The organism is Vibrio cidicii, from assembly GCF_009665415.1.
Classification (GTDB): domain Bacteria; phylum Pseudomonadota; class Gammaproteobacteria; order Enterobacterales; family Vibrionaceae; genus Vibrio; species Vibrio cidicii.
Genome location: NZ_CP035922.1, coordinates 518073 through 979445 on the forward strand (window position 1 = coordinate 518073; position 461373 = coordinate 979445).

Here is a 461373-nt window from a genome sequence, read left to right on the forward strand (position 1 = left end):
AGCTCTTCTGGCCATACTTCTTCCATCTTGAAGCGTTTGGAGAATTCCATCACCTGCCAAGAGTCCGATTTAGCCTGACCAACGCTGCTGACTTGTTGATACCAAGCTTGGGTACGACGCTCAGCGTTACCGTAAGCGCCCTCTTTTTCGATCCACATGGCGGTTGGCAGAATCAGATCCGCCGCTTGCGCTGTTGCGGTAGGGTAGGGATCGGATACCACGATGAAGTTTTCAGGATTACGGTATCCCGGCAAACGTTCGCCATTGATATTTGGGCCCGCTTGCATGTTGTTGTTACATTGTACCCAGTAACAGTTGAGTACGCCGTCGTTTAGCATGCGATCTTGCAAGACCGCGTGGAACCCCGGTTTAGGTGGAATGGTGCCTTCAGGCAGTTTCCAGATTTTCTCCGCGATGGCGCGGTGTTTTGGATTCGCGACCACCATATCGGCAGGCAAGCGGTGGGCGAAGGTGCCAACTTCACGCGCGGTGCCACACGCCGACGGTTGACCGGTCAGTGAGAAGGGGCTGTTGCCCGGAGTGGCGATTTTGCCGGTCAGTAAGTGCAGGTTATACACTAAGCTTTGCATCCACACGCCACGCGTATGTTGGTTCATACCCATAGTCCAAAGCGACATCACTTTGGTATTTGGGTCAGCGTACTGCTTCGCTAAAAGAAGCAGCTTCTCTGCGGGAACCCCAGACATCTCGGCCGATTTTTCCAGCGTATACGGTGCAACGGACGCTTTGTACTGCTCAAAATTGATCGACTGCATATCGCCTGAATTGGCGTGTTTGGCTTTTTTCTGTAGCGGATGGTCATCACGCAGGCCATAACCAATATCGGTAGTGGCTTGTTTAAAGTGAGTGTGTTTGTTAACGAAATCCCAGTTAATGGCGTCGTTTTGAATGATGTAGTTGGCAATGTAGTTGGCAATAACTAAATCGGTCTGCGGTTTAAAGATACAACCGGTATCCGCCAGCTCAAAAGAACGGTGGTAATAAGTTGACAGCACGTTCACTTTGACGTGCGGATGGCTGAGACGACGGTCGGTGATGCGAGTCCAAAGCACAGGGTGCATCTCGGCCATGTTCGAGCCCCAAAGCACAAAGGCGTCAGCGTGCTCAAAGTCATCATAGCAGCCCATCGGCTCATCCATGCCAAACGTGCGCATAAAGCCGACCACTGCCGAAGCCATACAGTGGCGCGCGTTCGGGTCGATGTTATTGGAGCGAAAACCCGCTTTCATCATTTTCACGGCGGCGTAGCCTTCCATCACGGTCCACTGGCCCGATCCAAACATCCCAACGCTGGTGGGGCCCTTTTTCGCCAGCGACGCTTTCCACTTCTCCGCCATGACATCAAACGCCATATCCCAAGAAACGGGCGCGAAATCGCCATCTTTGGCAAATTTGCCGTCTTTCATGCGCAGTAAAGGTTGTGTGAGACGATCTTGCCCGTACATGATTTTCGAGAGGAAGTAGCCTTTGATGCAGTTCAAGCCTTTGTTCACTGGCGCTTCAGGATCGCCCTGTGTCGCGACGACTTTGCCGTTTTGTGTGCCGACCAAAACAGAACAACCCGTACCACAGAAACGACAAGGCGCTTTGTCCCAAGTGATAGCGGTTTGATCAGAGCTGGCGATAAGATTAGCTGCCGAAGCGGGCAGGGTAATTCCGGCGACTGCCGCGGCTGAGGCTGCTGCGTTTGCTTTTACAAACGCGCGTCTTGTCATTTTCATACTTCACCCTCGAGTTGGGATTGTTGAGTTCCAGTGTCTTCGTCCTTGTCATCCGTTAAGGATTCAATCTGGTGATAAACCAGAACGGTGCTGAGAACGTTTGGTAAGTGGCTGATGGCTTCGATCGTATCGGTAATGAAACCTTGATTGACGGTTTCAAGTACCACGACAATTTTTCCTTCTGGGCTGTCTCCATAAATCTCGGTGTTGTCCATCGCCTCAATCTGCGCTTTGACGACAGCAAGAGAGTCGGCGACGACATGGACCACTAAGCTTGAGATGTGCACTTCGTTTAGCGCCATAATTTGCTCTCGTTCTAATTAGTTGTGCTCACATGGATGGATGATGCCGGGCAGATGGAGACGCAAGCGCCGCAGCCGTTACATTCATCCAGATTCAATTGCGCTTGTGCGACTTTGCCGATCTGTAGAGAAAAACGGATCGCCTGAGGTTCGCACGCCTCCGCGCAGCTACGACATTCAATATTGCGCTTGGTCAGACAAGCCTCATCAATGCTGGCTTTGGCTGACCAAGGTGGATTTTCTTGGCTGACAAACAAGGCTTCAGGGCACACAGCCGCACATTGATAGCAAAACGTGCATTCGCCTTGGGTGAAATCGACACGCGGAAAACCGCCATCGCCTTTCACTATGATGTCTGTTTCACAGGCCGAAACGCATTTCCCGCAACGAGTACACTCATCGCTAAAGCGCTGCCGATTTGCCAACCAAGGCAGAGCAACCGCCTCTTGATTGGCGGTGTGTCGGGTAAAAAAACGACGGCGGGAAAGATCGGTCACGGTTCACCTTATGGCTGTTCAACAGTCGTCAATGATGCATATCGTTAGTCAACTTCACGGTTTTGTTCATAAATTGTCATTTAACCGTACACAAATTGTAGTTTTTGACATATTTGTATAAATACCTCTTAGGGGGTAATTGCAGGTGAGGCTTGTTTTGGATCAATAAATTCCTCACACTTCCGGCTCATATTGTGCTCCCGCAGAAGAGGGAACTAGTGGCAAATGGCAAAATCAGATCAGAGGTTGTGTTGAAAAAACAAGTGAAGAAGTCCGTCACTAGAACGATTGCCAAGGCGATGGGGTTGATTTTGCTGCTGTCTGTCGTCACCACGGGTTTTGCTATCGTGACCTTAGCGTCGAGCCTCAATGACGCCGAAGCGGTCAACGTCGCGGGCTCGATGCGTATGCAAAGTTACCGATTGGCACATGACATCCAAACGAATGCGGCTGACTACGCCTCGCACATCTTTCTCTTTGAGCGTTCCATCTATTCCCCGTCGATGAAAGCTTTGCAGAACTGGACTGTCCCTCAAGATATCACCGACGATTATTACCGTTTGATCATGCGCTGGCATGAATTGAAATCTGTGCTGCAAAGCGAGGAGCGCGAACGCTATTTGCTATTGGTGGCTGGGTTTGTCGGGCAAATCGACGCGTTTGTTTTTAAATTGCAGCACTTTTCTGAACAAAAGCTGATCAAACTGGCTTGGGTCGGTGGTATGGGGCTTGGTGGAATCTTGCTGGTAAGCGTATTTGTGGTCCATTTTGTGCGCCGTGAAGTGGTTCATCCGCTCAATGCTCTGGTGGTGGCGAGCAAACAAATTCAATCTCGCTCCTTCGATGTGGCTTTGAATGTCTCCAGTGATAACGAGATGGGCATTCTAACCCGCACTTTTAACACCATGGCGGCGGAGCTCGGTAAGCTCTATCACGGTTTGGAAAAGGCGGTGAATGAGAAAACACACCGTTTGCAACACGCCAATCAGTCGTTGCAGGTGTTGTACCAATCCTCACAAGAACTGACGGCATCCCGCATCAGCCAGGAAAATTTTCACGCCATTTTGCGACATTTTGTCAGCATCGAAGGTATTGTCGCCGCTAAACTCGAAATCGTTGAGGTGGGCGAGCGCAGCCTTGTGTTACAGGAAGGTAAAGTGTGTTCCAACCGCTGCAACAAAAAAGCGCTCACCTTGGATGGTCAGCATCTGGGCTATTTGCACTGGTGTGCGGGGCTTCCTTGTCCGGATCAAGCATTGATCGACAACTTTGTGCAGATCCTCTCGAGGGCGGTTTATTACAATCATGCCCAACGACAAGCAGAGCAACTGCTGTTGATGGAAGAGCGCGCCACTATCGCACGGGAACTGCATGATTCATTGGCACAATCGCTCTCTTATCTGAAGATTCAGGTTTCGTTGCTGAAACGCTGCATTAGTAAGATCAATGTGGATGCACAGGTCGAGAAAACCAATTTGGTCATCGCCGAGCTGGACACCGGGTTAAGTGCCGCTTATACCCAACTGCGTGAGTTGCTTACTACCTTTCGCCTGGCGATTAAAGAGGGAACCTTTGGTCAGGCGCTGCAGCAAATGGTCGAACAGCTAGGCGAACAGACGGAGGCTGAACTCACTTTAGACAATGAGCTGCTCTCGGTTGAGTTGGATGCGCATCAGCAAGTGCATTTGTTGCAACTCATTCGGGAGGCGACGCTCAATGCGATCAAGCATGCCAACGCAACGGCGATTCACATTGAGTGTAAAGAAGCAAACAATTGGGTGACTATCGCCATTACAGATGATGGCGAAGGGTTTGACTCAAGCAGCAGCAAACTTAATCATTACGGCATGACGATCATGCAAGAACGTGCAGCGCGGCTAAATGGCGAGTTGAGCGTGAGCGCAGCCGCGGGCCAAGGTTGTAAAGTCGTATTGAAGTACCAAAGAATAAAGGAAGAAAAAGCGTGACAGTGTGCAAAGTAATGTTGGTCGACGACCACCCATTGATGCGTCGTGGCATCAGCCAGTTACTGAGTTTCGAAGATGAATTTTCCGTAATTGCTGAAGTTGGAACTGGAGCCGATGCCGTTGCCAAAGCGCACGAAACCGAACTCGATCTTATCTTGCTCGATCTCAATATGAAAGGCATGTCGGGTTTAGATACCTTAAAAGCTCTGCGCGCCGATGGCTGTGAAGCGAGGATCGTTATTCTCACTGTTTCCGACAGCCCGGCCGATATTGAAGCGATTGTCAAAGCGGGCGCAGACGGTTATCTGTTGAAAGACACCGAACCGGACGAGTTAGTCGAACTGCTTAAACAGGCTCGACTAGGTGATAAAGCGTATAGTCAGGCGGTGGCTCGCTATTTACAGGCTCGTCACGATAACCACGATGCGTTTGACGATCTCACTGACCGAGAGACGCAAATTTTGCAAGAGGTTGCACAAGGATTTCGCAATAAGCAGATCGCCGATCGTCTCTTTATTTCTGAGTCGACCGTCAAAGTGCACATGAAAAGTTTGCTGAAAAAACTCAATGTGCCTTCTCGAACCGCCGCGACTATTCTCTATCTAGAGCGCTACGGCGAGGTGAGATAAGACTTAAGTCCAACAGATCTGCTGCCCGCTTGCCGCTACTATGAATAAAGCAGCGCAATGATAGAAGAGGGATAACATGGAAGTGGGTTTATTCTGGGCCGAAAAAGGCTTTTTGCTGGTGGGTATACTGTTTGTGCTGACTGGCATCATCCAATATGGTAAGCGCAGCCAAGATTGGCGAGGCGTGGTGACCATGTTTTACAAACGCATTCCGATGTCGGTGAGTGAATATAAATGGTACCGTCTTGGCATTGGTTTGTGTCTGTTTGCGGTGATAATGCGCATTGGTTTAATGGTCATTTTTCCCGTTTACACGCTCTAACTTCACCCGCTTTTGAGCGGGTTTTGCTTATTTTGATACATGTCTTTGTGTAACTAATTCTTATTTAAAACATTTTTGTTATCACCTTCATATAAATTTATTTCCACGTCGGATCTAATTTCGTATTCTTGTCAATTCAGTTCATACTTAGAACCGAACAATAACTACAATCACGTCAGTTCCACACGTCATTCTTGAGTTGTCTGTTACACTTAAGAACAGGCGATAATTATTAAAAAGGGTGGTTGAATGTCTTTTCCTGTTCTCATCTGTGATGATTCAGCGCTTGCAAGAAAGCAGATGGCACGCTCCCTGCCTGCTTCACTTAATGCCGACATAACCTTTGCAGTGCATGGACTCAATGCGCTAGAGGAGTTGGGCAAGCAAAAATTTAAATTTATGTTCCTCGATCTCACCATGCCAGAGCTCGATGGATTTGAAACGCTTGAAGCCATGCGCAGCCGAGGTGATGACACCCCGGTAATTGTTGTTTCCGGTGATATCCAGCCCAAAGCGAAAGAAAGGGTGTTTGCCCTTGGGGCGAAAGCGTTTATTCAAAAGCCGATTGCGCCAGACGAACTTAAAGCGACGCTGAGAGAGTTGGTTGAACCTGCCTCAGTGCCGCAAGTGATCACGCCGAAAACGCTTGACTTGCCGGTATTGCGTCGAAGAGATATCTACATGGAAGTGGCCAACGTTTCGATTGGTCGTGCGGCTGATGCATTAGCGCGACATTTTGATGTGTTTGTCCATTTGCCTCTACCGAATGTGAATATTTTTGAACTCAGTGAACTGCACATGGCGCTAAGAGATTTGGCAGAAAGCGCCAACGTTTCGGGCGTGTGCCAAGGTTTTAGCGGTGAAGGGATTGCGGGTGAAGCGCTGGTTCTGCTGAGTGATTCCAGCGTATCGGATCTGAAAAAACTGATGAAGGTACCCGCTGACAGCGAAGAGCTTGAGGAGTTGGAGCTTCTTATGGATGTATCCAATATTCTGGTTGGCTCCTTTCTCAACGGCCTTGGCCAGCAGGCGGAAGTGCGTTTCTTTCAAAGTTCTCCCGTGCTGTTAGGGCAACATATTTCGATCGATTCCGTTATCGAAAGTACCGCAGGTTCTTTTACCAAAACCATGACTTTTGAAGTGAGTTACACCATTGAAGGCACAAGCATACGGTGCGATCTGCTGTTTATGTTCGTGGATGAGTCTTTACCGCTTTTAGACAATAAACTCGCTTACCTGATGGAGGACTTTTAATGCTTAATCTTCCTGCAGAGTTTGAACAATTCCACTGGATGGTGGACATGGTACAAAATGTCGATATGGGCTTGATTGTGCTGGATACCGAGTACAATGTGCAGGTATGGAACGGCTTTATGACCCACCACAGTGGCAAGCAAGCGCATGATGCGATTGGCAAATCGATTTTTGAGCTGTTTCCTGAGATCCCACAAGAGTGGTTTAAGCTGAAAACAAAGCCAGTGTATAACTTAGGTTGTCGCAGTTTTATCACTTGGCGTCAGCGCCCTTATCTGTTTCGTTGCCGCAACGTGCGCCCTGTTACCCAGCAGGCTGACTTCATGTATCAGAACGTGACGCTCAATCCAATGCGCACACCCACTGGGCAAGTGAAATCGCTCTTTCTATCAATTCAAGATGCGACCGCCGAGGCAATCATGGCCCAGCAGCAGAACTCGTAGTAAAAATCGTTAAATGTCAGTATAAGCCAAGGAATTCCTTGGCTTTTTACTTCATCACCAGCCACGGTTCCGGGAGTGCAATGGTATGCCATCACAAAACACTCAATACCTTTATCAAGCTCGTCAAGTGAGAGAGGGAGAAGTTGTGGTCGCCAAAGCGCAGGGCGTCAGCTTATATCAGTTGATGGAACGCGCGGGAGCGGCAGCCTTTGCCCTGCTGATGGAGCAATACCCATCACTACGTGAGCTGTGCGTGGTGTGCGGCAAAGGCAACAACGGTGGCGACGGCTATGTGGTCGCTCGTTTGGCGCAAGAGCACGGAATGGTGGTGCATTTAGTGCAAGTTGGCGAGCCGGAACGATTGCAAGGAGACGCGCGTGAGGCGATGCTGGCATGGCAGCGCGGCGGCGGAACCATCATGAGTGAAAAAGCGTTACCACTTTTGTTGAATCAATGTGATGTGGTGGTGGATGCGCTGCTTGGCACGGGGTTAAGCGGCTCGGTTCGCAGTGAGCTGGTGACGCTGATCGACATGCTCAATCACAGTGATAAACCTGTGTTGGCCATTGATATTCCGTCGGGCTTGTGTGCCGATAGCGGGCAAATACTTGGCGCAGCGGTGCACGCAGCACACACCATCACATTTATTGGTATCAAGCAAGGCCTCATGACCGGACAAGCGAGAGCATGCCGCGGCAAGCTCCATTTTGCTGGATTAGAGGTCGCTGAGCACTTTGCTCGCCAGGTGAAGACGCACATTGAGGCGATAGACAAAAACAGCTTGGCTGATTGGCTACCAAAACGCTCGCCCGTTGCGCACAAAGGCGATCATGGCAAACTGCTTTTGATGGGCGGAAATCGCAGCATGGCGGGGGCAATTCGCCTTGCCGCTGGTGCGGCGGCAAGAAGTGGCGCTGGCTTGTTGGTGGCGTTGACGCACCCTGAGTCCGCTTTGCCACTGCAAGTGAGCTGTCCTGAAGTCATGACCGCCGCTTGGATGCAAAACTCGGCGGAGTTGGAAAAGCGCATCGGTTGGGCTGATGTGCTGGTCGCAGGGCCTGGATTGGGTTTGGATGAGTGGGCGAAGAGTCTTTGGTTGTCGATAAAGGCGTTCCATGGACCGTGTGTACTGGATGCAGACGGGCTCAACTGGCTGGCAAGACACCCGGATCACAACGATCTGCGCGTCATTACCCCCCATCCCGGCGAAGCGGCACGTTTACTTGGTTGCAGTGTAGCGGAAATCGAGGCGGATCGTTTTGCTGCTGTTCAAGTGCTGCAAGCGCAATATGGCGGCGTGGCGGTGTTGAAAGGGGCGGGAACTCTGATTTGTGATGGCAATAAAACCTACGTGTGTGATGCGGGCAATCCCGGCATGGCTAGTGGCGGCATGGGGGATGTGCTAGCTGGAGTGATTGGCGCACTGCTGGCGCAGAAGTTACCACTGCTGTCGGCGGCTAGGCTTGGGGTGTTGCTGCATAGCTGCGCCGCCGATCTTTGCGCGCAGCGCCACGGTGAAATAGGGCTGCTCGCATCCGATTTGCCGGATGAAATTCGTCGCTTACTGAATGGAAAAGCCTGATCAATCGGCGATCAGGCAACAAGGTATAACATTAGAACGAGAAGTTAACGCCCGCACTGATCGAGGTCGCATGCTCATCGTTTGGTAGCATTTGGTATGTGACCGCCGCATCCAGCGTCAAGCGCTGGTCAAACGGCGACGCTAAACTGACCCCGGCGCTGGCATACGGCTTGACACTGCTGTCTTTATCCACTTTCTCCACCGAATTGGTTGCATCCCACGTCGTCAGCTCTGACTCAATGTAGCTCGCCCCCGCTTTACCATATACGCTCAAAATGCCGAGGTGTTGGTCAACACGTAGACCAAGGCCGTAAGAGTTGTATGTTTGCGCGAAATCGTTAGAAGTCGCCGAGACACTTTTGTTCAAGGTTTCAACTTTTTTGTAGCTCAGATCGGCTGAGAGAAAGTCGGTTAGTTGGTGGTTATAACCCGCCTGAATAAAGTAGGCGAGCTCATCATTTGAGTTGTTGGTGACCATGGTCGCTCCGACATTGGTATACAGAGAACCTCGTTGTCCTTTGGCGTGCGCCATCGCTGTCGGTAGGGTAGCCAGCAATGCCAGCGTTACAAGAGTCATCTTTTTCATATTCAACACAGCCTTCGTTGTCCGTTTGCCGAGCGGCAAAAAATAGGTACGTTAAATAATACTTAGCAAGAATCAGTCCTTTTTTCCTATAAATTGCCTATTTTTTCTCGGAGAGAAGTTTGCTACGCACATCGAAACCGCGCTGACTTACTGCGCACTTTGACAAAAACCATCAAGTGATTAGAGATAACGGGGAAAGGATTGCGCAAGCGATTGCTCGGGCATTTAGCGATAACATACTGAAATAAAACAGGAAAAATGGAAGAAGGAAAATTGAAGGTGTTTAAGGTATGAAAACTCGGCAATGGTAGCACAAAAAAAAGTGAAAAATCAGACTTGTCGAAAAAAAATCACAACCTATAATGCTGAAAACCGGAGCGTCTGCCAACGCTCCGGTTTTTTTGTGTCCGAAAAACAGTAACCTCGTCTGCCAACTTGGTTACTACGCACTCTGCGATGACACATACAGTTATGAATCAAGGAATTACACAATGCGTATCGAACAAGAACTTAAGTTAGGTTTTAAAGATGTCCTGTTTCGCCCGAAACGTTCTACCCTGAAAAGCCGTTCTCAAGTAAATTTAACCCGCGAGTTTACATTCAAACATAGTGGTCGTCAATGGTCTGGTGTGCCTGTGATTGCCGCTAATATGGACTCGGTGGGTAGCTTCGAAATGGCGAAAGCCTTGGCTGAACATGGTGTAATGACCGCCGTTCACAAACACTATACCGTGCAAGATTGGGCCGATTTCGTCAAAGGGGCGAACCGTGAAACGCTCAACAAAGTGATGGTTTCAACTGGCACATCAGAAGCGGATTTTCAAAAAACCAAAGATGTGATGGCGCTTTCTGACGAGCTGATTTTCATCTGTATCGATATCGCTAACGGCTACTCTGAGCATTTGGTGGAGTACGTTCAGCAAGTGCGTGCCGCATTCCCAGACAAAGTGATCTCCGCAGGTAACGTCGTCACTGGCGATATGTGTGAAGAGCTGATCCTTGCTGGCGCAGACATTGTTAAAGTGGGCATCGGCCCAGGTTCAGTATGTACCACTCGCGTGAAAACGGGCGTTGGCTACCCACAGCTTTCTGCCATCATTGAGTGTGCGGATGCCGCGCACGGCCTTGGTGGTCGCATCATCGGTGACGGCGGCTGCGCCTGCGCGGGCGATGTAGCCAAAGCTTTCGGCGGCGGCGCAGATTTCGTGATGCTTGGCGGCATGCTGGCAGGCCATGAGGAATCAGGTGGTGAGCTGGTGGTGAAAGATGGCGAAACCTACATGAAGTTCTACGGCATGTCTTCAAAGAGCGCGATGGACAAGCACTCCGGCGGCGTTGCGGGCTACCGCGCTGCGGAAGGAAAAACCGTACTATTGCCATACCGCGGCAGCGTTCACGGCACCATTCAAGACATCCTAGGCGGCGTGCGCTCAACCTGTACCTACGTAGGCGCGGCGGAGCTTCGCGAGCTCACCAAACGCACCACGTTTATCCGCGTTCTTGAGCAAGAGAACAACGTGTTTGGTAAAGAGAAGTAATCCGACACTTCGAAAATTACAAACTATCTAGAGCCGCTTTTGCGGCTCTTTTTGTTTAAAATTTGGCAAGTGGTGAGTTGGCACTAGAGTATGAACTCACTATTACGCAACCAGTGCGAATGAATGAACGTTGTTTGCTCAATTTTAGTCCAAATATTGAGCGGGGAGTGAGTGATATTTGAACGCAATAACCTCTTTATCGGACCGTTGAAAAGCAAATTACTCTATTAGCTCAAATATTAAACACAAGTGCGGTCGTCCTGATCACGCAACAAAGTCTGATATGAGATAAAATAAGCGTAGCCGTTGTCATAGAGATATAGTCTGTCATAGAGATATAGTCGTTTTCTAAAAGATCGCATCGAATTAAAATTCTAGTTGTTGATATTTTTATTAATCACTGAACTTAGTTCACTAAATGAAAGTTAGTTGTTCCTGTGATCTCTGATTGTAATATTACCAGTTCAGCTATGATATACTAGCCTAGCAAAACAAATAAATCACGATGCTTCTCTCCAAGGGAGCTACGGTGGCGGTGATATTTTCTTTGACTGGAACAAAGGGTTAAAAACATGGAAATAAGAGGTAAGAAAGTCCCTAAGCTGGTTATTGTCGCGTTGTTAATACATAGTGTGGCGTTCCCCTACTTTCTCTATCGAATTGCAACCAGATTGCCAGTGGAAGAGGCATTAGTGAATGTGACACAAAACACAAAGTATACTATTTCGTCACGCTATGAGCGTGAGAAATTTGGCTTAGAGGAAAGTGGAGAGCTAGGAATGATGTATGACTGCATCATTCAATCCGATACGAAATGGAAAAATTTTCAGGCAGGAAAAAAATCGGAAATAAAAACTTCAGGAAGACTTTTACTTGAATTGGAAGATATAGATATTACTTTAAATTTTTCGATTACAGATGGAAATGCAACTAAGCTTATTGTTTCTGGAGTCGATGAAAATGGAAATAGACTAAATGTAAGCCCAGCTTATTTGAAGTGTCCAACGAGTTTATTAAATGAGAAAAATCATTAGAGGAATAGTCAAATTTCAAAGAATAAAATGACAAAATTCAGCACGTTAAATGTTGATTTGTGCTGAGGTGTTGGGGGCAATGCTATTAATGTGAGCATCGCTATATTGGCTGTTGTCATCGTTCAATATAAATCAGAGATTCTTGGCAATTATTCTGCATTTACAGGTTCTTATAATCGTGCGGGATTCTCCCTTGTCTACCCGGAAGGGGCTAAATTTAGAGGTTACCAGTTCAGCTATGATGTATGGGGCAAGAGTATATATGACTACAAGCACGATGCTTCTCTCCAAGGGAGCTACGGTGGCGGCAAGATTTTCTTTGACTGGAACAAAGGGTTGAAAACATGGAAATAAGAGGTGAGAAAGTCCCTAAGCTGGTTATTGTCGCCGTATTAATGATTGCTGTGGCGCAAGTCCACTTTATTTATCTTTCCGTAACCAGTTTGTCAATTGAAGAGGCATTAGTGAATGTGACACAAAACACAAAGTATACTATTTCGTCACGCTATGAGCGTGAGAAATTTGGCTTAGAGGAAAGTGGAGAGCTAGGAATGATGTATGACTGCATCATTCAATCCGATACGAAGTGGAAAAGTGTTCAGGCAGGAAAAAATCGAAAATAAAAATTTCAGGAGGAATTGATCTTAAATTGGAAGGTGTCGATATTATTTTGTTAATTTGGATTACAGAAGGAAATATAACTAAGATTAATATTTCTGGAGTCGATGAAAATGGAAATAGATTAAATGTAAGCCCAGCTTATTTGAAGTGCCCATTGAGTTTATTAAATGAGAAAAATCATTAGAGGAATAGTCAAATTTAAAAAATAAAATGACAAAATTCAGCACGTTAAATGTTGATTTGTGCTGAGGTGTTGGGGGCAATGCTATTAATGTGAGCATTGCTATATTGGCTGTTGTCTATCAGTAAGAAGATCTGGATAGCAACAGCCATTCGCTAGCCAATACGTTTACAGTTGAAATCGTATAGTGGGTGGCTTTTTCTGTGTAGACGTTCTGTTTCTTCGGTAACTGGCGCAAATTCTATTAGAATCCTGGCTTGCATGCTCGCTGTAACGTGCAATTGTTCGATAAGGGATTTTGTGACGAAGATGTAAGAGAAGGATTTACAAGTTCACAGAAACATCAACTTATGACTGTTTCAACAAACGAACAAATCAGAGTCGCTTTTGCGGCTCTTTTTATAGTTTTGGCTAAGTAGCGCTTGCCCTGTTAGCTGCAAGTGGGCCCGAAGAACATGGTGGTGTGGCCGAGTACGCTCCTCTGTGCCTATCTTATGGACAACGATTAATCTGCTAGATCACTATATTTATTGGTCCAAAAGGCAACAAAAAACGAGATGTGTCCGGCTAAATCTGACGACAACACCGCTGTCGAATTGAAAAATCGCTGCTCATACGCGAAGGTAATGGTCAGAAATACAACAGCTTGAAAACAAAGGAACGGCAGATGGATAGGGCGATAGCAGAAAAAATCATGGACTTTTTGACTCAAATTGGTGTGCCCTTTGAGCGCGCTTCGATAGAGCGAAAAACGTTTTTACCCGGTTTGCATTTACACCACGGTGTTTTGCAGATTGATCTCGATAAATTGGCGTTTGCGGGGGATATTTTGCATGAAGCCGGGCACATTGCCGTTTGTGAGCCACAAGAGCGTCAGTTCCTACATGGCGACATCTATAAAAATGGTTTACTTAACGGGCGTGAATCGCAACGTATGCATGGAGAAGAGATGGCCGCAACAGCATGGGCGGTCGCGGCCGTAACGCATTTAGGGCTGCCGCTGAATCTCGTTTTCCATGAAGAAGGTTATCGAGGTGGAAGCAACAGTTTAATTGATGCATTCTCACAAGGGAAAGGGTTCGGTTTCCCTTTACTGGTCGCTTGGGAAATGACGGATACAGAAAAAGGCTACCCTTATATGCAAAAATGGATCAGAGAGATGTCGTGGCTTTGATTTATTAGAGCTACCCTAATAAGCGCTTTCTTTGACTCGTAAACGGTTCTTGTTGTCGCGGTTGGCGATGACTTGCGCGTTATCGTCTATCGCACCGAGTGTTTTCGCTAAGCGATCGTACATCACGACGTTGACAGTTGCGGCGAGATTCATGCAGCCGTGAGTAGGCACATAAACAACATGATGTGCTTTGTCGACCACTTCTTGCGGTAATGAGCCATCTTCCGGGCCAAACAGATAAATGGCTTTTTCTGGATGGGTGAAATGCGGCAGGGCAGTGGCACCGACCACCAGTTCGACACAGACGATCGCCACATCGCTGTCGAGGCTGGCGGTGAGGTCGTCCATCTCCAGCAAAGCAATCCGCTCATGGCTATTTTGTGTATCAGTCTGAAATCTTGCCGCGCGGCTATAACGGCTGCCGTTGTATCTTACCTGAGTGGCGTTGTAGCAACCTGCTGCGCGCATCACCGCGCCGACATTGGTGGGGCTTTTAGGATTGTGCAGTCCAATTATCACTGTTGGCTCAGTTGTCATCACTGTCTTTCTACTTCTGTATTACGCTCGTTGAGCGGGGAGCTCACAAAGGGCGGGATTATCGCTCTAACGGGGCAGGAGTGCCAGTGCTGAATTCACGTCAGGGCAGACTCAAGATGAAGCAGTAAAGGCATTATCGCGGATTCGCCTTACTTTCGCTGTAGCGCAGCATGATAGCGCTGGTCGGGGTAAATTCTGCCACGAGTTTATCGAGATAGGCTTGTTGCTGCAATTTGCTATAGCTGTTTCTCAAAGCCTCAACGACGGAAGCGGAAGTGTGATTGCCCGTAACCAGCCATAGATCCTGACACAAAGGGGTGACGTTCATGACTTTGACAAACTCATGCGGATCGTAGCCATACTCTTGCATTCGATAGTGGAAACTGGCCTCAACCATAGGAGCAAAATCGACGCGGTGAGTGTGCAGCAGCCTGATGGCTTCTTTGCCCTTTTCTACCGGAATGACCTGATCTAAGCCATTTGTTGCCAGCAGTTCACTAAACGAGCTGCCGACCTGCGAACCGAAACGATAGCCTTTCAATTCCTCTAAATTTTTGGCGCTGACTTGAGGGCCGCTTGCCAGCCGATATAAGCCGACTTTGTAAGGCGAAACTTGGCCAATCCATTGAAATTTATCTTCACGCTCGGGAGTACGTGACACGGAGAAAAACAGTGTATTTTCTGTCTCTATGGTGGTTTTTATCGCGCGATTCCAAGGCGCGAAATGAATCTGTTTGATCTCAAGTGGTATCGTTTTCGACGCATCTTGCACGAGAGCGGTGACAAACTCGATCACATAACCTTGCGGTTTACCGTCTAGCATAAATTGCAGTGGCGGGAACTCTTGAGTGTAGAGATCCAGTGCAATGGGTTGACTGGCTAAAACTGACGTGTTACTCACGCTACTTAGAACAAGAGCGAGAGTGATATTGGAACTCAATTTGTAATTCATCGATTACGCCTGCTCATACTTTGGGTTAATTGTAGCCCAATCGAACGCGGTGTGAACACCAGTTTACTGCTGATAGAACAATGGCTTGATTGAGATGACATTAAGCAAAAGGTGGCTTGTCTCCCTGGTCAAATCGCGCTGTTATTGTTCTACCTTAATTCGAAGAGCGCTACAAAGAAAATACCCCTTTGGTCAGAGTTTTACGGTGCTCTGTTTTAATTTTCTAATCTAGGGAATTGTAAGCTAGCGAGTGCTATCTTTTTAAAGAACAAAGATGGCATAACCATTGAGAAAACGTGTAGAAAAAGCCAATAACGGCTCATTCGAGTAATGCTGAGGGAAACAACATGCTCAATCTGGGATTAAAGAAAACACTTTTACTTTCTGTCAGTTTACTGGTGGCGATTTCGGTATCGCTGGCCAATTTTGCCTCATATCACGAACAAAAAGACTCGCTGACCAAAAATATTCTCGGTCAGAATCGCTCCTTCGTGAAAGATCAGGCGGAGATGATTGAAGGGTACATCAATGAAAAAGTGAACGGCATCAGGAAGGTTGCAAGCTTACACAAGAATAAAATGATTACCGGAACGCCCGAGGAGATCATTGCGCAGACCAAGTTTCTCGCCAATGCCATGAACGTTGCGAGTGCGGTTATCGCATTTGATTCCGGTGATGCGTACTGGAACATAAGCAGTGAAAGCTGGCCGAATCACAAGCTCAATGGCAATGTTGTCGAACGCCCGTGGTACCAAGCCGCGCAGAGATCAACCGATGTTGCGGTAACCGATCCTTATCTGGGTACAGATGGAATTTATTGGGTAACAATCATCGACAAAGTGAAAAATGGCACGGTATCTGTCGATATGACCCTCTCTTTTCTCAATGATATGGTCAAGACAAGTGAGCCAGGAGCTGTGGTCGTGATTATGAATGAGAGCACAACACTGCTTGCCTCGTCGTCGAGTGCGATTAAAGCCGGTGAAAAAGCCAATAGCTACAGTTGGTTTAGAGCAGCGGCAGAAAATGCCGTTAATAACGAAGAAGCTTTATTTGAGTACCAGTTGAATGGTCAAGATAAGCTGTTGTTTTCAAGAAGTATTCAAGTTGGGGATAAGAAATGGGTTTATGCCGTTGGTCTGGATAAATCCATCGCCTTTGCCGAGTTAGATGATGCGCGGACGAGTGCGATTATTGTGACGGTTATCGCCACCGTTATCAGTGTGATCTTGGCCTTTATTCTGATCAATATTCTCTATCGCCCAATTATTTCTTTGCGCGATATGATCGCCAACTTATCGAGTGGCAATGGCGATCTCACTCAGCGTCTTGCCGTGACGTCAAACGACGATATCGGGCAAATTTCAGCGGGTGTAAACCGTTTTATTGAAGAGCTACAAAAGATGATGCGTGAAGTTCAGAGTATGAGTGAAGCACTGAAAGACAACGTATCTCGCTTAAGAGAGCAATCGAAACACAACACACAAATTTTGCAGAGCCACGTAACGGAAACAGAGCAGATTGTTACTGCGGTAGAAGAAATGGACGCCACTGCAAACTCAATGGCCACTGACGCCGCCAACACAGCCAGCTTGACCCAGCAGGCCAACAAAGTCAGTGGTGAATCGAAGAAAATCGTTGATAAGTCAAAACTGACCATTTCTGCGTTGATTGATGATGTGGAAAAAGCCTCGTCGGATGTGCAAAAAATGAATTCACAAACACAAAGCATCAGCACAGTGCTCACCGTCATTGGCGATATTGCAGAGCAAACCAATTTATTGGCATTGAATGCGGCGATTGAAGCTGCCCGAGCCGGTGAACAGGGACGAGGGTTTGCGGTTGTGGCGGATGAAGTGCGTAAGCTCGCTAGCCGCACCAAAGACAGCACCGGCGAGATAGAGTTCGCACTCAAGGATCTTTTGGATGGTTGTCAAAATGTGGTTGAATCAATGAAATATACCAAGGAGCGCTGTCAAGACACCGCAACTGGATCGGCGGATGTAGAAAGCAGTCTAGAGTCTTTGACGCACTTTGTTGATGAAATCAATGACTTGAGCTCACAGATCGCCACCGCAGCGGAGGAGCAGAGTAGTGTCACCCAAGAGGTGAGCCGCAATATGAATGCGATCAGCGAGATTGTTTCTAACCTAGATAGCAACGGCCAGTTGGTTAACCGAAATGCGGAAGATATCGCGAATGTGAATGATCAACTCATCAGCATCGTTAAACGTTTTAAACTTTAAACTGTAAGTGGCTGATTGTGGGTTTGTCCTTTTTTAACCATAGGTATTTGTCTACGACAAAAGCGGCTTACCTTATCGATCGTTTTTCTAACGACTCTCGTGGCTCACAAGGTCGGTTTAAGCACTAACCTTGGAGGTACGAGAGTTCAATCCCTTGCCGGCTACTGTGATGCTGTACGAGTGACCGTATCAGATTGGTATAATTTCTTGCTCTTAGTGTTAAACCAACCGTTCCCAAGCTACGTATATTCTGCAGATTTGTTAGTAAATAAAGGGGGGGAGCGTGGCTTCGCATAAAAAGGCCTACTTGGCGCAGAAAATGTGTCCTGTCTGTCAGCGGCCTTTTATTTGGCGTAAAAAATGGCAACAGTGCTGGGACGAGGTCAAATATTGCTCAGAACGTTGTCGACGTCATCGTTCATCTCAGCTGCTCGGCGCAGATTAGGGTTGATGCCAATAACTAAACGCCACTCTCGACCAATGCAGCATGATGTAATCGATTAAAGCTTGAGTGCGCTCCGGCAAAAAACGTCGTTGCGGGTGAATTAAGTAGACATCTGCGCCTTCGATTTCCCAGTCGGGCAGCAGTTCCACCAATTGACCGTTGCGTAACAGCGGCTCCATTAATCCTCTGGGGAGGCGGGCAATGCCCATGCCTTGCAAGGTGGCTTGCACTATCGTATCCAATTCATCGGAGCACAAACGCGCAGTCGGAATAAACTGCACTTTTTGCGCGACGCTGTGGTGATGAAAAATCCACGGCAGCTTATGGTTGAGACTGAGTAGGGGATGTTCATTTAACTGCTTGGGTTGCGTTAAGGCAGGCGTTGATGTGCTTAGTTTGGCAGCAAGCTCGGCACTGGCACAGAGTACAGATGGGTTACGCGCCAGTTTACGCGCTACCCAGTCGGACTCCGGCTGAGGGCCAAAACGCAGCGCGATATCCAGATCCCGCTGGTTGAAATAGTCGAGCCCCGAGTTGACGTGCATGCGCAGTGTGACATTCGGATGTTGCTCGGCAAACTCCAGCGCCAAAGGGGTTAATTGGTGACGCAGAGGCAGTACGGGTGCACTTATCGCAATCTCGCCGCGGTAATCTCGCTTCGCTTGCTCGACCTCTTCTTGTTTGCGCTCTATTTGGGCAAACAGCTCGGCGTAGCTGTGGAACAGTTGTTCACCTTCTTTGGTCAATACCAACTCTTTACTGTTGCGGATCAGCAAAATGCTGCCCGTATCTTGTTCAAGTTGCTGAATACGGCGGCTCAGCGTGCTGGTGGACATCGATTTCTGTTTCGCCGCTAGTGCAAAACTGCCGCAACGCACCACGGTTAAAAATAGTGCCAGATCATCAAGTTTCATCCATTATCCCATTTTTGCAATTTCGCATCCCATTATATCCTATTTTCGGATGGCTGTGATTTGGTTATCTTGTGCCACAGAAAACCTATTTCCACATGAATTGATCATAATAAAGAGAGCTCATGCATTCTGACCCACTTCATTCAACCGATGCGCCTAATCCGCGAATTATTTTTGCTAGCGTTGCGCTAGTGATTGCCCTTGGCTCACTAGAAAAAAGCATAGTGACCACACCGCTAGCCTTGATTGGGCAAGATCTATCGGCGGGGAGCGCATTAACTTGGGTGATCACCGCATACTTACTCGCTGCAACAGCGGTATTGCCTGTGTATGGCAAACTGAGCGATCTGTTTGGCCGCGTGCGTATGCTCAATACCAGCATCGGCATTTTTATTCTCGGTTCTGCCCTGTGTACGTTTGCCTTTGACTTGCCAACCCTGATTGGTGCACGAGTGGTGCAGGGAATTGGCGGTGGCGGTTTGATTGCGTTGGCATTTACCGTGATTGCCGATTCTATTCCGGCGCGTGAAGTGGGCAAATACCAAGGCTATATCTCGGCGGTGTATGCCGTTTCCAGTGTCGCAGGCCCTTTACTGGGTGGTTATTTTGCCGACCATCTTAGCTGGCGCTGGGTGTTTGGTATTAATTTGCCGCTTGGACTGGTGGCGTTGTTTATGGTCAACCGCTACCTCAAGCACCTAAACCAAAAACGGCACAGTCGATTTGATTGGTTGGGCGCTGGGCTTTTAATGCTCACCACCACCTTGTTGCTGCTTCAACTTTCCTCACACTCCTTTTTACCTGCGGGATGGGGCGCTTTTGCCCTGTTACTCTGTTTGGTGCTGTTAATCCTTGTGGAAAGACGGGTAAGTGACCCGATTTTGCCAGCACGCTTGGCGCGTTTACCCAGTTTTCTCACCGCGATTGGCCTAATCATGGCCTCACAAATGTTAATGTTCGCGCTTTTAGTCTATATGCCGCTGCAATTGCAGTGGCAGAAAGGCTTTTCACCGTCGCAAAGTGGAAGCGTGATGGTGATCTTCATGTTCAGCATCACCACCGGAGCTTACCTCGGCGGTAAGTGGGTGGCGCGCTCAGGGCGCTACAAGGCGCTGGTGGTGAGCGGTTTTCTACTCGCGGCTTTAGCCGTTTGGCAAATTCATTACGATCTTTGGGTGCAGCTATCACTCGGTATCGCGGGATTTGGCATCGGCCTTACCTTGCCTTCCTTGAGCGTGGTGGTACAGAGTGTGTTGCCTGCGCGTGATCGGGGTATTGGCATGTCGCTGTTTAACTTTGGCCGTGAGCTTGGCGGAGCGCTTGGAGTCGCTTTTTGTTCGGCGCTGTTTTATCTGCGTGTACCGCAAAGTGTCACTGTGAGTGAGCATGGCAGCCAAGCTTCATCGGTGACGCCTGAAGCGCTCGCTCAAGGCTTTAGTTTGGTGTACATCGGCATGAGCGTGCTGGCGGTTGTGGCGATGGTACTGACCGCTTGGCGTCTACGTAAAGATGCGCTGAAAGGAGACTAGAATCCGCCAACTGCGGGATTATGTGGAACACAGCAGCGATCGTTTGCTGCTTTCCTTGCGTAAAAGCGACATCAAAAGCAAGGAAAGAGCATGGAAAAGATCAATCTGGTGTGGCTCAAACGTGACCTAAGGCTGACCGACCACGCGCCATTACAAGCGGCATTAGCTTCGGGGCGACCGACGTTACTGCTCTATCTGTTTGAGCCAATGCTGCTTGGCGATGCGCATTACAGCGAACGACACTGGCGTTTTGTGTGGCAATCGTTGCAAGCTATCAATCGTGATTTGGCGCAGAGCAAAGGGGCGGTGTTGATCGTCACATCCGATTGGCAAACCTGCTTTACGCGTATTGCTGAGCGCTACGCCATCGTGGCGATTTATTCTCATCAAGAAGTCGGTTTAGCCTGCACCTTTCAGCGCGATCTTGCGCTGGCGCAGTGGTGCCAGCAACACCACATCGTCTGGCATGAATTTCCTTATGCTGCCGTGATCCGCGGGGCGCAAACGCGTAAAAATTGGGATGAGCATTGGCAGCAAGTGATGCGCTCCCCTTGCTGCGATCCTGATCTAACACGCGCCAATTGGTTAAAGCTGGATGCCGCAGCGCTGGGTTTGCGCAGCGATATCCCTGCCACATGGCAGAGTAAACAACCTGGCATGCAAACTGGCGGCAGTGATATGGCGTGGGCGACGCTGGAGGATTTTTTCGCGCGTCGAGGGCGAGAGTATTACCGATCCATCTCAAGTCCGAGCTTAGCGCGCCACGCGTGCTCGCGGATGTCGCCTTATCTTGCGTGGGGGAATATCTCACTGCGGGAGATGTATCAAACCTTGCTCAAACACTGGTCGGTAGCGGGATTTCGCCGCAGCCTGATTGCGCTGTCATCGCGTCTGCATTGGCACTGTCACTTTATCCAAAAATTTGAATCAGAATGTGAGATGGAGTTTCGCTGCGTCAACCGCGCTTATGATTCACTCTTGCAGCAATCGAGCGAAGCGCCCGCCGCGCAGTTAGCGGCTTGGCAAACTGGGCACACCGGCATTCCATTGGTGGATGCCTGTATGCGCTGCTTAATTCAAACCGGATACCTCAACTTTCGCATGCGCGCGATGTTGGTGAGTGTGTTAACTCATCATATGAATGTCGATTGGCGAGCGGGCGTGACTTATTTGGCGCAACTGTTTCTCGATTTTGAACCGGGCATTCATTACCCGCAGTTTCAAATGCAAGCAGGGGTAACGGGCACCAATACTATCCGCATTTATAATCCGACCAAGCAAGCGCAAGAGCATGACAGTGAAGGGCGGTTTATTCACAAATGGATCCCTGAGTTGGCACAAGTGCCCGTACCGCTGCTCTTTGAGCCGTGGCTGATGACACCGCTTGAAGCGCAGATGTATCAAGTACCGCTAGAGAGCCCTTACCTCAACCCGGTGGTGGATTTGCAAGCCAGTGCCAAGCAAGCGCGGGATCGCTTATGGCAGTGGCAGAAACTGCCTGCGGTACAAGCTGAAGCGATGCGTATCCTCGCGCGCCATGTGCGGCAAGCTAAACCCCGAACTTCGCCGCGTCAAACCAAGCTAGCCAAGCCCCGCAAGCTTTGCTAGTCTTAGCGGCACATCAGGAAGTGAGGACGACCTCACCGCTCCATCTTTTCTTCGGGGACGACCCCATATATGAGGTGTATATATGGCGTGGTTAATCCTCCTTCTCGCCGGTATTTGTGAAATCGCTTGGGCTATTGGCCTCAAATACAGTGAAGGTTTTAGCAAACCGCTGGCTTCTGTCGCTACCTTATCGGTGCTGGTCGTTAGTTTTGTGTTACTCGGGATCGCGTTGCGCACTCTGCCTCTTAGCGTGGCTTACGGCATTTGGGTGGGGATTGGCGCAGTAGGAACGGCACTGGCTGCCGCATTTTTGTTTGGCGAAACCTTAACCTTGATTAAGCTGATCAGTTTATTTCTGATCGTCGCGGGTATCGCTGGACTCAAAATGAGTGCTTAACGGCAGAAGTTAGTATAAAGCCAGAGCCGTGAGTTTCGGCTCTGGCTAGTTAGGCTAAAACAGCTCAATTTTCGGTAATGGATTTGAAGTGGATAACGTCGATTGCTTTGTGCTGTTCATATCTGAATCGCGATAATTACAGTGTCTTTCAAAGTCGTGTTGATACTCTTGAGATAGTCGTCGTAACGTTTCGGTATATTCCAGCTCTCGGTGACGAAGATCGTTGAGGCGCATACCGTTAAAAACATCACCGACCAACAAGTGTTTTTCCCGCATCAAGGCTTCGATGCTATCCAGCTTTTGACGGACGATGTCTTGGAACTGAGTACAGGCCATACTACCGCTGATGTTTTTCTCAAGATCATTGTTGTACAACATGATTTGGCTGATTTGCCGTTCGCTTAATTCACGAACGGCAGAGAAACTTTGTCTTAGGCTTTGTACGGACTCAATCATCATGTCAGCTTTAACGTTTTGTTCGTTGCTCTCTTTATTGGCCACTTCAAATCGTTGAGTCACTTCTGCACGAAGGCTTTCTATTTCTTCGCTAATTTGTGAGGCTGCCTCACCAGCTCTCTGAGCAAGATGTCGCACTTCATCTGCGACAACGGCAAAACCACGTCCCACTTCACCACTGCGAGCTGCTTCGATAGCAGCATTCAAGGCGAGTAAATTGGTTTCATTAGCAATTTTTGAAATGACTTCGGTGATCTCGTTAAGCCCCATGACACGGTTTAAGACATCATTCACCTGTTTGCGCTCGGTTTGGATATTGTTCATTAGGCTACGAGTACTATCGGCTAGATTCGAGATAACCAAGGTGTGTTCATCTAAACTCGATACCATATTTTGTGAATCGAACTCCATGTCTTTGAGGTAGTGAGTAAAATTAGCGGCTGCGTGATCCAATGAGCAAATGTGATTGAGAATATCCTCAGTGGCTTTTTGTGCATCAGAATTTACGTTCTCAATATGATCCGCGACTAAGCCATTGAGATCGCGATATTCATCGATCCAATCGCAAATGGCAGAAACGGTTTCTTTTTGTTTTATGGTTTCTTGTTCATGGATTTGTTGTAGGAAACGCACAAAAAGATTGCCCTGAGAGAAAACCAAAGCGGTCATCGTTAAGATAAGTGCGGTTATCGCAAACGGTAGATAAAACCATTGCGGAGTCCAGTATCTCACCAGTTCTAAGCCAAGCAGAAGTACTGTGCAGCTCAGAGTGATAGTGAAGAAAAGATAGCGTTTTTTATTATTCTCTAGCCGTTCAAATAGGTATCGAATCATAACGACCTCACGAAATACTACCTGGGAGAACTTGTTGAATCACGGCTTTCAATTGATCTCCCGTTACGGGCTTAACTAAATAACCTGTTGCACCTTTGGCGCGAGCCTCATTGCGTTTGGCTTGTTCTTGTTCTGTAGTGAGCACTAAAATTGGGGTAAAGCGATATGAAGCAATCGCACGAATTTTGCTAATCAACTCAATACCATCCATACGAGGCATATTGATGTCGGTAATGATGAGGTTGACTTTTAGACCACCTTTGAGTCGAGTTTCTGCTTCAACGCCATCTTTTGCTTTCTCGACTTGGAAACCCAGTTTAGAGAGCATGGCATCGACACTCATAAGAACAGTACTAGAGTCATCAACAATCAGAATGCTTTTAGACATTATTATTTTCTCCTTTTCCGATGATGTTGGCCGCCGATAACCAAACTTTAAGTTCGGGATCATTGGGCAACACAGTCACGCGAGGCTTCTCAAACATTAGTGCTTGTAATACCGCTGAGTGCACATGTTTGCAGTGCTTTAAATTAACACTAGACCCTGGTGTCGATTCCATCCATGTTAATAATGTTTCTGCCTCTTCAACTCCGACGTGATCGACTAAATAAGCCACTCGGTTTTTATATTCAACGGGCATGTTTTACTACCTCCTCAGTATCGAGCACTAAAAGGACACGCCCATCTCCCATAATGGCGGCACCACGGTAGATGGAGAATGTGGCCAAAGCACCCTCAAGAGGTTTGATGATGACATCTTGTCCCTCTTGTAATCGATCTACGGCAAGTCCCAATACATCATCACCCACACGGACAACAAGAATAGGTTGGATGTCGGGATAAATTTGGGCAGAGTTCATCTCAAACGCACGCTTGAGATACAAAATAGGCACAGTTTCACCGCGTAAAATGAACGTATCGAGATTTTTTACACGGCGAATGTCTTTGTGTCGGGAAATTTTTAACGTTTGGATAACCGATTCAATGGGAATAGCAAAGGACTGCTGCTCAAGTTCAAACATCATGACGCGTGAAATGGTCATAGAAAGCGGCAGGATCATGGTAATTTCACTGCCTTTCCCCGGCTCAGAGGAGAGTGTGAGAGTGCCGCCGTTGCGTTCAATAGCCGTACGAACTGCATCCATACCCACACCGCGTCCTGAGAGATCACTGACTTGTTCAACCGTTGAAAAGCCGGGTTCAAAGATCAAGTGAATAATCTCTTGTTGGCTCATCCGCTCAAGTTTGCTCGCTTCCACTAACCCGCGTTCCAAAGCTTTGGTTTTGACGCGTTCGACATCAACGCCTTTACCATCATCACTCATCTTGATGATGACAGAATCGTCAAGAGTAAAAGCGCTTAGAGTAATTTTTCCTGTTGGATTCTTCCCTTGTTCGCGACGTATGTCAGGTGATTCTATTCCGTGATCGAGGGCATTACGGATCAGATGCACTAAAGGTTCGGAGAGATCTTCAACAATACTTTTATCTGCCTCAGTGTCTTCACCTTCGATGACCAGATCGACTTGTTTACCCAGTTTGCGTGAGATATCGCGGATCAAGCGTGGGTAGCGTTGAAAAACGGTCGCCAGTGGTACCATGCGAACCTGCATCACTACAGACTGTAGGTCTTCCGCAAGACGCGATATCACACTCTGTTCTGCTTTAATATCTTGCGCAAGTTTACGAACACCAAACTCATTTTCTGCACGATAGGCGAGATATTGCATCGAGTTTTTCGCAACAATCAGCTCACCGACCAAATCCATCAATAAATCGACTTTTTCCTGATCCACCTTCAGTGTTTTTATCTGTTTTTTCCTCACCTTGTCTAATTGCTCGTTAACCGTGATAGAGGAAGGTTGAGCGGGTTCATTTTCGCATTTATCGATAATGGCGGTTCGATGAGCAAAAGAGAGTAAAATGTTATCAAACAAGGTGATAAGTTCATCGGCCGAGACAGATTCTGGCAAGGGAGCAGGGCGATCACTGATTTGTTGGCTCAGGGCACAGTAGAGATTTTTAATCGATAAGAAGGTACCAGCACGTACGGATTCCGAAACTTGTTCTTCGCTAAGCAAAGCGATTTGTTGTTTAACAATTCGCTCGACATATTGCGTGCGCTGATCAATCGGTGCTGTGGGTAGATTGTCCGATTGAATGCGGTAAAGGCGGTATTGACCGTCTATCGGAGCAAGTTGCTGCTCTAGGTCTTTTTTCGCTGATTGAGTCAGCAGCAGAAATTGCATTTGAGCCTGATAGGTATCGAAAGGCTCAGAATCTGGGATGAGCACCACTTTACGCCAAGAGACCTTTTCAACACTACGCATCCAAGCTAATGGGTCGTCCCCAGAGAAAAAGCACTGTTTATCGGGGGTATAAATCAAGAGTAGAGCATCGGGATATTCCAAAAGCGCTTCTACATCGTTGAAACAATCTCGTCCTAATAGCTCCGTTAATTCACTGATGGATAGGGTGGCCGTCTCTTCTTGCGCTGCTACGGCAGGGGTAGGCGTGTGTGTTGGCGCGGCTTGAGTTAAAGGCGCTAACTGAGCAATCATCTGTTTACTGATCGATACCGCCTCTGCTGAGAGCTCTTGGTGTTGTTCTAACTCTTCAATCCATAAGAGAAATTGATCGCAGCAGCCCAACATCAGGTCAAGCATTGTGCTGTTTAAAGCCACATGTCCATCACGCACTTTTTGCATCAAATCTTCCATTCGATGCGCTAATTGGGTGAAAGGCGCGATATTATCGAGAATACCTGAGGCTCCCTTTACGGTATGTATTTCTCGGAATAACTCGTTAATGATGGCTTTGTCATCGGGATTCGCTTCTAACGCAAGTAGACCTCGTGCCGCGGATTCAATTAAATCTCGGCTCTCGATGATGAAGTTTTGCATTATTGGGTTCATTTCAACCCCCCAAGCATCAGGGTAACAGTTTGTTGTAATTCTTCAGGATTCACAGGTTTCACCATATACAAGTTCGCTCCCATATGAATACCTTGTTGTCTATCGCTTTCTTGAGATTCGGTTGAGATCATTATAGTCGGAATGCCTGCCAGCTCAGGGCGACAACGTATTTCCCGAACGAGAGTAAAGCCATCCATCTTGGGCATATTGATATCCACCAGAAATAGGTCAACGGGCATTTCTAGCGCTCGTTCTAAGGCTTCAACACCATTACTGGCTTCTAAAATGAATATTCCGATCTCTTCGAGTAGAGCTTTGTGATACATACGCACCGTAGAAGCGTCATCAACGACCATTACTTTTTTCATCACTTTTTCCCCTTGTGCGGTTTGTAGTATCCCGTTGATTTACGAAAGCGTTTTACATGAAAAATTGAGGATATACGGCTCATCGACTCTGAGTGGCCGAGGAAGAGAACACCACCGGGATTGAGTTGCTCATAAAAAGATTCCACTGCGTTACGGCGCGAAATATCATCAAAATAAATCAACAGATTTCGGCAAAAAATAACGTCCATAGCACCTAATTTTTGAACTTCTGCTCGGTTGTTGAGGTTGGCTTGAGTAAAACGTACCGATTGACGAATATCGTCAATTAATTGGTAGCTGCCATCAGCTCGTAAGCTGAAATATTTGTTGAGAGAACTATTGGGTAAATTTTTAACAGAACGAGCACTGAATATACCTTGTGCTGCTTTTTGTAAAATGCCGGTATCAATATCTGAGGCGATAATTTCAATATCGACCTGTTCTAGCTTTGGCCAATGTTCCAGTAAAAACAGCACAATCGAATAGGGCTCTTCGCCACTAGAACAGGGCATAGACCATATACGTATTAGCTCACCTGGTCTATGGCGTACGATGTCATCTAAAACCTCTTCAACCAAGGACTCCAACTGACTGATCTCGCGGAAAAAATAGGTTTCATTGACGGTGAGTGCGTTGATAACGGCTTGCAGCTCTTCTCCGCTGGCTTGAAAGCGTAGATAAGTAAAATAACCACGAAAACTTTGGTGTTCGGTTAATTCAATGCGCTGTAATAAGCGTTTATCGACAAAATAACGTTTGCTGTTCTCAAAAAAAATGCCTGTTTTTTGATAAAAATAATCACGGAATCGGCAGAAGTCAGTATCGGTAATGACAATCTCATTCATAATGCTGACCTTAGGTATTTAACCGTTTGATAGCCACATCACAGGCAAAAACGAGATAGGGTACATGAGAAAATCGCTGCTTGACCTCCCCCAATATCGTCGAGAAGTTAGGGTCGGAGAGCTGAGCGACTCTGTCGATCGCTGTACCAATTACATTAATGTGTTCTTCATGCTGGAGGACTTGCATTAACCATTCTGGCACCGATTGATGAGGTAAAAGCCCGATAATATCGATAGCAAAGATCCGAACATCAGGATCTTGATGGTTCAGTAAATCCTGAATGTGCCTTTCCAGCTGTTGCGGGCTATGTTGTAAAATCTCAATCGCTTGATTACGTAAATAGGGTGCTTCTGAATCGAGCAGGGGGATCAAACGAGTCGTGATTTCATCATTGTTTCGGATGGCTAACAGTGAGAAAACAGCATCACTGCAAGGGTTTTGTTCTGTATCGCGATCGAGCAAAGTAAATAAAGCCGCTTGATGTTGTTGAAATTCAATTGAGTCCGCAGCTTCCAGCTGATGAATCGCACGTAAAATTTGCTCGAGGTCATCACCTTGTAGAGCTTCCATCAGCGCTTCTGCGCTCAGCACATCGATCTGCTCGGGAGTAGAAGGTATCTCAATATTTGGGTTGTCTGTAGCTGCGCTGCGTTTAATGATTGCCATAGCGAAGCTCCCTACTGGACTGTCTCACCACTTCGGTCATCAGATAAGCTAAGTGCTCTGGAGTTCCTGTTGGAATATGGGGTACACGTTTAAGTAATGCTTCCGGCATACTGGGGACTACGCAGGTTGTGGGTTCTTGGGCAAAAACAATACCGTTTCCTTGAGCAACCTGAGCCATTTCATTGGCACCGTCGTCGCCCATTCCCGTTAGCATGACGCACAATAAGTTATCTTCTCCACAAGTGCGTATGGCGCTGGCAACCAGTTTGGAGACGCTGGGATGCCATGAAAAATGGCTATCATTTGGCGTGGGCATGGCAGCCAATTTACCATCACGTAGCGTGACAATGCAGTCTCGGTCACCTTTGCAAACATAAACGGTACCAGCCTCAAGCACTAAAGCACGGTTAATCTCTTTCACGGGGTGTTGCAGATAGCGATTAAGCCTTTGAGCAAAGGCGGCAGTGAAACTCTCTGGCATGTGTTGGTTAACAATAATAGGTAATGAGAAATCGGTGGGCAGATGGCGCAGTATCGTTTCAACAGTGCCGGGCCCTCCTGTCGAAACACCCATTATCGCAAGCTGGTGGTCTTCATTATTTTCCACCACAGGTGACTCATGTTTGTGCTCTGCTTCTACTGGTGATACCGAAAGTTGCGTGTGAACTTTGACTCTCATTTTCGCTGCCGCGCGAACTTTTTCACGGATCAGTGGTGCGACTTCTTGTAATCGACCGCAGATAGTGCCTCCGGGTTTGGCGACAAAGTCTACCGCACCAAGATAAAGCGCTTCGAGCGTTGTAATGGCACCTTCATGGGTGAGGGATGAGAGCATGACAATCGGCAAGGGACGTTCAACCATGATTTGCGTAAGGCAAGTTAGACCATCCATGTTGGGCATATTGATGTCTAACGTCATCACATCCGGTTGCCATTTCATCACTTTGTCGATGGCATCCATACCATCACGTGCTGTTTTAATCTGGGCATTCGGAATGTTTTGCAATATGTCGCTAATGGTGGTGCGCATTAACGCAGAATCATCGACAACTAAAATCTTCATGTTCCCTCCAGCCTTAAAACTTAGCTATCCATATCGTTTGCAGCCATGTGTAACTTGTACATCTCGGTATTACTGATCAATTGATCGGCGGACAGTACACCTATCATTCGAGGGCTGAGATTGACCATTTGGCGCATTAGTTGTGCTTGCTCTTCGCTCAACACGGGTGCATCTTCCAGCTGGGATTCCGGTATTCTTAATACTTCACTGACGGAATCGACGATAAAACCTGTTGAAATCTTCTCAAAATTCACCACTAAGATACGTTGGCGTTCATGGCGTGCCATCTCGGGTAGATGAAAACGCTTACGCATATCGACGATAGGTAAAACGTTACCGCGTAAATTAATCACTCCTTCGATAAAATCATCGGTTTTAGGAACGCGGCTGATATTTTCTGGAATACGGATAATTTCTTGTACGGTATGAATGGAGATGCCAAATTCTTCTTTATCCAACTTAAAAATCACCAACTGCATGTCGGTATTGTCATCTTCTAGGATACTTACATCGTCGATCGTCGACATATCAGTTCCTTCCTGTGGGTAAGCTTCGGAGAATTGATCTACGATTTGAGCGTCAAAAAGTTGCTCTACAGAAATCACGCTGAGTGTGCGTCGGCCATCATCAAGATTACAAATGGCCGAAATGTCATTGGCTTGTCCCATTTTACTCATGATTTCTGGAACGCTATCCATCACATCTACATGCAGACGTATGACTTCGCGCACGGCATCCACAACAACCCCGACGGGTCGCCGCTCTTTTTCTGAGAGAGAGACATTCACCACTAAGACACGGTGACTATCACTAAAGCTAATGCTAGGTAATCCAAACAGCGTTCTCAGACTGACCAATGGGAGCGTTTTGCCACGTAAGTTGATCACCCCAAGAATGGAGGATTCAGTGAGAGGGACTTTGGTGATAATCTCGGGTATACGCACAATTTCTTGAGTGTCCTCTAGTGGAAAGGCGTATTCTTGCCCATCTACCATGCAGCACACGAGCTGTCGCATGTCTTCATCATCATCTCGTTCTTCATCGATCACATCCCCAAAATGAGACTTAGAAGAGAGGTGGTTAAAACGCTGCGTGCTTAATTCCAATTCTTCTTCGACAGAGTTGTCTAACAAACGATGACAATTCAGTACTTGGATAATCTGATTATCCGAGTGAATGGTGTTGGTAATTAAGGTTGGGTCAATTTTGCCGCCCGCAGTATTGGTCGGCTTTATCATCTCTGGGGCAGGGGTTGCGACATTCACAACACGATCGACGGTGAATCCAATCTTGGTCTTGCCAATTGTAATGACAATCACTCGCGTGGCTTCCGTCGCAGAGGCTCTGTCCATGCACAGTAAAGTCCGTAGACACAGGACGGGAAGAATTTGTCCTCGTAAGTTGGATAATCCAATCAAATAACTCGGAGTGAGCGGCACTAGGAAAGTCGCTGGGAGGCGAATAATTTCTTCTACTTCTTGCATGTGTAAAGCAAAAAGCTCATCGCTCAGCATGAAATTGACATACTGTGTGAGGCTCTCTTCATGTTCAAGTTCGTTGTCTACAATAGCTTCACTGGTCATAGTTCACCTCAATCAGATTGATTGAAGTTCATCGGCAACGGCGGCAATATTTTCAATTGCGGATGCCAGTTCCGAAGTACTTGAGCTTTGCTGACGAGCCGCAGTAGCGGCCTCACCCGTTGCATGAGAGGATTCTTCGGCCGCAGTAGCAATTTGTTGCATTCCCGAACGTGCATCAGCAATCGAACTCTCGATGCCCTCGGCACTTTCAGAAATACGTTGACTACCTAACACCACATCACTCATCCGAGAGCGAACATTATCCAGTTGTTTGATGGTTAGAGCTGCTTTTTGAGCTTCTTCCATCACTGTCGAAAGGATGTCAGCCAAATCTTTACTAACAATGTTGATTTGTTCTTGGATATTTTTAACTTGATCTTTGATTTGTTCAGCGTTTTCAGCTGCATCGTTGGCGAGGTTTTGAATATCGGTAGAAACAACAGCAAAACCTTTTCCATATTCACCCGCGCGCGCTGCCTCGACAGCACCATTCACGGCCAACATGGCGGTTTGAATGGAGACATTGGAAATACCATCGACAATTTTATCGATCTGTCGCGAAATACGTTCAATATTCGCCATTTCATTCAGGTTTTCCGTTGCAGCTTTGGTAGATTCGGTAATGGCTAAGATCATCTCGTCAACAGTAGTTTTGTTTTCTTCTATACTGGTCAACATTTTCTCACAAGCTTTTAGGCTACTTTCTGCTCGTTCTTTGCCAAGGCGAGCTCCTTGTTCTATCTGCGTTAAGCTAGTGATCCCGGTTTCAACCGACTTGGCCATATGTTGTGCACCAGAGCTGATCTGGTTGAGTGCACCCATAATTTCATTCGATGAGCGGTTGATCTCTTCAATGCCAGCAGAGAGCTCTTCGGCAGCGGCAGCGACTTCTTCAGATGATTTAACGATATCGGTGGATGTGCGTAGCTCATCGGTTAATTCATCAAGTGACTGAGCTGCTGTGACAGCACCATCAAGCGCAATTTGTTGTTGATCTAGACTTTTTAAGCTCTCTTCACAGGCGGCAGACTGTTCTTGAGCGGCTTGTGAGACAGATTCGGAACCTTTTAAGGCAATAACTGCTGCAGAAGACATCTCATCCGCAGCTTTCAATAACACTTCTGAATCTTTCACTAAATCAACCATTTCATTGCGAATGAGCGTAAGTTGTTTATTGACGACATGGCCTTTCTGAACTTCACTTTCTGCTTTTTGAGAGCTTGATTTCACTCCGTTTGAAACCATTTCCGCACCGTTAGAAATGTCCTTGATGAGACTTTCAATGTTGGCCGCATTTTTTTCGGCCTTCTCAGCTAAGGTTCTAACCGTATCGGCCACCACCGCAAACCCTTTCCCATGTTTACCTGCACGACCCGCTTCAATCGCCGCATTCAACGCCAATAAGTTAGTTTGATCTGCGATATGTATGACTTGTTTCACTGCATCATTAATTTTGGCTGCTTGTTCGGAAAGTTCGATCATTCGTTTGACCGAATCGTTTTGTCGTTCTGAAGAGGTTTGGACGTTCGATACCATCTCATTGATTTTATTAGCCACATCAACAATATCTTGTTCGAGTTTAGTCAAAATTTGCTTAGATTGAGTGGCATAGGTGGCTTGTTCATTGATGAAGTTATTCATCTGCGATACAGCCGTTTCACTTTGTTTTGTAGCCGATGAAGATTCTTCCGCACCCACCGCAATCTGTTCCATAGAGCTACGTAGTTGAGTCATGGCAGAAGAACTTTCTTCTAATCCAGCCAATAATTCTGCTGTAGCAGAAGCCACTCGTTCGGCAGCTTGTTGTTTTCTGGCTAATGTTCTTGCTTGGCGACGCAAATCATCAGCTTCTTTTTTGGGGGCATTAGCCGAAGTGCTATGGTTGCTCGGACTAAATGATGAGCTAGCACTGGTGGTGATATGTTTCTTGAGCGCCATGGAAAACCTCGTTGTTTGCCATTGATGTAACAGATGTAATCCATCTCCAAAATGAGATATTCATCCAAGATGTTAGATCAGTATAGACAATGATTTAAATTTTCCAGTTTTAAATTAATTAAATTTAAACCTATTAAAAACAATGATTTATTTTATTTCTATTGAGAATAGGGAAGAGGATTTGAGCCAAATCAGCATCGATATTTTTTAGTTGATATTTTTGTAATTGTTTGCTCTTGAATTTCAAGATTTTCCAACTATGTTGCATATGTCTCTATCGATGATTTGCTCTAGATGCAAAGCTTTACATGTTCATTAAACTAAAGTGGTAACTTATTTATATTCTTATTAAACAATGAATTAGATGAATTGTGGTGAACGGGTTTAAGCATTCTTAGTTTCATAATCTAAAATACTTAAGCAAAGGCTTAAATTTAAAACAAACAAAAAGAAAAATTTGTACTAGAGGTCAGAACCTCGCGTCGGCTAGCGGTTTTTTCTATCTACTTAAAGGCTTTGATGCCGAGTAGGTTGAGACACTTTTGGAGCCATATTTTATGGCATGTGACATGGAACGTGAGGCGCACTGTGATGAAATGGTTTAATAATTTATCGATTACCCAAAAAATGATTGCTCTGGTTGGGTGTTTACTTGCTCTAACGTTAATGGTTTCCACTTATTCCATTACTAAGATGAAACGAGTAGTGGTTGAGATAGAGGCGATAGCTCACGATAACTTACCTTTGGCCAAATTGATGACTGACATGACCGTTCATCAACTCGAAGGAGCGATTACTCTTGAACGAGTCTTCCGCGCAGCGGGTATCGAAAGTAGTCAAGGCAAGCAGAAAAATTAGTATCAAGCACAGCTCATGGAGTTAGTTAATAAATTCAAGCAAGAATTTAACCATTCTCGTTAACGGCGTAGTGGTGCCAGCAACACGACATAGGAAGTGAGGACGACCTCACCGCTCCATCTTTTCTTCGGGGACGACCCCATATATGAGTTGTATATATGGCGTGGTTAATCCTCTTTCTCGCTGGTATTTGTGAAATCGCTTGGGCAATTGGCCTTAAGTACAGCGACGGTTTTAGCAAACCGCTGGCTTCTATCGCTACCTTATCAGCGCTGGTCATTAGTTTTGTGTTACTCGGGATCGCGTTGCGCACTCTGCCTCTTGGCGTGGCTTACGGCATTTGGGTGGGAATTGGCGCGGTTGGTACGGCAGTGATGAGCATTGTGCTATTTGGGGAAGCGTTGAGCTTGTTTAAACTCGCAAGCTTGGCGCTGATTGTTATCGGCATTGCAGGCTTAAAACTCGCTTCCTAGCATACTTCTTGTAACAACGAACAAGTTCAATTTAATCTGAGTAATAGCACGGTTACGTCCATAACCGTGCTATTTAATGTAAGAGTCCAACACTTTAAGTACCACTTCCAGATCGGCTTGACGTTGCTCTCTCTCTTCTTCTAGCACCACATGCTCCAGTAAATGACCTTTAATCACTTCTCGCATCAAACCATTGACTGCTCCACGGATGGCCGCGATCTGCTGTAGCACATCATGGCATTCGTGTTCTTCTTCCAGCATTTTTTTCAGGCCATTGACTTGGCCCTGTATCTTGCTGACTCGCGTGTTGAGCTTCTTTTGATCTCTGGTTGTGTGTGACATGGCAGTCTTCTCTAAGTTAGGCGGCTGGGCGATTCTAACCGATAATGTAGCACTTACTTTGTACTGGGGGGTAGTATTTGATACTGGGGGGGGAGTATAGTTTGCGTAAAATGATCAATCGCTAGAGAGAACAGCAATGGATTAAGTCGTATCACCACGACCATAGCACCATACTTATCGGCAATCTTGATCTGCGCTGTCGGTTTGTACATGGGCATACACGGATATACCTCATTACTGGGCTAAGCTCGCGGTAATGGCATATTATTTTCAGAATTATATAGGTAACACTCTCATGTTTTGGATCATGACTAAGTACGCATTGACCGCAGGAATGGTGGTTTTGATATCCGAAGTTGCGAAAAGAAGTGATAAAGTGGGAGCGCTGATTGCGGCGCTGCCTACGGTGACGATTCTGGCTTTGATTTGGATGTACATCGAAGGGCAAGGTCAGGAAAAGCTCGCCAATCATGCCTACTATACCTTCTGGTATGTACTGCCGACGTTGCCGATGTTTCTGATTTTCCCATTCTTATTAAATCGATACTCGTTTTGGCTGTCTTTAGGCATTTGTGCCGTTGTATCTATCCTCTGTTTTTTTGTCGTCGCGGCTATAGTCAGAGGGTTTGGTATAGCGCTTACCTAACAAAGTGATGGTGCATGTATTCTATTTCGCCAAGGGGCAAAGAGCCCCTTTTGTGTTTGATGGATCTATCTAGCCTGACTCGCTTCGTCATAAAAAGTGATGTTTACTGCGCCTGACAACAGAGCTGAGCGAATTGCAGCAGAACCTGTTTGGCGTGCTCGGTTTCGCGGACTTGAGCGCTTTTCACCGAGTACTCATCTTCAAACTCGTGTTTGAGGTTATTCAGTGACATCTGCATGATTGGCGGCGTGAACTCAGGATGAAACTGCACGCCCCAACAGGTGTTGCCGACACGGTAAGCGTGATGGGGTTCAAAGTCGCTATGAGCCAGAAGTACGGCGTTTTCAGGCAGCTTTAGCACCGATTGATAATGGACTGCGTGCGCGTCAAATTGCGCTGGCAGGTGGGCGAAAATGGCGTCGTCGTCCGCCGCAGGTTGCTTGGTGATTGGTACGGTGCCTATCTCCAAACCGTGTGGATGATAGCCGACTGCGCCACCGAGCGCCTGCGCGATCAACTGATGTCCAAAGCAGATCCCGAGCAGCGGAATTTTTCGCTCAACTAACTGGACAATTTCGTCTGACAAACGCAGCATCCATGGCGTTTTCTCGGAAGCCATCGCCAGCGAACCCATAATGATCACCCCCGCCAGTGAGTTGAAATCTGGTAGAGGACAAGAAACTCCGTCATGAAACTCAATGTGGATGTCGCGCTGATGTACACCTTGCTCGCGAATAGTGCGCAGTGCCCACTCTTCAAAATCTCCGAATTTTTCCAATTGAGCTTGTGGTGCCTGACCAACATTAACAATGAGTAGTGTTTTCATACGCTTCCTTACGACTGAGATTTGTGAGAGCTGACCGTATCAGTGCGGGTGTGCCTGCTGCATGGAGTCTTAATCTAGATAAATCCCCCAAGCTGTGCAATGGTTATTTGTTGGCAATTGGCTTATTCAATCGTGACGATTTAGCCGTTATGGCTGGCGTTTTTAGCCTGAAAAAAACAAGCAACAACAAAGCAAATAGAAAGCCAAAGTAAATAGAAAGCCAGCGAAGCGTGGTTCGCTGACTTTCTAGGTGAAGGGCGGCTACATATTACTGTAGTTTGGCCCGCCGCCACCTTCGGGTGGAACCCAAGTAATATTTTGCGATGGGTCTTTAATGTCGCAGGTTTTACAGTGCACGCAGTTTGCGGCGTTGATCTGAAACTGGCTTTCTCCATCCACTTGGACCACTTCATACACCCCGGCAGGGCAGTAGCGTTGGGCAGGCTCGGCAAATTTTTCCAAGTGTACCTGGATCGGAATCGATGCGTCGGCCAAGCGCAAATGGCACGGCTGATTCTCTTCATGTCGGGCACCGGAAAGGTAGACCGAAGAAGGTTTGTCAAAACTCAGCACGCCATCGGGTTTCGGGTAGGCGATGGGCTCACAATGGCTGATATCGAGCAAACGCAGGTGATCATGATGAGGCGCTTCCATCTCCCACGGAGCAGGGCGTTTGAAGAGCGGAACCCAAACATTTTGCTCAAAGCTGTTGATGACCCCGCCAGCCACATTGCCGTAGCGGTGGATGGTGGCGCAGAAGTTTTGCGCATTTTCCAGCTCGTGATACAGCCAAGAGGCGCGAAACAGGCTTTCGTAGTCCGGTTCGCTGTGGCGTTTGCCCGCTTGCACACAGTCAAATACCGCTTGAGCTGCCAACAGGCCTGATTTCATGGCGCTGTGGCAACCTTTGATCTTGGCAAAATTGAGCGTGCCGGCATCGCAACCAATCAGGAGCCCACCGGGGAACTGCTGTTTCGGTAGCGAGTAGAGTCCACCTTTGGCAATGGCCCGCGCACCATATGCAATGCGCTGTCCGCCAAGCAGATATTTGCTGATCGCCGGATGATGTTTGAGGCGCTGAAACTCATCAAACGGGCTTAGGTGCGGGTTGTGATAAGAGAGGTCGGTGATAAGGCCCACCGCAATCTGGTGGTTATCCAAGTGGTACAAAAAGCTGCCGCCAGTGGTATGGGTTTCATTCAACGGCCAGCCAAGCCCGTGTAGGACATTACCGGCTTGATAATGGGGATGATCGTCCGCCAGTTGCCAGATCTCTTTGATGCCGAGCGCGTAGTGCTGTGGCTGCTTATCTTTATCAAGCGCAAAGTGCTCAATTAAATCTTTGCCGAGATGACCGCGAGCGCCTTCGGCAAACAGAGTGTATTTGGCGTTTAGTGCGATGCCGGGTTCAAAATTGGCTTTTGGCTCGCCTTGCTTGTCTCGCCCCATGTCAGACGTGATGACGCCGATGACTGCACCGTTGTCATCGTAGTTGATCGCGGCGGCGGCAAAACCGGGGAAGATTTCCACCCCCAACCGTTCGGCTTGGCTAGCTAGCCAGCGGCAGAGCTCGGCCAAACTAATTACATAATTGCTACTGGCGTTATGCATGGTTTTGGGCGTGAGAAAATGAGGTAGGCGAATGTGATTATGTTCGGTTGCCAGATAGAGGAAATCGTCGCTTTTCACCGTCGTTTTCAGCGGGGCATCCATCTCCTGCCAATGCGGAAACAACTCGTCCAAAGCGGTGGTTTCAAACAGCGCGCCAGAGAGAATATGCGCGCCCACTTGCGATCCTTTCTCCACGACGCAGATACTCATATTGGTTTGATGTTGTTGGCTAAGCTGTGCCAACTTGCACGCAGCCGAGAGCCCGGCGGGGCCAGCACCGACAATCACTACATCAAACTCCATTGTTTCTCTTTCCATGTCGTCAACTCATCGTTACGTTTTCAGTCGTGCTTTAAATATAGTCCAGTTGACGTAAACGTAAACTAAACTAAGCTCAAAAGGTAATACAAACTAGGTGATCAAAACGGCATGGAATGTGTGAATAAACAGTAAGCTACTTATCAAGCTCCCCCAAAGCGCTTGAGTTGAACACACTAACGTGCAAGCAGTCGATTTTGATTCTACCGCATCCCCATTTGGTAAGGAGGCAATGTGAAAGTCTTAGTCGCGGTAAAACGTGTGATTGACGCTTACGTAAAGGTCAGAATTAAAAGTGATGGTTCGGGCGTAGAAACGAACAACGTCAAAATGTCGATGAATCCTTTTTGCGAAATCGCCGTGGAAGAGGCGATACGCCTGCGCGAAGCGGGTGTGGCAGAAGAAGTGGTGGTGGTTTCGTTGGGCGACGTCAGTTGCCAAGAGCAGCTACGTGCGGCCTTAGCGCTGGGAGCCGACCGCGCAATCCACGTTGAAACTGCCTGTGAACTTGAGCCGCTCAATGTGGCGAAGTTACTGCATGCCGTGATGAAAAATGAAGCGCCGGGGTTGGTGCTGCTTGGCAAGCAATCTATTGACAGCGATAACAACCAAGTTGCGCAAATGCTGGCGGCACTTGCGCGCCGACCTCAAGGAACGTTCGCCTCGAAAATCGAAATGCAAGGCGAGAGCGTATTGGTGACACGGGAAATCGATGGCGGTTTAGAAACCTTGAAGCTGCAATTGCCTGCGATTATCAGCACCGATTTACGTTTGAACGAGCCGCGATATGCCTCTTTGCCCAATATTATGAAAGCCAAACGTAAACCGCTGGATGTCACCACGCCGCAAGCACTTGGCGTATCGCTCAAAACACATCACCAAACGTTGCAACTGCAACCGCCACCACAGCGGCAAGCGGGAGTGATCCTGTCCAGCGTCACTGAGCTGGTGGATAAGCTCAAAAATGAAGCCAAAGTGCTGAGTTAAGCCCTGCATTCAAGGAGGAAAAAATGAACGACCAACCAGTATCGACATTAGTGATTGCAGAGCACAACCAGCATACCTTGGCGAGCGATACGCTGCGTACACTAAAGGCGGCGCAATCGCTTGGCGGTGAGGTAAGTGTGCTGGTTATGGGGCACGAATGTGAAGCTGTAGCGAACACGCTGCGTCAGTGTGATGGGGTAACGCAAGTTTTGCTTGCGCAGCACAGTGCTTATCAACATGCATTGGCTGAAAATGGTGCCGAGCTGATTGCAAAATTGGCCGCAGATTATTCTCACATCTTGGCTGCCGCGACCACCTTTGGCAAAAACCTGCTGCCTCGCGTAGCGGCGCTGCTGGATGTCGGACAGCTTTCCGACGTCATCGCCATTGAATCGAGTGATACGGTGATCCGCCCTGTCTATGCGGGCAATGTGCTGGCAAAAGTGCAGTCGCTCGATGCCATCAAAGTGATGACCATTCGCAGCTCGGCGTTCGATGCCGTCTCCGACTGTGGTGGCGATGCGCCTGTGGTTGCAATCAATCAGGTTATCCCCTCCGAGATTTCTGAATTTGTGCGGCAGGAGAAAGCTGAGAGTGTTCGCCCTGAGCTGGCCGCGGCTAAGGTGGTGGTTTCCGGTGGACGCGGTTTAGGCAGCAAAGCGCAGTTTGCGTTGGTTGAACAACTGGCCGATAAACTGGGTGCAGCGGTTGGCGCTTCACGCGCGGCGGTGGACGCTGGCTTTGTGTCGAATGACTTACAAGTCGGGCAAACGGGCAAAATCGTCGCGCCGCAGCTCTATATCGCGGTGGGTATTTCAGGGGCCATCCAACATTTGGCGGGCATGAAAGATTCCAAAGTGATTGTGGCGATCAACAGCGATGCCGATGCGCCCATTTTCCAAGTGGCCGACTATGGCTTAGTCGGGGATCTGTTTACCCTAGTGCCCGAGCTTATTGAGCAGTTGTAGTGCGTCTAATGCTGCTCATCACTGAATAGCCAAAAAGAAAGCCCGGTTGAATGATTTCACCGGGCTTTTTGTTACAGCTTTGCTGGGCAGTAGCAGCGCCTTATACGCTTGGCCGTTGTAGGTGCTGCGCTAACGCTTTGGTAAAGCGTGCCGCCTCACCACCAGTACACGCACGGTGGTCGAAGGTAATCGACAATGGCATCGCTTTGACCTCCACCGCTTTATCTTCCTTAATCACCACTTTTTCAATGATGCGGCCTGCACCGACGATCGCCACTTGTGGCAAAGAGACGACGGGCGTGGCGTAAATCCCCGCGATGGCGCCGAAGTTTGACAAGGTGATCGTGGCGTGTTGCAACTGTTCACGGCCAATTTTGCGCTGACGAATTCCTTTGACGGTGTCGTTGAGCCAAGTGCGGATCTCTCTGGGTTCAATATCGTCAGCATTGCGCAGCACCGGAACGTACAATCCATGTGCGCTGTCTACCGCGATGCCCACATTGACGGTGTGGTGCACGCAACGCGTCATGGTTGAGGCGTCAAACCAAGCATTGAGCGCCGGCTCTTGCTGGCAAGCGTACACCACCGCTTGGATGAGGCGCGTGGTGATGTCTTCATTCGGCCCCCAATCGGCAAGCACCGCTTCTTCAGTAATGGTGACGGCAGCAACATTGTGATGCGATTCCGTCATGGTGCCCACCATAGTGCGCCGCGCCCCTTTGAGCACTTCAGTGCCAGGGCGCTGTTTGCCCGCCTCATCGTAAACATCGGCATCGACAATCAAACCCGCCGGGCCGCTGCCTTGCACTTGGTTGATCTCTACGCCCAATTTTTGCGCCAGCAGACGCGCAGAGGGCATGGCACTGACTCGAGGCTCTGGCGATGCCCCTTGTTCACCACCAATCCAAAAGTCATCGACGTTGACTTGATGGGTAGTGTGGGAAACATGGCCGACGACCGTGGCGGCGTCTTGCTTTTGGCGTTCATTTTGCGCCACTGCCGTGGAGTTGGTTTCATCAATTTCCAGCAGCAAGCTGCCGATATTGACGATTTCCCCCTCTTCGCCGTGGCGACTGACGATGGTGCCTCCCCAAGGGGCGGGCACATCGACTGTGGCTTTAGCGGTTTCCACCGTGAGCACTATCTGATCGACTTTCACTACATCGCCGGGGCGAACGTGCCATTTGATGATTTCGGATTCGGCGAGGCCTTCGCCCAGGTCTGGTAAAATAAAGGATTTCATTTCCACCCCTCCACTAGCTCACGCGCGGCTTGCACGATGTCGGCTTCTTGGACCATAAAGTACTCTTCGTTGCGGTAATACGGCATCACCGTATCTAACCCGGTGACGCGCATCGGTGGCGCTTTGAGCATACACATGGCGCTTTCGGCGACTCGGGCGATGAGCTCTGCGCCCACGCCACCACTGCGACACGCTTCATGCACCACCAGTAGTCGTCCGGTTTTTTCCAACGAGCGCAAGATGGTGTTCATGTCGATTGGTTTGATAGAGGCCAGATCGATCACTTCCGCCTCAATGCCTTGAGCCGATAAGCTTCTTGCCGCTTGCAGTGATTCCACTACGCAAGCGCCCCACGTCACCAGCGTTAAGTCTCGCCCTTTGCGCAGGGTGAAACAGGTATCCAGTGGCAGCGCTTCGCCGTTGTCCACCACCTCGGATTTCACGGTGCGGTAGATGCGTTTGGGTTCGAAGAACATCACCGGATCGTTGCTTCTGATCGCCGCAAGCAGCAGGCCGTAGGCGCGTTGCGGCGAAGAGGGTATCAACACTTTAAAGCCGGGAATGTGCGCAAACAGCGCTTCGATACTTTCAGAATGATGTTCGGGCGCATGAATACCGCCACCAAATGGAGCGCGAAAAACCGCAGGGCAAGCAAGGCGACCCCGGGTGCGATTGCGCATTCTGGCTGCGTGACACATCAGGTGCTCCAGTGCCGGAAAGACAAATCCTTGAAACTGGAATTCGGCAACCGGGCGCAGCCCTTGGGTTGCCATTCCGACCGCCACACCGCCAATCAGAGCTTCCGCGAGAGGCGTGTCAATCACGCGTTTTAAGCCAAACTTCTGTTTAAGGCCGACGGTTGCGCGAAACACGCCACCGTTGTCGCCGACATCTTCCCCCAGTATCACTACTGATGGGTCGTGTTCCATTTCATGGTGCAACGCGAGGTTGACCGCTTCGACCAAGGTTATTTCAGCCATGTCTGCCTCCCTGCATACGCATTGCTTTATTGATTAACTGATCTCGCTGCGCGGTCAGCTCGGTCGGTAGAGACTCGTAGAGGTAGTCAAAGGCACTTTCCGGTGCTTGCGGCGTTAGGCTGAGGTAGCGCTCCACCGCCTGTTCGACAATCGCTTTGCTCTCTTCGAGCCAAGCGGCATCTTGCTCTTCGCTCCAAGCGCCTTGGGCGAGCAAAAAGGTTTTCAAGCGTTTAACTGGCTCATACTGCCAAGCTTGCTGCAAGTCATCGGCATTGCGGTAGCGGCTGGCATCATCGGCGGTGGTGTGATCACTCAAGCGATAGCTGACGGCTTCGATCAAGGTGGCTCCTTTGCCCTTGCGAGCTCTATCCAGAGCTGTTTTAACGGCATCATAAACAGCGACCACATCATTACCGTCGACGGTGATACCGGGAATGCCAGCGCCAATCGCTTTATCGGATAACTGACCTGCCGCGCACTGTAAATGGCGGGGGACAGAGATTGCCCACTGGTTGTTGTTGACCACGAAAACCAGTGGCAAGTGCCAAACCCCCGCGCAGTTGATCGATTCAAGAAAATCGCCTTTTGAGGTCGCACCGTCGCCACAGGTCACCAGAGCGGCGTGGTGTTCACCTGCAATTTTCAATGCAGACGCAACGCCAACCGCATGGGTGCATTGTGTGGCAATCGGCACACAAAATGGCAGATCATGGTTGCGCAGTTGGCTCTCGGTGGGAGTATAGTCGCTGCCGCGCTCATCACCGCCCCAATATTGCAGGTTTTTTTCCATACCGATGCCACGCACCCACATGGCAGGCATGTCGCGATAGTAAGGAATAAACACATCAGAAGGCAGTAAGGCATGGCCAACGGCGACCCCGAATGCTTCCGAGCCTAAGTGGGACGGATATGTCCCGAGCTTTCCGGTTCTTTGCAAGGCCACGGCTTTGTTGTCATAAGCGCGTGTCACCAGCATGTCGCGGTAGAACTGTGTCAAAAGTGGAATATCAGCCCAAGAGGGCAATGGAGCAACCAGCTCACCGGCGTGGTCGATAAATCTGCGCATGGGTAATGCCTGAACATTCATCTCACGTTCCTTTAATGCGTCGTTTCCACAAGAAACAACCAACAGAGTCCCATAACAAGCAACGTCACCGCTAAGTTTCATCTAGAGTTGATTCGCTGACAAAATGGCAAAGCCTGATATTGTGTCCTGCTAATACTCGATGCGTTAATTCATTTCCCTGCAATTAACACATTCTGTAGTGACGAATCTTGATGTTGCTGAGTTATTGTAAGTGTAATAAAAATGTTAAATCTTGCAGGCGATTGTTTTAGATTAAACAGTAAACCCAGCGTTACACCCTAGGCTTTTAGAGGAAAGTTCCAGTTTTTAACCAAGTGAGGCGAAGAAGTTGAATCTATTCACTAGGTTTGACGGTAAATAAGTGACAATCTTTGTGTAAAAAAGCGTGAAGAAGTGACAACAAGCGAAAGGAAAAAGGAGAAAAACAAAGCGCCCTTCCAAGCGAAAGGGCACTGGCTGAATCAAAAGGTTCGATTATTTGGCAAAGCTCATCAGGTGCGCTTTAACCGAATTAGAGGTGAACGCACTCTCCACACTGACTCGGTAAATCTCGAAATACTCTTGCTCAGTGAGGTCGAACGTTTCCATCACTTTACGCACTTCATCGCTCATGGTGGTGTTGGAAACTGTGCGGTTGTCGGTGTTGATCGTCACGGCAATGCCATCTTTATGGAAGGCTTTGATCGGGTGTTCACTCAAACTGTTTACGGCTTTGGTTTGCACGTTGCTGCTTGGGCAAGTTTCCAGTGCCACCGCTTCATCTTTCACCAATTGATAGGCTTGTGGATGGTTATGAATAAAAATGCCGTGGCCAACACGCTCGGCACCCAGTAGCGCGATCGCATCGTGAACGTTTTGCCCAGCGCCTTGTTCACCCGCGTGAATAGTGACGTGGTAACCAAGAGATTTGGCGTATTGTGCGTAGGGGATAAACTCGTGGCAGAAGCCAGGAAGTTCACTGCCGGCTAAGTCAAATGCCACAATACCGCTCTCTTCTTTGCTAATGTGTTTTGCGCCAGCCTCAAGCACTGCCTTGATTTGATCTTTCGGCATGGTACGTAAGATAGAGAGAATATAGTTGCCATGAATGTCGTACTGCGCTTCGGCGCGTTTCATGCCACGAACCACACTTTGCATGATTTCGTCCAGCGACAAACCTTTCACTTGATGCAGCAAGGGGCCAAATCGAACTTCCATGTATTTGACGTTTTCTTTCGCGGCATCTTCAAACAATTCGAACGAGATACGCTCCAAGGCTTGTGCGGTTTGCATTACCATGCCGGGCAGTTCAAAACGTTTCAGATACTCATCTAGGTTAGGGCAGGTTTCTGGGGCAATCATCATCTGCTGAATTTGCGCGATGTCGCGAGTTGGCAGGGTGAGGTTTTGCTCATCGGCCAAGTCGATGATCGTCTGCGGGCGTACGCTTCCGTCCAAGTGGCAGTGTAAATCGATCTTAGGCAGGTCAAAGTAATTCATGAGTCTTCTCTTTATAAAAATCCCGGGTATAAAGTTACAGACTTCATAATCAAGAGTTTAAGGCTCTTGGTAGAAACTCCCAAACCATATCATTAGGATTATATGAAGCATTGATCGAGGCAAAGTCTAGCACTGGATACTTCTATCAGCAATCGGCAACTTGGCCGATTTTGTATGCAAAGTTCTAATTTTTTGAAGGATTTATTCAGCGCTTATCTCTTGGATTTTGTTTGTCGCAAAGTAGAATGTGACGAAAAATTAGCATAGGTGACCAATCATGTTCCACGCACACGTTTACTATCCGTTAAATCGTCGCTCTGAGGCGGCTGAGTTGCACGAGAAAATTCGCCGCGAGCGTAAAGACGTTTTACAAATATTTCCTCTGGTTGATCGCTTAGTCGGACCACACAAGATGCCCATGTTTGAGCTGCACTTTTGTGATAACCAAAAGGGGCTGATTGAGTGGCTGGACACTCAGCGCGGTAGTTTTTCGGTCCTTATTCATCCGGTAAGTGAAGAGGAACTGCTCGATCATACCGAACGCGCACAGTGGCTCGGGACCAACCTTGGCATTTTTGAAGAGATATTCTAAGTGTGATCGCAAAATGCACATCTTTCTGCTTAGTCCCTTTCTAACTTGAGCTTTTGTGCTAAAACTTAATAAGTAGTGTATAAAACAGAGGCTTAGTAAATGGATTTATTTGCTGACCATCGTGCAGAAAATGGTAAAGCTGTCAGTGAGACGATTGATTTACAACGCAGCCATCAACCTTGGAAAGTGTTGCTCGTCGATGACGACCAGCAGATGCACCAGATAACGCGTCTTGCTTTATCTGGTTTTCAGTTTCAGGAGCGCAGTTTAGAACTAATTTCGGCTTATTCTGGCGTCGAAGCTCGGCGAATTTTGCAAGAACAGCAAGATATCGCGGTGGCGTTCGTTGACGTGGTCATGGAAACTGAGCACGCGGGCCTAGAGTTGGTGAGGTTTATCCGAGAAACCTTAGATAACCGCTTGATCCGTTTGGTGTTGCGAACCGGGCAAGCAGGGCAAGCACCGGAAGATGTGGTGATCAAAGAGTATGAAATTGATGACTACAAGGAGAAAACCGAGTTAACCACGCAAAAATTAAAGACAGTGCTCTATTCAATGCTGCGTTCTTATCGCGACTTGTGTTTAATTGAAGAGCAAAAACAAGGGCTTAGTCGTGTAATTCAGGCTTCTGCTTTTGTGCAAAATACCACCACCTTACAAACTTATGCCTCGTCGGTTTTAGCGCAGCTTACTTCATTACTAAAGCTGGAAAAATCGGCGCTCTATTGCATTGTCAAACCCGGTCCTCAAGGGGAAGAGTCGCGTGCTTTAACACTCGCTGCGACGGGATCCTACGTCGATTTCTGCGCTAAGTGTGAGTTTGATATGCTGCCAGACGTGGTAGCGGAGCGTTGCCAACAAGCTTTGCTCAGCAAGCAAACCATGAACTATGGCGATGCATTTGTGCTCTACAGCCATGATGAGCAGGGCGTCGATAGCCTGTTGTATGTCAATCTCAATAAGAACTTAGATGAGTTTGACTTACAGTTACTGGAACTGTACATGCAGAACATCGGGCTGACTTTTGAAAATCTCAACCTGATGCTCGATATTCGCGAAACCTCCAAAGAGTTGGTGTACAACTTGGCCAACGCGGTTGAGGCGAGAAGCCGCGAAACGGGAGCACATGTGCAGCGTGTTTCGCTGTTTGCGGAGAAATTAGCTCAGCTTTACGGCTTAAGCGAGTATGACAGTAGCATGATCAAACACGCTTCGCCGTTACATGACATTGGCAAAGTGGCGATTCCCGATGCGATTTTGCATAAACCAGGCAAGTTGGATGCAGATGAGTGGAGTGAGATGCAGCGTCATGTCGAGTACGGCGTTGAGATATTGAGCAAGTCTAAGCGACGTTTGATTTCTGTCGGCAGAGAAATTGCCGCCTCACACCATGAAAAATGGGATGGGTCGGGTTATCCCAACCGATTGAGTGGAGAGGCGATTCCGATTAGTGGGCGCATCGTCGCTTTGGCGGATGTGTTTGATGCGCTAGGTTCGAAACGCAGTTACAAAGAGCCGTGGAGTGACGACGATATTCTACAAGAGATCATCGCGCAAAAAGGCAAACACTTTGACCCCAAACTGGTTGAGCTTTTTCTTGATAACATCAGTGACTTTATCGCAATACGTAACAGTAATCCTGACTAGTCGCTCAACTATGAATCTCTACGCTTGGGCGATGTTGAGCGGCAGCTCCTTAGGCAAAGTGATGGTGAACTGCACCCCTTCGCCGGGGGCTGACGCAAAATGAAGGTCGCCTTTTAGCTTCTGCTTGATCAAGTTAAACGCCAAGTTTAGGCCCAAACCCGAGCCGCCTTTGCCCCGTTTACTGGTGAAAAAGGGCTCGAAAATCTTTTGATGCAACGATTCATCCACGCCACAGCCGTTGTCGCTGTAATGCAGAATGAGGTTTTCATCTTGCTGTTCCAGTCTGATCACAATGCTGGGTTGCGCTTGCTCGGCAAAGGCGTGATTGACGCTGTTTAAAATCAGATTTGAGACGATTTGGGTTAACACGCCCGGTAGGCTATTCATTTCCAATTGATCGTCACCTTCAAGTATGGGGGTGACGGGTACTTTTCGTGTTTCCGGATGTAAGCTGGCAATCAACGCAGATAACACTTGCTTGACGTTGAACTCGCTACGGCTCTCTGAAATTTGATCCACCGCCGTCTGTTTGAAATCGCGAACTAACTTGGCAGCGCGGTGCAGATTATTTTCCAACATCTCGCTGCTATCGGTCATTTGCTGCATCAATTGAGCAAACTGGGTGCTGGTCAGCGACTGATCAGAGAAGGCTTGATTCAGTTGACGCGTCGCATCGCGAATGATGGAGGAAGCCGTTACGGCGATTCCTAATGGCGTGTTGACTTCATGAGCCACACCAGCAACCAAACCGCCCAAAGCGGCCAGCTTTTCTGATTCCACCAAGTGTTCTTGAGTTTGTTGTAGCTGTTCCATGCTCTGCTTGAGATCTAAGGTGCGCAGCGCGACTTGATGTTCGAGATTCTGGTTGAGCGTTTGTAGCTCAACTTGTGTGCGCTTAAGATCGGTGATGTTGAGCGCAGTGCCACGAAATCCGACAAATTGCTCCTCTTCGTAAAGAGCGATCGCTTGAAAGTGGAAGTACAACGCCATGCTGTTGAGCGTGATGCACTCTTCGCAGCGAGAAAAATCCTGTTTTTTGAGCAAGCAACGCTTTAATTGATTGGCGTGGGAGAACGCTTCCAGCTCACTCAGCAACGGCTTGCGATCTTCGCTTAGGTTGAGTGCATTGAGCATCGCTTCAGAGCAAAAAGTTAAACGGCCGAGGTGATCGGTTTCCCACAGCCAATCGGATGACACATGAGTAAAGTCGGTAAAGCGCTCTTGCTCACGTTTGATGTTGCGATACAGCGTAGTCACGCTAGTCGTGATGCGGTTGGTCTCATCTCCCAGCCAATCGAGTTCATCTTCGCTTTCCATCGCCCAATCGGAGTGGACTAATGCCAAGGGTTCGGCGGGATGACGCGGATTGTAATTGCGCAGGTATTTGGCGATTTCAAAAATACGCCGATTTACACTCGTGTGGAACACCATCAAGATGATGGTGCAAACTAAGGTGGTTTTAATCGCGTTCATAGTCAGCGTCATTAAAAACTGCCGGATCAATTGCTGATGAATTTGCCCAGCATCTGATTCGACGTAAATGCTGCCAATGGTTTGCGACGTGCCATCCAGCGGGTTTTGATAAATAAGCGGAAAGCGGCTGCCAATCGCTCGCTGTTCGACCTTGTGCCCGGCACTAAACACATAATCGTCCGAACGAATCTCTAAGAAATCGATTTTGGGTAAGTTGACTAGGCCATCCAATCGCTCTTGCAGCAACACCATATCGAACGACCACAGCGAAGCCGATAACAAACCTGCGTGCACACTCTGTATTTCGTAATGTCGCTGTTCGACATCATTAAACTCTTTATCGTAATCCCAATAAAGTTGCAGCAATGTGGTAAACAAGGTGATCACGCCGCTGATGATGATCATGATCAGCACAATTCGCCGACCAATGCGGCTGAATAGCGGGTTATGAATGCTCTCTTCGTACTGCTGGACTTTGCTCATATTGATAGGTGGCTCCTGACACTTTGCTTTCAGTATAGATGCAAATGCGTTGAACCAATGTTGCCTACCCAGCAGATTTCATTGTTATTGATAATTTCAACTACACTGCAATAGAAAGAAACACTTTGGGTGAACATAATGAAAGCATTCGGAATACTGCTCATCTTGCTGTTTTCTATTTCATCACGCGCAGAACAAGTGTTGGTGATTGAGAGTTACCACGAGCAATACGAGTGGGATAAGAGTTATTTGCAGGGGCTGCGCAGTGAAGTAGCAGATAAAGCAGATATTGTCACGTTTGAAATGGACACTAAACGTTTGCCGAGAGAGCAATATCCGTTGATGGCGGAGAAAGCGTTTGCCACATATCAACAATTGAAGCCCAAGATCGTCGTGTTGGGTGACGACAACGCACTAAATTATATGCTGCCAAAACTCTACAATGAGCCTATTTCTCTCATCTTTCTTGGTATTAATATTAATCCGAGAAAACTGTTGGCGACTTACCATGGAAACGCACAGGTGACGGGTGTTCTTGAACTGCCATTGTTTGTCAAAAATATTGGTGAAATAAAACGTATGGTAGGAAAGCGCGATTTGAAAGTGTGGATATTATTTGACTCCGGTGTGACCTCTGAAATCGCTGCAAGTTATATTGACAGCCAGTATCAATTAATGAAAAAAAGTTTAGCGGTCGATGTGAAAATTCATCTGATTAGCGATTTTCAAGCTTGGCAGAGGACAGTGGGATCTGCGCAAAGCGAGGGGGTAGATGCCATTATTGTCGGTTTGTATCAAACCATCACCGATGCGACAACTGGCAGAAACACGCCATCCGAAGAGGTACTGGCCTGGACCAATCAACACACCCGCGTACCCTTATTTGGCTTTTGGGATTTTTCTGTCGGCAAAGGTAAAACGTCGGGTGGTGTGGTTCTATTTGGCGATGCGCAAGGCAAGCAGGTAGGACAAATCATCAATCAGATTCTATCCGGCATACCCGCCAATGCTATCCCTATCCAAATCGGCAATCAGGGTAGAGCTCTTTTTAGCGAGAGTGAAATGAAACGTTGGGGCTTGCAAGCGCCGTCGCATGCGGAGTGGGTGGAATGAGTTTGGCACTGATCTTTGAGGTGGTCCTGTTGGCGATCGCTTATTTGCTGACGTTCTTATTCTTGTTACCTAGCCAAATCCCTGATAACCATCCGTTTGACTTTAAAGGCCCACGCTTTCTTCTCACTAAGCCTTGGGAGAAAAGAGCTAATAAAGCGTGGCGCGCCTATTATGCGCAGGTATTGCAACCTTTTCTCGAGCAGAAAACTTTTTATGCGGTGAGTTGTTTTACGCTGTTTATCAGTTGGCACAACAGCATTTCGTGGTCGGTTTCATGGGAAAATGGTTTACCCATTATTTATCTCTTCTCGCAAGACATCAACTTGTATGACGTGAATCAGATTATCATTATTTCCGCGCTATTTTCCTTGCTATTAATGCGGCCATTTTGGAAAGTGTCATTATTGGCGGCTTATTATCTTTCTTCACTATTAATAAAGCGTCTCTCATTTAGCAAGCTCAAATTTACCTTGGTTGCTTTCTGTTTCTTGGCTTTAGCGAATTATGCGTTGACGGTGATTTTGTTTTACTTGCTGAATCACTATTATTCTATCAGTCACGGAATGTTATTGATGCCTGGGTTTATTTTGCTCTTTTCTTTGGTGCTTTGTTTGCCGACATCACGTTTTTCACGCCAATAATCTCGCTTCGATCAACGCGACTGGCTATTTCCGCTTCCCTGAGTTAGCATTGCCGACCTTTTTTATCAGCGACGGGAGGCACTATGTTTATTGGCTTTGATTATGGGACGGCAAATTGCTCGATTGCAGTGATGCAAGAGGGCGAGCCACAACTGCTCCCGCTTGAAGGACAAAGCTACTACATCCCGTCAACGCTATCGGCACCCAGTCGAGAATCGGTATCCGAGCACCTGTTTCGCCATCGCAACATTAAACCGTTTGATGCCATCGGCGAACAACTGCTGCGTCGTTCAATCAAGGAAAACCGCGAAGAGAGTATCGAGCTTCATGCGCAAGATGTCGCCTTCGGTCAAGCAGCGCTGGATCGCTATTTGGCCGATCCGCGTGATCTCTATTACGTAAAGTCACCGAAATCGTTTTTGGGTGCTTCCGGTTTGCATGATATCCAACTGAGTTTTTTCGAAGATTTGGTGTGCGCCATGATGGCCAACATTCGCCAAAACGGCGAGAGAAGTACGCAAACGGCAATTGAAAGTGCGGTCATTGGCCGTCCGGTTAACTTTCATGGCCGTGGCGGTGAAGTGGCGAATCGTCAGGCAGAAAACATCTTGCGCCGCGCAGCACAGCGGGCTGGGTTTAAACAGATAGAATTCCAGTTCGAGCCTGTTGCCGCCGGGTTGGAATATGAAGCGACTTTGACGCAAAATCAAACGGTGTTGGTGGTGGACATCGGCGGCGGGACCACCGATTGCTCATTGCTTGAAATGGGGCCGAAATGGCGAGGCCAGAAAGATCGCAGCGCCAGTTTGCTTGCCCATACCGGGCAGCGAGTGGGCGGAAACGATCTCGATATTCATCTGGCTTTTCGTCAGTTGATGACGCCATTTGGCTTTGGCAGTAAAGCGCTCAGTGGCATTGATATGCCGAGAACGCAGTTCTGGAATCCGATCGCGATTAACAATGTGCAAGCACAAAATGAGTTTTACTCGCGACAGAACTTAGCTGCGTTAAAAACACTGCATAAAGAAGCGCAAGAGCCAGAAAAGCTGGCGAGACTGCTGCAGGTTTACCATGAGACGCTGGGTTATCAAATAACGCGTCGCGCCGAAGAGGCGAAAATTGTGTTGTCGGAACAAGACAAATGTCGCCTGTCGCTCAATCTGCTATCGGAAACGCTTGAAGTGGAGATTGAACGTCAAGAGATGATTGCCGCGATTGAAGCACCGAAACTTAAAATGGTCGAATTGGTGCGTGAGGCGGTCGCGCAAGGTGGCAAACAGCCAGACGTTATCTTTATGACGGGCGGCTCTGCACGCTCTCCGGTGCTGCGAGAGGCCATCGAAAATGAGCTGCCGAATATTCCTTTAGTCAGCGGCAACTATTTCGGCTCGGTCACGGCGGGCCTCGCGCGCTGGGCGCAGGTGTGTTTTGCTTAACCAGCGAGCGCTTTGCCTAACAGGCTGCTGAGTAAATGGTGTAAAGGATCGCCTCTGAAGCCTTAGCGGCGCAGTTGGCGAGTTTGCTACGAAGGCGTACAATCGTTATCTCATTGAGTTGTCTGAGCACATCGTACGGGTTTGGTACCGTTTCATTGGAGAGATAAAATGCCTGAATGTCGCGTTAGCCGCAGTATCCACGTCGAAAAAAGTGTCGAGAAAACCATCGACTACATCAGCGATTTTACCACATGGACGAAATGGTCACCGTGGCTGATATTGGAGCCAAACAGCGAGGTGGTGTTCAGCACTTTTCAGCAGCAGCCGGGTGCTTACTACACTTGGAAAGGTAAACGTATTGGCCAAGGGCGAATGGAGCTGGCGCATCTTTACGACAACCAATTGGTGTACCGTCTCCACTTTCTCAAACCTTTTAAAAGTCATGCTGAAGTGCGTTTTAATGTCACGCCCTCGGGATCAGGTTGTAAAGTGGAATGGCAGTATCGCGGCCACCTGCCGTGGTATCTGTTTTTTCTCAAAAGCTTTATTCGTAACATGCTGCGTATGGACTATGACCGAGGCTTGCGTATGCTAAAAAGTGCGCTAGAAACCGGACGTGTTGACAGTAAAGTTCGAGAGCTGGGCGAACGAGTTCTGCCCGAAACCCACTATATTGGCGTTTGGGGTTCGGCAACGTTGGACGAAATTGCCACGCTGGCACAGCGCCATACGGATAACCTCAATGATTACGCGGCGCTACACAATATCAAAGCATGTGGCGAGCAGTTTACGCTCTATCAATCCATGTCAATGCGTAAACGGCGTTTCGATTTCGTTACCTGTTTGCCTGTTTCTGAACCGCTACCTGCAGCGGAGAAGTTTGTCGCCGGTACGATTCCCGCAGGCGTCACTTTTGCGGTGGAACATCAAGGCGAATATCAATTTCTAGGCAATGCTTGGGCCTTTGCTGCATCACTAACGCGTGCCAAGAAATTTAAAGTCACATCTCGTCCGCTAGGCATTGAAAAGTATCTCGATAATCCAAGTGAAGTCGCTCCAGACCAATTGCGTACGGAAGTGATGCTATTTAAAAAGGGCTAACATGAATACCTTTATGATTGAAACCGTGCTGCTGATTTTACTCGCGATGTTTGTCGTGCTGGTTGCGCTGCAATTGTGGTTTTGGCTTCGGCCCTATCTTTATGATCTGCTGCTGCCAGCCGACTTTCGTTTTACAGTGCGTAATCTGCTGGCGACGCTTAATCAGGTCAAACCAAGGGGGGAGATCCGTGCAGAGTACGCCGCGCAGCTTGGTGAACTCATGCAGCCCAATTTAGCGCAAAGGCAGAAAATCCTTGCCGCAACGCAGCTTTTTACTGAGGTCACGCAAAACCATCCCATTTCGTTGAACAGCCCAAAGGATCAAGCGATTGTTGAACAGAGTGCTCAGCAATTGCAGCATTTAGCACAGCAGATGAGCAAGCAACCTAAGCATCTCTGCCATGCGATTTCAGCCCATTTTTACTGCGCTGCTTGTGTATGGCTGTGCCAGTTGATCTTGGCGCAGACACCAGATAACGAGCAAGACAGGGGTATTTCAGCTTCTGAACAGTAAGTTGGGCGATCTCTTGTCTTAATTTCGAGACTTTATTTTATTAGGGATTGTGGTGCTGAAAAAATGCACTATAATCCCGGCTGATTTTTATAAGATGTCGCAAAAATCAGTTCCACTCTGACTCCCATGCCTACTCTAAGGCCACTTGCACAGGTGCGAACAAGGAAGCCATTTTCAGACGTCTTGATCAACAGATATAACAAGTTTGCTTGTTTGGTATATTTGCCTTGATTGAGGTTTTTCGTGTTATTCGCAGTATCTAATCCGTTTGTTAAAAAAGTGAAGTCATCGGTTTTGTTTGGCTTATTGTCGATGACTTGTGCTCTTCCTGCTGCCCACGCAGCGATTGAAACACTCTCGCTGACACCAGAACAGAACTGGATGCCAACCACCGACCTCAGCCTGCCAAGACAGATGAAAACCGGTACGTTGGAAAACCATATTCGTTACGTACTGATGCCGTCACGTCGCAGTAAAGATGCGGTTGCTATTCGCCTTGGGATGGGAAAAGAGCGCCGCGCGCAACGTTTGTACAGCAAGCAAGCGCTATTGAGTGAGCAACCGCTGGCGGATGCGCTGCGTGAAGTACTAGAACAAGCGGGCAGTAATCAAACCCTAGTAACTGGTGATCAGGAAGAGGTTACGCTGATTCTGGTTGGCGATTTTACAACACGTGACGCTGAAGATGCGATTGATCGTGTTTTTACCGATGTCAAACTGGTGAAGAAATCTCAGCCTTCGGCCACGCAGCTTGCAGCTGCGCAGCCAGAGAGTGTGGAGCAAACACCGCGCATTTTGGTTGCAACGCGTACATCGACCGACGCACTGTTTGATTTGGATGAAGACAGCAAAATGAGCCGTAAGGAATCGCTGTCGCGCCAATTGGCAAATCAGGTACTGGCCAAACGGATTGAAAATGCGCTCGTGACTGATGCCGAGCAAGAAAAGGTTGCGGTGTCAGTCGAGGAAGAAAAAGCGGCGGGGCGTTTATCAACTAAAGCGTTAATTGAGTTTGCTCAGCAACCGGATTGGATGCAAGCCAAAGATATCATCGCGAAAGTGATCGATTACACGAAAAATGGCACCATCAGTGCGCAGGAATTCAGTGACCAAGTGCAGCAAATGCATCAGCGTTTAAAAGCAAACTTGCAGCAGGATATCAGCGAGCAAGCGGATGAGATTGCGCTTGCGGTGCATCGTAAACAGGTTTATCTCCAGCCTTCGGATGAGTTACGTCTGTTTGAATTTCACGTTGCCCACATGAGCGAAGCGGATCTCAACCAGTCGGTGATTCAAATTTGGTCTTCCGACATCGCAACCATGGTGCAACCAGCCGTAAGCAACTGATTGATCACTTTCGCTCATCCAACATCAAACACCGCTCTCTGGCTTTAGACGAGCGGTGTTTTTTCAAGACAGCGGCGACACAAACAGCTCTTGCCTTGTAACTCTGTGGCGATCTCTCTTTCTTCTAAATCGAAACACCAACAGGTCGATTTGCCCGCGCTGATGTCACAATGGCTTGGTTGGCGGCAACTTGGACATTGATGGGGGGCCTCTTGGCCTGCAAGTTGTGACAAAACGTGCTCTCTTTGCTGATCGCTGCTGGATGCCCAATTGACAATCTCCGCCATGGTGCGATGGCAGCCTTGGCAAATCCCGCCATTATTTTTGCATGCTCCGATACACGCTGATTTCATCTTCTGTTTTTCACCTTGGTTACAAAGGGGCACAATGATAGTCTTTGTTGTTTGGCAAAGACAGGATAAAAACGCGATGGTGGAAAAAGAGAACTTACTAAAATTGGCGCGTATGCCGATGCCCTATGGCAAATATGCCGGGCGAATGTTGATCGATCTACCGGAAGCTTATTTGCTCTGGTTTGCGAACAAAGGATTTCCAGAAGGGGAACTAGGCCAACTGCTGCAGCTTTGCTTGGCGTTAAAAATCGAAGGGCTAGACTCGGTGGTAAAGCCGTTGAAGCGGGATAACCGAGCACGATAGCAGTGCCCTAAAGTTTACTAATCTTGTCTTAAGATGTTGCTAACCAACTTGGTTATATAATGGTTTTCTAGAGTTTTACCAATCAAGAGCTGGTGATTCAGCAAGCCAAGTAAAAGAGTAAATAGCATCTCGTCGAGCTCTTTGGAGACATAGTGGCTGAGCATGGCGAGATATTTCTGATTGGCAAGCTTCATACAATCATCGTCGGCAATGTGCTCTTGCCCGATAACATCAATGTAATCGGAGACCAGTTTAAGTTCTTGAAAATATCTTGGCGCGATTTGCTGCATGATTAGCAGGAAGTTTTCGACTCGTTGTGCTGGCGTGGCCTGCTCAGCTGAAGGTCGATGAGCGATGGCATCGCTATCAAAGTTGACAATCGCTTCAGTGGCAGCGCGAAACAGCTCATCCTTACTTTTGTAATAGTAATAGAGCGCGCTTTTGCTCATGCCCAGTTGGTCGCAGAGCTGGCGCATACCGATATTCTTGTAGCCATGAATGAGAAATAGTTCAGCGGATCTTAACGCGATCTCTTCTCTGCGCTGCTCATGGTCAATGATCTTGGGCATCTCTGTTCCTTGCTTGTTTACTTTTCTTCACCATTGCTGTCGAGCAGTATAACACAGCGATTTTTATTTAGACCACATGGTCAAAAATGACTTTACCTTGTATGAAAAACCTTCTAATTTAAAAAAGACCAAGTGGTCTAAAATGGAGGCGGCGATGAAAATTGATTGGAATGTCCCTGACGTGAAACCGGGTTTTTCGGGTGCAATAGACAAATTTATTGGCCCGGGTGCGACCAACGCAGAAAAGCAATTGCAGTACTCTTTGCCCGTGTTGGCTGGGCTTGCCATCGTTGTGTATGCCTATTGGGCACAGTTGGATTGGCGCTGGCCGCAGTATCTGATTGCCGGGTTTCTCAGCGCGGATATTGTCGGAGGCATCATTACCAATGCCACCTCAAGCGCCAAACGTTGGTATCACCGTGAAGGTCAAGGTTTTAAGCAACATCTGCTTTTTGTTACCTCGCACTTTGTACAGTTATCGCTGTTTAGCTGGGCATTTTTCTCTTTCGATCTGCTTTGGATAGCGGCAGTCGGTGGGTACATGTTGCTTGCCTGCATCACTATTTTGCTCACGCCGCTCTATTTGCAGCGACCAGTGGCGCTGGCCTGTTACTCACTAAGTATTTTGCTTTGCCTGTATGTGTTTAGTGTTGCCGAAGGCATGGAGTGGTTTCTTCCCTTGTTTTACCTCAAGTTGCTGGTCAGTCACATACTAAAAGAAGAGCCATACCGCCCAGAGACAGAACTTTCCTCAGGAGACAATGAATGAACAATTCCCCACGTATTCTCGTTGCTGGTTCAACGGGCTATTTAGGTTCACACATCGTAAAGCAACTGCTTGAGCAGCAGATGGATTTCAAAGCGCTGGCTAGGAGCCGAAGCAAATTGCAGCAGTTGGGGGTGGACGACGCGCAGATTGTCCAAGCGCAGGTGACCGACGCGCAGCAATTGCAAGGTATCTGCGATGGCGTGGAGGTGGTGATTTCTTGTTTGGGTATCACCCGTCAGCGTGATGGGCTGAGTTATGCAGATGTTGATTACGGTGCGAATCTCAACTTGCTGCTGGAAGCTGAGCGCGCTGGCGTGAAAAAGTTCATCTATATCTCGGCCTTTAATGCCGCGCAGTTTCCCAAGGTGCGCTTACTCAATGCCAAAGAGCGTTTTGCTCGACGGCTTCTAAGTTCGACCACTGTTACGCCTTGCGTGATTCGTCCCAACGGATTTTTTTCTGATCTGGAGGAGATTTATCATATGGCAAAAAGCGGCCGCGCCTATCTTTTTGGTCAGGGTGAGTTGAAACTCAACCCGATCCATGGAGCGGATCTGGCGCGCTTTTGCTTAGAGGCCATATGGCGCACCGAGCAAGAGCTAGATGTTGGTGGCCCTGATGTGCTAAGCGCCAAGCAGATTGCGCAACTGGCTTTTGATGCCTTAGAGCGCGAAGCCAAGCTGACTCATTTGCCTGATTGGATGCGCCGCACGAGTTTGGTGATTGCGCAACATCTGCCCGAAAAATGGGCTGGACCGTTCGAATTTTTCCTTGCCGCGATGGGCAAAGATGCCATCGCACCGCGCTATGGCTGCTACCATCTAAAGGACCATTATCGCTTGCTAGCAAAGCAAACACACCATGCCGTTCGCTCACAGTAGTTTCACTCTGGATTAGGCGGTATCGACTGTGCAAAGTGCTCAAAGAGAAAATCGATAAACAAGCGAATGCGTTTAGGTTGGTACTGGCGGCTCATGTAAATCACGTTGAGATCGGCGCTCAAACTGGCTGCAGACGTGTTGAAGTTTTTCATGTAGCCATCCAGTACGGTGACAAGGCGCTTTTGCTGAATATCTTCCTGCACATCCAAAATCGATTTGAGCGCAATGCCTGCGCCATCCAGTGCCCAGAGCCGGATCACTTCCCCATCGTCTGAAAATCGCTTTGGCACTATGGTAATGGCATCGCGCTGCTCGCTGGCTTGAAAGTGCCAAGTTTTTAGCTCCTCATTACTGCGTAGCATCGCCAAGCAATCATGATGAGCGAGATCATGTGGCGTGTTTGGCATCCCTTTTTTGGCTAAGTACTCCGGTGAGGCGCACAACACGCGCTGACTGGCCGCTAAGCGGCGGGAGATCAAATTGCTATCGGCCAGTGAGCCATACCTTATCACCACATCGATACCTGATTCGGCAATATTCACCAAGTTATCATTGAGATAGAGATAAGGCACGACGTGAGGATAGCGCTGGCAAAAGGCCGATAAAATCGGGTAGATGTACTGCTTGCCAATGTCTTTCGGCGCGGCGACTTTCAACGTGCCACGCACCTCTTTACTGCCGGTTTGCAGCAGGTTTTCTGTCGCTTTGACCGCCTCAAGGATCTCTAAACATGCTTGGTAATACGTCGCGCCAGAGTCGGTGAGTGAGAGATGGCGGGTACTGCGATTGAGCAGCTTCACGCCATAACGCTCTTCCAGCGCTTGTAAGCGCGCGGTCACGGTGGCGGGGGAGAGCCCGAGTTCTCTGCCTGCGGCGGCAAGCCCTTGGTTTTTGACTATGCTGGCAAACATCGTCATGTCGGCAAATTTATCCAATGGAGTCCCCTGATTGTTTGGAAATTCTAAATAATGAATTTAATAAACGGTAAATTATCAAATTATTTCGAATGAATATACTGGCTCAACTATGGCGCATCGACATCATTGGACCAAACGCTAGGCCAGTGGCTCTGTGCGTGAATTGCCCCAAAAGAGTTAGGAAAGAAACATGAAATTATACATCTATGAACATTGCCCATTTAGTGCCCGCGTCCGCTTCGTTGCTGGCATGCTCGGCCTTAAGCTTGAAGTCGAAACCATCGATTATGATGACGATAAAACCACGACCGAGTTGGTGGGCAGTAAACAAGTGCCTGTGCTGGTTAAAGACAATGGGGTCGCCATCGCAGAGAGTTTAGACATTATCCAATATCTGCTCAACTTGGCTGGTTCAGCAGAAACGAACCAACCAGCGAACGCGGTTTTAGAATGGCAAAGCAGCGCCTTTTTACCGCTGCAAAAAATCGGCTACCCGCGCTGGTCAGCAATGGATCTGCGCGAGTTTCGCACTGACTCAGCCAAACGCGCTTGGCGAGCAAAAAAGGAGACCGAAGCGCTGAATTTTGCAGCCTTGCTGGCCGATACTGCCGAGATTGCCAAGCAGGTGGAGGTGGTGATCCAAAATGCCAGCGAATTGTTGAAACAGCCGCTGACGGTCGTTGATCAGGCGGTGATTTTCTCGATTTTGCGCGGCTTTTTCAGTGCGCCGCAGATCCAATGGGAAAACTCGGTGCAGGCGTGGATGCAGTTTGCCAGTGAAGAAACCACCGTGTCACTGCTGAAATAAGGAGAGAGTAATGAGTAAACTGTTTCAACCAACAGAAATGAAAGGCCAAGCGCTAGCCAATCGAGTCGTCATGGCGCCGATGACACGCGCGCGCAGCACTCAACCCGGCAATATCGCAAACGCCATGATGGCCCAGTACTATCAGCAACGTGCCAGTGCGGGGCTGATCATTTCCGAAGCGACGCAAATTTCAGACGACTCGCAAGGTTATTCTTTCACGCCTGGCGTGTATACCGATGCGCAAGTGCAAGGCTGGCAGCAAGTGACTTCCGCGGTGCATGCCAAAGGAGCGCTGATGTTTTGTCAGCTCTGGCATGTCGGCCGTGTCTCTCATCCTGTGTTTCAAAAAGGTGAGTTGCCCATTGCGCCGTCTGCTTTGGCGCCAGTGGAAACCAAAGTATGGATTGCTGATGAAAACGGCAACGGGCAGATGGTGGACTGCGTCGAGCCGCGTGCGATGACTCAAGCCGATATTGATCGTGTGGTAAATGATTTTGCTTTCGCGGCAAAGCGGGCTATCGAAGCGGGCTTTGATGGGGTAGAAATCCATGGTGGCAATGGTTATCTGATTGACCAATTTTTGCGCACCAACTCGAATAAACGCACCGATCGCTACGGTGGCAGCCGTGAAAATCGGATGCGCTTTTTGCTTGAGGTTGTTGATGCGGTGATCGAAGCGATTGGCGCCGATAAAGTCGGTGTACGGTTAGCGCCATTTATCACTTTCAAAGACATGAACTGCCCTGATATTGTGCCGACCATTTTGCAAGCCTCGCAGCAACTACAAGCACGCGATATCGCTTATTTACATCTGTCGGAGGCCGACTGGGACGATGCGCCGACTATCCCAGAAGTGTTTCGTATCGCACTGCGCGAGTCTTTCAGCAATACCATTATCGTTGCTGGACGTTACTCTCCAGCACGTGCGCAGGAGGTGCTGGAAAAAGGGTACGCCGATCTGGTCGCGTTTGGTCGTCCCTTTGTCGCTAACCCAGATCTGGTTAGCCGTTTGGAGAACGGGCATCCACTGGCCGAGCTCGATGGCGCAACGCTGTTTGGTGGTAATCAGAAGGGTTACACCGACTATCCGAATTTTACAGATTAGTCAGGTTGGTGAATCAGTGACTTGATCTCTTTTCCCCCTTATTTGAGCTGGAAAAACCAGTGTCAATTAAGGGGGTTAAGCCACTTATGGTGCGATTCGCTGGAAAGGTCAATGACGCGTCAAAGCATCACGTTTTGATAGTTTTCAATGATCGTCGACATGGCCTCACCATGGCCGCGCTGCAAGCGTTGATAATGGGCAATGGTCGTTGCCTGATAGCGTTTGGCGATATCCAGCGGCGCGCGAGACCACATTGAATCCCCAACGACAGAAAGCTCTCGATGCGTATCTTGCTGGCGCGATAGGTGCAACACTTCGTAAAAGCGGCGATTCTCTTCAATAAGCTTTTCGTCAATCAGGCCAAACTTAAGGCGACGCAGAGCTTGGCGCAACATGTACAGATGATGCACCGGGCAGAGCAGAAACTCCAACTCGGCTTGCGGGTGTCGCTGGCAAATTTGTTCAATCAGTGCGAGCGTTAAGTCGCCACCGACACCGGCAATGATTACCAAATGTCGGCCTGCAAAACCTTCCAAAGGCAACTGCGCAACGTCAACGCACTCGACATGCCAGCGATGGCGTTGAGCCGTGTGGTTTGCTTCAAGCGTTTGCCTCACTTTTTCTGTTAGCTGCGGCACGATGTCGACAAAATGCACCTTGGCACTTTGTGTCTGTTGCAGCAACGCAAGCCCCAGATAGCCGTGATCGCAGCAACAATCCCAAATATGGTCATACTCGTCGCTCACCATGGATTGCAGAGTTTGCATGCGTTGACTCAGTTTCATTTTCGCTCCGATAAAGGCGGGACTCAAAGCGGGCGATTGTAGTGGTTTTTGCCATCGGTTGCGAAGTGAAATGCGTGGAAAAGAGGTGCAACTTCTTGGATGAAAAGTAAAATAGCCGCCTAAACCTTGTATTTTCTGGAGAAGACTATGGCCAAGCGGGTTCCAACTAACATCATTACTGGCTTTCTCGGTGTCGGCAAAACGACCACGATTCTCAATCTGCTCGAAAACAAACCAGCCAATGAAAAGTGGGCGGTGTTGGTGAATGAGTTCGGTGAAATCGGCATTGATGGCGCGATGATGACAGAAAGCGGCGCTGTGATTAAAGAGGTCCCCGGTGGATGCATGTGTTGTACCGCTGGGGTGCCGATGAGTGTTGGGATCACCGCGTTGCTAAGGCAAAATCCCGATCGTTTGTTGATTGAGCCGACCGGACTGGGCCATCCAAAACAAGTGATTGCAACGCTCACCTCGGCGCAGTATCAAGAATATGTTGATCTTAAAGCGACGATTGCGCTGGTGGACCCTCGCAATCTCAGTGATGAAAAATACACCAGAAATCAGAACTTTAATGATCAGCTTGCCTGCGCTGATGTGGTGATTGGTAGCAAGGTGGATTTGTGCCATGCCCACGATATTGACGTGTTTAATGATTGGCTGACCGATCAAACGCCAGCGAAAGTGTTTAGCAAGTTAATCCACGATGGACAGTTGCCGCTGGAAGTGCTCGACATTGAGCGCGTTCATGGCAGTGCATCAACGCATATTGAAGCGCATCATCACCATCATGCTGATATGGAGCCGCAGTTTCAGTTGCAGCCGGGGCAGGCGTATGTGCGTAAAGAGAATCAAGGGCAGGGCTATTTCAGTTGCGGCTGGCTGATTGGCGCGGAGTATCGTTTTAATTTTGACCAATTGTTTTCCATGTTGACGGACTTAACCGCAGAGCGTGTTAAAGCGGTCATCAACACCGATCAAGGCTGTTACGCCTTTAATCGCGCCAATGGCGTGCTGTCGGTCAACCAGATGTCGTTGGAAGGATTTGAATCGCGTATCGAGGTGATTGACTCGCAACGGATGCCTTGGGACGAACTTGAGGCGATTTTGCTACGTTTATGCGGCGCCCACGCCAAGTAAGCAGAGTCGACACTGAAGTTTTTTCACTGAATTGTCGAATATCGTGAGATATATCACTCGCTTTCAGGTAGAATGCTCGGCCATTTGTTTACGCGATTAACTTTTTGTCTGTTTAAGGAAACGCTCCATGTCATTTGCATCTCAAGGTTTTGCTCCCGAAGTCGTGAAAGCGCTCGAAGAGTGTGGCTATGAAAAGCTAACCCCAATTCAGCAAAAAGCCATTCCTGTCGCCCGCCGTGGCCATGATATTTTTGCCACTGCGCAAACTGGAACTGGCAAAACCGCCGCTTTTTCTCTGCCTTTGATCCAGCAATTGCTCGACAGCAGTAAAACGGCATCGCGTAAATCAGCCAGAGCGCTGATTTTTGCGCCGACGCGTGAACTGGCTGAGCAGATCGCGGACAACATCAAAGCCTACACCAAATACACCAACCTCACGGTAGCGGCGGTCTTTGGTGGTCGTAAAATGTCGAGCCAAGAACGTGCTTTAGAAAATGGCGTCGATATTTTAGTGGCGACGCCGGGACGTTTGGAAGAGCACATCGAAGCGGGCAATGTGACGGTCGCCAATATCGAATTTCTGGTGTTTGATGAAGCGGACCGCATTCTAGATATGGGCTTTATCAGCGCGGTACGCAAGATACTTCTCGACGTGGACACCAATCCGCAGATCATGATGTTTTCTGCCACGACCTCAAGCCAGCTTAACGAGCTGTCGAAAGACATTCTACGTAAGCCAAAACGCATCGCCGTTGAGCGTGAAAATACCACCGCACATACGATTGCACACGTACTGTATCCTGTTGATCAAGAACGCAAAACAGAGTTGTTGTCGGAACTGATTGGCCGCAAAAACTGGCAGCAGGTGCTGGTGTTTGTTAACTACAAAGAGACTGCCAACGAGATTGTGCAAGAGCTCAAGCTAGACGGCATCAAAGCCACGGTTTGCCACGGCGACAAAGCGCAAAGTGCACGTCGTCGCGCGCTTGAAGAGTTCAAAACGGGCAAAGTGCGCGTGATGGTCGCGACCGATGTCGCTGCGCGTGGGTTAGATATCGAAGATTTGCCACACGTGGTCAACTATGACATGCCGTTCTTGGCGGAAGACTATGTGCACCGTATTGGCCGTACTGGCCGTGCGGGCAAACAAGGTCATGCGGTCTCTTTCGTCAATCGCGAAGAAGAGCTGACGGTGATTCAGGTGGAAAACTTAATTAAGCAGCAGATCCGCCGCATCGAACTGGCCGGATACGAGCCGAAAAGCCGTACCGCATACATCGACAAACTCAATAGCAAGCCGTCGTTTAAAAATCGTCAAGGTCGACGTAATAACGCCAACGAGCCGACCGATCAGGCCGCGGCAGAACGTCGCTTAGCGATGGTCAAACGCTTGAAAGCGCGTCGCGGTTAATTTAGAACCTCAATAAAAAATCACCCAAGCGGGTGATTTTTTTATGCTGCGTAGTGAAGCAAATCGGTGAGCTGGTCTAACTCTTCCAGCATGTTTTTGCATTCGCGTGAGTAGATGAGCTTATCGCGATCGCCCACAATTTGGATAAAGGTGGTTTTGCCCGAGAGCAAACATTGGCGCAAAGTGCGCATCACCATCTGCATGTCGAGCGCTTGGCAATCTTCAATGCTGGCTTTAGCGACAATCGACGCCAAATCAATCGAGAGCACCAATCGGTCACAGTGATCGATAAAACTGCCCAAGTGTTCCTTACAATCGTTGCGATGGCGGAAAGTGAACTCTTTCTCTGTCAGCCAATTGCAACCGAGATCTTCGGCGTGTTCCCAAACTGCGCTGCTGGTATGGCTCTCGTTCACGCCAACGAAAAAGGCCCGGGTGTTGTGATAGCGAGTGAGGGCAAAGTGAAAAGCGGTGCCGAGTTTCACGTCCAACGTTGCTTTGAGCCCCATGCTGTGGCTCAAATTAACCAACCCAACTTCTTCACTGCCGCTAAATAGCACAGGCATTGAAGAGAGTACGCTTTCTGCGCAATTGGTAAGAACAATCGGAATGGCACGACGTGAAAGTGCGCGGCTTAACACTTCCTGATAGCTGCCGTTTTCCACATCTTTGCGCGAAAAATTATCGCAGTCGGTCCCTGTTTTACGTTTGTTGAGTTGATATAACCATTCACTGGCGTTTTCTAGGCTCTGTTGCGCTGTTTCAAACTCGACGATTGTCATAGGTTTCACGAACTCACTTAAGGTGAGATAGGTAAAAGGTGAGTGATGATGTTCAATCACACTGGCTTTTTGATGACGTTTGAAAAAGCTTAACATGGCGGCATTACCTTTCTGGTGGGAGCGCTCTCGCTGCCTGTAAAACATGTAAAATGATTCGTTGCTTGTCGGCATCCACCCTGTGAGCTGGAGCCATGACCGTGACTGCGCCAATCAGTTTACTTCCTTTCATGACCGGAGCACTGATACCAGAAACCCCGGGATCAATCTCCGACGTGCTCACTGCGTAGCCGTTACGGCGAATGGTGTCGAGCTCTTCCTGCCATTTCTCTAGTCGCTGTTCTTGGCCGAAATAGCGCAGAATCCGTTCGCATCGTTGTTGCGGCATGAAAGCGAGCATCACTTTGGATGAGGCGCCACGAAGTAGTGGTTGACTTTGACCCTGGACGTAGCTACATCGTAGCGCCTGCATACTCTCTTTCTGACGAACGCACAAAGCGCGATAACCTACAGGCACCATGTAAGCGGCGAGCTCTCCAGTCTGATGCTGTAAACGCGCTAATATCGTTTCCACCGATTCAAGACTGTGCTGACTGGTTTGATAGCTGCGCATCAACAGCAGTGCTGCGGGGCCAACAATCAGCGTTTTTTCATGGGCGCTTTCTTCAATCAGGTTCCACTCTTTGAGTAATTTCAAATGGCGATACAAGCTGCTGAGCGGAACGTTTAATTGTTCGCTTAGAGTTTTGGCTGAAACCGGCTCGTCGTTCACCGCAACCTGCATCAGCAGTTGTAACGTTTTTTCGTTAACCTGATTGGCGTTCATCTTGTTTTCTTTCATGTGATTTTTACGTGTACAAATTCATAACACAACTATAATTCTTATTGATTAAGAAAAGGAATGAAATTTAATTTACTATTTCTCGTTATGTGAGAATTTGATTTAAGCCGTGCTCAGAAAGCAAGAGCGTTAGGCGAGTAAAAGGTATTCACCAAAGATCAGAAAAGGGAACGAATGTTCCCCTAAATGTAAAGTGTGATAAGCACCAAGCAGGTGGCGAGGCGCTACGAAACGAATTCCGTGTGACAAGCTTCGGCAATGCGATTACGACCCGTGCGTTTGGCTTTGTACAACGCTTCGTCTGCTTTTTTCAGTAGTAGGCGGATATTGCCGTCGGCTTGCGGCACCATAGAGCAAATCCCAAGGCTGGCCGTAACATGAGGGTAACTGGCATTTTCACTGTGTTTGATGCGTAGCGCTTCTATTGTAGTGCGAATACGATCCGCCACGTGTTTCGCGCCTTCAAGATCGGTTTCAGGCAAAATCGCGGCAAACTCTTCTCCGCCAATACGCGCGACCTTATCGAGACAACGTAACTTCATATTGCGAATCGCTTCCGCGACCATACGCAAACATTCATCCCCTTGCTGGTGGCCAAAAGAGTCGTTGTACATTTTGAAGTGATCGATGTCGAAGATGATCATCGATACTGAGGTATTTGACCGTAGAGCTCGATTCCATTCGTCGCTGTAGATCTCTTCAAAACGGCGGCGATTGTGCAGGCCAGTAAGGCTGTCGGTGGTCGAGAGCAGCAACAGTTGTTCGTTAGTCTCTTCCAATTGTTGCTGCAACTCCTCTAGCTCAGAGAGCTTTTGGTCAAACTCCATGGTCTTCTTTTTCAGGGCATGGCGCTGTTCAAACAGCTCAATAAAAACGCGCACTTTGCTGTGAAACACCAGTGGATGCAACGGTTTAAACAGATAGTCTACCGCCCCGTGTTCGTAACCACGGAAGATGTTTTCTTCGGATTTCGAGGCCGCAGTGACAAAAATAATCGGAATATGACGGGTTTTGCGGTTACCACGCATCAACTCAGCCACTTCGTAACCATTCATGGTTGGCATCTGTACGTCTAGTAGCACCAGCGCGAAATCGTAGTCTAACGTTAGGGCAAGGGCCTCTTCGCCGGAAGTGGCACGGACCACGTTTACTGAAAAAGCGTCCAGCAGGCCCTCTAGCGTGAGCAGGTTTTCGATTTTGTCATCAACGATGAGTATGGTTGCTTTATCTTGCATGGTTAACAGTCACATAGAGAATTTAAGAAATGACCAATTTCGTCCAAAGGGAGGATATGATCGACATTGGCCGTTTCAATCGCGGCGGCTGGCATGGCCTGCGCCTCGGCACTTTCGACGGATTGAACCACTGCCAGTCCGCCCATTTGTTTGATTTTTTTTAGCCCAAGCGCGCCGTCGGAATTCGCGCCCGTCAACACCACGCCAACCAACGATGGGCCATAATAGTCGGCGGCGGTTTCAAACAACACATCAATCGATGGCCGTGAATAATTCACAGGTGGATCGACTGAAAGGGCAATACAGCCATCGACTTCTACCATCATGTGGTAGTTGGGCGGAGCAATGTACATATTGCCGCGGCGGATGGGCAGTTTGTCTTCAGCTTCTTGTACGCTCAGGTGGCTTTTGCTGTCAAAGTGCGTGGCCATGTAACTTTCTGGCGAGGGACTAATGTGCTGCACCAGTAAGATTGGCAAGCAAAATGAATCCTTCAACTGACGTAATAGCGCTCCAACGGCTGCAAGGCCGCCTGCGGATGCGCCAATAACAACTGCGCTGTATGTGTGGCCACGACAACTCATGTATCACCTAATCCGTTTCTTGCGATAAATCTTTTCTTTTTCTGAGACCAAATCAAACTTGTCCGCGATATCAGAAAAACGCAGCGATTCTTTTGAGCCGAGGCAGAGAAAACCGCCCGGTACTAAGCTATCGTAGAAAAGTTTAAATACGCGGTTCTGCAGCTCTCTGTTGAAATAAATCAATACGTTACGACAAAAAATGACATTCATTTCGCCAAACACACCGTCGGTGGCTAAGTTGTGTGGGGTGAACAACATTTTATCTCGCAGCGCGAGTTTCATGATCACGCTGTCGTAGTCGGCAATGTAGTAGTCAGAGAAAGAAGCGCTGCCTCCCGCGGCTTGGTAGTTTGTCGTGTATTGGCGAACCAAATCCATCGGATAGATGCCTTTTTTGGCCTTTTCCAAAATGGCTTCGTTGAAATCGGTCGCGTAAATTTGCGCGCGATCTTTCATCCCTTCTTCTTCAAGCATGATGCCCATCGAGTAGACTTCTTGACCTGCTGAGCAGCCCGCATGCCAAATTTTGACAAACGGGTAGGTCTGCAAATGAGGAATAATCAGCTCACGAACCTTTTTGTAGAACCAAGGGTCGCGGAACATTTCCGTGACGTTGATGGAGAGATCGAGCAGCATTTGATCAAAAAAACGCGCGTCGTTGATCACTTTGTGCTGCATTTGCGAATAGTTCGACATGCCTTCAATCGCACGTCGATATTCGAGTCGTCGCTTGGTATGAGCGAGCGAATATTCGCGAAAGTCATAACCATATTTGCGATAGATCGCTTCCAACAGCAGTTGAATTTCTAATTGTTCGTTTGAAAGATCAGTCACGCTTTCCATTTCAGTACAACCATACTCGCAACATTGACAATAACTTATCGGTATTGACTGGCTTGGCGAGGTAATCACTCGCACCTGCTTCAATACACTTACTTCTATCGCCCTTCATCGCCTTTGCCGTCAGCGCGATCACTGGCAGCTTTTCGTAAACTTTTTGTTTACGAATCTCTTCCATGGCTTCGTAACCATCCATCCTTGGCATCATGATGTCCATTAATACGACATCAATATCCGGGTTTTCTTTTAACTTATCTAGGCTCTCCAAACCATCTCGGGCAATGACAATATCCATGCCTTTGTCTTCCAAAATGCTCGAGAGAGCGAACACATTACGCATATCGTCGTCAACCAGCAAAACTTTTTTGCCGATCAGAACCGATTCTTTATTGTGCACTGCGCGCAACATACCTTGTTGTTCTCTCGGCAGGTTGGCTTCCACGCGGTGAAGGAAGAGCGCGGATTCATCCAGCAAGCGCTCAGGAGATTTGACCCCCTTGATGATGATGCTCTCGGCGTAGCGGTTTAACTCTTTCTCTTCTTCTTTGCTCAACTCCCGTCCGGTATACACAATGATGGGCACGCGCGCCGCCGTTTCGCTGCGGCGAATACGCTCAAGCAGCTCGAAACCGGTCATATCCTCAAGGCCCAAATCCAGCACCATGCAGTCATAACGTGCCGACTCCAGCTCACTCAACGCTTTCTCGCCCGTTGGCACGGTAACAATATGCACGTCATCTTCGCCAATCAGCTGGCGAATGCTCTCTTGTTGAATGGCATCATCTTCCACCACCAGAAGGCGTTTCACGGGTTTGGAGATAATTTCTTCAATATTGCCAAATGCTTTTTCAAGCTTTTTCATATCAACCGGTTTGGTGAGGTAGCCAATCGCGCCCATACGTAGCGCGTCCAAATTGGCGTCGTTGGCCGACATAAAATGTACTGGAATATGGCGCGTTTCTGGGTTCTCTTTAAGGCGCTCCATCACGGTCCAACCGTCGATGCCGGGCAAGCCAATGTCCAAAATGATGGCGCTCGGGTTGTAGTATTGAGCAAAGTGCAAGCCGCTTTCACCTGTTTCGGCGACAATGCATTTAAAGCCTCGCTCGCGGCCAAAATCACGCATGACACCAGCAAACGCGCGATCGTCTTCAATGATCAACAAGGTGCGATCTTCGGCGACAATCGATTGTCGGTCGTCTTCCACATAACTGTCACTGGCGCTGAGAACGGGTTCTGCTTGCTCGACACGAATAGGCGGTTGCGGCGCGGGTGTGGAGGCTACCGCATGTTCTTGCGCTTCTACTGTCGCTTCGCGTTCGGTGATTTCCAGTGGCGCGAGGCTAATCTGCGGCAAGCTTTCCATCTCGTTACGTGCTTTCTCAGTGTATTTCAGCGGGAACACCACGGTAAAGGTGCTGCCTTTTCCTTCTTCACTCTTAAGATGAATACGACCACCGAGCAAATGGGCCAGTTCTTTGGAGATAGACAAGCCGAGCCCTGTGCCGCCATATTTGCGGCTGGTGCTGCCATCGGCCTGCTGGAAGGCTTGGAAAATCGCCACTTGCTGATCTTGCTTAATGCCGATGCCGTCATCACGAACCGAAAAGGCGATCAACTCTTCACGCGGCTTGTTGAGCAGTTTTGCCAGCTCTTGCGACGGATGAGCCATGTTCAGCGTCACGGCACCTTCATGGGTGAATTTGAACGCGTTGGTGAGCAGATTGCGCAGAATTTGCTGCAGTCGCTGCGAGTCACTTTCAAGGCTCACGGGCAAGTTGCCGGCACAGATGACTTGGAAATCGAGCCCTTTGTCGTCGGCGATCTCTTTGTACAGGCGCAACAAATCCTGCTCTATGCTGGCAAGCGATACATCCTCAATATGCAAGTCGATTTTCCCTGCTTCGACTTTGGAAAGATCGAGAATTTCGTTAATCAAAGAGAGTAGGTCAGAGCCCGATGAGTTGATCGCCTTGGCTGATTCGATCTGTTTGTCGGTTAAGTTGCCATCTTTGTTGTTGGCGAACAACTGCGAGAGGATCAAAATACTGTTGAGCGGTGTGCGCAGTTCGTGCGACATGTTCGCCAAGAACTCAGACTTGTACTTGCTGGCGATTTCCAACTCTTTGGCTTTTTCTTCCACCACTTGCTGCGCCTCTCGCAGCGCCTCATTTTTCTCTTTCATCTCGTTTTGCTGCTGCTCAAGCGCTTTGGTTCGCTCTTCCAACTCTTCGTTGGTGACGCGTAGCTCTTCTTGCTGGGCTTGCAGCTCGGCTTCCGATTCTTTGAGCACTTTGGTTTGCTCTTGCAGCTCTTCATTAGTGACGCGCAGCTCTTCCTGCTGCGCCTGCAACTCCTCTTCCGAGGCGCGCAATGCCTGAGTCTGCTGTTCTAACTCTTCGTTTGCTTTGCTTAGGCTCTCTTTCTGCTGCTGCGTTTCCAGTAGCAGTGAGTTGATCACCAAACGCGCTTTGGTGGCGTTAAACACAATGGCGAGATTGCTGACGATCTCATCGACAAAGCGGCGTTGAATCGAGCTGTAGGCTTGGTTTGAGCCGAGCATCACGACGCCAATTAACTGTTCATCAACCGCTAATGGGATGGCGAGAAAATGACTTGGAATCGTTTCCCCAGCGGCAAAATTGTAGCTCGGCACATTATGTTGCAGATGGTTAAAGGCGATCACTTGGCGCTCCAGTGCCGCTTGACCGACCATGCCTTCGCCGAGTTTGAGTTGGTTGAAATTGCCATGACGATCAGAAAACGCATAGGAGGCACGCAGCTCCAATCGGTCGTTTTCAAACAGATAGAGCGCACCTAACTGGGCATTCATATGTTTGCTGAAAAAGGTAATAAACTTGTCTGACAACAGTTCGAGGCTGAGATCGCCACGGATTTCATTGTCTAACATCTCTTTGCCCGATTTCAGCCAGTCTAAGTCGCGCAGTTGCGAAGCCATATTGTTGAGTGAACGGCTTAATTCGCCGAGCTCGTCTTTGCGGTCAATGGTTAACGCGGACTCTAAGTCACCCTCAGCAATCCGCTGGGCAAACCCCATGCTTTCGAGCAAAGGCTGAGTAACTGACGAGGAAAACTTGATGGCAATAAAGCAGACGATAACAAACAAAGCCACGCCGACTGCCAGGAGGATCTGGTACACGTGATAAACCGAAGTGGTGACTTCGTCTTGATTGATTTTGGAGATCAGATACCAGTCGTGGCCGGGGATATCCAATTTGTGGAAGGTGACCAGAACTGGAAGTCCGAGGCTGTCGAAATATATGCCTTGCCCGCCGCGCTCGCCCGCAGATTGCGCGTCACGCCAGTAATCGGGCTCACCACTGCTGAGCCTATAGCCAACCACATATAGGCCGTTGCCCATCGTAACCAGATCCGAGCGCAACGAGAATGTATCCGTCGCGTTTTCAAGACCAATAATATAGGACTCGCCTGTGTCTCCCATACCGACACGGGAATTGACAATTTCGGTTACTAATTGCGGCATCACTTGTACGGCGACAATGGCAATCAATTTACCTTCTTGATCCAAAATCGGCGCAGAAAAGTAAGCGACGTACTGGTTATCAGCGGCTTTGCTTTTGGCAAAGTCGGTAAAAAGTGCACGCGGGTGGCTCAGTTCTTTGGCCCAAAGTCGGGCGAGGGCCGGATCGCTCGATTCGTAGCTGAGATTAATGGAGCGAATACGGCTCTTGTCTCGCAAGGCGTAGAGGATTTTCCCGTTTTGCGGTGAAAGGATAAACAGATCGCGATAGCCATAAGATTCGACGAAGTGGCGCAATGTTTCTTCGAGTTGACTTTGTGATTCAGTCGTCGCGGACTCACTGAGTTGTTGGCCAAAATCGAGCATTTCCGACGTGGAAGCAAACATGCTGATATCAAGCAATCGCTTGCTAAAAAATGTATCAATGGCGGTAGAACGCAACGATTGAATGGCCTGTAGCTCTTCAAACGATTTGTCGATTAACGCATCACCAGCCATGCGTCCACTGAAAATCGTTACGCATACCATAGGCAAAATGCCAAACGTGATTAAAAGGGCAATTAACTTAGGACGAATACGAATGTCCGCGAACTTTATCATCAAGGTATCACTAATCAGTTGTTTTTATTAAACCAGTTTCTCTTATATTCGATTCTTGTTCAAATGGGCTTAAGCAGACTGTTGACTAGGATCTGATTTTAACATCGCTAAATCACATATTGATTGATAGATGAGTCAATATGTGATTTGGATTTTTAGTGGTGTGTCACTTGCTATCAATGACTATTTGGCGCTTATCTTGCAGGCTTTTTTTGCAAGATAGAGGAAGAAGATATGTGCAAATGGCGACTTCTCTACCTTTAAGGTAAGAGAGCGAGAAAAGGGCTATTTTATGGAGTATTAACTCTATCTCGGTAAAATAAATAAAATGATGTTTTATTGTTAGTGTATTGATATTTAAGGCTTTTATCCTTTTTGGATTACAGTTGTTCGCCCGAAAGTATTTGCAACAATATGTGAAGTGTTTCAAAATTAACTGGTTGAGCCAGTTGGGCAAATCATTAACCAAAGGTTTTTTTATGAAAGTCACAAATCTTTTTAGAGACAAAGTTGATGCATGGTCTGCACATCATACTGAGTTTATGAATTGGATGTCCCCGACGCTGCGCGATTATTGGGGTGACTTTTTGGAAAAAGCACAAGGAAGCTTTCTTTTTTCAAAAGTACGCGACCATCAGCAGCCTGCGGTAAACGAGGAAGTTTCTGTGCCGGAACCGATTGTTTTAAATGCAGAAGCGCAAAGACTCTACGATGAGTTGCAAGAAAAAATTGGTCAGGTGATCCATGTCGGCGACTGGATTCATGTTGATCAACAGCGTATCAATCAATTTGGGTTTGTTACAGAAGACATGCAATGGATTCATACTGATCCTGAACGCGCAGCCATTGAATCGCCATTCAAAACCACCATTGCACACGGATTTTTGACGTTGGCGCTATTGCCCAAGTTAACCGATTCTGTGGATGCGGATAATCCGCTGTTTCCGACAGCGAAAATGGTAGTGAACATTGGCCTCAATCAAGTGCGCTTTCCTTATCCAGTCAAAGTAGGCAACAATCTACGAGCTTCAAGCGTGTTGACTAAAGTGACACCGATTAAAAAAGGTCTCGAAATCGAACGTGAAATTAAAGTCGAGATCGAAGGGATACGCAGACCAGCAGCGGTGGTAGTCTCAGTTATTCAATTGCATTTCTAACTTAGAGACCTGCATCTAAACCATGCCAAAAGGCCAGCTTATTGAGCTGGCCTTTCCGTTTGCCATAAGCCCCACTCGATTGCATAAACCTTAGTAGAAAACTTTGTTGTAAAGCTCATTTTTCTGCTTGTAAGAAAGTTCTCATCAATAAAATCCACAAAATAATGACGGCTATCATGCTGTTGATAAGCAATGTGAATCCCTCTTTGTAATATTATTCATATTTGTGTATAAATTGCGGCGTTCAACTATTCCAACAAAAAAGATGTGCCACTATGTCAGTTAGTCTTTCGAAATCAGCTCATGAGACAGTGTTAAGTGAACAAGATCAGCTTGTTTCTACGACCGATCTTAAAGGGGTCATTACCTACAGTAATGAGGCTTTTGGCCGCATTGCTGAATATCAACAACATGAACTCTTAGGACAAAACCACAACATCGTTCGTCATACGGACATGCCGAAGGCCGCGTTCGGTGATATGTGGAAAAATCTCAAGCAGGGTAAAGCTTGGCGTGGCATCGTTAAAAATCGCACTAAATCAGGTGGTTACTACTGGGTTGACGCCTATGTCACCCCAATTTACGACAATGGCGTTATGTGTGGTTATCAATCGGTGCGTGTTAAGCCAAAACGCGAATGGGTTAATATTGCCGCCAAAGCGTATCAATCGTTGCTCAGTGCGGAAAGAAATGGCCGGACTTGGTCATTGCAACTGAGTGACAGTCTGCGCTACGCGATTCTTTTAGGCTCAGTGTCCGCGCCGATGCTCGCTCAGGTGTTGCATGCTGAAGGCCTATTGACTTGGTTGGCGAACCTGCTTCCGGCAGCAGCGCTAGGGCTACTGTTTCGTCAAGAGTTGATCGACACGCCGAGCCAACTGAAAAAGTTACAATCCAAGTTTGATAGTGTTAGCCGCTTGATCTATTCCGGTAATACGCCGTTTTCTGTCGCCGATTTCCATTTAAAAATGGCCTCTGCGCGAATTCGAACCATTTTGGGCCGAATGACCGACTCCGCTCGCCCGCTGCAAAACTTGGCCGATGAGTTGAGCGCGACGACGGAAGAAGTTTCTCAAGCGCTTGGCCAGCAAGCGACGGACATTCGTCAAGTGCGTGATGCCGCGGATTCGATGGAGCAAGCCGCCAATGCGGTGTTCGATAGCACTCGTAATGCGCACGGTTTGATAGATGAAACAGTGCAAAGTTGCGCGCAAACCAAAACAACCATTGAGCACACGCAGCAAAATTTGAATCGCTTGAGTAGCCAAGCAGAGAAAGCGACCCAAACCACTTACCAACTCAGCGAGCAAGCGGAAAGAGTGAGCAAACTGATGGAAGAGATCGGGGGAATTGCAGAGCAGACCAACTTGTTGGCTTTAAACGCGGCGATTGAGGCGGCGCGGGCGGGTGAGCAGGGACGCGGTTTTGCTGTGGTGGCTGATGAAGTGCGAGCACTATCCGGGCGTACATCGAAAGCGACATTACAGATCAAATCCAGCATTGATGACATACTTGGCACGATTCAGGGCTGGCAAAGCGATATTATTAGCAACCGCGAGCAGACCGAAGCGTGCTCTCAAAGTGCCTCGCAAAGCGCTGTGCGGCTGGCGGAAGTTGAACAAATGATGCAAAGCATGGACAGTTTGATGGAAGATGTGGCCGATTCGGCCAATAAGCAACTCACGCTGTCGCGCGATGTTAATCAGCACATTCACTCTATCGCATCCGCAGCCGAGCAAAACTTGGCGGCCACGCGCATCGTGGAAGAAAATAGCCTGAAACTCAAAGATCAAGTAAACGAGTTTTATCAACTGGCTGAGCGTTTTCAAGAGCGATAGTGGCTCTGAATGGCTGAACACAATAAAACCCAGCGCAGGCTGGGTTTTGTTTTTAGGTCAGTATGACAAAGGTGAGTGCTGGTGCATATCGTTAGATTAAGTATGCTGAGCGCACCACTGGTCACGCCAAGCAACAAACTCCTCCATCGGCATCGGTTTGTTGATGTAATAACCTTGTGCTTCATCACATTGCAGCACTGCTAGTGCATCAAGCAATTCGCGGGTTTCTACCCCTTCTGCGACAACACGCAACCCTAAATTGTGCGCTAATTCAATGGTGGAGCTGACGATAATTCTGTCGTTGTTATTCTCTATCATATTGAGGACAAAAGATTTATCGACTTTAAGTTCATTGACTGGTAGCTGTTTTAGATAGCCGAGTGACGAATATCCTGTACCAAAATCGTCGATGGAAAGGTGAAAGCCCATTTTGGCAAGCTCATTTAAGGTTTGTTGGGCAACCTTCGGATCTTCCATGATGGCGCTTTCGGTAATTTCTAAACAGATACCCTCAGCTGGTACCTTGAATTCGTTCAACTGTGAATCAAGAAAAGCAGGTAGCTGACCTGTCATGAGATCCCAAGTCGACAAGTTAATCGAGATGACCATCTGTCCTTGCAGCGGTTGCACGTTATGCCACTGGCTGACGACCTCTCTAATCACCCATTTAGTAATTTCACGCACGAAGCCAGTCTGTTCGGCGAAGGGAACAAACTGATAGGGTGCGATCATACCTTTACTGGGATGTTGCCAACGAATCAAGGCTTCAGCGGCGGCTACTAGCGAGGATTTTGTCTCCACTTTAGCTTGCAGGAAAACTCGCAGTTCATTTTCTCGCACTGCTCGGCGTAACTCAGAAAGTAGTGATAAGTTTTGTGGCGCCGCCGTCACCAAGGCTTGGCTGTAAACCACGATCTGCTCTTTTTTCGATTTCGCAGCGTACATGGCAATTTGTGAGGCGTGGATAAGCGCATCAGGATCGGTGGCATCTTTTGGCCAAGACGCTATACCGATCGACACACTGAGATCAATGTGCGTTCCTTCGATCTCAAACGCATCATCCAAACAGTGCTTCAGTTGCTGCGCGGCTTCAAAAGGTGTTTGGTGGGAGGTCTCCAGCATCACGGAAAATTCATCGCCACTAACATGAGCCGTTATGGCTGGGCGTGTGTGTGCCGTGTCACTTAAACGCTTGGCAACGGTTTTGAGTACACGATCGCCCACTTCATAGCCGAGCACATCATTTACTTGCTTGAAGCGATCGAGGTTTAGCGTAATAACGGAAATTTGCTTCAACGTATTAGACGCTATTGCCTCGCTGAGTTTTTGTTTAAAATTGAGACGGTTTGGCAAACGGGTCAGGGGATCGAAGTAAGCCAGTTGAGTGATGGTCTCTCTCTGATCTTCGATGCTAGTGCGCATTTTGTCGAAACCCCGGGCGAGTTGGCCGATCTCATCGAGGCGATCCGTCCCCTCAATCTCGGAGGAGAAATTACCTTTCTCAAGTTCAGTCGTGGCTTCAGTCAGGGTAATTAACGGCTTTATGGTCCTGTGAGACAGGGCAAAAATGGCTAAAGTGAAGAAAATAATGCCAACACCACTCACCGTCAGATATTGTGTGGAAAGTTGGTTAAATTTCTCGCTGGCCTTTGGCAAAGATTCCAGGAAGACCACATGAACCCAATGCTGTGTCGAGGTTTGTTCGCTGATTACTCCACTGATGAAAACTTCTTGATTGATCACTATATCCTGAAGTGAGTGATCGTCTTGTGCCATGCTGCTGTTTTGCGAACGAAAATAGTCAGCAATGGCCTCTGAGCTGGCCACGACGTTGATGGTTTTTGCACCTGTTGATGAAGAGAGAAGGGCAATTTCAATCCCCGCCAGTTGGCTAGCTTGTAAAATGCGTTCTTGGTCAATATCGAAACCCAACAAAACGTAGCCGATCACTCGCGGAGCATGCACTGGAGCTAGGACAAACTGGGTCGGTTTGCCGTTGTACATCATCAGTTGAAATGGCTTTTGCTTGTCAAAACGTTGAATAATCTCTTTATAGACTGACGGGTCGTCTAGCAAAACAGCCTCAGAAGAAGCGGCTTTTAGCTGCCAGTTAGCATCAATCAAAATGGCGATGGAAGCGTTGATGCGCTGGGCGTTATTTAACAGCGCGGAGGCAATGGTGCTTTGATCTTGCGTGGCGACGGCAGAGCGAAAACCGAAGTCGGAAGCGAGCACTTCTGCACTCTCTTGTAACATGGAATTAGATTGTGCCAACAATTGATTCCAAACGCGTTTTGATACTTCCAATGACTGTCTGATTTCCTCGCGAACATGCTTGTCCACGGTTATATTAACCAAAGTAAGGCTGATGGCCTGAACAGCAATCAGCAGTAACAAAGTGATAAAAATAAAGCGCCTGGATAGACTCTCTTGGAAAAATGCCCAGTTTAGACTCACAATCTCCCTCCAGAATCTGGCATGGTAATACGAAGTGAAATGGGCTCTGCATCGACGGTCACGCTTGAAGTCACAAACGGTGAACCATATGGTAGGCTGGCATGCCACACATCAATCTCATAGTGCTCTGGAATTTGATCGAGAAAAATAGCCTCACCTTGTTGATTGGTTTGTGTATAGACTGGCGTTTCTGATACCAATATCCAAGCCAGCATGTTGTCATGGATGTTACAACCGAGTTCAACTACGCCTGCTTGGTCGAAGATAACGGGCTGTTCTGGTTTGTCGATGTAGAGCTTAAGTTCAAAAGTTTTCGCCGGCGAAAAAGAGTAAACATGGTGGCGAACCGTATCGCGATTGGGGAAATCAACCGCAGTTCCTTGGGGAATGACAAGCACGCCGGGCACAAACGCACGATTTTTCTGTGCCATTTCTGCGTTGCTCAACGGTTTTAGCTGGCTCTTTAATCGATCTGATTTTAGAAATACCACCGCGTTTTCTAACGGCTCTCCCGTTGCTTTTCGAACTTCCACGCGAATCTCAGCGGCTTGCGTCACGCTAGCGGCGAAGCACAGCAGCGATAACCACCATTGTCTTTTGTACAAGGTACACCTCATAAGAATTAGGGCTCAATTGCTAAGCCAGTGATCGTTTTACCACTCGGGAAGTGACCCAACAGTTTCGCGAGGCCCGTGTCAAGATCAATCACTACCAGCTTTACTGGCAGGCTGGCTGATGTGGTGATGGTTCCAAGCGCGACATTCTTGATATCGCTAATGTCTAATGAAGCATCTTGAATCGGCTCAATACCAAGACCACCTATGGTGTAGAGAACGCCAAGATTGGGAGAAACGGCGGGTGTTGCTCCTTCTTTCGTGCCTTGCATCACCAAGGTTCCGCGCTGCTTATCGATAGCATAATTGGTGGTGAGCTTTTCATTGGTTGGGTTGTAAGTGTAGGCCGCAGCGACAATATCTGGCGTGTAAGCTGCGTTGACATCACCTTGGTCATAAGTGAGCCTTGGATCCATTTGAGTACCAAGCGTTTTACCATCAAAATCGACAATAGCACCAGTGTCAGGGTGCAAGCGCAGATTGAGGTTTTGTTTTCCGACCACACGCATCTTGTCTGCTGCTGGGTTAAAATCGAACCCCCAATGTCCATCGTTGATCGGCTCAGTCGGTTTAGATCCCGGTACTAGCGTTGCGACACCTGATGAGAGATTAATGATAAAAATGCGTCCTTGATTGCTCAGTGCATAGAGATCGCCGCGCGCAACCCTAAAATCGATGCCGACAATCTTTTCCCCCGACGCGAATCCTTGCACTGGCAAAGTCGTTTCTATCGAGTTTGGTGAGCGAGGATTGATTTTTAGGAGTTGCTGATAGTTTTCGACCACCCATACTGTGTCGGGTAAATCGGCTGTTGAGGTTGCCGCAAAGAGAGGAAAACTGAATGATAGACAGAGAGTGATAAGACAGGCTTTCGTGCTGCGCATAACTGAATGTTCCTTATTTGTCATTTTTCTTGCTGCCTACAATTGCAGGTCTGCCTATAACTATAGAAGAGTTATAGAAAAAAAAGTGAAGCATTTATGTAGGAAAATGATGGAAAGTGTATGCCTGTAGCAGGAAATAAAGTAGGTAGACACAAAAAGCCCCGCTAAATAAAGCAGGGCTTTGAGTTTGATTTGGTCTGAAATCGTGATTACGCTAACAGTTCTTTCGCTGTGTTCACCACATTTTCTACCGTGAAACCAAACATTTCGAACAACTGGTCAGCAGGTGCAGATTCACCGAAAGTCGTCATACCGATGATGCGACCGTCGAAACCAACGTACTTGTACCAGAAGTCTGCGATGCCCGCTTCAATAGCGATACGAGCTGTTACGTCTGATGGTAGAACTGCTTCACGGTAAGCTGCGTCTTGTTTGTCGAATGCATCGGTTGATGGCATTGACACTACGCGTACTTTCTTACCTTCTGCGCTTAGCTGCTCAGCGGCTTTCACTGCTAGCTCAACTTCAGAACCTGTCGCGATTAGGATCAGCTCTGGCTTGCCATCGCTGTCTTTGAGGATGTAACCACCTTTGGCGATGTCTGCCACTTGCTCAGCGCTGCGTGGTTGCTGTGCTAGGTTTTGACGAGAAAAAATCAGTGCCGATGGACCATCTTTGCGCTCAATCGCCAGTTTCCATGCGACCGCCGATTCCACTTGGTCACATGGACGCCATGTGCTCATGTTTGGCGTTAGACGCAGCGATGCGATTTGCTCAACCGGTTGGTGAGTTGGGCCATCTTCGCCAAGACCGATAGAATCGTGCGTGTAAACTTGGATGTTCTGAATCTTCATCAGAGCCGCCATGCGCATTGCGTTACGTGCGTATTCCATGAACATTAGGAAGGTTGCACCGTAAGGAACAAAACCGCCGTGTAGCGCGATACCGTTCATGATCGCTGTCATACCAAATTCACGTACACCGTAGTGGATGTAGTTACCCGAGAAGTCGTTTGCTTCTAGCGACTTAGAACCCGACCACATGGTGAGGTTAGAAGGCGCTAGGTCGGCAGAGCCGCCCATGAATTCTGGCAGCATTTTACCAAACGCTTCGAGCGCGTTTTGCGATGCTTTACGTGATGCGATGTTCGCTGGGTTTGCTTGAAGATCAGCAATGATTTGGTTTGCTTTCTCTTCCCACTCAGCTGGAAGTTCACCGTTTACGCGGCGTTTAAACTCTGCGGCAAGCTCAGGGTACTCGGCTGCGTATGCCTCGAACTTCGCGTTCCAAGCGGCTTCTTTTTCAGCGCCTGCGGCTTTGGCATCCCACTGTGCGTAAACGTCAGCAGGGATTTCAAATGCTGGATGTTCCCAACCTAGGAACTCACGTGCTGCGGCAATTTCTTCCGCACCTAGTGGTGCACCGTGACAGTCGTGTGAACCAGATTTGTTTGGTGAACCAAAACCGATGATAGTCTTAGTACAAATTAGAGTAGGGCGAGGATCCGCTTTTGCAGCTTCAATCGCTGCGTTGATTGCGTCAGCATCGTGACCGTCTACTGCTGGGATTACGTGCCAGCCGTAAGCTTCGAAACGCTTAGGTGTATCGTCAGAGAACCAACCTTCAACGTGACCGTCGATAGAGATGCCGTTGTCATCCCAGAATGCGATCAGTTTGCCTAGGCCTAGCGTACCCGCTAGAGAGCAAGCCTCGTGTGAGATACCTTCCATTAGACAGCCGTCGCCCATGAACACGTAAGTGAAGTGGTCAACGATGTCGTGGCCTTCTTTGTTGAATTGCGCTGCTAGCGCTTTCTCAGCCATTGCCATACCAACAGCGTTGGTGATGCCTTGGCCTAGAGGGCCCGTTGTTGTCTCGATACCAGGAGCGTAGCCGTACTCTGGGTGACCTGGAGTCTTAGAGTGAAGCTGACGGAAGTTTTTCAGATCATCGATAGATAGCTCGTAACCGCTCAAGTGCAGTAGTGAGTAAATTAGCATTGAGCCGTGGCCGTTAGACAGTACGAAACGGTCGCGGTCTGCCCATTCAGGGTTTGATGGGTTGTGGTTTAGGTGGCCGCGCCAAAGAACTTCAGCGATATCAGCCATACCCATAGGTGCCCCTGGGTGGCCTGAGTTTGCTTTTTGTACGCCGTCCATGCTGAGTGCGCGGATTGCATTAGCTAGATGCTTTCTTGATAAAGGAGCGTGATCCATAATAAATACCGAATATTATTTGAGTCTAAAGAGGAAATAAGTAGGGGAACGTTTGCGTTCCCCTAGTTTGATTCTGTGTGATTACAGTTTCGCTGCAATCATCGCTTCTAGTTTGCCTTGGTCAACTGCGAAGTTGCGGATGCCTTCTGCCAGTTTCTCAACAGCCATTGGGTCTTGGTTGTGCTCCCATAGGAATTCCGCGTGAGTCATTGGTGCTGGACGTTCAGCCGCGCCTTTAGAATCAACTAGCTTCTCAACCACTTCACCTTCCGCTGCTTCTAGTTCTGCAAGTAGAGCAGGCGCGATAGTTAGACGGTCACAACCAGCAAGTTCTAGGATCTCGCCGATGTTACGGAAGCTTGCGCCCATAACAACCGTTTTGTAGCCGTACTCTTTGTAGTAGTTGTAGATCTTAGTTACAGACAGTACGCCTGGATCTTCTTGAGCTTCAAAGTCGCGGCCTTCTTTGGCTTTGTACCAGTCCATAATACGGCCAACGAATGGAGAGATTAGGAATACGCCCGCTTCTGCACAAGCACGCGCTTGAGCGAATGAGAATAGAAGAGTCAGGTTACAGTTGATGCCTTCTTTCTCTAGGATTTCAGCTGCGCGGATACCTTCCCAAGTAGACGCCAGTTTGATAAGGATGCGGTCGTTAGTGATGCCAGCATCGTTGTACATTTTCACTAGTTGGCGTGCTTTCGCTACGCTGCCTTCCATGTCGTAAGAAAGACGTGCGTCCACTTCTGTAGAAATACGACCTGGGATTGTTTTTAGGATTTCTTTACCGATGTTTACTGCAAGCATGTCGCAAGTGTCTTGGATCTGCTGCGTTTTGTCATCGCTTTGAGTTTTTGCATACTCGATAGAAGCATCGATCAGAGGCGCATACTCAGCGATTTGAGCAGCTTTAAGAATCAGAGAAGGGTTTGTTGTTGCATCTTCTGGTTGGTATTTTTTGATTGCATCAATTTCACCAGTGTCTGCTACCACAGTGGTTAGCTTGCGAAGTTGCTCTAACTTGTTGCTCATAATCGATCATCCTATATAACGGGCTACCGCTCGGCGGTCAGCGCCAGAGCGAATACATTTGTAAACTGACTCGCGAATAGTTTAGTGCGGATTTTCCGTCACACTCTCTATTGGTCAGAAAAAATTTAGCGACCGAACATTTGTTATGAACATTTGCTCGATGGCTGAGTAAATGATGTGTCCATATTTATCCTATCAGCCTAGAAAGTCAATGGCTGAATGGGGGGGAAGGTGACCTCTATCAACGTTTTTCTTTGTGGGTAATCGGAGAAAAAGTAAATAAACGTTTGCCCTTATCTGGTGTGGATTAGCGTCGAACAAACATTAACATTTTCGTTACTGAGAAAATGTCATTTCCATGAGCAAAAGTTGCAGCTAAACTCGGCTATAACATATGCTAAGTCAATGAGCATTTGCTCAGATAAGACGATAATAGCGCTCCTTGATAACGGTGGAATGTAGATGAGCGGTTCAAACCAAGAGATATCGATTGAAAATACAGATTTATTGACTGAAATTTCCGTTGCCTACTATCAAGACGGGGCGACTCAGGAAGAGATCTCCAAGAAATTTTCAGTGTCGCGCGCAAAAGTGGGGCGGATGCTCAAGCAAGCGCGAGACGAGGGGATTGTTGAAATTACCGTCAAATATCATCCAGTGTTTAGCGCCAAAATTGAGCAACGTTTGATCGAGCGTTTTGGCGTAAAGCGTGCATTGGTGGCGTTGGATCAACCCAGCGAGGAAGCACAGCGTCAGCAGGTGGCTGGCTTAGTGTCGAATTACCTGACCAGCACGTTGAAAAATGGCATGGTGGTGTCGGTCGGCCAAGGACGAAATGTGTCGGCTGTCGCCCATCATGTTGGCGTTATTACACCAAGAGACTGTAAGTTTGTCTGTGGCATTGGCGGCATTCACCCACGCGGAGGTATGTTTAACGCGGACCATATTTGTCGCCAGTTGGCAAAAAAATACGGTGGCACTTCAGAAACTCTCTATGCGCCTGCGTACGCCGAAAACCGTGAGCAGAAACGTGCATTTATGCAAAATGCGACAGTAAAACAGACGCTTGATCTGGCGAGAAAAGCGGATATTGCTCTGGTTGGTATTGGTGATATGAGTGAAAACAGCTATATGGTTGATTTAGGATGGTTCACGCCCGATGAAGTGGTGCAATCTCGTTTGCAGCAAGGTGTGGTGGGGGATTTTGCTGGCTACGATTTCTTTGATATTCATGGCAACGTCGCCAACACTGTCATGAGTGATCGCGTGATTGGCTTAGGGATAGAAGAGTTTCGTCCCATCTCTGAAGTGATTGCGATTGCGGCGGAAAACAGTAAGCCATTAGCGCTGCTTGGTGCACTGCGTACTGGCGCTGTCGATGTGATTGCCACCAGTGTGAGTAATGCCCTCACTGTGCTGAACTTAGATGAGCAGATGCAAGGTCGGCAAGCTTGAGTTGAACCCTTTTTTCTGGCACAAAAAATGTGCAACGGGTGCAACCTAACGGCGAGAATTCTTAAATGACTCGCAGCTTGATTAGATTGTCGGGATGAAAACGGTTCCTGAGAGTAGCTTAGTGAGGTTAACTCTGGAGGGAACTATGAAAAAAACGCTTATCTCTGTTGCACTCTTAACCTGTTTTAGCGCTGCATCGTTCGCAGGCGACAAAGTGGTTGCGGGTTACTTTGCCGATTGGCAATACGCCAATCCATCGAACCCCTACACAGTGCAAGATATCCCCGCTGAAAAGCTGACGCACGTTATTTATGCCTTTTTAAGCATGTGTGGACCGCATACTGGGGCCTCTGATACCGTGCAAAAGCTGGTTGCAAAGCAGTGTCAAGGCAAAGCGCCTTTCAGTGCCATTGTGGTGGATACGGAAGCTGCGCTAGAAAAAGATTTTGGCAAAGTATCAGTGAAAGTGCCTTATAAGGGCCATTTTGCGCAGCTCGCTCAATTGAAGCAGCAACATCCACAACTCAAAATTTTGCCTTCTTTTGGTGGATGGACCATGTCTGAGCCGTTCCATGCGATGGTCAAAGATCCTAAAGCGATGGCGCAATTCTCCAAAACTGCCGTTGAACTGATTCATCAATATGATTTCTTTGATGGGATTGATCTTGACTGGGAATATCCCGGCGGCGGCGGTTTAACCACCTCTCCGTGAGACCCTGCAACCAAGTTGTCTGACGAGCAAAAAGCGGTAGAGCGTGAAGCCTTCACTTATTTGGTCAAAACCATGCGTGCAGACCTAGATGCATTGGAAAAACAGACAAAGCGTGAGTATGAGTTATCAACCGCAGTGGGTGTCGGCGCAAAAGCCGCGCAAATCGACTGGAAATCAGCCTCACCCTACCTGACCAACATGTTTGCCATGACCTACGATTTCCTCGGTGGTTGGGGCCAGCAGACCGGACATACCACCAACTTGCATGCCACAGAGCGCAGTTGGTGGGGGATGGGGGCTGACGTCTTTATCAATCAAATGATAGAGCAGGGGATCCCGAGTGAGAAACTGGTAATTGGCGCTGCGTTTTATGGCCGTGGCTGGCAGGGCACTAAGAATTACGACGGCCAAGCGCCAAAAGCAGACTTACTTTCTGAACAAGGGGCGCAGTTCGGTACTGGAGAAAATGGTTACTTTATGTTCTGGGATCTGGTGAAAAACTACGGTGAAAAACAAGGTTATCAATATAACTACGATGAGCAATCTCAAGCGCCGTATCTGTGGAATCCTGAGAAAAAAGTGTTTATCTCTTTTGAGGACCAACGCTCCATCAAAGCGAAAGCGCAGTGGGCGAAACAAGCCAACTTAGCGGGTATTTTTACTTGGGAACTTTCGGGCGATCCAAGTGGTAAGTTGGTCGATGCGATGTACACCGAAATGCAACAAAAATAGCGTATCGCATCTTAGACTACCCCGCCTTGTGCGGGGTATTTTTATCGAGATATTCAGTCAGAGCTTTAATATCCAGAGGTTTTGAGTAGTAATAACCTTGCAATAGATCGCAATGACATTTTGCCAGTAGATCAGCCTGTGCCCGCGTCTCTACCCCTTCTGCCAACACCGCCATACCGAAGTTTTTACCGATTGCGATGATGTTTCTCACCATATTGTAGGATTTTGCGTCATGTTCGATGTGATCGACAAAACTCTTATCTATTTTCAGTTCATCAATCGGCAGTGCTTTGAGCATACTCAGTGAAGAGTAGCCTGTACCAAAGTCATCCAGTGAAATCTTCAGGCCTAATTGGTGGATTTCTTGGCAGATTGGTTTGAACTGCTGCAGATCTTCGATAAACAGATTTTCGGTGATCTCAAGGGTGACGGACTCTCGATCAAAATTAGCTTCTTCGATCACTTTTAGCAGGTGATAGGAGAAGTCTTTCTGCATGAACTGTTTAACTGAAATATTGATCGAAAGGTTGAGCTTACGCCGCTGAGGCTTAACGTAAATAGCCATCTCATTGACGCTGCGCTCAATAATAAATTTGCCTAATGTGACCATTAAGCCGGAGCTTTCGGCGATCGGGATAAAAACGTCTGGTGGAATGAATCCTAACTCATCATCTTGCCAACGCACCAAGGCTTCCACACCATGAAAATGACCATGCACATCCACCTGGGGTTGATAAACCATCGAGAGACTTTTGTTCTCAATCGCCAAACGTAGGCGCTGCTCCACCCGCATTTTGTACAAGTGATCAGCCTGCATCTCGGTGGTAAACAGGCGAAAGGAGTTGCGATCTTGCTTGGCTTGGTACATTGAGATGTCTGCTGCGCGCAGCAGTGCATCAAGATCGGCTCCATGAGTTGGGTAAACCGCGATGCCGATGCTACAACTGAGTAAAAAATGCACGTCATTGACTAAGTAGGTTTGTGACATGCTGGCGATCATCTCTTTGGCAAGAATGCGCAACAAACTTGGATCGGTCTCTCTGACTAACATGATGAACTCGTCACTGGCTTCACGGACGATTAAACGTTCAGGAGTCAGAAAACTGCTGAGCCTTTGAGCAATCTGCTTTAAAACTTGGTCGCCAAAGTCATGTCCGTGAGTGTCATTGACACTCTTGAAGTTGTCGATATCGATGAATAAGAGCGCGAAAGGGGCCGTTTTGTTCTTGGTCCAAAGAGGAATGGTGTTGCGCAAATAAAGTCGATTCGGCAGGTCTGTCAGGGCATCGTGTGTCGCTTGGTAGTTGAGCCGTTCTAATGTCTCTTTCTCATTTTCCGCGATCGATCGAACTAATCCATAAAAGGCCAATTGAACTGCGAAGAAAATCAGCAGATAGAGGCCAAATTGTTGATGAAATGTTTGATTGAGGAAACGCATGTCGGTGGTAGACACCGCCCAGAGTTGATAATCCGCCAAATATTTCACCGTCATTATTTCGGAGTGGTTAAGGCTGTTGGTGATAAAAGTGACGGGTTTCTGTTGCCTTTTTAATTCGGCCTCTGTAAGAGAGATATTGGCTGCTACGGCTGTGATTGCTTGCCGATAGCGAACATCTTCCACGGGAGTCGCATAGGGATCAATACCCATATCTTCGGCTGAAATAAAGGTGCGGTAGAGATCTTCGCGGATCAGACTAACGCGGTTGAATGGGTTGTCGTGGATGTCGTTACGAAAGACCAGTGTTGAGTCCACTTTCAGCCCTGCGGTCATAACCGCAATCACATTCCCTTTGCGATCACGAATCGCTTTACGGATAGGGATCACCAGCGTTTGTAACGCAGGCATGAAGTAGGTCCGTCCGAGCACCATTCGGTTGGAATTTAACGTTTGTAAAAAGCTTTCTCGAGTGACCGGATTGAGTTTTAAGTTGGTCATGTCCGAAAGGTGAATATTAGAACTTACCGCGAGGAAGTTACCTTCGGCATCGGTCAGACCGAATCCGCCTATTGCGGAATGGATGTTCATCAAATCATCCAAGATGGGCCGGATCTGCATCGCAGCGGTGAGGGTAAAATCGTTTTTCAAAATCAGTTGGCGACCAACCACTTCGAGTAGCGACTCCTGACTTTTCAGCAAAGAGTCTACCGAGGAGGAAAACAGTTCCAACTGGAGCAGTTGCTTATCCTGATACTTTTGTATATTTGATTGATAGAGAGAGCGGCTAAAAAGGGCAAAAAGGATGAAGGTCAGCGTGACGACCACCCAATACACCATCCAGATATTCCGTTTAAATCCTGCCATTTTTAGCCTTCTAGTCGTTAGGCAAACTCCTAAACTTCAATCGGAAGTGCAGAGTTACTACCCCATTCAGTCCATGAACCGTCATACACTGAAAGATTACGGTGATTCAGTAGGTAGGCGCCCAGCAACAAAATACAGGCAGTGACACCGGAACCACAACTGAAAATGATGGGCTTATCACTTACTAATGGTAATGGTTCGAACGCAGCTTGCAACCCAGACAAAGGTTTAATAAAACCACGTTCCATTAGATGAGAAAATGGCAAACACACCGAACCTGGGATATGGCCGCTACGGATGCCTTCACGAGGTTCAGCCACTTGGGCATGAAAGCGCTCTTTTGAACGAGCATCAACAATGTTGGCACTACGCGCATTGCTATGAATCAATACATTATCGGCACTAAGAAAGTAAGTTTTATCGAGTGTGCCGTGAAAGTTTCCTTTCTGTGATGCCGCTTCAAAATCAGATTGTGTCGGATAACCTGCTTCAACCCAGGCGCGTAGGCCACCATTTAAAATCTGCACATTGTGATGTCCCATCGCTTTGAGCATCCACCAAGCGCGTGGCGAGGCATAGGTACCGGCATTGTCATACACCACAATATGACTATCTTGGTTCAGACCAAGCTGCTGCGCTTTTTGGTTGAATGTACTTTCGTTGGGCATCATATGTGGCAATGAGCTGCTGGCATCGCAAAACTCGTGGTCATAATCAAAACGTCTCGCTCCAGTAATCACTTTGTGCAAAATTTTCTGTTCGGCATTGGGAATGGTGAAATCAATGCTGGCATCAAGAATGATCACGTTAGCTTGATGTTTGATATTGTGCAGTTCCTGCGCGGTAATCAGAGGGGTCATTACAACTGTTCCTTATTGTTGATCTCAGTCCATTGCCAACAGACGGCTAAGTTAGAGAGTTATCCACGAAGATTTTACTGGCCTTGGCAGACAGGGCAATTGGCTAGTTTCGTCAGTTTCATTTCTCGCCAAGAAAGTGTCATGGCATCAAAAATCAATACCTTGCCCACCATGGGCTGACCGAAATTCGCCAGCACTTTGACCGCTTCCAAGGCTTGCATCGCACCAATAATTCCTACCAAGGGTGCCATCACACCCGCTTCGACACAGCTTAAGGCGCTACGGCCAAACAGTGCACTCAAACACTGGTAGCAAGGTTGTTTGGCATCTTGATACAAGAACACGCTGATTTGTCCTTCCATACGGATTGCCGCACCGGAAACCAACGGTGTTCTTGCCACAAAGCACAGACGATTGAGCTGATTGCGCGTCTCGACATTATCGCTGGCATCAAGCACCAGATCGTGTTGGGCGATAAGTTCGGCCAACGCTTTGTCGTCTAAACGACCATCTATGGTTGAAACGTCAAGATATGGATTAAGTTCACGCAACGATTGAGCTGCCGATTCGACTTTCTTGCGGCCGATATCAGCATCATGATGCAAAACTTGGCGCTGTAGGTTAGACAGCTCTACCACGTCATCGTCGATCAAGGTGAGCTTTCCAACGCCAGCGGTGGCGAGATATTGACTGGACGCACAACCTAAACCACCCGCACCCAGTATCAGCACTGAGCTCTGTTTGAGTGCCTCTTGCCCTGCAAAATCAAACTGGCGCAAGACAATTTGACGGTTATAACGCAGCATTTCTTGGTCGGATAAGATCTCCACTGCGTGCTCCTAGTACATTGTCGAATTAAACGGTTGAATGGTGACGGTCTCTCCCGCTTCGACGCGGCCGCGCTCACGTTCTAAGACGACAAAACAGTTGGCCAAGCTCATAGAACGAAACGCACCTGAACTTTGATTTCCGGTACTTTCTACCACAAATTGGCCATTTTCGATGCGATAGACGCCACGCTGATAGTCGGTTCGACCCGGTGATTTTTTGAAGGCGCTTTGAGTGATGGCGTGAATGGATTCTGGCGCTTTCCATTGTGAGTGACCAGCCAGCTTGGCGAGCATTGGCTGCACCAGCACGTACAAGGTGACGATGGCAGAAACCGGGTTGCCGGGCAGGCCACAAAACCAAGCGGTGCGCAGTTTGCCAAAAGCGAATGGTTTGCCCGGCTTAATCGCCAGCTTCCAAAAACCGATCTCGCCCAACTCTTGCAAAATGTCTTTGGTATAGTCCGCTTCACCGACGCTCACCCCACCTGATGTCACCACGACATCAGCCAAAGATTGCGCCGTGTCAAAGGTTTTCCTCAGGGTTTCGGGGCAATCGGGAATAATGCCAAGATCGATGGCTTCGCAACCGAAATTCTCAATCAGCGGTTTAATGCCGTAGCGATTGCTGTCGTAAATCTCGCCTTCCAACAAAGGCTCACCTAATGATTTCAGCTCATCTCCGGTAGAGAAAAACGCCACTTTCGGTTTGCGCACCACAGTGACATGGCTGATGCCAAGCGAAGCGATCATCGGAATATCACGCGGGGTGAGTCGAGTGCCTTTCGCGAGCACGAGATCGCCACAGCGGATGTCATCACCGATAGGGCGGATGTTCTCGTTGGGTTTAATCTGACACTGCTGAATAACAATACCTGTCTCACTCACTTGGGTGTTTTCTTGCATGATCACCGCGTCGCAGCCTTCAGGGATCTTCGCACCAGTCATGATGCGAATACAACTATTCTCCTGCCATTCCCCTTCAAATGGTTGACCAGCAAAGGACTTTCCCGCAAGAGGAAGCGGTTTGTTTGGTTTAAGATCGGCGAGACGAATTGCATAACCATCCATGGCGGAATTGGCAAATGGTGGAACATGAATAGGGGAAAGAACGTCTTCGGCGAGCACAAACCCCAGCGCTTCAGCGAGAGGAAGTTTCAACGTTGTTTGAATTGGTTTAATACCGGAAAGCATTTTTTCCAGCGCATCTTCAATAGGCATTAAGCCTGGTGCATCACAACAGCCCATAGTGAATTCCTGTTGAATTAAGATATTAGCGCACTGTAGCACAGAACAAAGAGAGGGAAGAATGTCCCTCGGTAAAATATGGATGTAATTATTCAAAAATACGAGTATCCTTGTCAGCCATCCAAAAGGGGTAATCTTCGGTTGGGTGATGCTGTAGCAGTAAGAGGAAGTACAATGTCAGGTCTGAGCGAATCCGCTAAATTAGTCAAAGATGCGCTAGAAAAACGTGGTTTGGAGACACCCATGGTGCCAAACCAATTCAGTCGTGAAGAGAAGAAAGAGAAGATCGAGCATCATATGCGAGAGATTCTAGCTCTGCTTGAACTGGATTTGACCGATGACAGTTTAGAAGAAACGCCTCGCCGCATCGCCAAAATGTACGTTGATGAAGTGTTCTCTGGGCTCGATTATCAAAACTTCCCCAAAATCACCGTGATTGAAAACAAAATGAATGTCAGTGAGATGGTGCGTGTCAAAGACATTACCCTTACCAGCACATGCGAACATCACTTGGTCACGATTGATGGTAAAGCGGCAGTGGCTTACATTCCGCGTGGCAAAATCATTGGTCTATCAAAAATTAACCGCATAGTTCGTTTTTTTGCTCAGCGTCCACAGGTGCAAGAGCGCATGACACAGCAGATTTTAGTCGCGTTGCAAACCTTGCTGGAATCCGATGATGTGGCGGTGACAATTGATGCTACTCACTACTGCGTGAAATCACGTGGGGTGATGGACGCCAACAGTGAAACCACCACCACCGCATTGGGTGGGATTTTCAAAAGCAATCCCGCAACTCGCGCAGAATTCTTACATGGCTTGAGATAACGAGAGCCACAGAGAAAAAAGCGTCAACCTAGGTTGGCGCTTTTTTTATGTCTCTATTGCTGGGCATTCGTTGCCGCGATCTCTGGCCAGTACATTTTGAAGTAACCCACCGAAACCCAAACAACCAACAAAGTCGCGATGCTTAGTTCAAAAAAGCCGAAATTGTGCAACCAGTGCCAATGAGGGTGGGATTCGGCAAAAAATTGTGTCAGTCGATGCATGGCGATGGCACTGATCACCGAAGGGAAGGTGACGGCGGCAATTGATGGCTGGAATTTAAGACGCAGCAGACGAATGTAACAGAGATAAATCAGCAAGGTCATGGTGATAGCGATGCCAGCCAGAGCGCCGGTTAAAATGGGATCAGGCTGTTTGAAATTGACCAAATAAGCGGCCAGTGACAAGTTCACTGGAGCCGCCATGATGGCGAGTGTAGGCCTTGCTCTTTTGGGCAAAGAACCGAAAAACACCAAGCGATAGAGCACTAACGGCAGTAAGAAGAAATAGATGCCGATGCAAACCAGCGCCAAGGTTTCGGAAAAAACGTTGTGGCCAAATTGTGACCCCGCCAGCGAACCACTAATGAGCCCCACCGGATACAAAAACCAACTCGGCACGATATTGGACATTTTAAAGTTCATGATCTGGAAGCTGAAAAACAGCACCATCATGGTGAAATGCAGCAAAATAGCCATAAACCACAAAGGATAAGCAATAGCTGGTGAAACCACTGCCAGATAGTCACACAATATCAAAAGCGCCATGCTCATCGGCGCCATCAAACTGCCACTCAGCGGGTGACGGATATCGTTGAGAAACGTTCTTGCGCTGGTGGCATAACGAACTAACACAGGCAAAAGCAACAATGCGCCGAGAGTGGCTAAAAATGGGCGAATCGGAACGCCAATCTGCGGGAGATACAAAGCCCACGCCTGTCCTAAACCAATCATGCCTAGTGCAAGGGCCGCTTGTGACGGGGGAACGCTTTGCACTTGAACAAGTCTTTTCCAGTTCAACGATAACTCCATTTATTTCGTTTGAATTTTGGGGAAAGGTGCCGTCTGGAGTGTGTTGATGGCGAAGTTGGTGATGACACACCAAATTGTTAACGTCTTTGTAGGTCTGAAAAGGTTATAACAGACAAGCTGATGTTCGTTTCGACTCCGACCAGAAGGCGCAGGAATGTTAACAACTTTAATGAGAAGTTGCGCGAAAAATTTAACACATGGCACAAAAATGCCGGGAAGTGTGATTCCCGGCTGAGAATATGGGACGTTACGCCGCGGGTTGTTCGGGCAGATCTTGCTGGCGAAGCTTTTCGTTTTTGATCGTGCGATGCAAAAGTTGGCTGTAAATCGGTTTACCGCCACACGCCTGCGCGCAGATCACGGCGCCAAGGCTGGTGATAATCAGCGGCAGAATCAGATAGTAGTTGTTGGTCATCTCGATCACCAGCAAAATTCCGGTGATGGGAGCACGTACGGTTGCAGCAAACAGAGCGCCCATGCCCGCGATGGCGAACATACCGGGTTCAATCGGCAGATCTGGCAGTAGCAGTTTCGCCGTCGCGCCGAAGGCGTAACCAAACAAGGTGCCGAGCGCGAGCATTGGGGCAAAAATACCACCAGGTGCACCAGAGCCGAAGCAGATTAAGGTAGTGGCAATACGCCCGACAAACAGCCACACCAAGACAGAGATGCTGTAGTTGCCAGTGGTGATCTCAGGGATCAGATGAATGCCGCCACCAGTTAATTCCGGAATGTAGAGCAGTAACAGACCAAATATTCCGCCAAGGCAGGTACCCGTGAGCAGATAGCGTTTCCGGTCATTCTTATGAATGGCGACAAACGTATCTTGCGCGACGGTAACCAGCTTGTTGAACAGCACGCCAAACACACCAAATAACCCGCCGAGCAGAAGAAACAACCACAGCGCTTGCAGCTCAGGCGGCTGATATTGTGGCATGGTGATGACCGCGCTTTGTCCATTAATGGTGCGAAAAACAATATTCGCCATTACGGCGGAGATGATCACTGCGCGAATGGAGATCAATGAGTAACGAAATTGCGGGCGCATCTCTTCCACGACAAACATGATTCCCGCGAGAGGGGCATTGAATGCCGCCGCTAAACCGCCCGCGGCACCGGATGCGAGTAGAGAGTGGCGAGTATCGTCATCTTTGACGCGGAAAATATCGGTGACCATACGACCAACCGCGCCACCCATCTGCACTGTCGGACCTTCGCGGCCAAGCACCATGCCAGAGCCCAGCGCGCCCATACCACCAAAAAACTTCACAGGCAAAACTCGCCACCAGCGTACCGGACGAATGTTATCCATTGCCCCTTCGATTTCGGGAATGCCGGAGCCAGCGGCTTCCGGGGCGAAACGGTGGACCAGAAAATACCCGACAAAGGCGAGTGCGGCACTAATCAGAATCGCAGCTAACCACAGTGGCAGTACGTGGCCAATTTCGTCGCGCAGCCACTCGGTACGAGTTTCGGAAACGAAGTGCACCGCAATCTCAAAGTAGGTGCCGACTAAACCAGCAACAATGCCGACCAACGCCGAAAGAAAAAGCACAGAAATCGGTGTAGAACCTCGAGAGAGAAACTGGTTAATGGCATCTTTAGGGACTCGCACTAACACAGATTGCACTATTCTCTCACGTTTGGTCATTACCATTCTCCGCCTTGTATGATAGGGATGCCGATTATAAACGGGGCCGGCTATGTGTCTTAATCAACAAAGATGCAAATTAGCTTTGCAAAATTAATAGGTGCTACAAATGTTTACATATTTAAGGTTCTGCAACGAATAAAAAAGATAGAATTTTTCTCTCAGATTCCTTGCAAAGTTGCGTTTATGAGCCACACTTAAATCGTAAAGCAACATGCTGCTCTAAGAAGGAGGGATGTGAGGTTTTACATACAATTTGGATGGATTCAAAACCCTACTGTAGTGCCTCGTATATTGTTTGGGATGCAGCTATAGACATCCCGATTCGCAAACTCACGATTGAGTACGAGGTTAAGGCGCACGCTAGTGCGCCTTTCTGTTTGGTAATTTTTCGCTTATGCTAACTTACCAACTCGTTGAAAAACGATGCTTCTTCAGAATAGATGCCGAATTTATGTCTCGTTATTTGTTTCTTTTTCTCTTTTGCAGCTGTTCGGTATTCGCTAACCCAGCGCTCCTCTCCGGACAACTAACTGGTCAACAATCGGCTCTGTCGGCAACATCAATTGTAGAGAAGGGTGATTTTTACCAGTGCGGCGACGATGAAAGTGCGCGCTACTGTATTGATGATCTCGTTTATTATCAGAGCCATTTTTATGCAGAAGTGACTTTCGAAAAGCGTGCTTACCAGATGTTTATCTTTGCCCCCTACAGCGATTTTATCTGGACGCAAATCCAATTGGGTTTTGCGAAAGATCGCTTGCAGCTGGCAAAGGTGACCGCCGCCGATCAGACGTTTGACGTCAAAGCGCAGTGGCGCAATGTCGGCGATGAGAAGGGTTTTTCTGCACTTGATAAATCCTTGATTCTTTTTCTCAATCAAATCAAAGCAAAGCCTCAACAGCAAACATGGCTGCCGAAAGCTCAATATTTGAGTGATAACCCAGAGCTGAGTGTGGAGTTTAGCCATGATACTCAGTCGATAGAACTGCGCATCACTCGTCGCTTAACTCTTTCGCCGAGCGAGTAAGAAAGGCGATCATCGCCTCTTTGTCCAAGTATCCATCCGCTTTTTTGTGTGCACGAAGATATTGGTACCCGGCGACAATACTTTGATGCGCTGCCATTTCCTCGTCTGTCAAATGTCGTCCGGTGACGTGTTGATAGGCCATGCGATAAGCGGGGGCGTCCACGACCTCGGCTTGGCGGTACAAGTAACCACAGCCTGTGGCCAGCCATTCCAAAGAGCAGTTTGCCCGAACGGCAATTTGATTGGCTTTGGAGAGGCTTGGCTCGCTACCATTGAGATACTTACGGATCAACGCTTCTGAAAGGCCAACACGACGGGCAAAACCACTGATGCTCTCTTCGCCAACTAAAGTGTTTAAACGCTGCGCAAAACTCATTACTTCGTACTCCAGTTCGAACTAATCCAGTTTACGCGTTGAGCCAATGGCAAAACAAGTCTAGGATTGTCGACAGTTAAAGAAAAGGAGAACACCATGATGGCAAAAGTAGTGATTGCACCTCAAGGGCCTGAGTTTTCAGAGCTGATCCAAGGATACTGGCGTTTGGGCGAGTGGAACATGACCCCTCAGCAGCGCTTAACTTTCCTCAAGCAGCATATTGAAATGGGCGTGACGACGGTTGATCACGCCGACATTTATGGTCAGTACGAGTGTGAACGCCTGTTTGGCGAAGCGCTGGCGTTAGATAAGAGCGTACGCCGCGACATCCAAATTGTGAGCAAGTGCGATATCAACTTATGTGGAGAGAAAAACCCACTTCGTAAAGTCAACCATTATGACACCAGCGCGGCGCACATCTATCAATCGGTGAATAATTCGCTAGAGAGATTAGGTGTGGATGAGCTGGATGTCTTGCTTATTCATCGTCCTGATGCCTTGATGGAGGCCGACGAAGTCGCTGAGGCATTTAACGAACTGCACAAAGTGGGCAAAGTGAAACACTTTGGCGTGTCAAACTTTTCGCCACGTCAGTTTGATCTTTTGCAGTCGCGTTTGAGTAAACCTCTAGTGACCAACCAAGTAGAGATTAACCCGCTCAATTTTGACGTGGTTCACGATGGTACGCTTGATCAAATGCAGACGCTCCGCGCAAGACCGATGGCTTGGTCATGCTTGGGTGGTGGCGCTCTGTTTCATGGTGACAGTGACCAGGCGCTAAGAGTACGCAACGAGTTACATGCAATCAAAGAAGAGCTTGGGGCGGGTAGTATCGACGAAGTGGTTTACGCTTGGGTGAGACGTTTACCCTCAAAACCACTACCTATCATTGGTTCAGGTAAAATCGAACGGGTGCAGAGTGCGGTGAATGCACTCAAGTTGGAACTGAGTCGCGAGCAATGGTATCGCGTTTGGGTCGCCTCAAAAGGCCACGGTGTGCCTTAGAACACACTTTTCAAGGCTAGCCTAAACGGGTGAAGAGTGTTCTTCACCCGTTATACTTTGGAATTTGGACTATCTTTGTCAAGCTGGCTAAGATAACACTAATGGGAAAAACAGACACAAGGACGGTGGAATGTTGTCACGCATCTATGTTCGGATGACGACGGGTGGGCGTTTTATCCTAGGACTACTTGGCATGCTGTTGCTGCTGACAGGATGCTCGAACAAAATGGTGTATAACCACCTCGATTGGGTGGTGATGGAGTACATCGATGACTATGTAACGTTGACGGATGAGCAAGAAGAGCTAGTGGAAGAGCGCTTGGATGTGCTGCTGCAATGGCACCGAGAAAGCGAATTGCCTATCTATCTATCCCAGTTGCAATTGCTGTCCACCTTGACTGAAACTCAGCTCTCAAAACCCTTTCTCGCCGCGCAAAGAGAAGCACTCATACAGCACCGCTATCGTATCGCACAAAAACTGGCTCCTGATCTTTACGCTCTGGCACTATCACTAAGTCAGGCGCAGCAAGATGAGCTTTTGAAAAATATGGCAAAGGCTCATCGAAAACGTGATGAGAAATATGCGGATTTAAACGAGAAAGAGATCCGAGAGCGTTATCAAGAGTTTTTTGTCGAAGGTGTGGAAGAGTGGTTAGGAGAGCTCACGCCTGCGCAACAAGCGCTGATAAAACAGTGGTCGCAAGAAGTCACCATCACGACAGCCGATTGGCGCGCATATCGGGCAGCCTTACGTCAAGCGGTCGAAGAGCTATTTAAACACAAGCAAGATCCACACTATTTCCAGCAGCACCTGACTCGTTTGCTGCTTGACCCCGAAAGTTACCATGGCGACGCATTTAAGCAAAAGTTGCAGTCGAACGTCGATCTAGCGGACGGATACATTCTGCAAATTGCGCGTTCCATGAACGCGGCTCAATGGCGTCATTTTCATCGCGAGATTAGCGATTGGCGGGAGCTTGCCAGCGAACTGCACGCGCAGGTAATAGCAAACAGATAGCAGAAAAATAGTCACCTTATGTACGTTAAGTACGGGCAATGCAGTAAAAACTGATTCAAAGCAATTTCTCATCCTTTCAAGGGCGTAAGATAGTTCGGCCGAATATCGCCTTGCAGCTCAAATCTCCTTGTTCTATTCGGCATTAGAAGTAGAGAGCATGCCCAAAAGCAAAAATCCGCTCCTCCTGTTGGCTACCATGATGAGAATTGCTATGAAACATCTAGTACAAAGATTTATTCGCTACGTGACGTTTGACACTCAGTCGAATGCCAAGAAAAAATGCTGCCCAAGTACGCCGGGGCAGTTGAAATTTGCCCAGCACTTAAAGCAAGAGCTCATCGAACTCGGCTTGAGTGACGTACACCTTGATGACAATGGATATTTGATGGCAAAACTGCCGTCAAACGTGAGCTATCCTGTGCCTGCCATCGGATTCATTGCCCATATGGATACCGCGCCGGATGCATCTGGCAAACACGTTAAGCCACAAATTATCGAAGATTATCAAGGTGGCGATATTGCACTTGGTATCGGCGATGAGGTGCTTTCACCGGTCCAATATCCCGATTTGCACTCACTGCATGGCCACAACCTGATTGCAACCGATGGCACCACGCTACTAGGCGCAGACAATAAAGCTGGAATCGCAGAGATTTTATCTGCCATTGAGCTTCTTATGGAAAACCCGCACATCCCACACGGCGATATCTGCATTGGTTTTACTCCGGATGAAGAGATTGGCCGTGGCGCAGACCATTTTGACGTGACCCGTTTTGGCGCTGAGTGGGCGTATACGGTTGATGGTGGCCCGCAAGGTGAGTTGGAGTACGAGAACTTCAATGCGTCCAGTGCTGACGTTATTTTCCATGGCGTCAGTGTTCACCCGGGAACCGCCAAGGGCAAAATGGTCAACGCGATGACGTTGGCGAGCCGTTTTCACTGCATGATGCCAGAAGAAGAGACCCCTGAAGGCACTGAAGGGTATCAAGGTTTTTATCATTTGAAATCGGCGGAGATGGGTGTTGCGCGTTCGGAACTGGGCTATATCCTACGAGATTTTTCACGCGAAGGCATACAACAGCGCAAAGCTTTTATGCAGCAACGGGTCGATGAAATGAACGCGCAATTGAAACACGGTTCGGTGGAGATCTGTTTTACCGATAGTTACTTCAATATGAGGGAGAAAGTCGAGCCTTTCCCCCACATTATTGACATTGCCAAACAAGCGATGGAGCAGTGTGATGTTGAGCCAGTGATTAAGCCGATTCGCGGTGGAACTGACGGCGCGAGATTATCCTTTATGGGACTTCCTTGCCCGAACTTATTTACCGGCGGATATAACTTCCACGGCATTCATGAATTTATTTCTATCGAGCAGATGGAAAAATCCGTCGAAGTGATCGTGAAAATTGCAGAGATGACCGCCAAACGCTACGCCTAATCGTTGTGTTCCAAACAGTCGGCCCGGTAATATCACCGGGCCGATGTTTTTGTTTTGGCAGGTAACAAGAGATTAGCGAACGTCATCGCTGTTTAGGTCGGCCAGCGGTAACCAGTCCACTTCAACCCCCGCTTGATTAAACATATCTTGGCTGACTTGGATCTTATCTCCCCAGCGAGAGAGAAAATCGGCGGATTGCTCAGGGCAATGTACTCGCGCAATCCCTGTTTGGATGATTTTCGCCGCACAGTTTGGGCAAGGGAAATGCGTCACCCAAATATCACAACCATCGAGATCTCGTTTCGAAAACAAAATAGCGTTCTCTTCGGCGTGTAAGGTTTTGAGATATTTCAGCTCTCGTTCATCAGTGTCGACGCTGTCGGAAACACCATGTGGATAACCATTAAAACCCACTGAGACAATACGATTTTGTTTGGTAATCACCGCGCCGACCTGCGTGGAGGGATCTTTACTCCAAGACGCCACCAGTTCTGCCATTTGATAAAAACGCTTAGCCCATTTAGATATCATCTTTGTCCTCTCTACCGAAGGCTGTAATTGCTTGCATGATAACGCATTTTCTTTAAAAAAATAGTCGTTGCGTTATTTAAAGTAGCACCTTGGACCATTGCGCTCTTACTGCAAACCGTGCGTTTTTCTTCTCAGCGATTGCGCGTCTTAAACTGCGCAACCGCTTTATCCATGTCCTTGGCTTGAGAAGAGACCGTGTTCACCTCTGCCAAACACTCTTGGGCTGAGTGCATGTTGTTTTCAGAAATGGTGTTGAGCTCGGCAATCGAATCGCTCACTTGTCCCATCACAATACCCTGTTCTTCAATGGCTGAAGCGATACGTTCTGAGTTCGCTTGAATATTCGACATGTCGGTAATAATGCGCGCCAAACTGGCATCTAACTGCTCAGAGGCATGTAACGTCTCTTGGCCTTGCTGATTGCACTGCTCAATATCACTGACAACCTTCGCCATTTGCGACTGAATGGCCGCCACCACTTTGGTGATCTCTTCGGTTGACTGGTGAGTGCGGCTGGCGAGGGCGCGAACCTCATCGGCAACCACGGCAAAGCCTCGGCCTTGCTCACCTGCACGCGCTGCTTCAATCGCTGCGTTAAGGGCCAGTAGATTGGTCTGCTCTGCGATCCCTTGGATGATGACCACTGCGCCGCCGATTTTGTCCACGTGGTCGTTGAGGGAGTGAATAGATGTTTGGCTATTGGCTAAAATGCTGGTCAGTTGATCGACGTTCTTCACTGTCGATACCACCACGTTACGCCCAGCTTCGGCGTTTTTCGCTGCTTGTTGCACCCCTTCAACCGCCACAGAAGTGCTTTCCGAGATCTCGCTGATGGTGGACACCATTTCCTGAACAGAGATGGTCATGGTGGAGGTGTGATCCGCCTGAACATGGAACTGCTCAATCACGCCCTCCAGTTCATCGTGCATACTGTTGGTACTTGAAGTGAGCTGGGTCGATTTCTCCTGAGAGTGAAAAATGAGCTGCTCAATTTTCTCTAGCAAGGTATTGAAATAATTGCCGATTTCAACCAATTCGTCATTGCCTTTCATCTGGCAGCGTAAACCTACGTTGTTGGTTTCACAGATACGGTGAATCGTATCAGACAGCACTTGAACTTGATGATTGATTGAGCGGGAAATCTGCCAAATAATCCCCACTAGAAGTAAAAGGACGAGAGCGGTGACAGATTGCTTAATAAGGTCCATTTGCTGGGTTTGCTCGTCGTACGCTTCGTTGAGAGCATTGGCAAATGTTTTGAACTGCTCTTCTACGGTGTGGGAGAGAGTGCGCACTTCCCCTAACAGCCCCTTGTTGTACTGTACGCCAATAGCAACATGCTGATTGGCCACTTGCGCGGCGCGGCTAAGCAGGGTGCTGCTTTCTATGCCGCTGAGGAGTTCTTTTTTCACTTCACCTTGCAATACATTTTGATTGAACTCCATCAAGCGTAAAACTTGTTCTGCGCTAGATGCGTCTTTTGCTCGCTTGAGCTCTTGCAGATAATTGCCTAATAATCCTTGCTGCTCGTTCAACCCCAGAGTTTGATACGCGGCGACCAAGGTTTGAAAGCCTTTTTGGTAGGTGAGTAAATCTTGTCGCAACTGAGTGCTTGATGGCAATTGGTTGCTAGTGAGAATGGCGGCGAGCTGTTTTTCCGTTGAAAGAAAAATATCAACGTTTTTATCAAAAGTAGACAAGTATTTAACGTCACTGCGAAGTAAAAAATCCTTTTCGTTACGACGAAGGTTAAGCAGTCGAATTTCCAAATCCGCGACGAGCTTGATGGCTTGCTGAAGTTGTTCCGATTTAGAAACAAAGTGAGAGGTTGAAAACAGTAGGGCAACAATCCCCACAATAGCAACAACCCCCAAAGAGTAGAGCTTCTGCTTGATAGTCATACGGTATCCTTAGATATGTAAGCAGTTTTATAGTCATTCGTACTAATTATACGTTTATAACGAATGGCAATAAAATTATAAAATCTTATAACCCTACCTAGCTCGCATTTCACTACTGAGTTGTAACTAATTGTTTAAAAGGTAATTTTTCCTCTTAGGCCTTTTTTGGCTCCTTGGTGCGTTTTTTGTTCAAGTCGCCTTTTAACCGACCCTTTGGTTGGTTTTGTTGCCACTCTTTTCTTATCTTTTTTTATCGCATTTCGAATGATTTGTGCCAAGCGCTCCACAGCATCAAGCCGATTCTTTTCAAAACTGCGGTGTTGCTGAGCTTTTAACACCAGAACGCCCTCTTTATTGATGCGACTGTCTCCGAGATTTAATAAGCATTGCTTATGGAAATCTGGTAGGGTCGATTGTTTAATATCGAAACGCAAATGAACCGCACTCGATACCTTATTCACGTTCTGCCCACCGCAACCTTGTGCCCGAATAGGTATTATTTCCCATTCGTGGCTGGCAAGAACAACCGAGTGAGAGATTTTTAACTCCTGCAACCTTGACTCCTTAATACTAGCCCTTAATGAGCAAACTGACACTTAATATACTAGAAAATGAAAGCTATGAACAAAAATGACTATTCACGCTATGAAGGTTTGATCTTCGATATGGACGGAACCCTGATCGATACCATGCCCGCACATTTAGAAGCTTGGCGGCAAACGGCTGAATTTTTTGACTTTCCTTTTGAGAGGGCGTGGCTGCATGGGCTGGGTGGTATGCCGAGCTTTAAAATCGCCAGCGAACTCAACCGCCGCTTTGGCCTGCAACTTATTCCCAGTGAAGTGTCTGCGTTTAAGATGGATGCTTTTGTCTCACTGAAAAATTATGGCGATATCATTGATGTCACTCATCGTGTGGTACAAGCTTTCCTAGGAAAGAAAAAACTGGCGGTTGGGACGGGCAGCCAGCGCCAGAGCGCCGAACGTCTGTTAAAAAACAGTGGGCTGCGCTCCTGCTTCGATGTGGTGGTGACTGCGAGTGATGTCACACAACACAAACCAGAACCGGAAACTTTCTTGCGCGCAGCAGAGCTTTTAGGACTTAGCGCGCAACAGTGTGCCGTGTTTGAAGATACCAAACTTGGATTGCAGGCAGCACATGCAGCGGGTATGGACTGCTTTATGGTTGAAGGTGATGCGTTGGTATTCTATCCGGTGGCCGCACCATTAATTGATCGTTAGAGATGTAACGCCTTGCGAGTACCAAGTGCCGCTAATGAGCGGCACTTGGTCGAAGTTTTACTGAATTTCAAGCAGTTCGACGTCAAAAATAAGTACGCTAGCTGGTGGGATCGGGCCAGAACCGCTTTTGCCATAGCCGAGTGAGCTTGGGATAAACAGTCTTACTTTCTCTCCCTCAACCATATATTGCAGGCCCTCTTGCCAGCCTTTAATCACTTGATTCAGGCCAAAGCTAATGGGTTCGCCGCGCTGAACGGAACTGTCAAACACGCTGCCGTCAATTAAAGTGCCATGATAATGGACTTTTACTTTGCTTGATGCGCTTGGGTGTTTATCGCCATGACCTTTTTCAAGCACCTGATACTGCAAGCCACTCTCTGTAGTGACTACCCCTTCCTTTTTACTGTTTTCTTCTAGAAAGGCTTGGCCGATAGCAAAGTTAGCCTCAGACGCTTTGTGGCTTGTCCAAGTACGGTAGATAAAAAAGGCCGCGAGTAGAAATATAACAATAGGAAAAACGAATTTAGACACAAATGACCTCTGCGAGTTTACGGTTGAGTGAGTAGGTAAGTGATCGTGTTAGCGATATCATCAGCGCTTTTATGACCACCGGTGAGTATTTGATATTTACCATTAACAATAAAAGTCGGTACTGCGTTAATTTGTGCTGCTTGAGAGGCTGCGTCCGCTTGCTGAAACAAGGTAAGCATTGCTTGCTGTTGATCTTGTTCCAACTGATAGGGGCTGATTAGCTGACGTTTCTCAAACGCTTTTTCAAGCGCTTGTTGCTTCTCTATACCTGTAAATTCTGGCCCCATTTGTACTGCAGCGAATAGCTCTTGCATAAAAGCGTGGTCCGGTATTTGCTTAAGTTGCATGGCGGCTGTGTAAAAAACAAATGCGCTAATTTGCGCGCTTTCGTTAAAGGTAACATGCAGCTTGCCAAATTTTTGTTTGGTTTGTTCTTCGAGTTGAGGGATCACTTCTTCCATGGTTCGGCAGTGGCCACAAGTTAATGAAAAAACTTCGGTTACCGCAGGCAGTTCAAAAACCTCAAGAGAGGTGGGTAAGGTCTTATATTGCACACCTTCTTTAGGCTGCGTGGTGTCGCTACAGGCAACAAGACTGAAGATGGCAGTAATCGCTATTAGCAGCGAAGTGAAACGTTTATACATAGTCGTGACAACAAAAAAGAAAAGAGCGGTGATTTTACCTACTAAGCACACCAAGGAAAACCGAATGTTGGAGATAAATAGCAATTTGAAACAATAAGCTATGCTTTAACATGAAAAAACCAGTGTGGCGAACTCACACTCGATGGATGACTTACACGTGATAGGTAAATCAAAATAATCTTGCAACTGTTGAATGTTGTCGTAAGAGGCACAGATCGTGATACAGGCACAATTTACTAAAGATTTTCAAATTGGGTCGATATCATATTGAGAAATAACCATTTGTACATTTGGGGTGTCGATGAGAACGAGTATTGCGTTTTGGTGCATGTTGCTATCTGGGTGTAGTAGCTTAATTGCACCACCAAATATGCTTGATACTGCGCCCAAAACTGAGGAAACGTTAATTTATCCCGATTGGGGTGGGGAAGTTGTAGCGGAATCAGAGTCGCCAGTCATTCGTGATGTGACACCGAAAAGAAGCGAAACAAGGGAATCGCTACAAGCGTTTTTACAACGCAACCGGATCGAATATCAATTACTGCCTGGTAATCATATGATGTTTCATTTGACCGAAATCATTCACTTCAAAACCGCTTCCGCCGAAGTATCTGCCGATTCGACAAGGTGGATTGGTTTGCTCGGATCTTATCTCTCTTCTCGTGAGGATATTGATATCGTGATTGATGGTCACGCTGACAGCACAGGGACAAGTGGTTTTAATAACTCGCTGTCAGAGCAGCGTGCTGAAGAAGTAAAAAAGCAACTGTTGATGTCGCAAGTTCCCGAAGGCAGGGTTTACACACGTGGTTACGGTGAGTATCTGCCCGCGTGCTCTAACCGTTCTATTAACGGACGCAAATGCAATCGTCGGGTAGAGTTGATGTTGATCGTCACCCGATAATCAGCAAAAGCGCTATTCAAGCACAAAGGCGCCCACTCGTGCCTTTGTGTTGTTTTTAGGCAAATTCTTTTTTAAGGTAGGCAACAATATCTGAGGATTCGTATAACCAACGAGTCTGGCCATCTTCTTCAATGCGTAAACAGGGCACTTTGACTTTACCTCCACCTTGTTGCAAGGCTTGTCGATGTTCCGCGTTGTTTTTTGCGTCGCGCAGTTCAAAGTGAACCGATTGTCTTTTCATTGCTCTGCGCACTTTCACGCAAAACGGACACGCCTCAAATTGATACAGCGATAGGCTTTTGGCCTTAGCATCGACAACAGCTTGTGCTTCCGGGCTACGCTGTATGCCTTTGGGAACAAAAATAGCATTTGCCAGTAGGATCAATTTGCCTAAAAACCAACGAATAAAGCGCATAGCGTATCTCCACGTTTAATAAATCGCGTCGGAGTGTACCAGTGTTACGCTTGTTACAAAACCATGAAATTTATCAAGCAAATAGATTGCGTATTCGTTGCCAGAAACTATTGGGCGGATTATCGCGTTGATAAAGCACTTTGCCTTGATAAAAACTTTGTATAAATTCGCTGCGAATGGCATCAGGTTCCATTTTTAGAAACGGACTGAGGTGTTGTGCGGCTTCGTGGGCGTGATCATTCGCTAAGCTAAAGTCCATGTTGAGACGGCCTTGTACAAATAACCATAATGTTGTCACTAAGCTGAGATCCTGTAGCGTAACATCGTTAAAACGCTCGGCGAACTCTTCTCCTAGCTCATCCTCGAACACCGAGTGCATCTCCTGACGACTTTTCGCATGTTGCATGAAATCGGCGAGTGTTTCACTTTGGGCTTTGGTCAACAAACCAAGTAGGAGCAACTGCTTGGGTGTTTGCGGCTTATTTTCAACCACTCGCAGATATAAATCGTTCTGCCCAGTGCAAAAGCGGGCGAGAGCTTGAGGGTGGTTTTCTATAAATTCAAGTGTATGGACGCCGATATCACTTAGCCGTTGCTCAAGTTCATTCATGGGTTTGTAAGCCTTGCCAGTCGATTTGCTGGTGGAAGTGGTCACCATCGACAAAAATTGAGTTTCCGGAGATCATCACTGACAATGTGGTGCCTCGTTCGATCTGAGCGGCGAAAGCGTCCACCGCCGTCGCATCAAATTGATAAACGCTGACGGGAAGTGATTGAAATTTCCCCTTATTCTTTTCCCACCACACGGCGCTTTTGCTATTGAAGCTGTAAACGGTGACTTGTTGGGCTTGTCGAGACGCTTTTTTGATTCGCTCGGCTTCGGGTTCGCCGACATCAATCCAAACGCTGATGGAATCGTCGTACTCTTTCTTCCAGATGTCAGGCTCTTCCGTACTCGATAGTCCTTTGGTGAAGGCTAGGTCGGGTTGTGCATGCAAACAGAATGCAAGCAAGCGCGCCGCCAAGCGCTCAAGTTTTTCAGAGGGGTGCAGTGCGGTGGTGATGGAAATCGTATCAAAATAGTCGCGATTCATATCGGTTAGGTTGATACGGAACTTGTAGATTGTCGGTTTGAGTGCCATAAGATTGAATTTCAAGCATAAAAATAGCCAGCACTATGGCTGGCTACCGTAAAAATGTCCAGTCTAATTAAAGCACTGTGATTTCTTCTGCTTGAGGACCTTTTTGGCCTTGAGAGATGACGAAAGACACTTTTTGGCCTTCAGCGAGTGAACGGAAGCCATCACCTTTGATTGCAGAGAAGTGTGCAAAAACGTCCGGGCCGTTTTCTTGCTTGATAAAACCAAAGCCTTTAGTTTCGTTAAACCATTTTACGGTGCCGGTTACTGTGTTAGACATGTGTAAATCCTATCTATATCAAAATTCATTTAGCCGAATTGACGACTGGTATTGCATAAAGAAAAAAATACATTTGTAAGCAACACGGTTCTGGAATTTTGTAAAATTCAATGAAATGTGCAAAACAAAAGACTTCCTTTCTGTTCGACCCAAAGTCTAGGTTAACTTGCGCAAGAGTCAATGGATAAACTTCGGTAAATTAAGATTATTTGCCGTCAATCACTATTTTGTTTTCGACTATTAATCAATCTTACAAATTAATGATGCGTCAAATAAATTTTGCTGATGGACAAGATACAAATAATCTGTCAACGGATATAAGAATTGACAGCTAACGCGCTTTGATCTCAAATAGCGGCTGGCAATAAGGCACCCCGGGAGGGAAAAGAAATGAAAGGCAAAAGTAAGAGCCGCTCTGACGCTCATGAGCATGAGTTAGGCCGAGGAGTGATACAAGATAACGCGCTCAAGGCGTTGGTCACCAGCCAGTTGTTTAAGACTCGGGTAGTAAAAGCGAAAAAGGGGAAAGGCAGTTTCAGCCGTAAAATGAAACACAGAGGCAAAGAGCCCGGTGCAAAGGGGATTAAGAAAATCCATTTTGCACCGGGCTCTTTCGTTACCGATGGTTTTACGCCAGTTTGGGGTTAATGCTCAATTTTTGGTGAGTAGATGGCGTACGCGGTAATTTGACCAGCGACAATCGCCGAAAACATGAACAGAGCGGAGAGTCCAATACTGGGGATCGGCAAAATGGATTGCTCAAACACTGACTGGCCTGCACTCACTAACACGCGGCTTCCCGGAACCAAAATGATGATGCCTTGCACAATATATATTGAGCCTGTCAGCTCCATTTTCTTCGCTATCCATGTGCCGTACAAGGTGATGAGCACCGTTGTGACCCAAGTACCAACCACCCAGCCACTCTCAAAGCCCAAGTATAGTGGCCCCCACATGCCGAGCATCGCCACCGGCAAGCCGAGAACAATGTCTACAGGCCTGGCATTAAACAAGATGCCAAGCGAGATAGACAGCAAGAACAAACCGAAAATGTGCATCCAGAACGGCACCTGATTGGTGTATGAGATGGAGGTTGCTTGCCCCCAGATCGCTTCGCCAATATTGAGCCCCATAACGATGCCCACAAAGAGTTTTATCAACGTCAGAGCACTCTGACCAAAGAGGCTAGTTCCCGAAATCAGATCATTAAAGGCGAGACATTCTAACGAGTTGGCGATGGAAAGCCCCGGAACAAACAAGATGACCGCGGCAATGCACAGAGCCCAAACGGGAATGGGTAAGCCCGTATTAGCAAGAAACGCGACGAAGATACCAGTCACCAAAGCAGAAAAAAACTCCACCGCAATAGCACGACGTGAATGAAATACTTGTTGGCAGAGCCAAATCATCAGTCCAAGTAAAAAGGCGAAGCCGACCGCTTCTAAGGTGCTACCGACCAACATCAGGTACGCCGGAGGAATGCCCATGTTTGCGATGGCAACCACCCATTTTGAGTAACCGACGGGCTCGGGTACCGGTTCATTACTGGGTTGATTAATCCGAATAATGGTGTTTGCCAGTAGACTCAAATTAATTGAGGCTGGCTTTAGGCGTTTCATTACAACCGTATTATTGGTGTCAGTAAACTGGTAATTAATCGCTGTCGGTGTTGCCTGTATCATCACGTCCACGCCATGTTTTTGTGCGTAGTGCAGGGTATATTTTTCAACTTTGTAAGGTGCACAACCACTGCGATGCAGGGTATCGCCAATTTCTACGATTTTCTTAATTCGGTAGTGCGACGGCATAGTAACAATCTGAGCCAGTTTTAAAGTGGCGTAAAGTTATCAGAGCGTTTGCAAATTAGCGAGATGGTCGATAGCTATTTTTTAACATTTTTATCGTTAGCGTCACATATGCTTAAAAGAGCGGATTGTGTAGCGAGTATAAATGCCTCGGTGGCTACTCGAACATGAACCATGCCATCAGAATATTGATGTGATTTTGCTGAGCAAATGACGGGTTATCTGCTGATTGTGAGAAAAATGGCGCGTATGCAAACTGCATTTGAGAAAAGTTAGTGAAATGTATGCTGTGTGTGCGAAAATTGTTATGGTGGAGTCTAAGTGTACTCAGGAGTTGTGGGATGAGTTTTTCAATATCAGGGAAGTTGCAGCTCAGCTTTTTGTTACTTGCAGTGCTGTTTATTGCTTCGTCAGTTTTTACGTATCGCACGACCAATGTGGTTGAGCAGCATACGGCGTCGCTACTCAATCGTGATCTGCCAACTGTTGATAGCAGCCGAGCGATTCAGCAGTCTATTCAAGAAGTTATCTCTACTCTACGCGCGTATATGTTGTTGGGTGGGGACGAAAATAAACGAGAAACCCTGCATCAAGCGCTGACCACCGTTCTTTCTCGTACGGAAGAAGCATGGCCACGGATGCAATCGCTGATCGCCCCTGAAGAATTTGAGGTATTGTCGCAGCAGTGGCAAACGGTGGTCACTTTAGTTAATCGGGTGGTTGAATTGAGCCATACCGATGAAAACTTACCAGCGCACAGTTTGTTCCTCAATGAAGCCGCACCAATCGCCGAAGTGGCTTTGGATCAGATCCAAGGACTGATTAACGATGAGGCGGGCAACCGAGAAGGCGGTGAGCGTAAGCGGCTGTTCAAAGTGTATGCGGACAGTTACACCTCACTTGCCAACGCACTCTCCTCAATGCGTGATTATCTGCAGTATGGAAAGCCAGAGCACCTAGAGAAATATCAAGATTTTATTACGTTTCACAATCAATCCGTCGCCGAAATTGAGGAAAAAAGTGCGCTGATGTCAGAAAGTGATCGCGATTTATGGTCACTGTTTAAGGAGATGCAGCAACTCTACTTCCCACTCGCTGAGCAAGTTATCGCTCTGCGCAATGCGCCTAATTGGAACCAAAGTAATCAGATCATGGCCTCAGAGCTGGTGCCAACAACGAGCAAACTTAATCAACGGCTAGAGCAAGTGGTGCTGAGCCAGCAGCAAAAAGCCGATCGCAGCGGAGAGGGGATCCGTCAGTCGATGAAACAAGTGGTGATTTCGCTGGTGATTGCTGTCGCTCTGACCGTACTCGCCGCTGTTGTGTTGTCGGGATACTTAGGTCGGAATATTGGTCGGCGTGTCGTGTTGGTGTCTGAGCGGGCCAGCCGTATCGCCTCGGGCGATATCTCTCAAGCGCCTTTGAGTGTCGAAGGAACGGACGAACTGGCAACTTTAACCGATTCGGTAAACCGCATGAATCACTCTTTGTCTTCAATTGTCCAAGGAGTGACAGACAAAGCCGCATCGGTCGACGCAAGCATGAGTGAGTTATTGTATTCGAGTGAGAGAACACTCCTGCAAATAAAAAGACAGCAAGCGGATATGGTTGAAGTGGGGAATGAAGTAAATGGCGTGGCTGATGCCGCAACCAATACTTTGCTTCAAGTCGAGTCGTCAGCGCAAAGCCTGGCGTATTCCAAAGAGAAGATTTCTCAGGGGCATAGCGCATTGGAGCAAAACCAAAAAACCATGCAATCACTCAATCAAACCATTCAAAGTGCAGCAAAAATGGTGGCAGAGTTAAGCCAAGCGAGTGAGCAAATCGGCAAGGTGACAGAGGTCATTGAAGGACTGGCCGAGCAAACTAATTTACTGGCGCTGAATGCCGCGATTGAAGCGGCTCGTGCAGGTGAATATGGGAGAGGGTTCGCCGTGGTGGCGGATGAAGTGCGTTTGCTCGCTAGCCGGACTACGGAATCGACCAGCGAGATTAATACCATCGTCAACGCAATTCAAAGTTCAACAAGCTTAGTCGTGAGAGAAATTGAAGCCAGTCAGTCGCTGGCAGTCAGTGGTGAAGAGCATATTGAACAAGCGGTGGTCGAATTGAAAGAGAGCATTGGACAAATTAATAAGCTCAATCAGCATTTCACTGAACTGGCGAATGCTGCGCAAACGCAATCGGATGCGACTCACTCCATTACCCAGTTGATGACTGGTGTGCAGGAGTCGGTATCCGGTGTGGCAGAGAACAGCGACGCTTCCAACCTTTGTGCAAAACAGGCCCAAGAGAAAGTGAACCAATTAAATCGAGAGGTTTCACAGTTCAAAGTTTAATAACATTTTGTCCTTCGGTTTGTTGTTGAAAAATTAGAAAATTGAACGACACTTAGCGGTAAACTACAAAAATATTCAAACGATAAAGGACTTGCTCAATGCATGTCGCGCATTTGATACGCGTTTTATTCACCTTTGTCTTACTTGCTCAAGTTGTGTTTTGTTTTAACACTTTTGCTGCTGAGGAAGATTCGGTAAAAAAGAAGCTCAGGGTGGCGAATTCGACCTCTTGGAAGCCGTTCTCTTATGTAGCCGAAGATGGTTCAAAACGAGGCATCTTGATCGATCTCTGGCAACGTTACGGCGAGAAAAACGGGGTCGAGATAGAGTTTGTCTTGTCGGATTGGAATGACTCTATTCTCGCGGTTCGGCAAGGAAGAGCGGATGTTCATGCAGGTCTGTTGTGGTCCGAGAAGCGCGATCTCTTTTTCGATTTTGCCGATTCCATTATGACCATCAACACTCAGTTGTATCTCAGCCAGAGGATCATTACTTCTGATCTCAATGCTATTCTGAGCGGTTTGGATGCACAGGGAGTTGGTGTGGTTGAGGGCGGGTATGAAGAATATTTTATGGCAAAAACCTATCCGGCGGCGAGGTTGGTCAAGTATCCCAATAATCGTTTGATGATAGAAGCGGCATTTCGCCATGACATCGACGCTTTTGTCGCCGACCTGCAAGTTGCGAACTTTTACTTGTACACTTCGGATCAGTCCACTGCGTTTGTGCCGGCACTTTATCTTTATTCTGGTGATATTCGTCCCGCTGTCGCTGAAGGTCAACAGGACCTGCTCAAAGAGGTTGAACGCGGTTTTGAGCGAGTGGGCGATCGCGAAATGGATAAAGTGATAGCCAGTTGGAGCACGATTCAAACCGTGTATCCTAAGTTTTTGTTTCCAGTCGCATTGACACTGGTTGTCGTTTTGTCCCTTAGTTATATCTTGCTGCTCAAACGTACTGTTAGAGTAAGGACTCAGCAACTACAAACAGCAAATCAAAATTTGCTCGATCTCTCTCGGCGTGATCATTTAACTCAAATTAGTAATCGACGCTTTTTTATCGAGCAGTTAGAGGCGTTACCCGCAAAGAATACTTCCGTTGCAGTGCTGATGTTTGACATTGATGATTTCAAGAAAATTAACGACGAGTTTGGTCACGCCACAGGCGATGTGGTGATTCAGCGAGTCGCAAGGTGTGTGGAACATGAATTACCGGATAACGCGCTATACGCCAGAATCGGTGGCGAAGAATTTGCAATTGTACTGTGTGGCGTATCGTATGTAGAGGCTGAATCGTTGTCACACCACTTGTGCAGCGCGGTGTCTGAACTCACTTTTATCCAAATGCCCAACGAGGTGACGATCAGCCTCGGCTGCGCATATTATCCCTACGTTCGTCAGAAAGTGGACTTAAATGCAGCCGATAAACTGATGTATCAAGCCAAAAGGCAAGGAAAGCATTGTGCCGCAGTCGCTCAGATTGAACTACAAGAGCGCAATATCTGAGCACTTGGAATGTGTTTGAGCATGATTTAACCATTTGAACTAAAAAGGGCTTTTCTTTTTTATTAGATGTGGCATAGTAGCCCCGTCCTCACGATGCGCGGGCATCGTATAATGGCTATTACCTCAGCCTTCCAAGCTGATGATGCGGGTTCGATTCCCGCTGCCCGCTCCAAGTTTTCTTCTTGTTTTTCCCAAAGCTAACTTTTGTTGAACATCTCGTTCGAATCTATGCTTGTGCTGTTTCCTTGGTTTGTCCGTGTACCACACTAAGAGAAGATACGCGCTAAATAGCGGTTCACGGTCTGGTAGCGCTGTGGCAGGTCGCGGTTTCTTTTTTGCACCAAATATAAAGTTTCTCTCACTTCCGTTTTTGGATGGACAACGAATAGGCTTTCGCTATCGACAAAGTTTGTGATGGCACTTTTTGGCAGAACAGTAAATCCCAAACCTCGAGAAACCGGGAGTAAGATTTGGCTCAGTTGGTTGACGTAGCCCGATTTTGGCAGCTTATCTAGGTTGATCTTAGACAGCGACTCCAGCTCACACGCATTGAAATAAATGGATAAGTAATGCTGGGCATCAGGATGATCAATCACCCCAATATCGCATAGCAAGTCTACGTTAATTTCACTCTCTTTATAAAGCTTTGGTAAGACCAAACATAAAGTCTCGCTGCCGAGAACAGTGCTTTGAAATAGCCTTTCGTCGGGCTTTTGGGTGACAATCCCTAAGTCAATCATATCTGTCTGCAGATCATTGAAGATTTTCTGGTTGGGGGCGGCTTCAAGATGGATCTCTAAATCTAAGTGCGCTTGTTGCAACGACAGTAACTGTGGATAGAGTTGCAATGCCAGTGAACCTGAACAGGACAACTTACACACACCAGCAAATGGATTGTCAAACTCTAGGCTAGCAAACAAACGAGCTTCAGCGTCGGCGCTCTTTACGGCGTGTTCATAGACCAATTTTCCTTGCTCTGTAAGTTCAAAGGTTTTATTGATTCGCTTTATGAGCGCATGACCGCAGAGCTCTTCAAGTTTTCGAATGTGCTGGCTGACGCCGGGCTGGGTCATATGCAGTCTTTCTGCCGTGTGAGTAAAGTGCCCCACATCAACTAAGGTTTTGAACGTGTTCAGCCAGATTGGATTGAGCATAAATGTGTCCTTCATACAGCCAAAAATGGATGGAGTGTCCTATTTGTTTTAAGGCTCTGCATAGAAAGCAACATAAAAGAAGCACTGCGCTGATACAAGTAAGGATTAGCTAATGGCTAATCCTTTGAACCGATGGCGACAAATTTACTCGGCTGGTTACTCGTATTCTGATGCGTAAGTTTCTTCGTACGAGTGAGAGTAAAGCTCGAAGAGATTACCAAACGGGTCTTCCAAATAGACCATCTTAGCAGGCCTTGCATCATCTTCTGGGTGGTAACGCATCACATCCATACGCACTTTCCCGCCAAATTCTATCACTTTCTCCATCACACCTGAAAAATCGTCGGTTTGCAGGCAGAAATGGAAAATACCTAGCCGAGAGAAGTCTACGTCATGGCGCTCTTGGCGTTCCTTCATCTCAAACAGTTCGATACCGATACCATCTGTCGTGATGAGGTGCGCAATGTTAAAGCCTTTAAAACCCTCACCAAAAACCGCGATACACATACGACCAATCGCTGTTTCTCGCTCTTCAATCACTTTTGTATTGTTCATGACGATTTTTAGCCCCAAAGCTTGAGTATAGAACTCCACCGCTTGGTCCATATCGCCTACCATGATGCCGACGTGATTCATTTTCATGACTTTCTCCAAATGCTATTTTCTGAGTGGTTACGACCGATAGAGAAAGTCTATGTGAGCATAATTGAAATGTTAAATTATCAAATATTCTGAAAATAATAATGAAAAATTATCATTTCAACCGCTCAAAGATAAAGTGGCGTGAAATCATGCCACTCTTCTGGTAACTGATTGTTAACTAAGCGAAATACTTTTCGTTTGTTTGGCGAAAGATGCTGAACCGCAGTGCCGTAATGCTTTCGGTAGATGTGCTCTAACACTCCGCGTTGCTCGAGTGTTTGTAGCCCCAGTTTTAGGTCTTTTTGCAGTTTGGTTTGGCTCGGATTTACATAAAAGACAATTGGCAAAGGGTAGAAAAGCATCAGGCTGGGCTCTATGACGAGCCGACTGGCCTCTTGTGGATGGTCATCAAGTAAACTTTGTGCTTCGTTGATGCCGAGCGGGATAAAGTCACACAGCCCTTCTTGTAGCAGTAAGAACTGTTGTGCCAGCGTTCCTTGCTCCAATACCTGAAAACCATTTTGCCGCAAGAGCTCTGCGTCTGCCCAAGTGCCGGGAATGCCAGCGATACGCCGTTTCAGTTCTGAGATCGATAGGTGGGCAAATTGATCCTGTTCACCACGGCGTACAATCAAGACTCGACAACCCAATATGCCGCCACAAATGGCGTGAGGCACCATCAAATATGTGCCTTTGGCAAACTTAAGGTTGCCAGCAACTGTGGTGGTGAGATCGGTGCCTAACGCAAAAATGTTGGCCTCATCACTGGCGAGAGGGTAGTCCGTAGTATCATGGAAGATGTTGTAAGGGATTTCTTGAGCTTGTAGGACGGCACGTAGTACATCGATTTCGTGCTGTTGTCTTGTCCATGATTTGTTGCCATTCCAGAAATTGAGCATAGTAAGTGACTCCAACTTGTATTCTAACCTTATCATTTCACAGAACATTTACCAAAGAAAGCGCTTTCTTTGGTGTATATAAAAAATCAACAAAAAGTGAACGGCCAAGCGGATGATTCGCTCTCTTCTCGGACAATAAACGTTTGTTATGTCACAAAATTCATGGCGACGAATATATTTTAACTTATTGATTATATGGGAATATATTTTTTGCCATTAGAGATAGGTGTTATTAAGTTATTGAAAAGTATGGTTTAATTAAATCTGTGATCTCTGGTCGGTTTTATCCATCTCCATTTGAATAGTTGTTGGCAAAGAGGAAGAATGAATCAAAAGAAAGCGCTTTCTTTCTCATCTTGCTACCAATAAAACCGTTATTGTGCGCACAATGAGGAGTGCATCTAAGAATTATAAGAAATCGCTTTCATGGGGTGTAACTAAAACAAGGACAATGTGATGCAAAAGAAAACTCTGCTCGCAACTCTCGCTGCCAGTCTAATGTTAACTGCAACGGCCTCTACAGCGGCTGAGATCAAACAGGGTGGCACCTTAACCGTGCCAATCATCAATACGGGGTTTGTTGACAACTTCAACCCGTACACCACCAAGGATCTGCTGCACGGTGTCATGTTTGAACCTCTGTTGGTGTTTAATAACATGACGGGGAAAACGGATTTTCGTTTGGCGAAATCGGTGTCTTACTCGGATGACTTGAAAACCCTCACGCTAAAGCTTCGTGACGGTTTGAAATGGTCTGATGGCACGCCACTAACCGCAGAGGATGTGGTTTACAGTTTCATGCTAACCAAAGATGCGCCAGCGTTTGACCAAAAAGGTATTTGGTCGGCGAAAAATCTGCAAACCATTACCGCAAAAGATGCGACTACAGTAGTCTTTGCACTCAATGAGGCGGACTCGACGTTCGCGTGGAACCTAGAGCGTTACCACATTGTGCCTAAGCACATTTGGTCAAAAGTGGCGGACTTAACCACCTTTACCAATCCAAATCCGGTGGGTAGCGGCCCAATGACGGTAGTGAAATACGTTAAGCCACAGCAAATGGAACTGTGCCGTAACCCGAACTACTACCTTGAAGGTCGCCCATACCTTGATTGCGTTAACTTCCGCTCTTACAACGACAACTCGCAAATTCAACCTGCGTTGATCAAAGGTGAAATCGACTGGGGTTCAAACTTTATTGCTGATGTGGAATCGACGTTTGTCGCGCAAGACAAAGCCAACAACCACTTCTGGTACCCAGCCAACGACGCGATTCACCTGTACGTCAACACCAAAAAAGCGCCGTTTGATGATCTGCGCGTGCGTCAGGCATTGTCAATGGCTCTGGACCGCCAAGAGATTGTCGATATCGCCGCTTACGGTTATCCGACGCCCAACTACAATGTCGGTGGTATTGGTGAGCTATACAAAACGCACATCGACCCTAAAATTGGGCAAAAATATGGTTATTTAACCCAATATAACCCAGAAAAAGCGAAACAGTTGCTAGAAGAAGCGGGCATTGTGGATCGCAATGGTGACGGTTTACGTGACAACAAAGATGGCTCAACGGTTGAGTTTGATATCGAAGTGGTGAACGGCTGGACTGACTGGATCCAAGTGGTGCAGATGGTCACGGAGTACTTTGACGAAATCGGCATCAAAGCTAATGTGAAAACCGTGGACTGGGCGGTGTATGACGCTAACTTGAAAGAGAGCAAATACACCATGTCGATCAACTGGTCGATGGTCGCCACCAACCCAATTTTGGCCTACCAAGAGTACTTCGCAACCTCGCGTATCGGTAAAACTTGGCACGCGGGCCACGGTGTGCACTCGCCTGAAATCGATCAACTAATCGAGAGTTTCGGCAAAATCGGCGATGCGAAAAAGCAAGAAGCGATCCTTTCTCAATTGCAGGAATACACCGCAGAAAACCTACCGTTTATTCCTCTGTTCTCTAACCCAACTTGGTTCCAATACAGCACCAAGAAGATTGTTGGCTGGCCAAATGCAGAAAACCCATATGTACAGCCAGTGTGGTATGACGGCGGTAAGCGCGTGATCATCCTCAACAACCTGCACCTGAAATAAGGGATTTGTGTTTTCAATTGTTAGGAGTCACCGCCACGGTGGTGGCTCCTAGGTTAAAAGGTGTGTTATGTCGTTTTTAGTTCGCCGTTTTGGCTTTTATTTTACTGCCTTCCTGATTGCGATTTCATTCAACTTTATGTTGCCGCGCTTGATGCCGGGGGATCCGGTGGATGCTCTGTTTGCCGCAGCGCAAGGTCGAATGGACCCCGCTCAGATGGACGCCGTTCGTGAGATGTATGGTTTTGTCGATGGCAATCTGCTCGAGCAGTATCTGGCTTACATGAAGAGCGTGTTTACGCTTGATCTTGGCCCTTCGGTACTGATGTTTCCGGTAAGTGTATCGGATGTGATTGCCATGGCGCTGCCGTGGACCATGTTCCTTGCGCTCGGCTCTTTAATTGTTGCACTGATCATCGGTGTCAGTATTGGTACCTATGCGTCTTATCGTCGTGAAGGACTGTTTGGCCAAGTGGTGCCACCGGTGTTGGCTTTCATCAGTAACTTCCCTTATGTCGTCACTGCGCTGCTGCTGTTCTACTTTTTCGGTTTGAAGTTGGAATTGCTGCCGCTGGCGTACACCTACGACCCTGCATTAGAGCCGGGCTTTAACCTGGAGTTTATCGGCAGCGTAGCGAAACACGCGGTGCTTCCAGTCGGTTCGATGGTGGTGGTCGGTATCGCCACTTGGGTGTTTAACATGCGCAACGCGATGATCAACGTGCTTGGTGAAGATTACGTCACCATGGCGGAAGCGAAAGGACTGAGCAGTTTCCGCGTGATGTACCGCTATGCAGGCCGCAACGCGATTTTGCCAGTGGCGACTGCGATTGCCATGGCGATTGGTTTCTCCTTCGCCGGCTCAATCATGACGGAAGTGGTGTTTAACTACCAAGGGCTGGGCAACATTTTACTCAAAGGCATTGTGGCGCGTGACTACCCATTAATCCAAGCCATCTTGTTAATTCTCGTCACGGCAGTTTTAACGGCGAACTTTATTGCCGATCTGCTCTACGTCTGGCTTGACCCCCGCATTTCGAATTAAGGTGTACCATGGACAAGATCATTAATACTAATAAAGCGTCCGAACCCGTTGAAATGATCGCTCGTGAGCCTCGTTTCTCGTGGAAAAAGACCAAAAAAACACTAGGTAAAATTTACGCATTCTTCTACGGTAACCCGCCAGCCATTATTGGTGGTTTGTTACTGACCATTATCCTGAGCGGAGCACTATTTGCACCGGTATTGGCAACCCACAACCCAGAAAAGCGCGTGGCTCGCCCGCACGTCGCGCCGAATGCAGAATACGTTCTCGGTACCACGCGTAGTGGCCGTGATGTCTACAGCCAAGTGCTGCACGGTGCGCGAAAGTCACTCACCGTAGCAATTGCTGCGGGCGTGATTGCCATGAGCTTGGCAGTGATCATCGGTGTTTCCTCCGGCTACTTCGGCGGAAAAATCGATGAACGCCTTAACTTTCTGACCAACGTGTTTCTGGTTTTTCCCCAGTTGCCCCTTTTGATTGTGCTGGCGGCTTTTCTCGGTCAGGTGGGATCCTTGGTGATCACCGTCTTGCTCGGAATCACGTCGTGGCCTTGGGGCGCACGGGTCATCCGGTCGCAAACCATGGCGATTCGCAATAAAGAGTTCATCATTTCGGCGGAAGTGATGGGCGAGTCAAAAATCCGCATCATCTTGGTCGAAATTCTGCCAAACCTCGTTTCCATCGTATTCGGTGGCTTCTTAGGCACCGTGATTTACGCCATGGGTGCGGAAGCGGGCCTAGGCATTCTTGGCTTAGGTGACGCAACCGAAGTGAGCTGGGGCTCGATGCTCTACTGGGCGCAAACTTCCTCATCGCTCTACACCGGAGCATGGTGGGAGATGTTGGTACCGGCGTCCGCATTGGCGATTACCGGCGGCGCGTTGGCGCTGATCAACATGTCGATCGACCAAGTGAGCAACCCGAAACTGCGCACTGGCCCACACATCAAACTGTGGTATCAATTGAAAAAGCAAGCCGATAAACGTCGAGGTCTACTATGAGTCAGTTACTTGAAATCAATAACTTGTGCGTAGATTACGTCTCACCCAATGGCGTGGCACGCGCAGTGAATAACGTAAGCTTAACCATCGCACCCGGTGAAACCTTAGGGCTTGCAGGGGAGTCTGGCTGTGGTAAAAGTACCTTAGCGTTTGCCATCTCGCGTCTGCATAAAGCGCCTGCGCTCATCTCGGAAGGGGAAATCCTCTATAAAGGGCAAGATGTGTTGAAGATGAACGATCGTCAACTGCGCGATTTTCGCTGGAACGATGTATCGGTGGTGTTCCAAAGTGCGATGAACTCGCTCAACCCAGTCATTACCATTGGTGAGCAGCTGACGGATGTGATTTTGGCGCACCGCAAAGTGCCTTACAAACAAGCTCATGAGCGTGCGGTAGAACTGCTAAAAGTGGTCGGTATTCATGGCGATCGCATGAGCAGCTTCCCGCACCAACTCAGTGGCGGTATGAGGCAGCGCGTGGTGATTGCGGTGGCACTGGCGCTTGAGCCGAAACTGATCATCATGGACGAGCCAACCACGGCGCTGGATGTGGTGGTTGAGCGTGAAATTCTCAACGAGCTGTACGAACTCAAGAGCAAGTTTGGCTTTTCGATTCTGTTCATCAGCCACGATTTGAGTTTGATGGGCGAAATCGCTGACCGCATTGGTGTGATGTACGCTGGCAACTTAATTGAGCTGGGCGAGGCGCAGCAAGTTTTTGGCAATCCGCAGCACCCTTATACCAAAGGATTGATCTCGTCATTCCCGACCATTCACGGGCCAAAAGAGCGTCTTTACGGTATTCCCGGTAACCCGGTCAATCTGCTCAATATCCCAACGGGATGTAATTTCCAAGAACGCTGCGCTATTTGTGCATCCGTGTGTAAGCAGCAAGAGCCACATCTCAAACATGTCGGCAACGGCAGCCTAGTCTCTTGTCATTCAGTGTAGTTGGGGGGAATATGCAACAAGTAAACACACCTGAAGTGATTCTTTCGGTTAAGAATCTGGTGAAAGATTTTCCTCTGGGTCAATCGGTGAAAAGTAATCTGATGCGCGCTGTGAACGATGTGTCGTTTGAACTGCGCAAAGGCGAAGCGCTGGCGATTGTCGGTGAATCGGGCTCGGGCAAAAGTACCGGAGCACGCATTTTAACCCGCATCTACGATAAAACCGCCGGGGAAGTCAGCTTCAAAGGCCAACCGCTGGCTGATTACATCAAAGAAAATGGTGAGTTGGAATACGCACGTCAAGTGCAGATGATTTTTCAAGACCCCTTTGGTTCACTCAATCCGGTGCACACCATCTATCACCACATTGCGCGCCCGTTGCAGATCCACAAACGGGCCGATAACGCTGCTATTCCCAAACTGGTGTTTGAACTGCTTGAGCTGGTGGGCTTGTCGCCAGCCAAAGAGACTGCGGAAAAATACCCGCACGAACTCAGTGGCGGCCAGCGCCAGCGCGTTGCGATTGCACGTGCTATCGCCGTTGACCCGGAAGTGATTTTGGCCGATGAGCCGATCTCGATGTTGGATGTGTCGGTTCGTTTAGGCATTTTGAACTTGATGGCGGATCTGAAAGACAAACACGGCATCTCATTTATGTACATTACTCACGACATTGCGACCGCGCGTTACTTCGCGGAAAAGACCGCAGTGATGTACGTCGGCCATATGGTGGAGTGGGGGGATAGTGACAGTGTGACGCAAAACCCGCAGCATCCGTATTCGCAACTGCTGCTTTCGGCGGTGCCAGAAGTGGGCAAAGCGGGGAGACGGGAGTTGCAAGCGAAAAAAGGTGATATTCCACTGTGGAAACCCAGCAGTATTGGTTGTCCATTCGCGGCTCGCTGTCTGAAAGCGACTGAGCAGTGTACGCAATCGCTGCCAGAACCCACCCAAATTGCAGAAAATCATTTTGCTCGTTGCCATCACCTTGCTGGGTGATGGTTAGCTTATCTATTTAAAAAAGCGCAAAGAGAAAGCGCTTTCTTTTAGTCGGAATGAAATTATGAATCTTACTCAGATTAAAAACCAAACAGTCACGGGTTCTTTTGTTGATTTACTTGGCGAGCGTTACTACAAAATCGCCAACGTAGACAGAATGGCGCCATTTTTCATTAGTGTGGTCTCGTCCAGCGACCATTGGCTGTTTATCTCCTCAACAGGCAGTTTGTCGGCGGGGCGTATTCGCCCTGAAAACGCCCTTTTCCCTTACAAGTCGGTGGATCATATCCATGAAAGTGCGGAAAACACCGGCTCAAAAACCATTATTCGAGTACAGCAAGATGGCCGTTGGGTACTGTGGGAACCGTTCAACCGTTTCCATGATGGCTTGTACCAAGTCGAGCGCAATCTTTATAAAAACAGCATCGGCGACAAAATCGTTTTTGAAGAGCTTAATCACACGTTAAAACTGAAATTCCAATACTCATGGGCCAGCAGCGAAGAGTTTGGCTTTGTGCGTCGCGCGCAAATCAGCGATCTCTCTGGCCAAGAGCGTGAGCTCGACATTCTCGACGGTTTGCAAAACCTATTGCCATCGGGCGCACCTCTGGCGGCGTTGCAAACGCGCAGTGCTTTGGTGGATGCCTACAAGTGGAATGAGCAAGTGGAAGGCACGTCACTGGCGCTCTACACCATGTACGCTAAGTTGAGTGACCGTGCAGAGCCTGCCGAATCACTGTTGGCGACCACGGTGTTTAGCATCGATAACGACTACGGCCAAATTCTGCTCAGCAGCGAACAGTTGGGCGAGTTCCGCTGTGGTGAGCCAATTGCTAACGAGCCACTGACGCGTGGCGTGCGCGGCAGTTACTTGATCAACAAAACCATCAAGCTGACAGCAGGGCAGAGTAAGCACTGGTTGATTGTGGCGGATATCGACAAAAACCATTGTGATGTGCGTGCTTTAGAGCAGCAGTTGGCGACGCCCGCGAATGTAGAACAGCAGATCGAGGTGAGTATTGAACAGAATCAGCAAGAGCTGATTGCCCTGATGTCGGGCGGAGATGCTTGGCAAGTGACCGCAGAAGAGACCACGTTTGTGCACCACTACGCCAACGTACTGTTCAACAGCATGCGCGGCGGCGTGATTGAAAACAACTACCAGCTCGACAAGCAAGATGTGCTGAAAACCATGCGCAAAACCAACCAACAGGTGGTGGCGCGTCAGCAAACCTTCTTCGCTGATCTGCCAGAGAGTTTCACTCACGCAGAACTGGTGCGCCTGGCGAAGCTCACTGGCGATGCGCAGTTGCTGCGTTTGAGTTACGAATATTTGCCACTGACCTTTGGTCGTCGTCATGGTGACCCAAGCCGCCCGTGGAACCACTACGAAATCAAACTCAAAGATGAACACGGCGAACGTCTGCTTTCTTATCAAGGTAACTGGCGTGACATTTTCCAAAACTGGGAAGCGTTGGCGCTGAGCTATCCCGGGTTCATATCTTCGTTTATGGCAAAGTTTGTCAACGCCTCAACCATGGATGGCTACAACCCGTATCGTATTACCAAAGAGGGCATCGACTGGGAATTGCTGGAAGCGGATGACCCTTGGAGCAACATTGGCTACTGGGGCGATCACCAGATCATCTACTTGCTGAAGTTCCTTGAGTTGGCGGAAAAATATCAACGTGAAGAGCTTAGCGAGTTGCTCACTAGCGATTTGTTTAGCTACGCCAATGTACCGTACGAGTTGTGTGGCGTGGACAAGCTGTTCGCCAATCCAAAAGATACGGTGGCATTTAACTATGCTCGACAAAAGCGCATCGAAGAAAAAGTCGCGCAACTGGGCAGTGATGGCCGCTTAGTTCTCGAAGGGGAAGAGAGCGTTTACATGGTGAACTTGTGTGAAAAAGTGCTGGTGCCTCTGCTGTCGAAACTGAGCAATTTGGTACTGGATGGCGGTATTTGGCTTAACACTCAGCGCCCGGAATGGAACGATGCCAATAACGCGATTGTCGGCAATGGCCTCTCTATGGTCACCTTGTACTACATGCGTCGTTATGTCGCTTTCTTGCAGGGATTGATGAGTGAACTGCCGTCATCGGTCTCGATGTCGAAAGAGGTGTTTGATTGGATGCTCGCCATCACCCGTATTTTGCAAGACGCAACCAAAGAGATCCGTCAAGGTACGGTGAACCGTCAGACACGCAAAGCGATTTTGACTCTGCTAGAAAAATCGGCCGATGACTATAGACAGCGCGTTTACCGCATGAATGGTTTCTCGGGCAAAACCAAGGTGGAGAAAAGCGCGCTAGAGAAACTGCTGGAAGCCAGCCTTGTGGTACTTGATTCGAGCATCGAGAACAACTTGCGTGAAGATGGTTTGTACAACGCTTACAACATCCTGACTTACTCGGGTGAAAGCTTAAATATCGAGAATCTCTACCCTATGCTGGAAGGGCAAGTGGCGGTATTGAGCGCAGGCGTGCTGACACCGAAACAAGCCGTTGAGTTGTTGGACAAACTGTTTAGCAGCGACATGTACCGTGACGATCAGCAAAGCTTTATGCTCTATCCAGATCGCCAGTTGCCCGCGTTTGTTGAGCGCAATCGTATCGCGCCTGATCAAGTTGAAGCAACTCGTGTCATTAGCGAGATGCTAGCGAAGGGTGATCAACGCATCGTGCAACGCGACATTCAAGGCGATTGCCATTTCCACGCTGCGTTTGAAAATGTCGATGGGCTACGCAAGGCGGTCGCACAGGTAAAAGCAGACTATCCTGAGCTTGGCAAAGAGCAGTGGGACGAGCTGGATGCGCTTTACGAGCAAGTATTCAACCACCGCGCCTTTACTGGCCGCTCCGGCACCATGTTTGGTTACGAAGGTTTGGGCTGTATCTACTGGCACATGGTCTCCAAACTGCTGCTGGCAGTGCAAGAAAACTACCAGTTTGCGTTGGAACAAGATGCAAACAGCGAAGAAACCAAGCAGTTGGCGCACTACTACTACCGCGTTCGTCAGGGTATTGGTTTTAACAAAACGCCGCAAAATTACGGCGCGTTTCCGACCGACCCATACTCACACACGCCAAAACACGCGGGTGCGCAGCAGCCTGGCATGACAGGCCAAGTGAAAGAAGAAGTGCTGACGCGCTTTGCCGAACTGGGCATCGAGGTCAAAGAAGAGGCGATTCGCATTCAGCCGACATTGCTGAGAAAACAAGAGTTCCTTACCCAATCGACCACGTTTAGCTGTTTGGCGCTGTCGGGTGAAAAGCGCAGTTATGTGCTTGAAGCCGGTCAGCTTGCGTTCACCTATTGTCAGGTACCGTTTATCTACCAGATCAGCGAACAGGCGCAAGGACATATTGAAGTGATGATGAACGATGACAGTGTGCAGCTTTTTGATCAACTGGAACTTGAGCGAAATATCAGCCAAGCGATTTTTGCTCGCACGGGTGAAGTGGAAAAAGTGCTGGTGAGCTTGCCAGAATCCATGCTTTATCGCGATTAAATTCTACAAATAAGCCGATGAAAACAAAATGGCCTCACTAAGATGTGAGGCCCTTTTTTCTTTTACTAACGTGCTTTTACTAACATGCTCTTACTAACAAAAGATCAAGGCGGGGAACTCGCTGCTTTTTGATTGAATCACCGCCCTCTATTGGCAGGCTTTCACCGAATCTCGCACCACCAGCTCTGGCGTCAGTTTGTGCTTCAATGGATAGCTTTGCTTGTTGACTAGCGCCAATACCCCTTTGGCCGCTTCGCAGCCCATTTCCATCACAGGGAAGTTCACCGTGGTTAAGCGTGGGCGAATGTGCTGGCTGTGAGTATCGTTGTCAAAACCGACCACAGAAAGATCGTCGCCAATTGCCAATCCGCGTTCTGCGGCCACATCGTAAACCGCCAGAGCAATGTTGTCGTTTTGGCAGAAAATGGCGGTGATTTGTGGATCGCGATCGAGCAGACGGCGCGCCGCTTCGTGGTTGCCTTGGTGGTCAAAACGTCCTTCAACAATCAAGTTAGCATCATAAGCAATACCAAACTCGGCCAGCGCATTACGATAACCTTGCAAGCGCTCTCGGCTATCGCCTTTGCTCAGTTGACCTGTAATGCACGCCACTTTCTTGTGACCATGTTCAAGAAGGTGTTTGGTGGCTAAATAGCCGCCAAGTTCGTTATCAATAAAAATGCAGTGATCAGCGATTTCAGGAATGTAGCGGTTCAAAACAATTGTCGCGTTTTGACGTTCAACCACCTCAATCAGCTCATCATCAGAGAGCTTGTCGGAATGAACAATCAACCCATCCACTTGCTTTGAGCGCAAAAAGTTAATCGAATCTTGCTCTTTGGTGTGAGACTCCTGACCGCTGGTGACGATCAAGTGAATGTTGTTCTGTCTTACGGTGTTTTCCGCGTGATGCATGAGTGGGCCATAAAATGGGCCGTCTAGCGAGCCGACTAACATGCCGATGCTGTTGGAACGGCTTGAAGCGAGCGCCTGTGCAAAGGCGTTCGGTTTGTAACCAAGCTTTTCAATCGCTTCGAAGACTTTCTTACGGTTGGCTTCTTTTACCGTTGGATGGTTATTAAGTGCTCTTGAAACCGTTGATTGAGAGACATTCGCCAGCTCAGAGACTTCTTTAATGGTGATCAATGGAACTCCCCTTATGTTGCCTTTTGAGTTCAAGTCGACAGTGTAACCTCGTGTTCTCACAGCACCTAGCGCTCTTGACATCGAGATGACAAATATTGGAACTGAACAAGGTTCAGCGTATCTGCGTCAAATTCCATCACAATTAAAACGTGGTAGAAGCGATTATAATGTGATCTATGCATAAAGAAAGCGCTTGCTTGGTGATGAGGGTCGCATTTTATACGATTTATAGCCGCTACAATGGTCAGTAACGGTGTGTTTCATCGATTGCAATATAACGTACCGCGCATTGTAGTAATAAATTGGTTTCAATGTTAGGGGTTTATTAACATTTGGAGCTATTTTTTAAACTTATAAAGAAAGCGCTTTCTTTATGACTTACCAAAGTCAAAAGCATTTAATCCAACCGTGATCGCCTTGTAATCAAGGGCTTAGGGACAAAAGGGAGAACCACAGTGGTCAATCAATTTCACTTCATAAAATCGAAACTTGCGCTCGGCGTTGCTATAGGACTCGCTTTCGCTTCTCAAGCGCATGCCGCGGAGATGAGTAGCATTGAATTTCATGGGTATTTTCGTGCTGGTGTGATTAATAGTGTGGAGAATGATCTAAAACGCTCTAATTTTGCTGGTCAAAAAGAAACATTAGGTCGTTTAGGTATTGAAGCCGACAACGATTACAAAGCCAACCTGGTTAGCAATTGGGACTTTGACGACGGTAGAAATTTCCGTATTAATTTTGGTGTTGGAGCAAAAGGGAAAGAAGCCGGTTTATCCTCTAGCGCGGATGGATTTGATGCCGCGATCACTAATGCATTTGTTGAGTTAAAAGGTGTTTCACCAACGGGCACGTTTTGGGCTGGCAAGCGCGAATATGGTAAGAGTGATAATTATATTTTCATGACCGACTTCTTTTACACAGATATGTCCGGTATCGGAATTGGCTTAACGGATTTAAGCCTTTTTGGTAATGAATTTGATCTTGCCTATATAGCCAGTGACAGATATGACGAAAATACAGACCGATGGGCAGATTCTCCAGCACAAGTTGGTAATAATGGGACTAACTTAAATAATCTTCTCCATGCAATCCATATTGGAACCAGTTTTGATAATCTCTCTGTATCCGCTTTATTAAAGGCGATGCCAGACAACTGGGATGCACAGGGGAAAGAGTGGGCTGAAACCGGTTTTGATTTAACACTGACGTATAAAATGTCGAGTTTCTTTGGCCTATCTGGCAATGGCTTTTCAAATATTATCGCTCAAGCTGGTAAAGGCTTGGGTGCTGGCAATTTGTTAGGTGGCACCATAACGGACTACAACGCTTATGCTCCCGGCTCTTTAGCTCAGGGGCAGCATGACGACTGGGGAGCGGCAGGCGATGCTCGTCAGCTCCTCTCAAAAGTGGAAGATGATGATACCTCTGCAAGAGTGATGCTCTGGGGGGGCTATACTTTTGATAACGGCGTCGGGCTTTTCCCATCCATTCAAGGTCAGTATAACCATATGGCGTCAGGGGATGCTCGTTCACAGAGCGACTACAACTACTGGTTGTCTGCAATGACAAGAATGACAGTGCCTGTTAGTTCTCATTTCTACGTTCAAGGCGAAGTAGGCTACGCATACAACAATTGGGGCGGCAGTTCGTGGAACCAATCTAAGTTGACCATTGCACCAACGTTTATTTTGCCAACTTCCGTTGGAGTGAATCCGGAAATCAGACTATTAGCCTCATATTTACCAAAATCTTGGACTAATTTAAATGAGGTTTCAGGTAAACCTGAGGATGACTTTATTGTTGGCTTCCAAGCTGATCTTTGGTGGTAAGTTAATTACGTTAAATGAAATAGCATAAGAACTTATTTAATTAATTTAACTTAAATTTAATTTATATAAGCAGTAAAGCTAAATAATTAAATTTCGAATTTTTATTCGCTCGTAGTCGCTCTTTATTGAGCGATGAGTGACGATTGATCACAACCAAAATTATCATGGATATATTTTAAGGACATTTGGATGAGCAACGAAATAAAGCATTTCAGACTGACTAATCTTGTGTTGGCCAGTGCGATAGCATTATTGATCAGTGGATGTGGTGAAGAGAGCCTAACGAATCCACCGACAACCCCTGAACCACCAACGACGAATCCGCCAACCACGAACCCGGGTACGGACTTCGTGATTTTTCAAGATCAAGTTAATAGTGCTTGGCCAGCATGGGATTGTTGTGGTGGCACGACACCCACCAACCCCGTGGAGCTGGGGGACTATGGCATTGTGACGGAGTTTACTGTGGGAGCAACACCAGCCGTTTTGGGTTTTGTTCGCTCTCAAACTGCAGGGCCACTCGATATTAGTGCCTATCAAGCCAAAGGGACGGTTGAATTTGATATCAAATTGATGAGTGCGCCGATTGCTGGCCCGACCAACTGGTTTATCAAGTTGGAAAGCAATGGTGGGGCGATTAATGCAGGCGGTGAGGAAGCGGAAGTATCGATCACCGCACCTCAGGTCAACACATGGCAAAAGGTCTCCATCCCGGTGGCGGACTTGGCTAACTTAGGGCTTGATCTGACAAGTGTGGATAACTTCTTGATTTATCCAGCCTGGGGTACAGGAGAAGGGGCGGTATATCGCGTTGATAATATTAAGTTTATCCTCGATGGCGTGACGGAGCCGCAACCAGACCCAGATCCGACACCAAGACCTGATGCAGACAGCGGACTTAAACTGGATCTCACTCAAGCGGTGACGGATTTCGGTGGTTCGGTCTCTCAGTTGGGGGTAGCCGATCCTGCGGTTTTAGCCGCTGCATCGTCGAGCAGTCAAATCATCAAAACCACCAAAACTGACGGCGCTGAAACGTGGGCCGGGACAACCTTGGGCGATCTGACGGCGATTCCGTTTGCCGACGATCGGCAAAAAGTCTCCGTGTGGATCTACTCCGAAGAGAGCAGCATACCTGTATTGCTCAAGCTTGAAGACCAAAATGACGGAGAGAAATTTGTCGAAGCACTTGCGACAACCACGATTGCGGGCGCTTGGGAAAAAGTGACGTTTGATTTCTCGCTTCCTCACGCTGGCACTGTGGATTCCAGTGTTGTTTACGATAAGAAGTCTATTTTCTTCGATTTTGGCCAACCGGGCACAGGGATGGTGTTCTACTGGGATGACATGACTTTCGTTGATGCCGATAGCACAACCAATCCCGATGAACCGGATTTACCCACCGAACCTGATCAAATCACACTATTTAGCGATGCAGCTAATCCCAAATGGGTGGCGTGGGACTGTTGTGGTGGCTCGACACCTAGCGTTATCACAGACTCAGATAGCCAATATGGTGCAGTCACGGAGTTTGTGATTAACGGCCCCACCGTGGTTGGTTTCTCATCGCGCGCAGATGCTGGTGCTGTTGATGGTCAACCAATCGACGTGAGTGCTTGGCAGGACAAAGGAACGGTTTCTTTTGACCTCAAACTGACCAATGATGCGGGCGCGACGGATTGGAAATTTAAAGTGGAGTCTGTGAACGCAGCAACTGCAGTGGAAATGAGCTTCGTTGAAGCACCTGAGCTGAATACCTGGAAGCATTACCAATTTAGTCTCAATGATCTTGCCAGTGCGGGATTAGACCTAGCAAACATTGACTTGCTGATGATCTTCCCTGCATGGGGCTCGGGTATTGGTTCAAGCTATCTGGTAGATAACGTGGTCTTCTCCTCAACCGGTGCAACGTCGCCTACTGTCCCTGACGAACCGACCCTACCACCGGTCGACAACACCGGTAACTTACTGATTAACGGTGACTTTGCGACAGATAAACTCGACCCATGGTTTCAAGTGGGCGGTGGTAGTGTTTCCGTGATTAATGGCTCCGTTCGCACATCTGCGGGTTCCGGCGGAGAAGCTCGAATCAAACAACAGCGTGTTGGTCAAGGGACGTTAGTGGCAAATCAATCTGTTACGGTTACGTTTAACATGAAAGGGCAAGTGACTGATGGTGGCGTGGTCAATGGTGTGGTTCACACAGAGTCACCTGCCGGCGTTTCTGGTACAGAAGTGCTCTCTTTACCTGCGCCAACCAATGAATGGGTAGAGCACAGTTTTACCTTCAATATTGGCAACGATCCTGAGTGGGGTCTGGGCTTTACCCTTGGTGGCGTATGCGGTGCGGTGGCGGGCTGCTCGGTTGCCGTCGACTTCGACAACATCCGCTTAACAGCAAACTAATCAGTCGGTCTGTGCGTGTGATTGCACAGACCAAATTCAACGATCACCATCGATGATGACGTCTCAAAGAGTTAGGAAACAGAGATGAAGAAACAGAATTTGAAACTCCTCGCTTTCGCGGTTAGCACACTGTTGTTAAGCGGCTGTGGCGATGAAGCCTTGAGCAGTAATCCCGGAACAAATGATGGCAATGGAAGCGTCGTGCTCACGCCACAACCTAAACCGACTCAACAACCCACCGCACGTAATGGCGACGCCTTATTGGGCAACCCTCAATACCCGGCTATTTCTTATGGGGCCTGGCGGTCAAATGTACGTGAATCGGGTGATAAAGTTCCGAGCGTTACGCAGCAGATTGAAGATATGAAAATCCTCTCTGCACTCGGTATTAAGGTTATCCGCACTTACAACACCCAAGGGTTTATTGGCACGGACGGTAAGTCCAACACGGAAAACCTGCTGGAGGCGATAAGCCAACTCAAGCAGCAAGACCCCAATTTTGAAATGTATGTCATGCTCGGCATTTGGATTGATGCTTTGAACTCATGGACCAATCTCACCGTTGAACATGACAAAGACAATCCGAAGAATTTTGATGAAATCGCCAAAGCAAAGGAGCTTGCGCTCAAGTATCCCGATATCGTGAAAGTATTGGCGGTAGGTAACGAGGCCATGGTGGATTGGGCGCCGTACCATGTCACACCGCAAATCATCCTTAATCATGTTGAAGATCTGCAGCAGTGGAAGCTTGGCAGCGAATCGACCAAGGACATTTGGGTTACCTCTTCAGATAATTACGCGGTTTGGTCTGGTCAAGATGCCAATGGCAACCAGAGTGAACAGGCGGTGTTGAAAGCCCTGATCAAAGCGGTGGATTATGTGTCACTGCATACCTATGCGTTGCATGATACTCACTATCATCCCGACTTCTCACAGCAGTGGAAAGTGCCGCAAAGTGAGCAGAATCTCTCCAAGCAAGAGCAGATTGACTCGGCCATGGATCGTGCCTATCAACATACATTAGGTCAGATACAAGTAGCGCAGAGTTTCATCAATCGTGTTGATGCAATGAAGCCCATTCACCTAGGTGAAACTGGTTGGTCCTCCATCTCGACTGATGGATTGGGAGCTGGAGGCACACAAGCGGCTGATGAGTATAAACAGAAGCGTTTTTATGACGACATGCGCGCTTGGAGTGATCAATTTGGTGCTTCGCTGTTTTTCTTTCAAGCTTTTGATGAGCCATGGAAAGGGGATGCCAATAACCCATCACATTCGGAAAAGCACTTTGGGCTTATTGATATCAATTGTTCCGTGAAGCATGTGCTTTGGCAGCAAGTTGATGCACTAAACAATCTGGGGTTAACCAGAGATTGCCCGGGAGCAGGCTTTACAGCGAGTTACTCGGGGGATTTCGCAACCCTAATGGACGCGGTTTTAGCACCACCTAAAGCGCCGATTGACACGCCACCCGCCGAGGGAGAGTTTAAAGTGCTGGGCAACAATGTCTATTCGGGCGCCAGTGTCTATGGTTGGGACAACCCCATTACGGCTTGGGCTGGTGTCAATGATGAGACTGGCGTTTTGACTGTGGCGGCCGATCCGGCGTTAGCGGCGGTTTGGGGATGGGGCGCAGGCATTGGCAATAGTGCCAATCCGACCAATCTTTCTTCCTCCAGCAAAATGACCTTCGAGATCCGCGGCCTTGATGGCGGTGAGAGCCAGCTTGCGACATTTGGTTTTTACCTTGGTTTTCAAACCGCGGCGGGCGGCGGCAGTAACCATTGGGTACGTTTTAATGCGGGACAGGGCTACACACTGAGTAAAGATTGGGTAAAGTACACTATTGATCTCAACAAATTTTCTCAGTTTTCCTCTGCTGATCTAACTAAGGTCACGTCGCCATTTACTATCGCTGATATCTATGAAACGTCGGGTGGTAGCGCGCCAACTCGCAGTGATATCGAGGTGAGAAACATCTCTTGGCTTGAATAGTCAATCTTGTTTAATCGGGGATATCGCAAGCTATCCCCACCATAGCCTACTTACACCATTCGTATCCGATCAAAGACGTATCGGAGGGAGATCTATGTTTACTATTACGTGTTTAACCCGTTTAAAGCCAAAGGGTTGTGTTGAGAAAGCGAGAAAGTCACCCCGTATTTTGTGCCTGTTGTCCCTGCTTTTGTCGAATACAGTGTATGCGGGCTGGGAGGTGCAGTGGATTGATACTTTCGAGGGCGAGGGGGTGAATTGGAATAACTGGACGGCGCAAACTCAGGCGAATTACAACAACGAGGTGCAATGCTATACCGCCGATGATCACTCCGATCAAAGAAACTACGACGTTTCCAACGGGACGCTGAAAATCATCGCGAGAAAGGAAAGGGTCAATTGCCCCTCGCTCGGCGGTCAAAGCAAATCTTGGACATCGGGACGCCTTAACTCGAAAGACAAACGCGAGTTTCTGTATGGAAAACTTGAGGCAAGAATTCGTTTTCATAACCTAGAAAAAGGGACTTGGCCTGCATTTTGGATGCTGGAGAACCGCATTGCGGAGCAACCGATAAAAGGGGATGGAGACAGTGCTCACTGGCCTCAACGAGGCGCTGGGGAAATCGATGTTTGGGAATGGTATGCGCACCAGCCCGATCGCTATATCACCAACTTTTTTAATGCCGAGGGCTGTGGTGGAGAATACCGTTATTCTTATCCAAATGGTGTCGCCGATGTACTGGATTGGCATCGTTATTCGATTGAATGGACAAAGGAGAAAATTGATTTTTTTATCGATCAAACGTTGGTGGTTTCAAGAGATATTCGTCAGTGTCAGCAATATCATGAACCGATGTTCGCTTTAATCAATCTCGCGATGGGGGGGATGCTGGGAGGAGCTATTGATCCGAACTTGCAGCAAGCAACGTTGGAAGTGGATTATATCGCACACTGTCAGACGAGTGAGACAAGCCAGTCACTTTATTGTAATGAGGAGGCTCCTCGTAAAGAGCCCACTCAACCAGAACAACCTGCGGTTAATGCCTCATTAAGCATGTATCAAAATGGTGTTGCGACCACAGAGGTCAATCGAGCATCAGGGCAAGTGACGGTGCTGGCCGAGCTCGAGCTTGATCCCGCCGAAGCCGACAACTATAGCCTCTACTGGCAGGTTCAATCGCTACACAACCCAATTATCGACGGTAAGCAATTGCGCTTTGATCCGATCTCGATGGACAAGGGGCAATATCAGGTCGGTTTATCTCTCGTACACATCGATGACGTTGATTCAACCTTCTCAAAACAGCTGTATTTTTCCGTCACTGAATCTGACAGTGCAAGCGGGGAAAGTAATACCTCTTCGGCAGGCGCAACACACTTCTTCTCTTTTGCGGCGCTGCTATTACTGGCGATTTGGCGCCGAAAATCCAACCTCTCTATTGATTAATATAAGGAAATATTCTCATGAGAAAGATGCCTTCAATATTGGGTGCATTGCTTTGCTCTACCTTGCTGGCCGGATGTGGTGGTGATTCAGGTACGAAACCGTCACCAGACACAAATCTGCCGTCTTTAAACCAGTTAACCGTAGCCATTCGTAATGCCAATGATCAACAACCGATCGGCAATGCAGAGGTGATCGTCACATCTGAAACGCAAAAAAACTATCGCCGCACCACCGATGCACAGGGAAGAGCGCAGTTTCAGTTAGAAAGCGGTCGTTATCAAATCGCCTCTGCTCCGACAGGTTTTCAAGCTGGCCAACTGAATGTCACGTTGGCCGATAGCGATCAGTCGGTCAATCTTGATTTGGAAAAAGAGGCCATTGTGGGTGGATCCGATTTGTATCTGTTTCACTCCGACTATGAAGATTCCCACTACATGCAATTTTGGGGTGATACTTGGGGCTCTGGTGCTGCCGTAGAAAATATCAGTAACGATGCAACCTTCACTCGCGCGCTTAAGATATCCAGTGGCACGAACTGGGGATTTGGCGCCGCAATCGCTTGGGGAAATGAGCAAACTAACGCCATTGATGCGCGAGCTTACAACTATGCGCAGTTCTACCTCAAGCCAAGCGGTTTCACTCAGGTGGAAGTGGTGGTTAACGGGTTTAGTATTCCTGAACAGAAAATCACCTATCCAATGAGCGATGGAGAGGCGATCGGCAATGGTTGGCTCAAATTTGAAGTGCCAATTCCCTCAGTAGCGGATTTGAGTTGGTTTGGTCTTGTTTTTCTCTCGGATCAAAACAGCAGCGTGATGCTGAGCAACCTCTCCTTCATTCATAAAGAGGTACAACTCAGCGAACCAACCAGTCCTGCACCCGTGCCTAATGTGACCGACTCACAGGCGTTCTCTATTTTCAGTGATTCACTGCAAGAGGATAAGTTTGTCTCGTTGTGGAATGAGAACTGGTGGAATGCGCCAATTTACTCATCCGGCGTTATCGAGGGCAACCACTATAGTCGTTATGAAATCGCAGGGGCGGGAAGCAATGGCGGTGTTGTAGGCATTCAGTATGGTATTGAGTATGGCAGTGTCGATGTGTCAAAACATGATGTCTGGAATATTGACCTGTATGCCGAATCTGGCATTGATCGTATCTCTTTACAGCTCGTTTCTACCGATGGCTCGGCAAGCTACGAAATTACCAATCCCGTTACTAACCAGTGGGTTAGCTATGCGATTCCGATGTCCAGTATGCTGGCCAATGATCCCAATGCCCTGAACACCAAACAGATGCAAATGGCTGGTATTCAGATGTGGGGGGCGGCAGGAAAAGCGCTCTTTGTCGATAATTTCTATTTCTCTGGCAGCGCAGAGCAACACCAGTTGGCCGTGACTGTCAAAAATGAAAAAGGGCAACCTTTGCAAAACGCAACGGTTTTTGTCGGTCAAGATGGTGAATATGACACCGCATACAAACAGAGCACCAATGCCAGTGGAGTTGCCAGTTTGCAACTGTCAAAAGGCAAGCAAAAGGTCAAAGCCACGGCAGAGGGGTATGGCGTGGCTCAATGGTTGACAACACTAGATAACTCGCTTCAAACAACGATTTCCCTTGAGCCTCTTAAGCTTGGCCCTACAACGCCAGCACCAGTACCAAATGTTGACAGCAAAGCGGTTATCTCGCTGTTTAGTGATGCACTAACGAGTGATTCATGGATAACCTATTGGTCAGATAACTGGTGGAATGCACCCAAGCATGAATTGGTTAATATTTTGGGCAACCAGAGCGCGAAATTTACGCCAACACCTGATGGCGTCAGTGGTGGTGTGACAGGAATACAGTATGGTATCGAACGCCCTGTTGATGCGAGTAACAAATCCGGCATGCATCTTGACCTTTATCTCACCTCTGGTATCAACAAAGTACAGTTTCAGTTGCTCTCATCTGGCGGGCCACTTATCTATACGTTAGATAGTTTAGAGACGGGTAAGTGGCTGTCGGTTGAGCTGCCTTTTACAGCAGCCGATGGTAATAACGTCAGCTTCGATCAAAGTAAGATGCAGCAGTTGGGTATGGCACTTTGGGGATCAACCAGTGATAGCGTCTATTTAGACAATATCTACTTTTACTAGCGCTTAACGCCAAGGCCATTGTAGGACGCGATAAGTGACTATGTTTTATGATTTCGGAGTGTGTTGGTTTGCCTAAGGGATAAAAATCGATAGAACTGTGATTTACTTCAATTGAAAGCGCTTTCTTTTATTGTTGTCATCACAGTTTTGACCATCTCGGAAACAGTAACATAGTGGCTGAGTCTCCTCTTGGGGGCGTTTCTTGTGGGCCGTCACGTGCCCACATTTTTTTCTGCACAAAGAAAGCGCTTTCTTTGTGCGAGGGATAAACGTGCACATTAGACGAATTAGCATGATGAAATACTCTTGAGGGAGAAAACATGAGAAAAAACAAATATTTTCAGTGCCATCAAATCGCCATTGCGATTTCAATCGGTTTGCTAGCGGGTTGTAGCCAAACAGGTTCGAGTGAGAGCGCTTCCGGTACCGATTTTGTTCAAACTAAAAAGCCAGTGATGCTACAAGATCAACCTACGCTACCGAGCGCAAAGTGGCAACTGGTATGGGCGGATGAGTTTGATGGGAGTGAAATCAACAAGCGCAATTGGAGCCTTGAACAAAACTGTTGGGGTGGTGGCAACAACGAGCAGCAGTGTTATACCAAGCGCAGTCGCAATGCTTTTGTTCAAGATGGCTACTTGCACATCGTGGCGCACAAAGAGAGTTTCACTGGCCCGGATGATGCCGATGGTAAACCGGGGATGAACAAAACTTTGCCGTTTACCTCGGCACGTCTGCGCTCTAAAGACAAGCGTGACCACAAATATGGCCGTTTTGAAATTCGCGCCAAATTGCCATCTGGGCAGGGAACGTGGCCAGCGATTTGGATGCTGCCCACAGATGCTAAATATGGCACTTGGGCGGCCTCTGGTGAAATCGACATTATGGAAGCAGTTAACTTAAAAGCACAATCCGATGCGCCGGGAGCGCAAGCGGGTGATGCTGAAAATCGCATTTACGGCAGCCTGCACTATGGCAAAACGTGGCCAGACAATGTCTACAGTGGTCAAGGCGCTTCGCTGCCTAACAACATCAACCCAGCAGATGACTTCCACACCTATGCGATTGAGTGGGAAGAAGGGGAAATTCGTTGGTACGTCGACAACATTCACTACGCCACACAAACGCAAGACGAGTGGTACAGCCAATACAAAGTCGATGGTGCTTTGGTCAACGCCAAAGGCGCAGCACCGTTTGATGAGCGTTTTCATTTGCTGCTCAACCTTGCCGTGGGCGGCTCTTGGGCGGCCAATGCGAATGAGAAAGGCGTAGATAAGTCGGACTTCCCCAAAACCATGCTGGTGGATTACGTGAAGGTGTATCGCTGCTCGGTTGATCGCTGGAAAGGCAAAGGTTGTGCGACAGTCGGTGAGCAGGCGGTGAAGGTCAATGGGCATAAAGCCCCAGCGATTTTGGCGCAAGACGATAGCTACGCCGATGGTCCAAACTTAGATATTTTCTCTGAAAGCCTCAACAGTAACTTGGCCTACGGCAGCTATGATCCAATGGATATCGTGTCTCACCAAGAAGTGGCCGATGGTGAGCATAGTCAAGTGTTGAAGATCACCAAGCAAAACGGTGCGGGCAACCTCTATTTCCGCTCACCCACCACCGATGTGAGCCATTGGTTAGAGAGTGGTGAGTTGATCTTTGATATCAAGGTGGAGTCGATGACCGATGGCAGTGAGTTAATGGTGAAAATCGACAGCGGCTGGCCAAAAACCAGTGACATGACGGTGGCACTGCCACCGATGGGGCAATGGGGTGAAGTGCGCATCAAACTGGCGGATCTGTTAGCTCAGTCCAACCGCTTTGCGGCTGGCAATAAAGCAGATCCGAGTATAATCAATAATTTATTGGTGTTTGAACCGACAGCCGCAATGACGTTCAGTTTAGATAACATTCGTTTCGAAAAGCGCTAATTGGCGTCTATCAAAAAAGCTCGTGGTGAAAATCACGAGCTTTTTTCGTTGTGCGCCGAGCATGGCGTTGATCTAGGAGGTGAAAGTCCTCTACGGGCTCAGTCGAGCGAGAACCGTTAGCCTATGCAAGGGTGTTCACCGTGAGGTGAAACCTGAAGGAAGCAAACGGCAAAACTTGGTTGTGACGAACAGAAACCTGATAGTAGGCCTGTACAACTTGGGTAACCTAGCAATAGATAGAATAGCCCAATGCCTCGACGGGAAGTGTGTATAGGTAAATCAGGCATGACCAAGGGAAAGAGCAACGTCTTACCTCGGGAGATCTCATTGCCTGTCTCAGATGAGACTAATACAGCAGTGATGTTGTGTGATGGGCAATGAGAAGTCAGCAGAAGGCATAGTACTTTGAGGAAGTACAACTCAAAGGAAGGCCTGAACTGAATATATCAAGAAGCAGTCACTAGACACTCAATCATGTGGAGTCATAGCAAGATGAAAATCATCTCTACGTCCCAATGGGCAATACCGCAAGTAAAGCTCATGGTCACGAAGAATGACAAGCATGATCGGCGTAGAAAGGAGGACGAGTCTTGGTGACCCCCACTCCGCTGATGGAACAAATCAGCTCCTCAGCGAATTTGAACCATGCCCTTCGACGCGTGAAGAAGAACAAGGGGTGCGCAGGTGTCGACAGACTCGACATCGCAGCGACCATCTCTAAACTTCGACAAGCTTCAAACGGGCAAGCGCTCCGCCAGAGTCTTCTGGACGGAAGCTACCAACCTCAACCTGTTCTGGGTGTAGAAATCCCTAAAACGACTGGTGGCGTCAGGCAATTAGGCATCCCCACGGTACTGGATAGGATAGTCCAACAGGCGATCACATCAGTACTGTCAGACATCTATGAGCCGAAGTTCTCCAACAGCAGTTATGGGTTCAGGCCAAACCGCAGTGCGCATCATGCGCTTGCGGCAGCAAGCCGCTATATCAGAGAAGGGCGGGGTTATGTAGTGGATATCGATCTAGCCAAATACTTCGACACGGTGAACCATGATAGGCTGATGCACAGATTATCTAAGGACATCAGTGATAAACGAGTATTAAAGCTCATCAGGTCCTATCTACAGGCAGGCTTAATGCGAGATGGGTTAGTAGAGCGAAGACAACGAGGAACACCACAGGGTGGTCCATTATCTCCGTTACTCTCTAATATCGTATTAGATGAACTGGACAAAGAGTTAGCGCGAAGAGGGCATAAGTTCTGTCGATATGCAGATGACTGCCAAATCTACGTTCGTAGTGAGGAGGCCGCCCATCGAGTCAAAGAGTCGATAACGGAGTTCTTGGAGCAGAAGCTAAAGCTCACGGTAAATCGAGAGAAAAGTGCAGCAACAAGAGTGACGGAGCGAGCCTACCTAAGCCATAGCTTCAAGATAGACGGAACTCTCCGGATATCAAAATCGGCACAAGCTCAAATGAAGAAGCGAGTGCGGAAAATAACGAAGCGAAATCGAGGTCGAGAGTTGTCGGTAATCATCACCGAGTTAACCCAATACCTACGAGGTTGGCAGCACTACTTCAAGCTCGCCATAGGTCAAAGTGCGATGCAGCGCTTAGACGAATGGATACGGCGTCGGTTGAGATGCTATCGCCTGAAACAGCGCAAACGCAGATACAGCATAGCGACATGGTTACAACGCCAAGGTGTAACAGAGCGAAATGCGTGGAAGCTGGCGATGTCAGATAAAGGGTGGTGGCACTTAGCCCTCTCGCCCCAGTTGAATCACGCCATGCCAATCAAATGGTTCAAGGAGAGGGGATTGTACTCATTGAGAGATGGGTATGAGTCACTAAAGGTATATTCGGAACCGCCGTATGCGACCCACGCTTGTACGGTGGTGTGAGAGGATGGAGGCCGTGAGGCCTCCTCCTACTCGATTTTCACTATGATAAACCGAGAGAAATCTTTTCTTCATTGATTGATTAGTGAAATAGCAATTTGTGATAAATGCCCGAGAAAACGCTTTCTTTAGTGGGGGCGATCACGGTTTTACGGCAGAGGATCCTTTTATACTTTACCTGCACTGAACAAAGCCTTTGAGGCCTTATTTTATTAGCCTTGCTTGATGAAATAGATGTGGAGTGTTGGTCTGCATCTTTTTATATATGTTCAGTTTTTTTATACATAACAAAGAAAGCGCTTTCTTTAGGGGCTAATGATGGAACATGGAGTTAATATGAAACTTTCTAAGCTTACCCTTGCTTGTCTAGTCGCGACTGCGGGTTTATCCGCAGCGCCAGTTGTTCACGCTGAAAAATCCGATGGTTTTGAGTTCCACGGTTATTTCCGTGCTGGTGCGCTTTACAGCGAAAACGATGATTTCAAACGTGCGAAATTCCCAGCATCGAAAGAGCGTCTAGGTCGCTTGGGTATTGAATCGGACAACCACTTTGAGCTTGCGCTACAGAAAAATTTTGAAAACGATGACGGGCAAAAAATCCGCATCAAAACGCGCGTCGGTGCCGATAACGCACAGTCAGCCGGCAACAACCAACTTGGCACTAACGCCGATGCGGCGAACAGCAGCATCGGTATGGTGGAAACCTTCGTTGAGTTTGATGGTGTGACCGAAACGGGCACGCTTTGGGGCGGTACGCGCTTCTACGGTAAAGACAACTACATCTTTATGACCGACTTCTTCTACACCGATATGTCCGGCACCGGAGCGGGTATCGAAGGTGTTCAACTTGGTGGTTACAAATGGGATTTCGCTTACATCGCTAGTGACAATGCCGAAGGTGAGTGGTGGGCGCTGAATGCGAACAACCCAATGCACTCTGTTCACGTTGGTGTCGATTTAGACGGCGTTGAATTGCATGCCATGGCGAAATATTTACCAGATAACATGGTCGATGGTAAAGAGTACGCGAGTAATGGTATGGAAATGACGGCCATCGTCCATACAGATAGTGTGTTTGGCCTGTCAGACAAAGGCTTTACTAAGTACATCGCGCAAGCAGGTAAAGGTTTGGGTTCTGGTCAGCTACTTGGCGGCACGCTCACCACTTACAACGCATGGAAACCGGGCAATGGCGCGTTGGAAGGTCCGGCCAACATGAAAAAAGTCGAAAGTGGCGATATTTCTGCTCGAGCACTGGTCTGGGGTGGTTACTTCTTTGAAAATGGCGTGAGCATCTTCCATTCGATTCAAGGTCAATATAATGATCTCGATAACGGTGGCAAAGACAGCTGGGCATCGGCGATGATTCGTCCTTCTTTCCCAGTTTCAAAGAACTTCTTCATCGCGACAGAAGCAGGTTATCAGTACAACAAGTGGGAAGACGCAAACGGCGTGGGTGACGATGCGACCAACTACAAACTGACGGTTGCTCCAACCATTATCGTGCCAACTGGCTTTGGCCCTGCGCCGGAGATTCGTTTCCTCGCCACGTACCTTGACGGTTCCGCGCGTGACAAAGCGGACCTTCTAGTGGGTATTCAAGCAGACATGTGGTGGTAAACCACACGAGGTAATGGGAGAGATTACCTAGTAGGGCGTGAGATCGTTGGGGAACGCCACGCCCATTTTGCGACAGGCAAGTCGACGATACGGGGGAACTTGTTTTTGTTGCATGAATGCAAACCACTGCCATTCATCACGCCGCTCAACCGAGCGGCTTTTTTCATTTTTGTTGCGCCACGTATTGGCGTGGGCTTTGACCAAACTTCTGTTTAAAGCATTTGGAAAAATAGTTGCTGTCACTGAACCCACACAGCTCCGATATTTGCTGAATCGACATACCAGGTTCGTTACTCAAGAGATCGCGCCCATAGTTGAGCTGCATTTCACGCAAGTAAAGATTGGGTGAGGTGTTGAGAAACTGCTTAAACAGCCGTTCCAATTGACGCTGGCTGATAAACGCGGCTTGGGCAATATCCCCACTGTGAATGCTGCCATCGGCAAAATGCTGCTCAATAAAAATCAGCGCTCGGCTCAGTGCCAGTGTGGTTTTCGGCAGATCGTGCGTTTGTTGCTGGTACATGCGTGCCAGAGTAATCACCAATTGCTGCATCAAACTGGTGAGCATGGTTTCAAAGCCGTTTTCCCCTTGCTGGTATTCAATTCGAATCGCTTCAATCAACTGGGCAATTTGCGGCAGTTGCTCGTCATCAAGCGTGAGCTTGGCGCGATATTCACCGGTTTGGCGGGCAATCGGCTCGACCTTAAACATCGCCTGATAGCCCGACAACATCCTCAATGAGGGCGTTTCGAAAAAGGGCGTGCCAGCTTCAAACATCAAGTTAATGATTTCCAACTGCTCAACATCTTGAAAGGCGTGCTCAATGTCACCGTTAATCACAAACACATCCCCCGCGCTGAGAGGATAAACATGCGAAGCAACAAGGTGGTTGCCTTTGCCACTGACGACCAAAAACAGCTCAGAAAAGTCGTGTTTGTGCAGGCCAAAATCACTGTGATGGTGGCCATCAACATAAGCAAATTTTACATGCGGATATCGCAGATGCTCCTGCAGTTGATAGGTGATGCTAATGTCGCTATTTTCCTTTTATTGGTCGGTATATTGGTAGAAATGCGCACTTGGCAAGCTTACACTGAAGCTCAATCAATGAGAATGCCAAAGGCAAAAATAAGGCGATAGAGCGATGAGAAACCCAGCGATAGACAAAGCGCAGCAAGCACTGGTGTCGGTGAGCCGTCAAGCGGCGGCAGAAGGCATCGTCTTGCTGAAAAATGACGACCAAGCCCTTCCTATTCAGCCATCAGAGGTGGTTTCTCTTTTTGGCCGCTGTCAAGTGGATACCTATCGCAGTGGCACGGGGTCTGGCGGGGCGGTCAATGTGCCGTATGCCGTTAATGCACTGCAAGGGCTGCAATCTAATGCATCGTTTACGCTGAATCAGGCGCTGATCGCGACCTATCAATCTTGGCTGGCGCATCATCCATTTGATGATGGCGGCGGTGGTTGGGCGGCTGAGCCGTGGTTTCAACATGAAATGCCATTGACCGATGAGCTGGTGGCACAGGCGGCGTTGCAGTCTGACAAAGCGATCGTGTTTATTGGCCGCACTGCTGGTGAAGATAAAGATTACGCCGATGAAGCCGGCAGCTACCGCTTAACCGAGCTGGAAACGGACATACTAACCAAAGTGTGCCGTCATTTTACGTCGGTGGCCGTGGTGATGAATGTGACCAATATTATCGATATGTCGTGGTTAACTGACCTTGAAAACCATCAAGCGATCAAAGCGGTGCTCTACAGCTGGGCGGCGGGGATGGAAGGGGGCCACGCGCTGGCCGATGTGCTCTCTGGCGCTGTTTCACCCAGTGGTCGTTTGACCGACACCATCGCCTATCGTTTGCAAGATTACCCTTCATCTGCCCATTTTGGCCGCAAAGACTTCAATCTCTATGTTGAAGACATTTACGTCGGCTATCGCTACTTTGAAACCTTTGCCCCAGAGGCGGTGCAGTTTGAGTTTGGTGCGGGCTTATCTTATACCCAATTTGAACGCCGTTTGGTGCAGTGCTCTAGTGACGTGGCCGATGCTGGCGGCGATCTCACCAATGCCAACGCGCTGACGTTTGATATTGAGGTTCGTAATGTCGGCCAACAATTTAGCAGCAAAGAAGTGGTGCAACTCTATGTGGAAGCGCCGCAAGGAAAACTCGGCAAACCCGTACGTGTGCTGTGTGGTTTTAATAAAAGCGATGAAATTGCACCGAATGGCCGTGAAAGAGTGCAAATTACCGTGCCGTTGTGGGCTTTGGCTTCCTATGACGACAGCGGCGTGACAGGGCACAAAAACAGTTATGTGTTGGAAGCGGGTGAATACCGTTTCTACCTTGGGGGGAGCGTACGCCAAGCCGAGCTGCTTGATGCCGTGTGGCAACTCGACCAACTGCGGGTGCTAGAAACCCTTGCAGAAGCCTGTGCCCCAACGCGTGAGTTTGAACGCCTAGTGCCCGCCGAGCGCCAAGCCAATGGCGTCTATCAAACTGGCTATCAGCCTGTGCCATTGCGTACGGTGGATTTGGCGCAGCGAATTGAAGCCAACTTGCCGCCAACCTATGCTTTTACGGGCGATCAAGGGATTAAGTTGGCCGATGTTGCCCAAGGCCAAGCCGATTTAGAAGCTTTCATTGCTCAACTGACGCCAGCGCAATTGGCGACTCTTGTCCGTGGAGAAGGAATGTGCAGCTCGAAAGTGACACCGGGTACGGCGGCGGCGTTTGGCGGGGTGTGTGACTCGCTGTTTGAGCTGGGCATTCCGGTGGCCGCGGCGGCCGATGGTCCGTCTGGGATTCGTATGGACAGTGGCCATCAAGCGACGCAAGTGCCGATTGGAACGCTGCTTGCCTGCACGTGGAACTCGGCGCTCAATCAGCAGTTGTATTATCTGGTTGGCCAAGAATTGCAAGCGTACCAAATCGATACGTTACTTGGCCCCGGCATCAATATTCATCGCCACCCACTCAATGGTCGTAATTTCGAATATTTCTCCGAAGACCCGTTATTAACGGGTTGGATCGCGGCGGCGCAAACCACAGGTTTAAAACAAGCGGGCGTTTCTGGCACCATCAAACACTTTGCGGCCAACGATCAAGAAACCGCACGCGTGGATGTGGACAGCGTGATGTCGCAGCGCGCGCTGCGTGAAATCCACATCAAGCCATTTGAAATGGCGGTGAAGTATGGTGAGGCGTCCACCATCATGACTTCCTACAATCCGGTCAACGGTCATTGGGCGGCGTCTAACTACGATCTCAACACCACTATTTTGCGTGGTGAATGGGGATACACCGGCATTGTGATGACCGACTGGTGGGCAAAAATGAATCACCCCGTTGACGGGGGCAAAGAGAGTAAGCGCTTCACTGGCTACATGCTACGAGCGCAAAATGATCTCTACATGGTGGTGGAAAACGACGCCGCCGAGCGCAACCCGATGGACGACGACACATTACAGGCGTTAGCGCAAGGTGAGTTGACGTTAGGCGAGTTGCAACGCAGCGCGATGAACATCTGCCGCTTTATTTTGCAAGCGCCTGTGATGCAAAGACCATTGCAGGCGTATCAAGCGGTGAAACCTTTTGCACCACTTTCGGCACAGGCGCGTCACGCCGTGCCTGAATCGGCCCCCGTCTGTTTTGCGGATCAAACCATCGAACTCAACAGCCAAAGTGCCAGCCAGTGTTTGTTGCAGGTAGAACACAGCGGCACCTACCTTTGTTTTGCTCAGATGGCCTACGATCGAGAAGCGTTGGCGCAATCGTCTTGCAGTTTGAGTATCAATGGTGAGTTTGCTATGTCGCTGCCGACCAATGGTACCAACGGGCAGAGTGTCAAAGTGGAAGGTCGTGCGATCTCTCTGTCATCGGGTGTGTACTGGCTAGAAAGCCAATTTGTGAAAAAAGGCGCAGTGTTGCAAACCTTACGCTTTGAGCGACAAGAGGAATAGGCGCCGCCAGTTTGCACCACATTTAGCCATGAATTTTGTGTGTCTTTTTGCGCAGTTCCTATACAATAAGACGCACATTTTTATTGTTCATTCAGACTGCTCTGCAACCCTTTTGTGGAGCAGTTTTTCGTTTTTCCGACGATCGATTTTTCATATTTAAGGTCAACAAAATGGCTAAAACCCAAAATATCAACCAGCGCATGTCTATCGTGACGCTCGCGTGGCCGATATTAGTGGAGATTTTGCTACGGACAGCGCTCGGCACCAGTGATGTATTCATGCTCTCTGGTTATTCAGACAAAGCGGTTTCCGCGGTGGGCGTGATCACCCAACTGACATTCTTCCTCATCATTGTCTCTACCTTTGTCAGCAGCGGCACCGGGATTCTCATTGCCCAATACAACGGTGCAGGCCGCGATCAAGATGCCACCCACGTTGGGGTGGCAAGTATTGCGCTTTCCAGCGTGATTGGGGTGATCCTCAGCGTGTTGGCGGTGCTCGGTGCAACGCATTTGTTGCCCTATTACGGTTTGGAAGCGCAGGTGGAACAATACGCGCAAGAGTATCTGCTCATCAGCGGTGCGATGACTTTTAACGTCACCATTGGCATCGTGTTTACCACCATTTTGCGCAGCCACGGTTATTCGCGCTCGCCCATGACGGTTAACCTCATCAGTGGCGTACTCAACATCATCGGCAACTACATTGCACTCTATCAGCCGTTTGGTTTGCCTGTGTATGGCGTGCAAGGCGTGGCGATTGCAACGGTGGCCAGCCAAGTGATCGGCACGACGATTTTGGGCGTGCTACTGTGGCGCAGCTCAATTGAGTTGCCGATGCGTTCTCTCGCACAAGTGCCCTGCGCGGTCTATAAGAAAATCCTCAAAATCGGCGGTATGAATGCAGGGGAAGTGCTTTCGTACAACATGGCGCAAATCACCATCGTCTATTTTGTGGTGCAGATGGGTACCTCGTCTCTGGCGGCGTTTACCTATGCGCAAAATATCGCACGCTTCTCTTTTGCGTTTGCTTTAGCCATTGGCCAAGCAACGCAAATTCAAACCGGTTACTACATTGGTAAAGGGTGGATAGAGAACATCACCAAACGGGTGCAAATCTACTTCTTGGTTGGCTTTGTTTCTTCGGTGGCGGTGGCGAGCTGCATCTACTTGATGCGTGATGCGATCTTAACGCTGTTTACTCAGCAGCCGGAGATCCTCATGTTAGCCGGTTCCTTAGTTATGGGCTCTATTGTGTTGGAAGCGGGGCGTGTGTTTAACCTGATTTTCATCTCGGCGCTCAAAGGGGCGGGGGACATCAAATTCCCAGTGCAAATGGGCATTTTGAGCATGTGGGGCTTGGGCGTGGTGTTTTCGTATCTGCTCGGTATTCACTGGGGCTACGGCGTATTCGGCGCATGGATGGCGATTGCCCTCGACGAGTGGTTCCGCGGTCTCATCATGGCAAGGCGTTGGCGCTCGCAAGTTTGGTTGAAACACAAGCTGGTTTGATGCGTTTTACTCACAAAGGCTTAGCTTTTTTGAGCGGGGAAGATGGCAGCGGCGCAGTCTTAGCGAGACTACGCCTCGACGATACTCACTCTCATCGCTAGAGTGAGTATCGTGTTCGTTCACTTTGGCTTGAATTAGGCCGCTTCCAATTCGCTCTGCGCCTTATCAAGCAGGGCAAACTCCTCTTCGGCGGTTTTGGCAATCAGGTTGTTCTGACCGATGATTCAACTGATTTGAGTCATAACGGTTTATTTTTGCTCGGACAAAAAGTGCACGGCTTTGTCTGGAAAATCGGTAAATAGACCGTCTACTTTGACCTTGTTATAGAAAACGTCCAGCATGCCAGCAAAATTTTCTGCGTATGGCGCAATACGGCCAGGGTCTGCGCGGAACGTGTAAGGGTGTACTGCAAGGCCGGCTTGTTTGGCCTCTTGCATGAGCGGTAGAACAATCAGATTATCTTTGGTTGATTTGTCATCCACGAGCATCGGTTTCCAAGGGCCAATCCCTTCTGCGTAGGTTGCCACTTCTTTCATCGCGCCGGGCTTAAAGAACCAGTCGTAATCGTATGGTGTGGCAGTGTTACCTTGGTAAACCATGGTTTCGTTCCAATCCGTGTAGGCAAGAAGCTGCACCAGTTTCAGATCCATTCCCATCGCTGGCATCAACTCGTTATTAATGCGTTTAAGCTCAATCGGGTCGAAACATTGCAGATAGACTTTGCTCTCTTGATTGGTGTAGCCGTATTGCTTCAACACTTTCAATACCGCAGTACTGATGTCTTTGCCTTCATGGCGATGGAACCAAGGTGCTTTGATCTCTGGGTAGATGCCAATATCGTAACCTAACGTTTTGTTAAGCCCTTGGATCAGTTCAATCTCTTCTTGCAGGGTGGGGACGGTGAAATCGCCTTTCCACATCGGGAAACGGTTCGGGAAGCCAGCCACTTTGTTGCCTTTGTCATCGATGTTGAAACCTTCGGTGACTCGCAGCGATTTGATCTCAGCTAACGTAAAGTCGATGGCGTAGTAGCGTTTATCCGCACGGGCACGATCTGGGAACTTCTCCGCGACGTCCGTCACGCGATCAAGATAATGGTCATGCAGTACAACCAACTGATCATCTTTGGTCATCACCACATCTTGCTCGATGTAGTCTGGTTTCATGGCGTAAGCCAACGCTTTGGCTTCCAGTGTATGCTCTGGCAAATAACCAGAAGCGCCGCGGTGTGCAATCACCAAAGGTTTCGCGGTCACACTGCCAGCCGCCAAGGCGGCGAGAGCGAAATAGAGAGGGGAGAGCTTCATGGAATTTTCCTTGTGTTTGTTTTCACTAAATTTTCGAAGGAGTATCCTGACGTTCGAAAATGTAACTATGATGACACTTTCGCGCAGAAAATAGCCCGTTAGCTTACGGCAGTAAAAAACGGGCTTGAGGAAGTTTAATTAAGCAACTGCTTCTTTCTGTTTGTTCTTCGCTTCGTGATGAGCGCGTTCGCCCAGCAGTGCGTAAGTCAAACAAACAATTGAGGTGATGCAAGAGCCGATCAAGATGATAAAGCCACCATCCCAGCCAAAGTGGTCAACGGTGTAACCCAGTACCGCGTTTGCTGCCACCGCGCCGCCCAAGTAGCCAAACAGACCCGTTAGACCAGCAGCAGTACCAGCGGCTTTTTTCGGCGCAAGTTCGAGTGCGTACAGACCAATAAGCATCACAGGGCCGTAGATGAGGAAGCCGATAGCCACCAGCGCTGCCATGTCGACACCAGGGTTGCCTGCTGGGTTAAACCAGTAAACGAGTACCGCAAGCGTTACCAACACCATAAACAGAATGCCCGCTGGCGCACGACGGCCTTTGAACAGTTTGTCTGAGATCCAACCACACAACAGGGTACCCGGAATACCCGCCCATTCGTAAAGGAAGTAAGCCCAAGACGATTTGTCAACGGTGAATTCTTTAGCTTCTCTCAGGTATACCGGAGCCCAGTCGAGAACGCCGTAGCGGATCAAGTAAACAAAGGCATTCGCAATCGCAATAGACCAAAGCAGTTTGTTGTTAAACACGTACTTAAAGAAGATCTCTTTGGCCGTCATCTCTTTTTCGTGTGAGGTGTCGTAATCATCTGGGTAGTCGTTTTTGTACTCTTCAATCGGTGGCAGGCCACAAGATTGAGGCGTATCGCGCATGGTGATCCAAATAAATACCGCAACCAATAGAGCGAAGAAGGCAGGTACGTAGAAAGCGGTGCGCCAGTCGTCATTGAACATCCACAAACCGAAGAGGAAGATAGGACCAATCAAACCACCACCTACGTTGTGCGCCACGTTCCACACTGAGACAATTTCACCACGCTCTTTGCGTGACCACCAGTGCACCATGGTTCGGCCACAGGCAGGCCATCCCATGCCTTGGAACCAGCCGTTCAAAAACAGCAAGATAAACATGGCGGTAATGCTGCCGGTTGCCCAAGGCATAAAGCCAAAGCAGAACATGACTAAGGCAGACATCACCAAGCCTGCGCTGAGGAAGTAGCGCGGATCAGAACGGTCGGAAACACTGCCCATTAAGAATTTAGATAAGCCGTAAGCGATGGATACCGCTGCCAGTGCGACACCGAGATCACCGCGGCTAAAGCCTTGTTCAATCAGGTAGGGCATCGCCAGACTGAAGTTTTTACGTACCAGATAGTAGCCAGCATAGCCAACAAAAATGCCGATAAACAACTGCCAGCGCAGGCGGGAGTATGCACTATCGATTTTCTCGCCGGGTAGGCGATTGATATGTGCTTTGGGTTTGAATATACCAAACATGGTAAGCCTCTTTACTTTGTGTTTTGCGATGGTATAGAAACGGCCCCGAACAAAAGAATGTTGAGTAGAGAGCGGGTGGTTTCTTCTAAAGTGCGAACGAGCAAAATGTTTCGTTCGAAATCGGTTGGATTTTCGTATTGATTGACAAAGTTTTCTGTGAGAAATGTTACATTTCAATTAATAATATTAATAAAACAAGATATTAAGTTGCAAATATGGATGATGTCTCTCATTTTCAACGTGTTACGAAATGGCGTTTTGGAACTTTTATGGTTGGTTTTTGAGCAAACGAGCGTTCTCTGGTTAGAAGTAAAGCGCTCCCGCTGAATGCGAGAGCGCTAGGCTGCTTAAAGTTTGATCTGTTGCAGAGTGGGTTTCCAGCGTGCATGCGTTGCTGAGGATTCAGGGCTGACGCCGACAGTTTGGCCGCTGATGATATCTAGCACGTAGCGAGTGTCGCTGCCATCGACATAACGGCTGATCAACTTGTCGCCTTCCCAGAACCATTTTTGGGCAAGGTTTGCGCCACACTGCTCAACAGTGAGGCGTTGGTCACTACCAACAGTCAGGCAGCGATCTGGCGCAACACGGCTGCGGTAGCGCTCTTCTTTATCAAGGCCCCAAACTTGGTTCCAGTTGCCGTGACAGCTCCAACCGTTGACTTCGCCACCGATGGCTTTTTGATCGCCATCTTTACCATACACATCGAGACACAAATCGTTATTGCTCAAAGATTGCAAGGTAACGTGCGCTTCGGCTTCAAACAACGGATGATTCCAGTCTACACGCACTCGTTGTTTAACGGTTGTACTGTTTGAAGAGTACCCCGCAGGGCCATAAACAGAGAACAGTGCCGAAGGTACCACAGTACCAAAACGAGCACGGTAGTTAAGCTTTACCCCAATCTCAAAGTCTGTGGTGCCACTTTCACTGACAGGCGTCTCGTAAAGTACGTCATAACTGGGTTTAAAGTTAGCGTAGGAGATCGGATTGAACTTGGTTTTATCAAACACCCAGCCGCTACCCCAGTGAGCTGCGGTAAAATAGCAACCCAACTCCTGACGGCGCAGTTCATCACACTCACTGAATTCGCGTTCAAAGGAGATATCGAAATCACTTAGCGAAGAACGGTTGTTGATGCGGTAGTCTTTTGTATCAAATACTAAGGTTTTCGAGTAGTTATAAGTGAACGAACCACTGACTTCACCACCCACTTTAGGGCCGTCCTTATTGACCTCAGCCCCCACTTTACCATTCACGCCAATCGAGTAGCCATGCGTGTCGCGGTGCTGGTAGTTTTTGTTCTCATTTTGTGGGAAATCACGTGCCTTTTTCGGTGTGTAGCCAGAAATCGGCTTAACCCACAAATCGTAGCTGCTAGCAAACGGGCCAATATAGGTGCGACGGTTCGCCCAGCTTTGGAACCAGCTATGCTCTTGCTGCAGCTCGTTCACAAGGTGGATGCCTGTACCGGGTTTGTCTGCATCAACAGTAAAGCGGACAATTTTTGCATCCGGGGTAAAGCCTGCGGCGGTAGCGGATTGCACCGAGCGCATTTGTGCGACGTTAACGCGAACATCAATTGACGCCCCAGCATTACACCAATCACGGGTATTATCAAAATCGCCAGACGTATGCAGGTTACATTTAATTTTTGAGCTGGTGATGTAAATCGGCTTTTCGACAATCGGCACATATTCTTGTGCACTGGCGTTCATCGCCGCGGCGAGTAACGAAAACGTAAATATAACGGGAGTTTTCATCTTAGTTACCTCCGAAGCCAAAACGATCAAGTGCATGTTGCAGAGACTGAGTGATACTCTCCAGTTCTGCGGCCGGGTTATTGAGCGAGTTACCATTTTCATCGGTCACATCGCTGACAATCGCATTGACTAAGGAATCACCTTGATAGGTGCCAGTCACGACCACTGGGGCTGAAATGCCCAGTCCGGTGAGCTTTTGGCTCAGTGAGAATTGCGCTTCTTCGCCAGCAATTGTCGTGAGATCGAGCACAACGGTATCACCATTCGCGATGTGCTGTTGCGCGAGGTTGAGTTCATCTTCAGAAGCGCTGCCTGCGTTAACGTAAAGCAAATCTTGCTGAGATAAATGGCCACTGTAGAGCGTCACAGGTTGGCGATAGCTTTGCGCGATAGCCTGAGAAATTTCACTTTCACTGCCCAAAATTTGGACATCCGCGAAAGCCTGTGCAGCAAACAAGCTTGAAAGAAGGAGTATTCTTCCTGCTACTTTATTGTTGTTTTTTCGCATAGTTTCCTCATTACGAGTTGGTTTTATTATATTAAACTACCGATCACGAAATAATGTTAATAATCGTAAGGGTATTGGTCCTCATCCTTGAATGTTGAAACGTTCTTATTCCATCAAGCGACTAATTTTTAACCGCTATGAATATTAATGGAAAGGTAATAAATTCTTATCCTGGCTGATATTCACAAAAATAAATATTGTATAATTTTATTATTGACAAGTTTTTTGTGATGTAATAACGACCTAAAATATCTTTCCAATTATTGAAATTGTATTTATAACTCATTGTATTTAAAAATTATTTTTACTTATAAATAAGAATTTGCTTAATAAGTGGGTATTTTATTAGCTTTAAATGTACAATCTAATTCTAATTTATTTCATTCTCTAGATTTAGAATGATTATTTTATAGTGATTTTATTTTCAGTTTTGTTTTTTAGTATTGACTAAATTTTACCTTGCTAAATTAGATGTTTTTAAAAGCTTACTTTAATATAAAAAATAAAATGGCCATCATTGAAAATAAACTCAGTCAAAAGCAAAAACGTTTTTGTGCTCAGTGCGCACAAACGAAGCAGAGATCACAAATGTCATGACTTAAGAGCTAGATCATGATTTATTTTTAGCATCGAATTTATAATTGCCGTCCTTCAGCGAGTTTGGCGATAAGCAGAAACCGCTCGAAGGTGTCCATTCATTACACGCAAAGCAGGTTTACAATGCTTAAAAAATTATCACTGAAGAATAAACTCGCTGTTTCTGCGAGCGCTGCCATCATTATCGGGGGACTATTGGTTGAAGCGCTGTCTTTTAGCGACGCTCTGGAGCGTTTGGATGCCGAAGTTCAACAACGCTTAGCCAGTACCTCGGCCTCTTACAACCAATATGTTACAGACTGGCTGGTGTCTAAAGAACGGGCTTTGACCGCGTTGTCGCAAGAAGTTGAAAAAAACGCCATTGTGACGCATCTTAAGCAAGTCAAACATTCTGCGGGCTTTGATAACGTCTTTCTCGCTTATCCCGATGGAGGGCAGGACAACGCAAATGGCGTCATCCTTCCACCCGGCAACAACGATCCGCGCCAATGGGGTTGGTATATTAATGCCATCGCCAACCCAGCCAAAGTGTTTATGGACAACCCGACGGTTGCCGCAGCAACGGGTGCCAATGTGGTTTCGCTGGGCAAAGCGTTGTCGCTGCACGGTCAACAGGTGGTTTTGGGCGCTGACGTTGAAATCACTGATATTCTCACCAGCATGGAGAAGGTGATTTTGCCCGGAGAGGGTTACATGGCTATCGTCAATGACCAAGGCAAGCTCTTTACTCATGCCAATACCAAACTACTCAATCAGCCTGTCAGTGCGCTTGGCTTGAACTTTAATGACATCATGCTGGCGGCTCGCAGCGGAAAAGATATTTACGCTGATGTTAATGGCGAGAAGTCGGTGATCTACGCTCAGTCGATCGACGGTACTCAACTGACCACAGTCAGTGTGATTAATTACCAATCCCTTGTCGCGCCTTTGTTTGACGCGCTTTGGGGGCAATTATTACTAACCGCGATCGTGGTGATCGTTTGTACTGCGCTGTTTAACATGTTGTGTACTTTTCTTTTCCGTCCGCTGAACAATGTGTCACTGGCACTGGAGCAAATTGCTAATGGTAGTGGCGACCTCACCCAACGGATTGAAGTGGAAAGTGCTGATGAAGTTGGACGTTTAGCCAATAACTTTAATACCTTCGTCAGCAGCTTACAGCAGTTGATCGGCCACATTCGCCAGCAGTCGCACCAGTTGACTGACCAAGCCGACACTAGCACTGCACGTGCGGATCGCGCGGTAAATGAGATTCACCACCAGCAACAGGAAATTACTATGGTGGCGACGGCGGTAACGGAGCTGGCAAGCGCGACTCAAGAGATCGCCTCTCACGCGGAGCAAACTGCACGAGCAGCGCAAGATTCGGCCACCAGTACCAACGATGGCCACGCTCTGGTGCTACACACGAAATCTTCCATCAACAGCCTCGCGAGCGAACTGGAGCAAGCCAGTGGTGTCATTGGCGATCTGAGTCGTCATGCGCAGGAGATCTCGACCGTGCTTTCCACTATTCAGGGCATTGCTGAGCAAACGAACTTGCTGGCACTCAACGCGGCAATTGAAGCCGCGCGGGCCGGCGAGCAAGGCCGAGGTTTTGCGGTGGTGGCGGATGAAGTGCGTGTTTTGTCTCAGCGCACACACTCCTCGACCGAAGAGATCAAATCCACTATTGATGCGTTGCAACAGATCACTCAGCGAGCGGTGGCCTTGATGGAGAACAGCGCAACGCTGGCGGGTAACTCGGTAAGCGATGCAGATAAAGCGACCTTGGCCTTAGAAGAGATCAATGCGGCGGTGAACTTAATTAGTGATATGGCGACGCAAATTGCGACGGCGGCGGAAGAGCAGACACACGTTACCAGCGAAATCACTCAGAACATCACTTCAATCAAAGATGTTGCCGATCAACTGGTGATCAATTCGCAAGACAGCTCAAACGAGTCCAATCAATTGAAGCAACAAGCCTCTGAACTTAGTGCCAAAGTGGCGACCTTTAAATTATCCTGACAGCGATGATGTCGCGATCCATCTCTGAACGGCGCTATTGGGCGCCGTTTGTTTTGAAGCAAGATCACAACCTTACTGCAAAGACAAACCGCTTGAATATAAAGTTAGACGCATAGCCAGAATTTCATAAATTAGATTGATAATCTACGCTTTATAGAATTTCTAATAAGCAATGAGAGCCATCTATGCAGTTCAGTTTAAAGAGGAAAATGGTTTCCTCCGTCGTTTTAGCGATTGCGATTACCGCCGCGACACTTCTTTTTGTTGGGTATCAAACTTTTAAAACTCATAGCTGGAAAGCGATTGAAAGTGAAAGCCGCAACACACTCAGTGCTCATGCCAAGGGGATTGCGGACTGGTTTCATGACAAACAGCTCGCCGTTAAAGGTTTGAAAGAAGAAATTGAGCGTAACCCGCAGCTCGATATTGTGCCGCATTTACGCCAAGCGCTTGTCGCGGGGGGATTTGGCCTGAGTTATTACGGGAATGAACAAGGAGAGATGTTTCGTCATGATCCTTCGCTGAACAAGGCGGGCTACGATCCCAGAGAGCGTGGTTGGTATAAAGAGGCCAAAGCCGCTAATAGTGCCATCACCACTGCGCCTTACGTCAGTGTTACCATGCAAACTCTAGTGGTGACGTTAACCGAACCCGTTCGAAACAATGGCAAATTGATTGGCGTTGCTGCTTCAAATTTGGCGCTCAACAAACTGATCAAAGACGTTTTAGCCATTCAGGTACCCGGTAATGGCCGCGCTATCCTTGTTAATCGTAAAGGCAATGTAGTTGCTCATCCGGATAAAGAGGTGTTGCTCAAACCAGTGGCCGAAATAGCGCCAGAACTGAGCATTTCGGAGCTGATTCGCGCCGCTGATAGCAATAGTGCGCTGTACGTTGATGTTGCAGGGGCTGCCAAAGTGATCATGGCACAACCGATCGAATATACCGACTGGTTACTCGTGATGGAGATGGATAAGGCAACGTTGGAAGAGCCGTTATCTGATATGCTGCTTAATCAGACGTTAATCGGTATGCTGGTGCTTGTGGTGATGGCGCTGGCGACGTCTTGGTTCGTGGCAAAACAATTGGTCGAATTGGGTCGCGTCAGTGAAGCCTTGGCTGATATCGCCGAAGGCGACGGCGATTTGACCGTTCGTTTGCAAGTGACTAGTCAAGACGAAGTTGGTCAGTTGGCAGAGAAATTCAATAAGTTTGTCGACCGATTGCATGTGATGGTGAAGAACGTGCGCGATGTTTCTGGTGCGCTCAACCTTGGGGCAAATGAGGCGGCGCGCTCAGCCAGTCAGCGCAGTGAAAGCATTCGTCATCAGCAGGATGAGATCACCATGGTGGCGACCGCCGTGACGGAAATGGCCTCCGCAACAGCTGAAATTGCAGGTAATGCCGATAACACGGCGAAAAATGCTAACCAATCGGTTGAGTTGAGCCAGCATGGCTTTGAGCAGATGAGAAAGAGCCAGCGCTCGATCAATTCTCTTGCGCAAGAGCTCACCAACGCCGTTGATATCATTGGTGAACTGGAAGCGCACGGACAGCAAATTTCGACCATTTTGGCCACGATTCGCGCTATCGCAGAGCAAACGAACTTGTTGGCACTCAACGCGGCGATCGAGGCGGCACGTGCCGGGGAGCAAGGGCGTGGTTTTGCGGTGGTTGCTGATGAGGTCCGCGTGTTGTCGCAGCGTACCCACGCCTCGACCGAAGAAATCCAAGAAAAAATTCAAGGCTTGCAGCGCGCAACCAGCAGCGCTGTTGCAGTGATGAAGCAAAGCCATGAGCTTGCGGCGACCAGTGTCGATGACGTTAACCTCACCGGTGAAAGCTTGACGGCGATTGGTGAAGCGATTCAAACCATCAGTGATATGGCAACGCAGATCGCTTCGGCCGCAGAAGAACAGTCATTAGTAACGGCCGACATCAATGGCAATACCGAATCAGTTCGAGAGGTGAGTGATCGTTTGGCTGTCGATGCGCTGGATGCGGTTGAGCAAGCAAAACGTCTACACGCTTTGGCTGGCGATCTCGACAAAGAGATATCGCGTTTCAGACTGTAAAGACTAACTCGGCACCTTAGGGTGCCGAGCTACTTTTGGGCAAATTATTACCTGAAATCAGGCTCACTTTGGTGCAAGACGATAATTGCGCTATCCTATGTCTCTTCATTTCTATCCATGAAATACCGACATGAATCTACACATCCGCAATGCAAATAGAGAAGACATTCTCGCCATCGCACAGCTCGAACAGCAACTTTTTGCTGAACACGGTTACCCGCTTTTTTTCATCCGCCAAGCGCTCGATTGTTGGCCTGGTGGCGTGTATGTTGCACAGGTTGACAGACAGCTTGCTGGTTATGTCTTGATTGCTCCCACCGATCAACATACAGATGAAGCGTGGATGCTTTCACTCGCCGTATCATCGGACCATCAAGGGCAGGGAATTGCGCGTAAACTGGTACGCCACGCACTCGCTCACACTGGGCAATATCAAAAAATTAAGCTGACGGTGGCACCAGAAAATGGGCCTGCACTGCACCTTTACCAATCGGAAGGCTTTCAACTCATGGATAGAGAAAGTAATTACTTTGGAGAAGGTGAAGAGCGATTGGTGATGCGCTATCAACGCGAGTCAACAGCTTAAGAAAGCGTTAGTTTACTACTGTTCGGGTACGTTATTTTGCAAGTGATATGCCACTTGGTGATTTTCGCCGAGTTAACTATGGTTAATGAACCTAGTGAAAAGAGAACAAGCAAATGGACAAAAATACGCTGCAACAGGAAGTAGACCAAGCGATTCCGCAAGAAGCGTTCGATTGGTATGACGACTATGCCCACGGCCGAATTGATCGCCGTGAGTTTTTAGGCAAATTAGCCGGTTTGGCAGTCCTTGGTTTTAGTGTCAGCTCTATCACGGCGGCGCTTTTACCCGACTATGCCAGAGCGGAGCAAGTGTCGTTTAACGATCCCGATATCAAAGCGACCTATGTTTCCTTCTCATCGCCACTGGGGCATGGGGAAGGACGAGGTTACATGGTCACGCCAGCAAAGATCCTTCAGCCGACGCCCACGGTTTTGGTGGTGCATGAAAATCGGGGACTGAATCCGTACATTGAAGATGTCGCTCGGCGTTTGGCCAAAGTGGGTTTTATTGCTTTTGCTCCGGATGCATTAGCGCCGCTGGGTGGCTACCCCGGCAATGATGATAAGGGGCGAGAGATGCAAAAAAGCCTCGACAGAGAGAAAGTGGAGCAAGATTTTATTGCTGCCGCTCAATATCTCAAGTCACATCCAAATAGTAGCGGTCAGCTGGGTGCCGTTGGTTTTTGCTTCGGCGGTTACGTAGTCAATCTGTTGGCGGCGGTGCTGGGTGAAGAATTGAATGCAGGCGTTCCATTTTATGGCACACCCGCGGCTAAGTCTCTGCGCCGGAGCATCAAAGCGCCGCTGATGCTGCACTTTGCCGAGCTGGATAAACGAGTCAATGATACTTGGCCAGATTACGAGGCGGACCTCAAAGCAATCAATGCCAACTATCAAGCGTTTATCTACGCCAATGTTAATCATGGTTTCCACAACGATTCGACCGCACGCTACGCGAAAGAAGAGGCAGAGTTGGCTTGGCAGCGTACGCTTGGCTTCTTTAACCAGCAGCTACGCTAGCCAAGCAAACGAACATCCCCCACTTTTGCGTTTTAGAGTGCAAAGTGGGGTGGTTAGCGAGAGTTCTAATCGGCAACCAATTCGCTAAATCCAGTCTGCTCGTCAAATGCTCGCTGAAAGACTAAGTCGGGATAGTGATGAATGATGAGCTCAGCGGTGGTGTCTATCAAGCAGCCTTCGAGCAGATGCCCGCCCCAAACGCGGCCTTGTGTATCCGACACCGCAATATGCACATGTTGGTGCTTTGCTGTTAGTGTCCCCATCAATGAAACCAGTTCAAAAGGTGCCTCAAGTGACAACGTTTGCTCATCGCCCGCAAGGCGGATGTTCAGCGTAGAGAGTGAGCCCACACATGAGGCAATACTGCCCGCACGGATAGAGTGCTGGGTGACTATTTCAGCCAGCACTTTTTTCAAATCATCACCGCGCGTAAGACGAGTGACCAGAATATTGATTGCCATGATTGTCCTGTTATTTTTTTTTGAAACGCCATAAAGACATTCGCTTTATGGCGTTTTGCAAAGTTAGCTTTTTAGGTTACCACGGTCGATTTGCTGGAGCAGTTCATTGGCTTTTTTCAAGGCGAAGATACAAACCATCAAAATCACTTTTGTACAGCACACGAGCGGCATCCTGCGGATAGTCCAATTCTTCACCATTTTCTCTCGCCACGAGGTAAGCACTCATTAATGGACGAGAGGTGGTTCTTATTAAACCCTGTTTGCTATAAGACGCTCTAACGTTGTAAATACTTTAAGCTGCGCAGTTCAATACGCTTGAACACGGTAGACAAAGTTAAACAAAGCAGCAGATAGCAAAAACCGACAATCAGCCAAATTTCGAAAATGAAACCAGAAGAGTTGGCGACCTCACTGCCCACAAACGTCAGCTCTTGAATGGAAATCAAAGAAACGATGGAGGTTTCTTTCACCAGCGAGATAGTTTGCCCCGCTAACGCTGGCGTGATGGATGCCAATACTTGTGGACCAATCACAAAACGATACTTGACCCAAGCGGAGAGGCCGAGAGAATCCGCAGCTTCCCACTGACCTTTGGCAATGCTACGCAGTCCTGCGCGCACGATTTCGGCAATGTAAGCCGAAGAGAGCAAACCAAGACACATCACACCGGAGAGCAAGTTTTCCCACAAATTAGCCGGGCCAAACAGCCAAGTTATCGCCGCGGGTGGCGTTGCTGGGTAATTGCGTAAAAGTGTTTCCAGACCAAGTAACGGAATAAGTTGGTTAGAAATAAAGAAATAGAAAATAAAGACAAACACCAATGGCGGAATATTACGGATTAACTGCACAAACGCATTGGCCGGAACGCGCAGTATCGAACGTTCGCTTGTTCTGGCAATGCCAATCAAGGTGCCCAGTATCAAAGCCAGTAGCATCGACCAGAAACTTAGCCGTAGCGTGGCGAGCAGTCCTTGAAAAAAGTACGGCAAACTGCCATCGGCGCGCGGAGTGAAAATGAGTTCAAGCGCCTCTTGCCAATGCCACTGATAATGAATGCCAACCGAAGAGCGGTGATAGAGCCAAGCCAGCAGCCCAATAATTAAGAGGCTCAGCCCGACATCTAGCAGGCTGAGTTTATAGCGAAAAGGTCGATGCGCTTTAACCGTCATGGGTTATTGGCCCGAGGCAATTTGATCTTGCCAATCTAGCGTTGAGAACCAGTACTCGTAACGTTGCTGCAACCAGCCATCGGCCATGCGCGCTTGGATCCAAGTGTCGAAAAAGGCTTTTTTGTCGTCTTCTCCAAGGCGCACCGCAAACGCTTCATTGCCTTTCGCAAGGCGTTCGCTAAACGGCAGGAACAGTTTATCGCTATGTTTAATGGTCTCGTGTTCTGGTTTTGGGCTGGAGGCAATTACGGCGTGAGCGTTACCGTTGATCACTTCTTGGAACGCTTGTGCATCGTCATCAAACTGTAGAATGGTCGCTTTCGGGAAGGTTTCGCGGGCCACTTGCACGGTAAATGCGCCTCGTCTAGCGGCGATTTTCACCCGGCGCGAATTGAATTTTTCCATCGAGGTGAAATCGGCTGCTAGCGTTTTACTGGCTGCAACTTGCACGCCCGAGTGAGAATAGGGCGCAGTAAACAGCACGCTTTTTGAACGCTCTGGGGTGACGGACATACCGCCGATGATGACGTCAAATTTCTTTGCTAAGAGAGCGGGAATAATGCCATCCCAAGCGGTTGGAACAAATTCGACTTTCCAGCCGGAATCAGCCGCTAATCGCTTAGCGACATCAATTTCAAAACCAATCAGTTCTCCTTGCTTGTTACGCATTGCCCATGGAACGAAGGTAGACATACCAACACGCAGCGTACCGCGTTGATTGATACTATCGAGATTGGCAGTTGCGCTTTCGTTAGCCAGTGATGGTGTGCTCAGGCTGAGCGTGAGTAGGCCAGTGAGAAGCGCTGCAATACTTAAGCGAGCGATTCGGTGTTTAAACAGTTTCATGCTTCTTCCCTTAATGTGTTTAATGTGAACGCCAGCGAGCACCGAGGCGATGTTCCAGCCAAGCAGAAAGTGCTGACAGACTTAACGTGAGTAACAGATAGATGGCAGCGACACTAAACCAGATCTCAAAGGGCATTGCCGTTTCAGAGACGATATTCCTGCCTTGGGTGGTGAGATCGAAAATGGCCATCACACTGACGATAGACGAGTTTTTGATCAGAGACACCATTTCATTGGTCAGCGGTGGCAGGGTTCGTTGCAAAAGTTGCGGCAAGATCACATCGTAGAAAGTAAAGAAGGTCGACAAGCCAAGTGATTTTGCTGCTTCGTATTGCCCTTGTGCAATGCCGTTGAGCCCGCCACGCAAAACCTCAGCAGTATAAGCGCCTTGAAACAGCGCTAGCGCGAGCACGGCGGTTGAAAAGCGATCCAGCCCAATCACTGGGCCGAAGACAAAATAGAGCAGATAAATTTGCACCAGCAGCGGTGTGTTTCTGACCACTGCGACATAACCAGTGCCAAGTGCTCGGCCGACAATTGAATGTGACTGACGCAGTAGGGCGGTGGTCAGCCCCAGTAACAAGGTGAAAAGAAGGCTGATGGCAGTGAGCTGCAACGTGACCAGTAGACCTTGCAGCAGTTCAGCGGCCCACCATTCGCCATCTTCAAAAAAGAGAATGTAGTCAGGAACGCGATGCCACTGCCACTGGTAGCCCATTGCTTTGGCTCCTGAATCGAGCAACCAGACTAGTGCGGCAAACATCAGCACTGCTTGAAGCATAGCCAGCAGAATAGGTTTAATTAAGCGCATGGCTTTATGACTAACCATCGCTACCTCGAACCTAAAATTTGTTGGAGAAATTGTTGCGTACGCGAGTGCTGTGCTGCCGAGAAAAGTTGCTCTGGCGGTGCGATCTCTACGATTTCGCCGCCGTCCATGAACGCCACTCGGTGGGCGACCTTGCGTGCAAAGCCCATTTCATGCGTGACACACATCATGGTGATGCCATCATTGGCCAGATCAACCATCACATCCAGCACTTCGTTGATGGTTTCTGGGTCAAGTGCCGATGTTGGCTCGTCAAACAATAAAATCTCCGGTTGCATGCACAGAGAGCGCGCAATCGCCACACGCTGCTGTTGCCCGCCAGAAAGTTGGATCGGGTATTTGTCAGCTTGATCGGCGATTTTTACTCGTTTAAGGAAGTGTTCCGCTCTTTGATTGGCCTCATGTTGACTTAATTTCAAGGTTCTCATTGGCGATAGGGTTAAGTTCTGTCTCACTGTCAGGTGAGGAAAGAGATTGAAGTGCTGAAAAACCATGCCGATTTTGCCACGGCTTTGATGATTTTCCTGCAAATCAGGCAGAACACGGATTTCTCCAGCGTCGATCGACTCCAAGCCGTTAACTGTGCGGATCAGCGTCGATTTCCCCGAACCGGATGGGCCGCAAATCACGAGAATTTCCCCTTTGCGCACGGAAAGTGAGATCGATTTTAACGCTTGGAATTGACCGTACCACTTGCTGACTTGGCAGAACTCTATCACGCTCATTGGCTATTCTTAGTTATTGTTTTGACCATACCTTAGCAAAATCAATAAGCTATTTCATTAGTCGCTTCGCCTCTCAAGGTTTTTGAGAGGCGAGTTACTCAGCGAATCAAACGCACCACTAAAGCGCCCGGTGCGCGCAGTGGTTCAAGATTGTGGCTTAGAACCGTCGCGGCGACAGGCGCGGTGTAGCGAGCAATTTCTTCACCAAAGCTGTCGTACTGAATTGCCAGCAATTGGCCCGGGGAAACGTCTTGCAGCAGCTCAACCTGCGGAATGACAAAGCCGCCTACCTCGGCGCGCAGTGAGATAATCTCTTTGCCTTGCACGCAAGAAAGCGGCGTTGACGGGGCGCCGTCTTTGATCTGCAAGTGCGTCAGAATGTTATTGATTCCTTCGGCTGTGCGTTTAACAAGGTCAGATTGCGTGTATCGCCCCATGCCCACTTCAACCGTGATGCAGGGGACACCATGTTGATTCCAGACCGTTTCTAACACGCCCGCATCTCCCGGGTCATCGAGAATGGCATCTGGGTTTAACCAGCGAGCCATATCAAGCGAAGCTTGCAGGCGAAAATCGGCAAAAACATAAAGAGGATACGCTGCGCCGCTGGTTTGTGTGTGCAGATCGATGGCCAGTTGTGCGTTGGGCTTTAACAGTTTTTGCCACAAGGTATCGAGATAGCGGTTGGCTTCATTCCCTTTGGCATTACCGGGAAAGTGACGGTTGAGATTGACGGCTGACGTGTCTGGGTCAGCGGAATGAAAATCGCGACTGTGATTGAGCAAACCACTTAAGTTGATGGTGGGGACGATAGTCACGACGCCAGTTAAGCTCTGCCCGATCAAATCACGTGCCACTTTTTGCGCGCTGAGTACGCCGTTGTATTCATCACCATGAACGCCAGCGGTGATGAGCAGTTTTTTGCCCGGCTTTTCCCCTTTGAAGACCAGCACAGGCAGATGTTGCCACTGAGATAAAGCGTTGCTGGCAACGCGAAACCAGAATTTGTGCTCGCCGCTGGGTAAATCATCGACATCCAAAGCCTCAATCACGCGCAGACCTTGGAGAGAATCAGCTAAGAATTGTGTTGCCATTGCAGTGGAGACTCCAAATGACGGTTAAACAAATACTCTTGAGTAAAATGGGGCAGAGCATCGTCAGTGACGCGCTCTGCCATGAAAATCATAAATAGGAGCGTAATACGCTGAGCAACCGATCGATGTCTTCGCGACGGATGTCCTTATGGGTGACAAAGCGGATTGGATTTCCCGGGGAGACGATGATCTGCTCTTGCTTTAGCTTTTGCGCTAGGGTTGCGATATCGACGCTATCATCGAGTTTGGCAAACACAATATTGGTTTGCACCCATTGCGGATTGACATCAAACCCGGGCAGTGTTGCAAGCCCGTGTGCCAGCGCTTTTGCGTTGTCGTGGTCCGTTTTAAGTTGGCTCACTTGCTCGGTCAGTGCCAATTTACCTGCGGCGGCTAAAATGCCCGCTTGGCGCATACCGCCGCCAACCATTTTGCGCAAACGACGCGCTTTAGTGATGTACTCTTTGCTTCCCAAAAGCAAAGAACCGACAGGCGCGGCGAGCCCTTTAGACAGGCAGATGGTCATGGAATCGAAATACTGAGCGATTTCACGCACTGGAACATCCAGCGCTACAGCGGCATTATAAACCCGTGCCCCATCAAGATGCATTTTCAGCCCATGTTTGTTGGTAAAAGCGCGCGCTTGTTGAAGATAGCTTAGTGGTAACACTTTACCGTTAATGGTGTTTTCTAAGCTAAGCAGCTTGGTACGGGCGAAATGGCTGTCATCGGGCTTAATCGCAGCGGCGAGTTTATCAAAAGGCAATGTGCCATCAGGATTGTTCTCAATCGGCTGCGGCTGAATCGAGCCTAACACTGCTGCGCCGCCCGCTTCGTAGCGATAGTTGTGCGCTTGTTGGCCACACAAGTATTCATCCCCCCGTTCACAGTGAGACATCAAGCCGAGTAAGTTTGCCTGAGTGCCCGAAGTGGTGAAAAGCGCAGCTTCAAAACCCGTTTCGCTTGCGGCAAACGCTTCTAACTCGTTGACGGTTGGATCATCGCCGTAGACATCATCGCCCACCAGCGCGTTGGCCATCGCCTCACGCATCGCCGGGGTAGGCTGAGTGACGGTATCGGAGCGAAAATCAATTTTATTGCTAGCCATCATTTCTCCTGACTTTACTGTTTTATTGGTGACTTTTTCTCTTTAGAGATAACCGCACAGTTTGGCTTTACTCAAACAAGCAATGGTTTTGCCATCACTGATGCTGCCGTCAATAATTTTCTCTTCTAATTGCGAGACTGGCATGGTGACGACTTGAATCACTTCATCGTCATCACATTGATAGCGGTTGGTTAGACGCAACTTCTTTGCCACGTACAGATATTGGATTTCATCGCAAAATCCAGCCAGCGGCGTGACTTGACCCAGTGAGTAAAAGCACTCTGCACTGTAACCTGTTTCTTCCTCTAACTCTCGTTGAGCACAGGTGAGTGGATCTTCATTGGCCTCTTTGGTGCCCGCCGGAAGTTCCAACAGCCATTTTTTTAACGAAGGGCGATACTGATTGATCAGCACAATTTCGCCTGACGCCGTGACGGGCAAAATGACCGCTGCGCCGGGATGTTGGATGGTGGTATGACAGACAGATTTGCCGTTAGGTAGGGCAATATTTTCTTCAACCAGGGCGATGTTTTTCCATTTATGTATGATTTTTCTCATGTCAAAACGACTTTCCTAGTTAACAGATTTGTAAAAAAATTCTGCAGACAAGATACGCACTAACCAAGCCAAAAAAAAGCAATAATTATGTAAACGCTGCTTTATCGATTGCGCAATCAGTGATTTGCGCCCCATAAATGCAATCTTTGTTTACCCGTTGTCAAGCGAAAGCGACTTCTGATATAAGGGCTTCTCCGCACAAAATACACTTGTAACAAAGTGATAACAAATGTATAAAAGTACGTGTAATCGAATCGATCTGAATCAGGAGTAACGTAATGATTCGCCCCTCTTTTGCGTCAAACGCAGACAAAGCGTTACTTTCCGAAAGAATTAACAAACTCTCTTTAGCGCTGGCTGATGGCGTTTATGAACGTGAATATACCATCAAACTCTGTTTATTGGCCGCTTTGGCTGGTGAAAGCGTGTTTCTTCTTGGCCCTCCGGGTATTGCTAAGAGTTTGATTGCAAAGCGCCTTATCCAAGCATTTGACAACAGCAGCTATTTTGAATACCTGATGACGCGTTTTTCCACGCCAGAAGAAGTGTTTGGTCCGCTGAGCATTCAAGAGCTGAAAGACAATGGTCGCTATGTGCGCTTAACTCAAGGCTATCTGCCGACAGCACAAGTGGTGTTTTTGGATGAAATCTGGAAAGCAGGGCCAGCGATTCTCAACACGCTTCTTACCGTCGTCAATGAAAAGACCTTTAAAAATGGCAGCGATATCGAGCGTGTACCGATGCGTCTGCTGATTTCTGCGTCTAACGAATTACCGGATGAAGACAGTGGTCTTGAAGCCTTGTACGATCGGATGTTGGTGCGTGTTTTCGTCAATCGAATCCAGAACAAGCAAAATTTCAAATCGATGCTGACAGTCGGTACGCCAGAAGAAGCGCGCATTCCTGAGGGTTTGGCGATCACTGATGAAGAGTATCATCATTGGCAGCAGGCGCTCGAGTCACTCAAACTCAACGATAAAGTGTTTGAAAAACTCTATCAGCTCAAATCGATGCTGGAAGAGAAAGTGGAAGCTCAAGGCTATGATGCGGCTGACATGGATCTCTATGTCTCTGACCGTCGCTGGAAAAAGGCGGTGCGCCTTCTCAAAGCGAGCGCCTTTTTCAATGGTCGTGACGAGATCAATCCGCTGGATCTGCTGTTACTGCAAGACTGCTTGTGGAACAGTCCAGACTCTCGTGACGTGGTCACTTCTGTCATCCAAGAATTTGCCCTTAACCACGCGTTTGACCAAAAGAACGTACAGCACCAAATCGACCATTGTCGCGAAGAGCTGGCGGACATTCAGCAGGAGTTGGAAGAGCAGTACGGCATTGTCTTGTCGATGGAATCCTCGGCGGGTCTTTTGCGTAAAGGGAAAGAAGTACACCATTTTGATACTTCAGAAGCGCGCCTTTACAGCGTTGGGCCAACGCGCAATTTGGTCAAACTGGTGCTACTGCAAAGCAACATGTCAGTTTCTGAATCTGAACGAGGCGATAGCCGCTGGGTATATGTGCAAAAAGATGAGTTGGATCGCCTGATCAAAGAAGGTCAAGGTGACCTCTATGGTTTTGTCAATCAAAATACCAACTTGTGTCGTCTCAAGTTCGATTTAGATGCCTCAAATAACTTAGTCGTTCGCGATATTGCCAACCGTGCTGTGTTGGTCAGTTTGGTGACGAAAGAGGGGCTTAACCAAGAACACTACCAAAAATGGGTAGAAAAATGTGACAGCGCTTTTAGCAAACTCACCGAGGCTGAACACCACTTACGCAAAGCGCGCAGCGATTTTCATGGTGCCTTACCACACAACTTCATTGATCCGGAACTGCCTCGTTTAATGGAAGCAACGCTGCAACAGGTCAATCACACGCTGGAAACCACCAAAAGCGAAAGTGAGAAAACCATGTTCCGCATTAAGCATCTCAACGAGTACTTTTCGTAAGGAGCCGCCATGCTGGGAGCCGATAGCCTTAACCTCGCGTTAATGATTGCAGACTCAGGCATTGTTGAGTCTGCGGTGAATGATTTAATGGCCCGATCGCAACTCATGGTGATGGCGGAAAACCAAGGTGTCAAATCCTCGGTAAAAAACCACCTGCTCAAATGGCGCGGTAGCGTTAAGCGACGTATTACCAAAGTGTGCGAAACGGAGCGCTTCCAGCAAGAGTTGTCGCTCTATCAAAGTGTTATTCACCTCAGTGAGCGCGAGTTTTTCGAGCAGATCGACGAGGTAGTGAAGAAACTGGAGTGGCATTCCGCGTTTTACATGCAGGCGCGTAGGCTGCTGGAAAGAAACAAAGGGGTGTTTAACCCTATGTTTCCACACTACTTCTGTGACCAGTGGTATCAGAGTTTAAGCGACGCGGTCAAACAAGCGCAGCTTACTGAGCTGGAAGCGAACAAAGAGAAAATGCTCGCCGACATGTATCAGCGCATGGAAACCATGAAAAGCATGGACAAAGTGACCGACGGTGGCGATGAAGGCAGTGTGGGGCGTCTGTGGGACATGGCGGCAGCTAAGCTGAGCAAGACGGACGTTTCTGTGATGAAACGTTACGCCGAATTTCTTAAAAAGAACAAAGGCTTGCAAGAGATAGCCGAGCAGCTTGGCCGCATGGCGAATGAGGTGGATGATCCAGATCTCTATCGCACACCAGCGGAAGAGCTGCAGATGGTGGAAGAGAAAAGCGATGAAGCCACCGATGACATTGTCGGCATTCACGAGAGTGATGATCTCAACAAACTGCTGCCGAATGAAACCATGTTTCTCGCCTATCCGGAGCTGGAAGTGGTTTTTTACAAGCATTTGGCCGATAAACGTTTAATGAACTATCGAGTCAAAGGCAAATCGCGCACCCTGCGTAAAGTAAAAGCGCATAAACCAGATAACCAGCAAGTTGAGATTGAAAAAGGGCCGTTTGTTATTTGTGTTGACGCATCGGGCTCGATGAGTGGTTTTCCAGAGCAAAGCGCTAAAGCGATGGCCTACGCGCTGATGCAGATTGCATTGGCAGAAGAGCGCGATTGTTATGTGATATTATTCTCCACCGAGCAGATCACCTATGAATTGACACGCCAAGATGGCTTGCGTGAAGCAGCGGACTTCCTCACTTATACCTTTCATGGCGGCACTGCGTTTGAGCCCGTGTTGCTTAAATCGATTGAGCTGATGAGCGGCGAGAAGTATCGCAACGCGGATCTGGTCGTGTTGTCAGATTTTATCGCGCCGAGACAGTCGGATGAGATGCTGGCGAAGGTCGAGCAGCTTAAGTTGCAACAAAACCGTTTTCACGCGGTAAGCTTGTCCAAATATGGCAACCCTGAGTTGATGTCGATGTTTGATCACTGCTGGACTTACCACCCAAGTTTGGTCGGCCGCCTAATGAAAAAATGGTAACGAGAAAAACCAAAAGAGCCGTGAGTGCTCTTTTTTTATGTGCGGCTTCACAACACGCTATTTCTAATGCTTAACTTATCATTAATCAGTGGCATCTTATGATGCAACGGATTTCCTTGGTGGAGAGAGTGATGACGATCAACGAGTTACAGCAATACCTAGACACCTTCAACTGCGCGCAAAGTGATTTTCCTTTTGGTCCAGATGCTCTGGTTTATAAGGTCAAAGAGAAAATGTTTGCTATTTTGGCCACGCGCGAGGGAAAAGAGTACGTCACGCTCAAAGCCAAACCAGAAGATGGCGAAGTGCTCTGTGCACAATTTAGCGCCATCACACCGGGTTACCATACGAATAAACGCCACTGGATCACGGTCTATTTTGCTGGTGACGTCGAGGATGGCTTGATCGAAGATTTGTGTCAGCGCTCGTACGACTTAGTGGTGGCCAAACTGCCCAAGTCACAGCGGCCACTTTAGCGCAATCAGGAGGGGGAAGCGATGCGTACCTTGACTCAGTGGCTTGACGCTTACGGGCAAAGCCATCAACACCCGATCAATCAGCGTATCCACACCATTGCAGTGCCGGGGATTTTTTTCTCTGTGGTGGCGCTGATCTGGTCCATTCCCCCCATTACTTTGTCTGGCATGACACTCAATTGGGTCTGGCTCGCAGCCTTACCGGTGTGGGTATTTTATTTTCGCCTTTCACTGAGTGTCTTCTTGCTGATGCTCGGTTATACCTTGTCTTGCATCGCGCTGGCTTGGAGCTTAGCACTTTTGCAACTGCCCGTTTTTACTCTCGCCTTGGCGCTGTTTGTCTGCTTGTGGCTGTTGCAGTTCATCGGCCATAAAATTGAAGGTAAAAAGCCGTCCTTTTTTGAAGACTTGCAGTTTCTCCTCATCGGGCCGATCTGGGTGTTCAGAAAGCGCTAACGGCTCCTTAGCTAAAAAACAACCAGATGCCGACGCCGACCATCAAGCTGCCTGCAATTCGGTTGAGCGTCCGCACATTTTGTGATTTGCCAAGAATGCGTTTTAGCCCCTTACCGCCGGTGGCGTAGAGCGTCATACAGACAAACTCCGAGATGAGAATAATGCCGACTAACAGCATGAGTTGTGGGGTGAGTGGCGCCGATTGATCGATAAAAGGCGGCAACAGCGAAATCATAAACGCCCAACCTTTGGGGTTCGCAATGGCGGTGATAAAGCCTTGCATCACCAAATTCCAGTTACCACCGACCATGACGGGGTTGCCATCGCCTGATAATGCTAACTTGCCTTTCGAACGCCACATCTGCGCGCCAAGGTAGATCAAATAGAGTGCGCCTAACACCTTGAAACTGACAAACAGCATCGGGTAGTTGAGCATGATAGCCGCAATGCCAATCACCGCCGACACCGAAACCAACGCCACTCCGGCGAGTTCACCGATCATCATCCATAAAGTGCGTTTGTAGCCAATACTCATGCCCAAGCTCAGCGCCAGCGTCATGCACATGCCGGGCGTAATCGAGACAAAGAAGAAAGTTGGGATAAAAGCAGAAAGCAATGCAAGGTTCATAGGGCGAAGATTTCCTGAAACAAAACGTGACCAGAAAGAGCATTTGTTAACAATTTTCTCGACATAGAATACTGGTTTCGTGAATTTTGTCGAAATTTATTTGTGATCGATTGCGCTGTTTTTTTACCACTAGCTGGTCTTTGCAAGATCGTTATCACAGATTGAGTGGGGAGCAATAGCAAATTATACCGCGCGATATACTATCTCATCGAAACGTTTCGATGATGATTTTCCGACGAGGATACTCGGATTTTTCCAACGTACCGAGAGAGACACAATGAAAAAAAGTACCCTGATAAACTCTGACCTTTCTTATCTGGTAGCCACTTTGGGGCACACCGATGAGATCACCATTTGTGATGCGGGTTTGCCCATTCCCGATCAAGTGACACGCATTGATTTGGCGCTGACTCATGGCGTCCCCAGTTTTATTGAAACGGTTGGCGTTATCTTGTCAGAATCGCAGATTGAAGGGGTGGTGATGGCGGAGGAATTTGCTCAAGTTAGCCCAGAGCTTCATCAGGCGCTGCTTGTTCAATTGCAGCAAGAGCAAGAATGCACTGGCAAGAGCATCGCCATTTCCTATGTGTCTCATCAAGAGTTTAAGCAACGTACTCAGCAAAGCAAAGCGGTGGTGAGAACGGGCGAATGTACGCCTTATGCCAACGTTATTTTTCAGGCCGGTGTGGTTTTTTAAGCGGCGAGAACGTGAGGGTAAAGTATGAGTGAGGCGATACTGCAACTGAACAACATTGAGAAAGCATTTCCGGGTGTCAAAGCGCTGGATAAAGCATCACTTAATGTCTATCCCGGCCGAGTGATGGCGCTGATGGGGGAAAATGGCGCGGGCAAGTCCACCTTAATGAAAGTGCTGACGGGGATTTACCACAAAGACGCTGGCAGCATCCTCTATCAAGGCCGTGAAACCACATTTAAAGGTCCGCGAGACTCCCAGCAAGCGGGTATCAGTATTATTCACCAAGAATTGAATCTGATACCGCAATTGACTATTGCGGAAAACATCTTTCTTGGCCGTGAAATAACCACCAAATTTGGTCGCATTGACTGGGCCAAAATGTACCAGATGGCGGATAAATTACTGGCCCGCTTGAAAGTGAAGCACAGCGCGAAAACGCGACTCGGTGAACTGAGTTTGGGCGAGCAGCAGATGGTGGAAATCGCCAAAGCGCTCTCGTTTGAGTCGCGTGTCATCATCATGGATGAGCCAACCGACGCTTTGACGGACACGGAAACGCAAGCCTTGTTTGGCGTGATCAACGAACTGCGCGATCAAGGCTGTGGCATCGTCTATATCTCTCACCGTCTCAAAGAAATCTTCGAGATCTGCGACGACATTACCGTGCTGCGCGACGGAAAATTCATTGCTCAATGTGCTGTAGCGGAGACGGATGAAGAGGGGCTGATCGAGATGATGGTTGGCCGTAAGCTGGAAGAGCAGTACCCACGCATTGACGTCAAACATGGTGAGACCTGTTTGCAAGTGGTGGGGCTCACAGGCTCTGGTGTGCATGATGTCAGCTTTAGCCTAAAACGTGGCGAGATCCTCGGCATTTCCGGTTTGATGGGCGCAGGGCGCACCGAATTGATGAAGGTGATTTACGGTGCGCTGCCGAGTGAGCGCGGAGTGATAAACCTTGAACAGAAAACCATTAATCCGGTGAGCCCGCAAGATGGCTTAGCCAACGGCATCGCCTACATTTCCGAGGATCGCAAAGGTGATGGCTTGGTATTAGGGCTGTCGGTGAAAGAGAATATGACACTCTGCGCGCTGGATAAACTGAGCAAAGGGATGCAAATCCAGCATGGCGATGAAGTGACGGCGGTGGATGACTTTATCCAGCTATTCAATATCAAAACGCCAAGCCGCGAACAAATCATTGGCAATTTATCGGGTGGTAATCAGCAAAAAGTGGCGATTGCCAAAGGGTTGATGACGCGGCCTAAAGTACTGATCCTCGATGAGCCGACACGTGGTGTGGATGTCGGGGCAAAAAAAGAAATTTATCAATTAATCAATAAGTTCAAAGCCGAGGGGATGAGCATCATTTTGGTGTCATCGGAAATGCCTGAGGTGCTTGGTATGAGTGATCGCATCTTAGTCATGCACGAAGGACGCATCACCGGAGAATTTGATGCAAAAGACGCGAATCAGGAAAAACTGATGGCGTGTGCAGTCGGTAAAACGCTATCTGAGGAAGCCGCATGAACAGTAAAACCATGAGTAAGCCGAGCAATACAGGCGGCAAAAAACTGCTGAGTAAAGAGTGGTTGATTGAACAGAAATCACTGATTGCATTGCTGTTTTTGATCGTTGTTGTCTCATTTTTGAATCCAAATTTTTTCACCCTCGACAACATTTTGAACATTTTGCGCCAGACATCCGTTAACGCGATTATTGCGGTGGGCATGACTCTAGTCATTCTTACCGCGGGGATCGATTTGAGTGTTGGCTCGGTGTTGGCCTTGTGTGGCGCTTTTGCGGCCAGTTTGGTCGCAATGGAAGTACCGGTGCTAATTGCCATTCCTACCGCTTTGGTGGCTGGCGCTGCGTTAGGTGCGATCAGCGGCATTATTATTGCCAAAGGTAAAGTACAGGCATTTATCGCCACGCTGGTAACCATGACGCTGCTGCGCGGTGTAACCATGGTTTATACCGATGGTCGTCCTATTTCAACCGGATTTAGTGATGCTTCTGATGCGTTTGCTTGGTTCGGTACTGGCTATGCGTTAGGCATTCCGGTGCCAGTTTGGTTGATGGTGGTGGTGTTTGCCGCGGCATGGTATCTGCTCAATCACACCCGTTTTGGTCGCTACGTCTACGCCTTAGGAGGCAATGAATCGGCAACTCGCCTCTCTGGTATCAATGTTGATCGCGTCAAGATTGGCGTGTACGCCATCTGTGGTCTGTTGGCGGCGCTGGCTGGCATCATCGTTACATCGCGTCTCTCGTCCGCACAGCCCACCGCTGGTATGGGGTACGAATTGGATGCGATTGCGGCCGTGGTGCTCGGCGGAACCAGCTTAATGGGCGGCAAAGGGCGAATCATGGGCACCTTGATTGGTGCACTGATCATCGGTTTCTTGAATAACGCACTGAATCTATTGGATGTTTCCTCTTACTACCAGATGATTGCGAAAGCAGCGGTGATTCTGCTGGCCGTCATGGTGGACAACAAGAATAAGTAACCAACGAGCGGAAGGACCATTCTGCTCCCCCTACACAACAATAAGGACAATAACATGAACAAACTGGCCACTTTAATTTCTGCTGCGCTGCTGAGCTCCACGGTTTCTGTTGCTGCACAGGCGCAAGATACGATGGCAATCGTACTTTCAACGCTAAACAACCCGTTCTTTGTCACTATGAAAGACGGCGCAGAAAGTAAAGCGAAAGAACTGGGTTATGATTTGATCGTACTCGATTCGCAAAACGACCCAAGCAAAGAGCTTTCTAATGTAGAAGACCTGACCATTCGTGGTGTGAAAGCTATTTTGATCAACCCGACGGATTCGGATGCCGTCTCTAACGCTATTCGCATGGCTAATCAGGCGAAGATCCCTGTGTTGACACTCGATCGCGGTGCGAGCCGTGGTGAAGTCGTCAGCCACATCGCCTCTGATAACGTGATCGGCGGTGAAATGGCGGGTAGCTACATCATTGAAAAAGTGGGTGAAAAAGCCAAAGTCATTCAACTTGAAGGCATCGCAGGCACTTCCGCTGCTCGTGAGCGTGGCGAAGGTTTTATGAACGCGGTTAAAGAGAGTGGCATGCAAGTGCTTGCCAGTCAGCCCGCCGATTTTGACCGCACCAAAGGGCTGAATGTAATGGAAAACCTGCTGGCGGCCAATCCTGATGTGCAAGCGGTTTTCGCGCAAAACGATGAGATGGCGCTAGGCGCACTGCGCGCAGTACAAGCATCTGGAAAACAGGTAGTGATCGTCGGCTTTGATGGCACAGAAGACGGTATTGCGGCGGTCAATCGTGGCAAGTTGGCGGCGACTATCGCCCAGCAACCTGATCTGATTGGTGCATTGGGCATCGAAACGGCCGACAAAGTACTTAAAGGTGGTGAAGTTGAAGAGTACATTCCTGTACCACTCAAAGTCGTGACTAAGTAAGTTTAAATCTCTGGCTCCCGGCATTTGATGGCTCAGGTTGGGAGCCAGATTTTTTAGGCATTTGCCTGTCGATGGTTATGCGTTTTTCTCAAGAGCGCAAACCCATCGGTTACATTCAAAAGTAAGCTCATCAGAGCTGAGGATTCCCTATGAATAAGTTAGTGGTATTAGGCAGTGTTAACGCTGACCATGTCCTTCAAGTGCCTTCTTTTCCACGTCCAGGCGAAACCTTACACGGGCGCAATTATCAAGTGATTCCGGGTGGAAAAGGCGCCAATCAGGCCGTCGCCGCGGCTCGTTTGGGCGCGGACACGGGGTTTATTGCCTGTGTTGGGGATGATGCTTTTGGTATCAATATCCGCGAAAGTTTCAAAATGGATGGCATCAACACTATCGGTGTGAAAATGCAGCCGAATTGTCCAACGGGCATTGCCATGATTCAAGTGGCCGACAGTGGTGAAAACAGCATTTGTATCTCTGCAGAAGCAAACGCGAAGTTAAGCGCACAAGCCATAGAATCAGATTTGGACAGGATCCGCGCGGCGCGCTTTTTGTTGATGCAACTGGAAACGCCCATTTGTGGCATTGAACGCGCGGCAAGTGTGGCAAAAGCAGCAAAAACCAATGTAATTTTAAATCCAGCGCCCGCCAGAATGTTGTCGGATGAACTGCTAGCATGCGTGGCGATGATTACCCCGAATGAAACCGAAGCTGAGCTGCTGACAGGTGTCACAGTCACCGACGATGAGAGTGCGCAGCTAGCGGCCAACAAGTTACACGCCAAAGGGGTAGAAATGGTGTTGATTACTCTCGGAGCAAAAGGTGTTTGGCTGAGCGAAAATGGCCGAGGCCAGCTAATTTCGGGGTTCAAAGTGGACGCTGTTGATACAACCGCCGCAGGAGATACGTTTAATGGGGCCTTGGTCACTGGTTTATTGGAAGATATGCCATTAGAATCAGCCATCAAATTTGCTCATGCTGCGGCGGCCATTTCCGTCACCCGCTTTGGGGCACAAACTTCTATCCCAACCCGTAAAGAAGTTGACGCCTTTCTCGCTGAGCACCTCTAGCCGTATATCAAGGAGAACGACATGGCAACCATGAAAGATATCGCCCGACTTGCCGGGGTTTCTACCTCAACGGTTAGCCATGTTATCAACAAAACCCGATTTGTCAGCGAAGAGATTGCTGAGCGCGTCAATAACGCTGCCAAAGAGCTCCACTATTTCGCACCCTCGGCACTCGCTCGTAGCCTAAAAGTCAATCGCACTAACACACTTGGCATGCTTGTGACCACCTCAACCAATCCCTTTTTTGGTGAGGTGGTTAAGGGAGTAGAGCGCAGTTGTTTCCTCCAAGGTTACAACTTGATTCTTTGCAACACTGAAGGCGATAACGAGCGCATGAAGTCTTCGATTAATACGCTATTACAAAAGCGAGTCGATGGATTGATCTTGATGTGCTCCTCGCTCGAAGGGGAAAGGTTAGACGTGTTTGAACAGTATCCTGACATCCCTGTCGTGGTGATGGACTGGGGCCCCATGCTGTTTCAAAGTGACAAGATTCAAGACAATTCTTTACGTGGCGGCTATTTAGCTGCCAAGCATCTTATTGATTCTGGACACACGCAAATAGGCTGCATTACTGGGCCACTAATTAAGCATCAAGCACAAATGCGTTATGAAGGCTATAAGCGAGCTCTGAATGAAGCGGGCTTAGCCTTCAATGCTAACTGGATAATTGAAGCGGATTTTGAGTGCGAAGGTGGCTATCAAGCATTCAAGAAAATGCATTCTTCAGGCTCACTACCCAGTGCCATTTTCGTCTGCAATGACATGATGGCAATGGGAGTGATTAATGCAGCCAATGAGTTAGGGATCGTGATTCCTCAGTCGCTTTCGATTGTCGGTTATGACGATATCCACATTGCCAAGTTTATGACCCCATCACTGACCACCATCCATCAACCAAAATATCGTTTAGGCAAAGCGGCGGTAGAAACGCTACTGAAGAAAATCAAAAAGCAGACTCAGGAAGTGCAAGTTGTCCAATTGGAACCTACACTGGTTGAGAGAAACAGTGTGATTCCTCTATCGTAAGCGGTCACTTAACAGAGCGCATTGAATCCAGGTTATTCAATAAGTTGTTTTTAATTAAGCTCATTTCTGTGCGCTCGTTCATGCTAATGATGCTATAAGATTTGCTTATATTCATGATATAAAAAGTGTTTTATACAGAAGCAAAACGTGTGATTTCTTGCCCAAAAAGCTCAGTAATTAATTGTATCTTTACAAATAGTGTGGTTTTATTGAGCTGTTAAATTATTAATCTAATAAAGAATGAGAAGAGATGATTGGTGCCAAATATGCGGTTTTTTCAGTCAAGCACCCTTGGTTGCATCGACTGAACTTATTGATTGTACTTTCGATATCCTTGGTAAGCGGCTATCAACTGCTCGTTAATGAGCAACTGATTTACAGTATTGGAGCTTTGATTACTCTATTGTCGATTATCGTGTTTGCCTCGGCTTCCGACTTTAAGCGCAAGTATGTGCACATCGAATAGCGCATTAAGGTAAATCCCCAAAGCGTCATGGTCCGGTTTCGAGTGTTTTGCTCAAACCGGATTTTGTCATTGTATCCCGTCATTATTGTTGTTTTTACCAAGATTTTTATTGGTCAATATGCAGTGCAATCTATTGCTTTTTGTGTGGTTTAATTGCAAAACTTCTACAAACTCGGCAAACAGTGACTATTATTGATGTTAGAGTAGCGTCTGCCATAGAAAGTATTCGCTTACGGCACTTTTAGCGAATTATTTGAACTGCTAAGAAGTTTGCCGATTTACAAATAGGGCCTAAGCAGTAAAAATAAACTAATAAATAATAAAGACGACGCAATGTTTGCGGCGCTTTCACTACCTGAAGTATGTAAAGACATGAGCCATCCAAGTAGTACAATTTTGACAGAAAGTGGGACCAATGAACTTGAGATTATTGAGTTTCACTTAGAAAAAACGTTACCCGACGGCAGAACGAAAACCTGCTACTACGGGATTAACGTCGCGAAGGTGCGTGAAGTTATTCAGGTGCCAGAAACCACAGACTATCCGAATGCCCAGCCTCACATGATCGGCGTTTTCTCCTCTCGAGATGTATTAACTCCGCTGGTGGATCTCGCAGGGTGGTTGGGTGTGCCAACCCGCCAAGATCTGGCGCGTAAGTTTGTGATCGTAACTGATTTCAACAAGATGACTAACGGCTTTCTGATCGATAGCATTAGCCGTATCCACCGTATTTCATGGAACGACGTCGAATCGCCCAGCCAGTTTTTGGAAGCGGGTGAGCAAGATTGTGTCGTCGCTGTCGTGCGTAAAGATGGCAACCTCATCATGATCTTAGATTTCGAGAAGATCATCGCCGACATTAACCCTGAACTAAGTATGGAAAAATACGATGTTAAGGTGGATCGCTCGGTCGATCTTAACCAGCGTATGGTCTCTAAGCGCAACGCGAAAACGGTCATGGTGGTCGATGACTCAGCGTTTATCCGTTCACTGATCCAAGATACCCTCAGCTCTGCGGGCTACAACATCATTGCTTGTAAAGATGGTGGCGAAGCGTTTGAGAAGTTAATGAGCCTCATCCAAGTCGCAAAAGAAGAAGGATTGCCAGTCAGCGAATTGATTGATGCGGTGGTAACCGATGTAGAAATGCCTCGTATGGATGGCATGCATTTGGTGAAGCGTCTGCGGGAAACGGCAGAGTACAATTCGATGCCAATTGTGATGTTCTCTTCGTTGATGAGCGAAGACAACCGCGCGAAAGCGTTGGCTTTAGGGGCGAATGACACTATTACTAAACCAGAGATTGGCCGGATGGTGGCAATGATGGACAAGTACGTCCTGAAGATTTAATGCGGCTTGTCGACAAAATCAGGGCTCCAAACGGAGCCCTGATTTTTTATATACTACAGGTTATGCGTACGCTTCGACGAATTGATTCCACAAGCGATAACGCTCAGCGAGGTCGGCTTTAAGCTGTTTATAACGAATGGTGAGTAGTGCGTTTTCATACTTCTGCGCCGCATTTTGGCGCTTACTTTCAAGTAACTGCTTCTTCGCTTCGTAGTACTCCTTCATGAGAGCGGTTAAGCTATCAAATTCCCTCTGCAATTGCTCATGCAATGAAGCCGCTTCTGCTCGCTCTTCCAACTTCATTTTGGCCATTTTAAAAATTTGCGCTGCTTTTGCAGTATCGATTTTCAGTTGCGGAGTTACGCGCAGTCTTTTCGTCAACCCAATCCAAGAACAGCTTTTGATCAGCCATTTAGTCGGATCGTACTGCCACCAATAGATGCCATTGCGATAATCGTTTTCAAAAATATGGTGGAAATTATGATAGCCCTCGCCGAAGGTGAAGATAGCGAGTATCCCATTATCCCGAGCGCTGTTCTTATCGGTAAACGGTTGCGAACCCCAAATGTGGGCGAGTGAGTTAATGAAGAATGTACTGTGATGGCTGACGACTAAACGCAGCGCGCCAACCACGAGCAACATACCAACATAGTCCTGATAAAATGCTCCAAGCATAAGAGGAATACCTAAGTTGGTGGCTATCGCTAAAGGCACGTAGTAGCGATGTTGCCACATCACGATGGGGTCTTTTTGTAAATCACGGCAGTTAGTGTAGTCAGAATAACTCTCTTGGTTGTAGTGACGTAGCATCCAGCCAATATGTGAAAACCAGAATCCGCGTGACGCAGAGTAGGGATCTTTATCAAAATCATCGACATGACGATGATGGCGTCGGTGATCCGACGACCAATGCAAAATGCTGTTTTGCAGTGAAAAAGCACCGCCTATGGCGAAAAGCACTCGAAGCAGCGAATGTGCTTCATAAGTCTTGTGACTCCATAGTCGATGATAGCCCGCAGTAATCGAAAGGTTGGTGAAACTAAAGGCAACAAAAAACCAAAGCGCATGCCAGACGGTCAGTCCATGCTCCCAGGCATACCAAGGAGTCGCTACCAATGCTAACAAAAGTGAAAAGCTGAAAATAAAGATATTCAACCAGATGAGTGGTGGTTTTTGCGTCTCCACAGGACACCTCGTTTTTTGAGCTAACAATTGTTCGCTAGATTATCAGCGTACACGTGTAAGTCAAATTAATTGATAGATAATGTGAACGACATGTTTTGCTTTGCTGATAAGAGGATGTAGTATTAATACTCTATAAATGGATTTCTGGTAGATGGACGGACTGTTAAATGGAATTTATAACGGCAGAATATGTGGATTATGAAAGAGTCGCTTATTTGCATGCGACTAGCTTAAAGCGGCATTACAGCAAGATTCTCAGCAGACGTTATTTGCAAAACGATGTGCAAACGGAAAAGCTGCTTCTTTGGCAAACTCGTTTAACCAACCCGCCTTTTAGCCAACATGTAATTTTGGCTGAAGAAGGTGGTTTGTTGTTGGGCTTTGCCTGCGTTTTTGGTAATCACGATTTTGAACTCGGAACCTTTATTGATTCTCTGCATGTAGACGGTGATTTTCAGCGACGTGGCATTGGTAAGAAATTATTGCAAGAAGTTGCCAACTGGCAGCAGCACTATTTTTCTGATCGCGGACTCTATCTGGAAGTGAATATCAGCAATCGAGACGCGATCGAGTTTTATCAAAGCATTGGCGGCACATTGACTGAGTGTCGAAAGCGACAAGCTTCCGATGGTACCGAGATGATTGAGCAGGTAATCACTTGGCCGTCGGCAGAAAAGCTCTCCTCTGGGCTATTGGCCGCCGTAGTTTTTAGTTGAGCGACAAGCTCCCATAAAGGATAAATGAACAGGCCGTAACAAACGCGGCCTTGTCTTTTGTGCGGTATGTTGTTTTGTATAATCAGAAAAATCTTGCACTTAGCTGCGTTTTGCAGCTTTTCTTTGTTTACCATATCTCATAAGGATATATACTAACCAGTAATCGGGTGACTACCTGAAAAAATACCTATAAATAACAAGGCTTATGCAAGATTGCACTAACGCAATCTATGACATTAACCACTATTGGCTAGTAGTGACATGGAATCGATTCGCAAGGTTTATCAATATGCTAACCCTAACTTGACGCTTGTCGGCTGGATGGGGTTTCTCGGCTTTCCGACCTACTACTGGGTTTGGACGCATCTTTTTCCTCAGTCTTACGAGAATCTTCCGCTCAGGCTACTTTGTTCAGCTTTATTCTTGCTGCTGGTCTTGCGAGAGCGGTTACCCATGCCGATCCGCACGCGTATGCCCATCGTCTATTTGATAGTGATAACAACCTGTTTGCCATTTTTCTTCTTTTTTATGCTGTTGATGAATGAATGGTCGAACGTTTGGGTCATGTCCTTTATGGCAGCGATTTTCTTACACATCTTGTTAGTCCATATGACTAAGGTAATGTTTAGTCAAACATTTATCGGTGTTGGCATGGCGGTACTTGCCGCGTATGTGTGTAATGACTACCATCTAGTGATTTCCGTCGACTGGCGTCATGTGCCGATATTTCTCTTTATCTATCTGTTTGGCAACTTATTCTATTTTCGCAATCAAGTTGAACATGAATCACGGATCTCTATCGCCAAAGCGTTTGGTGCCGGAATCGCCCATGAAATGCGTAATCCGCTAAGTGGCTTGGTTGCTTCTATTGATGTGATTCAATCGGTGATTCCCAACGATAAAGTTGAAAAACGCAGTAACTACGCGCTAAGTGCCAAAGACGTCGCTTTGCTACGAGAAGTAAGTGAAGAAGCGATGAAGATTATCCATTCGGGCAATGAGACGATTGATCTGCTTTTAACCTCGATTGATGAAAATCGTGTATCTCGTTCAACCTTTAAGCGACATTCGGCCAATGAAGTGGTCAAAAATGCCATTGAAAGCTTTAGCTATAAAAAATCGGCGGACAGGCAATGCATTCGCTACCACGAAGAAGGGAACTTTGACTTTTTTGGCAGCCACACGCTACTGAAGTACGTTATCTATAACCTTGTTAAAAATGCGTTTAACTATCGCAATCCTGAGGTGTTCACCATTGATATTACGATAAGTCGCGATGATACGGAGAACATGGTTGTCGTGCGAGACAACGGTCAGGGAATTGCGCCAGCGTCGATGGAACATATTTTTAAGGATTTCTATACCACTGGGAAAAGTAGTAACTATGGTTTGGGACTGCCATTTTGTAAAAAGGTGATGCGATCCTTTGGTGGCAGCATTGCTTGTCAATCGGCGCAAGGGCAATGGACGGAGTTTACGCTGACGTTTCCGTTGGTAAAATCTAAAGTAGTTGGTGAAATCAAGTATGAGCTGATGAAACTCAAGTCGGTCTTTTTTATCAGTGAGCAAGAGATTCTGTGTAAAAAAATGGCGGAATCAGCTCGCTCAAGCGGTTTCGCCCTCACGGTAAAAACGGCCGAGCAAGCGTGCTTAATGGCCGAACATGAGTTTGAATATGATCTTATCTTTCTGGATTTGAGTTCGGTCGACTTAAAAAACAGCCAGCTAGACAGGCTAGAATCTTTACTGCATTTTACCGAAGCGCGCATTGTTTACTTGTATCAAGATGCGATAGTCAATCGCCGCAACCAAAGTACATTGCCGGTATTGTGGGTTGAAACGCAATCTTGGTTACTCAATACAGCGCAGATTATCGACAGACTCATGTTTGACGCAAACTTTGATGCGTACATGCCCGCTCCGGTCAGAAAATCCGACGATGGCAAACGGGTGATAATGGTGGTTGACGATAATGATTCGCTGCGAAAATTCACCTCTTTATTATTGGAGAAACAGGGTTTCGAAGTGATTCAAAGAGAAGATGGTCGGGAAGCGCTTCATGCGTTGGAAAAACATCATGTTGATCTCATTTTGATGGATATTGAAATGCCGATATTAGACGGTATAGAAGCGTCAATTCAGATCCGTCAGTCAAATAAAAAATATGCTCATGTTCCAATTATCGCCCATACTGGTGACAGTACTCCCGTAACACTAGAGAGAATTAATCAGTCAGGAATGTCTGATTATTTAGTTAAACCCGCCGATAAAAATAAACTACTAGATAAAATATCACATTGGATATAAGAAGAGCCCTTAGGGCTCTTCTTTATTTATAGTGGCTTCTAAACAAAAATAAATTGTCCAGACTGATAGGCCGAGCGGCATACCTCTATTGTTTTTTCTATATCTTGTTCGTCAAGTGATGCATTAATAGAAAATCGGATGATATTCTTATTTTTTCCTGTGGCTGGACGACAAAATACAGAGCCAAAAATACCGTTGTCTTCTAAATAGTCTCGTACATGCTCGGTGTTCCGCTCATCGGCCGTTTCAATGGCGACAATTTGAGATTGGCTGCGAACTTGAAAACCGATCTGCTTGAGCCCTAGACGAAGCTGTCTTGCCAAGCGTCCGACTTGGGCTCTTCTTTCATCACTTCCTCGGACAATTTCCAGTGTTTTCTCTAATCTGTCGATTTCAAATGGCAGTAAAGTAGAGCTGAATATCGCCGGGTAGGCAACAAACGGTAGAGTTTGTGAAATGAGATCGTGGCCAAGAATCGCCCCGGCCCGATAAGCAAACGACTTGGCTAGGCTGACAGTAATAAAGTCAACTTTACTAGTCAGTTCTAGCTCTTTGACTAATCCCGCGCCTTGTGGGCCATGTGTCCCCAACGAGTGAGACTCATCGACGATAATCGCGCATCCATATCTTTCTGCGATGTCACACAGATCCTTGAGCGGTGCGACAGTGCCAATTGTGCTGTAGACAGAATCAACGATGATGATCCCTGCACCGTAGCGTTCAACCTGCTTAATCAGGTGATTGAGGTTGTTATGCATAAAAGGATGGATGGCTGCATCTGCGATACGCGCTCCTTCCCAAAGTGACATATGGGTAAAAAAGTCAATGTAGACCGGGGTTGTAGGGGCGCAGATCGTTTGCAAAAGACCAATATTGGCTGCCCAGCCGGATTGTGACAGCAGACAAGATGACATTCCAGTATAGTTGGCGAGCTGCTTTTCAAAATTGGGTTTGCTCTTTTCGCTTTGTAAAAAAATAGCCGACATCACAACACTGGCATCGCATTTATTTATTGCATCAGTATGAACCTGTTTGATTTCAGGATGATTGGCAATTGATAAATAATCATTGCTCTGCATGATAATTGAGTCATTTTCTGGGACTTTTCCCATGACTAAATGTGTTTTGCTCTTGTTACTATGAATCAGGTCTTCTACCTGAAATAATAAGCGATTTGATATAAATTCAGGTAGTTGTTTAGGAAACATGTTATTCATAATTTTATTCTCTATAAAAATACACAGACAAGCGCCAGCTGACGAGTGATTTATCGCTCAGTATTCAACGAATGTCATTGGTGAATAATTATATTTTTGTGAGAAGTAGCAAATATAGTTGTTCCTTATTTGATACTTTTAATCTTTATCTACCCTTAGGGAATATAAAATAAATAGAATTATTAGCTTATTGATTATAAAAGGCTAAAAAAGAGGGACGTAAAATACGTCCCTGAAAAATGAGGTGATGATAGGAAGAACCGGCTTTTTTGGATCAGCGTTTGTTCTTGAGGTAGCGTTTTCTACGTTCCTCTTTTTGCTTGGCTTTTTCTTCCGCGCGGCGTGCGGCTTCGATTTCAACTTCGATCAGTTCTTGAGTGATCATCTCTGGTCTCTCAAGCGTTATCTGCCCTAAAGTACCATTACGTAGCTCATGCAGTAGGATCTCACTGGCTTTATGTAAGTCCACTCGGCCACCAGAGCGCAATGCCCCCCGATTGCGCCCGATTTCTTCCATCAGCTCTACATCGGATTCTGGAAGCTCGTCTATCTGATAGCGATCTTTGAGTTTTTGCGGGTAGTGTTTGGCGAGATACTCGACGGTGTAAAAAGCCACTTCATCGTATTCCATGGCGGTATCTTTAACGGCTCCGGTAGCGGCAAGGCGAAAGCCACTGTGCGGGTTTTCAACTTTAGGCCACAAGATCCCTGGAGTATCAGAGAGCACAATCCCGTTTTGCAGATTGATACGTTGCTGACGGCGAGTCACGGCAGGTTGGTTACCTGTTTGAGCGATGGCTCGTCCAGCCAGCGTGTTGATGATGGTTGATTTGCCAACGTTCGGGATGCCCATAATCATGGTACGAATGTTTTTGCCGATCTCTTCTCGATGCGGGGCCAGCTTGCGGCAGAGCTCCATGATCTTGTGCACTTCCTGCGTTTGAGAGGTGGTGATCGCCATCGCTTTCACGTTTTGCTCTTTTTCAAGATGTTCGATCCACAACTGAGTCAGTTCTGGGTCGGCCAAATCGCGTTTGTTCAGGACCTTAACCACAGGTTTTTCTCCACGAATTTTAGAAATAAGCGGATTTTCACTGCTAAAAGGAATACGTGCATCAAGCACTTCAATAATTACGTCGACTTGTGGAATGGCTTCTTCGATCTCTTTGCGGGCTTTGTGCATGTGCCCAGGAAACCATTGAATTGAGTTGTTCACCATTGGGAATATAAATCCTTAACTTTATCGATTTTTATGTGAAACCTTGCGGTTCACATAAAAAGAAATGCTTTGCGCAAATTGGATATGGGGCATTGTACTTGAGATTGGCTGCGGTATCCATTTTGCTTAGGTTTATTGCACATTTTGCTTAAGCTTATTGCAAAATCCTGCGGAAAAATGGAAGGACGATAGAAAGGCACGGCCAGTGAATTGTTCGAACCATAACGCTTAGAATCTACGGTAAATAATGCAAAAACAGTGAAATAACTGGACGAAAGATTGCGCTGAGACAACAATCAGTCACTTAAAACTTACTTGCCAGCGGGATGCTTGATGGAATCACTTTTAGCTCAGTTACAGTTTTCCTTGTCGGTCACTGGCCCTATCTGTCTGATGTTGCTGCTGGGGGTGTTTTTTAAACGTATCGGATTGATCAACGAGCCTTTTATCGAAGTAGGCTCCAAACTGGTGTTCCAGGTTACTTTGCCCACCATGCTGTTTCTCAGTCTGGTCAGCGCCGAACACGACTTTTCCGCCGCCAGTCATTTTGTCAATTTTGGCATTGTTGCCAACATCGTTTTTTTTGTTTTTACCTTCATCTCCGTCAAACTGTTGTTTAAATCCTCTCCTGATCAAGGCGTGGTGATTCAGGGTGGTTTTCGCGCCAATACGGGCATTATTGGTATCGCTTATGTGGCCAACGCCTATGGCTCTCAGGGGGTCGCGCTGGCTGCAATTTATGTTGCGGTGACTACTTTTATCTACAACGTTCAAGCCGTGATCTGCTTATCACCGAAAGGTAAAAACAGCGGTGACAAAGCGCTCAAAGTGGTGTTTAAAACCCTAACCAAAAATCCGCTGATCATCGCTATCCTCTCTGGCGTCGCATTTTACTTGTTGTCTATTCCCGTTCCGCAAGTCGCAATAGATGCCGGTAATTATCTGTCTAAGATGACACTACCTTTGGCGCTTTTGTGTACGGGCGGCTCACTTAATTTCAGTTTGCTCAAAAATGAAAGCTACCCCACTTGGTTTGCCAGCAGCTACAAATTGGTTTTGGCGCCAGTGCTTGTAACCGGCACCGCCTATCTGCTCGGATTTCGCGGTATAGAACTGGGTATTCTATTTTTTATGAATGCTTCGCCTGTCGCTGCGGCAAGTTATGTGATGGCGCGCTCGATGGGAGGCAATGCCACATTAGCGGCAAACATTATTGCCTTGACCACGGTGCTTTCAACCATCACCTGTACGATTGGGTTGGTGCTTTTAAAAGCCTACCAATTGGTGTAACGAACTTTATGCGAAGAGAAGTATTTGGCGAAACGGTGAGTGTGTATTGGCTTGATTATTTTGCTTGATTCTGGTTTTGTCTCTGAGCATGAGAGTTTTGTCACAAGGTGACGAATTCCATACGCCATACTGCCTGTATAAATCACCACTATATTGTTGTGTCTTAGATGTTAATTTATATTTATATCATAAATATTTTTCGGCGGTTTCGTTGGTTGCCGTTTGGTTTAAACCGCAGTGAAGGAAAATGACGTAAATGAGTAGTATAAACTGGGCACCTCTGTTCTTTCATTCTAGGCGATTGGCGATTTTGATACTGACCGCTTTGTGCTCGACTTCTCTTTTTGCTCAGCCACTACGTCTATCCGATTACTTCTCTGAAACTTGGAGTTCAAATCAGGGGTTACCCCACAATAGCATTAATGCCATTGCTCAGACCCAAGATGGCTACTTGTGGTTTGCCACTTGGGAAGGGGTTGCTCGTTACAATGGTCTCAATTTCAAACGTTTTGATCGGAATCCGCAGACGCATATGCTCGATTCTGGCACGCGCTCGCTGACGGCAGACAGTGCCAATCGTTTGTGGGTGGGCGGTGCACGCGGTAGTTTAGCACTTCGTCAAGGTTATACTTGGCATGAGCAACCCCCGCTTGCCGGGCTGGTCAATTATATTTTTGTCGATTTACAGCAAAACTTATGGTTTGCCATTGAAGGTAAAGGGGTAGTGTTTCGCCCGCATCTTAATGATGGTCGTTATGGCGAAGAGCAATGGCGATTAACCAATATAAGCGCTTATCGCCTTGCTCAGGATGCGAATGGAGCGATTATTGCGGCAACGGATGCCGGGCTCTACCGCCTAACCGAGAACGCGGCACAAAAACTCTCTTCAACGCAATTTGAGCGTGTCTCTTATGTCTCATCAGCACCTAACGGCGATATTCTACTAGGGACAAACCGTGGCGCTTGGCGCTGGGACGGGCAAATCCTCAGCCCTGTAGAGAATGCTCTGTTAAGTACCGTGGTTACGGTGGTTGAGCAAGACAGCGCGGGCAGTATTTGGCTTGGCACTATCAATCGAGGTGTGGCACGCTTGAGTTCGCATGGGCTGGAATGGCTAGACGTTCGTCAAGGGCTGCCGAATAACCGCGTGCTCTCTTGGCTTGAAGATCAGCAAGGTAACATCTGGATCGGCACCAATGGCGGGATTATCCGTTTACGAGAAGCTCCCTTTGTTTCTGTGACTCAAGAACAAGGTTTGATAGGCAACTATGTCCGCACTCTGCTGGAGATCGCTGACGATCATCTACTCATCGGTAGCAGCAATGGCCTGAGTGTGCTGGATAGCTCAGGGGCGCGAGCGGTACCGAGTCACGGTGAGAATCTCTCCGTGCTGAGCTTGGCAAAGCGAAGCGCAGACAGCGCTTGGGTTGGCACCTACCAACATGGCCTGATGGTGTTCCAAGCTGGGCAGCTAAGTTTATTTCTTAGTGAAAATAGTGGTTTACCGACTAATGAAATTCGAGCTTTGCTTCAAGATAGTCAGAATAATTTATGGATAGGAACGCCTGCGGGGTTAGTGGAACGCTCACCAGACGGTACTTTGCGCTATTTTAGTAAAGAAAATGGCGAGCTGGTTGATAACTACGTGATGGCGCTGGCGGAAGATGAGTTCGGTAAAATTTGGGTGGGAACTGGGCTTGGTGTCAGCGTTCTCTCTGGTGAGCATTTTTCTCGCCTCAATTTAGACAAGCTGGAAGCTGCTCAATACGCTTTCGGTTTTTACACCGAACCGGGCTATGTGTGGATCGCCACAGATCGTGGTGTGGTGCGCTATCGGCAACGGGATAAAACCACAGCGCTTGTTGGGCGTCCGCAGGGGTTGCCCATCGACAAATTTTTCCAAGTGGTTAACGATGGCCAAGGTCACTTCTGGTTGTCAAGTAACCGAGGTATTTGGCGCATTGGCTACGAGCAGGCACATCGGGTTGCAGACGGCATGTATGCCAGTTTAGAGTTTGAGCATTACGACGAAAATGATGGTATGGCCAGTAGCCAGGCAAACGGTGGCTCCAATCCGGCCGCGATAATCAGCCGTTCAGGGCGTCTCTATTTCGCCACAGCAAAAGGCGTTGCTTCGATTCATCCCGATAGTTTGACGCACAATGAGGCCCATCTGTTACCCGTTGTGCTCGAATCAGTAAAATTTGACGCCGCCAGCATGAATGTCGACGTGCAAGGCCAAGTTCCTTCGGGCACGACGCGTATCTCTTTCTCTTACGTTGGGCTGGGCTTTGTGATGTCTGAACGTTTGCAATACCGGACCAAACTGGAAGGGTTTGACAACGATTGGTCGTATCGCGGTAATGCGACCACGGTGGAATACACCTATCTGCCGCCTGGGGAATACCGTTTGTGCATCAGCGCACGCTCGCCGTACGGTGAGTGGCATGATGCGCAGCATGTTTACCAATTTACTGTGTACCCCTCTTTTTGGCAGCGTACGGAAGTTCGTATTGCCGTTGCACTGGCAGCACTGATCCTGCTCGTGGCTGCGATTCGCTGGCGGCTAAGCGCGCTTAAACGCAATGAGCTTCAATTGAAAAAACAAGTGGCACTGCAAACGCAAGAGATCCGAGCGCAAGCGGAGAAGTATGAAAGATTGTCAAAAGAAGATGTATTAACTGGCTTGGCGAATCGCCGCGCCTTTGATAACGAGATCAAAGCGACTTTCAATCACGCTAAGGAAAATCAGCAGCGTTTCTTTGTCGCGATCTTGGATATCGATTTCTTTAAGCGAATCAATGATAAATATTCCCATCTGGCTGGCGATAAAGCGATTATCACCATCGCTCACATTTTGCGAGATTATGCGCAATCACCTGAAAAAACGGCAAGGTGGGGTGGGGAAGAGTTCACCCTGTTGTATCAAGGCGATCAGCCGTACGCCTATTTTGAGCAGTTGAGAGAGCGTATCGAGCAGAGCCGTTTTGATGATATCGATCCGGATCTCACTATCACCGCCAGCATTGGTTTTGCCGATAGCGATAATGCGCAGAGCTATGAAGAAGTGCTTAAACGCGCCGATCACGCACTGCTCAAAGCCAAACGTAACGGGCGCAACCGCACTGAGTGCTAACTCCAATGCCGGTCATCAACACAGTATGAGTTTGTGGGCGTTTCGCCCATTTATTGCCCTTTCAATCACTTCGGATGTCAATTTCACCGCTTGATACGATGAAATGGCCGATTTTTCAGGCTATGCTATCGCCTGAAAAACGTGGCATTCCGTCATACGTTCGTTGGTGTAAGTGACAATTCATGAAGTTTATTCATACCTCTGACTGGCATCTAGGCCGCCAGTTTCACAACGTCTCTCTGTTGGAAGACCAAAGCGCCGTTCTTGATCAACTGATTGAATACATCGCGCAGCATCCGGTCGACGCCGTTGTCGTGGCGGGGGATATTTTCGATCGCTCAGTGCCACCGACCGCCGCGGTAGAACTGCTCGACCAAACCGTTACGCGCGTTTGCGGCGAGCTGAACACGCCGATGATCATCATTCCCGGCAATCATGATGGCGCGCAGCGACTCGGTTTTGGTGCTTCGCAAATGAAACAAGCCGGGTTACACATCATCAGTAACTTCAAGCAAATGCTGACTCCTGTGGTAGTGGAAAGTGAGCAGGCGGGTCAGGTGGCTTTTTATGGCATGCCCTATAGCGATCCAGAGCAGGTGCGTTTTGCCTTTGACGCTGATGTGAAAGACTACGACCAAGCGCACAAAGTATTGGTTGAAGAGATTAAGGCCCGTTTGCAACACGTGCAGAAAAACGTGCTGCTGAGCCACTGTTTTGTGGATGGCGGAGAGAGTAGTGATTCGGAGCGGCCGCTCTCCATTGGCGGTTCGGATCGAGTTAGTGCGGACCATTTTCGCTGCTTTGACTACGTTGCGCTTGGCCATCTGCATCAGCCGCAGCAGCGCAGTGAAGCCCACATCCGATACAGTGGCTCGTTGATGAAATACAGCTTTTCCGAGCAGCACCAAAAGAAAGGTTTTACGCTGGTAACGCTCGATGAAAACGGATTTGCTAACGCTGAGCATGTCGCGCTCAAAGCACCGCGAGAAATGCGCGTGCTGGAGGGGGAACTGGATGACATCATTACACGTGGCAAAACAGATCCTAACTCGGACGATTACCTATTGGTGCGCTTGCTGGATAAGCACGCGATCCTTAATCCGATGGACAAGCTTCGTACGGTCTATCCGAACGTTTTGCATTTAGAGAAACCGGGCATGTTGATTGGCGTAGAACAACAAATGGCGCAAGCAAAACTGGCGCGCAGTGAAGCGGATATGTTCCGTGATTTTTTCCGCGAAGCGCAAGAGAGCGAATTGAGCAGCGCGCAAGATCAGGCGCTCAGCGCCATTGTCAAAGATTTGTTGAAACAGTAAGGGCGAGAGAGCATGAAACCCATCAAACTCACCATGCAAGCATTCGGCCCTTTTGCTGGCCGTGAAGAGATCGACTTTACCTTACTCGGATCTAACCCACTGTTTTTGATCAACGGGCCAACGGGATCAGGGAAAACCTCGATATTGGACGCCATCTGCTACGCTTTGTATGGCGAAACCACGGGTAATGAGCGGCAGGGCACGCAGATGCGTTGTGATCTCGCCGATGTGAAAACTCCGACCGAAGTCACTCTCGAATTCGTCTTACACGGCAGACGTTACCTTGTTCAGCGCTCGCCAGAGCAAGAAGCGGCCAAGGCGCGTGGCGAAGGGACGACGGTAAAAAAACACACTGCGTCGCTCTATTTACTCGATGACGAAGAAAAACTGATCACCGCCAAAACCAACGAAGTGAAAGGCAAAGTCGCTGAGTTGATTGGTCTAAGCGAGACTCAGTTTCGCCAAGTGATGGTGCTCCCACAAGGGAAATTTCGCGAACTGTTGCTTGCGAGTTCCAAAGATCGCGAAGAGATATTTGGCCAGTTGTTCCAAACGGAAATATACAAACGCATCGAATTTGCCCTGAAAGAGAAAGCGCAGGCGATCAGCAGCGCCAAAGAGAAGTTTGATGAGCAGATCCGTGGTGCGCTGGATGTGGCTGAGGTCAGTGATGAATCGTCTCTGACAGAGACATTGAAAGAGCAGCAAAGCGTGCTCACTGAGTTGAACCTGCAAGAACAACAGCACTTAGGCCGCTACAACGACGCCAAACAAGCTCTCCTTACGGCCAAATCCTTGCTGGAAGAGTTCAATAAACAGGCGTCAGCGAAAAGTGCGCTCGATACTCATCTGGGCAAAAAGGAGTCGATGCAAGCTTTAGCACTGCAGCTTGAGCATGCCCGCCAAGCGCAGCAACTCGATGGGTCTTACCACCAGTGGAAGAATATCCTTAACGATATTGTTCAACAGCAAAGTAAGATTGATGAGCTTAATGCTTCACTAAGCAGAGCAACACAGCAAGCGAATGAGTTAGAGCAACAGCATACCCAGGCCCAGCAACAAGCTGAACGCATTCCTGAGCTACAGCAAGAAAAGTTTGCCTTAGAAACCGCCAAGGCCAAGCTGATGCAAAAAGCGCAATTTGAACAAGAGATTGTCCATTTAGGCGCAGAAGTTGAAAAGCTGGAGCATCAATTGCAGCGCGTGCAAGCGCACAAAACGGTGATGCAGCAAGAGCTGCAATCGGCCACCAGCGTCTTTGACCAAGGCAAGCAGGCACTGGCGGAGCAGCCACGGCTTGAAGCGCGTGAAGGGGAGTTGAAACGCCAGATCAACGACTACACGCACCACTTGAAACTTCAGCAAGGTTTGCAAGATTTCCACTCGCAGACACAAGCCAAGCAGCAGGCGCAACAACAGGCAAAGCAGCACTGGTTAAACGCTCAGCAAAGTGCCGATCGGGTTGAGCTGAGCTGGCACAATGAACAAGCGGCGATCCTTGCTGAACGTCTTAGCCAAGGCGACCCTTGCCCGGTCTGTGGCAGCCGAGATCATCCGGCTAAAGCGAGCTTTGCGGGAGAGCCGGTCAGTAAAGTGCAAGTCGAGCAGGCGCGCGAGCGGGAGAAAAACGCGCTCGCCGTTTTTAACCAGAGCGAGAATGCGCTGGCGTTACACCTGTCTAAAGTCACTCAACAGCAAGAAGCGTTAGCACAAAGCGAAGCAAATCTGGGCGCTTTGTTGGATACCTCAATTGAAGCGCTGCAAGCCCAGCTGCTGGAGCTGCAAGCCGAGCTCAAAAAAATGCAAGCGATCAACCTCGCTCAGTTGGAGAGTCATGTCCAGCAACTGAGCGAGCGCTGTGGCAAAGGTGATGCTATGGAGAAAGAGCTCACCCAACAACTCATTTCTGCCTCTGCGACGTTAAAAGAAAAGCGTGAACAGCTAAGCAAATTTAGTCTGCAGATCGCCAGCGAATGGAGCGACGTGACTTTGGTTGAGCAGACAATGGCCACGCTCAGCCAACAGATCGAAACATGGCAACAAGCCAAAGAGCTCAGTCAAAAACGCCTTGATGAGATCAAACAAACGCTATCGGCACTGCGGAGTGAACTAAAAGCGCACAGCGACATGTTGTCGCAAATACAGCATCGGAGTGAACAACATCATTTGGCTTGGCGTGAGGCTCTCGACATGTCAGCCTTTAGCGACGAGCAGCACTACTTGGCGCAGCGGGCAGAGCCCAGCCAGTTGGAGCAATGGAAGCAAGAACTGGAGCAATTTCAGCAGCAGACTACCCGTTTGCAGCAGACTTATCAGGATTTCCAGCAGCGATTGCAAGATAAACAGCCGCCGGAATTGGCGCAGCAAGAGCTGACAGTGACAGAGTGTGAGCAGCGTTATCTGCAAGTCAAAAATGAGCGAGATAGTGTGCGCTCTTTGGTCACCAAACTGGAAAGTGTGCAGCGCAAGATCGCCGAGTTACACCAACACAATCAACGCCTTGAAGAGGAATACAAGGTTTACGGTACACTTTACGACGTCGCTAGTGGTAAAACGGGCAGCCGAATCAGCTTACATCGCTTTGTATTGGGCGTGCTGCTGGATGATGTGTTGATCCAAGCGTCGCAACGTTTGAGCTTAATGAGTCGTGGTCGATATATCCTCAGCCGCAAAACCGAAGGCTTTAAAGGCGTGGCGGGGCGAGGCTTAGATCTGGTGGTGGAAGACAGTTACACCGGCAAATCGCGCGATGTTGCCACCTTGTCTGGCGGAGAATCCTTCATGGCGGCACTCTCTTTAGCGCTCGGTTTGTCGGATGTGGTGCAATCTTACAGTGGTGGTATTCGTCTTGATACGCTGTTTATCGATGAAGGATTCGGCAGCTTGGATCCGGAGTCGCTCGATCTGGCGGTGCAAACGCTGGTGGATTTACAACAGAGCGGGCGAATGATCGGGGTGATTTCCCACGTCGCAGAAATGAAAGAGCAAATGGCGCAGTGTATTGATGTTGTGCCGTCACGCAGCGGCTCCGCGATTGTTGTTAAGGGGGCACTGTATTGAGACGGTTGAGAGTCGCGAAAAGATGGGCTCTGCATTCGTGCGGGTAAAGAAGTCGCGCACGTCACGTCAGGTGGGCCAAGATGTCCACTTACAACTTCGGTGTAAATATTAACAACTCAATCATTTAGCGTGTTTAAACTGTTGGGTTGGTGGAGTAAAAAAGGAGTCAGCGTATAATGACGCTAACTCCTGCTAAATGCTTGTTTTTCTGACCGAAGGTGCCTTAAGATGCGATGAAATCACATCACAAAGAGAGCCCTTTTACCGTGCTTGATACCAGATCCGCGTCTGCGGTTATCTCCTCAATTACTTCTTTGATTTGCTCAGCTTGTGTTTCTCCGGAAGAGGCTTTTTCAAACACGGTTTGAATGGTTTTATCAATGTTCTGTGTGATACTGGAGTTTGCATTAATCACCTCTGCTATTTCTGAGGTCGATTGCGATGTTCGTGCCGCTAGCTGCCTCACTTCATCGGCGACCACAGCAAAGCCTCTGCCTTGCTCGCCCGCCCGAGCCGCTTCAATTGCAGCATTGAGTGCCAGTAGGTTGGTTTGGTCGGCAATCGAGCTGATAGTGGAAACAATCGCTTCCACATTTTTCGATTGGCCATTGAGTTGGGCTATTTGATTACTGACATCTTGCACCGATTGATTAATGGCTTTCGAGTTAGTTAATAAACTCAAAATGCTGGCTTTGCCGTTAGCGGCGGAGTTGACGGTGTCTTGTGCGATTTTCTGCGCCGTTTTCGCTGCTTCTTGCACTTGCATCGATTTTTCCACACGTTCGGAGATATCACTGGCGAGTTTGATGATCTTCACGACTTGGCCAGCATGATTGTAAATTGGGTTATAGGTAGCTTCTAGCCAGATATGTTTACCATATTTGTCTAAACGCATGAAAAGACCGCTCTGAATTTTTCCCGCAGCAAGATCTTGCCAAAATCGAGGATTTTGCTGATAAAACGTCTCTTCGCAGAAAGCGCGATGATGTTTTCCGATCACTTCGTGCAATGAATAACCAAAGCATCTTAAGAAATTATCATTGGCAGCGAGCACGGTGCCATCCGGGGTAAAATCAATCACCGCAAGCGACTTGTCCATGGCTTTAAGCAAAGCTTGGTTACGTTCTAACTCCATTTGTGCTTTGGTGACATCGGACGCCACTTTGGCAATGTATTCCACTTTTCCTTGATTCATAATTGGAAAATAGGTGGCAGCCACCCATACGGCATTGCCGTTTTTGTGCTGGCGAATAAAACGATCGCTGCGCGGTTTGCCTTTGGCTAAGTCATCCCAAAGTTGGCGATATGTAGAGGTAGAGACATCTTCAGGAAAGCACAACATGCGATGATGTTGATTTACAAGCTCCTCAAGGGTATAGCCCACCACATTGAGAAATTGTTGATTGGCGAAGCGTATTTCACCGGCTGGGGTGAATTCTATATAAGGGACGGATTGCTTTAGTGACTCTCTGAAAGCTTGGCATTGGGTTACCTCGTTTTCCAAATGAGACACTTTGTCGGTGTAAGAACGTTTTGAAACGAACATCTCAAGCTCCTGAATAGTCAAACCAACGTGAGAGAGGGAAAGTGAATGTTATGTTGTAATTCTTTAGTTTGTCTCAATATATAGTCGATACTTTACTGCTGTGCAATGCAACCGCTGTAGGTCGGGTTTTCTGTTGAAACGAGTGCCTCTCATATACTTGCAAGATTGTCTTCAAAGATTGCGTTGCGGGAGTTCTAACCGTGTTGGGTTATTGAACAGTTGTTGAGACAAAACTCTTTCTAGGCCAATGAATGTATTGACGAATAAGAAAACAAGAAAGTTTATTGATAGAAATGTATTTGTTAATCAAAGCATTAAAAAAATAGATTAATGAAATCAATTGATATGCTTATTTGCACCTATACTGTAAAAAAAGAGCTCAGTTGGGGGGCCGTATGAAAAAGCATCATCACATTGTTGACGAAGAGGTTAAGTTTGGAAAAGAGATGGAGTTAGTCTCGACGACAGACACAAGAGGGGTGATTACTTATGCCAATGACGCATTTTGTCAGGTCGCTGGTTACGAGCGTGACGAAATGATTGGCAAGAACCATAATATGGTGCGACACCCTGATATGCCCAAAGAGGCATTCAAAGATCTGTGGGAACATCTTAAGCAGCGTACGGCTTGGCGGGGGGCAGTTAAAAATCGTTGTAAAGATGGCCGCTATTACTGGGTCGACGCCTTTGTCACGCCTATTTATGAGCATGAGCAATTAGTTGGTTATCAATCAGTAAGGCGTCAGCTCGATCCGAAAGTACGTGCGAGGGCAGAAATGGCCTATCAAGCACTGCGTCAAAGCAAACCCGTCAAATCCCGTTTGGTAATGAGTAATCAGCTCAAGCTTGCGCTTGTAGCACTCTGCTCTGTGGCGATCACGGCTGGCACTATTCTGTACAGCGCTTATCTCAGTATTTTGTTTCCTGTGCTTTTCTTCACCCTGTTTTACAACGAATTAGTGGTTTATCCGAACTTTAACCAACAACTTCAGCGTCAATACGACAGTGTGTCTCGTTGGATTTTCTGTACTAATCCGTCCAATCAAGCCGAGTTTCATTTACTGATGGATGAAGGGCGCAATCAAACCATTCTCGGACGAGTCTTAGACGCCAGTCGGGATTTGCTCACCCGAGTCAAAACACTGGAACAAATCTCCGGCAGGACAAGTAACAGCATTCGTATTCAGAATGAGGATCTCGAATCCATCGCGACCGCGGTTGAAGAGATGGTGGCGACCATTTCTGAAGTGGCGAGAAACAGTGCAATGTCATCGGAACAAGTGCATCTTGCTGCTCAACTTTGCCAGCGCTCAAATGAGAAAGTGATTGCCGCAGAAAATCAGGTTTCTATGTTAGCCAAAGAAGTGAATGCCTCGGCGCAAAACACCGAGCTGATGGCGAGCAAAATCTCTGCGATTGATAATGTGATGTCTGAAATCCAAGGCGTTGCGGAGCAAACCAACTTGTTGGCGCTGAATGCTGCAATTGAAGCGGCGCGAGCTGGCGAGCAGGGAAGGGGTTTTGCGGTGGTGGCGGACGAAGTACGGGTACTCAGTCAAAGAACCCAAAAAGCAGTCGAAGGAATACAAAGTTCCATGCAAGAGATCTTCGACGCGTTGCATCTTTTGAAGTCAACCATGCAAAGTGGCACTGACGTAGCGCAATCTTGCATTGAATCGACTCGGGAAGCACGTGCTGAGATAGAATCGTTAAATCAAGCGGTCGAAGCGATCGATGATTCCGCCATCCATATTTCTACCGCCGCTGAGCAACAAAGTGTGGTGGCTAAAGAGATCAGCCAGAGTCTGACCAATATCAAAACCGCGTCAAACTCGAATGCGCGAGATGTGGATGAGTTGGCGGGTCAAGCGCAGGATGTGCGTGGAATGGCCGATAAGATGGCCGCCTTAGGGCTTTCATTTCGTGTTTGATCGAGATCGCGATGTAATTGATGGCCCATCAAGGTGAATATTGAGCGTCCAGTCGCTGAAAAAAGAACCCTACGACTACGTAGGGTTCTTGCGGGTGCAGTGTCAATTACATGGGCCCTGACGAGGGCTCCTAGAATCTGACTTACTTTGGATCTAGGCCTAGTTTTCTTAGCACTAGCATAAAGTTGTCACGGCGTTCCTTGACGTTGTGCACATCGCCAGTAGAGCAGGTCAAATTGGGACAGCCACGGTTAACGATACCTGACACATCATCGATAAATTGAGAACCTTTTAGGCCACCCTCAACGTATTTCTTCAGTTCGTTATGGTAGTCCCAATCTGCGTATGGGCCGCCTTCATTCGAGTATGCTTGTACTGAGGTTACCCAATAGAATAAGCCAGCGATCCATTTGATCTCTTTGCTCTTTTCAGAGCTACAGATAAGTCCTGGGTTAGAACAGAAATCAAGTTCAGCATATAGAGGATTCGCTGGTGGCGCTTCAACGGTTACGCCATCAATCGTTTTACCGATGGTCTCCGGATCAACGTGTGAACGACCTAGGTAGTGGTTTAGCGTACCAAAGTTTTGGCGACCAGTTGTTTGAATGACACCTCGGCCCCACCAGCTACAACCTTCGACACTTTCTTGGCTGCTTCCATCCCAAACAAAGCTACCTGCTTTTTGGCCCACATAAACTTTACAATCGTCACGTTCCCAAACTTGCTTAGAAGTATCGATACTCTCGTTTGCGCCACCGTTACAGTGACCTTGATTGGTCCAACGACCTACACTGCCATTAACCAACAGACCGCGCTCTTCAAGCACTGAGTCTGGAGCAGCAAATACTGGCGCTGGAGCACCATACCATTGAGCGTGAGTTAATGCGCTCACTTCCATTTTGTTATCTCGAGGACAAGAATAAGCATGGTCTAAACCAGAAGTTGGGTTAACACCGTAGTCAGCATATTTTTGACCTAGTTGACCGCAACTTGCTGACATTGGGTAGTCAGTCGGAGCCCCCCAGCGAATTTCAGACCAGTTGTTCTCATCACACGCGTTGTACCGAATCGTCTCTTGCATACTTTGTGCAAGGAACGCTGCAATTGCAACTTTGGCATACACAATGTTAGTGGCATCGTCAGCGCCATCATCCATGAGCCAGAACTTGTTATCGGCCACGCCAATGTTATGCATGGCATTTAAGCCATCAAGGAAGTCAGCCCACTTGTAAACTGTTGATGGAATCCATTGAGAATTGGGCGTTTCATATAGAAATGCTTCATTATTCATTACATTTTCAGCGCTCTCCAACTCTTGATTTAATGCTTCGATACGTGTGAGTTTACCTTTCTCTAACGTTTTCCCCACATAGTAAAGCGGGACTTTATGCTGTTGATAACGCTTAATTTTAGACATTAGTTCGTCTGTGTCTTGGTCAAACAAAATTGCAAAGATATTACTGTAAGCGGCTTTTCGAATTTGTGGCTTTCCTTGACTATCACCCATAAAGTAACCAGCTGTTTGATCTGTCGGCATATTTGCTAACATTACTGGCGCTAGTACGAAGTCAGAAACTTGCTTAACATACTCCAATGCGTTGTGCCATTGCTCGCTTGTAAGTGCGTTTGTTTCGCCAGATTTGGTAAAAACAACAAAGTCCGCTTTGTTCGTTGAATCTGTTTTGTAAAGTTCGAATTTATCTAGCATATCTGCTGTAAATACTGACGCTTTATCCCATATTGACTGGCGGCCAGAGTGTACATCGTAAGCAAAATTACCGATAGATAATGACCAACCAAAGGTTGCTTGTGGTGCTAGGGTTGAAAGAATCAAATTGTGTGCCTGCGCCCAACCTTTCGCATCGTTGCTTAGCGCATTGATAGCATCGTCATCAATGTGGCTACCCGTAAATGCGACGGCGTTTTTCAGAGCATTTTTAACATCGACCACACCGATAGACTCCCCTGCATCCGCTACTGCTAGATCCAGTACATCGTTGCGGATCACAATAGAAGCACCATCCGCTTGCTCTGCTTGTAGAATGAAAGTAATGAACGCTTGAGTTAACGCTTTGCTATCAGTCAGTGCTGCACTGTTGATGGTATCGATGGTGAGTGTTACCGGTGCTTCAATGGAAGGGCTAGCTACAACAAAAGTATTCGGCCAGCCAGTGAGTTCTAGACGTAGTGGATCCATCGGGTTTTGCAGTGACAATTTTGGTTTCGCCCCTGGCTCTGTGCCATCACATTTTACGTGCAATGCCCACGAACTATCGCTGCCGGGAATTGAGCTTGTCCACCAGTTCGCTGAGTAAGCAATGTTGTTGTGCACCATGATGTCTCCACCTATTGCGTGGTCGCTACGGGTCCAATCAGGATAAACGTTGAAGTCTTCACATAATTCGCCCGCAGGTGGCGGCTCTACCATTTCTTTTTCGACGGCAATTTGAACCTGTGCTGATGCAGTAAGATCTTGAGCATCAGTTGCAATCGCTTTTAGCGTCACATTCCCCGTTGTGGTTGGTTGCCAATTACAATCAAAAGATTGAGAGTTTGTTATGCTGAATGTACAAATTTGAGTGTTGTTTGCCTGAACGACCACTTGAGAAAGGTCATCATCAATGTCAGTTGCATTTACTGAAATCGCAATAGTCTCACCTTCATTGAAGGTTGCCCCATTTTTTGGTGCTGTGAAATGTACTACAGGGGCAGTGAAGTCACTACCTCCTTGCTCTTGTACGGTTACCGCTACGTTTTTTTCCTCTAGTGCTTGGCTATTGTTATCTAGCACTACCACTTTAAGTGTTACTGCACCTGGTGCTGTAGGTGTCCAACTAAAGGAGTATGTAGTTTGACTTTGGCTTACAGCTTGCGTCGCTAGTTTAGTGCTTCCCGCCCAAAACTCAACTTTGGCAGCAGATTGACCTTCAATATTGGTGTTGAACGCAACCACTTTTCCTTGTATCACTGTCTGACCTGAAACGGGTGAAACGATCGAAAGTTTGATTTCTTCAGGGTTAGGTTCGATTGAACACTGCGTTACATCCCAGAACCAAGAGCCTGCGCTTGGCGTTTCCCAAACTCCAGGATTGTTCTTAGCGATAAAGCACTGGTCACCATAGGAAACTACATCCCCGTTTTTGACCTGAGTCTGGCCAGGAATAAATGCGATAATATCGCTAGGGTCTGGGATTGGATCTGGATTCGGCTCAGGTTCTGGCTCCGGATTGACGTCACCGGAACACTCATCTAAATCCCAAAACCAAGAATTCGCCTTTGGAGTTTCCCATACACCAGGATTATTATTTGCAATAAAGCACTCTCCGTTATACGAAACCATTTGGCCATTCTGTACTTTTGTCTCCCCGGGAACAAAGACAGTAACATCCGATGAAGTGGTGTTTGCAGCGTGCAAATAACCACTAAACATCACACTGGTCAGTGCGAGGGTTATTCCATTGAGTTTATTCATAGTTTAAGTTTTCCACGTCAGGCTAATTGATCGTCCAAGATGCATATAGTGGTGGGGTTGAAAGCTCAGCAGTCTAAATTTATGAGTAAAATAAAGTGGTAGATCTGAGTTCCCGTTACCGTATCTATGCAGGTTAACGCTTGGATTTTTCGGGATAAAATGCCTAAAAGCCACATTTTATTTGTTGTTACTTCATATTTTGGGATGTTACTTCATATATTGTGGTTGCAAACCTTCGGATTCATCAGCCTATTAGTGAGGTGCTGTCCAATTAATAATCAAGGAAAAATAAGTGTGAGAGGCTGTACTTTAATGCGCGTTGTTGAATAAGCAGGCTAGAGTGCCACCCTTTGCTGTATCCTGCGAGAGCTCATATTCGAAACATAGTTTTTGAGAAAATTCGATTGAGGACAACCGATTTCGGTTACCAGCTAGTCGGCTTGTTCTATCAGGTGTATCTATTTTTCATTTCTCTCTAAATATGTCTAAAGTGTTATTTCTAATTTAGTATTTTCTATATTAAAGGTGTCACTTACATCACATCTTTGTTTCCAATTAAGAAGAGAAAATAACCAAGTCAAAAATAAACATAGATCCATTAGTAGACTCTCATGTAATTACATGTTGTTTTTTTGGTTGGTAATTAATCTGTTTCATATCAATTTATTTTAATTCGTGAAATAAATTAACATAAAAATCATGCCAACATTTATTTTACTGCTCGAACTATTTTTCAAATTCGTGATACCAATAGATTATTATCAAACACATCGCTATGGAACGTTCCCACTCGTGACGGTGATCACTTAATAAATATGAATGGTGAATGTATGATGCAAGCGCTTCCGGTCGTGTAAATCTTACAACGCAGTGATCGTTCGGGAGCCACATTGAAGTCAGTCGACTTTGATGTGTAGGGATTAAGGGCAGCAACATCGTCCTAAATATGATTTGATAATTACAAATGATATAAATCATTGGAGAAAACCAATAATGAACACTCTTGTAAAACTTTCGCTTGCCTCTGTACTTGTATCTGCTGCTATTAATGCCCAAGCGGGCGTTTCTATTGAAAACGATATGGGTGCATTCTCTATCGGTGGTGATGTGGAATTTGACCTTAACTACACCGACAAAAATGCAACAGATAAACAAGAATTCAGTCAAACTGGTCGTGTTTTGGTGCAAGTTGCCGCTGAGCACACGGTTTCTGGCGATCGCTACATCAAGATGCAAGCGCAGCCGCTGCTGAAAACTTCGGGCGACGTAGAATTAGATGACGCTTGGTTTGCGATGGGTAAAAAAGCCGATTGGGAACTAAAAGTAGGTCGTTTCGAAGCGTATGATCTTTTCCCTGTAGGCCAAGACACTATGCTGGCATATGCGGGTGATGAACCATACCGTGCCAATGCCGCGCGTGGTCGTGGTGACAACGGTCAAGTTGCCTTCTCAAAAACGTTCGATAGTGTGTACATCGAAGTGGGTTCTTTATTCAAAGAAGCGTCCAATGCAGACAACAACGCTGTGTTCCTACGTCCAGTTGTTTCGTTCCAAGCGACAGATTCTTTCCGCGTAGCGGGTGGTCTGGAAGCCAACGTGACGGCTGACAAGAAAGATGCTGACAACGATTTCATGGGCTACGGTGTAACAGCGAACTACTCTGCTGACGCAGTTAGTGTAAACCTTAACTACGCGTTCCGTGATTTTGATAGCCAAACTAAAGAGCAATCAACCATTGGTGCCAACCTGTTGGTAAGCGGTTTTGGTCTAGGTCACGTTTATTCACAAGACGAAACCAATGCGACAAAAACGAAGCTAAACACCACTTACGCATCTTACGAAATCGCAAATGTATGGGATGTTGATGCACTAAACATCTACTTGGGTACTTACTACTCAAAACAAAGCGACAGCGATAATAAAGATCTAGGCGCTCGTGTTCGCTTCAAATACTTCTTCTAATTAAACCATCACGATCAACTGCTTTTTTGCCCACCACTTGCTGGTGGGCCTTTTTTTATGTGCAACTCGGATAGAACGTTTTTACTCTTTTCCTAAGCGATAAACCAAGTAATAGAAACAAGTGGTAGAAAAAAGGCGAGCCAATAATTGGCTCGCCTTGATGTGTATTGATATGGAACTACTCGGCGTAATTATCAATGCTCGGGCAAGAGCAAATCAAATTACGGTCGCCGTAGACGTTATCCACGCGATTAACCGTTGGCCAGTATTTGGACTTCTTGCTTGCTGGTGAAGGGAAACACGCCAATTCACGTGGGTATGGGTGTGTCCACTCTTCAGCCATCAGATCGACTTGAGTATGCGGCGCATTGACCAGTGGGTTGTCTTCAAGTGGCCATGCCCCTTCTTTCACTGCGGTGATTTCTTGACGAATCGCGATCATCGCGTCACAGAAACGATCAAGCTCCGCCAGATCTTCCGATTCAGTTGGCTCAACCATCAAGGTGCCAGCCACTGGGAAAGACATGGTTGGCGCATGGAAACCGTAGTCCATCAAACGCTTAGCGATATCTTCCTCGCTGATGCCTGTCTCTTCTTTGAGCGGACGGATGTCGATAATACACTCGTGCGCGACACGGCCGTTCTTACCGCGGTAAAGCACAGGGTAGTGCGGGCGTAGACGCTCCATCACGTAGTTCGCGTTGAGGATAGCCACTTTCGTCGCTTCTGCTAAGCCGTCGGCACCCATCATGGCGATGTAGGCCCAAGAAATTGGCAGGATAGACGCACTGCCGAGATCGGCAGCCGAAACCGCGAACTCTTTGCCTTGCACACCGTTTTCGATGTGACCAGGTAGGAAAGGCGCAAGATGCGATTTCACACCGATAGGACCCATGCCCGGGCCGCCGCCGCCATGTGGAATACAGAAGGTTTTGTGCAGGTTAAGGTGCGATACGTCTGAACCAATAAAGCCCGGAGAGGTTAAGCCAACCTGCGCGTTCATGTTGGCACCATCAAGGTACACCTGACCGCCAGCGGCATGAACCATTTCACACACTTCTTTCACTTGCTCTTCATACACGCCATGCGTTGAAGGGTAAGTGATCATGATGCTAGAGAGATTGTCTTTATGCTTCTCGATTTTTTCTGCCAAATCAATCAGATCAACGTTGCCGTTTTCATCGCATTTCACCACCACCACTTTCATCGACACCATAGAGGCCGTAGCTGGGTTCGTGCCGTGGGCCGAGCTTGGGATCAAGCAGACGTTACGATGACCTTCACCACGGCTTTCATGGTAGCGTTGAATCGCCACTAGGCCGGCGTATTCGCCAGATGCGCCCGAGTTGGGTTGCAGTGAGAACGCGTCATAACCCGTAATTTCACACAGCTTAGCTTTGAGATCTTCGGCAAGTGCAGTGTAACCCGCGGCTTGTTCAATCGGCGCAAATGGGTGCAGAGCCCCAAATTCTGGCCAAGTGACCGGAATCATCTCTGCCGCCGCGTTGAGCTTCATCGTACAACTGCCCAGTGGGATCATGCCGTGTGTTAGCGAGAAGTCTTTGTTTTCAAGCTTTTTCAGGTAACGCATCATTTGCGTTTCGCTGTGGTAGGTATTGAACACTGGGTGGGTCAAATACTCACTCGTACGACGACAGTTTTCTGGAATCGCGGCAAATTCGTTGCTGGCAATGTCACTTGAAAGAGCGTTGACAGCTTCATTCACGCCGAAGATAGCAAAGAGTGCTTCGACGTCAGCAACCGTGGTGGTTTCGTCAAAGCTGATACCAATCTGGCCCTCAAGCAAACGTAGGTTGATGTCGGCGGCTTGCGCTTTAGCGTAAAGCGCTTGAGTCTGATCACCGGTGTTAATGGTGATGGTGTCAAAGAAAGCGTTGTGCGCCAGTTCAAAACCAGTTTTGGTCAGGCCCGCTGCCAAAATCGCAGTCATGTGGTGTGTGCGGCGAGCGATGGTGCGAAGGCCTTGCGCGCCGTGATAAACGGCATAGAAAGAGGCCATGTTGGCAAGTAACGCCTGAGCTGTACAGATGTTTGACGTCGCTTTCTCGCGGCGAATGTGTTGCTCACGTGTTTGCATCGCCATACGCAGAGCTTGGTTGCCTTTGGCATCGATAGAAACGCCAATCACACGGCCCGGCATGGTGCGTTTGTGTTGCTCGCGCGTGGCCATAAACGCTGCGTGCGGACCGCCGTAGCCCATAGGAACGCCGAAACGCTGTGCGCTGCCGATCACCACGTCTGCGCCCATTTCGCCAGCTGGCTTGAGTAGGGTAGACGCGAGTAAATCAGTGGCAACAGCAACTAATGTTTTGTTCGCTTGCGCTTTAGTAATGATCTCGGTGAGATCGCGAACTTCACCGGTTGTGCCCGGGTATTGCAGTAGTGCGCCGAACGCTTCAGTTTGAGGCAGAGCATCTAGCGCGCCGATGACTACATCAAAACCAAAGTATTTGGCCCGCGTTTTAACCACTTCGAGGGTTTGTGGGTGAACGTCGTCGGCGACGAAGAACACTTTACTCTTGCTCTTACCCGCACGTTGACAAAGGGTCATCGCTTCGGCCGCCGCCGTGGCTTCATCAAGCAGCGATGCGTTCGCAATGTCCATGCCGGTTAGGTCCATCACCATCTGTTGATAGTTCAACAGCGATTCCAATCGACCTTGAGAAATTTCTGGTTGGTATGGCGTGTAGGCAGTGTACCAACCCGGATTTTCCAGTACGTTACGCAAAATGACATTCGGTGTCAGCGTGTTGTAGTAACCCTGGCCAATGAAAGTACGTTTCACTTGGTTTAGGTTGGCGAACTGTTTCATCGCCAGTAGCATGTCTGCTTCGCTTTTCGCTTGCGCAAGCTGCATCGGTTTTTCCAAGCGAATTTGCGCAGGAACGGTTTGTTCGATCAAAGCGTCGAGGCTTGTGACGTTGATCGCTTGCAGCATTTTTTGCTGGTCAGATTGATTCGGTCCGTTGTGGCGAGCAACGAACTCATGTTGTGTGTTGAGGCTTTGAAGTAATTCAGTCATGGTCCTTTACCTTCAAATAAGCTGTGTGTCCTCTGCGTTTCTTAGCATGCGCTTTGGGTCGTTCAGCCTTGAAAAAAAGCTGCCCACGGTGCAGGCAGCTTTATGTCGAAATGTCTTGATTAATCTTCTTCGATAGAGCTTAGATACTCTTCTGCATCTTTGAGATTATCCAGTTCAGATGGGTCAGCCATCTTGATCTTCGCAATCCAGCCACCCTCATAAGGTTCTTCGTTGATTAGCTCTGGACTGTCAGAAAGCTCTTCGTTGACTTCAACAATCTCACCAGTGACTGGCGCATAAATGTCAGAAGCGGCTTTCACGGATTCAACCAGTGAGAAGCTATCGCCTGCATCGAATTCGGCTTCCAACTCTGGTAAGTCGACGAATACCACATCGCCCAGCAACTCCTGTGCGTGCTCAGAGATACCGATAGTTACAGTACCATCACCGTTGTCACGTACCCACTCGTGGCTATCTGTAAACTTCAGTGTTTTGTCCATTGCTTAATCTCCAAAATATCTTACTAGGATTTAAAATCGGTTTATTGGTAAAGAGGGAAGCGGCCGCACAGTGCTTTCACTTCTTTGCGCACGCGTTGCTCTACTTCAGCGTTGCCTTCAGGGTTGTCAACCAATCCATCCAGTACATCGCCAATCCAATGACCAATGAGTTTGAATTCTTCTGCGCCAAAGCCTCGGCTGGTGCCTGCTGGCGTACCCAAACGGATACCCGATGTAATCATAGGTTTTTCCGTGTCGAATGGGATGCCATTTTTGTTACATGTGATCCCTGCACGCTCTAATGCTTCTTCTGCTTTGTTACCTTTTAGTCCTTTCGGACGCAGGTCCACCAGCATCAAGTGCGTGTCTGTTCCGCCAGTCACAATGTCACAGCCGCGAGTTTGCAACACTTCGGCCAGAACTTTTGCGTTATTGATCACCGAATCGATATAAGTGTTGAACTCAGGGCCAAGCGCCTCACCAAACGCCACCGCTTTAGCCGCGATAACGTGCATCAGTGGTCCGCCTTGCAAACCGGGGAAAACCGCAGAATTGATTTTTTTGCTGATCGCTTCGTGATTGGTCAAGATCATACCGCCGCGAGGGCCGCGCAGAGTTTTGTGCGTTGTTGTGGTGACTACATGAGCATGCGGTAGTGGGCTAGGGTGAGCGCCGGTGGCGACCAAGCCAGCAATGTGCGCCATATCGACCATTAGCAGCGCGCCAACTTCATCGGCAATTGTACGGAACTTGGCAAAATCGATGGTGCGTGGAATCGCACTGCCGCCTGCGATGATCATCTTCGGTTGATGCTCAAGCGCTAAAGCACGAACGTCATCGTAATTAATCTCGAGTGTTTGGCTATCCACCCCGTATTGCACCGCGTTGAACCATTTGCCTGAAAGCGCAGGGCGAGCGCCGTGGGTAAGATGGCCACCCGCGTCAAGCGACATACCTAAAATGGTGTCACCTGGTTGAAGGAGAGCGAGCTTAACGGCCCCGTTAGCTTGCGCGCCAGAGTGGGGTTGAACGTTTGCGTACTCACAACGAAAAAGTTTTTTCGCGCGCTCAATAGCAATCGCTTCGACGGTATCAACGTGTTCACAACCACCGTAATAGCGGCGACCGGGATAACCTTCTGCGTATTTGTTGGTCAGGCAGGTGCCTTGGGCTTGCATTACCGCTTTCGAGACAATGTTCTCAGAAGCGATGAGCTCAATCTGATCGTTTTGGCGGGTGAATTCGGCTTGGATACCAGCAAATACCGCATCGTCGGTTGCTGACAGGTTAGTGGAGAAAAAATTTTCCAAGCTGTGGTTTTGGTAAGTGCTGTTCATGGTAGATAACCTTTCAATCATCTGTCGAATCTGTGTACCGTCGTTCTCTGATTCGACAGTCCTTTGTAATAGCTGAACTGGCTAGGTATTAACCGTGCTGTTCAGAGCGAAATCCATCCCAAATGGGTACAAAAGGCCGCAGATTGACGTCACTTCCTTCGGTCAATGCGTGCGGAAAAAGCATCTCTTCAACTAACAAGTTGGTAACATACTCGTTGTTAACTGAACAATCAACCGAAAATTTCCTATAGGAAACATGAATGCGTTTTTTGTTAACAAGAGCACGCTTTATTTACCCTGCTGCACTTTTCTCCACTTTAGGCTTCATGCACAATGATTTGTGAACAGGAAGCGAAGAATAAAAATGAGGGAAATATGTCGGAAGATTTCTATGATGAGTACCCATCTCTGACACTGGCGAAAGAGTCACAAGAGCAAAATATCGAGCCGCTTAAACTCGGTCAGCGGATTAAAGAGGTGCGCGCCAAGTTGGGAATCACCCTTGAAGAGGCGAGTCAGCGCACGGGGTTAGCACGTTCAACTTTAAGCAAAATTGAGAACGAACAGATCTCGCCGACTTTTCAGGCGATGCAGAAATTGGCTCACGGCCTGAAGATTGATATGCCGCAACTCTTTGAGCCGCCAAGAAAAAAAGTGGCTACTGGCCGTCGGGATATCACCATGAAAGGGCTGGGTAAGCCACACCCAACCCAAACCTACGAGCATGAGTTATTAGCAACCCAACTTTCCAATAAGAAAATGATGCCATTCAAAAGCGTGGTTCATGCGCGTAGTTTTGATGAATATGGGGATTGGGTTCGCCACGACGGGGAAGAGTTCCTGTTGATTCTTTCTGGGGCGGTACAGTTCTTCTCAGAGTTTTACGAACCTGTGGTGCTGAGCGAAGGAGACAGTGTCTATTACGATGCCAATATGGGGCACATGTTGGTGTCGGTTAGCGACGAAGATGCACACATTTTGTGGGTGACTGCCAAATAGTGCTAACAAGATGTAAATTTCCTATAGTGAAGGCAAACGTTTGCTTTTGCGAAAATCTTAATTACAATAGCGCCGCTTTGCTGATAAAACCCGCATTTCGGCGTTATTTCTGCCTATTTCCGCTGTGAATAAATTGTTAAATGTCACATTTTGAACGGTTCTAAACGAGTTGATCGTGCAAAACGCCTTAGCTCGTGTTTATTATAGGAAACAGAATTTTCCCTTGGTGGAAAACTGCTCAACTTAATTGCTGATAGATCGCTGTGCTGGGTCTAGCTAATGGAGACGAAAATGACTCAAGAACACTCTGACCAAGAATTACTGACAACACCGCTTCACGCGCTGCACATTGAAGTGGGCGCCAAAATGGTGCCGTTTGCTGGTTACGATATGCCAGTTCAATATCCGCTAGGCGTAAAGAAAGAGCACCTGCATACGCGCGACGCAGCGGGTTTGTTTGATGTTTCTCATATGGGACAGCTCAGACTACACGGTGAAGGTGCAGCGGCGTTTCTTGAGTCTTTGGTTCCAGTCGACATTATCGATCTTGCGCAAGGTAAGCAGCGTTATGCTTTCTTTACCAATGAGCAGGGCGGCATCATGGATGACCTGATGGTGGCAAACCTTGGCGATCATTTGTTCGTTGTGGTGAACGCGGCTTGTAAAGAGCAGGATATTAACCATCTGCAAGCGCACATTCCTTCGGATGTTGAGCTGGAAGTGATTGATGATCGCGCTCTATTAGCAATTCAAGGCCCGAAAGCCGCTGAAGTCCTCGCGCGTTTTCAACCTGCGGTGGCTGAAATGCTATTTATGGATGTGCAGAAACTCGAATTACTGGGCGAAGAATGCATCATCTCTCGCAGCGGCTATACTGGAGAAGACGGCTACGAAATCTCGGTTCCCGCCGACAAAGCAGAAGCGCTGGCTCGTGCACTGACAGCAGAGCAAGAAGTGGAATGGATTGGCCTTGGTGCGCGTGATTCTCTCCGTTTGGAGTGTGGTTTGTGTCTCTATGGTCACGATCTCGATGAAACCACCACGCCAGTGGAAGCAAGCCTGCTTTGGGGAATTCAGAAAGTGCGTCGCACAGGCGGTGAGCGCGAGGGTGGCTTTCCTGGCGCAGAGATCATTCTAAAGCAGATTGAAAGTAAAGATGTATCCCGCAAACGTGTTGGTTTGGTGGGTTTAACCAAAGCTCCCGTTCGAGAAGGAGCTGAACTTTTCGACGCAGATGGTAATAAAGTGGGTGTAGTAACCAGTGGTACCGCAGGTCCGAATGCAGGTAAACCAGTTTCTATGGCGTACTTACGCGCAGACCTTACTGAGATTGGCACCGAAGTGTTTGCCGAAGTTCGCGGCAAGCTGCTACCGATGGCGGTAGAGAAAATGCCTTTTGTACCGCAACGCTACTACCGTGGTTAACGAAGCGTTGTGCTGAATCTCTAAGCAAGTGAGCTTGCTTTCTCCAATCAACACCGCGCTTCTATTTGGGGGCGCGGTGTTATGTTTTCTATCATTTCTTTATCCCGTTGTTCGCTGCTTGCCGCAACCATGCTGGCATCGGCGCTGCTGTCCGCACAATCTTTACCGCAAACTCGTGTGGTCAATGGCAGTGTCGTAAGTGTTTCCGATTACCCTTCGATTGCCAGTCTTTACTACGACTCGCTCGAATATAACGGTATCTATTATTCAGGCCCCTATTGCGGAGCGAGTATTCTCGATCCTTTGCATGTATTAACCGCAGCGCACTGCGTGACGGGTTCGGCGTCACTGCCTTTATTTATGGTGGTGGTGCCACAACTGCAAGATGAGAGACAGTATCCCTTCGGCAATATTCAACGGCTACGGGTGAGTGAGATCTACTACCCAGACAGTTTTATCGACAGCTCGCAAGTGCTGTTTCCTGATGACATCGCGGTGTTGAAACTGGCTACAGCGATGAATATCGATGCGATTAATGATGTGATAGTGCGACCAAGCGATGAATCGTATCGAAGTGCCGACCAGCTATTTTTCACTGTCGGCCATGGTAATACCCAAACCAATGATGATAGTGAGACGCGCCTCTTAGCCGCTTCACTCAACTATGTAGCAAACGATCTTTGCGCTGCGACATTTTCTGCGGGTCGTTACCTTACCTCAAAGCAGATCTGTTTCGATGGCAACTATAGCAGCGTATCGCAGCTGAAAAACAGCACCTGTCATGGCGATTCTGGTGGCCCTGTTTACTGGAATAACAACGGTACGCTTGTCCAAGTGGGCCTGACCAGTTTTGGCCCGCAGACCTGTGGCGATCCGCAGTGGCCCGTCACGTCGGTATTTACTGAAATTCAAGACTATTCAACGTGGATCAACCGTGTGCTAAGTGGTAAAGAGACGGCCAAAATAGTGATCACAGAACAGATGCGTGTCGATTATCTCAACGGTGATTATGTGCCTGAGGGAGCGAATACCACCGCGGGATTAGACGCCGCATTGGCTTCACAGAGAAAAGGAGGGGCTTTGGGTGTTGGTTTGCTGGTTTGCTTACTTCTGTGCTGGTTGCGAAACGTCACGGCTTGGCGACGACGTTTCGCGCCATTTTCATTGTGAGGGTTGACTGAGGCGGCAAGCCACTTCAATTACAATCTCATCCAGTTTGCTGGGGTGGATCATTTTGTCCTGATGAATATTGAGTTGCCTAGCGATCTGCTGGTTAAACAGTTCCCAATGTTTGAGCAAAAGCGTATCGGCGTCACTGATGTCCGGCCAGGTTTCGCCAAGAAATGGCGTTAAACTGCATGCGCCATGGGCATGCAGTAACATTTGCCATTTCATTTCCCACATGCAGATCGGTTTTTCAGGATGGCGTAAATTGTATTGGGTGTAAAGCGGCTCAAACGCGGCAGCGAACTCGTCTTTGGAACGTAGGAAATACTCCAATAGCGCGTTGTCGTCTTGGCGAACCGCATCGGCAATCAGCTGGATTGGCTGCTTGTGCACTAACGTAAACGCGCACATGCGCACCAAAAATTGGTAAATTTGCTGCGCACAATCGCTATTCTGCTGTGAAATCTCCCCAATCAACTCGGTAATGTAGGTTTGTAGATAGTCATCCAAAGCGTCACTGATCTCTTGCCAAATTTTCTCTTTGCTACCGAAATGATGGCGGATCAGGCTGTGCGAGACCCCCGCTCGCTCGCTGATATTGCGTAACGAAACGCGCTCAAAGCCGAGGGTTGCAAACATATCTGCCGCGATTTTGAGGATCTCGCATTTGGTTTGCTCTGCCGCTTCAGCGCTACGACGACCTTGCTTTCTTTCTGACATAACCGAGCATTTTTCCCCTTTTTGCAAAAAACGCCTTAGTGTAACCACAAGGGCGTCGATTGACTAATTTTTTTACTGCACGAATGGAAAATATATTGATCGTTTCTTGAATCTCAATATACTGCACATCTGTGTAATAAATGGATGGTTGGAGAAGCGACTGTGCGAAAACCTTTGATAAAACGCACTTTGCTCAATAGCAGTGTGCTTTTAGCTACGATTGGCTTGCTTGTTGGGTGTAATCAGGCTGTTTCTGAAACGACGGCGTTGACGGTGAAACCTGTAAAACTTTTGTCGGTGAACGATTTGATGACAAGTTCGGCGGACAGTTTTCTTGCGCAAATTGATGCGACCAAACGAGCGCAACTCTCTTTTCAAGTTGCGGGTCAAATTGATGCATTGACTGTGCGTATGGGCGATGAAGTACAACAAGGAGATCTGTTAGCCAGATTGGATCAAGCCGATCTGCAGTTGCAGTTGGATGCGGCGAGTGCGCAATACGCACTGGCGCAAACACAGTGGCAAAGAGCACAAAGCTTGTATCACAAAAAGCTCATTAGTACTGATGTTTATGATCAAGCGGAAACCGCATTTACCGCGGCGAGAGCGGCCTATGAACAGGCAAAAACGGATCTCAGCTATGCGATGTTGAAAGCGCCTTTTAATGGCGTGGTTTCCTATACCTATGTCAAACCCAATCAGGTGGTCGCGGCCAAGCAGCAAATCCTTAACTTGATCGACAACAGTTCGTTAGACGTTTCGTTTACCATTCCTGTTTCCTATGTTGAGGAAAATGGCCTAGACAAGCTGAAAAACCTGCCGATGTGGGTGACGATGGACAGCGAACCCGATAAACCTATCCCGGCTCAATTCAAAGAGATCACCACGCGACCTGATGCTGACACCAACAGCTACACGGCGATTGTGACCATGACTCGCCCGCAAGATAGGAACTTGCTCAGTGGGATGACAGGGCAAGTTTCGATTGGTAAAGCGAATATCACTCCGTACTTAACTTTGCCAGAAGCGGCTTGGGTGTCAAAGAAAGGCTCGCAAGGTGACGTTTGGCTGGTGGATGCAGAGAACCAACAATTGAAAAAGGTGACATTGTCACTCAACGCAAACGGGGATGTCATTTCGGGGTTGAACCGTCAAGATCGCGTGGTGATAGCCGGAGTGGAAAATCTTGCCGAAGGGCAGGTTGTCAAAGCGTGGCAACGTGAGGAAGGGATCTAATGAAAAAATCGTTAGTCACGCTGACCCTGCTTTCAGTATTGGGTTTAGCTGGGTGCCAAGAACAGGTTTCAGATCAGCAAAGTGATGTACTTACCGTTTCGACTTACCAAGTCGGGACGCCAGTGAAAACGCAATATCGTGTGTTTAAAGGGCAAGTGGTGGCCGCAGAGCAGACGCCGATCGCCTTTCGTACCTCAGGCGAAATTTTACAAGTGTTGGTGCGTGCGGGCGACCGGGTGAAGCAAGGCCAATTGCTGGTTAAACTTGACGACAGCAAACAGAAACAAGCGCTGGAAGACACCAAGGCGAAACACGCGTTAGCGCTTAAGCAGCACGAACGCGGCAAAGAGCTGTTTGAGCGAGCGATGATCTCGCAGGCGGAGCTTGATGAACTCATGGCCAATCGTCAGCTTGCCAATGCCGAGTATCAGCTGGCTAAAAATCAAATGGAATACACTCGTTTGCTGGCGCCGTTTACGGGTACGGTTACCGATGTGTTCAAAGAGCGTTATGAACGCCCAGAACTGGGTGAACCCATTCTGAGTCTCTATCAGGATGATAAGGTCTACGTGCAAATTGAGCTATCCGATAACGTACTCGCCAAAGTAAATCCCGATCGTCAGTTAGTGACATATCAGCCGAAAGCGCGCTTCTCTGGCGTTGAGGGCGAGTTTTCTGTGCACTATTTGGAGTACACCAGTGAACCGGATCCTCAGTCTCGCAGCTATACCATGTGGTTAGCGATGGATCAGATCTCACCGCCGATCTTGCCGGGAACCAGTGCCAGTATTGGAGTGGATATGCAAGCTGCGGGTATCACCTCGGTGGACGGTTATCAATTGCCAATGACCAGCTTGGATGCCGGACGTGAGTCTGGCGAATTCTTTGTCTGGAAGCTTTATCAAGGGCAGGTGACGCGAGTGGCAGTTAAGGTTAGTCAAATCAATGGTCAAGGTGCCATTGTCTCTTCAGGTATTACGTCAGGGGATGTGGTAGTGAATTCCAATCTGCGCAAATTGCGTGACGGAAAAACCGTCAAAGTGGTGGAGAGCAATCAATAATGAATATCGCAGAATACTCCATCAAGAACCGGGTCATTAGCTGGCTGTTTATTATTATTCTAGCCATTGGCGGCGTAACCTCTTTCCTAAATCTCGGCCGCTTGGAAGATCCCGCTTTTACCATTAAAGATGCAATGATTATTGCAACTTATCCCGGCGCGACCTCAAAAGAGGTGGAAGAGGAACTGACTTATCCACTGGAGAAAGAGATCCGCCAGCTTCCATATATAGACCATATTACTTCGACGTCATCGAATGGCATGTCGCAAATCATGGTAAGTATGAAGATGGATTATGGTCCCGATGAGCTGCCACAGATTTGGGATGAAATGCGGCGCAAGATCAATGATCTCAAGCCCACATTACCTTCGGGAGTCCAGTCTTTGCAGATCATTGATGATTTCGGTGATGTGTACGGTGTGATGATCATGCTCAGTGGTGATGGCTACGATTATGTAGAGCTCAAACGCTACGCCGATCACCTGACCCGTGAGTTGGAATTGATTAACGGTGTGGGTAAGGTTGCGATTGCTGGCGATCAGCAAGAGATGTTGTTTGTCGAGATCTCGCTTGATCGTCTGGCGGCTTTAAACCTAGACATGAATACCGTTGCTGGACTGCTTAACCAACAGAATAATGTGGTGGCCTCTGGTGAAGTGATGGTGAACGGTGAAAGCCTGACTATTCGCCCGAGTGGCACTTTAACGTCAGTCGAAGCGCTGGAAAATCTGATCATTCATGGCCGTGATACGGGCAATCTGATCCGCCTCAAAGATGTGGCTACTGTCCGCCGAGATATCCAAGAGAAGCCGACCAACGTCGTCACTTTCAATGGCAAGCCAGCAATCAGTTTAGGGATCTCCTTTGCCTCAGGTGTCAACGTGGTGGAAGTCGGGCAGAAAGTCAGCCAAGAGTTAGCGTTGCTTGAATCGATAAAACCCGCCGGCGTTGAACTGAACTATTTCTACAATCAAGCCGCCGAAGTCGATACCTCGGTGCAAGATTTTATCGTCAGCCTCGCGCAGGCCGTTGCCATCGTGATCATCGTTTTGCTGTTTGCCATGGGTATGCGCAGTGGCATCATCATCGGTCTTGTGCTGCTTCTTACCGTGTTTGGTACTTTTATCTTGATGGATTACAACAAGATAGAACTTCACCGTATTTCGCTCGGCGCGTTGATCATCGCACTGGGTATGCTGGTGGATAACGCCATTGTGGTGGTGGAAGGGATACTGGTTGGTCTGAAGAAAGGGCGAACTAAAGTGCAGGCGGCGGTTGATATCGTCAAGCAAACACAATGGCCACTGCTTGGGGCAACGGTGATCGCGATTACCGCGTTTGCTCCGATTGGCTTGTCGCAAGACGCGACAGGGGAGTTTATGGGATCGCTGTTTTGGGTGTTGTGTTACTCCCTTTTCCTCAGTTGGGTGACCGCGTTAACCATTACGCCATTTTTAGCCGATTTGCTGCTCAAAGAGGAAGAAAAAGGCGGTGATACAGAGGAAGACCCTTATAAGGGCGCGTTGTTTGTAATTTTCTCTGCGATGCTAAAATTTGCCCTGCGTTTTCGTTGGTTGACCGTCACCGCCATGGTAGGGCTATTGGTTGCGGCGGTGCTTGCTTTTGGCATGGTGAAGCAGTCTTTCTTCCCGCCGTCGAATACGCCGATGTTTTACGTCGACATGTGGATGCCGCAAGGAACCGATATCCGTCAAACGGTGCTGCAGACTGAAAAGGTCGAGCGTTTTATTCGCCAGCACAAGCAAGTGGAGTTTGTGTCGACGTCCATTGGTCAGGGGATGCAGCGTTTTGCTTTGACCTATCAACCGGAAAAGAGCTATGAAGCGTATGCGCAATTGCAGGTGCGCGCCCTCGACAGAGAGCGCATGTTTGCCCTGCTGGATGAACTGACGCAAGCGCTGCCGAGCCAGTTTGAGAAGCCGACGTTCCAGTTTAAATTGATGGAATTTGGCCCATCGCCGGCATCTAAGATAGAAGCGCGTATTTCAGGCCCTGATCCACAAATATTGCGAGATATAGCAAAGCAAGTTGAGGATGTGCTACACACTGATCCGGGAGCGAGAAACATTCGTCACGACTGGCGTGAACGCACCAAAGAGTTAGTGCCGCAATTTAACGAGTCGAAAGCGCGTCGTTTGGGTATCTCCAAAGAAGATCTGTCGAACACACTGCAAATGGCGTTTGGCGGAAATACCATGGGGTTACTGAGAGATGGGACACATATTTTGCCGATCGTCGGTCGCTTACCCGAAGCAGAGCGGGTCGATTTTTCATCGATGCAGAATGTGAAGATCTGGAGCCCGTCGCTACAGACTTACGTTCCGGTAGACCAGGTCATCGATGGGGTGACACTTGATTGGGCGGAGCCTTTGATTCAGCGTCGTGACCGTAAACGAACCCTAACAGTGCTGGCCGACCACGACATTTTGAGTGACGATACACCAGCCAGTCTTTTCGCGCGTATCCAGCCGAAAGTGATGGCACTGCCTCTACCCGATGGCTACAGCATCACTTGGGGTGGTGAGTATGAGTCGTCGAAGGATGCCCAGCAAGCGCTGTTTGGCTCGCTTCCTATGGGTTACTTGCTGATGTTTGTTATTACTATTTTGCTGTTTAACTCGCTGAAAAAACCGCTGGTAATTTGGTTTACCGTGCCACTTTCGATCATTGGTGTGTCGTTTGGCTTGTTAAGCACCAATATGCCGTTTAGCTTTACTGCCTTTTTGGGGCTACTGAGCTTAAGTGGCATGATTTTGAAAAATGGCATTGTGCTGCTGGATCAAATCAATATTGAGCTTGCGTCGGGGAAAGATCCTTATCAGGCGATTATTGACAGTGCGGTGAGCCGGGTGCGCCCTGTTAGCATGGCCGCATTGACAACGATTTTGGGTATGATCCCACTGATGTTTGATGCCTTTTTCGGCTCAATGGCAATCACAATTATGGCAGGGCTAGGCTTCGCCACGGTTCTGACGCTGATTGTCGTCCCTGTGATGTTTGCCATTTTGTTTGGCATAAAGCCCAATATGGCTCGCTAAACCAAGTCCGTGAATGCATTGATAAAAATCCCCATTGAAACATCAATGGGGATTTTTACGCACTTAGCAAAAAGGTTGCCGAAGCAACCTTTGTTCTTGGAGTTGGTCCACAGATTAGAATTTGTAGTTAGCACCGACGTAGAATGTGCCGATTGTCACCGTTACATCTTCACGTACGCCAAAGTATCCATAGTTTCCTCGCACCTCTTGATTAAATCCATCCACTTCATATGCAACGCGTAAACTCAAGTTCTTGAGCTCTTTTGGGGAATATTCACCGCCGACGCCCATATGGAATGATGTTTCATTATCCGATCTAATAGAAGATTTGATTTTGGTTTTGCCAAAGCCAATCGTACCAAAAGGACGCCAGCCACTGTCAAAGGTATAACCTAGATTGGCCATCACCGAGAAATTCTCGGGTGTCGCGTAGATACGAGGGTCAGTGTTCTTAGAATAAATGTCGCCGTAGCGGGTATATTGTGTTTCGATGCCGACGATACGGTTGATCTGGTAACCCGCAATCAATTTATACGCATTGTCGTTTGAATCTAGGTTTAAGTCAAAGAACGTACTGTTGTCATCAGCAGTTGTAACGCCGAAACCACCGCCTAGGTAAAAACCAGAAACATCGTTAGTTGTTGTGCTTTGGTCGTTCGCTTGCGCGAAAGCAGAAATGACAGCAAGCGAAAGAAGTCGTTTTTTCATTATGTTGTTATCCATTTTGTCATTTGTAATAAAACGCTGTTCATTTTATGAAAAATGAAATGCCATGCAAGTATTGATTTGTCAGAGAAATGTAATGTCTCAAGTTTGAGTCACTTCTAAGCATTGGCTGGGCTGCAAGTCAAATGGTTGGTCATTTATCTATAAGTGAGACCTATGGAAGTGGAGTGGTGGAGATTCTAGAAGTAAAAAAACACCTCCCACGATGGGGAGGTGTGAAAGGCCAAATCGGGGGATTTAGCGCATCAAGGTTCAAGCGTTGGATGGTGCGGTTGCCGCTTCTTTTTGCTCAGCGCGGTTTTTAAGAAACGCGTAGCCAAAGCCGGTCAGTGCGGTACCTGCAGCAATCGCGACTAAGTACATCAGTACCGGTGTGATCGCGTTAGGGATCAGTAGAACAAACAAGCCGCCGTGAGGTGCCATCAGTTTCGCGCCAAACAGCATAGAAAGAGCTCCCGTCAGCGCGCCGCCAGCCATACAAGCAGGGATAACACGCATTGGATCTTTCGCTGCAAATGGAATCGCACCTTCAGAGATAAAACAGAGGCCAAGTACAAACGAGGCTTTACCCGCTTCACGCTCGCTTGGCTCAAATTTGTCACGAGCAAGGAAGGTTGCTAAGCCCATACCCAGCGCTGGCACCATGCCCGCCGCCATAATGGCCGCCATTGGTGCGTAAGTTTGTGAAGCCAGTAGACCGACACCAAAAGTGTATGCCGCTTTGTTCACTGGGCCACCTAGGTCGAAACACATCATCGCGCCAAGGATAACACCCAGTAATACCGCGTTTGCTGAGCCCATGTTATTGAGGAACTCAGTCATGGCACTCATGATGCCAGAGACAGGGCCGCCGACGATATAGATCATGGTGAGGCCGGTGATTAAGCTGGCGATAAACGGGATGATTAAAATGGGTTTCAGCGCTTCCATCGACTGTGGCAACTGAACTTTGTCGGCAATGAATTTCGCCGAGTAACCGGCAATAAAGCCAGCTGCAATACCACCAAGGAAGCCTGCGCCTGTCGAGCTTGCCAGCATGCCACCGATAAGACCGGGTGCAAGCCCTGGGCGGTCAGCGATTGAGAAAGCGATAAAGCCCGCCAAAACTGGGATCATCAGAGCGAAAGCGGAGCCACCACCAATCGTCATCAGCGCTGCGGCTAAGGTGCCTTCTTCTTTAAATGCTTCGATACCAAAGACGAAAGAGAGGGCGATGATCAAACCACCCGCGACAACTACAGGCAGCATGTGCGACACGCCAGTCATCAGGTGTTTGTACACGCCTTTTTTCTCTTCTGTCTCAGAAGAGGCGTTGGCGGAACCAGAATGTTGATAAACGGTGGCTTGAGCAAACGCTTTGTCCATCTCTTCGCCAGTTTTCTTCAGCGCTGGGCCCGTTTTCGTACGGTACATTTTCTTACCGTTGAAACGCTCCAGTGGCACTTCGATATCGGCGGCGATGATCACCAGATCCGCTTCTGCAATCTCTTGCGCGGTAAGTTGGTTTTTCGCACCGACAGAGCCGCGAGTTTCTACTTTGATTTGGTGACCACGGCGTTTGCCTTCTTCTTCTAACGCTTCTGCCGCCATGAACGTATGAGCGACGCCAGTTGGGCAAGCGGTGATGGCAACAATTTTCTTCGCTGCTGCGGGTGCTGCTTGGCTGATGGTGACCGACGCTTTTTCCAGTAACTGAGCTTGACTGGCAGCGGTTTGTAGAAAGCCACTTGCATCGCTGGTGACTTGATCTATCGAAGCGCTATAGACTTTTTTACCAACGAAACGGCTCTCATCCACCTCCGTATTGGCGGCGATAACCACCACTTCCGCGGCGGCGATTTGCTGCTCGGTCAGTGTAGGGGAGTCCATTACCGTTGATTGGCATTCAATGCTAGCGTCCCAGTTCAGGGCTTTAGCCGCTTTTTCTAGCAATCCGGCAGCGATGATGCTGTTTGCGACGCCACTAGGGCAGGCAGTGATAATTGCAATTTTCATACTGTTAACCTTCTTGTCTCGTAGCTTGCACTGGCGTTAGTTCGTTTCAGTACAGAGCAGTTGAACTTGCGTTCTTTGTTGTATGTTTTCCAACTCTTGCTGGCTGGTTAATCCCACGCCAACCTGCGTGACCGCCATAGCGGACAGCGCGGTGGCAAACTTCAATAATTCGGCTTTTGGCATCTGTTGCATGTGGCCCCAGCAGAGCCCTGCAACTAGGGTATCGCCCGCACCAACGGTGCTGACCACGGCCATTTTCGGTGGCTGGGCGCATAACCATTGCTGGTCATTCAGCCACATCACACCTTCTGCACCCATCGACACCACCACGTTGGCGATGCCTTTTGTAGCCAAGCTTTGCGCCGCGTTTTGGCACGCTTCCCGACTAGTCAATGGTTGACCGACAAACTCGCTGAGCTCTTCATCGTTGGGTTTGATCAGCCAAGGTTTTGCTTCTAGGCCGGCTTTTAAGGCGGCGCGGCTGCTGTCAAACAGGACGCTTTTGCCTTCGCTTTGCAGTAGTTCAATCCACTTAGCGCACTGCTCTGGGCCGACGCCTTGTGGCAAGCTTCCAGCAAAGACAAAGTACTGATGGTCGGTCATCAAGCGTTGCAATGTCTGTTCGAACGCCGAAATGTCTGCGCTGCTGACGGTGACGCCCGGGAAGTTGATGTCATTGACTCGGCCATCCGCTTCCACCAACTTGACATTGATGCGAGTCGCGCCGTTGACATAGACAAACTCGTCGTGCGCGCCAATGTCACTAAACAGCTGATGAAACATTTCTGGGTTATCTTTGCCAAGAAACCCGGTTACCGTAACTTTCGCGCCAAGATCACTCAGCACTTTCGCCACATTGACCCCTTTGCCGGCAGCGTGCAGGCTGCTCTGGTTAACCAAGCTCACCGAACCGATATTCAATGCTGCTAGGCTGCCAGTGAGATCAAGCGCTGGATTGAGGGTAATGGTGACAACGTTATTGGTCTTGTTACTCATGCTCGCCACCTTTTAGCCTTCACCCAAGCCTGATGAGATAGCGACACCAATCGCTTCTAGTGCTTGCGGTGCGTCTGGGCCTTCGGCGCTGAACTGCAACTGGTGGCCGTGTTTGACACCCAGCGCAATCACTTTCATTAAGCTCTTGGCGTTAACGATAGAACCGTCACCGTTGAGGTTCGATACTTTGATAGTGGATTCAAACTTCTTCGCTTCAGCCACCAACATTGCACCTGGTCTGGCATGCAGGCCGTGAGCATTTTTGATTTTAAACACCGCGACATTGTCAGCGCTGGCCGCGTTGCTTTCTTCGCCTTTCAACAGCGCGATGACTTGCTCTGCGCTGGCGCTTAGCAGAGTCGATTGCTGTTTGTCGAACACAAGCTGGGTAAGATTGGCCAGAATGGGTTGGTGTGCATCGTTACAGGCAGAAAACGCCAGCAGACCTTTAACTGGCAGGTTGCTGTATTCACAGTGATTGGCTGTGGTGACAAAAGAAACCGCAGTACGAGAGACACCGACATGGCTGCCGACCAACCACAAACCGCCACCAAGGTGGGTTGGTGTTTTGGTGACTAAATCCGCAACAAAACTGGCATCGCTGCAACCACTGTTTTTCAGTAAACCGCCAGCCACTGCACTCATCTGCACCATATCGCTGGCAGGGAACTGTAACTGGATAGATGCGGCGTCAAATTCCGCTTCAAGTTGCACTTCACCATTTAATAGCGCGATGATCTCTTTGGCGCTGGAGGCTTGCTTTAAACGCGCTTCAACACCATCTGCGCTGAGCACTTTGGTGAGTTGCTTCAAAATGCCTAAGTGTTCGTCGGATTTGGCCGCAATCCCAATCGCTAGATAAGCGGTGTTACCATCACCCCAGTCGACTCCTTGTGGGAAGTGGTAAACCGCCACTCCAGTCTGTTTGACCAAATCACGTGTATCGGTGGTGCCATGTGGAATGGCGATGCCGTTGCCGAGAAATGTCGAGTTTTGTCCTTCACGATTGAGCATGCCTTGTACATACCCTTCGGCAACAAGGCCTTTGTTGGTTAAAGCCGCTGCAATGTGGCGAATGGCGTCCAGTTTGTTTTCGGCACTCTGTTGTAGAGTGATATCTGATTCTTTGAGTTTAAGCATGTTGCCTCTTAGCCTTTGTTTGGCACTCGTTCATGGTTCGGTTCTTAGTCTAGTGCTGTATTTTCAGCTGAACCGATTCAGCAAATTATTTAAAAAAATTCAGCAAAGGGTACTTTTTCTATGAATACCTATGCTGTGCGCTCGGTTGTCTTGTTAAGCTCGAGCTAAGACAACTTTCACAGTTTGCTGAATCCTTTCAGCTTTTATACTGAATCGATTCAGCGTATAATTCAACCGAGTTTAAGATCAAGAAGCGGATTCTATGATCCGGCGCACAGATTAAGGTGAGAACAATGACCCTAGATGAAATCGCCAAGTTGGCTGGTGTATCTAAGACCACAGCCAGCTATGTCATTAATGGCAAAGCGCAGAAATATCGGATCAGTGAAAAGACGCAAATGAAAGTGATGGCCGTGGTGGAAGAGTACAACTTTCGCCCCGATCATGCGGCATCATCCCTAAGAGCAGGGAACTCGCGATCCTTTGGTTTGATTATTCCCGATCTCGAAAACACCAGTTATGCCCGGCTGGCGAAACTGCTTGAGCAAAACTCGCGTAAAGCGGGCTACCAAATTTTGATTGGCTGTTCTGACGATGACCCCGACACTGAACAAAAAGTGGCGGAAGCGCTGGTGAGTCGACGCATTGATGCACTGTTTGTCGCGACCAGTATGCCGGATGCTAATGACTACTACCTCAAGATGCAGAAAGCGGGAACGCCAGTGATCGCGCTCGACCGTCCTTTAGACGATGAGCACTTCAGTTGCGTTGTGAGTGAAGATTTTGGCGCGGCATTCGAGCTCACCAGTTCATTAGTGAGTGATGAGATACACACCATAGGTTTGCTGGGTGCTTTGCCCGAGTTGACCATTTCGCGCGAGCGTCACCAGGGGTATGAATCGGCGCTGCGCAAGTGGGGGAAAGCGGCGCAATCTGCCTATGGAGAGCATTTTCATCGCGATGAGGGTTATCGAATCATGCGCTTATGGATAGCGCAAAATCGCGTTCCCGACGCCATCATCACAACCTCTTACACACTTTTAGAAGGTGTATTGGATGTGCTTCTCGAAGAACCGGAGTTGATTGGCTCGTTAAAACTGGCCACCTTTGGTGACAATCGCTTGTTGGATTTTCTGCCGTTTAAAGTGAACTCATTACCACAACAGTTTGAGTTAATTGCCGACAGTGCGCTGGAACTGGCACTCAACGCCTCGGCCAAACGCTACAAACCGGGAGTTGAGCTGATCCCACGTAAAATCGTGCGCAGGATGTAGGGGTGGTAACATCAAAGCAATGACAAGGTGACAGAGACAAATGCGTGGTCGCTGGCGAACTGGTCATCAGCAAAGTTGGGGCTGACTAAATGCTGATCCCAAACGGAAACTTGGCTTACGTTGGCGATTTTCTCGGCGTTTCTGGGGAAAAATTCTTCAGAAAGCAAAATGTAGTCAATTGTCAGTCCAAGCTCTCCATGATAGTGGGTCGGCGGCCAGGTTTGGGTTTCTGCAGAAGAGACAAGCTGACGAATATCTTGCATGAGCGGGGTTTGGCTGGTGTCGAGCAAAGGGCGTAGCTCGATACTGTTTAAGTGCGTGTTAAAATCGCCCAGTACCACCATCGGCTGAGCAGAATTCAGGTAAATTTCAACCAGATATTGACGCAGTAATAGCGCTTCCCAACCTCTTTGTATGGTGGACAACCAGCTTCCAGCAACCTGCATCTGAGCGTCCTCTGACCCATTTTGCAGCAAAGTAGGGCGTTGAGACTTAAAATGCACCACGATAAAGTGGCATGGCCCAAGATGGGGCAAGTCGACAACCGCATGCAGTGGCGTGCGGCTAAAAGTAAACTCACCATTTGCACCCAACTGTGTCAACTGCTGGCTTTCGGGCACCACAGGATCAACCGAAAGCAGCGGATAGCGTGAAGCCATCGCTAACACAGGGGAAGTATAAATAAATTCGTCGCTGACGTCGGGCTTATCAACCACAGCAAAATGGCCGTAACCCAGTGTATGGCACAACTGCTGTAACTCGTCCGGGCTGAAGACTTCCTGAAACGCGAGCACATCGGCATTTATCTCCAGCAGCTTTTGCTTTAACCAAGTCTGCTTTTTTTGCCACTCTTCTAAGGTCAGAATATTACTGAAATCGTAAAAAGCCCCTGGGGGAGCCAAATAATTCAAAAGGTTACAAGTTGCCAGTGTGATCAAGGACAAACCACTCCTCAAGATAGGCGTTAATCGGTATAGGTGCGAATCACCTGCTCGACCACGCCAGCTTGTTGTAGGTCGAGTAATATTCGGTCAAATTGTGCCACAAACTTTTCCTTGTAGGGAAAATCTTCCGCATAGGCGGTGTAACCGAGATAGCCATATTCTTTGCTCACCATTGCAGCAAGTTGAAAATACTCGCTTTTGCCAATTCGCCCAGATTGCTTCAGGCGTTTTATCTCCCAAGCGATGGAGAGTTTATCATTGATGTAGCAATCGATGCGTTTGGCCCGCATTTTCAGAATGTTTTCTTGATTATCCTTGGCTTCTTCGACGCGCAGTTTGCCATCGCGATCTGCCTGCCAGAAAGCCTCTCCGCCGATGGAGAAAGCGGCATTAATTCCGATAGTCTTACCGTAAAAGTCTTGTGGCCAACGCGTCAACTCTAGCCCATTGGGAAGCTTGACGTCGTTGTGACAGTACACCACCACCTCTTCTTTCAATATCGGCGTTGAATAAGGGTTTACGTACAGACGGCGATTTGGATATTTGTAGGGAGGAAACAAAGCAAAACCTTTGCCGGTTTCCAGCAAGCGTAAACCGCGCTTGAATGGCACGGGTTTAATGATGACGGTAAACTCTGGCATTTTTTCAAAGACTTGGCGCAAAATATCGGGATAGATGCCGGTTGCTTTACCCTGAAGTTGATAACTGTAAGGCGGGTAGGCGTCGTCACTGTAGATGATCACTTGGGTGGAATGCGCGTGTGAGGTCGTTGCCAGTGTGCTCAGCCCGATCAACAGTTGCCAGCCTATCTTATTGGATTTCCGCATAATCCCTCTTCATCTGCCCGAGTTTTATTTAACTTTAGCTCATTACGTCTCTTAGCATGGGAATTTCATTTCTGGAAAATCGACGATGAACAAGGCCGCGAGTTGGTTTCAGCTATTTCGTTTGAGGTTGGCAGGTTATCAGTTTAAACTGCGGCAAATTCTGTAACGAGATAAACACATGACTCAAGACTACCCTTATGACGATGCCGATTGCGCTGAAGAGATAGAAATAGAAGCGATTGGTATTGAAGTCTCCAGTCAACCGATTGAACTGTATAAAGTGTTCAAAATTGCCAACTTGGTGAGCGGTGGCGGTGAAGCGAAACATGTGATCGCCGAAGGCTATGTGGCGGTAAACGGTGAGCTGGAAACGCGCAAACGCCGCAAAATGTACGATGGGGATTTTTTTGAGTTCAATCAGGAATACTACGTGGTGGTGTGCGATGCGCCGGTGATTGAACCAGAAGCGATGGAGCAAGAAGCAGAAAAGCCGCTAGCCACTGCACGTAAAGAAAAGTCTCGTCAAAATAAAGCGGCGAAACCCAAAGGGACGGGCCCCAAATCCACAGGCCGCAAAGCGGCGCACAAAGAACGAAAAGCGCAGAAGAACGCGCTTTCTCAAGCGGCGGGTAAAGGGAAGAAAACAGAGAAGCCACAAGCGACGCGCGATCCAAGCAGCGGTCGCAATTCGATTGATTTTTTCTAACATTATAAAAAAGCCCGCTAGCGGGCTTTTTTGTACACGAAATAGTGTCTCATTGATTTGGAGACAAATAATGCCATCGAAGAACTAAGCAATTGCCGCCGTTAGGATCTGTTTTACTTCAGTTGGTGTCACGGATTGGTTCTCCGTTAATGCCACCATGCCGTGGTTGTTCAGTTGGTTGATCACCGCATCAATCGCAGCCTCTTTGTCGTCGCCGTGTTCGGTAAGTTGAGTGGCAACGCCCATGCTGTGGTAGAAGGCTTCAATCGCATCAATCGTGCGCTCTGCCAACTGTTCATCGCCTTGTAAGGCAAACACTTCACGACCCATCTGTTCCAGTTTCGCGCGTTTGAACTCGATCTGGTTACGTAGCAGAGAAGGCTGAACAATGGCCAAAGAACGGGCGTGGTCAACATGCCACAGCGCGGTCAGTTCATGACCAATCATGTGCGTTGCCCAATCCTGTGGTACACCACTGCCGATCAAACCGTTCAGAGCCTGGTTGGCCGCCCACATCAGGTTGGCGCGCCATTCATCGCTGTCGCGATCGGCAAAGCGCTCACCAAGCTTTTTCAATGTTTTGAGAAGCGCTTCGGCGTAAGCATCTTGTACCATCGCGCCAGTTGGACGAGTGATGTACTGCTCACATACGTGTACCCACGCATCGACAATGCCGTTCAGAAGCTGTTTTTCGGGCAGCGTTTTCATCACATCAGGATCCATGACCGCAAATTTAGGCTGCACGTAAGGGCTAAGGAAAGCCAGCTTATCTTGCGTTTCGGCTTTAGTGATCACCGCGCCGGAGTTGGACTCAGAGCCCGTTGCAGGCAAGGTTAGTACCGCGCCCAGCGGTGTTGCAGTGCTCACCTGATGCTTGCCCGTCAAAATGTCCCAGCCATCTCCCTCGTATTTTGCTGCCGCCGCCACGTACTTAGAACCGTCAATTACTGAACCACCGCCCACGGCCAGAATAAAGTTGATCTGCTGCTGTTTCACAATGTGAACCGCTTTGTCCAAGGTTTCCTTGGTCGGATTGGGTTCGACACCCGAAAATTCCACCCAGTCAAATCCCTCTAGGGCACTGGCCACTTGGTCATAAACGCCGTTCTTCTTAATAGATCCGCCACCGTAGATCACCAGAACTTTCGCTTGCGGGTCCAGCGCGCGAGTGATAGCGCTAATTTGCCCTTGACCAAAAAAAATCTGAGTTGGGTTGGAGTAAGAAAACTTCATGCATCACCTCTTGCTTGGTTTGACTTGTCTTGTTTTTGTTGTTGCATAATAGTCCAGAGTGTTGGATATTTGCAGGCCTAAAACTCGAATTATTTTGCCTATTACTACAAAAATTGTGTGGAGGGGATGAATGGAAACACTGGCAGAGATAATGCAGCGCTATGTGGAGTGCCGTGGCTTAAGCAGTTTGGAAGGGATCACGAAGACGCCAATCCCCGGCGTGTGGTTTTATCGCAGTAGCCGAGGCAATTCGCGCCAGCCATTTGTTTATCAGTCTGGAATCATAGTACTTGGTCAGGGATGTAAAAATATCCACATTGGTGATACGCCAGTTTGCTATGGACCGAATGATTATTTGGTGGTGGGTGTGCCGATGCCTTTGGAGTGTGAGGCGTTTGCTTCAGAGCAGCAGCCCCTGCTGGGTATTTCAGTCGATATTCCTTTGCCTTTGCTGCAAAAAATGGTGCATAAATTGGAAGGCCTCAACTACCGTACTGGCGTACCTGTAAGTCAAGAAGCTTGTGGTTTGAAGTCAGTCAAGATGGATGATCGGATGTTGGATGTTTGTAAACGCCTCATGCGCGCACTGTGTGATGATGTTGAAAGTGAAATGCTCGGTGAATCTTTGCTTGAAGAGATCGTATTTCGCGCTTTGCTTAGCCAAGAAGGGTACGTGTTGTTTGAACTGGCTCAAAAAGAGGGCTTCTACTCAAAAATTGCCCGTGTGCTGGAAAAAGTACATCAGGATTACCCCAACGCAATGACGGTGCAAGGTTTGGCGGCCGAAGCCAACATGAGCGTTTCTGCTTTCCACAACGCCTTTCGCTCCGTGACTTTGGAGTCGCCAATTCAGTACATCAAAAAGGTGCGGCTTAATAAGGCGCGTGAACTGATCAAACTTGAAGGGCGTCGGGTCAACGATGCGGCGAGAATGGTCGGCTATACCAGCACTTCTCAATTTAGCCGCGAATACAAAAGACACTTCAATGAAACGCCGAGTGGCAGCGTTGCAGCATAGAAATGTGTCATCCCAATGACCGCGTTTTATCTGATGTGCAGCACCTATAAAACATATTGCACAATAATGTATTAGTGATGGGCTTATTCATAGAGAGATATACTCAAAAGCGCGTTTTAGGAACGAATTTTCCAGATTATTTAAGTGTGCGAAATTAATCAGAAATTAGTTGTCGGTACAAAATAAGATTGATCCTGTTGCACGTTTGCACTGCTTTCTTGCGAGTGATTTTATAAATATCGCAATTAATAGGTGTGAAAATTCCATCTTGTACTTAAGTTATTTCACGAAGAAATATAAGTCGTCGAAACGAAAATTCGCCGACAGATTCACGTTGAAACAATCACTTAAGGAAAAGCAAGTATGCGCTTAAAGAATGGAAAAGCCGCCAAGAGTGTCTTTACACTCAGTACCCTCACGGCTTCATGTTTGATGGCCTTCAACAGTTACGCCGCCGTTGACTGCTCGCCATTGCAAGAATGGAACTCTGCAACGGTTTATAGCGGAGGCGATAAAGTACAGCACCAGGGGCAAGCTTACGAGGCCCGTTACTGGACACAAAATAATAATCCTGCCGAATTTTCGGGTGACTGGGCGCAATGGAAAGCGCTGGGCGTATGTGATGGTGGCCCGGTCGACCCTGTAAACCAAGCTCCAACGACCTCATTGACCTCACCACTCTCTAGTGATGTGGTGAAAGAGGGGGATGTGGTTGTATTGTCAGCCAACGCAGTAGATCAAGATGGCTTGGTGGCAAAAGTTGAATTTTTCGTCGATGGAGTGGTTGTTGGTCAAGACAGCTCTGCGCCTTTCTCTGCAACCTGGACGGCGACAGCTGGCGCGCACACGTTCAGCTCAGTCGCTTATGATGATAAAGGCGCCGCTAGCCAGCCAAGCAAAGTTACGTTGACGGTCGAATCGACGCAACCGGGCAACAATGCGCCAACGGTTGAGCTGGCTCTGTCTGCAACGACAGTTGAGCAAGGTGCTGTGGTGACCTTAACGTCAAATGCCGCAGACAGCGATGGTACGGTTGAGAAAGTTGACTTTTTTGTTGGCGGCGTGCTGGTCGGTACGGCGGCGACCGCTCCTTATTCTCTCGACTACACCACTACTCAAGCGGGATCCCTGTCCGTGTTCGCTCGTGCGACCGATAACCTTGGCGCAACGACTGACTCTGCGGCGCAAACGCTCAAAGTAAACGGTGCGGCGACCGTGGCATCGTGTCGTCCGGATGGTTTGTACCAGACCGAGGGCGTTAACGTACCTTACTGTACTGTGTATGACGAGGAAGGCCGCGAAAAAATGGGCGCAGATCATCCTCGCCGTGTGATTGGTTACTTCACCAGTTGGCGTAGTGGCGACGATCCGCAAGCCGCTTATCTGGTCAAAGACATTCCGTGGGAACAACTGACGCACATCAACTATGCCTTTGTCAGCATTGGCTCTGATGGCAAAGTCAATGTTGGTAACGTCAATGATCCCAATAACGCCGCGGTGGGTAAAGAGTGGCCGGGCGTCGAAATTGATCCAACCTTGGGCTTTAAAGGCCATTTTGGTGCGCTGGCTACCTACAAACAGAAATATGGTGTTAAGACGCTGATTTCAATTGGTGGTTGGGCCGAAACTGGCGGTCACTTCGCTGAAGATGGCAGTCGTGTGGCCGATGGCGGGTTCTACAGCATGACGACGAATGCGGATGGTTCGATTAACCACGCAGGTATCGAGAAATTCGCTGCGTCCGCCGTCGAAATGATCCGCAAGTACAAGTTTGATGGTGTGGACATCGATTACGAATACCCAACCTCCATGGCTGGCGCGGGTAACCCAGACGATAAAGCCTTTATGGAGCCCCGCCGTAAGTATCTCTGGGCCTCTTACCAAGAGTTGATGCGAGTACTGCGTGAAAAGCTCGATCAAGCCTCGGCGCAAGATGGTCACCACTACATGTTAACCATCGCGGCACCTTCATCGGGTTATCTGCTGCGCGGTATGGAAACGTTCGATGTCACCAAGTATCTCGACTACGTCAACATCATGTCTTATGACCTGCATGGTGCGTGGAACGATCATGTTGGTCACAACGCGGCGCTGTTTGATACAGGCGAAGATTCTGAGTTGGCACAGTGGAATGTGTATGGCACAGCGCAGTACGGCGGTATTGGTTACCTTAACACAGACTGGGCTTACCACTACTTCCGCGGCTCCATGCCAGCAGGACGCATTAACATTGGTGTGCCGTACTACACGCGCGGCTGGCAGGGTGTGAAGGGCGGAACCAACGGTCTGTGGGGACGTGCAGCGCTGCCAAATCAGTCTCAATGTGCGCCGGGAACAGGCGAAGGTGAGAAGAACAACTGTGGCTATGGTGCAACCGGTATCGACAACATGTGGCATGACGTTAACGCTGCAGGTGATGAGATGGGGGCAGGGTCCAACCCAATGTGGCACGCGAAAAACCTAGAGAACGGCATTTTCGGCTCGTACGCGTCTGCCTATGAGCTTGACCCTACCAATGATCCACAAGACAAGCTGGTTGGCAACTACGTCCGTCATTATGACAGTGTCGCGGTCGCACCTTGGTTGTGGAACGCGGAAAAATCGGTCTTCCTCTCTACGGAAGATAAAGCCTCGATTAATGTCAAAGCGGACTACGTGATCGACAAAGAGATTGGCGGCATTATGTTCTGGGAACTGGCGGGCGACTACAGCTGTTATGTGCTTGATGAAAACGGTAAGCGCACCACGATCGACGAGACGGAACAAGCTTGTGCCTCAGGCAATGGTGAATACCACATGGGTAATACCATGACCAAAGCGATTTACGATAAGTTCAAGTCTGCAACGCCTTACGGCAATGCCGTCGCAACCACTGCGGTTCCCGCGCAAACAGTGGATATCGCGGTTTCTGTGGGCGGCTTTAAAGTCGGCGATCAGAACTACCCAATCAACCCGAAAGTGACCTTTACCAATAACACTGGCACCGCGATCCCCGGTGGAACGGAGTTCCAATTCGACATTCCTGTTTCCGCGCCAGATAACGCAAAAGATCAGTCTGGTGGCGGTTTGAAAGTGATTGCCTCTGGTCATACTCGCGCTAACAATATCGGCGGTCTGGATGGTGTGATGCACCGTGTGGCGTTCTCTCTTCCGGCTTGGAAAGAGTTGCCTGCGGGCGGAACCTATGAACTGGACATGGTCTACTATCTGCCGATTTCTGGACCGGCGAACTACAGTGTGAACATCAACGGTGTCGACTACGCGTTCAAATTTGAGCAGCCAGATTTGCCTGTTGCGGATCTCAGCAGTGGCAACACTGGCGGTGACACAGGCGGCGATACTGGTGGAAACACAGGATCGGGTGAGGTCATTCAATGGCAACCGGGTGTAACGCAAGCGAAAAGCGGTGATACCGTCATCTATAACGGTAAGTGTTTCGTGGCGAAAAACAACCCGGGCGTGTGGGAGTCACCAACGCAATCGAACTGGTTCTGGGATGAAGTAACGTGTCCATAACCAGTTATCAATAGCCTAAAAAGGCAAACCCCCGTCTGATATTCAGACGGGGGTTTTTTAATACATGTAGGAGGGAGGTTAAAATTGATAGCTCTCTGGAACCACGACGACACCATTTTCTGAGATTTTGAATCGTTTAGCGTCTTCGAAGCGGTTGATACCTATCTGAGTGTAAGGGGGGATTTTCACATGTTTGTCGATAATGCAGTTAACCAGTTGGCATCCTTCGCCGACCTCGACCGCATCGAAAATAATGCTGTCAACCACAGTGGCACCGTCATTAATACGCACGTTGGAAGAGACAATCGAGTGCTGAACTGAGCCACCTGAGTTAATCACACCGTTAGCAATGATGGAGTTGATAAATATCCCTTCATTGCCTGTGCCTGAAGAGACCGTACGCGCAGGGGGAAACTGCGGTTCATAGGTTCTTATCGCCCAGTTTTTCTGGTAAAGATTCATTGGTGGAATGGGTTCTAACAGGTCCATATTGGCTTGATAGAAAGAGTCAATCGTCCCGACATCTCGCCAGTAGCAGTCGCGATCAACTCGCCCTTTTGCTCCGCAGAACTGATACGCATAAACCCCTTCGGTTTCAATCAGTTTAGGGATGATGTCCTTACCGAAGTCATGCGATGATTGTTCATTCTCAGCATCCTGCAACAGAACATTTTTTAGCGTTTCCATTTCAAATACGTAGATGCCCATGGACACGAGACTACGATTTTCATTGCCGGGCATATGTGGTGGATTTTCTGGCTTTTCAATAAATGAGTGAACACGGTTTTGATCATCAACCCCCATAACACCAAACGCGGACGCTTCGTTACAGGCAACATCCATACAAGCAACGGTTAATTTGGCTTGATTGGCCAAATGCTCTTCAACCATCGCGGCATAGTCCATTCGGTAGATGTGATCGCCTGAAAGGACAACAACATGTTTTGCGTCATTTCGGTTTAGCAACCAAAGGTTGTGATAAATCGCATCGGCAGTGCCTTCATACCATTTGCCGCCTTTGCGCATTTGTGGTGGGACGGCCGTGATGTATTCCCCAAGTTCGGGATTAAAAATCGACCAACCGTCGCGCAAATGTTTGTGTAAAGAGTGAGACTTATACTGCGTCAGCACCAGAATTTTACGCAGACCGGAATGAAGGCAGTTGGTCAGCGTAAAATCAATAATGCGATATTTTCCACCAAACGGTACGGCTGGTTTGGCCCGATTGTCGGTTAACGGACTCAAACGCGATCCCACACCGCCGGCAAGTATCACAGCGAGGATATCTTGCATATATTTTCTCCCTGAATTAGTGCATCCCTAATCAGATTAGTACAAGAATTACGCCACAATTTAATCGCCCCAAAAAGCTCAGCTTTTTGTTAGATAATCTATGATTCTGCACAAAAAACATGCATTCATTAAGTGTTTTTGCACGATAAATGGGCATCGGGTCGATTTTGTTGATCTTTGTTCACCAAAGCAAGTGCTGTCACGCGCAGCGGAGATTAAAAGTATCTTGGAAAGTCGATCCTTTGATGCGCTTGGATGTTCAAGCGTTTAAAACTAATGTCCATGAATTATAAATCACTGATATTTAAATTAAATTAGCAGAGGTTAAATAGGCATCAAGCCAGCTTGGTGCCTATTTACACTGTAAATGTGTAGGTTTAAGTAGTTGTTTGGAGAGTTTAACTTAAGCCGACAATCTCACCATTCTCGTTGATATCCAACTGCATAAACGCTGGTTTGTCTGGCAACCCTGGCATGGTCATTACATTGCCGGTCAGAGCATAGATGAAACCTGCACCAGCGCAGAGCTTCACTTCACGTATGGTGATGGGAAAGCCACTGGGTGCGCCTTTTAATGATGAGTCGGAAGAGATAGAGAGCGGCGTCTTCGCCATACAAACCGCGAGCGTGCCAAAGCCAAGTTCTTGGTATAGAGACAGTTGCTGCTGCGCCAAAGGAGTGAACTCCACTTCGCCGCTGCCATACCCTTTGCAACATACGGTCGTGATTTTCTCTTGCAAACTTTGCTGAGGTTGATAGAGCGAGCGAAAATTAGCCGGTTCTGCACACGCTTCAATAACCTCACGGGCGACAGCTTCCATTCCTTTACCACCTTTGGCAAAACCTTCACTCACCGCTACTCGTACATTCAGAGATAATTTCCGTACCCATTCGACAAGCTGTGAAAGCTCTTCGTCACTGTCTTGTGGAAAGCGGTTAATCGCAACCACCACAGGTAAGCCATATTTTTGCACATTGTCTATGTGCCATTTTAGGTTGCTGAAACCAGCTTCTAGGGCTTTGGCGTCACAGGTAAAAAGGGAATCTGGTAAAGACATGCCCGGCCGCAAATCGTATAGTCCTGAGTTGGCTTTCAGGCCTCTTAACGTGGCGACAATCACCACACAGTCTGGCGCTTTATGCGACGTGGAAGATTTGATGTTGCACGCTTTTTCAAGCCCCATGTCGGAACCGAACCCCGCTTCCGTGACAACGTAACTGGAAAGTTTTAATGCGATCTCATCAGCAATGATCGAGGAGTTACCATGTGCGATATTAGCAAACGGGCCTGAATGGATCAGTGTAGGCACTCCCTCAAGAGTCTGCATTAACGTTGGCTTGATCGCCTCTTTTAAGGTGACCGTCATCGCTCCAGCCACTTGCAGTTGCTCGGCACTCACTGGTGCGCCATCGAGATCGTACGCCAAAACCACTTTACCGATCCGCGTGCGCATATCTTGCAAATTCTTGGATAAAGCGAGGATGGCCATTAACTCTGACGCCGCAGAAATATCAAAACCTTCTTCTCGTTCAAACCCATTAATAATTTTGCCCTCGTCATTCAAACCGACAAGAACTTTGCGCAGCGCACGATCGTTGTGATCCATCACGCGCTTCCACACCACCCGATTCGAGTCAATGCGCAGTGCCGTTAAGCCCGTGCGAGCTTCAAACGCCGCATAACCTTCGCGCTGTTCATGATAAATTCGGGCATCAATAGCGGCAGCGGCTAAATTATGCGCCGCAGTAACCGCATGAATATCCCCGGTCAAATGCAAGTTGAGTTCGTCCATCGGTGCAACTTGTGAATAACCGCCGCCAGCAGCGCCACCCTTGACACCAAAGACTGGCCCCATGGAAGGTTGGCGAATACACGCCATGACCGATTGTTCAAGTGCGCGTAAACCCTGCGCAAGACCAATGGTCGTGACTGTTTTCCCTTCGCCTAGAGGTGTCGGTGTGATCGCCGTGACTAAAACCAGCTTGCCGTTGGGTTTGTCCGCTAAGCGAGAGACGCATTTTGCCGATACTTTTGCTTTGTATTTACCGTGAGTCTCAAATTCATCTGGCAGTAAGCCAGCCTGTTGAGCAATTTTGTCTATGGAAAGGAGTGGTGTCGAGCGACAAATATCGATATCTGAAAGCATGCTGAACCTTTTGATTTCGCCAAAGCAAACGTTTGCGTGCGAATGATACGGATCTAAATATAGTAGTAAAGCAGTATATCTAACCTGATTGAGAGCAAACTAGATTATTTCGGTAAATATTGGCCGAGATCAAAAATAAAAGGCTGCCGGTTGGCAGCCATCTAGCTCAATGTCCCTACTAGCGATCCCAGTAAGCTTCTTCCAAGCTGTCTTCCCTTTCAGGAAGGGCTCGTGAGAGGCGAGGAGAGTGCTGGGTAAGCACTTCATAGCTCACGCGGTTGGCGTATTTACAAATTTGTGACAGAGAAGAGTACGTCAGGCAAATATGCTGATGTTTCACTGAGTTTGGCACGTTTCGTTGGTGAAAAGCGTTGGCCGCCATATCATGCAGTAAAGCCGAGAGTGCGCCATCCCCAGCACCATTGGTATTTTTGATCTCCGCAGGCCCGCCAAGGTAAGGGCCAATGTGCGAGTAAACGCGTATTGGCGCTTTACAGTCACTGCGTCGCATCGCACGGCTAAACTCATACTGGTTAAAACCTTCGATACTATCTGGGTAGATATCATGCGTGGTTTCTCGCTTGGCATCTTCATCGGTGTAACCCGCCATGTAAAGACCATCGGGGCCGGCAGTACAAAGAACCAAATCAACCCACTGCAATGCTTTATCCGCTGCTTGTAAAGGATCTCGTTCGCCAGTCAATGCAAAGCCTTCTTCTTCATTCATCGCCACGACAGTAATGTTGTCACGCAGGTATTCTTGCCACCACTGTGGATTGCCTTCGATTACGTATTTGGTACCGAGCGTCAATACCACTGGCACTTGGTGCTTTTTCGCATATTCGATTGCTTTTTGTACCGCTTGTGGCATCGGATCTTTGGGCTTGCCGCGCATTAAATAAGAGGAGACGACCAGTGCTGACGCTTTCTCAAATACTTCTTCAGGAATGCTCTCTGGTGCCAACTGGTTCATGTGGCCTTCATTGATGGCAAAAGTGCGTTCGCCATCTTGAGAAATAAGGGTATAGCAGCGGCCGATTGGCCCATCGACGGTTTGTAAATGATTGAGGTTCATTCGCGACGAGGTACGGCACAAATAGCGATAGGCGTAAGAACCGACTTGGATGTTTTTGGACATCACGCCCAACAGCACCGATTTGCTGTCGGCCAGCACAGAGTAATTGTGCAGCGTGTTACCAATGGTGTCGCCTGGGTACTGATGGGTGATTAAACCGCGTTTAATCAACTCTTCGTACAACGCATCCGCTTTGCTCTCTTCAAGAACCAGCGAGTGTCCTTTGCTCAGTTCGTATTTGGCTAAGAAATCGTCGTCCACACGCGCTTCGATATCGACAATAGTCTGTCCAACGCCAACCACGGTTGGGCGAAACATTTTTGGTGCGGCCTTTAGTTCGTTGACCAGAGGATCTCGATCGTTCGTGGGGAAGTAATGTTTAGATTTACGCTGACCAGGAAACTTCATGCTAGTTAATAACTGAGAAAAAAAAGAGGCGCATGATATCACGTTTTTTTGCAATCGAGCGCCTTTTTGTTACAATTTACCCTGGCTGATGAAGAAATGAACAGCAGAAGTGCGGATTATTGCTTGTTTGTCGAAGTCTCTTGATAAGCTTTTGTTCCCCAAAGTGGGACCGTCGATAAGCTATGTTTAAAGCTGCCGGAAGTCTCTTTGGTGGAATAGGAAACGTACATCAAGGTTTGATTTTTGGCATCAAAAATGCGACGAATCTTCATCGACTTAAAGAAGACACTTTTTGATTTCTTAAACACCACTTCGCCTGAATCGGATTTGTCGATGGCAGCGATCATCTCGGGTGTGATTTCCCCAGTTTGGCGGCATGCGATCGAGCTATCACTGGGATCGGCCAAGCTAAAATCCGCCTCAATACTCGCAATATGGCAAGTTACGCCAGGCACCAAAGGATCCACCAGCGTATTGAGTTTGATGTCTTTCATGGTAAACAAGCCTAAAGAGACATCACCGACTTCGTCGCTACCGCAACCGTAAAGCAGTGGCGTTGCACAAAGCAGCAGAGCTAACATCTTTGTTTTCATATACTTTTCCTATTGACCGAGCCAATGTAAACCTAGCTACCTTAGCAGCTTTTGCGTTTATTCCCAAGTTGCCAGCAAATGTGCCGCGGTTTCCTTCACGCTGAGGAGTAACCATTTTTTGTTAGAACAGTCGCTATAGTGCGTGGTATGGTATAAAGCTTGCTGGGAAACATAAAACACCAAGGGAACCAGTTATGAAAGCTAAACTGATTGTCGTTGTGATCACGCTGGGGTTGCTGGCTGGCTGTAGCGCCTCGCCGAAGTCCACTATCTGTACTCCGAAAATTTGCGATATTTGGGATTAATAAATGCATATTGAATCACCGCTGGTTGCGAGCAAGAATCAATGGCTCCACGACCAGGTGGAGTGTGAGTTTCCAACCAAAGAAAGCCTAGAAGGGCTGGCGCTTTATCAGCGCTCATTGAGTGAGCGCACTTTGCAACCGCTAAGCTGCTCGTTAGAGAAAAGTGGTAACGAGCTGGAACATTTTCTAGTTGATTTCCACCGTTTAACCATCCTTTTTTCCATACTGCAATCTAAGCGTTGGGCAAGTGAAGCGGAACGAGCATTGATTGTGGAGTTTCTCACTCAGATTATTCTTGCCCCAGAGCATGCGTTGTATGTCAGCTTTTCAGCGGGCGAGCCAGTAGGAGCATTGATGCTGACACATGGCGACGACCAACTTCTGGCTTCTGACATTATTTATAGAGACAAAACCAAGTTAGAAGAAATAGAAAAATACGTCGCTGATCTTATCGCTACCGTGCGGATGGAGAGCCCTGTTCCAACGTCAATTCTGCTCGAGGTTTGATCGCGTCTCTGGCTCTTAGCGATCAACAAGGTACAATGTCAACGTTGTGACTGATTAACAAACAGTTTTCTAGTTTTCTTCCCCCAAAAGCTTGCTATCAACCTCAGGAAGTAGGGCATGCAAATTCTTTAGCTTGGCCAATAAATAGGTGATCTCTCCTAAATATTGGCAAATTAAATCGAGCCATTGTCGTCTTTTGCAGAGCGTGTCCTTTTCTCTTCATCGCCGCGTTTTATAGTAAATATCTAAGTTGCCATTTTTGGTGACAACAATATTCAAATTTGGCTGGGATAAGAGAGGGCACGATGGCGATGAGTCCAATTCGGTGCGTAATATTTGATTGTGATGGCACCTTGGTCGACAGCGAAACGCTCTGTTGCCAAGCGCTAACGCGTGTTTTTGCTCGTTTTAATGTTGAAGTGCCGCTTGATAAAGTAACGGCACAATTTAAAGGGGGTAAACTGGCGGATATTCTCGACGATGCCAGAACTATGTTCGAGTTAAATGTGTCGCTGGATGTGCTTGAACCGCTCTACCGCAGTGAAGTTAAAAAGCTCTTTTATCGCCATCTAAAAGCCATGTCGGGTGCGGTTACGCTGCTTGATTTTCTTGCAGAGTGGGGGATCGAATACTGTGTGATTTCGAATGGCCCCAAAGACAAGATTGAGTATTCTTTACAGCTTACAGGCTTACTAGAACGATTTCATGGGCGTATTTTTTCAGCATTTGATGCCAATAGTTGGAAGCCAGATCCGGACCTGGTGATGTACAGCGCTTTCAATATGGGCTTTCTACCCGAAGAATGTATTTATGTCGATGATACGGCAAAAGGAGTTAAGGCGGGTTTAAGTGCGGGGATCCGCACATATTATTTGGCCAATGGTTTTCAACCCAATCAAATCCAAGATGCTCGAGTAACGAAAATCGAGCATCTGGAAGAGTTGATAGCCTTAGTGGCAGACACGAACAAAATTAGTGACAAGCAGCACTGATAGTGTGTATATGCACAGGTTTGCGTGGATATGCAGGTATTGCTAGTGCCGATTGAACGGCGCTGAAGTTTTTGGTGTGAAACCCGCAGGCGGCACAGGTGAACTTCTCTCCATCCGATGACAGCATGTATTCATCGTTCTGGCAGAGAGGGCAGAGGATCTCATCTTTTGTGTTTATATATTTGTAAGTTGTCATTTTAGTCACCAGCAGCAAAAAATTGGCACTGATAGAATAGGTCAAATGTTTAACTTCACGACACTTTTTCATGTGAATTAACAAAAACTTGAGACGGACTTCATGCTAAATATACAACTAAGTGAGCATTTAAAAGTCTTTTTAGTGAAATCTCCCCGATAAACAAAAAGCTCCCTAGGGAGCTTTTTGAAGGCCATTCAGACCGATTCGATTTATTGGGTACGATACTGTTTGAGTATTTGCCCTAACGACGCAGAGGCTTTGGTCAGGTTAGCCACACCCAGAGAAGATTGCTCTGCAACTCGGCGGATCGCGTTTGACTGTGTACGGATATCACTGAGTTCGGCGGCGATGTCGTTGGCAACCGCACTTTGCTCTTCAGCGGACGTGGAGATTTGAATGCTCATATCCATCAAAGAGCGCGCAGAACTGGCAATAGCTTGGACATCAGAGCCAATATCGGCAATTAAATCGCTGCTGGTTTTCGCTTGATTGACTGTTTGCGCGGTGATTGAAGCGATGTTCTGGCTCTCCGTCTGCAGTTTTTCAATCATCGCCTGAATTTCAACTGTAGCCGCTTGAGTGCGACTGGCGAGAGTGCGAACTTCGTCTGCAACAACCGCAAAACCTCGGCCTTGTTCGCCCGCACGAGCGGCTTCAATCGCCGCGTTCAGTGCCAGCAAGTTGGTTTGCTCTGAAATGGCGTTGATGGTGGTGATCACCTCGTTAATCTGTGTGGTGTTTTCGTTGAGCGTGGAGACCGATGTCGACGCTTTTTCAATATAGCCAGACAACTTTTCGATTTCAGCAATCGCAGATTGAACGCGTTTATGGCTGCCTTCGATGTGTTGAGCATCCAACTCCGTTTGGTGTGTGGCTTGCTGGGAAATGTTCGACACTTCTTTCGCCGAAGCGGTCATCTCTTCCATCGCGGTAGCAACGGAATCAAGAGAGGAATACTGATTATTAATCTGTACGCCACTTTGCTTCATCTCACTTTCAAACGAGGCACTGGTTTCACTAAGCGTCGTTGCGTTTTGTTTGACACTTTTTACCAACTGAGTCAGCGTATCCATCGCCTTATCGAGAGCACAACCTATAGTGCCGAACTCGTCTCGACCAGGGTGAAACCCCAAACGAGAGGTGAGGTCACCTTCAGCAATTTTTTGTGTGGTGGTGTAGAGCACCCACAAAGCCCCGCCCAAGAAGGTGGCTACCCAGTAACAGAAAATGGCAAATGGAATCGCCCACAGGTAGCTCAGCAAAAATGTCGTGAGAGCAGAAGAGCGCTGATTATTGTCGGTGTTTTTGCTATTGATTGTCAGTTGATAGTATTGCCCATCGCGACCTTGCTGCACGACACGTGTCACGCCGTCTTGGTAAACAGCGGCTTGGGCGCTGCTCACTCGTGATACCCCATTTTGGGCGAGGATCACGTTGGTATCATTGGTGGCGAGTATCCCTTTCAATTGAGATTCGGCCGCCAGTTTTGCTTGGCTTTCAATGTGCTCTAAGCTGCTTAAATAGTGGTTACCCGCAACGGCGGATAGTGCAACAATAAACAGCGCAAAAATTACCCAGATTTTGTCATTGATGGACATCTTGATAAACAAGCGATCAATGGTTCTGAATTCAACTTCTCTCATATAAACTCCGTTTAGAGATCGATTCATGACTAAAGTTATCGATATATTGGCCGAGATTATGAGATATAGATTAGAAAATCATGTAATAACAATTCATCCCATTCTTAAAATTGTGAACAATAGCTCATTGTCATGTCATTTCCATGACAAATGAGCTGCTCACTTGCCGTTAAGCTCTTGTGCAACGTCACGCATTTAAATTAAAGCAAACGGTTACTTATGAGCTGTATCTCGGAGATAGAAGTTGCGTCTTTCTTGTGTTACTAATGTGGCCTATAACATCTGTTGCGACAAAGATTAAAGAGCAGAATGTATCTGCTCGACACACAAGGAGGTCTTATGTCAGACCAATATCTCAAGAATGAAGAATCTCTGGAATGGCTGGATGCGCTCGAAATCGGCTTTGACCTATCTGATTATCAAGAGCAAGAATCTGTGGCGGAAGCCGATGCATAATCTCGTGTTTAAACGCCGAAATTTGCCTCCCGCATTGCATTGATTGCCCATCAAAGAATGAATTTTCTTGCTCACCTGCACCTCGCCCAGTTTGCTGGCAGTAATCTGTTAGGTAATTTGCTGGGCGATTTTGTCAAAGGTGACCCCTACCCACACTACCCGAAAGCGATTGCAGATGGTATCCGTTTGCATCGCCTGATCGACAGCTTCACTGATCAGCATGATTTACTCAGCGAGTGCAAAATGCGCTTTCCTACACAACTAAGGCGCTTTGCCCCAATTGCGTTAGATGTGTTTTGGGATCACTGCCTGGCATCTCATTGGTCGGATTATCACCCACAAACATTGGAGGATTTTGTCGCGCTCGCGCAAAGGGCCGTCAATGACGCTCCGCAAGTTGCCTTACCAGATCGTTTTGTCTTGGTTAATGATAAAATTTGGTCAGGGCGATGGCTACAGTCCTACCAGTCGATGCAAAATATTGAATTTGCTTTGTTAAGAATGTCACAGCGCAGTCCACGTATGACGCCACTAAGTGAGTGTGGTATGACGCTTGCTCGCCACTATCCATTTTTCGTCGAGCAGTTTGCGCATTTTTATCCTGAAGTGATGACGTATGCTCTCAATCAGCAGAAAGAGTTGGCTTCATCAATAGTCTAATCGACTTGGCTCTGGTAAAATCCGCGCTCATTTTTACGGGGGCCCCATGACAGCGAAATTTATTGAACTCGGTTTAGAACCAGCGTTGAGCGACACTTTATCTGAACTCGGTTTTTCAACACCCACACCCGTGCAGCAGCAAGCAATCCCGCATGTCCTTGCTGGTAGAGATGTGCTAGCTGGGGCTCAAACCGGAACAGGGAAAACTGCTGCGTATGGTTTACCGCTTATCCAAATGTTGTCAGCCAGCCATGTGAATACTGAAGAAGAAAGCGCAACGCCAAGAGCGCTGGTGGTTGTGCCTACCCGTGAACTGGCACAGCAGGTATTTGACAATTTGAGTCAATACGCCAAGCACACCTCGTTAAAAATCGTCACTGTTTACGGTGGAACCAGCATCAATGTTCAAGTGAAGAATTTAGCCAATGGCGTGGACATCTTGATCGCAACCCCGGGACGCCTGCTTGATCACCTGTTTACTAGAAAAACCACTTTAGTTAACGCGCAGTTGTTGGTGCTCGATGAAGCGGATCGCATGTTAGATATGGGCTTCTTGCCGGATATCCAGCGAATTTTAAAGCGTATGCCAGAGGCGAGACAAACACTGCTGTTTTCGGCAACATTTGACACTCGAATTAAAGCCTTGGCCTATCGCTTGTTGAAAGAGCCGGTAGAGATCCAAGTCGCGACTGCAAACAGCACCGCCGAGAAAGTACGACAGATGGTTTATCCGGTGGATAAAAAGCGTAAAAGTGAACTGTTGGCGTATTTGATCGGTTCACGTAATTGGCAGCAGGTATTGGTGTTTACCAAAACTAAGCAGGGCAGCGATCAATTGGTCAGTGAACTGAAACTTGATGGCATTAAAGCAGCTTCGATTAACGGGGATAAAGCGCAAGGCGCACGTCAGAAAGCGTTGGATGATTTTAAGAGCGGTAAAGTGAGAGCTTTGATTGCGACCGATGTTGCTGCGCGCGGGCTGGATATCGCTCAGCTTGAGCAAGTGGTTAACTATGACATGCCTTACAAAGCGGAAGATTATGTGCACCGCATTGGTCGTACCGGACGCGCCGGGCAAAGTGGTTTAGCTGTCTCTTTTATGTCCCACGATGAAGAGTATTTGCTAACAGCGATCGAGAGCTTACTTGATCAACGTCTGCCGCAAGAGTGGTTAGCCGGTTTTGAGCCGAGCCCTGCCAGCACCTTCACAGACAACAATCCAGCGGGTCAACGTAAAAGTCGTTCGGCTGATAAGCGTAAAATGAAGGCAAAACTGAAAATCCACCAAGGCCGGGGAAAGAAAAACTGATTAAGCGTAGCAAGCTGCGCTGAACAGGTGTTCTTCCGATAGCGATTTGGGCATGGCAAGCAGGTAACCCTGATACATGTCCAAATTGAGCAACTTCATCAAAGCGAGCTGATGCTCAGTTTCAATCCCTTCGATCACGGTCATCGAATTCATTTCATCTGCAAATTCAAGCGCCGCCAGAAGCAATGCCGTCTCGCCCTGCTCGTATCTTTGTAGTAAAGATCGATCGAGTTTGATGATGTTGGGTAGTACGTTTCTAGTGCGTTCATGGGTTGAGGCTTCTACGCCAAAGTCATCAATTGCCCACATAAAACCATTGCGACTGAGCGATCGAGTGGCAAACTGCAGCTCTTGCTCACAGTTAACATGCACTTCAATCAGTTCCATGACAATCTGACTGGGTCGTAAGTTAGCTTCTTGGATTGTCCTTAGCAGAAAATTGTAACTGAGCTCTTCATTGGCCAGTCGTTCGATGGCGTGTGGCAGTACGTTCAAAAAAAGATGTTTGTCTCTGTAGCGGGAAAGGGCAAAGTTACGGATATGAATAATGCGGCTCAGTCTTTCGACATTGAGTCTATCCGTTGGTGACACATCATCGCAATGAAAGAAGAGATCCGGCCGGATTGTACTGCCGTCAGCGCAGTCTATTCGTACCAAGGCTTCCAAACCGACCAAAGTCATATCTTTCTTATAAATCGGCTGAAAAACACTGCGCAAAGTCATCTCTTTGTAGCGAGCAAGGAACTGTCCATCACACGAGGTGTAAATGTATTCATCCAGTTTTTCTGCTGTTAGCGTATTCATTCTAAACAAGGCTCAAAATTCAATATGGTGAAACTGGCTCACCCAAAATTAATAAAGTTGTCAAAATGACAACGTAAACTGTGCTAGCGGGTTTTGCGCCCTCATTCTTTCTACCCACAGGTTTTAGACTTAGCAAGCCCCCTTGTGGTTTTACTCAAGGATTATCGAAGCAGGTCAAACTTTGTTGTCGCCCTTGATATTCGTGCAGTTGCTTTGTTTTACCTCGGTGGCGTAACGTGTGCGCACTCAGTTTCACATGATTTAATGCCACTGCAACACGGCATAAAATTGAATATATTTGCGTATCATTTGCTGGTTCTTTGCACGACGTAACGGGTGTCCAAATTTAAGATAGCAGGGTGAAATGTTAAAACGCCCTTCAAGGCTTTGGGTGAACTGGGAATCACAGGTGTAGAGAGAGATACCTTGTTCACTGTATTCAGTGACTTGATCTGGCAATGCACCCATCCACCAATAGAGCAGTTCACGGCTGGTTTTACTGCGGCTTATCCAATGATCGCCTACCAAAAACAGTAGATCGTTTGGCTGGATAGCATAACCATATTCACTTTGCCACTCGGTGATGGACGCCAATAGGTTGTCGCGACAGGTTTTTCCTGCACTGATCATGTGATGCGACAACACCCATACTGTGCCGATATCCGACGAGATTCGGTACTGGTGAGGGAGATCGGGCTGCTCAACGGTTTCCAACGCTTCAATCACACTTTCATGGTTAAACAGCCGGAAGGTGTTTTGCATGCGACGTGCAAACGCCAAAGCGAGATGATGCTCATTCATCCCGTGATTATGCACGGCTGGGTAGTGTTTTTCGCAAAGCTTCAAACAATCATCCTGAAAGTTATTGACGCTTTTTATAACCAAATCGAGTAGCAAGTCATTTCCCTATCAAATACGTTTCACGCCGTGTGAGGTTAGCATGTTTGATTTTCTCCAACTAACATTTGCTTACAAGTTCTTGATCAAAACACCATATTTTTGCGCCTTTTAACATAGTGTTAACTCCTCTTACCTGTCATCCTATGTAACGGTGTTATCTGACTCATATTGAAAAAACTATCTATAAATCAAATGGAAAGATCTATGTGGCTCACAGTGTACTGGTATAAAAATGGCCTATTCTTCGCGTGCTCGAAGTTCCTTCGAAATTTTCGAACAAGTTGATTCATCTGGCGAGGTCGCTGATGGGTAAAAGTTGGTAAATAATTTCGTTCAGTTTGTTTAAAAAGTTATATTAAGTCCGAGACTTATGCTTATTAACTATTTCGCAATGAGTGGTGATCTACACATGAAGAAAACTCAAGTAACACAATACAATGCGCTGGCTCGGATTTTACATTGGCTCTCGGCAGTAGTGATAGTCGCCATGTTCGCTGTCGGTTTATGGATGGTCGATCTTTCTTACTACAGTGAATGGTACAAAACAGCGCCAGACTGGCACCGTTCTGTTGGCATTCTTTTGCTGCTCGCCACTGTGTTTAGACTGCTATGGAAAGCGCTTACCGCTTCTCCGCAAATAGAAGGCTCTAAACTGGAAATTGCGGCAGCTAAAGCGGCTCATCATTCGATTTATCTTCTGATGATGGTGATTTTCATATCAGGTTATCTCATCTCTACCTCTGATGGTCGCGGGATTGAAGTGTTCGGTTGGTTTACTGTGCCGAGTTTGGGTGAGTTGTTTGCAAACCAGTCAGACATCGCCGGTACGGTCCATTTTTACGCAGCTTGGCTGCTTATCGGTTTAGCGGCACTTCACGCGCTTGCCGCCTTAAAACATCACTTTGTCAACAAGGACAATACCTTAAAAAAAATGATAGGAGCTTCAAAATGAAAAAATCACTGCTTGCTACAGGGCTTGCGTTTGCGATGGCACTGCCATTTACTGCCAACGCAGCGGACTATGTGATTGATACAAAAGGGGCACACGCGTCAGTTAACTTCAAAGTCAGCCACTTGGGTTACAGTTTTATCAAAGGCCGTTTCAATAAGTTTTCTGGTGAGTTGAGCTACGATCAAAACAACATTGCCGCTTCTAAGGTGCAGGTTGTTGTTGATACTCGCAGTCTCGATTCCAACCATGCAGAGCGTGACAAGCACATTCGCAGCAGCGATTTCATCGATGCGGGTAAATTCGATACAGCAACGTTCACCAGCACCAAAGTGGTGGACAAAGGCAACGGTAAACTCGATGTAATGGGTGATTTGACTCTGCACGGCGTTACCAAACCTATCACGATTGCTGCAGAGTTTGTCGGCGCTGGTAAAGATCCATGGGGCGGTGAGCGTGTTGGTTTCACTGGTGAAACTCGCCTAGAACTGGCCGATTTCAATATCGCAGTGATGGGCGCGTCTAGCTACGTGGACATGGAACTGCATGTTGAAGGGATCAAAAAGTAAGTTTTGATTCAACAAAAAGTAAGTTTTGATTCAACAAAAAGCAAAGCCTCCATTTTCGGAGGCTTTGCTGTATTGGAGAGCGTATTAAGCTCTTTCTAATTCGCGAGACATCACTAGGTTTAGTCGCTCGCCGTAGATTGGTCGTAGCGCTGCCAGCACTTCTTTGCGCGAGACCACGCCAGCGAGTTTGCCATTTTGCAGAACAGGCAGAACGTGCGGCTTGCTCACTTTCATACTTTTCGCGCGCTCTTCCAAAGAGAGAGAAGTCATGCGAGTAGCGATGCCCATACTGCTGGTCGGATAAAGCTGCTCTTTATCAATACAAAGAAATTCCACCACGTCGACTAAGCGGTCGTTGATGTCAATCGCAATCACATCGCGGCTCATCAGATCCACTACTTTTTGCTCAGTACTTGGAATGTAATCTTGACACCATAGGTCAACCATCACATCGTGAGCGGAGAGAAAACCGACCAAGCGGCCTTCGATATCGACGACTGGAGCACTGACCAGTTGATTGTCTAACAAAGTATCGAGTGCAGTGGCAATCGGCATTTCAACCCCTAGTACTACGGGCGTGTCATTCATGATGTCCTTGACGATATAAGCGTTTTTCATAGTAAATTCCTTAACTGACGTAATGTTTGTTGTTTGTGTAATTGTGTTGATGCTTGCCGTTTTCAGTGATGGACGACGGTAAAGACACCAGTTTGCTAGCCCGACCAGTACCGCACCACCGACGATGTTGCCAAACGTTACTGGGATGAGGTTTGCAGTGATAAAGTGGCCGATGTTGAGATCGGCATAGTGGCTGGCCGATACGCCGACTTGCGACCAAAATGCGTCCGGTGCAAAGTTGGCGATGACGATTCCAAGTGGCACCATAAACATGTTTGCCACACAGTGCTCAAAACCGCTGCTGACAAACATGGCCACGGGTAACATGGTCATCGCGGCCTTTGTCATCGCGTTAGCCGAGCTAAATGTCAGCCAAATTGCCAAACAGACCAACAGGTTACATAAGATGCCTAACGAAAATGCCTCAACCGTGGTGTGGTGCAGTTTGTGCTGGGCAATGTTGAGCGCATTCAATCCCCATTGACCACCATCCATTTGATACAACCCGGCAGAGGTTACCAGCAGCAGCAAGAACATCGCGCCGATAAAGTTGCCGACATACACTTTTCCCCAAATGGTGAGCATTTTGCCAAAGCTGATCTGTCGATTTGCCCAAGAGATGCTGGATAGAACCGAACTGGTGAATAACTCGCCGCCGCAGATGACGATGAGAATAAGCCCCATGCTGAATGCGAGTCCGCCAGCCAGGCGGCTTAGTCCCCAGCCCGCGCTGCTGCTCCCCGTTGTTACCGTGATGTAGAAAAGAAACGCCAAGCCGATAAATGCACCAGCCATAATGGCGAGCCCAAGTGTCATGGCGCTGGTTTTATTCGCCTTACTGAGTGCGAATTTCTCTGCTTCTGCCATCATCTCTTTTGGTGAAAAGTATTGTGTGTTTTCAGAGGTAGCCACTGACATATCGACTCCTTTTTTCTGAATTCATTGTTGCTCCTTAGCTCATTTATATTTGTTAATCTAAGCCTTAAGTTATAAGCCCTGACGTTGTTAGTGAGTGCGGTGTTCCCGAACCGCACAGTCAGATTAAGGGGCGGTCATCTAGAGGTAAAATTGATAATTTTTAGAAAGCTCATCAAATTCTTTGATATGTAAAAAGAGAAGAGTAAAATGAAACCCATTGCTCATCGATTTGATGAGACGCTTGAATTTAGGGAGGAAATTTTGCGCTATTCGTTAAAACAGTTGGCAGTTTTTGATGCCGTCGCCGATTCTGGCAGTGTTAGTCAGGCGGCGGATAAATTGGCACTCACCCAATCGGCAACAAGTATGTCGTTAGCTCAACTGGAAAAAATGCTTGGGCGCCCGCTGTTTGAGCGCCAAGGTAAGCAGATGGCTTTGACACATTGGGGAATGTGGCTTCGGCCGAAAGCGAAACGACTGTTGCAAGACGCGCAGCAAATCGAAATGGGGTTTTATGAGCAGCATTTGCTCAGTGGCGAGATTCGACTTGGTGCGAGCCAAACCCCCGCGGAGCATCTGGTTCCAGACCTCATCAGCATTATTGATAACGACTTTCCAGAGATGCGTATTTCTCTTGGGGTCAAAAGTACCAAAGGGGTCATTGAGGGCGTACTAGATTACCGCTACGACCTCGGCATCATTGAAGGGCGCTGTGATGACAATCGGCTCAATCAGGAAGTCTGGTGTCGCGATCACCTAACGGTGGTGGCTTCGGCCAATCATCCCTTTGCCAAGCGTGACACAGTGAGTTTGGCGCAACTTGAACAGGCTCGTTGGGTATTGCGTGAGCATGGTTCGGGGACTCGCAAAGTTTTTGATAGTTCCATTCATCATTTGGTGGAAGACCTGGATGTATGGCGTGAGTACGAACACGTTCCGGTGCTGAGAAGTTTGGTGGAAAATGGCTCATACCTGACTTGTTTACCCTATTTGGACGTCGAGCGTCATATCGAAGCGGGACGTTTGGTTGCGCTGAAAGTGCCTGAGCTCAGTATGGAACGGACCTTGTCCTTTATCTGGCGCGCTGATATGGCAGAAAACCCCTTGCTTGAGTGCATCAAGAGGGAGGGGCTACGTATGATGAAAGGGCGTCCAACGGTGTTGTAAACAGATTACATTTCAGTTTTTAGGTCAAAATCAATCATACCTAAACCTGTTGATTTATCGGTTGCGTCAAACTATCAATGCAATATGTGAAAATTAATATTTTCTATTGTGATCATTATCACTAGAGGGCGGGGGCGTTTCACTTAGTATTGGTTGCCTGATTGAGTTGTGAGTATGCACATGCAGTTACTCACGGGTTTGGGTCGAGAATACTATGAGTACATTAGTCGCTATTTCGCTGACAACAGGCATTCTGTCTGGTATCTGGGGATGGATTGCCATCTCGTTTGGGCTTTTATCTTGGGCTGGCTTCTTAGGATGCACCAGCTATTTTGCCTCACCGAACGCCGGTGCTAAGGGCTTGATTGAAAGCTTACTCACCAATATGACAGGTGTGTTTTGGGCGATGGTGATCATCTACGGTTCAACATTCGCTGGCCTTGAAATTCTTGGCTATGTGATAACCGCTGTAGTCGCGTTTCTTATGTGTATTCAAGCGAAACAAACTTGGTTGGCTTACATTCCCGGAACGTTTATCGGTTCGTGTGCAACATTTGCTGCGGATGGTAACTGGCAGTTAGTTGTCCCTTCACTGTTGTTGGGCGGCGTATTTGGTTACCTGATGAAAACATCTGGCTTGTGGCTTCACCAGAAATCAGTCACTACATCACTTGCAAGGCAAGCGTGAGGTAGACCCCCGATCTTTTGTATCCCTGTGTAGAGTTTAATCCCGCTTTATACTTTCTATCAGTCAATATGATACTTGATACAAGCGCATCTTTTCAGATGCGCTTTTTTTCTCTTCGGTGTTTTGAATGGGAAGTGCAGCCAAGCTGATATGTACCATCACTCGCACTGATGTTTGTTTGAAATGTATTGGTCTCTCGCCATACAACTAGGTATTGCCATTGGCCATCGTTACCACACGCTTTAGTGTCCAACGCAGCAGCACCGGAATACATTCTACGCCATTGAGTTCGCAGTGAGAAACAATCGCCAGCGCCAAATCAGGCTTGGCGTGTTTCTTCAACACACGCGTGACGACCTTTTTCGCCGGGATCGGATGTTCATAAGGAATTTTGATAAGGTCCTTAAAGAACTTATCAAAGCCATGATTATATAGAAAATGCTCAATGTCGTGATCGGGTAGTTCGGTTAAGCGATGGCGTGCTTGGTCGTGACCGAGCATCGAGTGCACGGTCGTGGCGTATTTTTTCCCTGCGGCGTCGCCATCGGTGACAACATGCCAATCGATGCCAAATGCTTTCGCTACTTTGATCAAAGAACGTAAGCCAGACTGCGCGAACTCGATGATCTGCACGCCCTCTGCGGCCAGATTGTAGCCGCATTGATTGGCCAGCTCGTTAAACAGCCATACCTCGGTTTCTCCTTCGACCAACAACCAGCAACGAGCAAACAGTGCTCCAGAGCGGTGAAAACGAATGTGAAAACCAATCTTGCGCAACTCATCGACGCTAAAGCGATGAGACTGAATCGATTTTGCGGTGGTGCGATCCGATTGGCGAATCAAGCGGCGGATTGAAGCCAGCGGCACAGAACCCAGCAGCGCGCCACTATTGGTGGTGAGAATCTTCTGCATGGGCAACATTTGCAGCAAGCTCCAAGCACGGGATAGATGGGTAGGATGAAGACGACCTTCAGGATCCTCAATGATCAAAATCGGCCTTGCGCAGCGGCGTAAATCGCCCGGTCCTTTAGCTTGTAGATAAGCGTTTAGCAAGCCCATCAAAAGGAGTCTGGTCTGTTTGTTGTTTGTCTCTTCGATAAATTGGCTAAGGTTTTTTTCAGAAGAGGTGGAATTGTAGAACAGGCCATCGCGTGGTTTGCGTGGATCATTCTTGCTGACACTCTTGAAAGAGAAGTAATGCTCAATCAGAGAATGCATCGATTTTAAACTGCTGCGCATTTCTCCTTTGTTTACATGGCCTGGGATAGCCATCAGCCTGCGGCAAGTATTGTCGATACGTTTTTCAATCCGCGCATTTTTACCATTAGCAGATGAGCTTGGCAGTTCCGGAAACTGGCGAGAGTCACGTAGGCGGATAACCGGATGCAGTGACATCAGCTCTTGGGCAATTTTTTCCGAATGGTGAAGGTTTTTGGTTGAACCATCAAGATTCAAAAAGGCGTAGCTGGTTGAAATATCGTAGCCGTTACGCGATGCGCTGATACGGTAAAAAATGCGATGATCGCCGTTGTCGTCTCTGCACCAAACGGGTTTCAAACGTCGGTAACGGCCCGCTTTGTTTTCGTGTCTGTCGGTGGAACGAAAACAGAGCACAATTTGTAGATGTTGCGTTTGTGGATGAGAAATGGAGTAGTCGACATGAAAATCGGACATCTGAAATTGGTATGGCACGCCATTGGGAGGCAGAACCACCGACAAGGCGTCTAACAGAGACGATTTACCCCAGGTATTTTCGCCAATCAAAGTGGTCAATTCATCAAACGCAAGAGATAACCGTCTGATACCACGAAAGCCAGCAACTTCGATCCGTTCTAACAACATAGGCATCCTCCTGAGACATCGCTGCACCACTAATTATTTGAATGTAAAGTGAAAGGTGCTGATAGTAAGCATATGTCAATTTCTAAGCGCTTGTTTGTTATGGAGTCACAAATTGTGTGCGCTTGGCGATTTATTAAACATTCATGACCAACAGGCTGTGACAAGCTACTCAGTCACTTTTTCTTTTTGCATTGGAGTTTCATAAAATTCACGATTCTGTCATCATTCTGTTCTAAGTATAAAGGAATGAAGAGAGAGAAAGTGACTATGATAAAAACGCATAAGCCAGTCACGCTAAAACTGGCACACATCAATGACACTCATTCCTATTTTGAGCCAACGTCATTACAGCTCGCGATACAACTCGGCGAGAACCTCATTGAACCTTACGTAAGTGCAGGTGGTTTTGCTCGCATCGCCACTCGTGCTCAACAGATTAAACAAGAAGCGGAGAGACAGAAAAAAGGGTTTCTTTTCTTGCACGCTGGAGATTGTTTCCAAGGCACGCTCTATTTTTCGCTATTTAAAGGCAAAGCCAATGCGGATCTGCTCAATACCTTGGCCATTGATGCGATGGCGTTGGGAAATCATGAGCTGGATATGGGCAATGAACCTGTCGCGGAGTTCGTCCGTCGGGTGCGGTTTCCTCTGCTCGCTGGTAACTGGAACTTGAGCCATGAACGGCAAGACAAAGCATTAACACTACGTGATGTGGACAACGTGAAGAGTTTTCAAAGCGAAACGCGCACCGCAGACTACATCATCAAAGAGATCGACGGTGAACCCGTCGCCATTTTTGGCCTGTCGCTGGATAAAATGGCCGATATTGCCAACCCCGATCCGGATACGCCGTTTGAAAATTCGATAGATACTGCGCGAAATACGGTTGAACTGTTGCAGCATCGTGGCATCAATAAAATCATCTTGCTTAGTCACCTTGGCTATGAAGGTGATATTGAACTGGCGCGTCAGGTGGATGGCATCGCGCTTATTATCGGTGGACACAGCCATAGGTTACAGGGTGACTTTAGCGCGGTCGGGCTCGGAAAAGACGATGACTATGGTTTGAAAGTTAACGAGACATTCATTGTGCAAGCCGGTTACCACTCAATGACCATGGGCCACTGTGAAATCCAGTTTGAAGCCGATGGTCGAGTGAGTAGCTTCCACGGGCGCAATGAGCTGCTGATTGGTCGGCGTATGTTTCTCGATCCGGGCCTTAACCAACAAGGGACTTGCGATTGGTATAATCAAGCGGCCGATTTTATTGATGGGCAGCTTAATGTGGTGGTGTGCAAAAAGGATGAACAGATCCAAGATATTATGCACAACAAGTACATTCCTCGAGTGAGAAAGCTGCAGCAGTCGATCATCGCCAACGCTGAGCAAAAGTTACGCCATGTACGAATTCCTGATGACGAAGGCCCGAGCTCCTTAGCGCCACTCGTGGCCGCGTCTTTTGTCCATGCACTGAACAAGCGACGTCACAACGTCCAGTTTGCGCTACATAACGCTGGTGGCGTCAGAAATTCGCTAAATCCCGGAGAAGTCTCGGTGGCCGATGTGGCCGGAAAACTGCTGCCTTTTGCCGTTCCTGTCGGTTTTTATGATGTAAAGGGGAAGACGATTGCCGCGGCTATTGAGGGCGCGATTAATAACGCTACGAATAATGGTGTTGAAGGCACGGGCTCTGGAAGCTATCCATACACTTACGGTTTGCGCTTTGATTATCAGCCACATAACCCGATGGGACAACGGATTGAAAATTTGCAAATCTTGAACTCGGGTCATTGGCAGAATGTTGAGGCCGATGTGTGGTATCGCGGCACATCGTCAGCCTACACCATGAAAGGTAAAGAGGGCTACGAGGCGCTGGGTGAGATGAAAGGTGATGGTTTTGTCAGTACGCTATCGATGGCGGACTGTTTTATAGAATACCTACAAGATGTACCGAATGTGCTAAATGAGTCTGTGAGTGTTTCGCCTAACAGGTTAAAACTGGTATAGAGTTTGCTGTGTTTCCTGCAAAAAATGGGGGAAACGGATATGTGGAATAAAGATTGGATGGACACCGCCGTGGTAATTGGTTGGGTGGCAATTTGGTCAACACTGGTATACCTAGTTCCGCTAGGCGGCATGTAGCCAAAACAGAGCAAGAGAGCTTCGGCTCTCTTTTGTTTTAGGCCAAGAAGATTATTTAGAGGTTCATTCTGGATCCGCTGACAAGAGTGGAATAAAATAGCTGGGTTTGGGGAGTAGTTAGCGTAAGTTTATTTGTCGTCATCCCGTTAGGCTAAGGCCTTTCCGGCAATTAAAGGTGTTTATCCCGTTGAGCCAATCGGCTCACGGCTATGATAGTCACTTTAACGAGACCAACGCATGCACAGAGTGTCAAAGCCGAAGACTTTGGCGAAATTTGTTGTCTGCGGAAGGTCCCGAATTATGAGGTTCCTTCTGCCCTTGGAGGAAACCATGTCCCCGATTGTATCTACTTCACTATTGGCTGAATCTACGCCATTTTTTACCAGCAGTGCTGCTATGTATGGCAGCTTCGCATTGCTAACTCTCGTTTTAGTCTCTCTTGATATTTGGCAAACTCGCGGCGGTGCCATTTCGATGCGCCGCGCATTGGGCTGGAGCTTAATGTGGTTCCTCTTGGCATTTGTCTTTGCCGTGACCATTTTCCTTTATTGGGATAGTTATGTTCCCAACAGTTCGTACAGTCACCAAGAAGCAACGATGGCTTTCTTAACGGGTTATCTATTAGAAAAATCGCTAAGTGTCGACAATCTGTTTGTTTTTGCCATTATTTTTGCGCAGTACCATGTGCCGGAGTCGCTGCGTCCACGTGCTTTGCTCTGGGGCGTGATTGGCGCATTAATACTGCGAGCCGTCATGATTGCCGTCGGCGCGCAGCTTCTTGCACAGTATCACTGGATTTTGTATCTGTTTGCGGCGTTTTTGATTTGGACAGGTATTCAACTTGCTCGTGAGAAAGATGAACAAACATCGCTCAACCCGTTGCCAGAACGTTTGCTCCGACGCTATTTTAAAGTGAGTGACACTTTTCATGGTCAATCGCTGATCGTGAAACGCGCAGGGCAGTGGTTTGCCACGCCGATGCTGATTGTCATCGCTGTGATTGCCGTGATGGATGTGATGTTTGCTTTGGACTCTATTCCGGCTATTTTTGCCGTCACCCAAGAGCCGTTTCTCGTCCTTGCGGCGAATGTGTTTGCTCTGTTAGGGCTGCGTTCACTCTATTTTGTCCTGCAAGCCATGATGGATAAGTTCGTTTACCTAAAACCCGCTCTGTCGATCATCATGGTGTTTATAGGGGTGAAAATGCTGCTGGTTGGTTCTGCGTATGAGATCCCGACATTGTGGTCTCTGAGTTTTCTATTGTTTGTCATGACATCAGCCATTGTGGCTTCTCTCAAGGCAAATCAAAATAGGGCTAAGCAAGCGCTTATTAGCCTTAATATAACTAATCAAAATAGCGAGAGGTGACGGTGTTGAAAGTGAAGTTAAAAATATTTAATGTAAAAAATATGTGAAACCAGTCCGTTTATTGAAGTGCCAATTTTGAGTTTATGCAGCCATTTTGGCCAAACGATGAATTATAATGCACAAAAGAGCATTGATTAGTCTTGGCGCGTGTTAATGGTTTGTTTTATTAGAAAAAATAATCCGAATGGTTAAAAATAGTCATTTTTTGACCATGAAAAAAAGCCCTATTATTCAGCCATCGAAACGAGAACGTTGAAAGATTTTAAGAGAGGCAATCATGGCACAAGCAATGCACATCAACAATGTAGCTTTACCAACCTCTATGGATAAGAGAACCTACTCGGTTAACTTCAAAGGATTGATTGCTCACCTATTGGATATTCTTTTTGTCGATAACAGTGCTCAGCGCAGTTATTACGCAGAAGAGTTGCCAGTACATCTGCAACGAGATATCGGCATGTACCGTTAATCTCACGCAAAGAGAATAAAAGCCGACGTCAATGTCTAATGCCAGTCAGTTAAGCTGACTGGCATTTTTTCTATTTGTCGCGTACTTCTTGGGTTTCAACTTCACCCATCGAGGATAACTTCTATCTTCTCTTCGAGGTGGTAGGATAAACATGGATACATGCTCCAGTAATACTTCATAGTGTTTAGGGAGCTTTCCTGGGCTTGTTAAAGGCAACGCTGCAAAGTATTGCGTCACAGCCATAGCACTGCTCGTAAAGCTCAGTTGATTTGGCCAGACACTATCTAACCTACTTGCCGCTTTTGTCATAACCTGCCTGATAAGGTTATAGGCTAGTAGAATACCCCAGAGCTCCTGCTTAACCATATCTGGACGCTTGCTTCGCAATGTATACTCTCTGTCAAGCAAGGTTTCCTTCATTTCCCGATAGCCTAATTCGATTTCCCAGCGATAACGATAGAGCTCTACAATTTCTTCGCCAGGAAAACGTAACCCGTCACGCATTGAGGTAAGTATCTGATACTCTTTACCGTTAATGATTTTCGAGACTAGCCTTGCTTCAACTACATCAGGAAGTTCACTAAACTTCTTTCTTGCCTGAGGAGTGGTTTTAATCGCAACGATTGCATCACTCTTGCTGTACCTATGAACGACTTCATACTGGAAGTCTTTTCTCACAGGAAGCATCCAATGCCTCTCTTGGCCGACTTTGTTCCAGCGGTTCAGCAGTCCCAGAGAGTAATATCCTTTGTCAAAAATAGTCAGAGAATGGTCTGGCGTTTGTTCTATGAGCTCTTCTGCAAGCCGCATTTCGTTGGTTCGATAGTCAGAGAATGCACTATCGATGAGCTGATGGCTTGTAAGCTCCATCAAGCAAACCATGCGTACCTTAGGGTAAATATTTTCAGATGACTGATTACGCTGTGCTTTAAACTCTTGATGATTTTCAGGTGTATCCGCTGTTCTCCAAACGACACCATCGACAGATAGGAGATTGAGTCCACACCAAGTTTCAAATTTAGAAGATTGATAACTCTGAGCCGCCATCGTCTTAAAGACTTGTTTAACACCTTCTTCGCCTAATCTCTGCCTAGCTTGGACAACAGCACTTGGCGCAACAAAGCGCCGTTTGTCTGGTAGGACAATATCAAGTTGGTTAGCAATATCCCAAACAGATTGTTGCCGAAAAAGACTCATTCCAACAACGGACCAAAGTACTGCTTCCAAGGGTAAACGTCTTCTTCTAACTGTTGCTACGCCAGCTTTTTCAAAACCTTGCTGGATAAGCTCTGGACTAAGAATTTCAGAGTATTTGTCAAAGTGATGGAAGGTATTGCATGAGCGAAAAGTACTCGCAAGTTGGCTCTGTAAAGACATGAAAAATCCGATATTAGTTTCCTAATATCGGATTTTGAAGCCTTTTGAGGATCGGTCAAATGATCTCAAAAACTTTTCTTAACTGATCGGCATTAGACGTCAATGTCGGCTTTTATTTTTTCTGCTCCTGCAGCGGTAAAGACGTAGTTTGCGGCTAACCCGCTGTGATACAGTAACGCAAATTATTCTTACTCCTTCCTCCTATGTCTGCAAAACTCGAATCCTGGCTGCCTGTTGGCGTGCGTTATATGCTTTTGTCTGCGTTGGGCTTTGCGCTGATGTCAGCCAGTGTGAAATACGTCAGCGTGCATGGTATTCCGCTGTTTGAGATTGTCGCCGCGCGTGCGTTAGTGTCTCTTATCCTCAGCTACGCGGATGTCAAAAGAAAACGCATCTCGATTTGGGGCAACAATAAAGCACTGCTATTCGCCCGTGGTACGGTTGGTACCGTTGCACTAATGTGCGTTTACTACTCGGTGACCACCTTGCCCTTGGCTGAAGCTACTATTTTGCAATACGTCCACCCGGTGTTTACAGCGCTTTTGGCCGTCCTCTTTTTGCAAGAGCGGGTTCAGATATCCACTCTGGCCTGCATTGGGCTGTGCTTACTCGGTCTTTTTTGCATGGTCTACCCAACACTTGGTCAGCATGCGGCAAGCGAGTTGCCGATGTTCAGCGTTGCTATTGCCTTGCTGGGTGCATTCGGTAGCTCAATAGCGTATGTGATAGTGAGAAAGTTAAGCCGCACCGAAGACAGTTCGGTGATCATTTTTTACTTTCCCTTGGTCGCACTGCCGACAGCGTCGCTTTTAATTGGTGATGACTTTGTTCTTCCGGATCTCTGGTTGGTTTTTGCCTTGGTTTTAGTCGGTATCTTTACTCAAATTGGCCAGTTTGGTTTAACCAAGGCAATGCAAACGCAAACCGCTGGGAAAGCGTCCGCCTATTCTTATGTGCAAATCGTCTTTTCTGCGTTGTTAGGGGTATGGTTATTTAACGAAATCCCTTCTTTTTGGACTTTCCTCGGCGGGGCATTGATTGTGCTTGGTGCGTTGATTAATGTTTTTGGGGCTAAATTGGGTGGATTTTGGCAAAGAGCTCGGTAACATGTTCTCGCTTGTATGAGGCGGTTTGGGGCTATGCCATCTAACGAAAAAATAAAAAAGGCGCCTCATGGAGACGCCTAATTTCTGAAACGAGCGCGGCTTATTTCTTACGGCAGTATTCTGCGATCACATACATTGACTGACCGCCATTCACTTTGCCAGAGATCAGCTTAGGGTCATCGCTCAGGCTGATACCACGAATCACAGTGCCTTGTTTGATCACTTGGTTGGAGCCTTTAATTGGCAGATCTTTGATAACAGTAACATCGTCACCTTTCTTTAGCTCAGCGCCATTGCAGTCAACGGTTTTGTCATCTGCTGACATGCCTTTCATCGCCCAAGTTTTTTGCTCTTCTTCCATGTACATCATGTCGAGTGCATCTTGAGCCCAAGTTTCGGTGTTGAGGCGAGTCAGTTGGCGCCATGCTGTCACTTGAACGGCAGGCACTTGGCTCCACATGCTGTCGCTTAGGCAACGCCAGTGGTTAATGTCTTTTGGCTCATCGATTTCGCTCAAACATTTGTCACAGACCATAATCGCAGTATCCACAGTCACGTGAGTGTGCGGTGGTACCGGGTAGGCCGATAGCGAAGAATCAGAAGAACACAATTCACATTTAGACTGGCAACGATCCAGCAGAGTTGCTTCGATAGACATGAGAACTCACCTTAGTAGTATTAATTTGAGGCGGTATTATCCACTTTATCCTGAGAATTAAAAGGGTTTAGAAAATTAAAGTGAGTATTTTACAGATTTTCCCATCTAAAAAGAGGATTCGGTTAAGTAACAATGCTCAACTTATATATCCTCTAATAAAATGCCCAGTGTCATATAGAACACTGGGCATTGACTCACACGGTAATCTTGGGATTACTTGCTCGCGTCTAGCAAACCTGCGTTAACAGTTAACGAACCGTCACCGTTTCCTTCGGTGCGTGTGAACTGAACAATCTGAGAGCTCATTTCACCATGAGCGAGTTCTTCCCCCGATCCTGGAGCAACTACCGTAGAGTGGGTTGCATTGGATGACTCATCAAAGTACGAAGCGACACGTGTACCAGTGGCATCAGTAGCCGTATTCACTAATCCGAGTTTCTTAAACAGTGGCTCTGTACCCGCTGTAGGAATGTTCGACACCTTATTGGGAATAGTCGTATCACCATTGGATTGAATACCCAACAGGGACCCGCTCACTTGAGAAGCGATATTGAATGGGTCAACGCTGTCTAACACGGTCTGTGCCGCGTAAGTGAATGAGGTCAAAGTATTATCGATGGTACTTTTCGTTTCGGCATCTGCATCACTATAGAAGCTATTGAAACAAGCGCCTGGGTTATCTTTGGTCGGACATGTATTCGCGTAGTAATTTAAGTAACTTGGTACTGCCGTAGCCGTGATACTGTGCTTGATGATTGGCGAGAATGACTCTGATTCAAGCAAGAACGGCGCGATACCGCCACCCGGATTGGCTAATGTTGCTGTCTTGTAACTAAACATTGAATCAATCGCTGGATTAACTGATGTATTAGCAACAGCATAGCTACTAATACCAGTAATGCCGCCGATAGAGTGGCCAATAAGAGAAACATTGGCTTGGTTTACCGTTTGGAAAGCCACTTCCGTTGGATCTACGTAGTTTAATGCGTAACGTAGCCCTAATCCGTCAATAGCACCTTGGCGAATGTTGTCTCTTGCCACTGGCAAGTATTCAAGATTCATAAACACCGTTGGCGTACTTGGCGTTGTTACGGTGCCATCAGACAAGGCACGTTGTCCATGCAATGGTTGATCAATAGCAATTAACGCATAAGGTGTTTTACCCGTTTGAATAGCGGTACTGATATGACTTAATGCCAAAGCATAAGCGCTTTCTTTAAGATTAGTAATTCCGTGCTGATATTGCAGTAACGGTACGTCGTCCGTGCCCGTTCCCTTAGGAACAAACATAATGAAAGGAACCTCTTTCACTGCACGAATTTGTGGAACTGCGCTGTATCTGGTCATAATTCGATCAGCATCCAGTTGAGTGCCATCGGCCAATGTCAGTTTCGCACCAACGAGAAGTGCTTGATGCTGAACAGAGTAGAGCTGAGCTGGCAGATCCGTAAAACCTAAATCGATTAACTGCTGGCTAATCGCTGCTTTATCAGCGTTAGAGCCTGAACTCAAGGTCTTTAGGATCTTAAACACACTTGGCATACCACTGCGCCAAGGTTGTGTTTTCCACTCTTTACCATTGACTTGATCACTCAAGAAGTAGGGCAGTTTGACCGTACCACGAAAAACTTGAATGGAATCTAGTGTCGGTGCGGCAGCTGCTAACGCATCGTAACTGTTCTTTAGTGCGTTGGCCTTGTCATCACCAAATGCCGCTTTGAAAAGTGGGTCATTGGTGACTGCTGCGCCGAAATCGGCACCAGCATCGTCTGCGTCAATGCTGTAAAGCGAGTTGAGCTCGTCAGCTGAGAGGTTGTTTGGGTTCGCGGTTCCTTTCCAAACACCAGCAGGCTTAACAGCAGGATTCACTGAGGCGGCAATCGCTGCTTTTGTTCCTTGCATTACATTGCCTGCTGATGCAGTCGTAAACCAAGAAGAGTAAACAATTTCATCTTTGCTGGTGACTTGATCGTTATCTTCGAAGGTTTTTTCAATGTTCCAGATAATTTTTTGTGGTGCCGCCAATAATCCAGATTGAGCTGTTGAAGTTTTCAAGCTTGCATATGAACTGGATGTACCCAACGGGTTGTTGTTGCTATCTTTGATCGAATCTGTAAGTGCATAGATGTAGTTTGATGCAGGATCTAGACCTTTGAGAGGAAGGACTTTAATGCTCTTCAAATCGGTAGTGACGGCAAGAAAATCAACACCAGGAGTTAGTGCAGTAAAGTTAGTCATTGCTCCAGTCGCTAGGTCAACATCAACCTTTGCAACTCGAATGCCCGCATTGAGGTTTTGGCTAAATGGCGAGCCATTGATCACAACGGTATCGTTCAGTAACGTCACACCATCAGCGAAGTTGAAGTTGATGCTGAATGGCATGATGGTACTCCAACCATCTGATTCACCCATCGCGACTTCGGGGTTATCTAAGCTGCTAGATTTGCCAGCACTTATAGGAATGTTTAAAGTGTGATCATTAGTGTCAAAAAGTAAAAAGGAAGGCAAAGGCACATCTGCTGAAGAACCCTTTAGAACGAATTTGACTGAAGCGTCACGCCCCAGAAGTGTTTGTACGTTTGGTTCAAAAGTAACCTTTCCTGTAGTTCCTGAGCTTTCAGTATTATCACCACAACCAGCGAGCAGGATTGCTGAACATAGCAGCGATAGCTTAAATGTGTGTTTCATTGTGTTACTCCGTCAATCCTGATTAGTTAAAGGTGTAGTTCATTTGAATCGCGCTGATGTACGCAGTGCCTTCTGCGTCGAACTCAAATTTTTTATCCGCTGCGTTGGTCTCTTCAAATGGGCCTGATTTACTTTTCACTAACGCAAAACCCGCATCCAGCGTCATGTTTTTGCTCATGTTGTAAGTCAGGCCTGCGCTGTACCATGTACGGTCACTATCAGGAATACTCAAGGTGGCTTTACCCGCTTGTTCGTCAAAGGCAAAACCCACTCGGAAGGTCCAAGTTTCATTCATCACATAGGTAGTGCCGATAGAGTAACGGTTGTTATCTTCGTATTTTTCCGGCTTGTAGAAGCATTGACCAGGTGTACCATCATTACAGTCTGGTGAGGTCGCTTTGAGCTCGGTAAACGTGCTCCAATCGGTTTGCTGCCAGCCTAAATGCATCGCCCACTGATCGTTTAGCTCATGATAAGCGGAGATTTCCATAATCGCTGGCAGACTGATTTGCAAACGACCGTCGACTTTAGCGGAAGTGGCAATGCCAGAATCGTAGCTGCTAAATTCACCATCATCAAAATCAAGATCGACTTTAGAACGGTAACCGAAACCAAAACGAGTACTTTCGCCGAGTTCATACAGCGCGCCAACGTTCCAGCCATAGCCAAAAGTTGTGCCAGTCATACCAATCAAGTTTTCAGATTTATCATTAGAACCAAATAGAGGAGCAAGTGAACCTTTATGGCGTGTCAGCTCCGCGTGGGCATAAACGAAGTTAACCCCAGCACCAACGCTCAATGCTTCGTTGACGCGATAGGCGATATTGGGATTGAGACCAACAGAAACCAGTGCCGTGTCACCCGCCATATCTCCTGCTGAAATATCGTCGGGGTAGTCGGTTGCCACGCCATAGTTAGTAAACAGGCCAATACCCCATGCCCACTTTTCGTTTATTGGGCTGATGTAGTAAGCCGCTGGTACAACCTGTAGCGGAGCCACGTCGTCAGACTGCTCTTTGCTGGTTTTGTCATAGACGTTGACTTCAGGGTCAACGATAGAGATAGCGCCAGAAAACTGCGCTACGTCGAAAAGAGTCATCGCTGCAGGGTTGCGAGCGAGTACAGAGGCATTGTCGGCGACGGCACCTTCACCGGAAAATGCTCTGCCAAGGCCTGATGCTGAATGCTCCGCAACTTGGAAGCCGGCGGAATTAGCATGACACGCAAACAATACTGAGATTGCAAGCAGAGAGCAGTGCTTCTTATTCATCCTTGACCCTCCTAGGGTTCATAACTGTGGACTGAAGTCCTTGTAATTGTTGTTTGTTGTGTAGCGCAAACACAAAGAGTGCGTCTATGAGTCTGCAATGTAAATGTAATGTTAAGTGAATGTTTATAAACTTGTCAAAGTTTGCTGCTCTTTTAAGCATTAGATTTGATGCATAGGTCAAATGACAATTTATAAGGGGCTGTATTATGTAGATTTTTTTTCTAAGAATGGTACGACCAGAATTGTTTAGTGCTTTTTTATAAGAATCATCAGACAGAGAGGCGTTTATGCCAATTTCATCTCTTTTCACCTCTCCTGCGCAAAGGCATAATGCCAACCATTGACTTCGCTTATCTCAGGTCTAATTTTGGAACTACTACATATTGAATTTCTTGGCCGTCCTTTACGTTTAGAAGGGTCAATGGCTGGGTGGCAGCAACTTTTTTGGGATAACGCGTTAGTGTCTCAAATCGATGCGACGCAAGGGCAAGATGCCGCTTTCCATCACCAGTTCGTGTTAATGGCAGGTGAAGCGGAGCTGCGTTGTGAAGTGAAGGGAGAGTTACATTGGCAGCCATTTGAGTTTCACTATCATTGCTTAGTCAATGGCGAGACAAGCGCTCAAGGTACTCGGAGAGAAAAGGACATCGAGCAGCAAACGCCGCTTACTCCAAGGCAAGAACCGCGTAAGTTCAGCCTGATCGGCTTGGTTTCGCTGGGAATGAAAGCGCTAAAGAGTGCCAAGCTGATTAAAGTGGCGTTAGCGTCGATGAGTTTGGCGGCGTACTCTTGGCTGTTCTCTTTTCAGTTTGCCTTAGCATTGATTGCCTGTTTGGTGATCCATGAGTACGGTCACGTGCGAGCGATGAAATATTTCGGCATGAAAACCAAAGGGTTTTATTTGATCCCATTTTTTGGTGGCATGGCGCTCAGTGATGAGAAAATTAACACTCGCTGGCAGGATGTCGTTATCTCCATCATGGGGCCTTTCTTTGGCTTAATATTGAGTGTGCTGCTGACGTTGATCTATTGGTTGACCGGAGAGATGTTTTTTGCCGCTTTAGCGGTGTTTAACGCCTTGCTAAACCTGTTTAACTTGCTGCCAATTTTACCCTTGGATGGCGGACATGTGCTCAAGAGCATCACTTTTTCGATGAACAGCTGGGTCGGCTTGGCGGGGGGCGTACTGACGGCGGCGGCTGGCGTTTATCTTTCGTACACTTTCGGCTTAACCCTGTTTGGTTTTTTGTTGGTTATGGGGATGTTAGAGATCGTGCTTGAGTGGCGAGGCCGACATAACAGTCATCTTTTACCCTTAACACGCTATGGTCAGACAATTGCTTTTACTTGGTACGTTGTGTCGGTAATGAGCTTTGTCGCCATCATTTGGTATTTTGCATCTACAGGCGATGAGTTGATGCGCCTGCCACTGCTGATTCTCGGCAGTTAAACAATGCATTACCTGAAAAAACATGGCTTGCAAAAACAAAGAGCTCCGAGTTTTGGAGCTCTTTGTCTATCTTGCGCTGCGATTGGTTTACACTTTGCACTTTGGTGCAGCCACGCTGCTTTTGATTCTCTGAAACTCGGCTGCGGCTTTTAATCGTGTCGACATCACCATCTCCATATCATCGAACTTTGGGTATATACTAGCGCCGATTATAACCAAAATCAGGTAAAACGATGAGTATCTGGAAAAAACCGATTGATCTTGAAACCTTAAACGCGACCTCTAAGAACACCTTGATCGAGCACTTGCAAATTCGATATACCGGTTTTACTGATCAAACGCTCACGGCGACGATGCCCGTGTGCAGCTTCACTCATCAGCCACTTGGCATGCTGCATGGCGGTGCGTCGGTGGTGTTGGCCGAAACCTTGGGGTCACTGGCGGCCAATTTCAGTGTCGGTCCGGGGCACTACTGTGTCGGCCTAGACATTAACGCCAACCACATAAGGCCGATGCGTAGTGGTTTGGTTATCGGTACCGCTTCACCGTTGCACTTAGGCGTTTCGACTCAAGTTTGGCAAATTAACATCAGCGATGAACGGCAAAGATTGGTGTGCACCAGCCGGTTAACGATTGCGGTCAAACAGCATAAAGAGCGGGGCGTATAGCGATGGTGGTTGAGTTTAGCCAAGGGAAGATCATTGCAACGCTGCACGAGGTGGTGGTCAAACTGGCTTGCCACTCCGGTATCACTCTACAAGCTCAGGTAGACGCGTTGCAGTTAATTGGTCGTGGTGCGAATGTGATTGTTGCCAATGGTGCGGAATGTAAATGGTCGGTAAAACTGGACAACGAAAGCCAACTTGCTGAAATTTCAGCGCAAATTGGCGTTGCTATCGAATAGAGAAAATCGTTTGCACTCACTTTGAAAAATAGGGAAACTGGTAGCCACGAAAATTGACGACTTGATTTCCCTTTTTATGAGTAGCCCGCGTCTTAGAGTTCAATTCGAAACCCTTTTTCAGCACTTCGATGGCAAAAACAGCGGAGTGCAACTGGAAGACATCACCGAAATTCTCTTCTGTACCCGCCGAAATGCCCGCATTGTCCTTAACAAGCTGGAAGAAGAAGGTTGGATCGAATGGCATCCGGCGGCAGGGCGGGGTAAGCTCTCGACGCTGATCTTCAAGCGCAGCAAAGCCGACGTCAGTGAAAATCTCGCCAGACGATATCTCGAAGAGGGGAAAATTGGTCAGGCACTTGAAGTGCTCGACAGTGACGCGGCGAAGCTGACGCAAGTGATCCAAGGTTATCTTGGTGTCTCACATCGCGAAGGAGAGCAGGTGGTGCGTCTGCCTTATTATCGTCCGCTGTCGATGCTCAACCCGCACCTGCAAATGCGCCGCACCGAAATTCATATCGCTCGGCAAATTTTTAGTGGTTTAACCAAGCTAGACGATAACGATCTGCTGCAGCCAGATCTTGCCCATACGTGGGAAATGCTCTCAAAAGCGCATTGGCGATTCTATCTTCGCCCGGGAGTGCGCTTTCATAATGGTGAGCTGTTGACCACCGAAATGGTGATTGAAAGCCTGCGAGAGTTACATCACCTCAACCTTTTTGCCCATGTGCAATCGGTGAGCTCGCCCAGTCCTTGGGTAGTGGATATTCGGCTATTTAAAGACGATCTGTACTTGCCGCTGGCCCTAAGTGAATCGCAGGCGAAAATTCTCTTGCCCCAGCGACTGCGTAGTGAAGACTATCATATTCGCCCAGTGGGTACAGGCCCATACATGGTGCAATCGAATGACGATAAGCGACTGATTTTAAGAGCTTTCGATGGCTACTTCGGCTTTCGTCCACTGCTCGACCAAGTGGAAGTATGGGTGATCGATGAATCGTACTCCTCGATGGTCTATCCAAGTTTAAGTAAGCCGATCATGAACGCTTCGTCGCGCTCTGATGAAGTTGAACTCGACCCCGGTTGCACCTTTTTACTGCTCAACAAACGTAGCGGTGTAGCGAAAGATCCGCGTTGGGCGGAGTTTTTTTCTGCAGTGATCAATGGTTATCAACTGTTTAACCATGTGCCGCAAGACAAAGTGATCGAGCTTGGTTTGCTGCAAGCGTACGGCATCAAACCGGGTTGGATTGATCTTTATCCCAATCCAAACGCCCAGCCTCCGGGCGAGCTGGAACGGATTTCGGTCGCTTATCAAGCCAAGCACCCTATGTTTCCTGTGATCGCCAAAACGATTAAAACCATCTTAAAGCGCTATCGAATCGAGGTTGATTTTGTCAAATACGATTGTGCCTTAGAAACACCTGAAAAGGTCGATATTTGGCTCAAAGCAATGGGCATTGCCACCAACCGGGAAGATGCGTTGGCAGGGTGGCTGCTTGATTACAGCAATATCGAATCCATGAGCACAGACTACGATTTCCAGCGGTGGCTGGCGCTGGTGGAGAGTTGGCGTAGTGGCGTGCTAAACGCTTTTCCTGCCAGAGAGATTGGTAAACAGTTGGTGAAAAGTTTCCAAGTGATCCCCATGTTCCACTGCTGGCTCGGCGTCAACAAAGACCACAGTGGTGCGCTGCAAAACGCCAAATGCAATGCGCTAGGCTGGTTTGATTTTAGCCAAGTCTGGGTTAAGCCCGATCTGCAGCTTGAAAAGGAAAATTGAAGATATGCGAGTTAGAAAAGAGGCCCAATATCGGGCCTCTGCGTATTCAAATGGTTGTCTAATTGAGCTTAAATGCCAAAGATTCATATGGCTTGAGTGACAATGTCACGTCAAGATACTGCTTCGCTTCATAGTTGCAAATCAAACATTCCACCGACTGGTTTCTTAATGCTTCTGGGAGATCAATGTTCAGCTCCGTCTCGCTAAAGTTGTTAATCACCAGCAAAGTTTCATCCTGATGCTTGCGCAGGTAAGCAAACACGCTGTCGTGGTCTTCAAACAGTGGGGTGAAATCACCATACACAATTGCTGGGTGAGCTTTGCGCAACTGAATCAACTTCTGGTAGTGATAGAAAATGGAATTCTGGTCGGCCAACGATTGCTCAACGTTAATCGCTTCATAATTTGGATTGGTTTCAATCCACGGATCCACTTGGCTAAAACCAGCATGAGGTGCATTTGACCACTGCATCGGGGTGCGGGCGTTGTCTCGGCTGTTTTCATGGATCGCTTGCATCATATGCTCGTGTGAGACACCAGACTGCGTTTTTACCTGATAGAAATTGAGAGTTTCAATGTCTTTGTACTGCTGCAACGAATCAAAAGCGACATTGGTCATCCCAATCTCTTCCCCTTGGTAGATGTAAGGCGTACCTTTGAGGAAATGGAGCGCCGTTGCGAGCATTTTGGCGGACTCTACCCGCAATTCTCGATCATTGCCGTATTTGGACACCACACGTGGTAAGTCATGATTGTTCCAGAACAGTGAATTCCAGCCCTGATCGGCCAGTTCGGTTTGCCATTTAGTCAGCACTTGTTTGAACTGTTTTAGATCCAACGGAATAGGGTTCCACTTATCGCCATGCTGCCAGGTGAGCGTGATGTGTTCAAACTGGAACACCATAGAAAGCTCGTGGCGTGCTGGATCGCTGTAGAGTTTGGCGATCTCCGGTGTTGCGCCCCAAGTTTCGCCAACGGTGAGCAGATCTTTGTCGCCAAAGGTGGCACGATTCATCTCTTGCAGCAGCGGGTGTAACCTTGGCCCATTACCTGTGATGCCTTTGTCGATCTCTTTACCAATCAAATCGATCACATCCAAACGAAAACCGCCGATACCTTGCTCAATCCACCAGTTCATCATTTGGTGCACTTCTTGTTGAACTTTAGGATTTTCCCAGTTCAGATCCGGTTGGCGTTTGGAAAAGAGGTGGAAATAGTACTGCTGTGTGGTTTCATCCCACTGCCAAGCACTGCCACCGAAAATGGAACCCTGCTCATCAGGCGCACTGCCATCGGGCTTGGCATCTCGCCAGATATAGTAATCACGATAGGGATTGTCTTTGGACTTTTTCGCTTCAATAAACCAAGGATGTTCATCGGAAGTGTGGTTAACCACCAAGTCCATCACGATCTTGATATCGCGTTGTTTGGCTTCGGCCAGCAGCGTTTTCATCTCATCCATGGTGCCAAATTCAGCCGCGATATCTTGGTAATCGGAGATATCGTAACCGTTGTCGTCCATTGGTGACTTATACACCGGAGAGAGCCACAGCACGTTAACGCCGAGCTGTTGCAGATAATCAAGCTTGCTAATGATGCCGTTGATATCGCCAATGCCATCGTTATTTGAGTCACAAAAACTGCGCGGGTAAATCTGATACACCACCGCGTCATGCCACCATTTTGTTTCCATTTGTTCTGCCTTCTAAACTCACATTTTATGCCTAACTATAGTGAGAAGTGGACGGCAGATAAAATAGAATGCATGTCTCTTGATATAGATAATAGCTATATCATTACGTATACTCTGCCTGCTGCGTTAAATTGGACAGGAATGCAGCGTGTAAAATGTGACTTTTATCTGAATGCTATGAATAGAACCTATCGATATTTTCTGATGGTGGCACGCGAATGCAACATCAAACAAGCTGCTGAAAAGCTCAATATCAGCCAACCATCGCTTACCACAGCGATTAAAAAACTCGAAAGCGATATGGGCGTTGCGTTGTTTCATCGCCGTTCTAAAGGGGTAGAACTGACCGAATATGGTCGTCTATTTAGAAACTACGTTGAAGAGCAGCAAGAAAAACACTCTCAGCTCATCCACCAGATGATGGACATGCAACAGCGCCACTGTGGCAAGTTGAAAGTGGGGACAGGAGAGGCGTGGTGGGAGCTGTTTGTGCGTGAAGCGATCACCCGATACCAGCAACAAGTGCCCAATTGTTCGCTGCATCTTGAGTTTGGGAACAATCTCTCGTTGATGCACCACTTAGTACAGGGGGAGATTGATCTCTTTATTGGCCATGAAGTGCATGGGCTGCATGAACGCTGCCAAGTTAACTTTATTCCTCTTTTTCGTGATTACGAAGCGCTGTTTGTTCGCCGCGGACATCCTTTGCTGCAGAAATACAAAACCGACACCAGTAAGCGTTTGATAGCGCAAAACGATTTTGCGCTCCTGCGTGTTACGCCGGATCATGCAAGGCATCGCTCGGTGTTGGCTGAGCACATGAGCTCACCGTTTGATTTAGCCAACCAGCGTTTTCAAGGACGGGCGATTTACGATGTGGACTCACTCTCTGCCAGCCTTGATCTGCTCAAAGCGAGCGATGCCGTGATGCCGTACACTGACAAAATGTGTCTGTGGATGGCTGAGCATCAAATCGAAACGCTGGTGGTGAATCAAGAGCAGCGCGGCAATATCGGTGTCTATACTAAGAAAGGCGTGGATGATGAAAAAACGCACCATTTCGTTCAGTTACTAAGGGAAAGCCATGGTCGATAACAAGCAAGCCTTCTGTGTCGTGTTGACGACAACCAATAACGAAGCCAACAAAAATCAGATAATCAAAGCATTATTGACGCAAAAACTGGCTGCCTGTATTCAAGAAATGGCGATCAACAGTCATTACGTTTGGCAGGGTGAGGTGTGTCAGGACGTGGAAACCTTGCTGGTGATCAAAACTCGCAAAGACTTGTATTCACAAGTTGAAGAGCAAATCAGCCAGTTACACAATTACGAAGTACCGCAAATTGTGCAACTGGAGATCCAAGATGGCTTTAATCCCTACTTAAGCTGGATTGCGGCCAATACGCTGGAGTTGCAATAAAGCGAGCGCGCTGATTGCGCCTAGAGTGTCGCACAACATATCTTTTTGCGCGTCCCACACATCTCCTTGAGAGCCTAAGAATGCAATGCCTTCGTCTCCACCGGCGAGGGCTGCGTACCACCATTCCACAATCTCATAGCCTGCCGCCAAACTCATGATGGCAAACAACGCGAATAGTGAAGCGAACAGAGCCGATTGCTTGTGCTGACGAATAAGGTATTCGGCTACAGGGTAGGCGTACAAACCGATAGAAAAATGGGCGATCCGATCAAAGTTGTTGCGCTCAGAGCCAATCAGTTGGTTGAACCAGTCAAATGGCACTTCAGCAAAGGTGTATTTTGCCCCAATCGTGTGCAACCCCAACCAAGCAAACATCAGTAGATAGGCCGTTTGGCTAAATTGAAATGAGCGACTAAGCCACAAGACCACAGCAAAAATCGCCACAGCGGGAATGATCTCTGCAATCCACACAGCACGTGAGCTCGGAGCAATAGCAGAAAAAAGAAAAATGGACAGGTAAGCAATGGCAAAAAGCAGCAGCGTGCGGTTGAATTTCATCCAGCAGTTCCTTGTTAATATTTAGGCGAATGATGACAGCATAATGAACATTGTTCAATTGCTTTGTTGTCTGAGAAACGCTTACAAAAGGTGTTGAATGTGAGGTGGCTCGCGCAACATTTGATCGTTTGCATTAAAACACTTCATTAAAGTTTGATTTACATTTAATTCGAGCGATAAAATCCGCCTCTCAAATTGAATAACAACAATCAGAAGTAAAGTCATGAAACTGGAAACCGTCGATTATCTCGCTGAAGATGCCGCTGAGCAGTTTGTTAAGTCACTGCGTGAAACAGGCTTTGGCGTTTTAAAAAATCACCCTATCCCGAAAGAGCTGGTCGAGTCTATTTACAAAAATTGGTACGAGTTCTTTTGCACTGAAGAGAAACACGATTTCCACTTTAACGTTGAAACCCAAGATGGTTACTTTCCACCATCGGTCTCAGAAGTAGCCAAAGGCCACAGCGTCAAAGATATTAAAGAGTACTTTCACGTTTACCCTTGGGGGCAAATTCCTGCTCAACTGAAAGAAGAGATTCTAGACTATTACCAGCGCGCTAATGCGTTTGCGTCTGAGCTGTTGGGCTGGGTTGAAGCGCACGCGCCAAAAGAGGTGCAAGAGAAATTCTCAATCGCGCTGTCTGAGATGATCAACGGTAGCGAAAAAACACTGCTGCGTGTGCTGCATTACCCACCAATGAAAGGGGATGAAGAGCCGGGAGCAATTCGCGCCGCAGCTCACGAAGATATCAACCTCTTGACGGTTTTACCTGCCTCAAACGAGCCGGGTTTACAGGTAAAAGCAAAAGATGGCTCTTGGATCGATGTGCCTTGTGACTTTGGCAACCTCATCATCAACATTGGTGATATGTTGCAGGAAGCTTCCGGCGGTTACTTTCCATCCACCACCCACCGGGTGATCAACCCAACGGGTGAACGTCAGGAACAATCTCGCATTTCCCTGCCGCTTTTCCTTCATCCAAAACCTGAGGTGGTGCTTTCAGAGCGTTACACAGCGCATAGTTACTTGATGGAGCGTCTGCGTGAGCTTGGTGTGATTTAAGCCCATCTTTTGCGTAAATCGGAACGAGACAGCCAAGCGGCTGTCTCTTTTTTTGTACATTGCTTCACGAACTGACATTCAAAACGAAATCTTGCTCGACAAATGGACGGGGTTGGCTTTGAATGAATAAAGGAAACAAGGTAAACCTACCGTTCATACTTAACGTTATCTGAGCAAATAGTATTAAAGGCGTAAGACAATGCAGGAGCAGACCAATCTGGCGAGTACGTTTCAGACGTACATGGAAAACCCGCTGTTGTGGCCAATATTGGAGGTTCTTCGTAAGCAGCCCAGTGGCTGGAAAGTGCACACGTTAGCCGCTCATTTAGGTGAGCAAGGCTTTATCTATGAGCTTGACCCTCTGCCAGAGAAAGATCTGTTTAAACGCAACTTTCTCATCATGAACGCACTCTATCAGCTGCAAGAAACGCTCTATCCAGACAATTGGCTGCAAGTGGAAGCGATGGATATCGTGCTGATGTCAAGCCACGCCTGTGCTGGCCACACCATTGATGTCGATGATCCGCTGCGTGAGTATTATGTGCAGTGGCAAAACTACGAAGCCAATGAAGGGGAAGTGAAACGACTGTTAAATGAGTTCTGGACCCGTTATCGCCGTTTTGTGGGCCATCACGAAGGTGATGATATCGATAGAAATAAGGCATTGCAGCTTTTTGAACTGGATCAACATGCCACCGCCGCTGACATCCGTAAACGTTGGCGTCGATTGGCGCTACGTTGGCACCCAGATCGCGACAATGGCAACGCAGAGCGCTTTCGCATTCTGTGCGAAGCCTGGAACGTTTTGCGTCACTAATTCACTATTTATGAAGTGCACCATCGATTAGTCCACCAACTAAAGAAACGCCCCGCATAGTGCAGGGCGTTTTTCATCAAGCAGAAAATCAGTTGTTATTGCGAAACTGAGACTTACGCATGCGGTTAAGCGCGGCCATCACATCGAGTGAGCGAGGCTTGGCGAGGTCGCCATGCTGAGGCATCTTCTCAAACCATGTGCCTTGCAGAAGTTCGGTAACAGCTTTTGCCGGGTTGTTACACCAACCGGGCATTTGTGCCAACTGATACCAAACCCAACCGATGGCATTCACCTCGTCAGCTGATTCCAACTGCTCTAACGCTGAGATATCTGCAAACTCTTTACCAAAGCGTAGCGACTCTTTTCCTTTGGCGGAAACGCGGAACTTGCCATCGGTGAGAATGTTCATCAACGCCTGACAGTTTAACGCGCGAGGTGCAAAGGTGACCAAAGATGATTCAGATTCGTTGTGACGCTGAGTTGGGTGAAGTGCAATCACTTGCTTGGCTTTTTCTGTCACATCAACCGCTTGGTAATCGTGCATTTGAATCACGGTATCGGCAACGTCCAGATAATCACCTGAGCCACCCATGACAATAATGGTGGAGATGTCCAACTCATCACGCAATTGGCCAATTCGGTCAACCAATGGCGTGATAGGTTCGTCGCCTTTGGCAACCAATGCCTGCATACGCTCATCACGGATCATAAAGTTGGTGGCTGAGGTGTCTTCATCAATCAGCAAAGTGCTCACGCCACTTTCAACCGACTCCTGTAACCAAGCCGCTTGTGATGTCGAGCCAGAGGCATCCTGAGTGGTAAAATCGGCCGTCTCTTTCCCCATCGGCAAATGGTTGATGTAGTTCGACAGATTGAGGTGATGCACACAGCGACCATCTTCTGCTCGGATCTTCATCGCATTGATGTCGGTAACACTGTACTCTCGGCCATCACCCGGAATGTGGTTGTAAATAGAGCGCTCAATGGCACTCAGCAGCGTCGATTTGCCGTGGAAACCACCACCGACAATCAAGGTAATGCCTTTAGGAATACCTAAACCGCTGACAAAACCACGATTCGGCGCATGCAGTGTTACTTGCAATGAGGCTGGCGCTTGAAACTCCACCGCCTCTTTCATGGGCAAATCGCAGTTACCCGCTACGCGTGGCAAACGGCTTCCATTAGCAACAAACGCAACCAAGCCGTGACTGGCTAACTGTTCGCGCAGCGACTCTTGGTCTTCGACGGTTTGACAATGTTTGACCAGCGCCTCTTTGTCGAGCTCCCGCTCAATGGTCGCACGACGGATAAATTTAGGCAGGTGGAAGGTAATAATATTCAGCGCCTTCTTCGCCAGAATGTCGCGTCCTTCCGCCGGAAGATTGACTCTAAAGCGCAGCTCAATACCGTCTTCTGTAAACAAAACGGCAGTGCTATCAAGGACGGTTTGACCATGCAGCGCAATAGAAACGTTGGATTCTTGCTTGGCAAATTCGGCAAAGCTACGGGCGATGAAATCACGCGCAGCCAGTTGATAAGCGGGTGACTCATCACGCAGCCAAGAAAGGCCAGTTAAAGACCAAGCACGGAAAGCGCGGAATCGGGACGCAGAAGCAAAGGGATCCGACTGAACATAATCGATGAAAAGGTCGAAATCGCCAAAGTTGTATTGTCCTTTTATCTGCTGGTAGGCACGATAGTTTTGCTTTTCGAGCTTTTTGAGTTTTGCAGTCAACAGGTCCATAACAATCAGCCTTTTAGAAACACAAAAGCGGCGATTATAGGAATCGCCGGAGGAAGAGTAAAGCCAAATCGGGTCTGTGCCCGATATCATGACGTGTGGTAAGCAAAAGGCGCAGTGCCGAGGAAATTCTGGTTGAACAAGCCTTGCTCAAACTCGTTACTCGGCATCGGTTTGCCATATAAGAAGCCTTGGCCGATGTCGCAGCCTTCACGGATCAAAAACGCTTCTTGCGTATCCGTCTCGATACCTTCCATCACCACTTCGAGATCGAGCTTTTTCGCCACATGAATGATAGAGCGAATGATCTCTTCATCTTGCTCTGAGTGTTCAATTTGCTGGACGAAACTTTTGTCGATTTTGATCGCGTCAAACGGGAATTTCTTCAGATAGCTGAAGGAAGAGTATCCGGTGCCAAAGTCATCGAGTGACAATGTCACGCCGAGTTCATGTAAGCGGCACAACGTCGCTTTCGCCACCAGTTCATCGGAGATCAAACCGCTTTCTGTGACCTCCAGTTCTAGATAGTGAGAAGGGAGCTGATAAGCTTCTAGCAGATCCTGCACTTGTTCCGCAAACAGAGGATTTTTCAACTGAATGCCACTGATGTTGACCGCTACGCGGAAATTTTCAACCACTTCCGACCACTGTTTGGCTTTTTCGATTGCCACGCGCAGCACAAAAGCACCGACCTCAAAAATCAGCCCATTTTGTTCTGCCATATGGATAAGCGCTTCGTTGGATACATCCCCCAACACAGGGTGGCTCCAGCGCAGCAAAGCCTCTGCGCCAATCCATTTGTGGGTATTGGGACACACTTTGGGCTGAAAATAGAGCGTAAGGTCGTCGTTGCGTACTGCTTGCAATAGGTAGCTTTCAATCTGGTTGTGATACAACAACGCGTCAGCGTGCGCTGAGGAGAAGTAGGTGTAGCGCTGCCCGGATTCTTTACTGACCACCATGGCTTGATTGGCGTGGCTGAGCAGTTCTTCGGCGCTGTTTGTCTGCGCATCTGAGAGGGCGACACCGATAAAGGCGTGTAGATGGACCTCATTGCTATCAATGTTAAAGGTGCTTTGACCCACAGCGGCAATCCGATAGAGCAAGGTTTCTAAAATTTGGCCGATTCTCTCTGATTGGATGACAATGACCAAATCATGAGACGCCGGGCGTCCAGTTAAAGTGAACATCGCGTCTGGTATGCTAATTTGGTTGCGATACGCGACCAAGAGCTCCTCAAACAGGGCGAAACCATACTTGGCTTGAATGGTGCGCGCATTGGTAAAGCCGATATGGATCACCGCAATGTTGGTGGGATTGAATTGTTCTAACTGTCTCTGCAACTGGTTTTCCAGCGCGCTGAGGTTTAAAAAGCCAGTACCATGATCATGCTGTCGCTGATAATCGGCATCTTGCTCGGCGGCAAAACGTTTGTCTCTTTCCTGACTGAGTGAAAAACTTAATTGGGCTAAATTGCTGGTTCGGCTCTCGACGCGATGTTGCAGTTCCTTATTCAGCCGCAGCAGTTTTTCGTGTTGATAGACAACCGCCAACTGCGCTTCGATGGAGCTGCGAAAACAGCGCAGTAATTCTCGATAAGTGTCGCTGAAATGATTTTCTCTTTCATCCAATAGACAGATGGTGCCAAACGCCTCGCCATTTGGCCACAGAAGCGGCAGACCGCAATAGGAGATCATACCCAATTTTATGTCTGGATTTTTGTCCCATAGCGGGTCGTTCAGAGCGTTAGGAATCATCAGCTCTGTATTCGAATTGATGACACTTTCGCAATACAAACCGTGACCTAACGTTTCCGAATCGCCTAATTTGTAAGGGTTTAACGGTGTCTCGCTGGTACGGCACACCTCGATGTGCTGTGGGTGAATACGCATCACCAACGCAGCGGGAACACCAACGATATCGGCAAGCAAATTGACGATCCGTTGCCAACCGTGTTGCATTGGTTCAGGAATTTGATAATCGAGCGTTTTGAATTTCGTCATGACTTGGCAGTCCTTATCCTCGTTGTCACCACATCCTGTGGTCACATGGGGCGCCTCAAATGGGAACAGAGTGCGCTTGGGTTTAAGTATAGGAGTTAAGCAGAACAAGATGAAAAAAAGTCCCGAAATGTGGTCGGGACTTCATCAGTCAAAAATAGAATCTCAAGTTTAAGACATATACAATGGCGGCTTAAGGGCGCAACTTTTTCAAGTCAGCGAGATCAATCTCTTGAGTGTAATCAACTGATTCAAAACCAAAGCCGTTTAATTTCAAGAATTCGTCTTTATACCCTTCGTAATCACCAAGTTGCTTAAAGTTATCACCGTTCATCTCAGACAAAAGGTCTTGAACTTTTTGCTGAATATGCGGAGCCAGTTCTAACTCATCGATGCGGATCAAGCGTTCACCGTCCACGTCGACTTTCGCTTGACCATACAGTTTCGTACTAAATAAACGTTGCATCTGTTCAATGCAGGTTTCATGGCATTGTTCGGCTTTCATCACTTTATATAAGGCAAGCAGATAGGGAGACAATGCGGGAATAAACACGCTCGCTTTGGTCACCAGGGCTTTGCAGACGGTAGCGTAGGCGCTGCCATTGAAATTGGCCATTTCCAAATTAAGCGCATGGCTGGTTTGGTGCAGATCGATTTTCGCCCGACCTAGCGTACCGTCGAGATAAATCGGGTGAGTGATTTCCGGCCCAATGTAAGAAAAGGCGATGGTTTTGCAACCTTCAGCGATGGATTCGGTGTTGATAAGCGCATCCACCCAACTTTGCCAATCTTCACCGCCCATCACTTTGATGGTGTGCTCGGCTTCCTCATCACTGGCAGGCTCAAGCGTGGTTTCAATCCAACGGTCATGCTGTAAATCGATGGAGGCGCCCGTTACAGGCTGACCATAGGGCTTGATCACGCTGCGCCAAAACTCACCGGGTTTGCCCTGAATGGGCCGTATGCCAGTCGCTAGGCTATAAATAATGAGGTCAACTTCGCCATCGAAATAGGTCTCTATCGCTTCAATCACTTGCTCGCGCGTCTCTTTGGCAAAGGCGTCTCCGACGATGTTGATTGCGGTACGGCCTTCTTTTTGGGCCTGTGTTTTAAAAAAAATATTGTTGTACCAACCCGCACTGCCAGTGCCTTTTTCGCTTGGACCACGTTCAAACGAAACGCCGATGGTGTCTGCTTTGGCTCCGCCAAACGTTAGTGCGATGCGAGCAGCAAGACCAAATCCAGAGGAAGCGCCAAGGATCAGTACCCGTTTAGGGCCTTGAGTGATCTGTGGCGCGCGTTTTACGTACTCTATTTGTTGTTTAATTGCAGCTTCACAGCCATAAGGATGAGCTGAGCGGGCAACAACACCATCAATTTGTGGTTCTATGCGCATGCCATTTTCCTGATTGGGGGACAAAGAGGCATTTAGGCTAACGTAAAGAAAGGTAAAATGATTTGAGCTAGGGCATTAAAATCAGAGATGTTTGCTAAACATTTCGGCAACAAATTCAGCAATCCAAGGTTGCGCGTCAGCAGTGGGATGCAGGCCATCTTGCATCATCCATTCTGGTTTAGTGATCACCTGCTCAAGGAAAAAGGGTAACAATGGCACTTGTTGATGCTCTGCCAAGGTAGGGTAAAGATCAAAAAATGCTTGCGAGTAACGTTTGCCGTAGTTAGGTGGAACGCGTATTTGCATTAAAGCGGGTTTCGCGCCCGCCGCTTTGGTTTTTTGGATCATCCTTGACAGATTCGCGGCGATGGTTTTAGGCGGAAAACCTCTGAGGCCATCGTTGGCACCCAGTTCAATTAACACCCAATCGGGAGAGTGGGTGGTTAACAAGTCTGGCAGGCGAGCTAAACCATTGCCTGTGGTGTCGCCTGAGATACTGGCGTTGATCACTTGTACGTCTTTCCCGTAAGTTTTTAGTACGTCTGGTAACAAAGTTGGCCATGCCTGCTCGGCTGGCATGTTGTATCCTGCACTTAAACTATCGCCAAGTATGAGAATTTTTTCAGCCGCCGTTGCCGTCCACGATAGGATTAACATCAGCATTAAGGAAAACAATCTGACCATGCAATCTCCAGTAATTAAAGCAAAATCCGTTAGTAAACAAGTGTCTACAAGCAATGAGAAGTTAATTATCCTAAGCGATGTCAATCTCGAAGTCGCTGAAGGAGAGAGTGTGGCTATTGTAGGCACCTCCGGTGCAGGAAAGTCAACCCTGATGACACTCTTAGCTGGCCTTGATGTCGCCTCATCTGGCGAGGTTTATCTGCTCGATCAACCTTTGTCTCGTTTGGACGATGAAGCGCGTGCCGCGCTACGCAGTGAATCGATTGGCTTTGTTTTCCAAAGTTTTTTGCTCATTCCAAGCCTGACCGCACTGCAAAATGTCACTTTACCGTGTCTGCTCAAAGGGGAAGAGGAGGATAACGAACGAGGTAAAGCGTTGCTTGCTTCTGTGGGTTTGGCCTCGCGAGTGGATCATCTCCCGAGCCAGTTGTCGGGAGGCGAGCAGCAACGGGTGGCTTTGGCACGCGCGTTCATGACCCAGCCGAAGATCTTGTTTGCCGATGAACCGACTGGCAATCTCGATCAACACACGGCAGAAAAAATCATTGAGCTGCTGTTTGAGCTCAATCAACACCATGGCACGACGTTAGTGTTAGTGACGCACGATATGAAGCTCGCTCAGCGCTGCCAACGCGTGTTTAGCATGGATGCAGGTCAATTGTCGGAGGCAAGCTAGTATGGCATCAAACGGATTAAATCGTCGGCTCACTGCCTGGAGTTTGGAAGAGATACGCCATGGCAACCTCTGGCCAATCAGTGTCGCGCTGGTGTTGATCATCTCTGCGGTGTTTGCTTTATCGGCCTTGGCAACGCGTATGGAACAGGTGATTGTTAAGCAGGGCAAAGATGCACTCACCGCCGATACGCTCTTCATTTCCGCCAATCCTCTGCCACAAACCTTGCTTGATGCGGCCAAGAGTGAAGCGCTCACCACCTCAAAAATGACCCGTTTTGCCACCATGGCCTTTAGTGACACGGGGATGCAGTTAGTCACCGTCAAAGCGGTGCAATCGAGCTATCCGCTGCTTGGTGAACTGAGCCTGCGCAGCGACACAACACGCCCCCAACACGTGAACCCTGGGGAACTGTGGTTAGATAGCCGGATTATGGAAAGGCTGGAGGTGAAACAAGGTGACAATGTCACGATTGGTGATGCAGATTTTATCGTTTCTGGCGTGATTGAGAGCGAACCTGGCTTAAGCTTCAACCCGTTTCAACAGATGCCAGCTGCGTATATTCACGATACGGATGTAGCCCGTACTGGCGCGATTCAAGTGGGTAGCCGTGTGCAGTATCGTCTATTTATTGTCGGCAGTGATCAAGCGATCGCCAAGGTCAAAGAGAGCGTTGAACTAACGCCAAGTGATCGCTGGCGCGATCAAGAGAGTGCCAGTCGTAGTAGCGAAGTGTTTGAGCGCACCAATCAATATCTGTCTCTGACCGTCGCGATTGTCATCATTATGGCGGCGACAACGCTCGTGTTGACTTGCCAAAATTACGTTGTCACGCGAAAACAAACCATCGCGATGTTAAAAAGTATTGGTGCAAGCCGAGCGTGGATAACGCGTTGGTTAGCGATTCAGCTAGCGCTACTATTTGTATGCGCGGCCGTGATCGGCGTCCTGATTGGCATAGGTCTAGAGCAGTTACTGCGCATTCCATTAAAAGATCTGCTGCCGGACCCGCTTCCTTCGTATGGCATCACGCCGTATTTAGTCTCATTGGCTAGCGCGCTACTGATTGCGATTCCCGCATTGGGCATTCCGCTGTCGGCTCTATTGCATACGTCAGCGATCAATGTGATGCAAACAGACAACCAGCACAAAGCCATTCGATCGAAAACTTGGTTGCTGATTGGGGTACCGCTTTTGCCTATGTTGGCCGCTTACCACAATAACATCATGGTTTGGATTGTGCTCGGTGCAATCATGCTACTGTTCATTGTGCTTGCCTTTGTTGGCTTAGGGCTGAGCAACCTGTTGGCACGTTTACCATTTTCTACCTCCGTCAAATTGGCACTGAGCCGCATCAACCGCTCGGCACTCGGTAGTGGGTTACAACTGGGGGCGTTGTCATTGTCGCTCATGTTATTGGCGATCATTTGGCTTGTACGCACCGATCTGCTTAAAGATTGGCAGCGGACACTGCCTGCTGATGCCGCCAATGTGTTTGCGCTCAATATCAGTGACTTTGAACTTGAGCCTTATTTGACGTTTTTAGACCAGAACCAAGTGAATCGTTCTCCGGCTTATCCGATCATTCGCGGCCGATTTACCGCCATAAACGGTGAAAATGTCGCCAGTGGCAACCAGCCAGATGGCCAAGCGCGTAGTGACGCAGTGAGTCGAGAGTTAAACCTCACTTGGGGGGAAAGCATCCCTGACTATAATCAGGTGACCGCGGGCAGTTGGACGCCAACGCAAGGCGTGTCGGTTGAAGCTGAAGTGGCTGAAGAGATGGGAATCGAGATTGGTGATACGCTCACCTTTGTGGTGAACAGTCAAACCTTCAACGCGACGGTCAACACCATTCGTCACGTTGAGTGGCGTGATATGAAGCCTAACTTCTATTTCATCTTTACACCGGATGTGATGGCGTCTATTCCTGCGTCCTATTTGGTCAGCTTTCGTATTGAAGAGCACCAAACGTCTTTGCTGAATCAGTTGTCGCGGCAATACCCAACCGTCAGTGTGCTCGACATTCGCACCATGGCCACCAAGATCCAAGATCTGGTTGAGCAGATAGTGTGGTCGATTTCGATTTTGGCACTCATGGGAGTGATGGCGGGAGTGATGTTGATCTTCACCTTGTTGCGCTTGAGTTTAGCGCAACGTCAGCAAGAGATCCGCTTGTACCGCACGTTGGGCGCGTCGAAAAAACGGGTCACGCGTACCATTTGGGCGGAATTTGGCATCATGGCGCTGATTGCCAGTGTGATTTCTGCTCTCGGCGCGGAAGCAACGGTGGCGGCGGTGATGCGTTTCGGCTTTGACTTATCCGCTACGCTGCATCCACATTTGTGGCTGCTATTGCCCACCTTGGCGTTGGCGACATTGTTCATGGTTGTATCAAGTTTAATCAAACAGTTATTGACACCCATGAATAACTCGTATGGCTAATAGCTGCCTACTCTTATCCCAGTTATCCACAAAATCAGTGGATAACTTTTGGGATAAGTGAAGCTCAAAAAGAAGGCAAAGTGAGCGAAGTCTTTGCCGTATCGGACTTGCGCAGAGAGTGTTATTCACATTTGACCGCGAAACTGAAATCGAGACAAATCAGTCAAGTATTTTTTTGATAATTTTATTGCCGTCTTTACGTTGAAAATTTTTATGCTTTTCGCTTGTCGTATCGAGAAATCCACAGCGAATTTGTGATTTTATTCACGTTCAATCACGAGTAGAATTCAATCCCAGAATTCATAGACATAGTGGAATAATGAACGCTTTGAACTCGTCCACCGGCAACACACATATCGCCGTTGTAGGGGGTGGTGTCGCTGGCGCCACGGCCGCGATACATTTTTCAGAATTAGGCTATGCGGTGACCTTGATAGAAAAAGGGCCTTCCTTGGTCAATGGTCCGCCGATCTGTCATTTGCACGCCGGGGGAAATCTCTATCGCGAGATCTCGACGCAGCAGTGCATTGACCTCCTGAAGCAATCGATCGACAGTGTCAGACTTTTTCCGGCCAGTATCAACATTCGCCCCACCATCATTGCGGTACCGCGCAATGATGCGGGAGAGGCCGAAGAGCTGTTGCCAAGACTGGCGATTATTCGCGAAGCATACCGAGACTTAGTTCGAGAGGACGCCCGCAACCAAGTGCTTGGCAAGCCGGACGACTACTTCAAACTCTATTCCAAAGCTGATCTCGCGCGCTTGGCGAGGTTAACTCAGCCTGAGCAGCCCAAAACATTTGACGACTGGTGCATTCCATTTGCCAAAAATACTGATCTCGATCAGCTTAAATATCCGGTGATCATGGTGGCCGAATATGGCTGGAGTGTGTTTCGTCTTTCTGCCATCGCCACCCTTGCCCTTGAGCGCTTTCCGGCCTCGACGGTGATGTGTAACCGAGAGTTGCAACACGCGCAGTGGGATGGGGCCAAATGGCAGTTGGATGTCGTTGGTTTGTCTCAACCTATCTACGCTGATTATTTGATCAACGCATGTGGTTTTGAAACGGGCGAATTAGATGATGTGGTTGGCGTGGCCACGCAACGTATGGTCGAATTTAAAGCGGCGTACGTCACGCAGTGGCAAGAATGCCATGAGGCTTGGCCTGAAGTGATTTTTCATGGCGAACGTGGCACGCCAGATGGCATGGCGCAGCTCACGCCATACGCCGACGGTTATTTTCAACTGCACGGTATGACGGAAGATATCACGCTATTTGAAGATGGTTTAGTAGCGGCATCGCCTCGCTCTGCGCAGCCGAAGTTGCCCGCAAAATACGTTAAAAAGATCCGTTCAGGATGGGATGAATCGGTTTTGCAACTGCGTACCCAAAAGGCAATTGAACACGCGGCCAAGTTGCTGCCGGCCTTTATCAGTGCCAAGCCAGCGGGCAAAGCGCTGTTTGGCGCACAGCAAATTCCCGGGCGTGATGCAACACTGCGCGCGGCAGATGTCTCCTTTTCTGCTAACCATTATGCTTGCATCGAAATTGTCAAAGGCTCGTCGACTTTGCTGGCAGCGCAGAAAATCGCCTTGCAGTGGTTTGGTAAGCCTATCTCCACCCACATCGAACAAGAACACCCGGTCACCTGTTCACTGGCCGCCAGTGAGATCGAATCGGTTGCCACCACATTAGCCAAACAGCGCGGTTACCCAGTATCGTTGGCTCAAGTGGTGGGGGAAGGGGTATATCAATAAACGTAAAAACCAAGGCGACATCCACGTCGCCTTGATCACTTCTCACCTCTGTATGCTTGCTCTTAGCTATAGCAATCAGTAAGCACAAGCAATCAATAACCAAAAAAACGTGCCCATTGACACCAAACGTCTTGCAAACCCTCGCGGTCGCCTCTAACAAAACGGACCTCCTGTCCCGGTTTTGCTTGCGCCAGTCTTGGAAGGTCGATTCGGGCAACACAGCCTAGTTTTGGATAGCCGCCAATCGTTTGTCTGTCATTTAGCAAAATGATTGGCTGACCATTGGGGGGCACTTGAATGGCGCCCAAGGTAATCCCTTCCGACAAGATCCCCTGATAGGGAGGCGAAATCGTCCCTCCGGCTAGTCGGTATCCCATGCGATTTGAGTTGGGATCCACGGTAAATCGCGTTTGGTAAAACAGCGCAATTTCCTCGGCAGCAAAATCCGCGACTTGACAACCTTCAATCACGCGCAATTTTAACGGCAAGTTGTAATCAGGCTTGAAACGGAAAGTCAGCGAGCGGGCTTTATTTGGGTTAGGTTGGTGTGGCGCAAAAGGTAATAATTGTTCAGCAACCAGCGGCATGCCGTTTTGTTTCAGGCCGCCGAGATGATCGCGCACGACAGTACTGGTGCTGCCAAGCTGCGGACTGACGTCAAAGCCGCCAACCACTGAGAGGTAAGCTCGCAGGCCATTTTTTGCTAAGCCAAAAGTGAGAATGTCACCTTTGTGCGCGCGAAATTCGCTCCAGTTGTGCAATGGGTGTCCGTTGAGACGCGCATCGAGATCGCCGCCACAGATCGCCAGTTGACACGAACTGAGTACTTCGAATGCCGCTTGACCTAAGGTGATTTCCAACGAGGTGCAATTGACGGGATTGCCCAGCAAATGGTTCGACCAACTGTAGGCGTAGTCGTCCACCGGTCCGCCTTGCGTGATGCCTTGATGGGCAAGGGCGAATCGGCCAAAGTCCTGAATCAGGCTGAGTGACCCCGGTTTGATGACTTTTAGCGCGTGGGTTGTCACAATGTGCCTCCTAATTCGAGATACTCTTGTTCACTGATCGGGTAAAAAGTCACTGTATCGCCAATCGTAAACGGGATCACGGGAACCTCGTTCGGGTTATACACAGACACTGGACACCGGCCGATGATATTCCAGCCGCCGGGCGTGGCGGATGGGTAAATGGCCGTCTTGCTTTCGGCGATCGCGACACTGCCTGCCGGGACGGAAACACGTGGCGAAGCTAGCCTAGGAACGGCGAGGCGTTCATCAACGTCAGACAAAAACGCAAAGCCTGGTGTGAAACCAATCGCCGAAACGGTGTAGGGCGTTTCACTGTGCAGCTCGACAACGTCATCCAGTGACAAGCCGCGATGAAGAAACGTCTCCAGATCCAGCGCGGTTTGCTTGGCATAATAAACGGGAATGCGATGGTTGCGTCCGGCCTGAACGGATGTGGTCACTTGGCTACTTTGCAACAGTTGCTCAAGCTGAAGCAGCAACTGTGATTCACTCAAGCGAAAAGGTAAGTATTCCACCAAGATAGAACGATAGGCAGGAACCACGTTCATCAGCGCATTGGGTAGAGTCTGCCGAATCAGATTCGCCAATTCGCCCACTTGCTGCTCATTGACGCTCTCGGTAAAGTACACCATCAAGCTGCATTCAGAAACGGGTTGAATTCGGTAGCAATTGCTCTTCAAATCTCTTCCTCTTATTTGGCCAATGCTTGGCTTAACCTTTGTACCAAGGCAATAGACTCAGGATTATCACCATGCACACAGATGGTGTCGGCTTCCAATGACACTCTTGTTCCTGAAACGGTAGTGACGCAACCATAGGTGGCGATTTGCATCGCTTGGTTATAGATGTCATCGGCATTGTGGTAGACCGCATTCGCTTGCGATCTCGGGGTAAGTCGACCATCTTCTTGATAACTGCGATCAGCAAAGGCTTCAAATAGCAGTGGCACATCAAAAATATCCGCAATGTCTAGGTAGCGCTGATTGTCTGTGGTTGCCAGAATCATCAGTGGTAGAGCAAAGACAGAAACGGCTTCGGCAATGGCGCGAAACACCTCTTCATCGGCCATCATATCGTTGTAGAGTGCACCATGTGGTTTGACATAATGGAGCGGCACATCGTGATATTGGCAGAAAGCCTTCAATGCACCTACCTGATAAAGGACGATTTCTGTAATTTGCGCGGCGGTGTGAGGTATACTTCTGCGACCGAAACCACTAAGATCTTGATAGCCTGGGTGTGCGCCGACTTTGACGTTATAATGCTTTGCTAAGGCGACCGTTTTAGCCATGACGTGAGGGTCTGAGGCATGAAATCCACAAGCGATATTGGCCATGTCAACCCACGGCATCACCAATTCATCAGAACCCATAGTCCAGATCCCAAAGCTTTCGCCCATGTCGCAATTTAGAGTAACTCTTTGCTTATTCACTATAATTTCAACCGTCCTTGCCGTTAATTAGTGTAAGTTCTCTTAAAAAATCCGTCATGACAGTGATCCACATCATTCTTTGCCAATTAAACGTTTTCGATCTGCGGTAGAACTTGGGATTTGTGGCAATAATCAGTAGTAAAGATAGTAGGTTCAGGCGAGCTGGATATGAAAAATACTGCAACACTCATCAATCTAATCTGCCTGATGTCATATCCAGTGTATGCCAGCAGTCGAACAGACGCTCTCAAACAACTCATGGATATGAGCCTTGAAGAGTTAGGCATGCTGGAAGTGGAAGTGCAAACCGTCGCCAAAACAGCACAAAAGCTTTCCGATATCCCTGCTTCAGTTTACGTGTTAAGCGGTGAGCGAATTGCGCGCAGCGGCGTTCGTACCATTCCCGAAGCGCTTAAGCTTGTCCCCGGTTTACGTGTCAGCAAATTCTCAGAAACAGAGTGGTACGTTTCAGCAAGAGGATTTCACGGCGGTTTATACAACAAGTTGTTGGTTTTGATCGATGGCAGAACGGTGTACAGCCCCGTCTATGGTGGCGTCTATTGGCCTGGTATTGATTATCTGCTCGCTGATATTGATCGTATTGAAGTGCTGCGCGGACCGTCGGGTAGTATTTGGGGAGGCAATGCTGTCAATGGTGTGGTGAACATCATCACTAAACGCGCTGAATTCACACTTTCTAGCTTAGTTGAAGGAAATTACAGCAATAAGCAAGACTATGAGCTTGGCGTGAGGCAAGGCTTTTCTATCAGCGAAGAGACGCAAGGGCGGGTATTCTACAAGCAGAAAAGTAACCGCTCGGACCTCTCTTATGACAGCGAGACATGGCTCAACCAGACGGGCGGCGTTTTGTTTGCTCATAGGGAAGAAAATCGTGATATCACCTTGCGTATTGGAGCCAATCAATATGGTTACCAACGAGACAGTGACTACTGGAATGGTAGCCAATGGGGGCCTAAAGAGCTTGACGTTCAGGCGACAAGTGCTTTTGGTCAACTGCAATATGCACAATATCTGGTCGAAGGGGTGAAGTGGGAGAGCTCCTTGTGGTTTGATTACAACAAGGATAACGCTAAAGACGCGCCCGGTAAGTACATGACTCTTGATCTTGATACCAACTACTTCGATTACTCAGATAGTGAGACTCGGTGGCAAATAGGCGCTGGGGCACGCTTCATAAAACTTGATTTTTCTGGCGCACAATTGTCCGAGTGGGATGAGAATAACGTTGATATTTTGTACCGTGTCTATGATGTGCGCCGCGCTCATGAGCAAATTTTCAATACTTATGGGCAAATCGATAAACAGTGGCGCGAAAACTTCAGCACTACCTTGGGTGTCAAAGCTGAGTATTTTAGCCAGACGTCCGCTTTGGAAATCTCGCCTCAACTGCGCGCTATGTATAGCTTTTCTGAGAGTCAGCAGATTTGGGCTGGCGTAGGCAGAGCGGTGGTTGCGCCATCCTATATCGACAGCAATTCTTACTTTGTTTACTACGATGCAACGCCGAAACAGGTGGTGGTGTACCCTAGCGACCAACTGAAAACGGAGTCAGTGGTAAGTTACGAGCTTGGCTATCGAATCACTTATCATCCCCAGTTCAGCTTAGATATGACCGCTTACTATTCGCTGCACGACAATGTGGTGATGGTCGATTCCTTCGATGCAGGGGATATTGTTAATGCGTTTACTATCGATGATTATCAAGGCACATCGCATGGCGTTGAAATGGCAGTTGAATGGTGCGCACGAACGGATACTCGAATTTATGCTGCTTACAGTTATATGAACTTAGATATCGATTGGCTAGGTGGAGATTATTCCAACGGTACATCCGCGCTCTGGGCCAGCATCGATCAGCAGCATTTGTTGTCATTGCAATTGCTTTGGGACATTAACAAACAACTGCAATGGGATAGCACCATTTATTATCAGCATTGGAAAAACAAGAACATTGCTTTAGATGATGTCGTCACTTTAGATATGAAGCTGTCTTGGCAATACGCCCCTAACTACCCTAAAGTCGAAGTAGTGGTGCAAAACTTAGGTGGCATTGGCAGTGCCGATGATCTCAATACTCTGTCACTGTTTAAGAGTGAGCAAATTCACTATGTGAGGCTCAGTTATGAATTTTAAAATCCGCCTGCTTTGCGGATTGATAGCATCACTTTGCCCGTTTTTGGCTCAGGCAGACAAGTTCCAACCACATGAAGTGGTGGCGGTGTATATCTACCAGATCAGCAACTTTGTTTTTTGGAATGAAGAGCCGAGTAAAACGCACATCTACTTTTGTGTCCAAGATGATGACAAAGTAAAGCAAACCTTAGCAAAAGTGATTGAAGGAAAAACTATCCGCGACTTGGCCCTTGTCTTAGTAAACGCAACGGATGGACCGTGTGACATTGTCTATTATGGTAAGCCACTCACAAGCGAGCGGGTGCGTAGTGTTGGTGGTTACGCGGTCACAATTAGTTCTCAAAGCCACTTTCTACGTGACGGAGGGATCATCGCACTGCAAGAAAACGAGGGCAGGATAAAACCGCTGATCTGTTCGCAGAATTTGGTCAGTGAGCGTTACACCATAGGGTCGAGTTTACTGCGACTTGCCAGCGTGAAGGAGGCTGCGCTATGCCTTCACTAAAAAACCTCTCTATACGGCATAAGTTGCTGGTACCAATATTAATTTTCGTCACCTTTATATTTATCTTCGCGCAAGGTTTTCATTTTTTTGTCAATTATCAGAATGAACAGAAGAACCTGATCGATCGTGTCTCCATTTTGGCCAAAGGGGTGGCGTTTAACCTGCAAGCGGCAGTGTTGTTTGATGACTCGTTGGCAGCCAGCGAAGTGCTGTCGGCATTTAACGCCGATCCGGCTATTTTGCGGGTGAAGTTATTTGATTTGAATGAGCAGCTGTTCTCGATTTATGAAGCGCAAGCTGATGAGGCTCCGATTCCCGATCAAACCCAAAGAGACGCCTTGCAGAAGAAAGGTCACCTTGTCGCTGGCAAGTATCTCTATCTGTTGGTGCCGATCGAAATGGATGGGAGCAAAATTGCCTCACTGAGAATTACCGTATCAAATCAAGCCTTTGAACAGATCATCAATAAGTTGATCGAAAGCAGCATAGTGTTCCTTTTTATGCTGCTTCCTACAGGCGCACTGCTGTATCTCATCGTGCAAAAATTCATTTTGGAGCCGGTCTACTCTTTACACGACTCGATGCAAGCTTTTGTGGAACACCGCCTTAAAAGGCCCAACCTCAAACCCAAAGCGGATGATGAAATTGGCGCACTCATTGACGCATTTAATACCATGGTGAAACGCTTGGCGCAGCGAGACAGTCAAGTCCACTACACCTTAGATCGTTTAGAAAAAGAGAAGGCATTTGCCAACGAGGTGATTGAAACCGTTCAACATGCGTTGCTAGTTGTGAACCATGATGGTGTTATTTTGCACAGTAATGCGGCTAGTAAAGAGATTTTTCCAATTTCTCTTGCGGCGGTGGAAAACAACACTTTAACCGACTTGATTCAGACGGAAGAGAAAACGGTGCTCATCGCGGCCATCGAGCAAAAACAGGTGTTGGATGACTATTTACTCTCTTGTAAAAAGGCCGATCAAAGTGTTCAACTGCTGCAAATTTCCTCACGTTCTATAAGTAACCGAGGTGCAACGCTCTTTGCCATTCAAGATGTTACTGAGATAGAGGCGGCGATGAACCGCCAACGCATTGCCGCGGGGGTGTTTGAACACAGCCAAGATGGCCTGATTGTTCTTGATCACAATGGCGTGATTACTATGTGTAACCCAGCGCTCACGCATATGCTTGGTTACAGCAGTGACACGTTAGTTGGTCGCTCTTTTCTTCAAGTGTTCCACTGGAAACAACTGCAATCGCTGATGCCAACCATTCAAGAATCGTTGGCCCACTACGGACAATGGCAAGGAGAAGTATGGGAGAAGCACCTTAACGGCACCTTGGTGCCGATGTTTGCCAAAGTCAGTCATATTGTTAAAAAAGTGGATCAGGAAGAGGTTTATGACATGGTCATCATCTTGGCGGATCTCTCTGATGCGAAAGAAATGGAGCGCTTAGAGTACCTTGCGCATCATGATGCATTAACAGGGCTTGCCAATCGTTCTAAACTACATCGAATATTGGAAGAAGAGCTGCGCTCGTCCGCTTACTCGAATAAAGAGTTAGCACTACTTTATATGGATTTAGATGGCTTTAAACAGGTTAATGATACTTTTGGTCATGATGCTGGCGACGAAGTACTGCGCGTTATTTCCACTCGCTTGCAGCAAGAAGTGCGCAGTAGCGATCTGGTTGCCCGACTGTCCGGTGATGAGTTTGTTTTGCTCGTCAAACCTGCCAGTCCGCAATCGGTTACTCAGTTAACCGAGCGTTTGTTACAAAGTATCTGTCGGCCCATTCAATATAATGGCCAGACACTGCAAGTCGGCTGTAGTATCGGTGTGAAGCTGATCGGTTCAAATGAGAAAGACATGGATAACATTCTGAAATGTGCCGATACCGCAATGTACCGAGCGAAAAAAGCCGGGAAAGGGCAAGCAATTGTAATAGGCGCTGCAGTAAGTGACTGAAGTTTATTTTCTCAGACTTCGGAATAAACTTTGATCTCAATCGGAAAAACCGCAACTTAAGTGTAAATAGGTAGCTTATTGAGTGGTGAGTGATAGACTTAGGCGGATTGTTTTTTGCTCAACTATTTCAACTCTGAGGATTCCATGGAACTTGCGCTTATCATTGCTTTTATCGTTGCATCCGCTGTGATGGTTAAAAAAGAGATGGCAAAACAGTAACGCTTTATTTTTCCTAACTTTTTTCTTTCTTTTAAAAATAGAGTGTAAAAAAGCCAGCGGTTGCTGGCTTTTTGTTTTACCGATAGTTAGAACTTGTAGTCCACATTCACCCCCCAGTTCCTTCCTGGCTGGGTGAAGTAGTCATTACTGAATTTTTCGGTACCAGTTTTTCCAGACATATCAGAGTAATGCCAATATTTTTTATCAAAGAGATTAAACAGTCCTGCTTTAAATGTCAGATCTTTCATCGGTGAATAGTAAGCGGTTAGGTCAACAACGGTATAACCCGCGACATCTATATTGTCTTCTAACAACCATTTATCTTTGCTTGCGACCATTTTTACATTTAGTGCTGAGCCAAATTCTATCTGTTCATAGCCAATGCCAAATACTGTTGTTAACGGCGCAACAGTGTCAATTTCTTTCCCTGTGGATCTATCTTCACCATGTGCGTAAGCTACTGACAAACGTGCATAACTTCCATGAGGCAAAGGAGACACTTTATCTAGCAATAGGGATGAGCTTAACTCTGCACCATAGATACGAACTTCATCAATGTTGTATTTACTGATGATATCTTTGTCACCTGACTCACCGGTTTTGGTTTGCGTAATGAAATCTTTGTAATCATTAAAAAACAGAGCAAATTCGATGTTGCCATAGTCATTGTATCCGCGTGTACCAACCTCATATGATGTGCTACGCTCCGCTTTTAAGTCAGGATTAGCTTCGATAATAGCGCCTTGGTTATAGAAATAGTAAAGATCGTAAACAGTTGGAGCTTTAAATCCTTGGCTGATTTGGCCAAATAGAGAGAGGTTGTCTTTAAGGTGATAAACTGCCCCCAATTTACCTGTAAACGCCTTGTCCTTATTGGACTCATACTCTGTTGTGAAACCCGTATCTGTTTTTGGTTTCGCCTCAAATGCGTCATAACGAATGCCCGCAGTGACGATTAATTGCTCATCCCAAAAATACATTTGGTCTTGAGCAAACAAGCCCCACTTGATCATATCTGCGTCTGGAAGAGCGGTGTTGCCGGGACGAGAAGTACCAGAGCTATATAGATAATCGGTATTTTCCAAGCTAAACGCGTTGTTTAGATAGTTGCCTCCATAGGTAACATCATGAGGTATTTCGCCTATCTCTAAGACTTTATTTAGCTGAACATCTAGTTGTACAGATTTATCTTCTGCTTCTCTTTCTCTCATTCGTACACCGTTGCTTGGTGTAGTATCGTAGTTTTTGTTGAGAGAGCTTGAAGTTTGATAACTCAGAGTGGCTAAACTTGAATCAGCGAGCAATGTGTCCATCAACCATTGGTGCTCAATTGACACGCGGGTACGTTCGTTAACGTCTTCGTTAAAGTTATCGCTGTAGACAAAACCAGGCATGATGGCATAGCCATTGTAATTGAGTTCATCTTCATCATAGCTTTTGGTGTAGTGTTCTAGGGTTAAGCCTAAACGATGATTTTCATTGGCTTGATATTGTACTTTGGCAAGTAGGTTACCCAACTTTGTGTCTGCGGGGTTAATTAACCCACGATCTGGGCCCTCAACGTTCGCACCTGAGCTGTGTGACTGAGTTTCATGCCCTTGAGCATAGGTAACCATGAGTAGAGTTTCTAGTTGGCTTTGACGCATTGCCCAAGTTAGGGTGTTTTTAAACTGTTCATCGACAGAAGTATAAGTCGACTTAATCCCAAATCGATGTCCGTCGTTCTCATCAACTAAAACATCACTTGGATTTTTAGTCCGAAATTGTACCATTCCACCCAAAGCATCTGAGCCATAAAGTGTAGAAGAGGGCCCTTTGTTGACTTCTATCGCTTGTAATGTATCGATTTCAACCGCATTGCTGTATTTGCGCTGTTCTGTTGCACCTGGGTTGTACCCAACAGGTTGCTGTACACCGTCAACAACGGTGAGAATCCGGCTGTCTTCCATACCACGAATGTTAAAGCCTGAAATACCGAAACGGCTGCCCGATTTGACTTCGACGCCCGGAGTGTATTTGAGCGCATCTTTTGCGTCTGTGGCAAGAGATTTATCGATATCTTGCGCATTGACCGTATTAATCGAGGCTGCAACATCTTGCTTATTTTGTGTTGAGCGTGTCGCTGTCACAACAATCTCATCGAATAATCCATATTCTTCTGCTTGTACTGAAGCAGAGAGAGCTAATAGTATTGAGGCTGAAAGAAACGTTTTGTTATACATTTTACTACCTTAAAATCCATCGTAGGCGATTTAACGGCGCAATAATATTGGATGCTAATGATAATTGCTATCATTCTCATAAATAAAGTGTGGCGCATATTTATCTACAATGAGTACTAATATGGTAAATATTCTTTTAAAATCATATGAATAGATTGATTTTTAGATGAATTAATGTGTGATTCTATAAAACTCAGAAAGTTGATTTTGATCACATTTAAAAGAGGTGTTTGTGCAAAGTCCGATAACATTAGAAGCGCTACATATCCTTGATGCCATAGAAAGGCGCGGAAGTTTTGCCGCCGCGGCCAATGAGCTTGATAGGGCGCCATCCTCGCTCAGCTATCAGATCCAGAAGTTGGAGCAAGAGCTGGACATCATGATCTTTGATCGATCCGGTCATAAGGCAAACTTTACCGAGGCGGGACGTTTGATCTTGGAGCGAGGGCGAACGATCCTTGGTGCGACTGAAAAGTTAGTCAATGACGCCACGTTAATGGCGAACGGATGGGAGTTGGACATCACGATTGCTTACGATGGCATTATCTCAGTAAACCACTTTTTCCCTTTAGTCGAAGCGCTGGGCAACGTGAGCAAAACGAGAGTCAGGTTACAAGAAGAAATCTTAGCGGGGTGTTGGGAAGCCTTACAATCTGGACGAGCCGACTTGTTAGTCTGTCCCGCACTGGACGTGGTTCCTCACGATGTAAAAACCGAATTGATTGGCAAGATGTCGATGATTTGGGTAGCCGCGGCAAACCACTATATTCACAATCGAAGTGGGCAGTTTGATGACACCGTGAGAGAAAAACACCGCATCATTGCCATTGCCGATACGGCCCGTGAGCAGCCAGCGCTAAGCGTCAACGTGATCCAAAAGCAACCACGTTTAACCGTAACCAATCTGCAAGCAAAGATCGATGCCTTGATTGCAGGGTTAGGCATTGGCACTTTACCCAGCAGCATGGCGATACCGTTAATTGAACAAGGTTTTCTGAAAGAGATCTCCGGCAGTGACACTAAGACGATGAACATTGTGCTCGGTTGGAAACGCAATCAAATGGGTGAAGCCAAGTCGTGGTGTATTCAGCATTTGAAAAAGCACTGGAAGTTGAAAGAAGCGGGAGAGCGGCAAATCTTCTCCCGCATCTAAGCCTTTAAGAGCTAGGCTTTTTTAAGGATTGAGTGGCAACACCATGTCTGCAGTGCCATCTTCAAAATGGACATCAAGCGCAAAGCCCATTTTCTGTGCCAGCATCAACATACCTCGGTTGGTTGGCATAGTGATGCCTGTCATACGCTGAGTACCTTTTGCACGGCAATAGTCGATGATCTTCGTCATCAATACATTGCCGAGCCCTTTACCTTTTAGATCCGAACGGATCAAAATGGCAAATTCCGCTTCGGTATTTTCAGGATTGATCAACGCACGTGATACGCCGATGATCCTCGCTTCACCCTCACTAAAGGAGATAGCGACAAAGGCCATTTCCCGGTCATAGTCGATTTGGGTTAAGTTAGCCAGCGCTTCGTGATTGAACTCTCCGACATCGCTAAAAAACCGTTTATAAAGGTCTTCTTTGGAGACTTTACTGATAAAGTCCGCATGTTGCGGTTCATCCTCCGGCAAGATAGGGCGCAGCAAAACCACTTCACCATCTTTAAGTATCACTGTCTCAACGAATTCGGCGGGAAAAGGGCGAATAGCAAGACGCTCCTGGCCATTGCCAGCATGATGTTCTAAGGTCAAATCGGCGTCTAAGATAGTAAAGTGTTCACCATTTGCCAAAACGGGATGGATATCCAACTCTTTGATTTGTGGCAGTTCAACCACCATTTGAGAGATCCTAACTAAAAATTTCGCCAGCCCTAACACATCCATTGGCTCCGGCAGTTTCTGCAAGCGAATATGGCCTTCTTTGATGGCTCGAACTATCAAGTATCTTGCCAAGCTCATGTTCAGCGGTGGAAGCGCAGCGGAGGCATCACGGGACTCGCTCCATTCAGAACCTCCTTGGCCAAGCAAAATAACCGGTCCAAAGACTTTATCTGTGATCACTTTGACGCGAATTTCTTCTCCGCCAGCCAGCTTTGCCATACCTTGCACCAACAAACCATGAATTCTCGCCGCCGGGTAGGAGAGCTTGGTGCGGTCTAAAATAGCGTCAGCCGCGGAAGCCACTTCTTGACTATTGCGTAGATTGAGCATGACGCCTTGCACATCCGATTTATGGGCAATATCAGGAGAGCGTAGTTTAACCGCTACAGGGTAACCAATCTGCTCGGCAATATGTACGGCTTCACTGGTGTCTCCTGCAATCCAAGTTGGCAGTACGTCGAAATTAAACAGCTTTAGCAGCGTTCCGAGTTGATGCGTGTCTAAACTGACCTGCGTTTTTTCACTTAGCTGTTGCTCAACCCACTCTTTAGCGGCATTTACGTCTGCAATATGTAAAGGCTCCGCAGTGGTAGGCGTTTCCATCAGTTGTTTCTGGTTTCTGCGGTACTCGACGAGGTGCATGAATGCGACCACGGCACTTTCTGGCGTTCTATAAGTTGGGATGCCGGCCTTAGTAAAAAGTAACCTAGCCGGTTTGGCTGTCTGTTCACCTGACCAATTAGTTAGAATATTAAAGCGCTTGTGGCGAGGGTGTGCTTTGATCGCAGCAATAATCGCTTCGGCTGTTTCGACGGAATCTGAGACCGCTGAAGGACTGTGCATGATCAGCAGCGCATCAGCGCAGTCGCTATCTAAAATGGCATTGATCGTTTTGACGTAACGCCCCTTGTCTGCGTCGCCCACCACATCGATAGGGTTGGAACGAGACCAGCTAGTCGGAAGAATGGATGAAAGTAAGTTACTGATATCTTCAGGTAAGGTCGCCAACTGACCGCCTCGCTCAAGCAGCGTATCGACCGCCATCAAAGCAGGCCCTGCGCCATTGGTAATAATCGCAAGCCGCTCGCCACGTAAGGGAACAGAATGCGTCAAGGTTTCAACCGCCGCGAAAAGTTCATGCGTGTTGTGTACGCGCAACATACCACTGCGCCTGATGGCGGAATCGTAAACAATATCTAACGTATCAGCACTGGGTTTATTTAGTGCACGTCTTCCATGCGGTGAGCGACCCCCTTTGAGCACAAGGATGCGTCGGTTACGCGAAGCGGCTCGCGCGGCGGACATAAAGCGCCGCGCATCAGTGATTGAATCGAGATAGAGCAGAATGGCATCTGTTTTACTGTCGGTACTAAAGTAATCAAGCAGTTCGTCAAAGTCGATATCCAATCCATTGCCGACAGAAACAAACGCAGAAAAGCCGATCTCTTTATCATTTGCCCAGTCTAAAACGGTCGTGCATACCGCCGCTGATTGAGAAACAAAGGCAATTTTGCCCGGCTTTGCTGTCGATGGAGAGAAAGACGCGTTGAACTTTTGCCAAGGTAAGATAAGCCCAAGACTATTTGGGCCGAGAATTCTCATCTGATGTTCTCTGGCGATGGCTAAGCACGCGTCGGCGACCGATGCCTCTTCATGATGGGGGTAATCCGTATCTGAAGCGAGGACAATGACAAACTCGGTGCCTGCTTCGGCTAACTGCTTAAAAATCTCCACGTTCCGTTCAGAGCGGGTACAGAGAATCGCGACATCAGCCGCAAATGGCAGCGAAGCCACTGAAGAGTAGGCCAACACGCCCGCCACCGAGCGATATTTGGGCGTCACTGGCATAATTGCGCCTTCGAAGCCACTTTGTAGCAGATTCTTCATGACGATGTTGCCTGCACTTAAGTTACGTTGTGACGCTCCAATAACGGCAATCGACGTTGGTTTAAATAACTTTTGTAGCTTGTTCACCCACATCTCTCCTAAAAAGCTTAAGAAGCCAGATCAATAACATGATAAACAAAAATAACCTGAGTGAAACTTACCCAAGTACAACTATGCTTACTAAATCGGTGAGTGGTGGACACTTTGTGTTGCAAATCACATGTTAAAACCAGTTTATGCGGATAGACGCTTGATTCTCATCTACGCTATCGGCATGATTTACAGTAAATTTGTATAGAGCTGAGCCATTCCATGAAAAAAGTTGCAATCGTTACCTTGTCTGTGTTGCTTTCTGCTTGTTCATCCGGAGATTACGTCACCAATGTAACCTCAGAAAGCCACCGTGAAGAGTTTAAAATGGATACCATTCCTGAGCCATTAATGACCCAACAGGATGTGGTTCAAGAGACAAATCTGCCTCAGCCTGTGGTGAAAGTTGAAACTCCGGTTGAAGAAAAAGCCGTTGTCAAACTCAGCCCGCAAACCGAACGCCCCAAAGCGGTAAAAATTGTTCCACCAAGCCAAAAACAACGTGATCAGTTACAACGTTTCGGCTACACCATTCAGGTGATGGCTGTTGGTACGCAATCGAAGGTAGACTACTTTGCCTCGCGTTTGCCCAAAAATGAACAACCGATTTGGGAAAACTACAAGGTCGTCAATGGGACTAAATGGTTTACTATTTTGTACGGCGATTTCGCCACCAGTACTGAGGCTAAAAAAGCCATTGCCAATCTTCCTCAAGAGTTTAAAGACCTAAAACCTTTCGTGAAGAGCATCGACTCGATCAAAAACTCGGACTACCCAACGCTGAATAAATTAAATTAACTCAGGGTTCAAGGAGCCAGCCCTGTTATGGCTCCTTTGCCTAACAAATACGCACTTAAGCTTGTCTCATTAACTATTGCCGATAAATAACTGTACCTATCACGTTATATCGCTATCATTGAGTAAGCATGTCCTTTATCACGGATCAGATTATTCAAATGAAGAGAAATATCCTACTTCTATGTGGCGGAGGCTCATCAGAGCATGAGATTTCGCTGCTTTCAGCCGGCTTTCTTGAGCAGCAATTGAACCTCATTGAAGGGATAAACGTTTGCAAAGTTGAAATCAAAAATGAAGGTTGGTTTGATCAGCAAGGCAATCTAGTTTACCTAGATATCCACACCAATAGCATTAAAAGCGACTATGCTAGCGATGTCATCAAGATTGACTTCATCGTGCCTTGTATCCATGGTTATCCTGGTGAGACAGGAGATATCCAATCTCTGTTTGAACTTGCCAATATTCCTTATTTCGGTTGTGGTCCAGAAGCGAGTAGCAATAGTTTTAATAAAATCACGTCAAAGCTTTGGTATGATGCCATCGGCATTCCCAATACTCCGTACCTCTTTTTGACTAAAAATGATCAGACTGCCCATTTAAAAAGTGCCGAAGCTTTTACAAAGTGGGGGAAGGTGTTTGTCAAAGCGGCGAGACAAGGCTCTTCTGTGGGATGTTACAGCGTGACTAAACAGGAAGAACTCGACGAAGCGATCGACAAAGCGTTTACTTTCTCTCATCAAGTCCTCGTTGAAAAAGCGGTTAAACCACGTGAGCTTGAAGTCGCAGCTTACGAAATGAACGGCGAACTGTATATTTCAAAACCCGGTGAAATCATCGCACCTGCAGGTTCATTTTATAGCTATGATGAGAAATACAGTGCTAGCAGCCATTCTTTGACCGAAGTAGAAGCAACAAATTTAACTCAAAAACAACTCGATACCATTCGTGAATGCAGTGAGAAAGTATTTAGACAGATGAACCTGCGCCACCTGTCTCGGATTGACTTCTTTTTAACAGAAGAGGGAGAGATCTACCTTAATGAAGTGAATACATTCCCTGGTATGACTCCTATCTCGATGTTCCCTAAGATGTTGCAGCACAACGGTCATCGGTTCCATGACTATCTTGCAGACTGCATTGAGCGTTCAATCACAGCTTAATCCCACGGTTTTATTATTTTAAACTTCAGCATTTCTTGCTGTGTCATGCCTTGACGTCCCGCGTACTGATAAGGCATGGCAGGGCTAAGCCAGCGCCCAAAGTCTTGTATTTCTTTAATGTTCATCCCTTGAGTACGCAGTTGCTCTACCGCACCAATACGCCCAGATTGGCCTGAAAAAGTCTCATCCAATCCCAATCGTTTCCCTGCATTTTGCATGATTCTAAATATCGAAGAATCATCAAGTTGGCTTGAGGACAGGTTACCGTGTTTGTCAATCGCGGCAAAAAGGTAATGAGCATCGGCAGGTAAACGTTCTAGCCAACGCTGACAGGCTAGGCTACTTAGCTCGCTCAAGTGGTAAGCGCTATCACCAACCGTAATGGAAACTGTACCGCCAGTTTTCCGCACAGATTCCAATCGTAGTGCTTTTAACTCTGAACGTTTTGCGGCGCACTCAAACATAATTGAGTAGATAGCACAATCGCGGATGTCTTTGTTGTTCTTACTTTTCAATAAAGTGGAATGCAATAGAGCAAGGTGCTCTTTGGTAAATGCAATAGCTTGAACAGGGCTTGTGTCTTTTTCTAAGCGCAATACATTCAGTGATAATTGAATCGTGCGATGTGAGGTTGGGTTAGCCAATGAGAGTAGTTGGTGAATTAGGCCAATATGAACACATGAACGTCGGATCGATGAATATTTTCTCTCCCTTGCTTCGGTTTCAATAAAGCGCCGCATGGCAATGATAGAGCAGGGTAGTATGGTTATTTTTGCTTGGTTGCAAAAATCTAGGTACCGACTCCAGTCATTTTGTATGGCGAGTAGCGAATTTTTGGCATACTTGAATTGGGTAAACTGATTGAAAAACTCCAGATCGGGCCTTTGGCTCAATCGTTCGATAAGCCCTTTGACTTCAGTGGTATCTGTATATGCATAAAGGTTTTTTTTCATTTTAGTGCACTATAACACGTTAATATAAGCATTTTATACTTGCTAAGCGCCTGATTACAATTATCATTAATCTAAGACTTAATTAATAGATGATTCAGTTACATGGCTATATCAAATTACCGTGGTTTTAACTTAAAGTCTGCTGGTAATGACACCAGTGTCTGGCAGGTAAGAATAAAGAATCATGTTCTTCAGGGGAGCTTGAGCGCCGTCAAGAAGAGCATTGACTGGTGGTGTGACACTGCATCCATCATTGACCCTCGAGAGTTTGCATCTTTAGATAGGAAGCTAGAATCCGGAACACCTCAAGCAGAAAATTTTAATGGTTTTTCCATTAAAAATGACACTGGCGAACCAAACGCTTGGTATTGTCTTTTTAATGGTAAACTCATTAAGGGTTCAAAAGCGGCTATTCAACGCCACATTGAGGCCTATTTGATTGCAAAACAGAAAGCAGAACAGCAACAGAAGAAATAGTTATGACTCTTGTATATTCCACAGAGACAGGCCGAATTAAGCAAGATGAGCCTAAAGCACAACGCCCCAAAGGTGATGGCATTGTACGCATTCAGCGTGAAACTAAAGGCCGGAAAGGCAAAGGGGTCTGTGTAGTTACAGGGCTAGATCTTGATGATGCACCTCTTAAACTACTTGCAGCTGAGCTGAAGAAAACCTGCGGTTGTGGCGGCTCGGTCAAAGATGGAAACATTGAAATTCAGGGTGATGTTCGAGAGAAAATCAAATCATACCTAGAGAAAAAAGGCATGAAAGTTAAGCTAGCAGGCGGGTAGTACGTATCTACCTCGACAACCAATCAAACACAAGGAGCATAACGCTCCTTTTTTCTTTTTCAGCACAAAATGTTATTCAAACATTCCGCCACGTTGAACTTTAGCTGAAATGCTTGAACTTAATATAGAACAAAGCAAGCGCAGATTGTTTTGTTCTATATTATGGATTTTATGGTAAATCGGTTATGTTCAATAAAAGGTCAGTAGGACGTAAGGCGTAATAATTCAAACTCACCATATTTAACATAAGATATATAATACGAACTACGATAGCCAATTTTAACATTTCCCAATTCTGTCCGTTTTAGTTCCTAATTCCTCTTTATATTCAATCACATAAAACAATACATTGCATTGTAACGGCTTTTATCAATCTCCAAATACTAAGGCTGCGTTATGAAAAGAAAGGTACATATTGATCTCTTTTTCGAACTGATAGCCTTTAGCAATCGAAACCCCTCGCAGCAATCGAAATTAACCATTAATCACGATAATAATTTGAGAGGTTTGTCACATGGATTTTGAAGCCTTCAACGTCTTGTTTTGGCGAGTTTTCCCAACGATTCAGGCTGGCGCGGAGTTTTTCCACGTTCGGCCCGTCACGGTTCGACGTTGGCTCAACGGCTCCATTGCCATCAATCCGATGGCTGAAAAGCTCATCATCATTAAAGCGCTTGGCTATTTGCCTAACGATGTGCGCTGGCGCGGTTTTCGTATCGACGAAGAACGCGGCGTACTGATTACCCCAAGCGGGCGCGAGTTCAACCCTAAAGAGCTGGAATCCTTCGCGTACCAGAAAGACGAATACCGGGCGTTGCTAGAACGATACGGCCACCCGGAAAGCCCCAAGTATTACCCGGCTAAAGAAAACGTGCTGCCGTTTCGTGGCGGTCGCCGCATGACTGCCGCGCCTTGGATACCAAGCAAAGACAAGAACGCGCGCTAACATACCAAAACGGCCAGTTGACGGTTTGGTTGACGTTGAATGCGTCACTTTGTGAGCACCATCAAAAAAGGCCGCGTTATGCGGCCTTGTTTTCGAGTGCGGTAATTCGGTTATCCAGCTTTTCCAACGTGAGCTTAATCCAGGCGATATCGACGCGCAGTGCTACGACGGTTGCTAGACTGGACGCGGCCCCGGTAATGACCGCGACTAGGATTGTTTCCATTCTTTGCGCACCGTTTCCCATAACCCCAACACAAGGGGAACCGTTGTACCAATCAGCCCGCCCCATTGTACGCCCGCATCCGTCACGCTTGCCGTGATGAGTTCAGGACGGCCAAGGGCCAACGCGCCGCCCGCCGCGACCAGTGCCAAGCCTTTTTTTGTTGACGGCTCTTTTAATCGCTCTTTAATCCATTGTTTCATTGTTTACCCCTGACGTTTTTTTTCGTTATTTCGACGTTGATTAGCGTGTGATATTGCGGTTTGAGTTGCCCGCCCCGCTTGCCAAACAATTCATTGAGTAGCGGCTGATATTGCGGCACTTTCCACAACGTAAATTCGGCGTCCGGTGTCAGCCTGTTATCCTTGTCGAGATAAAAATCTCGAATCATCAACGGGGCCAGCTCGACGGGTTCCCATCCGTTGAGCCTCGCAAACAAATCACTCAGCGCTTGCCCGGCGCTTTGCGTATTGTCTGCCGCCCATTCGTTCAGGGACGCCGCCATTTTGCGGCGTAACATGACCACGGCCACGACGCCGACCGCAAGCCACCCTAGCCCGTTCATAGCTTGCCCGCCTGTTTTAACTTGCTGACGACATACGCGCCAAGCACCGCGCCGACGACGCTCACGCCGATATTGATTGCAATCATTTTGCCACTCATGCCAGCGCCACCCCTGCTTTTGCTTCATCCAGCGTGAACCACCCGCGCCCGACTTCCATCACGGACATGGCGAAAACAATCTCTGCTAACAGCACATCATTGGAGAGATCAACTTGCGCATCCGGTGAAATGCCGATTTGCCCGGCGACAAATTCCGCATAGTTATCACTGGCGTTTTCGTTCTTTGGCGCAAAGCGGTGAATGAGCTGGCGAATCGTGCTTAAGCCGTATTTGTTCTGATAGGTTCGCAGCGTTTTTGCCCCGGCTCTAAAGCCGTAGCGCGGCGCGCTGAACGTCTCGAAACGCTTATCCACCGACGGCGTGATTTTCCCTAGCCAATCGTTGTTTTTATTCTGCTCGATGTTGAGCGGGTTATTTGCGCGAACGCCGCGCGGTTTGGTTAAATCCATCAAATTTGATTTGCTGTTTTTGACCATGTAAATCACCACTGCTAATAATGATAAACTAATAATTTCTCGCATAAAAAGCGGCCTAAGTTGGCGTTCTGGTGAATTTTTCGAAGCCTAAAAACTCCACATCACATTTGATATCTGCTCTTACTTGAATCGGTCCCGTTCTTTGGCTCACCCAAAAAACCGGAAAAAACTCGTAATTAAAAACATTTTCACCAATAGAAATAGAAGGTGGCAAGAATAATTCCTCAGTATGATTAATTACAGAGAATTGATTTGCTCCACTATCTAAAACTAATGTGTTATATGCGTTAGTTAGCGGCAAGTTTGATAAGTACCCCAGCAAAAAACCCGTATCAAAATCAGGATTGCCACCATAACCCCCTTCAAACCAATAACTTAGCTGGTTGTTTGTGGATTTGCCCCCGAATAATGATATTGAACCATTTAAACTAACTTTTACTCTGGCGAATTCCATCACCGAATCTATTTTCCGTGATTTATTATATTCATCTATTAAGCTCAAGCGGTTATTATTCATAAAATCGCTTTGTGGCGTTTTTAGTTTATTGGCATTGACATTTAAAGCGCCTATTTTTCTATCTGCGTTAGCAAATCTTACAATATCGTCACGGTCGCCTTTTAAAATGTATGAATCCCAAACTTCCGGAGATGGGATATATCCATCTATGTTAAATTCTAATTCTTGTCTTAAAAAACCATTTAACGAATTACTTTGCAAACCAGCGACATGCTCTGCAAGGCGCATCACTTTATTTTCCGTACTGCCTTCGCCGACAATTTTTTTACTCTCAGACATGATTAATTCTCCAAAATGATCGCCGACTCTGTAGCGGCTCCGGTTAATACGATTTCGGCGGTTGTTTCTAACTCGATGGATTCACCCGCCGCCAAGGGCCAAACGCCCGCCAAAGTGACCAGCCCGGCATTGCCTACGGCGGCTTTAATTTTCACGCTCTTGCGTTCGGGGTTTGCGGGCAAGGTGTAAGGCATCACTTGAACGCTGGCATTTAAACTGCTCGATACGGCGACCGCCACCGATTGACCCGCCGCGATTTCAAGCGCTGGCATGGCCTCGACGTTGACCGACTGACCGGGCGCAACTTCAAGCGCGGGCATGGCTCCGACGTTGACCGTTTGACCCGCCGCAATTTCAAGCGCGGGCATGGCTCCAACGTTGACCGATTGACCCGCCGCGATTTGCAGCGCGGGCATGGCTCCGACGTTGACCGATTGACCCGCCGCGATTTGCAGCGCGGGCATGGCTCCAACGTTGACCGATTGACCCGCCGCGATTTGCAGCGCGGGCATGGCTCCAACGTTGACTGACTGACCCGCCGCGATTTGCAGCGCGGGCATGGCTCCAACGTTGACCGATTGACCCGCCGCAATTTCAAGCGCGGGCATGGCAGACACGGCCACTGTTTCACGTTGTGGCGGCACGTACTCACCAAAACCCGTTTTGATGCGGACTTCTCCGGCTTCGCCCTTGTTCTCAACCGTGATTAATCCGGACACGCGGTCGCCCTTAATTTGCGCGCCTTGCGTCAGCTCGTAATAACCGCCCGTTTGCGTGGTGATGAGCACTAAACCCGGTGATTTCTCAACGAAAAGAAAATCCCCTAGTGCGTTGAATTGTGCGCGCCCGGCGCTTTGCATGATTTGCTGAAAACTCATATATCGTTACCGTGTCACCATGTACGCCAAGCCGACCACCGCCGCCGCGCCAATGGCGATTTTTTTGGTAGATTCCGCGTCTTTTTGTTTCTCGTTTGCGCCGTTGTCTTGCTTAAACTTCGCCAGCTCCATCACCGCTTGCAGGTTCTCCGCATTTTGCGCGGCTTGACTGCCCGCAAGCCCCGCCATCATTGACAGGTTTTCGGAGTTGCTGGCGCTGTATTGCTTGAGCGCATCTTTGGAAAAATCGGCCACTTTTTGCGTGGCGTCTTTGGATAAATCGGCCACTTTTTGCGTGGCGTCTTTGGATAACTCAAACGCGCCCTTTGACACATCGCCCATTTGCTCTAATGCGTTATTGCTGACACTGCCGAGCGTGGTCATGGACAATTCCGCGAGGTTGCCCGCCGCCTCAATCGCGCCGTGGTCTGTCGCGGTCACGTTGAGCGTGGAGTTATTCACGCCACTGATTGCGGTTCCTAAGTTGTCGCCGCTAATGGCGTTTTGACCCGAGTTATTACTCGTTGTCGTGGTATTCTTTGAACTTGATTTGCCGCCCATTGTTTAGACTCTCATCACAAGCCCGGTGATTTTCCCGCTTTGTTGCTCTTGTGTGTTTAATCGCTTCACCAAACGCGCCAAGGCGGGAAAATACGTTTCCGCGCTGATACTCTTTAATCCCAATCGACGCACCACAGGCGCAAGCTCTTTGATTGCGTCAACCACACCGACCCCGGACACGCCCCACAGAAAATAGGAATCGCCGACAATTTCCCCGGCTATCGTGACGCGGTAACGGTCGCCCTGTATCTCGTACAGACTGACATTGCCCGCCGCTACCTCCGCTTTCAGTGCGTCGAAGTCGGCTGGACATTGGCGAAACGCGACGCGCAATCGTTCTAGTGCGCTCTCTGGCTCTGCCCTTGAAATCATTTCTTTTTCATCAGATACACCAACGCAATGACCACCGCGCCGATTAGCCACGGATTCACCCCAGTAGGGCTACCCATGCTAATACCGCCGACGCTTTGGCCGCTGTTATTGGTACTGGTTGCGGTTGACGGCCCCGCCTGCCCGCCAGTAATTGGCATTGAGCCGGAGTTCGTCAAACCGCCACTTAATGAACCTAACGACATAGATCACCTATTTCACGTGTTTGTAGGCAAGATAGCCGCCACCCAAGAGCGCCGCCCCTAGCAAGAGTTTTTTTGTAGAACTACCCGTAAAGTAGCCCGCACCAAACCCCGCCACGGCCCCGACTAGGGGATAAATGATAAAAGGCATGTATCCCCCTTATTTCTTGAGCGCGACAATAAACAAACCGATAACCAGCGCCCCGGCCATGCCATACATGAGGTATTTCTCGTTCATGGCTGGCGCGGGCGCAGTTTGTGGAACAGGTGCACCCGTAGGTTGTTGCACCTGTGTTTCAACGGGTTTTCGGTTCTCTTCTGGTGCGGCACTTTCGGCTTTTTTCGCGTTTTCGACTTTTGCGTCAGCGACACCGCTTGCGTATTTGCCCGCCGCGTCCCCGGCTTGTCCTACAAAATCCGTAAACGTTTCGCCGAGTGAATCCCATAGAGACATGGCTACCCCCTTACGCCGTGGCGGTTGGTAGCGCTTTGACTTGCTCTACAGCTTCAAAGATGACCGGAACCGCGCCCGGTTCGGTTTTGTCCAGCTCAAACGCCAATTGTTGGCTTGCTGCTGTATTGAGTACCCCGTCAGCCCCGAAGCCGTAGCGGGTAAAATCGACGCTGAACCAGCCCGCGTTTTGCTCTTGTCCGCACGCGGCAAGGTCATAGGCGTTATCGTGTTTTGTGGCGTTGTACTCTTCCACGTTGTCACGCAGAACACGGACGCGATCAATTGAGCTGTCTAGGAAGTGCGCGCGCTTGAGGTTTAAGAACGGGCTACGCTCTGCAAAGTCAAACGGGGTTCGGCCCGCCGCTGGCGCATTCCACGTTAATTCAAACAAGCGCGGCAAGTAGTAACGCTCTGACTGTGCGGGCAGAACGTGAGCACGTGCGCGAATGCTTGGCACCGCTGGCGCGTCTTGGCTTGGCGAAGATTTCAGCGTGATATAAACAAACCAGATTTCGCCTTTAAGCGTTACTAGGTCGGTTTGGCGTACGCCCACTTTTGTGCGGTATTCGGACTCGCCAAAATCGATCACATAGCGGCCCGGCTCTGCATAGGTCTTTTTGTGCTTTTGGATGTTGACGAAGGTTTGACCCGACGCGCGCATAATTGGTCGCCCGTTGAGTTGTACCTCAATGTTTTCGATGTCTGCCGGATTGGTGATGTTCGTCACCAGCTCCAAGCTGTGATAAGTCGGGCCAACAATCAGGCGAAGGTGTGCACGTTGGCCCCAGCCCACGCCCTCAAGTGGATCGAGCTCTTTGGCGCGTGGTGCAAATGGTGTGTTAATCAGTTCCATGCGAATATCCCCGATTAACCGATTACATCTTCAACAGCGCCGACGTTATTCGACGCCCACACGACAAGCGCTGCGACCGCAGCGGCAATAGCCACTTGCTTAATTAAAGTTTTGTTCATTTGATGTTTTCCCCTGTCTCACGACGTTAGAAATGATGGTTTTAATGCCCTATCAGGCTGACGCGCTGGAGCGCTGGCAATCAAGCGCGTTAGCGGTTATTTTGCGCTTTCGTTCACATTAAAAGCGTATTTTTCCCTTTTCGTACCCCTTACCGTTTTGCGCCAGATATTCCAGCTTTTCCAATTTGGCAATTTCAGCCGCTTTAATCCCGGTTAATTGCTCCAAATAGTGCGCGCTCTTTTCGGTCTTTTGCATCAGCACGTAGGCAAATTGACAGTTATCAATGATGGTTTTTGAAACCTCTTGCCCGCGTTGAAATAGGCTGATTGTTTGGATGCCATATTTACGCCCGAGCCGTAACAACTTGCCGTAGTAACCGCCCGCCTTTCCGCTTGAGTTGCTGTGTTCTGCGACCTCTTCACAAATCACTTTTAGCGCTTTGGGATGCGCACCATTACCCGCCGCCCAAACCACTTTGCAAAAGGCGTCAAAGTCTTTCTCTTTGGTTTCGTGCGCAGGGCTGTAGGCAATTTTGAACCCCTGCTTTGTTTTTCGCCCTTGAAGCAACGCCGCTGCAAAGGCTTTCAACGTGGGATAACTTCGCACAACCCGCCCGGCCAACTCTCCGACGTAATCCCCCAAGGGGTCAAAGATGGCCACTTGGTCGGTCGCGCTCACCAGTTTGCGCCGGGCTAACTGCGTTTTACCACTGCCCGACATGCCGCAAACCCATGCGTGACCGTTGGATAACTGGTTGTTTGGGTTAATCGGCTGCATCGCTCACCGCCTCTTTTTGCGGAACGTCCAGCGCTTTAAGCGCCTTGATTTGCGCATAAGACGTAAAACCCAACGTAGCCACGGCAATCAGCGCGAACACCTCCTCTTTATAGGGCTCAAGCCATGGCGGAAGGTCGCCGCCATATTTCGCCAACGCAGGCGCAATAGCGGTAGCGGTTTGCTCTTTTTGCGCTTCATCAAAGGAAAATTCACGATGGCCGAATTGCTTCAATAACCCTTCGGTCATATTGAGCGTAAATAGCGCGGTCATTTGCGCACTTTGCAGCGATACCGAGTCGTCAATCTCTGCCGTTTCGCTTGGCTCAAACTCTTGTTCTAAGCCTCCGATAAACGCCTTTTCCTCCGCGTTTAGCGCTTCCGGTTGCACTTCAATTTCTTCATCTATCACGCTGCCACCCTCGCTTTTTTGAACAAGAACGCCGCGCCCGCGACAAGGGCAAATCCAGCCCATCCGAGCGCGCTAGAGGGTAATTTTTTCGTCTCTGACGATGGTGTTTGTTGCGGTGTTTGTTCCGGTTCCGCTTGCGGTGTAATTTGTGACCCTGGTTCACATTTTAGCGCGCTTTCGGCCTCTTCTCGCGTCGTGTGCGCGGCCAGCCTTTTTTGAACGGTATCCCCTTTGCGGGTATCGGTTCCGCAACCGCATTTTGCATAGAGGAAAGCGGCGTTTCGTCCTTCCCCTTGATAGATGCTTTTGACCTCGCCGCATGCGCGGCAAGGCAAAAAGCCTATAGGCTCTTTCATTGTTCCCCCTGTCTCCCGACGTTGGTTATGTGCTGATTACTGTTTCAACTGGCTTTCCATTTGTTCCAGTCGTTCACTTGTGGTTTTAATCCAAACGACAAGCAAACGAAGCGGGCCGAGAAACCCCTTAGCAAAAGGGTTTTTCTCCATCTTTTTGATTTCCTGCTCTAATTCCGTTGCAATGAGCTTTTGATTATCCATGAGTCACCTAGTCTATTTTTTTTGTTGTTAGTGGTACAAAGCTTGCGCTTTTTCATACAGCGACCAAAACGCCGAGCGTTCAGCCTCCATAACCTCCGGCCTTATGTTGTAAGGCTCTAGCGGGTCGGATTTTATCGCATCCCACCACGCTTGATTTTCTCTGAACGCCTCAAATTGTGATTTATACTGCAAATTTGCGGCCTCTTTAATATCTGCAAGGTCAATATCTGAATATATCGGCGTCATTGACCAGCCCCGCGCGCCCGCCGCCCATTTCAAAAACTGATCCACCCGCTTTTCTGCGTTCTTTTCGAATGTTATGGAAAATCGGTTGCGGGCGCTAACGTGTAGGCCCGCCGCTTTTGTCGCGGCGCGCGCTTCTTTGATTCGATTTTCTAGGCGTGAAATGCGGCCTAATAGCGCTTTAAGTTTGGTTTTATCGCCCTTGGCTTTTTCAATGGCGGCGGCTTTTATGGTTTGCTCTTTGGCTTGCTCGTAACGGCGAATTCTGCGCTTAATCGGCGCTTTCCACTGTTCGAGTTTATGCCCTAGTTCGCTGATAATGCCCGCCATGTTATCTGCCTCGAAACTCAGCAAGGTTTCCCATTTCGGCGCGCGGCTACACGCGGCCATGTTGTAACGGTTGCCACGAATCAGCCCTTGATTGGCGTTTTCACCTTTGGCTGCATAGCCCACCGCTTTTATGATGTACGTCCCCGCCGCCTCCGGTTTTTTGATGCGCTCAACATGCGCAAAGCCGTTACCCCACAGACTTTCTATTTCTCTCGCCCAAGCGCTAAACAGCGCTTGCGGCATCTCCCAATCAATCAATAAATGCACGTGCGGGTTAGGCTCCCCGTACTCATTGGCCGGACACTCCGCGACCCAAAGATAATGAAAATCCGAGTGGTCTGGAATGACGCTTGCTTTGACCGCTGGCACAGGGCAAAACAAGCGCCCGCTTTCGCTGTCGCGCTCAGTCACGTAAGCCGCAAATCCGCGCTTTCTCTTTTTCTTGAGAGCATTGATAAACCGCGATACCTCCGCGCCTATGGTGGTATGCATGTTCGCCACTTCCCAGACTTTTTCCGGCTTGGCGAAAAGTGGCGTGTACGGCCCGGCAATCTCGCCGTTTTCGTTCATCGGTTTGATATTGCGAATTTTTCCTTTGTACCACTCAAAAGCGCTATATGGCCCCGCCACATCCGACACACACACGCCAAAATTCTGCTTGAACCCAACAGGCGAAAACAAAAGCCCATCTTTGGTTAGTGCGGAGCCGTCAGCCACACGGCGGCGGCGCTCATCGTCAAACGTCAGCGTGACGAACGTTTTAAACCCGCCATGCTTGACCGCAACATAAGCGCCTGACTCGAAAATGTTTTTCACCGCGCGGGCGGTTAGCTTTTCGGTGAATCGGTCGCCGCTTTGTTGCTCCGGCGCGTTACTCGCTGGCGTCTCGATCACTTGTTGGATGCGGTATTGCTGCGACCAATCGCGTTTTTGCAATTGCACTTTTACGATGGGTTTATCTGCTGCCAATGAACGTTTTTGATTGCTGTTGAGCACAGTCCCGCGAGACACCGCCGCAAATGACGCGCTGTAATAAGCGCTATGGTATTTTTCAGGATTGAATACTAGGGGCGCATTGAGCGACTTTCTCAACGTTCTCAGCCGTTTGCGGAAGCGGATTGACGCTTCAAAACTCTCTTTTCGCGCTGTCCGACTTTTGCGCCCTTTGACTAGCCTATTATCTCCGGCGCGTTGCGCCGCCGCTTCGCGGATGTGTGCAGAGATCGCTTTAATGCGTAACGGGGTTAGTTGTTCAGCATCTTTCAATACTTGCTGTTGTTGTTCGTCCCACTTAGAAAAATCGGATGCAAAAAAACCGCTACGAGTAGCGGTAAGGTTGTTTCTTGCTTTGTCGGATTGCTTGAGCGCCCCGACTGCATACAGGACTGTTTTTTTATCCAGTGGCGCAAATTGTGACGCGCCAAAATGTGCTAATTGTTCCATCTATGCAAACACCAAAAAACGGCGATTCTCATCAATCTCAATCACCGCTGTATTACCTGCCATTGTTTTAACTGCATTCCCGGTGTGATATTCACACTCAGCGATTGCGCGAAAGAAATTTCTTGAAGGTTTGAACGGCAACGGCTCACCCGTTGGTAAACATTTCTCGTTGTCCCAAATTTCAACCGTTGCCATACAATCACCCCATAGCGCCGGAAGACTCAGCGTCTTTTACTTTCAACGCTTCATATTCAGAATGACAATCATCACAAATAAAATCGCCGCCTACACATTTGCCGCCAGAATTAACCAATCCCCCACTAAAACACCAATCACAATCACCGTAATCACTAGGTTTTCCCTGTGAAGATTCCGCGCCTTCGGTTTTCACCTCCGGCGCTTCCTCTTGCTTGCGGATCTCTTGAATTTTTTTAAATAACACAAACGGATTTTTGGCAATCGACGCCATAGCAAAGGACATATATGGAGTACTTGGACTGTCAGACCAAATGCGTCTATCCTGCTTCCAATTTGCCACCGAAACGACATAACGAGCGATTGATTCGGCTTTTAAGCCATACATAAACGCCAGATTCATATAAGCCTCTGACATGCCCTTGATGTCGGAACTACGAAACGAAGAGTCAAGTTTCTTGTATTGTTTTTTGACGAACTTATCTTTGTTTGCAATTTGCATGACTCCACCCCCACTTAATACGCATTGTTGTGATTGGGCGAAAAGAAGCGCGCCGGGATCTCTACGCGGCGTTTCGACTTTGAACCGTTTAAGCCGTATTTTTCGCGTAGCTTTTGAACCATGCTTAGAGAGTTTTGGGTTTTCTGTGGGTCTGGATTGATGCACCCCGCCATGTCGGGACAGGGTAAATGAATAGGGTCTAAAATTTGACGTTCCATGCTCTAGCCTCCGCAAGCTGTTTCACATTTGTTTCACCAATACGATATTTCAAGTTTTTTGCATGTGCAATTAGCTTGCAATGGTGAAACGAACAAAATGATCCCCTACAATTTAACAATTAGCGGATGGAGACTATCAGAATGATGAACTACACAAATGCACTTTTAGACCGCCTAAAAGCCAAGCTAGAACTGGGCTCAGACTATCAATTAGCTAAAGTTTTAGATGTTGGAGCAAGTAGAATCAGCAACTACCGCAACGGGCGCAGTGTTCTAGATTGGAATATAGCGTTTAAAATTGCCGACTTGTTAGAAGAAAACGATCAAAATGTCGTCTTTGGCTTGCTAGAAGATAAGTACTCAAACCCTCGTCTAATCAATGCCTTACAAGAGGGTGCACCCCACTAAGCACCCTCAATCAACGGTTTACCAGTTGATATATAATACGAACTTCGGTAACAAAGTGACGGGGTCACTTACACCTAGTGCCAATGCTCCGCAAGCTATCCTGCTATGCAGAAATTCTTAGTGACATACCGACATCAAAATAAATGCTCTCAATTACATTGTGGGGAATCTTACTCTAACAAGTTACCACTCAGACACAGAGAAACTCATTGTTGTACGAACTATGGCGATAGCTCAATGAGTGAGAGCACCCAGTAGACGTAGAGTGAACTTACAAAGAAGTGCAAGTGACTACGTTGTCACTTTTGCGTTTAACCAGAACAATATACTACATAGAAATCTCCCCTCAAAACTAGCCATGTAATTTAATTACACAATATGTGTTACAGCGTCCTGATTAAGATTTAAATCCTGACGTATCGCGTTGAATTAATTACATATATTTAGCTGATTGGCGTATTTTGCAACGAGGACTGTGAGAATAGGTTTTACCTATTGAACTGTGTTTGGGTTATTTTTGACAAAAAAAAGCAGAGCGCGTTGGCTCTGCTTGCTTGACTTCGGTTTTATTGTGAGGTCGTACCTAGTGACTTGCTTTGTCGTTAGTCTTGTACTCTGCCCTAATCTGTTCTGCAACGATTTTTATTGCTTGGGCTGTACTCATTCCCTCGGACATAAGTTTCTGGATTCTCTCTACAGCTTTTTGCTGTTCTTGATGTGATAGCGGTGGCAGATCATCAAACATAAAAATTCGGCTCCTTTGCTTTGGAGCCGACTATAGCGATATGACTAGTAGGTCGCAAGGAAATTAATTGATGCGCCCATGGCATTTTCATTGGTGTAACGGGCAGAAATATCCAGTTCGAAAAGATTTAGTGGGGATATGCCAATACCTGCGGTAATCGTATCGTCAGTATCTCGGGCCATATTTTTCATATAACCTCCCCTTAGTTGAAGTTGCCGCAACAGATCAACTTCAATACCCGCTCTAAGCATTTGCGTGTTGTCATCAAAAGCGGAGAACTTCTGCTCTTCATTGAGATCATAATCCACGCTCAATGTGAAGTAATCGGAGACGATCCCTGCCCCAACCGTATACAGCGGCCTCATACTGTACTCGTAAGAAGAAATTGTAGTTGCTGGGCTTGTCCCACCAAACGTGTATTCTTTGGTTTTGATATCTCGACCAACAAGATTTTTTGCTGCGACTCCCACTCTAAAGGGACCGTAAAACCAAAGCGCTCCTGCATCAAGATTAAAAATGGTTTCAGCCGTTTCGTTTTCGCGCAGATCTCCAGAGTCATAGCCACTAAATGTGGATGCATAGGAATAGGTATAAACTCGCTGTAGCTTTGGTGTGACACCAAACGCCATATGTTGGTTAAGAAAAGTCTGATATTTACCAAGCGATACGCCAACTTCTGTCACCGCGACAGATACGGCTTGCACGTAGCTTTTATCTGGATCCGGCCCAGACGCAATTGTTGGTGTCACGAAAGATTCTGTGTAGGCCTTACCGTAGATGGTGGCAGAAAGAAATTTATTTGGAATACCAAAAGCAACGACACCACCGATTTCAAAGTCGAGCTGAGCACCATTGATATTATTCAACGCGTCGACGACGCCAGGATCACTAGCAGCGATAAGATCGCCAAGATCTTTAATTTGATCAACGAGTTTGTCGGGATCATTATAACTAATGCCAAAACTTGGAACGATCATGCCTGCATCATCGTTCCTACGATACACGGCTGTTAGTGCAGGGTTGAAGAAAGGTGCGGTAAGATAAGTAGCTGATACTGTTCCCACGCCCCCCATACCATCACTTCGTGCTTCAATAGCATAATTAGCGGCATTTGCGACAGAGGAACCACATAGTGTGGCGATGGCCGCTGCGAGATATCGGTTTTTCATCTTCATGATAAATAATCCTGAGATTTCTTTTTGTTTTGTATCGGCAGTGAAGAAGATTTATTTAGCCGTTTATTCTTGAGTAATATCGTAAGTACGGCTGATGGTTTGCGACTGTTCAACGACAATGTCCCCTTGCCAACGTCTTGTGTTAAGGCTAACCGCAAGCACATACCGCTCATTTGGAATGCCTTCAAGCTCGAGGCTTTCTGGATAATCAGACTCATAAGTCTTATTCCATACCCGTTCGTATTGTCCATTGACGAAGTCATATAAACCCACATTCATCTCTGGGAGTGGACAATATGGATTCATCAAGGCGCGCTTCTCTACCTTCCAATTCTCTTTCGAGGCCCAACGGACATATTGAGGAGCCGTAGGTTCTCCAAGGATGACCCAACCACTCCACTCGTCACCATCTTCCGCCTGAATAAGAAGACGATAAAGTCCGGACTCCAACTTTCCTGATAAATTGTAGCGCTTTTGGTAATGTTTTTCGTTTTCTCTTGTCGCGACGTCGGCACTTGAAACTTCGTTGAAAAGACTATCTGCAGATACAGGGCGGTCTATCCAGCGTGTCATACTCACATTACTAAGAGAACGCGTTGATCTCACATCAATAACAAGTCGATGAGTATCCCGTCCCGGGCTTTGAATGGTCTGGCGGACGATATTGACACCGCTTGCCCATACTGGAAGTTTTTTCTTGGTGAGTGATTTTCCACAATCGCGCTCTAAGGATAAGATCAGAAGCTCATTAAGATGAGACTTCAACGTATCATTGGGTGACGATTGCCAGACTTCGACAAATGAATCAAACATGCCGGATAGATCATCTTCCAGAAGATGTTTGTGAGCTTGAGTTAGCGGCGTGTTCTTCTCAAACCAGTCTACTCCGTAGACCGGCTGAACAAAAAGAGAGAGAGCGAAAGAAGTAAGGAATAGACAGCGCATCAGCCTTTCATCTTGTAACCCACGCCACGCAGCGTTTCAATTTCGAGCCCAGGAAGCTTCTGGCGTAACTGCAATACATGAGTGTCTACTGTACGCGTAGTGGGAAAATGGTTGTAGCCCCAGACATGATCAAGCAATTCATCTCGAGTGAAGACTCGTCCCAAGTTGCTCGCTAAAAACAGCAGTAGATCAAACTCGGTTCTCGTTAAGGTAATTTGCTCTCCTTTAAAAAAGACTTCTCGCGTTGATTTATCGATGATCAAATTTTCTGTCACCACTTGATCTGTATTGAGCTGCTCTGATGTTTCAGGTGAACGTAACTGCGCTCGGATTCTGGCAAATAATTCCGCTTCCGCGAAAGGTTTTGTCAGGTAGTCATTTGCACCCGAATCTAATCCGGCCACTTTATCTTTTACAGTGACCAACGCGGTGAGCAGAATGACCGGAATATTCTTTGATTTCTTCCACTCAGGGAGATACGAGACTGAATCACCGTCTGGCAATTGTCTATCCAATATAACCAAGTCCGCTTTTTGCCAAAGCGGCTCCACTTCAGAAATACTTTCGGCGTGCAAACACTCGTAACCTGCCTGCTCCAAGCTCACCAATAGGCCATCTGCCAGATTCTTATCGTCTTCAACGAGTAGCAACGTCTGTTTCACAAGGTATCTCCAAAATAAACGTAGTTGGTGGACCAATGAGTTTCATTTTCCCTCCCATTCGTCCAACCATAGATTCAACAATGGTTAGGCCTAGCCCTAAACCACTTTTACTGACAAATGGCTTACGTAAATGCGTCCAGTCTTTGCTGGTCAGCACGCCATTGTCTTGTACTTCAATCACTAATTTAGTGTCACTGGTGCTCACGTTCAAAACGACAGGTGCAACACCATACTTCACTGCATTTCGAATAAGATTGTCAACACAAGTTCCCAACCAATAAACATTAATTTTTGCTGCAACATCACGATCAATGCAAAGTTGAACACCTTCCGGAAACTGGTCTTCCAATTTAAACATTAGCCACTCTTCGACAGAAGGTATCCATTCCGTCGCTAAAGGCTGATTGTCTGACTGAAGATAATCTTTACTTGCTTCCGCGAGTTGTCTTAATCGGCGGGTATCTTCACATAGCCTTCGAAACTCATCATAAACGGTTTCCGGTAAGTGCTCAAACTCTCGGCGAAACCCTTCAACGGTCAATGATAGACTGGCAATCGGTGTACGAAGCTCATGAGTGAGAATTTGCAGTACCAGCATACGACTTTTCATCTCTTGTCGTTTGCTGTTCCAACGATAAACCGCCCAACCAGCTACAAGCATGATGTTGGCAATCACAAGCACGATCATTGAAATACGCAACACTTGCGAATGATCTTCAAGATTCCAGCAGATGTTGCCTCTTTGGACGAAACAGCTCCCATTATCGGGTGCCAAAGTCAGTGACAACCCCGCTTTTTCAACATTTTCTGACCAAATATCTTTATCAAAAATATAGTAGTAGTCGCCACGACGAAGCCACAGGTTATCTTTCTCAAGGAACATGTTTGCTCCGGAAATCAATGCGTTTATGGTATCTTCATCCATTGATTTCAAGCTGCTAAGTAATTCATCGCCTTGATCTTCCTCTCGCTCTTGGATATGCATGTACTTTTTGAGCGTTTCTTGTTCTTCTGGGTATTTCTCCACGTATCTTGCCGCATAAGTTCCACCACCGGGATGGATCAGCGCTGAGCGGGAGAACCATCGAGAGGTCAACTTTGAGCCTTTACATATCGCTCGCGTAAACACTAAGGGCTCAGTGATCAAAGGACTGAGAGGTAGTTTTCCGTTGCATGTCTTAGACAGTTGATAAAGCTGCTGAATATCTTTAAGTGGGTAGCTCGCCGTTTGTGGCTGCATGGATTCAGGAGAAAGTAAACGCGTAGGGAAAGTCGACTGCATGTCACGGATGTCATAACTTTTCACTGCGTTATGGTAGTCGAACAATTCAGTAAAACGGTCTATGCGCTCTGGCAACGAATCTGCCAACGCAATTTGCGGCAGAATTAGAAGAGTAATGAAGAGTGAAAAAAGACGCTTATTGAACAAAGTTAACGATTAAATGCAGTGAAATCTGGACACAATATACAGCATATTCACAAAAATAGACATTTTATGACTGGTATTTCACGCAGAGGTTCGCGTTTGTTATAAAAAAGGTCGGTTTTCACCGACCTTCGAGTGTAGTAACCGTATCGTTTAAAGCGCTTTAGAGATGGCGTCGACACTCTCTTTAGCATCACCAAACAGCATCGAGGTATTTTCTTTAAAGAACAGAGGGTTTTGAACACCAGCGTATCCCGTGTTCATTGAACGCTTAAACACAATAACGTTCTTCGCGTGCCATACCTCTAGTACCGGCATTCCTGCTATCGGACTATTTGGGTCTTCCAGCGCGGCAGGGTTAACCGTGTCGTTTGCACCAATGACCAGAACAGTATCGGTCTCTGCGAAGTCTTCATTAATTTCGTCCATCTCGAGCACGATATCGTAAGGCACTTTCGCTTCTGCAAGCAAAACGTTCATGTGACCTGGCAAGCGGCCCGCGACTGGGTGAATACCAAATCTGACATTAATCCCTTGAGCTCGCAGTTTTTCGGTAATTTCATGGACGGGATATTGCGCTTGTGCCACGGCCATACCATACCCGGGAGTAATGATGACAGAAGTTGAGTTTTTCAGCATTTCAGCCACTTCTTCTGCACTGACTTCACGGTGTTCGCCATATTCTTGATCGGAAGAAATAACCACTTCTTGACCAAAACCGCCAGCGATAACACTGATGAAAGAGCGGTTCATGGCTTTACACATGATGTAAGAGAGAATTGCACCAGAAGAACCAACCAGCGCGCCAGTCACAATCAGCAAATCGTTTGCCAGCATAAAGCCAGCTGCCGCAGCTGCCCAACCTGAGTAGGAGTTAAGCATTGAAACCACCACTGGCATATCTGCCCCACCGATGGACGCCACTAGGTGGTAACCAAACGCAAACGCGATTAGCGTCATCACGATGAGCGCAAACAGGCTTCCGTCGGTTTTCACAAAGTAGATCATCAGTAGAGTAGAAACGACGATCGCTGCTAAGTTCATTTTGTGCTTATGCGGCAAGTTTAGCGGCGAAGAAGAGATCACTCCACGTAACTTACCAAACGCAACGATAGAACCAGTAAAGGTTACCGCACCGATAAACACACCAAGGAAAACTTCCACTAAATGGATCACATGCTCTGCGTGCATTCCTGCGACATCGACAGAAACTGGTTGTGGTGGCTCGATGAAGCTGTTGTAGCCAACCAACACGGCCGCCATACCCACGAAACTGTGCAAAATTGCAACCAGCTCTGGCATTTCGGTCATTTCAACTTTTTTCGCAAAGTGAATACCAATACCACCGCCGATCACCATGGCGAGAATCACCCACGCAAACCCTTGTGCACTCGGGCTAAAAACGGTCGCGATTAAGGCGATCGACATCCCCGCGATTCCGTAATAGTTCCCCGCACGAGCCGATTCCTGTTTGGACAATCCCGCCAAACTTAAGATGAAAAATAGAGCAGCAACGATGTATGCCGCCTGTACTAATCCTGCAGACATTGATGACTCCCTATTATTTATCTTTGCGGAACATTTCGAGCATACGCTTGGTCACCGTAAAGCCACCAAAGATGTTAATACTCGCAATTAATATGGCAATAAATGCCAAGAAGGTAACGGCCCCATTTCCTTGGCCTATCTGCAAAAGCGCACCAACGACAATAATGCCCGAGATAGCGTTCGTGACTGACATCAAGGGTGTGTGTAACGCATGAGTCACGTTCCAAACGACGTAGTAACCCACCACACAAGCCAAAACAAACACGGTAAAGTGAGACAAGAAAGCGGCAGGAGCCACAGACGCAATCCAAGCAAATGCGCCAACAGCGGCAGCAAGGCCAAGCAGTTTCTTCACCGGAGAAACAGGCTCTTCGGCTTTCTTTTCTACTTTGGCGGCAACTTTCGGCTGAGATTGGGGCTGAGCGGAGACTTGAATTGGCGGCGCTGGCCAAGTGACTTCACCTTCTTTGACTACGGTTACGCCGCGAAGCACAACGTCTTCAAAGTCGATGTTAATCGTGCCATCTTTCTCTTTACACAGCAGTTTAAAAAGGTTGACTAAATTGGTCGCGTACAATTGAGACGACTGAGTCGGTAATCTTCCCACCATGTCGGTGTAACCAATGACTTTTACGCCATTTGCGGTCGTAAAAACTTGATTGGCCACCGTGTATTCGCAGTTACCGCCGTTTGCAGCGGCTAAGTCTACGATCACACTGCCGGGCTTCATGCTGTCGACCATCTCTTTAGTGATTAACTTAGGTGCCGGTTTGCCAGGAATTAATGCCGTTGTAATGATGATATCAACATCTTTTGCCTGGGTTGCATACAACTCAGCGGCCTTTTTGTTAAAGTCATCGGACATTTCTTTAGCATAACCATCACCGCTACCTGCCGCTTCTTGGTAATCGACCGAAAGAAATTGCGCGCCCATGGACTCGACTTGTTCTTTCACTTCAGGACGAACGTCGAATGCACGCACGATTGCGCCAAGGCTACCTGCCGCACCGATGGCCGCCAGACCTGCAACCCCTGCCCCTGCAACAAACACTTTTGCTGGCGGAACTTTACCTGCAGCAGTAATCTGTCCCGTAAAAAAGCGCCCAAATTCATGTGCAGCTTCGACTACCGCACGGTAACCAGCAATATTCGCCATGGATGAGAGCGCATCAAGCGCTTGAGCGCGCGAAATTCGAGGCACCGCGTCCATAGCTAATACGTTGATTTTTTTGCTAGATAGTTGCTCCATCAACTGAGGATTTTGCGCTGGCCAAATAAAACTGACTAAGGTTGCACCTTCTTGTAGCAATGCGATTTCATCGATGCCATTTTCACTGTCAACGATTGGCGCATTAACTTTCAAGATCAGCTCTGATTTCCACGCCTCTTCAGACGAGACTAACTTCGCACCAGCCGCTGCGTAAGCTGCATCCTCGAAGCTCGCCAAAGCCCCCGCTTGCGTTTCGATGACTACATCGAAACCTAATTTTATTAGCTGCTCAACCGAACTAGGCGATGCAGCAACCCGCGTTTCTCCCGCGAGTCGTTCTCTTGGTACACCAACTTGCATAGCTATTCCTTGACTATTGGTCTTGTTACTCATCTTTTTGTATCGGACACAGAATACGACTTCAAGCATTTTGTAGTTAAAATACAAAATTTCATTACATATAACCCCACGTAATGAATGAACTCTACGCACTTCATGAGATAAAACAATGATGCACTAACAAGACAGAGGTCCAACCAGACCTTAAATTATTGGTTATTTTACAACCACATAGATTACACTTTTGTGTCAAAACAAAAAGAGCCATCAGCATAAACACTAATGGCTCTAGCAAAGATGACTGGAATCAAATCCTGAGATACTTTTAATTAAATATGTCGTCTTTCATTTGGTCGATAAACATTTGTGATTTTTTAATCATCAGTTCGTTAGCATCGCTTTCCGATGATAGGAGATCAGAACGTATAAATTGGTGGGTTTTTAGGACACCTTCGTTCTCCTTAGTGATACGTCCAGAGACTCGGAATTGCCCTCCCTCAGCTTTGCTCTCCGGGTATATCAAATACCCCTTATACTCAACAGCCTCAACCTGCAGTTGCTCAACTGGCTTCGTTTTTAAACCAAACAGACGCGAAAAAAGTCCCATTTAACCTCTTATTTATGTGCTTTATGTGTTGGCAATATTGGTTTTTCAAACCACTCTAGCGTCGCGTCATCATCATAATTGACGTGCGAAAAGACCACAGGTACATCATCGAAACTACGATTTTGTCTTCGGTCGTCAATAATCATACTTTCTGCATTTTTTACCGCAATTTCGCTATTTCTTTTAAATTGCACCAATCGAGCTTCCGGTAATGCCGACAAAAAATCAATATCATGCCTGATATAGACGGGTTTCAGTTGCACAAGCGCCAAACACGCCAAATCGGCTAATTGCTCCGATGTGAACTCCTGTGTATATTCTTCTCGAGCGAGCACCTGACCCACTAAAGTTTCCATGTAGTTATGTACATCTACACTAATTTGCATCTATACAACTCCTTGTTTTAATTGAGTCTATTTCAGCCACTCTATACTAAGGTTTTATCGGCGTCCAAGCTGTGCATTTAACTTTTACCAACACCGTCAATAATTCCCCACTAAGTTTAGCAAAAAGCTTGGAAAATCGAGAAATAATCGTATCCTAGCAGGTTACTCGACACATAAGTTTGTTTTATAGGATAGCGGCTTTTAATGGCATTACCGTTCGTTACCTCTGCACAGTTCAGAATGATTTTCCCCCTATTTTTACTCGGGATCATCTTTTTTGGTATGGACAACATCATTTTAGTCACACAAGCCAATTGGGGCCTGGCCGCTAACTTACCTTATTTCTTTCTGATTACCGCGTTTTTACTCTGCAGTGTCTTTAAGCAAGGTAGAATTGCCATGATATCGATGGCGATGCTGATGGCGTACTCTGTGATTCAGAATCGGCTTCAGATTCCCCTTTCATCCGGTTCCGCGCTGATCGAATTATCTCTGCTTGCCTTTCTATTACCGAGTGCATGTTTTATTGTCTATCTGTTTAATGCAACCGGCATGCACCATCGCTCGATCGCGATTTACCTCTCGGTACTCGCCACCTTATTGCTTTGGTCGTATGTGTCTCTCGATTACTTCAACGAAGCAGGAGTTGCACTATGGGGAAAAGGAATCTTGTTTTCAATTCCTTATGTGTCGAAACTCCCTTTCGTATTGGTTGCATACTATATAGGTGTGGTTCTTAGTACTGCTATTCTCGTGCTGATGCACAACCGCCCAATTGAAGTCGTGATCTACTCTTGCCTATTATTTGCGTCAGTGACTTTTATCTTTTTTGATGTGAAATACATCTCTAGCACCATGTTTTCACTCGCTGGTATCTTATTGATCATCTATGTTATTTCGGCGAGCCATGAGCTTGCATTCATTGATGTCCTCACTCAGATTCCTGGCAGACGTGCGTTAGAAATGGACTTAAAGCATTTGGGAAGAAAATTTGCTATCGCTATGGTTGATGTGGATCACTTTAAAAAGTTTAACGATACCTATGGTCACGATACTGGTGACGATGTTCTGAAGTTGGTTGGCTCACGTCTTCTGAACATCAATGGTGGCGCAAAAGTTTATCGCTACGGCGGTGAGGAGTTTGTGATTGTATTTAAAGGCAAAAGTGCACGTGAGGTTGAAGAGTATCTCGACGATATTCGCGCTGACATTGAAAGCTACAAGCTGGTAATTCGAGATGATGAAACTCGTCCGGATAATCACAGTGATGGTAAAAGACGCCGTGGAAATGCGAATGATAAACCCAAAACCGTCAATGTAACGGTGAGTATTGGTTTATCCGACAGCAGAACCTCTAAAGATCCCGATGCCATTCGCACGTTGGCTGATGAGGCCCTCTATCAAGCGAAAAAGGCGGGCCGAAACCAAGTTAAAATGAAGTTAGAGTGAGACTGACTTCTGAACTGTTTGAGCTGAGCGAGCGCGAAAGCACTTAAATCGCGGTGCAAGATTCAGCAGAGACATATTGATTGCGCCCCGCTAACTTTGCTTGATAAAGGGCGTGGTCAGCTTGCTTGTAAATCCATTCAATCTCTTCGTTGCCTTGCGGGACAAAGGTAAACACTCCTTGTGACAATGTCACAAAACGAGCAACATCTGAATAGTTATGACAATAAGCGAGACGATTCATCATGCCTTGCACTCTCTCTGCTGCGTGTAATGCCTGCTGATGGTGAACTCCACCGAGCACAACGACGAACTCCTCCCCGCCATAGCGACCGACACACTCGCCCGAACGATTAAAGAGCGCTTTGATGTTTCGTGCAATTTCTTGTAAACATTTGTCGCCCTCGATATGCCCGTAGTTATCATTGAACGCTTTGAAATGATCTACGTCGAGCAAGATAAGACTGACCGGCGTTTGGTGACGTCCATGCCAACCAATCATTTCAGCCAACTGCTGATCGACATAGCGTCGGTTGAAGAGTTTGGTCAAGCCATCTTCATTGGCTTGCTGTTGGAGAAGCTCATTCAGTTCCGCTAACTTGGCCGTTTTTTGCTTTAATTCACGCCGCATGGTTGCGATACGTTGCATGGCAATCAACTTTGAACTGAGAACGAGTTTGTTGACTGGCTTGATCAGATAATCATCGCCCCCCGCCTCTATCGCTTGGGCAATCATTTCCGGCTCTTCATAGCTACTTAAGAAGATGATCGGCACCCATTCGACAAAAATTTCTCTGATCGCTTGCGACACCGCAAAACCATCCATTTCTGGCATATTGATATCGAGTAACACGAGCTCGGGTTCGAAGTCTGCATACACGGCAAGCGCATCTTTTCCACCCGATACTGCTTCAACCAAATGACCTAACTGTTTGAGACGTATCGCAAGTTGCATACGATCAAGTTGAACATCGTCTACGAGTAGGATTCGCATTGACGAACAGGTTGGAATCATGGCCTTTCCTTGAGGCTTCTATACTATTATTAAATGTATATCATATCAGGCAGTTGGTTTCACCCAGAGGGCATCGTAATTCGTTGACTTTTTTCGGGTTGGACTTACTATTCGCTTTTTATCATTCGAGAGACGTGTCATGTCAGAAGCAAATAACACAGAAAAGCAACCTATCGACCTATCAACTGTTTCACCTGAGCTGCGTCAGGTTATTGAGTTTGATCAGGTGCCGGAAGCCATGTATGAGATGGTGACGTCTATTCACGAAGTATCAGAAGAAACGGTTCGCGAAGCGTGGAACAGCATCCCAGCCAGCGCACAAAACGTATTGGATAATTTTGAGCAGTTTCATGCCCTTATTTCTGTCAGCCAAGCCTTTGCTGGTATCAACGTGATGGAAGAGTTCCCAACTATGAAATTGCCAGAAGGCATGTCTGAAGAAGAAAAAGATAACTATCGCGCGCAACTTCTTGATCACGTTTTGTTCAACTGTGTTAAAGATATGGTCAAGCAGCTGAAAAAAGCGCGCCGCGATCCTATCTTAAAGCGCGATTTCAAAGATGTATTCGCCAAGTAAGTGTCTGAAAGCTGCTCAACGAGCAGCTTTTTAGTCGCACAGGAAAACACGTCTTCCTAATGCATCTAACTCGTTGCACAGCTACGGCGACGAAGTATTGACAGTCGATCGAGATCGCTCAAAACAGCGCTACTGATCGTCACACTGTCTCTCAGTAGTCGCTGATTACACGCCGAGTGACCACGTTACTTCAATGCGTCAAGGCAATATCACGCTGCGTAACGCTAACTCCTTTAACTTGCGCAAAGAGTTGTGTGCCCACACTTAACTGCAATTCATCCAAAGCCCAAGGCGTAATGGTTGCCCATAAGTGGCAGTCATTCTCGAGGCGCAGCTCGACATTGACACTTGCTTGACCAGCCGATGAATGTTGCTTTTCGATGCGGGTGATAGTCGCAGGCAACACATTGCGAATGGAAGTTTGCTCTGGACGCACCAGGGTGAGTGAAACATCGCTCGCTCTAATCTGAAGGCGGATCTCCACACCTAGACAAACATCCACTTTTTGGATCCAAATTGAGACGTTTTCTGCTAATTGAACCCGTGTCAATGCATAGCTTGCATGCTGCTCAGCAACTTTAGCGAGAAACAGCGAGCTTTGATCTGCAAAAGAGAACCACGGTTTTAATATTTGCGACGACCAAATTTCTTCCAATTTGCCGCTGGCGACAATTTTACCTTGATCGACCACCGCGATATGACTTGCGAGCCTGAGGATTTCTTGCAAACTGTGAGTCACATAAATGATTGGGATGTCAATGTGATCAGCCAATCTCTCTAAAAAAGGCATCACTTCTTTTTTTCTTGGGATATCCAGTGATGCCAAAGGCTCATCCATCAGCAACAATTCAGGTTCAGAGAGCAACGCTCTGCCTATTGCCGCCCGCTGCTTTTCGCCTCCAGAAAGCGAAGCCGGGTAACGCTTGAGTAAGGGGTCTAAGGCTAGAAGCGTAACGACTTCTGCAAACAATGCGGGGTTGTCTTGCTTCATCCCGAAACGCAAGTTGCCCTCGACGCTATAGTGAGGAAAGAGGCGAGCATCTTGAAAGACGTAGCCAATTTTACGCTTATGTGTTGGCAGATCAATTTGTTGCATTGAATCGAACAGGCATGTGCTGTTCAGATCTATCCGGCCGCTTTGTGGTTTAGTTAAGCCACTGATAGCGTTGATGATGGAAGTTTTTCCTGCACCAGATCGGCCAAAGATGGCACTGATACCTCTCGCAGGCAAAGTCAGATTAATGTCCAACTCGCTTGCTCCAAGGCGTTGGCGAAATCGAACGGTTAACATATTCATATTTTGACTCCCAAACGCGCCGCAGCACGGCGATTGAGCCACTCAGAAATAAAAAGAGAGAGTAAAGCAATCACGATAGAGAGAATACATAATCTGGCCGCTTGCATCTCCGCTCCTGGTGTTTCGATGAAATTGAACATGGCCAATGGCAGGGTTTGTGTTTCGCCCGGGATATTGGAAACAAAACTGATGGTGGCCCCAAACTCACCGAGGCTTCGAGCGAAAGCAAGCGTGATTCCCGTGATTAGCCCCGGCGTCATCAGTGGTAACGTGATCGTAAAAAATACTTTTAAGGGCGATGCGCCCAAGGTAGCCGCCGCTTGTTCTAACTTAATGTCCACGTTTTCCAAGCTCAGCCGAATGGCTCTTACCATCAAAGGTAAAGAGACGACCCAGCACGCTAGTACAACCCCCTTCCAATTGAAAGAAAAGCTGATGCCTAGAAGCTGGTGTAACGGCGCGCCTAAAAGGCCCTGCCTTCCCATTACAACAAGCAAAATGTAGCCAACAACAACCGGAGGCAACACCAACGGAAGATGAATCATACTGTCTAGTAAGGTTTTGCCGAAAAACTGCTTTCTAGCCAACAGCCAAGCAAAAAAAATGGCAAAAGGCAAAAGCCACAGCACCGTATAGAATCCGACTTTCACACTGAGCAGCAGTGCTTGATATTCTAAATCTGTCACGGTTGCTCCAGACTAACGAAACCAAAGCGACTAAAGATGGCTTTCGCCTCATCGTCAAAGAGAAACTGGTAAAATGCGTTCGCTTGTTTGGAATCTGAAAGTAGACCAGCAGGATAAATAATCGGCTCATATAAAGCGGGATCAGGCGTGTTCACGACTTTGACTTTCTCAGACAGTAAAGCATCTGTTTGATACACCACGCCCAGTAGAGCTTCGCGCCTTTCAACCAATGCAAGTGCCAGTCGGACATTTTTACTTGGGGCGACCCGCTTTTCAATTTGTGACCACAAGTGCAAATTTTCGAACATCTGACGTGCATACATACCCGCTGGTACTGAGTTAGCATCGCCCATCGCCAGCCTCTCGTCGCGCAAGAGTTGCTGCCATTGCTCTGCAGAGTGGAGATCTAGAGTAACGTCATTGTCTTTGTGGGTGATCACCACTAACTGGTTCCCCAACAAATTAGTGACATCGTCACGCGAAATCCGTTGTTCCTGAGATAAGTAGTCCATCCACTTAGTGTTGGCAGAGATAAAAATATCACCTGGCGCTCCATTTGCCAGCTGACGCGCTAACGATGAAGAACCTCCATAGACAGGCGTGATTTTAACCCCTTCTGGCGCAGGATAGATCGCGATGATGTCGGAGATGGCGTTGGTTAATGACGATGCCGCGTACACCCTAACTTCTTCTTGGCCGGAAGCGCTCGAAGAAGCCAATAGTGCTACCATCAAACTAAGCCACTTTTTCATGCGTTTCCATCCTCTTATAGATTCAATTTGCTGAGATCGAGATGAGTTTCGATCGCGTCGGCAATACGATTGATCGCCTCTTCTTTTTGCTGTGCAAAATTGCGCGCTTCGATTTGGGCTCCATTTGCCCACTGGCAAAGCAAGCTTAATGCAGCCTCACTATCGAATAGGCCGTGCAGATAACTGCCCATTACTTGGCCACAAATGCTCAAAGCGCCCTCACTCTGCCCGTTTTCCAACACAATGGGTTGGGTCTCCCGAACGTTCGTGCGCCCGACATGGATTTCATAGCCACTCACTGTAACCAAATTACCGTCAAGAGATAATTGCCCTTTGGTGTTAGTCAAACATTTTTCGTCAGTGAGAATTGTATCCACATTGAGTAATCCTAAGCCAGCACTGACTCCCGGTGCTCCCTCGACGCCCAGAGGATCAGCAATCGATTCGCCGAGCATCTGATAACCCCCGCAGATACCTAATACTTTTCCACCTAAACGTAGATGCCGTAGAATGTCTCTGTCCCAGCCTTGCTCACGCAGATAAGCCAGATCGTCGCGAACTGACTTGGATCCGGGCAGAATAATCAAATCAGCCCTATCTAGCCTTTCGCCTTTACCAACGTATCTCAAATCAATATCAGGATTAAGGCGTAGGACGTCAAAGTCAGTGTGATTGCTGATTCGAGTAAACACAGGGACCGCCACTTTCAACTTGATTTGCTGGCCAAGCTGCTGCTGCGAGGTTATTGCATCTTCCGCTTCAAGGTTTAGGCCATGCAAATAAGGCAAGACGCCAATGACAGGTTTGCCGGTTTTTTCTTCCAACCAGTCTAGGCCTGATTCCAACAGTTTGATATCACCTCTAAATCGGTTAATCACAAAACCTTTTACCCGCGCTTGTTCAGACGGAGAAAGCAAAGCCAAAGTACCGTAGAGATGGGCGAACACGCCACCTCGGTCAATGTCCGCAACAATAATAACCGGCACATCCGCCGCTTCGGCAAAGCCCATATTGGCGATGTCATTTTCTCTTAGGTTAATTTCTGCCGGACTGCCCGCCCCCTCGATCATAATTGCTTGATATGCCTCTTTCAGCTTAGAAAACGAATCCAGTACGGTGTCCATCGCCACTTTTTTGTAGTTATGAAATCCGTAGGCATCCATGTTGGTGATGGCTTTTCCCTGCAAAATAATCTGTGCCCCAGTATCGCTACTGGGTTTAATCAAGACTGGGTTCATATGCACACTTGGTTCTATGTTGCACGCCATCGCTTGAACCGCCTGTGCTCGACCGATCTCTCCACCCTCTTTGGTCACCGCGCTATTAAGCGCCATGTTCTGTGGCTTGAAAGGGCTAACTTTTACCCCTTTACGCGCAAGGACGCGGCATAGTCCTGCCACGAGAACGCTCTTTCCCGCATCCGATGTGGTGCCCTGAACCATAAGGGTTGTTACTGTCGATTTCATGCTATCGCTACTAAATGATGAGAGGTTGATTATCTTACCTTTTTTGCCGTAAAGGGGAAATGAATCGAACATGAATGGCTTTCTCAGATGTGGTTCAAATGAACTTTGTTTTAATCCATTACGTACTTGAACCACACAGGAATCGTAAAATGAAAAAAGCATTTTTTACCACCGCAGCAGCCATGACCTTAGTATCCAGCATCGCGGTCGCCAAAGACTATCAGCACACTACTGGCATTCAATTTAATGGCCCAGTTGAAATCAGTAAAGTGGCAGATTTACTCCAAGAAACCAGTATGTTTAGCGAAAAAAATGTGGTGGTGGAAGGTAAGTTCATCAAGCAGTTAAACAATGACACGTTTCTCTTTTCAGATGGCAGCGCGGAGGTACAAGTCGAGCTTGATGATAAGGTGCATTTGACTACGCCGATCAATGAAACCACACAACTAAGATTATTTGGCGAGTATGAAGGTGGCAAAATACCAGAAATCGAGGTGGATCAAATCGTTATACTCTAAGCCACACAGTCAGCGTATTTAAATTCTCGCCCAAATGCTGGTATGCTACTGATTTTCATCGCCTATACTTATTTGGCCTGCTAATTGCAGGCTATTTTTGTCATAATGGATCGTTATTTTTTTGGCTTCGGAGATCACATGCTAAGTAGAGCTCTCAAAACGGCAATGTTGGGTGTATGTACTTTGCTCCCAGTTGCAGCAAGTGCAAACAATTTTAATTACAACATGTTTGAGGTGCGCATGGGTTCGAGCCCCGGAACGTTCGGGGCGGAATTTAATACCTACTTCACTGAAAATACACACATTGTCGCGCGATTTGACAGTGAATTTAGCGGTGACTGGGATCTCGCGGGGGGGATTGGATTTAACGGGCCAATGGGGCAGTTTGCCGATATTTACGGCCAAATGCTTTTGCACAACGTGAAATCAGATTCCAGCGATACCATTGGTGATGAGTGGAAGACCGAAATTAATATAGGCAGCCGTATCTGGTTGATGGAGAACATTGAAGTTCATGGCCGTGTTGGACAACTTATTTCTAATGATGAAACGGCCTCCATCATTGGTATCGGCGCAAGATTCCACTCAACACAGCAGCTTTCGATAGGCGCCGATATTCGTAACAACGGCATTTACGGCCACCAAATCTTGATGTCAGTGCGATTCCATTTCTGATTGGAGCATTAAAACGAAGGGACCGTATTGGTCCCTTTTGTTATTTATTTTGCGGTTTATCCTGAACATATTTGCGGGAGACATCAACAATGGCCACATCTTTGAAAAAGCTACGTCCGAGTAGCATTGGGTATCTAAGATGCGTTCTGTCTGTTAAGGTAAACTCCGTCTTCTCTTTGAGATCGCCGATTTGAATCCAAGCTAAAACGACCGGACGGCGCTGCGTTCCCTCTACACTCGATTGACGAATTTTAACCCAGCGCTCCACAGGCAGAGCAATCTCTTTACTCTGAATACCGTCATGTTCGATTTTGAACTTAACCCAATCTTTGCCGTCACGCTCAAAATCGACGATATCAACGGCGCTAATGGATGAAGTGGTTGCTCCAGTATCAACACGTGAACGAAATGCTTCTTCTAACCCAGGCACATAAACCCACTCTTTTTCACCGAGAATCAGCTTACCATCTGAGGTTTTTTTTGCCTTTAACTCAATAACGGGTTGTTCCGTTTCGATGGGTTCAGGCTGTTTTACTGCCTGTTCAGTGGTTTGTTCTTTGTTGACTTCTGGCTTATTTTCAACCTGTTCCTCTTGTGCGGGGGCTGTAACACACGCGCTCAGACCGCCACAAAGTAGCAAGGGTAAAATAAGTTTACAATTCTTCATCCAATCACCTGGTTTAACGTTGTGAGACTTTAACTATCGCATCAGCTACGTAAGGAATGTCCTTTTCTGTCAGGCCAGCGATATTGATTCGCCCGTCTCCCACCCCATAAATTCCATATTCTTCACGCAACGTTCCCATTTGCTCTGGTGAAAAGCCTAGCACAGTAAACATCCCCTTGTGGCTTTCAATAAAGTCGAATTGTGACGTATTGTGCTGATTTCTCAATTCATTACACAAGGTTTGACGAAGGTTTAACAAACGTTGCTGCATTTCACGCAGTTCTTGCTTCCACAATGTGGTTAATGCTTGATCTTGCAGCACCGTTTTTACCAGAGCGGCGCCGTGATCTGGCGGCATAGTGTATGTCGCGCGAGCCAAGGTCATGAGTTTTCCCTTGGCATTTTGTGCTGCCAATGCGCTCTGACCAACGACAATTGCCGCACCAGTACGCTCACGATATAAACCAAAGTTCTTCGAACATGAGGTGGTGATGAGCATCTCTTCGACTTGATTGGCCATGTATTGTAGACCTTTCGCATCTTCTTCCAGACCATCTCCAAAACCTTGATAGGCAATATCGACAAACGGCGTAAAACCATTTTTCACGGCCAGTTCGGTAATCGCTTGCCAAGCGGAAAAGTCAATATCGGCACCTGTCGGGTTGTGACAACAACCGTGTAGCAGTACGACATCATTCACACCAGCACCAGCCAAGTCTTGCAGCATGAGTTCGGTATCCACCTGCTTAGTCAGAGGACTGAAGTAGCGGTAATACTTCACCTTTAGACCCGCCGCTTCCATCACTGGCTTATGATTGACATAACTTGGGTTCGAAATCCAAACCGTGGTGTCTGGCTGAGCCACTTTCATCAAATCGCCCAACATGCGCAGCGCACCACTTGCCCCCGGAGTCTGGATTGCGGCCACGCGATCCAAGACCGATGTGCCTTTTAGCAATAGGTCCACCATCGATTGGTTGAACTCTTCACAGCCCGCGAGGCCTACATAAGATTTGGTTTTTTGTGTGTCAGCGACGATATGCTGCGCCTGAGAGACTGCACGCATGATGGGCGTTTCGCCTTGGCTATTTTTGTAAACACCAATTCCAAGGTCCACTTTTTCGCGACGAGGATCGTTACGAAAAGCGACGGTTAATGAAAGAATTGGATCTAAAGCTGGTGTTGGTAATTGAGAAAACATGAAAGTCACAACCCTTTGAAATTCAAGTGATGGAAGTCATCCAGATAGGAAGATAAAACTTAACATCAAAGGATTGTGAAGACGAAGCAAATTTTTACCTTGCCAATCAATTCAGTGAAAAAAACCAAAGCAGGCAACATTTGATTAACATAGAAGGCTCGAATAGCGCATTATGCTAGTACAACCGTTGTTTCACAGAGTAAAGGTATGAATGATTTGATTCGCACTGCCTCGCCATTTCAGGCTGGGGTCTGCTTTGTCTTGCTCAAACTTACCGTCAATTAGGGTATCTATATAACCAAGTACTTCGCGTTGCGCGGTATCGAGTTCATCTAGGCAGTAACCTGTCCACAACCAGATATCTTTGCCTTGACACTCCGCTCGAACACGCTTTACCAAATGCAACACATCGGCCACGTTGGCAGGATGAAGTGGATCGCCGCCTGATAGCGATAACCCACGGCGAGGTATCCGCTTATCATTGAGATCAGCGATGATTCTATCCTCCGCCTCTTGGGTAAAAGGCGTTCCAGAATCTAAACGCTGCGTGGATTGATTGTAGCAACCTCGGCACTGATGGACACAGCCCGAAACAAACAGTGTGCAGCGAGTTCCCGGTCCATTTACGACATCCACCGGGTAATATTGGTGATAGTTCATCACTTACCTTCTCAAAGGGCAGAGCCAACTCATGTAAAGTTGACTCCTTATCTTTTTTACAACTAGAGATGTTTCACTCGACGAATCACTTCTTCCTGCTTGCCGAAGTTGAACGGCCGTGCGTCTGGACTACCTAAATAGCCACACACCCGGCGAGTCACGGACACTTTTGAGGAATCATGGTTACCACATTTCGGGCAGGTGAACCCTTTGCTGGTGCAGTCAAATTCTCCGTTGTAACCACACTCATAGCACTCGTCGATAGGGGTGTTGGTGCCGTAGTAAGGCACGCGGGTGTAGCTGTAATCCCAGACGTTTTCCAGCGCTTCGATGTTGTTTTGCATGTTTGGAAATTCGCCATAGCAGATAAACCCACCGCTGGAAATTTCCGGATAAGGCATTTCGAAATCGATCTTATCGTAAGGGTTGACCTTTTTCTCCACATCCAAATGAAAGCTATTGGTGTAGTAACCTTTGTCGGTCACGCCCGCAATCACGCCAAACTCTTTGGTGTCAATTCGGCAGAAACGGCTGCACAGATTTTCACTTGGCGTGCCATAGAGGCTAAATCCGTAACCAGTCTCCTCTGTCCACAGATCTACGGCCGCTTTCATGCGTTTGACAATCTCTAGCGCCTTGTCTCGTAGACTTGCATCATCATAAACGTGCGTACCATCGCGATACAGCGCGTTAATGGTTTCATGGATACCGATGTAACCAAGAGAAATGGACGCTCGGCCATGTTTGAATATGTCGGCGATCGCTTGGTCTGCCTTCAAACGCACACCACACGCCCCTTCCATGTAAAGAATCGGTGCAACGCGCGCTTTAACATTCTCTAAACGGCTAATACGTGTTTCTAAAGCGCGACGGGCTAGCTTCAGTTTCTCATCCAGCAATTGATAAAAACGCTGCTCATCACCAGCGGCTTTGAGTGCAATACGTGGCAAGTTGAGGCTCACCACACCGAGATTGTTACGCCCTTCATGGATCAGTTCGCCATTTTCTTCGTAAGTGCTTAAAAAGCTGCGGCATCCCATCGGTGTTTTGAAAGAACCGGTCACTTCAACCACTTTGTCGTAGTTAAGGATATCCGGGTACATACGCTTAGAAGCACATTCTAATGCCAGCTGTTTGATGTCGTAATTAGGATCTGCTGGTTTATGGTTGAGGCCATCTTTGATAGCAAAGACCAATTTAGGAAAAACGGCAGTTTTGCGATTTTTGCCCAGACCCGCGATACGGTTTTTCAAAATTGATCGCTGGATAAGTTTCGATGCCCAACTGGTGCCAAGACCAAAACCAAAAGTGACAAACGGCGTTTGCCCATTCGCGGTATGTAGGGTGTTCACTTCATATTCCAATGATTGAAATGCGTCATAACACTCTTTCTCGGTACGAGCACGTGCAAAACCTTCTGGGTCATAGATATCCCATTCACGCGCGATGTCGAAGTGCTTCTCATAGCTCGCCATCACATAGGGCTCAAGCACTTCATCAATGCGATTAATTGTCGTTCCGCCGTAAATATGGCTGGCAACCTGAGCAATGATTTGCGCGGTAACGGCGGTCGCGGTGGAAATCGACTTTGGCGTGTCAATTTCTGCGTTCCCCATTTTAAAACCGTGTGTCAGCATTCCCTTCAGATCTATCAACATGCAGTTAAACATAGGGAAAAAAGGCGCATAGTCTAGATCGTGGTAGTGAATATCGCCCTCATCGTGTGCCTGTACGACATCTCTTGGCAAAATATGCGTTTTGGCATAGTGCTTGGCAACAATACCTGCGAGCAAATCACGCTGAGTTGGGATGACTTTACCGTCTTTGTTGGCGTTTTCATTGATAAGATCAACATTGCTCTCTTCAATCAATCCTTCGATTTCTCGCGTCAGCGTACTCTGTTTTTCGCGCGCAATATCACGATCATGACGGTACTCAATGTATGCTCGGGCAAGTGATTTGTAAGGGCCTTGCATCAGTTCATTTTCAACTAAGGTCTGGATTTCGTGAATGTGAACTTCATCGTGATCTTTTAGCTGCAATTCAACCGCTAAAGCAACGTTAAGGGCATAAATGGCGATTTCTTTATCCACATGCTCGGCAGCCGCTTCTACCGCAGCTTGAATACGATCGCGGCTAAATGGAGCCCTAGAGCCATCACGCTTGATTACGATTGGTTTCACTTTCTTCTCCTTACCCTTAGCATACTCACAGAGTTATCCACAAACACACTATATAGGGTTATTTTTTATCCGACTGGCACTATATGTTGTGGCGTATTTAACGAAAAGCCGTCGCCCTCGGTATTGATTTTGATCAACAAAAATGGGGTATGGATTAAGATCAAATCGATCTTGTCGGCAGCGATCTCAGTTAGGAAGAAAAGCGTGAAAATTGCAAAAATGTGCTCTTTTCTGCTTGAAATTTTTTGAGCTCTTGTAGGATAAAGGCTTGCCGAATGACTTGGGAATAATTGGTGATGAAGAGACGACTCTGTGTACTTTTTTTGATTTGTTTAGGATTGCTATGGTCTGCTTTAGCCAAGGCCGCAGGTACAGTGCATATTGCCACCTGGAATATGCAGTGGCTTAGCAGCGTGCCAAGCAAGCAGATAGTTGAAAGCCAACGCCAAACAGAGGATGTGGCGAAAATGGCATTCTATTTCCAGCAAACCCAAGCCGATATTCTGGCTTTCCAAGAGGTCAACGACATCAAGGCGATACAGCAAATCGTCGGTACCAATTACCATGTGCGACTTTCAGATCGCGCTAGCCCTCCCTTTCGCCGCCATCAGTTTGATGACATCAACCAATACACGGGCTTCGCGATCAAAAAGGGTATTTCCTTTAAAGATCCACAAGACATTGCTTTAGATACTCAGGCCAACAGCAAACTGCGCTTCGCCTCTTATGTCATTGTTAAGCAGGCGCCTTATGCGGATATTCACTTATTGAACGTGCATCTGAAAGCGAGTTGCAGTGGTGCATTTAAAGCAACGGAGGCTTGCCAAACACTCAAACGACAAGGCAAACAATTGGCAAAGTGGATAAAAGAGAGAGAAGCGCAAAAACAGCCCTATGTGATTTTAGGTGACTTCAATCACAACCTCGCCTATGCAGGTGATTGGCTTTATGAAATTTTGGCTCAATCTGGACAGTTTCGCTTGGCGTCTCAGCGCAGTGAAGCGTTATGTCAGGTGCGCTCGAAAAAGCAGCCGAGCAAAACTCACCGTTTTCGCTCTTTGATCGATCACATACTCGTCAGCCATTCCCTGTCGGCGTCTGAAGCCAAACAGACGCGCTTTGACAGCCTTGATGTAGTGCGTTTCCAACTGAGTGACCATTGCCCGTTGAGCAGCACTCTCACTCTGAACCTGCCAAAATAGACGAGGCCCTTTTGGGCCTCGCTAGTTAGTCGACATTGCCAAATTTTAATGGCCAAAGCGTTTGCGCATAAAGGTGAAATAAAGCACCGGAATAACAACCAACGTCAGGATGGTTGAAACGAAGATGCCGAAGATCAGGCTTATCGCTAAACCGTTGAAAATAGGGTCATCTAGGATAAATACGGCCCCAATCATGGCAGCCAGCGCGGTCAACATAATCGGTTTTGCCCGAACGGCGGCAGACTGAATCACCGCTTCAGCAAACTCAACGCCTTGCTCAACTTGCTGGTTAATAAAATCCACCAGCAAAATGGAGTTACGCACAATAATCCCGGCAAGGGCTATCATGCCGATCATCGATGTCGCGGTAAACTGCGCGCCCAGCAATGCATGACCGGGCATAACACCGATAATCGTCAGCGGGATCGGCGCCATGATGATCAGCGGTACCAAATAGGATTTAAATTGCGCGACCACCAACAAGTAGATCAACACCATTCCGACGGCATAGGCAATTCCCATATCACGGAACGTTTCATAAGTAATGGTCCATTCACCATCCCACATGATTGAGATGCCTTGCAGCCCATCTGGCTGGTGGATGTAGTACTGATCGAGCGTCATCGCTTGGTCAAGCTCGCCAGAAAGATTAAACATGCCGTAGAGCGGGCTATCGATCTCTCCTGTCATATCAGCCACGACCATCACCATAGGAACAAGGTTTTTATGCACGATGTAGTCTTCCATCTGACTCTGCGTGATCGAAACCAATTCCGTTAGTGGATAGTGGTTGCCATTTTGACTGCTTACTTTAAGGTTCAACAGCTGTTCAAGACGCACTTTTGCTCCTTCCTGCGCTTGAATCATGACAGGCACAGGATACTTGCTGTGTTCCGTATGTAGATACGTGATCGGTTTGCCACCAACCGTCGTCGCCAACGCATCGACAATCTCACTGTACGGCACCATTAAGCGAGCGGCCTTGCTGCGATCGATCTTCACTTGCCATTTCTGATGGATTTCAGGCAGATACATGTCCACGTCGACAATATCTTCACTGTGTCTAAAAATGTCTCGCACTTGGCGAGCGGCTTGAGCTCGCAGCTCTGGTGTTGGTGCGTAAACTTCAGCCAGAATTGGGGACCACACTGGCGGCCCAGGCGGCACTTCAACGACTTTCACTTTTCCGCCAAACTGGCTGGCGATTTGGTTTAGCACTGGACGCACTGCACTGGCTATCTCGTGGCTGTCGCGATCCCGCTTACGGCGATCCAGCAGATTGACTTGAATATCGCCTTGGTTAGCTTGGTTGCGCTGGAAATAGTGGCGCACTAGGCCGTTAAAGTTGATGGGCGCGGCATTACCAACATAAATTTGGTAGTTCTCTACTTCCGGCACTTTGGCAAGCTCTTCTCCTAACTCAAACAGTACGCGTTGCGTGCGTTCAAGAGAGGCGCCTTCAGGCATATCCAATACCACCTGAAACTCAGATTTATTGTCAAAAGGCAGCATTTTCAATACCACAGCTTGCATAGCTGGCAGGGCAACAGAACCGGCGATCAAACCTAAAACACCCAGCAAGAGGAGAAGTCGATTTCTCGCTTGTTTCTCGGCCGTAATAAAAGGAGCCATGAGTTTGTGGAAAATCGAATCCGCTTGATGCTCATTTTCATGCTTGCCCGCTTTAAGCATTTTCCCTGCCAGCCAAGGGGAAACCACGAAAGCAACCGCAAGGGAGATTAACATCCCCATTGAGGCGTTGATTGGAATTGGGCTCATGTACGGCCCCATTAAGCCAGAGACGAAAGCCATCGGCAGCAGCGCCGCTATTACTGTCAAGGTGGCTAGAATGGTCGGCCCCCCGACTTCATCAACGGCAACCGGGATCAACTCCGACAGTTTCTTTTTGCCCATCGACATGTGGCGGTGAATGTTCTCCACCACCACAATGGCATCGTCCACGAGGATACCAATCGAGAAGATCAGCGCAAACAGAGAGACGCGGTTTAAGGTAAAGCCCCATGCCCAAGAGGCAAACAAGGTGATCATCAATGTCACAATAATGGCGATACCTACGACCAAAGATTCTCGCCAGCCCATGGTCAGCAGCACCAGTAACACGACGGCCGTGGTGGCAAACGCCAGTTTACCGATTAAGGTATTGCTTTTATCTGCAGCGGTTTTGCCATAGTCACGGGTGATAGCCACATCAATATCGGCGGGAATGAGCTGATTTTTCAGCACATCAATGCGAGCCTCCACCGCTTTGGCGACGTTCACCGCATTCTCCCCACTCTTTTTGGCAATCGCCAAAGTCACGGCAGGCGACAGGGTATTCTTATCACTGGTCCAAACGTTGTGTTTGGGGGTATCGACACCCAGAGCGATCTCTGCGATGTCTTCAAAGTAGACGGGCGAGCCATTTTGTACACCAACCACGAGCTGCTTGACTTGATCAACTTGGGTTAAGAACTCGCCAATCTGGAGTGGCAACTGCTGATTGTCATGAGTCAGGCTAAGTGTGGTGGAACGTTGATTGGCAGAAGGAAGCGCTTGATTGAGTTGGCTGATAGTCACACCATAAGCATTCATTTTGACCGGATCGAGCCTAACATCAACGATAGTGGCATGCGCACCCACCGTGTATATGTCACGTGTGCCATCAATGCGTTTTAGCTCGGTTTCTAGCCCGTGCGCAATTTGAGTTAGCTGCTGCCCAGAATAGTGACCTTCTTTGTCTGATAAGGTAATAGTGACAATGGGGACATCTTCAATACCACGCGGTTTGATGATAGGTTCTCCAACTCCAACGCCTTGCGGCATCCAGTCTTTGTTGGAATAGAGTTTGTTGTAGATCCGTACCACAGCATCGCTTCGCGTCACGCCAACCTCAAAGATCGCCACGATCATCGCACCGTCTGGCTGAGAGAAAGAGTAAATTTTGTCAATGCCTTGGATTTCAGAGATAACCTGTTCTGCCGGTGTGGTCACTAAGCTGGCGACTTCCTGCGGAGACGCACCGGGAAACGGGATATAGACATCGGCAAAAGTGACATCAATCTGGGGCTCCTCTTCTTTTGGGGTAACCACGACAGCGAAGATTCCCATCAACAAGCCAACTAAGGCCAGCAATGGGGTCATTGCTGAGTTTTGAAAGGCCGCAGCAATGCGACCCGAAATACCGAGTCGTTGAGTCATATTATTCACCTTTCACTTTGAGCAAATTGCTTACCACACGATCGCCAATTTCAAGCCCAGACAACACTTCATAGCTGTCTTCAAACTCTTGCCCTAAACGTACTGGGTTTAGAATTGCCTCATCATCTTTAGTGAGTCGGTAAACGACGCTTAATTCAGCGCGACGCATGACGGCCGTTTTGGGGACCAGAAGGAGCTCCCTCTTCCCATAGACAAAACGCGTTTTCACCCAAGCACCTGGGGTAAAGCCAAGTTGCTTTTCCGGTAAGTTGAGTCGGATGGTATGGCTATGAGAACTCGGTTCTGCGTAACGGAAAAGATTGTAGGCGGTTGGAGTGACTTTATCACCACTGCCGTTATCAATAGTAAACTGCGCTTCATTGTTTACCAGCGAGTAATAGTGCTGCGGGATCTCACTTTCTACTCTGAGCTCGTCCATAGAAAAACCACTCAACAACGGCGTGCCCGGGGCCACGGTTTCCCCCAGTTCGACATAACGCTTGGTCACCACACCATCATAAGGTGCCGTCACGCTGGTGTAACCGAGAGACTCTTTCGCCTGAGCTACCGATGCCTCCGCCGATTTCACTGCGGCAGCAGCGCTGCGAGAACGCGTTTCTGCTGCATCCATCTGATCTTGGGAAATCGCCCCTTTCGGCATCAATTGGCGAAAACGCTTTACTTGTGCCTGCGCTTCTTTATTTTGTGCAACTGCGCTTGCCAATTGCGCCTTGGCCGCATCTAGCGCGGCCGATTGCTGTACTGCGCTAATTTCCAATAGCACACTACCTTGCTTAACGTAATCATTCACATCCACATTAAGGGCGACCACGGTACCTGACGTTTGCGCGGCGACAGTACCTTGATTGACAGGCTGAACCACACCATCCAACACGATGGCCTGATCGACTTTAGTCAGCTGCGCAGTATAGACTTCCGCCATTACCGAGCTGTTCGTTGTGAGCAAAAGTGCGGCTGCCAACGCAGATTTTTTCAACCATTGCATAATCAAATCTCCCTGATTGTTTCTGTTACTCTAGCCGAGCTAGGCCAGCTCTGTTTTGACTTGACGCTCATTTCTAATACAGATCAGCAAGTTAGTTGTGCCTAAGCCGACCATCATTGCCGCAAAAAAGATCCAGATTTGGGGATTGCCCAATCCAAGACTCGCTACGGCAGGTCCGGGGCAGATGCCCGCCAATCCCCAACCAACACCAAACAGTGCCGCACCAGAAATCAGCCTTGCATCCACTCTCTTTTGTGTCGATAAGCAAAAACTTGGCGCGTTAACTGGCTTGCTCTGCTGACGCACAATGAAAAAGTAACCGGGCATAAACACCGTGAGTGCTCCGCCCATCACAAACATCAAACTTGGGTCCCATTGCCCAGCCACATCAAGAAAGCCAATCACTTTAGCGGGATCAATCATCCCAGAAATAGCCATCCCCAAACCAAAAAGAAGTCCTGCGACTAGCGAAGTAAATCGAAATAGAAAGTTGTTCATTGAGTTACGCCTTAGGAAATTAGATCAAATGAAGTCTGATAAACACCGTCACCGCAGCGACTGACATAAACACACCTGTCGCCACCATCGATCGTGTTGATAAACGGCCAATACCACAAATACCATGGCCACTCGTGCATCCATTTCCTAACCGTGTGCCAACCCCCACGACTAAACCCGCTAATGCCAACATGACTGAGGAACCGCCTAGAGACGAAGCGGCGGGCAAATGCGCCATGCCGAAAGTCACGGCAGCCACACCTCCGGCGATCATGCCGACAACAAACATTAAACGCCAAGCAAAGTCGCGTGATTTGGGGGTTAATAACCCGGTCAAAATCCCACTGATGCCGGCAACTTTCCCATTAAGCACTAGCATTATTAGTGCTGATAGACCAAGTAAAACGCCTCCTGCTAACGATTCCCAAGGAATGATAAACGCCATATAAGCCTCTTAATTATGACAAAAAACATACTGTAAATTACTGATTAACTGTGCAACACGCACATCTGCCAAAGAGTAGAAAACCTGTTGTGACTCTTTTCGCGCTTTGACTAAACCGTGCTTTCTCAACAAAGTGAGATGTTGTGAGAACGCAGACTGACTCAATGTTGAGCTCTGTTGCAATTGACCCACGCCAACTTCACCGCTCGTTAACTGGCACAGCACCATTAAACGTTCAGGATGAGCCATCACCTTAAGCAATTCAGAAACCTCATGTGCACTACCGCGCATTTGCTCTAGATTAATTGAATCTTCACGATGCATAGCCACCTCCTAAGTACATGATTTAGAGTTTACTGAATTAACAAATTTAGTCAATTCTAATTTAGCCTAACTGAAATTAGATTAATTTTTATTAGACATATCTAATATTAGGGTTTAGAGTAACACCATTAAACACGTGGAGGTGACATCATGACGGTAGATAACGGAGTTCGTATCATTGCAGGCAGCATGGTTTTATTATCGCTCTTGCTCACAACCTATGTGCATACTAATTTTGTATGGTTAACCGTATTTGTCGGCGTCAACTTAATCCAAAGTGCATTCACTGGATTTTGTCCGGCCGCCCTATTTCTCAAAAAACTTGGCTTTAAATGACGATGTGGCCGCAATAGCTATGTGAACGCACTGCTATTGTGTGCCGTCAAAATAATGAGGTTTTATTACATGACAAAAATCGTGATCATTGGTGGTGTCGCAGGTGGCGCCTCAGCAGCAGCTCGTGCACGCCGTCTCAGTGAAGACGCGCATATCATCATGTTTGAGCGCGGCGAATTTGTCTCATTTGCCAACTGTGGTTTACCTTACCACATTGGTGGTGACATCACTGATCGCAGTAAATTACTGTTGCAAACACCAGAGAGCTTTTTAGCCCGCTTTAATGTCGATGTGCGAGTGATGAATGAAGTTCTTTCCATCAATCGCGAAGAAAAAACCATCAGCGTGAAAAGTTTACTCGACGGCTCTGAGTATCAAGAAAGCTACGACTTTCTCTTACTCAGCCCTGGGGCTGGTCCTGTCGTTCCACCTATCCCGGGCATAGACAACCCGCTGACCCACTCACTGCGTAATATTCCAGATATGGATCGCATCATCAAAACCATTCAGATGAACAAACCAGAACACGCGACCGTAATTGGCGGCGGATTCATCGGTCTGGAGATGATGGAAGCGTTTCATCAATTGGGAATAGAAACCACATTGATTGAGATGGCCGATCAAGTGATGACACCGGTTGACAAAGAGATGGCAGGTTTCGTTCATGCCGAAATCCGACAAAAGGGCATCGACTTACGCTTGGGCGTGGCACTAGAAGCGGTTGAGTATCACCCGACAGAGCACATTGTCAGTGTCGAGTCTGGTGAAAACGAAGCGCATCGCCATATGCAAGGTGAGCTGACGCTTTCACTCAATAACGGTGAAACTTTGCGTACCGATGTGTTGATTATGGCGATTGGGGTGCGCCCAGAAACCAAACTTGCACGCGAGGCCGAACTTGAGATCGGTGAGCTTGGTGGTATTCGCACCAACGAATTTATGCAAACCAGTGATCCGTTTATCTATGCAGTCGGCGACGCGGTTGAAGAGCAAGATTTTGTCACAGGCAAACAAACCTTGGTTCCCCTAGCTGGCCCAGCCAACCGTCAAGGCCGTATGGCGGCGGACAACATGCTTGGTCGCAGCGAGCGTTATCAAGGCACTCAAGGAACCGCGATTTGTAAGGTTTTTGATTTAGCCGTAGCGTCAACAGGCAAAAATGAGAAACAGCTAAAACGCGACGGTGTCACTTATGAAAAAGTGTACGTGCACACCGCTAGCCATGCGAGCTACTATCCCGGTGCAGAGATAGTCTCATTTAAGCTGCTATTTGACCCACAAACAGGCAAAATTTTCGGCGCGCAAGCCGTTGGTAAAGATGGCGTAGATAAACGGATTGACGTGATGGCGGTCGCTCAGCGTGCGGGCATGACAGTGCTCGATCTCCAACACTTAGAGCTGACCTATGCTCCTCCATTCGGCAGTGCCAAAGACGTGATTAACCAAGCAGCGTTTGTTGCGGCAAATATCATGAAAGGGGATTCGACAGCCATTCATTTCGACCAGTTAGCAGAACTGAATGAGCAGCAACTCCTGCTGGATGTTAGAAATCCGAGCGAACGTGACAACGGCAATCACTTGCCTGGCGACGTAAACATTCCCGTTGACCAACTGCGCCAGCGTATGCACGAGCTGCCAAAAGACAAAGAGATCATCATCTATTGTCAGGTCGGTCTGCGTGGTAACGTCGCGTATCGTCAACTGGTCAACAACGGTTTTAAAGCCCGCAACCTGATTGGTGGCTACCGTACTTACTTATTTGCTCAGCAGTAAAAACTAGATTCGCGCTACAACGCCAACAAAAACGAGGGAGCCTAAGGCTCCCTCGTTTTTTAATCATTGTTTTTCAATCATAGTTTTAGCTTCGTGATTCTCGGCTGTGACAAAGCTCAATCGCATTTTTTAGCAGCTCAAGAGCGCTTTGATCACATGGTGGAAGTGCAGCATCGCTTTGAGCGATAGGGTCAACACGCTCACCCCATTTGATCAACCCTGCGCCCCAGGTTAGGCCTGCGCCAAACGCAGCGAGCAAAATGTTGTCGCCCGCTTTAATATGGCCCTGCTCTACCGCCTCACACAGCGCGATCGGCACCGTGGCCGCCGAGGTGTTGCCATATTTATCAATGTTAATGAACGCTTTTTTCTGTTCAATCCCCGCGAGATCACACAAAGTCTGGATAATACGGATATTCGCTTGATGCGGAATCACCACGTCAATATCGTCTTTATGCATTTCGGCCGCAGCTAATACGTGTGCAGCAGCGCTGCTCATGCCCTTCACTGCACGTTTGAAGATCTCTTTACCAACGAAGTTGAACGACCAAAAGCCGTTATCTGCGGCGAAACGATCCATGGAAGTGCCAAATTTCGGCACAGAGAGAATGTCGCGCCCATTAGCATCACAGCCGATTTTCGCACTTTGCAGACCAACCGCGTGCTCCGTTCTTGATAAAACCACCGCGCCCGCACCGTCGCCAAACAGCACAGCGGTGTCGCGCATCGCCCAATCGATATAGAAAGAGAGCCGCTCTGCGCCAATAATGAGTGCGTGACGATAAGCGCCAGATTGAATTAAACGTGTGCCCGTTTCTAGCCCATAAACAAAACCCGTACAAGCGGCGTTCAAGTCAAACGCTGCTGCCGCTTCGATACCCAAATTTCTTTGAACCAACGAAGCAATATTAGGGATAAGCGAGTCTGGTGAACAGGTAGCAACAATAATCAGATCAATATCCGCAGCGTCAAGCCCAGCACGCGCAAGCGCATGGCGAGCCGCAACGGTGGCCAATTCCGAGGTGTTTACATGGCTGATACGACGATTGGCGATCCCGGTGCGGGTGCGAATCCATTCGTCCGACGTTTCAAGAAACGTACTCAGATCATCATTTGACAAGGTAGCGGGAGGCAGGCATTTTCCCCAACCCGTAATTTCGGCGTAATAATTTGTCATCTTAGACCTATTTATTGTTGTTTTTAAATTAAGTAGATTAAGCAAGTATACGCTTTCTAAGGTTGTCTGGTAAGTCCAGTTTAAAACCTCGTCGACGAGCTTGATGTCGTAATGACTCTTTTATCGTCTGTTGTATGAAAATCACTAAGAAGGAATGAAAAACATGTCGACCTTCCATTCACGCTGCCCAGCTTGCGGCGGCCTAAACCGTTTACCCGCGGAGCGTGTTTCTGAGCAACCTAGCTGCGGTAAATGCAAAACAGCGCTGCTTGATGGCGCACCGATTGAAGGAACCGCAGAAAACTTTAACGCAATTTTAAACAGTGACCTTCCTGTGGTGGTCGACTTTTGGGCACCTTGGTGCAACCCTTGTGTTGGTTTTGCGCCTATCTTTGCCGACGTGGCGCATGAGCGCAAACATCAGGTACGCTTTGTGAAAATCGATACAGAAGCCCAACAGGCGCTCGCCGCTCAGTTTCAAATCCGCAGCATTCCAACCATCATGGTATTTAAAAAAGGACAACGGGTTGATATGCTCAATGGCGCCTTACCCAAAAGCCAGTTTGATCAATGGCTAAATCAAGCCATCAAAAAATAATTGACTAATCCGGGTAATCTTGACCCGGATTTATTCTACTCAAAAGCACCCAATCGCCGATTTTTGACCATATGCTCGAGAATCATATTTTCATGTCGTATCGACAAATATTTGTAATTTTACTCACATAAGATTTCGCCGCATAGTCGCGCCAACAAACTATGAACCTCTCTTCTTATCTGGAGAATCTGACTTTGGCCGACACCCGCGAAACCACACTTCCTTCATCTATTTTCGTCCCTATTTTAGCGCTGACGCTTTACTCAGTTGCGTCCGGCTACCTGATGAGTCTGATCCCGTTGGTGACGGAGCAATACCAACTGCCCGTCTCTTTGGCCAGTTGGTTAGCCAGTGCGTTTTATTCCGGTCTGTTATTGGGCTCGATGTTTTTTGAGCCTGTGGTACAACGCATCGGCCACAAAAATGCCTTTATTTTGTGCTTGCTGGTCTTTATTGCAAGCATCGTGACGTTGCCTTTGCTGCCCAATAGCCACATCTGGCTGAGTGCACGTTTTGTCGCCGGCATTGCAGTCGCAGGTGTGTTTGTGGTGGTTGAGTCTTGGCTATTGGATGGTGATGAGCACTCTCGAGCCAAGCGGCTTAGCTTTTACATGATTTCACTCTACGGCGGCACTGCGTTTGGTCAAATTGGGATCAGCACCTTCGGTATTTCGGGTTCTACGCCGTTTATCTTGATTTGTGCCACGTTAATCATTGCGGTCTTGTCACTGGTTTGCTTTCGTACATCGCAGCCAGACAGCCACTCGGCTGAGAGCCTGTCGCTCAAGCAGATTGCTCGTCTTAATCACACGGCGATTATCGGTTGCATTGTTTCAGGGCTGACGCTTGGCGCGATCTATGGCTTGATGCCGCTTGAGCTAGCCAACCGTAATGTTGAGCAAAGCAGTATCGGCAGTTTGATGGCACTAGTGATTTTAGGCGGCATGGTGGTGCAGCCTACCGTGACGGCGTTGGGTAAATGGACAGGCAAATCTTTGCTGATGGCGTTTTACTGTTTGGCGGGTGTTTTCGCCATCGGCATGACGTTCGTCTCCGACTCCTTACCTGTGTTAGCGATGGCGCTATTTTTGCTGGGTATGGCTATCTTTGCTCTCTATCCGATCGCCATTACATTGGGTTGTGAACAGCTCGACAGTAAGTTTATCGTCTCAGCCACTCAGGTCATGCTCTTTAGTTATAGCGTAGGCTCGGTGATTGGCCCCGTTTTAGCAGGTGAATTTATGCACAAACCCCATGGTCTGCTAGGTTATCTGTTTGCCATGTTGGTACCAACCACAATCTATATGTTGCTCGCGGCAGTAAAAACGCGCAAAAGCGTTGCAATTCCTTAGCATTAAGCCCCGACTGCGGGGCTTAATTGTCTGTCAGGTTTTTGCGATAACGGGTCGGCGAAACACCAAAATATTTTTTAAATCGGTGGGTAAAATTGTACGGGTCTCGATAGCCGAGCCGGTGCGAGATCATGCTAATGGTCCACTCTTTGTAACGTAGTAAATCCGCCGCTTTATCCATACGTAGTTGGATCAGTTTGCTGCGCGGCGTAACACCAAATAGCTGTTTCGTCAGGCGGTTAAACTGCTCTTCGCTGATGTAACAATGCGCGGCCATTTCTGCCACACTCCAAGGCAAATGCAACTGACTTTCCACTTCGTTGAACAACGCCTGAACACGCGAAAGTGAGCCGGAAACCCCGGGCTCGACCGTGGAAAGCAGACGCACCACTTCACTGATCAACATGCGGCGAAAACTGCCTCTTCCACCGATTTCAGCATAGAGCAAGCACATCAGCGACCACACCTGTTCTGTTTCTCGAAAATTCACCACGCATTGCCCCATTTGGGCAATGTGCTGCCATTTTTCACTTGGCTGTGGTAACAGCCAGATCATTTCCCAAAATTTGCTGTTTGGATCGAGTTCAAAACGAAACGGGGTATGCGCAGGAAGAATGGTTAATGAGTACGGTGGAATTGCGCTTACCTTCTCTTTGGTGATCAATACGCCAGCGCCAGCCATTGTAAACAGCAAAGTATGTACCGCCACCCCATAGCGCTCAACCGAATAACCTTGCTTGAGTTTTGCGATGCCCGCCATAAAAATGTCCGCAGCGCGCCATTCCGGGATCTCCGTTAAGGTGAGAAATCGCTCCTTGCACTCCGGTGCAAGGTAGACCTCGTCGACCCATTCGTTTTTTGGCACAAATTGCTCAATGACGGTTTTGCACAGGTTTTCCGAATTTTCAAACATGTTCACCTTAAGCGTTCCCCTTTATAGTTCCGCTCCAAACCAAGGAGCAAACATGAACCAACAACATATCAAAGATTTGCCGAGCAATCCTTTACCTGGCGGGCTATTAAAGACCATTGCCAAGCTCGGATTTCCCGTTGCAATACAAAGCGCTCTGGTGGCAATTTTAGCGTTGGCGGACGTTCTAATGGTAAGCGACTTTGGTAAAGAAGCAACCGCCGCTGTGGGAATTGCCTCAAAATGGCACTTTGTTGCGATCATGATCATGGCTGGGCTCGCTTCGGCAAACGGCACCCTAGTGGCACAATATTGGGGTAAGCAAGACCCCCGCAGCGCCAAAACGGTTTCGATGATTGCCATGAGCTTTGGTCTCAAAGTACTTTTGCCAGTGACGCTTTTGATCACGCTCGGCTCACACTTGATCATGATGCTGCAAACCAGTGACCAACGAGTTATTGAACTCGGCTCGGTGTACTTGTGGTATGCGTTTCCCGTGCTGTTGCTGACCCACATCGTGATCGTTATTGAGGCAAGCATGCGCTCATCAGGTGACACCGTCACACCTCTGGCAATGGGGGCTGTGACTATCGTGATTAACATCACGCTGAACTATTGGTTGATCAAAGGCGGCTTAGGCGTCCCTGCAATGGGAGTGGCTGGTGCAGCACTAGCGACGACTATCTCTCGTGCAGTGCAAGTCGGATTAATGCTTGGTTTCATGCAATGGAAATCGCATTGGTTGCTGACGACCCACGCATCGCCTGAACGCCCTTCACTGTGGCTTTCCTACCGCCGATTGGCACTGCCAACCACGCTGGGCGCGGTTTTGTGGGCGATTGGTACCATGGTTTATCAAATGATTTTCGGCCACATGGGCACCACAGAATTGGCGGTGTTTAGTATGCTTGGCCCATTTGAGTCGCTCTGCTATGCGATTTTCTTTGGTCTTTCTGTCGCGTGTTCGGTCTTGATTGGTCAAGCACTCGGCCGAGATGAGTTTGAGAAAGCGCAGGCCATGGCCGCCTACTTTATTAAAGTCGTTTTTTTGGTTGGTATTTCTGTCGGCGCTCTGATGCTCGCGAATCGTGAACTGATCTTATCCGCACTTAACTTGGCAAGCGAGGAACTGCATCCATTGGCTGCGCCAGCGGTGATGATCCTTTGCTGTGGCATCTGGATAAGAATGCTCAACATGATCATCATCAACGGCATTATTCGCGCAGGAGGTGACAACATTTTCTGCCTACGGATGGACTTTATCGCCATGTGGATGACGGGCTTGCCCTTGTGTGCAATGGCCGCTTTTATTGCTGGCTGGGAATTTAAATACGTTTATGCGCTAATGCTGGCTGAAGAAGTGGTGAAATTGGCGCTGTGCTATCGCCGCTACACGCAGAAGTACTGGATTAAGAATCTCACTGTGGTGACGGTTTCTTAGCCATTCTTTGATGACGATTAGAACTCTCCGGTGCTGGTTTTCCGGGCACCGGTTTTCTCTCACTCCACAGATGACGAATCGCCAGAATCGGATGAGCGATCAGCATCCTTGGTCCACCATAACGCATCACATCGCGCATCTGCGCTTTCGGCTCCGGCTTGTAACAATGGATCGGGCAGCGATTACACGCCGGTTTTGCTTGCCCGTATGGACACCGGTCTAAGCGGGTTTCAGCATAATCCAACAAAGCCTGACACGATTGGCACAAAACACGCTCACTTTGATGATGCGCCTGACAGTACATCGCGACCATATAGGAGACGGTCTTAAATTCAGTGGCAAGTGAGCCTGTTAATAAAAGCGAGGGCGAAGGTGGCTGTTTCATCTTTGTGGTCAATGTCATTTCTTGTGATGAGCCACTATACCCAAAAAACGCAACGGCGCTTTTAGCTAAATCAAAGTCACTTGTACTTTTGTGAGCAAATGATTATCCTGCGCCACCTCAACCGGGAGTCAACCAATGAACCGCAAAAAGAAAATTAATCAAATCTATAACGCCAGAATGAAGAAGCAGAATGCAAAGCTGCACAAGAGCAATAAGCCGCGTTATATCTCCAAAGCAGACAGAGCCAAAATGGAAGCTGAACAAGCGCTGGAAAATCTGCCTCAAGTAGAATCCGTAGAGTCTCAGACGGACGTACAAAGCGACTCACAATAAGAAAACCGCTCAGTTGAGCGGTTTTCTGTTTATGAGCAAGTGGAGCTAGGAAACTTTAAAATATTTCAACTGGTCATTCAGGATCTCGGCTGCTGCCGCCATGGCTTGGCTCTCTTCCGCCAGCATCTGTGAAGCCTGCATCACTTCGTTGGCGGCCAGATGAATACTGGTGACGTTTTCCGTCATCTCATTGGCGACTAACCCTTGCTGCTCCGATGCCGCTGCAATCTGCGCCACCATATCGTTCGATTTCACCAACTCAGTCACCATATTGGCTAACTGCTTTTGCGTATCCAACGAAATCGCGACACTTTGCTCGACTTTGACGTTGCTGCGCTGCATCGCTTGGACCGTACGCTCGGTGCGCTCAGTTAACGAATCGATCGTCTGCTGTACTTCATTGGTGGATTGCTGAGTACGTGAGGCCAAGTTGCGTACTTCGTCCGCCACAACCGCAAAACCACGCCCTTGTTCACCAGCACGAGCCGCTTCAATTGCCGCATTCAGTGCCAGTAAGTTGGTTTGCTCGGAAACTTCACGGATAACGCTCACCACTGCGCTTATTTCCTGTACGCCCGCTTTTAACTCCGCCACCAACTGGTCGGCAGCGGAAATGTCTTGTGACACGTGCGAAACGGTTTGTGCGGTCTTCTCCATCGCTTGACCACTTTGCTCTGCATGATGCGTAACCAACTGGGTACTGTGCGCGGTGTTCTCTGCATTGCTCGCAACATCGGTGATGGTGGTACTCATCTCCGTCATTGCGGTTGAGAGCAGTTCCAGTTGCGAATGCTGCGTGCCGACACTGGTCGCAGCTTCTTCACTTGCCTGAGCGATGCTTTGCGCCATATTGGCGGATTGTTCTGCCGCTTCATGTGCCGCCATCAAAGTAAACTGCAGTTTCTCCAACATACGGTCTATTTCACGACTCATTACTCCCAGCTCATCTTTGCGCTGCGTATTTAGTCGCACACGTAAATCGCCGTCGGCAATTTTGCTCGTGTTATCAATTAACCGGTTGAGCGGCAAGACAATGTTGCTTGAGATAACATAACCCATTGCCACTAACATGGCCGCCATAATTAATGCAACAAACGCCTCTTTAAGCGCCGCCGCGAAGAAAGACTCTTGTATGTCCGCGACCAAGATACCAGAGCCAACAATCCATCCCCAACCTTTGAACTGCTCAACGTAGGAAATCTTATCTTTCAATTTGCCATTAGGGCTTTTCCATTGGTAATCGAGGAATCCACCACCGTTTTGCGCGGTTATCGACGCCATCTCCTGCCAGTGGAATTTGCCAGCGCCATCTTTAAAACCGGAGGCGTTTTGCCCGTTTAACTCCGGCTTGACCGGATGCGTGACAATCGTGAGCTGCGGTGTGGTGATCCAGAAGTAATTATCACCGTCATAACGCAATTTGTTGATCGCTTGAATAGCGCGAGACTGGGCTTCTTGCTCACCGATTTCTCCTTGCAGATCATAATAGTAACTGACCAAATTCAACGCGGTTTCCACCTGAGCTTTAAGCTTACTTTCGCGTTCAGCCATGGAGGATTTACGTTGCTCATTCAAGTTGTAAATGCACGTCGCCACAATCAGAGCAACGGAGAGAATCACGAGCGAGAGAAGTTTGTACTTTACCGATAAGTTACTAAGTTTCATCTGAGCATCCGTTTTTTTATAAAGCCAACTGAGTCGTATTTTTTATTGAAAGATGATCATTACTCGTTTCAGTGAATAGTCAAAGGATGCATATCACGATTTTAACCATTTGTTACGTGTGGGTTTCAGAATGGCCATATTTATCACGTTTGCTAATGCAAAATGCCTTATTAGAGATGTCCCATATGATTTTTGATAGTGATACCTTTGGCCCTATATGCTCAAACTGATAGATCCGATTACAATCTGTTTTCATTTATTGTCAGGTGATCTCACGCTCAGTTTTTCGCCAGTGTTAACGTTATCTGTGTATCCACACCATTAAGACTTAACAATCTCCTTACTTCAGCGTCACGATTGTCTGGAATTTCGTGAGTCACTACCGAGAAATCAACATCGGTTTCAACGCTAAGTGGTTATGTGAAGCAGGTTTACTATTTTTTAGCGATATCAAGCGAAAATATCCTTACTAATTTTACTAATAAGGACAAATATCATGTTGTATTTGGAGTTCCTGTTCCTTTTGCTGATGCTTTACATCGGCTCCCGCTACGGCGGTATCGGTCTTGGTGTCGTGTCTGGGATCGGTTTGGTTATCGAAGTGTTTGTGTTCAAAATGCCGCCCACTTCCCCACCTGTAACGGTCATGCTGATCATCCTTGCTGTTGTCACCTGTGCCTCGATTCTTGAAGCGGCCGGCGGATTGAAATACATGCTGCAAGTGGCTGAGCGCATGCTGCGTAAGAACCCAAAACGGGTAACGCTGATTGCCCCTTTTGTCACTTACGCGATGACGTTCATGCTGGGTACTGGCCACGCGGTTTACTCCATCATGCCCATCATTGGCGACGTCGCTCTGAAAAATGGCATTCGCCCAGAGCGTCCGATGGCAGCGGCCTCAGTGGCATCGCAAATTGCGATAACCGCCTCACCCATTTCTGCGGCGGTGGTTTACTACTTAGCGCAACTTGCCGACATTAACCACGAAATCACTTTGCTTTCTATCCTTTTAGTTACCGTTCCTGCGACGCTGTTCGGCACCTTGCTGATGTCACTTTACAGCCTAAAACGCGGTAAAGAGCTGGACGACGATCTGGAATATCAAGAGCGTTTGAAAGATCCGGTATGGCGCGAAAAAATCCTTAACACCACCGCAACCTCGTTGGATGAGCATCTACCCGCCGCCGCGAGAAACTCTGTCCTGCTGTTTATCGCTTCCATCTTTACCATTGTGCTCATTGCCATGGTGCCAGAGATCCGCATTATCGCTGAAGGGAGCAAACCGATCAGCATGGCGGTGGTCATTCAGATGATGATGCTGTGCTTCGGCGGTATCATTTTGCTGGCGACCAAAACGGACCCGCGCAGCGTGCCAAATGGTGTGGTGTTTAAATCGGGTATGGTAGCAGCGATTGCAATTTTCGGTATCGCGTGGATGTCAGATACCTACTTCCAGTACGCAATGCCTCAGTTTAAATCCGGCATCGTTGAGATGGTGAACAACTACCCATGGACCTTCGCTTTAGCGCTGTTCATTGTCTCGGTGGTGGTGAACTCACAAGCCGCGGTTGCGCGTATGATGTTGCCTGTTGGCCTTGGCTTAGGGCTTGAACCCGCACTACTGATTGGTTTAATGCCAGCGCTGTACGGTTACTTCTTTATTCCAAATTACCCTTCAGACATTGCGACCGTAAACTTTGATAACACAGGCACCACTAAGATTGGCAAATGGTATTTCAACCACTCCTTTATGGCGGTTGGTTTGATTGGTGTCATCGGTGCCTGCTGCCTCGGCTACTTGCTGGGCCAAATCATTATTGGCTAACTAACCCATAACGACAAAGAGCGGATATCATGCCTGAAATGATATCCGCTCTTTTTTTAGCACTTAGGTTGAGTTTTACCCCATGTCTTAAACTTCGGGCGTCTCACTTTTCTTGTGTGACAAAAAACGTACCCAACTTTGCGTTTGTGTCGACGATTTTATCGCATCAGCCTTTTTCGCTAACGCAAGTGCGGCTTCTAAGCGGTTGAGACGGTACAGCGCGTTCACTTTGAGCAACTGTGCATCATAGAAGCGCTGCTGATTTTCCATTTGATCCAGTGACGCGATCACCTGTTGATATTTCTGTAGCTGATTTTGCAGCACTGCCACTTCCCAATGGTATTTACTCTCAATCTCTGCGGCTTTATGCCAGAAATGCAGCGACTTCTGCCACTCTTTTGCCGCTTGCCAATATTGCGCTTGCAAGCGGATCAGCTCAAGATCGCTGTCAGCCTGTTCAAGTTGTGACAATGTCACTGCAGCTTTTTCATAAATCCCTTGGCTCGCATACAGATATGCCAACGACTTGCGTTCAGAATCGAGCAAGGCAATGCCTTTAAGTTGCGCGAGGGTCAAAATATCTAACGCCGCTTTTTGCTGATGTAAATTGAGGTAGCCACTATAGGCTTGCATCCACCAGATTTTTTTCTCCGGTTGCAAGGCAATCAGCTGTTTGGCGTTGCCCACCACCTGCGACCATTGCTCAAGCTGGGCATGCGCGCCAAGAGAGATTGAGAGCACCGCCACGCTCGGTTTAGGGTCGAGTTTGCGCTGTTTCTCCAGCGCGAGCAACGTCTCACGCCACTGCTCTAGGCTGTAGTGCGCTTGCGCCAGATGCAGCCACACTTCGGCGGCGTTTTCTCCCTCGGGAATGGATTGCGTGAGCAGTTCGAGGTGCGGCAAAGCTTGACGAAATTGACCTAGCGTTAGGTAGATTGACGACAGCATACGCCTAGTACGCCACTGCTCATCGTCGGCCAAACCTTGCGCGTTGAGCGCTTTTTCCAAAGCAATCACCGAATGTTCAGCTTGCTCCGATTGCCAATATAAGATGCCCAGCATGCGCGAGATAGCTGCCACATCGCCCGGCCTTGACACTTCAGCGGTCAACAAATGCTCGATCGCCTGCTGGTTTTGCTCTTTGGCAGACAAGGTTTGCGCCTGCTGCATGTAACGCAGGGCGTAAGGTGAGATGTCCGAGTTCGCTGCCGCGGCTGATACCTTGGTCAACAGCAGGCAGCTCATCAGTAAGGTGATCGTCGTCTTTTTCATCTTCATTGCATTTTAAACTCTATCCGGGTGCTATATCCGAGAATGGGTTGCGCGGCGCCATCGACGATTTGCGGCTGGTAACGCCAACGCTTCACTGCATCAACGGCACTGCGTTCAAAGAATCGAGCTGGCTGAGCCTCCACCACTTCGATGTTTTGTGGCCTGCCCGTTTCATCAATATCAAATCTCAGCAACACATAGCCTTCAATGCCTCTCTTCTTCGCTTTGGCGGGATACACCGCATCCACTCGGCTCAGTGGGGTCAACTGCTGATGATTATTTGCCACGCTGTTACCCGGAATACCGACCGAAGGAACGGAAATTGCTAAGCCATTGACACTAAAAGACATATCAACATTAGGCATCTCAACCTGAGCCGAGGTCGTTGTCATTGGCGTTTGGGAGACCTTCATGACTTCGGGCTGAGGCGGCGGCGGTACATCCGGCGGTGGTGGCACTGCACGTTGACGTCGTGCCACTTCGCTCTGTGCTTCAAACATCACCATGTTAAAGCTGACCGGTGCAGATGGCGTTACTCCGTTTAATTTGCCCAGATTCACCATCCATGCCATGGCGGAAAACAGGGCAAACACCATCGCCAATGACACCGGCAGCGATAGCAATAATCTCAACATCAGCGTTTCTCCGCCGCCAGCGCGATGTTTTTCACCCCTGCCGCTTTCGCCGCATCCATCACTTTCACCACCGTACCGTTGTAGGCGTATTCGTCGGCTTGTACCACCAATGAGGCATCCGGTTGATCGAGTAATAAGCGTTCGATACTGGCTTGAACACGCTCAACATCGACAATTCGTTTATCGATATAGATATCATTGGCTGCCGTGACGGCGATGAAAATACCCGCATCTTTCTGTGCACTAACATTGGAGGCCTGCGGACGATTCACCTCCACACCGGATTCACGCACAAACGAACTGGTGACAATAAAGAAGATCAGCATGATGAAAACGATGTCCAGCATTGAGGTCAAATCGATCTGCGCTTCATCCGATTTTGCCTGACGTTTACCTAGTCTCAAGACTGACTCCTTAACATTCTTTCCAATTTCAGTTCTCGGTTCTGACACGCTTTATACAGGCGGGCATGAACAAACATGCCGACCAGTGCCACCACCATGCCGACCATCGTCGGCAGCGTCGCCAGCGAAATACCTGACGCCATTAATTTTGGGTTACTACTGCCTTGGGTTGCCATCACTTCGAAAACCGAGATCATGCCCGTTACCGTACCGAGCAATCCAAGCATAGGACAAATCGCCACCAGCACTTTCAGCAAGCTTAAATGACGAAACAGACGCTGATGCGCTTGCGCCATCCACGCTTCACGCACCGACAAGGCAAACCACGAGTGTCTATCTTCACGCGCTTGCCACTGCTGCGCGGTTTGCGTGCAATACACGGGAAACTCGCGGCTCAAGTAGAGAATTTTCTCTACCGCGAGCAGCCAGAAAACTACCGCGACGGCAGCGAGCCACCATAAAATCTGTCCACCCTGTTCCATAAAGGTCTGCAAAGACGCCCACCATTGGCTGGACGTCAACAGCTCAGGCAACAGTTGCGAAACGAATCCACTCACGCTGCATTCCCTACCTTGGCAGGAAACTCACGAGTTGTGTGCATTTGCTGTTCTGCTTGCTGTGCGACTAAACCGATACTCTGTTTCTCAAGTACATTACGCACGTTTTCCGCCATGCCATTAAGAATGTTGTGCGCCAGCAGTAGCGGCATTGCGGCGACAAGACCGAGTACCGTCGTGACCAGCGCCATCGAAATACCACTTGCCATGATCTTCGGATCGCCATTACCAAATTGAGTGATCACTTGGAAGGTCTCAATCATGCCGATCACCGTCCCCAAAAGACCCAGCATTGGTGCTAAAGCGGCAAGCAATTTAAGCATCGAGAGCCCTTTTTCCAAGCCATTTTGCTCGTCAACAATCGCTTCCAGCAGACGAAGTTCTAATGCTTCCACACTGCGCGGACGTTCACTGTCGTACACTGCCAGAATTCGACCCAGCGGGTTGTTCTGTGGTGTGTTCGGTGTTTTCAACTGAGCCTTGATTTTGCCCTGTACCGCAAGCAGTACCACGGTGCGGTAGGCTGCGATGATAAGACCGATTGCCAACAAACCAATGATCACTTTGCCGACCACACCACCTGCCGCAAAGCGCTCTGCCAAGCCTGGCGACTGCGCATATTGCTGCAACAACACGCCACGAGTCGGATCGAGCAGCACAGGCATCATCTCACCTTCGCTTGCCGCGACCAGATCTGAGCGTACAGGTACGTTTTCAGGCAGTTTGGCGAAAGAAGAAGCAAATTGCTTGTCATGATGCCAATTGACATAACCTTGCTCAGTCAACAGGCCAAAATTACCAAGTGTCAGTGCTGGCGTCGCTTGTGTTTGGCCTTCTGCATCTAGCATCGCAATGGTGAGCTCGCTGACACTGCGGCTGGCACTGATTTGCGCTTGCATCACCTGCCACAAGCCGCGTAGCTGACGAATATCAGGCAGTGTGTTTGCCTCTACGATATCATTGACCACTTGAGTTTGATCTGTCTGGCCAATCGCGGTAACCGCTTCAGCAAGATCCGCTTTGATCTCTTTCGCGTGTTGACGCACCACACCGAACAATTCGCCCAAACTGCCCGTTTCAACACGCAGTTGCTCTTCTAGTTGAGACAACTGCACTTCGTTGTCACTAAACTGACTGGCTAGCTCATCATTCTGGCTTTCCAATTGGGCTTTTTTCTCTGCCAGAGACGCTTTCAGTGCTTTTAGTTGCTGCTCAGTCTGTTTAAAGCCTTGCTCACGCTGTTGATTGTGTATTTGCTGAGTTTGGTTTTCGATTTTGGCTTGCTGCACCAACTCGGCCTGCGCCAGTACGCCCGCAGAGGACAATGTCAACAATCCAGCCGCAAGAATAGATACGGGTTTCATTTACATCACCTCTTTTGCTGCAACAGATAACGGAAGATAGAGTAACGCTGGCGCGACTTTCTGGTTGGCCACATCAAAGGCACGATTGAGCTCAGACGCCGGAATTTGCGTTAATTCCATCCACTGCTTTTGCTCTTGGTTCCAGTACCAGAAAGCTTGACCGCTTAAGCTGCGAGCAATCAAAGAGATGCGGCCCAAATGCAGCAGCTCTGCCTGACGCGCTTTACCATCGACGGTTTGAATTTGTGCCTGATACGCACCAATGCGGCTACCGTAATCGAGCTCAATTTGGTAAGCCTCTAAAATACGACGAAATTTCTCCGCTTCAGCGACATCAGCACGTGCCATTAGCAGTTCCAGCTTTTCCACCCGATCTTTGCGTTGTTCGGCTTTTAGTGGAACATCATTACTAACCAGATCTTTCAACTCTGCCAACATGTCATACATCAGAGGAACGATACCTTGCCGCGTCGACTGGATCTCGCTAATTTGGCTCGCTAAACTCGACTTTTCCTGCTCTTGGCTGTGGATCAAAGAAGTCAAGTGGCGCTGGTAAATCTCGAGATTACGCACTTCTTCCTGAAGCAGTTCAATTTCGGCTTGCAATAACTGGCTGTTTTCAGCACTGGCATTAATCAGTGATTGGCTTTTTGCCGCAGCAGTGTTGGTATGGCTTTGAATTTTCTGCGCCTTGTCGAGATCACTGCCATGGGCAGTGGCAACGGTCGCCATCAGTAGTGCGGCGGCACTGGCTTTGTAGAACGTCATAAGAGTTGTCAATAACCTGATGTAAGTTACAATTGCTGTTGATAGTCATTCGCATTATCAACCAAGAGAAGTGCATTCTAACGGATTTTTTGCAGAATACCAACTTGAATGAATATCACCTTCGCAACGTTTAAATAAGTAGTGCGTTGTCTATTTCGATAAACTGGTCAGCGACATTTCTCAACCCTTGAGCACTGAGACCCGGTACACCATAAACCACCACTTTTTTCCCATAACGTTGCTGAATGCGCTCGACCAAAATTTCAAAGTCGCCATCACCAGAGAGCAAAATGACTTGATCGACTTCCGGTGCCCGTTCAATCGCATCTAATGCTATGCCAACATCCCAATCGCCTTTGGCACTGCCATCGGCGCGTTGAATGAAAGGTTTAAGTTTCACCTCCAAACCGATTCCGCGCAGAATGTGATGAAACTGCCTTTGCCCGGGATCACGGCTGGCAATGGCGTAGGCATTCGCTACCACCACCTGTTTGTTTGCGGTGGCTTCTTGCCAAAAACGGTTGTAATCAAACTTGCGCTGATATTTTTCACGACAGGTGTAATACACATTTTGTACATCAACAAAAATGGCAACTTTTTCTTTCATTGGCGTTGTTAACCTAGCAGATGAATTTGCCCCACCCTATGCGATAGCGGCAGAAAAGGCGAGCAAAAAGCGTAACTCGGCGAATCATATACCTGCAAAGAGCAGATGATGTCTGCAAAACAAACGAAGTGGTGGAAAAACGCACCGTAAAGATAGACATTAATTCGAGCTCGCTCAAAAAGCATATGCAACAAAAATATTAATCTTACAAAACGCAATCGGTTATTTGAACACTCTCACCTTTTGCTGATCGTTTTATTAATATTAGACATCCATTGATTCAAATCATAAATGGAACCCACCTCTCAACCTTACTATATGCCGCTAAAAGTGACTTTCATTGCATATTCCATCACACAACAGAGTCACTCCTTCAGCCAGACTCGGCAACATTGCGCCTAGCTGAACAAATAACTTGCTGTTCGAACCTCAGGACGAAAGAGAACGACGAATAAAATGACTACAAAATCCAAGCTCAACAAAGACTATTCCGTCAGCGCCAATCTTATCTCGACGACCGACCCTCGCAGCATCATCACCCACGCCAATAGCGATTTTTGCACAATTGCTGGCTACACCCGCGATGAGCTAAAAGGACAACCACACAACATGGTGCGCCACCAAGACATGCCAAAAGCGGCCTTTGCACAAATGTGGCAGTACCTTAAAGCGGGCAAAAGTTGGATGGGGCTGGTAAAAAATCAGTGCAGTGACTCACAGCATTACTGGGTTTCGGCGTTTGTGACGCCCATCCGTAACGCTGAGGGCGAGATCATCGAGTATCAATCGGTTCGCTCCAAACCACAGCCAGAACAAGTTGAAAGAGGGCAAGCATTATACGACGCCATGCGCGCCAATAAGTACAAAGCCAAAATGCGCCTGCCACTAAAGCGCCTTACTACGTTATCTGCCGCGCTGACCCTCTTAAGCGGGGTTGGCGGCATCGCCTTAGCCTCATTTTCTTTGCAAAGCGTCGCAATGGTTTTTGCCAGTGCGACGTTAGCACTTGGTTGGTATCAGCAAAAACGCTACGAAAAAATTCGCGCACTCGCCGACGAAGCGTATCACAACCCATTGATGGAAAAGCCTTACACCAATCACTACGATGATTTTTCGCCAGTTGAGTTGGCGTTGATGATGAAAAAAGCGGAGCTGCGCGCGGTCACCGCTCGCGCAACAGAAACCTCTGGCAGTATTTTAATTTCGGCAGAAGAAGAGTTTGCCACCATCCAATCGATTGGCGAAAGTTTGGATCAGCAGTGCCGAGAGACCGAACAAGTGGCCGCTGCGGTTGAAGAGCTCACCCACTCCATCCATGAAGTAGCTAATGCTGCCGCTGCTGCGTCTGCGTTGGCAGGTGATGCGAACGACGATTCCAAAACCGGACTTGACAGTATCCGCTCGACCATTCGCATGGTTGACGCCCTTACGGCAGAGCTGCACAACTCAAAGCAGATCATTGAACAACTGGCCAAAGATAGCCAGAAGATCGACAGTATTCTTGAAGTCATTACCGCGATTTCAGAGCAAACCAATCTGCTCGCGCTCAATGCCGCAATCGAAGCGGCACGCGCTGGCGAATCGGGCCGCGGTTTTGCCGTGGTCGCTGACGAAGTACGCAATCTTGCCTCCAAAACGGGCAGCAGCGCCAATGAGATCCACTCGATGATCAGCCAGTTGCAAAACACCGCTCGTCAGGCAGTCGCGGCGATGAATACTGGCAATGAGTTGTCACAAAACTGCAAGCGCCAAGCCGATAGTACCGGTGAAGTACTCAGTGCGATTCGCGATAAGCTGGGCGCTGTCACCGACAGCAGCCATCAAATCGCCACTGCAGTGGATGAGCAAGCAACCGTTACCCAAGAGATCAATCGCAATATTGTTAACATCAAGCAACTTGCCGACAACACCTCGCACGCTTCTCAAAGTTCGATTGTTCGCACCAGTGAGCTGGTCAGTAATTTGGAAGAGATGCAGCGTTTGATGCGTCAGTTTTCTTAACGCTTGCTTTACTCAACGCACTTAAGCGCAATACGTGAAAGGGAATACAAAAAAGGGGAACACGACGTTCCCCTTTTTCATTTCGTTTCTTTTCGTCACGATCCGCTTAGAACTGTCCAGCGACAGAAAAGAAGAACTGATCTTTACCGAGATCGCTATCAAAGCCATGCGCGTAGCCTAACGTCACGGGCAGCTCTAGGTTGTAGCCAAGACGCACCCCCACCGTGAGCGACACACCCGCGCCAGTCAGTTGTTTGTACTCTTTAGTGTCACTCCACGCAGAACCTGAATCGACAAATGCTGTTCCTGAAATATCCCCCAAGCCTATTGGATACAATCCCCAGTTACGCTCCACGCGTCCAAGCCAAGTGCTTGCTTCCACTCGCTGAGTCACATAACGGTCGCCAGATTGTACCGTTTCGTCATATCCGCGCAGCGCCTGAGTTTCACGGCCAAACAGTGCAACTTCATCACTTTGGTCGGAACCACCTAAGCGGAACGGTTTCGCTTTGCTATCGGCTAAGCCCCCAGCAAGGCGCAATGACAATGTCGAGCGGCCCGGTAGGTCGAACGTGGCTTGCCACTGACCTTGGTATTTCTCACCTTGGTAGTCACTTCCCAGCAGTTCGTTGCTTTCAACCACCACATCTAAGTAATGCCCCCAACCTATGCCCGGAACATTGAGGTAGGTTTCACGATTGTCGAATGTCGTTGCGATCCCGATCAGAGATTCTTCCGTTTCTACGTAAGGCTTAGTGGCACCAAACTTCGGTTTTTTCGCTTCGGACTCTTTATCCCAGTACACACCCGCCGCAAAACTGAGCTGGTCTTCAATCGCGGTAAAAAGGTGGTTTCGTTGAATAAGTGCACTGTCACTTTGTTCAATGCGATAGGTTTCCGAGCTGCCTTTCTTAAACGTGGTAAAATCGTGTGAGCGCTCTAACTGGATCATCCAGCGTGAATCGTACAAATAGCCCAAATTGTACTGAGCAAGGCTATTTTCTGTATCCCAAGCAAAACTGAGTTGATATTGGTGACGATTTAACGCATCCGCCCCGTTAGTCATAAAACCAGCCAGTGTTTGGTTCTCATCTTGCGAAATGATAGGCAGCCAAGTACGTGGACGCAGGCTAGACCAAGGGCTGTAATCGCTTATCTCACTTTTTGCCGCCACCGCTTCAACAGGATCAACGTAGTTGTACTGACCTTGCGCATCGGCCACGGTAAAGGTGCGCAGCGGTTCCACACGCTCTTTTTCGCGTAACGTGTAACCTTTTGCATCATAGGATTGATAAACCAGCCCGCTTCCCGCTTGCCAATGGGGCTCAAACGCTCCGCCGACTTCACGGGTGATCTGAGAAATCTGTTGTGTCTCTAGGTCAAGCGTATAGATATTAAACACGCCGTCGTAATCGGCGCTATAGAGCACTTTACCATCTGGCATCATCGTCGGGGCATTTTCCACGGCGCGCGAGTCCGTCAGCTTGTGCCACGTCGCGCTGTTCAGATCAAAACGCTCTAGGTTCCAACCTTGCTGCGGGCGTTTCATGCTCGCGACTAAGAAATCGCCTTGCGGCGCGAGAGAAAATCCGCCCAGTACATCACCCTCTTCTCCTTGCCAAATCAGCGTTTTGCTTTCAGGGCTGTTGGCATCCATAAGCCACAGCTCACTCAAACCATCCACCTTACGTGACGCGAGGTATTGATGCCCATCCGGCAACCACTTCGCCATGCGAAAACGCTGTTTTTCCGTCAACTGCGTCCAACGGTCATCTTGATAGACAAACACATCACTCAATACGCGGCCATCGGCGTAGGTGATAGAGCGAGTTGCCAGGACGCCCGCCTGTGGATGAACATCAAGCGAATTAATATGCTTAGTTTTACTTAACGTTTGTTCGTTCTCAGCATCTAAGCGCTGCAGCTCTGAATAGCCATCACCATCATTTCTGTTAACCAGTAAACCGTTGTCACTGGCACTGACTACTTGCAAAAATGGAGCCGTGTACTTGCCTTTGCCAATCACCGCAGCTTCGGTCATTTGTGTCACGTCACCTTGGTATTGCTGGTAAATATGACTTTGGAAATCAGACCACAACTGCTCGAAATCTTTGCCAAACGTGGTTCTCGCGGTGCGATTAAGCAAAAAGAACGGAATCACTTTTCTGCTGTAGCTGGTGAGAAATTCACCCACTTTCTCATCGCCATACGTATCGGCGAGATACTGAACAAAATAAGCGCCATACAAATAGTTGTAGCCCAATGGCCACTCTCTTGATGCGACGGCGACTTGGTTCAAGCTTTTCACTTCACCAGACGCCACTTCCATGCGCATCTGCATGTCGTAGCCAGTACCTTGTAAGCGCCCGTAACCTGCCGCTTGATTTGTCTCCTGATAGACGGCTAATCCTTCAAGCATGAAAGATGGCGTCATAAGGTGCGGGTACAAAAACGGATTGCGGCCGAAAATGTTGCGCAATGTTTTGATCGCTCCGCCACCCATCTCCATATGCATGATGTGCGTGTATTCGTGTTTGATCAGCAAATGCATCCATTCGTCATTGTTTTCTAGACTGTTCGCCTCATCGGGCGGGCTCATAATCAAACGGATTTGCGGATAAGGCACCACCGTCGCCCAGCCGTTAGAAAAATCATACTCATCGACAAGAACAATTTCCGTTTTTTCTTCTGGTTGATAACCAAAAAACGGAACTAACTCGCGGTGTGATTGTTCGGCCAGATCAAGCGCACGCGCCGCTTGCTTTTCATGGCCATTGCGAAAATGAATCACAAAATGGTCCGAAGATTGAGTCAACCAAGATTCGTTTGCTCTATCCCAAGCGACAGACTGCGCCGCAGCTTGCTGAGGAATCGCCGAGCCAAGGGCCAGAAGGGCGGCCAACGTCGCAGCAATGGATGATGGTTTCATAACGTTTTCCCGTAAGTACACAGACATTAAATTCAACGAATAGCTAATAATGTACACTGTTTTATTAATAAGTCATCCCTATCTTTGTATGGGAATGTATAGATCCGCAGTAAACTGTGCAACGAACACCTGACTACTTCCTGAGTCTTTCATCGAATTAAACCAAAGAGTTAGCAAAGAATGAGTTTAAGATTTTACAGATATCTACCAAACTTGAACGTATGCAAAAAAACGGTGGCCTCAGCCACCGCACAATCAAACGATTCCTCGAGAGGTGCCCACTCGTCTCCCTTCTTCCATCTCCCATTGCACTCCGTAACGGTCAATCCAATAGAAAAACGAGATAGGAAAACCATCTAACTTCTCCGGATGATAATTGTCAGCCGGGCTTATCATGCTCACGCCTTCTTGCTTTTTCAGGTAGTTAAAAACCTGAGTGCAGTTAGAGACTTCTAGGGCAATGTGCCTTGGTCCACCCAAATCGTAAGTTTTCGGCTGCTCTGGTAACGTGCAGCGTCCTTGAGGAGTATGATACTTCATCAGCTCAAGATAGATGCCCGCATACGGGTGTTTGAGAAACAGCACATCGACACAAACGTCTTGATCGCCAAGTCCGGCATCGCGATTGAACTGAGCCATCTGCACCGCACGATAATCCATCTTTTCTCCCTGAGCATCCACGGCCTGCGCAAACCCTAGAATTCTTTGGTAGTAAGTGGCAGCACTATCTACATCGTCAACAATGATATTGACGTGTGAAAGCCCTAAGACAAAAGCACTAATTTCTTTGTCAGTTAACCGCTTGAAAAGCTCTGGTGCCGCCGCTGGGCTAATCTCGACAGCGTAGTTGACCGTTTTTCCTTCATTGAGCCCTTCGTGACAGACCAAATAGTTTTTTTCTTCATGTGGTTTGGTGTCACTCTTATCTCGCTGTACCTGAACATGCCACTGCTTAAGAGTGAACCATTGCGGATTGACCACATATGCCGCCGCTAACATGTCAAAAGGGATGAAACCTTCTTTGGCGCCAAAAACCGCTTTCCACTCGAGATACCAAGCACGCGAATGTTGCTCAAGAAACTCACTCAGTGAACTGCCTTTACCCAGTTCGCGCAGCTCATGAAAATCGACCCACACATCGCGACACACTTCAAACGGCACTAACGTGAGTTTCACTTCACTGTTTAGTAGTACGTTAAACGCGGGTTCATCAAACTCGAAATTGAGATCACGAAACGGACGCGGCTGCCAACGCCCGGCGACAAAGTGCTGTTTACTATCACGTCGGCCAGCAATGCATACCACTTCCTCAATGGCTGAAACCAACTCTGGATAATGATGAACAAGCAATGCAATATTGGTTAAAGCGCCAATCGCGACAATGGTTAGTGGTTCTTGCTTAAGTTGCTCGGCCAACGCCGTCACCGCTTCAGGGAGAGGTTGATTGAGTGAATCTGTATACACTTGGGCGCTGCCGCAACTGACTCTTAGACTGGTTGGGCCAAATTTTTCAATAAAAGTACGGGCCACACGGGTGCTGACATGAATATCATCGGTGTTGCCTCGGGTTGAACTCACTCCAACCAAATCGACTTCTTGGCTGCGCATTAACACGCCCAGCGCATAGCCATCATCCACATCGCACACACTCAAACCATTCCGCTCGCCGATGGTGATGTCCGTATCTACCCAAACTCGCTTCTGCATGCTATCTGGTCGGTAAAGTGGCTCAAAGGTTTGCATCTGATAATCCTTATAGATTGTTAAAGTATTTGCTTTTCACCAAACAGCACACTGTTTCTGCCGCTATGCTTGGCTTTGTAGAGTTGTTTGTCTGCAATTTCAAATGCCTGTTTCAACAGAGCTTCACACTGCTCTAGAGAGATCTTGTCACTGATTGACTCGATAGCGACCGCGCCAATTGAAATGGTGACCACACCAAACGGCAAGTTGCCCTCATGGCGAATTGCTCTTTGGGCAACGGATTGATGAATATGCTGCACTCGTTCCTTCAAAGACGCAGGATCTCTCCCGGTGATAATAAACGCGAACTCCTCGCCACCGATACGACAAGCGATTTCACTGCGCCGAATATGCTGGTTAATCACCGATGCTACATCCGTCAACACGTTGTCACCTTCGGTATGTCCGTAAGTGTCATTGAAGGACTTGAAATTATCGATATCACACAAAAGGAAGTAAGCATGCTCTCTCTTAAGAAGCGTGTTTTGCAGTGTTTTCGCCGAGCTGGCTTTGTATTTGTAGCGCGACCCTAGCCCCGTCAAAGGGTCGGTTTCCGCTTGCAGATGCAACACTTTGAGTTGATTTTTTATCTTGGTGATTAAGCTGGAGTAAGAACGGGCTAAATCACCAATTTCGTCAGCCCGACGTATTTCAGGAATATTGCCTTGATCAATTTTCTCGATGTCTTGCTTCATGGAAAACGCCAGCGCTTTTAACGGGCTGACTAGCCATATAGTGATGAGGTAAATCAGCACCAGAGAAATAACAAACGCACCAACCGCTTCTTTGAGAATCACGCCTAACAGAGCGATTTTTATCTCACTTAAACGTTTAGCATCCACCACCGCCCACAAATAGCCCGCATTTTTATTACGCAGGGGAAGAATCACATGTAGATGGTTATTGCTGGGGTCGAGAAAATAGCCCCGCTTGCCAATATTATCTGGCATAGATGGCAACAGGGTGCTGCGGGTTAATTCTACGCTTTTTTCCAGCAGCTCAATTTCAACGGTGGACTTATTAAGAAGATACTTGAGCTTGTCCAGACGTAAGCTATCGCTTTTCGGTGTGCGCTCGTAGGCCGTTTTTAAGGTTTGCAACTGCCCTTTGGCGGTGTCAATTTCGCCAGCGGTCACATCCGTGCGCCAAATTTGATCAAGTTGACGCAAATACTGCACTGACACCGGATGGGAGGTGTAGTCGCTGACTCCCGAGATCTCGACAAAAATCAGATCTTGTATCGCTTTGAAATTGTCTGCGGTTGAGCGCATCAGCAGATTAGCGTAGTTTCGCCCTGCAACTGAGCCTGACAAAAAAGTCATCTGCGAAGAAAAATAGCTTTTGGTCAGATCGGCAGTGTGTTCAACCTCGGATTGCCACTCGCTGCTGAAACGGGTGTAGGACATGCCAAAAACGATAGAAAGCACTAAAACCAAATGCGAAAGAAACAGCATTTGGTTTATGGTTAACCACCCTAGCAGCTTGTTGCCCACAACAGCTTACTTGTCTTTAAACACATTCATCACAGGTTCAGCGCAGGTGCCATTAATACAAATGTCTTTGTAGGTCGTATGGCAACTTTGGCAGAAACTGGGCTCAAGACTCGGGTGCATGGCGGTGACGTCTTTGCCACTGCGATCATAGCTACCGTAAATCGCCATACCGCCAATATGTTCTGTTACCCACACAATCCCTTGCACTTCGGAAACGGCCACCGCCGTAGGACCATCGGTATAAGGGCCGTGCGTTTTGTACTGCGCCAGTTTTTCCGGATTGACACGAATGGTTAGCGGAGAACCTTGGCCATTATTGATCCAGCTGTAGGCACGTACTGACTCTTGGATAAACAACGAGGTATCTGGCGGCAGCACGGTATCAGCCGGCAAATTCATGGATTCTTTAACCACTGGCCAAGATTCCCAACCCACCGGATAACTCGCCATAGATGCGGCCATAGAACTTGACGCGCCAAATGCAGCCAACAACAAAAACAGAGATTTTGACAATTTCGCTATCACATTGATTCCTTACGCAATACGTCCTGAGAGGAGTACGCAAAATTGAAGCTAAAAAGAGAAGGTTTTTATATTCAGATATTATCGATTAGCATCAACTAATTCACGGATTTATTTATAAGCTCACATAGATATTTGAGCTATGTCTTAAAATTGCGCGCAAAATCGCTTACTCTTTAATCCTTTGTATTACAGCGTTTTTACAGTTTTTGCCCGATGTGAATGAAATGGCCTAGTGTGACTTATTTTCACTTCTGATAAGGCACAGGCTATCGGTGTGGACCATGGAAGAATATTTATTAAAAATTAAGCAGTTGGAGAAAGAGATCCAACAATTGAAGCAGGCAAACGCTCGGCTTCAAGAAAAACTGCATGTTGCCTTAGACGGCACAGGTTTGTGCTTGTGGGAACAACATGTGCCAACAGGCACACTCACTATTTTCAATATGGAATGGGGAAAAATGCTTGGTTATCAATTGCACGAGTTAACCGCCACCGTCGAGACCTGGAAAAGCAAGTTACATCCTGATGATTACGATCTTGCAGTAGGCGCTTTTGAAGACCATCTAGCCGGAAAAACTGACTTATATCAGGTTGTTCATCGCATGATCCACAAGGATGGCAGTGATAATTGGGTTTCTGATCGAGGACGAGTGGTAGAGTACGATGCCAGCGGCGCTCCCCTACGAATGATGGGCACGCACATCGACATTACCCAAGAAAAGCGCTACGAGCAGCAGCTCGCTAAGCTGGCAGACAGCGATCCGTTGACTGGACTGCTCAATCGCAGTGCGCTCGAAAAACAATTTTATGCCGAGACAAGCGTATCTAGTGATCAACGCTGGGCGCTTATTTTCATTGACGTGGACAACTTCAAAAGTATCAATGATGAGTTGGGACACAAAATCGGTGACAGTGTCCTTATTGCCGTTGCGCAATGCCTCAAACAAGTGACGCAGACAAACAGCCAAATTGGCCGCTTAGGCGGTGATGAATTTGTGATGTTATGCCAATACGTTGAACGCAGTGAGATAATGCACATCTGCGATCAGCTTCTTTCTCGCCTCTCTAAGCCGTTTGAATTTGCGCCTAAAGTTTCCATTGGATTAAGTATTGGTGTTTGCCTCTTTCAAGGCGCGGGCCAGCCATTTGATGATATTTATGAAAAAGCCGATGCCGCCATGTATCGAGTAAAGAAAAGCGGTAAAAACAGCGTCGCCTTTGTCGACATCAATGATTAAGGTCATTTAATTTTCACAAACGCTTTATATGCTAGCGGCACCATTCCCGTAGAGTATCTTTTGTGAAGCCGCTAAAACGCTATCAATATGAACGTTATGCCGTGCTGTGCAGCCTTGCCTACCCGAGAGTATTCAAACAGACTCGCTACGGGTTTGATCCGAACGGACAACGCATTATCAAAAATCAGTTTGGTAAAACCATGATCCGAGTGTTGTGGAGTAAAGACTCGGATGAAGCGGTGGTGGTGATAAAAGGCTCTCACAGTCTCAGTGACTGGCTGCTTAACTTTGCATTATGGACGAGAAGTTGCCGTCATTTAGATCTACCTTACCGTATCCATGCTGGTTTTTACCATCTGTTACATCAAGAGAGCCAACCGTCACGTAATGCCGATACGCTCGGTATGAGCGTGTTAGACAAGCTTGAACAAACGGTAGTACCGCTGTTATTTGAAGGAAAACGCATCACCATTACTGGCCATTCCTCTGGAGGAGCGATTGGCTGTGTTTTTGCTGACTACCTAGAGCGCAAGTACCCCAAATCCATCAAACGTGTAGTCACGTTTGGTCAGCCTGCGATTGGCGACTGGCGTTTTCCACGCCATTACGTTTTGGCGCACAAAACCTACCGCATCTGCTGCGACCTCGATATCGTCACCTTTATGCCGCCCGTCCCCTTTCTTTACTGGCATGCTGGTAAAATGCTTTGGTTATACAACGGACGTATTTTTGAGAACACCCCGACTTACGAAAGACTAGGACGCTCGCTACTCAGTTGGGTCCTGAGGCCCTTTTCCTATCATCTGATGAGCAAGTACATTAGAAATAAAGATTTTTTTGATGAGCGTTAACAACAAAAACAAAAACAGGCCAACAAACTGGCCTGCGTTACTGTTACAAAGAAGCGATCTCTTTTTCGAGTTGGTATTTTTGGTCGGTGACAATTTTCTCAAGTACGACCACGCGCTGAGTCAACTTTTCAACTTGCAAACGCAACTCGTCATTCTCTGTTGTTGACGATTTGCGTGTGTTTGTCAGTTCGAGGGCTTTTACTTTTTCTCTATGATTGAGCACAATTTTCAACATTCCACTGCCAAAAATGGCAGCAAATATGATGAAGACAACCAAAACGTTTGCGAGCGATTCCATGCTTTACTTCCTAAACCGTTTTATAAATAAGTCGTAAACAATTTATAACCAAACATTATCAAATACAAGCCGTTACTGACTATTCAGTTGACCGTTTCGCTTTAACAACAGTTTAGAGATTAGCAAGAAAAGGGGTTCATTCAAGTCCACCAGGATTAGAACAAATCCACTTGAAAAAAGAGATTGGAGAAATAAATGGAGGCGCGTCCCGGAGTCGAACCGAGGTCCACGGATTTGCAATCCGCTGCATAGCCACTCTGCCAACGCGCCTGTGAGGAGTGAGGGATAAAAAATCGCCTCGCTTGAAGTATTTCCCTTCAAAGCGAGGCGTACTTTAGCGGATATTTAGGCAAGGTCAACGATAAAATGGTACTTGGCCGTTTAACTGGCGATTAACCCAGCAGATTGCCCAATCACGCTTCAATTTCTTCGCATAGCCAAGAGCAAACATGGTGTTCAGTGTCTTTCTCTATGCTTTTCATCAACCATATCAGAAATTCCTTTCACCACGTTATGGCTGGCGGCTTCCGCTTTCTCAATGGCACCAACCAAGGCACTCAGCACCTCATCATCGTGCATCCAATCTTGTGTCACCAAAGACATCGCTTTTTGCACATAATTATGTACATCGCGGTGATAAGGTTCTGTGCGGCGATAAGAGGGTAAATGGCTAAAGGACGCCAGACCTTGCCCTTCGTAATACCATTTACCCAAACGACAATCGTGGTGACCCACTTCCACAGCATGCGCCTCGTTCCCTTGACCGTTTTGTTCCAAACCGATGTAGCCATTTTGCATATAAATGATGTGATCGAGTTTAACCAGTGAAGCAAAGGCGACATCTTTAGTTTGATTAACAAGAGAAATGGTTTCCTGAGACGACTTCGCCACCCGCTCAAAGTTCACCGAGAAGTTATCCACTGTATCACTAACGGTTTGAGTGTACTTCTCTACTTCAAGTGTTTGTCTCACCATATCCGAAATCTGCGTGGTGAGTGAAGAGATGATACCGCTAATCTCGGAGGTTGAGGTGCGAGTTCTGTCGGCCAACAAACGAACCTCATCCGCAACCACAGCAAATCCACGCCCTACCTCACCGGCACGTGCCGCTTCAATCGCCGCATTCAGCGCTAGCAAGTTGGTTTGTTCAGCGATGTCGGTAATCATACTTACCGTCTCGGAAATGCGCACACTGTCTTTACCCAGCTTCTGTGCTCGCTCACCCATCTGTTTCATGCGTGTATTCATGCTCTCAAGTTCGCTGCTTAAGCCGCTCACCAAGCCGCTACTATGCTCCGCACCGTCACGATTCTCTGTCGAAATTAAGATCACATCATCCATTTTTTCCGACAAAGTCACCATTTCTTGCTGGTTATTTTTCAATTTTAATAACAAGTTGGAGGTATTCGTACGATGTAACTCACTACGAAGTCGATTTTGACGAGAAAAAATATATGCATCATGCATTGAGCGAACGGCTTTATTAATATTCTTCATCGTGGTGGCAAATTCACCCGGTAACCCATCATGCAAACCGTCACGGTGAAATTGATTTTTGGCCGTCTTCTCAAAAGTGTTTGAAAGCTCTTTAAAGTTAGTTTCAACAATATCCAGTAGATCGTTGAGCTCCCACGCAACGTGGCCTATTTCACCAAGACCGCGTGTATTGGTGATACGTACATGAATATTGCCTTTTTTTGCTTCAGACAAGGCTTCTCTCATTCGCTCAAGCACTTGAAGTGGACGTTGGTAATCGTAGTGAGCATAAAGAGCGAAGAGTAAAGTCACGACGGGAATAACGATGTTCAGTGTATTCATGCCGTACAAATATAAGTTCGCACTTGACAACAACGTGGTCAGAACAACAAAAAAGCCACAGATAAGAATGAATTTGTGTCTGAGGAGCAAGAACTTCTTACTAACGTTACTGGTTCTCATCATCTTTCCTCTTAACGAGATTGCTTATACAGGTCGAGAACAAACTCTTCATAAGTTTGCTTATGTTCTTTTTGGATCGTTTCGTTTAACCACTTCCAGGACGATTCGGGCGCTTTTTTTCTATCGAGTCGGCCCTCCTGATCTAACATCTGCTGATAAATTTTGCTTACAGCAGCAACCGCTTCCTTCGATGGTGAACGACGCACGGAGTAGTAGCCCACGACTTTACCTCTAATCAAATCCGGGGTCACATTGGCAAACACCCAATAGTAGTTTTTATCGGCGGTATAGTTTTTTACGAAACCAAAGAACTCCTGCCCAGATTTTATGGTGTGCCACAGACCATAAAACACTCCTCTCGGCATAGAAGGATGGCGGATAATACTGTGGTTTTGATTAAGCAGATCCAATTCAGAATAATTGGATACCCGCATGAAAGTACGGTTGGCGTAGGTGATTTTTCCTTGAATGTCCGTCTTGCTGACGATCATTTCATCACGTGAAAACACAACTTCTTTCTCTTGATGTACTGACATTTTCCACCCTAAATACTTACAAAAACTGTTGATAACTATATGCTCAATCAAGGTACTATCAAGATAATATCCGCTAAATTAATAAGTTTTTTCTAAAAGGTAGAGCTTTAACAAACTAAGACATTAAGGAGCAAAAGTCTCCCAGCGAATTGGCTGTAAAAAACCGCCGACGGCCTTGCAAAAGTGTGCTGGCAACCACTACTGGCAACCACTATATTTGGCAAAAAAATGTGAAAGCATGACAGAGAGGGATAATCGAACCGAGAATAGATATGAACCGAGAATAGATATCAAGCAAAGTTGAGGTTTTTAGAAACAGGAAAGTATAGATTTGAATAAAGGATATTACAAAGAATGGAGGCGCGTCCCGGAGTCGAACCGAGGTCCACGGATTTGCAATCCGCTGCATAGCCACTCTGCCAACGCGCCTGTAAGGAAATGGATGGTGCCCCGGGCCGGACTTGAACCGGCACGACTCGAAAGTCGAGGGATTTTAAATCCCTTGTGTCTACCGATTTCACCACCAGGGCAACGCATACTGCGATGGAAGACACCATCTGTTCTAGCGAGCTTTGCCGCGAGAACGAGGCGTACTTTAACGGAATAAGTTTTTAGGTCAACAAGAAATTTAATTTAATTGATTCAACTGCTTAAAAAGCACCCCACCCCGTCTATTCATCAAGCAATCTGTACAAGGGTTGAACAGACCTAAACCACGAAACTTTGTTCATCCTCGGTTTTATTTGAAACCTCAGTTCTTATCTGTCTGTCCATCTGTTCTGTTTTTTAACGGGCGATCTGTTCTAGTCCGAAGTAAAAAAATTGTGCTGAAATATCCTCCCATTGTTTACATGAAAGCCATCGTTTTGATGTTTGGAGCTTTATGATAGATGTCATTGAATTATCCCGTTTGCAGTTCGCGTTAACGGCCATGTTTCACTTTCTCTTTGTCCCATTGACGATCGGGATGTCTTGTTTGCTGGCCATCATGGAATCGCTCTATGTGCTGACCGATAAGACTATCTACCGAGATATGACGCGTTTTTGGGGAAAGCTGTTTGGGATTAATTTTGCCTTAGGTGTAACAACTGGCTTAACCATGGAATTCCAGTTTGGAACCAACTGGTCCTACTATTCTCATTATGTGGGGGACATTTTTGGTGCACCATTGGCAATTGAAGCACTGGTTGCCTTTTTCCTTGAATCAACCTTTGTCGGGCTGTTCTTTTTTGGCTGGGAGCGTTTATCTAAACGTCAACATTTGCTTGTCACTTGGTTGGTCGCGCTGGGCTCGAGCTTTTCTGCCTTATGGATATTGGTGGCGAATGGCTGGATGCAAAACCCGATTGGCGCAGAGTTCAACTATCAAACCATGCGAATGGAGATGACTAGCTTTACCGAGGTGGTGCTTAACCCCGTTGCACAGGTAAAATTTCTTCATACGGTTGCTTCTGCCTACACCTGTGGTTCGATGTTCATCCTTGGCATCAGTTCTTACTATTTACTTAGAGGTCGAGATGTCGCTTTTGCTCGCCGTTCGTTTGCCGTCGCGGCCAGTTTTGGCTTGGCATCGATCATCTCGGTAATCGTGCTCGGTGATGAATCGGGTTACAAACTTGGCGACGTACAAAAAGTAAAGTTGGCCGCCATTGAAGCTGAGTGGCATACCGAGCCTGCACCCGCAGCTTTCACTCTGTTTGGTCTCCCAAACCAAGAGGAGGGCAAAACGGACTACGCGGTAAAAATTCCTTATCTAATGGGGATCATCGCCACCCGATCGCTGGATGAGCAAGTCACTGGGCTAAGTGATCTTCGCGACGAGCATTTAGCGCGCATTCGCAACGGTATTACCGCCTATGAACTGTTAAAACGCTTACATGAAGGCGACCATTCTGATGCGACAAAGCAAGCTTTTGAACAAGCCAAACACGATCTCGGCTATGGGCTGTTGCTCAAACGCTATACCAATGAAGTGACTGATGCCACTGAGCAACAGATCCACCAAGCTGCCGAGGATTCCATTCCCACCGTTTGGCCCTTGTTCTGGTCCTTTCGTCTCATGGTTGGCTGCGGTTTTTTGATGTTGTTTATCTTTGGCGCAGCATTCCTACAGACCTGCCGAAATAACATTGAACAAAAACCCTGGCTATTAAAGGCGGCGCTCTGGTCAATTCCTCTGCCTTGGATTGCCATCGAGTCTGGTTGGTTTGTGGCCGAATACGGCCGGCAACCTTGGGCCATTGGTGAAGTGCTCCCGGTCACCGTAGCCGCGTCAGCGCAAACGGTTGAAAATCTCGCCACCTCTTTAGCCCTCATCTTAAGTTTGTATTCGCTATTCATCCTAGTAGAAAGCTACTTGATGGTTAAGTTTGCTCGCAAAGGTCCAAGCAGTTTAAAAACAGGCCGTTATCACTATGAACAAACACCAACTTCGCTTAAAGGCACACTGACACACACCGTACAACTCTAGGAGACAATGCATGTTTGAATACGACACACTGCGCCTGATTTGGTGGACTTTAATTGGCCTTCTCTTAATTGGCTTTATGGTGACCGACGGTTTTGATATGGGGGTTGGAGCCATGTTGCCGATTCTTGGCAAAACAGAATCGGAAAGACGGGTGATGATCAACTCTATCGCCCCTCACTGGGATGGTAACCAAGTCTGGTTAATCACTGCTGGCGGTGCACTGTTTGCTGCTTGGCCGCTCGTTTATGCGACCTCTTTTGCCAGTTTATACCTCGCTATGTATTTAACACTGGCTGGCCTATGGTTGCGCCCTTTAGCACTAGAGTATCGGGCTAAAATAGACAGCCTGCGTTGGCGTGCTACATGCGATGTTGCCATCTCTTTGTCAGGCTTCATCCCCCCATTTCTATTTGGAATGGCGTTTGCTAACCTGCTGCAAGGTTTACCTTTCACTCTCAACAGCCTGCTGATGGTTAACTACCATGGCTCTCTGTTAGCACTGTTCAATCCTTTCAGCTTGCTATGCGGTCTTGTCGGCGTATCCATGGTATGGCTTCAAGGCAGTGCTTGGCTAATGTTGAAAACAACCGACACGCTCTACAAAAAAGCTCAGACAACAACTCAGCTCAGTGCACTGTGCGTCGTGATCCTCTTAAGCATAGGCGGATTAATGGTCAGTCATATTGAGGGGTATGTGATAGTGGATTCACCAGCGCACACTGCCGTATCAAATCCACTGAACAAGGAAGTCATGACAGAAACAGGAGCTTGGTTGACTAATTTTACACGTTACTCTTGGATGTGGCTTGCCCCACTAGGTAGTCTGCTCCTCCCCATTGGCTCGCTATTGAGCGCGAGAAGGAGGTACGACGCTGCGGCCTTTCTTGGTGCGAGTTTGTCCAATGCATGCATTATTTTAACCGCTGGGTTTGCCATGTTTCCTTTCATCGTGCCATCAAGCGTGAATCCAAACCACAGCTTAACGCTCTGGGACGCGACATCCAGCGAACTCACCTTAAATATCATGACGGGTGTCGCGTTTGTGATGGTTCCGATCATCGTTTGCTATACGGCGTTTAGCTATCGCACCATGTTTGGGCGACTGGACAGTGCTTATATCGAACGTCATAAACATTCACTTTATTAGACAACCAAGAGGCATAACGATGTGGTATTTCATTTGGATTTTAGGTCTTTTTTTGGCGTCGACCTTCGCCGTTTTACATCTCATCAATCTGGAAAAGCGTCTTGCTGACTAGATCCGATCTCAACCTCACGTCCGTTGCTTCAACCGGCGTGAGGATGAAAAATAGATTCGTTATTACAAATTATTCTCGCTAACAGAATTTAATCGCTCAGCCGCTTTGCAAACTGCCCTCCCCATCGAGGGCAGATTGCCATTGAAGCCAACTGTCAGGGCTGTGTCTGATGTTTTCAAACTATCGCTGGCACTCTGCTCTTCGCTTTCCATTCGAGCAGGAGTTGCATTCCCTTGCCGACTAAAACAATCAACGTTGCGCCAATCAAAACGGGGGTGAACAAAAACGGCCAGCTTTGCCCAGACAGCATAATCAGCAGCGGGTTGGCCCCAGCGGGTGGGTGCGTTGTTTTGCTGAGCAGCATAGCGCTGACCGCGACACCAGTCGCTAACGCCAATGTTAATGGTGTGACCCCCACATATTGAGCAAACACAATGCCGACAATCGCCGTGATCATATGACCAAAAATCACATTTTTTGCTTGTGCTAAGGGGCTATCTGGCACACCAAAAACCAACACCGCCGTTGCGCCAAACGGTGCCATCAACAAAGCGACATCACTCATCGCCGCATCAAAAAAAGAGAGCAAACCTATCGCCACAAATGCGCCTAGCCCGGCGAGAAGTGCCATCACAAAATTTTTCATTTCAACCTCCAAACAAAGTAGACCGATTTGTCTACAAAACTAAAATAGACAAATCGGTCTACTTTTGTCAATATGCTTTTCAAAGGAGAGACACATGAGCCAAAAACGACAATTGCTTATCGATACCGCGCTGGCACTTTTTTACGCCAATGGGATCAATTCGATTGGCATCAATGAAGTACTGACGGTTTCGGGCGTCGCCAAACGCACACTCTATTCACATTTCCCGAGCAAAGAAGCCCTGGTACTGGCCGCACTGCAGCAAAGGCACCAAATCTTTGCCAGCTGGCTTGAGCAGAAAATAGCGGATGCGAGTTCGGACAATGATTTGATCGCACGTCTGTTTCATGCACTAGAAAGCTGGTTTACCCACCAAGAGCCACAACTCGGCACGTTCAGAGGGTGCTTTTTTATCAATACTTCGGCGGAGTTCAGTGACCTAGACAGTGAGATCGCTCGCTTTTGTCTCCTGCATAAACAGCAGGTTCGCGCGATCATCTCGCATCACTTGCAAAGCGAAAATCCGCTCTTGCTGGATGCCATCTGTCTTTTAAAAGAAGGGGCGATTGTTACCGCTCATTTGAGCGGCAACAGTGAACAAGTGGCAGAGCAGTGCATCCAGATCTTGGGTACTTTTGAAGTATGAGCGACTGAACGAGAACGGCCGCACACTTGTTCACAATGGACTTAGTTTGTGGCCTGCTGGTCACAGCAAGCCACATTTCCCAGACTATCGAGGCTTAAACACGTAACTCTCTAAAGTTACGTCATCACAACGATCGCTAAAGCGTAACCTTTTGTGACAATAACGCTCAAGTTCTTGATGGCTGTGACTGATCAAAATTAGCGCGCAGCCTATCGATTGCGTGGTATGGATCAGCAATTCCATGGTCTCTCTTGCAATGTGCGGATCTAAACGCGTGGTCGGCTCGTCGGCGATCAACAAGGTCGGCTTTAAGAGCAGCACACGCAAAATCGCAATACGCTGTAGCTCACCGCCCGACACTTGCTCCGAAGTACGCAGCAAAATGTCCGCAGCAATGTGCAACTGCTGCGCATAACGTTCTATCAGATTCGGCTCAATGCCATGTAATTGGCATAAGTCCAATAACTGTCGATACAAACTTAACTGCGGTGCAAAAGATTGCGGTGGATCTTGGTACAATTTCAACCGCTTACCAAGTGGAAAGTCCTGATGATAAACCACCGAGCCCGAAAGTGGTTTTTTCAATCCAAGCAGCACATCGGCAAGGGTCGACTTACCACAACCGCTTGGACCAGAAAAGCCAATTACCTCCCCTTTACGCAATGAAAAACTCAGTTCGCGAATCAAAGTTCTTTCTTTAAAACCGACACTTAGCTGCTGCACATCGAGTAAAGGTTCAGCCAAACACGCTGTGGGTTTCTCCTCACTGGGCTGACTGGCTCGAATTAAAGATTGCGAATAGTGATCGCTGTGATCCGCTTGCCATTGCTTGAATGTCTTTTCCTTGGCGAGCCAATGGCCGTGTCGCAATACATAAAGTTGTCCGCCGACTGCTTCGGCAACCTGCAAATCGTGAGTGATGGTGATCAGCGCTCCTCGTCTTTTTACTTCACGCAGCGCAGCGATGACTTGCTGTTTGCTTTGCTCATCCAATCCTTTTGTCGGCTCATCAGCGATGAGTAACCGGCCTCCCGCCGCTTGGGCGCAGAGTAGCGCACAGCGCTGAGCCATCCCACCGGAGATTTCTAGCACGTGCTTTTGCCGAGCATCATCAAGCAGCATACCAGCAAACGCACAATCAGTTTGCACCTTAGCTTCAGCGCGTTTCATTCCTCTCACCCAGCGATACACTTCGCTGACTTGCTGCTCTATTTTCATCAGCGGATTGAGTGACAAACGCGGCTCTTGTGGTAAAACCGCGATCTCTCTGCCCCACAACTGCTCGCGCTGTTGAGCGTTAAGCGTTGAGAGAGGAAGATCGCCAAGATAGAGCTCCCCCTCAACGGCAAAACTCGCTGGTAAATCTCCTAAAATGGCTTTCACAAACAAACTTTTTCCGGAGCCCGTTTCACCAAGAATGGTGATGGATTGACCTTCTTGTAGAGCAAAAGAGAGCGGCTGAACCACCGTCTTTTCTCCCTGTTTCACCGCAAGCGCGTCAACTTTGAGAATGTTCATCGTAAACGCTCCTTCGTTTGAGCCAGAGAATAAAAGCTAAAAATCAGCAACATAAGAGTCAGAACGGGTTGCATAAGCACCCAAAGTGCGACCTGATAATAGCGAAACAGTTCTACCATCATCATACCTAGCTCGGCTTGAGGCGGACGAAGACCGACATATAAGAAACCCAGTGCTGCGAGAGCCAAAATCGCATTGCCTGCACCAAAGCAGGCTAAGGTAAAGACATCCGCTTTTAAATAGGGCCATATATGCACGCGAAAACGGTACAGACGACCAAAACCCAGTAGACGCGCATTTTCAAATTCATCGGCTTTGCTTAGCCTTTGAGTTTTATTGCGGATCACGCGGAAAAACTCCGCCCACATGGTAACCGCGATACCAAACAGTAAAAATGCGTAAGACCCAGGCACAATTGCGCCAAGAAGTAGTACCAACACAAGTCCGGGCAAAGCCATCACCATGTTGACCAACACCGAGGCGATTCGGTCGAACCAGCCACCAAACCAACCCGATATCACCCCCGTCACAAGGCCAACGGTGACGGCTAAAGTAACACTCACTAAAGCAATCACCACTGAGTTGTAAATCGCGTCGGCTAAACGAGCGGCGTTGCTACGGCCAAAATGATCGGTGCCGAGTGGCTCGGACCAAGACGGAAATTGAAACACTTGGCTTAGATTCTGCGCAGCGACATCATGGTTGGAAAACCACTTTATGTAGATAGCAAAACTCATCAAAAGAACTAGGATTGCACCGCTAAACAGGTAGCGAAGATTGAGACTCGTCATACGACTTTCTCCTGTCGAATGCGCGGGTCGAGCATATATTGAGCCAAATCCACCGCCGTGTTGATCGCAACAAACAAAAGCCCCATCATCAGCGCTGCTCCTTGAATAACCGGAATATCTCGCGCAAAAATGGCGTGTGACAACGCATGGCCAATGCCTGGCCAAGCAAACAGCGACTCAATCATCACAATCCCCTCAATTAAGCCCACCGCTTGCACACCAATAAAGGCAATCAATGGCAGGGCGATATTCAAGCGCGCGTGACGTTCGTACGCTCGTACCTCATCTAACCCTTTATAGCGTGCGAAGCGGTAGTAGGCCGAACGTAGTACCGAGTACGCTTCGTTTTTGATCATCCGATTAGAGAGTGCCGCCAGCGTCAATGCCAATGCCAAACTTGGTAAAACCACATGCTCTGGTCGACCAAATCCCAGTACTGGTAGCCAACCCAGTTGCAGTGCAAAGAGGATGATCAGCCCCAACCCAACCACAAATACGGGAGCAGAACGCAGCAGAACCGACAGCAACAACACCATCTTGTCCACGCGCCCTCCCGGATATCGACCACAGTAGACGCCGACCGGAAAGGCAATAAACAAGGAAAGTGCGAGTGCGGCAATAGCGAGGATCAGGCTATAGCCAAGGTGATGCCATAGCAGTTCATTGACGGCTTCTTCACTGACCAAGGAGTGGCCGAGATTTAAGTGCAATAACTCCCACAACCAAGCCACATATTGTTCAAACGCACTGCGCCCTAGCCCCAGCTCCACAGAGACCGCTTGGGCCGCCTCTTGGCTGACAAAATCGTAGCCGTAGCGGCTTGCCGCAATCCGATAGGCCATGTCACCGGGAAGCAGTTTCATCATCACAAAGGTGATGGTGCCCACTGCCCAAGCGACAAAACCCGCTTGTAACAGCCGTTTTAGCAGCAGGTCAATCATGGAACTGCAACTCCGACAGACGATAGTCAATCTCAAATGGGTCTAAGTGCAATCCTTGCAATGATTGATTAAAAGCGACGTGCTGGCTACTGTAAGCGATAGGAATAACAGGCAGTTCTGTTGCTAATACACGAGCAACACGCTGACTCAATTCACGCTGATTTTCACCTGCTGCGGTCGAGATCAGTTCGGTTAAATCTTGCTGAACTTGTGGTGAATACCAGTTCATGTGGCCCCAATCACTGCCTTTTTCATCGCTAAAGTCTTGATAGAGAAGTGGTAGCGGTGTGCCAGTCAGGCCAAAGTTTCGCGCCACCAGCGCCATTTGCAAACTGTTGTCATGGTGACCTGCCGGAATCACGCTGGAGTTATCAATACTGACGTGCAAACGGATACCGATTTCCGCCAGTTGGCTTTGTAACGCGGTCGCGATCAGTGGTAGTTCTGGTCTGTCGGCGTAAGTGGTCAGATTAAGCGCGAACTCTCGCCCTTGACGCTCAAGCCAGCCTTGCGCATTTTTCTCCCACCCCAGCTCTTCGAGCAGTGCTTTCGCTTGCGCCACATCACGTTTCGCGGTTGGTTGCTCTATATGCCACGCTTTTTGCGCCTGACTAAACAGTTGATAAGCTTCACTGCCTGGCGCGTATAGAATGCTTTGGGCAATGCCTGTGCGATCCACGGCCAAGCTGATCGCTTGTCTGACTTTTGTCTCAGACAACAATGGGTGCTGGTTATTCAGCTTCAACATGATCGTCCGTGGCAAATTGACGCTTTGTACCTTTACATTCTTAGCACTTTGCAAGTTTTGCTTGCTGATAGCATCAATCGAATAGGCGATGTCAGACTGGCCACTTTGCAGCTCCAGCACACGGCTTTCAGAGCGGTGGCCTGCCACATAGTCTAACTGCGCAATCTTCGCCGATTTGCCCCAAAACGATTCAAAGCGCTTGGCACTCAACTTGTGCGGCACCACTAAATTGTCCAACTGGTAAGGCCCAGTCGCATTCAATTTGACAATACGACCTTCCGGGTCGAATGAGTCGGCAGAGAGAATACCTAAACTGAAATGCGCTAAGGTGTTAAGCAGCGGGAAATAAGCTGAGGTCAGTTCAATCACCAGTTGCTGACCGTTGGCTTCAATTTGGGCCACCGGAACTTTAGCAAACACGCCCGGTTTTTTCAGTGCGCGTTGAAGTGACGCTGACACATCTTCGGCCGTCAGAGGCTGCCCGTCATGGAACTTGACCCCTTCTCTAATCAAAAACTCCCATCGTGTACCTTGCTCATTGCGACGCCAAGATTGCGCCAGTAACGGTGCAATCTCTCCATTGCTTTCGAGTTGAGTTAACGATTGTGTGATGCCTAAGCGGCTGAAAATATATCCATTTTTAGACATATCCATGCCGTGAAACTCAAACGGACCTGAAATGGTTAAACGGTTATTCTCCGGGCTAGAACTGGAGATACTCCAAGCTAAATAAGTTATGGCAACCACTGCCAGTAGAGCGACGATTTTTTTCATTTCTTTTCTATGGTGATTTAAAATATAAAAATATGTTATAACATAACAAAAGAAAGCAAAACAAATGAAAATAATTTTTATTTATCAGGGAGAGTTGAGCGGACAAGAGAAGACGTTGGTGAAGAAGAACACTTGCCCACCGATGGCAGGCAAGTTTTGGCGAACACTAGATCACGGTGATCAAATGCTCTTGAGCTGTTGCTAGCTCAGGCGTGTCAATCTCTAGCCAGTGACCGACTCTTTTCCATGAATCCAGTGGCTGACCATTGAGCTGCACCGCTTGCACTTCTCTACTATCCAGCGCCCACAGAATGCGCATCGATCTTTTTTCGGGTGCGCCAGTGTAATCGCCTTGCGTGCGAATGTGCAGTTGCACTTGTTGAGGTTGTACTTTGACCGACAGCTCTGTACGACGAATCTCGCCGTTTAAGTACGCTTGAGTTACACCATCGTCTTCAAACAGGATAAAGCTTGCGTCTTGCTGGCCAAAAATTTTCACTCCTAACTGAGTGGGTACTTGGCTAGAGACTTCGTTCTCTTTGGGCGCAAAAGGAATAATCGCCCCTTCTGCCGCCAACAACGGCAAACGGTATTGCCCCTGCTGATAGAGCGCAAAAGATTTATCTTCACCAGACGACAGGCCCAAATCCTCACCAGTGCGATAATCAAACCAGTGCGCTTTAGGCAAATAGAGCGCGGTTTCTTTCGCCCCAAGCTGCGCCACCGCGCTACTCAGTAGTGACTCACCCACCATTTTTTCTGCTGTGGCCTTAGCGGCATTTTCATCGTTCGGGAACTGGTACGCCACACTGGAAAAGACCGCTTCGCCATATTGATGTGCACGATGCGCCAGTGAATAGAGGTATGGGATCAACTCATAACGCAGTTCAATGTTGCCGCGGTTACTGGCGAGATCGCCCACTCTGTCCGGAGCCGTTTCCTTACAATTACACAAGTTTTCGGTGTGAGGACGAACAGGCACGTCGAACATTGAGCTGTAAGCAAACCATTGGGTATAGGTTTCATTCAATACTTGCGGTATCTCATCCGGAGCGACACCCAGGCCGCCTCGGTGAAAACCGCCGATATCCGAACCGTAATAATCCATGCCTGATAACATCATATTGGTCTGTTGGCCTGCGTGCACGGCAAGGCTGGTCAAGTTAGATCCAATGTCCGCTGACCACATCACTGCCCCGAATTTTTGCATCCCCGGCGCGCCGGAGCGTGACATCATAAAAGGTCTTTGGCTATTGTGGCCCTGCTGATAGCCAAGGTAGATACTTTTGAGCCAGTCGTAGTTATAGAGGTTGTGAATGTCATCGTGTGGTTTGTCTTGATAGTACACCCCCTTGCTGTTGTACATCTCCGGCTCACCAAGGTCGGTCCAGTGGCCGATGATGCCCATGTCAATTAGAGGTTGTCTCTTCCATTCGTGCCAAAACTGCCCGGCGTCTGGATTGCTCCAGTCGATCATCCCGCCTTTACCCCACCAGTGGCCACCACCTGTAGGATTAGTATTGATCGCTTTACCAGTGAGCGGATCTCTCGCCAAAAAGCCTTTGGCTTCCATCTGCTGATGCTCTTCTCGGCCCGAGCTGACGTAACTCTCTTCAATCAGCATCATGCCCACGCCCTGCTGTTTCAGTTCAGTAATTTTTTGTTTTGGCTGCGGGAAATTTTCCTCATCCCAACGCAGTGTGCCCATATGGCTGTTCTCATCATGGCTTTGCACATTGCCAAACCATTGCAAATCCATCACCACGCCATCAATGGGAAACTGGTTGGTATGGAGCGTCGCGAGTTTGTCATCCATCTCCTGCCAGTTATCAAAACCGTACTCCGAGAGCCATAAACCAAACATTTTCCGCGGTGGCACCAACGGCTTGCCAACCAGTGACATGTATTGCTCACGCAGCGTTTTTTGCTCATCCGCCACCATCAACAGCAAGTCACGCTCACCTTTAACTGGTTTGATGGTCACGGTTTCTCGGGAAAAATCCCAACGTGTGTTGTAAATATTGTTAAGGTACAAAGCAAAGTCACTCTGCTTACTGCTCGCGGCGTACAAAATCGGGAACTGAGTATTGCCCGTTGCTCCGCCGTTAAAACCGCTCATCTGATTACCCGACTGGCGAACACGCCCATTCCAGCGCCCATCAATCACACCAGGCTGCTGAAACTCCTGACCTAATCCTTGATAGTCATAATGATTGACTGTGCGCAGAGAAATTTGCTTATCGCCATTCGGGCAGAGCATGTTAACCGCTTCGCCATTGCTTTTGCTCACTGTCACACACAACGTCTTACCATCCACCTCAGCTTTCAGTTTTGCCGTTGTCACACCATCTTCACTGACATGAAAGGTGGACGGTTGAATTAGCGCATTGAAATCGGCCAGCTCGTTGGTTTGTGCTTGCGTTTGACCAAAGCGAATTCTCAGCACATCGTCGGCCAACACAGAAATATGAACCGATTCTGCTGCAAGCAACGCCTTGTCTTGTAGGGAGGGATAGACGGTCGCCAGCTGCTCCGCCGGCAGATATTGATTTAACGCGTGCTTAAACTCCCCTTCAGAATAAAATGTTTGATTAAACAGGGGACGTAAATGACGAGTGAGTTTTAGCTCTGGATACGCTTTATTGAGGCGAAATACATCGGCAGCAGAGAGTTGATAACTTGGCATGCCTTGCAAGTAAAAGTCGCGACTTTGCTGGCTGGTCTCCGCGCACGCTGCCAACAGGCACAGACTGATCAGCTTGATCGGCATTAATCTTGTTTTCACGATAAATATCCATTGAGACGTTATTTTATCGCTAGTATATAAAGCCGCGTCTCGAAGCAGAAATAGCTTCAACCGCAGATGATATAGACAATACCTATATCAAAACGCTCATTCACGCTAAGAATGCCGCAGCTTCTTACCCGGGAAAAGAAAGAGACAACAAAAAGTGTGATGACGATAATAATCTTGGTGAAACAAGAAGATGTATAGGTAAGAAGAAACAAACTTAGTGTAAGAAGAGAAGAAACTTAAGAGAGAATGGAGGCGCGTCCCGGAGTCGAACCGAGGTCCACGGATTTGCAATCCGCTGCATAGCCACTCTGCCAACGCGCCTTTGATATTGAATTCAACGTATTAGGAGTGCCCTAATCCGTTTGGTCGCTACTTTACCGATTGAGCAGAGAGAGTCAAACAAAATCAGCAACCACCCGTTTGTTTGCTGTCATTTACGCCAAAGCGATGCTCTTTTGCCCTCATTGCACTTTTATCCACCGCTTGATTTTTTGGCTCATTTGAACCATTATTTTCAGACCATATGAACCAAAAAAGGAAATGGTATGAGTGTAAGCGCTTTCCAAACCTTTAAACCCCAAGCCAACTACCAAGGCGGTTATTGGTTTGACATGGGCATTGAAAGCAGTGAAATGGCGAGAAACGAGTCGGTACACCAAGGTTTCACCCCGGACATTTATCGCAATATTTTGCAAAGAGCCCAACTGTCCCAGAGTGAGTTTCATGCGATTACCCATATTCCACTCAGTACTATAAAACGCAGACTGGCCAAACAGGAACGATTTAGCACCCAAGAGAGTGACGTTATGTACCGCTTGGCAATGCTGATCAAACTGGCAAGCGATCTGTTCGAGAGTGAAGAACGTGCTCTTGAATGGATGCGTGAGTCTGTCTACGGCTTAGGTGGCAAACGCCCTCTGGATATGGTGGCAACAACGGTGGATTTTGAGCAAGTAAAGGATCTTATCGGGCGAGTGCAACATGGTGTTTTTACCTGATGAAACTCTATCGTTTAACGCAAAAACGTTTTGCAGACAGCCCTTTTGACCCTATTGGAGCCAAATTATTTGGCGGACGCTGGAACTCAAAAGGAAGCGAAGCTCTCTATTTTGCCGAATCTGAATCGCTGTGCTGTTTAGAGGTCTTTGTTCACCTTAATCATGGCCCCGACATCCGCCATCAGTATGATCTCTATCGCATCGAACTGCCCGATGAGCTGATTGCCACCCTTGCGACAGAAGATTTGCCAAGCAACTGGCGCGCCATTCCTCCAACTGAATCCACGCAGATTATTGGCGATCAGTTTCTCCGTGTTGCCGAGCCGCAATTTGCTGCGCTGCAGGTCCCTTCTGCTATCTCTCCACGCGATAAAAATTATGTGGTTAACCCTAATCATCCATCGATGAACGATATATTTCTTCTGGCAGAAAAGTTAGAATTTTCCTTTGATGAGCGCATATTTAAATAAGCTATCTTTTTTAAAAACAATAAAAGGCACACGTGGAAACTCGTGTGCCTTTTCTATGCATTAAATTATATTCCGCTAAGAGCGCCACACATAATAATGATGAACAATACTATGGCTAAAAAGCCCATGCTTTATTCCAGCGTTAGGACTACTCGACGATTACAACCGTTTTGTCTATTTTCTTCAGCTGCGCAAATCGGCGTAGATTCACCGAACGCTTTTTCAACAATACGGTTACCCAGTCCAAGATCGGTTTGCAAATAACGGGCAACTAAGTTAGCACGCTTGGCAGAAAGACGCTGGTTGTAATCATTCGTTCCCGTACTGTCTGCATGGCCTTCTACCAGAATCTTGCGGTTAGGATCCGCGATTCCGATGTAACTCTTAATCGCCTCCTGATGGATGCTGGTTAAGGCTGCTTTGTTGTGCTGATAATTGAGCACTAACGACATCTTTTTCTCATCGAAAAAGCAGTGTTCGCTGCTGTTTTTCGCTTGCACTGTCTTGATATCTTTGCTCAGCACCCGCTCATCCGTTTGGCTGTTATCAACCACAATCGTCCCTTCAGATTGAGTGGTTTTATAATGTGTCGATAATAGTGTCTTGGTGGTAATTTGCTCTTCCGACGTATTTACACAGTTTGCATACGCATAATTTGATAGAACAACCATCACTAAAATAGGCAGTGTTTTTTTCATTTTAATCCTTAAGTCTACCTGTTTCTTCGTTAATCAGATTGAGAATATATTTATAAACATCGCTACCTTGACGAGCGTGATAAATATTGTCATGGCCAAAGCAATCACCAATGCCATCTTCTTTTTTTACCGCATAATTCACTCCGATAACCCCCATGGTCACTTTGGTTTTCGAAGCGGTATCACTGGCATTTTTGCTTTGGAACACATTACGTTTTTGCGAAATGCGTTCTTTTAAGTTTTCACACAACCCCAACTTAACCAGCCTATTTAGGTAATTGGAAAAGGTGACGGTGTCATAACGATTGTTGACCAAAAAATGGCGTTGAAAGTCACCATCCGCACCGTCTGAAAGCAAAATAAAGACCTGCTCTGGGTTTAGATCGGTGGCTTTGTCTGCCATTTGCGCCGCACCGATGATGCCTTGCCACGATTCTGTTAAACCATATTTTGAAGCATAGTAATTCGCGCCATTAAGTTGGGCGAGAAAAGCGTCATAGTCATCGGTCAGTGGAATATCTTCAAAGGTTTTGATCTCTGTAGAGTAGTCATAGCTGCTCACCTGAGGTGGAGAAAACATTTTCTTCACCGTTTCTCCCGGCGTACGATAAAACGCGTAGTCGAAAGCAGTACGCTTGCTCCCTACCTTTTGCACTGAGGTATGGTGATAACCGACGATCGCCACGCGGCTTTTCTTATCCGTTTTAAACTCGCGCAGATCTTCTACAATGCGGTTAATCGTCTCAACCACCACATCATACTGCGTTTTGCCACTGCGTCCCCAAGTACCCGTCATCGATCCACTCATATCGAGAATGAAATAGATGTCTAAAGGCTGTGGCAGGAACTTGCGAGAGATCGAGCTACCCGCCACATCAAACTCTTTTGTCAGCCCCATACTCTCATACGAGATCCAGGAGTCATGCGAGGTTTTCGCTGATACTACAAAGTCAGTAAACGGCGCTAATTCGCCACTGCGCTGTACACAACCATCACGATATTCACAGCGGCGGTTAAATACCGCCACTTCAACTTTCCCTTTGTTGTCTGTGACATACTGATCGACGATTTTCTGTGCATACTCTTGGTTTTGCTCGTCTTTCTCTTTAGGGCTAGCAATAAGCGCGAGACTCGCAACTTCCGCCGCTTCAATGATTTTGGTGTGTGCCATGTGGCGCTGCGTCATCTGCATCGAAAAAACCATGATGATGATGAGTACAGGAAGCAACCCCATAAAGGTGACGCCGGCAACACCACGCTGTTTTTTTAAGCTCATATCTACACCCGCGCAAATGAAAAGGAGGTGGCGATCGTGCGAACCACATCACCGTCCGCCAAACCAAAAATATTAAATGGCGTTTCGTAGCACAGCGTTACCTGATACATGGGCAAGCGGCGGTTGTGCGACGTGATCGGCAACAGCTCAAGCGCTTGCTCCTTGCTCAGTTGGTTAAGATTCGGTAGCTGACAGCCCTGCACCGCGCCATCACGAAGTTGTCGATATTTCTTTTTGAAGTTGCGCGGGTTGTCCCCTTCTACGGTCAACTGCTCAATCTGAATCCCTAACTTAGTTCGGTCGAAATTTGGCATCATACGTTTGAGCGATGCCATCATTAAGCGATTCATCACTTGCTTGGTCTCATTGCAACGCGCATCGGAACCAAAGCAGATGTCCACTTCGCCACCAAACAACTGCTTGCGCTCAGACATGATGGTGGTCATAGAGTAAACCGCTCTTTCGAGTTGGCCTTTGGTGTTAATCGCGACCACGTAATTCGCGACGGCAACAAATAATCCTGAGAAAAACATCAGGACCAGTGCCAGTTCGACCATAAATGCCCCTTTCTGTTTAGCTTTCACACCCAGCTCCTTGGCCAATCTTAAAGGCACATCGTTCATATTCTTGAATGGCCATCAGTTCGCGGCGCACTTTAAAATCCGGTAACAGCCCATCGAAAAGGGTGTTATAGGTGTATTCCATCCGGTACATAGCAATCGCCATATTCTTCGGTTGACGGCTCTTTTTCGGGCACTGCTCAACGTCCTCGTAGTCGGTATTGCAGATCACAAAGTCTTGATAGTCTTTAAAGTAATCAACTTGGATTTTGACCGAACCCTCTTTGGCCAAATATTTCCACGCAACGCCCCCTTGCTGGTTGATATGCTTTTCTAACTCTTTTTGATACGCAACCGTCGTCGTGGAACTGGCGCTGCCCAGTTTTTTGGTCCGAATCACCGATACGGTTAACGCGTGATCAGAGATGCTCATCGAATAGCTGAGCAGACAAATTTCGACCCAAGAAAAACACATCATAAGTAGGATGGGTAACCCCATCGCTACTTCAACGGTGAGAGCGCCCTTCTGCCGTTTGATCATAGTTCCACGTACCTTTTCTTGGTGTAATCAACCACAAAAGCGCCTTTAATATTCAAACTGTTGAGGAAAGCTTTCGCCTCTTCAATATCACTGAATTCACCAATGCAGTAACGCTTCCATAAGCCGTGTGTGTAGGAGTAAACCGTCCCGTAGTTTTCCTTAAGGAAGTTGAGATAATCACTTGGGATTGCTTTATAAGTAGCTAATACCTGAATACGGTAAAGTGACGGCGCACTCGGTTTAAGATTGTTCACATCCAGCTTCGATGGTGTAAGCACATTGCTCGCAACAGAAACCGTGGGCGCAACGATTTGTTCTGCAGGTTTGCTTGCCTTGACCTCTGCGGTTTGCATAACCGTTGCTCTTGTCGTGTCTTGGGTTTTAGGCATGGTTTGTGTTTGCACAGGTTTTTTCCCTTTGTTCACGGTTTTCATCAGTGCAGCCAACTGTTTTCGCGCATCTTCTTCGCCTTTCTCATGCTTAAGCACTTCTAATGCAATGTCTGGGCGATTGGCTTGCACAGAGGCAATAATCAAGTTCGAGCGCACTTTGCTATCGCTTGGGGTTGCCACGTAGAGGTCATACAGCAGTTCGGTGGCTTCGACATAGCGGTTTTGCAGCAGATAAACTACGGCAATGTTGTTACCCGCTTCTCTGTCGGATGCACCATGCTTACGGCTCTGCTCAAAGTTTTCGATCGCCGAAGCGTACTCTTTGCGCTGGGCGTAAATCTTGCCGACCAACAGATAGTAAGCAGACTCCTCACCACCTTCATCGAGATACTTTTCCATCTCTTGTAGCGCCGAATCGTAACGCTTCTTCTGATAGTTCAGATTGGCTAAGCTGTAGATGTACTCGGGTTCATCGAGGTCTGCGGCCGTATAGGTATTGGTGTAGAGCTCAGCCGATTTGACATCGTCCATCTCCAGATAGAGATTGACCAATTTAACCTTATACTGCGGCACCTCGGCCAAGTTCGCTTTATAGAACTCGACCAGTTGTTGCTTTTCGCCCGAACTGCGCAGCAAACGCTCCTTGGTTTGCAACTCACTACTGATGCTGGCACAGCCAACCAGCCACATCAGAATTACGGTTTTGATTATCCACTTAGCCATTCATTAACATCCTCATAATGCCTGGAGCAATAATCAGAATAATTATTGGCACCATGATAAAAACAATCATAGGAATCGACATTTTGGCGCCGAGCTTTCCTATTTTCTCTTCCAGCTCCATCATGTTGAGCTGACGAATATCAGTCGCTAATGTCGCAAGTACCTGCCCCACCGACGAACCAAATTTCAAACTCTGCACCAGTGTCATCACAAAGCTTTGTGCTTCACTCGAAGGCACCAGTTGCTGGAACTCTTCCAATGCTTTCTCTATCCCGACCACTTTAGAGCGTTGCACCGTTGCATTGACGGTATGGGCAAGATACTTATCGACGGTTTGCAGCTCTTTCGCCAAATACTCGAGTGACGCTTCAATCGTCATGCCGGTATGCACACACACGTTCATCAAATCCAAAAGGAAAGGCAGGCGAGAGCTGACATGGCGAGTGATGCTGTTGGCTCGTGACGAAATAAACATATCGGGGCCTGCGACAAACAAGATCAACGCCACCGCCCCAATAAGAACCACTTCGTTGATTCCAATCGCTTGGACACTGTAGGCCGCGATGCAACCAACAACCGTGATAAACAGCGGGCCAATTTTGAACAGGTAGTAAGTCTGGGCAATAAAATCACTGTAAATGCCCGCCGCGACCAACTTCTTCTTCGTCTCTTCTTTGTTGAAGCTGAAGCGTTTGACGATCAGCAGCAAAAAGTCCGTTCGCTTCTGTTGCTCCTTTGTCGAACCGATGATCTTACGCACAGACAGCTCAGCGCGAGTTTCATCCCACATCTTGAGCGCAAAAAAGGCCAGTGCGACGGAGATCCCCAGCGCCACCAGCGCGAACAGCAACAGGGGTAAGGAAAAGTTCATGCCCGTACCCCGCGTAGAATCATCCAAATACAGATAAAACCGATGATTTCACTGCTCAGCACGTAGTAAAAGATCGGTTTCCCACCTTCCTGAAACATCACAAAGTCGTAATTTTCTGGGCTGGTGAATTTCAGAATCATCAAGAAGAAAACGGGTAGGCTGGCGATAATTTTGGCCGACATGCGCGCTTCGGAAGTCAGCGCGTTTTTCTTCTTCTCGACCGCTCGCGCTTCAAACATCAAACGGTTAATGCGGGAAATCACTTCTTTTAGCTGACCACCACGATTTAAGTTGATGCGAATCGTTGCTGCGAAGAAAAAATACTCCACGTATGGAAAAGAGGCACTGCTGCGCGCCAACACTTCGTCAGGATCCTCACCAATCAGCAAGCGCTCAGACATGAGTTTAAATTCGCGCCCCACTTCGTTGTCGAGCTGCAAACCGACATACTCAAACGCGTGCACGATACTTTGCCCAGAAGAGAGCGCACCAGAAAGAATATTCAATGCATCTGGGAAATCTTCTTTAAATTTGTTGGCTTTGGCCTGCTTAAGTTTGACCATAAAAACCACAAACAGCGGCGGCTGGCCAAACAGCAGCACTTGGAAGATATCCTTGCGCAACACGAAATCGTTCACCAGATAAAGAAACACACCCGAAACCAACAAAAATGCGGCAATTTTCTTAACTGGCTCTGGTTGTAAAATCGTGATGAACGTTTTTATCGACTGGCGGATTTTCGATTTCAAACTAACGTCGAATTTCTGCGCATCAATGACCGTTTTTTGCCCCTTCACCCCTTCGAAATCTTGTTCAAAATCGATGATGCGGCGAATTGTCTTATCTTGCTTGCGCTTGTGGCTTAGGAAATAGAGACCGATTGCCACCCAAGAGAGCACCATGAGCCACTTCATGCAAAGATCTCCCTCACCGTCTCTTCCAAGCCAAAGAAACGGGCCCGCTCATAGATCACTGAGCGTTTAGACAAGCCTGGAGAACGAAACTCGCCGACAATTTTGCCGTTTTCCGATTGGCCGGTGGTTTCGTAACGGAAAATATCTTCCATCACCACGTTGTCCCCTTCCAGACCGACAATCTCACTGATGTACATCACCTTACGGCTGCCATCATGCAGACGTCTGACCTGCACAATCAGATCGACAGCACTGACGATGGTACGGCGAATCGCCTCCAGCGGCAGCGACGCGGTCGCCATCATCACCATACTTTCGGTACGGGCGATGGCATCTCGCGGGGTGTTGGCGTGGAGTGTAGACATCGAGCCATCGTGGCCGGTGTTCATCGCCTGCAGCATCTCAAACGCTTCGCCGCCACGACACTCACCGACGATGATACGGTCTGGTCGCATACGCAGGGCGTTGATCACCAAATCACGCGCGGTAATTTGCCCTGTCCCTTCCACGCTGGCTTGGCGGGTTTCCAAACGCACAATGTGCGGTTTTTGCAATTGTAGTTCTGCCGCATCCTCGATCGTCACCACACGCTCTCCTTCACCGATAAAGCCAGAAAGTGCGTTGAGCAAGGTGGTTTTACCCGAACCCGTACCGCCAGAGATGAGGATGTTGCATTTACAATGGCTAGCGATAGAGAGCAGTTTGGCCATCTCAATCGACATAGCGCCAAACTGGACAAGGTTTTCCAGTTTGATTTTCTGCTCTTTGAACTTACGGATAGAGATTGATGTACCGTCAATCGCCAGTGGCGGAATAACGATGTTTACCCGGCTTCCGTCTTGCAAACGCGCGTCACACAGTGGCGATGTTTCATCAATACGACGTCCGACATTGGAAGCAATACGTTTTGCAATCGTGTTGAGCTGCTTCTCGTTAACGAACTGAATCGGTGACTTTTCAACCTTGCCACCGATCTCGATAAAGATGTCATACGGGCCATTGATCATGATGTCGGAGATGTCATCGTTATCGACCAGTTTTTGCAGCGGTCCAAGCCCCTTCAACTCGTCATACAGTGCTTTCACCAGTTCGGTTCGCTTAAGCGAACTGACTTGCAACTGCTTTTTGTCGATCAGAATGTTGACCGATTCGGTTAACTGCTCGGCCAGCTCCTCGTTACTGATCTCAATCAGCGATGAAGCATCGATGGCATCAAAAATTTCGTCTCGTAAGTCGAGATAGATCTGCTTTAACTGATTCATTTCTTAAACAGCGAAAATTTCTTGGCGTTTTTGGTTTGAACTTGTTTACCGGTCAGGCTGGCGACCATCTCTGCGATGGTGGCGGCATATTTGCTTTTCATCAGACCAGTGGTTCCCATTTGGATAAGCTTCTGTTCAAGCCCCGGTTCGTAGTGAAAATCCAGAGAAGACTTACACTTGATGCGCTCACGTGCATTGTTCAGCGTGACGAGGTAATCTTTTTGTGGGCGCGTCATGCTGAAAACCACTTGATGCTCCGCTTTACCCATTTTCTTTTTGAAACGGTTGTACGCGCGAAGCGACGATACTGATGGCTCACACACCAAATAGATGCGGTGATACTTCTCGGCCAAGTCTTGATCGTGCACTTCTTCAAACGAACTCATCGGCACCGAGTCAATGATAAAATTATACTTATCAATCAGTTCTGACGAGAGATTGAACAGCGTTGAAGCATGATCGTTAAGACACGCCGAGGTCTTTTCTAATGCCAGATAATCCAGTTTATCGGTCACTTTGCACAAGTAAGTAGCGGCGATCGCTGAGTCGACTTCAGACTGATTCAAGTCGATACTGTTTTCTTTGATTTTGTAGCCTTTCACCCCCAGAAAGATGTCGCCATTCATTGCGCCTGAGTCATGATCCACCACCAAGGTCTTTAAATTGGCACTGTGAACCAAAGAATTCGCCAACACGCTGCTGATACACGAAACCCCGATGCCACCCTTAGTGCCCAGGAGTAAAATACGTTTGGCAACGCGCGTTTTACCATTCTTTGAAGCATCGGCAATATCGCGCTTTAAACTGGCAAGTAATCCATCCAGCTCTTCATCCCACAAAATGTAGCTAGCACCACATGCTTGAACTTTGTCACGCGTTTTAATCGAATCTAAATTGCTGATAACTAACAACTTGATGCTAACATCAAGGCGCGTAGCAATATCCGACACTTCTTGCACCATGCTGTGGTTATCTCGCATATCGAGAATCACGTGGCTAAGTGTGACATCACTGCGATTCCACACCGCTTCTTGTTCAATTTCGCTCACTTGCAGTGGTTTTGCGAAACCTTCAATTGCGTATAACTCTTCCACCGATTGAATAAATGCCGCATCGTCAGAGACAATGAGATCCTGTGCTGTATTGGCACTACTGCGTTTTGAGGAAGAACCTTTAAATAAGTTATCTAAATCCATCATCAGTAAGTACTCTTCAATGGGTTAGCCAAGCTGATATTGCGGTTGTGCTCTAGTGAACAACCAAAGCGATATTCATCTTTATTGGAAAACGCCAACGAGCCACACTCTTGGCTGCGAATGTGGACATACTGCGCCTGAATCAAGACTGCTTTTTTCTGCTCGCTGCTCGCCACTTCCAATTCGTAACGATTTTTAGTGACTTGAGAATTTTTCAGTTGCACCAGCAGTTGATCTATAAACTCGCTGGCTGCTGGCTGGTAATAGATTTTGAACTTAGCTTTTGGCTCTCGTTGGTTGACCTCTTCAATAAAAGAGATTGCCTTATTGACGGAATGTGCTTTCCCTGTCGAGTTAAACTCATACGTTTCCTGCAACTGTTCCATCATACTGGTGTTAGAGGTGTTTACGCCGGAACAGGCCGATAAAAGCAGGGCCATGATGACAAGACTCCACATTTTCATTAGTTAAATCCTCCTTTGTTCAGGGTATTTTCCAGTTCAGGCTCATTCATTGATGAGAGATCGATACGCAGCAAACGCTCAACATCGCTGGTTCGACGGAAACTCGGTAACTTGATGTCTTCGGTTTTCACCGGATCAACCAGATTCACCGTGGCAACAATGATCAGCTCGGTTTTGGTCTGGTTGGATTTGGTATGGCTAAACAGTGCGCCAATGATCGGAATGTCGCCCAATAGCGGGATCTTACTCAGCGACTCACGCTCTTCAGAGGTCAACAGCCCCGCCAGCACAAAACTCTGCCCATCTTTGAGTTGCACGGTTGTTTGCGCTTTACGAGTTCTTAGAGCAGGCACATTGATCAAACCAGTTGAAGTTTTCTTTTCTTCATCAATCGAGCTGACTTCAGGCAGCAGCGACAAGCGGATGTTTTCAGAGTCAGTGACTTTGGCCACCATCGACAGCTTAACGCCATACTCTTTATAAGAGACGGAAATACCATCTTCGTCGCGAATAGCGATAGGGATCTCTCCGCCGACAAGAAAGCTGGCTGTCTCGCCCGAAATCACCGAAAGATTGGGCTCTGCCAGCACGCGTCCAATTTGATCATCACCACTGGCGGTGATCACTGCGACAATATCTTGCGCAGAAAAATCAAGCAGTTTATTAACAAACCGACCCGACTGGCCTGAATCACTGTATGAAACGCCCAACTCAGTTAAAAACGTGCTCGACACTTCCGCGACGGTCAACTTAACGTTGATCTGTTCGGTGGTCAGTACTTTCAGATTGTTGATCACTTGCTCGTAAACATAGGTGGAGGTGTAGTCAAGACTGTCGCCCTCATCCCCATTCGCATCTTTTAATTGAATGACGTCACGTGTAACACTCTTTTTCAGCATTTCACCAACCGTGCGGTAGATCTGAATTTTGACTTCTTCACTGCTGACCACGCCATCTAGCACCACTTGTTCACCAACATTGGTGAGATTGACCGTTTCATCAGGAAAACGGGCAATTAAGGTTTGCTTAAGCAGACGCAGGCTTTTGTTCACCACCACTTCGGTGTTGTAAAGCTCATTCCCACTACGGTCATAAACGATAATTGATGTGGCTCCCATACCGACGCCGTAAACCACGACTTTGGTTTCATCGATAATTTTGTAGTCAGCGACCGTTGGATCAGCGACAAACACCGTAGAGATCTGGCGCTTTAATGAGATGGTTTGTGCCGAACCTTGATTTAAGTTCATCAACTCCGATGAGTGTGCAATGTAAGAAACAAAGCACAATGTGGTGGTTAGCAAACAAATTAGCGATTTTTTCATTTTTATTCCTTTCCACGTAACTCACGAACACCAAATTGATCTTCTAGGATGTCGCTGCTTCGGACAGATAAATAACGTTTTGCCACACTCGATGGAACAATGCTGATATCACCAATCTTCTGCGCCATTTCCAGTTTCAATACTTGCGGCACTTTAAGCGCAATCACCAAACTGTTCGGTTTTTTCTCAGAGCTGCTGTCATTTTCATCGCGGTCATGCTTAATAACTTGAATTACTTTCGCATCGCTAATAATAATTTTGCTGACCAGATCGCCGATATCTTGATACCCCGTTTCTAATAAGTTTGATTTAGATGAAGTGGTTGAAACGAAACTGACACTGTCGCCTGGTTGCAGTGTCAAATTCTCAATAATATTCGAACCTTCTGGCTCATAGTAATAAGGAACTTCATCTTTTCGCAGTGAAAGAAACATATAATCCCTGTCACCGGGATTACTAATCACTTGGTTGGACAAAATACTTCCTTTGAGTAAAGGTCGGTTAAATAAAGCACCAGGTTGAATATCCAATTCATTTTTTAGCGTGTAGCGCCCTGTGTGCGCTTCAGATAGTTTGACTTCAATTTCCCTATAGAAAGCAGGCGATACAATGTTTGTTTTTTCAACATCTTGTGTCAACTCAAGTAAAACCACTGTCGGTTCTTCAACCGCTTCTATTGCCACAGGCTCTTCCGCTTGGAAAAAATCACTCATAAAGAAAAAAAGCGTACTGAATATTGCAATAGAGAGAAAGAGCATTACAACCGTTCTATTCATGGATACATCTTCTTACGATGGATAATTAAAATGGAGGTTTCCCTCCATATAATTAAGAAAATTTAAATTAGTTTGTTGGTGCAGATGCTGTTCCCGCTTTAGTCATGCTGTCTGAAATCTTTGTCATTGCCTCAGTAAGGGTGGTTTTTAGCGAACCATCTTTAAATACAAAAAGAATAATCGCAGACATGGCGACGGCAATGATTGCGTATTCTACTGCCGTTACACCACGCAGGTCATGTTGCAGGTTAAGTTTAAACTCAATCATTTTTGCCATAGCTTTGTTAATCATAGTGTCCTCTTCGAGAATTTTAAAAGTTGCGTGATAAATTTGTGTTCTTATAGAGCGAGAGAGAATTTACCTCATGTATAAAATAGATACCAATTAATTAGAGTTATAAATCTATAACGGCCAATGATGATAAATTTTTATTATGCCTGTATTACTATCTTTTCTGAGCAAAACCGTAATATTTCTATATAATGAGAATGTTATTACTTTGTGTTTATCTAATATGCCTCTATTAATTCTATTCTTCTTCTCGCTCTCTCTCTACGCTTGCTACACCGATGCAAGATACCGCGTTATTACCAATAGTACTGTGCTGCTTGCTTTCTGTGCGTCACTATTGATTGCACTGCAACTGGGCTATCTACTCCCGGCACTTGGCATCGCGAGCCTTTGCTTCTTCGCTAGTGTAGCACTTTGGGTACTTGGCTTTTGGGGAGGCGGGGATGCGAAACTGTTTCCAGCGATGATGTTAGCGATAAGCCCTAAGTATGCCGTTTTGGCGATTGCATTTATTGGTTTGCTTGGTGGTGTGACAACACTGTTTATTTGGCTATATTGCCTAAAAAGCAAGCAGTCGATAAAAAAAATAGGCATCCCTTACGGAATACCTATTTCCCTATCATGCAGCTTGTTTATGTTTTTAAGCTGGTTGGTCCTCTGATAGCCATTTAATGAGCTTGTTCAAAAAGCTCATTTAACTTTGTTTTCAAGCCGATTTTATCTAAATCTTCCGACATTCCCTCACTAAACCAAACGTTCATGTTAACTTGCTGACTGGTTGGAATTTTCTTGCAATTCGGTTCGCGCACCGACCAATCAGGGCATACCATTATCGTTCCATGATTTTCCAGTTCTTTATTCATTAAACGAGCAGAACTGGTGCTGACCCAGCTTGATACAAATCGAGTATCAATTCTTTTTTCCTTTAATAATTCTTGGACCAGCGCTTTTGAGAGTGAGTTGCAATATACCACGCGAAATGGATAGCACTCATATACGTCTATACATGCAGTGTGACAAATTACATAATTAGACGAACTTAGCTGATAGGAATGTCCATTTTCAGCGCTTAAACGATTCAGACTAAAAACCACATCAAAATTGGCGATATCAAGAGTTGCAGTGGTGCTAAAACTGGTGATCGCTAAATCGGTGTTATTCAACGCTCTGAATTCACTTACTACTTTTTCTACAAGTATGGGACAGAATGAATCTGCAATTGCGATGTTATACTGTTCCCGCGTGTCTACTTTTTCAAGGTCCTCAAACAGCTTCTCATACATAGACATGGTTTGATCTGCATATTCTAATAGTACCTTGCCGTGCTTTGTTAATCCAAACCCCTCTTTTCTAACGAAAATACTTGCCCCGATTGTATTTTCAATTTTTTTGATATGCTGCGAAACAGCAGGCTGAGTCATAAATAGAGACTCAGCTGCAGCGGTGAAGCTTTTATGCTTAGCAACCTGTGAAAATGTCCGAAGATATTTTACATCGATCATTCTATGAACGGTTTTCATGATGGCTATCTACCTTGATGTTACCTAGTTTTATTGTTTTTTTGTGTACTTGGTATTTTTTGATTTTTAAAATCCAGACAAAAATATCAATACCCCACGCGAGTTACAAAAAACTATTGTTTATGCAACTATAAACGCGGCTTATACATCCGATCTGAGATTGTTAAGGTTTTGTAATTGAACTTACTCCTAAGCCGTTATCCATAAGGGATGTCGACTATTAACAACAATGCGATTTTATTTGAACTGTGAATTAAATTTCATGCAAACCATATCACAAATATGTGATGAGTATCACGTGAATGTCAGTGCGTGCATCATGGTGCGCTCTCTAGTATCAGTTAGTGATACTACAAAAATGCATCAGTATCACATTTTCGATACTACCAGAAAGTCGTAGCGAACTGCTTTGATCTTGTCACTGAAATGAGAGACTGACAGCGTACTGATTAAAATAAATACACTCGCAACATGATTCATTTTCATCAGCTTAGATATGCAAAGAGGGGCAAAGCCCCTCTTTTATAATAACTTAATTGCTTATTGATAACTTATCAATGGCGTCTACGTAGCGCTAGTAAGAGCAGAAGAATGCCATTCCACAGAGAGAGAGAACCGGCGCTCTCATCTTTTGCTTCCGCAGCCGGGGGATTAGTCATTTCGTCATCTGCTGGAACGGTGGAATGGGCAAGTTCAATCTCTATCCAGCCTGATTTTACTTCGCCGTTGTCAAACATTACTCGATAGGATACGCGATCGATCAAACCATCAAAACGTGATTGTGGCGCTTGATAGTGCAAGTGAGTACCTATCATATACGCACTTCCATGCTCTGGTGGCTCGGTGATTTCTACTTGATAGAAACCAAAATACTCCGCCATCAACACATCAACCGACAACTGACTACCAAACTTACTTTTAAAACGTGCTTTCTTCACTTCAGGAGTCTTATCTACAACCTGAACTTCAGCTGTTTTGCTTACTTCATTACCCTCTTCATCAACCACCGTCACTTGCAGAGTCACGGTTTCACCGACCTTAGCATCCTGTGCGATAGTGAAGACAACTTGATCATCTGTAACTCTACTCAGTTGGCCTAGAGTTCCCGAGACTTGTCGCCAACGGTAGTGGTGTAGCGAAGAATCAACATCTTCAAAATTGAGCACTGAAAAAGTAGCTTGCTCGCCAGCCGTAGCGTAGGGTTTATCAACACGGAGCGAGAAATGATGCAGATCGTTGACCGGCAAAACATCGATGTACACGGTTGCAACATTCGACATCATCCCCTTCGAGTCGATAATGCGGAAGGTAAAACTGTCTTTGCCAAAGTAATCATGTTCAGGAAAATATTGATTGCCGACCACTTGACCATGTTGCGGCAGGTTAACAATTTGCCATTGTGTAGTACTTTCTTTCACCAGCGTGAGCAGAAGAGGCTGGTCTTCTCTGGTTGTAAAGTTCACATCTTCCAGTTGCAGTGTTTTAGGCAGTGAGATTTGAACGCTCACTTGTGCGCGATTACTGACTCTTCCCTCACTGTCTCGTAAACGATATTCAAAGCGGTCTATCCCCTCCGCATGGGTAAACGGCGTATAACGCTGACCGTCTAACTTCCCTTTTTTCGGCTGACTCAAGAACTCAATCTCGTAGCGATTGCCAGCGTATAAATCTTGATCATTGGCCTTTACATTCAAGCTAATTGAGTCGCCTTGCTGCACCTGATAGGCATCGTCTACCGCTCGAGGCAGTGGATTAACCGCAGTTTGCAGCAAAGCAGCGAAAGGAAAGAACTCCCACCTCGCCTTACTCATCATGCCATTACGCAGAGTGGTTATACTGGCGTAAAACTGCTCTTTATGCTGACCATCGCTCAAATAAGCATCATAGAAAGAGGTTGAATACTCAGGCACCGCGTTGGTCAGTTCAAGCACTAAAAGGTGCCTTGCTTGAGCAAGTTCAACGGGCTGAGCCAGCAGTAATCTGCCCCCCTCTTTTTGCGCTTGTCCACGTGCGATTTCTATCCCATCCGCTACATCAAATGTTGCATCGCCACGCCAGTTAGTCTGATATGGATAACGCACTAGTCGGTATTCTATTGGAAGAGTGGGATCTTGCTTTTGCGCATAGAATTGAATGCCGACTAAGGAGGTATCGGCATGATGTACGTCAACACCAAAGCCTATAGCCTCAATACTCCGGTCATATTGCGCGTACTGACGTGAGAAAGAGGTGATCCACGCGTGCTTGCCACGTGAATCCGGCACGGTAACGGTCAAGGTTGCCTCTTGTGGCGAACTGACGATATTGCTCAAACTGACCCCGGTATCGCGTCCTGCAGTGGCTAAACGTAGCGATGGGGAAGTGTCATCAGAGAGCAAAGTGACATTGCTACTTCCCGGGAAAAGGTCACCTGCATCACTCCAACCACCATGACTGAGTTCGTCCAATCCATCTGCTTGAAAAATCTGCACTTGCATCGGACCACGACTGTTAAATTGATTGTCAATCATCACCGCAGTTGCCAATACTCCCTCACCAGACAATGCTCTGTCATAGTCCACTTGGCGACGATTCTGTAAATAAAGCTTTGGTCCCATTTTCTGCAAATAAGGATCAAGATAAACCACACTTTCCCCTTTCTCGGTTGCAACCGTGTAGCCTTGATTGTTATTCAGCACTTCTGGTTCAAGGAAACCCGCGGCCTCTTTGCTCCAAGCCGTCATATTAACGGGTGTTTCTCCAGAATAACGATCGCCAGGTTTACGTCCCCAGGAACCGCCGCCCATCAGCCCCCAATCACCGATGGATCCCTGATGCTGATACGAATACAAATCGGGCAACCCCAACATTAGGTGACCAAGCTCATGTGCAATGACCCCCATAGTTGATTGGTGGTCGCCTTGATTATCAGCAAACAAACAGTAATCGCGAATCGTCACACCGTCGAGTGTTTCACTGTTGTGAGAAAATTTATGAGGCCAGATGTAAGGCCGATTCAAGCTGCCTGCTGCGCGATCATAACCCGCAAAAACAAACATAACAGACAGCTCTGAAGGTTTGATGTCACCATCACCATCTACATCATACGTCGAAAGATCGATATATTGATCGACTTTTTTATAGGCTTCTTTAAATACGTTGTTCAGTTTACTTGTACACGTATTATCCTCTTTTGAATGACAGTCCGGATGCACTAAATTCAGTGAAATAGCAATAACGCCATCATTTTCCGTACCTTGTGATTCTCTCGCTGGTGTCACAATATATTTGTTGTAACTGTTCTTTAGGAAATAATCTCTAACACTTTGTCCTTGCTGACCAAAAATAGTTTGCGTGAAATCATTAGTCATTTGCTGATCAGAAAAGCTCACTTCAACAACCAATAGAGGCTGTGTCACTGTATCTTGATTCTGACGTATTCTAGAAGAGAGATGATAAGAAGGAGTACGCGTACTATTGTTCGAATTCAGTGAACTCGCCCATATTTTTGCCTGTGGCACTGGGTATCGATGTGAGTCCGATTCGCTCGGCACGCTCGCCTGATTTGTAACAGACACACCGGTAGAAATGACTTCCCCCACACCATCTGTCTCTATGTATCTCCCAAAAAACCATTGCTGCTCTTGGTAAATGTAGACCAAACCTCGACGATCTTGATACCAAGCCAATTCCTCATTACCCATCAGACGTAGTTCTCTGTTTGAACCATCGGCCATAGTGAATTGATGCCAATCTGGTGCCGGCATAGTCGTTGCGTATAAATTAAACGAAGAGAGCAAGCAGGATATGGATATTCCCACTTTGTTTTTTTTGAGTGATAAAGACATCTTCCTACCCAATTATTCAAATAGGTAAGGAAGGTAGCAATCTCATTAAGACAAGACCAATTAGTTTTTAAACTAATTACATAAGTTTAAGTTATATCCTCAAATCAATTTTATCGTTCTTCGATAGTACATTATGGTTACTTGCTGAAATGGCATCGAAAATTCTATGCCTTTCTAGCCATCATAAAACTTATATAGACAACTGTGATAGATACTGGTTTCTCTTTTTTAAAAACAGCTTGAATATGACTTCAAGTTGATTGTAGTCCACTCTACCTCAGCAGCCCTTTTTCCCAGCTAAAGCACTTGGCATAATGTACTTCTCAAACTGCAAGTATGCCAATATCCGATCTTCGGTGTTATATATAACCCGATTGAGTTTATTGGTTAGATCGTAAGCATCTTTGCCATCGACATCATATTTAGTACTGCACATACGTAGCCGAGTGATTTCATCATAAAGATCATTGGCAAAGAGCAAATTCGCGTAGTCATCCTGCTCATAACGATGTAGCAATATTTGAGAAGAGAGCTGTGCATATTTCACTAAATATAGATGCTGTGCTTGACTATCTGCCATGTTTGCGATTGCTTTATCGACGTCATCCCTTACTGAGTTGTGGTCTAAATCCTCACCAAATAGAGCGAGTGGAAAGGGTTCAGCGTTTGACTGCGCAATCACACCACAATGTGCTGATTTGAGACTATACAAACACATCATCAAAGTTAGTAGTAATTTTGGCACGATATTCATTTCATAAACATTTGGTCAACAAAACACCGAAGAATAAATATTATTCCTTTGAAAGGGAATATTTAACTATTTATATGGTTATAATAAAAAATTATGGAATAAATTATTTTTATTAGCATATTAATATAAATAATTTAAATAACACGTTTCCTATAGATATAGTTCGCGCGAACTTTATTTATGGAATAATAAGATGAATATTCAACAAAGCAAACGGTCGGTTATCGCTCTATCGATCCTGCTCAGTCTCAGTGCTTGTGGCAACGACTCCGGCAGCGGATCTTCCGCTAGCACAACTCAAACTGATAAACCGGACACACCCATTATAATACCGGATGATGGCCTAGCGCATTCCGGCCAATGTACAACGTCTGAACTTATAGCGGAGCGTGACAATCTTACCTCTCGTATCGCCAATGCTGATTACGATTGCATGAGTTCTTGGTTCAATGCCAGCCAGACAGAAGTGGATGTCGTGTTCTCTGAACAAAACGTCTCTCTGGTCAACGACACGCTCAATAGCATTGTGGCACGCTATCAAGGCGATGAAAAAGATGCACAGCAGCTCTACTACTTAGCCGAGTTTATCAAAGCCGCATACAAGAATCGGCATGATACTTATGCTCGTTTGCTTGCTCCTTTTAGCTCCAATTTGAGTCATGCGATTGCGACCACTTCGGCGACATTTTTACGTAATGCTCATGCACTCGACACTGGCGATGAGCAGATGAAAGCACTCGGCTCCATGCTGATCATCGTCGATAGCGTGCGTCAGCTACACGTCGCGGCGGCGGATATTTTTGCATTGTTGGACCGCTTTGATGCCTCATTGGCCGATAATTATTACTATCGCAAAGCCATCAACAATATTTTTATTGCAATGGCTGGTCATTCTCAAAGCCGCGATTTCTATCAACTGCTGACTGACAACCAAAGTTATATCGATACTCTGTCCAATTTCATCACAACAAACCGCTGGGCAATTGGCACCGACAACGAATTTCTTCTTGGCAACGCCGCGCGCGAACTCGCCCGTTTAATCCAAACACAAGACAGCGAGTTGAAAACTAAAATGACGCAGACACTGAGTAGTTTGCTGCAACAATTCCCATTAGGTGGAGACTCGGATCGTATTTGGGTCGGTATTGCCGAAATGGTCAACGCGTACGCGCCGGAGTTGAACGAACAGCTCGGTCTACAAGATGCCAAGGCGAAACTGCGTCAACGTGTCATCACGTTTACTCACCACTGCCAAGGACCGGCACAAATTCTGGCTCAGTCCATGACATTAGAACAAGCTGAACAGGTTTGTCGCACATTAAACGGCAAAGAGGCTGATTTCCACACGGTGGCAAAAACCAACAAACTGCCAGTACGAGACGATAACAGTAGTAAAGTCGATGTAATCGTCTTTAAAACTAAGGACGATTACAGTACCTATTCTTCCTTTCTGTTTGGCAACTCGACCAACAACGGAGGACAGTTTCTGGAGCGAGATCCTGCTCAAGTGGGAAACATTCCCCGATTCGTTGCCTATCAAAATGGATGGGATGACGACTTTTCGATTTTGAATCTCGAGCACGAATATGTGCACTATCTCGATGGACGTTTCAACCAATACGGTGATTTCCATACCACCATGCGTGAAGGATACATTGTTTGGTGGTTAGAAGGCTTTGCTGAGTACATGTACTACAAAGAAGGCTATCAAGCGGCGCTCGTTCTAGGTAAAGAGAAAACTCATACCCTGAGCGAAGTTTTTTCAACCAGTTACAACGATGGCGTAAATCGCATTTACCGCTGGGGCTATTTGGGTGTGCGCTTTTTGTTTGAGAAACACCCTGAGGTCGTTGAACAACTATTAAGTTATTCACGCCTTGGTGAATACAAGCAGTGGGTAGCTTATCTCAAACAAATCGGACCTATTTATGACGAGGAGTTTTCTTTGCGGCTTGATGAAGTGAGCAAAGATATCGATGACACTGTCACTCCGCCAAGCAAAGTGGAGAAGCCTCAGGAGCTTATCATCAACACCCCATTTGCAATCGCTGGCGAACAGTATTCAGAAAAATTGTTCTATGTTGACGTAGCACCAAACACGCGCGAGTTAACATTAACGATCGAAGGCAGTGGCGATGCTGATCTATACGCCTGCTACGAGAAAGTATGTCATTACTACGATTATCAATGGAGCAACTATGCGCACGGCAGCGATGAAACGATCCAAATTGATAGAGAGTCTGACGGCTACGTAAAAGCAGGCCGCTATTATCTCAGCATTAGCGGCCGTGAAGCGTTTGGTGTTCATGTGAGTGCCACCACCCGTTAAGGTCATAGTTCAGCGAGTTATTTGTTTAACAAGCAAAAAAATAGCCAATCACAATGAGGTGATTGGCTGTATATACTTGTGAACAATATCGGTTCACTAACAACGTCAGTTGGCTAGGTGACCCTCGGCTTAAAAGGGTCATTCTACTTAATGCAGTTAGTGTGCCAACTTTGAAATACCCGCTTACTCGATGTTTATGAACAAATTTTATGCAAATGCAGACAAACTAAGCTCATATAATCATCACTAAAGCTTCCAGGATGTTGCAATTTGCAAAACAAAATTTTTATTTTGCACTTTTATACCAACTTATATGCAATTACATACAAACTTTCCAAGCCGGGATAGATTTCTGCGATCACCTCTTTTAACACGGGTAGCGTCATATTTTCTTGGCTAGCATGGTGGTCATTCAGTTCAGACAGCAAAATTGGCTTAACCGAAAGAATCTCAATACGACAAAACCGTCTATCATCCTCAAAAGTCGCCACGTCAACTTGGCTACCGGGAACGTAATGACTCTCCGCTTCGTCTCTAATAGTGATGGTCTTCTTCCCTGATAATATGTCGCTTTCAAAGCGTTCAAAGAACGTAATTTTATTAGGTGTGTTCATGGGTTACCTCCAAGTGGTATTGTACTCTAATTGTGAACCGACTAATGCAAAGTAAACCGATTGGTTTATCCATTGGTAATTGCTATCTTTAGGTAAACCGCATAGACGTGCGCCATCAACCCGGCAGAGTATCAAGATGAATCTTTGCATAAATTCAGCGTGTATTGCCCTCATGCTCCTGAGCTTTCAACCACTGGCGTCTCCCGAGAGAGGATGGATATTCGACTCTGCCGACAATGGTATTACCATCCATTTCCGAGAACATAGCGATGACTTGGTTGAGGTAAAAGCGCAGATGTTCACCCCAACGACATATGCTAGCTTTCTTCGTCTATTGCAAAATACCGATAAGGTCTCAGAGTGGGTGGATAACGTAAGCGGCAGCGTAGTGCTCAAGCAGATCAGCCCAAGCGAGAATATTGTCTATACGCAGTTCTCCGCACCTTGGCCAGCCAAAGATCGGGATATGCTCACTTACTCAACCTTTCGTATTGATGCCGAAGGGTTTCGCTTAGAAATTAGCGATGCACCGCAATCCATCTTGCCACCACAAGCTGACTATATTCGTATCACGTCCGTTCACGCAGTTTGGCAACTGAAAAAATTGACCAATGGCAATACGCATATTGAATACACGGTTTTTGCTGATCCTGGTGGCGCACTCCCCAATTGGCTGATCAATAAACTCGCCAAAGAGAGCGCACGCACCACTTTCGAGAATCTCAGAGCCCAGCTAGCGCCCTTTCAAACAGACGAACACCCCGAGATTAATGAGTAATGTTAGGTTGATCACCATAAGCGCTCATACGGCAAATAAATCAGGTTGGTTATCGCCAGAGCTAAAATCACACCAAAGGTCAACATCATTCCTCTGACACGCCAAGGTAGAGTGTCAGATAAAATCGCACGAGCATGGGCAATACGTCCGACCACAAACAAGACACCAAACGCATGGATCCATACCAACGGAGCGCCATTATACTCGGCCAATGCCAGCAAAATTAGCGTGATTGGAACATATTCCACCGCATTGCTTTGCGCACTTCGCGCAATAATGAGTGCTGGGTGGCCACCATCGGCATACTTGATTTGTCCCGCTTTGCGCTGAGCAATCACCTTAGTTGAAAGCCAAATCATGATGAGTGACAAAATCGCGGCGTAAAGTGCAGTTACCATGCAATATTTCCTTATGTGCTTTGGCACTTCCACCGATTGAAAGCGCCAAACCATTCTTAAGCAGATTCGGCATAAAAATCAACACCAGTTCGATAACGGTTTACTATGACACACCACTTAACGCCTAACTAAACAGACCGTGCACAAAAGCTTCAATATCGCTGCGCTGAGTGTTGGGATTAAGAAAAACGGCCTTTTCACCGGGCAGAAATAGACAATGGCCCTGTTCGTCGTAATCGGTTCTCGCCATAGATGTAATCCAGTTGGTTTTCAGTTCACGCCTTTGACGTGAGAGAAAGTGATTACGATGAAAGGTTGCACTGGAAACAATGTTCTCCATATACGCCTTCTGCTTGATCAAACGGCGTTCGCGGTAAAACTGCGCTTGAGCGCTCTCTTTCAGTTGTGGATTGTAAAGACGAAATGTGACACACGGCCCTTGGTTCTCCCCCGAAACAACAAAACAATTCGGCCATTGTGACAGCAAACAGCGCATATAATTGGCATTTTGTAGCCCATGAGCCACCAGCGTTTGATAACCTTCAAACCCCATACTTGCTAAGGCGGAATAGGCGGAAAATACGCCTACCGCACTGCGCGAGCACTCGATGGTCGCCTGTAGATGAGTGTTATCTCGCTGCTGAGGCTCAAAATAAGAGAAGTAGTTGGGATCTTGCTTCAAAAACTCCATATCTTGGCGTTTTTTAACCAACAATAAGCTCGACGTGTAAGGCACATAGCCCCATTTTTGAAAATCAATGCTGATAGAATCAGCGAATCGCAATCCGTTAATCAATGAGGCATGGCCTTCGATACCATCCAAAGTTGCTGAATTGATGCCGAGTGGATTCTGTGCGAAATCGTAATCACGGAAAAAAAGCAGGCTCCACCCCACTGCCGCATCGACATGAATATGAGGTCGGTAAGACAGCGCATATTGACGACAGATCCGTTCACGAGTCAAATAAACTTCTGCCACATCATCAATGGCAAAGGTATCTGTTGTACCAAAGGTGAGTAAAATCGTCGGGACTGCCTTCCCTTCTTGTAAACAATTATCCAGTTGCTTGGCCAAGTCCTGGACATCGATTTGGTTATTTTCCCTCAAGCGCACCCGAATCAACTGCTCCTCAATGTTGACGCCAAGTAAGGAGAGATTGGTCATATTTGAGTAATGTCCCGCTTGGGAGTTGATAAAAGCAAATTGCTTGTCGCGAAACCCACGCATGACTGAGTCCGGGAAGCATTTACGCAACCCAAGTAAATAACCATAAAGATTGCAAAACGTCCCTCCTTGAGTAAACAAGCCAGTCGCATCTGCCGCATCGTAACCGACCAAATTGGCCATTTGCCGGACCACCACTTTTTCCAGTTCGGTCGCGTTACCAGCGTATTCACTGTAAACCAAATTAGGGTTAGCAATCGTTGCCAACATTGCTCCGTGAATCGCGGGATCACAAGGAGTGGAAATAACGTTTTCCACTGAGGCTGGATCATCCCAATTTTTGGTCGTTGCCGCCGCGTAAAGTGCTAGCGGATCAAAACGAACCAAGGGGTTCACCTGCTGAGGGATGGCACTTTCCCTACTAATTCTCTGACGTAAAGCCAAGTTGTACGGCGTGAACAAGTTCTTTTTGCTATTAACCAGCTCTTTGATTTCCTTGATTTTATACAATGGCCAAAGGCTGGGGTCGCGGGCAAAAAACTGCCTTAATACACTTTGGTGCCGTTCTGCAAAACGTGCAGACAGGCGATTATGTTTTTCGTCTAACCAAGAATGGGACGTGACTTTATCCATACGCTTTTCCTCACTTCGAAAGCGTTAAACGGGCCAAACGGCCCGTTCATTTATTGCAGCTTAAAGTTGGAAACCAGCTTATCGAGTTCATGGTTAGAGTCGGCTAACAGCTCGGTGGCGTTGACCGTCTGGCGCCCGCTGGTCACCAACGTATCGACGATGTCGCGGATAGCCAACATATTGCGGCTCAACTCGCCAGCCACCGTGCTTTGCTCTTCCGTGGCCGAGGCAATTTGCGTGCTGACATCATCGATTTCTTTGACCGAATTGCTCATCACATTCAAGCTATTCGAGACTTCTGAGGTTTTATCAGCGGTAGACTGGCATTGCTCTTTGGTCTTTTCCATCGAATCGACAACACTGCTCGTACCGTCAAGCAGTTTCGCCAACATATCTGAAATTTCCGTGGTGCTGTTTTGCGTCCTTGCCGCCAGTGCGCGCACTTCGTCCGCCACCACCGCAAATCCACGACCTTGCTCTCCAGCGCGAGCCGCTTCAATCGCCGCATTCAGTGCCAGCAAATTGGTTTGTTCGGAGATTTCGCCGATCACATTCAACACTTCACTGATCTTGTTGGCGTCTTTGTTCATGCTGACAATGTGTTTAGACATATCCTCCACATCGCTGACTAAAGCACTCACGGTTTGTACTGCGTTGTTGACAATCACCAGAGATTGCTCAGCCTCTTTGCTCGCACCATCGGTGATGCGGTTAGACTGAATGACGTTTTCCGCCACCGAACGAGCACTTTCACTCATCTCGGTAATCGCCGTTACCACTTGATCCGTTTCCGCTGAATGGGTAAGCAAAATTTTCTCGTTGTCTTTCGCTGTCTGGTTCAACTGAACAATGCTGGAAGAGATCGTCTGACTTGCCGCGGAAACTTGCAGCATCATTGACTGCAAACTTTGCACAAAACGATTGAATCCTTCACCGATCTGGGCGAGATCGTCGCTTCCCTCAACCGCAAGTCGAGCGGTTAAATCTCCGGAACCTTTTGACAAGTCAAGCACCGCTTTTTTAAGTTTCAACAGCGGCTTATACGCTTGTTCTAGGGTAAAGATAATCACGATGGCACTCACTAACAGTAGAATGATCCCTGTCACGAGCGCTTCGCGCTGCGCGTCTCTCACCCCCGCTAGTGCGGTGTCTTGATCAACAAACACCATCAGCGTCCAGTACTTATCCGCCGTCAAATTGACTCGTTGAAAGTAGCCATCAAATTCAATACCGAGATAGGGAAACTGCAAGTGCCCACGGCTTTGTGAGTAAAATGCGCGCTCCATTTCTGCAAATACGGGGCTGACTTGTGAAGGTGTCCGCCCAATATCACTGGGATCGTCACTGGCAAAGAAGACGGCATTTTGATCGGTCAACGTAGCAGCACCGCCTGCAAAGCGCATGTTGCTTACCATAGTTATAATGTCAGCCAGCGGTATGTCACCAAGTAAAACGCCTTGGAAACCCCCTTTGTCATACAGAGGCATTACCGCGCTGATCACTTTCTCGCCTGTTATTTTATCGGTGTAGATCTCCGTCAATCGCACTTGGTTGCCGCTTTTAGCCAGTGAGTACCAGTCGCGACTGACAAAGTCTTGCTGGCCTGTGGTTACCCCATTTCCCTTGGGTAAAGACATGTATGAACGGCCATCATCATAAGCGATGACAACATTGGAGATGCCTGCGCTTTCTGCAAGTAGCCGAGCCTGATTAACATTTTGCTCGTCACTTAAGCTTTTCTTGAAGTGCTTTGCCCCCATTTCTATCGCACGTAACTTCGTCTTAACCGCCTGTTGCAGTTCGTCTACGTGGTAATTGAGTTTGTTCTGTGTTTCGCTAACAAGCGAAGAAACCATTTTTTCTTTAAGAGAAAAGATGTTGAGCGTACCGAGCACCGCCAAAGAGACGGCAACCAGTAGCGCAACACTCACGTAAATTCGAGATTTAAAACCTAAATTCATAGCGCCCCCCTGCTGAACAATCAGCAAAGAAAAGTGAGATTCGGGCGTGTTCGGTTTTAAAAAGAGCTCGTCATACGACACAAATTATGCCAAAAACACACCCAGCCAACGCTATAAAGATAGTTATAGATAATGACAATATGAAAATTATTTTATAAAAATTTAATGCATATTTCTGTATTCTCAGCTCTAAGACAAGTCTATCCCTTGCCAAAGGGCTCCCAAACCACTGACAAAACAGAGCAAGAGAGCAACATAACGGATCTTTTCTTTTGCCAATGAATGCGTGCTCCATAGAGCAAGACGATAACCCAGCCATGCTGCGGGTATTAGCGGTAAGGTAATCTTCAAGTGATACAGAGTAAAGAATCCTGCAGGGATCTGAATTGTGAGCGAGATAAGCGAGCTAAACACGAAGAAAGCGGACAAATTGCCGCGTAGCTGGTTAGCTTCTTGATGTTGCAGGAGCAAAGCCATTGGTGGACCTCCGATGCCAGAACTGGTACCAAACAACCCTGAAAAGAACCCAGCAATGCTCATTCGCAGCGGTGTCGGCTCTACTCTATAGGGCAGCAAACTCACCGCGACGGCAAACAACACCAACAGGCCAATCCATAAAGCCAATACATCCGTGGAAACCAAAACCAATAGAAAACCGCCAGCAATAGAGCCCGGAACACGGCCAATTAGGGCCATTTTTAGTCCACCAATTTCAACGTTACTCTTGTGTTTGAGCGCATTGAGGATGGAAATAAACAGGGCCACTAGACAAATTGGGGCAGGAACGTACTCTGGTGCAACAATGATCAGTAGCGGCGCAGAAACAATAGCCAAGCCAAATCCAATCGCGGTTTGCACAAATGATCCAACAAAGATCAACAATACCGCCAACAACATCACTTGATCCGGCATAGCGATTCCTATTTTAAATGAGACTTTTTATCGCTTGTAATGTACACACATCCACGGTTGAGCTCAAGAGAGGCATATCCCGGGTATTCTCACTACAAATGCAAACGGCCCGAACGAGGATTTGCCACGCATTCCTTCGCTTAGGTATATACTTAGCGCAAGTAAGTCATTGGAAGGGATTGGTTATGCAGAAAAGGAATGCTTCATCGCTTTGGCGCTGCGCTTTTTTTATTACTCTTTTCTGGCCATTTTTTAGCTCTGCAAATAATGAAACCATCACACGTTCTCTTAAAATATGCGGCGATGGCGTTGACTGGCCACCATACACTTACCTTATGGATGGCAAGGCGGCAGGATACGACGCCGACACGATTGCGGCCCTTTTTGCCCCCTTGGGCATAAAATACCAAATTGAGTTAACGTCTTGGACACGCTGCCTTAAAGCCACAAAAGAGGGGAATGTGGATATTGCATTGAGTGCCTCCTATAACGATGTTCGTGCCCGCTACTACTATTTTTCTCAACCTTACTACTGGATTACCCCTACCTATATCTTTGATTCTTTACGCTATCCGGCATCTCCAGCTATTGTAAAAGCTCAGCAGATCGATCAGTTTCAAACTTGTGGCCTTTTTGGCTACAACTACTCCACCTTCGGCATCGATACTGGCCTTATCAAACAGGTGGACGTCTCTCTTTACAAAGCTTTGCAAGCGCTACAACAAGAAGATTGCGATTTGGTGCTGATCTGGAAAGAAGTGTTGGCGGGCTTTAAAACTGTCTGGGGTATAGATTATCTCAACGATCGCTTTCAAACGCGCGACGTACCCGGCGTCACACCGACTCCTATGCACTTTTTGGTTTCTAAGAAGCTTTCCGATGGAGAAATGATTAGAGACTTAATCAATCGACGGCTGTATGAGCTTGAAACACAAGGAAAGCTTGAACAACTACGCCAACAGCATCGTTTCTAGTTTTTCCTAACTCAGAACAGCGCCACACCGCCCAAAATAATGACACGTACTTCCATTGCCTACTAGTGCATAGCACTGCCCTATAAGATATATAGCAAAACATATGACTAGATAAATTTATCCTAATAAAATTTGCCTCAGATCATTCAAACCTCAAGTCGCTCTCGTGCTACAGAGTAGTTTTCTGTACATTTCCCAACATAAACTGCAACACTTCCTTTCTATTTTTATTATTTCGTGGAGATTTCTATGTTGGAACTCTTAATAGGCACTGCAATCACCATTGCTGTCGGCTATTTTATCGTCAAAGGTTATCGCGCATCGGGCGTGCTTCTAACCGCAGGTATCCTACTCCTGATCCTCACCGGCATTTTGGGCCACAAAGTACTCCCAGGCAAAATCGCCTCAACGGGGAACATGCTGACCGACGCTCTGGAATACGTTAAGTTCATGCTGCAAAACCGCGGTGGCGGCCTAGGCATGCAGATCATGCTGCTGTGTGGTTTTGCGTCTTATATGACGCATATTGGTGCAAACAACGTCGTGGTGAAGCAGTTCTCAAAGCCACTTTCCGTGATCAAATCCCCTTACGTTCTTTTGGTTGCTGCCTACATTGTGGCCTGCTTAATGTCACTCGCCGTAAGCTCTGCGACAGGGCTCGGTGTGTTACTGATGGCGACCCTTTTCCCGATGATGACCGCGATGGGCATCTCTCGCCCTGCTGCGGCCGCCGTCTGCGCCTCACCAGCTGCTATCATTCTTTCTCCAACCTCAGGTGACGTGGTGATCGCCGCTGAAAAATCAGGCCTAGCGCTAGACGTTTTTGCCGTACAAACCGTTCTGCCAGTCTCAATCTGTGCCATCATCGTCATGGCTATTGCCACTTTCTTCTGGAACAAATATCTGGATAAGAAAGACAATACTCCAATGGAAAAAATTGATGTGTCAGATATTCAAGCAGACGCGCCCGCGTTCTATGCCCTGCTGCCTTTCTTACCGATCATCGGTGTATTTTTGTTTAACGGTCGTACCATTGAAGGACTTGAGCTGGACATCTACACCATCGTGGTGCTATCGATTTTCATCGGTGCTTTGGTCCATTACGTAGTCAACAAGTTTGATGGCAAGAAGGCGCTAGAAGATATGGACGCGTGTTACGACGGCATGGCTGACGCGTTTAAAGGTGTAGTGATGCTTTTGGTCGCCGCTGGGGTGTTCGCCCAAGGTTTGATGTCCATCGGTGCGATTGACAATCTGCTCCATCTTGCAGAAACCGCAGGCGCAGGTGGCATTGCTCTAATGTTCATCCTCACCGCGTTGACCGTCGCCGCCGCCATTGCCACCGGCTCTGGTAATGCTCCTTTCTATGCATTCGTAGAATTGGCCCCATCATTGGCGGCCAAAATGGGCATCAACCCGGCGTTCTTGATCATCCCAATGCTTCAAGCCTCTAACTTGGGACGTACTATTTCGCCCGTCTCTGGTGTCGTTGTTGCCACTTCAGGCATGGCGCACCTCAGCCCATTTGAAGTAGTAAAACGCACCTCCGTGCCTGTCTTAGCTGGCCTTATTACCGTAATTCTCGGAACCATGGTGCTCGTGCCAATGAGTGCCTAATGCACACTGTAAAAACCAATAAAAACGCCAGCGTGAATGCTGGCGTTCTTTTGTCTGACTCATCACCCAGTTAAACCGCTGATGGTCTTCCCGGCGCTTTAGTTCTTTTCTGACGATAACTGAACCACAGATAAGTCGTAACAATAGAGAAGAAAAGATAGGAGAGCGAAAAAATAAATGGTGAACTGATGATGTCTTGCGATATGCCCCAGCTTACTCCTGCAACCGTCACGACAATTTTCGACAACATGCCACACAAGAGCAAAAAGACCGCCAGATGCGGGAAGCGCGAGCTTCTAAACGCGAACCAGTAGCAACTACCCACCGCTAAAGACGCAATGTACAGACCCAATAAGAAAGAGTGGATGTGATCAGCTGAAGCGTAACCGGCAGTCAAAGAAAACAGTAAAATTAGGAAAATCTTCATAAATACCTCGCTATAAACAGCTTAAAAAGCATCCTTTCATATTTGAAATCTCAGTTTTCTCTATATTTTGCCAAAGCAAAATAAGAGATCAAGAGGGGGATTCTGAGCAAAGTGTGTACAAAAGTTACTTACGGTGTTTGATTTTACAAGCAGTTAACAAGATGATTTTGCAAAATCCTTTCCCTCTCTTGCTCGGCACAAAAGTCGCGACTTTTGCAAGGTTTTGTTACGTATATTTAACAATGGAAATTATTTTCCTTTTTTCTCTACATGTGAAGTAAGTTCCATATTAATTGAAATAGAGCACTCACGCCTTGCAGCAAAGGCCCCCTTCCTCATGCGCTTACAGATCGAAAACATTTTTCTCTCATTAACACAAACTTTGTAACAACACTTTTTTAACTTATAAAAATAATTTTATCTATCAGCCTGAAAAGCGATTCCAATCACATTTGGATTGGTTATAATCCGCGCTCTTTGCGCGACGAGTTGAAAAACGCAAACTTATTTTTAACTTAAACCTACTTTCATTTGTCCCCTCTTAGCATTAGCTCGGAGGCAACACAGAGAACAAACATGAGCAAGATGGATAAAGCTAAGCGTATTCTGCTAGCGGGATTCTGTATCAACCTTTGTCTCGGCATCTTGTATGCCTGGAGCGTCTTCAACAAAGCCCTTGTCACCGATTTTGGTTGGAGTGCTGCAGACGCGTCTTCACCTTATGCAATTGCAACCATCACCTTCTCTGTTTGTCTTTTGGTTGCTGGCATTCTGCAAGATCGCATGGGACCACGTAAGATACTGATTTTAGGTACAACTTTGACCGGTCTTGGCATGATTGCCTCCGGTTTTGCCTCTTCCGTTTTGATGCTCAACATCACCTTTGGCATCATTACCGGTGCGGGTATCGGTTTTGGCTACGCGTGCCTTTCGCCATCAGCGATGAAATGGTTCCATGCATCGAAGAAAGGTCTGGTGAATGGCCTTATCGCGGCCGGTTTCGGTCTGGCAGCGATTTACCTAGCGCCGCTGACTTCTTACCTGATTGGCCAGCTCGGTATTCAAACTAGCTTTATGATTTTGGGGGCTGGCGTCTTGGCTATCGCGGTCCCTCTTGCCTGTACCATTAATAACCCACCAAGCGGTTATGTGCCTGAAGAACCGAAAGCAAAACAGGGCCAAGCACCAAAAACGGTGAAAACAGCGGCCAATATCAGTTGGAAAGGCATGCTTAAAACACCACAGTTTTACGCTCTTTGGATCATGTATGCATTTGCGGCGTCTGTCGGTTTGATGATCATCGGTAACATCACCAATATCGCCAGCGTGCAAGCCAATCTACCCAATGCCGTTTACCTTGCTTCGATTCTGGCGATTTTCAACTCAGGTGGTCGAGTGGCTGCGGGGATCTTATCCGACAAAATTGGTGGTGTTCGCACCCTATTGCTGGCGTTTGTGCTGCAAGGCATCAACATGGTGCTCTTCGCTACGTTCGACTCAGAGCTCACACTGATCATCGGCACAGCCATTGCTGCGGTAGGCTATGGCACTTTGCTTGCGGTGTTCCCTTCCATCACGGCTGAATATTATGGCCTGAAAAACTACGGCACCAACTATGGCGTGCTTTACACCTCGTGGGGCATTGGCGGCGCTATCGGCGCAGCGGTTGTCGGCTACTCAATGACTCATGGCGGAGGTTATGGCTTGGCTTACACTATTTCTTCCGTGATGATGGCCGTGTGTATCGTTCTGGCTTTCATTACCAAGCCAGTGAGCGAAGCAAAAGCGGCTGAGTTACAGGCCAGCGCATAATTACGCATTGATTGAATGCAGAAAAGGCTTACCCTATAAGGTAAGCCTTTTTTATTTAAATGAGTTATGGATAGCAGCATCGAACTTGCCCCAGATTACTATCTGGGAAACTTTTGTAAATTGACTCACCACGCCATTCACTGGTATTCCGATTTACTCACCAAAGAGGAGTTAGATTGGCATACGCGATTTGAGCAACTCAGCAAACCCGCTCAATGTCTACTTGTTCGTCTATACAGTCGCAAAGGCTGTTGGTTTCGTAGCGATAAACTGAACTACGCAGAAATTCCCGACATTGCGCAAGCTTTAGATGAACTAAACCAAGCCACATTGATCGAGTTAAACCCCAAAGTTAGCCATCAAGAACTGGCCGTTCACTTATTGACCAAACCGGAACTGCTCACGCTCTACCCTGCACTGCCACGAACTTTGAGTAAACAGGCACTCGTGGAAAAGCTGGAAGATGGTGAGTTTCATGCGTTTAACTTACTGAGTTTTTCTATCATTAAACTCAATGCCGCTCAGATGATTGATGTTTTGCTTACGCTCTTCTTCGCCAACTCCCATCAAGATCTGACCCAATTTGTGCTGGATGATTTGGGATTACATCAATTTGAGCAGTATCAGCTCAGTGAGCAACGACGCTTTTTCGAACATCGAGAGCAAATCGATCACTTAATTGAGCTTAGCCAACTCACCAGTCTCTATTGGCAGAGCGATCGTAAACTGAAGGCCAATCTGGATTTGTTGCTGGCAGCACTACCAAAGCCTGTTCAACATCCCTACGTAGAACGAAAACGACAACACTTACTCAACGACGTTGCCCGGGATTATGAACGTTTGGGTGAATTTGATCTCGCGTTGTCACTGTTTAAACAATCCTTATTACCACCAAGCAGAGAACGCCAAGCGAGGATTTACGATAAGCAAGAACAGAATCAGGCATTTAGTGACATTGTCACCAAAATGCTGGAGCAGCCCATGGATATCTCTGAGCTGGAAACTGCTGAAAAGTTAATGCAGCGAGTAAAACGTAAACAAGGTTTAAAAGCCGCTAGGAAGGTGAAACCTACGTTTCAAGAACATCGCCTGGAACTAAACCTATCCCAGCAGCGGGTAGAATTAGCGGTCAAAAGTTATTTTGAAGACCAAGGTTGGACGGTGTTTTACACGGAAAATGCTCTGCTTAACGGTCTGCTCGGTTTGACACTGTGGCCTGCGATTTTCGCCCCTATTGAGGGCGCATTTATCAACCCCTATCAACATCGCCCGCTGGATCTCTACCACGCTGATTTTGTCCGCAAGCGCCAAGTTCTGATTGATAAGGCGCTCGAACAGATAAAAAATGGCGATTTTTCGGCTCTTTTTACCACTTATGAGCACAAAGTGGGTATCGCTAATCCACTAGTCAACTGGAGTGTGTTCAGTCACGAGCTTCTACAACAAGCAACAAAAAGCATTCCAGCAGCGATGCTGTACGAGCTTTTTTGCATTCAACTGAGTGACCTAAAACTGTATCGCAATGGCATGCCCGACTTAGTGGCATTTAAAGATGGGCAGTTCGAGTGGATTGAAGTCAAAGGTCCCGGGGATAAACTGCAAGACAATCAGTGGCGATGGATAAACGAGTTTCAACGTTTAAACGTGCCCTTTTCCGTTTGCTATGTGAATCAATAAAATATGTCAATCAAAAAAAGAAGCCCTGCTCAATTGGCAAGGCTTCTGTTGCTTTTAAAGCTGTCTCACCACTCGGAATCCAGCAAAGTTAGCGGCCGAAGAAGGAGCGATAAACAATTGAGATTCGGCTTTGGCCTTTTCTGGAGAGAAGCTCCACGCTCCGCCTTTTAAGAGTCCTTTCGTATCGGACGTCCATTCCCAAACGTTGCCAACCACATCGTAAAGACCAAAAGCGTTTGGCGCGAAGCTTTTCACTGGTGACGAACTATTGTTAGACCAAGGCGTGCCGCCCCAGCCAGTATTTGCTTGGCCAACACCAAACTCTGCACCCCACCAGTACGATTTTTCTGATCCAGCACGGGCGGCGATTTCCCATTCATCTTCGCTCGGTAAACGGTAGAAATAGCCGGTTTTATCCGACAGCCAATTGACATACGCTTGAGCATCATTTTGGCTCACACACACCACCGGAGAGTTATCCTGCTGACTAAAGCCAGGATCACGCCAATATTTATTGGCGACAGGGGCAATCGCAGCTTGCTCAATTCGCGTACAAACTTTTTGTAGCTCTGCGTCGGTTTGGTAATTGGTTTGATCTACAAAAGCGCGAAATTGCGCCACTGTAACTGGCGTTGTGCTGATCGAGAAACCTCGTGAGAGCTTGACTTGTTTGCCTGCTCGCTCACCGATCATATAAGTACCCTGTGTCACCACCACCATCTCAGGTGCAGCCGAGTGCTTACCGATATTATCCGCAAAGGTTTCTCCCGGCTTCGCGACGTTTTGCTTTGCTACTAACTCAGCGCGCAATGTTTGATCGCCATTAATTACCACCAACTGATCAAAAGCAACATAGCCTTCTTTCTCGATTTGAATATGATGTTGACCAACAGGCAGCATCACTTCAGCTGGCGTCGAACCGTAACGTACACCATCGATGATCAATTGATCATCGTATTGATTTGAGCGAATCACCACTGAATGCCAGGCGGTTTCCTTGATTTTTTCTGGTTCAGACGCTTGGCTGGGCGCAAAACAGTATTTGGAGTCAATATCGAGCAGTTTGCACGGCGCATTTTCCGCTGGTCTGGCGTTTAACGTTACCTTAAGCACCGAACTATACTGGTTTTCACCAAGAAACTCTGCTTTCGACACCTGCTGTTGCAACACATGAATGTTCAACGTGGCTTGCGCTTGATTCTGTTTGGCCAACTTAGATTCCGTTGTTCCTTCAAGTAGCGCACTTTGATACTGTCTGACCGCTTTTTGGAGCGCTAATGTGTTGGTTTGCTTAGCACATTGTTCCAGCGTCATATCAGTTTTACAGCTGTTGACGTAAGCCACAGTCTGCTCGCCTTTTTGGCTAATTTCACTGCGAATGGTTGCAACACGAGCGCGCTGGCGATCTTCTTTCAAATTGGCAATTTTTTGCTCGATAGCGAGTTTTTCCGCTTTAAGTGCTTGTAGCTCGGCGGCAAAAGTCTCTTCCTGCTGCTGAGAGTCCAATCGCTGCTGCTGGTTCTGTTTCACCTTGGCCCAAGCGGCTTGATACGCATTTTGCGATGGAGCCAGATCAAAATCCGGTGCATCACTAACACGTGCGTAATCTTTGGCAAGTTGCGCTTTGGCATTTTGCAAACGTGAGCTCAGCTCTTTGCCCTGCGCTTCGAGTCGGCTCGTTTGTTCTTGCTGATTGTTCAGCTCATTTTGCTTAGAAAATATCTTCTTTTCTGCTTCATTAAGCAGCGTGTTTTGTGAGAACAGCGCATCTTCAACGGCAACAACAGAAACGGTTTCTTCCTGAGCCATTGCAGGAGTGCCAGAGACTACGGGAATGATCGCCAGAGCCAGTGCAGATAAAACTAAACGCATGATAAATACTTCAATATGACCACAACAAAACGCTATTCCACCAGAAACAGCCGTGCAATGAAAAAGGCAAAAGCAGGGGTTAACCCTGCTTATCTTCTACCAGCTTAACCCAAACCGTATCGGTACCACCGACGTAGATTTCACGGTTGTAGGTTTGATACCCCGGCTTCGAGACCGTGAAGCGGTGTTTACCTTTAGGTAGCAATAACTCGACGGGAGTACTGCCGTAGTTTACCCCATTGATGGTCACCGCATCATTGTACTGATCAGAGCGAACCGTCACCGTTACCCAGTCTTTCTTCTCTTGTTTGGTAGAGGTGCTACTGTTTGATAAGCAGTAACGACTCGACACTGCCAATAACTGACAGGCAGCGGATGGATCTGGCTTGGCCTGCAACTGTGCCTGAATGTGCGTGGTGTAAGCACCGTTGCCGGAAAAGCCACTTTCTATTGTTTGACTTTCCTGCACATGAATATTCAGTTGTACACCTTGTAGGTTCTGCTTGGCTAACGCTGACTCAGTTAAACGGTCTAAAAGTTTGTCTTTAAACGTGTTTACCGCCTTTTGCTTAGTCAGATACTTACTTTGACCAATACACTCACCAATTGTCATGGTTGAAGAACAGGTTGCGGTGTAGCGCGTTTCCAGCACTGAACTTTCACGCAATTCTGCTTCCAGACGTTTAACGCGGGCTTCAACTCTGGCTTCCTGCAAATTGGTGTATTCGCTATTTAAACGAGCAAGCTTTTGCTTTTGTTGAGAAAGGCGTGATTCGCTCTCAACAATGTTCTGCTCACTTTTTAACTTCTCAGATTGGTTCTGTTTCACCGCTTCCCAAGATTCTTGATATTTCTTTTGGAAAGAGACCAAATCGGTATCAGGATCTTCAAGCAGGCGAGCATATTGTTTGTCTAGGGCCGCTTTGGCGCGATTGCGCTTCGCTTCTAGCTCTTCCCCTTCTCTTTGAAGGCGAACATTGTCATTCTTCAGCCCCTTTAGTTGGCTGCTCTCGACAGCGTATTGCTCTTCAAGAGCTTTGATTTCCTGCTGTTTGATATCCAGTTTTTCATCAACCGCTGAAACAGGATCGGCCTGAATCACATCTTCTGCCATCGCCGAAGATGTCCAGGAAAAACTTAGCGCAAGCAAAAGCGCTGGGATTGGACGTTTGATCATAGTTCCCTGCTCAAATAACGTTACATTCTGTACGCACAAAACGAGGAGATTACCCCTCGTTAAACTAAAACACCCCAACTCATACACAGACCCGCATCTGCATGGAGAAGAGATCCAGGCGACCTAATTTTTTATTTGAAACGGTCATCTGAAAAATCATTGTATATCAATCCTGTTGAGAATATTGTTTCCAAAGTCCTAACTGAATCACACTTTTGAGCTAATTGCATAATTTTCGCCCATTTTTCTCTACTAGTTCGACACTCAGAGGACGTACCCACTTGTTTACAATAAGAAAACAAGTGAATAGTAAATAAGTTAACTGGCTCGAACTTAAGTAAAAAGTCTCATAGCTGCGGGGATTTAACCGCAATTTTTACCTCAGTCGATAACTAAAATGAACCTGATTACCCCCTGCTGTTGAGCTGATTATTAAAATCCAATATGTCTTCTGTTTTGTCAATCCATCCCTCAGCGTGATGTGATTATCCATAGGGTTTAATTTGTTGTCAGGCGCGGCATCTGCTTTAATTGTGGTTATGTGATTTTTCTAGAATAAGCAAATGAAATTACGGACATTTCTCCTACTATTTTTCACCACCCTGTTTGCAGGATGTGCCACTTATGCTGGCCTTAACTATGACCAGTTGTTTGGTAAAGCCGAGGTTAGAGAGCGCATCGCCCCGAACGCCTCCGTGCCAGCCGATTTTTTCCTCCAGCAAGTCAAACCGATCTTGGATAATCGCTGCGTCGTTTGCCACGCCTGCTACGATGCCCCTTGTCAGCTAAAACTTTCTTCTGTTGAGGGCATCGATAGAGGGGCTAGCAAGGCACTGGTTTATCAAGGAACTCGATTAACTGCCTCGGCGCCGACTCGCTTATTTGAGGATGCCGAAACCACGCAGCAGTGGCGCGAAGCCAGCTTCCATCCAGTATTGAATGAACGTGAGCAAACGGGCGTCGCCAACCTTGAAGCAGGCTTGGTCGCCCGTCTATTGCAGCAAAAAGAACGCCACCCTTTGCCGCAGCAAGACCAGTTAACCGGGTTTGATTTTTCGATTGATCGAGAACAAACCTGCCCGACAATCGAAGAATACGCTCAGTACGAAAAAGATCACCCCACTTGGGGGATGCCCTTTGGCATGCCAAACCTGTCGGCAGATGAGTACCAGACTTTGATGGCATGGCTTGAGAATGGCGCCATCATGAACGAACCACTCCCTCTTAGCAACGCGCACGCTGGCGAGATCTCGCGCTATGAGCAGTTGCTCAACCAACATTCACCTAAAAACCAACTCGCTGCACGATACATTTACGAACACCTGTTTCTCTCGCACCTCTATTTCTCTGAGCTTGAGGGCGCGCCACGTTTCTTTACCTTAGTGCGTTCGTCCACCCCTCCCGGAGAGCCTGTGAAACGCATCGCAACACGACGTCCATACGACGATCCTGGCGTAGAGCGCGTCTACTATCGCATCATCCCAGAGCAAGGGTCGATTGTGGATAAAACCCATATGCCATTTGCTTTAAACAGCAAGCGAATTTCAGACTGGAAAGCGTGGTTTATTGACGCCGATTACCACGTCGCACAGTTGCCTAGCTATGATCCCAATGTGGCCGCCAATCCCATGACCGCATTTATCGATTTGCCGGTAAAATCGCGCTTTAAGTTCATGTTAGACAACGCGCAAAATACCATTATGGCCTACATCAAAGGCCCAGTCTGCCGTGGTCAGTTAGCCCTGAATGTCATCAATGACCGCTTTTGGGTATTCTTCCTCGATCCTGATAAAGCAGACATGCCACAAGTCAATGAGTTCTATCACTCGCAGGCAGACAACCTAAAACTGCCCGCAGAGCTGGAAAGTAATGCGCTGCCTGTAACGAACTGGGTCAAGTACTCGGTGCAGCAAGCGCGTTATTTAGAAGCAAAATCGGAGTTCATCAATCATTGGTTCAAAAATGGCACTCACTTGACCACCGATATCATTTGGGACGGCAATGGAGAAAACGCCAACGCTACTTTAACGGTATTTCGCCATTTCGACAGTGCATCCGTGGTACAGGGATTAGTCGGTGAAAAGCCGAAAACGGCTTGGGTGCTCGATTACGCGCTACTGGAGCGCATTCACTACCTTTTAGTCGCAGGGTTCGATGTGTATGGCAACTTCGGTCACCAACTGATGACTCGAATGTTTATGGACTTCTTGCGTTTGGAAGGCGAAAGTAACTTTATTGCTTTGTTACCTGCACAGATGCGTCACCTTGAGCATTCAAGTTGGTATCAACAACAAAGCCCACAACTGAGTGATTTCCTACAACGCAACATCACGCCTTTTAACCAACCGACGAGCGTTGTCTACCATACCGACGATCCTAAGTCCGAACTATACGATATTTTGCGCTATCAAGTGAGTGCGGTACTCAATGACCGCTATGAGATCGTCGATACTGGGCTTAGCAAGAATAACGAAGCTTTACTGAACTCGCTCAATCAGGTAAAAGGCGAAGCGCTAGGGCCAGTTGCACAAATCAGTATGTTGATGGTGACATCGCACTCAGGCAAAGAGCAACTGTTTACCTTGCTGAAAAATAACGCTCACGTGAACATCTCTAGCTTATTTAGCGAAGATAAAAACCGTGATCCTGCGAATGACGATCTCACTATCGTGCGTGGCGTGCTAGGCAGTTATCCAGCGGCGTTTTTTGTCATCAATGAAGCACAAGTCGTCGATTTCGTTCAATCATTGAAATCGATACGCAGCGAAGAAGATTACCTTAAGTTATTGGATAAATTCGCTATTCGCCGTAGTTCGACGCAATTTTGGCCGACCAGTGACAAAGTGCATCAATGGTATCGTAACGATCAACCGATCGAATTTGGTTTACTCGACTATAATCGTTTTGAAAACCGATGAAGCAATCGAGTCAGGGAGGTTCCCATGAGTATCCGGGATCGTATCGAAGCTCTGGAACAGCGAATTTACGTCGCCTGTTCCGAAGGAGATTATGAGACCGTCAATATGCTGGAAAACCAGTTGGATGCATTGCGGGGCCGTATCGAACACCCATTCGACGACGACCTAAATGCGCTGGAAAGTAGCGTAAACCGTGATGACGATTGGCGTTAAACTCTGCCCGATAACGCTAAAAACCTCCGCTTTGTGCGGAGGTTTTTTTAAAGGCCAAACTGTGCATTTAGCGCCCTTATGCTGTCAATAAGCACGGTGTCCAATGTCTGCTGCTCTGTTCGATAGGCTTGCAAAGGCGAAATATCAGCTTCAATTTGTTGGCAAAGCATCATCAGGCTGGTGAGACCTAAACTGCCTGCGCTGCCTTTGAGCTTGTGGGCTAAATTCTTTATTTTTTCGCCATCGCCTGCAACCGATGCCTGTGCCATTTGAGCCGCGATTTCTTGGCTACTTTGGGTAAATAGGGTAACAATTTGCACCATCTTTTCTTGCCCAAGAATATGCAGATCCGCGTTAAGCAGCTCGACGTTCAGCAATTCACTTTCTCTATCAAGCAAAGAGATGACCTCGCTAGCTGACTGGCTTTTCAGCTCATTGGGCTGGTAAAGCCAATGTTGTACTTCTTCAGCCAACGCTTCTTTTTGCAACGGTTTTGCCAGATAGCCATCAAAGCCAGCCGCGAGATACTGCGCGACCTCCTCATCAAAAACATGCGCAGAAACGGCCACCATCGGCGTGTTGCAATTTAAGCTGCCTTCTTCTCTTTTGAGACGCTGCATAAGATCACAGCCGTTGCAATCAGGGAGGTTAATGTCAATCAGGGCAAGATCAAAAGCGTACTGCCGCGCAAGCTCTTCTGCTTCTGATCCATTTTCCGCCACCAATACCTGATGGCCCAAACTGTGTAGAAAACCCTCCGCAACCAAGCGATTCACAGGATTGTCTTCAACCAGAAGAATCGTCGCCGACACATTGCTCGCGCATGGCTGGGCACGAGTTTCACTTTCTTCCGGCACCTCTGTGCTTTCGAGCGGCACACTGAACCAGAATCGGCTGCCAACGTTTAGCTGAGATTCCACCCCGATCTCGCCACCCATTGCTTCGACCAATCGCTTACTGATCGCCAGTCCTAATCCGGTTCCCCCTGCATGAGTAAGCCCTTGCCCAACCTGTGTAAAAGCATCAAACAATCTCGACAGTTCCGCTGGAGCGATCCCAATACCGCTATCGCTCACTTCAAACAGCACTCGCGTTTCATCTTCAGGATCACGGCAGACGTAAATATCCACTTCACCGTCGGTGGTAAATTTGATCGCATTGCCCACTAAGTTATTTAACACTTGCCCCAAGCGGGTCGCATCACCGAGCCAGTGACGCCCTAAATCAGATTCAAGGTGGTAATCAAACGCCAGTTGCTTCTCTTTCGCCCGGCTTTTCATCAATTGAAAACTATCTTGCACCAGTTGCGGCAAATCAAAAGGCGCAAGACGGATTTGTAAATGTCCCGCCTCAATTTTCGAATAGTCGAGCACGTCATTGAGAATAGTGAGCAAATTATGCCCACTACGGTCAATGATATCCGCGTAATACCGCTGAGTAGCATTGAGCCCCGAATCGATGAGCAGTCGCGTTGTGCCTAAAACGCCGTTCATCGGTGTACGTATCTCATGGCTCATGGTCGCCAAAAAAGCCGACTTAGCGCGATTTGCCTGTTCGGCTTCTATCCGTGCTTTTGCGTGATTGAGCACCTCACTATTGAGTTTTTCATTGGTGAGCTGCAACTGACTAGTGCGCTCCGCAACCACTTTTTCGAGATGCGCTTTATGCTCTTGCAGTTCGCGCTTGGCCTGCGCTTCACCTTGCGCCACGGTTTTCAATGCTTGGGCGGTATCACGTGCTTTAATGATCGCGCGCCCCATTTGCGCCAATTCATCCCGCCCTTGAACTTGCAGTGAGACATTCAGATCCCCTTGAGCGACAGCAAGCAGCGCAGCAGAGTACTCGGTTAAACGTTTGACGACTGACACATACACCACACGCCAAACGATCAGCACAACAATCGCAAAACCCAACAACGAAATGAACGTCAGTAAAGTACGGGCAAAATCCAAAGTTTGCGTGAGCGCTTGCGCCGCTTCGCTTGTGGCCTGATTGGACGCATCGACCAAGTGGTTAACGGTGCTGTTTAGCTGGGTAAACAGATCCAACGTTGCCAGCATCAGTGCTTGCGACTGCTGATTATTTTCCTCTTGCTGGAAAAGTAGGGAAAAGACATGTTTCCGCTCGGCAAGTTGCTGTAATAACTGCGCCATCTGCGCTAAACGTGTGGGGTCTTCCACCGCGGAGACCCGTCGCTGCATCAGCTTGAGATTGGCGGCAAACTCACGGCTTACCTCATCAATACGTTGGGCGTTGTTCAAGGTGCGCGCTTCTTCAATCTGGTTGAGCATGCGAAACGCCAATAAATGCAACTCATGCAGACGCTCGCTAAGATCGAGATCCACCTCAACAAACGCATCCAACGCTTGGATGATTGCTTCGCGCTCCCCCGCAGAGAGCAGATCGTACAGATGGGTAATGTTGGCAACGGCTGTCGTACTGGTATTGAGCACTTGTGTGCGCGTCAGTTGCTCCAGCTCGTTACTGAGTAAACGCATTTGTGCGGCTTGCGCTGCGATCTCCGAGGCCAATTTGAGTCTTCTCTCGACCGAGAGTCCTAGCTGCGCCAAGTTATCAATAACCTGCTGCACGTTCACTTCCAGACGCAAAAGTAAGTCAGGGTCAAACGAACCACTACTGCCGAGCGTCTTGATATGTGAAAACAACTTATCTAACTGGGTAAACACGACTTTGCCTGCTGCTTGACGCTCGGGCTCATTTTTAGCATTCGACAAGGTTTGTACCGAGGCAATAATACGTGAGCTGAGTTCGGAGACTTGACGCGCCTCTATCATTGCAGGAATGGCGGTATCGACCACATTGCGCTCAGTTTTCGCCACCAAAGAGAACCCCAATACACCAATCAATGCAGAGATCATCACTAACACCGCCAAAGCAATAAACGAGAGCAGCAATTTACGGCCAATACTGGCAGTGGTAAGTAACATACTTAAGAGACCTATGGCTGAATCGGCTGGGTAAGCGCTAAAGAATACGCTATATTCTGCAAAGTTACCGCAATCCACTGACATTGACCTTGCTGCATGTTAAAAACCAACCCACTTAGTTCGACATTAAGCTCTATCGGCTTACTTTTCTTCGCCACTCTCACTTCCTCCACTGCCATTGCCAGCGAGAAGCTATGCGCCATCTATCCGCACCTAAAAGATTCCTATTGGCTATCAGTCAACTACGGCATGGTTTTGGCGGCGCAAAGACTGAATGTAGAGTTACGCGTTTTGGAATCTGGCGGCTATCCCAATGTCGCTAAACAGCAACAACAAATTCAGCAGTGCCGTCAATGGGGTGCACAGGCTATTTTGCTCGGCACGGTCGACTCACACGCATTTTACGATGATTTGCAACGCTGGAGTGGCGACGTGCCTGTTTTCGCCACCGTCAATCAACTGGTACTCAATGAGCATCAGCGCCCTCAGTTAAAAGGCAGCGTTGGTGTTGATTGGTATTGGATGGGATATCAGGCTGGGCGCTATTTAGCAACAAAACATCCTGCTGGTAGCGGCGTGGTTCAAGTTGCGCTGCTACTTGGCCCAAACAACCGCGGCGGAACCAAACCCGTCTTGCAAGGCTTCAACGCCGCCGTTCAAGACAGTGATGTTAAGGTGGTGGTGCATCTTTCTGCCGACAATGACAAAGAATTACAGCGCAACTTAGTGCAACAAGTGATTGAGACACAAACGATTGACTACATAATCGGTAGCGCAGTCGCGATTGAAGCGGCCATCAGTGAACTACGCAGTAGCGGGAAGTCACAACAGATAGGACTGGTGTCGACCTATTTGAGTCACGGCGTTTATCGCGGTTTACTGCGCCACAAAGTGGAATTCGCCCCGACCGACCAAATGGTCAAGCAGGGTCGCTTATCCGTTGAGCAAGCGGTGCAATTTTTGCGCAGCGTCCCTTATAAGCAAACGTTAAGCCCTGATATTCAACCGTTAACGCCTGACACGCTTGAGATCTCAACTATTGAAGACTCTTTATCACCATCCGCATACAGGCCGACTTTTCACGTTAAAGCAGTTGAATCCCAACCCTAAGTTATGCTTAATAAGGTCAAACTGAATAGGGTCATTCAAACGGAAAACTTTGATGCAAAAAACAACTCGTACCATGCCCGCACACAAACATATTGCACTGGTTGCGCATGATAACTGCAAGCCAGAGCTGCTGCGCTGGGTAAAGGAAAACAAAGAAAAGCTGCAACGCCACTTTCTTTATGCCACTGGAACCACCGGTTTTATGTTGAGCAAAGAGACAGGATTGGCGATCAAGAGCATGATCAGTGGACCGATGGGCGGCGACCAACAACTTGGCGCGCTGATTTCTGAAGGGAAAATCGACATGCTAATTTTCTTCTGGGATCCACTGAACGCTGTACCTCATGATCCTGATGTCAAGGCTTTGCTGCGCATTGCCAGCGTGTGGAACATTCCCGTCGCAACTAACCGTGCAACGGCCAAGTTTCTCTTCGCTTCGCCTTTGCTAGAGCAAGAAGTGGATATTGAGATCCCTGATTATCAGGCTTACCTTGCCGAACGAACCTGAGCGAAGAAGCTCGCACTCCAAGCTGCCATCACGGCAGCTTTTTTTTGCTGAATGATTTAGAGTTAAGGCCCCAAAAATAGAGATCGGAAACGGGCGCGCATCAAACATCTGCAACAAATTATCTTTATTTAGTTAACAAGCCTATCAACGACGTCTTAAGATGAGCATTAAGCGATTATTTTCATATCATCGCTTTGGCTAGGAAAGGACCAATAATGAAAAAGATAACCAGAACACTTCCATCAAAGAAACGTATTGCGCTTGTCGCTCATGATGGAATGAAACACGACCTGCTAATGTGGGTTCAGCGAAATCTCAGTGCATTGCAAAATCATCAACTTGTTGCCACCTCAACCACCGCGCAATATTTATCGATCAACACACCACTGATCCTCGATAGATTGAGCAGTGGCCCGATGGGCGGCGATCAACAAATCGGCGCGAGAATCACCGAAGGAGAGATTGACGTTTTGGTGTTCTTCTGGGATCCGCTCGACGCGCATCCGCATCAATTCGACGTCATTGCCCTACTCAGGTTGGCCACGGTATGGAACATTCCAGTGGCCACCAATCCGTCATCGGCCGATCTGCTGTTTGGCAACCATCAACTAGGTGAAGTAATGCCCATCACCATTCCAGACACGCCAACCTGTGTCTATCAACAAAGGTAAGGATAAAAATCAGGACTGTTTGATCACAGGGTAAGCCTCCTCAACCAGTTCCTGAACAAAGCCCGAACCTGAACCATTGTGTGTGATCCACACTTTCTCCCGAGCGCGGGTCAACGCGACATAGAACAACCTGCGCTCGTCAGCATAGGCAAAATCATCACTAGACAGCGTAAGCGCATTGTTGAGGTGCAGCTGCTTTTTCTTGGCTGGAAATTGCCCTTCATCGACGCACAGTATTATCACGTAGTCTGCCTCTTTGCCTTTGCTGGCATGGCAGGTCATAAAACGAATATCAAGCTGCGTGAAGCGCTTAATCCAATCGTCACACAGATCGGGCTTGTGGTAATGGTTACGCCCAAGCAACAAAACCGATTTGTTGCCTTTACTTTGACGATTCAACTGATCAAGGATCTTTTCTACTGAGTTACTTGGCGCCGTGTAAACGGCTTTCTGCTTTTGTTGCTTAAAGCTGTTCAACTGCTTTTTCAGTTGGATAGGATTTTGCTGAATAAAACGGTTAGCCACTTCGCCAATCATATTGTTGAATCGATAAGTGGTGTCGAGCTGGTGCACTGTCGAGTGAGTAAAGCGCGCTTGAAAACCCGTTGTCAGGTCAACACTCGCGCCGGCAAATTGATAGATGGCCTGCCAGTCGTCCCCGACCGCAAACAAGGATGCTCCCGGCTGTTTATTGGTTCGTTGACTCAACGCCTCCACCAGAGCAAGACGATCCGGCGAGATATCTTGATACTCATCCACCATAATAAAGCGCCAAGGAGAAACAAATTTTCCTTGTTCCACATAGCGGGTTGCGCGGCTGATCATGGTCGGAAAATCGATTTGGTTGCTCTCTTTAAGCATTTTCTGCCAAGCACTGTAACAGGGCCAGCACAGCGCCAACTCACTGTTTAAGCGCGTATAGTCTGCCAGCTCCACCAACCGCTCTTGTACCTCTTTTTTGCCAATACCGAGCGCGGCCAGTTGTGAAACTTGATTTTCCAACCATGAGAGCAACTTAGGGTTTTCAGCATGGCTCCCCAGCTCATCATCACCGGTTAAATAAGCGATAGGCCATTTCGAGAGATGTTTCTGCCAACGTTTGAAATTGGTCGGCGTCATCCAGTGCTTCTTCAGCCAGTCGACACACCAAGCCATGCGCAATTTGTCATCCAACGCCATCGGGGAGATTTCCACTGGCGTCTCTTCAACTTGATTGACAATCGACAGCCCCAGTTGATGAAAGGTTGATACGTTGGTTTTTTCCGCTGCCAAGCCGATTTTATCCCGCAGGCGTTGGCGCAGCTCGTCTGCCGCCTCACGGCCAAAGGCCAGCATCAAGATCTCTTCATCCCTCGCCTGATGACTTTGCAATAAATACGCAACCCGAGCAGTCAGCACGCTGGTCTTGCCCGACCCCGCTCCCGCGAGCACTAGGTTGTGATCATCGTTAAGCAAGACTGCATACTGCTGTGAGATGTTTAATGGCGAGGATTCAATTTGATTAAACAGCACTTCCCAGTTGCGTCTCTCACGCTCAAGCCATGTTTGATTGCGTTCGAACAATTTTTCAGAGCCGTGACGCAGCCACTGTTCTAGCCGAGCGACGCGTTCAGGAAGACGCAATGTTGCTTCCTCAAGCGACATTTTCATTTCTGTCAGTTGCTCGGTAACCTGATTTGCCCATGCCTCTAATGCAGAATGAGGAAGATAAGCCGGAAGATGTTCAAGTCGGTGTAACTCGTCTTCCCAATGTGGCAGATACTGGCTCAACTGGCGACATTGCTGATTATGCCACTCTTGATAACAATTCACCGCTTGACGCGCAAAAAGCCGACACTCTGGCCAAGGCAAGCCTTGCACCAGCCAGCTCTGTTGACGACCATCCACTTCGTGGGCAAAAAATTGCAACGCTCCCCAAAATAGGCCACGTTGAACCCTTACCTGACCGTTCCATACGGTGAAAGGAATATGTTCTTCACTGCCAACCGACGCGAGCAGCAGATGGTTATCACTCAATTCAACATGATGATACTCATTCTGGATAAAAAACTGCGCTGTCTGATTGGCGGTTAGTAACATGGACAAATTGCTCTCGGTCTCATTTTTGCTTTGCTCGGGTTATACCATGATGACACTAGAAAATGTAGCCAATCATCCCCACACTGGCAGCCAAAGCACTGATTGGTGGATTCTCCAGCAACTGCAACTTTTTCTGTGTCTAGGTCATAATTCGTGACCTTTGTTCTGTTACACTGACAACCACTTCGTTTTAGTCAATCATGCACAGGATACGTGTGAAATTCAGATCCCGGCTTCGCCATTTTTGGGCAAACAAAACCATTAATTACAGTGTGCTGATCCTACTGACGCTGCTGGGAGTGGTGATTCCCGCTTGGTATTATCAACAACATACCTTGATAACCCCATTAATTCTTGGCGTTATTGCTGCTGCGCTGGCAGAGAGCGATGACAGCTTTAGCGGGCGCTTCAAAGCTCTCATCCTCACCTTTGTCTGTTTTGCCATCGCGGCCTTTTCCATCGAACTGCTTTTTGCCACTCCTTGGCTGTTCGCTATCGGACTGTTTATCTCTACCTTTGCTTTTATCATGCTTGGTGTGCTGGGGCCCAAATATGCCAGCATCGCTTTTGGTTCACTTCTGCTGGCGATTTATACCATGCTGGGCGCGCATGAGAGCACTAATATCTGGTTCCAACCCCTGTTATTGCTGTCAGGTGCCGCTTGGTACTACCTGATGTCGATGATTTGGCAGATCCTCTGGCCAATGCAGCCCGTGCAACAGAGTTTGGCGATGGTCTTTAGCCAACTCGCCAATTATCTGGATGCCAAGGCCAAGCTGTTTCATCCGGTCACTAATCTCACTCCGCAGCCGATGCGAATTGAAGCGGCGAGACTCAACGCTCTGACGGTAACGGCGTTGAATAACTGCAAAACCACTCTGCTTAGCCGTTCAAAATGTGGACACATTGACGGACCAAGCGATCGCTTCCTTAACATCTATTTTATCGCTCAGGACATCCACGAGCGGGTCAGTTCAAGCCACTATCGCTATCAAGATCTGGCGCTGCAGTTTGAGCGCTCTGACGTTCTCTTCCGTTTCAAATATCTACTCGAAAGCCAAGCGAATGCATGCAGAGAGATCGCCGAATCACTGCGTCTTGGCAACGAATACTCTCACAGCCAACAGTCGATTTTAGCCTTGGCTGAATTGCAAAACGCATTGGGCTATTTAAAAGAACAGAAAAATCCTGCTTGGAACAGGTTACTGGCCCAACTTAACTATCTGTTTAATAACTTGGCAACGGTGGAAAAACAGTTCAACAATATCAATAACCCCGATGCAGAAAGACCAGAAGAAGGGGTATTAGATGACACCAATCCGCACACGCTCAAAGCCATGTGGCAACGGATTCAGGCCAACATGCACCGCGATTCGATGTTGTTTCGCCACGCCATTCGCATGGCAATTGCTCTGACTGCGGGTTACGGTATCATCCAAGGAATGGGGATTGAGCGCGGCTACTGGATATTGCTGACCACCTTATTTGTCTGCCAGCCCAACTACAGTGCCACTAAACAGAAGCTGACAGCTCGTGTGGCAGGCACGTTTGCTGGTTTGCTCATTGGCGTACCCCTGCTTACTTTTTTCCCTTCGCAAGAGAGCCAACTGGTATTTATCGTGGTATCTGGAGTGCTGTTTTTTGCATTTCGCATCAACAACTATGGGTTTGCCACCGGTTTTATCACCCTCTTGGTTCTGTTTTGCTTCAACCAACTCGGCGAGGGTTATGCCGTGGTTCTCCCACGACTTGCTGATACACTAATTGGCTGCGCACTGGCGGTTGCGGCAGTGGTTTGGATCCTACCCGATTGGCAGTCGCGTCGCTTACACAAAGTAATGGCGGATGCTGTGGAAGCAAATAAGCAGTATCTGCTGCAAATCATTGGTCAATACCGGATAGGCAAAAAAGATAGCTTGGCCTATCGAATAGCAAGACGCAACGCGCACAACAGCGATGCCAATTTATCTTCAGCAATCAGTAATATGCTGGTCGAGCCGGGCAAGTACCAAACGTCGGTCGATGAGAGTTTTCGTTTTCTCACCCTTAATCACGCCATGCTCAACTACATTTCAGCGTTGGGAGCGCATCGCACGCGCTTAGATGATGAAACCACGCATCAACTGGTTTTAGATGCGCATCGCGTCATTCATCAACATTTGGATGCTCTGCAAGCACAACTTTACCACCATAGCGAATCCTGCGAATTAGACATCAACAATGAAGCAGAGCTTGATAAGCGACTGAGCGAATGGCGTGAGGATGATGAGAGCAGTGCACGTATGGTTTTACAGCAACTTCATCTTATTTATCGAATGATGTCAGAGCTGCACTCGTTGGCGAACAAGTTTTCCGTCCAAGTCGATAAGTGAGGCGAAAATCAAGGCAAAAAATTTCACTCTCGCCTAAACGCTTTCTGACATTTCTCGGACAATAAAACACTGTTCAATAATTATAGTGCTATCCATGCTTTTGACTTAAACCGCAATTATCCAGAAAGGACATTGAAAAACGGAGGGTTAACATGAGTAGCACTGATTTTGAAAAACTTCGCGATGCGTTGAAAAAACTGTCTCCTTTGCAACTAAAACGCTTACAAGGAGAGATTCAACTGGCACTAGTGAAACGCAATACGGATATCCTAAGTCGAGAAGAGCGTGATGCACTGGCTAGGCTTTTTGCGTAAAGAGGCCTAAGCATAGTTGCCAGATTTGTCAAATCGCACTACCCTTGTATTAACAGATTAGTTTTTAGTCAGGTGCGCAATGGCGATTTCAGGGATTCACTCAGGATATCAAATGATTCAGCAATCTAATCGGATGGCTGGAGATGCTGCTGTAGATCTCAACAAAAATAGCCTACCTTCTTCTGCTTCCTCTTCTTCGGATCCTCTTGCTTTTAACCGGGTGGATGCTGAAACCAAACCCGCCGAGGGGAAAATAGACAAAGCAAATTTTTCTGGTGATCATACGGATGCGTTGATGAAGCTCAACCAAGCTGCACGTTATAATCGTGTCGGCGCGACGGTTATTGAACGCAACAACGACGTCATCGGCTCTTTGCTTGATATCCAAGTTTAGTGTTTTTTATTCCACTCACCCCATCAAACAATCCATAGAACGCAAGCAAGCAACATAGGCACAAAGGCGTACAACTGCTGTGTCCCCCCCCACTTTCGTTGCAGTGAGATCAGGATAGGACTGGTGAAGAACATGAAAAGTAGATAGAAGATTGCGTAGCGTTCCCCCAACCAAAACAGAAAGAAAACGTTAAGCAAAAAGTGGATCAAGATGTTCTTTTCACCAATATTGAGCTTCAAAGCCAATAAGATCGAAAACAGAGCAGCGATTAGCAAAAACATAACACACCAAATGAGAATAATTATCGTTAATTAAATTATACTCTTCACTACTGCACTGTCTAGCTATCGATCTAATAGTATCCACTTATCTATTCCTTTGGGTTATGGCCACACGGATTGAGCACCATTATTGAGTATCTTGTTTCTAAACGTTTGCGTAATCGCTAACCTTCTCTTAACCTTGATTTGAGGCTTTCATCACGGAATTTCCATTGATATAGTCAATATAGAGAAAACAAGATTAGACCATTCGAGGCACGGAGCTTCCTCACTTATCTCAAGAAGAGAAGAATTGGTACCGACATATTCGGCAAGATTTAAGAGGGTCAAATTATGGAAATGAATATGGTTGAAATTCTAGGCTACGCGGCTTCAATCATGGTGGCGATTTCGCTAACGATGAAAGACATTGTACGTCTTCGCGTACTTAACTTTATCGGCTGTGGACTGTTTACTGCCTACGGTCTGATGATCGATGCATGGCCAGTAGTTGTGACTAACGGCTTTATTGCATGTGTCAACGTGTACTTTCTTGCGAAGATGCAACAGGAAAAAAAAACTCTGACGCCTGAGAAAGCCTAACGGCCACGGCAAGCGAATTAGAAAAGCCCCTGACACAAGTTCAGGGGCTTTTATTTTCAGCCATGGTTGTTATCGCTATTGTTCGATAACTCGCTGATTTAGCAATCTTGCCAGATAATCTCTATCTCTTCGCGGCGAGAAAACATCTGTACGTGCGAGGCGATCGTCGCTTTTTGCCTCTCCAGTTTTTCTTCATCTTCAGCACAACAAATAATGGTTAAGCTCGATGTCCGTTCATCCACTTGCATCAACGACGTGCCCACAGGGAAATTCACTTCACCTTGAAATTCATCCCATTGGGCGGGGACTTTTCGCGCAAAATGACGACAGAGAGTCACCAGATATTTGCCAGCGTGCTTAGAGAAAATACGCGTTTGTTGTTTTAGCATACTTTGCTCACTGGCTGGGACAACACGATTTGCCCCAGCTGCGTTGGTTATTTAGGTTGTTAGAAAAGGTAGGCCGCAGAAAGTTTGATGTTTCGGCCCGGTTCGTAGTCGTCTAAGGTAAATCCTCTGGCAACCCCAGAGCGAGACGCGTGCGAGGTGTAGGTCTCATCAAACAGATTGTCGATACCAAAGGTAACGGTCAAACCATCGACTTTCTGTGGGATCCACTGCGCGTAGAGATTGTGAGTGTTGTACGCTTCTTTCACTGGTGCGCCAGCCGAGACATTATCTTCCTCAAGTACCAACATTGAGCTCCAACCCAATAGCACATCCCATGACGCTGCGTAGTAATCTAGGTTAAGTGCGATACTATCACCCACATCCATACTGCGTAGATTTGGCGCTAATACTACACCACCTGTCTGTTTGTTCTTGATATCAGATTTGGCGTAGGAAAGCTTACCGTTGAAAGCGTCATAACCGTATGAAACGGCCGCTTCGAAACCTTTGATCTCCACATCAGCCATGTTGTAGTAAAGGTATGACTCTGTAGCCTTATCGTATGCTTCGGCTATATAGTCATCAATATCGGTTTTAAACAGCGTCAGACTGACGCCGAACGCGTGTTTATCGACACGCTGATTAAATTTCACACCACCTTGCGTGTTTTGCCCGGTTTCCGCTTTAATATCATCGGCGAGGTAAGCAACGTCTTGAAAAGCGACAAAGGTTTCCATCAGTTCAGGGCCTTTGAACAAGGAGCGAGTGCTGGCAAATACGCTCCAAGCGTCGCTTGCTTGCCACTCGGTAGCTAGAGCCCAAGTCACATCATCAAACTTATGAGTTCCCGTTGTTGCTTCACGTTTATAGTCGTCTGAGCGCAGACCTGCGGTGATGGAGAAACGTTCCGTCAACCAAACTTGATCCTCCACAAACAGGGCGAAAGACTTGGCACTTTCTTTCATAAATCGCTTTCCGCCATAAGACGATGACGAAGTCTTATCCATGTAATCAAAACCGTATGTCAGCACATTTCTGCGCTCAGCTAGGTCAAAATTCGATACAAACTTCGCATTTACACCATCGTTTTGGTTTTCCGCCGAGTTTTTGCCAACTCGGTTAAGTTGCCATTGTCCTGCCATGACAGATTCATCACGCGTAATTTTGGTTTTAGTGGTGTAGAGCGTCACTTTGCCTTGATGTTGGTCACCGCGCAGTTCATAACCCAACGTCACCGTATCACGGTTGTACTCCGTCGGGATCAACTTATCCTGAGACAAGCCTTGGTTCGCACCGCCCGACATATCAGGTCTTGGGCTGTAATCGCCCTCATCACGATACAAATCGTAGCTCAGTTCCAAGCGATGCAGATTGCTGATCTCATAGCCTAACTTACCGAGAATATTGTAAACATCACCCGCGCTGCCAAACGTGGTGTCGCCATTTCCGTCTTTGAAATCATCTCGGGTCACATAGTTGGCATAGAGCATGTAATCAAGCGGCTCACCAAGCAGGCCGTAAAGTGTCAGTGATCTCTGCTGGCTGTCATTGCTGGCGTAGCCACCGTACACACGAACGCCAAACGAATCGTCATAACGCAGCAAATCGCGAGCATCTTTGGTTTCAAAATAGACTGAGCCACCTAGCCCGTTTTGGGCAACAGAGTTGTTCCCCACTTGAATCTCCGCCGCTTTTAAGATGTCTGGGTTGAGCGTTAAGTTACCAACGTGGTGAAACATGTTGGCATGTTGTGACGCACCGTCCAAACGAATATCCAGATCCGTTTCCCCAAGACCACGAATTGTGATGCGCTGGTTCACGGAGTGCGTTCCACCAACATCCACGCCAGGGATCTCGCGCAGCAGATCCGACATGTGATCCGCTTGCTTTAGTGAGATGTCGTCCGACACCATCGATTCTGTGTTGCTGGAAACGTGCGTTCCCCAAACGACAACGCGTTCATCACTTGCATTTTCTTGAGCAAAACTGTGCCCTGACATAATCAGACCGATTGCCAGACAAAGAGCAGAAGGTCGGAACTGACGATTATGACGTTTTTCCATTTAAAAGATTCCAATTTAAAATAGTGTGATAATGATAATAATTCGCAGTTATGATAGGTTTCATTTCTATGAACAGGAAGCGGATTTGCTTATGCAAAATCGCCTTTGAGTTATGAGGAAAGGTCAAAATGGCGCGAGTGGTAAGAAATCGAGAAAGAAGAAGAAAAATTGCCCTAACCGAGCAAATTGGAGAGCCAGGTCAACAACAAATTATTACCAAGGGGAACTCTGCCAATACGGTACTGGTTGAAGGCCAGTTTCTCAACTACCGCTACGCAGATGCGATCGCCTTGCAAGGCAGTATCAGCACCGAACTCAAAGAGAGCGAAATCGTCTCAACCGCGCAGCCATGCCTGAACTTGGTGTTTTTGCTTAGCGGCAAAGTAAAATTTGGTTTTGATAACCGCGAGTTTGAGCTCTGTGCTGCTGAACAGCCGAAAGCGATTGTGATCAATCTAGCCCAACCGACCACGTTCAGACGCACTCTGCTCGCCAACAATCAGCTCAAAAAGCTTAATATTGCTATTCATCCCGATTGGTTAAAGCACCGTTTCAGCGGCGACGAACCGATTGCTCACTTTCTCTCGCATCATTTGGCCTGCTGCGAACTGCCTTTTGCAGAAAGCATGGCAAAAGCCATCAGCGCCATCCTCGCTCTGCCAGTCTGCGACTCTTTACAGCAAAAGCTACAACTGGAGTGCCAGTCTCATTTGTTGATCGCACAGTGCTTAAATTTACTGAATGAGCAAAACTTCGAGCGCCCTACTTCAGAGCCACATCATGACTATCACAAAATCGAACAGATCCTATCCTACATTGATGCAAACTTGCACCAGCCGCTCGACCTGACTCACTTAGCCAAACGCTTTTCCATGAGCGTGTCCAATTTGCAACGCCACTTTAAACAGGCGCTCAACCTCACCATCAGCGGCTATATTCGTCATCGCCGTTTAAACATCGCCAAAATTCAGCTAGAACGTGGATTGATCAGCGTCACCGAAGCGGCGTATGAGGCGGGCTACCATCATCCATCCAATTTCACCAATGCCTTTAAGCGCACATTTGGCATCACTCCCAATGAGATTGCACAAAAACCGCTACTCAGTACAATCAAGGGAAACAGCGCAGCCTGAGGTAACGATGAATATTGGTGCAATTGCAAAGTTAACCGGATTATCCAGCAAATCGATCCGCATGTATGAAGAGAAGGGGCTGATATCGCCGCCGCTGCGCAGCGATTCAGGCTATCGCGAATATGGGGCAAAACACATTCAGGAACTCAACCTCATTTCTCGTGCTAAACAGGCAGGGTTTTCGCTGCAAGAGTGCAAGGAGTTTGTGCAATTGGCCGAGAATCCTGAGCGAAAGAGCAGCGAAGTCAAAGCAAGAACCAAAGAAAAACTGGCTGAAGTGGAACAGAAAATCGCCCATTTACAGGAAATCAAGCAGCAACTGGAGAGTTGGATCACGGCTTGTCCGGGAAATACTGATAGCCACTGCCCGATTTTAGACGATTTGACGCGCTAAGCTAGGCGTTCAGTTCGAGTGGGTTCAAACGCGTTGAACCCACGGACAGAGATCAGTAGTAGGTGCACATCCGTTTGCCTTGCTGCTCAATGACGTGAAAGGGCGTTTCGTAGATCTGTTCGAGAACCTGCGCTTGGATCACCTCATCAACCGGACCATTTGCCACAATCTTGCCCTGTTTGAGCGCGATGATGTTGTCTGAATAACAGGAAGCAAAGTTAATATCATGGATAACCACCACCACCGCTTTGTTCATCTCTCTGGCTAACTGACCAATCGTTCGCATGATTTGCAGCGAATGCCGAATATCGAGGTTGTTGAGTGGCTCATCGAGAAACACATAATCGGTATCTTGCGCAATGACCATGGCGATAAACGCGAGCTGACGCTGGCCACCGCTGAGCTCATCCAAATACTTGTGCTGGATCTCTTGCAAATCAAGATAGGCGATTGCTTGATCGATCTCCTGTTCATCTTGGGCGGTTAAACGCCCGCCACAGTGGGGAAAACGGCCAAAAGCGACCATTTCGCGAATGGTAAAACGCATGGTAATGCTGTTGGCCTGACGTAACACCGCCAATTTTTTCGCCAGCGCTTTGGTGTCCCAGTCACTCAACTCTTTGCAATCAATGAACACTGAACCGCCATCGCGCTGTGTCAGCCTAGAAGCCATTGAAAGCAATGTACTTTTACCTGCGCCATTCGGGCCAATAATCGAGGTAACTTTGCCTTTTTCAAACTGCGCACTGGCCTTATCCACAACGGTTTGTTTACCAAAATGTTTGGTGATTTTTTCTAAAGTAATCATAAGCTTTCTTAAACAATACGGTTACGCAGCAGCATGGAAATAAAGTACACGCCACCGATAAAATTGATGATCACGCTCAAGGTGGTTTGAAACGCCAGTACATTCTCCACCATCCATTGACCAACGAGCAGCGCACACACCGCGAATAGCGCGCACCCTGGAAGCAAAATCGTATGGCGATAGGTACGGAAAATCTCCCTCGCTAAGTTCGTCACCAACAAACCAAAAAACATGATAGGGCCAACCAGCGCAGTGGAGATAGCAACCAACAGCGCACTGTAGAGCAACACGCGCTTGGTGACACGGTCTACATCGATGCCTAGGCTCACCGCGTTGTCTCTATCGAGCCAAAAGACATCCAACACATGGCTCATTCTCAGCAGTAAGAAGGTCGCAAGCAACAACATCGGCGTGACAAACAGTACCAGACCACCATCAACATGGTTAAAGCTGGCAAACATACTCGCCTGCACTGCCGCAAAGTCGTTCGGGTCCATCACCATCATAAAAAACGCAGCGACGTTGGCAAAGAGCTGACCAAGGATCAAGCCGACCAGCAACAACGTGATCAAGTTGCGTTCACCGCGTTGAAAATAAAAGCCAAACAACGCAATGGAAAACAGCACCATCACCACGGCGGACAACGTGAAGTTCAAATACACATTGAGAACGAGATGGCTAACGGTGCCAAAACCGACCACAATCAGCGTTTGAGTGAGCAAATACAGATTATCGAAGCCTAAAATGCTCGGCGTTAGGATGCGGTTGTGTGTGACGGTTTGGAATACCAAAGAGGCTTGAGCTACCGCAATTCCCGCTAAGATCATCGCCAACACTTTAGGGAAACGGCGTGAAAGGAAATAGTGATAATTATCCACCGTTAACCCTTTACCGAGAAACAGCGCAGCAAAAAGAAGTGCGATGAACAGCATCACCAAAAGCTTACTGCGGTCAGACACGCTGCTTACCTCCGAGTAATAGATAAATAAACACGCCGCCACCAAGAATGGCAATCACCATCGAAATTGGTATTTCATATGGGAAGATAATCAGACGTCCAATAATATCGCAGCACAAGACGATCAAAGCGCCATACAAGGCGGTAAGCGGGATGTTGCGGCTCAGATTGTCGCCATAAAAATGGCTGACTAGATTTGGTACGATCAAGCCCAAAAACGGCAGCTGTCCGACAATCATCACCACGCTTGCGGTCATCACTGACACCAGCAGCACACCGATCACCACCACTTGCTGATAGTTGAGTCCAAGATTGATGGCAAACTCTTTTCCAAGGCCAACGGCAGAAATGCGCGTGGCATAGAGATAACTAAAAATGGCAACAGGCACAGCGATATACAGCAACTCGTAGTCGCCCTGTAACAGGTTGGCAAAGTTCGCGACAGACCAACCTGATAGATTCTGCATTGCATCATATTTGTAGGCGATAAAGTGGGCTGCCGATTCCATAACATTGCCGAAAATGATGCCCACCAACGGAACGAACACGGCGTTCTTAAACTGAATGTGCTGGATGACAGAGACAAACATCAAGGTGCCAACCATGGCGCTACCAAATACCATGAGCCAACTGTTGCCATGGCCAAAAAGAACCAAACTGAGCACATAGCCAAGCATGGCGCATTCAATCGTGCCGGAGGTGGATGGCGCAGCAAAACGGTTTTGACTTATCTGCTGCATGATTAGGCCAGCGATGCTCAGCCCTGCACCAGAAAGCAAAATGGCGAGCAAACGAGGGATTCGACTGGTAAACAATAAGTTGAGGGCTTCTTCATCGCCAGCGAGCAGCTTTTGGAGTGAGACATCGCCCACTCCAACAAACATTGACGCTAAGGCGCAAAAAAACACAACAAGCAATAACTTTTTCAAAGTTAACCTCTGCCTGTGTGGATTAAAGATTCACAGATTTCTTGATGTCAGCGATCATTTGTTCGGTCGCCGTCACACCAGCAATCGAAAGGTACCACGCATCGAGATCCAAATAGGTCATGCGTTTGTCCTGAAAAGCTTTAGTCGACTTGATGAGGGCGTTGTCAAACTCCTGAGCTGTTTTGCTTTCGCCTTTGTTGACTAACTTGTCTCGGTCAATGATAAACAGCGTGCTCGGGTTCGCTTTACTGATAAATTCATAGGAAACCAGATCACCATGACTGCCCGTTTTTAGCCCCGCCACCGTCTCTTTGAAACCAAAATCTTTGTAAATCGCTTCAAAGCGTGACTCAGAACCGAATGCCGTGATGTTGCCACCTGAGCTCATCACTGTCAGAGCGTCACTCTGATGTTGCTCGTTATAAGCGTGCAGTGCTTTAAACTGCTGGTCAAGTTGCTCAATTTTTTGCTCAACTTTGTCACTAATGGCAAATACTTGGCCGAGATTACGCCACTGCTGCTGCGTACTTTTCCAATAACCTTGTTGTTGGTCGACTGCAAATACCACCGTAGGCGCAATTTCCGACAACTCTTTGTACTTAGTCGCCGCACGAGGGCCAACAATGATCAGATCCGGCTTTTGCATGTAGATGGTTTCAAAATCCGGCTCAAAAAAACTGCCTGCAGAAACAAATTTCGCTTGCTGATATTTACTCAAGTAATTCGGAATCACCGACGCTTTCGCCACCGCAATCGGCTCAATACCGAAGTAGTCGACCGCGTCCAGTGCACCGTTGCCGATCACCACAACCCGCTGTGGTACTTTAGATAAAGTGGTTTTGCCCATTTGATGTTCAATAGTGACGTCATGGGCTAGAGCTGTTGTAGAAAAGAGCCCTGTGAGCAAAACCATGCCTAAGTATTTTTTCATATCATTAACCTTAATGAGACCGATTATCATGCGCGTTGGCAATATACAGATTGTCACACGGATATTCAACTCATCTCTAGCCATTCAATAAAACGGTGCGGTTTACCACTCTGCAAGGTAAACAAAAGGAGCGGCTGTCGCTCAGCTACGCTCCTTGATTGTGCCTTGATATCGCTATTCTTCGCTGAGTGATGCGTTGCTTAGCTATAGGGAATTAAAGTGTGACGTAAACATTGTGGTATCAACACTGTCAACCAATAGACCAACCCCGCAGAAATCCAAAAGATATTGATCCAACTGAGACGAGAGTTCGAGATGCCTTTGGTATCGCCCATAATGTCATTGATCATCTTCTGCAAAAGATAGAGTGCGCGACAAGCAAACGGTAGACTGATCATACTGAGATAAAATGACGAGGGTAGCCCGATACTTTGCTGCGAGAGTCGATCACCGACTCGCCCGAGCAACACAAAACCGATGTATTGACTAGCCAGCCACCCCATCTCTTTGAGATAGCTGACTCTTAGTTCCGGATCAAGAGATGCTACCATACGCTTGATCAGCGAGGGAAAAAACAGAATATCCAAAAGTGCACGTGGAAATAACCATATGCTTAACTGATTATTTTTTTTAAACCCCCACCAGTTCTTGTAACACCAATAAAATCCATAAAGACCAAACGTAGCCAGATAGAGCGTGATAAACTTCCCCTTAGAGACGATGTAAAAAGAGCGAATAAACGATTGTTGATGATTTGTTGTGGACATTTTATATTTCATAGTGATTATAGTTATATTGGGCTCAATATTTTCTTAACTATTACAAGCAATGCAATTACATTACGGTCGCCCATAAAACGTTAAGTTTCATGAAGATAAATTCATAACCTTCATTATATCCACTCTTAAGACCTAGTCAGCATTATAATTGTCATTCGATGACTAATTAATGTGATTTAAGTGATATTCACACACACTTCAGTAGATTTCTCTTATATAATTGGGAAAATTAAAATTATTTCCTGCTTATTTTATTCGTGATAAATATTACATTATTCCCATATCGAAAACGGTAAAAACCAATAATCACAAAATAGAACATTAATTAAACTCTATCGTAAGCGTCATTCTGACATTGGGTTGACCTATGGGCGAGCAATGATTAAGATCACACTTTTAACAAAGCACAGCAAAAGATAAGCCGTAAACTCAGCGAGCGGCTCTGCTTTATTCCTTTTGCCAATGGCTTTGTACCCCACTTTTTATGACAACCTTTTATAGAGAATGAACATGTTACATACCATCAAACGCGATTGGTTTTCCAATGTGCGAGGCGATTTGCTGGCAGGCCTTGTGGTGGCCCTAGCACTCGTGCCGGAAGCCATTGCGTTTTCGATCATTGCAGGCGTCGATCCGAAAGTCGGCCTTTATGCATCTTTTAGTATTGCGGTGATCATCGCGTTTGTTGGTGGACGCCCGGGGATGATTTCAGCGGCGACCGGAGCCATGGCGCTCGTTATGGTCACTTTAGTCAAAGAACACGGCTTGCAATATTTGCTCGCAGCGACCGTCTTGACGGGTGTAATTCAGATCATCGCTGGCTACCTGCGACTGGGCGATCTGATGCGTTTTGTTTCTCGTTCCGTCGTCACGGGTTTTGTTAACGCGCTGGCTATTTTGATTTTTATGGCCCAATTGCCAGAACTGACCAACGTCACTTGGCACGTTTACGCCATGACCGCCGCTGGCCTCGGAATTATTTATCTGTTCCCGTACGTACCATATGTCGGCAAACTGCTCCCCTCACCTTTGGTGTGCATCATCTCCTTAACGGCAGTGGCCATCACGTTTGGTATTGATGTGCGCACCGTTGGTGATATGGGCGAGCTGCCCGACACTCTGCCGATTTTCTTATGGCCCGATGTGCCGATGACACTCGAAACGCTGATGATCATTTTGCCTTATTCCTTTGCACTGGCGATTGTTGGCCTGCTTGAATCGATGATGACCGCAACGATTGTCGATGACTTGACCGATACCAGCAGCGATAAGAACCGCGAGTGCAAAGGCCAAGGTATCGCCAACATCGCAACCGGTTTTATTGGCGGTATGGGCGGCTGCGCCATGATTGGCCAATCCATTATTAACGTGAAATCGGGGGGGCGTGGCCGTCTGTCGACCTTCTGCGCGGGCCTGTTCCTCATCATCTTTGTGGTGTTTTTGAGTGATTGGCTCAAACAGATCCCAATGGCTGCGTTGGTTGCCGTAATGATCATGGTTTCGATTGGTACCTTCTCTTGGAGCTCAGTCAAAGAGCTGAAAACCCACCCACTGTCGACCAATATTGTGATGATCGCTACCGTGGCTGTCGTGGTCGTGACGCACAACCTAGCCATCGGTGTGTTTGTCGGCGTACTACTAGCCTCTCTGTTCTTTGCCAATAAAATTGGCCGTTTCATGGTAGTGAAAAGCCAACTGGCTGAAAACGGCGAAGAGCGTACTTATCAGATTGTTGGACAAGTCTTTTTTGCCTCTTCAGATCAATTTTTGCAATCGTTCGACTTCAAAGAGGCACTGGAGCGTGTCACTATCGATCTCTCTGCGGCGCATTTCTGGGACATCACGTCGGTTTCATCTTTAGATCGCGTGGTGATTAAGTTCCGCCGCGAAGGTACCCAAGTGAATCTCATCGGCATGAACGAAGCCACCGCGACCATCGTGGATAAATTTGGCATTCACGATAAACCAGAAGAAGTAGAAAAACTCATGGGCGGACATTAAGGAGCACATCATGACCCATATTATCGCCTGTATCGATGGTTCAACTTACTCGCAGTCTGTCGCTGAACTCGGCGCTTGGACGGCGAAAAGCCTTAATGCCCCGCTCACCCTGCTGCATGTGCTCGACAAATCAGAGCAAGAAACGACGAGTGAACTGTCGGGCAACATCGGCCTTGGCAGCCGTGAGCACCTGCTGCAAGAGCTGATTGAACTGGATGAAAAGCGCGCTAAAGTCGCCCTTCAGCATGGCAAAGCGCTGCTAAATGATCTGCAAGAGCAACTGCACAGCTCGGGTTTGCACGATGTGACTAAGCTGCAAAAACATGGTCATTTGTTGGAAACCTTATTGGATTTGGAAGCTGAGACTCGCGTTTTGGTGGTGGGCAAGTCAGGCGATTTGCATAAAAACGACACCTTAGCGATCGGTTCACAACTCGAAAGTGTGGTTCGTTCAATCAAAGCCCATATCCTAGTGGCAACAGGCCAGTTTGTGCAACCAACCAGCTACTTACTGGCGTTTGACGGCAGCGAAGTCAGCCAGAAATTAGTCGAAAAGGCGCTCAAAACGCCACTGCTCGCAGGAATGGTTTGCCACTTGATCATGGTGGAAGATGCCAACGATAAAGCGCAAGCGTTTAACCAAGCCGCTGCAACATTACGTGAAAGCGGCATTGAGGTCACGCAAGCCACTTTGCAAGGCGACGTTCATCGCGCCATCTTAGATTATCAGCAACAGCATCAGCTGGGCATGATTGTGATGGGCGCTTACGGCCACTCTAAATTGCGCCAGTTTTTCTTAGGCAGCAATACCACTCGGCTGCTGGCCGAATCTCACGTGCCAATGTTACTGATTCGTTGATGCCCCCAAAGCCTTGTCCTCTGACAGGGCTTTGTTCTTTTTCTCGTGCGCTTTTCTCCAAATAACTAAAATGCGTTCTGTAACGCGTTTTTTGTTTTTATTTCATCAGAACTCGGTATAGTACGCGCCCCAAGACGCACTTTTTCCACGCGAGGTTTGCAACGTGACGACTCCTTTTTCGACCTTACCACTCAAAGATGAACTGCTAGCAACGCTCGATTCTTTAGGCTACACCGAGATGACGCCAATTCAAGCGCAAAGCCTGCCGTCGGTCTTGGCGGGAGAAGATGTGATCGGTCAGGGCAAAACCGGCTCGGGTAAAACCGCAACATTTGCCTTGGGCCTGTTGAGCAACCTCAATGTGCAGCGCTTTCGCGTGCAATCTTTGGTACTGTGCCCAACACGAGAACTCGCCGACCAAGTCGCCAGCGAAATTCGCACGCTGGCGCGTGGCATTCACAACATTAAAGTGCTGACACTGTGCGGCGGTATGCCAATGGGGCCGCAAATTGGTTCGCTCGAACATGGCGCCCATATTCTGGTTGGCACACCGGGGCGCATTTTGGATCACATGTCCAAAGGACGCATCAACTTAGACGAGCTCAATACGCTGGTATTGGATGAAGCTGACCGCATGCTGGAAATGGGCTTCCAAGATGCCATCGACGCCATCATCGATGCCGCGCCCAGCCAGCGTCAAACCTTGCTGTTCAGCGCCACCTTCCCGAGCGAGATCGAAACCATCGCCGCCAAAGTGATGAAACAGCCGAAATGGGTCAAAGTCGAATCGACTCATCAGCAATCGACTATCGAGCAACGTTTCTATCAACTAGAAAGCACCGAAGAGCGTGACGATGCGCTGGAAGCATTGCTTCTCACCCATCGTGCAGAATCTTGTGTGGTCTTTTGCAACACCAAGAAAGAAGTGCAAAACGTGACGGATGAGCTGCATAACCGCAAATTCAGCGTAATCGAACTACACGGTGATATGGAGCAGCGCGAACGCGAACGTGCGCTGACCATGTTCGCCAATAAGAGCATTTCGATTCTGGTCGCCACCGATGTGGCGGCGCGTGGACTGGATGTCGATAACCTCGATGCGGTGATCAACTTCGAACTGTCACGCGATCCAGAAGTGCATGTGCACCGTATCGGCCGTACAGGTCGCGCCGGTTCGAAAGGGATTGCCATCAGCTTTTACAGTGAGAAAGAGCTGTATCGCATTGAACGTATTGAAGAATATATGGGTATTGACGTGCACCCGGCTAAGTTGCCGCAACCTGAAAATCACAAACCCTATTATCCAGCGATGCGCACCATTCAGATCCTTGGCGGCAAAAAAGAGAAAGTGCGCGCTGGGGATATTCTCGGCTCATTAACCAAAGAAGCGGGCATTGATGGAAAATTGATCGGGAAGATCAATATCCTGCCGATGGTCTCTTATGTGGCAGTCGACAATTCTGTGGTTAAGCAAGCCGAACAACAACTGCAAAATGGCAAAATGAAAGGGCGTAATTTTAAAGCCCGCATCATGAAGTAGTGGTCTGAACGACCTCTTTTGCCCTGTTTTGATTTTCATCACCGCCGAACCTTTCGGCGGTGTTTGTTTTTAACTTGTCGCTTTGGCTTTTTTGTTCAAATACCAAACTAGACGACTGGTCTAATTTCATCTATAGTGCTCAACATGAATAGCAAAACTTCCGATACTCGCCAGCAAATCCTCAATGTTGGCTACCAACTCGTCGTTAACCAAGGCTTCACCGCCGTTGGCCTTTCACTGTTGCTCAAAGAAGCGGGCGTACCCAAAGGCTCGTTTTATCACTATTTCAAATCGAAAGAACAGTTTGGTCAGGCTCTAATTGAAAGCTACTTCCAGCATTATCTTGCGCAGTTAGAAGCAATTGTCGGCAACCGCGCGCAATCAGGCTACCACAGTTTGCTTGATTACTTTTCTCGCTGGTTAACGGTTGAACAAGGGGTTTGCAACGCCAACCGTTGTCTGGTGGTAAAACTCAGTGCTGAAGTGTCCGATCTCTCAGACAGCATGCGCCATGCGTTGTCTGTTGGCGCACAGCGTGTGATCGCCACCTTGGCCGAGGCCATTCAGCGTGGTATCGAAGATGGCTCTATTGAGGTTGCGGATGCCGCAGCCACCGCGCAGCAGCTCTATCAGCAATGGCTTGGAGCAAGCTTGCTCAATAAATTAATGCAAGACCAACACCATTTAGAACACTGTTTGGCCTCCACCAAACAGATACTGCGCCGTCAGGCGTAACCAATCCGTATTAACCCGTCCTACTGTGGACGGGATTTTTGCAACCAACAACTAGACGACTGGTCTAATATAAAGGAAAAAGACATGGCTCTCTCTACAAATCGCCAAATCGTCCTCGCTTCACGCCCAGTGGGCGCACCGAGCGCGGAAAACTTTCGCTTAGTTGAAAGTAATATCCCCTCGCCTGCAGCCGGAGAAATCTTACTTCGATCGGTTTATCTGTCACTCGATCCTTACATGCGCGGCCGCATGAGCGACGCTAAGTCATACGCCGAGCCAGTGGCGATTGATCAAGTGATGGTCGGCGGTACTGTTTGCCAAGTCGAGGCCTCACAGCATCCAGAATTTGAAGTCGGTGAATGGGTGTTGGCGTACACAGGTTGGCAAGATTACGCCCTTTCCAACGGTGAAGGCTTGATTAAACTCGGCAAAACACCAGCCCATCCCTCTTACGCGCTGGGCGTCATGGGTATGCCGGGCTTTACTGCCTACATGGGTTTATTGGACATCGGTCAGCCCAAAGCGGGCGACACACTGGTTGTGGCTGCTGCAACAGGCGCGGTTGGCTCTATGGTTGGGCAGATTGGCAAACTCAAAGGCTGTCGCGTGATTGGTATTGCGGGCGGCGAGGAGAAGTGTCAATTTGCCAAACAGACCTTAGGGTTTGACGAGTGTTTGGACCACAAAGCCGCAAATTTTGCCGAGCAGCTCGCTCGAGTGTGTGATAAAGGCATTGATATCTATTTTGAAAATGTCGGCGGTAAAGTGTTTGATGCCGTCTTACCGCTGCTCAATAGCGGTGCGCGCGTGCCTCTGTGTGGACTCATTTCACAATATAATGCAACCTCACTGCCTGAAGGCCCGGATCGCATGTCGATGTTGATGGCACAACTGCTGATCAAGCGCATCAAGATGCAAGGCTTTATCATTTTTGATGATTACGCCCATCGCTACGGCGAATTTGCCACGGATATGTCACAGTGGTTGGCAGAAGGTAAGATTCATTATCGTGAGCATTTAGTACAAGGTTTAGAAAATGCCGCCGACGCCTTTATTGGCCTGCTTGAAGGAAAGAACTTCGGCAAGCTGGTTGTGCAAACCAATCAACCACGCTAGGAGACGATGATGATCACCTTACATCACCTAAATAAATCCCGCTCTAAACGCATTATTTGGTTACTGGAAGAGCTGGGCGTTGAGTATCAAATCGTCCCGTATCAACGTGATAGTGTCACTTTTTTAGCACCGCCCGAGCTGAAAGCGATCCATCCACTGGGTAAATCGCCGGTGCTTGAAGAGAATGGTCAAGTGATCACCGAGTCCGGCGCCATCACGGAATATCTGATTGGTAAATACGCCGCCGAGCGTTTAGCACCAGCCAAAGAGAGCAAGGAATACATTGAGTATCTGCAATGGTTACACTTTGCCGAAAGCTCCGGTATGTTACCCTTGCTGCTGAAAGTGTTTCTCCTCAAAGACGGGGCAGAAACCAAGTTCTTAGCACCGTATGCAGACAGTGAAATCAGCAAGATACTGGGCTACGTAGAGCAAAGCCTCCAAGGCAAAACCTACCTTGTGGCTGAGAAGCTGACTGGCGCCGACATCATGATGTCGTTCATTGTTGAGATCGCCGCACAGTTTGGTTTGCTGGCGCACTACCCGAATCTGGCGCGCTACGGCGAAACGCTCGCCGCCCATCCTTGCTTTCAAAAAGCGCAAGCGCTTGAGCTGCAATACCAGTAGCCAAGCACATACTGCCTTTGCCAGCCGCACCACGGCTGGCTTTTTTCTTTCCTAGTCCAGCCGTTCATTGGTATTTTTGCACAATACGTTTATCCCCGCCTTCAGCCCGAAACTTCTCCATCTCTGCGCTAAAGGCTTCAAGTACACTAAGATAAGGCGACTGCTTACCGATACACAAAGAGAATGCCACCACATCCAAAACGGTAGGCACTTCTGTCACCGACTGACTCACGGCGAGCTCTTTTAACACATAGTTCGCGACGATTTTATCGGTCGCTATCACATCTCCTCGTCCTTTTGCGAGCATGTTAAACGCATCAGCTAAATCAAACAGCAAGATCCGCTGGAACTCAGCTTCAGGAAAATGGGCGTTACCCCAACCATTGCCAGAGTAATCCAAGATGTTCAATGGTTTGAGATCATCCACCGTCTGCACGTTGACAAGCTTATTGACGCTGGCAGGATCGTTTTTAGTAAATAGTGTGATCGGGCCAACCACTACTGGCTCAAGCGCGGCATCCACATACTTCAGCCTTTCGCTGGTCGCAACCGAAATGAATGCGTCGGCTTGACCGTTTTTCACCATGCTCTGCGCTCTCGCCCATGGTAAGCCTTGGTGAGACACTTCCAGCCCCATACGATGTTCAAGCACTTCTCGTGCAATATCAACCAGAATACCCTCCATCTGCCCTTTGTTATTGACGTAGGAATAGGGAGGAAAAGCATCGAAATAAACGATTTTCAGCTCATTTTGCGCCTGAGCATTAACAAGGGGGCTAACAAACAACAGCAAAACAACAAAGAGGCGACGAAACATAAAAGACCCTGATTTCACTCGTCAAGCGTACTCGAAATAAACTCAACAACACTTCGTTTAACAAAGTATATCGGCAATATCTAAAGTTGCGCTCTTCACTAGCGCTTAATTGATAAAATTTTCACTTATTATCAAGGCGAGGCTGAACCACCGCAAACCGTTTCACCACCGCACTTTTTTGATACTGAGATGCACGGGTTCGCGTCTGACTGGGCGTTTCACCAAACAGCCGCTTGTAATAATGATTAAACGTGCCGAGATGATAAAAGCCAAAGCCAAGTGCAATATCGCAGATCGCCCGCTGCTGCGATTGATCCAATAATACCCGTCGCACCGCATTCAAACGGCACTCACGCAAAAACGTCGCTGGGCTCACGCCAAGCTCTTGCTCAAAACAGTTGTGCAAGGTGCGCTGGCTGACACAGGCGATGGCGCACATATCGCTAATACTCAACGGATAATCACCATTCTGGTCGATGTACTTATACAGACGCCGCAACGCCTGACGCCGAGTATGGTAGCTGCGCGGTTCACGTTCAGGCGACACTTGAAACGCGCTAAGACGATCCATCACCGCTGTACGCAACATGGCGTGCAGATGCGCTTGTGCATCCCCCTCTTCAAGCAGCTTCTGTCCGAGTATCGACTGCGGACTCAACACATCTCGAATCAAATTCACTAGCGACCAGCAAGCGTGTTGCGGCACTCTGTTTTCAACCAATACCGCCGTTTCCCACTGGGCATTTTCCCATTGTCCCTGACTACCAAATTGCGTTCTGTTCAACAGCAGCTCTCGGTCGATCACAATGCCAAAAATATGAAAATCCTGCGGCGTGGCCAATTCAAATGATTCTTGCGCCGGACGAATCATCAATTGATGCGTCTGCGCTTGCAGACCATTTACTTTGGGCCGCTCGCTATCCATTGAAAAACCAATCCAAACGGCATTGGGGTTGACACAACACTCCTGATGGACAGCGTGACTGGTGTACTCCTCAAACAAATGCAAACCGGGCAACTTTATTTCGTCCAGATAACCGTTGAACTGCCCGGCACTGTGTTGATTATACTTTTGCTCCCAAGCACTTAGGCTTTGTGCCTGCTGGTTGACATCAAAACTGTACTGTTTGCACCTCGTTGGTGCGCATGAATTCCCTTCATGAAGCAATTGAACCAAATTCATTTTCACCCTCTTGCACCAGCATTAAGCGCCATTCCATTTATCTTACTGTTTTATTAGCTTATTTAACTTTGCCTATTTCCGTCATGCTCGCGGAACAATTTTCGCAGTCATTCTTGCAGTGATATGCCAAGGCAAATTGCAATGTTCAGGCCGACCAGCCCTGAGCAAACCCACATAACCAAACTGTAACGATGTAGAGAGGCACAATGAGTTCACGCTACCGATATCAATTAGGCAGTCAGACCTACCAGTTTGCTTCTTTGAAAGAAGTGATGGCGAAGGCGTCGCCGCTGCGCTCCGGCGACCAATTGGCGGGGGTGGCCGCCACATCGGCAGAGGAGCGCGTGATCGCGCAAATGGTACTGGCGGACCTGCCCCTTAAAACCTTCCTTAATGAAACCTTGATTCCCTACGAAAACGACGAAATTACCCGTCTGATCATCGATGATCATGATGCCCGCGCATTCTTGGAAATCGCGCATCTCACGGTTGGCGATTTTCGTAACTGGCTGCTGCAAGAAACCACCACCCATATTGAATTGGCGCGGGTTTGCTCAGGCATCACGCCCGAGATGGCCGCGGCAGTCAGCAAAATCATGCGCAATCAGGATTTGATTCTGGTGGCGAAGAAGTGTCAGGTGACCAGCGCATTTCGTAACACCATCGGTCTGCCCGGTCGTTTATCGACCCGTTTGCAACCCAATCACCCAACCGACGATATGAGCGGCATTGCGGCATCGATTTTTGATGGCCTGATGTACGGCAACGGCGATGCCGTGATTGGCATCAACCCCGCCACCGACAGCGTAAGCCAGGCGATTAAACTGATGAAGTTGATGGATGAAGTAATTCAGTATTATGACATCCCGACTCAATCGTGCGTCCTGACCCATGTGACGAACACCGTCGAAGCGATCGAGAAAGGCGCGCCGGTCGATTTGGTGTTTCAATCCATCGGCGGAACCGAAGCCACTAATCAAGGGTTTGGTATCAACCTGAATGTGATTGCCGAAGCCTATGATGCCGCTCAGAGCCTCAATCGCGGCACGGTCGGCAACAACGTTATGTATTTTGAAACGGGCCAAGGCAGCGCGCTGTCGGCCAACGGCCATCACAACGTCGACCAACAGACCTGCGAAGTGCGCGCCTATGCACTGGCGCGCAAGTTCAAACCATTACTGGTCAACACCGTGGTCGGCTTCATCGGCCCGGAATATCTGTTTGACGGCAAGCAGATAACCCGTGCCGGGCTGGAAGATCACTTCTGCGGCAAGCTGCTTGGCCTGCCGATGGGGTGTGACATCTGCTACACCAACCACGCTTACGCCGACCAAAACGACATGGACAATCTGCTGACGCTGCTCGGCGTCGCCGAGTGCTCATTCATCATGGGCATTCCGGGCTCCGATGACATCATGCTCAACTACCAGACCACCTCGTTTCATGACGCGCTCTACGCCCGCCAAGTGTTGGGTTCCCGCCCTGCTCCAGAATTTGAAAGCTGGCTGAAGAAAATGGAAATCTTCGATCAGGATGAACGCAAGCAACTCGCCGACGATTTATCGCCGCACTTTAGCCATCCCTTACGATTGATTCAGGAGGCCGTATGAGTACTACGCCGACATCCTCGTTAATCCATGAGGATCCATGGCACAAGCTGCGCCAGTTTACCCAGGCGCGCATCGGTATTGGCCGTGTGGGTACCAGTATTCCGACGCAAGAGCTATTACGTTTTCAGCTCTCGCACGCTCAAGCGATGGATGCGGTGCATGTGCCGCTCGACGAAGCGGAGCTGGTTGACGCCTTGGCGCAAAAACCGGCCATTGTGCCCTATCTTCCTGCGTTTTCGCTACATAGCCAAGCCAGTGATCGCCTCACGTATCTGCAACGGCCCGATTTGGGCCGCAAGCTCGATGATGCCTCGATTGCACGTTTGAAGCAGCACAGCGATAGCACGCCAAGCCCGTACGATCTGGCGATTGTCATTGCCGATGGTTTGTCGTCTTACGCAATCAGTCATCACGCGGCTCCCTTTATCGACGCCTTAATCACGCAGCTCCATGCCGACCAACGACATGACTGGCGTATCGCGCCATTGAGCGTCGTGCATCAAGGCCGAGTTGCGGTCGGTGATGACGTGGGTGAAGCGATCAACGCACGCGAGGTGCTGGTACTGGTGGGCGAACGCCCGGGATTAAGTTCCCCCGATAGCTTGGGGCTGTATCTGACCTGGCACCCACAGCGCGGCACCGAAGATTCACTGCGCAACTGTATTTCCAACGTGCGCCCACAAGGGCTGCCTTATGAAGCGGCCGCGATGAAATGCTTCTATCTGCTGGCGGAGTCACGTCGGCTCAAACTCACTGGCGTCGGACTGAAAGATCGCTCTGACGATACGATTCTCGAACACAAACAAACTCAATTTTTCTCTTTAACTTCAACGTCATAAAATAAGGAAATTCATATGACCACATCAAACGACTATCTGGCACAACGCCAGCTTAAGCGAGGTGCCGCAGGTTGGATCTTGCTGGCTGGCTTGGGCATTTCGTACGTCATCTCCGGTGATTTCGCCGGTTGGAATTTTGGTATCGCTCAGGCTGGCTGGGGCGGTTTTGTTATCGCCGCAGTGCTGATGGGCATTATGTATCTGGCCTTGGTGCTGTCGTTGGCAGAAATGTCTGCTGCAATCCCAGCCGCTGGCGGCGGTTACAGTTTTGCACGTCAAGCCATGGGGCCGATGGGCGGCTTTTTAACAGGCCTTGCGGTGCTCATCGAGTACTCTTTGGCTCCGGCCGCCATCGTCATTTTTATTGGCTCAGCGGTCAACGAGTTGATTGGCCTTGATGGCCCGCTGGTTTATGCGCTTTTCTATCTGGCTTTTGTCGGCATACACATTTTTGGCGTTGGCGAAGCACTGAAAGTGATGATGGTGATCAGCGGTCTAGCGGTGTTGGCGATTTTAGCCACTGGCATTGCGCTGGTGCCCGAATTTAACAGCGCCAACCTGTTTGATATTGAACCCACCCAAGGCGGCGATTTAATGATGCCTATGGGGCTCTACGGCGTGTGGGCTGCCTTGCCCTTTGCGATGTGGTTGTTTCTTGCTGTCGAAGGCGTACCACTCGCCGCGGAAGAAGCCAAAGATCCGCAAAAGGATGTACCAAAAGGGATTATTGCTGCAATGCTATTTCTGCTGTTTACCGCGGTTTTGGTTGTGGTATTACTCAGCGGTGCGGTCGGTGCCAAAGTGATTGGCGAGAGCGCCGTTCCTTTGGTGGACGCACTAAATATTTCAGGCCACACGCAGTTGGCAACGTTTGTGAACATTCTTGGTCTGGCAGGGTTAGTGGCCTCGTTTTTCTCGATCATCTATGGCTATAGCCGCTTGGTATTTGCTCTATCCCGTGCCGGGTATTTGCCGAAAAATCTCTCACTCACCAGTAAGCGCAAAGCACCGGTTCGCGCGCTGATCTATCCGGCGATTCTCGGTTTTATCATTTCGCTCACGGGTGAGGGAGATTTGATCCTCGCTATGGCCGTGGTTGGGGCAACGATCTCGTATGCGATGATGTCGGCCAGCCACATCCTGCTGCGTGTTAAGTACCCAGAGATGCCACGTCCATACAAAACCCCCGGTGGCATCGTCACGTCTACTGTAGCCTTCGTCCTGTCGATTGTCGCACTAACAGGTGTCTACGCCTATGACGTACGCGCCTTCCTCTTTACGCTGGCCCTGTTCGCTATCGGTATGCTCTATTACTTGCTCATTGGTCAGAACAACCTGATTGCCAAAACGGCCGAAGAGGAGTTTGCCCTGCTTGACAAGGCACAAGGCGAGCTTGAAGCGGCCTAACTGAGTTTTTCCTCAAGCCAGAGCGAAAAGAGAGCGCGATTCTCACTCTCGCGATGAGAGTGAGAATCGTCGAGGCGTAGTCTAGTTAAGACTGCGCCGCTGCCATCTTCCCTGCTCGAAAAAGGCCAAACCTTCTTGCTCAAAACGCGCCAGATAGAGCCACTGGTTTTCCACCAGTTGTCTGACAATCGCATGTTGCCTGATGACCGATTCAATCGCTTTTTCCGACGCATCGATCACCACCGTCAATCTCAACGGCTCATGTCGCCACCGCGAACCATCATGCAGCGACTGAATAGAGAGACCGATGCGCAAATCACCACCATTACCTTCAAACACACCCAAACGGCCACCCACCACATTGTGCAGCGTTTTGTTGCCCGAGCCGTAACGACGCGGGTCAACCGTGGAGGCGTAATATTGCATATTGATCCAGTTGGTCACCACCATAGGCGCAGTCATGATTTGCGCCAGCAAAGTGGCATCGGGGTCGGCTTCACTGCAATACTCGTGCAAAAACGTGCGGCCATGCAATGGGATGCCGCGCGTGCGTTCTCTGGGCGCGATGATAAACGCTGCGTTATTCGCCAGACCCCATTCCGGGCGGGTTTGCGCCCAATCAACGCTGCGACGGTCCATCTCTTTGGCTACCTTGCTGGGCTGATTGACATCCGCTTCAAGCCCGATTTGTGGCGCACGCTCTGCCCTTGCACTGCTTGAGGCAGCATCCAGCGTCGCTTGCAAGTCGCTCAGCTGTTTTCTCGTCGGCTCGTCTAGGCTATCGATATCAAACAAGCGCAGCGCCTCTGTGGTGGTATTGTGCAACGCCGCGACAAAATGTGTGCTGTCTGGTATCACCACACCCCGCTGACTCAAGCCTTCACGCACCGCTTGTTGATTGAGCATCTGCGCCAACGCGCGGGCGTTGACTTCACCCGTTTGGCCGCAGCAGGCACCGCAATCCAAGCCAGCGCGCTGCGGGTTATTGGCGGTTTCACTGCCATGCCCAACTAACAGCACGATCGGCGCTAAGTACTCAGTCAAGCCCATCCCTTTCAAGGCATTTTCTGCCAGTGTCACTTGCTGCTGTGTATCGGCAAGCAACGTCGGACGCAGTTGTTTTGTGTTGGCAAAGGATAGCCCCGGCATAGCCGCGTTTTTGCGCTTCGCCGTCAAAGGCAGCGCCCGTTTGACCAGTTTGCCCACATACCCCAAACCTAACGCTTCCACCAGTGTAAAGGTCGAGGCAGGCATACGATGAAACATCGACCAGCCCGTCTCCCGCTCTAGCGCTTGTTCTCGTTGCTTGGCGATCTTGGCGTCTTGCTCCGCACAGCCTGAGCTGTCACACACGGCAACACTCGGTGCTAACAGGCCCGGCAATTGCGGACGTTTGATTTGCGTGCCAAGCGGAACGTAGCTGATGGGGAGGCCAAAAAAGCCAGCAAAACCCAAGGTGGCAATCTGATCCGACTGCGCTTCAAGGTGCCGACGAATCACCTCCGAGCGCACATCGATACAAAATGCCGCTTGTACGCTGGGCTGCGATGACGCTTTTGTCACAGGATGCGCTAACTGTTGGCACAACTGACGCTGATAGCTCAGCTCATGGGCGCGCTGCCAAATCAGCCGCGCCTCGCTCTTGTGCGGATCATACTGCTGAAAGTGTTGCTGCCATTGCTGCTGCCAGCGCTGCCATACCGAGCCAGAATGGCGCGCTCTGTCGTCCACCAAGCACTCCCAACTCAAGCGGATCGCCAGTAAATCAACCAGTGTGTTGTCCTCTTGCTGCGACAAGTTAGCCTGCCATTTGAGATAAGCGCACCACGCTCCCCAACCGCTGACACGATAGATCACCGCCTGCAGATAATCGCGCCACTGCTCGGGCGCAATATTCAATTGGGTTAACGCTTGGCGAATTTGTTCTTGTGCGTCTTGCGCCATCTGATTGGCGAGCGCCGGAATGTGCGGCGCTTTCATCAATAGCGCGACACTGTGATCATGGCGCAGCGTCTCGCGCCAACTTTGATAAAGGCCAATGTCGCTGTGAGGATGCCAGTCGGCTTGATCTTGGTCGAAATAGGCAGCGCAAAACTGCGCGATCTGATGGGTGACGGTGTCACACCACGCCGGCTCTTTAAGCAAGTTTCGCTGGCCATCTAAGGTATCGCACAGCAAAGGAGCTGGCGAAGAAAATTCATCGTTGCCGTTGAAGGCCGCTAGCGCGCGCTCCCTATTCCATTCTTGGGCAAAACAGGGCAATGCCAACGCGTGGGTCAGATCTTGCGCGCTAATCGCACCGCTCTCCCAAAGTTGACGATAGTAGGCCAGCGGCATTGCCAACGGCGAGCCAGCCAGTTTCGCAAGGTGGTGAGCTACTTGGTTGAAGGGCTTGTCAACCCATGACCAATAAGGGTTGACCGCAATCATTCGATCCAATGGCCAGTTTGGCGCGATACTGTTGCAAGCGGACGAAATCGCCGAGTGCAGCAGCGCGGTAAAGTCATGTTCATCACGAAGCTGGGCGGTCATATCAGTTCTCCATACGTTGTTTTTTGACCTTTCACCTGCGTTTGTGCCTGTTCATGGCTGAAGGTGACGGGCCAGACTTTAAAGGTGAAGCGAGTGAAAAGTTCATCCAAATAAAATCCGTTGTAAGCCCACGGATAGAGGCGTTTGACCAGCGCATGATGTGCGTAATGGCGTATTGCCACCTGACCTGCGTAGAACAAGCAGAATATGGCGCAGACAAAGGCTAACAGCATCGGCTGGGTTTGAGCGTGGCTAGGGGCGATGTGGGCAAAGGCGCTGTGCCAAAGCAGATAAAGGTGCAAGACGAAACTGCTTTGCAACGCGCCCAATGCGATGGCAGGCAGCGATGCCAGTGCGCGACGCCAAAACAGTGGCGAAAGGCCAACGATGAGAATCACGCTCACCGCCACAGGCAGGGAAACGCTTGGCCACCACAGCTGCCAAATAAACAAGGTGCCAGTAACCAGGGCGGCGGAAAACAGCACTGCACTCAACATCCCTTTTATGGTCTGTGCCTGCGGCTGATAATTTTGACGTACAGTTTGCTCGACCGCGTCGCCCGCAGAGAGGAAGCTGTAGGCTTTATACAGCGAGTGAGCGAGCAAATGCAGCAATGCTAACTCGTACAATCCAAGGCCAATTTCCATCAGCATAAAGCCCATTTGCGCGCAAGTTGACCATGCGAGGCGAACTTTAATGCTGATGCGCGTCATCATCACCCACCCAGCTAACAGCGCCGTCAAACTGCCGACCACCACCAGCAGGGTCTGCGCGGCAGGGGCCAAACTGATTAACGCCGCCAGCGATATCAAGACAAATCCGCCCATATTGACCACCCCGGCATGCAACAGTGCAGAGACCGGCGTCGGCGCTTCCATCACCTGAATTAACCAGCCATGCAGCGGCAATTGAGCGGTTTTTAAAATCGCGGCCAAAGCAAACAGCAGTGCGGCCAAGTTCAATGAGAAAGGAAGATGTTGCCACTGCGCCAGTTGTTGGCTGATGGCGGAAAGAGAGAATGTGCCCAAAGCATGGTAAAGCAAGCCAAGCGCGCCAAGCAGACAGAGATCAGCCAGTCGGCTAACGATAAACTTTTTGTGCGCGACGATTTTGGCCGCTTTGCGATCGCGATAGTGCGTGAGCAAAAAGTGCAAACCGAAACTGGTCGCGCTCCACGCGCCTGCCATCAGTAGCATGTTGTCACTCGTCACTAACACGGCAACCGCAAACAGGGTAAACAGCATGGCCCGAACAAACCGCGGCTGCCCTTTGTCGCCATCAAGGTAGCGTGAAGCGTAACCAACAATCACCCAACCAAGCAGGGCGACCAAGATTACCATGAGCAGATTGAGCAGAGGCAGCGTCACATTGACCTTCGACACGACTAAAATGGGTAGACAAAATGCCACAAGTAGCGCGACTAAGGTGGTGATGCGTGCAATCAGCCAATGATGCTTTTTGCTCATCATGCTGAGCAAAAAGCCACTCCCGTAAACGGCGGTAAACAGTGAACCGCCCAATGTGAACAGCATAAACACTCCTACTGGAAAAAATAAACGCTTAGGAGTGGTATGTTGCAGCGAGCGAATTGAGATGTAAAATAGATAGATATGCACAAACCATTCTTTAATTGTGAACGATAAAAATGCGAACACTGAATTTTCATCATCTGCATTACTTCTGGACAGTCGCCAAAGAGGGGCATTTAACCCGCGCGGCACAAAAGCTCAATGTTTCCCAATCCGCCTTGTCTTCTCAGATCAAACAATTAGAAGGCCAACTGGGGCACGATCTGTTTCATCGCCAAGGACGTGCACTGCTGCTCACCGATGTGGGCCACTTGGTGCTTGAGTATGCCGAGAGTATTTTTAACTTAGGCAGTGAGCTGCTTTCCGTGATGGAAAGTGGTGAGCAGCACCGAGTCCAGCAACTGCGTGTTGGCGCCGTCGCGACGCTGTCTCGTAACTTTCAGGAAAACTTTCTGCGCCCGGTGATTGGGCAAAATAACGTGACGCTGGCGCTCAAGTCGTCAAATTTCGACGATTTGCTGGAGCAGCTTCGTGTGCATAAATTGGATTTGGTTCTGTCTAATCGACCGGTTCCCTCCGACTCCACTATCCCTTGGCGCTGCAAACGAATCGCCCAGCAAGGTGTCTGCCTTGTCGGCCCCAATACCAGCGCGTTGAACGCCCTGAGTTTCCCACAAGATTTGGGCAAAACCAAAGT

399 protein-coding genes, 5 tRNA genes, 4 pseudogenes and 1 riboswitch (2 of these 409 running past the window's edge) are annotated in these 461373 nt (G+C 47.7%); of the genes and pseudogenes, 183 read left to right on the top strand and 225 right to left on the bottom strand.

Features of this window, described 5'->3' with window-relative positions; all coding sequences use genetic code 11:
* The 3 genes in view from napA to napF are tightly spaced (at most 14 nt apart) and all read right to left on the bottom strand, a layout consistent with a single transcriptional unit that may run on beyond the window.
* On the bottom strand, positions 1-1742 hold the 5' portion of the coding sequence (napA, locus tag EWA64_RS17870) for a periplasmic nitrate reductase subunit alpha (RefSeq protein WP_061895955.1). The gene continues 748 nt to the left of window position 1, outside the view; only the first 1742 of its 2490 coding nucleotides appear in the window; its start codon is at positions 1740-1742; the stop codon falls past the left edge of the window.
* Positions 1739-2044 carry a chaperone NapD gene (locus EWA64_RS17875; RefSeq protein ID WP_039427157.1) on the bottom strand — a complete coding sequence of 102 codons (306 nt, stop codon included), beginning with the start codon at positions 2042-2044 and terminating at the stop codon, positions 1739-1741. The genes napA and EWA64_RS17875 overlap by 4 nt, the downstream gene beginning before the upstream one ends.
* A 14-nt stretch (positions 2045-2058) precedes the next feature.
* A complete protein-coding gene (napF, locus tag EWA64_RS17880; protein WP_061895954.1) occupies positions 2059-2541 on the bottom strand; it encodes a ferredoxin-type protein NapF in 483 nt (160 codons plus the stop codon).
* Between the two features lie 251 nt (positions 2542-2792).
* On the opposite strand from napF, the gene narQ reads away from it, so the two are divergent.
* The 6 genes from narQ (at position 2793) to EWA64_RS17910 (ending at position 8738) form a co-directional block, all read left to right on the top strand.
* Positions 2793-4508, top strand: a complete 1716-nt coding sequence (gene narQ, locus EWA64_RS17885) for a nitrate/nitrite two-component system sensor histidine kinase NarQ (RefSeq protein ID WP_061896005.1) — start codon at positions 2793-2795, stop codon at positions 4506-4508.
* A complete protein-coding gene (locus EWA64_RS17890; protein WP_061895953.1) occupies positions 4505-5137 on the top strand; it encodes a response regulator in 633 nt (210 codons plus the stop codon). Before narQ ends, EWA64_RS17890 begins: the two co-directional genes overlap by 4 nt.
* Positions 5138-5213: 76 nt before the next feature.
* Positions 5214-5459: a hypothetical protein gene (locus EWA64_RS17895; RefSeq protein ID WP_061895952.1), complete on the top strand. Its 246-nt coding sequence runs from the start codon at positions 5214-5216 to the stop codon at positions 5457-5459.
* 249 nt (positions 5460-5708) lie between these two features.
* Positions 5709-6713, top strand: coding sequence for a response regulator (locus EWA64_RS17900; RefSeq protein WP_061895951.1), 1005 nt, complete (start codon positions 5709-5711; stop codon positions 6711-6713).
* On the top strand, positions 6713-7156 hold the full coding sequence (locus EWA64_RS17905; protein WP_039445117.1) for a PAS domain-containing protein: 444 nt from the start codon (positions 6713-6715) through the stop codon (positions 7154-7156). Before EWA64_RS17900 ends, EWA64_RS17905 begins: the two co-directional genes overlap by 1 nt.
* 85 nt (positions 7157-7241) lie before the next feature.
* On the top strand, positions 7242-8738 hold the full coding sequence (locus EWA64_RS17910) for an NAD(P)H-hydrate dehydratase (RefSeq protein ID WP_061895950.1): 1497 nt from the start codon (positions 7242-7244) through the stop codon (positions 8736-8738).
* A gap of 31 nt (positions 8739-8769) precedes the next feature.
* Here EWA64_RS17910 and EWA64_RS17915 read toward each other — a convergent pair whose 3' ends face one another.
* A complete protein-coding gene (locus tag EWA64_RS17915; protein WP_061895949.1) occupies positions 8770-9324 on the bottom strand; it encodes an outer membrane protein in 555 nt (184 codons plus the stop codon).
* 491 nt (positions 9325-9815) lie between these two features.
* Between EWA64_RS17915 and EWA64_RS17920 the strand changes: the two genes are divergently transcribed.
* The 5 genes from EWA64_RS17920 to EWA64_RS17940 all read left to right on the top strand — a co-directional run bounded on the left by EWA64_RS17920 (position 9816) and on the right by EWA64_RS17940 (position 13872).
* Complete coding sequence (locus tag EWA64_RS17920; protein WP_039427169.1) at positions 9816-10862, top strand: GMP reductase; 1047 nt, start codon at positions 9816-9818, stop codon at positions 10860-10862.
* A 572-nt stretch (positions 10863-11434) separates the two neighbouring features.
* Positions 11435-11896: a hypothetical protein gene (locus tag EWA64_RS17925; protein ID WP_061895948.1), complete on the top strand. Its 462-nt coding sequence runs from the start codon at positions 11435-11437 to the stop codon at positions 11894-11896.
* A 105-nt stretch (positions 11897-12001) separates the two neighbouring features.
* The gene (locus EWA64_RS17930; RefSeq protein ID WP_139045742.1) at positions 12002-12250 is read left to right on the top strand and encodes a hypothetical protein; all 249 of its coding nucleotides are present in this window, start codon (positions 12002-12004) and stop codon (positions 12248-12250) included.
* Positions 12241-12519, top strand: coding sequence for a hypothetical protein (locus EWA64_RS17935; protein WP_061895946.1), 279 nt, complete (start codon positions 12241-12243; stop codon positions 12517-12519). The genes EWA64_RS17930 and EWA64_RS17935 overlap by 10 nt, the downstream gene beginning before the upstream one ends.
* An 846-nt stretch (positions 12520-13365) precedes the next feature.
* Positions 13366-13872, top strand: coding sequence for a hypothetical protein (locus tag EWA64_RS17940; RefSeq protein ID WP_061895945.1), 507 nt, complete (start codon positions 13366-13368; stop codon positions 13870-13872).
* A gap of 15 nt (positions 13873-13887) precedes the next feature.
* Here EWA64_RS17940 and EWA64_RS17945 read toward each other — a convergent pair whose 3' ends face one another.
* Together EWA64_RS17945 and EWA64_RS17950 are read right to left on the bottom strand one after the other, a co-directional pair.
* Positions 13888-14409: an RNA methyltransferase gene (locus EWA64_RS17945; RefSeq protein ID WP_061895944.1), complete on the bottom strand. Its 522-nt coding sequence runs from the start codon at positions 14407-14409 to the stop codon at positions 13888-13890.
* A gap of 133 nt (positions 14410-14542) precedes the next feature.
* Entirely contained in the window at positions 14543-15361 is an 819-nt protein-coding gene (locus EWA64_RS17950) for a substrate-binding periplasmic protein (RefSeq protein WP_082796730.1), read from the bottom strand.
* Positions 15362-15708: 347 nt separating this feature from the next.
* Here EWA64_RS17950 and EWA64_RS17955 point away from each other — a divergent pair, with 347 nt between their 5' ends.
* Both EWA64_RS17955 and EWA64_RS17960 read left to right on the top strand, forming a co-directional pair.
* The gene (locus tag EWA64_RS17955; RefSeq protein ID WP_061895943.1) at positions 15709-17607 is read left to right on the top strand and encodes a methyl-accepting chemotaxis protein; all 1899 of its coding nucleotides are present in this window, start codon (positions 15709-15711) and stop codon (positions 17605-17607) included.
* A gap of 283 nt (positions 17608-17890) precedes the next feature.
* Positions 17891-18071 (top strand): annotated as a pseudogene (locus EWA64_RS17960) (DUF2256 domain-containing protein).
* Here the strand turns inward: EWA64_RS17960 and EWA64_RS17965 are convergent.
* The gene (locus tag EWA64_RS17965; protein ID WP_061895942.1) at positions 18049-18966 is read right to left on the bottom strand and encodes a LysR family transcriptional regulator; all 918 of its coding nucleotides are present in this window, start codon (positions 18964-18966) and stop codon (positions 18049-18051) included. The pseudogene EWA64_RS17960 and the gene EWA64_RS17965 sit on opposite strands and share 23 nt — an antisense overlap.
* 122 nt (positions 18967-19088) lie before the next feature.
* Between EWA64_RS17965 and EWA64_RS17970 the strand changes: the two genes are divergently transcribed.
* From EWA64_RS17970 to EWA64_RS17980, 3 genes are all read left to right on the top strand, one after another.
* On the top strand, positions 19089-20495 hold the full coding sequence (locus EWA64_RS17970) for an MDR family MFS transporter (RefSeq protein WP_061895941.1): 1407 nt from the start codon (positions 19089-19091) through the stop codon (positions 20493-20495).
* 90 nt (positions 20496-20585) lie between these two features.
* On the top strand, positions 20586-22103 hold the full coding sequence (locus EWA64_RS17975) for a cryptochrome/deoxyribodipyrimidine photo-lyase family protein (RefSeq protein WP_061895940.1): 1518 nt from the start codon (positions 20586-20588) through the stop codon (positions 22101-22103).
* Between the two features lie 82 nt (positions 22104-22185).
* Entirely contained in the window at positions 22186-22500 is a 315-nt protein-coding gene (locus tag EWA64_RS17980) for a DMT family transporter (RefSeq protein WP_061895939.1), read from the top strand.
* A 54-nt stretch (positions 22501-22554) separates the two neighbouring features.
* On the opposite strand, the gene EWA64_RS17985 is transcribed toward EWA64_RS17980, so the two are convergent.
* The 10 genes from EWA64_RS17985 to EWA64_RS18030 are packed head-to-tail and all read right to left on the bottom strand — an operon-like array spanning position 22555 to position 33170.
* Positions 22555-23790, bottom strand: coding sequence for a methyl-accepting chemotaxis protein (locus EWA64_RS17985; RefSeq protein ID WP_061895938.1), 1236 nt, complete (start codon positions 23788-23790; stop codon positions 22555-22557).
* 7 nt (positions 23791-23797) lie between these two features.
* Positions 23798-24178 carry a response regulator gene (locus EWA64_RS17990; RefSeq protein WP_000045526.1) on the bottom strand — a complete coding sequence of 127 codons (381 nt, stop codon included), beginning with the start codon at positions 24176-24178 and terminating at the stop codon, positions 23798-23800.
* A complete protein-coding gene (locus tag EWA64_RS17995; protein ID WP_001143862.1) occupies positions 24171-24431 on the bottom strand; it encodes a hypothetical protein in 261 nt (86 codons plus the stop codon). The genes EWA64_RS17990 and EWA64_RS17995 overlap by 8 nt, the downstream gene beginning before the upstream one ends.
* Complete coding sequence (locus EWA64_RS18000; protein WP_061895937.1) at positions 24421-26694, bottom strand: chemotaxis protein CheA; 2274 nt, start codon at positions 26692-26694, stop codon at positions 24421-24423. The genes EWA64_RS17995 and EWA64_RS18000 overlap by 11 nt, the downstream gene beginning before the upstream one ends.
* An 8-nt stretch (positions 26695-26702) precedes the next feature.
* Positions 26703-27074 carry a response regulator gene (locus EWA64_RS18005; protein ID WP_061895936.1) on the bottom strand — a complete coding sequence of 124 codons (372 nt, stop codon included), beginning with the start codon at positions 27072-27074 and terminating at the stop codon, positions 26703-26705.
* A complete protein-coding gene (locus tag EWA64_RS18010; protein WP_061895935.1) occupies positions 27074-27919 on the bottom strand; it encodes a CheR family methyltransferase in 846 nt (281 codons plus the stop codon). The genes EWA64_RS18005 and EWA64_RS18010 overlap by 1 nt, the downstream gene beginning before the upstream one ends.
* Before the next feature lie 10 nt (positions 27920-27929).
* The gene (locus EWA64_RS18015) at positions 27930-28586 is read right to left on the bottom strand and encodes a HEAT repeat domain-containing protein (RefSeq protein ID WP_061895934.1); all 657 of its coding nucleotides are present in this window, start codon (positions 28584-28586) and stop codon (positions 27930-27932) included.
* Positions 28573-29649: a chemotaxis-specific protein-glutamate methyltransferase CheB gene (cheB, locus tag EWA64_RS18020; RefSeq protein ID WP_061895933.1), complete on the bottom strand. Its 1077-nt coding sequence runs from the start codon at positions 29647-29649 to the stop codon at positions 28573-28575. Before cheB ends, EWA64_RS18015 begins: the two co-directional genes overlap by 14 nt.
* 20 nt (positions 29650-29669) lie before the next feature.
* Positions 29670-31232, bottom strand: a complete 1563-nt coding sequence (locus EWA64_RS18025) for a chemotaxis protein CheW (protein ID WP_061895932.1) — start codon at positions 31230-31232, stop codon at positions 29670-29672.
* Positions 31233-31244: 12 nt separating this feature from the next.
* The gene (locus tag EWA64_RS18030; protein WP_061895931.1) at positions 31245-33170 is read right to left on the bottom strand and encodes a methyl-accepting chemotaxis protein; all 1926 of its coding nucleotides are present in this window, start codon (positions 33168-33170) and stop codon (positions 31245-31247) included.
* A 591-nt stretch (positions 33171-33761) separates the two neighbouring features.
* Between EWA64_RS18030 and EWA64_RS18035 the strand changes: the two are divergent.
* Positions 33762-34088, top strand: a pseudogene (locus tag EWA64_RS18035) (Tar ligand binding domain-containing protein); the annotation flags it as partial.
* 98 nt (positions 34089-34186) lie between these two features.
* Positions 34187-34501: a DMT family transporter gene (locus tag EWA64_RS18040; RefSeq protein ID WP_061895929.1), complete on the top strand. Its 315-nt coding sequence runs from the start codon at positions 34187-34189 to the stop codon at positions 34499-34501.
* 69 nt (positions 34502-34570) lie between these two features.
* Here the strand turns inward: EWA64_RS18040 and rcnR are convergent, their stop codons facing one another.
* On the bottom strand, positions 34571-34843 hold the full coding sequence (gene rcnR, locus EWA64_RS18045; protein ID WP_061895928.1) for a Ni(II)/Co(II)-binding transcriptional repressor RcnR: 273 nt from the start codon (positions 34841-34843) through the stop codon (positions 34571-34573).
* 295 nt (positions 34844-35138) lie between these two features.
* Between rcnR and EWA64_RS18050 the strand changes: the two genes are divergently transcribed.
* Positions 35139-35489 carry a DUF3147 family protein gene (locus EWA64_RS18050; RefSeq protein ID WP_061895927.1) on the top strand — a complete coding sequence of 117 codons (351 nt, stop codon included), beginning with the start codon at positions 35139-35141 and terminating at the stop codon, positions 35487-35489.
* A gap of 103 nt (positions 35490-35592) precedes the next feature.
* On the opposite strand, the gene EWA64_RS18055 is transcribed toward EWA64_RS18050, so the two are convergent.
* Together EWA64_RS18055 and EWA64_RS18060 are read right to left on the bottom strand one after the other, a co-directional pair.
* Positions 35593-36315: a glutamine amidotransferase gene (locus EWA64_RS18055; RefSeq protein WP_061895926.1), complete on the bottom strand. Its 723-nt coding sequence runs from the start codon at positions 36313-36315 to the stop codon at positions 35593-35595.
* Between the two features lie 261 nt (positions 36316-36576).
* Complete coding sequence (locus EWA64_RS18060) at positions 36577-38244, bottom strand: electron transfer flavoprotein-ubiquinone oxidoreductase (protein ID WP_061895925.1); 1668 nt, start codon at positions 38242-38244, stop codon at positions 36577-36579.
* Positions 38245-38478: 234 nt separating this feature from the next.
* On the opposite strand from EWA64_RS18060, the gene EWA64_RS18065 reads away from it, so the two are divergent.
* Together EWA64_RS18065 and EWA64_RS18070 are read left to right on the top strand one after the other, a co-directional pair.
* Positions 38479-39231 carry an electron transfer flavoprotein subunit beta/FixA family protein gene (locus EWA64_RS18065; RefSeq protein WP_061895924.1) on the top strand — a complete coding sequence of 251 codons (753 nt, stop codon included), beginning with the start codon at positions 38479-38481 and terminating at the stop codon, positions 39229-39231.
* 23 nt (positions 39232-39254) lie between these two features.
* Complete coding sequence (locus EWA64_RS18070; RefSeq protein WP_061895923.1) at positions 39255-40199, top strand: electron transfer flavoprotein subunit alpha/FixB family protein; 945 nt, start codon at positions 39255-39257, stop codon at positions 40197-40199.
* 100 nt (positions 40200-40299) lie between these two features.
* Here EWA64_RS18070 and EWA64_RS18075 read toward each other — a convergent pair whose 3' ends face one another.
* From EWA64_RS18075 to add, 4 genes are all read right to left on the bottom strand, one after another.
* On the bottom strand, positions 40300-41442 hold the full coding sequence (locus EWA64_RS18075; protein WP_061895922.1) for a dihydrolipoamide acetyltransferase family protein: 1143 nt from the start codon (positions 41440-41442) through the stop codon (positions 40300-40302).
* Positions 41439-42422 carry an alpha-ketoacid dehydrogenase subunit beta gene (locus tag EWA64_RS18080; RefSeq protein ID WP_061895921.1) on the bottom strand — a complete coding sequence of 328 codons (984 nt, stop codon included), beginning with the start codon at positions 42420-42422 and terminating at the stop codon, positions 41439-41441. Before EWA64_RS18080 ends, EWA64_RS18075 begins: the two co-directional genes overlap by 4 nt.
* A complete protein-coding gene (gene pdhA, locus EWA64_RS18085; RefSeq protein WP_061895920.1) occupies positions 42415-43509 on the bottom strand; it encodes a pyruvate dehydrogenase (acetyl-transferring) E1 component subunit alpha in 1095 nt (364 codons plus the stop codon). The genes EWA64_RS18080 and pdhA overlap by 8 nt, the downstream gene beginning before the upstream one ends.
* Before the next feature lie 474 nt (positions 43510-43983).
* A complete protein-coding gene (gene add / locus EWA64_RS18090; RefSeq protein WP_061895919.1) occupies positions 43984-44988 on the bottom strand; it encodes an adenosine deaminase in 1005 nt (334 codons plus the stop codon).
* Between the two features lie 26 nt (positions 44989-45014).
* Positions 45015-45114, bottom strand: a riboswitch (purine riboswitch).
* A gap of 151 nt (positions 45115-45265) precedes the next feature.
* Between add and EWA64_RS18095 the strand changes: the two genes are divergently transcribed.
* Both EWA64_RS18095 and EWA64_RS18100 read left to right on the top strand, forming a co-directional pair.
* The gene (locus EWA64_RS18095; RefSeq protein WP_061895918.1) at positions 45266-45580 is read left to right on the top strand and encodes a DOPA 4,5-dioxygenase family protein; all 315 of its coding nucleotides are present in this window, start codon (positions 45266-45268) and stop codon (positions 45578-45580) included.
* Positions 45581-45679: 99 nt separating this feature from the next.
* Complete coding sequence (locus EWA64_RS18100; RefSeq protein ID WP_061895917.1) at positions 45680-47227, top strand: DUF3369 domain-containing protein; 1548 nt, start codon at positions 45680-45682, stop codon at positions 47225-47227.
* 18 nt (positions 47228-47245) lie between these two features.
* On the opposite strand, the gene EWA64_RS18105 is transcribed toward EWA64_RS18100, so the two are convergent.
* Positions 47246-49183 (bottom strand): PAS domain-containing sensor histidine kinase, encoded by a 1938-nt coding sequence (locus EWA64_RS18105; protein ID WP_061895916.1) that lies wholly within the window; start codon positions 49181-49183, stop codon positions 47246-47248.
* Between the two features lie 138 nt (positions 49184-49321).
* Here EWA64_RS18105 and EWA64_RS18110 point away from each other — a divergent pair, with 138 nt between their 5' ends.
* From EWA64_RS18110 to EWA64_RS18135, 6 genes are all read left to right on the top strand, one after another.
* Complete coding sequence (locus tag EWA64_RS18110; protein WP_061895915.1) at positions 49322-50296, top strand: ABC transporter substrate-binding protein; 975 nt, start codon at positions 49322-49324, stop codon at positions 50294-50296.
* A complete protein-coding gene (locus tag EWA64_RS18115) occupies positions 50293-50937 on the top strand; it encodes a hypothetical protein (protein WP_061895914.1) in 645 nt (214 codons plus the stop codon). The genes EWA64_RS18110 and EWA64_RS18115 overlap by 4 nt, the downstream gene beginning before the upstream one ends.
* Positions 50938-51020: 83 nt before the next feature.
* Positions 51021-52373: a molecular chaperone gene (yegD, locus tag EWA64_RS18120; RefSeq protein ID WP_061895913.1), complete on the top strand. Its 1353-nt coding sequence runs from the start codon at positions 51021-51023 to the stop codon at positions 52371-52373.
* Between the two features lie 168 nt (positions 52374-52541).
* Positions 52542-53474 (top strand): SRPBCC family protein, encoded by a 933-nt coding sequence (locus EWA64_RS18125; protein ID WP_061895912.1) that lies wholly within the window; start codon positions 52542-52544, stop codon positions 53472-53474.
* Position 53475: 1 nt separating this feature from the next.
* Complete coding sequence (locus EWA64_RS18130) at positions 53476-53988, top strand: hypothetical protein (protein ID WP_061895911.1); 513 nt, start codon at positions 53476-53478, stop codon at positions 53986-53988.
* 243 nt (positions 53989-54231) lie between these two features.
* Positions 54232-55335, top strand: coding sequence for a SurA N-terminal domain-containing protein (locus EWA64_RS18135; RefSeq protein WP_061895910.1), 1104 nt, complete (start codon positions 54232-54234; stop codon positions 55333-55335).
* Positions 55336-55379: 44 nt separating this feature from the next.
* Here EWA64_RS18135 and EWA64_RS18140 read toward each other — a convergent pair whose 3' ends face one another.
* Positions 55380-55688, bottom strand: a complete 309-nt coding sequence (locus EWA64_RS18140) for a cysteine-rich CWC family protein (RefSeq protein WP_061895909.1) — start codon at positions 55686-55688, stop codon at positions 55380-55382.
* Between the two features lie 76 nt (positions 55689-55764).
* On the opposite strand from EWA64_RS18140, the gene EWA64_RS18145 reads away from it, so the two are divergent.
* A complete protein-coding gene (locus tag EWA64_RS18145) occupies positions 55765-55992 on the top strand; it encodes a DUF3820 family protein (RefSeq protein WP_061896003.1) in 228 nt (75 codons plus the stop codon).
* A 17-nt stretch (positions 55993-56009) separates the two neighbouring features.
* On the opposite strand, the gene EWA64_RS18150 is transcribed toward EWA64_RS18145, so the two are convergent.
* Positions 56010-56561, bottom strand: a complete 552-nt coding sequence (locus tag EWA64_RS18150; protein ID WP_061895908.1) for a TetR/AcrR family transcriptional regulator — start codon at positions 56559-56561, stop codon at positions 56010-56012.
* Between the two features lie 154 nt (positions 56562-56715).
* Here EWA64_RS18150 and EWA64_RS18155 point away from each other — a divergent pair, with 154 nt between their 5' ends.
* Together EWA64_RS18155 and EWA64_RS18160 are read left to right on the top strand one after the other, a co-directional pair.
* On the top strand, positions 56716-57330 hold the full coding sequence (locus EWA64_RS18155; protein ID WP_061896002.1) for a hypothetical protein: 615 nt from the start codon (positions 56716-56718) through the stop codon (positions 57328-57330).
* The gene (locus tag EWA64_RS18160; RefSeq protein WP_061895907.1) at positions 57327-58211 is read left to right on the top strand and encodes an SDR family oxidoreductase; all 885 of its coding nucleotides are present in this window, start codon (positions 57327-57329) and stop codon (positions 58209-58211) included. Before EWA64_RS18155 ends, EWA64_RS18160 begins: the two co-directional genes overlap by 4 nt.
* Positions 58212-58213: 2 nt before the next feature.
* Here the strand turns inward: EWA64_RS18160 and EWA64_RS18165 are convergent, their stop codons facing one another.
* Positions 58214-59146, bottom strand: coding sequence for a LysR family transcriptional regulator (locus EWA64_RS18165; protein ID WP_061895906.1), 933 nt, complete (start codon positions 59144-59146; stop codon positions 58214-58216).
* A gap of 172 nt (positions 59147-59318) precedes the next feature.
* Here EWA64_RS18165 and grxB point away from each other — a divergent pair, with 172 nt between their 5' ends.
* Together grxB and EWA64_RS18175 are read left to right on the top strand one after the other, a co-directional pair.
* Positions 59319-59936 (top strand): glutaredoxin 2, encoded by a 618-nt coding sequence (gene grxB / locus EWA64_RS18170; protein WP_061895905.1) that lies wholly within the window; start codon positions 59319-59321, stop codon positions 59934-59936.
* A 10-nt stretch (positions 59937-59946) separates the two neighbouring features.
* A complete protein-coding gene (locus tag EWA64_RS18175) occupies positions 59947-61041 on the top strand; it encodes an alkene reductase (protein ID WP_061895904.1) in 1095 nt (364 codons plus the stop codon).
* 119 nt (positions 61042-61160) lie between these two features.
* On the opposite strand, the gene EWA64_RS18180 is transcribed toward EWA64_RS18175, so the two are convergent.
* Positions 61161-61826 carry a tRNA (adenine(22)-N(1))-methyltransferase gene (locus tag EWA64_RS18180; RefSeq protein WP_061895903.1) on the bottom strand — a complete coding sequence of 222 codons (666 nt, stop codon included), beginning with the start codon at positions 61824-61826 and terminating at the stop codon, positions 61161-61163.
* A 147-nt stretch (positions 61827-61973) separates the two neighbouring features.
* Here EWA64_RS18180 and EWA64_RS18185 point away from each other — a divergent pair, with 147 nt between their 5' ends.
* On the top strand, positions 61974-62963 hold the full coding sequence (locus tag EWA64_RS18185; protein WP_061895902.1) for a CobW family GTP-binding protein: 990 nt from the start codon (positions 61974-61976) through the stop codon (positions 62961-62963).
* A gap of 127 nt (positions 62964-63090) precedes the next feature.
* Entirely contained in the window at positions 63091-64374 is a 1284-nt protein-coding gene (locus EWA64_RS18190) for a DEAD/DEAH box helicase (RefSeq protein ID WP_039442993.1), read from the top strand.
* Between the two features lie 41 nt (positions 64375-64415).
* Here EWA64_RS18190 and EWA64_RS18195 read toward each other — a convergent pair whose 3' ends face one another.
* From EWA64_RS18195 to EWA64_RS18220, 6 genes are all read right to left on the bottom strand, one after another.
* Entirely contained in the window at positions 64416-65252 is an 837-nt protein-coding gene (locus EWA64_RS18195; protein WP_065860351.1) for an arginase, read from the bottom strand.
* A gap of 7 nt (positions 65253-65259) precedes the next feature.
* Positions 65260-65994: an IclR family transcriptional regulator gene (locus EWA64_RS18200; RefSeq protein WP_039436716.1), complete on the bottom strand. Its 735-nt coding sequence runs from the start codon at positions 65992-65994 to the stop codon at positions 65260-65262.
* Positions 65995-66218: 224 nt separating this feature from the next.
* Complete coding sequence (locus EWA64_RS18205) at positions 66219-67229, bottom strand: GGDEF domain-containing response regulator (protein WP_061895900.1); 1011 nt, start codon at positions 67227-67229, stop codon at positions 66219-66221.
* Positions 67230-67231: 2 nt separating this feature from the next.
* Positions 67232-67813, bottom strand: a complete 582-nt coding sequence (locus EWA64_RS18210; protein ID WP_061895899.1) for a chemotaxis protein CheB — start codon at positions 67811-67813, stop codon at positions 67232-67234.
* A gap of 3 nt (positions 67814-67816) precedes the next feature.
* Entirely contained in the window at positions 67817-68656 is an 840-nt protein-coding gene (locus tag EWA64_RS18215) for a CheR family methyltransferase (protein WP_061895898.1), read from the bottom strand.
* A 1-nt stretch (position 68657) separates the two neighbouring features.
* Complete coding sequence (locus EWA64_RS18220; RefSeq protein WP_061895897.1) at positions 68658-72755, bottom strand: response regulator; 4098 nt, start codon at positions 72753-72755, stop codon at positions 68658-68660.
* 479 nt (positions 72756-73234) lie between these two features.
* On the opposite strand from EWA64_RS18220, the gene EWA64_RS18225 reads away from it, so the two are divergent.
* Positions 73235-73912, top strand: a complete 678-nt coding sequence (locus tag EWA64_RS18225; RefSeq protein WP_061896001.1) for a MaoC family dehydratase — start codon at positions 73235-73237, stop codon at positions 73910-73912.
* 275 nt (positions 73913-74187) lie between these two features.
* Positions 74188-75750: a methyl-accepting chemotaxis protein gene (locus EWA64_RS18230; RefSeq protein WP_061895896.1), complete on the top strand. Its 1563-nt coding sequence runs from the start codon at positions 74188-74190 to the stop codon at positions 75748-75750.
* Between the two features lie 96 nt (positions 75751-75846).
* Here EWA64_RS18230 and EWA64_RS18235 read toward each other — a convergent pair whose 3' ends face one another.
* From EWA64_RS18235 to tal, 5 genes are all read right to left on the bottom strand, one after another.
* Positions 75847-78207, bottom strand: a complete 2361-nt coding sequence (locus EWA64_RS18235; protein ID WP_065860350.1) for a bifunctional diguanylate cyclase/phosphodiesterase — start codon at positions 78205-78207, stop codon at positions 75847-75849.
* Positions 78204-78812: a methylamine utilization protein gene (locus tag EWA64_RS18240; RefSeq protein ID WP_139045738.1), complete on the bottom strand. Its 609-nt coding sequence runs from the start codon at positions 78810-78812 to the stop codon at positions 78204-78206. Before EWA64_RS18240 ends, EWA64_RS18235 begins: the two co-directional genes overlap by 4 nt.
* A gap of 17 nt (positions 78813-78829) precedes the next feature.
* Entirely contained in the window at positions 78830-79705 is an 876-nt protein-coding gene (locus EWA64_RS18245; RefSeq protein ID WP_061895895.1) for a DUF4394 domain-containing protein, read from the bottom strand.
* Between the two features lie 209 nt (positions 79706-79914).
* Positions 79915-81921 (bottom strand): transketolase, encoded by a 2007-nt coding sequence (tkt, locus tag EWA64_RS18250; protein ID WP_061895894.1) that lies wholly within the window; start codon positions 81919-81921, stop codon positions 79915-79917.
* Positions 81922-82002: 81 nt separating this feature from the next.
* Complete coding sequence (tal, locus tag EWA64_RS18255) at positions 82003-82953, bottom strand: transaldolase (RefSeq protein ID WP_061895893.1); 951 nt, start codon at positions 82951-82953, stop codon at positions 82003-82005.
* Positions 82954-83415: 462 nt separating this feature from the next.
* Between tal and EWA64_RS18260 the strand changes: the two genes are divergently transcribed.
* On the top strand, positions 83416-84408 hold the full coding sequence (locus EWA64_RS18260) for a sugar-binding transcriptional regulator (protein WP_061895892.1): 993 nt from the start codon (positions 83416-83418) through the stop codon (positions 84406-84408).
* 145 nt (positions 84409-84553) lie between these two features.
* A pseudogene (locus tag EWA64_RS18265) lies at positions 84554-85852 on the top strand (glycoside hydrolase family 18 protein).
* Positions 85853-85868: 16 nt separating this feature from the next.
* Here EWA64_RS18265 and EWA64_RS18270 read toward each other — a convergent pair.
* From EWA64_RS18270 to moeA, 4 genes are all read right to left on the bottom strand, one after another.
* Positions 85869-88154 (bottom strand): bifunctional diguanylate cyclase/phosphodiesterase, encoded by a 2286-nt coding sequence (locus EWA64_RS18270; protein ID WP_061895891.1) that lies wholly within the window; start codon positions 88152-88154, stop codon positions 85869-85871.
* Between the two features lie 29 nt (positions 88155-88183).
* A complete protein-coding gene (locus EWA64_RS18275) occupies positions 88184-89014 on the bottom strand; it encodes a sulfurtransferase (protein ID WP_061895890.1) in 831 nt (276 codons plus the stop codon).
* A gap of 74 nt (positions 89015-89088) precedes the next feature.
* Entirely contained in the window at positions 89089-89844 is a 756-nt protein-coding gene (moeB, locus tag EWA64_RS18280) for a molybdopterin-synthase adenylyltransferase MoeB (protein ID WP_061895889.1), read from the bottom strand.
* Positions 89845-89853: 9 nt separating this feature from the next.
* Positions 89854-91089 (bottom strand): molybdopterin molybdotransferase MoeA, encoded by a 1236-nt coding sequence (moeA, locus tag EWA64_RS18285; RefSeq protein ID WP_061895888.1) that lies wholly within the window; start codon positions 91087-91089, stop codon positions 89854-89856.
* Between the two features lie 174 nt (positions 91090-91263).
* On the opposite strand from moeA, the gene folE reads away from it, so the two are divergent.
* Positions 91264-91917: a GTP cyclohydrolase I FolE gene (gene folE, locus EWA64_RS18290; protein ID WP_061895887.1), complete on the top strand. Its 654-nt coding sequence runs from the start codon at positions 91264-91266 to the stop codon at positions 91915-91917.
* Between the two features lie 53 nt (positions 91918-91970).
* On the opposite strand, the gene EWA64_RS18295 is transcribed toward folE, so the two are convergent.
* Both EWA64_RS18295 and clcA read right to left on the bottom strand, forming a co-directional pair.
* Positions 91971-92933 (bottom strand): TDT family transporter, encoded by a 963-nt coding sequence (locus EWA64_RS18295; RefSeq protein WP_139045737.1) that lies wholly within the window; start codon positions 92931-92933, stop codon positions 91971-91973.
* Positions 92934-93192: 259 nt separating this feature from the next.
* Positions 93193-94596: a H(+)/Cl(-) exchange transporter ClcA gene (gene clcA, locus EWA64_RS18300; RefSeq protein ID WP_061895885.1), complete on the bottom strand. Its 1404-nt coding sequence runs from the start codon at positions 94594-94596 to the stop codon at positions 93193-93195.
* Between the two features lie 454 nt (positions 94597-95050).
* Here clcA and EWA64_RS18305 point away from each other — a divergent pair, with 454 nt between their 5' ends.
* Positions 95051-95626 (top strand): hypothetical protein, encoded by a 576-nt coding sequence (locus EWA64_RS18305; protein WP_061895884.1) that lies wholly within the window; start codon positions 95051-95053, stop codon positions 95624-95626.
* On the opposite strand, the gene EWA64_RS18310 is transcribed toward EWA64_RS18305, so the two are convergent.
* The gene (locus tag EWA64_RS18310) at positions 95592-96002 is read right to left on the bottom strand and encodes a helix-turn-helix domain-containing protein (protein ID WP_061895883.1); all 411 of its coding nucleotides are present in this window, start codon (positions 96000-96002) and stop codon (positions 95592-95594) included. The genes EWA64_RS18305 and EWA64_RS18310 overlap by 35 nt on opposite strands.
* A gap of 96 nt (positions 96003-96098) precedes the next feature.
* Here EWA64_RS18310 and EWA64_RS18315 point away from each other — a divergent pair, with 96 nt between their 5' ends.
* The 3 genes from EWA64_RS18315 to pepT all read left to right on the top strand — a co-directional run bounded on the left by EWA64_RS18315 (position 96099) and on the right by pepT (position 99466).
* Positions 96099-97007, top strand: coding sequence for an aldo/keto reductase (locus tag EWA64_RS18315; RefSeq protein WP_061895882.1), 909 nt, complete (start codon positions 96099-96101; stop codon positions 97005-97007).
* Positions 97008-97137: 130 nt separating this feature from the next.
* Positions 97138-98025 (top strand): DUF6279 family lipoprotein, encoded by an 888-nt coding sequence (locus EWA64_RS18320; RefSeq protein ID WP_061895881.1) that lies wholly within the window; start codon positions 97138-97140, stop codon positions 98023-98025.
* A 211-nt stretch (positions 98026-98236) separates the two neighbouring features.
* Positions 98237-99466, top strand: a complete 1230-nt coding sequence (gene pepT / locus EWA64_RS18325; RefSeq protein ID WP_061895998.1) for a peptidase T — start codon at positions 98237-98239, stop codon at positions 99464-99466.
* 72 nt (positions 99467-99538) lie between these two features.
* On the opposite strand, the gene EWA64_RS18330 is transcribed toward pepT, so the two are convergent.
* The 3 genes from EWA64_RS18330 to arfB form a co-directional block, all read right to left on the bottom strand.
* Positions 99539-99997, bottom strand: coding sequence for a dCMP deaminase family protein (locus tag EWA64_RS18330; protein WP_039427294.1), 459 nt, complete (start codon positions 99995-99997; stop codon positions 99539-99541).
* 131 nt (positions 99998-100128) lie between these two features.
* Positions 100129-101898 (bottom strand): methyl-accepting chemotaxis protein, encoded by a 1770-nt coding sequence (locus tag EWA64_RS18335; RefSeq protein ID WP_061895880.1) that lies wholly within the window; start codon positions 101896-101898, stop codon positions 100129-100131.
* Between the two features lie 134 nt (positions 101899-102032).
* Positions 102033-102452 (bottom strand): alternative ribosome rescue aminoacyl-tRNA hydrolase ArfB, encoded by a 420-nt coding sequence (gene arfB, locus EWA64_RS18340; protein WP_061895879.1) that lies wholly within the window; start codon positions 102450-102452, stop codon positions 102033-102035.
* Positions 102453-102518: 66 nt separating this feature from the next.
* Here arfB and EWA64_RS18345 point away from each other — a divergent pair, with 66 nt between their 5' ends.
* Positions 102519-103139 carry a beta-phosphoglucomutase family hydrolase gene (locus EWA64_RS18345; protein ID WP_061895997.1) on the top strand — a complete coding sequence of 207 codons (621 nt, stop codon included), beginning with the start codon at positions 102519-102521 and terminating at the stop codon, positions 103137-103139.
* Positions 103140-103196: 57 nt separating this feature from the next.
* Here EWA64_RS18345 and bamJ read toward each other — a convergent pair whose 3' ends face one another.
* Positions 103197-103670, bottom strand: a complete 474-nt coding sequence (gene bamJ / locus EWA64_RS18350) for a BamJ family beta-barrel-assembly machinery protein (protein WP_061895878.1) — start codon at positions 103668-103670, stop codon at positions 103197-103199.
* Between the two features lie 17 nt (positions 103671-103687).
* Positions 103688-104314, bottom strand: coding sequence for a thioredoxin domain-containing protein (locus EWA64_RS18355; RefSeq protein WP_061895877.1), 627 nt, complete (start codon positions 104312-104314; stop codon positions 103688-103690).
* Positions 104315-104615: 301 nt separating this feature from the next.
* On the opposite strand from EWA64_RS18355, the gene EWA64_RS18360 reads away from it, so the two are divergent.
* On the top strand, positions 104616-105218 hold the full coding sequence (locus tag EWA64_RS18360; protein ID WP_061895876.1) for an OmpA family protein: 603 nt from the start codon (positions 104616-104618) through the stop codon (positions 105216-105218).
* A gap of 55 nt (positions 105219-105273) precedes the next feature.
* On the opposite strand, the gene EWA64_RS18365 is transcribed toward EWA64_RS18360, so the two are convergent.
* The 4 genes from EWA64_RS18365 to EWA64_RS18380 form a co-directional block, all read right to left on the bottom strand.
* A complete protein-coding gene (locus EWA64_RS18365) occupies positions 105274-105633 on the bottom strand; it encodes a glutaredoxin family protein (RefSeq protein WP_061895875.1) in 360 nt (119 codons plus the stop codon).
* Between the two features lie 73 nt (positions 105634-105706).
* On the bottom strand, positions 105707-106243 hold the full coding sequence (locus EWA64_RS18370) for a hypothetical protein (protein WP_061895874.1): 537 nt from the start codon (positions 106241-106243) through the stop codon (positions 105707-105709).
* Positions 106236-106775: a YaeQ family protein gene (locus EWA64_RS18375; protein ID WP_061895873.1), complete on the bottom strand. Its 540-nt coding sequence runs from the start codon at positions 106773-106775 to the stop codon at positions 106236-106238. The genes EWA64_RS18370 and EWA64_RS18375 overlap by 8 nt, the downstream gene beginning before the upstream one ends.
* Before the next feature lie 67 nt (positions 106776-106842).
* Positions 106843-107052 (bottom strand): cold-shock protein, encoded by a 210-nt coding sequence (locus EWA64_RS18380; RefSeq protein WP_039427306.1) that lies wholly within the window; start codon positions 107050-107052, stop codon positions 106843-106845.
* Positions 107053-107442: 390 nt separating this feature from the next.
* Between EWA64_RS18380 and EWA64_RS18385 the strand changes: the two genes are divergently transcribed.
* Complete coding sequence (locus EWA64_RS18385) at positions 107443-107700, top strand: alternative ribosome-rescue factor A (protein ID WP_082796728.1); 258 nt, start codon at positions 107443-107445, stop codon at positions 107698-107700.
* Here EWA64_RS18385 and EWA64_RS18390 read toward each other — a convergent pair.
* On the bottom strand, positions 107697-108860 hold the full coding sequence (locus EWA64_RS18390) for a threonine/serine exporter family protein (RefSeq protein WP_061895872.1): 1164 nt from the start codon (positions 108858-108860) through the stop codon (positions 107697-107699). The genes EWA64_RS18385 and EWA64_RS18390 overlap by 4 nt on opposite strands.
* Before the next feature lie 338 nt (positions 108861-109198).
* On the opposite strand from EWA64_RS18390, the gene EWA64_RS18395 reads away from it, so the two are divergent.
* From EWA64_RS18395 to EWA64_RS18405, 3 genes are all read left to right on the top strand, one after another.
* The gene (locus tag EWA64_RS18395; RefSeq protein ID WP_061895871.1) at positions 109199-111196 is read left to right on the top strand and encodes a HAMP domain-containing methyl-accepting chemotaxis protein; all 1998 of its coding nucleotides are present in this window, start codon (positions 109199-109201) and stop codon (positions 111194-111196) included.
* 212 nt (positions 111197-111408) lie between these two features.
* Positions 111409-112701 carry a sensor domain-containing diguanylate cyclase gene (locus EWA64_RS18400; protein WP_244881523.1) on the top strand — a complete coding sequence of 431 codons (1293 nt, stop codon included), beginning with the start codon at positions 111409-111411 and terminating at the stop codon, positions 112699-112701.
* A gap of 97 nt (positions 112702-112798) precedes the next feature.
* Positions 112799-112873, top strand: a tRNA-Gly gene (locus EWA64_RS18405).
* A 94-nt stretch (positions 112874-112967) separates the two neighbouring features.
* On the opposite strand, the gene EWA64_RS18410 is transcribed toward EWA64_RS18405, so the two are convergent.
* The 3 genes from EWA64_RS18410 to EWA64_RS18420 form a co-directional block, all read right to left on the bottom strand.
* On the bottom strand, positions 112968-113855 hold the full coding sequence (locus EWA64_RS18410; protein ID WP_061895869.1) for a LysR family transcriptional regulator: 888 nt from the start codon (positions 113853-113855) through the stop codon (positions 112968-112970).
* Between the two features lie 156 nt (positions 113856-114011).
* Complete coding sequence (locus EWA64_RS18415; protein ID WP_061895868.1) at positions 114012-114497, bottom strand: VOC family protein; 486 nt, start codon at positions 114495-114497, stop codon at positions 114012-114014.
* Between the two features lie 125 nt (positions 114498-114622).
* A complete protein-coding gene (locus tag EWA64_RS18420; RefSeq protein ID WP_244881522.1) occupies positions 114623-115432 on the bottom strand; it encodes a type 2 periplasmic-binding domain-containing protein in 810 nt (269 codons plus the stop codon).
* A gap of 420 nt (positions 115433-115852) precedes the next feature.
* On the opposite strand from EWA64_RS18420, the gene EWA64_RS18425 reads away from it, so the two are divergent.
* The 6 genes from EWA64_RS18425 (at position 115853) to EWA64_RS18450 (ending at position 124995) form a co-directional block, all read left to right on the top strand.
* Positions 115853-117490: an ABC transporter substrate-binding protein gene (locus EWA64_RS18425; RefSeq protein WP_061895866.1), complete on the top strand. Its 1638-nt coding sequence runs from the start codon at positions 115853-115855 to the stop codon at positions 117488-117490.
* A 67-nt stretch (positions 117491-117557) separates the two neighbouring features.
* Entirely contained in the window at positions 117558-118532 is a 975-nt protein-coding gene (locus EWA64_RS18430; protein ID WP_061895865.1) for an ABC transporter permease, read from the top strand.
* Between the two features lie 8 nt (positions 118533-118540).
* Positions 118541-119533: an ABC transporter permease gene (locus EWA64_RS18435; RefSeq protein WP_061895864.1), complete on the top strand. Its 993-nt coding sequence runs from the start codon at positions 118541-118543 to the stop codon at positions 119531-119533.
* On the top strand, positions 119530-120483 hold the full coding sequence (locus EWA64_RS18440; protein ID WP_061895863.1) for an ABC transporter ATP-binding protein: 954 nt from the start codon (positions 119530-119532) through the stop codon (positions 120481-120483). The genes EWA64_RS18435 and EWA64_RS18440 overlap by 4 nt, the downstream gene beginning before the upstream one ends.
* 11 nt (positions 120484-120494) lie before the next feature.
* Complete coding sequence (locus tag EWA64_RS18445; RefSeq protein ID WP_061895862.1) at positions 120495-121481, top strand: ABC transporter ATP-binding protein; 987 nt, start codon at positions 120495-120497, stop codon at positions 121479-121481.
* A gap of 64 nt (positions 121482-121545) precedes the next feature.
* Positions 121546-124995, top strand: a complete 3450-nt coding sequence (locus EWA64_RS18450; RefSeq protein WP_061895861.1) for a 1,3-beta-D-glucan phosphorylase, GH149 family — start codon at positions 121546-121548, stop codon at positions 124993-124995.
* Positions 124996-125142: 147 nt separating this feature from the next.
* Here EWA64_RS18450 and EWA64_RS18455 read toward each other — a convergent pair whose 3' ends face one another.
* On the bottom strand, positions 125143-126141 hold the full coding sequence (locus tag EWA64_RS18455; protein ID WP_061895860.1) for a LacI family DNA-binding transcriptional regulator: 999 nt from the start codon (positions 126139-126141) through the stop codon (positions 125143-125145).
* Positions 126142-126596: 455 nt separating this feature from the next.
* On the opposite strand from EWA64_RS18455, the gene EWA64_RS18460 reads away from it, so the two are divergent.
* The 8 genes from EWA64_RS18460 to EWA64_RS18495 all read left to right on the top strand — a co-directional run bounded on the left by EWA64_RS18460 (position 126597) and on the right by EWA64_RS18495 (position 141399).
* On the top strand, positions 126597-127970 hold the full coding sequence (locus tag EWA64_RS18460) for a carbohydrate porin (RefSeq protein ID WP_244881521.1): 1374 nt from the start codon (positions 126597-126599) through the stop codon (positions 127968-127970).
* A 189-nt stretch (positions 127971-128159) separates the two neighbouring features.
* Positions 128160-130376 (top strand): carbohydrate binding domain-containing protein, encoded by a 2217-nt coding sequence (locus tag EWA64_RS18465; RefSeq protein ID WP_061895859.1) that lies wholly within the window; start codon positions 128160-128162, stop codon positions 130374-130376.
* Between the two features lie 84 nt (positions 130377-130460).
* Entirely contained in the window at positions 130461-132371 is a 1911-nt protein-coding gene (locus tag EWA64_RS18470) for a glycoside hydrolase family 17 protein (RefSeq protein ID WP_061895858.1), read from the top strand.
* Between the two features lie 94 nt (positions 132372-132465).
* Positions 132466-133818, top strand: coding sequence for a glycoside hydrolase family 16 protein (locus EWA64_RS18475; protein WP_061895857.1), 1353 nt, complete (start codon positions 132466-132468; stop codon positions 133816-133818).
* A gap of 17 nt (positions 133819-133835) precedes the next feature.
* The gene (locus EWA64_RS18480; RefSeq protein ID WP_244881520.1) at positions 133836-135956 is read left to right on the top strand and encodes a carboxypeptidase-like regulatory domain-containing protein; all 2121 of its coding nucleotides are present in this window, start codon (positions 133836-133838) and stop codon (positions 135954-135956) included.
* Positions 135957-136276: 320 nt separating this feature from the next.
* Entirely contained in the window at positions 136277-137878 is a 1602-nt protein-coding gene (locus EWA64_RS18485) for a glycoside hydrolase family 16 protein (protein ID WP_061895856.1), read from the top strand.
* Between the two features lie 611 nt (positions 137879-138489).
* Positions 138490-139782 carry a group II intron reverse transcriptase/maturase gene (ltrA, locus tag EWA64_RS18490; protein WP_061895744.1) on the top strand — a complete coding sequence of 431 codons (1293 nt, stop codon included), beginning with the start codon at positions 138490-138492 and terminating at the stop codon, positions 139780-139782.
* 333 nt (positions 139783-140115) lie between these two features.
* A complete protein-coding gene (locus tag EWA64_RS18495; protein ID WP_039442888.1) occupies positions 140116-141399 on the top strand; it encodes a carbohydrate porin in 1284 nt (427 codons plus the stop codon).
* A 163-nt stretch (positions 141400-141562) separates the two neighbouring features.
* Here the strand turns inward: EWA64_RS18495 and EWA64_RS18500 are convergent, their stop codons facing one another.
* Positions 141563-142432, bottom strand: a complete 870-nt coding sequence (locus tag EWA64_RS18500) for a helix-turn-helix domain-containing protein (protein ID WP_061895743.1) — start codon at positions 142430-142432, stop codon at positions 141563-141565.
* A 112-nt stretch (positions 142433-142544) separates the two neighbouring features.
* On the opposite strand from EWA64_RS18500, the gene EWA64_RS18505 reads away from it, so the two are divergent.
* Together EWA64_RS18505 and EWA64_RS18510 are read left to right on the top strand one after the other, a co-directional pair.
* Positions 142545-145361 (top strand): glycoside hydrolase family 3 protein, encoded by a 2817-nt coding sequence (locus tag EWA64_RS18505; RefSeq protein WP_061895742.1) that lies wholly within the window; start codon positions 142545-142547, stop codon positions 145359-145361.
* Positions 145362-145531: 170 nt separating this feature from the next.
* On the top strand, positions 145532-146872 hold the full coding sequence (locus EWA64_RS18510) for an MATE family efflux transporter (protein WP_061895741.1): 1341 nt from the start codon (positions 145532-145534) through the stop codon (positions 146870-146872).
* 248 nt (positions 146873-147120) lie between these two features.
* Here EWA64_RS18510 and glpQ read toward each other — a convergent pair whose 3' ends face one another.
* The 4 genes from glpQ to EWA64_RS18530 all read right to left on the bottom strand — a co-directional run bounded on the left by glpQ (position 147121) and on the right by EWA64_RS18530 (position 151953).
* Complete coding sequence (glpQ, locus tag EWA64_RS18515) at positions 147121-148179, bottom strand: glycerophosphodiester phosphodiesterase (RefSeq protein ID WP_061895740.1); 1059 nt, start codon at positions 148177-148179, stop codon at positions 147121-147123.
* A 138-nt stretch (positions 148180-148317) separates the two neighbouring features.
* Positions 148318-149682: a glycerol-3-phosphate transporter gene (glpT, locus tag EWA64_RS18520; protein ID WP_039435284.1), complete on the bottom strand. Its 1365-nt coding sequence runs from the start codon at positions 149680-149682 to the stop codon at positions 148318-148320.
* 347 nt (positions 149683-150029) lie between these two features.
* Positions 150030-151445: a leukocidin family pore-forming toxin gene (locus EWA64_RS18525; protein ID WP_061895739.1), complete on the bottom strand. Its 1416-nt coding sequence runs from the start codon at positions 151443-151445 to the stop codon at positions 150030-150032.
* Between the two features lies 1 nt (position 151446).
* Positions 151447-151953 (bottom strand): hypothetical protein, encoded by a 507-nt coding sequence (locus EWA64_RS18530; protein WP_061895738.1) that lies wholly within the window; start codon positions 151951-151953, stop codon positions 151447-151449.
* Positions 151954-152673: 720 nt separating this feature from the next.
* On the opposite strand from EWA64_RS18530, the gene EWA64_RS18535 reads away from it, so the two are divergent.
* The 4 genes from EWA64_RS18535 (at position 152674) to EWA64_RS18550 (ending at position 158240) form a co-directional block, all read left to right on the top strand.
* Positions 152674-154560: a methyl-accepting chemotaxis protein gene (locus EWA64_RS18535; protein WP_061895737.1), complete on the top strand. Its 1887-nt coding sequence runs from the start codon at positions 152674-152676 to the stop codon at positions 154558-154560.
* A 185-nt stretch (positions 154561-154745) separates the two neighbouring features.
* Positions 154746-156635 (top strand): methyl-accepting chemotaxis protein, encoded by a 1890-nt coding sequence (locus EWA64_RS18540; protein ID WP_061895736.1) that lies wholly within the window; start codon positions 154746-154748, stop codon positions 156633-156635.
* Positions 156636-156765: 130 nt separating this feature from the next.
* Positions 156766-157221, top strand: a complete 456-nt coding sequence (locus EWA64_RS18545; RefSeq protein WP_061895735.1) for a GNAT family N-acetyltransferase — start codon at positions 156766-156768, stop codon at positions 157219-157221.
* A 113-nt stretch (positions 157222-157334) separates the two neighbouring features.
* Positions 157335-158240, top strand: coding sequence for a dienelactone hydrolase family protein (locus EWA64_RS18550; protein WP_061895734.1), 906 nt, complete (start codon positions 157335-157337; stop codon positions 158238-158240).
* Between the two features lie 65 nt (positions 158241-158305).
* Here the strand turns inward: EWA64_RS18550 and EWA64_RS18555 are convergent, their stop codons facing one another.
* The 8 genes from EWA64_RS18555 to EWA64_RS18590 form a co-directional block, all read right to left on the bottom strand.
* Positions 158306-158701, bottom strand: coding sequence for a PPC domain-containing DNA-binding protein (locus EWA64_RS18555; RefSeq protein ID WP_061895733.1), 396 nt, complete (start codon positions 158699-158701; stop codon positions 158306-158308).
* A 275-nt stretch (positions 158702-158976) separates the two neighbouring features.
* Positions 158977-159870: an amino acid ABC transporter permease gene (locus EWA64_RS18560; RefSeq protein WP_061895732.1), complete on the bottom strand. Its 894-nt coding sequence runs from the start codon at positions 159868-159870 to the stop codon at positions 158977-158979.
* 3 nt (positions 159871-159873) lie between these two features.
* Positions 159874-160716: a transporter substrate-binding domain-containing protein gene (locus EWA64_RS18565; RefSeq protein WP_039444837.1), complete on the bottom strand. Its 843-nt coding sequence runs from the start codon at positions 160714-160716 to the stop codon at positions 159874-159876.
* Positions 160717-160735: 19 nt separating this feature from the next.
* Positions 160736-161527, bottom strand: a complete 792-nt coding sequence (locus tag EWA64_RS18570; RefSeq protein ID WP_061895749.1) for an amino acid ABC transporter permease — start codon at positions 161525-161527, stop codon at positions 160736-160738.
* A gap of 20 nt (positions 161528-161547) precedes the next feature.
* Positions 161548-162264 (bottom strand): amino acid ABC transporter ATP-binding protein, encoded by a 717-nt coding sequence (locus EWA64_RS18575; RefSeq protein ID WP_280512705.1) that lies wholly within the window; start codon positions 162262-162264, stop codon positions 161548-161550.
* Between the two features lie 104 nt (positions 162265-162368).
* Positions 162369-163364: a succinylglutamate desuccinylase/aspartoacylase family protein gene (locus EWA64_RS18580; protein ID WP_061895730.1), complete on the bottom strand. Its 996-nt coding sequence runs from the start codon at positions 163362-163364 to the stop codon at positions 162369-162371.
* Between the two features lie 88 nt (positions 163365-163452).
* Positions 163453-164472: a low-specificity L-threonine aldolase gene (gene ltaE, locus EWA64_RS18585; protein ID WP_280512704.1), complete on the bottom strand. Its 1020-nt coding sequence runs from the start codon at positions 164470-164472 to the stop codon at positions 163453-163455.
* Between the two features lie 42 nt (positions 164473-164514).
* The gene (locus tag EWA64_RS18590) at positions 164515-165030 is read right to left on the bottom strand and encodes an NUDIX hydrolase (protein ID WP_061895729.1); all 516 of its coding nucleotides are present in this window, start codon (positions 165028-165030) and stop codon (positions 164515-164517) included.
* A gap of 278 nt (positions 165031-165308) precedes the next feature.
* On the opposite strand from EWA64_RS18590, the gene EWA64_RS18595 reads away from it, so the two are divergent.
* The 4 genes from EWA64_RS18595 (at position 165309) to EWA64_RS18610 (ending at position 169363) form a co-directional block, all read left to right on the top strand.
* Positions 165309-166976: an ATPase RavA domain-containing protein gene (locus EWA64_RS18595; protein ID WP_061895728.1), complete on the top strand. Its 1668-nt coding sequence runs from the start codon at positions 165309-165311 to the stop codon at positions 166974-166976.
* A gap of 9 nt (positions 166977-166985) precedes the next feature.
* Positions 166986-168431: an ATPase RavA stimulator ViaA gene (gene viaA, locus EWA64_RS18600; protein ID WP_061895727.1), complete on the top strand. Its 1446-nt coding sequence runs from the start codon at positions 166986-166988 to the stop codon at positions 168429-168431.
* Between the two features lie 131 nt (positions 168432-168562).
* A complete protein-coding gene (locus EWA64_RS18605) occupies positions 168563-168907 on the top strand; it encodes an MmcQ/YjbR family DNA-binding protein (RefSeq protein ID WP_045572140.1) in 345 nt (114 codons plus the stop codon).
* A 21-nt stretch (positions 168908-168928) separates the two neighbouring features.
* Positions 168929-169363: an Mpo1 family 2-hydroxy fatty acid dioxygenase gene (locus EWA64_RS18610; RefSeq protein ID WP_061895726.1), complete on the top strand. Its 435-nt coding sequence runs from the start codon at positions 168929-168931 to the stop codon at positions 169361-169363.
* 7 nt (positions 169364-169370) lie between these two features.
* Here the strand turns inward: EWA64_RS18610 and EWA64_RS18615 are convergent, their stop codons facing one another.
* Positions 169371-169991 (bottom strand): LysE family translocator, encoded by a 621-nt coding sequence (locus EWA64_RS18615; protein WP_061895725.1) that lies wholly within the window; start codon positions 169989-169991, stop codon positions 169371-169373.
* 277 nt (positions 169992-170268) lie between these two features.
* Here EWA64_RS18615 and rbsD point away from each other — a divergent pair, with 277 nt between their 5' ends.
* The 8 genes from rbsD to EWA64_RS18655 all read left to right on the top strand — a co-directional run bounded on the left by rbsD (position 170269) and on the right by EWA64_RS18655 (position 178046).
* Entirely contained in the window at positions 170269-170688 is a 420-nt protein-coding gene (rbsD, locus tag EWA64_RS18620; RefSeq protein WP_061895724.1) for a D-ribose pyranase, read from the top strand.
* Positions 170689-170712: 24 nt separating this feature from the next.
* Positions 170713-172218: a ribose ABC transporter ATP-binding protein RbsA gene (gene rbsA / locus EWA64_RS18625; protein ID WP_061895723.1), complete on the top strand. Its 1506-nt coding sequence runs from the start codon at positions 170713-170715 to the stop codon at positions 172216-172218.
* Positions 172215-173198 (top strand): ribose ABC transporter permease, encoded by a 984-nt coding sequence (gene rbsC / locus EWA64_RS18630; protein ID WP_061895722.1) that lies wholly within the window; start codon positions 172215-172217, stop codon positions 173196-173198. Before rbsA ends, rbsC begins: the two co-directional genes overlap by 4 nt.
* A gap of 54 nt (positions 173199-173252) precedes the next feature.
* Positions 173253-174131 (top strand): ribose ABC transporter substrate-binding protein RbsB, encoded by an 879-nt coding sequence (rbsB, locus tag EWA64_RS18635; protein WP_039427680.1) that lies wholly within the window; start codon positions 173253-173255, stop codon positions 174129-174131.
* 149 nt (positions 174132-174280) lie between these two features.
* Positions 174281-175201 carry a ribokinase gene (gene rbsK, locus EWA64_RS18640; RefSeq protein WP_061895721.1) on the top strand — a complete coding sequence of 307 codons (921 nt, stop codon included), beginning with the start codon at positions 174281-174283 and terminating at the stop codon, positions 175199-175201.
* Positions 175202-175222: 21 nt separating this feature from the next.
* The gene (locus tag EWA64_RS18645; protein WP_061895720.1) at positions 175223-176230 is read left to right on the top strand and encodes a substrate-binding domain-containing protein; all 1008 of its coding nucleotides are present in this window, start codon (positions 175223-175225) and stop codon (positions 176228-176230) included.
* Positions 176231-176480: 250 nt separating this feature from the next.
* The gene (locus tag EWA64_RS18650; protein WP_061895719.1) at positions 176481-176696 is read left to right on the top strand and encodes a hypothetical protein; all 216 of its coding nucleotides are present in this window, start codon (positions 176481-176483) and stop codon (positions 176694-176696) included.
* 372 nt (positions 176697-177068) lie between these two features.
* Positions 177069-178046: a chemotaxis protein gene (locus EWA64_RS18655; protein WP_045572291.1), complete on the top strand. Its 978-nt coding sequence runs from the start codon at positions 177069-177071 to the stop codon at positions 178044-178046.
* 60 nt (positions 178047-178106) lie between these two features.
* Here the strand turns inward: EWA64_RS18655 and EWA64_RS18660 are convergent, their stop codons facing one another.
* Positions 178107-179231, bottom strand: coding sequence for an acyl-CoA desaturase (locus tag EWA64_RS18660; protein WP_061895718.1), 1125 nt, complete (start codon positions 179229-179231; stop codon positions 178107-178109).
* 167 nt (positions 179232-179398) lie between these two features.
* On the opposite strand from EWA64_RS18660, the gene EWA64_RS18665 reads away from it, so the two are divergent.
* The gene (locus tag EWA64_RS18665; protein WP_061895717.1) at positions 179399-179947 is read left to right on the top strand and encodes a GNAT family N-acetyltransferase; all 549 of its coding nucleotides are present in this window, start codon (positions 179399-179401) and stop codon (positions 179945-179947) included.
* A 261-nt stretch (positions 179948-180208) separates the two neighbouring features.
* Positions 180209-182254 (top strand): hybrid sensor histidine kinase/response regulator, encoded by a 2046-nt coding sequence (locus tag EWA64_RS18670; protein ID WP_061895716.1) that lies wholly within the window; start codon positions 180209-180211, stop codon positions 182252-182254.
* Between the two features lie 38 nt (positions 182255-182292).
* Here the strand turns inward: EWA64_RS18670 and cqsA are convergent, their stop codons facing one another.
* Positions 182293-183471: an alpha-hydroxyketone-type quorum-sensing autoinducer synthase gene (cqsA, locus tag EWA64_RS18675; protein WP_061895715.1), complete on the bottom strand. Its 1179-nt coding sequence runs from the start codon at positions 183469-183471 to the stop codon at positions 182293-182295.
* A gap of 274 nt (positions 183472-183745) precedes the next feature.
* Positions 183746-184690 (bottom strand): ribosome biogenesis GTPase YlqF, encoded by a 945-nt coding sequence (gene ylqF / locus EWA64_RS18680; RefSeq protein WP_061895714.1) that lies wholly within the window; start codon positions 184688-184690, stop codon positions 183746-183748.
* A 333-nt stretch (positions 184691-185023) separates the two neighbouring features.
* On the opposite strand from ylqF, the gene EWA64_RS18685 reads away from it, so the two are divergent.
* From EWA64_RS18685 to EWA64_RS18700, 4 genes are all read left to right on the top strand, one after another.
* Positions 185024-185980, top strand: coding sequence for an AEC family transporter (locus EWA64_RS18685; RefSeq protein ID WP_061895713.1), 957 nt, complete (start codon positions 185024-185026; stop codon positions 185978-185980).
* A 256-nt stretch (positions 185981-186236) separates the two neighbouring features.
* Positions 186237-189116: a ligand-binding sensor domain-containing diguanylate cyclase gene (locus EWA64_RS18690; protein ID WP_082796722.1), complete on the top strand. Its 2880-nt coding sequence runs from the start codon at positions 186237-186239 to the stop codon at positions 189114-189116.
* Between the two features lie 182 nt (positions 189117-189298).
* A complete protein-coding gene (locus tag EWA64_RS18695; RefSeq protein WP_061895712.1) occupies positions 189299-190432 on the top strand; it encodes an exonuclease SbcCD subunit D in 1134 nt (377 codons plus the stop codon).
* Positions 190433-190444: 12 nt separating this feature from the next.
* The gene (locus tag EWA64_RS18700) at positions 190445-193492 is read left to right on the top strand and encodes an AAA family ATPase (protein WP_061895711.1); all 3048 of its coding nucleotides are present in this window, start codon (positions 190445-190447) and stop codon (positions 193490-193492) included.
* 244 nt (positions 193493-193736) lie between these two features.
* Here the strand turns inward: EWA64_RS18700 and EWA64_RS21260 are convergent, their stop codons facing one another.
* Both EWA64_RS21260 and EWA64_RS21265 read right to left on the bottom strand, forming a co-directional pair.
* A complete protein-coding gene (locus tag EWA64_RS21260; protein WP_439655069.1) occupies positions 193737-194258 on the bottom strand; it encodes a methyl-accepting chemotaxis protein in 522 nt (173 codons plus the stop codon).
* Between the two features lie 18 nt (positions 194259-194276).
* A pseudogene (locus EWA64_RS21265) lies at positions 194277-195038 on the bottom strand (PAS domain-containing protein); the annotation flags it as partial.
* Positions 195039-195433: 395 nt separating this feature from the next.
* On the opposite strand from EWA64_RS21265, the gene EWA64_RS18710 reads away from it, so the two are divergent.
* A complete protein-coding gene (locus tag EWA64_RS18710; protein WP_061895709.1) occupies positions 195434-196969 on the top strand; it encodes a methyl-accepting chemotaxis protein in 1536 nt (511 codons plus the stop codon).
* 142 nt (positions 196970-197111) lie between these two features.
* On the opposite strand, the gene EWA64_RS18715 is transcribed toward EWA64_RS18710, so the two are convergent.
* Entirely contained in the window at positions 197112-200441 is a 3330-nt protein-coding gene (locus EWA64_RS18715) for an Ig-like domain-containing protein (RefSeq protein WP_061895708.1), read from the bottom strand.
* A gap of 993 nt (positions 200442-201434) precedes the next feature.
* On the opposite strand from EWA64_RS18715, the gene EWA64_RS18720 reads away from it, so the two are divergent.
* Positions 201435-202403 carry a carbohydrate porin gene (locus EWA64_RS18720; RefSeq protein WP_061895707.1) on the top strand — a complete coding sequence of 323 codons (969 nt, stop codon included), beginning with the start codon at positions 201435-201437 and terminating at the stop codon, positions 202401-202403.
* Positions 202404-202581: 178 nt separating this feature from the next.
* Here the strand turns inward: EWA64_RS18720 and gcvP are convergent, their stop codons facing one another.
* The 3 genes from gcvP to EWA64_RS18735 form a co-directional block, all read right to left on the bottom strand.
* A complete protein-coding gene (gcvP, locus tag EWA64_RS18725) occupies positions 202582-205446 on the bottom strand; it encodes an aminomethyl-transferring glycine dehydrogenase (protein ID WP_061895706.1) in 2865 nt (954 codons plus the stop codon).
* Positions 205447-205565: 119 nt separating this feature from the next.
* Positions 205566-205946: a glycine cleavage system protein GcvH gene (gene gcvH / locus EWA64_RS18730; RefSeq protein ID WP_039427645.1), complete on the bottom strand. Its 381-nt coding sequence runs from the start codon at positions 205944-205946 to the stop codon at positions 205566-205568.
* 41 nt (positions 205947-205987) lie between these two features.
* On the bottom strand, positions 205988-207283 hold the full coding sequence (locus tag EWA64_RS18735; RefSeq protein ID WP_061895705.1) for a serine hydroxymethyltransferase: 1296 nt from the start codon (positions 207281-207283) through the stop codon (positions 205988-205990).
* Positions 207284-207658: 375 nt separating this feature from the next.
* On the opposite strand from EWA64_RS18735, the gene EWA64_RS18740 reads away from it, so the two are divergent.
* From EWA64_RS18740 to EWA64_RS18750, 3 genes are all read left to right on the top strand, one after another.
* Positions 207659-208282 carry a helix-turn-helix domain-containing protein gene (locus EWA64_RS18740; RefSeq protein WP_061895704.1) on the top strand — a complete coding sequence of 208 codons (624 nt, stop codon included), beginning with the start codon at positions 207659-207661 and terminating at the stop codon, positions 208280-208282.
* A gap of 291 nt (positions 208283-208573) precedes the next feature.
* Positions 208574-209707: a glycine cleavage system aminomethyltransferase GcvT gene (gene gcvT / locus EWA64_RS18745; protein ID WP_061895703.1), complete on the top strand. Its 1134-nt coding sequence runs from the start codon at positions 208574-208576 to the stop codon at positions 209705-209707.
* An 81-nt stretch (positions 209708-209788) separates the two neighbouring features.
* Positions 209789-210877, top strand: a complete 1089-nt coding sequence (locus EWA64_RS18750) for a S1 family peptidase (RefSeq protein ID WP_061895702.1) — start codon at positions 209789-209791, stop codon at positions 210875-210877.
* Here the strand turns inward: EWA64_RS18750 and EWA64_RS18755 are convergent.
* A complete protein-coding gene (locus EWA64_RS18755; RefSeq protein WP_061895701.1) occupies positions 210869-211594 on the bottom strand; it encodes a TetR/AcrR family transcriptional regulator in 726 nt (241 codons plus the stop codon). The two genes, EWA64_RS18750 and EWA64_RS18755, sit on opposite strands and share 9 nt — an antisense overlap.
* Before the next feature lie 162 nt (positions 211595-211756).
* Here EWA64_RS18755 and EWA64_RS18760 point away from each other — a divergent pair, with 162 nt between their 5' ends.
* From EWA64_RS18760 to EWA64_RS18770, 3 genes are read left to right on the top strand one after another with little or no spacing between them, the layout of a single operon-like run.
* On the top strand, positions 211757-212830 hold the full coding sequence (locus EWA64_RS18760) for an efflux RND transporter periplasmic adaptor subunit (RefSeq protein ID WP_061895746.1): 1074 nt from the start codon (positions 211757-211759) through the stop codon (positions 212828-212830).
* Positions 212830-213891, top strand: a complete 1062-nt coding sequence (locus tag EWA64_RS18765; protein WP_061895700.1) for an efflux RND transporter periplasmic adaptor subunit — start codon at positions 212830-212832, stop codon at positions 213889-213891. Before EWA64_RS18760 ends, EWA64_RS18765 begins: the two co-directional genes overlap by 1 nt.
* The gene (locus EWA64_RS18770; RefSeq protein ID WP_061895699.1) at positions 213891-216950 is read left to right on the top strand and encodes an efflux RND transporter permease subunit; all 3060 of its coding nucleotides are present in this window, start codon (positions 213891-213893) and stop codon (positions 216948-216950) included. Before EWA64_RS18765 ends, EWA64_RS18770 begins: the two co-directional genes overlap by 1 nt.
* 114 nt (positions 216951-217064) lie before the next feature.
* Here the strand turns inward: EWA64_RS18770 and EWA64_RS18775 are convergent, their stop codons facing one another.
* The 4 genes from EWA64_RS18775 to fruB all read right to left on the bottom strand — a co-directional run bounded on the left by EWA64_RS18775 (position 217065) and on the right by fruB (position 221807).
* Complete coding sequence (locus tag EWA64_RS18775) at positions 217065-217658, bottom strand: porin family protein (protein ID WP_061895698.1); 594 nt, start codon at positions 217656-217658, stop codon at positions 217065-217067.
* Between the two features lie 270 nt (positions 217659-217928).
* Complete coding sequence (gene fruA / locus EWA64_RS18780) at positions 217929-219671, bottom strand: PTS fructose transporter subunit IIBC (protein ID WP_061895697.1); 1743 nt, start codon at positions 219669-219671, stop codon at positions 217929-217931.
* A 36-nt stretch (positions 219672-219707) separates the two neighbouring features.
* Complete coding sequence (pfkB, locus tag EWA64_RS18785) at positions 219708-220667, bottom strand: 1-phosphofructokinase (protein WP_061895696.1); 960 nt, start codon at positions 220665-220667, stop codon at positions 219708-219710.
* Between the two features lie 12 nt (positions 220668-220679).
* Positions 220680-221807, bottom strand: coding sequence for a fused PTS fructose transporter subunit IIA/HPr protein (gene fruB / locus EWA64_RS18790; protein ID WP_061895695.1), 1128 nt, complete (start codon positions 221805-221807; stop codon positions 220680-220682).
* Between the two features lie 293 nt (positions 221808-222100).
* Here fruB and cra point away from each other — a divergent pair, with 293 nt between their 5' ends.
* Positions 222101-223081: a catabolite repressor/activator gene (gene cra, locus EWA64_RS18795; protein WP_061895694.1), complete on the top strand. Its 981-nt coding sequence runs from the start codon at positions 222101-222103 to the stop codon at positions 223079-223081.
* Between the two features lie 11 nt (positions 223082-223092).
* Here cra and EWA64_RS18800 read toward each other — a convergent pair whose 3' ends face one another.
* Together EWA64_RS18800 and EWA64_RS18805 are read right to left on the bottom strand one after the other, a co-directional pair.
* A complete protein-coding gene (locus tag EWA64_RS18800) occupies positions 223093-224025 on the bottom strand; it encodes an endonuclease/exonuclease/phosphatase family protein (RefSeq protein ID WP_244881519.1) in 933 nt (310 codons plus the stop codon).
* Between the two features lie 20 nt (positions 224026-224045).
* Positions 224046-224852, bottom strand: a complete 807-nt coding sequence (locus tag EWA64_RS18805; protein ID WP_061895692.1) for a substrate-binding periplasmic protein — start codon at positions 224850-224852, stop codon at positions 224046-224048.
* A gap of 178 nt (positions 224853-225030) precedes the next feature.
* On the opposite strand from EWA64_RS18805, the gene EWA64_RS18810 reads away from it, so the two are divergent.
* Positions 225031-225558, top strand: coding sequence for an RNA-binding S4 domain-containing protein (locus tag EWA64_RS18810; RefSeq protein ID WP_061895691.1), 528 nt, complete (start codon positions 225031-225033; stop codon positions 225556-225558).
* An 84-nt stretch (positions 225559-225642) separates the two neighbouring features.
* Here the strand turns inward: EWA64_RS18810 and EWA64_RS18815 are convergent, their stop codons facing one another.
* Positions 225643-226791, bottom strand: a complete 1149-nt coding sequence (locus EWA64_RS18815) for an iron-containing alcohol dehydrogenase (protein WP_061895690.1) — start codon at positions 226789-226791, stop codon at positions 225643-225645.
* 130 nt (positions 226792-226921) lie between these two features.
* Between EWA64_RS18815 and EWA64_RS18820 the strand changes: the two genes are divergently transcribed.
* Positions 226922-227809: an AraC family transcriptional regulator gene (locus EWA64_RS18820; RefSeq protein WP_061895689.1), complete on the top strand. Its 888-nt coding sequence runs from the start codon at positions 226922-226924 to the stop codon at positions 227807-227809.
* A 363-nt stretch (positions 227810-228172) separates the two neighbouring features.
* A complete protein-coding gene (locus tag EWA64_RS18825; RefSeq protein ID WP_061895688.1) occupies positions 228173-231325 on the top strand; it encodes a chitinase C-terminal domain-containing protein in 3153 nt (1050 codons plus the stop codon).
* 78 nt (positions 231326-231403) lie between these two features.
* On the opposite strand, the gene glgC is transcribed toward EWA64_RS18825, so the two are convergent.
* The 4 genes from glgC to EWA64_RS18845 form a co-directional block, all read right to left on the bottom strand.
* A complete protein-coding gene (gene glgC / locus EWA64_RS18830; RefSeq protein WP_061895687.1) occupies positions 231404-232618 on the bottom strand; it encodes a glucose-1-phosphate adenylyltransferase in 1215 nt (404 codons plus the stop codon).
* 398 nt (positions 232619-233016) lie between these two features.
* Entirely contained in the window at positions 233017-234765 is a 1749-nt protein-coding gene (locus EWA64_RS18835; protein WP_061895686.1) for a formate--tetrahydrofolate ligase, read from the bottom strand.
* A gap of 178 nt (positions 234766-234943) precedes the next feature.
* On the bottom strand, positions 234944-236248 hold the full coding sequence (locus tag EWA64_RS18840) for an inosine/guanosine kinase (protein WP_061895745.1): 1305 nt from the start codon (positions 236246-236248) through the stop codon (positions 234944-234946).
* A 116-nt stretch (positions 236249-236364) separates the two neighbouring features.
* Positions 236365-236841, bottom strand: a complete 477-nt coding sequence (locus EWA64_RS18845) for a CreA family protein (protein WP_061895685.1) — start codon at positions 236839-236841, stop codon at positions 236365-236367.
* Between the two features lie 308 nt (positions 236842-237149).
* Between EWA64_RS18845 and EWA64_RS18850 the strand changes: the two genes are divergently transcribed.
* The gene (locus EWA64_RS18850) at positions 237150-237653 is read left to right on the top strand and encodes a hypothetical protein (protein WP_061895684.1); all 504 of its coding nucleotides are present in this window, start codon (positions 237150-237152) and stop codon (positions 237651-237653) included.
* A gap of 305 nt (positions 237654-237958) precedes the next feature.
* Complete coding sequence (locus EWA64_RS18855) at positions 237959-238645, top strand: HAD-IA family hydrolase (RefSeq protein WP_061895683.1); 687 nt, start codon at positions 237959-237961, stop codon at positions 238643-238645.
* Positions 238646-239053: 408 nt separating this feature from the next.
* Here EWA64_RS18855 and EWA64_RS18865 read toward each other — a convergent pair whose 3' ends face one another.
* On the bottom strand, positions 239054-240487 hold the full coding sequence (locus tag EWA64_RS18865; protein ID WP_061895682.1) for a methyl-accepting chemotaxis protein: 1434 nt from the start codon (positions 240485-240487) through the stop codon (positions 239054-239056).
* Between the two features lie 513 nt (positions 240488-241000).
* Here EWA64_RS18865 and EWA64_RS18870 point away from each other — a divergent pair.
* A complete protein-coding gene (locus EWA64_RS18870) occupies positions 241001-241603 on the top strand; it encodes an acyl carrier protein phosphodiesterase (protein WP_061895681.1) in 603 nt (200 codons plus the stop codon).
* Between the two features lie 46 nt (positions 241604-241649).
* On the top strand, positions 241650-242912 hold the full coding sequence (locus tag EWA64_RS18875; protein ID WP_061895680.1) for a DEAD/DEAH box helicase: 1263 nt from the start codon (positions 241650-241652) through the stop codon (positions 242910-242912).
* Here EWA64_RS18875 and EWA64_RS18880 read toward each other — a convergent pair whose 3' ends face one another.
* Positions 242913-243716, bottom strand: a complete 804-nt coding sequence (locus tag EWA64_RS18880; RefSeq protein WP_061895679.1) for an EAL domain-containing protein — start codon at positions 243714-243716, stop codon at positions 242913-242915.
* Between the two features lie 261 nt (positions 243717-243977).
* A complete protein-coding gene (locus EWA64_RS18885) occupies positions 243978-244613 on the bottom strand; it encodes a hypothetical protein (protein ID WP_039427564.1) in 636 nt (211 codons plus the stop codon).
* Between the two features lie 412 nt (positions 244614-245025).
* On the opposite strand from EWA64_RS18885, the gene EWA64_RS18890 reads away from it, so the two are divergent.
* Together EWA64_RS18890 and EWA64_RS18895 are read left to right on the top strand one after the other, a co-directional pair.
* Positions 245026-245568, top strand: a complete 543-nt coding sequence (locus tag EWA64_RS18890) for a cytochrome b (RefSeq protein WP_061895678.1) — start codon at positions 245026-245028, stop codon at positions 245566-245568.
* Positions 245565-246134, top strand: coding sequence for a YceI family protein (locus tag EWA64_RS18895; RefSeq protein ID WP_039444694.1), 570 nt, complete (start codon positions 245565-245567; stop codon positions 246132-246134). The genes EWA64_RS18890 and EWA64_RS18895 overlap by 4 nt, the downstream gene beginning before the upstream one ends.
* 84 nt (positions 246135-246218) lie before the next feature.
* On the opposite strand, the gene focA is transcribed toward EWA64_RS18895, so the two are convergent.
* Positions 246219-247670 (bottom strand): formate transporter FocA, encoded by a 1452-nt coding sequence (gene focA, locus EWA64_RS18900; protein ID WP_061895677.1) that lies wholly within the window; start codon positions 247668-247670, stop codon positions 246219-246221.
* Positions 247671-247931: 261 nt separating this feature from the next.
* Here focA and EWA64_RS18905 point away from each other — a divergent pair, with 261 nt between their 5' ends.
* Complete coding sequence (locus EWA64_RS18905; protein ID WP_039461583.1) at positions 247932-248837, top strand: LysR substrate-binding domain-containing protein; 906 nt, start codon at positions 247932-247934, stop codon at positions 248835-248837.
* A gap of 214 nt (positions 248838-249051) precedes the next feature.
* On the top strand, positions 249052-249525 hold the full coding sequence (locus tag EWA64_RS18910; protein ID WP_061895676.1) for a DUF1097 domain-containing protein: 474 nt from the start codon (positions 249052-249054) through the stop codon (positions 249523-249525).
* A 207-nt stretch (positions 249526-249732) separates the two neighbouring features.
* On the opposite strand, the gene EWA64_RS18915 is transcribed toward EWA64_RS18910, so the two are convergent.
* Positions 249733-251367, bottom strand: coding sequence for an ATP-dependent endonuclease (locus EWA64_RS18915; RefSeq protein ID WP_061895675.1), 1635 nt, complete (start codon positions 251365-251367; stop codon positions 249733-249735).
* Between the two features lie 246 nt (positions 251368-251613).
* Here EWA64_RS18915 and EWA64_RS18920 point away from each other — a divergent pair, with 246 nt between their 5' ends.
* The 3 genes from EWA64_RS18920 to EWA64_RS18930 all read left to right on the top strand — a co-directional run bounded on the left by EWA64_RS18920 (position 251614) and on the right by EWA64_RS18930 (position 255346).
* Positions 251614-253374 (top strand): bifunctional metallophosphatase/5'-nucleotidase, encoded by a 1761-nt coding sequence (locus EWA64_RS18920; protein ID WP_061895674.1) that lies wholly within the window; start codon positions 251614-251616, stop codon positions 253372-253374.
* Positions 253375-253839: 465 nt separating this feature from the next.
* Positions 253840-254877 carry a TerC/Alx family metal homeostasis membrane protein gene (locus EWA64_RS18925; RefSeq protein WP_061895673.1) on the top strand — a complete coding sequence of 346 codons (1038 nt, stop codon included), beginning with the start codon at positions 253840-253842 and terminating at the stop codon, positions 254875-254877.
* 277 nt (positions 254878-255154) lie between these two features.
* Positions 255155-255346: a hypothetical protein gene (locus tag EWA64_RS18930; protein ID WP_039427549.1), complete on the top strand. Its 192-nt coding sequence runs from the start codon at positions 255155-255157 to the stop codon at positions 255344-255346.
* A 45-nt stretch (positions 255347-255391) separates the two neighbouring features.
* On the opposite strand, the gene EWA64_RS18935 is transcribed toward EWA64_RS18930, so the two are convergent.
* Positions 255392-256723, bottom strand: coding sequence for an IS4 family transposase (locus EWA64_RS18935; protein WP_369435797.1), 1332 nt, complete (start codon positions 256721-256723; stop codon positions 255392-255394).
* A 203-nt stretch (positions 256724-256926) separates the two neighbouring features.
* Here EWA64_RS18935 and EWA64_RS18940 point away from each other — a divergent pair, with 203 nt between their 5' ends.
* Positions 256927-257829 carry a DMT family transporter gene (locus EWA64_RS18940; RefSeq protein WP_039444679.1) on the top strand — a complete coding sequence of 301 codons (903 nt, stop codon included), beginning with the start codon at positions 256927-256929 and terminating at the stop codon, positions 257827-257829.
* Positions 257830-257929: 100 nt separating this feature from the next.
* Here the strand turns inward: EWA64_RS18940 and EWA64_RS18945 are convergent, their stop codons facing one another.
* From EWA64_RS18945 to EWA64_RS18955, 3 genes are all read right to left on the bottom strand, one after another.
* Positions 257930-258487, bottom strand: coding sequence for a PhnA domain-containing protein (locus tag EWA64_RS18945; RefSeq protein ID WP_039427545.1), 558 nt, complete (start codon positions 258485-258487; stop codon positions 257930-257932).
* A gap of 213 nt (positions 258488-258700) precedes the next feature.
* Entirely contained in the window at positions 258701-261175 is a 2475-nt protein-coding gene (locus EWA64_RS18950) for a VolA/Pla-1 family phospholipase (protein ID WP_061894646.1), read from the bottom strand.
* A 22-nt stretch (positions 261176-261197) separates the two neighbouring features.
* On the bottom strand, positions 261198-262445 hold the full coding sequence (locus EWA64_RS18955) for a porin (RefSeq protein ID WP_061894645.1): 1248 nt from the start codon (positions 262443-262445) through the stop codon (positions 261198-261200).
* 367 nt (positions 262446-262812) lie between these two features.
* Between EWA64_RS18955 and EWA64_RS18960 the strand changes: the two genes are divergently transcribed.
* The 4 genes from EWA64_RS18960 (at position 262813) to EWA64_RS18975 (ending at position 266579) form a co-directional block, all read left to right on the top strand.
* Positions 262813-263895, top strand: a complete 1083-nt coding sequence (locus EWA64_RS18960; RefSeq protein ID WP_061894687.1) for a site-2 protease family protein — start codon at positions 262813-262815, stop codon at positions 263893-263895.
* Positions 263896-264128: 233 nt separating this feature from the next.
* Positions 264129-264563 carry a hotdog fold thioesterase gene (locus EWA64_RS18965; RefSeq protein WP_061894643.1) on the top strand — a complete coding sequence of 145 codons (435 nt, stop codon included), beginning with the start codon at positions 264129-264131 and terminating at the stop codon, positions 264561-264563.
* 2 nt (positions 264564-264565) lie between these two features.
* Positions 264566-264799, top strand: coding sequence for a DUF3389 domain-containing protein (locus tag EWA64_RS18970; RefSeq protein ID WP_061894642.1), 234 nt, complete (start codon positions 264566-264568; stop codon positions 264797-264799).
* A 76-nt stretch (positions 264800-264875) separates the two neighbouring features.
* Positions 264876-266579, top strand: coding sequence for an SgrR family transcriptional regulator (locus tag EWA64_RS18975; RefSeq protein ID WP_061894641.1), 1704 nt, complete (start codon positions 264876-264878; stop codon positions 266577-266579).
* A gap of 58 nt (positions 266580-266637) precedes the next feature.
* On the opposite strand, the gene EWA64_RS18980 is transcribed toward EWA64_RS18975, so the two are convergent.
* Positions 266638-268272: a glycoside hydrolase family 13 protein gene (locus EWA64_RS18980; RefSeq protein ID WP_061894640.1), complete on the bottom strand. Its 1635-nt coding sequence runs from the start codon at positions 268270-268272 to the stop codon at positions 266638-266640.
* Between the two features lie 177 nt (positions 268273-268449).
* On the opposite strand from EWA64_RS18980, the gene EWA64_RS18985 reads away from it, so the two are divergent.
* Positions 268450-269367, top strand: a complete 918-nt coding sequence (locus EWA64_RS18985) for a LysR family transcriptional regulator (RefSeq protein ID WP_061894686.1) — start codon at positions 268450-268452, stop codon at positions 269365-269367.
* The gene (gene cutA / locus EWA64_RS18990; RefSeq protein WP_061894639.1) at positions 269357-269692 is read left to right on the top strand and encodes a divalent-cation tolerance protein CutA; all 336 of its coding nucleotides are present in this window, start codon (positions 269357-269359) and stop codon (positions 269690-269692) included. Before EWA64_RS18985 ends, cutA begins: the two co-directional genes overlap by 11 nt.
* Here cutA and EWA64_RS18995 read toward each other — a convergent pair.
* On the bottom strand, positions 269654-270250 hold the full coding sequence (locus EWA64_RS18995) for a DUF2238 domain-containing protein (RefSeq protein ID WP_061894638.1): 597 nt from the start codon (positions 270248-270250) through the stop codon (positions 269654-269656). The two genes, cutA and EWA64_RS18995, sit on opposite strands and share 39 nt — an antisense overlap.
* Before the next feature lie 223 nt (positions 270251-270473).
* Here EWA64_RS18995 and EWA64_RS19000 point away from each other — a divergent pair, with 223 nt between their 5' ends.
* Together EWA64_RS19000 and EWA64_RS19005 are read left to right on the top strand one after the other, a co-directional pair.
* Positions 270474-271313 carry an isopenicillin N synthase family dioxygenase gene (locus EWA64_RS19000; RefSeq protein WP_061894637.1) on the top strand — a complete coding sequence of 280 codons (840 nt, stop codon included), beginning with the start codon at positions 270474-270476 and terminating at the stop codon, positions 271311-271313.
* 199 nt (positions 271314-271512) lie between these two features.
* A complete protein-coding gene (locus EWA64_RS19005) occupies positions 271513-272130 on the top strand; it encodes a DNA-J related domain-containing protein (RefSeq protein WP_039427523.1) in 618 nt (205 codons plus the stop codon).
* Between the two features lie 88 nt (positions 272131-272218).
* On the opposite strand, the gene EWA64_RS19010 is transcribed toward EWA64_RS19005, so the two are convergent.
* From EWA64_RS19010 to tesA, 4 genes are all read right to left on the bottom strand, one after another.
* A complete protein-coding gene (locus EWA64_RS19010) occupies positions 272219-273874 on the bottom strand; it encodes an ABC-ATPase domain-containing protein (protein ID WP_061894636.1) in 1656 nt (551 codons plus the stop codon).
* Between the two features lie 86 nt (positions 273875-273960).
* Positions 273961-275874: a bifunctional diguanylate cyclase/phosphodiesterase gene (locus EWA64_RS19015; protein WP_061894635.1), complete on the bottom strand. Its 1914-nt coding sequence runs from the start codon at positions 275872-275874 to the stop codon at positions 273961-273963.
* 190 nt (positions 275875-276064) lie between these two features.
* Positions 276065-277267, bottom strand: coding sequence for an enoyl-ACP reductase FabV (gene fabV / locus EWA64_RS19020; protein ID WP_061894634.1), 1203 nt, complete (start codon positions 277265-277267; stop codon positions 276065-276067).
* An 81-nt stretch (positions 277268-277348) separates the two neighbouring features.
* Positions 277349-277951, bottom strand: a complete 603-nt coding sequence (tesA, locus tag EWA64_RS19025) for a multifunctional acyl-CoA thioesterase I/protease I/lysophospholipase L1 (RefSeq protein WP_061894633.1) — start codon at positions 277949-277951, stop codon at positions 277349-277351.
* Between tesA and EWA64_RS19030 the strand changes: the two genes are divergently transcribed.
* The 3 genes from EWA64_RS19030 (at position 277950) to EWA64_RS19040 (ending at position 282829) form a co-directional block, all read left to right on the top strand.
* Entirely contained in the window at positions 277950-278627 is a 678-nt protein-coding gene (locus tag EWA64_RS19030) for an ABC transporter ATP-binding protein (protein WP_039444639.1), read from the top strand. The two genes, tesA and EWA64_RS19030, sit on opposite strands and share 2 nt — an antisense overlap.
* Before the next feature lies 1 nt (position 278628).
* Positions 278629-281070 (top strand): ABC transporter permease, encoded by a 2442-nt coding sequence (locus EWA64_RS19035; RefSeq protein WP_170320334.1) that lies wholly within the window; start codon positions 278629-278631, stop codon positions 281068-281070.
* A 319-nt stretch (positions 281071-281389) separates the two neighbouring features.
* Positions 281390-282829 (top strand): FAD-dependent oxidoreductase, encoded by a 1440-nt coding sequence (locus EWA64_RS19040; RefSeq protein ID WP_061894631.1) that lies wholly within the window; start codon positions 281390-281392, stop codon positions 282827-282829.
* A 92-nt stretch (positions 282830-282921) separates the two neighbouring features.
* Here EWA64_RS19040 and EWA64_RS19045 read toward each other — a convergent pair whose 3' ends face one another.
* Genes EWA64_RS19045 through EWA64_RS19055 form a run of 3 tightly spaced genes read right to left on the bottom strand, consistent with a single transcriptional unit; the run spans position 282922 to position 285289 of the window.
* Positions 282922-283857: a 5-oxoprolinase subunit C family protein gene (locus EWA64_RS19045; RefSeq protein ID WP_061894630.1), complete on the bottom strand. Its 936-nt coding sequence runs from the start codon at positions 283855-283857 to the stop codon at positions 282922-282924.
* Positions 283854-284537, bottom strand: coding sequence for a 5-oxoprolinase subunit B family protein (locus EWA64_RS19050; RefSeq protein WP_061894629.1), 684 nt, complete (start codon positions 284535-284537; stop codon positions 283854-283856). The genes EWA64_RS19045 and EWA64_RS19050 overlap by 4 nt, the downstream gene beginning before the upstream one ends.
* Before the next feature lie 11 nt (positions 284538-284548).
* The gene (locus EWA64_RS19055; protein ID WP_082796665.1) at positions 284549-285289 is read right to left on the bottom strand and encodes a 5-oxoprolinase subunit PxpA; all 741 of its coding nucleotides are present in this window, start codon (positions 285287-285289) and stop codon (positions 284549-284551) included.
* A gap of 168 nt (positions 285290-285457) precedes the next feature.
* Between EWA64_RS19055 and EWA64_RS19060 the strand changes: the two genes are divergently transcribed.
* Genes EWA64_RS19060 through EWA64_RS19070 form a run of 3 tightly spaced genes read left to right on the top strand, consistent with a single transcriptional unit; the run spans position 285458 to position 289918 of the window.
* The gene (locus EWA64_RS19060; protein ID WP_061894627.1) at positions 285458-287443 is read left to right on the top strand and encodes a TonB-dependent receptor plug domain-containing protein; all 1986 of its coding nucleotides are present in this window, start codon (positions 285458-285460) and stop codon (positions 287441-287443) included.
* Positions 287433-287948 (top strand): YfiR family protein, encoded by a 516-nt coding sequence (locus tag EWA64_RS19065; RefSeq protein ID WP_061894626.1) that lies wholly within the window; start codon positions 287433-287435, stop codon positions 287946-287948. Before EWA64_RS19060 ends, EWA64_RS19065 begins: the two co-directional genes overlap by 11 nt.
* A complete protein-coding gene (locus EWA64_RS19070; RefSeq protein WP_061894625.1) occupies positions 287936-289918 on the top strand; it encodes a sensor domain-containing diguanylate cyclase in 1983 nt (660 codons plus the stop codon). Before EWA64_RS19065 ends, EWA64_RS19070 begins: the two co-directional genes overlap by 13 nt.
* A 305-nt stretch (positions 289919-290223) precedes the next feature.
* Here the strand turns inward: EWA64_RS19070 and EWA64_RS19075 are convergent, their stop codons facing one another.
* Entirely contained in the window at positions 290224-292359 is a 2136-nt protein-coding gene (locus EWA64_RS19075; protein ID WP_061894624.1) for a TonB-dependent hemoglobin/transferrin/lactoferrin family receptor, read from the bottom strand.
* A gap of 232 nt (positions 292360-292591) precedes the next feature.
* Here EWA64_RS19075 and EWA64_RS19080 point away from each other — a divergent pair, with 232 nt between their 5' ends.
* Complete coding sequence (locus EWA64_RS19080; RefSeq protein ID WP_061894623.1) at positions 292592-293512, top strand: LysR family transcriptional regulator; 921 nt, start codon at positions 292592-292594, stop codon at positions 293510-293512.
* 21 nt (positions 293513-293533) lie between these two features.
* Here the strand turns inward: EWA64_RS19080 and EWA64_RS19085 are convergent, their stop codons facing one another.
* On the bottom strand, positions 293534-296212 hold the full coding sequence (locus tag EWA64_RS19085; RefSeq protein ID WP_061894685.1) for a bifunctional acetate--CoA ligase family protein/GNAT family N-acetyltransferase: 2679 nt from the start codon (positions 296210-296212) through the stop codon (positions 293534-293536).
* 225 nt (positions 296213-296437) lie between these two features.
* Here EWA64_RS19085 and EWA64_RS19090 point away from each other — a divergent pair, with 225 nt between their 5' ends.
* Positions 296438-297013, top strand: coding sequence for an SPOR domain-containing protein (locus EWA64_RS19090; RefSeq protein ID WP_061894622.1), 576 nt, complete (start codon positions 296438-296440; stop codon positions 297011-297013).
* Between the two features lie 158 nt (positions 297014-297171).
* Positions 297172-298173, top strand: a complete 1002-nt coding sequence (locus tag EWA64_RS19095; protein ID WP_061894684.1) for a D-alanine--D-alanine ligase — start codon at positions 297172-297174, stop codon at positions 298171-298173.
* Here EWA64_RS19095 and EWA64_RS19100 read toward each other — a convergent pair.
* Positions 298170-299126 (bottom strand): tyrosine-type recombinase/integrase, encoded by a 957-nt coding sequence (locus tag EWA64_RS19100; RefSeq protein ID WP_061894621.1) that lies wholly within the window; start codon positions 299124-299126, stop codon positions 298170-298172. The two genes, EWA64_RS19095 and EWA64_RS19100, sit on opposite strands and share 4 nt — an antisense overlap.
* A gap of 102 nt (positions 299127-299228) precedes the next feature.
* On the opposite strand from EWA64_RS19100, the gene EWA64_RS19105 reads away from it, so the two are divergent.
* From EWA64_RS19105 to EWA64_RS19115, 3 genes are all read left to right on the top strand, one after another.
* Positions 299229-299603, top strand: coding sequence for a DUF3319 domain-containing protein (locus EWA64_RS19105; protein ID WP_061894620.1), 375 nt, complete (start codon positions 299229-299231; stop codon positions 299601-299603).
* Positions 299604-299605: 2 nt separating this feature from the next.
* The gene (gene yciH / locus EWA64_RS19110) at positions 299606-299917 is read left to right on the top strand and encodes a stress response translation initiation inhibitor YciH (RefSeq protein WP_061894619.1); all 312 of its coding nucleotides are present in this window, start codon (positions 299606-299608) and stop codon (positions 299915-299917) included.
* 514 nt (positions 299918-300431) lie between these two features.
* Positions 300432-300863, top strand: coding sequence for a phage protein (locus EWA64_RS19115; RefSeq protein ID WP_061894618.1), 432 nt, complete (start codon positions 300432-300434; stop codon positions 300861-300863).
* Between the two features lie 76 nt (positions 300864-300939).
* On the opposite strand, the gene EWA64_RS19120 is transcribed toward EWA64_RS19115, so the two are convergent.
* The 19 genes from EWA64_RS19120 to EWA64_RS19210 form a co-directional block, all read right to left on the bottom strand.
* On the bottom strand, positions 300940-301086 hold the full coding sequence (locus EWA64_RS19120; RefSeq protein WP_170320333.1) for a hypothetical protein: 147 nt from the start codon (positions 301084-301086) through the stop codon (positions 300940-300942).
* A complete protein-coding gene (locus EWA64_RS19125) occupies positions 301071-301286 on the bottom strand; it encodes a hypothetical protein (protein WP_061894617.1) in 216 nt (71 codons plus the stop codon). Before EWA64_RS19125 ends, EWA64_RS19120 begins: the two co-directional genes overlap by 16 nt.
* Positions 301283-301774: a hypothetical protein gene (locus tag EWA64_RS19130; RefSeq protein ID WP_369435835.1), complete on the bottom strand. Its 492-nt coding sequence runs from the start codon at positions 301772-301774 to the stop codon at positions 301283-301285. The genes EWA64_RS19125 and EWA64_RS19130 overlap by 4 nt, the downstream gene beginning before the upstream one ends.
* Positions 301743-302183, bottom strand: a complete 441-nt coding sequence (locus tag EWA64_RS19135; protein ID WP_061894683.1) for a structural protein — start codon at positions 302181-302183, stop codon at positions 301743-301745. Before EWA64_RS19135 ends, EWA64_RS19130 begins: the two co-directional genes overlap by 32 nt.
* Positions 302184-302238: 55 nt before the next feature.
* Positions 302239-302979: a hypothetical protein gene (locus EWA64_RS19140; RefSeq protein WP_061894615.1), complete on the bottom strand. Its 741-nt coding sequence runs from the start codon at positions 302977-302979 to the stop codon at positions 302239-302241.
* 2 nt (positions 302980-302981) lie between these two features.
* Complete coding sequence (locus EWA64_RS19145; protein WP_369435836.1) at positions 302982-303857, bottom strand: hypothetical protein; 876 nt, start codon at positions 303855-303857, stop codon at positions 302982-302984.
* 6 nt (positions 303858-303863) lie between these two features.
* The gene (locus EWA64_RS19150) at positions 303864-304418 is read right to left on the bottom strand and encodes a hypothetical protein (RefSeq protein WP_061894613.1); all 555 of its coding nucleotides are present in this window, start codon (positions 304416-304418) and stop codon (positions 303864-303866) included.
* A 3-nt stretch (positions 304419-304421) separates the two neighbouring features.
* Complete coding sequence (locus EWA64_RS19155) at positions 304422-304790, bottom strand: hypothetical protein (RefSeq protein WP_061894612.1); 369 nt, start codon at positions 304788-304790, stop codon at positions 304422-304424.
* Entirely contained in the window at positions 304787-304993 is a 207-nt protein-coding gene (locus EWA64_RS19160) for a hypothetical protein (protein ID WP_061894611.1), read from the bottom strand. Before EWA64_RS19160 ends, EWA64_RS19155 begins: the two co-directional genes overlap by 4 nt.
* A 157-nt stretch (positions 304994-305150) precedes the next feature.
* Positions 305151-305444 carry a hypothetical protein gene (locus EWA64_RS19165; RefSeq protein ID WP_061894610.1) on the bottom strand — a complete coding sequence of 98 codons (294 nt, stop codon included), beginning with the start codon at positions 305442-305444 and terminating at the stop codon, positions 305151-305153.
* 10 nt (positions 305445-305454) lie between these two features.
* Positions 305455-306297: a major capsid protein P2 gene (locus tag EWA64_RS19170; RefSeq protein ID WP_061894609.1), complete on the bottom strand. Its 843-nt coding sequence runs from the start codon at positions 306295-306297 to the stop codon at positions 305455-305457.
* 237 nt (positions 306298-306534) lie between these two features.
* A complete protein-coding gene (locus EWA64_RS19175) occupies positions 306535-307194 on the bottom strand; it encodes a hypothetical protein (protein ID WP_061894608.1) in 660 nt (219 codons plus the stop codon).
* On the bottom strand, positions 307181-307603 hold the full coding sequence (locus tag EWA64_RS19180; RefSeq protein WP_061894607.1) for a hypothetical protein: 423 nt from the start codon (positions 307601-307603) through the stop codon (positions 307181-307183). The genes EWA64_RS19175 and EWA64_RS19180 overlap by 14 nt, the downstream gene beginning before the upstream one ends.
* Positions 307600-307959 carry a hypothetical protein gene (locus EWA64_RS19185; protein WP_061894606.1) on the bottom strand — a complete coding sequence of 120 codons (360 nt, stop codon included), beginning with the start codon at positions 307957-307959 and terminating at the stop codon, positions 307600-307602. Before EWA64_RS19185 ends, EWA64_RS19180 begins: the two co-directional genes overlap by 4 nt.
* A gap of 36 nt (positions 307960-307995) precedes the next feature.
* A complete protein-coding gene (locus tag EWA64_RS19190; RefSeq protein WP_170320332.1) occupies positions 307996-308160 on the bottom strand; it encodes a hypothetical protein in 165 nt (54 codons plus the stop codon).
* Positions 308161-308187: 27 nt separating this feature from the next.
* On the bottom strand, positions 308188-310176 hold the full coding sequence (locus tag EWA64_RS19195; RefSeq protein WP_061894605.1) for a hypothetical protein: 1989 nt from the start codon (positions 310174-310176) through the stop codon (positions 308188-308190).
* Positions 310177-310371 (bottom strand): hypothetical protein, encoded by a 195-nt coding sequence (locus EWA64_RS19200; RefSeq protein ID WP_061894604.1) that lies wholly within the window; start codon positions 310369-310371, stop codon positions 310177-310179.
* A 4-nt stretch (positions 310372-310375) separates the two neighbouring features.
* Positions 310376-310873, bottom strand: coding sequence for a hypothetical protein (locus EWA64_RS19205; protein WP_061894603.1), 498 nt, complete (start codon positions 310871-310873; stop codon positions 310376-310378).
* A gap of 14 nt (positions 310874-310887) precedes the next feature.
* Positions 310888-311091, bottom strand: coding sequence for a hypothetical protein (locus EWA64_RS19210; RefSeq protein WP_082796664.1), 204 nt, complete (start codon positions 311089-311091; stop codon positions 310888-310890).
* Between the two features lie 141 nt (positions 311092-311232).
* Here EWA64_RS19210 and EWA64_RS19215 point away from each other — a divergent pair, with 141 nt between their 5' ends.
* Positions 311233-311499: a transcriptional regulator gene (locus tag EWA64_RS19215; protein WP_082796663.1), complete on the top strand. Its 267-nt coding sequence runs from the start codon at positions 311233-311235 to the stop codon at positions 311497-311499.
* 583 nt (positions 311500-312082) lie between these two features.
* On the opposite strand, the gene EWA64_RS19220 is transcribed toward EWA64_RS19215, so the two are convergent.
* The 9 genes from EWA64_RS19220 to EWA64_RS19260 all read right to left on the bottom strand — a co-directional run bounded on the left by EWA64_RS19220 (position 312083) and on the right by EWA64_RS19260 (position 320542).
* Positions 312083-312244: a YoaH family protein gene (locus tag EWA64_RS19220; protein ID WP_081946409.1), complete on the bottom strand. Its 162-nt coding sequence runs from the start codon at positions 312242-312244 to the stop codon at positions 312083-312085.
* A 44-nt stretch (positions 312245-312288) separates the two neighbouring features.
* On the bottom strand, positions 312289-313419 hold the full coding sequence (locus EWA64_RS19225) for a conjugal transfer protein TraF (RefSeq protein WP_061894602.1): 1131 nt from the start codon (positions 313417-313419) through the stop codon (positions 312289-312291).
* 63 nt (positions 313420-313482) lie between these two features.
* Positions 313483-314364, bottom strand: a complete 882-nt coding sequence (locus tag EWA64_RS19230; protein WP_061894601.1) for a DUF2861 family protein — start codon at positions 314362-314364, stop codon at positions 313483-313485.
* Positions 314364-315026 carry a response regulator transcription factor VxrB gene (vxrB, locus tag EWA64_RS19235; protein ID WP_061894600.1) on the bottom strand — a complete coding sequence of 221 codons (663 nt, stop codon included), beginning with the start codon at positions 315024-315026 and terminating at the stop codon, positions 314364-314366. Before vxrB ends, EWA64_RS19230 begins: the two co-directional genes overlap by 1 nt.
* Positions 315001-316455 carry a sensor histidine kinase VxrA gene (vxrA, locus tag EWA64_RS19240; protein ID WP_061894599.1) on the bottom strand — a complete coding sequence of 485 codons (1455 nt, stop codon included), beginning with the start codon at positions 316453-316455 and terminating at the stop codon, positions 315001-315003. Before vxrA ends, vxrB begins: the two co-directional genes overlap by 26 nt.
* A gap of 150 nt (positions 316456-316605) precedes the next feature.
* Complete coding sequence (gene pntB / locus EWA64_RS19245) at positions 316606-318000, bottom strand: Re/Si-specific NAD(P)(+) transhydrogenase subunit beta (protein WP_061894598.1); 1395 nt, start codon at positions 317998-318000, stop codon at positions 316606-316608.
* 13 nt (positions 318001-318013) lie between these two features.
* On the bottom strand, positions 318014-319570 hold the full coding sequence (gene pntA, locus EWA64_RS19250) for a Re/Si-specific NAD(P)(+) transhydrogenase subunit alpha (RefSeq protein ID WP_061894597.1): 1557 nt from the start codon (positions 319568-319570) through the stop codon (positions 318014-318016).
* A gap of 304 nt (positions 319571-319874) precedes the next feature.
* Positions 319875-320156 carry an HlyU family transcriptional regulator gene (locus EWA64_RS19255; protein ID WP_061894596.1) on the bottom strand — a complete coding sequence of 94 codons (282 nt, stop codon included), beginning with the start codon at positions 320154-320156 and terminating at the stop codon, positions 319875-319877.
* An 8-nt stretch (positions 320157-320164) separates the two neighbouring features.
* Entirely contained in the window at positions 320165-320542 is a 378-nt protein-coding gene (locus tag EWA64_RS19260; protein WP_061894595.1) for a late competence development ComFB family protein, read from the bottom strand.
* Between the two features lie 204 nt (positions 320543-320746).
* Here EWA64_RS19260 and EWA64_RS19265 point away from each other — a divergent pair, with 204 nt between their 5' ends.
* Positions 320747-321991, top strand: coding sequence for a GGDEF domain-containing protein (locus EWA64_RS19265; RefSeq protein ID WP_061894594.1), 1245 nt, complete (start codon positions 320747-320749; stop codon positions 321989-321991).
* Positions 321992-322034: 43 nt separating this feature from the next.
* Here the strand turns inward: EWA64_RS19265 and EWA64_RS19270 are convergent, their stop codons facing one another.
* On the bottom strand, positions 322035-323003 hold the full coding sequence (locus tag EWA64_RS19270; RefSeq protein ID WP_061894593.1) for a GGDEF domain-containing response regulator: 969 nt from the start codon (positions 323001-323003) through the stop codon (positions 322035-322037).
* 139 nt (positions 323004-323142) lie between these two features.
* Here EWA64_RS19270 and EWA64_RS19275 point away from each other — a divergent pair, with 139 nt between their 5' ends.
* Entirely contained in the window at positions 323143-323580 is a 438-nt protein-coding gene (locus EWA64_RS19275) for a DUF3069 domain-containing protein (RefSeq protein ID WP_061894592.1), read from the top strand.
* Between the two features lie 190 nt (positions 323581-323770).
* Here EWA64_RS19275 and modC read toward each other — a convergent pair whose 3' ends face one another.
* From modC to EWA64_RS19295, 4 genes are read right to left on the bottom strand one after another with little or no spacing between them, the layout of a single operon-like run.
* Complete coding sequence (gene modC, locus EWA64_RS19280; protein WP_061894591.1) at positions 323771-324877, bottom strand: molybdenum ABC transporter ATP-binding protein ModC; 1107 nt, start codon at positions 324875-324877, stop codon at positions 323771-323773.
* Positions 324874-325563, bottom strand: a complete 690-nt coding sequence (gene modB / locus EWA64_RS19285) for a molybdate ABC transporter permease subunit (protein WP_061894590.1) — start codon at positions 325561-325563, stop codon at positions 324874-324876. The genes modC and modB overlap by 4 nt, the downstream gene beginning before the upstream one ends.
* Positions 325560-326315 (bottom strand): molybdate ABC transporter substrate-binding protein, encoded by a 756-nt coding sequence (modA, locus tag EWA64_RS19290; protein WP_061894589.1) that lies wholly within the window; start codon positions 326313-326315, stop codon positions 325560-325562. The genes modB and modA overlap by 4 nt, the downstream gene beginning before the upstream one ends.
* A gap of 14 nt (positions 326316-326329) precedes the next feature.
* Positions 326330-327781: a cobyric acid synthase gene (locus EWA64_RS19295; RefSeq protein ID WP_061894681.1), complete on the bottom strand. Its 1452-nt coding sequence runs from the start codon at positions 327779-327781 to the stop codon at positions 326330-326332.
* Positions 327782-327930: 149 nt separating this feature from the next.
* Between EWA64_RS19295 and EWA64_RS19300 the strand changes: the two genes are divergently transcribed.
* Both EWA64_RS19300 and EWA64_RS19305 read left to right on the top strand, forming a co-directional pair.
* Entirely contained in the window at positions 327931-328299 is a 369-nt protein-coding gene (locus tag EWA64_RS19300; protein WP_061894680.1) for a YgiW/YdeI family stress tolerance OB fold protein, read from the top strand.
* A 138-nt stretch (positions 328300-328437) separates the two neighbouring features.
* The gene (locus tag EWA64_RS19305) at positions 328438-328974 is read left to right on the top strand and encodes a hypothetical protein (protein WP_061894679.1); all 537 of its coding nucleotides are present in this window, start codon (positions 328438-328440) and stop codon (positions 328972-328974) included.
* Between the two features lie 40 nt (positions 328975-329014).
* Here EWA64_RS19305 and EWA64_RS19310 read toward each other — a convergent pair whose 3' ends face one another.
* From EWA64_RS19310 to nrdD, 4 genes are all read right to left on the bottom strand, one after another.
* A complete protein-coding gene (locus EWA64_RS19310) occupies positions 329015-329641 on the bottom strand; it encodes an ATP-dependent zinc protease family protein (RefSeq protein ID WP_061894588.1) in 627 nt (208 codons plus the stop codon).
* 13 nt (positions 329642-329654) lie between these two features.
* The gene (locus EWA64_RS19315; protein ID WP_061894587.1) at positions 329655-330842 is read right to left on the bottom strand and encodes an amino acid aminotransferase; all 1188 of its coding nucleotides are present in this window, start codon (positions 330840-330842) and stop codon (positions 329655-329657) included.
* Between the two features lie 192 nt (positions 330843-331034).
* Positions 331035-331502, bottom strand: coding sequence for an anaerobic ribonucleoside-triphosphate reductase-activating protein (gene nrdG, locus EWA64_RS19320; protein WP_061894586.1), 468 nt, complete (start codon positions 331500-331502; stop codon positions 331035-331037).
* A gap of 62 nt (positions 331503-331564) precedes the next feature.
* Positions 331565-333685 (bottom strand): anaerobic ribonucleoside-triphosphate reductase, encoded by a 2121-nt coding sequence (gene nrdD / locus EWA64_RS19325; RefSeq protein WP_061894585.1) that lies wholly within the window; start codon positions 333683-333685, stop codon positions 331565-331567.
* Positions 333686-334059: 374 nt separating this feature from the next.
* On the opposite strand from nrdD, the gene EWA64_RS19330 reads away from it, so the two are divergent.
* Positions 334060-334887, top strand: coding sequence for an endonuclease/exonuclease/phosphatase family protein (locus EWA64_RS19330; RefSeq protein WP_244881471.1), 828 nt, complete (start codon positions 334060-334062; stop codon positions 334885-334887).
* A 45-nt stretch (positions 334888-334932) separates the two neighbouring features.
* On the opposite strand, the gene EWA64_RS19335 is transcribed toward EWA64_RS19330, so the two are convergent.
* From EWA64_RS19335 to EWA64_RS19355, 5 genes are read right to left on the bottom strand one after another with little or no spacing between them, the layout of a single operon-like run.
* Positions 334933-338085 (bottom strand): efflux RND transporter permease subunit, encoded by a 3153-nt coding sequence (locus tag EWA64_RS19335; RefSeq protein WP_061894583.1) that lies wholly within the window; start codon positions 338083-338085, stop codon positions 334933-334935.
* Between the two features lies 1 nt (position 338086).
* Entirely contained in the window at positions 338087-339091 is a 1005-nt protein-coding gene (locus EWA64_RS19340; RefSeq protein ID WP_061894582.1) for an efflux RND transporter periplasmic adaptor subunit, read from the bottom strand.
* A gap of 39 nt (positions 339092-339130) precedes the next feature.
* Complete coding sequence (locus tag EWA64_RS19345) at positions 339131-339589, bottom strand: YeeE/YedE family protein (protein WP_061894581.1); 459 nt, start codon at positions 339587-339589, stop codon at positions 339131-339133.
* Between the two features lie 19 nt (positions 339590-339608).
* Positions 339609-340034 carry a YeeE/YedE family protein gene (locus EWA64_RS19350; protein WP_061894580.1) on the bottom strand — a complete coding sequence of 142 codons (426 nt, stop codon included), beginning with the start codon at positions 340032-340034 and terminating at the stop codon, positions 339609-339611.
* A gap of 9 nt (positions 340035-340043) precedes the next feature.
* Positions 340044-340358 (bottom strand): ArsR/SmtB family transcription factor, encoded by a 315-nt coding sequence (locus EWA64_RS19355; RefSeq protein WP_061894579.1) that lies wholly within the window; start codon positions 340356-340358, stop codon positions 340044-340046.
* A 150-nt stretch (positions 340359-340508) separates the two neighbouring features.
* Here EWA64_RS19355 and EWA64_RS19360 point away from each other — a divergent pair, with 150 nt between their 5' ends.
* Together EWA64_RS19360 and EWA64_RS19365 are read left to right on the top strand one after the other, a co-directional pair.
* A complete protein-coding gene (locus tag EWA64_RS19360) occupies positions 340509-340694 on the top strand; it encodes a YgaP family membrane protein (protein ID WP_039427445.1) in 186 nt (61 codons plus the stop codon).
* A gap of 69 nt (positions 340695-340763) precedes the next feature.
* Positions 340764-342467 carry an FAD-dependent oxidoreductase gene (locus EWA64_RS19365; protein WP_061894578.1) on the top strand — a complete coding sequence of 568 codons (1704 nt, stop codon included), beginning with the start codon at positions 340764-340766 and terminating at the stop codon, positions 342465-342467.
* Positions 342468-342552: 85 nt separating this feature from the next.
* Here the strand turns inward: EWA64_RS19365 and EWA64_RS19370 are convergent, their stop codons facing one another.
* Positions 342553-343644 carry a ketoacyl-ACP synthase III gene (locus EWA64_RS19370; protein WP_061894577.1) on the bottom strand — a complete coding sequence of 364 codons (1092 nt, stop codon included), beginning with the start codon at positions 343642-343644 and terminating at the stop codon, positions 342553-342555.
* Positions 343645-343807: 163 nt separating this feature from the next.
* Between EWA64_RS19370 and trxC the strand changes: the two genes are divergently transcribed.
* Positions 343808-344242, top strand: a complete 435-nt coding sequence (trxC, locus tag EWA64_RS19375; RefSeq protein ID WP_061894576.1) for a thioredoxin TrxC — start codon at positions 343808-343810, stop codon at positions 344240-344242.
* A 161-nt stretch (positions 344243-344403) separates the two neighbouring features.
* Positions 344404-345594, top strand: coding sequence for an MFS transporter (locus tag EWA64_RS19380; protein ID WP_082796662.1), 1191 nt, complete (start codon positions 344404-344406; stop codon positions 345592-345594).
* A gap of 22 nt (positions 345595-345616) precedes the next feature.
* Here the strand turns inward: EWA64_RS19380 and EWA64_RS19385 are convergent, their stop codons facing one another.
* A complete protein-coding gene (locus EWA64_RS19385; protein ID WP_061894575.1) occupies positions 345617-346507 on the bottom strand; it encodes an AraC family transcriptional regulator in 891 nt (296 codons plus the stop codon).
* Positions 346508-346559: 52 nt separating this feature from the next.
* Here EWA64_RS19385 and EWA64_RS19390 point away from each other — a divergent pair, with 52 nt between their 5' ends.
* Positions 346560-347945 (top strand): MATE family efflux transporter, encoded by a 1386-nt coding sequence (locus tag EWA64_RS19390; protein WP_061894574.1) that lies wholly within the window; start codon positions 346560-346562, stop codon positions 347943-347945.
* Here EWA64_RS19390 and EWA64_RS19395 read toward each other — a convergent pair.
* Positions 347923-348330: a nitrous oxide-stimulated promoter family protein gene (locus EWA64_RS19395; protein WP_082796661.1), complete on the bottom strand. Its 408-nt coding sequence runs from the start codon at positions 348328-348330 to the stop codon at positions 347923-347925. The genes EWA64_RS19390 and EWA64_RS19395 overlap by 23 nt on opposite strands.
* 135 nt (positions 348331-348465) lie before the next feature.
* On the opposite strand from EWA64_RS19395, the gene EWA64_RS19400 reads away from it, so the two are divergent.
* Entirely contained in the window at positions 348466-348663 is a 198-nt protein-coding gene (locus EWA64_RS19400; protein WP_061894573.1) for a DUF2986 domain-containing protein, read from the top strand.
* Positions 348664-348708: 45 nt separating this feature from the next.
* Here EWA64_RS19400 and EWA64_RS19405 read toward each other — a convergent pair whose 3' ends face one another.
* Positions 348709-350328: a methyl-accepting chemotaxis protein gene (locus EWA64_RS19405; RefSeq protein ID WP_061894572.1), complete on the bottom strand. Its 1620-nt coding sequence runs from the start codon at positions 350326-350328 to the stop codon at positions 348709-348711.
* Between the two features lie 496 nt (positions 350329-350824).
* Between EWA64_RS19405 and EWA64_RS19410 the strand changes: the two genes are divergently transcribed.
* Positions 350825-352153 carry an anaerobic C4-dicarboxylate transporter gene (locus EWA64_RS19410; RefSeq protein ID WP_061894571.1) on the top strand — a complete coding sequence of 443 codons (1329 nt, stop codon included), beginning with the start codon at positions 350825-350827 and terminating at the stop codon, positions 352151-352153.
* An 87-nt stretch (positions 352154-352240) separates the two neighbouring features.
* Here EWA64_RS19410 and EWA64_RS19415 read toward each other — a convergent pair whose 3' ends face one another.
* The 7 genes from EWA64_RS19415 to EWA64_RS19445 form a co-directional block, all read right to left on the bottom strand.
* A complete protein-coding gene (locus EWA64_RS19415) occupies positions 352241-353425 on the bottom strand; it encodes a tetratricopeptide repeat protein (protein ID WP_065860329.1) in 1185 nt (394 codons plus the stop codon).
* Between the two features lie 2 nt (positions 353426-353427).
* Positions 353428-354060, bottom strand: coding sequence for an energy transducer TonB (locus tag EWA64_RS19420; protein WP_061894569.1), 633 nt, complete (start codon positions 354058-354060; stop codon positions 353428-353430).
* Complete coding sequence (locus EWA64_RS19425) at positions 354060-354464, bottom strand: ExbD/TolR family protein (RefSeq protein WP_039427422.1); 405 nt, start codon at positions 354462-354464, stop codon at positions 354060-354062. The genes EWA64_RS19420 and EWA64_RS19425 overlap by 1 nt, the downstream gene beginning before the upstream one ends.
* Positions 354461-355021: a MotA/TolQ/ExbB proton channel family protein gene (locus tag EWA64_RS19430; RefSeq protein ID WP_061894568.1), complete on the bottom strand. Its 561-nt coding sequence runs from the start codon at positions 355019-355021 to the stop codon at positions 354461-354463. The genes EWA64_RS19425 and EWA64_RS19430 overlap by 4 nt, the downstream gene beginning before the upstream one ends.
* Positions 355018-356385, bottom strand: a complete 1368-nt coding sequence (locus tag EWA64_RS19435) for a MotA/TolQ/ExbB proton channel family protein (protein ID WP_061894567.1) — start codon at positions 356383-356385, stop codon at positions 355018-355020. Before EWA64_RS19435 ends, EWA64_RS19430 begins: the two co-directional genes overlap by 4 nt.
* Complete coding sequence (locus EWA64_RS19440; protein WP_061894566.1) at positions 356386-357153, bottom strand: DUF3450 domain-containing protein; 768 nt, start codon at positions 357151-357153, stop codon at positions 356386-356388.
* 130 nt (positions 357154-357283) lie between these two features.
* Positions 357284-357760, bottom strand: coding sequence for a LabA-like NYN domain-containing protein (locus EWA64_RS19445; protein WP_061894565.1), 477 nt, complete (start codon positions 357758-357760; stop codon positions 357284-357286).
* A 456-nt stretch (positions 357761-358216) separates the two neighbouring features.
* Here EWA64_RS19445 and EWA64_RS19450 point away from each other — a divergent pair, with 456 nt between their 5' ends.
* Complete coding sequence (locus EWA64_RS19450; RefSeq protein ID WP_061894564.1) at positions 358217-359761, top strand: methyl-accepting chemotaxis protein; 1545 nt, start codon at positions 358217-358219, stop codon at positions 359759-359761.
* A gap of 106 nt (positions 359762-359867) precedes the next feature.
* On the opposite strand, the gene EWA64_RS19455 is transcribed toward EWA64_RS19450, so the two are convergent.
* The 4 genes from EWA64_RS19455 to EWA64_RS19470 all read right to left on the bottom strand — a co-directional run bounded on the left by EWA64_RS19455 (position 359868) and on the right by EWA64_RS19470 (position 366388).
* The gene (locus EWA64_RS19455) at positions 359868-362690 is read right to left on the bottom strand and encodes a hypothetical protein (RefSeq protein ID WP_061894563.1); all 2823 of its coding nucleotides are present in this window, start codon (positions 362688-362690) and stop codon (positions 359868-359870) included.
* Between the two features lie 255 nt (positions 362691-362945).
* Positions 362946-364433 carry a nucleoside hydrolase gene (locus tag EWA64_RS19460; protein ID WP_061894562.1) on the bottom strand — a complete coding sequence of 496 codons (1488 nt, stop codon included), beginning with the start codon at positions 364431-364433 and terminating at the stop codon, positions 362946-362948.
* Positions 364434-364453: 20 nt separating this feature from the next.
* Positions 364454-365926 carry a GGDEF domain-containing protein gene (locus tag EWA64_RS19465; protein ID WP_244881470.1) on the bottom strand — a complete coding sequence of 491 codons (1473 nt, stop codon included), beginning with the start codon at positions 365924-365926 and terminating at the stop codon, positions 364454-364456.
* 6 nt (positions 365927-365932) lie between these two features.
* Positions 365933-366388, bottom strand: a complete 456-nt coding sequence (locus tag EWA64_RS19470; protein ID WP_391856394.1) for a hypothetical protein — start codon at positions 366386-366388, stop codon at positions 365933-365935.
* Between the two features lie 344 nt (positions 366389-366732).
* Between EWA64_RS19470 and EWA64_RS19475 the strand changes: the two genes are divergently transcribed.
* A complete protein-coding gene (locus tag EWA64_RS19475) occupies positions 366733-367689 on the top strand; it encodes a sensor domain-containing diguanylate cyclase (protein ID WP_061894561.1) in 957 nt (318 codons plus the stop codon).
* Positions 367690-367751: 62 nt separating this feature from the next.
* Positions 367752-368540, top strand: a complete 789-nt coding sequence (locus EWA64_RS19480) for a lipase family protein (RefSeq protein ID WP_061894560.1) — start codon at positions 367752-367754, stop codon at positions 368538-368540.
* A gap of 43 nt (positions 368541-368583) precedes the next feature.
* On the opposite strand, the gene EWA64_RS19485 is transcribed toward EWA64_RS19480, so the two are convergent.
* From EWA64_RS19485 to EWA64_RS19510, 6 genes are all read right to left on the bottom strand, one after another.
* On the bottom strand, positions 368584-368838 hold the full coding sequence (locus tag EWA64_RS19485; protein WP_061894559.1) for a hypothetical protein: 255 nt from the start codon (positions 368836-368838) through the stop codon (positions 368584-368586).
* Between the two features lie 196 nt (positions 368839-369034).
* A tRNA-Cys gene (locus EWA64_RS19490) sits at positions 369035-369108 on the bottom strand.
* A gap of 186 nt (positions 369109-369294) precedes the next feature.
* Entirely contained in the window at positions 369295-370776 is a 1482-nt protein-coding gene (locus EWA64_RS19495) for a methyl-accepting chemotaxis protein (RefSeq protein ID WP_061894558.1), read from the bottom strand.
* Positions 370777-370787: 11 nt separating this feature from the next.
* Positions 370788-371312: a PAS domain-containing protein gene (locus EWA64_RS19500; RefSeq protein ID WP_061894557.1), complete on the bottom strand. Its 525-nt coding sequence runs from the start codon at positions 371310-371312 to the stop codon at positions 370788-370790.
* Between the two features lie 355 nt (positions 371313-371667).
* Positions 371668-371741, bottom strand: a tRNA-Cys gene (locus tag EWA64_RS19505).
* Positions 371742-371755: 14 nt separating this feature from the next.
* Positions 371756-371842 (bottom strand) — tRNA-Leu (locus EWA64_RS19510).
* Between the two features lie 353 nt (positions 371843-372195).
* Between EWA64_RS19510 and EWA64_RS19515 the strand changes: the two genes are divergently transcribed.
* The 3 genes from EWA64_RS19515 to cydX are packed head-to-tail and all read left to right on the top strand — an operon-like array spanning position 372196 to position 375041.
* Complete coding sequence (locus EWA64_RS19515; protein WP_061894556.1) at positions 372196-373782, top strand: cytochrome ubiquinol oxidase subunit I; 1587 nt, start codon at positions 372196-372198, stop codon at positions 373780-373782.
* Between the two features lie 10 nt (positions 373783-373792).
* On the top strand, positions 373793-374929 hold the full coding sequence (gene cydB, locus EWA64_RS19520; RefSeq protein ID WP_061894555.1) for a cytochrome d ubiquinol oxidase subunit II: 1137 nt from the start codon (positions 373793-373795) through the stop codon (positions 374927-374929).
* 19 nt (positions 374930-374948) lie between these two features.
* Positions 374949-375041, top strand: coding sequence for a cytochrome bd-I oxidase subunit CydX (cydX, locus tag EWA64_RS19525; protein ID WP_039463097.1), 93 nt, complete (start codon positions 374949-374951; stop codon positions 375039-375041).
* Between the two features lie 175 nt (positions 375042-375216).
* Here cydX and EWA64_RS19530 read toward each other — a convergent pair whose 3' ends face one another.
* Positions 375217-375687, bottom strand: coding sequence for an HPP family protein (locus EWA64_RS19530; protein WP_061894554.1), 471 nt, complete (start codon positions 375685-375687; stop codon positions 375217-375219).
* 94 nt (positions 375688-375781) lie between these two features.
* Here EWA64_RS19530 and EWA64_RS19535 point away from each other — a divergent pair, with 94 nt between their 5' ends.
* Positions 375782-376333 (top strand): TetR/AcrR family transcriptional regulator, encoded by a 552-nt coding sequence (locus EWA64_RS19535; RefSeq protein WP_061894553.1) that lies wholly within the window; start codon positions 375782-375784, stop codon positions 376331-376333.
* A gap of 84 nt (positions 376334-376417) precedes the next feature.
* Here EWA64_RS19535 and EWA64_RS19540 read toward each other — a convergent pair whose 3' ends face one another.
* The 6 genes from EWA64_RS19540 to EWA64_RS19565 form a co-directional block, all read right to left on the bottom strand.
* Positions 376418-377851 (bottom strand): ABC transporter ATP-binding protein, encoded by a 1434-nt coding sequence (locus EWA64_RS19540; protein ID WP_061894552.1) that lies wholly within the window; start codon positions 377849-377851, stop codon positions 376418-376420.
* Positions 377848-378642 carry an ABC transporter permease gene (locus tag EWA64_RS19545; protein ID WP_061894551.1) on the bottom strand — a complete coding sequence of 265 codons (795 nt, stop codon included), beginning with the start codon at positions 378640-378642 and terminating at the stop codon, positions 377848-377850. Before EWA64_RS19545 ends, EWA64_RS19540 begins: the two co-directional genes overlap by 4 nt.
* The gene (locus tag EWA64_RS19550; protein ID WP_061894550.1) at positions 378639-379583 is read right to left on the bottom strand and encodes an ABC transporter permease; all 945 of its coding nucleotides are present in this window, start codon (positions 379581-379583) and stop codon (positions 378639-378641) included. Before EWA64_RS19550 ends, EWA64_RS19545 begins: the two co-directional genes overlap by 4 nt.
* Complete coding sequence (locus tag EWA64_RS19555; protein WP_061894549.1) at positions 379576-381105, bottom strand: ABC transporter substrate-binding protein; 1530 nt, start codon at positions 381103-381105, stop codon at positions 379576-379578. The genes EWA64_RS19550 and EWA64_RS19555 overlap by 8 nt, the downstream gene beginning before the upstream one ends.
* Before the next feature lie 166 nt (positions 381106-381271).
* Complete coding sequence (locus EWA64_RS19560; RefSeq protein ID WP_244881469.1) at positions 381272-383890, bottom strand: glycoside hydrolase family 31 protein; 2619 nt, start codon at positions 383888-383890, stop codon at positions 381272-381274.
* A gap of 259 nt (positions 383891-384149) precedes the next feature.
* A tRNA-Cys gene (locus EWA64_RS19565) sits at positions 384150-384223 on the bottom strand.
* A 224-nt stretch (positions 384224-384447) separates the two neighbouring features.
* Between EWA64_RS19565 and EWA64_RS19570 the strand changes: the two genes are divergently transcribed.
* On the top strand, positions 384448-384900 hold the full coding sequence (locus tag EWA64_RS19570; protein ID WP_061894547.1) for an Xre family toxin-antitoxin system antitoxin: 453 nt from the start codon (positions 384448-384450) through the stop codon (positions 384898-384900).
* Positions 384900-385370: an RES family NAD+ phosphorylase gene (locus EWA64_RS19575; protein ID WP_061894546.1), complete on the top strand. Its 471-nt coding sequence runs from the start codon at positions 384900-384902 to the stop codon at positions 385368-385370. Before EWA64_RS19570 ends, EWA64_RS19575 begins: the two co-directional genes overlap by 1 nt.
* Before the next feature lie 131 nt (positions 385371-385501).
* Here the strand turns inward: EWA64_RS19575 and EWA64_RS19580 are convergent, their stop codons facing one another.
* The 13 genes from EWA64_RS19580 to EWA64_RS19640 all read right to left on the bottom strand — a co-directional run bounded on the left by EWA64_RS19580 (position 385502) and on the right by EWA64_RS19640 (position 396660).
* Positions 385502-386068: an OmpA family protein gene (locus EWA64_RS19580; RefSeq protein ID WP_061894545.1), complete on the bottom strand. Its 567-nt coding sequence runs from the start codon at positions 386066-386068 to the stop codon at positions 385502-385504.
* A 1-nt stretch (position 386069) separates the two neighbouring features.
* Positions 386070-387344, bottom strand: coding sequence for a TadE/TadG family type IV pilus assembly protein (locus EWA64_RS19585; protein WP_052079232.1), 1275 nt, complete (start codon positions 387342-387344; stop codon positions 386070-386072).
* A gap of 2 nt (positions 387345-387346) precedes the next feature.
* The gene (tadF, locus tag EWA64_RS19590; protein ID WP_061894544.1) at positions 387347-387928 is read right to left on the bottom strand and encodes a tight adherence pilus pseudopilin TadF; all 582 of its coding nucleotides are present in this window, start codon (positions 387926-387928) and stop codon (positions 387347-387349) included.
* Positions 387918-388445 carry a TadE/TadG family type IV pilus assembly protein gene (locus EWA64_RS19595; RefSeq protein WP_039436147.1) on the bottom strand — a complete coding sequence of 176 codons (528 nt, stop codon included), beginning with the start codon at positions 388443-388445 and terminating at the stop codon, positions 387918-387920. Before EWA64_RS19595 ends, tadF begins: the two co-directional genes overlap by 11 nt.
* Complete coding sequence (locus tag EWA64_RS19600; RefSeq protein ID WP_061894543.1) at positions 388442-389560, bottom strand: tetratricopeptide repeat protein; 1119 nt, start codon at positions 389558-389560, stop codon at positions 388442-388444. The genes EWA64_RS19595 and EWA64_RS19600 overlap by 4 nt, the downstream gene beginning before the upstream one ends.
* Positions 389553-390431 (bottom strand): type II secretion system F family protein, encoded by an 879-nt coding sequence (locus EWA64_RS19605; protein WP_061894542.1) that lies wholly within the window; start codon positions 390429-390431, stop codon positions 389553-389555. Before EWA64_RS19605 ends, EWA64_RS19600 begins: the two co-directional genes overlap by 8 nt.
* Positions 390428-391345, bottom strand: a complete 918-nt coding sequence (locus EWA64_RS19610) for a type II secretion system F family protein (protein WP_061894541.1) — start codon at positions 391343-391345, stop codon at positions 390428-390430. The genes EWA64_RS19605 and EWA64_RS19610 overlap by 4 nt, the downstream gene beginning before the upstream one ends.
* Positions 391342-392607 (bottom strand): TadA family conjugal transfer-associated ATPase, encoded by a 1266-nt coding sequence (locus EWA64_RS19615; RefSeq protein WP_039427390.1) that lies wholly within the window; start codon positions 392605-392607, stop codon positions 391342-391344. The genes EWA64_RS19610 and EWA64_RS19615 overlap by 4 nt, the downstream gene beginning before the upstream one ends.
* Positions 392604-393806: a CpaE/TadZ family protein gene (locus EWA64_RS19620; RefSeq protein ID WP_082796660.1), complete on the bottom strand. Its 1203-nt coding sequence runs from the start codon at positions 393804-393806 to the stop codon at positions 392604-392606. The genes EWA64_RS19615 and EWA64_RS19620 overlap by 4 nt, the downstream gene beginning before the upstream one ends.
* Positions 393806-394267 carry a hypothetical protein gene (locus EWA64_RS19625; RefSeq protein ID WP_061894540.1) on the bottom strand — a complete coding sequence of 154 codons (462 nt, stop codon included), beginning with the start codon at positions 394265-394267 and terminating at the stop codon, positions 393806-393808. The genes EWA64_RS19620 and EWA64_RS19625 overlap by 1 nt, the downstream gene beginning before the upstream one ends.
* The gene (locus EWA64_RS19630) at positions 394267-395592 is read right to left on the bottom strand and encodes a type II and III secretion system protein family protein (protein ID WP_061894539.1); all 1326 of its coding nucleotides are present in this window, start codon (positions 395590-395592) and stop codon (positions 394267-394269) included. The genes EWA64_RS19625 and EWA64_RS19630 overlap by 1 nt, the downstream gene beginning before the upstream one ends.
* 2 nt (positions 395593-395594) lie before the next feature.
* Complete coding sequence (locus EWA64_RS19635) at positions 395595-396368, bottom strand: RcpC/CpaB family pilus assembly protein (RefSeq protein ID WP_061894538.1); 774 nt, start codon at positions 396366-396368, stop codon at positions 395595-395597.
* 67 nt (positions 396369-396435) lie between these two features.
* A complete protein-coding gene (locus EWA64_RS19640) occupies positions 396436-396660 on the bottom strand; it encodes a Flp family type IVb pilin (RefSeq protein WP_061894537.1) in 225 nt (74 codons plus the stop codon).
* Positions 396661-396883: 223 nt separating this feature from the next.
* Here EWA64_RS19640 and EWA64_RS19645 point away from each other — a divergent pair, with 223 nt between their 5' ends.
* Positions 396884-397321: an A24 family peptidase gene (locus tag EWA64_RS19645; RefSeq protein ID WP_061894536.1), complete on the top strand. Its 438-nt coding sequence runs from the start codon at positions 396884-396886 to the stop codon at positions 397319-397321.
* Between the two features lie 7 nt (positions 397322-397328).
* Here the strand turns inward: EWA64_RS19645 and EWA64_RS19650 are convergent, their stop codons facing one another.
* The 3 genes from EWA64_RS19650 to EWA64_RS19660 form a co-directional block, all read right to left on the bottom strand.
* Complete coding sequence (locus EWA64_RS19650) at positions 397329-398180, bottom strand: LysR family transcriptional regulator (RefSeq protein WP_039442802.1); 852 nt, start codon at positions 398178-398180, stop codon at positions 397329-397331.
* Between the two features lie 554 nt (positions 398181-398734).
* The gene (locus EWA64_RS19655; RefSeq protein WP_244881468.1) at positions 398735-401926 is read right to left on the bottom strand and encodes a M6 family metalloprotease domain-containing protein; all 3192 of its coding nucleotides are present in this window, start codon (positions 401924-401926) and stop codon (positions 398735-398737) included.
* Between the two features lie 358 nt (positions 401927-402284).
* The gene (locus EWA64_RS19660; protein WP_139045674.1) at positions 402285-402761 is read right to left on the bottom strand and encodes a chromosome segregation ATPase; all 477 of its coding nucleotides are present in this window, start codon (positions 402759-402761) and stop codon (positions 402285-402287) included.
* A 193-nt stretch (positions 402762-402954) separates the two neighbouring features.
* Here EWA64_RS19660 and EWA64_RS19665 point away from each other — a divergent pair, with 193 nt between their 5' ends.
* Positions 402955-405090 (top strand): M9 family metallopeptidase, encoded by a 2136-nt coding sequence (locus EWA64_RS19665; RefSeq protein WP_369435837.1) that lies wholly within the window; start codon positions 402955-402957, stop codon positions 405088-405090.
* A gap of 299 nt (positions 405091-405389) precedes the next feature.
* Here the strand turns inward: EWA64_RS19665 and yqfB are convergent, their stop codons facing one another.
* The gene (gene yqfB / locus EWA64_RS19670) at positions 405390-405704 is read right to left on the bottom strand and encodes a N(4)-acetylcytidine aminohydrolase (protein WP_061894533.1); all 315 of its coding nucleotides are present in this window, start codon (positions 405702-405704) and stop codon (positions 405390-405392) included.
* Between the two features lie 136 nt (positions 405705-405840).
* On the opposite strand from yqfB, the gene EWA64_RS19675 reads away from it, so the two are divergent.
* Positions 405841-406482: an START domain-containing protein gene (locus EWA64_RS19675; RefSeq protein ID WP_061894532.1), complete on the top strand. Its 642-nt coding sequence runs from the start codon at positions 405841-405843 to the stop codon at positions 406480-406482.
* 11 nt (positions 406483-406493) lie between these two features.
* Here the strand turns inward: EWA64_RS19675 and EWA64_RS19680 are convergent, their stop codons facing one another.
* The 4 genes from EWA64_RS19680 to EWA64_RS19695 all read right to left on the bottom strand — a co-directional run bounded on the left by EWA64_RS19680 (position 406494) and on the right by EWA64_RS19695 (position 411551).
* Positions 406494-406880 carry an MAPEG family protein gene (locus EWA64_RS19680; protein ID WP_061894531.1) on the bottom strand — a complete coding sequence of 129 codons (387 nt, stop codon included), beginning with the start codon at positions 406878-406880 and terminating at the stop codon, positions 406494-406496.
* A 124-nt stretch (positions 406881-407004) separates the two neighbouring features.
* Positions 407005-408678: a pyridoxal phosphate-dependent decarboxylase family protein gene (locus EWA64_RS19685; protein ID WP_061894530.1), complete on the bottom strand. Its 1674-nt coding sequence runs from the start codon at positions 408676-408678 to the stop codon at positions 407005-407007.
* Between the two features lie 50 nt (positions 408679-408728).
* Positions 408729-410639 carry a methyl-accepting chemotaxis protein gene (locus EWA64_RS19690; RefSeq protein ID WP_061894673.1) on the bottom strand — a complete coding sequence of 637 codons (1911 nt, stop codon included), beginning with the start codon at positions 410637-410639 and terminating at the stop codon, positions 408729-408731.
* Positions 410640-410828: 189 nt separating this feature from the next.
* Entirely contained in the window at positions 410829-411551 is a 723-nt protein-coding gene (locus EWA64_RS19695) for a sulfite exporter TauE/SafE family protein (protein WP_061894529.1), read from the bottom strand.
* Positions 411552-411736: 185 nt separating this feature from the next.
* Between EWA64_RS19695 and EWA64_RS19700 the strand changes: the two genes are divergently transcribed.
* A complete protein-coding gene (locus tag EWA64_RS19700) occupies positions 411737-412525 on the top strand; it encodes a substrate-binding periplasmic protein (protein ID WP_061894528.1) in 789 nt (262 codons plus the stop codon).
* Between the two features lie 249 nt (positions 412526-412774).
* Positions 412775-414142, top strand: coding sequence for an anaerobic C4-dicarboxylate transporter DcuC (gene dcuC, locus EWA64_RS19705; protein WP_061894527.1), 1368 nt, complete (start codon positions 412775-412777; stop codon positions 414140-414142).
* A gap of 70 nt (positions 414143-414212) precedes the next feature.
* On the opposite strand, the gene EWA64_RS19710 is transcribed toward dcuC, so the two are convergent.
* Complete coding sequence (locus EWA64_RS19710; protein WP_039436959.1) at positions 414213-414569, bottom strand: hypothetical protein; 357 nt, start codon at positions 414567-414569, stop codon at positions 414213-414215.
* 576 nt (positions 414570-415145) lie between these two features.
* On the opposite strand from EWA64_RS19710, the gene EWA64_RS19715 reads away from it, so the two are divergent.
* Positions 415146-416381, top strand: a complete 1236-nt coding sequence (locus tag EWA64_RS19715) for an L-lactate MFS transporter (RefSeq protein WP_061894526.1) — start codon at positions 415146-415148, stop codon at positions 416379-416381.
* Between the two features lie 66 nt (positions 416382-416447).
* A complete protein-coding gene (locus EWA64_RS19720) occupies positions 416448-418058 on the top strand; it encodes a VRR-NUC domain-containing protein (protein WP_061894525.1) in 1611 nt (536 codons plus the stop codon).
* Positions 418059-418112: 54 nt separating this feature from the next.
* Here the strand turns inward: EWA64_RS19720 and EWA64_RS19725 are convergent, their stop codons facing one another.
* Both EWA64_RS19725 and EWA64_RS19730 read right to left on the bottom strand, forming a co-directional pair.
* On the bottom strand, positions 418113-419930 hold the full coding sequence (locus EWA64_RS19725; RefSeq protein WP_061894524.1) for a formylglycine-generating enzyme family protein: 1818 nt from the start codon (positions 419928-419930) through the stop codon (positions 418113-418115).
* A 79-nt stretch (positions 419931-420009) separates the two neighbouring features.
* The gene (locus EWA64_RS19730) at positions 420010-421107 is read right to left on the bottom strand and encodes a PEGA domain-containing protein (protein ID WP_061894523.1); all 1098 of its coding nucleotides are present in this window, start codon (positions 421105-421107) and stop codon (positions 420010-420012) included.
* 563 nt (positions 421108-421670) lie between these two features.
* Between EWA64_RS19730 and EWA64_RS19735 the strand changes: the two genes are divergently transcribed.
* Positions 421671-424025 (top strand): fatty acid cis/trans isomerase, encoded by a 2355-nt coding sequence (locus tag EWA64_RS19735; RefSeq protein WP_061894522.1) that lies wholly within the window; start codon positions 421671-421673, stop codon positions 424023-424025.
* A gap of 24 nt (positions 424026-424049) precedes the next feature.
* Complete coding sequence (locus EWA64_RS19740) at positions 424050-424238, top strand: hypothetical protein (RefSeq protein ID WP_039442820.1); 189 nt, start codon at positions 424050-424052, stop codon at positions 424236-424238.
* Between the two features lie 47 nt (positions 424239-424285).
* Here EWA64_RS19740 and torS read toward each other — a convergent pair whose 3' ends face one another.
* Positions 424286-427186 (bottom strand): TMAO reductase system sensor histidine kinase/response regulator TorS, encoded by a 2901-nt coding sequence (torS, locus tag EWA64_RS19745; RefSeq protein WP_369435838.1) that lies wholly within the window; start codon positions 427184-427186, stop codon positions 424286-424288.
* A 96-nt stretch (positions 427187-427282) separates the two neighbouring features.
* On the opposite strand from torS, the gene torT reads away from it, so the two are divergent.
* From torT to EWA64_RS19760, 3 genes are all read left to right on the top strand, one after another.
* Complete coding sequence (gene torT, locus EWA64_RS19750) at positions 427283-428296, top strand: TMAO reductase system periplasmic protein TorT (protein ID WP_061894521.1); 1014 nt, start codon at positions 427283-427285, stop codon at positions 428294-428296.
* A 52-nt stretch (positions 428297-428348) separates the two neighbouring features.
* On the top strand, positions 428349-428804 hold the full coding sequence (locus EWA64_RS19755) for a methylglyoxal synthase (RefSeq protein WP_039442824.1): 456 nt from the start codon (positions 428349-428351) through the stop codon (positions 428802-428804).
* A 215-nt stretch (positions 428805-429019) separates the two neighbouring features.
* Positions 429020-429475: a methylglyoxal synthase gene (locus EWA64_RS19760; protein ID WP_061894520.1), complete on the top strand. Its 456-nt coding sequence runs from the start codon at positions 429020-429022 to the stop codon at positions 429473-429475.
* 9 nt (positions 429476-429484) lie between these two features.
* Here EWA64_RS19760 and helD read toward each other — a convergent pair whose 3' ends face one another.
* Positions 429485-431554, bottom strand: a complete 2070-nt coding sequence (helD, locus tag EWA64_RS19765) for a DNA helicase IV (RefSeq protein WP_061894519.1) — start codon at positions 431552-431554, stop codon at positions 429485-429487.
* Between the two features lie 215 nt (positions 431555-431769).
* Between helD and yccS the strand changes: the two genes are divergently transcribed.
* The 3 genes from yccS to EWA64_RS19780 all read left to right on the top strand — a co-directional run bounded on the left by yccS (position 431770) and on the right by EWA64_RS19780 (position 434634).
* Positions 431770-433926, top strand: a complete 2157-nt coding sequence (yccS, locus tag EWA64_RS19770) for a YccS family putative transporter (protein WP_139045673.1) — start codon at positions 431770-431772, stop codon at positions 433924-433926.
* A 152-nt stretch (positions 433927-434078) separates the two neighbouring features.
* Positions 434079-434240 carry a hypothetical protein gene (locus EWA64_RS19775; protein WP_167520827.1) on the top strand — a complete coding sequence of 54 codons (162 nt, stop codon included), beginning with the start codon at positions 434079-434081 and terminating at the stop codon, positions 434238-434240.
* 79 nt (positions 434241-434319) lie between these two features.
* The gene (locus EWA64_RS19780; protein ID WP_061894517.1) at positions 434320-434634 is read left to right on the top strand and encodes a hypothetical protein; all 315 of its coding nucleotides are present in this window, start codon (positions 434320-434322) and stop codon (positions 434632-434634) included.
* Positions 434635-434657: 23 nt separating this feature from the next.
* Here EWA64_RS19780 and EWA64_RS19785 read toward each other — a convergent pair whose 3' ends face one another.
* The gene (locus EWA64_RS19785; RefSeq protein WP_061894516.1) at positions 434658-434915 is read right to left on the bottom strand and encodes a hypothetical protein; all 258 of its coding nucleotides are present in this window, start codon (positions 434913-434915) and stop codon (positions 434658-434660) included.
* 333 nt (positions 434916-435248) lie between these two features.
* On the opposite strand from EWA64_RS19785, the gene EWA64_RS19790 reads away from it, so the two are divergent.
* On the top strand, positions 435249-435497 hold the full coding sequence (locus tag EWA64_RS19790; RefSeq protein ID WP_039427357.1) for a YgjV family protein: 249 nt from the start codon (positions 435249-435251) through the stop codon (positions 435495-435497).
* Between the two features lie 98 nt (positions 435498-435595).
* Here EWA64_RS19790 and EWA64_RS19795 read toward each other — a convergent pair whose 3' ends face one another.
* Together EWA64_RS19795 and EWA64_RS19800 are read right to left on the bottom strand one after the other, a co-directional pair.
* Entirely contained in the window at positions 435596-435886 is a 291-nt protein-coding gene (locus EWA64_RS19795) for a DUF2218 domain-containing protein (protein WP_061894515.1), read from the bottom strand.
* Between the two features lie 59 nt (positions 435887-435945).
* On the bottom strand, positions 435946-437949 hold the full coding sequence (locus tag EWA64_RS19800; RefSeq protein ID WP_061894514.1) for a TonB-dependent siderophore receptor: 2004 nt from the start codon (positions 437947-437949) through the stop codon (positions 435946-435948).
* 128 nt (positions 437950-438077) lie between these two features.
* On the opposite strand from EWA64_RS19800, the gene EWA64_RS19805 reads away from it, so the two are divergent.
* Together EWA64_RS19805 and cueR are read left to right on the top strand one after the other, a co-directional pair.
* Complete coding sequence (locus EWA64_RS19805) at positions 438078-439082, top strand: helix-turn-helix domain-containing protein (protein ID WP_052072695.1); 1005 nt, start codon at positions 438078-438080, stop codon at positions 439080-439082.
* Positions 439083-439089: 7 nt separating this feature from the next.
* On the top strand, positions 439090-439476 hold the full coding sequence (gene cueR / locus EWA64_RS19810) for a Cu(I)-responsive transcriptional regulator (RefSeq protein WP_039427353.1): 387 nt from the start codon (positions 439090-439092) through the stop codon (positions 439474-439476).
* Between the two features lie 52 nt (positions 439477-439528).
* Here cueR and vctC read toward each other — a convergent pair whose 3' ends face one another.
* The 5 genes from vctC to EWA64_RS19835 all read right to left on the bottom strand — a co-directional run bounded on the left by vctC (position 439529) and on the right by EWA64_RS19835 (position 443869).
* Positions 439529-440284, bottom strand: coding sequence for an iron chelate ABC transporter ATP-binding protein VctC (gene vctC / locus EWA64_RS19815; RefSeq protein ID WP_039427351.1), 756 nt, complete (start codon positions 440282-440284; stop codon positions 439529-439531).
* 8 nt (positions 440285-440292) lie between these two features.
* Positions 440293-441243: an iron chelate uptake ABC transporter family permease subunit gene (locus EWA64_RS19820; RefSeq protein WP_061894513.1), complete on the bottom strand. Its 951-nt coding sequence runs from the start codon at positions 441241-441243 to the stop codon at positions 440293-440295.
* Positions 441236-442171 carry an iron chelate uptake ABC transporter permease subunit VctD gene (vctD, locus tag EWA64_RS19825; RefSeq protein ID WP_061894512.1) on the bottom strand — a complete coding sequence of 312 codons (936 nt, stop codon included), beginning with the start codon at positions 442169-442171 and terminating at the stop codon, positions 441236-441238. Before vctD ends, EWA64_RS19820 begins: the two co-directional genes overlap by 8 nt.
* Before the next feature lie 22 nt (positions 442172-442193).
* The gene (locus EWA64_RS19830) at positions 442194-443102 is read right to left on the bottom strand and encodes a siderophore ABC transporter substrate-binding protein (RefSeq protein WP_061894511.1); all 909 of its coding nucleotides are present in this window, start codon (positions 443100-443102) and stop codon (positions 442194-442196) included.
* A 200-nt stretch (positions 443103-443302) separates the two neighbouring features.
* Positions 443303-443869 (bottom strand): hypothetical protein, encoded by a 567-nt coding sequence (locus EWA64_RS19835; RefSeq protein ID WP_061894510.1) that lies wholly within the window; start codon positions 443867-443869, stop codon positions 443303-443305.
* A gap of 522 nt (positions 443870-444391) precedes the next feature.
* Here EWA64_RS19835 and EWA64_RS19840 point away from each other — a divergent pair.
* The 6 genes from EWA64_RS19840 (at position 444392) to EWA64_RS19865 (ending at position 450759) form a co-directional block, all read left to right on the top strand.
* Complete coding sequence (locus EWA64_RS19840; protein ID WP_039427345.1) at positions 444392-445882, top strand: SulP family inorganic anion transporter; 1491 nt, start codon at positions 444392-444394, stop codon at positions 445880-445882.
* A gap of 10 nt (positions 445883-445892) precedes the next feature.
* Positions 445893-446741, top strand: a complete 849-nt coding sequence (locus EWA64_RS19845; protein WP_061894509.1) for a universal stress protein — start codon at positions 445893-445895, stop codon at positions 446739-446741.
* Positions 446742-446904: 163 nt separating this feature from the next.
* Positions 446905-448281 (top strand): ATP-dependent RNA helicase DbpA, encoded by a 1377-nt coding sequence (dbpA, locus tag EWA64_RS19850; protein ID WP_061894508.1) that lies wholly within the window; start codon positions 446905-446907, stop codon positions 448279-448281.
* Between the two features lie 144 nt (positions 448282-448425).
* Positions 448426-449016, top strand: coding sequence for a TetR/AcrR family transcriptional regulator (locus tag EWA64_RS19855; protein ID WP_061894507.1), 591 nt, complete (start codon positions 448426-448428; stop codon positions 449014-449016).
* A gap of 84 nt (positions 449017-449100) precedes the next feature.
* Positions 449101-450132 carry an NADPH-dependent curcumin/dihydrocurcumin reductase gene (gene curA / locus EWA64_RS19860; protein ID WP_061894506.1) on the top strand — a complete coding sequence of 344 codons (1032 nt, stop codon included), beginning with the start codon at positions 449101-449103 and terminating at the stop codon, positions 450130-450132.
* Between the two features lie 9 nt (positions 450133-450141).
* A complete protein-coding gene (locus EWA64_RS19865) occupies positions 450142-450759 on the top strand; it encodes a glutathione S-transferase family protein (RefSeq protein WP_061894505.1) in 618 nt (205 codons plus the stop codon).
* Positions 450760-450823: 64 nt separating this feature from the next.
* Here the strand turns inward: EWA64_RS19865 and EWA64_RS19870 are convergent, their stop codons facing one another.
* Positions 450824-451576, bottom strand: coding sequence for a substrate-binding periplasmic protein (locus EWA64_RS19870; RefSeq protein ID WP_061894504.1), 753 nt, complete (start codon positions 451574-451576; stop codon positions 450824-450826).
* Between the two features lie 121 nt (positions 451577-451697).
* Entirely contained in the window at positions 451698-452759 is a 1062-nt protein-coding gene (locus tag EWA64_RS19875) for a helix-turn-helix domain-containing protein (RefSeq protein ID WP_244881463.1), read from the bottom strand.
* Between the two features lie 206 nt (positions 452760-452965).
* On the opposite strand from EWA64_RS19875, the gene EWA64_RS19880 reads away from it, so the two are divergent.
* From EWA64_RS19880 to eat, 3 genes are read left to right on the top strand one after another with little or no spacing between them, the layout of a single operon-like run.
* Positions 452966-454369, top strand: coding sequence for an ethanolamine ammonia-lyase subunit EutB (locus tag EWA64_RS19880; protein WP_061894503.1), 1404 nt, complete (start codon positions 452966-452968; stop codon positions 454367-454369).
* Positions 454366-455208 carry an ethanolamine ammonia-lyase subunit EutC gene (eutC, locus tag EWA64_RS19885; RefSeq protein ID WP_061894502.1) on the top strand — a complete coding sequence of 281 codons (843 nt, stop codon included), beginning with the start codon at positions 454366-454368 and terminating at the stop codon, positions 455206-455208. Before EWA64_RS19880 ends, eutC begins: the two co-directional genes overlap by 4 nt.
* Before the next feature lie 15 nt (positions 455209-455223).
* Positions 455224-456615 carry an ethanolamine permease gene (gene eat / locus EWA64_RS19890; protein WP_061894501.1) on the top strand — a complete coding sequence of 464 codons (1392 nt, stop codon included), beginning with the start codon at positions 455224-455226 and terminating at the stop codon, positions 456613-456615.
* Positions 456616-456696: 81 nt separating this feature from the next.
* On the opposite strand, the gene EWA64_RS19895 is transcribed toward eat, so the two are convergent.
* Entirely contained in the window at positions 456697-459147 is a 2451-nt protein-coding gene (locus EWA64_RS19895) for a YbcC family protein (RefSeq protein ID WP_061894500.1), read from the bottom strand.
* Positions 459144-460679 carry an NADH-quinone oxidoreductase subunit L gene (locus EWA64_RS19900; protein ID WP_061894499.1) on the bottom strand — a complete coding sequence of 512 codons (1536 nt, stop codon included), beginning with the start codon at positions 460677-460679 and terminating at the stop codon, positions 459144-459146. Before EWA64_RS19900 ends, EWA64_RS19895 begins: the two co-directional genes overlap by 4 nt.
* Before the next feature lie 113 nt (positions 460680-460792).
* Between EWA64_RS19900 and EWA64_RS19905 the strand changes: the two genes are divergently transcribed.
* Positions 460793-461373 carry the 5' portion of a LysR family transcriptional regulator gene (locus tag EWA64_RS19905; protein WP_061894498.1) on the top strand. It continues 295 nt past the right edge of the window, so the window shows 581 of its 876 coding nt (coding positions 1-581); it begins with the start codon at positions 460793-460795; its stop codon lies off the right edge, out of view.

Bases quoted from the DNA above. Each gene is read 5' to 3' on its own strand.
- rbsK (WP_061895721.1), top strand. From the start codon at position 174,281: ATGAATAAGTTAGTGGTATTAGGCAGTGTTAACGCTGACCATGTCCTT.
- EWA64_RS18245 (WP_061895895.1), bottom strand. From the start codon at position 79,705: ATGCGCAGCACGAAAGCCTGTCTTATCACTCTCTGTCTATCATTCAGT.
- EWA64_RS18080 (WP_061895921.1), bottom strand. From the start codon at position 42,422: ATGGCTGAAATAACCTTGGTCGAAGCGGTCAACCTCGCGTTGCACCAT.
- EWA64_RS19655 (WP_244881468.1), bottom strand. From the start codon at position 401,926: ATGCCGGCACCAGATTGGCATCAATTCACTATGGCCGATGGTTCAAAC.
- EWA64_RS19035 (WP_170320334.1), top strand. From the start codon at position 278,629: ATGGCATCAAACGGATTAAATCGTCGGCTCACTGCCTGGAGTTTGGAA.
- EWA64_RS18430 (WP_061895865.1), top strand. From the start codon at position 117,558: ATGTCGTTTTTAGTTCGCCGTTTTGGCTTTTATTTTACTGCCTTCCTG.
- tesA (WP_061894633.1), bottom strand. From the start codon at position 277,951: ATGGTCAGATTGTTTTCCTTAATGCTGATGTTAATCCTATCGTGGACG.
- EWA64_RS19435 (WP_061894567.1), bottom strand. From the start codon at position 356,385: ATGAAACCCGTATCTATTCTTGCGGCTGGATTGTTGACATTGTCCTCT.
- EWA64_RS19620 (WP_082796660.1), bottom strand. From the start codon at position 393,806: ATGATGGATTTAGATAACTTATTTAAAGGTTCTTCCTCAAAACGCAGT.
- EWA64_RS17895 (WP_061895952.1), top strand. From the start codon at position 5,214: ATGGAAGTGGGTTTATTCTGGGCCGAAAAAGGCTTTTTGCTGGTGGGT.
- EWA64_RS19165 (WP_061894610.1), bottom strand. From the start codon at position 305,444: ATGTCTCTATGGGATTCACTCGGCGAAACGTTTACGGATTTTGTAGGA.
- EWA64_RS19695 (WP_061894529.1), bottom strand. From the start codon at position 411,551: ATGCCGGATCAAGTGATGTTGTTGGCGGTATTGTTGATCTTTGTTGGA.
- EWA64_RS18945 (WP_039427545.1), bottom strand. From the start codon at position 258,487: ATGTCTATCGAAGCAACTCTGCTGGATCGTTGCCAGTCTAAATGTGAA.
- EWA64_RS19350 (WP_061894580.1), bottom strand. From the start codon at position 340,034: ATGGCGTTTATCATTCCTTGGGAATCGTTAGCAGGAGGCGTTTTACTT.
- rcnR (WP_061895928.1), bottom strand. From the start codon at position 34,843: ATGTCACACACAACCAGAGATCAAAAGAAGCTCAACACGCGAGTCAGC.
- EWA64_RS17965 (WP_061895942.1), bottom strand. From the start codon at position 18,966: ATGAAACTTGATGATCTGGCACTATTTTTAACCGTGGTGCGTTGCGGC.
- EWA64_RS19485 (WP_061894559.1), bottom strand. From the start codon at position 368,838: ATGGAATCGCTCGCAAACGTTTTGGTTGTCTTCATCATATTTGCTGCC.
- EWA64_RS18010 (WP_061895935.1), bottom strand. From the start codon at position 27,919: ATGAATGAGATTGTCATTACCGATACTGACTTCTGCCGATTCCGTGAT.
- ltaE (WP_280512704.1), bottom strand. From the start codon at position 164,472: ATGGCTAGCAATAAAATTGATTTTCGCTCCGATACCGTCACTCAGCCT.
- EWA64_RS18130 (WP_061895911.1), top strand. From the start codon at position 53,476: ATGAATACCTTTATGATTGAAACCGTGCTGCTGATTTTACTCGCGATG.
- EWA64_RS18535 (WP_061895737.1), top strand. From the start codon at position 152,674: ATGCTTAAAAAATTATCACTGAAGAATAAACTCGCTGTTTCTGCGAGC.
- EWA64_RS19470 (WP_391856394.1), bottom strand. From the start codon at position 366,388: ATGGCCGCATCTATGGCGAGTTATCCGGTGGGTTGGGAATCTTGGCCA.
- EWA64_RS17920 (WP_039427169.1), top strand. From the start codon at position 9,816: ATGCGTATCGAACAAGAACTTAAGTTAGGTTTTAAAGATGTCCTGTTT.
- EWA64_RS18480 (WP_244881520.1), top strand. From the start codon at position 133,836: ATGAGAAAGATGCCTTCAATATTGGGTGCATTGCTTTGCTCTACCTTG.
- EWA64_RS18495 (WP_039442888.1), top strand. From the start codon at position 140,116: ATGAAACTTTCTAAGCTTACCCTTGCTTGTCTAGTCGCGACTGCGGGT.
- EWA64_RS17915 (WP_061895949.1), bottom strand. From the start codon at position 9,324: ATGAAAAAGATGACTCTTGTAACGCTGGCATTGCTGGCTACCCTACCG.
- EWA64_RS18870 (WP_061895681.1), top strand. From the start codon at position 241,001: ATGAATTTTCTTGCTCACCTGCACCTCGCCCAGTTTGCTGGCAGTAAT.
- modC (WP_061894591.1), bottom strand. From the start codon at position 324,877: ATGAATATGTTAACCGTTCGATTTCGCCAACGCCTTGGAGCAAGCGAG.
- fruA (WP_061895697.1), bottom strand. From the start codon at position 219,671: ATGAAAATTGCAATTATCACTGCCTGCCCTAGTGGCGTCGCAAACAGC.
- EWA64_RS18735 (WP_061895705.1), bottom strand. From the start codon at position 207,283: ATGAACAGCACTTACCAAAACCACAGCTTGGAAAATTTTTTCTCCACT.
- EWA64_RS18775 (WP_061895698.1), bottom strand. From the start codon at position 217,658: ATGAAAAAACGACTTCTTTCGCTTGCTGTCATTTCTGCTTTCGCGCAA.
- EWA64_RS18740 (WP_061895704.1), top strand. From the start codon at position 207,659: ATGTCGGAAGATTTCTATGATGAGTACCCATCTCTGACACTGGCGAAA.
- EWA64_RS19785 (WP_061894516.1), bottom strand. From the start codon at position 434,915: ATGTTTTTGCTAATCGCTGCTCTGTTTTCGATCTTATTGGCTTTGAAG.
- EWA64_RS19015 (WP_061894635.1), bottom strand. From the start codon at position 275,874: ATGACGAAATTCAAAACGCTCGATTATCAAATTCCTGAACCAATGCAA.
- EWA64_RS19100 (WP_061894621.1), bottom strand. From the start codon at position 299,126: ATGAAAAAAAACCTTTATGCATATACAGATACCACTGAAGTCAAAGGG.
- EWA64_RS19720 (WP_061894525.1), top strand. From the start codon at position 416,448: ATGGATAGCAGCATCGAACTTGCCCCAGATTACTATCTGGGAAACTTT.
- EWA64_RS18545 (WP_061895735.1), top strand. From the start codon at position 156,766: ATGAATCTACACATCCGCAATGCAAATAGAGAAGACATTCTCGCCATC.
- ltrA (WP_061895744.1), top strand. From the start codon at position 138,490: ATGGAACAAATCAGCTCCTCAGCGAATTTGAACCATGCCCTTCGACGC.
- EWA64_RS18025 (WP_061895932.1), bottom strand. From the start codon at position 31,232: ATGACCAGTGAAGCTATTGTAGACAACGAACTTGAACATGAAGAGAGC.
- rbsC (WP_061895722.1), top strand. From the start codon at position 172,215: ATGAACAGTAAAACCATGAGTAAGCCGAGCAATACAGGCGGCAAAAAA.
- EWA64_RS18655 (WP_045572291.1), top strand. From the start codon at position 177,069: ATGAGCCATCCAAGTAGTACAATTTTGACAGAAAGTGGGACCAATGAA.
- EWA64_RS19740 (WP_039442820.1), top strand. From the start codon at position 424,050: ATGAGTATCCGGGATCGTATCGAAGCTCTGGAACAGCGAATTTACGTC.
- EWA64_RS19595 (WP_039436147.1), bottom strand. From the start codon at position 388,445: ATGATCAAACGGCAGAAGGGCGCTCTCACCGTTGAAGTAGCGATGGGG.
- EWA64_RS19130 (WP_369435835.1), bottom strand. From the start codon at position 301,774: ATGAAGCAAAAGCAGGGGTGGCGCTGGCATGAGTGGCAAAATGATTGC.
- EWA64_RS18970 (WP_061894642.1), top strand. From the start codon at position 264,566: ATGGTGGTTGAGTTTAGCCAAGGGAAGATCATTGCAACGCTGCACGAG.
- EWA64_RS19870 (WP_061894504.1), bottom strand. From the start codon at position 451,576: ATGTTTCGTCGCCTCTTTGTTGTTTTGCTGTTGTTTGTTAGCCCCCTT.
- EWA64_RS19335 (WP_061894583.1), bottom strand. From the start codon at position 338,085: ATGACTCAACGACTCGGTATTTCGGGTCGCATTGCTGCGGCCTTTCAA.
- yqfB (WP_061894533.1), bottom strand. From the start codon at position 405,704: ATGAACACACCTAATAAAATTACGTTCTTTGAACGCTTTGAAAGCGAC.
- EWA64_RS18985 (WP_061894686.1), top strand. From the start codon at position 268,450: ATGAATAGAACCTATCGATATTTTCTGATGGTGGCACGCGAATGCAAC.
- glpT (WP_039435284.1), bottom strand. From the start codon at position 149,682: ATGTTTGGTATATTCAAACCCAAAGCACATATCAATCGCCTACCCGGC.
- EWA64_RS18155 (WP_061896002.1), top strand. From the start codon at position 56,716: ATGAAAATTGATTGGAATGTCCCTGACGTGAAACCGGGTTTTTCGGGT.
- fruB (WP_061895695.1), bottom strand. From the start codon at position 221,807: ATGCTTAAACTCAAAGAATCAGATATCACTCTACAACAGAGTGCCGAA.
- cueR (WP_039427353.1), top strand. From the start codon at position 439,090: ATGAATATTGGTGCAATTGCAAAGTTAACCGGATTATCCAGCAAATCG.
- EWA64_RS18445 (WP_061895862.1), top strand. From the start codon at position 120,495: ATGCAACAAGTAAACACACCTGAAGTGATTCTTTCGGTTAAGAATCTG.
- EWA64_RS18710 (WP_061895709.1), top strand. From the start codon at position 195,434: ATGAAAAAGCATCATCACATTGTTGACGAAGAGGTTAAGTTTGGAAAA.
- EWA64_RS19610 (WP_061894541.1), bottom strand. From the start codon at position 391,345: ATGAAGTGGCTCATGGTGCTCTCTTGGGTGGCAATCGGTCTCTATTTC.
- EWA64_RS18395 (WP_061895871.1), top strand. From the start codon at position 109,199: ATGAGTTTTTCAATATCAGGGAAGTTGCAGCTCAGCTTTTTGTTACTT.
- yegD (WP_061895913.1), top strand. From the start codon at position 51,021: ATGTTTATTGGCTTTGATTATGGGACGGCAAATTGCTCGATTGCAGTG.
- EWA64_RS19660 (WP_139045674.1), bottom strand. From the start codon at position 402,761: ATGAATATCGTGCCAAAATTACTACTAACTTTGATGATGTGTTTGTAT.
- EWA64_RS18590 (WP_061895729.1), bottom strand. From the start codon at position 165,030: ATGAGAAAAATCATACATAAATGGAAAAACATCGCCCTGGTTGAAGAA.
- EWA64_RS19515 (WP_061894556.1), top strand. From the start codon at position 372,196: ATGATAGATGTCATTGAATTATCCCGTTTGCAGTTCGCGTTAACGGCC.
- EWA64_RS19190 (WP_170320332.1), bottom strand. From the start codon at position 308,160: ATGGATAATCAAAAGCTCATTGCAACGGAATTAGAGCAGGAAATCAAA.
- EWA64_RS18070 (WP_061895923.1), top strand. From the start codon at position 39,255: ATGAACGACCAACCAGTATCGACATTAGTGATTGCAGAGCACAACCAG.
- EWA64_RS18940 (WP_039444679.1), top strand. From the start codon at position 256,927: ATGTCTGCAAAACTCGAATCCTGGCTGCCTGTTGGCGTGCGTTATATG.
- EWA64_RS18015 (WP_061895934.1), bottom strand. From the start codon at position 28,586: ATGGCAATCATTAAACGCAGCGCAGCTACAGACAACCCAAATATTGAG.
- EWA64_RS18075 (WP_061895922.1), bottom strand. From the start codon at position 41,442: ATGAAATCCTTTATTTTACCAGACCTGGGCGAAGGCCTCGCCGAATCC.
- EWA64_RS18220 (WP_061895897.1), bottom strand. From the start codon at position 72,755: ATGATAAAGTTCGCGGACATTCGTATTCGTCCTAAGTTAATTGCCCTT.
- EWA64_RS19635 (WP_061894538.1), bottom strand. From the start codon at position 396,368: ATGAATAGAACGGTTGTAATGCTCTTTCTCTCTATTGCAATATTCAGT.
- EWA64_RS19775 (WP_167520827.1), top strand. From the start codon at position 434,079: ATGAGTAGCACTGATTTTGAAAAACTTCGCGATGCGTTGAAAAAACTG.
- EWA64_RS18910 (WP_061895676.1), top strand. From the start codon at position 249,052: ATGAGTACATTAGTCGCTATTTCGCTGACAACAGGCATTCTGTCTGGT.
- fabV (WP_061894634.1), bottom strand. From the start codon at position 277,267: ATGCGCATAGAACCACAAATTGATGGTGTTGTTGCCCGCTCAGCTCAT.
- rbsD (WP_061895724.1), top strand. From the start codon at position 170,269: ATGAAAAAAAGTACCCTGATAAACTCTGACCTTTCTTATCTGGTAGCC.
- modA (WP_061894589.1), bottom strand. From the start codon at position 326,315: ATGAAAAAGTGGCTTAGTTTGATGGTAGCACTATTGGCTTCTTCGAGC.
- EWA64_RS19040 (WP_061894631.1), top strand. From the start codon at position 281,390: ATGAACGCTTTGAACTCGTCCACCGGCAACACACATATCGCCGTTGTA.
- EWA64_RS18355 (WP_061895877.1), bottom strand. From the start codon at position 104,314: ATGTATAAACGTTTCACTTCGCTGCTAATAGCGATTACTGCCATCTTC.
- EWA64_RS19220 (WP_081946409.1), bottom strand. From the start codon at position 312,244: ATGTTTGATGATCTGCCACCGCTATCACATCAAGAACAGCAAAAAGCT.
- nrdG (WP_061894586.1), bottom strand. From the start codon at position 331,502: ATGAACTATCACCAATATTACCCGGTGGATGTCGTAAATGGACCGGGA.
- EWA64_RS21260 (WP_439655069.1), bottom strand. From the start codon at position 194,258: ATGCAAGTGCAAGAAGCAGCGAAAACGGCGCAGAAAATCGCACAAGAC.
- EWA64_RS17975 (WP_061895940.1), top strand. From the start codon at position 20,586: ATGGAAAAGATCAATCTGGTGTGGCTCAAACGTGACCTAAGGCTGACC.
- EWA64_RS18930 (WP_039427549.1), top strand. From the start codon at position 255,155: ATGGCACAAGCAATGCACATCAACAATGTAGCTTTACCAACCTCTATG.
- EWA64_RS18320 (WP_061895881.1), top strand. From the start codon at position 97,138: ATGTTGTCACGCATCTATGTTCGGATGACGACGGGTGGGCGTTTTATC.
- vctC (WP_039427351.1), bottom strand. From the start codon at position 440,284: ATGATTACTTTAGAAAAAATCACCAAACATTTTGGTAAACAAACCGTT.
- EWA64_RS18690 (WP_082796722.1), top strand. From the start codon at position 186,237: ATGAGTAGTATAAACTGGGCACCTCTGTTCTTTCATTCTAGGCGATTG.
- EWA64_RS18210 (WP_061895899.1), bottom strand. From the start codon at position 67,813: ATGAGTTGTCGTGGCCACACATACAGCGCAGTTGTTATTGGCGCATCC.
- EWA64_RS18040 (WP_061895929.1), top strand. From the start codon at position 34,187: ATGGCGTGGTTAATCCTCTTTCTCGCTGGTATTTGTGAAATCGCTTGG.
- EWA64_RS19400 (WP_061894573.1), top strand. From the start codon at position 348,466: ATGAACCGCAAAAAGAAAATTAATCAAATCTATAACGCCAGAATGAAG.
- EWA64_RS19650 (WP_039442802.1), bottom strand. From the start codon at position 398,180: ATGAAAACCGTTCATAGAATGATCGATGTAAAATATCTTCGGACATTT.
- EWA64_RS19530 (WP_061894554.1), bottom strand. From the start codon at position 375,687: ATGAAAAATTTTGTGATGGCACTTCTCGCCGGGCTAGGCGCATTTGTG.
- EWA64_RS19500 (WP_061894557.1), bottom strand. From the start codon at position 371,312: ATGTCAGTACATCAAGAGAAAGAAGTTGTGTTTTCACGTGATGAAATG.
- EWA64_RS18525 (WP_061895739.1), bottom strand. From the start codon at position 151,445: ATGAAAACTCCCGTTATATTTACGTTTTCGTTACTCGCCGCGGCGATG.
- EWA64_RS19195 (WP_061894605.1), bottom strand. From the start codon at position 310,176: ATGGAACAATTAGCACATTTTGGCGCGTCACAATTTGCGCCACTGGAT.
- EWA64_RS19855 (WP_061894507.1), top strand. From the start codon at position 448,426: ATGAATAGCAAAACTTCCGATACTCGCCAGCAAATCCTCAATGTTGGC.
- EWA64_RS19420 (WP_061894569.1), bottom strand. From the start codon at position 354,060: ATGTTGAGATTATTGCTATCGCTGCCGGTGTCATTGGCGATGGTGTTT.
- EWA64_RS18935 (WP_369435797.1), bottom strand. From the start codon at position 256,723: ATGTCTTTACAGAGCCAACTTGCGAGTACTTTTCGCTCATGCAATACC.
- cqsA (WP_061895715.1), bottom strand. From the start codon at position 183,471: ATGAATAACATGTTTCCTAAACAACTACCTGAATTTATATCAAATCGC.
- EWA64_RS17950 (WP_082796730.1), bottom strand. From the start codon at position 15,361: ATGAATTACAAATTGAGTTCCAATATCACTCTCGCTCTTGTTCTAAGT.
- EWA64_RS19405 (WP_061894572.1), bottom strand. From the start codon at position 350,328: ATGAAACTTAGTAACTTATCGGTAAAGTACAAACTTCTCTCGCTCGTG.
- helD (WP_061894519.1), bottom strand. From the start codon at position 431,554: ATGTTACTAACCGCCAATCAGACAGCGCAGTTTTTTATCCAGAATGAG.
- tal (WP_061895893.1), bottom strand. From the start codon at position 82,953: ATGAGCAACAAGTTAGAGCAACTTCGCAAGCTAACCACTGTGGTAGCA.
- pepT (WP_061895998.1), top strand. From the start codon at position 98,237: ATGAAACATCTAGTACAAAGATTTATTCGCTACGTGACGTTTGACACT.
- EWA64_RS19395 (WP_082796661.1), bottom strand. From the start codon at position 348,330: ATGAAACAGCCACCTTCGCCCTCGCTTTTATTAACAGGCTCACTTGCC.
- EWA64_RS18055 (WP_061895926.1), bottom strand. From the start codon at position 36,315: ATGAAAACACTACTCATTGTTAATGTTGGTCAGGCACCACAAGCTCAA.
- curA (WP_061894506.1), top strand. From the start codon at position 449,101: ATGGCTCTCTCTACAAATCGCCAAATCGTCCTCGCTTCACGCCCAGTG.
- EWA64_RS18435 (WP_061895864.1), top strand. From the start codon at position 118,541: ATGGACAAGATCATTAATACTAATAAAGCGTCCGAACCCGTTGAAATG.
- EWA64_RS19715 (WP_061894526.1), top strand. From the start codon at position 415,146: ATGAGCAAGATGGATAAAGCTAAGCGTATTCTGCTAGCGGGATTCTGT.
- EWA64_RS18260 (WP_061895892.1), top strand. From the start codon at position 83,416: ATGAGCGGTTCAAACCAAGAGATATCGATTGAAAATACAGATTTATTG.
- EWA64_RS19550 (WP_061894550.1), bottom strand. From the start codon at position 379,583: ATGATTGACCTGCTGCTAAAACGGCTGTTACAAGCGGGTTTTGTCGCT.
- EWA64_RS18890 (WP_061895678.1), top strand. From the start codon at position 245,026: ATGAAGAAAACTCAAGTAACACAATACAATGCGCTGGCTCGGATTTTA.
- EWA64_RS19340 (WP_061894582.1), bottom strand. From the start codon at position 339,091: ATGCAATGGTTGAAAAAATCTGCGTTGGCAGCCGCACTTTTGCTCACA.
- EWA64_RS19415 (WP_065860329.1), bottom strand. From the start codon at position 353,425: ATGAAAAAGACGACGATCACCTTACTGATGAGCTGCCTGCTGTTGACC.
- EWA64_RS19175 (WP_061894608.1), bottom strand. From the start codon at position 307,194: ATGCAGCCGATTAACCCAAACAACCAGTTATCCAACGGTCACGCATGG.
- EWA64_RS18360 (WP_061895876.1), top strand. From the start codon at position 104,616: ATGAGAACGAGTATTGCGTTTTGGTGCATGTTGCTATCTGGGTGTAGT.
- EWA64_RS18095 (WP_061895918.1), top strand. From the start codon at position 45,266: ATGTTCCACGCACACGTTTACTATCCGTTAAATCGTCGCTCTGAGGCG.
- EWA64_RS19075 (WP_061894624.1), bottom strand. From the start codon at position 292,359: ATGTATAACAAAACGTTTCTTTCAGCCTCAATACTATTAGCTCTCTCT.
- EWA64_RS19795 (WP_061894515.1), bottom strand. From the start codon at position 435,886: ATGCTAAAACAACAAACGCGTATTTTCTCTAAGCACGCTGGCAAATAT.
- EWA64_RS19755 (WP_039442824.1), top strand. From the start codon at position 428,349: ATGCAAAAAACAACTCGTACCATGCCCGCACACAAACATATTGCACTG.
- cheB (WP_061895933.1), bottom strand. From the start codon at position 29,649: ATGAAGATTTTAGTTGTCGATGATTCTGCGTTAATGCGCACCACCATT.
- EWA64_RS18855 (WP_061895683.1), top strand. From the start codon at position 237,959: ATGGCGATGAGTCCAATTCGGTGCGTAATATTTGATTGTGATGGCACC.
- EWA64_RS19145 (WP_369435836.1), bottom strand. From the start codon at position 303,857: ATGAGTTTTCAGCAAATCATGCAAAGCGCCGGGCGCGCACAATTCAAC.
- EWA64_RS18470 (WP_061895858.1), top strand. From the start codon at position 130,461: ATGAAGAAACAGAATTTGAAACTCCTCGCTTTCGCGGTTAGCACACTG.
- EWA64_RS19060 (WP_061894627.1), top strand. From the start codon at position 285,458: ATGAAAAATACTGCAACACTCATCAATCTAATCTGCCTGATGTCATAT.
- EWA64_RS19265 (WP_061894594.1), top strand. From the start codon at position 320,747: ATGGCATTACCGTTCGTTACCTCTGCACAGTTCAGAATGATTTTCCCC.
- EWA64_RS19460 (WP_061894562.1), bottom strand. From the start codon at position 364,433: ATGCAAACCTTTGAGCCACTTTACCGACCAGATAGCATGCAGAAGCGA.
- EWA64_RS17910 (WP_061895950.1), top strand. From the start codon at position 7,242: ATGCCATCACAAAACACTCAATACCTTTATCAAGCTCGTCAAGTGAGA.
- viaA (WP_061895727.1), top strand. From the start codon at position 166,986: ATGCTGGGAGCCGATAGCCTTAACCTCGCGTTAATGATTGCAGACTCA.
- EWA64_RS19680 (WP_061894531.1), bottom strand. From the start codon at position 406,880: ATGGTAACTGCACTTTACGCCGCGATTTTGTCACTCATCATGATTTGG.
- EWA64_RS19170 (WP_061894609.1), bottom strand. From the start codon at position 306,297: ATGGAACTGATTAACACACCATTTGCACCACGCGCCAAAGAGCTCGAT.
- EWA64_RS18650 (WP_061895719.1), top strand. From the start codon at position 176,481: ATGATTGGTGCCAAATATGCGGTTTTTTCAGTCAAGCACCCTTGGTTG.
- EWA64_RS18865 (WP_061895682.1), bottom strand. From the start codon at position 240,487: ATGAGAGAAGTTGAATTCAGAACCATTGATCGCTTGTTTATCAAGATG.
- EWA64_RS18550 (WP_061895734.1), top strand. From the start codon at position 157,335: ATGGACAAAAATACGCTGCAACAGGAAGTAGACCAAGCGATTCCGCAA.
- EWA64_RS18475 (WP_061895857.1), top strand. From the start codon at position 132,466: ATGTTTACTATTACGTGTTTAACCCGTTTAAAGCCAAAGGGTTGTGTT.
- EWA64_RS18410 (WP_061895869.1), bottom strand. From the start codon at position 113,855: ATGCTCAATCCAATCTGGCTGAACACGTTCAAAACCTTAGTTGATGTG.
- EWA64_RS18950 (WP_061894646.1), bottom strand. From the start codon at position 261,175: ATGAAACACACATTTAAGCTATCGCTGCTATGTTCAGCAATCCTGCTC.
- EWA64_RS19640 (WP_061894537.1), bottom strand. From the start codon at position 396,660: ATGATTAACAAAGCTATGGCAAAAATGATTGAGTTTAAACTTAACCTG.
- EWA64_RS18140 (WP_061895909.1), bottom strand. From the start codon at position 55,688: ATGAAATCAGCGTGTATCGGAGCATGCAAAAATAATGGCGGGATTTGC.
- EWA64_RS19065 (WP_061894626.1), top strand. From the start codon at position 287,433: ATGAATTTTAAAATCCGCCTGCTTTGCGGATTGATAGCATCACTTTGC.
- EWA64_RS18895 (WP_039444694.1), top strand. From the start codon at position 245,565: ATGAAAAAATCACTGCTTGCTACAGGGCTTGCGTTTGCGATGGCACTG.
- EWA64_RS19135 (WP_061894683.1), bottom strand. From the start codon at position 302,183: ATGGTCAAAAACAGCAAATCAAATTTGATGGATTTAACCAAACCGCGC.
- EWA64_RS18100 (WP_061895917.1), top strand. From the start codon at position 45,680: ATGGATTTATTTGCTGACCATCGTGCAGAAAATGGTAAAGCTGTCAGT.
- EWA64_RS19440 (WP_061894566.1), bottom strand. From the start codon at position 357,153: ATGACGTTCTACAAAGCCAGTGCCGCCGCACTACTGATGGCGACCGTT.
- EWA64_RS19625 (WP_061894540.1), bottom strand. From the start codon at position 394,267: ATGAAAATGTGGAGTCTTGTCATCATGGCCCTGCTTTTATCGGCCTGT.
- EWA64_RS18510 (WP_061895741.1), top strand. From the start codon at position 145,532: ATGGCTAAAACCCAAAATATCAACCAGCGCATGTCTATCGTGACGCTC.
- eutC (WP_061894502.1), top strand. From the start codon at position 454,366: ATGAGTACTACGCCGACATCCTCGTTAATCCATGAGGATCCATGGCAC.
- tkt (WP_061895894.1), bottom strand. From the start codon at position 81,921: ATGGATCACGCTCCTTTATCAAGAAAGCATCTAGCTAATGCAATCCGC.
- EWA64_RS19730 (WP_061894523.1), bottom strand. From the start codon at position 421,107: ATGATCAAACGTCCAATCCCAGCGCTTTTGCTTGCGCTAAGTTTTTCC.
- EWA64_RS18205 (WP_061895900.1), bottom strand. From the start codon at position 67,229: ATGCAAGATAAAGCAACCATACTCATCGTTGATGACAAAATCGAAAAC.
- cutA (WP_061894639.1), top strand. From the start codon at position 269,357: ATGGTCGATAACAAGCAAGCCTTCTGTGTCGTGTTGACGACAACCAAT.
- EWA64_RS19315 (WP_061894587.1), bottom strand. From the start codon at position 330,842: ATGTTTTCTCAATTACCAACACCAGCTTTAGATCCAATTCTTTCATTA.
- EWA64_RS17970 (WP_061895941.1), top strand. From the start codon at position 19,089: ATGCATTCTGACCCACTTCATTCAACCGATGCGCCTAATCCGCGAATT.
- EWA64_RS18530 (WP_061895738.1), bottom strand. From the start codon at position 151,953: ATGCGAAAAAACAACAATAAAGTAGCAGGAAGAATACTCCTTCTTTCA.
- EWA64_RS18005 (WP_061895936.1), bottom strand. From the start codon at position 27,074: ATGAAAAAAGTAATGGTCGTTGATGACGCTTCTACGGTGCGTATGTAT.
- EWA64_RS19070 (WP_061894625.1), top strand. From the start codon at position 287,936: ATGCCTTCACTAAAAAACCTCTCTATACGGCATAAGTTGCTGGTACCA.
- EWA64_RS18750 (WP_061895702.1), top strand. From the start codon at position 209,789: ATGTTTTCTATCATTTCTTTATCCCGTTGTTCGCTGCTTGCCGCAACC.
- gcvH (WP_039427645.1), bottom strand. From the start codon at position 205,946: ATGGACAAAACACTGAAGTTTACAGATAGCCACGAGTGGGTACGTGAC.
- rbsB (WP_039427680.1), top strand. From the start codon at position 173,253: ATGAACAAACTGGCCACTTTAATTTCTGCTGCGCTGCTGAGCTCCACG.
- pntA (WP_061894597.1), bottom strand. From the start codon at position 319,570: ATGCAAGTTGGTGTACCAAGAGAACGACTCGCGGGAGAAACGCGGGTT.
- EWA64_RS19260 (WP_061894595.1), bottom strand. From the start codon at position 320,542: ATGCAAATTAGTGTAGATGTACATAACTACATGGAAACTTTAGTGGGT.
- EWA64_RS18805 (WP_061895692.1), bottom strand. From the start codon at position 224,852: ATGCGGAAATCCAATAAGATAGGCTGGCAACTGTTGATCGGGCTGAGC.
- EWA64_RS19540 (WP_061894552.1), bottom strand. From the start codon at position 377,851: ATGAACATTCTCAAAGTTGACGCGCTTGCGGTGAAACAGGGAGAAAAG.
- EWA64_RS18105 (WP_061895916.1), bottom strand. From the start codon at position 49,183: ATGAGCAAAGTCCAGCAGTACGAAGAGAGCATTCATAACCCGCTATTC.
- pdhA (WP_061895920.1), bottom strand. From the start codon at position 43,509: ATGAATGTTCAGGCATTACCCATGCGCAGATTTATCGACCACGCCGGT.
- EWA64_RS19535 (WP_061894553.1), top strand. From the start codon at position 375,782: ATGAGCCAAAAACGACAATTGCTTATCGATACCGCGCTGGCACTTTTT.
- EWA64_RS17985 (WP_061895938.1), bottom strand. From the start codon at position 23,790: ATGATTCGATACCTATTTGAACGGCTAGAGAATAATAAAAAACGCTAT.
- add (WP_061895919.1), bottom strand. From the start codon at position 44,988: ATGAATTACTTTGACCTGCCTAAGATCGATTTACACTGCCACTTGGAC.
- EWA64_RS18450 (WP_061895861.1), top strand. From the start codon at position 121,546: ATGAATCTTACTCAGATTAAAAACCAAACAGTCACGGGTTCTTTTGTT.
- EWA64_RS18720 (WP_061895707.1), top strand. From the start codon at position 201,435: ATGAACACTCTTGTAAAACTTTCGCTTGCCTCTGTACTTGTATCTGCT.
- EWA64_RS18770 (WP_061895699.1), top strand. From the start codon at position 213,891: ATGAATATCGCAGAATACTCCATCAAGAACCGGGTCATTAGCTGGCTG.
- EWA64_RS19780 (WP_061894517.1), top strand. From the start codon at position 434,320: ATGGCGATTTCAGGGATTCACTCAGGATATCAAATGATTCAGCAATCT.
- EWA64_RS19365 (WP_061894578.1), top strand. From the start codon at position 340,764: ATGACAAAAATCGTGATCATTGGTGGTGTCGCAGGTGGCGCCTCAGCA.
- EWA64_RS18125 (WP_061895912.1), top strand. From the start codon at position 52,542: ATGCCTGAATGTCGCGTTAGCCGCAGTATCCACGTCGAAAAAAGTGTC.
- EWA64_RS19475 (WP_061894561.1), top strand. From the start codon at position 366,733: ATGGAAGAATATTTATTAAAAATTAAGCAGTTGGAGAAAGAGATCCAA.
- EWA64_RS19370 (WP_061894577.1), bottom strand. From the start codon at position 343,644: ATGACAAATTATTACGCCGAAATTACGGGTTGGGGAAAATGCCTGCCT.
- EWA64_RS18560 (WP_061895732.1), bottom strand. From the start codon at position 159,870: ATGACGGTTAAAGCGCATCGACCTTTTCGCTATAAACTCAGCCTGCTA.
- EWA64_RS18665 (WP_061895717.1), top strand. From the start codon at position 179,399: ATGGAATTTATAACGGCAGAATATGTGGATTATGAAAGAGTCGCTTAT.
- EWA64_RS18270 (WP_061895891.1), bottom strand. From the start codon at position 88,154: ATGGCAGGATTTAAACGGAATATCTGGATGGTGTATTGGGTGGTCGTC.
- EWA64_RS19710 (WP_039436959.1), bottom strand. From the start codon at position 414,569: ATGAAGATTTTCCTAATTTTACTGTTTTCTTTGACTGCCGGTTACGCT.
- EWA64_RS19835 (WP_061894510.1), bottom strand. From the start codon at position 443,869: ATGTCCACAACAAATCATCAACAATCGTTTATTCGCTCTTTTTACATC.
- EWA64_RS19115 (WP_061894618.1), top strand. From the start codon at position 300,432: ATGGATTTTGAAGCCTTCAACGTCTTGTTTTGGCGAGTTTTCCCAACG.
- EWA64_RS19545 (WP_061894551.1), bottom strand. From the start codon at position 378,642: ATGACGAGTCTCAATCTTCGCTACCTGTTTAGCGGTGCAATCCTAGTT.
- EWA64_RS19600 (WP_061894543.1), bottom strand. From the start codon at position 389,560: ATGGCTAAGTGGATAATCAAAACCGTAATTCTGATGTGGCTGGTTGGC.
- EWA64_RS18215 (WP_061895898.1), bottom strand. From the start codon at position 68,656: ATGGAAAGCGTGACTGATCTTTCAAACGAACAATTAGAAATTCAACTG.
- EWA64_RS18180 (WP_061895903.1), bottom strand. From the start codon at position 61,826: ATGAAACTGAGTCAACGCATGCAAACTCTGCAATCCATGGTGAGCGAC.
- EWA64_RS19385 (WP_061894575.1), bottom strand. From the start codon at position 346,507: ATGTTTGAAAATTCGGAAAACCTGTGCAAAACCGTCATTGAGCAATTT.
- EWA64_RS19270 (WP_061894593.1), bottom strand. From the start codon at position 323,003: ATGATTCCAACCTGTTCGTCAATGCGAATCCTACTCGTAGACGATGTT.
- EWA64_RS18605 (WP_045572140.1), top strand. From the start codon at position 168,563: ATGACGATCAACGAGTTACAGCAATACCTAGACACCTTCAACTGCGCG.
- EWA64_RS18980 (WP_061894640.1), bottom strand. From the start codon at position 268,272: ATGGAAACAAAATGGTGGCATGACGCGGTGGTGTATCAGATTTACCCG.
- rbsA (WP_061895723.1), top strand. From the start codon at position 170,713: ATGAGTGAGGCGATACTGCAACTGAACAACATTGAGAAAGCATTTCCG.
- EWA64_RS19090 (WP_061894622.1), top strand. From the start codon at position 296,438: ATGAAAAAAGTTGCAATCGTTACCTTGTCTGTGTTGCTTTCTGCTTGT.
- EWA64_RS18695 (WP_061895712.1), top strand. From the start codon at position 189,299: ATGAAGTTTATTCATACCTCTGACTGGCATCTAGGCCGCCAGTTTCAC.
- EWA64_RS19310 (WP_061894588.1), bottom strand. From the start codon at position 329,641: ATGAAGAATTGTAAACTTATTTTACCCTTGCTACTTTGTGGCGGTCTG.
- EWA64_RS18820 (WP_061895689.1), top strand. From the start codon at position 226,922: ATGGAAACACTGGCAGAGATAATGCAGCGCTATGTGGAGTGCCGTGGC.
- EWA64_RS18440 (WP_061895863.1), top strand. From the start codon at position 119,530: ATGAGTCAGTTACTTGAAATCAATAACTTGTGCGTAGATTACGTCTCA.
- EWA64_RS19875 (WP_244881463.1), bottom strand. From the start codon at position 452,759: ATGAATTTGGTTCAATTGCTTCATGAAGGGAATTCATGCGCACCAACG.
- EWA64_RS18185 (WP_061895902.1), top strand. From the start codon at position 61,974: ATGGCCAAGCGGGTTCCAACTAACATCATTACTGGCTTTCTCGGTGTC.
- EWA64_RS19900 (WP_061894499.1), bottom strand. From the start codon at position 460,679: ATGCTGTTCACATTGGGCGGTTCACTGTTTACCGCCGTTTACGGGAGT.
- EWA64_RS19150 (WP_061894613.1), bottom strand. From the start codon at position 304,418: ATGGGCGGCAAATCAAGTTCAAAGAATACCACGACAACGAGTAATAAC.
- EWA64_RS19570 (WP_061894547.1), top strand. From the start codon at position 384,448: ATGAGTGTAAGCGCTTTCCAAACCTTTAAACCCCAAGCCAACTACCAA.
- EWA64_RS18485 (WP_061895856.1), top strand. From the start codon at position 136,277: ATGAGAAAAAACAAATATTTTCAGTGCCATCAAATCGCCATTGCGATT.
- gcvT (WP_061895703.1), top strand. From the start codon at position 208,574: ATGACTCAAGAACACTCTGACCAAGAATTACTGACAACACCGCTTCAC.
- EWA64_RS18275 (WP_061895890.1), bottom strand. From the start codon at position 89,014: ATGACCCCTCTGATTACCGCGCAGGAACTGCACAATATCAAACATCAA.
- EWA64_RS18465 (WP_061895859.1), top strand. From the start codon at position 128,160: ATGAGCAACGAAATAAAGCATTTCAGACTGACTAATCTTGTGTTGGCC.
- EWA64_RS19295 (WP_061894681.1), bottom strand. From the start codon at position 327,781: ATGAAATCGACAGTAACAACCCTTATGGTTCAGGGCACCACATCGGAT.
- EWA64_RS17955 (WP_061895943.1), top strand. From the start codon at position 15,709: ATGCTCAATCTGGGATTAAAGAAAACACTTTTACTTTCTGTCAGTTTA.
- EWA64_RS18915 (WP_061895675.1), bottom strand. From the start codon at position 251,367: ATGTTGTTAGAACGGATCGAAGTTGCTGGCTTTCGTGGTATCAGACGG.
- cra (WP_061895694.1), top strand. From the start codon at position 222,101: ATGACCCTAGATGAAATCGCCAAGTTGGCTGGTGTATCTAAGACCACA.
- EWA64_RS18310 (WP_061895883.1), bottom strand. From the start codon at position 96,002: ATGAGTTTTGCGCAGCGTTTAAACACTTTAGTTGGCGAAGAGAGCATC.
- EWA64_RS18305 (WP_061895884.1), top strand. From the start codon at position 95,051: ATGTCTCGTTATTTGTTTCTTTTTCTCTTTTGCAGCTGTTCGGTATTC.
- cydB (WP_061894555.1), top strand. From the start codon at position 373,793: ATGTTTGAATACGACACACTGCGCCTGATTTGGTGGACTTTAATTGGC.
- EWA64_RS18840 (WP_061895745.1), bottom strand. From the start codon at position 236,248: ATGAAGTTTCCTGGTCAGCGTAAATCTAAACATTACTTCCCCACGAAC.
- moeA (WP_061895888.1), bottom strand. From the start codon at position 91,089: ATGGGCTGTTGTGATGCACCAGGCTTAATGCCTATTGAAGATGCGCTG.
- EWA64_RS19760 (WP_061894520.1), top strand. From the start codon at position 429,020: ATGAAAAAGATAACCAGAACACTTCCATCAAAGAAACGTATTGCGCTT.
- EWA64_RS19390 (WP_061894574.1), top strand. From the start codon at position 346,560: ATGAACCAACAACATATCAAAGATTTGCCGAGCAATCCTTTACCTGGC.
- EWA64_RS19355 (WP_061894579.1), bottom strand. From the start codon at position 340,358: ATGCATCGTGAAGATTCAATTAATCTAGAGCAAATGCGCGGTAGTGCA.
- EWA64_RS19005 (WP_039427523.1), top strand. From the start codon at position 271,513: ATGCAGGAGCAGACCAATCTGGCGAGTACGTTTCAGACGTACATGGAA.
- EWA64_RS18645 (WP_061895720.1), top strand. From the start codon at position 175,223: ATGGCAACCATGAAAGATATCGCCCGACTTGCCGGGGTTTCTACCTCA.
- EWA64_RS19120 (WP_170320333.1), bottom strand. From the start codon at position 301,086: ATGGAAACAATCCTAGTCGCGGTCATTACCGGGGCCGCGTCCAGTCTA.
- EWA64_RS19255 (WP_061894596.1), bottom strand. From the start codon at position 320,156: ATGGGACTTTTTTCGCGTCTGTTTGGTTTAAAAACGAAGCCAGTTGAG.
- EWA64_RS19575 (WP_061894546.1), top strand. From the start codon at position 384,900: ATGAAACTCTATCGTTTAACGCAAAAACGTTTTGCAGACAGCCCTTTT.
- cydX (WP_039463097.1), top strand. From the start codon at position 374,949: ATGTGGTATTTCATTTGGATTTTAGGTCTTTTTTTGGCGTCGACCTTC.
- EWA64_RS19605 (WP_061894542.1), bottom strand. From the start codon at position 390,431: ATGAACTTTTCCTTACCCCTGTTGCTGTTCGCGCTGGTGGCGCTGGGG.
- EWA64_RS19585 (WP_052079232.1), bottom strand. From the start codon at position 387,344: ATGAGCTTAAAAAAACAGCGTGGTGTTGCCGGCGTCACCTTTATGGGG.
- eat (WP_061894501.1), top strand. From the start codon at position 455,224: ATGACCACATCAAACGACTATCTGGCACAACGCCAGCTTAAGCGAGGT.
- EWA64_RS19030 (WP_039444639.1), top strand. From the start codon at position 277,950: ATGCAATCTCCAGTAATTAAAGCAAAATCCGTTAGTAAACAAGTGTCT.
- torT (WP_061894521.1), top strand. From the start codon at position 427,283: ATGTTAAAAACCAACCCACTTAGTTCGACATTAAGCTCTATCGGCTTA.
- EWA64_RS18965 (WP_061894643.1), top strand. From the start codon at position 264,129: ATGAGTATCTGGAAAAAACCGATTGATCTTGAAACCTTAAACGCGACC.
- EWA64_RS19450 (WP_061894564.1), top strand. From the start codon at position 358,217: ATGACTACAAAATCCAAGCTCAACAAAGACTATTCCGTCAGCGCCAAT.
- EWA64_RS18845 (WP_061895685.1), bottom strand. From the start codon at position 236,841: ATGAAAACAAAGATGTTAGCTCTGCTGCTTTGTGCAACGCCACTGCTT.
- gcvP (WP_061895706.1), bottom strand. From the start codon at position 205,446: ATGACTGAATTACTTCAAAGCCTCAACACACAACATGAGTTCGTTGCT.
- folE (WP_061895887.1), top strand. From the start codon at position 91,264: ATGTCAGGTCTGAGCGAATCCGCTAAATTAGTCAAAGATGCGCTAGAA.
- EWA64_RS18810 (WP_061895691.1), top strand. From the start codon at position 225,031: ATGACTCAAGACTACCCTTATGACGATGCCGATTGCGCTGAAGAGATA.
- EWA64_RS19205 (WP_061894603.1), bottom strand. From the start codon at position 310,873: ATGCAAATTGCAAACAAAGATAAGTTCGTCAAAAAACAATACAAGAAA.
- EWA64_RS18060 (WP_061895925.1), bottom strand. From the start codon at position 38,244: ATGGAAAGAGAAACAATGGAGTTTGATGTAGTGATTGTCGGTGCTGGC.
- EWA64_RS19155 (WP_061894612.1), bottom strand. From the start codon at position 304,790: ATGATTTCAAGGGCAGAGCCAGAGAGCGCACTAGAACGATTGCGCGTC.
- EWA64_RS19615 (WP_039427390.1), bottom strand. From the start codon at position 392,607: ATGAATCAGTTAAAGCAGATCTATCTCGACTTACGAGACGAAATTTTT.
- EWA64_RS19380 (WP_082796662.1), top strand. From the start codon at position 344,404: ATGAACCTCTCTTCTTATCTGGAGAATCTGACTTTGGCCGACACCCGC.
- EWA64_RS18615 (WP_061895725.1), bottom strand. From the start codon at position 169,991: ATGAACCTTGCATTGCTTTCTGCTTTTATCCCAACTTTCTTCTTTGTC.
- EWA64_RS18765 (WP_061895700.1), top strand. From the start codon at position 212,830: ATGAAAAAATCGTTAGTCACGCTGACCCTGCTTTCAGTATTGGGTTTA.
- EWA64_RS18595 (WP_061895728.1), top strand. From the start codon at position 165,309: ATGATTCGCCCCTCTTTTGCGTCAAACGCAGACAAAGCGTTACTTTCC.
- EWA64_RS18370 (WP_061895874.1), bottom strand. From the start codon at position 106,243: ATGAATGAACTTGAGCAACGGCTAAGTGATATCGGCGTCCATACACTT.
- pntB (WP_061894598.1), bottom strand. From the start codon at position 318,000: ATGTCTGCAGGATTAGTACAGGCGGCATACATCGTTGCTGCTCTATTT.
- EWA64_RS18850 (WP_061895684.1), top strand. From the start codon at position 237,150: ATGCATATTGAATCACCGCTGGTTGCGAGCAAGAATCAATGGCTCCAC.
- dcuC (WP_061894527.1), top strand. From the start codon at position 412,775: ATGTTGGAACTCTTAATAGGCACTGCAATCACCATTGCTGTCGGCTAT.
- EWA64_RS18190 (WP_039442993.1), top strand. From the start codon at position 63,091: ATGTCATTTGCATCTCAAGGTTTTGCTCCCGAAGTCGTGAAAGCGCTC.
- EWA64_RS18175 (WP_061895904.1), top strand. From the start codon at position 59,947: ATGAGTAAACTGTTTCAACCAACAGAAATGAAAGGCCAAGCGCTAGCC.
- EWA64_RS18975 (WP_061894641.1), top strand. From the start codon at position 264,876: ATGAGTAGCCCGCGTCTTAGAGTTCAATTCGAAACCCTTTTTCAGCAC.
- EWA64_RS19000 (WP_061894637.1), top strand. From the start codon at position 270,474: ATGAAACTGGAAACCGTCGATTATCTCGCTGAAGATGCCGCTGAGCAG.
- EWA64_RS19790 (WP_039427357.1), top strand. From the start codon at position 435,249: ATGGAAATGAATATGGTTGAAATTCTAGGCTACGCGGCTTCAATCATG.
- EWA64_RS19105 (WP_061894620.1), top strand. From the start codon at position 299,229: ATGGCTATATCAAATTACCGTGGTTTTAACTTAAAGTCTGCTGGTAAT.
- EWA64_RS17940 (WP_061895945.1), top strand. From the start codon at position 13,366: ATGGATAGGGCGATAGCAGAAAAAATCATGGACTTTTTGACTCAAATT.
- EWA64_RS19735 (WP_061894522.1), top strand. From the start codon at position 421,671: ATGAAATTACGGACATTTCTCCTACTATTTTTCACCACCCTGTTTGCA.
- EWA64_RS18825 (WP_061895688.1), top strand. From the start codon at position 228,173: ATGCGCTTAAAGAATGGAAAAGCCGCCAAGAGTGTCTTTACACTCAGT.
- EWA64_RS18335 (WP_061895880.1), bottom strand. From the start codon at position 101,898: ATGACTATCAAGCAGAAGCTCTACTCTTTGGGGGTTGTTGCTATTGTG.
- EWA64_RS17990 (WP_000045526.1), bottom strand. From the start codon at position 24,178: ATGTCTAAAAGCATTCTGATTGTTGATGACTCTAGTACTGTTCTTATG.
- EWA64_RS18200 (WP_039436716.1), bottom strand. From the start codon at position 65,994: ATGAAAGAAAACAAGATGAACGCCAATCAGGTTAACGAAAAAACGTTA.
- EWA64_RS17935 (WP_061895946.1), top strand. From the start codon at position 12,241: ATGGAAATAAGAGGTGAGAAAGTCCCTAAGCTGGTTATTGTCGCCGTA.
- EWA64_RS19215 (WP_082796663.1), top strand. From the start codon at position 311,233: ATGATGAACTACACAAATGCACTTTTAGACCGCCTAAAAGCCAAGCTA.
- EWA64_RS18345 (WP_061895997.1), top strand. From the start codon at position 102,519: ATGAACAAAAATGACTATTCACGCTATGAAGGTTTGATCTTCGATATG.
- EWA64_RS17945 (WP_061895944.1), bottom strand. From the start codon at position 14,409: ATGACAACTGAGCCAACAGTGATAATTGGACTGCACAATCCTAAAAGC.
- EWA64_RS19830 (WP_061894511.1), bottom strand. From the start codon at position 443,102: ATGAAAAAATACTTAGGCATGGTTTTGCTCACAGGGCTCTTTTCTACA.
- glpQ (WP_061895740.1), bottom strand. From the start codon at position 148,179: ATGAAGCTCTCCCCTCTCTATTTCGCTCTCGCCGCCTTGGCGGCTGGC.
- EWA64_RS19410 (WP_061894571.1), top strand. From the start codon at position 350,825: ATGTTGTATTTGGAGTTCCTGTTCCTTTTGCTGATGCTTTACATCGGC.
- EWA64_RS19300 (WP_061894680.1), top strand. From the start codon at position 327,931: ATGAAAAAAGCATTTTTTACCACCGCAGCAGCCATGACCTTAGTATCC.
- grxB (WP_061895905.1), top strand. From the start codon at position 59,319: ATGAAATTATACATCTATGAACATTGCCCATTTAGTGCCCGCGTCCGC.
- EWA64_RS18700 (WP_061895711.1), top strand. From the start codon at position 190,445: ATGAAACCCATCAAACTCACCATGCAAGCATTCGGCCCTTTTGCTGGC.
- EWA64_RS18390 (WP_061895872.1), bottom strand. From the start codon at position 108,860: ATGCCGTCGCACTACCGAATTAAGAAAATCGTAGAAATTGGCGATACC.
- EWA64_RS18050 (WP_061895927.1), top strand. From the start codon at position 35,139: ATGTTTTGGATCATGACTAAGTACGCATTGACCGCAGGAATGGTGGTT.
- EWA64_RS18115 (WP_061895914.1), top strand. From the start codon at position 50,293: ATGAGTTTGGCACTGATCTTTGAGGTGGTCCTGTTGGCGATCGCTTAT.
- EWA64_RS17900 (WP_061895951.1), top strand. From the start codon at position 5,709: ATGTCTTTTCCTGTTCTCATCTGTGATGATTCAGCGCTTGCAAGAAAG.
- EWA64_RS18230 (WP_061895896.1), top strand. From the start codon at position 74,188: ATGTCAGTTAGTCTTTCGAAATCAGCTCATGAGACAGTGTTAAGTGAA.
- EWA64_RS18815 (WP_061895690.1), bottom strand. From the start codon at position 226,791: ATGAAGTTTTCTTACTCCAACCCAACTCAGATTTTTTTTGGTCAAGGG.
- EWA64_RS19455 (WP_061894563.1), bottom strand. From the start codon at position 362,690: ATGAAACCATCATCCATTGCTGCGACGTTGGCCGCCCTTCTGGCCCTT.
- EWA64_RS18145 (WP_061896003.1), top strand. From the start codon at position 55,765: ATGGTGGAAAAAGAGAACTTACTAAAATTGGCGCGTATGCCGATGCCC.
- EWA64_RS18315 (WP_061895882.1), top strand. From the start codon at position 96,099: ATGATGGCAAAAGTAGTGATTGCACCTCAAGGGCCTGAGTTTTCAGAG.
- EWA64_RS19580 (WP_061894545.1), bottom strand. From the start codon at position 386,068: ATGAAAAAAACACTGCCTATTTTAGTGATGGTTGTTCTATCAAATTAT.
- EWA64_RS18995 (WP_061894638.1), bottom strand. From the start codon at position 270,250: ATGAAATTCAACCGCACGCTGCTGCTTTTTGCCATTGCTTACCTGTCC.
- EWA64_RS19630 (WP_061894539.1), bottom strand. From the start codon at position 395,592: ATGAAAAAATCGCTAATTTGTTTGCTAACCACCACATTGTGCTTTGTT.
- EWA64_RS18420 (WP_244881522.1), bottom strand. From the start codon at position 115,432: ATGATAAGGTTAGAATACAAGTTGGAGTCACTTACTATGCTCAATTTC.
- EWA64_RS18835 (WP_061895686.1), bottom strand. From the start codon at position 234,765: ATGCTTTCAGATATCGATATTTGTCGCTCGACACCACTCCTTTCCATA.
- EWA64_RS19665 (WP_369435837.1), top strand. From the start codon at position 402,955: ATGAATATTCAACAAAGCAAACGGTCGGTTATCGCTCTATCGATCCTG.
- EWA64_RS19690 (WP_061894673.1), bottom strand. From the start codon at position 410,639: ATGAATTTAGGTTTTAAATCTCGAATTTACGTGAGTGTTGCGCTACTG.
- EWA64_RS17905 (WP_039445117.1), top strand. From the start codon at position 6,713: ATGCTTAATCTTCCTGCAGAGTTTGAACAATTCCACTGGATGGTGGAC.
- EWA64_RS19160 (WP_061894611.1), bottom strand. From the start codon at position 304,993: ATGTCGTTAGGTTCATTAAGTGGCGGTTTGACGAACTCCGGCTCAATG.
- EWA64_RS19645 (WP_061894536.1), top strand. From the start codon at position 396,884: ATGCCTCTATTAATTCTATTCTTCTTCTCGCTCTCTCTCTACGCTTGC.
- EWA64_RS19360 (WP_039427445.1), top strand. From the start codon at position 340,509: ATGACGGTAGATAACGGAGTTCGTATCATTGCAGGCAGCATGGTTTTA.
- EWA64_RS19725 (WP_061894524.1), bottom strand. From the start codon at position 419,930: ATGCGTTTAGTTTTATCTGCACTGGCTCTGGCGATCATTCCCGTAGTC.
- EWA64_RS17980 (WP_061895939.1), top strand. From the start codon at position 22,186: ATGGCGTGGTTAATCCTCCTTCTCGCCGGTATTTGTGAAATCGCTTGG.
- EWA64_RS19840 (WP_039427345.1), top strand. From the start codon at position 444,392: ATGTTACATACCATCAAACGCGATTGGTTTTCCAATGTGCGAGGCGAT.
- EWA64_RS18385 (WP_082796728.1), top strand. From the start codon at position 107,443: ATGAAAGGCAAAAGTAAGAGCCGCTCTGACGCTCATGAGCATGAGTTA.
- ylqF (WP_061895714.1), bottom strand. From the start codon at position 184,690: ATGGTGAACAACTCAATTCAATGGTTTCCTGGGCACATGCACAAAGCC.
- EWA64_RS18715 (WP_061895708.1), bottom strand. From the start codon at position 200,441: ATGAATAAACTCAATGGAATAACCCTCGCACTGACCAGTGTGATGTTT.
- EWA64_RS18505 (WP_061895742.1), top strand. From the start codon at position 142,545: ATGAGAAACCCAGCGATAGACAAAGCGCAGCAAGCACTGGTGTCGGTG.
- EWA64_RS19345 (WP_061894581.1), bottom strand. From the start codon at position 339,589: ATGAACAACTTTCTATTTCGATTTACTTCGCTAGTCGCAGGACTTCTT.
- EWA64_RS19210 (WP_082796664.1), bottom strand. From the start codon at position 311,091: ATGGAACGTCAAATTTTAGACCCTATTCATTTACCCTGTCCCGACATG.
- EWA64_RS18685 (WP_061895713.1), top strand. From the start codon at position 185,024: ATGGAATCACTTTTAGCTCAGTTACAGTTTTCCTTGTCGGTCACTGGC.
- EWA64_RS18030 (WP_061895931.1), bottom strand. From the start codon at position 33,170: ATGGCGCTCAAGAAACATATCACCACCAGTGCTAGCTCATCATTTAGT.
- EWA64_RS18425 (WP_061895866.1), top strand. From the start codon at position 115,853: ATGCAAAAGAAAACTCTGCTCGCAACTCTCGCTGCCAGTCTAATGTTA.
- torS (WP_369435838.1), bottom strand. From the start codon at position 427,186: ATGTTACTTACCACTGCCAGTATTGGCCGTAAATTGCTGCTCTCGTTT.
- EWA64_RS18955 (WP_061894645.1), bottom strand. From the start codon at position 262,445: ATGAATAAGAAGCACTGCTCTCTGCTTGCAATCTCAGTATTGTTTGCG.
- EWA64_RS18195 (WP_065860351.1), bottom strand. From the start codon at position 65,252: ATGTTAAGCTTTTTCAAACGTCATCAAAAAGCCAGTGTGATTGAACAT.
- EWA64_RS18330 (WP_039427294.1), bottom strand. From the start codon at position 99,997: ATGATATCTAAATGGGCTAAGCGTTTTTATCAAATGGCAGAACTGGTG.
- EWA64_RS18000 (WP_061895937.1), bottom strand. From the start codon at position 26,694: ATGCAAAACTTCATCATCGAGAGCCGAGATTTAATTGAATCCGCGGCA.
- EWA64_RS18670 (WP_061895716.1), top strand. From the start codon at position 180,209: ATGGAATCGATTCGCAAGGTTTATCAATATGCTAACCCTAACTTGACG.
- EWA64_RS19800 (WP_061894514.1), bottom strand. From the start codon at position 437,949: ATGGAAAAACGTCATAATCGTCAGTTCCGACCTTCTGCTCTTTGTCTG.
- EWA64_RS18925 (WP_061895673.1), top strand. From the start codon at position 253,840: ATGTCCCCGATTGTATCTACTTCACTATTGGCTGAATCTACGCCATTT.
- EWA64_RS19685 (WP_061894530.1), bottom strand. From the start codon at position 408,678: ATGGATAAAGTCACGTCCCATTCTTGGTTAGACGAAAAACATAATCGC.
- EWA64_RS19125 (WP_061894617.1), bottom strand. From the start codon at position 301,286: ATGAAACAATGGATTAAAGAGCGATTAAAAGAGCCGTCAACAAAAAAA.
- EWA64_RS19275 (WP_061894592.1), top strand. From the start codon at position 323,143: ATGTCAGAAGCAAATAACACAGAAAAGCAACCTATCGACCTATCAACT.
- EWA64_RS19700 (WP_061894528.1), top strand. From the start codon at position 411,737: ATGCAGAAAAGGAATGCTTCATCGCTTTGGCGCTGCGCTTTTTTTATT.
- EWA64_RS19495 (WP_061894558.1), bottom strand. From the start codon at position 370,776: ATGAGAACCAGTAACGTTAGTAAGAAGTTCTTGCTCCTCAGACACAAA.
- EWA64_RS19200 (WP_061894604.1), bottom strand. From the start codon at position 310,371: ATGGCAACGGTTGAAATTTGGGACAACGAGAAATGTTTACCAACGGGT.
- EWA64_RS19230 (WP_061894601.1), bottom strand. From the start codon at position 314,364: ATGCGCTGTCTATTCCTTACTTCTTTCGCTCTCTCTCTTTTTGTTCAG.
- EWA64_RS19010 (WP_061894636.1), bottom strand. From the start codon at position 273,874: ATGGACCTGTTGACTGCAAAACTCAAAAAGCTCGAAAAGCAAAACTAT.
- EWA64_RS18875 (WP_061895680.1), top strand. From the start codon at position 241,650: ATGACAGCGAAATTTATTGAACTCGGTTTAGAACCAGCGTTGAGCGAC.
- EWA64_RS19095 (WP_061894684.1), top strand. From the start codon at position 297,172: ATGAAGAGAAATATCCTACTTCTATGTGGCGGAGGCTCATCAGAGCAT.
- EWA64_RS18150 (WP_061895908.1), bottom strand. From the start codon at position 56,561: ATGCCCAAGATCATTGACCATGAGCAGCGCAGAGAAGAGATCGCGTTA.
- EWA64_RS18555 (WP_061895733.1), bottom strand. From the start codon at position 158,701: ATGGCAATCAATATTCTGGTCACTCGTCTTACGCGCGGTGATGATTTG.
- glgC (WP_061895687.1), bottom strand. From the start codon at position 232,618: ATGCAAGATATCCTCGCTGTGATACTTGCCGGCGGTGTGGGATCGCGT.
- EWA64_RS17875 (WP_039427157.1), bottom strand. From the start codon at position 2,044: ATGGCGCTAAACGAAGTGCACATCTCAAGCTTAGTGGTCCATGTCGTC.
- EWA64_RS19555 (WP_061894549.1), bottom strand. From the start codon at position 381,105: ATGAAAAAAATCGTCGCTCTACTGGCAGTGGTTGCCATAACTTATTTA.
- EWA64_RS19140 (WP_061894615.1), bottom strand. From the start codon at position 302,979: ATGTCTGAGAGTAAAAAAATTGTCGGCGAAGGCAGTACGGAAAATAAA.
- EWA64_RS19895 (WP_061894500.1), bottom strand. From the start codon at position 459,147: ATGACCGCCCAGCTTCGTGATGAACATGACTTTACCGCGCTGCTGCAC.
- EWA64_RS18610 (WP_061895726.1), top strand. From the start codon at position 168,929: ATGCGTACCTTGACTCAGTGGCTTGACGCTTACGGGCAAAGCCATCAA.
- EWA64_RS18225 (WP_061896001.1), top strand. From the start codon at position 73,235: ATGAAAGTCACAAATCTTTTTAGAGACAAAGTTGATGCATGGTCTGCA.
- EWA64_RS19445 (WP_061894565.1), bottom strand. From the start codon at position 357,760: ATGAAAGAAAAAGTTGCCATTTTTGTTGATGTACAAAATGTGTATTAC.
- EWA64_RS18580 (WP_061895730.1), bottom strand. From the start codon at position 163,364: ATGGCAACACAATTCTTAGCTGATTCTCTCCAAGGTCTGCGCGTGATT.
- EWA64_RS18570 (WP_061895749.1), bottom strand. From the start codon at position 161,527: ATGCGCTTAATTAAACCTATTCTGCTGGCTATGCTTCAAGCAGTGCTG.
- EWA64_RS18110 (WP_061895915.1), top strand. From the start codon at position 49,322: ATGAAAGCATTCGGAATACTGCTCATCTTGCTGTTTTCTATTTCATCA.
- EWA64_RS19865 (WP_061894505.1), top strand. From the start codon at position 450,142: ATGATCACCTTACATCACCTAAATAAATCCCGCTCTAAACGCATTATT.
- EWA64_RS18160 (WP_061895907.1), top strand. From the start codon at position 57,327: ATGAACAATTCCCCACGTATTCTCGTTGCTGGTTCAACGGGCTATTTA.
- EWA64_RS19185 (WP_061894606.1), bottom strand. From the start codon at position 307,959: ATGAAAGAGCCTATAGGCTTTTTGCCTTGCCGCGCATGCGGCGAGGTC.
- EWA64_RS18540 (WP_061895736.1), top strand. From the start codon at position 154,746: ATGCAGTTCAGTTTAAAGAGGAAAATGGTTTCCTCCGTCGTTTTAGCG.
- yciH (WP_061894619.1), top strand. From the start codon at position 299,606: ATGACTCTTGTATATTCCACAGAGACAGGCCGAATTAAGCAAGATGAG.
- EWA64_RS19805 (WP_052072695.1), top strand. From the start codon at position 438,078: ATGGCGCGAGTGGTAAGAAATCGAGAAAGAAGAAGAAAAATTGCCCTA.
- EWA64_RS18880 (WP_061895679.1), bottom strand. From the start codon at position 243,716: ATGAATACGCTAACAGCAGAAAAACTGGATGAATACATTTACACCTCG.
- EWA64_RS17925 (WP_061895948.1), top strand. From the start codon at position 11,435: ATGGAAATAAGAGGTAAGAAAGTCCCTAAGCTGGTTATTGTCGCGTTG.
- EWA64_RS19845 (WP_061894509.1), top strand. From the start codon at position 445,893: ATGACCCATATTATCGCCTGTATCGATGGTTCAACTTACTCGCAGTCT.
- EWA64_RS19225 (WP_061894602.1), bottom strand. From the start codon at position 313,419: ATGAAGATGAAAAACCGATATCTCGCAGCGGCCATCGCCACACTATGT.
- clcA (WP_061895885.1), bottom strand. From the start codon at position 94,596: ATGACCAAACGTGAGAGAATAGTGCAATCTGTGTTAGTGCGAGTCCCT.
- EWA64_RS19675 (WP_061894532.1), top strand. From the start codon at position 405,841: ATGAATCTTTGCATAAATTCAGCGTGTATTGCCCTCATGCTCCTGAGC.
- EWA64_RS18380 (WP_039427306.1), bottom strand. From the start codon at position 107,052: ATGTCTAACACAGTAACCGGCACCGTAAAATGGTTTAACGAAACTAAA.
- EWA64_RS18375 (WP_061895873.1), bottom strand. From the start codon at position 106,775: ATGGCACTCAAACCGACAATCTACAAGTTCCGTATCAACCTAACCGAT.
- EWA64_RS18415 (WP_061895868.1), bottom strand. From the start codon at position 114,497: ATGAAAATGAATCACGTCGGCATCATGGTAGGCGATATGGACCAAGCG.
- EWA64_RS18920 (WP_061895674.1), top strand. From the start codon at position 251,614: ATGAAGAGAGAGAAAGTGACTATGATAAAAACGCATAAGCCAGTCACG.
- pfkB (WP_061895696.1), bottom strand. From the start codon at position 220,667: ATGAGTAACAAGACCAATAACGTTGTCACCATTACCCTCAATCCAGCG.
- EWA64_RS19880 (WP_061894503.1), top strand. From the start codon at position 452,966: ATGAGTTCACGCTACCGATATCAATTAGGCAGTCAGACCTACCAGTTT.
- EWA64_RS19305 (WP_061894679.1), top strand. From the start codon at position 328,438: ATGCTAAGTAGAGCTCTCAAAACGGCAATGTTGGGTGTATGTACTTTG.
- focA (WP_061895677.1), bottom strand. From the start codon at position 247,670: ATGTCAGTGGCTACCTCTGAAAACACACAATACTTTTCACCAAAAGAG.
- trxC (WP_061894576.1), top strand. From the start codon at position 343,808: ATGTCGACCTTCCATTCACGCTGCCCAGCTTGCGGCGGCCTAAACCGT.
- EWA64_RS18565 (WP_039444837.1), bottom strand. From the start codon at position 160,716: ATGAAACTGTTTAAACACCGAATCGCTCGCTTAAGTATTGCAGCGCTT.
- EWA64_RS17995 (WP_001143862.1), bottom strand. From the start codon at position 24,431: ATGCCCGTTGAATATAAAAACCGAGTGGCTTATTTAGTCGATCACGTC.
- EWA64_RS18755 (WP_061895701.1), bottom strand. From the start codon at position 211,594: ATGTCAGAAAGAAAGCAAGGTCGTCGTAGCGCTGAAGCGGCAGAGCAA.
- EWA64_RS18365 (WP_061895875.1), bottom strand. From the start codon at position 105,633: ATGCGCTTTATTCGTTGGTTTTTAGGCAAATTGATCCTACTGGCAAAT.